Genomic DNA, 446,549 nt, shown 5'->3' on the forward strand with positions numbered 1-446,549 from the left:
AATGACCAGCAGACGCTCCATTCCAAGCGCCGACCAGTCGCGCTGAGCATCCTCAAGCAGCTTGTCCGACTTGGATATCCAAACGGCCCTGCGGCGGCCCTGCAACCAATTGTCGAGGACGATACTGGCGGACTCCCGGCCTTTGCCGACGCCGGTGCCGTCCCCGATAAAAAACCCCTGCCGGAAGCGCACCGCCCCTTCCGCATCCTGCGGCGCGGCTTTGACGATATCGAAGGTACCGCCGTCGACCAACCATGAACCGGCGAGAAAGCCCGAATGGGCTTCACCGGCCAGGATCAGCGTTTCGAGCTGGGCATCGGAGAGTGACGACAGGATATCGCCGGGAAGCGTTGGCCGATAGCTCGGCTTTGGCGGCGCGACCGAGGCCATGGCGGTGGATTGGACAAGCTTGGTGGGATGCGCCTGGGAGCCTGGAATGCGGATCGTCTGCAATCCGTATTGCTCATAGATCGCGTCGGTCAGCCGCACCTGCTCACCGGGTACCCAGTCGATCGTCTCATACGAGAGTTCAACACCAGCCGGCCCGGAAAGCTCGTGGCGAGCAGGACAAGCGACAGAGCGGCCGGGATAGCCGCGCACGGAGCGTGGAATCGAACCAGCTGGAAGGACCTTGATGGTCTCGGCGCACGGCAACCTTGCGGGAAGATGCTCTTCTATCCAACCGAGCAGCGTTGCGGCGTCCGGAGCAAGACCGGGAGATTCCGGAAAGAAAGATGGATCGTCGGCCGGCAGCTTGTCGATGACCGTCAGGCGCGTCTCGATCGTCGTGCCATGCCTGGCATAGACCGAGCCCTCGATGGCCGCAGTGAAGACGACGCGACCATGTCTCTGCAGGCGGATGAAGGCATCGCGCCAGGCGGGCGCCTGCGGTCCAAAGTTCGCGCCGCTGATTGTGACCAGCCGGCCACCCTCGGCAAGCCGTGCGAGGGCCGAAGCAATGTGGCGGCTGGCTGCATCAGAAGCCCGACCCCGCACATTGGCGAGCACGGAAAATGGCGGATTCATCAGCACCACAGTCGGTATAATCGTCGGGTCCAGGTGGTCATCGATCTGGGCAGCGTCGAACCGGGTCACCGAGAGTGCCGGGAAGAGGCTGGACAGCAGGCTGGCGCGGGACTCGGCAAGTTCGTTGAGGACGAGCGAGCCGCCGGCGATCTCGGCGAGAATGGCGAGAAGGCCGGTGCCAGCGGAAGGCTCCAGTACCCGATCCGCAGGCGTAATGGCGGCCGCGGTGACGGCCGCGAGGCCAAGCGCGATCGGCGTCGAGAACTGCTGGAAGGCCTGACTCTCCTCGGAGCGGCGCGTATGCGTCGGCAGAAGGCCGGCGATCCTGCCAAAGCGCGGCAAGGCGTGAGCCGAAGATCCGGCTTTGCGCAGAAGTGATTTTCCGTATTTGCGAAGGAAGAGGACGGTTGCCGCCTCGCACGCATCATAGGCAGTTTTCCAGTCCCAGGCCCCGCTCGCGTCGGACGCGCCGAACGAGGCCTCCATCGCCGCACGCAGAACGGCCGTGTCGATGCGCTGACCCCGTTCGAGATGGGGAAGCAGAAGCATGGCGGCCGCGTGGATGGCCGTGGCTGGGTCGTTGATGGGTGTCGAAAACGAAACGTTCATTGGTTAAGGCCCTTGGAGAGCGACACGGGAAAGCCGGCCGGCGCTCTCTCTGACCGGACGGGCTCAAACCCGTCGCGGCCCGGCTCTCACTCTGACCGCCGCACACAAAAAATGCCCGGCGCTCTTGCGAGTGCCGGGCAGCCGGTTGGCCAGGGAAAGGCCGTGACTATTCGGCGGCGTCGAGATGCTGTTCGTTCCCGTCGCCGGCCGATCCATCCTCGTCGTCACCCGCCAGGAAGTCCGGCAAAGTTTCGTCTGTGTCGTCCGCGTTTTGCTCGACCGGCTCGGCATCGAGGCCGGCAAGCCGCAGCGGTTCAGGCAGCCAGCCGCTGCCGGCGAGCAGCCGCTCCGCCTCCTTGGCCATGTCGTCCTTCTTCAGGTGGTCGATAAGCTGGGCTGCGCGTTCGCCGTCACCCTCACGAACGGCCTCGACAATTCGCGCCTTGGTGACGCGTCCGAGATAGTTGCCGACCGTCGGCCGCCAGCCGGCATCGACCATGTCGAGGCCGACCACGCGGGCCAGATGATCGGCATCAGTGAGACGCTGCCGGACGCCATGCGCCGAGATGGCGCCGTTGCCGTAGCGATCGGCCCTTTCATAGAGGGCGTTCACACCGAAGGAGGCACAATGGGCAAACAACGCGGCTCGCTCGTCGTCCCCGAGCGACGCAAGTGCACCCCAAAGGTTGCTGACGTCTTCCGGCAGGCGGGTCTCCCAAGCCGCATGACGGGCTTCGATCGCTTGCGCGTAAGGTGTGTCACGAAGCCCGGGAGCTTGGGCAGGGAAGACCGTGCCGCGGACGGAGACCTCCATCGCGACACCCTGTGAGCGGTACCGGGAAAACACGTCCCGCACGAACTTGTGGAGCACGGCGAGGAAGGCGGCCGCCGGATCATTTGCCAGCTTGTCGCGCAGCGCCAGCGTGCGCTCGGCGGTCAGCTCCATGACCAGGCGATCCGGCAATGGCTTGATGCTGTCCTCCTCCTCATCCTCCTGTTCGATCGGCTTGCCACCGATGGTGATGACTGCGCGCTGTACCGACCCTGCCTTCGCCGGATCGCCGGTCCCCTCTGTCCCGAAATCGTTCTCCTCGTCAGTCGCAACGGGGGACTCGTCCTCCGGCTTCACATAGCCACGTTCGACGAGAAGCGATCCATCCGCATCGACGCTGAGAAAGACGCCGGCTCGTGCAATTTCGACCGGATCGAAGCGGACGGGGCGCGCCTCTAGCGCCCGAATGGCGGTTTCAAGCTCGCCAAACCGCTGGTCGATCTCATCGGGCAACTCGTCTGCCTCTTCGTATTCCGCCTGCAGCTTGTCGACCTCGCCACGCAGCGCGGCGAGCGTTGCCTGCTCCTCGCCGGTCAGGTCAACGGGCGTGCCCTCGAGTTTACGCAAGCCGGCCGCGGCGCCGTAGGAAAAGCTCACCGCCACTTCGATCCACTTCCAGCCCTCATTGGCAATTTCGTCAGCCATGAGCTGGAGCTTTTCGGTGACAAGACGGTCGAGCAGCAGCGCGTCTTGGAGCCATCCGCCGTCATCCGACTGGAAGAGGTCACGCAGCACCTGGCCGCCGGCTGCTTCATAGGCATCGAGGCCTGTGAACACGACCCGTTTGTCGGAGGCGCGGACGCTGTTCTCCGTCAACATGCGGCGGATCTGGTATGGCTCTTTCGACCAGCTGTTCTTGATCGCCTCCCACACTTGCTCCTGTTTCGCGTGATCGTCACTGACCGAGAACGCTTCGAGCTGGGCGATCGTCATGCCGTCGCCGGCATAGACATCGAGCAGCGCCGGCGACACGGCGGTGAGCTTGAGGCGCTGCTTGACGATGGTGACGGAGATGAAGAAAGCGGCGGCAATCTCCTCCTCGGACATGCCTTTGTCGAACATGTCCTTGAACGCTCGATATGCATCCAGCGGATGAAGTGGGGCGCGATCGATGTTCTCAGCCAGCGAAATTTCCTCGGCCATGACAGCGCTGCTGCCCAAGACACAAGGAACGGATGCGGTCTTGGCAAGCCGCTTCTGGTTCACAAGTATTTCGAGAGCGCGGTAGCGGCGGCCGCCGGCCGGGACCTCGAACATGCCCGTCTCCTCGCCGCCGGCATCGAGCACTGGACGAACATGGAGACTCTGGATCAGGCCCCGGCGGGCGATCGAAGCTGCCAGATCCTCAATCGAGACGCCGGCCTTGATGCGCCGGACGTTGGTCTGGGCAAGCACCAGCTTGTTGAAAGGAATGTCGCGCGAGGACGACAAGGTGATCTTTTGAACGGCAGTAGCCATGGTGTTTTCTCCGCGACGGGCGCCGAGAGCCTCTCTCTCGACCCACACCCGTCATGAACTACCGGCGCGCCTCTCACTCTCCGGCCACCGAAGCGGGAAAGCTGAGAGGCGCATTCGCCGCGGCGGTGCGGCGTGACCTGTCACGCCGCCTCCCTCTCGTCGTTCGCTGTCGCTGCGGTCGCTGGCTCATCGGCGCCAGGCTGGAAACCGAGGATGAACTCGGCGGCTTTCGACGCCGCGCTGGCAGCGCGGAAAATGGCGCGATTGTCCTCGCGCAGAACCTCCAGCCATGAACCGATATAGTCTGCATGCCGCACCGTCGGCAGGATGGAGAGCGAGGCACAGATGAAGGCGCCCGCCATTTCGGCGACCAATTCCTCCCGCGAATAGGATTTGGAGCCGAAGGAACCGGCCATGTCACGGCCGAGCCGGGAGGAATGACCCGACCAATGCCCCAGTTCGTGAAAGGCGGTGCGGTGCCAGTTGATCGGTTCGAAATAGGCGGCTGGCGGCGGGACCTGCACGAAGTCGCTCGCAGGGCTGTAGAAGGCGCGATTGCCTCCGATCCGAAAATCTGCGCCGGTGGACCGGATCAGTGCCTCTGCTTGCGGTTCGATCATGCCGGACGGAGGTGGTGGTGCGACTGCGGCAACGTCCTGCGGCAGGTTCTCGCATTGATCTGCATTGAAGACGGTGAAGCGTTTGAGGAATGGGATAGCCTGCGCTTCATCACCGCTTTCGCGGGCTCGCTTCCTCTCGTCGTTGGGAATGAAGCGGTCGGCGTAGAAGACGGCCGTACCATGCTCTCCCTTCCTGACGTTACCGCCGAGGGCGATCGCCTGCCGGAAAGTGAGCCAGCTCTGGCCGGTGAATCCGTGCTCGATGACCGCGCCCCACAAGATCAGGACGTTGATGCCGGAGTACCGCCGATGCGTCGACGCATTCCGCGGCATGGCGAGCGGCGCCTTTGCCGCCGCGGTTCCCCAAGGCTGCACCCAGGGGATACGTCCGGCTTCCAGTTCGGCGATGATCTTGCCGGTGACTTCCTGATAGAGGCTCGTGCGGTCGTTGCCGGAACGGGCGCGAGCGGTGTCTCTGAACATCGCGGTTCTCCGCGACGGGCGCCAGGAGCCTCTCTCCCGACCTTCAACCCGTCACGGCAAACCCGGTCCGCACTCTCACTCTCATCGATCCGTCTCGATGCCAATCGGCGGCAGGAAGAGGTGCCGGCATGACAGCGGGCGCGTCAGGGATGGAAGCCCAGATGGGGGAAGACCCGTCGCAGGCGGGGCTTCAGCTTTGCCGGCGGCCCGGCCCCGAAAGGGGGGCGCCCTTAGGACCCTCGCTCGATCAGCTGCTTCCACGCGGAACGAAATTCACCCGCGGCAATTATCGGTGCAAACCGAGCGTGGGTGTTTGCATGCCTAAGGTTCACGAAACATGGCAAGTTGAGCCGCATGGCCGATTGGAGACAGTTGCTACCGGTCTCTTGACAGTCAGCGGCGAGATTCAGATGCCGCTCGGCCATTTTCCGCGGCGAATGACAGTGATCGGCCTGACGGGAGAGCGCACGGCGATCTGGAGCTGCATACCTCTTGCAGAGCCGGAAATGCGGGAAATTGAAGCGCTCGGCGATCCAGCCTTTCTCATCGTGCCAGGCGCTGGCCATCGGCTCGACATCAAGCCTTGGAAGCTTCGCTATCCCCAGGCGAAAATTGTCTGCCCGCCGGGGGCGCGGGAGGCTGTGGAGAAAGTCGTCAAGGTCGATTCGACTGCCGATATCTTTGATGATCCTTCCGTTCGGATGGAGACGGTCCCGGGTTTAGGGGAGAAGGAGGCGGCTCTATTCGTGCGACGTGACGGCCAAACCACCCTTGTCGTCAACGACATCCTCGCCAATGTGCGCCATCCCCATGGAATTGGCGCCCACATCATGGCGCGCGTTCTTGGCTTTGGGGTCGACCGGCCGAGCACTCCGCGCGCTGCCAGATGGTTTTTTGTCCAGGACGGAAAGGCGCTGGGAGCGGCTTTTCGCAAGTGGTCAAAAGATCCCGACCTGGAGCGCATCATTGTCAGCCACGGCGATGTCATCGCCCACAAACCGCGCAAAGTGCTCGAGCGTGTCGCCCAGGATTTCGGAGCATAGCAGAAAATCACAGCGTGCTGGCGCCGCGGCCAAGCCGCGCTATTTTGCATAACTCTGCAATAGACCGAACGTATGGGGCAGCCATGTGCAATGACTACGAGCAGCATGTCGTCTGGGCCGAATATTGCCGGATGATGCAATCGCTGGCGCTCGATATTCCCACTCATCAGACGGAACTTGATTTGCCGCTGTCGGATGATATCCGCATCAGTGACCCCGCCCCGATCATGCGCGCGGCTGGCGACGCGATCGAGCTTACGCGCATGACCTTTGCCTTTCCGCCGTCCGGGCCAAAGGGCGGGCCTGTCTTCAACTTCCGCTCGGACGGACGGAGTTTCGCCAACAGCAAGCGCTGCCTCATCCCGGCATCGGCGTTTTTCGAGTTCACCGGAAAGAAGTCTCCGAAGGCGAAGCATCGCTTCACCCTCAACGGCACCCCGTTCATGGCGATTGCCGGACTATGGCGCGAAGGCGAAGGCAACAAGCCGCCCACATTCGCCATGCTCACCACGGAACCCGGGCCTGATGTAGCGCCCATCCACAATCGCCAGATCGTGGTGCTGCGCCCGGAAGACTGGGCACCATGGATACATCTCACAAAACCCGAGGCAGAACTCTTGAAGGCCTTGCCAGCTGGGTCGTTGGCGGTCGAAACCGTACGGCAAGGGAACGACTGACCCTGGTACGCCGGCACTCCTCGAGCCAAGAGGTGTATTGGTCGATTTGATGAGGTCGGAACATGCTGGAAGAGATTTCGCTGGTTAATGCGGGTGATGGGAACTGTTGCATGAGCGCTCGTGAAATCACTCCACGTGATGTGAGGCAGATCGCGGAAGCGGCACTTTTTGCCTCATATGCTCACAAGGACCAGATGCGGGAAGACATGAAAGATCCTTACATCGTCCATCTTTCCGAGGTGGCAGCGATGTGCGCAAGCATCGATCCGCTGGATCCAGTTCTGGTGGCCGCTGCGTGGCTGCACGATACGCTAGAATACACTGATACCGATGAGAGCGCCCTCCGTGAGCATTTCGGCGAGGCAGTGGCTGATCTCGTCGCCGATGTAAGCGATCCATCGGGGCTCAAAGGAAAAGCGCGCCGCCAGCGACAGGTTGACCATACCGCCACGGCCGGCCTTCGAACTAAAAGGCTCAAGCTGGCGGATCGGACGTCCAACATCGAGGAGGTTCTAAACGGTCCCGATGCCCGTTTCAGGGCAAAGAGCGGAGCCAGATATCTGAAATGGTCGCGCCGCGTCGTTGATGTTTGCCGTGGCGCCGCTCCCACGCTGGAAGCGCGCTTCGACAAGTCGGCAACGCGGCTTCAGGAGCGCCTCGACAAAGTTTTCGGCCAAAGCGTTTCACGATAGCGCTAACTGAACCCGCATTATCGCCAGTTCACACCAAAACAGGAGCCCCAGGTGTCGGCCCTGATTTGCCGTCTGGCAACCACTATGGTGGTGCGCCCTTCCCTGATGTGCACCTAGGAAATGGACAGGATCTCGATTTCGCGCTGCCCCAGCTGGACAATTTCGCCAACGGCTTTGCCAATCAGCGCGACGGCAACCGGTGAGCCGTGCGATATGGAAGCTTGAGAGGGGTTGGCTTCATCCTCACCGACGATGCGGAAGGTCTGCCTGCGGCCATCGTCACGCTCGAAGGTAACGGTGTGGCCAAAGGCGATCACTTCGTTGGAGGTCGGCGCCGGCATGAGTTGAGCCGTACGAACGCGTTCGGCATAGTAGTGCATATCTCGAACCGGGACCGCCGACTGCCGCCGCCTTTCGTTCACATCTTCCAGCGCGTTAGCGGTCGCGAAAGCCTGCTGAGCGCGAACCAATTCATCCCGCAGCGTCTTGAGACCCGCCTCAGTGACGAGATTGATCCGACCGGAAATAGGGCGAGCCGGCAATATGGTCTCCGCCGCCGCCTCAGCACTTTCCTCCTTGGCAAATGCTACGCTCAATTGGTCAAACTCCCTGCCAAACACCGTCATCAATCAGGTAACGCATGGCTGACAGTAAAGCTGCAACGATCTGTCGGTTGGCTTCGGCAGTTGGCAGGGCGAACTGTTCCCTTATTCAATGCCAGAACCGGGCGACCCTTTTTCGGCTCGAATAGACCTTCTTCTGTGCACTGGCTCAACAGCCAGCGCGTTGTTACTTCCCGGCAACAACTTGGTGGGGCAGGTCGAGAGGAACTTTTCGAATGTGCGCGAATTGATCCCGCTGAGCGGGAGAGACCCTAATGCGTATCCAAGGGATCTATGCAGCTATCGCGACAGCCGACATTGCCGCGGCTGAATCATTTTACACGAAGCTTTTCGATCGTGGCCCTGACGATCGGCCGATGGACAATCTCATACAGTGGCGAAATGTTGCCGGCGCCAACATCCAGATTATCGAGAACCAAGACAATGCCGGTTCCAGCATGTGCACCATCGTGGTGCCCGACATGAGCGAGGCGCGCACGTCTCTCAAAGCCGTTGGGCTCTTCCTTGACAATGAGCAGGAAGGGGACTTCGGAAAGATCGCCAAGCTAAGCGACCCAGACGGCAACCAGATCACGCTCGCCGAGCCGCCAAAGCAAGCCAAATCGTCATGACAGCCGACATCGGACGCAAGGCGAGAATGCCGAACGCCGCACTCAAGCCTCTTGAGCAGCTGATCGGAGAATGGCGCACGACAGGAACCCACCCCGCCGTTCCCGGCACGACGCTACGCGGTCGCGCATCGTTCACATGGCTGGAGGGCGGCGCGTTCATGGTCTGGCGGTCGCAAATTGATCATCCGGAATTTCCGGATGGCATTGCGATCTTCGCCAGCGACGACGAAGCCAAGAGCTGCTTCATCAGCTACTTCGATGGGCGCGGCGTCTCACGCAGGTACGAGGTCGTCGTCGCTGACGACGGCTTCGCCATGCAGCGCATGGATCGAAAGTTCTCGCAGCGCATGGTCTTCAAACTGGAGGCAGGTGGTAACCGCATGTTCAGTACGGGCGAGATGTCACGCGAGGGCAAAGCCTGGGAGAGCGATCTCTCGCTGACTTACGAGCGCACCTGATGTCATGACCGCGAGATGCTGAAGACCGGCCACCCAGATCGAGGACAAGCCGCCGGAGAGATCGAATGACCGCCACCTACACCTGGGACATTTTTTCAAGCCTGGATGGTTTTGGTTCTCACCACGGGGACTGGGGAGGATACTGGGGCAAGCAGGGTCCCGAACTGCTCGCGCCGTCTCGCCTTGTACGAGGAGCCGCAGCGTATGGTTTTCGGCGCAACGACGTTTCGAGAGAACGTGGAAATGCTGGCGTCCGGCGATCTGGATCCATGGGTCGTCAGGTTGAAGAACACCCCTGCGACCGTGATATCTTCCACTTTGAAAGAGCCTCTCGACTGGCCAGACGCGAGCATCGCCAGAGGTGACGCAGTCGATATGGTTGCCCGCCTGAAAGAAAGCTCCGAGGTGCCGTTGCGTTCTCATGGAAGCCTGTCGCTCAATCGCTCCTTGATGGCAGCTGGATTGGTAGACCGCCTGCAGCTAACGCTCTACCCCGTGATCACGGGCATAACTGGTCAAGCACCAATCTTTCATGGCGCGTCCGACTTTGATCTGGAGTTGCTCGAACAGCGCACGCTCGACGGCCGCACCCAAGAGCTTATCTATCGGCCGACCTTGCATCGTTAGGACAACCTCGCTCCTTCCCGTCAGCCGCCTTTCGGCAGGCAGAGCGGCGTTGGCCAGCGTGCGCATCCTCGTCGGCAAAGCTGAAACCCCAGCCTATCTGAAATCCCGTGTCTTCACCTTGATCTGGTCGATGTGCAGATAGGGGTCGATGATGTTTCGCGGCCTCGGCCCCTTCGGCAGTCCGCGCGGATCAGCCGTCGGGCTGCCGTGATGGAACTCGTCGCCACGGCCATGCGGCAACGGGAAAGCGGCATTCCGATCACCGACGCTGGCGAGATCGACCGACAGATCGGTGAGCCGATGCGCGACGAGATGGACCACCTCGCCTTCTCGCTGAATGCGCCCATAGACGCCAATCATGCCGGCACCAAGGACTACCCTGCGATATTTTTCGAAGACCTTCACCCAAACGACCAGATTGGCGATTCCGGTCTCGTCCTCGATGGTGATGAACATGACGCCCTTGGCTGAGCCCGGCCGTTGGCGAACCAGCACGAGGCCCGCCGCCTCCAGCCATTGTCCGTCACGCGCCTGCATGGCCTGCCGGCACGAGACGATGCGCTTGCGCCGCAGATCTGCACGCAAGAAGGACACAGGATGATCGCGCAGGGTCAGCCCGACATGGCCATAATCTTCAACGACCTCGCCGCCGGCGGTCATGGCACGCAATGTGACACTTGGCTCGTGGATCTCCGCCACCGTCTGCTGCTCGCGTGAAGACGCGGCCGCAAACAACGGCAACGGCTCGTCGCGTAGTCCCTTGATCGCCCATAGGGCTTCACGCCTGGCTAGCGACAATGACGGTTGAAACCCATCGGCCTGCGCAAGTTCAACCAGAGAGGCAGCGGGAACGCCGGCTCGGCGCCATAAATCATCGAGCGAAGTGAAGGGCTGGTCGGCTCGGGTGGTGACGATGGTGGCCGCGTCAGCGTTGGCCAGGCCACGAACCATGCGCAAGCCAAGGCGAACGGCAAACCGATCCTCGTCCTCAGTGGGCTCGAGCGTGCAATCCCAGCGTGAGGCGTTCACACACACCGGGCGCACCTCGACGCCATGGTCGCGGGCATCGCGCACGATCTGCGCCGGGGCGTAGAAGCCCATCGGCTGGGCATTCAACAGAGCGGCGCAGAAGACATCTGGGTGATGACACTTCAGCCAGGAGGACGCGTAGGCGATCAGCGCGAAGCTGGCAGCGTGACTTTCCGGAAAGCCGTAGCTACCGAAGCCCTCAAGCTGTTTGAAGGTCTTTTCGGCGAACTCGCGCTCATAGCCATTCTTGACCATACCGCCGATCAGCTTGGCGCCGAAGCTGGAGACGCCGCCGGTATGCTTGAAGGTCGCCATGGCGCGGCGAAGCTGATCGGCCTCGCCCGGCGTAAAGCCGGCGCATTCGATCGCCACGCGCATGGCCTGCTCCTGAAACAGCGGCACGCCCAGCGTTTTTCCAAGCACCTTTTCGAGCTCGGGCTTGGGGTAGATCACATCTTCCTTGCCTTCGCGCCGGCGCAGATAGGGATGCACCATGTCGCCCTGGATCGGCCCCGGCCGCACGATCGCCACCTCGATGACCAGATCATAGAAGGTCCGCGGCTTGATGCGCGGCAGCATTGACATCTGGGCGCGGCTTTCGATCTGGAAGGTGCCCAGCGTGTCGGCCTTGCGGATCATTGCATAGGTGCGCGGATCCTCGGCGGGTATGGTCGCAAGATCGAGCGTGATGCCCTTATGCTCGGACAGGAGATCGAAGCCTCGCTTCATGCAGGACAGCATGCCCAGCGCCAGCACATCGACCTTCATGAACTTCAGTGCATCGATGTCATCCTTGTCCCATTCAATGACCTGACGATCTTTCATCGCGGCGGGTTCAATCGGCACCAGATCGTCAAGCCTGTCACGGGTCAGCACGAAACCTCCCGGATGTTGCGACAAATGCCGTGGCGCGCCGATCAATTGCCTGGCCAGGTCAAGCGCCAGGCGCAGACGGCGGTCGCCGAGATTGAGGTTCAGCTCTTCGGCGTGCTTGGGCTGAAGGCCTTCGTCCGACCAGCCCCACACTTGCGACGACAGCATCTTGATCAAATCCTCGGGCAGGCCGAGCGCCTTGCCGACGTCACGCAAGGCGCCCTTGGAGCGGTAGCGAATGACGGTCGAGCACAAAGCTGCGTGCTCACGGCCATAGGTGTCAAACACCCACTGCATAACGATTTCGCGCCGCTCATGTTCGAAATCGACATCGATGTCGGGCGGCTCGCGGCGTTCCTCCGAGACAAAGCGCTCGAACAGCAGATCGTTGCGATCGGGATCGATCGACGTGATGCCAAGCACGTAGCAGACGGCGCTGTTCGCCGCCGATCCCCTGCCCTGGCATAGAATGTCCTGACTGCGGGCAAAGCGAACGATCGAGTTGACCGTCAGAAAATACGGCGCGTATTGCAGCTTCTCGATGAGCTGCAACTCATGCTTCAACGAAGCGACAACCTTTTCCGGCACCCCTTCGGGAAAGCGCGTCGTGGCGCCTTCCCAGGTCAGCCTCTCCAGCGCTTGCTGCGGCGTCAGGTCGGGCAGCAAGCGTTCCTCGGGATATTGATAGGCAAGTTCGTCCAGCGAAAACCGACAGCGGCCGGCGATCTCGAGACTGCGCGCGATCGCATCGGGATAGCGGCCGAACAGGCGTGCCATCTCCTCCGGCGGTTTCAAATAGCGGTCGGCATGCCTTTCCCGCCGAAACCCTGCATTGTCGATCGTGACATTGTGCCGGATGCAGGTGACGACGTCCTGCAGGATGCGCCGTGACGGTTCGTGGAAGAGGACATCGTTGGTGACGACCGTTGGCACACCGGCCTGCCTGGCAAGGGTGGCCAGATCGTGCAGCCGCAACGCGTCATTGGGACGGCGGCGCAGCGTCAGCGCCATGTAGGCCCGATCGCCAAAAGCTTCATGCAACCGTCGCAGCCAAAGTGGCATGTGTCATCGGTCTGGCTGGGAACAAGCACCGCAACGAGGCCCTCGCCAAAAGCAACTACATCGGCCCAGTGCAGCACGCATTTCGCCTTGCCGCCGCGCTTCTTGCCCAGCGACAGCAAGCGGCACAGCCGGGAGTAGGCCGCGCGATCGGTCGGGTAGACCAGGATTGAAAACTCTTCAGCGAGATCCAGCCGGCATCCGACGATCAGTCGCACACCAGTCGCCTTCGCAGCCTCATGCGCGCGCACAATGCCGGCGAGGCTGTTGCGATCGCAGATGGCAAGTGCGGGCATGTCCATGATGGCAGCTTGCGCAAACAGTTCCTCGCAGGAACTGGCGCCCCGCAGGAAAGAAAAATGCGAGGTGCATTGCAGTTCGATGTAGGACGCGGTCATCCGAAGATGCCATGCAGGAACCAGCGATGCGAGCCGGTCGCGACATCCTCGCCGTCGCCGGCGCGATAGATCCAGAACCGTTCGCCGGCGTCGTCCTCGACCTGGAAATAGTCGCGCACCGCGGCAAGCTCGGCGTCACGCTTCCACCACTCGCCAAAAACCCGCTCGGGACCATCGGCGCGCCTGACCCGCCGCCGGATGCCTCTCCAGGTGAAGCTCGCCGGCGGATGATCGGGCAACAGCGCTATCGCCTCGATCAACTCCGGCACGGCAAACAAACGCGCCGGACGCGGCCAATGGTCAGGCCAAGCGTCGCCGGTTTCAACCGACGCGGGTGCCACGCGCCGAACAGACCGTTCGGGCACGTCGCTGGCAACAGGGGTAAACCGATAGAGCCTTTCCTCACCGACACGATTGCCGAGGATGTCGATCAGATCTGAGATGTCCGCGTCGCGTTGCTCGATGAGCGATGAAATGGTCTGTCTGGGCGTCAGCGGTTCAGCCAGCGGCGCCGACAGGCGCATCAGTTCGATGCCGAAGCCCGGGTCGATTTTCTCGATCTTGTCGCAGATGAGACGCGTCAACCGCTTAACATCTCGGACCGGCAAGGCTGTGCCGACGCGAATGGCTTCGATCCGATTGTCGACGCGGTAGAGCAGCAGGTCAAGCCGCCGCGCGCCGAGGCCCTTGGCCTCCAGCTCGAGACAAAGCGCTTGAACAAGCTTGCCGACATAGCGCGCGATTGTCTCGGCGGCACCGATGGGTTCGCCAAAGGCACGCTTGACCTCGATCGCATCAGCCGGCCGGACCGGCTCTATCGGTTCGGCAAGGCGCCCCGTCGCCTGGTCAAGGCGGCGACCCAGTTCCGGTCCGAAGCGCAGGGTCAGCGGCGCGCGCGGCTGCTTCAAAAGCTCGCCTACCCTGTCGAAGCCCAAGACACGCAGACCGCTGACCATTGCATCGGGCAAGCGCAGCGCCGGGATAGGGAGCGAAAGGATTGCATCATAGGTAGCGTTCACGGCAACCACGCTGACGGTCTGCCTGACGTATCGCGCAACGGCGTGTGCGGCACCCCAGCTGTCCGCAACTGCTGCCCGCGCCAAGATGCCGGCCTGGCTGAGACGCTTGACCATATCAATCAGCATCAACTTCTCGCCGCCGTGAAGATGATCGGCGCCCGTGGTGTCCATGACCAATCCGTCCGAAGGATCTGTCGCGACGATCGGCGCGTACCGCCGCAATGCCCATAGCGCCAGCCGCTCCAATGCCTCCGCGTCGGCATCGGGTTCGGCATCCATGACCGCCAGCCCCTGGACCAGTGCCTGCGCCTTCGTTGCAGGCATTCCGACCCGCAAGCCGGCTTCCAATGCGGCGCGATCGACCGCGGTCACCAGGCGACGATTGCCGTGCCGCCCCACTGTCACCAACGGCTTATCCGATGGCGGCGAGACGTCGCCCAATTTCCTTCTGAGCCGGTCGGTCGACCAGCTTGGAAGGAAGAGCGAGACGACCCTTGGCATCACAAGCCTCCACTTCGATATCGAGCGTTTCCCCTCCACGGGATCTGATCAATTCAAGTTGCCATCGTGCCCGGCCAACACCCGGAACGGGGAGCGGCCGCGATGGCAAAACAGAAACCCGCCAGCGGCTGACGGAGGCTGTCGGCTGGCCGAAATCGGCAGCTTCGGTCTGGCGGCGCCAGCGGCGGATTGCGATGCCCATCGCTCCCGACGCTTCTGACGCAAGCTGCAAGCGTCGCGAAGCCGTCATCGACAGACGCGCAACCTCTGCAACCACGGCCCCAAGTCCGACATGCCGCAGGCCTTCCTCGAAGCAGGCGAGCAAGGATTTGTCGTCACCGGCCTCGACATAGATCACCCGATCAGGGTGAAGTCCGACCTGTGCGATTGCCGGCGCAAACAGATCCTGGCGCGTCACACACCACAGCACCTTGCCTTGCGTCCTGGCCGCAATGCCTGCAGCAAAAAGCGATGCAGCAGCGCCATCGATTGCACCATTGCCGCCACCGGCCACCTCATGAAGAGCACCAAGCGCCACCCCGCCCCCAGGCAGATGGCTGTCGATGGAAGCGACACCGAAGGGAAGCACCGCTCGTTCGCGCGTGCTTCCTCCTTCGAGACGCGCAATGCGATCTCGGAGATCGGAAATGGCAGCAGTCGGCGTCGATGCACTCATCTGTCCCCTGAACGCGAAATGCTGATGGCATGTTCCTCATTTGTTCTCTTCCTGACAAAGAGTCAATGGGACGTGAGGTCGGCGGGAAGGATCGGATATCGGTCTTCGAGCTTCCCCGTACGTCGTTCTCGGGAACCCAATTTGTGCACGGACATTGCTTGGTGACAGGAGATGTTCATGCCGAAGTTCCGCTTTGAGACCACAGAGTTCGACCAGACCACAACATTCGAGGAAGAGTTGGCGAGTCCCGATTTGGCTAGCCCGCGAGCAATCGAAAAGGCCCACGCGGCGCTTGTTGCGGGTGCTCCCTCCGGTCTCGACCAATCCGGATCGGTCACAAGGGTCTACGACGAAGCCGGCTATCTGGTCGCCACAGTCAACTTTTCAGACTTGGTGCTCGACAGCTCCCAGCAGCAGCCAATCAGCGATCCGCCGACAGAGGAGCCCGGTGTTATGCGGTCGGGCTGACTGCGCTGGCCTTCCAACTTTGAACCAACCGTCACACCGAGTTCGATTTCCAGAGAGTGTCCAATGCCCATTATCACCGGAATCGCTTTTACCTTGCTGATTTTGTTCGTTGTCCTGTTCATGACGCACGCCGCGCGTGACTTGCAGAGCTCCCCGGCGTTCTATCGTTTGAGGCGCCGGCTGCGTTACTAGGTCGTGGAAACGAAGTTCAGAGATTCGATTTAGACTCAAAGGTCGCGGTTCTGCGGGCCGCTGGACGGGTCGAAGACCCCTTCTCGATGTAAACCCTCGGTCGGCCCTCTAAAGAAAGACGGCGTATAAGCCGCAGTCCTGCGCGCGTCCGCAACAGCGGACAATTGTCGCGCGCGGGACGGAGGAAATTCGCCCCCGCCGCGGGCGGTGAACGGGACAGCCGTAGGAGCGTCAGCATAGCGCCGGCCGCAGGACGGGACGCGGGACCGACTGTCCCCGTCCGCGGCGGTCCGCATCTCCCGGTTGGTTTGGCTTTCAAGCTTCTTGCTGATTCAGTCGACTCCGCCGAACCCGCGGCAGAGGGAACGATTTGAAAGAAAACTCGTTTGCCCTGACCCGAAACAGGATAAACGACATGGTCGCGCCACGTGCTGTCTGGAAGGGCTTTTTGAAGGTTGGATCGGTAACTTGCGGGGTGAAGATTATCGGCGCCACCAGCGAGGCATCAAAGATCCATTTCAAGATTCTGAACCGCAAAGACGGCCTCCCCGTCAAAAGTGTCTATGCTGACGAAAAGACAGGAAAGACCGTCGAGAGCGAGGACCAGGTGAAGGGGTTCGAAGTCGAGAAGGATGAGTTCCTTCAAATCGAGCCCGACGACATCAAGGCGCTGAAGCTCACCTCCGATCACACGCTTGAAGTCGGTGAGTTTGTCGCGATCAATGAGATAGACACCCGCTATCTGGAGAAGCCCTACTACCTCATTCCAGCCGACGGCGCGGCCGTCGAGGCCTACGGCGTGATCCGCGATGCGATGAAGAACAAGGGAGTCGCAGCCCGATCCTGCATCGTGCTCTATCAGCGCGGCCGGGAAGTTGTGATCCAGCCTTACGGCAAGGGCATGGTGATGACCGAGTTGCGAAACCACAACGAGATGGTCTCCGAAGACAGTGTCTTCGATGGTTTGACCAAGGCGAAATACGATCCCGAATTGCTCGAAATCGCAGGCATGCTGATCGACAAAAAGGTGACAACTTTCGATCCCTCGAAATTCGAGGACACCTACGAAGATGCGCTGATTGCCATGATTGACGCGAAGCGCAAGGGCAAGGCGCCACCGAAGGCGGCTCCTAAGCCGAAAGAGAACGTTATCAACCTGGCTGAGGTGCTTAAGAAGAGCCTCAAGCAGGAGGGGCTAGCGACACCCAAAAAGAGCGAGCCGAAGCGCAAGAGCGCGTAGGCCAACGAGCACCGCGTCGATCGAGGAGAAGTTTGTGACCCAATTGACTGTCGAGCAATGCCGGGCGGCGCGTGCTCTGCTGGATTGGTCACAAGCCAGGCTTAGCGCCAAAGCGCAGGTCAGCGAGGGGACGGTTCGGGACTTCGAGAAAGGGAAGCGCATTCCGGCCGCCGGCATGATTGTCGCGATGCGATCGGCGCTCGAACTGGCGGGAGTTGCCTTTCTAAGTGATGGCGAGACGATCCATGGCGGCCCTGGCGTTCGGCTCAAGAACTCAACGGTCTCGCGCAGGCCTATCCAAGATGGCGAAGCGGGAATTATTCAGAACAGCGAGATGTAAGCCGTCACCGAAATCGAGCCATCGTGGTTACCGCTGATCGTTATACGGCTCTTTCGTTTGTCCAACCATCTTTGCCAGTTCCGAGAACGGTGGAATGTCGGATTCGCCTTGCGCATTGTTTGCGATCTGCAGAAGCCGCATCGGGAAGCAGATGGCGTCGCGATTGGCCGGCGACATATCTTCATAAGTTCGCTCGTCGCCCGTCACATTGGCCTCGGCCTTTCGCAGCGCAATATCGATGTCGTCGATCGAAAGCAGGCCCCTGTGGACAAGCAAATTGTTGATCGACGCGACTGCCATCATCAGACCTTCAAGCTGAAGATTGGCGACGTTCATGGCCGAGCACTCTTTACCGGTCCTGATGGGTTCTGTCCGTCGGACTGATGCGTCTTGTCATCGACTTCGTCCACGGGACGCGTTAATCCAACTCCGCCCTTGGGCTTCTTGTTTCCAGCTGCGTCCTGGGAGAACGCATCCGATGGGTCGGCACCCGTCTTGGCGGGATATTTCGTCGCGCCGGTTTCACGATGGTTTTCATTGTCAGACATTTTTCGGTGCTCCTCTGTGATCATCGATAACAGGCCTGCATCCCTGCGAGTTCCGCGCGGCATGGAACATTCCTGACGGCCGGTCGTTGGCCAGCAAAGGAGATGACGGGATGGCCAAGATCAAAAACCTCAACGCTGCAATTGCCAAGGAACCAGAGGCAGCCGGTGTCGAAATCCAGCGTAAAAACCCTGGCACCAATGACTCCGGCCAGGCGCCAGCCAGCCCCAAGACGGCAGGCGCTCCGCCCAAACGTGCCAGCGCTTTGGCGGACCCCTTCACGACCAGACGAAGCGACGCACGTCCGGTGGCTGGCAAGACACCTCGCCCAACCGACACACCAGGAGAATAGGCATGCCGCCCAAACCAGAGCCGAACGACGAACCGCCGGTGGATGCACCAAGCTGGACACCAGACGTGCGCGAGCCCGACCCGGACCTTTTGCCGGACGAGTTGCCAGTCCCCAACCCCGACGAGAACCGTGATCCTCCAAAGCGAGCTCTGACATGAGCGAAGATGATATTCGCGGAGGTGGGTGCCTCTGTGGTGCGGTTCGCTTCTCGGTCACAGGCGCTCCGCTTCGTGTTGGCCTTTGCCATTGTCAGGATTGCCGCCGCTCGAGCGGCAGCGCGTTCAACTTCTTCGGTGTTTGGGCGCGGTCGAATTATCAGGGCACTGGCGACCTACGGGCGTTAAATGGCCGAAGCTTTTGCCCCAATTGCGGATCGCGCATCGCCTCATTGCGGGACGACGAGGCGGAGATCATGCTGGGCGCTCTGGACCTCGCCCCGAGCGACATCATTCCAGGCTATGAACTCTGGATCGGCCGGCGCGAGCCTTGGCTGATGGATCTGAAATGGGCAGAGCAATTCCAACATGATCGAGAGGCCGAAACCCCCGACTCGGCTTGAGCCGCCGGACACATCTGCTCTCGCGTTCCGCTCTATCGATCTTCTCGCGATCGATGCGTCTTGTCATGGCAGCCTCCCTTGGTCTGCCCCCCAAAGGTGCGACTGGGTGCAAATATTCCCGACAAATAAGCGTTTCCGTCAAATGACATTGACGGATGTTCCGCGATATTTCGCGGCGGATTACACGATTGCTGGGTGGGTGACTGTCGAATGTGTTGCCGTTCTGCCGGGTACGGGAACCGCGCCTCTCGACGCTCGTTACTTCCGTGCTGCGCAGACTAACGGCCCGACGAAGCTTGCATGCGCGGCCGTACGCTGTTCCATCGATTTCTCAGGACATCATGATGACCCAGAACGACACCGAACTGACCGCCCGTCTTGCGCGCGAGCATGGCATCTCCGAAGGAGCTGTCACCGCTGTTCTAGACGCTTTGCGGCGTGGCGGCGGGACCATGGCCCAGTTCAGCCATGTCGACTTCGGAGGCATGTCGCAATGGTCTTCCGGCATGACGATGGTCGGCGACATGTTCAACGGCAGCCTCAAGGCGAAGCTCAACGCTATCGCGGGCGAGCTGTCCGCCTACCTCCGCGATCATCCAGCCGAGGGGCGCAACGACGATACGAATGTGAGCTATCGCTCGGCTGGTTTGGCAACCGCCGGCTCGTGGTGGCCTGACGAGTTTGGAAGCCCGTCTGCCGCTGGCTCCCAGAACCATATGCGGTATGCGGCGTTTAACGAGAAGCGCCGTCTGGTCATCGACGATCATGGAAATACGATAATCTACGATACCGGAGATCATCGCATATCTGGTGTTTCACAGAGCCAGAGCACGGACACGACCCTGACCTTCGTCAGCCAGCACGGCGTGGTCCGCGTCTCTGATCTCCAGCGCGTCGATGCCGCTTAGGTCAGGCCCGCAATTACGCAAACAGTAACGCTCATTGGCGCACCTGCAGCGCAGTAACCGGAGGACTCCACAATGACGCAATCGACACCGATGCCACCTAACCCAATGGTTGAGCAGCCTGCCAGCGAGGTTTTTCGGACCATCAACGGGGGAGAGCTCCCGCTGTCTAAATCCGGTCAGCAGCAGGCGGTGCAACCTCAGCACTCACCGAAGGCACCGAGCGGGTATGAGAACTTTCGGTGACGCCGAACGAGTCACTGCAGCGGAATTTGGCTCGGCGGATTCAGGAATGGATAGTCCCAGGCGCATTGACGCGCTGATCGATCAGCGCCGCCGCCGGAGCCAGTGGGTCGTTGCGGGAATCACGCCAGAGGCCCAGCCTCACTACGAAAGGGATCAAGAAGCGAACATTGGGCAGTCGAGCGCATAGGGCTAAGGTTTGAGCGCAACGCGCGCTACAGACCGCGTGCCGATTTCATGTTTTCAGCATCTGTTCGAAGGTGCACTGCTTGGGATTCTTGTCGGGGCGCCATCGCAGAAATTTGGTACCGTGCCGGAAGCGATCATTCGTGACGTGATCGAAGCGAACTTCGACCACCAATTCGGGGTGAAGCGGTTCCCACTCCCCACTCCTCTCGGTGCTCCAGCGGCTTGGGCCGCCCGGAGCCTTGCCGGTAAAACCAGGAGGCGATCGCAAAGCTTCGAGTTGTCGGGTCAGCTGCGGTCGATCCTCCCGCGCGATTGTCGACGTGAACCCCACATGGTCGAGCTTGCCCAGGTTATTGTAGAGACCCAGCAGCAGGGAACCGACCTCACGCGCATTTGCCAGATAGCGAAAGCCTCCGACCACGCAATCGGCTGTACGCAGCCGTTTGACCTTGACCATGGCGCGTTCGCCGGGCTGGTATTCGTCGTCGACAAGCTTGGCGACAACGCCGTCCGTCGAACCGTGACCGGATGCGCCAAGCCACTTCGTTGCTGTCGCCAAATCCCGAGTACAAGGAGACAGTTCGATATCGGCATGACCAGCCGATTCTACGAACAGTTCCAGAGCTTGGCGCCTTTCGGACAGCGGCTGGTCCATCACGTTGAAGTCCGCCCTAGCCAGCATATCAAACAAGATCAATCTGGCGGGGGTTTCGACAGACAGCTTTCGAACCCTGCTTTCCGCTGGATGCAATCGCATCTGCAGCGCATCGAAAGAGAGCGCGCCATTCACCTCGATGACGATCTCACCGTCGACCACGAAATCAGTGGCCGTCAGAACACGCAGCATCGAGACGACTTCCGGAAAGTATCTGCCGAGCGGCTTGCCAGACTTTGCTCTCAGGTCGACCTCATCGCCAGCTTTGAAGGCAAGGCAGCGGAAGCCGTCCCATTTGGGTTCGTACTGCCATTGGCCAGCGCTGTCAGGCAACGTGGCGGCAGCCTTTGCCTCCATCGGTTCCGTGTCCAATGGGACGGCGAAAGACGGTTTTGCATGTTTCGATGTCATGCCGCTAGCTTTGCTGAACCGAGCCGTTTGATGGCGCTCGCGATAGACCTTTCGCCATCGTCGTAGTCGGCCCAGGCAACCGTCTTCTTCAGCAACCCCGGGACGGTGCGGACTGTGTATTTTTTCGGGTCGAGATCCGCCTTCACCTGGCTCCAGGTCAGTGGCATGGAAACAGTTGCACCTTCTCTGGCACGCGGTGACAGGGGTGCAACGGCCGTCGCCATGCGATCATTGCGGAGGTAGTCGAGAAAGATCCGGGACGTCCGCAACTTCTTGGCCATGTTGACGAGGTAGAGATCCGGACGGTCCGCCGCCATTTGCACGCACACTGCCTTCGCGAAGGCCTTGGCCTCGGGCCAGTTCGTTTTGCTGCGCTGGCCTGCCAGCGGCGTCACAACGTGCAGGCCCTTGCCGCCCGTGGTCTTGCAAAAGCTGACCAGCCCCAAATCTTCGAGACGGTCGCGCATCTCCTTGGCGGCCGCGACAACTTCGCCAAAGGAAACCTCCGGACCGGGATCCAGGTCGAAAACCAGCCTGCCGGGAACCTCGGGATGAGCGGGATGGCAATTCCAGGGGTGCAGTTCCAGGCCGCCGATCTGGGCGATCGCAGCTAGGCCCTCGACGCGGTCGATCTGCAGATACGGCTTGTGGTCGCCGAAGACTTTCACCAATTCCAGCAGATTGGACGTGCCAGGCATGGCGTGGCGCTGGAAGAACTGCTCGCCGGCGTAACCGTCCGGCGCGCGCACGAGTGAACAGGGGCGGCCCTTGAGATGCTTGATCATCCAAGGGCCAACGGCCTCAAAGTATTCCGCGAGGTCGAGCTTGGTGACTGGCTTCCCACCATCACCGGCATTCGGCCAAAGCGGCTTGTCAGGTTTCGAGATGATGACGCCCATGACGATTGGGGTTTTTCCGGTCCGGCCGGGTCCTCTGGCAGGTTCGGCAATCTGCGTGTCCTGTGGCTCGGCGGGACGCTCGGCCTCAACCTCCTTTGCTGGCTTGTCTTCGCGAAGGCCCTTGAAGGCGGCCTGCCTGACATTGCCGCCGCCGGTCCAGCCGGCGAACTCGATTTCCGCAACCAGTTCCGGCCTCGTCCAAAAGACGGTTGAATCCTTTTTCGGTGCGCCATCGCCTGTAAACGGCGACTTGGCCGCCATCATCTCCTTCAGCCGCGGCAGCAGTTGCCTGACCTTTGCCTCGCTGTATCCGGTCCCGACACGGCCGATATAGGCGAAATGTTCGCCCCTGTTGACGCCGACCAGCAATGAGCGGAATTTTCCGTTGGTCGTCGACCAGCCGCCGATAACAACCTCATGCCCGGCGCGGCATTTCGACTTTGCCCAGGTGTCGGTTCTGCCAGAGACGTAGGGTGCATCAGCTTTTTTGGAGATAATGCCTTCGAGTTCAAGTCGGCAGGCAGACTGCAGCACAGCGTCACCGCCATTGGCGAAGTGCTCGACATAGCGGATGAGGTTCTCCTCAGCGCGCTCAACCTCCCCGATCATCTCATTTAGCCTTACCTTGCGTTCCGAAAGCGGCTGCTTTCGAAGGTCGACACCGTCCGCAAACAGCAAATCAAATGCAAAGAAGATCAGGTCTTTTGTCCGGCGCTCCGACAACGCCGCTTGCAAGGCGGCGAAATCCGGTGCGCCATTTTCGCCGAGCGCCACGATCTCACCATCCACGATAGCGTTGGAAAGGCTGGCCGCCTCTTTTGCAATGGCGCCGAACTTCTCTGTCCAGTCCAAGCCTTTTCTGGTCTTCAGCGTGGCGACGCCATCTTCGACCCGCAGCTGGACGCGATAGCCATCGAACTTGATTTCGTGAACCCAGTTTGCTCCTACAGGCGGCCGGGAGAGCGTCGCGCAAAGCTGTGGTGCGATGAAGTCGGGCATCTTGACCGCATCGGCACGAACGGCGCGTTTCGGACGTGGCGATGCATTCGGCGACGGCTTTGGCGATGCCTTTGACGACTTTGCGCGTTCCTCAGCGGCGAGGCCGCGATTGCTGTCCCACACGGCGTCCGCATCGGGCACCGATGAGCCTTGCATCATGAACGGCTTCGGGCCGGCCCCCTTCCCGGCAGCAATCTTTTCCATCCTCCGGCCCGAGGCGACGGACCGGTCCTGCGTCAGCACTGCGTCGCCATTGCCATCAGTCGCGTATTTGTCGCGGTGCTTGATCAAAAGCCAGTTGGTTCGCTTTCCGCCATTGCGGTCGTGCTTCATGCGCACGAGAACGAAACTTCCATGCAGGCGCTTGCCGTCAAGCGTGAATTTCAGATCGCCTTTCTCTAAGGCTTGTTCAGGAGACATAGCGCCTTCTGGCTCCCAATACCCACGGTCCCACAGCTGGACGGTGCCGCCACCATATTGCCCTTTGGGGATCGTGCCTTCGAAGTCGCCGTAGTCCAGCGGATGGTCCTCAACCTCTACCGCAAGGCGTTTATCCTGAGGATCGAGCGACGGACCTTTGGTGACGGCCCAGGACTTGAAGACACCGTCGAGCTCGAGGCGGAGGTCGTAGTGGAGCCGTGTGGCTGCGTGTTTCTGGATTACAAACCGTAGCCGGTTTGATTTCGCGATCAAACGCTCGCCGCTGGGTTCTTTCGTTTTGGTGAAATCGCGTTTGGTACGATAGGTAGATAGCTCGCCCTTTGTCATGGAAATGCCCCCGGCTGATGACGCAACGCGACTCAACGTCTTTGACGACATTTGGTTCGGTCCGCGGCATTCCAGTCCGGTTTTGCCGTGTTTCGGTTGGAACTCTGGCGCCGCCTGCTTCGGAAACGGCGGCGCCGGATATTTTCGTGCACCGGCCTGCATCGCGCCGCCGAACTTGGTAATTCCGCATGAAAGCGGCCTGCTCGCCGCCACACAGCTGCTTCCCTTTGTAAACTCGGTGAAGTCAGGCCGCTTGCAGGATTAGTGCAAACGCACACTACCCCTCGCCCGCGAGCGCGGCGAGAAATGATCGCCGCCATTCTGCTGCGTCATTGCACCTGATGCGCTTGAGCAGTGCGCCGTGCCTAGCAATTCGTTCATCAAGTGGCATCACGAGCGCTTTTGCGACGGCATCGGCAACCTCGTCAACCGCATAGGGATTCACGATCAGGGACTCCGCAAGCTCTTCCGCCGCACCTGCAAAACGAGACAATACAAGCACTCCGGGATCGGCTGGATCCTGGGCGGCGATGTATTCCTTTGCCACGAGGTTCATCCCGTCACGCAAAGGCGTGACCAAGCCAACCTGGCTGGCGCGCAACAGACCAGCTAGCCGCGAGCGCGCTACGGCTCGGTGGATGTAGCGGATCGGGGTCCAGGCCAGATCGGCGTACTTCCCGTTCACCGCGCCAGCAGTTGCCTCTAGCTGTGACCGGATGTCAGCATAGGCGGTGACCTCCTCGCGCGTGGGCGACGCAATCTGCAAATAAGTTGCCGCCCGCTCTTGTTCAGGGTGCCTTTCCAGCAGGCGAGCGAAAGCCTGCATGCGGCCGGGCAGACCTTTGGAGTAGTCCAGCCGGTCGACGCCGATGATTTGTTTCAGTCCCAGAATCTGGCGGCGCATGGAATCAATCTGGACATCCTCGGCCGCGTCGTTGGCCATGCGAGAGAATGAATCGACGTCGATGCCTATTGGGAAGCACTTCGACAACACTGTCCGGCCATTTGCCTCAGCTGCGCCGTTGGCATCAAAGGTCGTGGAATTGGTGGCCTGCGCCGAGCGCCGAAAATTCGCCACGTCCGTTTCGGTCTGGAAACCCACAACGTCATACTGAAGCAGATCGCCGACGAGTTCCTCATGGTCGGGTGTGGCTACAAACAGGTCAGGCGGCGGGAACGGAATGTGCAGGAAAAAGCCGATCCGATTGCGGATTCCGAGCCGCCGCAACTCGGCGGCCAAGGGGATAAGATGGTAGTCGTGAATCCAGATTAGGTCGTCGTTGCCCGACAATAGTCCCACGAGCGCTTTCGCAAACCGCGCATTGATCTGCCGGTAGGCGTCTAGAAACTCTGCCTGGTGGTTCACTAGGTCTAGCCGATAATGGAAAAGCGGCCACAGCGTACTGTTTGCGTAGCCGTTGTAATATCGCGAATACTCCTCGCGCGGCAGGGTGAGCGCAGCCGTCTCGATCCTACCCAAGCGTTCGAGGCGGATCAGCGGTTGGTCGCTCGCGACAGAGTCCTGATGTTCGTCGCTTGCTCCGAGCCATAAGCCACCACGCTCGGCCAACGCATCCGCGACACCAACCGCCAGCCCGCCGGCTTGCGACAGATCGCGAATGTTCCCCAGCCTATTCGAGATGACAACCAGTCGGCGCGCAACGTTGGCGATTTGCCTGGGCTCGGCCAATCCGCCCTGGCCATGAGTGGCATCGCCAGACCTTTGCGAGGTAGCGAGACTTTCGTTGGGTCGCTGAAACAAGGCAAATCCTGAGCTTGAAGACCGCTTGGCAACGGTCTGGGCATCCGATTGTTCCACGAAATTCGCCGTAGATTGTCTTGCTGTGCCACGCAAATTTTCGGCCTCGCGCCGGCCATGCCAGAAATGCGCACGCAACGACGAAAGCCCTGCGCACGCCAGGGAGTTGGGCCGGAGCCAGCGTCCGCAATCCCACTCGGGGTAGTGTCTCACATTATGGCGAGATGAACTTTTAGGTCGTTGCCCCCGCAATTGTCTGCCTGGAGAGGCTTACATGGAAAACGCAAAGCAGGCCGGATGGCTCGTATCGCAAGACAACTCCGCCAGATTGCTCATTGTCGAAAACGCGCGTCAGCAATTGCGTTCCAAAGCCCTTGCGCGTTGCAGGTATGACCGGAGGCCCTCCTGACTCACGCCATTTCAGCTTGAGTTTACGCCCATCCTCCTCGCCGGTAATCGTCCAGGCGATTGAAATTGTCCCGGCCCCGTTCGAGAGCGCCCCGTACTTGATGGCGTTGGTCGTGAGCTCATGAAGTGCCAAAGCAAATGAAAGCGCTACGGTTGGCGGAAGCCAGACATCCTCGCCGCTGATCCGAAAACGGTCGAGCGGTGCGTGCGCGGTGATCGAGTTGGCGATCAGATCGCCGAGGTCCGCGCCGCTCCAATTTTGGCGTGTCAGGGCATCGTGAGCCTTCGCCAGCGAGACGAGCCGGCTGGACAGGTTGCGTCCTGCCTCCGGCAGATCCGCGGCGTTGCGGATTGTCTGGGTGGCGATCGATTGGACAACCGCCAGCGTGTTCTTCACCCGGTGATTGAGTTCGTTGAGCAGCAGCTGACGTTGCTCTTCACCACGCTTACGCTCCGAGATATCCAAACTGATTTGCACGGCACCAATGATGGATCCGCTCGGATCGCGGATCGGACGTGCGCTGGAGAGCAGGTAACGGTGAACACCCGACGGCAGAATGTATGCAAATTCCTGGTTGTCGATCGTCTCACCGCGCATCGCCCGGCTCAAAGGACGATCTTCGCGAGCGACACGCTGCCCGTCCTTGACGGCCACCGTGTCAATTACGAGATCGGGTTCGCCGAATGGCTTGGACGTTACTGTCGGTAGGCCCATCAACTCGGCCGCGAAGCGATTTCGGATAACCTGGCGAGCTTGAGGGTCATAAGTAAACCATACGGCCGCCGGCACCGTCTCAAGCACGGTCTGCAGCTCTCGCGTGCGTTCCGTAATAGCGTGCTCTGCATTGACCATCGCCTGGGCGATCGTGGCGAACTCGGCCACCGAGGTGGACATTGGCCGAACTTCGCGGCCATTACCAAGCGACTCTGCGCGGCCAGCAAGATCAATCGTGGCTTGGGTCAGCTTTTTTCCAACGATGTAAGCGAGGGCAAGGGAGATGAGCAGCGCCGCCGCGCCAGTTCCACCTATCGCTGCGAGCGAACGCCAAAGCGGCGCCTGGACTTCCGAGAGCGGCACATTGGCGGTGTAAAACCATCCAGAGTACGGAGAACGGTAGTAACCAGCAGCAGCGTTGTCCCTTCGAAATTGCGGGCCGTGAAACTACCATGAGGCCCGACGATTTTTTCGACATACTCCGGCAACCCAGGCTTTCCCGTCATCTCCTCGTGTTGCTTCGACCGTGCAACGTAACTGCCGTGGCGATCGCCAATGCCCACCGTCCAGCCTTGCGGCACGGCGGGCAACATGACATCGCGAATGCGGGCAGTCGGCACGGATACCGAAAGCAGCCACTCTTCACCGTTCGGTCCGGACACGCGTCTCTCGACCGCCGCCCGATAGTCCGTGGTGTCTTTGGCCGCGAACACATTGCTGACCGAGATGCCGCCCGATTTCAGCTTATCGCGCTCGTCGGTCGTCACAGGGTCGACGGGCGGCAATGGCTCTCCCTGTGCAATCTTCGTGTTTGCAAGTTGGCGGCCATCGAGGTCGCGCAATGCGATGATCTTATCCGTGCCCTGCGCAAGCCGACGCGCTTCATCCCCAAACGCTTTCAGATCCCCCTTTGCGAGAGACCCCGATTTTGACAACCCATCGAGGATCGTCTGTAAATTGAGGAGTTCGGCCTCGACCACCAAGGAGACCTGGCGTGCCGTCTGCAAGGCATCCTGTTCAAAGCGGCTTTGTTCATGAAGCGCATATTCTACAAGGAGGTAGGCAGCAAACAGCCAGACTGGCAAAACGGCCACCGCGATAAGACCAAGCAAATGAGCCCGAGCCGATCGACGAGGCATGCCACCCTCCGGAAATGGGCTAACCATAGAGACAAGAAAACAAACAACAAGGGACAGCGCGCAGGCATGAGAGCGCCAGCGATACCCCGAGGTTTGGTTGCTTTGATACTACCGACCGGCGGCTCTGCAACGGCTTGCAAGCTTTTCGCTCCATCAAGTGTTGATGGCAAGGACAAATCTATCTGACGGGGAGCCCGTCACGTCCCGGGATTATTCCGACTGGGGCACGGAGAAATCGCGATCCCGCCGTGAACCGTTCCTCGGTGAGAAGGTTCTATAAGCTCATGGTTGACCTGTGGGTAGATGGTACATGTTCGACAACTTCGAGCTTGAAATGATTGATACCGAGGGCGGACCGATACGGCTTCGGCACGGCGGATCTGGGCCGCCGCTGCTTCTGATCCATGGCCATCCCCGCTCGCATATGTCGTGGGGCCAAGTTGCGGACTTGCTGTCAGCAGATTTCAGGATCGTGTGCCCGGATCTTCCGGGGTTCGGGCGCTCCTACATACCGGCGGACGACCCGGAAAGCAGGTTCTCGTCCAAGCGGGCAAAGGCGGCGGCGCTCGTGGAGGTCATGAAAGGGTTGGGCCACGACGCTTTCTTCGTTGCGGGGCATGATCGTGGCAGCCTGGTCGCTTTCAGAATGGCTATGGACCATTCCGATTTGGTGCGAAAGTTGATTACCGTAGATGGGTTGCCAGTTATTGAGCATCTGGAGCGTGCCGACTGGAAATTTGCCCGCGATTGGTACCACTGGTTCTTCTTCGCTCAACCCGAGAAGCCAGAACGGGCCATCCTGGCAGACCCAATGGCATGGTACAGCGCCTTGCGGCCAGATGAGATGGGACGTGAGGCATATGACGAATTGGTTTCCTTCATCCACGATCCTTCTGTCGTCCATGGGATGATCGAAGACTACCGCGCAGGTGTCAGGATCGACCATCGCCACGACCGTGATGATCGGGATGCAGGCCGGAAGGTGCGCTGTCCGATGCTTTGCCTCTGGTCGCTCGACGATGACTTGGAGCAGATCTATAACGATCCGGTCGCAATATGGAAGCACTGGGCCGACGACGTCGGAGGCTTTGGGATAAAGAGTGGGCACCATGTCGCCGAAGAAAATCCAGCCGTTCTCGCAGCAGCATTCAAGGCCTTTCTTCAAAAATGATACCAGTCGATCGATCGCCGTTGCGTGCCAGTTACCTGATCGTCTGAAGCTCGACTGACCCGGCGACCGGACCTCAGCGTTCGACCCGCACGCAGGATTGCATCGGTGCGAGCTCCTGCTCAGAGCAGCGAAGGACCGGCCGCGCGGGGTCGGAAATGTCAAGCTTGTCCCACGCAATCCGATAGATCCCTTTGCGATGGCGCAGCCGAACGAGGTCGAGCAGGGCCGCGCCGATCGACGAGGCGGACAGACGCTCGAACGCCGCGACAATGCCGACATGGTACTCAGTGACATCTTGCACGTCCTGCCGCCGAGGGGTCACTCGGCGAAGGGTCAAAGGACAGCCAATCGCACGCTGTCCGTTGGCCGCCGCATTCGGGCTACACGCCTTCTTGAAGCGCGCCCGCGGCCTTTGGAACACACCGTGCGCAAGCTCGTTAGAAGCGGGCAACCTCGGACCGATATTTCATGAAACGACAAAAAAACTCAAAACCGCCGATCGATGTGGTTGGGTCGAGCACGCTTTCAGAATCGGATGCTCCGAGCGAAGAACACGCAAAAAGATCGCGTCGTATACCAGCTGCGGCGATTGCCGCGCGGCTGGTCAAAGCCGTACGGGATGGCGGCGCGGATGACATGATTTTCATCGCACGGAGCGAGAACCAGGCAGAAGAAGTCTCAATTTCTTTCAAGCAGTTTATGCCGGAAACGCAGGTGATTTTATTGCCGCCGTGGGACTGCCTGCCGTACGACCGTATCCAGCCATCGCGTGAAAGCATGGGACGACGCGCAACCGCGCTTCTCACTTTGACCAAGCCAGCCAACAGTCGCGCTCGCCTGGTCGTGATGTCACCTGAGGCGGCGCTGCAGCGCTTTCCTCCTGCCGATGCCATTGCGAAGGCCTTCACATCCCTGGCCACCGGCGACCGCGTGGATGTTGAGGCATTTTGCAATCGCCTGCAGACTTATGGCTACCTGATGGATGATCGGGTCGACGAGCCTGGGGAATTCGCTTTGCTTGGTCAGGGCATCGAGGTGTTTCCATCAGGAGCGCCACATCCCTATCGGATTCTAATCGAGCGTGGGGTTGTCGACAGCATTCGTTCATACAACCCGGTGTCGCAACGCACAGATGAGAGTTTCGAAAACATCACGCTCGCGCCTTCGACGGAGTTGCTGGAATGCAGCTCAGCGCCGGCTGAACCTGTAGAAACACAATGCATGGAAATGCAGATGGTCGGGGCCAGATACAAGCTCAAGACCATCTTCGAACTCTTGTCGCACGCCCGTATCGCAATGGAGCCGGCTGTGGACGAACGCTTCGACGCCGCGATCGCGTTGATCGACGACGCCCGGCGGATGCGCGACAGGCAGCAAGGCCGCAAGCCGACCGCAGAACGCTTCTACCTGGATCGCCCGACCCTTGATAAGCACTTGGCGAAACGTCGGATGGAGCTTGATTTGCATGGCTTGTCGCCAACGCCCGACTTTATCGTCGAGATCAACCCGTCAAAGGCCATGGCGAACTTTATTGCCGAACAGATCCAGACCGGCCGGCGTGTCGCCCTCGCCGGCCCTGCGGTGGACCTCGATCGGATGGTCAAGACGCTGCAGCGTCATCTGACCCTTGATGTCGGCCACGCCGAAAGCTGGGCATCGGCACTGGGCGCCGAGCCCGCAACCTTGGTCAGCCTCAATGTCGATATCGACGATGGCTTTGTCGATGACAAGGCCGCGCTTGCGGTCGTATCGGCCGCCGACGTCTTCGGTACACGATTAAACCCGGGAGATCATGGAGCGCCCTCTCTCGCTCAGGAGCCAGAGTTGCGAATCGGCGACGTCGTTTTGCATGAAGATCACGGCATCGCCGTTCTGCGAGACCTTGAGACCGTCGAGGTCGAGGGGATGGTCACCGATACCGTACGGCTTGAATATAATGGAGGAGCGACGCTTCTGGCGCCCGTAGAGGAATTCGGCCGCATCTGGCGTTACGGGGCCGATGAAGAGGCAGTGACACTCGACAGGTTGAAAGGGGATGGCTGGGCTAAGCGCCGGGCACAGCTCGACATGGAGATTGCTGAGGCGGCAGAACAGCTTGTCAGACTGGCTGCCGAGCGTGACAGAACTGGTGCCCGAGCGTTGAAACCACCGCGTATTCCTTACGCTCGTTTCGCCGGAAGGTTCCCCTATCCGGAAACCGCCGATCAGGCCGAGGCGATTGCCGCCGTCATCGACGACCTGTCATCCGGCAAGGCGATGAACAGGTTGATTTGCGGCGATGTTGGTTTCGGCAAGACTGAAGTGGCCTTGCGCGCTGCCGCCGTTGTCGCGTTGAATAGTTGTCAAGTCGCCGTCGTCGCACCGACTACAGTGCTGGCGCGCCAGCACTACGAAACATTTTCCCGCAGGTTTGAGGGCACCGAGGTGAGTGTAGCCCTTCTTTCGCGCGTCGTCAGCGAGGCCGAGTCAAGAAAGGTCAAGGCAGGGCTCGCCGACGGATCGCTTCGAGTCGTCGTTGGGACCCAGGCAATCGCGGCCAAGGACGTCAGCTTTGCCGACCTCGGTCTGCTCGTTATCGACGAGGAACACCGCTTCGGCGTCAAACTCAAGCAAACGCTTCGCGGCCTCGGCCAGAAGCTGCACGTTCTGTCGATGAGTGCCACTCCCATACCGCGTACGCTTGCGGCAGCCATGGTTGGTGTGCAGGAAGCCAGCCTGCTTTCTACGCCACCGGCAAGGCGGCGTCCGGTGCGCACAGAACTTGCCCCATTCGATCGAGCGTCGGTCAAGACAGCACTCATCCGCGAGCATCGACGGGCTGGCCAAAGTTTCTGCGTGGTCCCACGCATTGAGGACATCGAGCCCACGCTTGCTGAACTGCGCAAATTGCTGCCCGAATTATCCGTGCTGGTGGCCCATGGCGACATGAACGCCGCCGAGATGGACGAGGCTATCGTGACCTTTGCCAACGGGGATGGCGACATCCTTCTGTCGACAAACATCATCGAGAATGGCCTGGATGTGCCACGCGCCAACACCATAGTCGTGTTTCGAGCGGACCGGTTCGGGATGGCTCAACTGCACCAGTTGCGCGGCCGTGTCGGCAGGGGGCGGGTGCAAGGTTTGGCATACTTGTTAACCGAGGCTGGGAAGGACATCGCGCCGCAAACGCGCTCGCGGCTCTCGACACTGCTCGCTTTCGACCGGCTCGGTTCAGGGCTTGCCATCAGTGCCCGCGATCTCGACCTGCGCGGCGCGGGCGATCTGGTTGGAGAGGAACAAGCCGGCCACATGAAGTTGATCGGGTTGAGCCTCTATCAGCGGCTGTTAGCGCGGGCGGTCGATAAGGTGCGGGGTAACAATGACACCTCGACCCTTGAAATCGAGATCGAGCTGCAATTCTCGGGCACTCTTCCGTTCGACTATGTTCCCGAAGCTGTGGTGCGCCTCAATCTCTACTCGCGTCTGCAACGCTTTGGGACCCTCGCTGAAATCGATGCTTTTGCCGAGGAGCTTGAAGATCGGTTTGGAAAGCCGCCACCTGAGGCGGCCATGCTAATCGATTTCGCACGCCTCAAGGTTGCGGCGGCGAAGGCCGGCATCTCCAAGATCGGCGCTGGCCCCGTTGCCATAGCCATCGAATTTACGACGCCCGGTTCCAAATCCTACAGCCGCTTGGCCCAGCGCACCGACTGCGTTCGACGTGACGGGCGGCTCATCTTTAAGATCGCCACCCAGCCCGGGCCGGAGCGGATAACCGCTGTTCATGGACTGGTGCTAGACGCTTTGGAACCGGCCCATCCGGCGTGATCGAAGCTCAACACTGGCTGGGCAGGTCCACAGACGATACCTCGTCCCATTGAGGGCCTGCCACGGCGAGCGCCTAGCGCGATACTGGCTGGTCCGCTGGCAAATCCGACTGAACTTGGCTTCCTTCACTGATCGATATGATCCCGTGCTTGAAAAATACCGTGTTTGTCTCCCGGCCGGAATGCTCGAGCTCTCGCGGCCTGACAGCCAGTTCGCAATAGCCTTTCGTGCTGCACTGGTCTACGAGGCTCGACAACCGGGCATTCTCGCTGCTGGCACGAAATTGCCTCCCGTCAATCGTAGTCACCACAAATTCAGTCATCTTGTTCTCCCATCGTTGGTGAAATGTTTACTTGATTGCTCGGGTCGCTCGGCTTGCCAAACGGACCTCCCCGAGACTACGGATGAAGGACGATGCGTAACCCGCGCGGAAGCAGTTCGTTCCCGTCGGTGCAGCCCCCGTATGGCGCCGTTCGTCGTGCATCAAGGCGGTCATCCGTTGAAACGCCCAGCAGCAAACAGGAGTTCAAACGATGGCACCGAGCAGGTGCGCCGAGCACCAAAGCTCGGCCAAGTTTCGCGTCGCTTTTGAAAAGCTTTCCGAGGCTAAAAAAAAAATTATCACACCCGATATCCGGAGGAACCCGCCGCGATCATCCGAGTTGGATTAGCACCCGAAGGGGTAATTTCAACCAAAAGGAGATTGTCAGATGGCAGCCACCAAGAAAGCCAGTGCCAGCCCCAAGGGCCTCGAGGATCTGTTCCTCGACGGCCTCAAGGACATATACTACGCCGAAAAGAAAATTCTCAAAGCCCTGCCAAAGATGGCAAAGGGCGCAGAGGACGCCCAGGTGTCCGCCGCTTTCGAGAAACATCTTGTCGAGACGGAGGGCCAGGTCGAGCGACTTGAGCAGGTGTTTGATATCCTTGGCATTGCTGCGCGCGGCAAGACCTGCCCTGCCATCGACGGCATCATCGAGGAAGGATCCGAAATCCTGGAGGAATACAAGGGTTCGACCTCGATCGACGCAGGCCTTGTCGCCGCCGCGCAGGCGGTCGAACACTATGAGATCGCGCGCTATGGCACGCTGATCGCCTGGGCGACATCGCTGGGCAAGGATGACATCGTCGAACTCCTCAACGCCACACTCGAAGAGGAGAAGGCCACCGACGATGCCCTGACCTCACTCGGCGAGTCCGGTGTGAACGACAGGGCGGCCGAGCAGCAAAAAGCGGCTTGATCTCACGCACTTTAAAAAGGGCCACGGCGACATCGTCGTGGCCCTACCGTTAGGGTCGGTCACCCACCAATCCAACAGTTTACAAGCTGCTCAGTGGTCGCGGTCTCGATATGCTGGCCGTAGCGATTGCTGAACAGCCCGATCATGGCATCATGGGCCTCATCCGAGGCGCTGCAGACCGCATCCTGGACCACGATGGTACGCAAGCCATAGTCTGCCGCGCCCAACACGGTCGAAAGCACGCACATATCTGTTTCGCCGCCGGTGACGATAACGGTGTCGCAGCGCCGCTGCGCCAGTAGAGTGCGAAGGCTCGAGCCAAGCCAAGGCGAATACACCGGCTTGTCTACAATTGGCGCCGGCGGCGTGAACGCTCGAAGTTCCGGGACCAAGTCCACCTTTCCCGGGCCAAGGCGCTCAAGCGTCATGTCTGCCCATCGTTCATAGTAGCGTTTCCAAGTCCCCTGCCCGGCGCCGGGCCGCCTAGCCGGTATAAACCGCGTGAAGACCAATCTCGACGGCTGTGTGCTGCACAGGTCTACGATCCTGGGAAGCACACGGTCCATCCATGGCAACGACCATGGCGACGGTTCGCGGAACATCGCCTGCATGTCGACGCAGATGTGCACTGCGTTGCTGCCAATACGTTCCTCGCGCAGCGTAGGGTTAGCGGCCATGTCAGCGCGAGATCGAAAATTGCGCCGAGGTTTGCTGCGCATCGAACGCAACACCCAAGCCATGAGCCACGGCGCTTGCGGCGATCATGTCGTTCAGTTCGCTTCTGGAAACCGGACAGGCTTTCATAATAGTCAGGACAGCCGCTGCTGCCTGCCTCACCGACACAACATCGTGCCGCTTCTTCCGCACCTCGACGTACTGCTCGATAAGCATTTTGAGGCGGCGCTCCTCTACCTCGTGTGACATCTTGATCCTCCACCCAGATCAACCGCGACCGGCGGTGCCCTTGTGGCACCCGCCGGGATTTCGATTGCTGTTAATTTGCGGCCCCGATCCTTGTTCCACCGCTCGGGCAGAAGGGCGTCAACTTCGTCAACGATTGTCGCGACCAGATTGGCGTCCGCAGCGAATTCGCCAACGATCGGCAACGCTTTAACGCCTCTCACGTTCAAGGTCTTAGTCGGCACCAAGGAAGCTTTAATGGACGAGAAAGACCTGTCCCATATTCACGGTGATCAGCCGGCCGCGGTGACGGCGGATGCGCTGCCAGACCGCAAAGAGTTGGCGGCCACAGCGTTTCAGCGGACACGCATGCCGATGGTGGTCACCGATGCCACACAGCAAGATTACCCTATAGTCCTGGCAAACGAAGCTTTCCTGAAATTAACAGGATACGATGCAGGAGAGGTTCTCGGCAAAAACTGCCGGTTCCTGCAGGGTCCGGCAACATCCAAAATCGCCGTTTCCGAAATACGAGCCGCGATAAGAGAGGAGCGCGAGGCCAGTGTCGAACTCCTCAACTACCGCAAGGATGGATCGCCCTTCTGGAACCAGCTTCACTTCAGCCCAATTCACGATGACAGCGGCCGTGTCGTGTATCACTTCGGCTCTCAAATCGACCGCACAGACTATCGCAGGATTCAGTCTCTCGAAGACTCCGAGCACCGGCTTCTCCTAGAGGTAGATCATCGCGCCAACAATGTGCTTGCGCTTGTCGACAGCATCGTTCGTCTTACTCGATCGGACGACGCTGCCTTGTATGCGGCCTCCGTGCAGCAGCGCGTGCAATCTCTGGCCCGAGCCCACACTTTGCTTTCCCGGCGCGGCTGGCATCAGATTCCGCTACGGGAGGCCATTCGGACGCAGATAGAGCCCTACGGGGCGTCACGGGCAGTTTTGAGCGGCCCAGAGATCATGCTTGCAGCTCATGCGGTCCAACCGCTTGCGTTGTTCATTCATGAGCTCGCCGTAAACGCGGCGTCGCATGGCTCGCTCTCGCAGGACACTGGCCAGGTCGCAATCAGTTGGAACGAAATCCCGCAAACCAAAGGGCTTGCGCTCGTTTGGGAAGAAACGGGAGGCCCGCCGCCTGCGGGCATCCGAAAGGCAGGCTTTGGCACTGTGATCGCCGAAGCTACGATACGGCGGCAGCTTCAAGGATCTACCGAGCGCGAATGGTTAGATCGCGGCGTGCGAATCGTCGTCGAAGTGCCTAACGTCACCAGCGAAACGTAGCAACCGTTCACCGCACATGAGCGAGCAGTCGTAGCGGCAAAAGCTGCGTCGGTCAGTGCCGACACGATGTGCACACCATTCGGAGCTGTGCTCTGTCAGAAATTCAGCAAAATGAAGGGCCCACTTTGCGGCCCTTCTTTTGCAAGCCTCAAGACGCGGCCTCACAGCTTGACGGCGGCTTCCCGTGCCCACAGCCGCAGACCCCGGCAACTTTCAATGAAATCGGTGGCACTCGCCTTGTCAGCCAGCGGCAGCATTCCCTCGTCAGCCCCGGGCTCGACGCCCGCTTTGGCCAGAAGCGGCACGGCGCCGGGCGTGAAGCCGATGAACTTGCAATGGGAAAAGGCATCCGCAACGAAATCGCGAGCCGCTGCTTCGCCGGCCAGCAGATTGGCACTCTCTTCGGTGAGCAGGATGGCGACCGCGTCAAACAATACCGATGGGCCGCCATCGATCATATGCTTGGCAACAATCTTGGTGCCATCGCTGGCCACCGCGCCGCCGACCTTTGCCGCGATGACTTCCATGGCGGCCCCCTCATTCTCAATGGCAGCCTGCAAGGCTTTGAAGAGACCGGCGTCCGTGCCGGTGCCGATCAGGACGCCAACCTTGCGGCCAGCAAAGCTCTCCGGACCATTGGCAATAATGCTCAGCGCTGGCGAGGGCTCGAGATCCGTGCGCCGCGATACAGCGGCGTCGGCCGGCTTCGGCATCTCGGTGATGCCGAGCTTGTCGGCGACCGTGACAGCCAGTCCCTCATCGATGTTCAGCAAGTTCGCGATCATCCGCTCGCGGATGGCTGGGGTTTCAACCTTGCTCAGTTCAAAGGTCAAGGCCTGAGCGATGTGGCGTTGCTCGGGTGGGGTCTGGCTATTGAAGAACTGGGCGGCCTGGCTGTAGTGGTCGGCGAAACTTTCGGGCCGCAGCCGGACCTTCTGGCCCTCCTCCCGTCAGCGAAGGACCGGAACCCACGCTCAGGGGATTCGCGCGGGCCGACGCCGAATGAATTCGGCTGGTAGTTGGCCCGTCCAACCGGATTGCGCATCGCCATATGGCCGTCCTGCTGGAAATGATGGAATGGGCATTTCGGCGCGTTGATCGGCAGATGCGTGAAATTGGGGCTGCCCAGGCGTTTCAGCTGTGTGTCGAGGTAGGAGAAGTTGCGGCCCTGCAGCAGCGGATCGTTGCTGAAGTCGATACCGGGCGGAACATTCTGGGTCATGAACGCGACCTGTTCGGTCTCCGCAAAGAAATTGTCCGGCATCCGGTCGAGAACAAGACGCCCGACAGGTATCGGCGGCAGGATCTCCTCCGGAATGATCTTGGTCGGATCGAGGATGTCGAAGTCGAAATTGTCGGCAAATTCCTGGTCGAACAATTGCAGGCATAACTCCCATTCGGGGAAATCGCCGGATTGGATGGCATTCCAGAGGTCCCTCCGATGAAAGTCGGGATCGGCGCCATTGATCTTGACCGCTTCGTTCCACACGACCGATTGCATGCCAAGCTTGGGCTTCCAGATGAATTTCACGAAGGTCGATTCATCGGCCGCATTGACGAGCCGGAAGGTGTGCACGCCGAACCCTTGCATGAAGCGGAAAGAGCGCGGGATGGCGCGGTCCGACATCACCCACATGATCATGTGCATCGATTCCGGCGTCAGGCTGATAAAGTCCCAGAACGTGTCGTGCGCCGACTGCGCTTGCGGGAAGTCACGGTCGGGCTCCGGCTTGACCGAATGGATTACATCGGGAAATTTGATCGCGTCCTGAATGAAGAACACCGGGATATTGTTTCCCACGATATCCCAGTTGCCCTCTTTGGTATAAAGCTTCACGGCAAATCCGCGGACGTCGCGGGCAAGGTCGAATGACCCCTTGCTGCCGGCCACCGTCGAGAACCGCACGAATGCCGGCGTTTTTTCTCCAGCTCGCTGGAAGATGTCGGCGCGCGTATATTTTGCGAGCGACTCGTAGGTTTCGAAAAAGCCGTGGGCGCCATAGCCACGCGCATGCACTACCCTCTCAGGAATGCGCTCATGGTCAAAGTGGAAAATCTTCTCGCGGAAATGAAAATCCTCGATCAGCGTGGGGCCACGTGCGCCGATCTTGAGCGTGTTCTGGTCATCAGCGACCGGCCCGCCCTGGGCTGTTGTCAGGACGTCAGTGTCGCCCTCCGCAACTTGATGCAATTCTCCTCCCTGGCCTCTGACCAAGGTCAAGTCGTGGACGGTGGCGGACGATGCGTTGGCTTCGGCTGCTGGCTTACGCGGCATAGTGCTCTCCTTTTAAATGCTTGAGAATGACGGGCTCAAATTTCGGACTGAGGTCGTTGATCCAGCTCGGCGGCGGCGCGTTGCAAGTCGGAAAAATCGACCGTGGCGACGATATCACCGCGACGGTCGCGCGCCCTGACGGCCCAGCCCACCGGTGCTTCACCCCGAGACAGGGCGTCTTTCCACAAATCCTCCGCCGAGCGCCTGCATTCGTCGCGCACCGCGTCCAGATCGGGAAAGACCAGGCCACCCACCTCACGGATCTCCCCATTGTCATGATACTCAAGCCGATACTCATCCCCCGCATCGGCTATCCGCTGTTCGCCAGAATTCTCTTCCTCGACACCAAATTTGGCGGCATGCAAAAGCATGATCTTGGATTTTTCGATCAGCTCTTTAGGGGATAAAACCGCCGGTTGCGCGACGGTGACAAGTATATTGTCACCACCCTCGCCGCGGAATTCCACAACGTTGTTGGCAACGACGATTTCCAGAACCTCCATTCCTATGCTCCCTTCACATCTGGTCGTTGTAAGGCTGTTTGGTAATCCCGACCTGCTTGGCCAACTCTGAAAACGGCGGCACGCCGGCCTCGAACTGGCTCGTGTTCGCGAGTTGCAGAAGTCGCAAAGGGAAGCAGACGGCATCGCGGTTTGCCGGTGACATGTCCTCGAACAGGCGCTCGTCCCCGGTGAACGAGGCCTCCGCGGTTTTCAAGGCCCTATCGATATCATCAATGGAGAGGAGTCCCTTCCGGACCAGGGCGTTGTTGACCGCTGCGACCGCCATCAGCAGCCCCTCCAGCTGTAGGTTGGCGACGTTCATCGATTTTTCTCCATCACGCGCTTCCGATGGTCGGCGGGACAACGGGTCTGCAAGCTGGACGCGCCATTGCGGAATCTCCTTCGGGACGTTCGACAACTTTCCACACGAGACGAGGTTCCAGAGCCGCCATGCATCCCGAAGCGGCCGACGCAACGCTTCTCCGACGCCAGGAATCGGTGGCAAAAGTTGAGGAAAACGAAGTCGGTCCCTTGCGTGGAACCGTCAGGCAGATCCCAAGTTTCATATTGCCGGGAAACGTCGATTGGCCTGCCTTTCGCATTGTCGCGCACGTCGCAGCCAGCAAGTCATCCCGTGCCGGCGAAGGGAAGACGCCGTGGGCCAGGTGGCGTTGCTTGGGCGTCCACGGCAAATGAGAGCGAGACCGACGGAAATCTCGCTGTGGCAAACGAGGCAGGAAATGACGTCGAACACGAGAACAGCCACTATCAAGCCGTATAAAGGGCCCGCGGGTGGGTGGGGCTCGGCGAAATCCGTGGCTGGTGTTCTCCTGAAAGAACATGTTCCCTTGAAAGGGAGCCGATTGCTGTCGACGCAGAACAAGCCCGAAGGCTATATGTGCGTGAGCTGCGCCTGGGCAAAGCCGGCGCAGCCGCATCCGCTCGAATTCTGTGAGAACGGCGCCAAGGCGACAGCTTGGGAAACCACGTCGCGACGTGCAGGCCCGGCGTTCTTTGACAAGCACACGCTGAGCGAACTCGAGCGATGGTCGGATCACGATCTCGAAGAGGAGGGTCGGCTGACGCACCCCATGCGCTGGGACGCTGCCAGCGACAGATATGTGCCGGTCGAATGGCCCGCTGCATTCGAAGAGATCGGCAGGGAGTTGCGCGCTCTGGACCCGCATCAGACCGATCTTTACACATCCGGGCGGGCGTCACTCGAGGCGAGTTACATGTACCAGCTGTTCGCGCGGATGTACGGCTCCAACAACATGCCCGACAGCTCGAACATGTGCCATGAAAGCTCCTCCGTTGCGCTTCCCGAGAGCATCGGCGCATCGGTCGGCACCGCCATTTTGTCCGATTTCGAGAACACGGACTGTATATTCTACATTGGCCAGAATGTCGGGACATCCTCGCCACGCCTGCTTCATGATCTGCAGGACGCAGTCAACCGAGGCGTGAAGATCGTTACTTTCAACCYGCTGCGGGAGCGCGGGCTGGAGCGCTTCGTCAATCCACAATCACCCGTCCAGATGCTGACCGGGAAAGAGACACCGATTTCGTCGCAATATTATCAGGTCAACAACGGCGGCGACATCGCAGCGCTATTCGGCGTCTGCAAGGCTCTCATCGAAGCAGACGACGCCCTGAAGGCCTCCGGTCAAAACCCTGTCGCCGGACGCGATGCGACGCCAAAAGATCCGGACAACGCAGCCATGATTGCCTTTGCGGCATCGATGGCATCCGCTGCCAAGAAGCACGTTCTCGATCACGACTTCATCAAGGAACACACGACCGGCTTCGAGAAATTCGCAGCAGCTGCGCGCGCCCAACAATGGGACGAGCTTGAGCGTGTATCGGGGCTGACACGCGCCGAAATGAAGAAGGCCGCCGTCACTTATGCCAACTCAAACGCCGTCATGATGGTCTACGGCATGGGCCTGACACAACAGCTCATGGGCGTCGAGAACGTTCACATGGTCTGCAACCTCGCGCTGCTGCGCGGCAACATCGGCAAGCCCGGGGCGAATATTTGCGCCGTTCGCGGTCACTCCAACGTGCAGGGCCAGCGCACCGTCGGGATTACGGAGAAGCCCGGACTGGCGCCCCTCGACAAACTTTCCGAGCTCTATGGCTTTGAGCCGCCGCAATGGACCGGTCGCTCGACGGTGGAAACGTGCGAAGCGATTATGACGGGTCAGTCCCGTGCGTTTATCAGCCTTGGCGGCAATTTCCTCAGAGCGGTGCCAGACACCGCCGCCATGGAAGAGGGATGGCGCAAACTTCGTTTGAGCGTTCAGATAGCCACCAAACTCAACCGCAGCCATGTCCTGCATGGAGAGGTCGCATATCTGCTGCCGTGCCTTGGCCGCATCGAACTCGACCAGCAGGCGAGTGGGCCGCAAGCGGTGTCCATGGAAAGCTCGATCGCTCATTTCCATGGCTCGCGGGGCAAGACCAAACCGGCGAGCTCTGAACTTCTCTCCGAACCAGCCATTATTGCCGGCATTGCCAAGGCTACGCTTGGGCAAACCAAGGTTCCATGGGACGCCTGGGTTGGCGACTACGCCGAGATCCGCAATGCTATTGAGCGGACCTACCCCGAGACTTTCAAGGATTTCAACGGACGGCTTTTCAAGCCCGGCGGATTCGCGAGACCGCTGCCGGCGCGCGAGCGCAAATGGGTGACGAAAACGGGGAAGGCGAACTTTATCACGCCGGACAAGCTTTTCCCCGACTTTTCAACCGCCGACAGAGCAGATGTTTTGCATCTCGCTACGCTGCGCTCCAACGACCAGTTCAACACAACCATCTACGGCTACAGTGACCGCTTCCGTGGCGTTGAAGGCACGCGCCGGATTGTATTCATGAATGCACAAGACATCGCTCGCCTGGGCTTCGTCGATGGTGACATCGTCGACATGACGACAGCAATCGATGGCAACAGCGCTCGCAGCGTCGGTGGCCTCAGGATCGTCCGGTACAACATTCCCAAGGGCTGTTGTGCGGCTTACTATCCTGAGACAAATCCGCTGTTTCCCTTGGCGCATCACGATCCAAAGTCCAAGACCCCTTCGTACAAACTTTTGCCAGTGCGTTTGAGCCGATCAACCCTGTCCCAGGATGGTTGAGTCCCTTGTAGGCGAATGATGAAGAGGGAGATGAGCTACTCGAATGGCGCCTTTGCGGCTGCGGCGATAGCGCTCGGCATCGCCAGCGCCGCCTTGGGATGGCTTCGCGAGCCCCGAGAGCTTCGGCTGGATCCGCCTGTCGCGTCTGATCTTGATGGATTTCGGCTGATGCCAAATGGCATCAGCGGAACGCCGCCCGAGAGTTATTTTGCGTCGGGCAAGCCATACGAAACGGACGCCTACAATTTAAGCCAGGGCAAGCGTCTTTACGCCTGGTTCGGCTGCCCGGCATGCCATGGTGATGGTCGCGGCGGCGCTGGTCCGTCGTTCCTGGACGGCTGGTGGCTGTACGGGCCCGAGATCGTGTCCATTGTTGCGTCCGTCAGGGACGGCCGGCCGCATGGGATGCCGGCCTTTCGCGACCGGATGACGACCGAGCAGATATGGCAGCTCGCCGGCTATGTTCAAACGATTGGCGCTTATAAGCCCAAAGTTGCGGCGCCCAGTCGCAACGATGACAAACACACCCGCCCTGCCGAAAATCGTGGTCCGGCAAAAATCCTCTTCGACCAGGGGCCGGCGGGGGTTCACCCTGACCAGGGGCCATCGCCTTGAGAGCCGCGCGCGTCATCGCGTTGTGGGCCGCTACGATCGCGTGCGGCTGCAGCGGAAACCAGTCCGCGCTCGACCCCTCTGGCGCGCCCGCGCTCCATATCGAACACCTGATTATCGGCATCGTGGCCCTGTGCTCGGTAATCTGGCTTGCTGTGATGCTCGTGCTTGGTGGCGCACTGTGGCGCAGACGCCAGCAGGACGAAACGGAAATCCGGCAACGGCAGCTGACTGTGGTCGTAACTGCGGCAGTGGCCGCGACCGCCATTATGATTGCCGGCATGACGGTTGCCAGCTTCTACACCACCCGCGGCATCGGCCTTCCGGAAAAAGCCTCTATAACGATCACTGTAAGAGGGCAGCAATGGTGGTGGCAGGTAATCTACGCCGGTTCCTCCGAAACACCTGGCTTTCAGACCGCCAACGAAATTCACATCCCTGTTGGTCAGGATGTTCATGTTCGGCTTGAAAGCGCTGATGTCATCCACTCTTTTTGGATCCCCAGTCTTGCCGGCAAGCAGGATCTTGTCCCGGGGCGCTCCAACAGCCTGCTGCTGCGGGCCGAGAAGCCCGGTGTCTATCGCGGTCAGTGCGCCGAATTCTGCGGACTGCAGCACAGCCATATGGCGGTGATGGTCATCGCCGAGGCGCCAGCCGACTACGCACGCTGGATCGCGTCACAGAGTGCAGATGCAAATCCGACGACGGGTCCTGACGTCGCCGCCGGACGCGCGGCTTTTCTGGCAAAGCCGTGCGCCGCCTGCCACACCATTCGGGGCACAGCCGCCAACGGCACCACCGGACCTGACCTTACCCATGTCGGCAGTCGTCAAACAATCGCGGCCGGCCTCGTCGAGACGACGCGCGGTTCACTGGCCGCATGGATCGCCGATCCGCAGACGCTGAAGCCCGGAAACAACATGCCGATGGTGCCGCTGACCAGTATCGAGCTCCAGGATATCTCGGCCTATATGGAGAGCCTGAAATGACCCGCTCGAAGGATGATGATGGGCTCAGGGACACGGCATTAAGCGATAAGGAGCTCACGCAGGCCCTCGCCTCGACCTGGTCAGCGCAGCCGGGGCTGTGGGGCGCCCTGTCGACAGTGGATCACAAGGTGATCGGCCGACGCTATATCGCGACAGCTTTTGTTTTCCTGGCGCTTGGCGGGGTGCTGTCGCTGCTGATGCGGCTGCAACTGTCGCAGCCTGAAGCCAGGTTCATCGGACCCGATCGCTACAACCAGATTTTCACCATGCACGGTTCGAACATGATGTTCCTGTTCGCCGTCCCCGTCATGCAGGCAATGGCCGTCTACCTCGTGCCTTTGATGGTGGGGACACGCAACATCGCCTTCCCGCGCCTCAACGCATTTTCCTACTGGATCTATGTCGCGGGCGGCCTGCTTTTGTGGACTGCCTTCATCGTCGACACCGGCCCGGACGTCGGATGGTTCGCTTACGTGCCCTTGTCGGGGCCGCAATATGGCGTGGGGAAACGCGCCGATATCTGGGCACAGATGATCACCTTCACCGAGGTTTCCGCCCTCGCCATCGCCGTCGAGATCGTTGTGACCGTGTTCAAGCAGCGCGCGCCGGGGATGTCGCTCGACAGGATTCCGTTATTTGTCTGGTCGATGCTGGTGACGTCGTTTCTTATCATTCTGGCCATGCCGGCGATCATGATCGCAAGCACAAGCCTTATCCTCGATCGCCTTGTCGGCACGCACTTCTTCAACCCTGCCGAAGGCGGCGATGTGTTGCTGTGGCAGCATCTGTTCTGGTTCTTCGGTCATCCCGAGGTCTACATAATCTTCCTGCCGGCAGTGGGCATGGTGTCGACCATTGTAGCGACGTTTACGCGTCGGCCAGTGTTTGGCTACCTGGCGATGGTTATGGCCTTGGTGGCGACGGGGGTCCTCGCCTTCGGCCTTTGGGTCCATCATATGTTCGTTGCTGGTCTTCCACGACTGGGAGAGAGCTTTTTCACCGCCTCCAGCATGGCGATTGCGGTCCCGGCCGGATTGCAGATTTTCTGCTGGCTTGCCACCATCTGGGCGGGAAAGCCGATCTTCAAAACGCCGTTCCTGTTCGTCATCGGCTTCATGGTGATCTTCGTGATTGGCGGCCTCACCGGCGTCATGGTGGCCTCGGTTCCGTTCGATACCCAGGTCCATGACACCTATTTCGTTGTCGCCCATTTCCATTATGTCCTGGTCGGCGGCGCGGTTTTTCCGCTGCTCGGCGCGATTTATTACTGGTTCCCGAAGCTGACGGGCAAAATGATGAGCGAGACCCTTGGCCGCTGGGTCTTCGGCCTGATCTTTGTCGGCTTCAACCTGACGTTTTTTCCCATGCACATCCTGGGTCTTCAAGGCATGCCGCGTCGCATCTACACCTATCAGCCCGAGATGCCTTGGGCCGGCCTCAACATGTTCATTAGCCTTAGCGCAATCGTCCTGGCCGCTGGCTTCCTTCTGTTTTTCATCGATGCCATCCGCAGTGCCAGGTCAGGCGCCGTCGCGAGTGCTAACCCATGGGGAGCCTCTACGCTTGAATGGGCGACGGCGTCGCCGCCGCAACCTTGCAATTTTGCCAGGCTACCCGTGGTCGGCAGCAGTGAACCCCTGTGGGCGGAGGCGGCCGCCCCGCCCGTCGCCGCCGGCTTGCGGGTCGACCGTCGTGAGCTTTTGATCACTAGCGTCGTTGAGGGCATTCCGGAAGCGCGGGAATCATCGGTCGGCAATTCTATCTGGCCGCTTTGGGCAGCGCTTGCGACCACCTTGACGCTGGTCTGGTCCATATTCAGCCCATGGGCGGTTGTCTGGGGTTCCATCCCGGTCGCGGTCTCACTGATAGGCTGGTTCTGGCCCAAGGGCGTGCCGGAGGACGAGTCATGAAAGAAAATATCGTGCTCGATCTGACCGAGCTTCCAGCCCACGGCCTTGGCACCGCAAGCCCGTCATGGTGGGGAACGCTCGCTTTCATGCTCATCGAAGGGACGGGCTTTGCCCTCTCGATCGTGATCTATCTCTACCTGATGAGCCTGGCGCCGCGATGGCCATTGGGCGCCCCGCCGCCGGATCTGTTCGCCGGCACGGCGCTGACAGCCCTTCTGCTGGCAAGCCTTGTTCCCAACATCCTCGTCGCACGCTGGGCGCGCGAGCAGGATCTGCGAAAGGTTCGCCTCGGATTGATCGTCATGGCCATACTGGGAATAGTGCCTCTGGTCCTGCGTGTCTTCGAGTTTCCAGCGATGCATATCAAGTGGGATCAAAACGCATACGGTTCGATTGTATGGGTTATGCTTGGCCTCCACACCACCCACATCCTGACGGATGTGATCGAGACGCTGGTACTCGCCTGCCTGATGTTTTCCCGGCATGGCGACACGCCGCGCCGGTTCGGAGATGTCAGCGACAACGCGATGTACTGGAACTTCGTGGTTGCGACGTGGTTGCCCATGTATGCCTGCCTCTATTGGATACCTCGGCTTTGAGAAAAACATGGCTGCAATGGACCGGACTTGGTGTGGCGCCGCTAGCCTGGGCGCTCAGCACCCAGCTTGGCCAGATCATGCCCTACATTGACTGCCGACAGGATAGTCCGTGGAGCGCCGTCCTCTGCGGGGTTCTTCTAGTTGTTTCGATCGCTGGACTAACTGCAGCGCGTACGGCTTTACACGGGACTGTCCAGACCAGGCGCTTTATTGTTGACGCGGGATTTCTGATGGCGCTGGCATTTGTCTTTGCCCTGTTGTTGCAGGAGGCAGCCACGATGCTGCTGGACGCATGCCAACGCTGATCTGCGCCCTGATCTGGGGTATGATGGCCTGGCCGGCCATGGCGCATGGCGATGAAGCGCATGGCTTGGAGCCGGCCTGGACTTTCGATCCGTGGATTGTGGTGCCACTCGGGATGATGGCCGTACTTTATTGCGTGGGAGCGGCAAGGCTGGCCCGACGCACAAGGCGGCCCGGGGGCATGCACCGCCGCATCTGCCTTTACAGCGCTGGAATGCTCACCCTGGCTGGTGCGCTGCTGTCCCCTCTTCACTGGCTTGGCGAACACCTCTTTACCTTTCATATGATCGAGCACGAGATCGTCATGGCTGTATCGGCCCCTTTGATCGTGTTGGCGCGGCCGATTGGAATCCTGCTTTGGGGATTGCCCGCCAGGGCCCGTATGGCGGCGGGAATGCTGATGCGGGCGCCTCTATTGCGCGGGCTGTGGGACAGGGGCACAAGCGCGACCTGCGCAACCATCTTGCATGGCGTTGCAATTTGGGCCTGGCACGTGCCGATAGTCTTCGACGCCGCCGTGACAAACCCCGCAGTGCATCGCTTTCAGCACCTCACTTTCTTCGCCACGGCGATCTTGTTCTGGTGGGCGCTTGTTTGGCGAAGTGATTACGGCTCGGCTGCCTGGCATCTGTTTTTCACTATGATCCACACGAGCGTTCTGGGCGCATTGATGGCTCTCGCTCCCCGCGTCTTGTACGTCGCGCAGACGCAAGCCGCGATGGCCTGGGGCTTGACGCCGCTTGAGGACCAACAACTAGCAGGCATGATCATGTGGGTCCCAGCCGGCACCATCTATGCAGGCGCGGCATTGACGATGCTGGCGCTTTGGATCAGAGGCTCGAGCGAGAGAAAGGCGCAGAATGTCTAGTCCGCTCGCTTCGGTCCCTGGCCGGGCCGCCTCGGCTGCGGTGCTTGTTGTCGTGGCTTCCGCCGCGTTTGTCACGACCACTTTCGTGCGTGACAAGCACACCAAAGCCTCCATCGCCAGGATGATGACCGGGGGCGATCCCGGTCGAGCGCCGGCGATCTTTCGTCGCTATGGCTGCGCCGGATGCCACACAATCTCCGGGATTCCTGGGGCGGACGGCCAGGCTGGGGCGCCACTGGCGGAGCTGTCGAAGCGTGTCTATATCGCGGGTGTCCTGGAAAACCGTCCGGCCAATCTTGTAGCTTGGATCGTTTCGCCGCAGCGCTTCTCCCCGCAGACCGCCATGCCGCAATCGGGAATTTCTGAACAAGAAGCGCGGGATCTTGCAGCTTATCTTTATGCCCAATGAACCTATGGGTGTGGTGTCGCGATCGGCGGAAGCGCTTTGATGTAGTGGGCGATCGCCTCGCGGTCGCCTTCAGGCAGCATGGCGGTATTCGTCACCACGTCGGCCATCGACGATCCCACCCGGCCGTGGTTGGGCGTCTCTCCGGTTCTAAGCATCGTGGCAATATCGGTCTCGGTCCAAGCCCCCAATCGTTCCTGCGTAATGTTGGGCACGAACCCGGTGCCTTGCGGGTCGATGCCGCCGGCAAACAGCGTATCGGATCGGATTGCTCCAAACGCATTTCGGCTGGAGTGGCATTCCGCGCAATGAGAAACGGTTTCGACGAGGTATGCGCCGCGATCAGGCATCGTTTTGCCGTCTGCGTTCGCAGCCGACCGGCCCTGGCGGAAAAAAATCAGCTTCCAAAATCCGACGGACCGGCGAATGCTGAACAGGATTGCGGGATCGTGCGGCGGCACACGTCCAGACACTTTTGGCAGCGTCATGAGATAGGCGTAGACATCGTTGATGTCGGCGACGGTCATGCCGGTGAAGCTGGTGTAGGGGAAGGACGGGTAATAGTGTTCGCGCCTGGGAGACACTCCACCGATCAGCGCATTTGCCAGATCGGCGGCTCTCCATCTGCCGATGCCGTCAACAGGATCAGGGGAAATGTTGGGCGGCCTGAAAGTGCCGAACGGCGACCCAAGCGCCATGCCACCGCCCAGTTGTAGTCGATCTGACTGTCCGGGGGTAGCGTGGCAGGAGGCGCAGTCCCCCGCCGCGAAGACCAGCTTGCCGCGGCCCACATCCCCTTTCACTTCGAATCGCGGATCGTCTGGCGAGAACGGCGGGTGAGCCGAGGTCACCAAGAACGCGGCGATCGCAGCAGCCGCTGCGGGCAGGAGAATGGCGACAGCAACTTTGTATGCAATGCGCCCCATGGCGTCCTTAAAGCTCGATGTCTCTATATGGAGTCACGCGAATATAGGGTCACGCGACACCCTTGCCGCCAGTGACGCCATAAACTTCGCCATTTATGAAACTGGCTTCCCGCGAGGCCAGCAGCACATAGACGGGCGCTAGCTCGACCGGCTGTCCAGGACGGCCGAAATCGCTGTCCTCACCGAAATGCTTGACCTTTTCATCTGGCTGACCACCGCTTGGCTGCAGCACGGTCCAGATAGGCCCGGGAGCCACGACATTGGCCCGAATGCCGCGCATGATCAATTGCTTGGCGAGCGCCTTGGTATAAGCGACAATGCCGGCTTTGGTGGTGGCATAGTCGAGCAGGATCGCCGAAGGCTCGTAGGCCTGGATCGATGCCGTGGTGATGATGGAGGCGCCGGCAGGGAGATGCGGTGCGGCTGCTTGAGCGATCCAATGAAGTGCGTACAGATTCGTTTTCATGGTCTTGTCGAAGTCGTCTGTCGTCAACTCATCAATGCTCTCGCGATATTGCTGCCTCCCGGCATTGATCACAAGCAGATCGAGGCCACCGAGGGCGGAGACAGCTTTGTCTACCAAAGCCCGACACCAAGCCTCGTCCTTGATGTCGCCAGGCAGCGCCAGCGCCTTGCTGCCCGCGGCTTCGATAAGGTGGATGACCTCCTTGGCATCCGCCTCCTCTTCCGCGAGGTAAGAAATGGCTACATCCGCTCCTTCCCGCGCAAAGGCTATAGCGACGGCCCTCCCTATCCCGGAATCGCCCCCTGTCACGAGCGCCTTGCGCCCAGCTAGCTTACCAGAGCCCCGATAGCTTTCCTCGCCGTGATCCGGCACCGGATCCATATTTCCGGCAAGGCCAGGAGTGGTCTGCGGCTGTTTTGGAAAAGGCGGCGCCGGATACTCCTGACGCGGATCCCGAAGTAATGCACGATCATTCACCGTGAAGCCTCCATATCCTCGTTGACCTTGCCGCAACGCGAGGAGAAACCCTTTGTTCCGCTGAGAGTCTGGTTAGAAAAACAGTCGCCGCGCAGCAGAAGTCATCTCCCGCCCAATAGTTGCGTCGCCCTCGGAACGCGACAATCCGCAACGGTCGACATCAGCTGGCGTGGCATCAGATTCGCTTCGGTCTACTGCGCAAAGAAACACACAAAGTTGCTGCATGTCGTAACATGGCAGGAAGCTTCATCTCGGGCGGTTCGCACCCATGCAAAATGGAATTCCCCCGCCGCAGCCCCCAACGTTGCGCAATCGAAGTAAGTTTCCATCGAGTTGAATGCGATTGCCGGGCGGGTGATTGAGCCTACGGTTTGATGACGACCTTGATGCAGCCATCCTTCTTGTCGCGGAAGGTCTTGTAAGCCTCCGGTCCTTCTTCGAGCCCAATGCGGTGGGTAATCAGAAAGGACGGGTCGATTTTTCCGTCCTCAATGAGCTTCATCAACGGCTCCAAGTAGCGCTGGACATGTGTTTGGCCCGTTTTCATTGTCAGCCCTTTGCCGACGAACATTCCCATGGGCACAGTAACGCTTCCAACGAACACCCCCGGCAACGAGACAGTGCCGCCCGGTCGGCAGGCCATCAGCGCCTGTTGCAGCGCATAAGGCCTCTCCATCGCCGTAAGGTCCGTTTGCAAGGTCTCCATGACGCCACCGGGGCCATGGCTTTCCATGCCGACCGCTTCGATCACAGAATCCGGCCCTTTACCGCCCGTCATAGCCAGGATCTGCTTTTGCAGATCTTCGTCGTCATATCTCAGCGTTTCCGCTCCCGACGCTTGCGCAAGCGCCAGCCGTTCGGGGACGATGTCCAGCGCGATGACCCGGCCCGCGCCTAGGAGAAAGGCTGACTTGATTGCGAACTGGCCAACTGGCCCGCAGCCGAAGACCAGCACTGTATCACCGGGTTGAATGTTGCAGTTTTCCGCCGCCTGATACCCGGTGGGAAAAATATCGGAGAGAAACAGTACCTGCTCGTCTGTCAGGCCATCTGGCACCTTGATAGGGCCAACGTCGGCATAGGGTACGCGCAAGAATTCTGCCTGGCCACCCGCGAAGCCGCCATACATGTGCGAATAACCGAACAGCCCAGCAGTTGGATACCCCATCTGCTCGGCTTGCTTGGCGCCGGCTGGATTCGACCTCTCGCAGAGCGAAAACAGCTGCCATTTGCACATCCGGCACTCGCCGCAGGCGATCGTGAACGGCACCACGACGCGCTCGCCCATCCTGAACTTGGAGTGACCCTTCCCGACTTCAACGACCTCGCCCATTGTCTCGTGCCCAAGCACGTCATGGGCGTGCATTTCTGGGACAAATCCTCCCATCAGATGAAGGTCTGACCCGCAGATCGCACAAGCCGTAACCTTGATGATAATATCGCGGTCGTTCTCAATGATCGGGTCATCCACCTGCTCGCACCGTATGTCACTTTTGCCGTGCCAGGTGAGCGCCTTCATCGTCATTCTCCGTTGGTTGTGCCTCGCTAACCTGCCGTTTGACAAAATGTTCCTGATCCAGCGCGAACCTTTGCTCGGTTTGAGTATTCATACCGCAAACAACCAGTGAACTCGCCCGTACGGACTTGACCTGACACCACGTCAGCCTGTGAGAGGACGCATTTAGCACCGAGAAGGCCGCTCATAGGCTCGATGGCGAACCACCGGCTCTTCCGCGCAATTCGCGCCGCGCCAAAACTTTTTCGCCTGCTTCACCGCATGTGAACGACGAACAGCGCCTTCAGTGAATTTGGCAGCGCGTTCGTATTTGCCTGGGAACAAACACGCCGCGAGCAGGTTTGGATTCACCAATCTCAACTGAGGAACATCACCATGAGAAACAGTCTTCGTCTGGCGTCGCTATCGTTAGCCGCGTCGGTGGCATTTGCCTGGCCATCGCTCGCTGCCGAGACCGCCCAGGATTTCGTCACCAAGGCCGCGATCGGCGGAATGTTCGAAGTCCAGTCGAGCAAGGTAGCCCAAGACAAGCTGCAGGACCAAGGCCTGAAGGACTTCGCCCAGAAGATGATCTCCGATCATGGCGCCGCCAATGCGAAGCTTGAGAGCATCGCCGGCGAACAGAAGCTGAAGGTGCCCGCCGACCTCGATGCAGCACACAAAAGCGATGTCGACAAGCTGCAGGCGGCTGCGGCGCCAGTAGACGCATCTTATGCAGACATGCAGAAGGCGGCCCATGCCGATGCAGTCAGCCTCTTCGAGGCCTATGCCAAGGACGGCGACAACGCCGCCCTGAAATCCTTTGCGGCTGACACGCTGCCCACACTCAAGATGCATCAGGACATGATTCAGAAGGTTGCAACGACGGCGCCTGCTTCTGACGGCAGCACACCGGCTGTCGCCAGCGGCGCCACCAATCCGGCAGCTCCAGTTCCCGGCGCCAACAGTTTTACCGAAGCCCAGGCCAAGAGCGCGATCGAGAAGGCGGGTTATGCCGACGTCTCTGCCCTGACAAAGGATGACAACGGCATCTGGCGCGGAACAGCGAGCAAGGACGGCAAGTCGACGCCGATCGCGCTCGATTACCAAGGCAACGTTGTTGCCGGCACCAAGTGAATAGAAAGCCAGGAGAACCAGATGAAAACCGTAACCGGACTGTTCGACAATTATGACGATGCCAATGATGCCGTAGGCGAACTCGTGGCCACCGGCGTCCCGCGCGATGACATCAGCATTGTGGCCAACAATGCGACCGGCTGGCACAAGGATGAGGAGAGCGAAGCCGGCGAGGACGCGGCCACTGGTGCTGGCGTGGGCGCCGTCATTGGCGGCGCCGGCGGCCTGGCAACAGGCCTCGGCCTGATGGCCATTCCTGGGGTGGGACCTGTGGTTGCAGCCGGGTGGTTGGCTGCCACTGCTGTCGGCGCGGTTGGCGGGGCCGTGGTCGGTGGTGCAGCAGGGGGCATCATCGGCGCCATGACAAACGCCGGCGTCCCTGAAAACGACGCCCATGTCTATGCCGAAGGCGTTCGTCGCGGCGGGACGATGGTCACGGCCAAGGTCGACGATAATCTTGCGCCGAATGCCGAACAAATCCTCAAGCAATACAATTCGGTCGACGTCGCTGGCAGACGCAATGAATACGAGGCTGGCGGCTGGACCGGTTTCGACCCGAACGCCGACGTCTATAGCGGAGAAGACCTACAGCGGGATAGACGTGGACGCGATCTTTGATGTGACACTCGCAAGGGGCCAAGGCCGCCTTGCTCCTTTCAGATCCGCTCATCGCTCATCAGCGGGAGCGTGAATTTACGTGCTCTAAGCGGCTGCAATCCCGCAGCCGAGCCGTGGCTAGGAGCAGGGTTCAATTCTATGAGCGTAAACAAGTCGAACGATTCAAGTCGCGTCGTAAAAGGGCAAGAGCTTGAGATCGACCATCTTACACAGGTCGCATCAATAACACCGAGGCAGGCACGCAGGCTTCTTCAAAAGCACGGCGCCGACTGGCCCAAACTCAAGCGGGAAGCAGAAGCACTAAAACCAAAGACTGACGATATTTAACGTCAGCAGCCGCGTCAGTCCAACACCGTCGATAAGATGGAAAATGGCCTTGGYCTCGCCCGGCTTTAGCTTCTGGATACGTCTGTCAGGTTCGACGATATCTTGTATATATGCGTCGCACTTCCACGTCTCGACAAGATGCGCCCCAAGAGCCCGGCGGGTGTCATGATATGAGTAGCCTCACGAATCCGGGGTCCAAGTCAGCGTCAAAAAATCTGCCAGCCCGCCAATGAGATAGATTGAAACAAATCGCCTCGAATGGCGTTTCCGTCGATCGCTTTGTATGGAGGAACAAAATGGCTGATGATAAGAGCAAACGAGACTTTCGCGACCGCGATCGTGTATCGGCTGACGAGGACTACGAGGTCGAATATTTCGCCAGCAAGACAGGCATCACCCCCCAGCAAGTGAGGGAACTCATCGCAAAGCACGGCAACAGCCGTGAGATACTGGAAAGGGAAGCACTGGCGCTGAGAGGCCGAGCCTGAGGTAGGTGTTGAACTGGCCAGTCCTGTTGGTTGCGTTGCGTATTTGCGCAGCCCGATCGATCCCAAAAATTGGCTTGTGAGGGATCCTCGCCTCGCCGCGTTCCTTTTGTTAATTTTTTCTATTGGGACGTTCGCTAAACTCTAGGTGCGGGGGGGCAAGCTGATGGAAAACTTTCGGGTCGAATTGATGAATGGCAAAAAGGTCGTGCGAAGCCTTTCAGTTGCGGCGCAAAGCCATGTGCATGCGGTGGTTAAGACCGTCCCTAAGCCTATGATGCCCGGGAAAGCATCCGGAAAACCGTGGATTAGGGTAAGACCCGCTGCGGGCGGAAAAACCAGCGCGTTTCACGTTATTGAGCAGGCGGAAAAGTAACCGAAAACCCTATTCCCGGAATGGGTCTGCAGCTTAGGCGGGAAGCTCCGGCGCCTGCTTGCGCGACAGCTGGCACGCATGTCCGAAGACCAGCTTCATTAGGGCGGCACGCATGAACGCAGTCACGCTTATTGGTTACCTCGCAACTGTCTGCTCCATGACCAGCTTTACACCACAGGCTTGGAAGATCATCAAAACGCGAGACACAGGCGGGATCTCCGCGCCGACGTATGGAATCACGGTTTTGGGTTTTGCCCTGTGGTTGGCTTTTGGCATGATTAAGCTGGAATGGCCCATAATCATAACCAACGGCGTCTGCCTTTTGCTGTCAGCCTTCATCTTTACGATGACGGTTCTACCTCGCGATGAGAAGGATGCAGTCGCCGACGTTCTTGATCCGGATCATCAACGCGCATCCAGAACTCAACAGGGCAATAAGAGGTCCGCATGACCCGTATTGCAACTTTCAATGTAAACGGCGTCAACGGTCGACTGCCAGTACTTCTCAGATGGCTGGATGAAGCCAAGTGCGACATCGTTTGCCTTCAGGAACTCAAAACATCTGACGAAAAGTTTCCGTTGGATGCGATCAGCCACGCTGGATACGGCGTTATCTGGCACGGCCAGAAGTCCTACAACGGCGTTGCAATCCTTGCCCGCGGGACGGATCCCGTAGAACGCCGACGCGGTCTGCCTGGCGATCCCGATGATACGCATAGCCGCTACATCGAGGCCGACGTAAATGGGCTTGTGATCGGCTGTCTCTACTTGCCTAATGGCAATCCAGCGCCCGGTCCCAAGTTCGATTATAAGCTCGGCTGGTTTGAGAGGCTTATCAGCTACGGTCAGTCTTTGCTTAAAGCCGGCAGGCCAACTGTGCTCTGCGGAGATTACAATGTGGTTCCGACCGCACTCGATGCGGTCGTGCCGAGGCGATGGACCGGCGACGCGGTGTACTTCCCCGAAAGCAGGGACGCCTACAGCCGGATGCTTGCTGAAGGATGGATCGATGCCGTTCGTCACACTCATCCAGGGAACGCCATCTACACCTACTGGAACTTCTCCTATCGAGGCGGATACGACCGGAGTTCAGGACTTCGAATGGACCATCTCCTGGTGAGCCCTTCCCTCTCTTCCCATTTGCGCAGTGCCGGCGTCGATGTGGAGACACGCGGATGGGAGAAACCAAGCGATCACGCGCCGGCCTGGATCGAGATCGATGAGCAGAACGGCCGAAGCTGAACGGTGCGCAATGCTATATGGCATCCGCAAATTCCGCATCAGTTCCCCACTCTCACGACGGGTCAAGCGACATTTCTGGGCTTCAGGTCGCATGGAGGGCCGCAAAGAAGATCGTCGAGCAATGCCCGCGCCAGACCAAGCAACAACGACGAGCGGTATCGGCAGGTCCACACCTCAAGCCGCGACCAGCCTAAAAACGTGACGTCCTTACGGTCGCCGGGTTAATGGCTTGCCATGGAAGGATGGCCCGGTGCATCCCTCCATTCAAGCGTGATGGTAAGGTGCAGATGGTGTCGGCCTGCTTCATCACAAACGTTGAATTCGAAGGCACGCTTGGTGCCGTCCGGATGTGATTCCCTCATGATCGCTGCAACGGCCCGAAGTCCTGCCTCACGCGCGTCGTGCACGTCGACAAGATCGTTTGGATCAGCGATATCGGCATCCGGCACGTCGAAGAAATATCTCGCCATAGCCGTCTAATTTGCGGAATTGGAAAAGGTTCAATGTTGAATTTTTTCCGACCGCACGCACGAGCGATCCGCAAGGGTACCCCTTTGAACGAACAATTCGAACGGCAATGCCACTTCTTGGCACGTCGGAAGTTGTCCTGCTGTTCCAAGAATTGGCTGGGTCTCTCATTGGCCGGAACCTTTGAGACCAGTCAAGGTTGAACTGACGTACTACGTTTCATCGGTCCCTGCCGCTGGCCAAGATGTTCCTCGGCCGGCCCGCCTGTGGCAGGCAAGGGACAGACTTCTTTCCCCGAGGTGTCCTATGACGAACAACGTTCCCGAGAACCAAGCCCGACAAGGCCCTCTTGGCAGGCCCGTCCTTGTTGTGCTCATAGCCGCGCTGCTGCTAGCCATTGCCGCCTGGGGTGTCGCCGAAATCTATGGCGTGGTCATCAAAGGACCGTCGACAGACCAGCAAGACAGCCAGGCGCATGCGAGCACCAGTCCAAACCCGGCCTCGACTGATCCAGTTCAATCTCAGTCTGACAACAGCCAGCCGATAGACCAAAATCCCAAGGTGGACAAGAATCCAACACCGCAGTCCAGCACAGGCGGTGACCAGCAAGGGGTGCAGCCCTCACAACCCGCGGCACATTGATGATTAAATCGGGTCCACCGACGCCGACTATCGTCGTTAAGTTCTCTCCGCATTGAATCGGTGCGGGCTCTGATCCGCAGGGATCCGCGCGACTGGGTGTTTGGTCCCAACATGTCATGGGTTGGGGTTCGATTGAAGGTTTCCGGCTTTTTGTCACTGAGTTGCCGGATGGCTTCGAAAGGGGTTTTGAATCGCAGCGCCTTGAGCTGCTTGGCATAGTTGTAGGCTAGCAGCCAGTCCCTGACGTGACGACGGAGGTCGATGATTGAGGCGTAGTGGAAGGATCTAACGGTCGCGTCTTTGATCGTCCTGACCATTCGCTCAGCCTGGCCATTGGTCCATGGGTGGTAGGGCTTGGTCCGACGATGCTCGATACCATTCTCTACGCATACGGCGCCGAAGATATGATCGACGAACCCACGTCCAGTACGCTTGTCATGCTGCACGAACTGCACCCCGTTATCCGTGAGCACGGTGTGGATTTTATAGGGTACCGTTTTGACCAAAGCCTTGAGGATCGCTGTAGCTCTGCTCGAACGGCGTGCGTGGTCTTGGCGCTGCCGTGAAGAAATTGGCCCATAGGGTTTCCCTCTGTGATCGCGACAACAATACGCCATCACACTCTGGGACTAAACACCTAGTCGATGTCGAGGAGGTTTATCAACCGGCCTGCTTGCCGCTGTGCGACCGCGTCTTTGAAAGCCACTGCAGCGGCATCGCATGCCGGCCTGGATGGCCCATAGAGATTTAGAATGATCACAGCGGACTTCTCGGACAAGGCGTGCTTCGATGCGAATTCATCTGCGCCGTATTGCCCCGTCCGCTCGTGTGACCTTCGGCCCTGCATTGCCCGTTCCTCGATCGCCAAGGTGGATCGGCGATCACAAAATTCGCGCGCATTGCGGCAAACGTCAAGACTTTAGCCGGCCGGCTTTTGCAACGGTAGTTGACCAATGACAATCGCTCACCGTCTGTTGAACCGCGAGATACCGGTTGCTTAGGCAATTCGCTCTATTGGACATCGGGCCCACCCATGCGGTGAACGCTTCCCTCAGTGCATCTAAGCCAACAAGCCGCCAACAAGGGGCGACGTTACAGACCGACCTTGACGCGTCGAGACGAGCGTCCAATTCGCACAACTGCGCGATCTTTTCCTCAGTCGAAAGCATTACGTCTTCAGCTATCTTTTGAGCCTTGGTCTCGGCGAACATCACCATACCGAAGTGTCCTCAAGTGGAGGTCATCGGCAACGTTGATCGGTTACGGACGTTCCACAGCCTCGGTCGCAAATCGACGTCCGCCATAAAGCGACGCATCGCGCGAGCCTGCTCGATTTGAACGACATCAAGCCTGCTCCTGGAGGGAACAAATCATCTCCCGGAAAATTCCTATTAGGCATTTCTGAAATGCTTGAACGAGGAGGAAATGATGGGGTTTTTTGGGAAGTATTTTTCCGGCCTCTTGGGCAAAAAGGAACAGCCAGAAAAGCGCAGCGGCGACATGCGTAAGGCGACCGGCGCTGGTCCCGCTTTGGCAGCTCACTCAAAGGACGCAAAGACAACGGCTCCCAGCGGTCAAAATGCGACGGCAGCGAGGAAGAAAGCGGATGGCTGATCCAGAAGGACTCCGCGGAGATGCCTCACCGTTGTGCCAGCGATCTGCCCCCAGGTCGGGTGGGCCTGAACGGTGCGACCCGGTACGATCCTTGCTGCGCTACGCCCCTGCGGTTTAATCACACATGCGAACTATCCCGGCGCCCGGTACGGTGGTTTTTGGAGACCTCGGCGATGTCGAGCCCCTAAGCCGTAAATTTGGCGGCGATCGCGGCACGCCACTTGACCGTTACTACATCGAGAGTTTCCTACAGCGTCATGCGGGGGACATTCGAGGACGCGTCGCGGAGATCGGCGACAATGTCTACACGCTCCGTTTTGGTTTGGCACGAGTCGTCACTTCCGACATTATCGACTCACCCGAAAGCGCCAATCCTCAGGCCACGATTTGCATCGATCTCCAGAACGAGAAAGCCGTGGAGGCCGGGCGCCTTGACTGCATCATCGTGACCCAGACGCTGCACATGATCTACGACGTGCGTGGTGCAATTACTACGATCCATCGCGCCTTGGCACCAGGTGGCGTCGTGTTGGCGACGGTACCAGGCATCACTCCCATCGACGCGCAGGACGGGCCAGAAAAATGGTTCTGGGCCATGACACAGAGTGCCGCACGACGCCTGTTCGTGGAAAGGTTCGGGGCCGCCGGAGTGGAGGTACAGCAATTCGGCAACGTGCTTGCCGCCACAGCCTTTCTGCAAGGCCTCTCATTCGAGGAGATGGACCGCGCAAGCCTTGACGTTGTTGATCCGCTCTACCCTGTCATTACCGGAATCAGGGCCACCAAATTCTGATCCTGCTGTGCTCGTGCTATCCTGAGGTCAGGGAACGGAGTGGAGGCGCGCCTTGTCGGTACGAGGTTCCAGCAACTGACGGAAAATATGGCTCGTCATAGTGGCCGACTGACGGATATCGAAGCTGGATTGCGCCCGCCTCACGCTCGCGCCAGCCATCGACTTTAGCCTGGCGGGATTGGATAGCAGCGAGATTGCCGCCAGGGCAACACCTTCCCAGTCGCCGGGATATTCCGAGACGATGCCGGGCCATTCGGTGGTTCCTATAAGAATCCCGGTCTCCCCCGCAGAGACGATTTCCGGGACGCCGCCGACGCCGATAGCCACGACCGGCACGCCAGATGCCATAGCCTCCAGAATGGTAAGCGGCATCGCGTCAGCGCGCGACGTATGCAACAGCAAATCTAGGGCCGGATAGATCCGATGGGGTTCGCGCGCGAGCCCGACCATATGGATGCGCGACTCGAGTCCCGCACGACGAATTGTGGCGGTCAGATCCTTTTCCATCGACCCCGTGCCAACCACTGCGAAGTGCACCTCGGGCCGCCTTTGCAGTATGAATTCGGCTGCTTTGAGGAATTTGTCGGGGCCCTTTTCCCAGGCCAGCCTGCCAACGAACCCGACCAACATATCGTCAGGGGCGACGTTGATCGTTTGCCGGAATTCCAAGGGGTCAGCCGACATCGGATGATACACTGCGAGATCGACCCCGTTAGGAACGAGACTTACATTCCCACGCGACAATCCCACCGCAAGTGCTTGCGACCAGGCTTCGCGGCACACCACGATGGTATGGCTTCCGGTTGCGCGCGCCACACTGATTTCCTGCGGATGCAAGCTCATCCCATGCAGCGTGGCAACTGTCGGCGTCGCGCTCAGTCGGCCGGCCATTGCAGCCACGGTATGCGCGTTCATCAGGTGAGCGTGGAGCAGGTCGATACCGGTTTCGCGAACGAGCGTGCAGATGAGTTCGATTGTCTTCCAAGGTGGATCGTCACGCAGGGGCGCAATGTAGACGTCCCTGCCCTCAGACCGCAGCAATGCGGTGTAAGGGCTTTCATACGGGCACAGGAGCGAGACTTTGAACTCGTTCGAGGGCAGGTTCGCAGCCAGATTGCGCACGTAATTTTCCATGCCGCCAACAATGGCGTTGCCCAAGACCTCAAGGATATGCGCGCGCTCATCGGTCTGGCCGCCTGGCAGGACACGCGGGGTCCGGGCCATCAGTTTCCTCCTTGCGACGGGCGCAGCCTCAGCCAATCCATTGCCGTACCCGACATGATAGCAATTCGGTCATCGGCTGCGACGTCGAGTTGATCTAGAATAGCCGTGACCTCGTCAATCGCCGCGTGGATATGGGCCCCGCTGCACGGCAAGAAACGGTCGCTGCCGAATTGCAGTGAGCGTGGGCCGATCACGTCGATCGCCCTGCGAAAGACCTCGCCGCGGTAGATCGGAGGCGGTCCAAAGGACAGGTCGAAGCGAAACTGGCTCTCGGCTGGCTCGACGCCATTGATCCGATCGATAACGCCAACTGCGTTGGCTTCGTCACACCATGGCCAGCCAAGGTGAGCCAAGGTGACGCGAAGGCCGGGGTGATCGCGAACCGCCTCGTAGAAGGATGGCCGGCAGAACCGGCCAGATCGGCCGTCAATGAAAATTCCGCTATGAAACAGGATGGGAAGATCTAGCTTTGCGGCGACCGCGTATACACGGTGAGCGCACTCATCATAGGGATACCATCCGGTCGGAACCATTTTCAGCGCGCGAATACCGGGGAGCGCAGCTGCCTCCTCAAGATCGTCGGCTGCTTGGGGATGCAGCGGATTGACAACCGCGAACCCGATGAGCCGATCCGTGTGGCCTTTGACAAGCTCGGAAAGGTACCGGTTGCCAGCGCGCAGCGACTCCCGGTCATTAAGCGAATAGGGTGGTGTCAGGAACGGCGCCAGCAGGAACGCGATATCCACGCCCGCATCGTCAAGTGATTGCAGTACATCCGCCGTTGTCTCGCGGCCCGACGTATGAAGATGTGCATCGACGATCATTGGCGCCTCCCCGCCGACAACTTACGGAGGCGAGGCCCGTTCCAGCCATAACGAGAAATCGTGGCGCCTTTGATGTTCGGCTAAGAAAGACAAAATTCCGCGTTACCGTGGAACCCGATCTGCGAACGGAGCTTGATCCACCATAAGCCAACCCTAATGCGGATTGTTGCAATGGATCAGACTGTATCCAACCCCTTGCTCGTGCCTTTTGACAACCCACTCCTGATATGTTTTTCCCACCTGCGGTGGGACTTTGTTTTTCAACGCCCGCAGCATTTGATGACGCGCGCCGCGGCCGACTACGCCGTTGTGTTCTTCGAGGAACCCCTGTTCGAGCCTGTTCAGATGCCTATTCTGCGCCGCAAGGCGGTGGCGCCAGGCCTGGAAGTTGTGACGCCAATACTGCCGCAGTGTCACTCCGGAATTGAGGTCGACAGAGCTATCGCCATTCTGCTTGAGAATCTCGTCGCAGGCATCGAGCACGACCAGTTGTTGACTTGGTACTACACCCCGATGGCCCTGAAGTTCACCGATGCGCTGCAGGAGGATGTCTGCGTCTATGACTGCATGGACGAACTTTCTGCCTTCAAAAACGCGCCTCCTGAACTCGAGCGACTGGAAGAGCAGCTCTTTGGCAAGGCCGACGTCGTGTTCACCGGTGGAATGAGCCTTTATGAGTCCAAGCGCCGCCGGCATCCCTCCGTCCACGCGTTTCCAAGCAGCATTGACACGGCACACTTCCATCAGGCGCGCCGGCCTCAGGCAGACCCTGCAGATCAGCAGAGCATTGCGCATCCCCGCGTCGGCTTCTTCGGAGTCATCGACGAGCGGTTCGATATTGACCTCATGGCTCGAACCGCTGCAGCGATGCCTACCGTCCAGTTCGTCACGATCGGTCCAGTGGTCAAGATCGACCCGGCCACCCTGCCCGCCGGCTCAAACATTCATTGGTTGGGCGCCAAGCGGTATGCCGAGTTGCCCGGATACATGGCCGGTTGGGACGTAGGGTGGATGCCTTTCGCCTTGAACGATGCGACGCGTTATATCAGTCCGACGAAGACCCCTGAATTCCTTGCCAGCGGACTGCCTGTAGTATCGACTGCAATCGTTGATGTGGTGGAAACCTACGGCCGTCGCGGCTTGGTCGACATTGCTGACGCAGGCTCGATGCCAGCCGCCCTCGATGCCGCTCTGCGAAAGGGCTGTGAAACGGCCAAGGTCGACGCGTTCCTTTCAGGAATGTCTTGGGACACGACCTGGAGCACAATGCACGATTTGCTCAAGCCTGCGAAGGTTTTGCGTCATCAGGAATTCAGGAGCTTGGTCGACCATGTTTGATTGGCTTGTTGTCGGCGCAGGTTTTGCCGGAAGCGTTTTGGCAGAGCGCCTGGCCAGTCAGCGCGGAGAGACAGTGCTGGTCGTCGACCGTCGCAGTCACATCGGCGGCAACGCTTTCGATTGGTACGATGAAGCCGGTATTCTTGTGCATCGGTATGGGCCCCACATCTTCCACACCAATGCTGAGGCCATTGTCGCCTACCTGTCCCAATTCACGGCGTGGCATCCCTATGAGCACCGTGTGCTGGCAAAGGTAGATGGTCAGCTTTTGCCAATCCCGATCAATCTGGACACGATCAACCGCCTCTATGGCCTCGACCTGACCTCCGACCAGATGGAGCGGTTTTTGGCCGAACGCAGGGAGAGCGTGGAAGAGATCCGCAGCGCCGAGGACGTGGTCGTGGGAACGGTGGGGCGGGAGCTCTACGAGAAGTTCTTCCAAGGCTACACGCGAAAACAGTGGGGCGTCGACCCCTCGCAACTGAGCAAGTCAGTGACCGCGCGCGTGCCGACACGAACCAATCGTGATGACAGGTATTTCGCCGACACGTTCCAGAGCATGCCGGCGGGCGGGTACACACGCATGTTTCAACGGATGCTGGCCCATCCCAATATCAAGGTGATGCTGCAAACTGACTATCGCGAGGTTCGAGAAGTCATCCCCTATCGCCGCCTCATCTATACCGGTCCAATCGATGAATTTTTCGACTTCAGGCTGGGGAAATTGCCGTACCGATCGTTGCGTTTTGAGCACGTCACACTCGACACGCCACGGTTTCAGCCGGTCGCCGTCGTCAACTACCCGCAGACCGAGGCCTTCACCAGGGTCACGGAATACAAGCATATGACGGGACAGCACCATCCGCAAACCAGCCTGACCTACGAATATCCGACCGATGACGGCGATCCTTATTATCCGGTGCCCCGCGCCGAGAATGAAGTGCTTTACAAGCGATATGAGGCACTCGCTGCCCAGCAAACCGATGCGATTTTCGTCGGTCGGCTGGCAACCTACCGCTACTACAATATGGACCAGGTGATCGGTCAGGCGCTGGCGGCGTTCAATCGCATTCAGAAGACGGGCGCGCCGGAACTATCCCTTGCCAAGGGCGCGGCGGGATAGTCATGGTGGAAGTTTGGGGCGGTATTGAATGCAGTGTGGTTCGCGTCGGTGGCGTGATCCGCGATCAGCTCGCCGAAACCGGCCATTCAAACCGCATCGAGGATTTAGACCTCGTCGCTTCCCTTGGCATCAAAACGCTTCGATATCCTGCGTTGTGGGAACACGTCGAGGTAGTGGAGGGGCGGGATGACTGGAGCTGGCACGACGAGCGATATCAAAGGATGCGCCGTCTCGGCATCAGTCCAATCGCAGCCCTTATCCACCACGGGAGCGGGCCATCCTGGACGTCCATCCTCGCGCCGGATTTTGCAGAACGCCTCGCGGCGTTTGGAGGGCGGCTTGCTCTTCGGTACCCCTGGGTAAAGACTTTCACGCCGATCAACGAACCGATGGCAACCGCCCGTCTAAGCGGCCTTTATGGGTTTTGGCATCCGAACCGCGCTGACGAGCCAAGTTGCCTGCGGCTTCTTGTTGCCCAGTGCCGTGCGATAGCCATGACAATGCTGGCTATCCGAAAGGTCATCCCCGATGCCCGCCTTCTGCAGACCGAGGATTTCGGAAAGATTTTTGCGACGCCAAAGCTGGCATACCAGGCTGAGTACGAGAATGGCCGGCGATGGTTATCGCTGGATCTGCTTTGTGGGCATGTCGACGCGCGCCATCCGTTCCATGGGCGCCTCCTCGACGCTGGTATCGATCCTGACCATTTGGCCGATTTGGAGGCTGCGCCCTGCCCTCCGGACCTTATCGGCGTTGATTATTACCTCACCAGCGACAGGTTCCTCGAGCATCGTGTCGAACGGCATCCTCGAGAACCCGTTGGCGGTAACGGCACAGAACCTTATGTCGACGTCGCCGCTTTCCGCGCCGGCGTACCGGCCGGTGCACTCGGATTTGCCTCCCGCCTGCGTGAGGTGTGGCGCCGCTACGCCCTGCCGGTGGCAATCGGAGAAGTGCACAACGCTTGCACCCGTGAGGAACAGCTGCGCTGGTTCATGGAGGGATGGCAGGGTGCAGTCGAATGCGCGGCTGAGGGCATTGACGTACGTGCCGTCACGGCTTGGTCACTGTTCGGCGCCGTGGATTGGAATTCCATGATGATGCGCGAGGATGGGTACTACGAATGTGGGGTGTTCGATGTGAGGGCAGACCTTCCGCGCAGAACAATTATGGCTGATGCCATCTCGGCCTTGGTGAATAAGCAGTCGTTCGGCCATCCCGTGCTTGCACAGACGGGCTGGTGGCGTGCGCCGCGCAAGAGGTTGGGAAAATCGCCGACAATCCGGCTCCGAGGATTTGACCGGCGGCTATCGATCCTGGGAGAATGTTGCAGCCGCCGGCGACTTCCAGCCAGAGCCGCATCCCAGCAGGCAGGATCGCCGAATGCATGGGTTGAGCTGAGCATAGGGGACAGCGGAGGCAGCTTACCAGTTGTCTTGTTTGCCAGCTATTGCTCCGGCAAGACTATCTCGCTCGCGGTGCGTGACGGTGTGGACTGGGTTGCCGCCTGCGACGCGTTCCTCGACCTTGTGATCGACGGACTTACCGGGACCTACGAGTTGGTTGCCGCAAATCGCGACAACCAGTACCGGGTCGCCGAACACCCGCCACCACATACCTCTGCCACGGCACATCAGCGCTGATCCATCCTGGTAACATTGCCGGCCGGAGCTATTGACCTGCCTAAAAAAAGCGCGGCGGCGGGGAACGGTGATCCGCCGCCGCGCCTGGGATTTTATGGTGCTTGGCGGTTCACGCCGCTTTCGGCCATTTCGGTCAGTTTCTGGTCCGTCGCCCGCTCTTCCTCAAGCGTCTCCGCCAATATCCTGGCAGAGTCTTCATGTCCCAATTCCTTGGCCCAGGCGATCAGCGTTCCGTAGCGGGTCATCTCGTAGTGTTCGACCGCTTGCGCCGATGCAATCAAAGCCGCATCCAGCACCTGTTTGTCATCAACGTCACCGCTCACGTCGTCGGCTTCCTCAAGGATGCCGTCGATGGCCGGGCAATCGACGCCTTTCACGGCTTCGCCATGAATTTCAAATACCTGTTCAAGGCGGACGATATGCTCCCTCGTTTGTTCGAGGTGCTCTTCGAAGCCAGCTTTCAGGTCGGGGTCGGTCGCCTTTTTGACCATCTTGGGCAGTGATTTTTCGATCTGCTGCTCGGCATAGTAGATGTCCTGCAATGTGTGCACGAACAGGTCATTGAGCGTTTTGATGTCCTTGGAGAAAAATCCCATGGCGTTATCCTTTTTTTGTTCCAGTGGCAGTTGACACACACAGGCGACGGCGCGGGGGCGACCGCGGTTCAGCGCGTATCAGGGCGGCAACGTGCAATAAATGCCACGGTTCCGTTGCTGAGGTGATGGCGCCGGTTAGCGCGGATCTCGCACCATACTGAGGTAGGTCGGATCAAATTCCGCAATCTCCTGGAGGCGCTCCCAGTCGACAATCGTCAACGACTGATCCGCCCAGGTGATGGCGCCGAGCTTGCGAAGTTCGCCCACTATGCGATTCATATGAACGACCGACAGTCCCAAGACGTCGGCGAGTTCCGTTTGCGTTATCGGCAGGCGAAAACTCAGGCCAGTTGTGCGATTCACCACCTTCAACCGGACGTAAAGTTCGCAGATGAGATGGGCCAGATGGGAGATCTTTGACCGGCGTCCCATAGCAACGATCCATTCCCGATGGATCGCCCCGTCGACCAGCGTGTCCAACCAGAGAAGGCGCGTGAGATGTGGCGCGGTCTCCGTAATCTTTCGCAGCCGGTTATGATCGGCGAAAAGCACACGACAAGCCGACAAGGCGATAATGCCATGGTCCATGGTTTTGAGCAGGAAAGCGTGAAGGTCGACGAAATCGCCCGGCACCTGAAGCGACGTGAATTGTCGGCCGCCGTCCTCCAGCACTTTGTAGCGCGCTGCCAGTCCTTCGACCAGCAGGGTGCTGTAGGTCGGACGGGATCCGGCAGCCACCAGATCCTGGCCGATGGCGAAATCACGTCCGGTTGATATCGCCTGCGTTAGCAAAGCCCGTTCGGAATCTGACACAACATCGTGTTGTTCAAGCTGCAAAAAAAGCGATTCAAGCATCACGGCTTTCGCGGCTTAGGCGGAGATTGCCGCCTTGGCGGATCAACCCGGAAGAGCTGCAAGGCCGCCAACTCCAAATGCATTCGCCGGAACAATCTGATGTATTTTTTACCGAAACGCCAGCAGTGAAGGAACCACGATTCATCGAGGAGATTTATCTGATCTCTTGGGGTGGTCTCTCAATGAACCGATATTTTTTCGATGTTTACAACAGTGACGGCCAGGTTCTCGACGATGACGGCCAATTATTCGAGTCGCGCGACCGCGCCCGAGCCGAGGCCCTGCGAATCCTGCACGACATAGCGCGCGATGAGATGCCTGACCGCGACCTGGTCAAGCTTACAGTGAAGGTCAGGAGTGATGGCGGGGCACAGATGTTCGAAGCGTCTCTGATCCTGACATCGGGCTGGAGTGCTTAGGATCGTGGCACAGTCGCGCCGGGATGTTAGCAGCCACGACGAAGATGGCGGCGATCCGTTGTTGCCAGAGCCTTGCGAGAGGCCTTGCATAATCCAGCACCCAACGCTTCTAAGGCGTAGGCTCCCGGCACCACCACACCAGTCGCGTCCTAAGTTGTTCCGAGAGTTTTCCTTCGGCCATTTTTCGCGGAAAGAATGGACGAAATGGAACTTCATCGCGCTGTCGCAGTTCGGTCACTGATGTAGAAAAAAGAGGCATCGTCATGAGCAAAAAACCGAAAGACGGCCCACCGGGCACAACTGATCAGTCTCCGCGTTGGGAGGGTCCCCCGGAAACAAGGCCCCGGGGCTATCTCCCAGCGAGTGATGACCCGAGAAGCAATCCGGACGCAGCTGGCGAGGTCCTAAAGGACTCCGACGGCGATCTGGGCGATGCTTTCGGCCGAGACCCGCCAGCGGACAGGCGAACCGATCGCATTCGAACCAGAGCTTACGAAATCTGGGAACGCGAAGGCCGTCGCCACGGCTCCCATGAACAGCATTGGCACCGAGCTGCGACAGAGATTGACGGCGAAGAGGCAGATGGCGCTGTGCCTGACGAGCCGAACGTTGAGCGGGATTCCTAACGCGCCACAATCGCTCCAACTCGCAGACCTGCTTTCTGCCAGTGATTGGCCTTTGCGTTCACAACAGCAGTTACAAGGTTCTTCCTCATGTCTCGGACCGTTGGCGATTTTCTTGTCTCACGCCTTCACGCCTGGGGCGTACGGAAGCTATTCGGCTACCCGGGTGACGGCATCAACGGCGTGTTCGGCGCGCTCAATCGGGCGGAAGGCGCAATCGAATTCATCCAGGCCCGGCATGAGGAAATGGCTGCTTTCATGGCGTCCGCTTACGCCAAGTTTTCCGGCGAACTGGGGGTGTGCATTGCGACCTCAGGTCCAGGCGCTACGCATCTTGTGACCGGGCTCTATGACGCGCGGCTTGATCACCAACCAGTCCTTGCCATTGTCGGCCAGCAGGCGCGCGCTGCCATCGGCGGGCACTACCAACAAGAGGTCGACCTCGCGTCCCTGTTCAAGGACGTCGCCGGCGATTTCGTTCACCAGGCTGCCGTCCCCGGGCAAGTGCGCCATCTCATCGATCGCGCCATTCGGATCGCGCTGGCAAACCACACGGTGACAGCGCTGATCCTGCCCAACGACCTGCAGGAGATGGCGTACGAAGAACCGGCGCGCGCGCACGGCACGGTGCATTCCGGCATCGGCTACGCACCGCCGTTGATCGTTCCCACCGTAACGATCTGGAGGCCGCGGCGAGTGTTCTTAACAACGGCAAACGTGTCGCGATTCTCGTTGGCGCTGGCGCTCTTGGCGCGACGGCGCAAGTGATTGCCGTTGCCGACCGCCTGGATGCTGGCGCCGCCAAGGCACTTCTCGGCAAAGCTGTGCTAGCGGATACCCTTCCCTGGGTCACGGGCTCCATAGGACTGCTCGGCACCGAGCCGTCCTGGGATCTTATGCGCGACTGTGACACGTTGCTGATGATCGGGTCGGGATTTCCGTATTCGGAATTCCTTCCGAAAGAAGGCCAGGCTCGAGGCGTTCAGATCGATATCGAACCCGGCATGATGTCGCTACGCTATCCCATGGAGATCAACCTTGTCGGCGACGCCGCCGAGACGCTCAAGGCCTTGCTGCCGTTCTTGAAGCAGAAGAAGGGCAAATGGCGCAAACAGGTCGAGAAGGGTGTTATCGAGTGGTGGAAGCTCCTCGACAAGCGGGCACACGCGAAGGCCGATCCCGTCAACCCTCAACTGGTCGCATGGGAACTGTCGTCAAGGCTGCCAGACGACGTCATCCTGACCAGCGACTCAGGGTCCTGCGCCAACTGGTATGCGCGCGATATCAAGATGAGACCTGGAATGATGGGCTCTCTTTCTGGCGGGCTTGCTTCGATGGGAGCAGCCGTTCCCTACGCGATCGCCGCGAAATTCGCCCATCCAGGTCGGCCGGTGGTCGGACTGGTTGGCGATGGCGCGATGCAGATGAACAACATGGCGGAGTTGATCACCGTAGCGAAATACTGGAAGGGTTGGGCAGACGGCCGGTTCGTCATCTGCGTCTACAACAACCAGGACCTCAATCAGGTCACCTGGGAACAGCGCGTGATGCAAGGCGATCCGAAATTCGAGGCCTCGCAGGATATTCCGGACGTGCCCTATCATCGGTTCGCCGAACTGATCGGTCTCAAGGGGCTGTTCGTCGATCGCCCTGAAAACCTTGCGGCTGCGTGGGACGAGGCACTCGCGTCGGACAGCCCGGTTGTGCTGGAGGTCAAGACCGATCCCGAAGTGCCGCCGCTGCCGCCACACCTTACATTCGCGCAAGTCAAAAACCTGACGGCGACGCTGGCGAAGGGCGACCCGGATGAAGCCGGCGTCATCCGGGGGACGGTAAATCAGGTGCTCAGTTCGATCTTGCCGGGCAAAGGCTAGAGTGCGATTGGTGCCCCGCGTTCGTGCAGCGACGGCTCTTTCACCTCATCTGGTCTGGAAAACACACGGGGGCTGTCGAACCCTCGGACAGGGCGGCTTTGGCACCGTTGTTCCACCCTCTGCGGTGGGCGGGCAAGGAAATCTTGATTACGGCCGCATGAATTCGCATGGAAGCTGGAGGCACCGCTGGCTGGGGTTCGATTGCCAATCGCGCCTTAAGCACAATCCCTCCCACCGGCTATCGTCACTCGATTCGCTTGATGCGACCTTTTTCAAGACGGAATACCCCCGAGTTGCCGCCCTGCTTTTCAAAATCTGTCTGAAGGTCGTCCCAAGTACCTAGGGATTCGCCGCAATCACTGCAGACTATCCACGTGTCGGGCTGAGCATCAGCTGGGATTCTCAGCCGGATGGTCAGGCAGTGTGGGCACTCGAGGCGATGATTGAGAAATCGGTTAGTCATGGCGGACGGCAATTTACGCTCCAATGCCCCGTTTGCAAGCGAGATGGTGTTGCCGAAAACCCTAGGCGGCGCGTCATCCCGACAATGGTTCAAGGCGAGGTGGTACGAATGAAACTCGCTAGGCCCGAAATCCTAGACCCATATCCGCTCCGGGTGATGACCTTTGACGGCTCGCCCACTTCAAAATTTATGGTTCGTACGACTTAGAGGATCCTATGAACGATCGGATGTTCGACAAACCTGTTTTTGTGCAGAGTGGGGACACCCTCATAGAGGGAATTACAGGCATCGAGGATGCCTTGGAGTTCCTATACTCGTGGCCGAAAGACAGACACGGGGTGATTTACGAAACTGCTCTTAGGGCTTGCCAGAGGGCATTTGATAGCGGGTATCCGCTGTCGGCTGCGCACGAAGCATTTTGCGGCTTTGCAAAGTCAGCCCGGATTTACGAGGACGTGAGCACTGCTTCGCTGTGGACGATCCCGGGCAACCGGGGCCAAGGCGGCGGCTTGTCCGCTTAGTGGCATTGCGAAAAAAGGGGTTCGCGATGCTATCAAGACCTTTTGAAAAACCGATCCGCGTCTGGGTTGGATTTAGGCTTCCCCTGCCAACTCAACACAGTTGCCGACGCCTATCATTTTGCCATGGAATGGTGCGGCAATAGCCCGGAGCAGAAAGCGGCTATACGCGCGTGTAAGGCTGCTCTGACTGGGGAAGTCGAAGCGGAGACTGCACGAGGCAAATTCATCGCCTTTGTTCGCAAGAAGGATATTCTCATGCAGGACGGTGACACGCCCTCGCCTCTTGGAAAACTGACGCCGACCCACGTTTGACACCACCGCAAAGCAGGCGGCCATCATCAGGTTGGCCGCCTCCCGTCATTCATTTTCGCGAGCAAGTTGATGACAAAGGAAACGGCGATCAGGGCCCCCATCTATGAAGTAAACGCAACTCCCTATGACACCGACTGCCAAGCCGCCTTGGCCTCACGCGTGGATGAATTGATAGGCCTTGCAGAGGGTGCGGGATGGGACCGGAATCGTGCGGCTTCAGCATTAATGTACCTGGCTGCCAAGCGACTCACTTCGCCTTCTTAAAGCACCTAATTGCCTGGCGCGCAGCGCCGAATGGCCGGCCCAATAGGCGATTAACCAAGACGCCCGTTGGGCCAGGCAACTTGGCGTAATGTCTCCATATCTGCGGGGACACCTTTGAATGCAACGACTGCGAATATGACACTACTTTGGCCGCCAGGATTTGTAGACCGAAGCACGTACCTGCAGCCCGTTGTTTACACAGCGGTAAATGTCATGCTTGCCGCGATTTTTTGGTGATGCTGCCATGGTTCAGGTCGGAAGGACTGGGTATCGCCGGCTTGCCTGTGAGAGTCGTCTTACAGCTCCCCAGGCGTCGAAGGAGCGGCGACAGTTTCTGCGTACTGTCGGTGGCATTCTGGGCGATGTCCATCTGGAGCGAACCAGCTATTGTGCGAGGCGCTCTGGCCGGACCTTGAGGGTGACAATCAGGCCCTGTTTTGACCAATCGTAATCGATAGACCCACGCAGATGTCCTGTGACACTCCGCTCAACCAGCCTGCTGCCATAGCCGGGCGCAGCGGAAGGTGCCTCGACGAGCGGCCCCCCATTTTCTGTCCAGACGATGATCACCGCTTCGTCCTGCGCCGTGCAGGAAACATCAAGCGTACCGGCCTCGGCCGACAGGGCACCATATTTGAGAGAATTGGTGGCAAGTTCATGGATGATAAGCGCCAGAATGGTTGCTGAGGACTCACCGACGCTCATCCGAGGCACCGACACCCGGATGCGCCCACTGAACGCTCCCAGGTCGTCATAAGGCGCGAGCAGGACAGTCAACAAATCGCCAAGCAGCGCCGAGGCGGCCTCGGTTTGGCCGGGCACCGGCCGCACCAGATCGTGGGCGCGCCCCAAAGCCGTCAGTCGCTGGGTAAGCTCGCGGGCCATGTCATTGGTCGTGGTCGTCGAACGCGAGCTGATCGCCGTAAGGCCCGAGGCTATGGTGAGCAGGTTCTTGACGCGGTGGCTCATTTCCCCGGCGAGAAGCTCACGGCTCTCTTCGGCCTGTTTGCGTCCGGTCACATCAATGAAGATACCGAACATCAGCCGCTGGACCATTCCTTCGTCGTCGCCCTGGCCACGGGCGGAGATCCACTTGAGTTCGTCGCCGATCATGATCCGGAAATCGATCTCGTAGGGGCCGACGATCGAACGGGTGGCGTTGAAGGCCGCTCGAACCCTGTCGCGGTCGGCAGGATGGATGTGCGCGGACAGGTCTTCAAACTTGACGTCGTTGGTGCGCGGGATGCCCCAAAGGTCATAAGCGCGGTCATCCATGGCCAACGCATCACTGTCCACGTTCCAGGACCAAAGGGTCACGCCTGCGGCTTCGACAGCTCGGATCAGGTTCTTGGGTTCCCAAAGGAGAGGTTTGAGATGTTCAGCGCTGGTGGTCATTGCAACTCGCAAGGATGTCGAACGAACAAAACGGATTCGATGCTCAGAAACTGGCTCGGCCGACCTGGTCATTCCAGGTCAGTGAAGAAGTCGCAGATCAGGTCTGCAACTTTAACCGCCTCGAAATCCGTCATATGCGCGGCTGTTTCCACTGCAGTCGTTTCCAGGTCATCGTTATCGACCGCCAGAAGGTCGAGGATACGGGCGAACCTGATCTTGAGTTCCCGGTTCTCTTCGAATTCTGTGATGGTGACCCGCAGGATGTTTGGGGTGGCCTCGATCAGGCGGGTCTGGATGCTGTCTGGCGATGCCGCAAGGATGCGTATCGCCGCGAAAAAATGCTCTCGCGCATTGGAGTGGGTTTCGTCCATGTGAATACCTTCTTCGCTTTCAGGCACGCCTTGGACGTGTGGCGCGGCGGCGATGATGAGCTCGGGGATGCAGTAGAGCGAGACTGACCGCGCCTTGGCGGCGCTTGGCCCTGCCTCCCCTTCTGTATGAGGAGGTCGGCCAGTCTGTAGCATAGGTTTGTCCGATTACCTATCCGAACTGGGGTCCGCGAAGGCCAAGGAACTCTCGAGAGCCCACCTTGCTGCAACATGGAACGAAAACCTCGCTCCATCGTTCGCGTTGCCCATCCGGACGAGGCAGTACATGAACGATGTGTTTTTGACGTTCCCTGAATGTCGAGACGTCAAAGCCAGGAGAGTTCCGGAGGTTGGCCAGTGTGGCTCAGGCCGCCGTATTCATGATGGAGGGCTGGCCCGAACCCCATGGTCCGCGCTATCGCGCCGCCCTCCAGGCCTGTACCGGGAGATTGACGTCCAACGACGATGTCGAAAACGCCCGCTGCGCCTTCCTGGCGGCAGCCAACGAAGCTGACCTCCTGGTGAAGAATGAGGATGAGGACGCAGACTTGGATCAGGCGGGCGACCGTCGGGCAGCGCCGCCATCACCGAGCGATCAAAAGCGGCGGGAGCGCGCGCGAATGGAGGAGGAAGAGGACTTTCTGGTCCCGGTTCGTCGACCGGGAAACGGGTATTACAGAGGCTCAGGCCCGCGAACTCTTCCACATGGTTGGGGACGACGGGGGCTTGTTGCTGAGCGAAGCGAAGAGGTTGAAGACCCAGCATTGAACGCTCCAAGAGAATCCTGCTGGCGCGTTGCATTGATCGTACTTCCCCGACCAATCGGTCGGCACCGGTTGTAGGGGCATCCGTTCTTCAACTAGCCGGAACGAAATGCGTGGGCAGTCGTTCGATCCATGCGGGGATGGCATACCAACGTGAGAAGGGACGTCTCACCATGGGTGACGATAAAGACCAAGGCGCTCCGATGACGGAGCGCAACAAGCTTGCAGATCAACTTGCCAAGGAGACGGGGATCACAGAAGCGCAGGCTGCAGACCTCATCAAAATGCTTGGTACGGATCGCAATTCGCTGCTCCGCGAAGCGCGCTTGATATACCGCAGGCGCCTTCGATAGGCGCCAACAGGCCCGCCTACCGCCCAGTCGATAGGCGGATCAATAATCCCGAAATCCGTGGATTTTGCGGGCCACTCTGCGCTGTCGCCCGGCGCATCCTGACCAAGTCGCATCAACTCCCGCACCGCGTCGGAACGGCTAGGCATGCGTCTTTCGAAGCGCCAAGCATCCAGAACCGCGAGTTCATCGGTATTCAGCATGATCTGCAGACGATAGGTGCGCTTTGGAATTGTCATCCGCTCTCCGCTTGCGTTTTCGGCCCCATTCTCTGCGCCCAGGCCTCCTCTCCCGCGATTGCATCCATACGGCTGCCCTCCGAGGCAGCCGTATGGATGGTGACAAAAAAATGTCAAGCACAGGCGAGTTCGACGCTGGCGGTTGCGCCCACTCCACCTGGCGCGCGTGGACGCGGCGCGACTGCTGAAGGGCATGGCGGCGGATCGTTATCGCCGTCGGGGCCGAAGAACCGGCCGCTCCGTCCCCAGCCCGCGCCACGACGTGAAGACAACCGCCAAGGCAGGACGCGGGCCGAAAATTTCTCCACGGCCTCGGGCGTCTTATCCAAGGCCTTCAAAGCGCTCAGAATGCGCTCGACAGGGATAACCGCACCGTTGTCCAGCCGGCGTAGGGTTGGATGGTTCTCCACCGCATAGACGTCGGATGCCCAAGAGGCGAGCAAGGCCCGTTTCTCCGCACGACTGAGACGCGGATGGTCGACCACCTTAGCCGGATCGTCGAGCAGACAGAAAAGTGCTTCGAGCTTGCCAAGGCATGGCAAGAAGTGTGTCGGTGTCTGATAGCGTGTGTTCATCTCCGTTCTCCGCAATCTGGGCCTCCCGGCCGTGACCGGGAGGCGGACCGCAGTATTATGGTGAAAAGTCGCGTTGATCAGGCGGCTTTGCGTGCGCGTTCCGTGTCCTGCGAGATCTGCTTGCTGACCGCAGCGTCCCCTGACCCGATGCTGATGCGGCGGGGCTTCAATTCCTCGGGAACCTCCCGGACGATGTCGATGGCGAGCAGGCCGTTCTCAAGGCTTGCCGCCTTGATCTTCATGTGGTCGGCCAATCTGAACGACTGCCTGAAGCTGCGGTAGGCGATCCCCTGATGGAGCAACTGGCGACCACTCTGGTCATCGGCCTTCTGGCCGACAACGAGCAGTTCGGGTCCATGCTGGGTCAGTTCAACCTCGTCCGGGCTGAACCCCGCAATCGCCATGGCGATCCGATAGTCGTTCTCGCCGACCTTCTCGATGTTGTAGGGCGGCCAGTCGGACCGGGTGCCGCTGTCGAGCATGTCGAACAGACGGTCGAAACCAACGGTGGTGCGATACAGAGAGTCAAAGGTTCTCATAGCCACATTCTCCTTAAAGCAACATGGGTACAAGGGACGCCGCCCTATGCGGCGCCGCCAGTCTTGCCGAGCCATACGGCCTCGACGGCGGATGAGTTAGGAACGGACCAAAACGGCTTCAAGAGGCTAAATTGCAAAAAATTCGAAGAATCTGAATCACCATTCTCCCGAAAGGCAGTTGAGCCTCGCCGTGCCTCGCAGGCTTGGCGACCGGCCCCTCAAGTCGGACATGGCGAGGCACCGACATGCTGGAACCTCTCTAACTGCAGGTTGGCAAGCACGATACGCTTTCCGACGACGAGAAGGCTCTTTTGGCCGACGTGTGCTCCGGGGAAAATGCCCCATCTGGCCGCCGCCCCACTGGGCACACAGCGAACGCATCCGCCGGTCCGGCAAATTGCGGTGGCAAAGCAAAATCCTCGGCGTGGTTCATGAAATTCCAGCGAGAGACCGGCCTGAACGCGGGTTTTACTCGCCCAAGCCCGGGCTGCGGCCGGCGACGAGAATGGACATTCGCCAGTGTGCGCTTGGCGTGCAGTGCCTATTACCGAACGCCGTAAGAGTTTGAGAAGAAATCAGCTGGAAGTCGCCGTCTTTTCCAGGGTCGCCAAGGGTCAATCGTGGCCGTGAAATGAGACGCTTGCGCAGTCCATTGCCAGGGAGCCTGGCATCACCGGGGCCACGCGCGAGAGCTATCCGCCTGATCGACACGACCGCAATGCGCGGCAGGTGCTACCGCAGCTGCGTGACGTCCGCAGAGCCGCTCTGCTATCCAGTCATCTTCGGTTGCCGCCCGGTGGCCATGGCCTTGAGAAGCCGGACGACTTCTGCCGGTTCGGTTGGCTTGAGCACCGTAACCCCATGGGCAAAGGCTTCGTGCAGATCGACCGCGCCCAAGCCGGTATATACCACGAAGGGTACGCCGTGGTCAGCCAGCGTGATCGCCGCCTCATGGCACTCGCCATCCGGGAGTCTGACGTCCAGGACCACGGCGGCGGGCGTGTGGCCCTTGAGGAACCGAATTGCCTCGCCGCAAGACGTCGCCACCGCGACCGTGAAACCGGCGTCGGCAAGGGCACACTCCACGTCCAAGGCAATCAACGCTTCGTCGTCAACGACCAAGACAAGAGGTTTTTCCATGAGCGTAAAGTTGCACAGCTGTAGCTAAAACACGAGTGAAGGCCGATGGCCTCATAAGGGTCAAGTTTGCGCGGCCGCTGTTTGATGTCAGGTTGAGCTTCGGGCACGGCATCAAGGGCGGGACTCTGGAACGGAATGATCACCAGCCGCGTTGTGGGTGGTTATGGTCAGACGGGGATTGGGATGGACGAAGTAGCGCAGGCGAAGGTTATCGCCTTCAAGAAGCCGGAAGTATCCGGCGAGGAAAGCCGCGAGTTCGACTATGAGGATTTTTTCGAAAACGGCGCCCTAGCACTCCATCTGGTGAGCGCAGATGGCTTCATTCTGCACGCCAACAAGGCTGAGCTCGATCTCCTCGGTTATCCCGCAGAAGACTATGTAGGCCGCCATATTGCCGAATTCTATCCCGACAGGCACGTCATCAATGACATTCTCGAGCGGCTGACCAGAGGCGAGAAGATCGCGAGATATCCGGCGCAGTTGCGGGCCTGTGACGGTTCGATCAAGCATGTCGAAATCACGTCGAGCGGCTATTTCAGGGACGGCAAGCTGATTAACACAAGGTGCTTCACAGCCGATGTAACCGATCTTCAACAGACCCGCTCCGAACTTAAGCAGCAGGACAGCACTTACCACCAGATTCTCGACGGCCTTCCGGTCGCCATCTACACGACGGATCAGCATGGGACGATTACCTACTACAACCGCGCCGCGGCCGATCTTGCAGGCAGGGAGCCCGTTATCGGCAAGGACAAATGGTGCGTGACATTCAAGCTGTTCACTGCCGACGGCAACGAATTGCCGCACGACGAGTGTCCTATGGCGATCACGCTCAAGGAAAACCGGCCGATCCGCAATCAGCAGGCCGTAGCACGGCGTACGGACGGATCCTTCTTTCCGGTTCTGCCCCACCCCACGCCGCTGCGGGATGAGCAGGGCAACCTGATTGGTGCGGTCAATATGCTGCTCGACCTGACGGACCGCCAGCGTGCCGAAGAAGCCAGGCAGCATTTGTCAGCGATCGTAGAATCCTCGTTCGACGCAATCGTCAGCAAGGATCTCAACACCATCATCAAGAGCTGGAACCACGGTGCTGAGCGGCTGTTCGGCTATACCGCCGCCGAAGCGATCGGCAACTCCGTTACCATGCTAATCCCGGATGACCATCAGGACGAGGAACCCCGCATTCTCGAACGCATTCGGCGTGGCGAACGCGTCGAACCGTTCGAAACGACCCGCCAGCGCAAGGATGGCAGCCTGGTTCCGGTTTCGCTGACGATATCGCCCGTGCGTAACGCAACAGGGCAGATCGTCGGCGCATCGAAGATTGCGCGGGACATCACGTCCGCGAAGGAGAATGAATACCGCATCCGCATGCTGATGCGCGAGGTCAACCACCGCGTGAAAAACCAGTACTCAGTCATCCTCTCGATGATCCGGGAGACCAACAAGCGGTCGGAGACGCCCAAGCAGTTTGAATCCCAGGTGCGCGAGCGCATCATGGCGCTGTCGCGATCCCACGACCTGCTTGTGTCCGCCGACTGGAAGGGCGCCTCCGTTGATGGGCTCTTGAAGGCCCAGGCCCAGCCTTTCCCAAGGGGCGACGTGATCGATATGTCAGGCCCATCATTGGTCCTCAGTCCCAATGCGGTCCAGTATCTCGGCATTGCCTTTCACGAATTGGCGACGAACTCGGCCAAATACGGCGTGCTTTCAGGGGACGATGGTAAGATATCCGTCACCTGGAGCATCAGCGGTTCCGGTGCTTCAAGACTCTTTCACCTCACCTGGGCAGAAATCGATGGGCCGCAAGTCCAGACCATCGGACAGGGCGGTTTTGGAACGGTGGTCCTCAAGCGGGTGGCGCCTGCGGCGGTTAGTGGGCAAGGCAGTCTCGAGCACGGCCCGCATGCGGTGACGTGGAGCTTGGAAGCACCGTTGGCCGCCGTGGAGGCGTCGGTTTCCGATGGAAGCTAGAGGTCAGCGTCTACGCATCTGATTGCTTTGTATTGATCGCAACGCCATGATGCACGTGGACGTTCAGTTTGCTCTCGAAAACGGTACCTTCGGCCCCTTCCGCTCGCCGACGGTCTGCCCGAAACGCACAAGAAGTCCCGTAGCGATCTGGCGCGCCGTCCAGGAAGCAACCGAGCGTGGCGTCACGCTGCGAACAAGCGAGACTGTATGGATTCGGGTCACGGACGAAAAGCGCGGTCACGTCTTCGAATACAGTTTCAGTCGATGACAAAGCTTTCTGACCTTGGCCCGCCAATCCCCGGCACGCTACACGGGCCGGAGCCTGCCAACGACGCCCATTTCTATCCGTGCTCCTACTGCGGCCAGAAGGTCGACCAGCGCGATTTGCGCCAGGTGTTTTGGCACGAAGAGCCGGGGCACGAGCCCGCTTCAGTCAGATCCCGAGGGGACAGTCTTAAATAGGGGGTAAGCGGCCCGCGCCCGCCGCCCCATTCACGGCAGCGGCGGGCCGTCCGGCGCTCTGGTCCCGGCCATGCAGCGCTACCCAGGGAAGGGACGCTGCAATGCTCCTCGACTTGCCGATGATTTCGCGGTTCCATATTGAAAAACAGGACAGAACCCGCATACGACCCTGCGCCGTTGCCCCTGATCAAGAGGACATGATCACAAGGCCCAGGAGAGCAGCAGCAGGCCAAAGGCGATGGGCAGAACGGCAGCTAAGGCGCTCTAAATCATCAGCAATTCGTTATGTTTGAACATCGGAACCTATGCCATTGAACTTGGGTAGAATTTCCAAATCGCCAGAGAGTTCCGCTTGTTGCAGGATTTCCTGGATGGCCAAGGCACGCGACGCTTGAGCCAAGAAGCAAGGGGAAGTTTTGAGTTCCGCAATCCCCAAATGAAAGAAGCCTCGCCGGCGGGACACAGCGAGCTTTGCATTGGTAATCGGCTAGATCAAAAAACGCACTGTGCGGTTCCCCGGGAAGGAAAAACCCGCCGCCGTGAGGCGACGGGCTTTCGAGCGCGAGGTCTGGAGAGTGCGGGGCAAGCCTCGCGCTCAGTGACTTATCGGCTGGCGATCAGCAGGCAGAGTTGACGCAGATCGCGATCGTAGGCGCCTTCACTGCTGAGCACGTCCGCGCACCGCTTCTTAAGGCGTGCGATTTTGCCGTCCGACATCTGGGCCACCTTGCCCGGCGGACTTGGATTGCTGGGGTTCGAAGGATTGCTGGGGTTACTCGGATTGCTTGGGTTTGACGGATTGGTTGGGTTGGCGCCGCCAATTCCCACCCCCACGCCGACGCCAACACCGCTTGTCCCGCCGACGTTGGCGCCTAAGCCAGCTGTAATGCCCACCTGTGCCGCCAACATTGGCGCCAGCTCCGGCGTTCACGCCGTTGTTGCCGCCGACAGAAGCGCCGAGACCAGCGCTCACGCCGTTTGATCCGCCGACGTTGGCGCCGGCTCCGGCGTTAACGCCGCCAGCCCCGCCGATGGATGCGCCGGCTCCAACGCCAATACCTCCGGCCCCGCCAATGGATGCGCCGACACCCGCATGTACACCGCCGCCGCCCCCTACGGATGCGCCAGCGCCCACGCCGATTCCGCCCGCGTTTAGGAGCCCCTAATGTCAGAGACTAAGAATCGGCATTCTAGGAGGAAATGTCATGCCTAAGGTTTCGGATCTCTTTTTCAAAACGGCCGTCGTCTGGCTCATTCTGGGAATTGCCGCCGGCCTGCAGATGGCGATTTCGGGCGACCACGGCGCCTTCCCGGCGCATGCACACATCAATCTGCTCGGATGGGTCACAAGCGCAATCTTTGGCGGCTACTACGCCCTTAACCCGGAAAAGGCAGAGCGGAAACTCGCGATGGTCCACTACGGCCTCTACAACGCCGGCTTGGTGGTGATGCTACCGGCGCTGTATTTGATGCTGCAAGGGAATACGGCACTTGAGCCGGTCGTCGCCGTAGGCTCGCTGACCGTGGCTGCTGCGGTGTACTGTTCGCCTTTGTGGTCTTCTCAGGTGCCAGCGTGCGCTCGGCATCTGGGTTGTCGCCGGTCCCGCGCTAATCGGCCGCTTAGCGACGATAGCACGACACCGCGAGGCAGGGAGCTATCGTCCCCAACTTGCTCCCGCCGGATATCAACGGCACGCCGATCGAAGATCTGCATATTTGAGTTACCTCCGTTGTGCCCCAGTGATTACAAGAATGCCGCCACCGCTAGCCAGCACGGAACGGTTACTTGGGGCGGCGATGCCGCAACATGATCAAGGACATCGCTACGATCATTGTGCCGATCGAGGTCAAGGGGACCAAGAAGCCGATGGTTCGTGTCTCCTACCAGAAGGCGACCATAGCGGCCGTCCGCCCAGCGCGGCGAGCCGCCCAAGGCGCCATAAGCGCCTGCAGACATCGCTCTGAGGACCGCTGGACGACCTTCTTGAGAACGTGGCTGCGAGCCACCGATAAGCACCCCGAACGTGCTAGCTTTTCAGGCGATCGAAAGATCGAGATGATCTCGTCTTGTGCTCACCAGCCCGGAAGGCTCAGATCGCGCATACACGATTGAAAAAACGTGGCCCGCTCCTAAACAGCGCGGGCCACGTTGGGGTTACTGGCCAACAATGATCCGCTGTTTGTCGCGGTTCTGCGCGTAGGAGCCCTTGTCATAGGCGGTCTGCGCCTCGAGCTGAGCCTTGGTGAAGTTGGTGTAGAGATACCGGTTGCCGTCCTTGTCCGACATGAACTTCAGTTTCTCCAGGCCGATGGCGACTTGTTTTGCCCCCATGCCGAGGAAGCCGCCCACGTCGACGATGACGGCATCGACTTTCTTGTCGCCGGTCATCACCACGTCGCCGATCTCGCCAACCTTTGCATCGTCCGCGCCATAGACGTTGGTGCCGATGAAGTCCTTGGTGCTGATTTTATCCATCGGCATCTCGGTCAGCGAGGACTTGTCGATAGCCGCGGTGGCCGTCTTGTCTGTCGTCGCCGCGGCCGGTTCGTTTTTCGCGATAGCAACATTGTTGCCGGACGCCGATGCCGTGTCGTAGGCCTTGAGATCGAAGGCAGGCTGCGCCTGAAGGTCTTCCTTGGTGGTCTTGGCGACCAGCCACCGATCCCCCTTCTTATCTACCCACTCGGCCTTGCTGAAATCGTAGGCGACGTTCTTTTCACCAATCCCCAGGAATCCGCCGACGCCGATGATAATGTACTTGGCAGTGCCGTCCTTAGAGAGGACGATGTCTTTGACGTCGCCGATCTTGGCGGCATTGTCCGCAGCGCTATCATAGACGTCGGCGCCTATGATCTTGGTGACGAGGCTGCCGTCTGCAACAGCCGCCGGTGCCGTTGCCGCAGTGGTCGTAGCGGTGGCAGGTTTGGTGGCATCTTCAGCGGCGGCCCCTGATACCCACAGGCCAGACGACAGCAGGGTTGCTATTGCGGTGGTGGCCAAAAGTTTGCCGATCATGGTACGTTTCCTTGTGCGTTAGTGTTGATGCACGCCGCGTTCGGCCGAACCATTGCAGGGAGGCTGAACGCGGCACTGTTTGCGACGTCACAACGACCCGCACGATGCGAAGTTCCCCTTGGAATTCGGACGTTGCGTGAGATAGCTGGGATGACTACCGATAACCGCGGCGACGTTGTCGAGATCCGAAACACCGCGCAAGGCTCGCTGCTGCGATTCGCATTTTTCTGAGCGGATACGGCACATGTATCGCGGGGAACTTGTTGGCCCCTCAACGCTCCCCTGTCGAACCAATTTGCGGTTCGAGGAACGAGGGACAATTTTGCAGAATCGTGGCTCGGCTGGCTGGCAGCGATCATCATCGGCGGTATCGCGGGATGGGTCGCCGAGATGTCATGAAGAGCAACATGGGCGTGCTCATGAACATCATTTGGGGGTTCGTGGGTGCCATTGTCGCCAACCTCATCCAGAGCGTGATTGGCATATCGCTGGCTCGGCTGTTTGGTCGCCGGCTTGATCGGCGCCTGTATCCAGATCGCGGTGGCTCTACCGATAAAAACGCCGATCTGCGAACTATTGCGGTCACGCTCAAGCTGAGGCATTCGCCCGGCGAAGGGCTGTCCCTCGGCCTATGCAGGCCCCTTCGAGCGGAGACGAGATGTTTGATGAAGGCGACACGGCCATGGATCGAAAAACCCCTTGGCGCATTTATTCTCCGGCCAATTAAGGCTTCAGGAGAGGACCATGAAAAAGACACTGCTCATTTTGAGCCTGCTAATTCCGCTCGTAGCGTGTTCCCGTACCGAACAAGGTGCCGCCGTCGGTGGCTTGGGAGGTGCCGCGATCGGTGCCGCGGTGGCCGGCGATCCGGTACAAGGCGCTGTCGTTGGGGGTGCAGTCGGCGCGATCGCCGGTGCGGTGATCGGGCACGCCAGCGAGGCTGGCCAATGCCGATATCGCGATCGTCATGGCCGGGTTTACATTGCCCGGTGCCCGGACGGCTACTAATACCTTACTAATACCTAAGGCGCGTGATCTGTTGCGATCACGCGCCTTCCGCGAGCCCTAACGAGATGGCGCAGCGTGTTGGCTGCTGCCGAATTCAGGCCTATCGAATCCACGCGGCCTATACCGCACGGATGCTGCCGCCTATCGCTTCTCAAGCTGGAAAGGTGGTGGTCCGGCACGACCACCACCTTCAACGTTATGGTTGCCTTATTCGCCGAGCTGCTTGGTCATCTTGCAAAAATCAGCGTGCGCCTTGGACATTACCGCGTCTCCGCATTCCTTTATCATCTCGGCGCGACCGCTTTCTCGCATCAGGGCCCATGTATCCATCATCGCGCGTCGCATCTTGTGCCCCGTTCTGCATTGCCGTTCACTAGCAATGCAGTAGCGATTGCGATGTTCCGCTGGCGAGCGTCGCCAAGTTTTTGCAGGCCGCCAACTGAAATGACGCCTTACTGCACCTGATCAGCCGCTTCCACCGTTGGCCCCGAGCGTGGTGTTTTGCTCTCTTCAGCCACTACCAGCAAGGCTTCAAGCGTCAACGCGATGCCTGACATCAACGCGGCGATATCGGTGTTACCATCAGGCGTCGCCAACTCGGCAGCTCGGGCTTGCATGAGCGCGCGGTGATCGATCAACTTCTGTTTTAGATTATCGTCCATGTCGTTCTCTCCGGCTTTGGAGGTGACGGCGAAGCAGTCTGACGTTGCGATTGTTCGCCTTGAAATAAACGTCGAAGATTGAGCCGAGAATGGGAACGCTTCCTACGACCGTATCAAGCAGCACGTTTCCCAGCATGCGGGCGACGAGGCCGTTTCCAGCACCGCAGTTTCTGGCACGCAAAACGATGTAGGCCGAGACTACGCCCGTTGCGGCGTCTCCGAGGACGGGCACCAAACCCACGAGGGCATCCAGTCCAAAGCGAATTGATGTGCCCGGAATGAGCCAACCGGAATCGAGCAGTGCGGCCAACAAGTCTAACTCTGCAATGACTTTGTCGGTCTCGGCGCCACCATATCCATGCCTGTTCATCCCAACTGCCGGGCCTGCACGAATGGACATGGCTCCTCTGGATCGTGCCATAATCCTAGCGATCGCTTTGACCGGCTGAGGCCCGGGTGGTGCGCGGAGGCACGTCGTCAAGCAGCGTCGTCTCGTCGTTGCCTTCCGCAGGTGGCAATTCACCATTTGGCGTCATCTTGCTGACTGCCTCAGGCAAATCTCGAGTGATCCTTCTGATAAGTTCCTCGCGCGAAAGGCCGGTCTGCATCGAGAGTGCTGTCAACGTGTTTTCGTCCAGCGCTGCTTCCGCCTCATTTGGCTTGATCGGCTCATTCGGCCCTGTGCCAACCCAAGAATCGACCTTTGATCCAGCCCCCGCCCCTCTAAACCGGTCAAGTATGTCGCCAAGCGCGGTCCCCGAGACGCCTTTGGAGATCTGATCCAGAATCCCGTCCTGCGTGTCGTTTGGGTTACGCTCGCCCGCTTTACGGATCATGTCGCCGAGCTTGTCGCGATTTTGGTATGCCAGGACGCCAAGCATCGCGATCGCCAATTTACCCAGATTTGCCATTGCTACCTCCACGGTTCACAGGAGAAGGGCTAAACCCCACAAAAGTTCCGCCAGCGACGACCTTAAGCACACACTTCTATGATGCGACCTTGACGGTCTGGGTGCTTGGCCGGGCGACGGTCGTGGTCACTGTGGCTGGTACAAGTGAAGTGTGGTCCCGCTCGCGTAAGTTGTAGAGGCGAGGACTTCGAGGTGAAGTGCCTCCGGCAGATCGCGGAACATTGGCTTGCCGCCTCCATAGACAACCGGCCGCGTCACCACGACGTATTCGTTGACGAGTCCAGTTTGCGACAGCGACTGGGCAAAGCTGGCTCCGCCCCAGGCAATGATCTCCCCGCCTGCTTGTTTGCGTAATGCAGCGATTTCGTCGGTGAGGCTTCCGCGCGCAATGGAGCTTTCGGGCCAGTTGGCTGCCTGAAGCGTCTTGGAGAACACAACTTTGGGGATTTCATTCATCGGCGCGGCGTAGTCGTCCGTGGAGGTCGGCCAAAAGGAGGCCATCTGTTCATAGGTCACCCGGCCCATGATGTGCGTTCCGGCGGGCCGAATGCGCTCAAGTTTCCAGCGCTTCAGCTCTGCCGGTTCAGCCACCGCGCCGACGGCTATTCCGGCCGGCGCAACGACGAGACCGTCGATCGAGGCAGTCATGATCAGTACGACCTTGCGCATGTCTGTCCTCCCAATAAAGCGCCCAACGTCGTGATTGGGATGCGTATTCGCCGGACTTTGAACATGATCTCGCGATCACGGGCTTTTCCCAGGGCTAGATGACAACAGTCAGGTATTGCTACCGTCGTCCGGCTTGCGCATGTAATCGCTCATCGCCGCCATGATAGCCAGGAAAGCGGCAGAGTACCGTGCGAAGCCAAAGGCCTGCGCAGCCGCCACTTTCGCGCCATGCGAGTGCTGCCTGACGAATTCAGCAGCTGCGGTCTGAACTTCGGCTCCAGCCTTTCCGAACAACGAACGTTCCTTGTCCGTCGGCTCGAACGCCTGGCCGATCGCGCGGCCAATCAATAGCCCTCCGGCAGACGCGGCTAGCGCCTTGCCCCGATCAAGGTTCGTGACAGCCCTGTTGGGTGGCGCTGAGTAACGGATCGACGCCGCGTCCGCATGCTCGCCGCTCCCGAAGTTCTTCGGGGCCTCTTCGACATCAGCCCCGCCGTGAGAACTTCTCCTACCGGCATCGAAGACCGCGACAGCACCCAGGGCCACTGCGGCCGCTGTGCCGCCATTGTCCTTGATGGCATCGGAAACACCACCAACGACGTTTGCCACTTTTTGCTTGGCATAGTTGGTTGTCACCTCGACCAGGTGCCGAGGTTGCAGTCTACGGCTTAGCTCGCTGATCGGCTCAAACAGCGCCTGCCGCTCGGCCCGGCTTTGCACCATGATGTCGCGGATTTCATCGTTGAGTTGAGCCAAAGCGCACCCCCTGCTTCAATGCAGCAAGATCGCTGCGCACCTGGTTGACGGTCTCGACCGGCGTAATGGTCCATCCAATCAGCGCGCGCCTGGCTAGATGAAGGGACAGCAGACCACCGCCGACAAGGGCTATGCCGACGATCAGACACGCAAACATCGCGCCGACGCCAAAATGGATCATTGCCAGGATTAGAAACTGGACAAGCGCGAAAGCGGCCAACACAAAGAAGAGCACCGCCACAACTCCGCATGCTCCCGAAGACGCGATCGTCGAGGCCTTGCCCCGCATTTCCGCCTCTAGCAGGCGCAGATCGAGCCGCATCAACGAAGCGAACTGACCGAACGCTTCATTGACTACGGTCCCGAACGGACGGCGATCGACACCATCATCCATCTGGCAAGCCCTTCTGTCAGGACCGATCGGAGCTTCGCATAATCCGGGTCAGCATCACGCCGGCGAGGATACCGACGCCGAAAAAGGCGGCGGGCTGGCGCTGCGCGAATTTCGTGACCGAATCGAACAGTTCGCCGACGTTGCGATCCCGGATGTCGGTCGAGATTCGCTCCACGCCTTCCGCCGCGCTGCGAACCATGCCTGCGACCTGCGGCGACTGCTTTTCGATACCGTCCGCGGCCTCCTTGACGGAATGCGCGATGTTGGCGATCGCGTCTGCGCCAGCGGTCTTGTTCGACTCGACGGCTTCCTTGAACGCACCGGCAGCGTCGGCCGCTACAGAGCCGGCATAATCCTTTGCGTCGGTCGATACGGAGGCGGCCGCATTTTTCAGATTCGTCGCGGTTTCCGCCGCACTCGTCTTCAATTTGCCGATGGCTTCGGCGCGTTTGCCGGCGCGCTCGGCATCCGTCTGCAGATCGTCTCCAGCAAAATTGGATCCGCCAAAATCGTTGGTGTTCAGCGTGTTCATGGGGTCATCCTCCTGTTGTTCGAGTTGAACTCCGCGAGCACCTTGCGGTTCCTAGCGTCGACGAATTTTCTTGCTGGAGGGGGCTGACACCGGATGATTGCCACCGAACAGGCGTGGACAAGTGCGGGCGCAGTTTCCAACGCCGTTCGCGCCCTAAGCGAAAGCGCTCAGCTGTAATCCCGGTTGACCCTTGCTTTGGCTATGTCAGTCCACGAAGGCAACCAAGCCAAACGGCATTCTCGGGTGTTTGGTGTACGGAACCGCGTGCGGATTTCTATTGTGCTGATAACGCTCCACTAGCAGTGACTGCACCTTTTCCAACGGTGCGGACAATGTCTGGTTTACAGCCAGTGCAGAGCTGAACTCTAGGTCCGATATTGGGCGCTAAGCTGTCGTATGGCCAGTCAAATGCATAAATCCGGTTCTGGTAGGCGAACGCCTTCAAGGTTCATTGCTCCTGGGAAGTTGGTGTACGTGTTGGTGGGCCTGTAGGACATCCTCCGGGCGGCGATTTCATTGGTTTTCATGGGCCAGAATCTGAAATCCCTACTGCTTCGTATTGTCCTGCGACCACATTTCACTGCCCAACGAACGCCAAGCCAAACAGAATGGCCATCCACAGGCCCGTCGCGGCAACGGCAAGGCGCGGTAGGATGCCCTCTTCCGCCAACTGCATGAACCGAATGGCTATGATGACGGCCTTGACAGCGGCTATCGCGAGATTGAGCGCGGAGTTCAGCCCGCCGAGGTCGAGGAAAGACGAGCCGACCGTCAGAGCCAACAGGGCCAGCAGTCCGCAATAGGCTAATGTGAGTTTGCGAAATTCGGTCATCGGTTGATCAGGTAGAGAATTGGGAACAGGAAGACCCAGACGATGTCGACGAAATGCCAGTAGAGACCGATCGCCCGCACGCGGCGGAGCCGGCTGGACTGCGTCGCGCGCGGCCAAAGCACCAGCATGCCCGCGATGACGACGATGCCGCACATGAGATGCAGCGCGTGCAGCGACGTCATCGCGAAATAGAGGCCGAAGAAGAACTCGGCGTGCGTGGGATCGGGTCCATCATAGGTGAACGGGGCGCCAAGCACCGGAGCGACGCCTTCGCGGAATTCCATCGTGTATTCCGCTGCCTTGATGCCGAGGAAAGCCAAGCCCAACAACGCCGTTCCAGCGAGCGACCAGGTCGATGCGCGCCAACGGCTCCTCCTGGCGAAGAGATGGGTGAGCGCCATGGCGAAACTGGACGAGATCAGCACGAAGGTGTTCAGCGTGCCGAGTGGGAGCGATAGGTGGTGTGATGCGGCGGAAAAGGCCGGCCCGTAGCTGATCCTCGCGATGAGGAATACCAGCAGGATCGCACCGAAAAGCATCGCTTCCGACCCGATGAAGATCCACATCGCAAAAGTATCGGCAGCCTGTTCGCGGGCCGGCGTGTCGAAGGCAACGCTTTCGGTCGGCGCGCCCATCAGGCTTCGTCCTTGTGCGGACTGAACTTCTCGTGTTGCAGCCCCTTCATGTCGTAATCGTAAGCAGGACGGCTGACCTTCGGCATGACGTCGAAATTTTGCGGCGGCGGCGGTGAAGCAGTCCGCCATTCCAGCCCTGTCGCGCCCCACGGATTTGCGGGCGCGCGGGCGCCGCGAAACAGCGACCAGCCGAGATAGAACAGCGGCATCAGGTAGCCCACCGCCAGCACGACGGCGCCGGCGGAGGACAGGATGTGCCAGAACTGAAACTCCGGCGGATAAGTGTGATAGCGTCTTGGCATGCCGAGGAAGCCGAGCACGAACTGTGGGAAGAAGGTGAGGTTGAAACCAAGGAAGGTCACGGTCGCGGCAATGCGTCCGCAGGTCTCGGAATACATCCGGCCGGTCAGTTTGGGCCACCAGAAGTGCAGCCCGGCCATGTAGGCTGTCACCATGCCACCGACCATGATGTAGTGGAAATGCGCGACGACGAAGTAGGTGTCGTGGACATGCACATCGATGGCGAGCGCCGCCAGGAACAGGCCCGCCAGTCCGCCGAAGGTGAACAGCGCCAGGAAGAACAGCGCGTAGAGCATCGGCGTCTCGAAGGTGATCTCGCCCTTGCGCAATGTCAGGCTCCAGTTGAAGACCTTGATCGCGGAGGGAATTGCAACGCAAAACGAGAGGAACGAAAACAGCACCCCGGCATAGGCCGACTGGCCGGAGACGAACATGTGATGGCCCCACACCAGGAAGCCGAACACCGCGATTGCCATCGACGACAGCGCGACGGCCTTGTAGCCGAACAGCGGCCGCCGGCTGAAGCAGGGCAGTACTTCCGAGACCACGCCCATGCCGGGCAGGATCATGATGTAGACGGCGGGATGTGAGTAGAACCAGAACAGATGCTGGAAGAGCAGCGGGTCGCCACCCAGCGCCGGGTTGAAGATGCCGATGCCGAACACACGCTCCAGCACGATCAGGATCAGCGAGGCGGCGAGCACCGGTGTTGCCAGCACCATGACCAGCGCGGTCGCATACATCGTCCAGACGAAGATTGGCAGCCGGAACCAAGTCAGCCCTGGCGCCCGCAGCGTGTGAATGGTGACAATGAAATTGATGCCGGTCATGATCGTCGAAAAGCCGACGATGAAGACGCCAAGGGCCGCCATCGAAACGAAGCCGTTGGCGTAGAGCGTGGAGAGCGGTGTGTAGAAGGTCCAGCCGGTATCGACGCCGCCAAAGACCACAGAAGCCAGGGCAAACAGGCTGCCCAGGATGAAGACATACCAGCTTGCCAGATTGAGGCGGGGAAAGGCGAGATCCCGGGCGCCGATCATCAGCGGCAGAAGGAAATTGCCGAGCGTGGCGGGGATGGATGGCACCAAGAAGAACCAGACCATGATGATGCCGTGCAGGGAAAACAGCCGGTTGTAGGTGTCATCCGAGACGAGGTCGCCGGCAGGTGTCGCAAGCTCTATGCGTATGAGAACGGCAAAGGCGCCGCCGAGGAAGAAGAAGGCAGTGAGTGAGATGAGATAGAGCCAGGCGACGCGCTTGTGGTCGGTGGTCAGCAGCCACGCAGCAGGACCGGCACCCTCCCCCAGATAGCTCGATGGCCTCAATGCCTCGGTGCTCATTGAACTGCCTCGCTCTTGGCTGCCGCGCGCGGCGACAGGGATTTGAGATAGGCGAGCAGCATCTGCATCTCCCCCTCATCGACCACGCCGTCGAAACTCGGCATCACTGGATCATAGCCGGCGGCGATTTCCTTTTTCGGATTGAGGATGGAATCGCGGAGATAGCGGTCGTCGGCGATGACCGTCTGCTGATTGCCCAACGCCACCGGCTGTCCGAAGATACCGGCCAGATCTGGTGCCCTAACCTTGCTGGGATTGCCGTGGCATCCCGAGCACCCCAGTGCGCGAAACAGCTTTTCACCGTCGGCGGCAAGCGTGTCGCCCTGCCCCTGGTCGCTGAGCCACGCAGCATAGGCTTCCGGCGTCATCACCGTCACCCAGCCACCCATTTCGGAATGTTGTGTCCCGCAATACTGCGCGCAGAACAGATGGTAACGACCGGGCTCGTCGGCGATGAACCAGACATGCGTCGTGCGCCCCGGCACGGCATCCTGCTTGACCCGGAAGGCCGGCACGAAGAAGGAGTGGATGACGTCCTGCGACGCCAGCGACACGATCACGGCCTTGCCGACCGGCACATGCAGTTCGTTGATTTCACGCTGGCCGCCGGGATGGCGAAACTCCCACATCCATTGCTTGCCAAGGCCAGCGATTTCGAGCGCGTCGATGGGCGGATGCTCGCGACGCAGGAACAGCACGGCGCCCCAACCGAAGATGACGAATGCGATCAGCAAGCTGACGACTGTCCAGGCCACTTCCAAGGGCAGGCTTCGCGTCCGTTCGCCGGTCCGGTCGGCCTTCGAACCGGCACGGTATTTGATGGCGTAGAAGACGACGAGGCTGGCCAGGAAGAGACCTAGTGCGAAGGTGAAGGCCAGCAAGGTGTAGAACAGCGTGTCGACGCTGCTGGCGATCGACGACGCCTCGGGCGATGTGAAGGGGATGCCGAAGCTCAAACCCGCCTCCGTCGCGTAAGTATGAAAAGGCTGACGCCAAGACCCAAGAGTGTCGCTGCCCCTGCCATCTTCACAGCCGCCTCTATCGCGGACGTGTATTGCCCTTTCGACGTATCGAAGCCGGCGCAGAGCAGGAAGATATGGTCCGCGATCGAGCCCAGCCGGCCGGCCGATGCTTCGACGAGAGCAAGCTTGAGATCGCGCGGTTCGAAGTTCAGCGCCGGCAGCACCCGTGCGATCCTGCCCTGCGGCGTCAGTGCGATGACGGCGATCGGATGGACATATTGGGCGATCCGATCGCGCCGATCGAAGGTGATGCCGGCTTCGGCTGCAAGCGCGGCACCGGAATCGTCAGCGCTGGTTAGGAACCGCCAAGCCGCCAGCCCCTCCTCACCAGCGGACGGCGCGACTTCGGCTCGCGCCGTGATCGCGTCCTGAGTGGTTTCGGACGGATCTATCGAGACGAAAAGCGCCCGGTAGGTCTGGGGATCGAGGCCCGTCTTGTTCAGGTCCGAGGCAACCGCCTGCTGGGTGACGCCGCACAGATTGGGGCATTTGTCGTAACCGAAGATGACAAGCGCCGGTCGGCCGCCGAGAATTTCGGACAGTTGGCCCTCTCGGCCCGACGCATCGCGAAAGACCTTGTCGAGACCGAGCTGCGCGCCGATATGCGGATCGAAGGATGGGCGCCCTACCGCTCCGGCCGCGTTTGAAGCGAGCAGCACAGCCAGGACCAGGAGTGAGCGTATCATGGCCGCACCGCAGGGGCCGGCGCGACAAGGTCTTGCGGTCTCGCCGCGTCAATGGGGAGTGCCGGATCAGCAGCCGTGTTGCATTTGTGGGCTTGGGGCGTCCGGGGGACCTGCTGCTTGAGCAAAGCACAATCCTGACCTGTCGAAACGACTTGATTCGCCCAGTCCGGCAGTCCTTGAACGGTGACCAGTTTCATCGCGTCTTGGATCGGGATGCGTGCGATGCCGGCATTGCGGTCGACCCAATCGAGCTTTTCGAGTTCCGCGTCTTCCTGCTTGCGGAATGCAGCAAGGTCGGTTGCCGGCTCCCGTTGCAACATTGGATTTGTTTCACTGCTGTCCGCCCCAGCATCTGTCAGCGGCCAGTATGGCGTCGTATTGAAAATCAGCTTCAGCGCTATCGCGGCCAGCGCCAGGAAGACGAGCAAGCCGGCGCCGAAGAGCAGCAGCGCCCGTGGCCGTACATCGCGCGTTTCGGGATGCAAGGCCTTAGCCACGGACCTGCCTCCCGCGCCAGAATGAAATCCGGTTCGGCTCTGACAAGGTCCAAAAGAACCAAGCGCACCACGCGCCACCGGCACCCATGATGGCCGTCAGGTCCGTCCACGATATCGGCGCCGACAGAGCCGGGCGGATGCGCCAGACGACGTCGGCGAAATGTCCGGCCAGCACAAGCGCCCCAAGGCCGAGCAGGCCGCGATGACTGCGCTTGGCCGAGCGGTTGAGGAAGCCTGCGAATGGGACAACGAATTGCAGCGCGATCAGCAGCCACAGCAGGTATTGCCAGGCATGCTGGCTGCGGAGGATGTACCAGTGGATTTCTTCCGGCAGGTCGCCGGCCCAGATGATGAGCCATTGCATGAAGGACAGGTAGGCCCAGATGAGCATGAAACCGAACAGCATGTTGGCGACGTCTTCGCCCAGCGCCGTATTGTCCTCGCCGCCCGGCATCGTCTCGATCGCACGGCCCGCGGCCAGTACAGCCAATGCCAGTGCGCAGGCGCCGACGACCTCTGCTGAAGCCTCCAGCATGGCGTAAATCGTCGAATAGAAATCCGGCTCGATCGATAGCATCCAGTCGATGGCAAACACGGTCACGGCGAGGCCGTGAACGATGAGCCCGATTGCATAGGGACGGCTCGTTGTGGCTCTTGCCCTGTTTTTATCTGGCGCTGTCCATCCAAGGATCAGCCAGCCAAGCACCAGCCAGATCAAGGCGCAGACGATGGAGCGAATGATGAAGAACGGCACGTTGAGATAGGCAAGCTTTTGCCGCACCGTCTCCGGCAGCATGGTTGGGTCTGTTCCCGCCCATGGGAAAACCAGATCAACCCGTGTGACAACAGGCAAGAGCAACAGCAGGGCCAGCGGCAAGGTCGCGACAAGGGCCCGTAACGGCGCGCGCAGAGCTTCGCCCCAGCGACCGCCGGTCAATCCATGCACCATAAGGATCGTCATCGCCCCAAGCGGCAATCCGAGCAGGAAGAGCGCGACCGTCAGCCACCCGGCCAGCGTGCTTCGCGGATCGACGAACAGTCCAAGGCAGCACAGCACAAGCCCACCGGAGGCAACCAAGGCGGCGACAGCGACATAGCCATCGGGCCATGCGGGACGCGTCATCGCGTTGCCTCCGCATCCAGTTTCGCACGAAGATCGTCAGGCAATGCACTCGCAGGTGCATATCGTGAATATTGCAGCGTCCTGATGTAGGCGACGATCGCCCAGCGGTCGTTCGGGGGCACCCGCGCGGCATAGGAATACATGGCGCCATAGCCGTTGGTGATGACGTCGTAGAAATGTCGATCCGGCGCGTTGCGCAGCGCGTCCTGGTGATAGCTCGGCGGCGCCGGAAAGCCGCGCTTGACCACCATGCCATGGCCGTCACCGGTGCGGCCGTGACAGGGCGAGCAGAATATGTCGAAACGCTGCTGGCCACGCTGGAGCAGCGCCATGGTGATTGGATAGGGAATGCTGTTGGGCGTTGGGGTCAGGTCAGCGTCGCGCGTCACTGTACCTTCAACCGGTGTCCTCGCCGACATGCCGTCGGCGAACTGCGTGCTGCTCGCGAGCGGATTGTAGCGCGGCTGGTCGGCCATATCCTGCTTGCAGCCGGCGATCAGCGCTAAGAGCGACAAAAGGAGCGTCGGTGGCCTCATGCGTCGACCTCCTCGACCGTTTCGGCGCCAAGCCGCGTCAGCTGCGCTTTCGTGACGCCCTTCCGAAATTTCGGGTCGGCCGCTTCGACGAGCAGGTAGAATTTGCCGCCACGTGCATAGGTGAAGGTCTTGGCGTTGAAGACCGGGTGATAATATTGTGGCAGCCCGTTGGCCCAGAGCATGCCGGCGAAGCCGGCCAGCGCGGCCCCCAGAATGGCCGCCTCGAACGCGATCACCGTGAAAGGCGGCCAGGAGTGCAGTGGCCGACCGCCGACATTGAGAGGATAATCCACCTCGACCGAATAGAGGATCAACGCATAGACCAGCAGCCCGCCGGCAACAGCACCGATCAGCACCACCCATGGCAGTCGCGTCTTGCGCATGCCGAGAATGTCGGCAAGGCCATGTACCTCATATGGCGAGAACGCGTCCATGCGCCCGTAGCCCTTGTCGCGCATCGTCCGTGCCGCCAGCGTCAGCGCTTCCGGATCCGCGAATGCCGCTATGACACCATAGAGGCTCATGCCGCGCGGCCCTTCTCTTCGGCCAGTTCCTCGACTTCGAAGATGGTAATTGCCGGCAGGATACGGATGAACAGGAAGACGAGCGCGAAGAAGGTGCCGATCGAGCCGAACAGGATGCCGAAGTCGAGCCAGGTCAGCGATTGTTCGCCCCACGAGGACGGCAGGTAGTCGCGGCTCGGGCCAGTGACGACGATGACATAGCGCTCAAGCCACATCCCGACGTTGATGACCAGCGCGATGGAAAACAACAGCGGCATGTTGAGCCGCACACGGCGAAACCAGAGAAGCTGGAGCACGACGCAGTTGCAGAACAACATCGTCCAGAACAATGGCGCGTAGGGGCCGACCGCGCGCTGAGCCATCATGGCGCGCTCGTAAACCTGCCCGGAATACCAGGCAAAGAACGCTTCGGAGGCATATCCGTAAATGACGATCATGCCGGCTGCGATCATCAGCTTGGCGGCGTTGTCCATGTGCCGCAGCGTGATCAGATCCTCGACCGCGAATGCCCAGCGCAAGGGGATGGCGATCGTCAGCACCATGGCGAAGCCGGACAGTAGCGCGCCGGCGACGAAGTAGGGAGGGAAGATCGTGGAGTGGTAGCCGGGCGTGATGGCGAAGGTGAAATCGAGCGCGACGATCGAATGCACCGAAACGACGAGCGGCGTCGCCAGCGCCGCCATCAGGAAATACACAGTCTGATAGCGTGCCCAATGGAAGGCCGATCCACGCCAGCCGAGCGCCAGAATGCCGTAGAAGACTTGCCCTGCGCGCGAGGTGGCCCGGTCGCGTAGCACGCCGAGATCGGGCACCAGACCCATGTACCAGAACAGCAGGGACACGGTGGCATAGGTAGAAATAGCTGCAAAATCCCAGACCAGCGGGCTACGCCATTGTGGCCAGTGCATGTGGGTGTTGGGCAGCGGCAGCAGCCAATAGAAGAACCACGGCCGGCCAAGATGCAAGATGGGGTAAAGCCCGGCCATTGCGACGGCAAACAGCGTCATTGCTTCCGCGAAGCGGTTGATCGAGGCGCGCCAGGGTTGGCGCAAAAGCAGCAGCACGGCCGAGATCAGCGTGCCGGCGTGACCAATACCGATCCACCAGACAAAACTCGAGATCAGCGTGCCCCAGACAACAGGGATGTTGATGCCGTAGGCGCCGACACCGACCGAAATCAGGTAGGTGATGGAAAAGAGGAACAGCAGCACAAAGGCGAAGCAGACGAAAAAGGCGGCCCAGAACAGCCGCGGCAGCTTTCCGTCCAGAACAACGGCGCTGATGCGACCGCTGATCTCCGGAAAATAATGGCGGCCGCGCAGCACAGGCTGCCGCGATGGCGCCTTTCGGCCTCTGGCAACGGACGCGTCAGCCATTGCCGGTCTCCGCGCCAGGCTTGCCGGAAATTTGAGTGTTCGGGTTGGTGATTTTGCCGAGATAGGTGGTGCGCGGCCGCGTGTTGAGCTCCTCCAGCAGCGCATAATTGTGGGGCATGCTCTTTTCGCGCGCGACTTTCGAACCCTTCTTGCTAAGGTCACCAAAGCTGATCGCCTGGGTCGGACAGGCTTGCTGGCAAGCGGTGACCACTTCGTCGTCAGCGATCTCCCGGTTCTCGATCTGGGCGCGGATGCGTTTCTCGGAAATTCGCTGGACGCAATAGGTGCATTTTTCCATGACGCCGCGTGAGCGCACGGTGACATCGGGATTGTGCACGGCCTGCTGCGGCCCGGCAGAGTCCTTGTCGAAGTCCTGGTAGCCGAAGAAATTGAAGCGCCGCACCTTGTAGGGACAGTTCTGCGAGCAGTAGCGCGTGCCGATGCAGCGGTTGTAGACCTGCGCGTTCAGCCCGTCATGCGTATGGATGGTCGCGTTGACCGGACAGACGACCTCGCACGGCGCCCTCTCGCAGTGCATGCATGGCACCGGCTGGAAAAACATGTCGGGATCGTCGACGGTGCCCTCGTAATAGCGGTCGATGCGCAGCCAGTGCATTTCATGGCCGCGTATCGCCTCATCGGGACCGACGGTCGGGATGTTGTTTTCGGCCTGGCACGCCGAAACGCACGCCATGCAGCCGATGCAGGCCGACTGGTCGATCGTCATCCCCCAGGCTTCCTGATCGTACGTCCAGTCGGGATACAGGGACTCGGTGGGCGACGCCGGCACATTCTCGCGCACGAAATATGGATTGTCCCTAAAGGTGCCGAGCGTCGCATGACGCACGATCGCCCTGCCCTCCATCGCCTGATGGTGCTGGGTCGTGATCACACGCGCTGACCCTACGCGCGGGGTTAAAACGTGGTCATCGGCAAACCAGGGAGCGCCGGCGGTCCGCAGGGCAAAGGCATCGTAACCACCAGCCAGCGCAGCGACCGATCCGACCTTGCGACCAAAGCCCAGTGATAGTGTAACGGTCTCTTCCGGCTGACCCGGCGTGATCCAGACCGGCGCATCGATATCCTTGCCGTTGCGCGCCAGGTTGATCACCTGCCCGTTCTCGAGCCCCAGACGCTCAGCGGTGGCCGGCGAGATCAGCGCCGCATTGCCCCAGACAAGTTTGCTCAGCGGCCGAGGCAGTTCCTGCAACCAGGAAGAATTGGCGTGGCGGCCGTCACGCAGCCAGGGATCGGCGACGAAGCGGACCTCCAATCGATCGGCAATGGAGGCTTGAGGAACAGATCCGCCAATATCTGACGGCATGGTGACGGTGACGAGAGCGGCGGCACTGTCCGGGACCACACCGTCACGCAGCGTCTTGTGCCAGGCCGGCTCGTCCAAGGTCTTCCACGTCGCGCGCACCAGTGCCTGCCCGTCAGCGTCGTAGTCACCGCCGAGCGCGGCTAGCAGCTGATGCAGGCTCTTGCCGCCAAACAAGGGCTGGACGAGCGGCTGCACGATCGAAGCCCTGCCGTCATAGGCGCGGATATCGCCCCAACTTTCCAGTTCGTGCGTGGCGGGAAGGTGCCAGTGCGCCAGAAATGCCGTCTCGTCGCGGTAGAGCCCCCAGTGGACAAGAAGCTTTAACCTGGAGAAGGCCTTGCGGACATCGATGTCCGATGGCGCGGTCTGCAGCGGATTGGAGCCGAACACGACGACCATGTCTACGGAACCGCCTGCGATGGCTTGGCAGAGCGCCGCAAGGTCACCATCGCTTGGCATGACATCAGGAGGCTCGATGAATTCCAGCGTGTTGCCGATGGCACCAAGCCTGGCATTGAGGGCAAAGGCCGCAGCATTGACGAACGGCGTTTGATGCGCCCCCGGCACCACCAGGGCGTTGCGGCCGGCGCTGCGGAGATCATCGACCATCGCAATTGTCCACGTTGGCTCGAGCGGCGACGGACCGGCTGTCACTTTGTCGCCTTCGAGACCCGCTTTGAGCGCAGCCGCAATACCCTCTAACGCACCTGGCCTGACGGCACGACGATGATCGGCCGCCGCACCCGTGATCGTCGGCGTCGACTCGATGACGTAGAGACGGCTCATCGTGTCGGTCGATTTACGCATGCGACGCCGGTTGGCGAAGTCTCGGGCATAGGCCAGACGACCTGGCCCTTCCCCCAGAAAGTCTGCATCCAGACTGACGATCACATCGGCGCGATCGAAATAGTAGATTGGCGTCAACGGCTTGCCGAACAGTTTCGCCGCTGCCTGCTCGCCGGAATTGGCCGCGAGCGCATTGTGTTGGAAGACGCGGAGCTTGGGATATCGGTTCTTAAGCGCTTCAATCTGAGCTTTTGCTGTCGGTGATGTCGTCGCTTCGATCAGCAGAGCCAAGCCTTGTCCGCCTGAGGCCGTCCATCCACCGGCAAGCCCGGCGGTATCTTTCAGAAAGTCATCGTAGCTGGCCGGCTCGCCTTGCTTGAGCGGCGTACGCGACCGTTCTGGATCGAACAGCGACAACACCGCAGCCTGCATGACGGCATCGGTTGCACCGTGTGATGCCGGGTGATCCGGATTGCCCTCGACCTTGGTCGGCCGGCCTTCATGGCACTCGACAACAGCGCCGATGCCGTAGCCATCACTGGAGAGAGCTGTCGCGTAGTAGAGCGGCTTGCCGGGAATGACATTTTCCGGCTGGCGTACATAGGGCACGATACTTTCAGCCTCGCTGCAAGCAGTCAGGCCGGCAAGCGACAGCGACGCTCCCATCAGCTTCAACATCATGCGGCGGTCGACAGTGAGCGGCATGCGCTCCGCAATTGCGGGAAACTCAGCTTCGACAAAGCGTTGAAATTCCGCGCTATCAGCCAATTCATCCAGGCTTCGCCATGGTTCACGCCTCGCAGCGGCGAGCCGAAGTGCGGCAAGGTCGGAAGCCGCGACCGGCTTGATGTCAGCGGTGGCAGACATAGCAATCCGTCATGGTCTGGGTGTGAATGTCGAGAATGCTGATCAGCGAGCGCCTGACGTCTTGGACGTCTTGCGGCGGTTTCCAATGCATGAGGAAAACATCCTGCGGCGGGCGAAGATTCGGGCCGGGATCGCGGTGGCAGCCGAGGCACCATTCCATCGACAGCGAATGCGCCTTTTGCATCAGTGGCATATCGTCGACCTCGCCGTGGCAGGTCTCGCAGGCGACACCCTTGGCGATGTGGATCGAATGGTTGAAGTAGACGTAGTCCGGCACCGAATTGACGCGCTGCCACTCCAATGGCTGTCCTGAAGCCAGACTTGCACGCACCGGCGCCAGCATGTCTGCATTGGTGAAGAGCTGCGAATGGCAGGTCATGCACACCTCGGTCGCAGGCAGTCCCGCCGAAGCTGATGTCTCCACACCGCCATGGCAATAGCGGCAGTCGAGCCCGATTTCGCCGACGTGGTGCTTGTGGCTGAAGGGGACTGCCTGGGCTATCGGTTGCCCGACCCCGGTGACGAAGCCGGAGCGCAAAAGCGCTGTTCCTCCGATAGCCACCACCATGGCGAAAATACAAGCTCCCCACAGCACGAAGCGGGCAATCCCATTGGCGTTGCTGGAAAAGACCTGCGGCATCCCCCTCGCCGATTTGCATGAGCAAGCTTGTGGATCGAGCGCCTAACGACGCCGATGTGGCAAAGGTTCCGTCAGGACGGACTGCTCACAAAATGGTGAGCCGCGAGCGTCTCCGAAAATCAGAACCGTTCGCAACCATGTGTAACGGCCGGCGTTCGGGATGATCACAATTGATCCGCATACGGAAATCTTGCCATGCCCCAAGTCGCCGCCGACCCAACCTCCACTCAGGCCCGCCGTTCCGGCCTCGCCTTCTGGTGGACCATGTTCGTGGGCATGTTGCTGGTGATCCTTGGCTTGCTGATCGGTGCCGGCGGCGCCTGGCTGATCGCGCTGGGCGGCTCGTGGTACTATCTGCCAACCGGAATTGCGCTGCTGGTAGCAGGCGCTCTTCTTATGAGCGGCAATGTCGCCGGAATCTGGCTTTACGTTCTGACCTGGATTGCCACGCTGGCCTGGGCCTATTGGGAAGTCGGCATGGACGGCTGGGGACTGGTGCCCAGGGTGCTGGCGCCGACGGTCGTCCTGGTTTTCGTGCTGTTGACCCTGCCCGCCTTTGGCCACGGACGCGCGAGGCGGCTTGGTGACGGCGGTTACGCGGCCGCATCGGCCGTTGTTCTGGTCCTCGCCTGCGCACTCGGGCTTCACCATTTCACCGTGGCGGCACAGTCCCAGGAAGCTCCGGCTCCAACCGGCTCGCCGGTGCCGAACCAGGCGAGCGCCACTGCCGCATCCGGTCAGACCGATTCAACGGTGCATCCAGCCGGGCCCGATTGGCCGGTCTATGGTGGCTCGGAACTGGCAGCCCGTTACTCGCCGGTAAAGCAAATCAACGCAGACAACGTTTCGCAGTTGACCAGGGTCTGGGATTTCCACACCGGCGACATGCCTGACAAGGCGGCCAAGGATAAGTATTCGCCCGAAAACACGCCGCTCGAAGTGGGCGGTCACCTTTATGCCTGCTCGGCCAAAGGCATCGTCATCTCCGCCGACGCTGCCACCGGCAAGGAGGACTGGCGCTATGATCCGAAGGTCTCTGATGACGCCATTCCTTATGGCGCCAGTTGTCGCGGTGTCGCCTACTACGCCAAGCCGGGCGCCAGTGCGGACCAGCCCTGCGCTGCGCGCATCGTCTGGAGTACGCTCGACGCCAGGCTCATTGCCATTGACGCTATGAACGGCAAACTCTGCACCGATTTCGGCCAGCAAGGCATAGTCGACCTCACGCAAGGGCTGGGGAAAACGGTACCAGGCTGGTACTCCGTGACCGCACCGCCGACCATCGTGCGCGGCATCGCCGTGCTGGGTGCGCAGGTTCAGGACGGCCAGGCCGAGGATGCGCCATCGGGTGTCGTGCGTGGTTATGACGTGGTCTCGGGCAAACTCGTCTGGGCCTGGGATATGGGCCATCCCGACCGCACAGGCGCGCCGCCGGAAGGCGACACCTATACGCGCGGCACGCCGAACATGTGGACGGTCGCAGCGGCCGATCCGCAACTCGGCTACGTCTATCTGCCGCTTGGCAACGCCGCCGTTGATTACTATGGCGTCGATCGCAAGGATTTCGAAAACCAGTACAATTCCTCGATCGTCGCCATCGACGTCACGACAGGAAAGCCGGTCTGGCATTTCCAGACCGTTCACCACGATCTTTGGGACTACGACCTCGGTTCGCAGCCGACGCTCGTCGATGTCCCGACAGACGCCGGCAAAGTGCCCGCGATCATCGTGCCGAGCAAACAGGGTCAGATCTACGTACTCGACCGCAAGACGGGCAAGTCGCTCTTCCCGGTCGAGGAGCGGCCGGTGCCATCCGGCGGCGTTGAACCCGACAAGCTGTCGAAAACCCAGCCCTATTCCGGCTATGCGCATCTCGACCAACCGGTGCTGACCGAAAAGAAGATGTGGGGCATGAGCCCGCTTGATCAGCTGTACTGCCGCATCCAGTTTCGGCAAGCTTTCTACCAGGGAGAGTTCACCCCACCGACGGTCGACAAGCCCTTCATCGAATATCCCGGCTACAATGGCGGTTCCGACTGGGGCAGCGTTGCGGTCGATACTAACGACGGCATCCTGATCGCCAACTACAACGACATGCCGAACTACAATCAGTTGCTGCCGCGCGAGAAAGCCGACCAGATTGGTTTCAAGTCGATCGAACAGGGCGGCGGTTCCCAGAAATCGAAGGATATGGGCAACCCGCAGATGGGATCTCCCTACGCCATAGCAGTCAACGCCGGCTGGCGGCTATCGACCGGATTGCTTTGCTCCGAACCGCCATACGGCCACATACGCGCCATTGATCTGAAAACGGGCAAGACGCTGTGGGACGAGCCGCTTGGCAGCGCAGTCAACAACGGGCCGTGGGGCATACCGTCGATGCTGCCGCTCGACATCGGCACGCCCAACAATGGCGGGCCTCTGGTGACGGCGGGCGGCCTAATCTTCATCGCCGCGACAACGGACAACAAGCTGCGGGCCATCGATATCAAGACTGGTAAAGTCGCGTGGCAAACGGACTTACCTGCCGGTGGTCAAACCACGCCAATGACCTATGAGGTCGACGGCCGGCAGTACGTCGTCATAGCTCCCGGCGGTCATCATTTCATGGAGACGAAGGTCGGCGACGATGTCATCGCTTACGCGTTGCCGAAAGGCTGACCAAGGCTCTTTCGACATGCTGTGCAAACGTTTTTGCTCGCCGCACGTTCTCTGTTCTCCAAACCGAGGAGACAACCATGCAAACGAAGTCGCAGACATCAGCGGAAGCCGCCAAGCAACGCCATATCCAGCGGGGCATCGACACCAAGGACAAATCGAAAGGCAACGGCAAAACTCACGCAATGCAGGCCGGTGCTCGCACTTATCCGGAGCCACCTTTCCCCAAGCAGCATCAAACCAAGCCTGGGCATGAATGGGCGGTCGAGCCAGCGCCACTGTATGATGCGCCGTATTATCTCGGATCAAAAAAACTCGACGACAAAGTAGCCCTCATCACGGGCGGCGATTCCGGCATTGGCCGCTCCGTCGCGGTGCTCTTCGCCCGCGAAGGGGCCGATATCGCGATCGTCTATTTGGCTGAAGACAAGGACGCCGAAGAGACCAAGGCCGCTGTCGAAAAAGAAGGCCGGCGGTGCATGCTGGTCAAGGCCGACGTTAGCAAGCGCAAAGATTGCCGCGGCGCGGTGGCAGACATTGTGAAGGAATTCGGCCGCATCGACGTGCTGATCAACAATGCTGCTTTCCAGATTCACTCCACCGATTTCAGCGACCTGACCGAGGAACATTTCGACACGACGTTGAAGACCAATCTTTACGGCTATTTCCATATGGCGCAGGAAGCCGTGCCGCACATGAAACCGGGTTCGGCAATCGTCAACACCGGATCGGTGACCGGCATCGATGGCTCGAAGGCACTGGTCGACTATTCGATGACCAAGGGTGGCATTCACGCGTTTACGCGCGCCCTCTCAGGTAATCTCATCGGCAAGGGCATTCGTGTGAACGCGGTTGCGCCGGGACCGGTGTGGACACCCCTCAATCCCTCGGACAAGGAAGCCGATGACGTGTCGAAATTCGGTGCGGACACGCCCATGAAACGGCCGGCGCAGCCGGAAGAACTCGCCCCGGCCTATGTGTTCCTGGCCTCGTCGCAGTGCTCGAGCTACATCACCGGCGAAATCCTGCCGGTTGTCGGCGGCTACTGAGGCCAAGGCGATGTATTTCATTGCATTGGCGACAGACTATGACGGCACGCTGGCGCATGATGGGATCGTCACCAAGAAAACACTTGCGGCGCTCGAGCGATTCAAGAAAAGCGGCCGCAAGCTTATTTTGGTCACCGGGCGCGAGCTGCCCGACCTCAAGCGTGTGTTTCCCGAAATTGGCCTGTTCGACAAGGTCGTCGCCGAAAACGGCGCGCTGATCTACACGCCTGCAAGCGAGGAGGAACGGAAGATATCACCGTCGCCCGATCCCAAATTCGTCGCCAGGCTGAAGAAGGCCGGTGTCAAGCCCTTGTCGGTCGGCAGCTCGATCGTCGCCACCTGGGAACCGCACCAGGCGACCGTGCTCGAAATTATCAAGACGATGGGGCTGGGGCTCGATATCATCTTCAACAAGGGCGCCGTTATGATCCTGCCGAGCGGTGTCAACAAGGCCACCGGACTGGCCGCGGCATTACAGGACCTTCGGCTGTCGCCGCACAATGTCGTTGGTGTCGGCGATGCCGAAAACGACCATGCTTTCCTCAAGGTTTGCGGCTGCAGCGTCGCCGTCGACAACGCGATCCCCGCCGTCAAGGACACCGCCAATTTGGTCATGCGCGGCGCACGCGGAAAGGGCGTCGAGCAACTGATCGATAGAATGATCAAGCGCGATCATGGGATCGTGTCGAGGCGCCATGACGGCATCGTTCTCGGATCGGCCGGAGGCGACGACACCTATCTGTCGCCGACAGACACGGTCCTAATCGCCGGCAGCTCTGGCATAGGCAAATCCACATTGGCGACCGCGCTGACTGAACGCTTTGTCGAAGGCAAGTTCCAGTTCTGCGTCTTCGACCCCGAAGGCGACTATGACGGGCTTGAGGGCGCCGTCCGGCTGGGTGATGGATCCACACCACCAACCAAGGCGCAGGTTCTGGACCTGATTGCCAAGGCCGACAGCAATGTCGTCGTCAATGGACTGGCGCTGCGTGTCGACGAGCGGCCGGATTTCTTTGCCAACCTCCTGCCCGACCTCGGCAGTTTTCGCAGGCGTACCGCGCGACCACAATGGCTCGTCATCGACGAAGCCCATCATCTTCTGCCCAAGCGACGCGACGATACGCGCGCGATCCTGTCCCTAGAGTTGCCAGGCACCATCCTGATCACGGTTCATCCCGAGGCGATCTCGACCGACGTCTTGCGTCTGGTGACGGCTGTCATCGCGCTTGGTCCCAAGGCGAAGGATGTCGTTAAGGCCTTTTGTCACGAGACCGGCATTGAGCCGCCGAAAGAGTTACCCAGGCCGAAGGGCTCACGCGTGCTGTTCTGGCGACCGCAGTCCGGCAAGAAGCTCAAGACGGTGAAGGTCACGGAGCCGCGTCAATCGCTCAAGCGGCACAGCCGCAAATATGCCGAGGGTCAGCTCGATGAAGCCGGCAGCTTCTATTTCCATGGCCCCGACAATGCGATGAATCTTCGGGCTCACAATCTGATGATCTTTGCCCAGATCGCCGATGGTATCGACGACAAGACCTGGGAGTTCCATCTGCGCGCCGGCGACTATTCGCAATGGTTCCGCCATCAAATCCGCGACAAGGATCTCGCCCGCGAAACCGCCGAGGCGGAAAAGGACAAGAAGCTCTCGGCCGAGGAAAGCCGGAAACGCGTGCTCGACGCCGTCCGCCGGCGGTACACGGCGCCGGCGACCGCGCCCGAGGGGTAGCGCGAGACAGGAGACGACCCGTGAGCGACGATCGGCATGATGATCCCGGCGACGACAGGCGCAGCCAGCCTGCCTACAGCGAAGACGGCCCCGTGTTCTCGGCGCAGCAGGCGCGACAGGGCGAGATCATCCTGCGGACCCGCACGCGTCGTATCATCTTCATCGCGGGCTTGGTTGGCATCCTGGTCCTGGCGGTCGTGGTCCGGTTTGCAATCGGCTGACTGGCCTTTCTTGATACGCAATCGAGTCGGCCTGTCAGGAACCTTTCCAAACAGTTGTCGTTAACTCGCCGCTGCCAAAAATTGCGGTCGGCGCTTTCTTGAGAGTTCTCCCGTGGACGCGAAAACCGAAATCAAAGAACCCGGCGAAACCAGCGATGCGCGCGGCTCATCGCACAAAGTCAAATCCGACGCCTCGCCAAAACGCAGCAAGGATGCAACTGAGGCCGACGATCCAAAGGCCAAAGAGCCCGACGAGCAGGCGGAAAAACCAAAGCCCAGCCTGCTGAGTTTCCCAAGGAGACACCCGTTCATCTCCATCGCGATCCTGATCGTGTTGCTGCTCGCTGCCATCGGGCTGGTTCTGTGGTGGCTGAACGCGCGCCAGTATGAATCGACTGACGACGCTTTCATCGATGCCCGCACCGTAACGATCGGCGCCGAGATATCGGGCCGCATTACCGATGTTGCGGTGACCGACAACCAGCCGGTCAAGGCCGGCGACGTGCTGTTGCGCATCGACGATAGCGACTATCAGGCGTCGCTCAAGCAGGCGGATGCAGCAGTCGCATCCGCGGAGGCCGATATCGTCGACGTGGCGGCCCAGATCGAGGCTCAGAACGCCAAAGTCGATGAAGCGCAGAAGCAGGTTGCGCAGGCTCAGGCCGCGCTTGATTTCGCCAAGGCCGAAGACAAGCGCAACAGCGAACTGCTGGCGAAGGGCGCGGGCACACAGCAGCAGGCGCAGCAGGCCTCATCTACCTTGCGGCAGGATCAGGCGGCATTCGACAGTGCCGAGGCCAGCGTCGCCGCCGCCAAGAGCCAGATCACCGTGCTGCAGGCGCAGGGTAAGAGTTCCCAGGCGAAGCTCGAACAGTCCAAGGCCAGCCAGGACCAGGCGCGCACGACCTTGTCGCGTGTCACCGTGGTGGCCCCTGTCGCCGGTCGCGCGACCAGCATTTCAGCGGCCAAGGGCACTTATGCCCAACCCGGCCAGGTGCTGATGATGTTCGTGCCCGACGATGTCTGGATAGAGGCCAATTTCAAGGAAACGCAGATCGATCTGATGCGGCCTGGCCAGCCCGTCGACATTGATATCGATGCCTATCCGGACAAGACATTCCGGGGTCGCGTCGACAGCATCCAGGCCGGCAGCGGCACGGCGTTCAGTGTACTGCCAGCAGAGAATGCGACCGGCAATTTCGTCAAGGTCGTGCAACGCGTGCCGGTCAAGATCGTGTTCGACAACCCGCCGGACGTTTTGCTTGGACCGGGCCTTTCCGTCGTGCCAACGGTCAAGGTGCGGTGAGCGATCAGGCACAGACGCAAGGCGACGAGAGCCGGTCGGCGGCCGGCGGCCGCAATCCGTGGATCATCGCAGTCGTCGTGTCGATCGCCACCTTCATGCTAGTGCTCGACACATCCATCGCCAACGTCGCGTTGCGCAACATCGCCGGCAGCCTGGCGGCGGGCATGGACGAGAGCACGTGGATCATCACAACCTATCTCGTCGCCAACTCCGTGATCATTCCGGTCAGCGGCTGGCTCGCCAGCGTCATTGGCCGCAAGCGCTATTACATGATCTGCGTCGCGACCTTCACGCTCGCATCGCTGCTTTGCGGGCTCGCGACAAACCTGCCGATGCTGATCGTCTTCCGCATCCTCCAGGGGCTCGGCGGCGGCGGCATGGCGCCGAGCGAGCAGTCCATTCTCGCCGACACGTTCCCGCCGGCCAAGCGTTCGCAGGCCTTCGCGCTCTACGGCATCGCCGTCATAGTCGCGCCAACCGTCGGACCGACAATCGGCGGCTGGCTGACCGACAATTTCTCCTGGCACTGGATCTTCTTCATCAACGTGCCGTTCGGCATCATGTCGCTCGCCCTTGTTCAATGGCTTGTCGTCGAACCCGACGTGCTGGAGCGCGAACGCAAGGAGCGGCTCGAGGGTGGCCTGAAAATAGACTGGGTCGGATTCATCCTGGTCGCGACGGCCCTAGGCTGTCTGGAAATCTTCCTTGACGAGGGCCAGCGCAATGACTGGTTCCAGTCGAGTTTCATAACCACCTTTGCCGTCATCTCGGCAGTCGCATTCCTCGTCCTCATCCCATGGGAATTCCGCAATCGGGATCCGATCGTCGATATGCGTCTGATCTTCAGCCGTCAATTCGGCACCGCGTTCACGGTGATGATGGCTGTCGGCGCCGTCCTGTTCAGCACCACCCAAATATTGCCGCAGTTGCAGCAGGAGACATTCGACTATACCGCGACGCTTTCGGGCCTTTCGATGATGCCGGGCGGCATCGCCATGCTGATGCTGATGCCGATCTCTGGCTTCGCCTCCGGCATGGTGCAGCCCAAATACCTCATCATGATCGGCATGGCGGCCGTGGCGGTTGGGCTGTGGCACCTGACGACGCTATCGGGCGATGCCGGCTTCAGCTATTTCGTCTACGCTCGCATTTTCATCACCATTGGGTTGCCCTTCCTGTTCATCCCGATCTCGACGGCTGCCTATGTCGGGTTACCGCCGCAAAAGACCAATCAGGCCTCCGCGCTGATCAACGTGGCGCGCAACATCGGCGGCAGCATTGGCGTGTCGCTGTCCAACACCGTCATCGCGCAGAACGCGCAAATCCATCAGTCGAACCTGGTGGCCCATACCGCGCAATCGTCGCCCGCCTACCAGAACGCACTCCAGCAGGCGACGCAGCATTTCGCTGCACAGGGCGCTTCGATGATAGAGGCCAAGCAGCAAGCGATCGGCTGGCTGGCGCAGATGATCGGGCGTCAGGCATCCCTGCTCGCCTATATCGATGTCTTTCGCTACAGCGCCATAATCACAGCCCTTCTGGTGCCGATCGCCCTGCTGCTGCGCTCGCCAAAATCCGAAAAAAATTAGCCCGCGATCCGCGGTTGGAACCTGAGGGGCGGCATGACGTTCAAGCTCCGTTGAAGAGGAGAAACCGCCATGCCACGAGGCGACAAATCGAAATACACTGACAAGCAGGAACGCAAGGCCGATCACATTGCCGAAGGCTATGAGAAGCGCGGGGTTTCCGACAAGGAAGCTGAACGGCGCGCATGGGCGACCGTCAACAAGGACGACGGCGGCGGCAAGAAGGAAGGCGGCTCCGGACGCGGAGAGCACACGGGTCATCCCGCAGCCCACAAGGGCGGCAAGATCGGCGGCAAGGCATCAGCTTCGCGTTCAGCCTCAAGCCGGTCGGAATCGGCAAAGAAGGCCGCGGCAACCCGCAAACGCAATGCCGAACATCGCGCTCATTAAACGATCTGGATAGAGCTATGAAAGCGCAGCTCGTCAACGAAGTCGGTGAACAAAGAACCTTCGTCGTGGTGCTCGATCCCGGCGAAGAGGCATTTGGTGTGCTGACCGCATTTGCCGCTGAGCAAAGGATTGGCAGCGCTTCCCTGACAGCCATCGGTGCGTTCGAAAGAGCCATCGTCGGCTGGTTCGACCTGAACACCAAGTCCTATCGCAAAATCCCCATTGACGAACAATGCGAAGTGCTGAGCGCGATCGGCGATGTTGCGCTGGGGGACGATGGAAAATCCAGCCTCCACGTCCATGCGGTGCTTGGATTGAGCGATGGGACCACCAGGGGCGGGCATTTGCTTGAGGGCATTATTCGGCCGACGCTTGAGGTGACATTGGTGGAATCGCCTGGCCATCTGCGTCGCCGCAAGCGTGCCGGATTGGGCGTCGCTCTGATCGATCTGGATGGCTAACGCCGGCAGCCCGGATTCCGACAACGGCATGGCCATGATCGGCGGCTGTCTTTGCGGCAATATCCGTTTCAGCGTCACCAGCGAACCGAGAGTCCACTACTGGCATTGCGAGATGTGCCGGCGCGCGACCGGCAGTGCCTTCGCGGTGCTGGCATGGTTGCCGTCCGAATGCGTGACCTGGACTGACTCAGCACCAACCTATCGCCGGTAATCGCCGATTGCCCAAAGGGGGTTCTGCCCGGCCTGCGGCTCGCCGCTTACCCTCGCTTACGACGCTTCACCCGGCGAAATCGCTTTGCATGTCGGCACATTCGACGATCCGGCGTGCCTGGAACCTCGCTACAATTATGGATCGAGGCAGCGGCTCGGTTGGGTTTGCTGCGGATTGAACCTGCCACACCACGACACCGAAGAGCGATGGTGAAGTCATGCCACGGAGCCGCAGCAGATGAGCATTTTCTACCGGGCAGCCAAGATTGCCGAGGAGGTTCACGCCGGCCAGCACGAAAAAACAGGGCGGCCCTATATCGAGCATTGCCGCCGTGTCGCCGATGCCGTCGAAACCATCGACCAGAAGGCTGTGGCCTACCTCCATGATGTGCTGGAAAAAGGTGATGGCTGGAGCCGGACCAGGATCGAGCAGGCAGGTTTTGGTCCAGCGATTGCTTCTGCAGTCGACGCCATGTCGCGCAGGGATGGCGAGGATTACTTTGTATTCGTGCGGCGCGCGGCATCGAATCCATTGGCGTTGCCGGTCAAGCGCGCGGATCTGCAAGACAACATTTGGCAGTCGCAGCAGATCGTAGCGTCGGCGTCCAAATACAAAGAAGGACTACGAATCCTCGATAAGGAATTCCTGAGCCGCTAGCCCACCCTTCATTCCTACTCGATCACATGAGGCGTATGCCGCTTGTCTTCCGATGGCTCGACATCGATCCGCACCTTTTCAGGATCGAACGCGCCGTGACCCACGATCGCCCTCGCCGCAGTGTCTGGTGTCTCATAGGCCCACAGGACGTCGTCCGCCGAACTGCCCACGGCATGGACGCGCCAATAGCTTGCCGTGCCTTTCAGCGCACATTCGCTCGTGGTGTTGGTCTTTTCGAAAAGCTCGAAATAGATGTCCTTGAACGGGATATAGAACACCGGTTCGTGTCCTTGTTCCCGCAGCACCTTGGCACGGTCCGTAGCGGCGACGATGGCATCGGAAAATTTCACCGTCACCGTGCCAGCAAACGGTTCTATCACCAGGTGACCTTGGTGGCGTGTTGTGGTGGCGATTGAAGCATGCATATCGGTCCTCCTGCTGTTGCCAGGTGTTGCGGCTCAAAAACGGGCGACGGACAACACCAACGTGGCGTTACGGGACGAGGGTCATTTACCAGCCGGCGCTATGGCCGGTTGATCGCCACCAGTCGTCGATTTGGGTCTGGCGTCTTGGTCGACCGGTGGGTTCTTGTTGATGGTGTCGGTGTTGGCCTTTGTCGGCTCGGTGCTGTTGTCGCAGGCAGCAAGCGCCAGACCAGCGACCAAGATCAGCAATGACAAGGGTCTCATTGTCGAGGCCTCCTCTGGTTGATATCGACAAATGAAGCTCCGGCGGCCGGGCCAGGCCTTCAACCGCTGGTGCTTTTCGACCCAACTCCAACCACTGGAGCGGCTTCCCTGCGTTCAGTCTCTGGGCCTTCCGCTTCTATTTCCTGCACTGCTTGGTCCCAGTGCTCCTGATCACGGCCGGCTGGGCGCCCTTCGCGCTCCCAGATTTCGTAGGCTCGCCGTTTGATGCGCTCATCCCTGCTGTCCATGGCTTGATCCTCCGATCCTCCAACTCCAATTCGGCAGGATATTTTTTGTTCCTCTCTGGCCGCGAGGAGAACGGCTGGAGCGCTGATATCTGTCAGATGAGTTCGGTTGGTAATTTTCGTACAACAATTTTTCCGTGACACTCCTACGCTGGCAGATTTATGAATTGGCTCGGCGCACGGGCAACCACCCCATGCCTGCCGCTATGCCTGATTGCCCGCAGCGCGGGCTGTTGCGATGCCACGGTGACGCCATGCGAGAATTACCGAAGGACATTGACGCTGACGTGGTGATCGAAATCGCAGGCTGCTCGACGAGAATGCCGCGTTCGTTCCCGTCCGGGTCCATGAGCTTGCAGCGAGGGTGAGGCGGAAAGTGACGACACGGTTGCCGGACTCGTCGATCGAGGAACTGATCGTCGAGATGGCCTCGGCGCGGCAGCTGGCCATGGCGTTCGATCTGCCCGACACGGAAAATGTGGTGCAAATCCCCGTGCACCGCCCGAAACGCTAGAACAGCTGCCCAATTCCAGCCTGAGTCCTTCCAACCGGCCGCCGAGCGGCACGGAGAACTTAACGTGCGGCCAGGCATTGGATTTGCACAATAGTTGACCTTCGAGCCCAGGCCTTTCGATGCCTCTTAATCCCGACTGGCAAGATATCGCCGCGCGCCTAATTCGGACTGTGATTGCCGGCGCGCTGATTGGATTGAACCGCGAGGAGCGCAGTCACTCAGCCGGTTTCAGAACGACCATTCTGGTCGGTCTGGCCGCCGCTCTCACAATGGTCCATGCAAATATCCTACTCGGCGTCTGGCAAGAATCCGGATTCATTTGCCTCCATGGATGTGTTGCGCTTTCCACTTGGCGTGTTGACGGGAGTCGGCTTCATCGGCGGCGGCGCGATTCTTCGCCGTGGCGATCTTGTGAGTGGCGTCACCACGGCCGCCACTCTGTGGGTGATGACGGCGATCGGCTTGGCATTCGGAGGTGGTCAATATGGATTGGGGACGGCCGGAACTTTGCTGACTTTGCTGACGCTTCTTGTCCTGGAGTGGGTCGACGTGCGTATTCCACGCGACCATCGTGCTGATTTGGACATCATCTGGAAAGGCGGCAAGGCAGGCGACCTGTCGGACATCATCGAGCCGCTCGGATATCGGGCACGCCTGGTGGGCACTGAGCGCCGCCGAGATATCGAGAGCCAGGTGTTTTCGTTCGAAATCGGCTGAACGCGAGCTGACCACAGCCGGCCACCAACCGATCTGCTGGAACTCGTGGACAAGCATTGCGAGATCACACGATTCCGTCTCGTCCGCGAGCCCATGCATTGATGGCGTCGTCAGCTGCTCCAAGCGGCGTTGAGCGTGAGCGACGCTTCGAACGCCTCTGTTCCAGCTTCATCGCGCATTTTGACGTTATCTTGACCAGGTCACGATCCGGCATCTCGTCGCGCGCCACGTCATGCAAGATGCGAAGTGCTTCAGCTCTTGCGCGATCCCTGGATTCGAAAAATTGGCCGGTCTCGTCCGCGACCAGCCCATCACTGTTGTAAAGATCGAAATAGTAGCGTTTCATTCGTCTCTCGCCGGAAAGCTCCAACGTTCTAAATACGTTGAAATGGTTATTGTTCCCGTCCAAATCGGCGTTTCCGCGAAAACCGGCGCAGCCTGTCAAACGAGAGCGTTCGTCCTTCTCCCGATGGTTAAGGTTTTGAGCTCTCACACACAGGCGATCGCCGTCCCACGTCGATTGCCGCGAGGTAGCCATGCTGGAATCCCTTTATCTGCAACTCGGCCAGCATGACGAGCTGTCGAACGAAGAGAAGGCTCTGCTGGTCGAGACAATCGCCTTTGGAAGAGATTTTGAAAAGGGTCAGGATCTCGTCTCGACTGGCTCGCGACCAGCCTACAGCACCATGTTGCTCGACGGCCTCGCGGCACGCTACAAAGTGCTCGAGGATGGTGGCCGGCAGTTCACCTCCCTGCAGGTGCCTGGCGACTTCGTCGACCTCCACGCCTTTCTGCTGAAGACAATGGACCACGGCATCGTTGCGCTCTCGCCTTGCCGTGTCATGTTCGCGGACCACAGCAAGTTGAGGACAATTCCGAACGCGCCCCGCACCTAACCCGCTTGTTGTGGCTCGACACGCTGGTCGACGGCGCCATACACCGCGAGTGGATCGTGGCAATGGGCCGCCGCTCCAAGACCTCGCATCTGGCTCATCTCATCTGCGAGCTCTTCGTGCGCCTGCAGGTGGTCAAGCGCACTAGCGGCATGAGCTTCAACCTGCCTCTTTCGCAAGCCGAGATGGCCGATGTGCTGGGGTTGTCGGTGGTGCATATGAACCGGGTGATCGGATCCCTGAAAAAGACAAAGGTGATCACCTGGACGAACCACACAGTCACCATTCTGGATTGGGATCAACTTGCAGAGCTCGCTGAGTTCGATCCAACGTATCTGAGCATGAACAACGAACCCAGATAGGGCTTAAGTCGCCGCGCTGTTACCCTCGTCGAAGAATTGAATGCCCCGCACCGCCGCCTTCTTGGTGATCAAGCCTTTCAGATCGGCGTCCGATCGGCTTGTTCCGGTCTGCTCGCGCAACATGGCTATGGCTGCCTGCATCGACAGAAAGGGATTTTCCAACACCGCGTCGAGTATGGTGTCCACTGACGCAGCAATATCGGTCGGTTCAGGATTTATCGCCATGGCTACTGGTCCATCTTACCCACCCGTCGAACTCGACGGCGCCTAAAGGCGCCTGATCTCCGCGAGCTTCAAGCGAAGCCGTTGACCTTCGGCGTAGGCAAGCGCGAAGGATGCAAGATCGAACTGGCTAGTGGTTTCCCGGCCATTGTTTATCACACGCACGAACCATTCACCGCACGCCTCGACGACCTCAATCTGCGTTCCGACACTGCTTCCGTTTTGGGGGTTATCCACGGCATCCTCCCATGGCTGATGAAAGCGGAATTATCCCACCAACCCGCGGTTCCGTCATTCAAATTTGATGAGTTTTCACTGTACGAATATTGCCAAGCGGTTTCCTTGCATGCCCGCTTTTGCCAATCCGTGATTTCCAGATAGCGGAGATCTCATATTTGGCGCTCGATAATGGATTGGGTGCCTATTGGGTTGCGGACGTCACGCGCCAGACGGTGTTTCCGACGTCGTCGGCGATCAACAGCGCACCCGCCTTGTCGACGGCAACGCCCACAGGCCGCCCGTGCGCCTGGTTGTCATTGTCCAGGAACCCGGTGACGACATCTTGTGGCTTGCCGCCCGGATGGCCACCCTTGAACGGGACGAAGACGACCTTGTAACCGTTGAACTTCTTGCGGTTCCAGCTGCCATGCTCACCGACAAACGCGCCGTTGCGATAGGAACCCGGGAGGTTGGTCCCGGTGTAAAACGCCATGCCGAGGGGTGCGACATGGGAACTCAGGGCATAGTCCGGAGGGATGGCCTTCGCGACCAGATCCGGCCGCTGGGGCATCACGCGCGGATCGACATGCTGGCCGTAGTAGCTGTACGGCCAACCGTAGAACGCGCCATCCTTGACCGATGTCATGTAGTCGGGAACAAGATTGGGACCGAGTTCGTCGCGCTCGTTGATGACGGCCCACAGAGCCCCGCTCTGCGGCTCCCAGCTCAGCCCATTGGGATTGCGCAGTCCACTTGCGAATATACGATAGCGCCCGGTGGTTCTGTCGACCTCCCAGATGGCGGCCCGGTCCTTTTCGGCCTGGATGCCATTCTCGGTGATGTTGCTGTTGGAGCCGACGCCGACATAGAGCAACGATCCGTCAGGACTGGCGACCAAGGATTTGGTCCAATGGTGATCGATAGGCCCGCCGGGCAGCGGCGTCAAAACGGTACCCGGCGCCGTGATCTTGGTGTCGCCAGGCGTGTAGGGATAACGCACGATGGCGTCGGTGTTGGCGACATAGAGATCGTTGCCGACCAGGGCCACACCGAAGGGCGAACTGAGATGGTCGAGGAACACGTCCTGGACGTCAGGCACGCCATCGCCGTTGGTATCTCGTAGCAGCGTGATGCGGTTACTTCCTTCGGTGCCACCGCCCGAGGTCGCCATCGACTCGATCCAACCCATGATCAGGTCTTTTGGTCGCTTGATCGAGGCGCCGGGCGGCGCCACGGACTCGACGACCAGAACGTCGCCGTTGGGCAATGTGTAAAGCGAACGCGGATGCTTCAGGCCTTTGGCGAAGGCCTTGATCTGCAGGCCTTTGGCGACGGTTGGTGTCTCATCCTGTTTCCAGCCGATGATTGACGCAACATGCATCGGTGGGACTAGATACTGGGCGGGCTCGGGCAGCGTCGGATTGGCTCCGACCTGATCGCCGGGGTCCGGCTCGTTGTCGCTGCATGCGGGCAGTGCGAAAAGCGATCCGCACAGCAAACCGAGACCTGCTACGCGCCGGATGTATCTGCTGGACGACAACGCGGAATTCATTCGACCACCTCCACTTGAGCACCGCCGGAACGCCATCCCAGCAGTCCGCCGAGGAGTAGGACGATTACGGCTGCGGCCGACAGAGAGAGCCCTGTCGGTACGACCGAGGTCCAGGCATCACGGCTGTGCACAAGGGCATTGAAAAACGATATGATGAGCACGACCAAGCTACCGAGGAGATATGGCCATACGGGCCTGCTCGCACCCGAAAGTCGGCCGGTGAACAAATCGACAATCGCTGCCAAAACCGCAAGCGCGCCTACGACCAGGCCGGCAAAAAGCAGCCAGGCGGAAAAGTCTGCCCACATCATCTCAGCGCTTCGCCAATAGGTCACATCGGTCAGCAACGCGCCGATAAAACACCCATTGGCGATCGCCATTGGTGTTCTATGAAGCGGAGGCTTGGTGACGACCACCATCGATCGCGCGCTGGCCATGGATATCCTCCATCCTGAAAGCTGGGCCTTTGCTCCAAACCAACTTGCGGTTGGGAGGTTCCCGGAGCGGCTCGAGTTCAAGAATTCGTGATGGCGGCCCAACAACGCCGGACAGTTTAAAACTCACCGCTCGGTCTGGCCTTGCCGGCATCACCGCACCAAGCGGAACAAAGCCATCCGATCCAGAGTTTTATCGGCGAATGCCGGAGAGGCGAATGCCGGAGACAAGGGATTTCCGATGGCAACGACAGAGACGCCACGCGCCCGGGCGAGCATTATCATTCGGGTAGCGCCTGACGACATCACCAAAGCATTGATCGAGCCTGACCGGCTCACACAGTTCTGGCTGGCTTCGAGCAGCGCCCCCCTCGCCGCTGGGGCCAAGGTCCATTGGAAGTTCATGGTCCCAAGTGCGGAAGTCGACACCACCGCAACGCGGCTGATCCCGGGTCGGAAGATCGATTGGAAATGGTCGGATGGAACCAACGTGAATATCGATCTGGAGGAAGTCGACGGCGGAACTGCGGTGACTATAGTCAGCTCGGGATTTAGGGGCAGCAAGGACGAGGCGGTCGAGCACGCCTTGACCGCGACTGAAGGGTTCGCCTTCGTTCTCGCCGCTCTGAAAGACGTGCTGGAATCTGGCAAAGCCAGCAACATCGTGCGCGACAAGGCACGACTGATCGAGTTGCGAAGATAACGCGAGATGCCAGTTTCCAGCAATCTTCGCTCGCAAGCGGGCAATTCTGGTTTGCTGCGCACACGTCGTTCTTTCGATCATTCACGAGAGGCCGTGTATGCTGCCTGGTCACCATGGAAATCGTCCGTCGCAGGCTTTTTCTTCAGCCCGAGCAACAAGATAATTTCGGTTCAGATCGAACCGCATCTGGCCGGATTGGTCTCGGTCGATGAATTGAACAATGAAGAGATGATCAAACATTGGGGACATTTCACGCGGATCGACCCACCGCGCCGACTGGCGTTCACCCTGAATGTCCCGAAGCATTTCCATGGCGAAGCCCGGATTGCGGTCGACATAGCTAAGACCGCCGAGGGATGTCGCCTCACCTTGACGCAGAGCGTTGTTGGTCTAGAAACGCCGAGCGGATATGGCAAGGCATGTTCGACGGCCTCACCAACGTTTTGCAAGGCCGGCAGGCGTTCGAGTGACTATAAGGTGCTAGCCATTCCCGGACGGCCAGTAGCGACCACCTTATAGTGACAATTTGGACGGTCGGTATGGATCCAACGGCTGGTAGCGCCTACAGGCGGCTTTACGGCCAAAGCCTCCACCAGAAACTCCTGGCGCTTCCAGCCCTTGCATAGCCTTGTACAAGGCCGTTGTAGCGGCTGCTAGGTGATCTTCCGGATTGCCATTGTCATTGGCGAGGTCTGGCGCGTGAGGCTTCATAGGCGAATTATGCGCCTTGCTTGGTCGTCGGTGCACTACTGCCGGGCGCGAAACAATTCTCTGTCGAGGCCGTTCGGACGAGTGGGGAGCAATCGATGGTTGATGAGCTAGGCAAGCCGCCGACCGATGGTAGAGTCACCATGGCCCGCCGCCTGGTCGATGAGACTGGCATTACGGAAGCGCAAGCCCGCGAGCTTGTCAGCTTCCTTGGACTGGAATTGGGCCTCCTTGGTTCGCGAGGCGCGGCTGTCGAAGAAGCCTTAGCCGCTACTTCCGCACGATCCATTCCAGCAACTCTGCGTCAACGTCCTCGCTGCCGGTGAGGTCGCGGATAAAGTCCGAAGCCAATTCGCGCCATCTATGTTCGGGCACATTGTCCTCGATGACGGATTTGATGAAGGCGTTGCGCAAAATATCGCTGTCGAAAGCCGATATCGGAATACTCGGTTGGGGCATGGCCAACCTCCCCATGATAAGGGCGGGAGCTTAGCGTTACTCTCAACCACCGGTGCGCCGTAAACCCCTAGCCGGTAGCGGCCCGATTATACGACTGCGGAAACCGGTACTGAATATCAAATGTTTGTACGTTTTTAACCAAGCAATTGCCGGCCAATTGGCGCGCTCTACCTCGGGCAGGCGGCAATCCCCTCAAAGTTGCCGCAGTGGCCGGCGCGGGCTTAGGCAATGATGTCTCACCGGCATCATCGCGTCGGCCACTTGCACCTTAGGAATTCCCGGCCGCGGACGCGCCTGTCCCGTTCCTCAAACGCTCAGGCGATGGGCCGTTCCTGCCTTGCAGGGGTCTTTGAACCGAGGTCTCCGACAAGCCGGCGATACTGAGCTTCGGGCGGTCCGTAGGCGTCGCGCGCCAATTTCAGCAGGCCATTGCGATCGCGGATTGTGATCTCTCCGCGACGGGCACGAATATAGCCATAGCTCTCGATGACCTGGAGACCGACCGTGACTCCGGGACGCCTCACGCCGAGCATGATGGACAGAAATTCATGGGTTATCACAAGCCTGTCGCCGATAGTGCGGTCAGAGCACATTAGGAGCCACCTCGCCAGTCGGACTTCCAGGCTTTGCCGGGCATTGATCGATGCGGTGTAGCTCGTTTGAACATGGAGATATTGGACGTAGCGCAAGAGAAACGGCCGTAAGGTAGGGCTGGCCTCCAAGGCCGCCAGGAATGGGCCGGTGGCTATCCGCAACGCCTCGCTCGTCGACTGGATATAGCAATCGAAATTTGCCTGGTCGTCCCCCATGATCAGTGCCGACCCGGTCATGCCTTCGAACCCGATGATTCCGACTTCCGCTTCGTCTTTCCCTGAAGTCTTCGCCACCACCGAGGCCAGCCCGCTTTCAAGAAAATAGACGGCTTCGATCTTTCGGTCTGCAGTCTCCAACGGCGCGCGCAACTCTAGAAAAACGCTCTCGAGATGTGGCTGCAAGCGCGCAAAATCGTCCGCGTTCATGCGGCGCAACAATTCGCTCCTGGCTTGCAGGACCTGATGATCCACGAGACGCTCTCCCTGAGGGCAAGAGCACTGGGATCTCTTAGCCGGCCGCGCCCGTTGATTGAGCGGCCGGTGGCGGACCATAGACTGCGCATCACGCAGCACTAGTCTGGCCAGCATGTTGGTATGAAACCGACAGTTACTGTCGCGAAAAATCGAAGCTTCGGATGGCTAACCATCTTTCGCCAGGAGACGAGCTTCCCGCAGGATGGAGGCACGATCAAACCCGACCAGCGATATTATTTCGCGGATTTGCTGTTCAGTAGCGCCGGATTCGCGCGCCATTGCGCGGACCATCGCTTGCGGCGGACCGGGCCGCTCGGGTTCGTTCGCCATGACATCCTATGCCTCGTGATGGGCAGGAGTGCGATGGTCGCTCCCAAGCGTCAGCGCCCGCATTGCGCCTCTGACGATTTGCTTATGTACGCTTTCGTACCAAAACTTGCGAGTCAATTCGAGGTGCGACCGAATTGGACGGTTCGCACGCCCACTTACTCCAAATCTCCCAAAATCGTTCGGAACAATTGCGTCACTGGGAGGTTCAAAATGTCCCACCCCAACCAGGAGTTTCGAACGATGGACCATACCAATCATGTGCGCCTTGCGAGCACTGAACTGACGCCCGACGTTCTGGAAGATGCCACGATATATGACGCCGACGACAACAAGGTCGGCAGCGTTTCGCATGTCCACGGCTCTGGAGCCTCCAGCCAAGTTGTTATCGATGTCGGCGGCTTTCTCGGCATCGGCGCCAAACCRGTGGCCGTGCCCGCGAGCCAGTTGGAATTCATGCGCGATGAAGACGGTGACGTCCATGCAGTGACCAACTGGACCAAAGACGAGCTCAAGAAAATGCCCGAGCATCACGACGCCTGATACCGACGGGTTCGCCTTGACCGAGAGCGGTCGCTTGGCCGCTCTCATCACCTGTACCGGCGTGTGGCCAGAGGCCGGCTGCAGCCCGAGGAGACTTGGCGAGCACCGTCCCGTCGACCACCAAAATAACCGGCACGGAGTTACAGCCATGACGGCCAAAAAGCCGAACATAGAGAGCAAAGATAAGAAAGCACAACGTTTGGCAGAGACCACCGATGTTTCACCTAAACAGGCTAAAGATCTTATACGGAAGCACGGGAAGGACAGTCCTGAGGTCGAGAAGGAGGCCAAGAATTTCAAAGCCGAGGGATAGGCGCGGCTAGCGTCAACTTCCACTAATGAGTCCGCCACCGGACCGCGTCCCGTAGCGGGCTCGCCGGTTGTTGCCGATCCCGACGAGCCCGCGCCGGCGGACAAACTCTTCTGCAACAGCACATACGCGCCTGCGTCCCAGCCGTCGCCATGCAACCAAACATCGAGTTCCGTCGTTTTGTCCGGTTCGATATTTGGGGGGCGTCTTGTCACGATTGAGCGAGGACAGTACGAGCGCTGCGCTACTCACTGCCGGTGAGATGGTTGCGCGTATCGGATCCCTTGCCTGGGACGAGAGTTCGATCGGCTCGATGTCATCGTGGCCCACTGAGCTCAAAACACTCGTTGACGTGATCCTCAGTTCCGCACAACCGATGTTTGTTGCCTGGGGTTCGGAGCGTATCTGGCTCTACAACGACGCCTTCATCCCGATCCTCGGTAGCAAGCATCCGACGGTAGGCGGACGCAAAGTTGACGTCAACGACCGAAATAGAGAGCAAGGCAGTCGTTCCAACCTTCGTGATAGGATTGTATTTTGCTCTTCTAAAGCGACATCGGTCTGTCCGGAAAATGACCGTTTCCGTCCATCGGCAAACGGTGGGCGTTTGGCTGTGGACAGAACCCCTTGGTGTCCGAAAATATGTTCGGAAATCTGCTGTCGGATATCGCTTACCTAAATCGTGCGCGGATCCGCATCAGATCGTACCACCTCTCAGCGTGAAAATCGTATTTCACACTGCCGTGCCGTCGCCTGCGCCTCAAGATGATGCATCTACCACCGCGGCGCGATACCGCCCGTAGCCGACCTTCACGAGCAGGCCTTCCTTGCACATCCGGGACAAGTAACAGCGGGGGATTCCTGCATTTGACAACTCACAGGTCCGCACCTCACCGCCCTTGCGAGCCAGAGCAACAGCTTGGTCGCGAAGTGACGGCTGGCGAACACCCGCAAGGCGAAGTGCCTCGGCACGGTCTCGGTCGCGTTTTCGCATCTTGAGTGCTTGCGGCGCATTCTGGCGAAGAGCTATAGCGAATTCGTAATTCGCGGCTTCACCGATCCCGGCGAGCCAAACATTTTCAAACACTTAGGAATGATGCCTGCCTGAGCGCGAAATTGCGCTTTTGCCTTATGGGGCTACGTCTGGGCTACAATCGCCAATTTCCCCATCCCTTCCGGTCGTGATGTTGCTTTCGCACGCGTTCCTGCGCGACTATCCAACTTTCAATGAAAGGGGCTAGCGCGATGCCGTCCAAGGTTTGGAACGCTGTTGCGTCTGCGGCAGTTGGGGGCGTCGTCGGGATTGGCGGGACCGTCACCACCGGTGCTTTCGGATACCTCGACAATAACCGAGAGCTCGACATCGAGATGGTCAAAGTCGAGCTTTCGATTTTGGCAGGAGAAAACAAGGACACTTCCCTGCCAGGCCGAAAATTCGCCTAGCCATTCGACTGCTCCGCATCGCGAACGTTCTAGGCGCCGCAGGGGACCGCGTCATAGACCAAGCAAAGCGGGAGATCGCCCAATGACCGCTCACGTCATAACGTTGGGACCTTTCGGTATGCCGGCGCGGATGAACCCGCCCGATGGCGCCAGTCAGTCGAGAAGCGTCTGAACAGCCTCCTAGACCGCGCCATGGGCCTGATTACGTCGTTCGTTCGCATGTTTCTCCTATATTAGCATTGCGGCATATACTTGCCATGCGGCGCCTAGAGCGGAGACCCAAATGGGCGGCTATAAGGCCTGGCATGATATTATTCACGACCATCAGGTCGAAAGTTTCGCTTCAGAGAACGGTTTGACTGCGGACCTGGTCTGGGAGTTGATCCTAAAACACGGTAACAGCCGCAAGGCCGTGATCAAAGCTGCTCAGGGCGCCCTCGAATCGGCCGGCGTCGAGTTCACCACCGAAAATGGCGGCGGCGCTGGGGTGAGGATCAGGAAGCCATGAGGTCTTCTTGATTGGAAACCCGCAATCGCAGAAGGCCCCGTTGGTGCTGTTTGTTGCCGGCCTGCGCGTTCCGCGATCGCACCATAGGCGCCGGCGGCAACCGCATATTAGCATGTCCTTGTGGCGGACATGTTTCCGCCTGGCCGGCGCCTTTTACCCCAACGCCCCCCGCCCAACGAGGCGTCGGCCCCCTTTCATCGTCGCTCGAAAGTCGGTTTCCAGTCGCGGCTCCGCTCCCGTTGCTGTCCCTCGTAGTCAGGAATGCAAGAACACCGGGCGCCGATCGCGGCCCGCGGCCTTGCAGTGCGAGCAGACGAACAGCCCGACAAGATCCTGATGCATTGAGCGGTGGCCGGGTTCAAGGCGGCCTGTGAGCGCTTGTATATCGAGTTTGGCCGATCGGCAGCACATGGAATGGCTGCAGTCGACGTAGACGCTTTCGCGTGCGGCAAGTGTATGGGCGAGAGTCTCGAGAGGCACGGCGATCTCCCTTGGGGGGCGCGGCAACCGGAGGATCATGTTTCTGATCTCGGTGACGATGGAAGCCGGCTTGCGCACGATTTGGAGAATCCCAGCCATCTATGGCATTGTATTTATTAACGCTAATATGAGGGGCGACCGACTTCGTGAGACATTCCGAAACCATCAGTTTTTGAAGCAGGAGCATGGCCGACACCAAACCGTCGCCCCCAACTGTGGAAATCAGCCAATCCCTAGGCGAGTGGGTTGTTAGGATCGTAACAACGGACGGCAACACCTATTCCAGAGCCTTCGAACGTGAGTCCGATGCCGTCGCTTTCGCTGTGAATCAGCGTTTGCATTTGGGATTGCAACTTCCGCCGCCTGACTAGTCGCCCTGAACTGGCACCTTGCTTAGGCCTTTGTCCTCCTGGACTGGCCCGGGTTCAGGAAGCCATCCCTTATCAGGTCCAACGCGTCGAGCGCGTCTTCATCCAACAAGTTTGTCAAGGGCACTCCACCCACGCGTACAACCTTGTTGTTGTCTATGTCGTAGACCTCCCAGAGCCCATCGCTGATTCTTCGGATTGCGTGCCGTCTCTCCATAAGGAGTCTCTAATAAACGAGTCACCGAAGCGCCAGCAAGAAAACTCGATCCAAAGAGTTAACGGTGGAAAACCATGCTCGCTTTGACAAGCTCCTGCGAATGACGCGCAAAGAGGCCGCGTCAGATCAAACTGGCAATCAGACGTTTCCAACAAGGCGAGTTCGCCGGCGCCATCATCTCAAATCGTCAACCACTTCCGAAAGTGAGCAAGGTTGAGTTTGTGGTCGAACGATGCTCGACCTTAAGGGCAAAGAGGATGGCGAAACATGCCGCTGGCCTGGCTACCAGCCCAAGCGAACTATCTGGGAAAGCTCGGCAATGTCGCCATAGATCATCGAACCCTTGACGAGAAAACATTTGTTACCGAGAACTTTGAAGAGTGGGCTCGACGCGGTGCAAGCCGGCCGGTCCTTGTCCTTGGCATCCGCATAGCCGATGCTGATGGCAAGGACAGCGATAGCAATGAGTGTCGTCTTGGTCATATTGGGCCACCCACCAGCGAGCCTCTGCAAAACATAGGACGTGAGCGTCTATTAGCACTTGCTCATATTAGCCTTCATCCATCAATCAAATGAAGCGGACCCGTCTTCGATCGCGCGCTAAAGGTAGATCAAAGCCGGCGGAGACGAGAGGGCAGCCCGGGGCGAGCGCTATAAAAATCGATGTTTCACCATTGCTTCCTAAGGAGCTTGCGATGGATCACGTGGGGGCCTAACAGCGAGGTCAATCTTTGCGTTGAAGTTGTCGAAGCCTGCGGAGCCATCCCACGGTGCCCCCTCACGCCATACCGACAATGCTCTGCGCATGGGCATGGAGATGTTGGGCGGCCCGCCGGTATTCGATCGCGTCGCCGCTGCAAACAACCAGGAACTGCGCCGCGAACTCGCGCGTATTTGTGGCCGGTTTGGCGAGCATGGCCTTCGCAATCTCCGATATGTCTTGATAGACGCGTTTCAGATCGCGGTCGGAAATGTCCAGGGAGATCGAATTCATCATTGCCTCCCAGCGCCGAAAACCCGCCAGGATGGGACTTTCGTTCGAGTTTGCGGCAAAAATCTCTTCCGGTGCAGCGGCCCCTATACGCGGAAAGGAGACCATCGTGCCTACCACCGTGCGTCTTGTCATTGCATCAAACATCAAGCCCGAACTCCTACGACTGAACGCAATTCTGTAGGGCCGGCGATCCGGTGGCACATTGTTCTGCGTCAAATTTCGGCAACGTCGAAAACCGGCATTGCCTCCGCAGAGCTTGAGGGAGGACTTCGGCTGGTGGGTTGAAGGAGCCAATTCATCGCAATGTCGCCCCGCTCCCGCTTGCGCGCGGTTGTCCGCCGCGCGATAGATGCCTCGGTTCAGGGAGGAATCATGCGCAAAATCCTGGTTTCGGTTCTGCTGGCCGCGGTTGCGCTTTACGCGAATTGCGCTCTGGCACTGGACAGCAGCAGCACGCCTGTCGTCGTCACCCCGCTCGCATCACGCACGACCACCGCTTCCGGCCAGCCGATCACGCTGCCGCAGAAGAACGTGCAGGTGCTGGTGTCGACCTATGACATCGCGCCGGGCGCGACCTTGCCGGTGCACCGGCACCCCTTCCCGCGCTATGCCTATGTCGAGGCCGGAACGCTGAAGGTCACCAATGTCGAGTCCGGCAACAGCAACACCTACAAAACAGGCGATTTCATCATCGAGATGATCGGCCAGTGGCATCAGGCCACGAACATCGGCGGTGGCCCGGTCAAGCTCCTTGTGATCGACCAGGTCGAGCAAGGCGCCAAGAACACGGAATTGCGGCAGTAGCCAAGCGTCATGCTCATGTGCCGAAAGGCGAGAGGCAACACGCCGCCCGCCTACCCGCTCCGTATCGGATAACCATCCTGCCCCCAGCGCAGGACCAGTGCTCAGCCCCAGCTGCCGACCATCTGTCGTGTCGTCGCATTCAGCCGGTTGAAGGCGTTGATCAGGGCGATCTGGACAACCAGCGCGGCAAGCGCCTTTTCATCATAGTGGCGGGCGGCTTCGTCCCAGACATCGTCCGGCACGGCGTCGGGCCGGTCGGCGAGCCTCGTGCCGGCCTCGGCCAGCGCCAGGGCCGCCCGTTCGGCGTCGGTGAAGTAGGGCGTCTCGCGCCATGCCGCCAGCGCAAAAATGCGCTCGTCCTTCTCGCCGGCCTTCTTCAGTTCGCGCGCGTGCATGTCGACGCAGAGGCTGCAGGCATTGATCTGGCTGGCGCGCAGATGAATGAGCTTGCGCGTCACATAGGGTATGTCGGCCGCCTCGGTCGACTTGTCCAACGCCAGCAGCGCCTGCAGGGCGCCTGGGATGAGCATCACGGGATTCTTGAGTCTGGCTTGCATGGTCTTCTCCTTTTTAGGCGTTTCGTCAGGACGTGTTTTGCCGAGCCCGGAAGCAGCGCATCCGGGATTTCAGCAGATGGAATTTCGGCTGCCGCCGCACGGCCAACGGTCAATCCATAACCGTATAGCTATGGGTTATTCATAACTACACAGTTATAAGACTGTCAAGCGGGGAAATGTGCGGCTGGTCCAAATGGCGGTGCGCCGTTCACGCTTTCGCGCCAGCCGCCCGGGTGCTAGGGCTTTGCGCAACATCATGGACTGGATCGCCCCTTGACCACGGAAACACACCCACCGCTGATCGAAATATGTGTCGAAGGCATCGATGGCCTGCTCGCCGCGCAGGCCGCCGGCGCCGACCGGGTCGAACTGTGCGCCAGCCTGGTCGAGGGCGGCATCACGCCGAGCCTCGGCACGGTGCGCGCGGCTCTCGACCAGGCGACCGTGCCGTTTCACGTCATGGTGCGGCCGCGCGGCGGCGATTTTCTCTACAGCGAGACCGAATACCGCTCGATGCTCGCCGATGTCGCGGCGCTGCGCGATCTCGGCGTGCCGGGCGTGGTGTTCGGCTGCCTGAACGCCGACGGCACCATCGACGAAGAGCGCATGAGCGAATTGACCGAGGCCGCCGGCTCCCTGAACGTCACCTGCCATCGTGCCTTCGACATGACACGCGATCCGGCCGAGGCGCTGGAAGCGCTGATCCGCTGCAAGGTCGGCCGCGTGCTGACCAGCGGCCAACGCGACACCGCGATCGAAGGCTTGTCGTTACTGGCGGATCTCGTGCGGCAGGCCGGCGACCGCATCATCATCCTCGGTTGCGGCGGGCTCGATCTCGGCAACATCGCCGAGGTGCGCCAAAGGACCGGACTGGCCGAAATGCACTTTGCAGCGCTGAAGGACGTGCCAAGCGCGATGCACTACCGCAATCCCAAGGTTGGCATGGGCGGCTCCGATCTCGATCGCGAATACCGCAACACAGTGACCGACACACCGCAGGTGGCGGCGACGATCGCGGCGGCCAAGGCATGACCGCCCCGATAGACCGCATAGCGCAAGGCGACGAAGGGGACGTACTGGCGCTCAACAACGAGCATGCCGCCGAACTGTCCTGGCTCGAAGCCGAGCGGCTGTCGTTCCTGCTCGGCGAGGCGTTCTACGCACGGCGCATCGGCGATCTCGAAGCCTTCATCATGACCTTCGACCAGGAAGCCAACTACGACAGCCCGAACTTCATCTGGTTCCGCGAACGCTACGAACGCTTCATCTATGTCGACCGCGTCGTCGTGGCGGCGCATGCAAGGGGCCGCGGCCATGCGCGCCGGCTCTATGAGGACCTGTTCGAACATGCCGAACGCGCCGGCCACACGCTGGTCACCTGCGAGGTCAACGCCGATCCGCCCAACCCCGTCTCGGATGCCTTCCACGCCGCGCTGGGCTTTACCGAGGTCGGCGAAGCGGTGATCCACGGTGGCAAGAAAGCGGTGCGTTATTACGTCAAGCAGATCGTCACCTGATTGCTGGCCGAATAAAGAAGATTCTCCTAATATAAGCGTTCCGCCAAAATGGAGGAACCGCGATGCCTAGCAACGTCTTCCGCTTCGACGAAAGCTGGGACATTCCCGAAGGCACGCCGCAGCAAGTGTGGGACGTGCTCTCCGACGCCGAATTGCTCCCGCTCTGGTGGGGCGAGGTCTACAAGGAAGTGGTTCCGCTCGACCGCAAGGGCAAGGCATCAGTCGGCTCGCGGGCAAGGGCACGGGCGCGCGGCGCCCTGCCCTATGAGCTGAACTTCATCATCGAGGCCGCCGAACTCGAGCCTGGCAGGCTGGTCGTCGTGAAAACCTTTGGCGACTTCGACGGGCTATGGCGGGCCGAACTGTCGCCGTCAGGCAGCGGCACCCATGTCCAACTGACCTGGCAGGTCACTGTCGAGAGGCCGATCCTCAAATTCCTGGCACCCCTGCTGCGGCCGGCCTTCGCCTGGAACCATCGCTGGACAACGCCGCGTGGCGAAGCCGGCCTGCGGCGCTATCTCAGGCTCGCAACAACAGTGCCTCGGCGCGATGACGCCTGAATCACCAGTTGCGGTTCAACCATTCACGCACCGGCCGCTCGATGAGGTAATAGCTGCAGAGCGCGCAGGCAAAGACCCCGGCCAGCATCGGCCACGGGCTGATGCCTTGTTCATAGACGAATTTGTAGAAGGGCTGCTGCCACAGATAGAGTGAGTATGACCACAGGCCCAACGTCGCCATGGGCCAGGACGAGAGCAATTTGGAAAAGATTGGCGTGCTGAAATCGAGCGCATTGACAGCCAGCGCCAGCAGCGGCACCGCAAGGAGATAGTGGATCGGCGTCGGCACCGGGTCCATGAACAGCAAAACCGCGACCGCCGCCGCTGCCAGGGCGACATAAGGCCCCTTCAGCACCGCCGGCAGGCGGCCTTCGGCCTTGAGCAGGCAGATCGAAGCCGAAAGCAGGATCGAAGCGATGTGCACATCGGTGCGCCAGTAGGTGGCCTCGTAGTCCAGCCTGAACACCCAGTACGACACCGCGCCATTGGCCATTGCGAGCAAGGCGAGCGTCACCAGCAAAGGAATGACGCGATTGCGTCTGGAGACGAGCGCGCTGATCAACGCCAGGATGATGTAGGCATGCTCCTCGACACAAAGCGACCAGATATGGTCGAGCGCTCCGGCGCGGGTGACGAGAATTCCGGCGTAATTGTAGGTGAATGTCAGCGCCGTCAGCGCGGCCTTCCATTTGAAGGCGATGAACGTGCCGGAGAGCGCGATCATGGTGACGATGACGAAGACCAGAAGCGCCGGGTAGATGCGCGAGAAGCGGCGCTTGAAGAACTTCTTCAGCGGGTAGCGTTCGATGAACAGGATCTCGGCCATCAGCCGGCCGCTGAGCACGAAGAAGAATTCGACGCCAAGCACGCCCAGATTGATTCCGGGCACCGGGAAAAAATGGCCGATCAGCACCAGGGCGATCGACAGGCCGCGCCAGCCGTCGAGATAGGCCAGTCTAGTCCTAGCCGATCGGTCGACGGCGGATCGGGACGGAACCATCTGGGTCGCGGTAATTTCGGACATGCCGATCCTTCGCATTGGCATGCGAAAGGGCACGGCGGTAAATATCCGAACCCGGCTCGCATTCCCGCCCCAACCCATACTGCAGTGCAATATAAGTTTGTGCAAGTGCGAGATTGGCGGCGATGCGGTTCCTTGGGCAGCAAACTGCCGGAAATGCTTCGAGCAAAAGACCAGTCGCGTGGCGAAATTCCTTCACGAGCCGCACGGCTACACACCATCGCGTACGAAAAAGGGGCCAAGATGGCCCCTTTGATGTCGGCAACCGATGCTGTCAGGCGTTGGCTGCCGCCACCGCGCGCTTGGCCATGACCGCGATCAAATTGGCGCGGTAGTCGGCGGAAGCGTGGATGTCGCTCATCAGGTTCTTCGCCGGCACTTTCACGCCGGCGAGAGACGCGGCGTCGAAGTTCTTCGCAAGGGCTGCCTCGATCTCCTTCGAGCGGAACACGCCGTCGTCACCGGCGCCGGTCACCGCAACGCTGACGCCGTCCTTGCCCTTGGCCACGAACACGCCGACGATTGCATAGCGAGAAGCGGGGTTGCGGAACTTTTCATAAGCCGCCTTGGCCGGCGCGGTGAAGGAGACCGCCGTGATGATCTCGCCATCCTTCAAGGCCGTTTCGAACAGCCCTTTGAAGAACTTGTCGGCCGATATCTCGCGCTTGTTGGTGACGATGGTGGCGCCCAATGCCAGAAGGGCCGCCGGATAGTCGGCCGCCGGATCGTTGTTGGCGATCGAACCGCCGATCGTGCCCTTGTAGCGCACCGCCGGGTCACCGATCAGCGACGCCAGATGGGCAATTGCCGGGCAGGCCTTCTTAAGCTTCTCGTCGTTGGAGACGTCGAAATGCGTGGTGGCCGCGCCGATGGTGACCGTCTTTCCCGACACCTTGACGCCCTGCATCTCCTTGATGCGCGACAGATCGACGAGATCGGAAGGAGCCGCCAGCCGCGTCTTCATGGCAGGTATCAGCGTCATGCCGCCGGACAGCAGTTTGGCGTCGCCGCTCTTCACCAGCTTGGCGGCATCCGCGACCGAGGCGGCGCGATGGTAGTTGACCGAATACATGGCTGTTCCTCCTCAGTGCTTCGCGGCGCGGATCGCGGCCCACACGGTGGGCGGCGAGGCGGGCATGGCGATATCGGCGATGCCGATGGCATCGGTGATGGCGTTGATCACCGCCGGCGGCGAGCCGATGGCGCCGGCCTCGCCGCAACCCTTGATGCCGAGCGGATTGCCCGGGCATGGCGTGTTCGAGGTCGAGACCTTGAACGACGGCAGGTCGCCCGCGCGCGGCATGGTGTAATCCATGTAGCTCGCGGTCAGCAGCTGTCCGCTGGCATCGTAGTGGGCGCCTTCCAGCAGCGCCTGGCCAATCCCTTGCGCGATGCCGCCATGCACCTGGCCCTCGACGATCATCGGATTGATGATGTTGCCGAAATCATCGGCGGCCACGAACTGGACGACCTCTGTCGTTCCGGTCTCCGGTTCGATCTCGACCTCGCAGATGTAGCAGCCCGCCGGGAAGGTGAAGTTCGACGGATCGTAGAAGGCCGTTTCCTTCAATCCGGGCTCCATCCCTGCCGGCAGATTGTGGGCGGTATAGGCGGCCAGCGCCACCTGGAACCACGGCACGTTCTTGTCGGTACCGGCAACCTTCAGCGCACCGTTCTCGATGACGATGTCGCCCTCGTCGGCTTCGAGCAAGTGGGCGGCGATCTTCTTGGCCTTGGCCTCGACCTTGTCGAGTGCCTTTGATATCGCCGACATGCCGACCGCGCCCGAGCGCGAACCGTAAGTGCCCATGCCCATCTGCACCTTGTCGGTGTCGCCATGGACGATCGAAACCGAATCAATCGGCACGCCGAAACGCTGGTTGACCAGTTGCGCGAAGGTCGTCTCGTGGCCCTGGCCATGGCTGTGCGAGCCGGTCAGCACCTCGATCGTGCCGACGGCGTTGACGCGCACTTCGGCCGATTCCCAAAGGCCGACACCGGCGCCGAGCGAGCCGACCGCCGCCGACGGCGCGATGCCGCAGGCCTCGATGTAACAGCTCATGCCTATCCCGCGCAGCAGGCCCTTCTTGGCGGCCGCCGCCTTGCGTTTGGCAAAGCCGGCATAGTCCGAAGCTTTCATGGCCGCGTCGAGCGAGGCGCCGTAGTCGCCGGCGTCATAGTTCATGATCACCGGTGTCTGGTGCGGGAAGGAGGTGATGAAGTTCTTGCGCCGCAATTCGGCAGGCGACACGCCAAGCTCGCGCGCGGCCGCTTCCATCGTGCGTTCCAGGAGATAGGTGGCTTCCGGCCGCCCTGCCCCGCGATAGGCATCGACAGGCGCCGTGTTGGTATAGACCGTGCGCACATTGGCGTGGATGGCCGGAATGTCGTACTGGCCCGAAAGCAGCGTCGCGTAGAGATAGGTCGGCACGCAGGACGAGAACAGCGACATATAGGCGCCGAGATTGGCGATCGTGTCGACCTTCAGCCCGGTGATCCTGTTGTTCTTGTCGAAAGCCATTTCCACCGTCGAGACATGGTCGCGGCCATGCGCGTCGGAGAGAAAACTCTCGGTGCGGTCGGCGACCCATTTGACCGGCACGCCGGTTTTCTTGGAAGCCCACAGGCAGACGATCTCTTCGGGATAGATGTAGATCTTGGAGCCGAAGCCGCCGCCGACATCCGGCGCGATGACGCGCAGCTTGTTTTCCGGCGCGACATTGTAGAAGGCGCTCATCACCAGCCGCGCGACATGCGGGTTCTGCGAGGTCGTCCAGCAGGTGTAATGGTCCTCGGCCTTGTCGTAGTGGCCGAGAGCCGCGCGCGGCTCCATGGCATTCGGCACCAGCCGGTTGTTGACGATCTTCATGCGGGTGACATGCGCCGCTGCCTTGATCGCCGCGTCGGTCGCCTTGGCATCGCCGATCTCCCAGTCGAATATCAGATTGTTCTCGGCCTCGGCATGGATCTGCGGCGCGCCCTTTTCGAGCGCCTTGGTGGCTTCGACGACGGCCTTCAATTCCTTGTAGGTGATCTCGACCGCCTCTGCCGCATCACGGGCCTGCCCCTTGGTCTCGGCCACGACGACGACGACGGCGTCACCGACATAGCGCACCTTGTCGACGGCCAACGGCGACCAGGCGCCCATCTTCATCGGCGAACCGTCCTTGGAATGGATCATCCAGCCGCAGATGAGGTTGCCGATGCCATCGGCCTTGAGCTCCTTGCCGGTCAGCACGCCGATGACGCCGGGCATGGCTTGCGCTCGCTTGACGTCGATCTTCTTGATCTGCGCATGCGCGTGCGGGCTGCGCACGAAGGCGGCATGCTTCATGCCGGGAACCACCATGTCGTCGACATAGCGGCCGGCGCCGGTGATGAATCTTTTGTCTTCCTTGCGCGCGACCCGAGCGCCAACACCTTCAATGCCCATCAGAAATTCCTCCCGAGATTGTAGGGGAGCAGGTGAGTTGGGCAGTACGGCAGTAGGGAAAAACTGGTTCCGGTTCCCTACTGCCTTACTGCCTACTGCCTACCGCTCGTTCACGCAGCTTGTTTCGCCTTGCCCTTGGCCCCTTTTGCCATCGTCTTCGATGCGGCGAGGATCGCCTTGACGATGTTGTGGTAGCCGGTGCAGCGGCAGATATTGCCTTCCAGTTCGGCTCGCACCGTCGCCTCGTCGAGGCCTTCGGGATGGCGGTTGATCATGTCGGTTGCCGCCATGATCATGCCAGGCGTGCAGAAACCGCATTGCAGGCCGTGATGTTCCTTGAAGGCGGCCTGCACGGGATGCAGGTCGGCGCCATTGGCGAGACCTTCGATCGTTACAATGCTCGAGCCGGACGCCTGTACCGCGAGCATGGTGCAGGACTTCACCGCCTTGCCGTCGACATGGACGACGCAGGCCCCGCATTGCGAGGTGTCGCAGCCGACATGCGTGCCGGTCAGGCCGAGATTCTCGCGCAGGAAGTGAACCAGCAGCGTTCGGTCCTCGGCGGCCCCGCTGACCCGCCTGCCGTTCACCATCAACGAAACGTCCGACATGAATCCTCCCTGGGTATCAACCTTGGTCATCACGCTGCCGACGCGCCGCTGGCACTTCGGCCATGCGTTATTCGTACACTGCACAACGCACAAAAAACAGCGCGACGGAAAAGGCGGATCATTGTACTTTCGGTCATGGCCAAGGTCGAAGGCGCATTCCCCTCGCCCCATTGCCAAAACGCCGATTGGAAGCAACAATATCCTTCGACGCCCGCGCGCCAGAAGCCTGTAAAAACAGCCGCGTATAAAAACAGCGTCGGAGGAAATGCGGGAGAACGCCGCTGACCAGTTCACGGACGCGCTACGCCTGCGGCTTGTCGGCGCTGACCACGGACGAGCCCGACCTGGATGCTTTCGCTCGCGCGGTGGCCAGCGAGGCCGCGGCAATCGACGCCGGCTTTGCCCTCGTGTTCTTCTCCCAGAGCCTTGTCGAGGCCGGCGCCCTGTCGCGAGCACTCTCGGCGCACGCGCCGGGGCTCCACCATGCCGGCTGCTCCACCGCCGGCGAGATCACGCCGCAGGGGCTAGAGGAAGGTCACATGCTGGCGATGCTGCTTCCCTCGGCGTCGTTCACCGCGGTCAGCGCCATGGTCGACAATCTATCCTCGTCGGGCATGGACAGGATCACCGGCGAGGTCGAGGCCCTGCGGCGCACGCTGCGCGTCCGGGTCGGCGGGGAGCGGACCAGGAACACCTTCGCGCTCTGCTTCATCGATGGGCTGTCCTATGCAGAGGAAGCGGTCAGTTCGGCCATCCACTGGGGCCTTGACGACATACCTCTGCTCGGTGGCTCGGCCGGCGACGATCTGAAATTCGAGACGACGCGGCTGATCTCGAACGGCAGGGTCACCTCGGACAGCGCCATCATCGTGCTGATCGCCACGGAAATTCCGTTCCACGTCTTCAAGACCGACAATTTCGTTCCGACCGACGAAAAACTGGTGGTCACGGCGTCCGATGCCGATCACCGCATCGTACGCGAGTTCAACGCCACCAATGCGGCGGAAGAATATGCCGCTTCCGTCGGTATCGTCCCGCAGACCCTGACGCCGCTGAGCTTCGCCTCGCACCCGGTGGTGGTGAAGGTGGGCGGTGAATATTACTGCCGCTCGATCCAGAGGATGCACGCCGACGGCTCGCTGTCGTTCTTCTGCGCCATAGACGACGGCGTCGTATTGTCGATCGCCCAGCCCAAGGACATGGTGGAATCGACACGCGCGGCCTTGCGCGAGGTCGAGGAGAGGCTTGGCGGCATCGACCTGATCCTCGGCTTCGACTGCGTGCTACGCCGGCTCGATGCGCGCAACCGGCAAGTTTTTCGTGACATTTCGGAACTCTACCGGGTCAACAATGTCGTCGGCTTCGGCACGTATGGCGAACAGTACCGGTCGATGCATTTGAACCAGACCTTCACCGGCATTGCCTTTGGCGAACGGCAAGCGGCGGAATAGGGGCCGCAGAGTAACAAGATGCCGCTCAAGGATATAAACGACCTCGAAAAGCTGAAGAAGATCAACGCCGCCCTGGTCAGCCGCGTCGAGCGCTCGATGGATCAGCAAGGCAATGCCTTCTCGCTGTTCCAGACCGCCATCTCGCTCGAGAACCGGGTGCGCACGCGCACCGAGGAACTGCACTCGACCTTGCGGCGGCTGGAACAGTCCAACATCGACCTCAGCGCCGCCAAGGAAAACGCCGAGTTCGCGAACCTGTCCAAGACGAGGTTCCTTGCCGCCGCCAGCCATGACGTGCTGCAGCCACTGAACGCGGCTCACCTGTCCGTCTCGGCGCTCGCCGAGGTGCAGACCAGCGACGAAGGCAGGAAACTGGTGCGGCAGGTCGAGCGCTCGCTGGAGACGATGGAGGACCTGCTGCGCACCCTGCTCGACATTTCCAAGCTCGATGCCGGCGTGGTGCACCCCGACATCGGCGACGTCAGCCTGGAGGCGCTGTTCTCGTCGCTGCGCTCGGATTTCCAGCCGGTCGCGGAAATGAAACGCCTGTCGCTGAAGTTCCGACCGGTCAACGCCGTGGTCCGCTCCGACCGCACCCTGCTGCGCCGCATCCTGCAGAACATCCTCTCCAACGCGCTGGGCTATACACGCTCGGGCGGCGTGCTCGTCGGCACCAGGCATCGCGGCGATACGATCCGCATCGATGTCGCCGATACCGGCTGCGGCATCCCCGAGGACCAGCGCGAGGCGGTGTTCGAGGAATTCCATCGCGGCACCTTGCCCGCCAATGCCGGGCTCGACAGCGGCGGCCTTGGGCTCGGGCTTGCCATCGTGCGCCGCATGGCCGGCGCGCTCGGCCACCCCGTGACCTTCTCGTCGAAGGTGGGGCGCGGCACGATCTTCCATATCGATGTCCCCGTCGGCATCGGTGCCCCCGCCGACGCGATCGCCAGCGCCACCGCCCTGGAGCGGTCACGCGGCTACGGCCTGTTCGGCACCAAGGTGCTGCTGGTCGAAAACGACGCGGAGGTGCTGGAGGCCATGACCTTCCTGCTCGAGCGCTGGCAGTGCCTGGTGCGGGCCGCGACCTCGACCGACGACGCGCTTGACCTGCTCGGCGACACCGACTGGGTGCCCGACATCATCATTGCCGACCAGCATCTCGACGGCGGCGACCTCGGCACCGCCACCATATCGGAGGTCCGCGACTATCTCGGCCGCGCAGTGCCAGCGCTGATCGTCACCGCCGACAATTCCGAAGCCGTCGCCAAGGCAGCGCGCGCCGACGGCATCGAACTGATGCGCAAACCACTGAAGCCGGCGCAACTGCGCGCGCTGCTGGCGCATTTGCTGGCTTAGCTCCATACCCTCCCCACGAGGGGGAGGGTAAAAGCTCAAAACCCCGCCTGATCCCTGAAAAGCTCCGCATTGTCCAGCTTCGAGACCTCGATCACCGCTTGCGTGCGGCTGTAGACATTGAGCTTGCGCAATATCTCCGAGACATGCGCCTTGACCGTGGTCTCGCCCACCTGCAGTTCATAGGCGATCTGCTTGTTGAGCAGGCCTTGGCGCAGCATCTGCAGCACCCGCAACTGCTGCGGCGTCAGTTTGGACAGACGCTGGACCATGTCGGCGCGGTCGATGCTGTCGGCGTCGGCCGGCTGGCCTTCATAGGTTTCCGGCACATAGATCGCGCCGTCCATCACCGAGCGGATGGCGGCGGCCAGATCGCTCTTGCGCGCCGATTTCGGGATGAAGCCGGCGGCGCCATAGGACAGCGCCTCGGAAATGATCCGCGGCTCCTCATATCCCGACACGATCACCACCGGCAGGCGCGGATAGCGGGTCCTGAGTTGCAGCAGCCCGTCGAAGCCGTGCACGTCGGGCATGCTGAGGTCCAGCAGCGCAAGGTCGAAAGGCTTAGCGTCGGCCAGCAGATCGAGCGCCTCGGCGATCGAGCGCGCCTCGACCGTGTCGACCTCCGGATAGGCCATCTGCACGGCGCTGTGCAGCGCCTCGCGAAACAGCGGATGGTCGTCGATGATCAGGAACCGGGCGCGATCGTTGGGTACTGTCATGTGGCTCGTTCCGGTTTACCTGCCACACCATAGCCCCGCGACCTTGGTCGGATTATTAGCAAATAGTCTATCGCCGGTTGATAGGCCGCTGCAAAGGTGATGGGAACCCTGAATTACTTATACGGCCCCGACAAAGCCAATGCTTTATGAAGAGCGACGCCTTGCCCGGTTCCCGAAATCGGCCGAAGGTGCCGCCATCATCCCGATAGCCAACGCAGAGACCCCCATGACCGCCTTTGTCCTTCCCGTGCCGCCAACGCCTTCAGTCGCCATCAGCGGGTCGGCCGAGCGCTTTGCCGTGCGGCGGATTTTCTGCGTCGGCCGCAACTATGCGGCGCATGCGCGCGAGTTCGGCAATGACGAGCGCGATCCGCCCTTCTTCTTCACCAAGCCATCCGACGCCGTGGTCGATTCCGGCACCGTGTTCCCCTACCCGCCGCTGACGGCCAATCTGCACCACGAAATCGAGCTGGTGGCCGCGATCGGAAAAACAGGCTTCCGCATTGCGCGTGAGCGGGCGCTGGACCACGTCTGGGGTTATGGCGTCGGCATCGACCTCACCCGCCGCGACCTCCAGGATGAGGCCAAGAAGGCGGCGCGGCCCTGGGACTGGTCGAAGGCCTTCGACCATTCCGCCCCTTGCGGCCCTCTGGTGCCCGCACAGAAATCGGGGCACCCGACGAAGGGGCGTATCTGGCTTGCCGTAAACGGCGCGGTGAAACAGGATGCCGACCTTAGCGAGCTGATCTGGCCGATAGCAGACATTGTCTCAATCTGCAGCGAAGCAGTCGAATTGCAAGCCGGCGACCTGATCTTCACCGGCACGCCCGCCGGCGTCGGCGCGGTCAAGCGCGGTGAGACGATGACCGGCGGCGTCGACGGCATCGGCACGATCGAAGTGACGATCGGCCAACCGCGGTCGTGAACGACAAAGCCATGAGCGACATCGTCCTGCACAATTATTACCGTTCCTCCACCTCCTACAGAGTGCGGATCGCGCTGGAGATGAAGGGGCTGAGCTATGACTACGTCCCGCACCATCTGCGCCATGGCGAGCATCTGGAACCGGCCTATCTCGCGGTCAACCCGCAGGGGCTGGTGCCGGCATTGGTGCTCGACGACGGCACGCTATTGACGCAGTCGCTGGCGATCATCGAATATCTCGACGAGGTCCAGCCCACGCCGCCGCTGCTGCCGAAGGACTCGCTTGGCCGGGCGCGCGTGAGAATGCTGGCGCAGATGATCGCCTGCGACATCCACCCGGTGAACAATCTGCGGGTGCTGACCTCGCTGCGCACCTTGTTCGGCGCCGGCGACCAGGACATCACCAACTGGTTCCGCCACTGGGTGAACGAAGGCTTTCAGCCGCTTGAAAAGATCCTAGCGTCCTCACCTCAGACCGGAACATTCTGCCACGGCGAGGCGCCGGGGCTCGCCGATATCTGCCTGGCGGCACAGATCACCAGCAACGCCCGTTTCGGCGTCGACCCGACGCCCTACCCGACGATCACCCGCATCAACGCCGCCTGCATGGCGCTGCCGGCCTTCCAGAAGGCCGCGCCGCAGAACCAGATCGATGCGGAGTAAGGCCTACTGGCCAACGCGCAGCGTCAGTGCCCAGACCAGCAACGCCAGCAGGCCGATGCTGGCGCCCAGCACACAGACGCCGCTCCAGCCCATGGCGCCATAGGTCATGGTCGAGGCGATGGAGCCGAGCGCGCTGCCGAGCGAATAAAAGATCATGTAGCCGCCCACCAGGCGGCTGCGTGCATGAGGCCGGCGCGAAAAAATCAGGCTCTGATTGGTGACGTGGACGGCCTGGATCGCCAGATCCAGCATGACGATGCCGGCGACAAGCAGCCACAGCGACACGCCCATGAAGGCGATCGGCAGCCAGGCCCCCATCATCAAAAGCAGGCTGAGACCGGTGACTAGCTGGCCGCGCCCGCGATCGACGAGGCCGCCTGTCCAGCGAGCACCGAGAGCGCCGGCGACCCCGGCAAGGCCGAACAGCCCGATCTCGGTATGCGAGAGTGAAAATGGCGCGGCACTCAGCGGCAGCACCAGTGGCGCCCACAGCACGTTGAAGCTGGCGAAGATCAGCATGGCGAGCACCGCGCGCACACGCAGCAGCGGCTCCTGCACAAACAGCAGTACCACCGAGCCGAGCAGGCGCGGATAGGGCGTGCGTGGCCGCTCCGCCTCGTGGCGCGGCAGGATGAGGTAGAGTACCAGCGCCATGATGAGCGTCAGCGCCGCCGAGACCAGATAGACCCAGCGCCAGCCAGCGAAGTCGGCGACAACGCCGGCAACGAAGCGGGCAAGCAGGATGCCAAGGATGACGCCGCTGGTGACGGTGCCGACCGCCCGCCCCCGCTCGGACGGCACGGCGAGGTCGGCGGCGTAGGCCACCAGCACCTGAACCACAACGGCAAGCAGTCCGACGACAGCAAGGCCTGTCAGCAGCATTGCAGCGCTCGGTGCAATCCCGACAGCACTCAGCGCGACGGCGGACAGGACTGCCTGAACGGCGATCAGCTTGCGACGATCGAACAGGTCGCCCAGCGGCACGATGAAGAACAGGCCGAGCGCATAGCCGATCTGCGTGACCGTCACCACGATGCCGACCGAGGCGGGCGCGATGGCGAAATCATGCGCGATGGCATCGAGCAGCGGATGAGCGAAATAGACGTTGGCAACACTCAGGCCACAGGCAATGGCGAAGACCAGCGCCGTCATGCCGGACAGTCCCAGTGGTGACGCTGGTGTTGCCTGCAGCAGCCTGTCGGACCGCTCCGCTCCTGCTGCCACGCCGTTCACCACCTGCAGATTCATGTCGCTCTCCACAATAGGTTTCAACTTGAAACCACTTGCTGCATAGGCAGAACAGTTTTATCTTGCAACCAGAATGATCTATCTGGACCAACGATTGCTATGGTGAAACGAACGAGCCACCACGAAGCGGATTGCCTGATCGCGCGGCCGCTGGACGCGATCGGCGACTGGTGGTCGCTGCTCATCGTGCGCGATGCCTTTGACGGCTTGCGCCGCTTCGGCGAGTTCCAGAAGAGCCTCGGCGTCGCCAAGAACATCCTGTCGGCGCGGCTGCGCAATCTGGTCGCACACGACATACTGGAAACGGTTCCCGCGCCCGACGGCAGCGCGCACCACGAATATGTGCTGACGCAAAAAGGGCGCGGCCTGTTCTATGTCCTGGTCGCCTTGCGGCAATGGGGCGAGACCTATTTCTCCGGACCGGGCGAGCCCTACACTTTCATGGTCGATACGCAGAGCGGTCGGCCGATCAGGCGCCTGGAGGTGCACGCCGAGGACGGGCGGCGGCTGGTCCCCGGCGACACGAGGCTCGCCGATTTCCGCAACCGGGAAAACAGCTGAGCGCCCTGGCCGGTTCGGCGGACTGGCCAAGCTGGCGGAATCGATTTCCGCTTGACCGGCTGGGGAATCGGCTATCGTTTCCCCGGACAATGCACAGGGTGGAGTGACCGATGAAAGCCGTCGTCTTCGAGAAATTCGGCGAAGCGCCGACGATCCAGACCGTCTCCGATCCGAAGCCGGCTGCCGATGGCGTCGTCATCAAGGTCGAGGCGACGGGGCTGTGCCGCAGCGACTGGCATGGCTGGATGGGCCATGATGACGGCATCACCTTGCCGCATGTGCCTGGACATGAACTGGCGGGCGTCGTCGTCGCCGCCGGCAAGCAGGTCAGCCGCTGGAAGGCCGGCGACCGCGTGACGGTGCCGTTCGCCGTCGGCTGCGGCCGCTGTTTCGAATGCACGTCGGGCAATCATCAGGTCTGCGAGCACCAGACGCAGCCCGGCTTCACGGGCTGGGGCTCGTTCGCCGAATATGTCGGCATCGAACATGCAGACACCAACCTGGTGCGCTTGCCCGAGGAGATGGAATACGCCACCGCCGCCAGCCTCGGCTGCCGTTTCGTCACCTCGTTTCGCGCCATTGTCGACCAAGGGCGAGTCAAGCCCGGCGAATGGGTGGCGGTGCATGGTTGTGGCGGCGTCGGCCTGTCGGCAATCATGATCGCCAGTTCGATGGGCGCCAATGTGATCGCCATCGACCTCACCGACGAGAAGCTGGAGTTCGCCAAAAAGATCGGCGCCGTCGCGACCATCAATGCGTCGACGACGCCGAATGTGGTCAAGGCGGTCAAGCAAATCACCAATGGCGGCGCCCATATGTCGATGGACGCGCTCGGCCACCCCACCACCTCGTTCAACTCGATCGCCAATCTGCGCCGGCGCGGCCGCCATGTGCAGGTCGGCCTGATGCTGGGCGAGCACGCCCGCCCGCAAGTGCCGATGGACAAGATCATCGCCTACGAACTCGAAATCCTCGGCAGCCACGGCATGCAGGCCTACCGCTACCAGGCGATGATGGACATGATCCGCAACGGCAAGCTCAAGCCCGAACTGCTGGTCGGCAAGAAGATCAGCCTCGACGAGGCGCCCGCAGCGCTGATGGCGATGAGTGGCTTCGAGGGCATTGGTATCGGGGTGGTGACGAAGTTCTAGGCGCGGGGCTCGCTTCCCGAACTACCGCGCGAACTTCTTTGCGCCGAATACGCACGCCACCACACCGAGCGTGACGACCACCATCAGCGGGCTGACCTGCTCGTGCAGCAGGCTCGCCGCAAGCGCCAGGCCGAAGAAGGGCTGCAACAACTGCAACTGGCCGACCGCCGCGATGCCGCCTTGCGCCAGGCCGCGGTACCAGAAGACGAAGCCGATCAGCATGCTGAACAGCGAGACATAGGCGAGCCCGATCCAGGCGTGGGAGCCGACGGCGGCAAAGGATTGCGGCAGGGTCGCGAAACTCAGCACCAGCATGATCGGCAGCGACAACGTCAGCGCCCAGCAGATCACTTGCCAGCCGCCGAGCCTGCGCGACAGCGCGGCGCCCTCGGCATAGCCCAGGCCGCAAACGACGACGGCGGCGAGCATCAGGCCGTCGCCGACCGGCGAGGCGGTCACGCCCTGCGTCAGCGCGAAGCCCGCGACCAGCGCGCTGCCGATGCACGAAAACAACCAGAATGCCGGACGAGGACGATCGCCGCCGCGCAGCACACCGAAGATCGCGGTCGCCAGCGGCAGCAGGCCGATGAAGATGATGGAATGGGCCGAGGTGATGTGCTTGAGCGCCAAGGCGGTCAACAAGGGAAAGCCGACGACCACGCCCAGCGCCACGATCACCAGCGACACCAGATCGCCGCGCTGCGGACGTTTCTCCCGAAACAGCAGCAGCATCGCCAGCCCAAGCAGTCCGGCAATCGCGGCCCGGGCTGATGTCACGAAGGTCGGATCGAAATCCATGACCGCCACACGCGTCGCCGGCAGCGAGCCCGAGAAGATCAGCACGCCGATAAATCCGTTCACCCAGCCGCTCGCGGTCTTGTCCATTGCACGCTCCATTGCTTTCGCCCTCTATCGGGCGGATGCCCATGGCGCGGCTAGAGACAATGCGGTACAATTTCACGAAACTGTAATGGCATATTGAGCAGTACAGATGACTGGCCTCGCCTTGGAAACTGATGGCGCGCGAACCCTGGGTACCCCCACTCTGGTCGAAAGCGTCATGGCGACCATTCGCCAGCGGATTGCCGCGCGCAGCCTGACACCGGGAGCCCGGTTGCCGTCGATCCGCGCCTTCGCCCAATCCATGCAGGTGTCCAAATCCACCGTGGTCGAAGCCTATGAGCGGCTCGTCGCCGAGGGCACGATCCGCTCCCGGCGGGGCTCGGGTTTCTATGCCGCCGGCTCGCTGGCGCCGCTGTCGCTGGCCGAGATCGGTCCCCGGCTCGACCGTGCCGTCGATCCGCTCTGGGTATCGCGCCAGTCGCTGGATGCCGGCGACGAGGTGTTGAAACCCGGCTGCGGCTGGCTGCCGGCCTCCTGGATGCCGCAGGCCGCGCTGCGGCGGGCACTGCGCACGGCAGCGCGCGCCGACGATGCCGCGCTTGCCGATTACGGCACGCCGCTTGGCCTGCCGCCGCTGCGGCAACTCTTGGCGCGGCGCATGGCCGGGCATGGCATCGAAGTCTCGCCTGAACAGATCATGCTGACGGACTCGGGCACGCAGGCCATCGACCTGTTGTGCCGGCTCCTGATCGAGCCCGGCGACACGGTGCTGGTCGACGACCCCTGCTATTTCAATTTCCACGCTTTGCTGCGCGCCCACCGCGCCAAGGTGGTCAGCGTTCCCTACACACCGTCTGGGCCAGATATCGAACTGTTCGCGCATGCGCTCGCCGAGCATCGGCCGCGCCTCTACATCACCAACGCCGCCATCCACAACCCGACCGGCGCGATCCTGTCGCCGGTCACCGCGCACCGCTTGCTGAAGCTCGCCGACCAGTCGGACCTGACCATTGTCGAGGACGACATCTTCGCCGATTTCGAACATGCCCCTGCCCCGAGGCTGGCGGCCTTCGATGGCCTGAACCGCGTCGTCCAGATCGGCAGTTTTACCAAGACGCTGTCGGCGTCGGTGCGCTGCGGCTTCATCGCAGCGCCCCGCGACTGGATCGAGGGCCTGACCGACCTCAAAATCGCCACGACCTTCGGCGGCGGACGGCTGGCCGCCGAACTGGTCCTGATGCTGCTGAAGGATGGCAGCTACCGCAAGCACATGGATCTGCTGCGCGCCAGGCTCGCGCGCGCCATGGCCGAGACCGTCGCCCGGCTGAGGGCGATCGGCATCACGCCGTGGATCGACCAGCCGGCCGGTCTGTTCCTGTGGTGCGGCCTGCCCGACGGCGTTGACGCGGCCGAAGTCGCACGCCGGGCGCTCAGCGACAATGTCGTGCTGGCGCCCGGCAACGCGTTCAGCCTGTCGCGGACGGCCAGCCGTTTCCTGCGCTTCAACGTCGCCCAGTGCGAAGATCAGCGGATCTTCAAGGTGCTCGAGGCGGCAATGGCGCGCTGATCTCAGCGACTTGCACAGACCTCCCGCACGCAGTCACGCAACCAACGTTGCGCCGGGTCGGCATCGAGGCGCGGATGCCAGAGCATCGAAATGGTGACTTCCACCGTAGTGACCGGCAGCGGAAAACTGTGCATGCCGGCGCGCGCGCCGGCCGTGTGCCGCTCGGGCACGCTGGCGATCAGTTCCGAAGCGCGCGCCATGGCGAGCGCGGCCGAGAAACCCGAGACCATGCACACCACCGTCCGCTGCAGGCCAAGCCCGCCCAGCGCCTCGTCGATCGGTCCCTTCTCGCGGCCGCGCCGCGAAACACTGATGTGCCGGCCCGCCGCATAGCGCTCGGGCGTCACTGCGCCTTCGCTCAAGGGATGGCCTGATCGGACAGCGCCGATGAAGCGGTCGCGAAACAGCGCCTGGATGCGCACTTCGGGTCCGGTTTCGCCGGCGACGCCGATTTCCAGGTCGATCGCCGCCTCGCGCAGCGACATCACATCCTTGTCGGACTTCGGCGCGAAACGCAGCCGCACGCCAGGCGCTTCGGCCCCGATGCGGGCAACAAGACGAGGCCCGAACTCCTCGACGAACCCGTCGTTGGTGCGCAGCGTGAACACCCTGTCCAGGCTTGAAAGATCAAGCAATTCGGCTGGGCGCAGCAGCGCCTCCGCGTCCTGGACGACAGGACCGACTTGGCGGCGCAACTCCTCCGCGCGCGGCGTCGCCACCAGGCCGCGGCCGGCCCGCACCAGCAGAGGATCGCCCGTTGCCTCGCGCAGCCGCGCCAGCGTCCGGCTCATCGCCGAGGGGCTGAGCCGCAGACGGCGTGCTGCGCGGGCCACGCTGCCTTCCGCCAGCAGCACGTCGAGAGCAAAGAGCAGATTGAGATCGGGCGTCGTCATTTGCGGATCCTAGCATGATATGGCGTCTTATGCACTGATATGATGCAAATGCTGCGCCTTCCGCCATATCAGCTGCGAGACTAGATCACCATTGGCTCCGCTTTCGGAGCGAACGGAAAGGAGATCGCATGGCAGTCGCCGCGCAAAATCAGGTTGGACTGGTGTCCGCTCCGCAACAGAACCAATCGATCGCCTGGGCGCTGGCAAGCCTGTCGCTCGCCACGCTGTTGTCGTCGCTGGGAACCAGCATTGCCAGCGTCGGGCTGCCCTCGCTGATGCAGACGTTCGGAGCGTCGTTCCAGGCCGTGCAATGGGTGGTTCTGGCCTATCTCCTCGCCATCACCACGTTGATCGTCAGCGCCGGGCGGCTGGCTGACATGTTCGGGCGCCGGCCGTTGCTGCTCGGCGGCATCGCGCTGTTCACATCGGCATCGGTGCTCTGCGGCCTGGCGCCGACGCTGTGGCTGCTGATTGCCGCACGCGCCGCGCAGGGGCTGGGCGCGGCGCTGATGATGGCGCTGACGCTGGCCTTTGTCGCGGAGACGGTGAGCAAGGAACGGACCGGCAGCGCCATGGGTCTGCTCGGCGCCATGTCGGCGATCGGCACGACGCTAGGCCCTTCGCTCGGCGGCCTGCTGATCGCCGGCCTCGGCTGGCGCGCGATTTTCCTGGTCAATGTCCCGCTGGGCCTGCTGACCTTCGCCCTCGCCTGGCGTGCCTTGCCAGCCGGTAACAAGAACGCGCAGGCCGCTCAAGGCAAGTTCGATGCGATGGGCACTGTCCTGTTGGCGCTGACGCTGGCCGCCTATGCATTGGCCATGACGCTTGGCCGGGGCCATTTCGGTGCGCTCAACATCGGCCTGCTGGCCGCTACCGCTCTCGGCATCGGTCTATTCGCCGTCGCCCAGAAACGGGTGAAGAACCCATTGGTCCAACTCGCCAGCTTCCGGGATCAGCGGCTCAGCGCCAGCCTGGTCATGAGCCTGATCGTCGCCACGGTGATGATGGCGACCCTGGTGGTCGCGCCGTTCTATCTGTCGCGCGGACTAGGGCTCGATGCCGCGATGGTCGGCCTGGTGCTTTCGACCGGGCCGCTTGTGTCGGCCCTGTCGGCGCTGCTGGCCGGGCGGCTCTCCGATCGCTTTGGAGCCCACAGGATGATGGTCGCAGGCTTGCTCAGCCTCGCCACGGGCACATTCCTCCTGTCGCTTGCGCTGACCGGACTCGGCATTGCCAGCTATGCCGTTCCCATCACCGTCACCTGTTTCGGTTACGCCCTGTTCCAGACTTCCAACAATGCGGCCGTCATGAGCGGTATCGGCGCCGGCGAACGCGGCGTCATATCAGGCCTGCTCAATTTGTCGCGCAATCTCGGCCTCGTCACCGGCGCATCGGTGATGGGCGCCATATTCGCGGTTGCATCGGCCGGTGCCCGACAAGGAACAGGACAGGATGTTCTGAGTTCCGCCGCAGCCGCCCGTGGCATGCAGGTCACCTTCGAGACGGCAACGGCGCTGGCGCTGGTGGCATTGCTGCTCGCGCTGCTCTCGGCCCGTGTCGCAGGTCGCGTGGAGTCCGTAGTTTCATGAGGCACGATCTGCTTGGCGATGGAAGCGTAATGTCCGTCAGATGCCGCGCAGAGACTGTTTCGAAATTCGCTCTGGCGAGTCATATGGTGGTGGTTTCGAGAACCGGAGCGCAGCGGACTTTTGGTCCGTGAGCACCGGAAGCGCAGAAAACGCCATCAGATGGCCGCCAGAGTAGAATTTCCAAGCAGGCTCTCAGGCCCCTGCCCGTTTGCGGCGCTCATAGAGCATGACCAGCGTTTCCGCCGTCAGCGCCGGCTTTTCCTCGCCTTCGATTTCGACGGTATTGGCTGCCTTCATCAGATATTGGCCGGGCCCCCTGTCTTCCATGGAAAGCAGGACCGTACGCAGCCTGATGCGGGCGCCGACCCTCACGGGCGCCAGGAAACGCACCTTGTCGAAGCCATAGTTGAAGGCGGCCTGGGTGTTTTCCGGCACGATGCCCATGCCGAGCGCCAGCGCGCCGATGATCGACAGCGTCAGATAGCCATGCGCGATCGTGGTGCGGAACGGGCTTTGTCGCCGCGCGCGTTCAGGGTCGACATGGATCCATTGGTGGTCGCCGGTGCATTCGGCGAACTGGTTGATACGGTCCTGATCGACCGTGGTCCATTCCGAGACGCCGAGCTCCTGCCCGGACATCGTTCTCAACTGCTCATAGGTCGGCGGCGTTTTAGGCCGTATTTCGTTCATTCCTGCTTTCCCGATCGCTTGCCGTGCCTCCGGACCACGAACGGATGGCCCCTGTCAATTCACCCCTTGTGAATCGGTTCCGTCGAACTCCGGCTGAACCGTGCCATGCCTTGCCGCGCAATGGCAGGCCGAATTCGGATTTTCGCACCTTCCAGGGGCGCCGACGCTTATAACGTGGCGCGAATGCAACTATGCGCAGGGTTGCGAAACTGCAAACCGGCATGTCCCGCCGAAGACGAAACGACAGGCCGCGGAAGCCTATTTCTGCCCGTAGCCGGCGCGGATTTCCTCCATCGCCTCCTTGATGCGTGCACGCAGGATTTCGATCGATTCGGTTCCGGATTTGCGAGCCAGTTCAGCCACTTCACCGGCATTCTTAAGCGCCGCCTCGAACGATTTCCGGGCAAACTCCGTCTGCTTGGTCATCAGTTCCTGCGGATTGCCCGGCGCGCGGTAGCTCTGCGCCATGTCGGCGATTTCGCGCAGTGTGTCCTGCAGCAGTTCACGCTGCCTCGACAACAGCGAGGTCGCGCCGGCGGCGCCGGCTCGCGCCGATTTCTCCAACGCTTCGAGGTTCTTGCGGTGATGGGCAAGGATCGCCTCGACATCGACATTGGGCACCTTCAGGTCGCGGCCGAACCTGCCGAACATGTCCATGAAGGAATCGGATTCCGGTTGTTTTGCCATGATGTCTCCCCTTAGCCGCAAATGCGGATACCCTCGCCGAGAGCATAGCACTCGGCTGCCGTGTGTCCATTTCGAAGACGGGCCTGACGATCAATGCGCATCAATTGACCGGGAGCAGCAGCTCGATCGTGTAGAGGACGATACCCGCCAGCCCGCCGATGATCATGCCGTTGAAGCGGATATATTGCAGGTCCCGGCCGATGTTCATCTCGATCAGCCGCGTCAGTTGCGCCAGGTCCCAGCGTTTGACCTGATCGGCGATGAATTTCGACACACCGCTCTTCTGGCTTTCGACGAAGGAGGCCAGCGCCACGACGAACCCCTGGTTCATGTCGGCCCGGATCTGCGCATCGCCGGCGAGATGGCGGCCGACCTCGACGAACATGTTGGCGAGATGCGCCCGGATCACCGAATTCGGCGCCTTGGCATCCTGCTCGATGAACAGGCTGAGGCTCTGCCACATGTCGCCGGCCAGCGCCCTGACTTCAGGTCGGGCGAGGAAATCATGCTTCATCTTCTCGGCACGCTTTGCATATTGCCTGGACGTCCGCAGTCGCTCGACGAAGCCTTGCGCAAAACGATCGAACTCGGCGCGCATCGGGTGGTCGGGATCGGCGCGCACCTCGTCGAGCAAGGAACCCGCCGAGGCGACGATCTTCTTCAGGAGATAGGCATCGGCCCTGAACAGGTTGAACAGCGACGGCAGCTCCTCGCGGATCTTCTCGCGCATCGTCGCCAGCGCCTGTTCGTCGTTGAGGAAGCGGCCGACCACCTTGATGAACTCGTCGAACAGTTTTTGATGACGGCGGTCATCGGTAAGCGCCGACAGCAGTTCCGCCGCCAGCGGCGCCAGCGGCACCTTTTCGATCTGCTCGAGCATGCGGCTGGTGACGAAGCCGCGCAGGCCGGACTGCTCGACCGCGGCAAGTGTCTGCGGCACCAGCCGAACGACGAAGCGCGACAGGCCGGCGGCGCGTTCGGCATCGGTCAGCCAATCGGCGACGAGTGCCGCAAAATCGACCTCGGCAAGCTTTTCCCGCACCGGCTCAGGCGCCAGGAAATTGGCCTCGATGAAGCGGCCGAGATTGTCGGCGATACGATTCTGGTTTTCCGGGATGATGGCGGTATGCGGGATCGGCAGCCCGAGCGGGCGCCTGAACAACGCCACCACCGCGTACCAGTCGGCAAGACCGCCAATGGTCGCCGCCTCGGCGAAGGCGGCGACGAACCCCAGCCACGGATAGGTGCTTTGGAACGACTTGGCCAAGGCGAACACCAGCACGCAAAGCCCCAGCGCCGCCGTGGCGATGAATTTGGTGCGGCGCAACGCCGAGAGCTTGACGGCCGCGTCAGCATCGAAACGGACAGGCGCCAGGGACGGAGCCGATTGTGACATGGATGAACTGCTCCTCGTCGATCTCTGGTCGATCTCTGGTCGATCTCGGGCCTATCTAGGGTTTCATCAGCCGGAATGCCCGTTGTGGCCGGTTTTCCCAGCGTTTTGCCGGGCTGCGCACATAAAGTTGACGAGAATATTCATCTATGATGCCTGGCTAGTCTGGAATTGTTCCAAGGTATAGGCCATATTCGGATCGAGGCCAGCGCGGCGAATCCGAAGCTCCGGGATCAGAGCCGCGGCGGCTAAGTTCAGGAATCCGGCGTGGTTGCACCGCGCCGGCGCGTAGTGAGGACGAAATGCGGCTTACACGCCAGACCAATTATGCCATGCGCATCCTGATGTACTGTGCCGCCAACAATGACCGGTTGAGCCGCATTCCCGAAATCGCGGCCGCCTATTCGGTGTCGGAACTGTTCCTGTTCAAGATCCTGCAGCCGCTGGTCGAGAATGGACTGGTCGAGACGGTGCGCGGCCGGAATGGCGGCGTCAGGCTTGGCCGCGCGGCTGAGGCGATCAGCCTCTTCGACGTCGTGCGCGTTACCGAGGAAAGCTTCGCCATGGCCGAATGCTTCGAGAACGATGCCGCCGAATGCCCGCTGGTCGACAGCTGCGCGCTGAATTCGGCGCTGCGCGAGGCCCTCAACGCCTTCTTCGCCGTGCTCGCCCGCTACACGATCGCGGACATGGTGGCGGCAAGGCCGAACGTGCGCAACCTGCTCGGCATCGACATGCTGGAGCGCCGCGCCCCGGCCGCGTGAGCAAGTCTCCCCGCGTCTGGGTAGGTCTGTTGAGATTCAGGTCAGGCCGAGTCGAGAACGGCGGGTTCCGAGAACCGGAACGGAGCGTACGTTTGGGGACGTGAGTACCGGAAGTGCACGAAACCGCCATTCGCAGGCCGGCCTCACCTGAATATCAATAGACCGCTGATTGAGGCAACACGAACGGCATGTTGCCGACCGGCAGCACGCCGACCCTGAGCCCGCAATCGAACACTTTTTCGATCAGCTCATCGCTCAGCACGTCCTGTGGTGAACCGGTGGCCACGAGCCGGCCGCGATGCATGACGAAGATCCGGTCGGCATACATGGCTGTCAGATTGAGGTCGTGTAGGATGGCGACCACGCCCCCGCCCCTTTTGGCAAAATCACGGGCGATGTTCATGATGATCAGCTGATGCTTGATGTCGAGGCTGGAAACCGGCTCGTCGAGGAACAGGTAGCGCGGCTTGCCGTCGAGCACCGGCGCCCAGACCTGGCACAGCACGCGCGCAAGCTGGACGCGCTGCTGCTCGCCGCCCGAAAGCTCCTGGTAGAAACGTCCGGCAAAACCGTCGAGGTCAACGCGCGCCAGCGCCCGCTCCGGCAGCCGCGCATCCTCGCCCGGCAAGGCGCCGGAGCGCCCGCCGACAAGGCCAAGCTTGACCACCTCGCGCACGGTGAACGGGAAAGACAGCGTCGTCGCCTGCGGCAGCACCGCGCGATGCACCGCCATCTCGGCCGGCCTCATCGATGAAAGGTTATGGCCGTTGAGCGCGATGCGCCCGGTGTAGGCGAACTCGCCCGACAAAGCCTTCAGGAAGGTCGTCTTGCCCGAACCGTTAGGACCGACGATGGCCGCGACTTCGCCGGGCCGGGCGTCGAAATCGACACCGCCGACGATGCGCTTGCCGGCGATATCGACGGAAACATCCCTTGCCTCGATCATCAACGCCTCATAGGTCTCAGAGATCGACCACGCCGCGCTTGCGCAGCAGGATCCACAGGAAGAACGGCGCGCCCGCGATCGCGGTGACGATGCCGATCGGCAATTCGGCCGGCGCCACGACGGTTCGTGCAACGGCATCGGCCAACAGCAGCAGCGAGGCACCGAGCAGCGCCGAGGCAGGCAGCAGATAGCGATTGTCCGGACCGATCAGCAGCCGCAGCAGATGCGGCACGACGATGCCGACAAAGCCGATGCCGCCGCTGACCGCGACGGAGGCGCCGACCGCCGCCGAGACACCGATGATCGCCGTGTATTTCAGCCGCTGCACCGGTATGCCGAGATGGCCGGCGGTCGCCTCGCCCAGCGCCAGCGCATTGAGGCCGCGCGCCAGGAAAGGCATCGCCCCTAGCGCCAGTATAATGATCGGCCCGACTGAACCGATCTTCGCCCATGTCGCGCCGCCCAGCGATCCGAGTGACCAGAATGTCAGGTCGCGCAGCTGGCGATCGTCGGCCATGAAGATGAGGATGCCCGTCAACGCCATGGCAAGGGCTGCCAGCGCGATGCCGGCGAGCAGCATGGTGGCGACCGAGGTTTGGCCACGTCGCGTCGCGACCTGATAAAGCACCAGGGTCGAGGCAAGGCCACCGAAGAAAGCCGCCAGCGGCAGCGCAAGCGTGCCGAGCAAGGCCGTCACCGGCGCCAGCACCGTGATGCCGAGCACGATGATGGCCACCGCGCCGAGGCTGGAGCCGGCGGAAACGCCGATCAGGCCGGGATCGGCCAGCGGATTGCGAAACAGCCCCTGCATGACGGCGCCCGAGACCGCGAGCGCCGCACCGACCAGCATGCCGAGGATGATGCGCGGCAAACGGATGTCGTAGATGATCAGGCTGTCACGGGTGCTCAGCGCCGCATCGCTCGGAATGGCCCCAAGCAGCCAGTCCCCGAGGACGCTGACGGCCGAAGCATCTGATGCCCCCGACGTGAGCGACAAAGATATGGCGGCCGCGAGCCCGAGGCACAGCAACAGGATGACGATGCGGGCGCGGCCCGAGCGGTCGCCTTCGGATGCATTCGCCATCACCTTCACCGGGCCGGCGATCGATTGATCGACCATGATCCGCCCGCTCAGTCCGTGACTTCAGCGCCATAGAGCGAGACGGCGAGGTCGTGAATGGCGTCGGCGGTGCGCGGCCCGAAGCCGAGCAGATAGCCGCCATCGATGCGGATCAGCTTGCGCGCGACCCCTGCCGGCGTCGAGGCAACAGACGGGTTGCCGAACAATTCGTCGTCCGACACTGGCGGCCCGGCATTGCTCATCATCAGGATCACGTCGGGCCTGGCGGTGATGATTGCCTCGTCGGACATCTGCTTGTAGCCGGAGAAACCGTCGACGGCGTTGACTCCGCCCGCCAGCTTGACCATGCCGTCGGCTGCGGTTTCGCTGCCGGCCGCCAGGATCTTGCCGCCCTGTACCGACAGCACGAACAGAATGCGCTTGCGCTCCTTGATCGACGCCGTCTGCTTTTCGGCTGATATCAGCTTGGCATCGAGTTCCTTGGCCAGCACCTCGGCCTTGGCATCGACGCCAAGCGCCTTGCCGACGATGCGGACCTTCTCGAGGATGCCGTCGTGGCTATAATGTTCAGGCACCTCGATGAAGGGGATGCTGGCCTTCTTCAGCACGTCGACGGCTTCCTTGGGGCCACTGCCGTGCAGCGCCAGGATGCCGGTCGGATTGACCGACAGCACGCCTTCCGGCGACAGCGCGCGCATATAGCCGACATCGGGCAAGGCGAGCGCCGCTTTCGGATAATTGCTGGTGGAATCGCGCGCCACCAGATGTTTCTCCTCGCCAAGCGCATAGACGATTTCGGTGATCGAACCGCCTATGGCGGCGATCTTCGACGGATCGGAGAAGACCGAGACGCCCTCGGCGGCGCCGGCCGGCTGCAGCGCGGCAACGGAAAGGCCGACGATCGGCGCAAGCATCGATAGGCGCATCGCCGGCAGGGTCGGGAAAAACCGCATCACACTGTTCCTCACGCTGCCGTCGGGCTCGGAATACGCGGCAGGTTCTCGGCCAGGAACCGCCAATCGTCGCGCTCGCTTTCGCCTTCATGGCGCTTGCCGAAGAACTGGATGATCATCTCGCCTTCGGCGCCAAAGACCTCGAGCGATGTGACATGGCCATCCTTGGTCGGCTTGCGCACCGCCCAGACTTCATGGATGTGGTCGGTGCGCAAATGCAGGTGGAAGGTTTCATCCAGCACATTGATCCACGGCCCCATCGGCTTGATCGACTTGACCGGTCCGGAATGGATCTGGATGCAGCCGCGGTTGCCGACGAAGCACATGATCGGCAGTTCGCCTTCGGCGGCGTGATGAAACATGGCGCGGACCGCGTCATTGTCGAGCAGCCAGGCATAGTCCGTTCCGATCATGCGCACCGCCTGACGGCGGCTGAGCTTGAGCGTTTTCAGCATGCCGAAGAACTGGTGCACGTCGGTCAGCCGGCTCCAGCGGTCGCGCAGATCGTCAAGGTTGGCGGTCGTCGCCGTGGCCTCGCCCTCATTATCGGAGGCATGCCCGGAGATGGCGATCGTCGGTTCCTGGTTGGACGATTCCAGCGAAGCGACCAGCTTTTGGTAGGCATAGAGGCTGGAGGCCGGCCGCAGATGCACCTTGTGCACCGCCTCGCCCGCCCCGTCGAAGAACTGCAGGCTGCGGCGGATCTCGTCGCCGTCGCGCTTCTCCACGGCAAAGCCATGCGCCCAGACCTTCGGGAAGATGCGCAGGTCGATATTCTCGCCAAGCACCATGGCATTGTGGTTGCCGGCAACGACCTTGTCGTAGACGCCAATCTTTTCGTGAACGGCGCTTTCGTTGCGGGTCAGCGCCATCACCTCGCCGACCGCCTCGAGCCCGGTCAAGAGGTCGTTGACGCGCGGTTCGATGCGAACGACGCCGTCGCCGCAATGCGCGGCGACCAACTCGGCTTCCGAAATGCCGAGTTGGGCGGCCAGGTCACGCTCCCGCGATTTCGGATATTCTGTCCGTGCCCGACGGATTTCATGCGGGGCGGGTTTTACGCGCTGGTCCATGTCTTACCCCTACTGCCTTGCCTTACTTGTTGAGAATGAGCTTGCCCTGCCGGGTGATCTTCAGCCGGTAGAGTGCGCCATGATGCTCGATGCCGATCTCGTGCTCGCCCTGGAACAGCGTGTTGCTGGAGAGCGTTCGCACCGCCAGCGGGATCCGATCGAAGCGGCTGGAGGCATCATCGGAACGGCGGACGCGATAGCGAAAATCGTTGGGATTGTGCGTGTTCATCTGGGTCGATCCCTTTCCTGTGCCGGGCACCTGGCTAGGCATTGCGAAATTGCCGATTCATTTCTTGACTTGAATAATCATGTTTACTAGTCAGTGCAATACCGGAGTAAACGAGTCAACATTTAAGACGCCGGACACGATGAAAAATGCCAGCGAGCCCCAGGCCAGCCAGCACGAAACCTGGAATCTGGAGTTGGGGCATGGGGTTTTTGAACTGGCAACTGCGCGGCCGGTCGGCGGCGAACGGTGTGGCGGCCTTGTTGGCGAGCGTGGCGGCGATCGCCCTGTCGGCACCATCGGCGCATGCACAACAGGCAACGCAGCCGGCGGGCAAGCAGACGGATCAGTCGCAGCAGGCTGACCAGGAAAAAGCTGCCCCTGCGGGCGCAACGCTGCTCGACAAGATTTTGGTTATCAGCCGCACCGGCGAAACAGCGATCGAATCACTGGCCTCGGCCAGCCATGTCGACCAGGAGCAACTCGCCCGCCGCATGGCGACGACGCCGAACGAGATGCTGCTGGGTGTGCCCGGTGTCGCGACACAGGCCGACGCCAGACGCGTCAGCACCAGTATCAACATTCGCGGCCTCCAGGATTTCGGCCGCGTCGCGGTCATCGTCGATGGCGCACGCCAGGATTTCCAGCGTTCGGACCATGGCACCCAGTCGACCTTCTACATCGACCCCGAACTCGTCAAATCCGTCGATGTGATCCGTGGTCCGGTCGCCAACACCTATGGATCGGGCGCCATCGGCGGCGTCATCTTCTTCGACACCAAGGACGCCGCGGACTTCCTCAAGCCGGAGGAAACATGGGGGGCTTCGGTAACCGGACGCTATGAGAGCAACGGCAAGGGCTGGACCACCAGCGCCACCGGCGCCTACCGTTTCAACGAGAACTGGGACACACTCGGCAACATCGTCTACCGCAACTACGACAACTACAAGGATGGCGGCGGCGACACCGTCAACGGCACCGGCTTCGACGTGCTGAGCGGCCTGCTCAAGACCAGCATCCGGCCGACCGAGAACAGCGAGTTGAAGCTGGGCTGGGTCGGCTCAAGCGACGGCTGGGACGAAACCAGCGGCGGCGTGCCGGTCAACGACGTCGACCTGAAGTCGAACACGTTCACCGCCCGTTACAACATCACGGACGAGGACAAGAGCTGGCTCGATCTCCACATCAACACCTCGTACAACAAGACCAATCTCGACCTGACCAGCCTTGTCCCGCAAAAACGGTTTGATCCCATAACGGGTCTTCCCACTGTCCTGCCGGCGGGGTCGCAATCGACTTTCGACGTCGGCACCACGGGTATCGACATCTGGAACACATCGCGCTTCGAAACAGGTGGCATCGCCCACGAATTGACCTTTGGCGGCGACTGGGTCGGCGACGATGTGAAGACGGGCGGTACGGCCGGCGGCGACAGTTTCTACACGCCTTCGGGCAAGCGCAACGTGTCCGGCGCCTATGTCCAGGACAAGCTCACCTGGGACTGGCTCGAAGTCATCGCCGGACTGCGCTACGACAATTACAGCCTGAAGGACAGCACGCGCGAGACCTCGGGCGACCGGCTGTCGCCGCGCATCACCGTCGGCGTCTCGCCGTTCGAAAGCGCCGGCCTTGCCGGCCTGCAATTCTACGGCACCTACGCCGAAGGCTATCGGTCGCCGTCGCTGACGGAGACGCTGATCAGCGGCAACCACCCGGCGGGCGTCACCTTCCCGTTCCTGCCCAATCCCAATCTGCGGCCTGAGACCGGCAAGACGACGGAATTCGGCATCAACTACAGGCAGAACGACATCTTCGAATCCGGTGACGCGCTTCGCGTCAAGGCGGCCTACTTCCACAACAATGTCGATGATTATATCGATGGCGTGACCCTGTCGCCGTTCGCTCCAGGCAGCGGCTGCCCGTTCGGGCCCGGCATTCCGATCTGCTTCCAGTATCAGAATTTCGCCCAGGCCAAGATCGACGGCTTTGAGCTGGAAGGCGTCTACGACGCCGGATGGGGCTATGCCGGGCTTTCGGCCTCGATCACCAATGGCCACACCATTTCCTACAAGGGTGTGGAAGCCGATCTCGCCACCATCCCGTCCTCCCAGGTCACCGCCCAGCTCGGGCTGCGCTTCCTCGAGAACAAGCTGACCGTTGGTGGTGAGGTTCAGTACAATGGCAAACCAAAGGGCAATGCGGTGGCCGAGGACTACACGCTGGTCAATGCCTTCGCCACCTACCAGGCGACAGACAATCTGAAGGTCGATTTCCGCGCCGACAATCTGTTCGACGTCAAATACGCCAACCCGCTGAACGGCAGCACGACAGTCGCGGTCTATGAGCCGGGCATAACGCTGAAACTGGCGGCAACAATGCGATTTGGAGGCTGATGGCATGGCGAGCTTGACGACATCCCTTCGTCTGCTGCCCTCGACGTTGGCGATGTCGCTTGCGATGGTTTCGGCGTGGGCTGAAGGGGCCCGCGCCGGCCCCCGCGCTGACCCTGGAGCTCGATGCCGCGCAACCCTCCGACAAGGGCTGCCGGCTGACCTTCCTGGTCAACAACAATCTCGGTGCCGACCTCTCCAAGGCGGCTTTCGAGATCGCCCTGTTCAACGAGGCCGGCGTTGTCGACCGGCTGACCGTGCTCGATTTCAAGGACCTGACGGCAGGCAAGACCAAGGTGACCCGCTTTGATCTCGCCGGCACCGATTGCACCAAGGTCAGCCGCGTGCTGATCAACAGCGCGACCGAATGCGCAGGCGCCGGCGTCGAACCGGCCGCCTGCATGCGCAGGCTGAAGACGGACACCAAGACCGGCATCGCCTTCGGCGTCTGAGAACGGCTTTGGGACTGCACCCCGCATTCACAGCAAATACCGTTGCCTGGCCGCTGGCCGGCCACGGATCGCTGACGCCAGGGGCAAACGATCTTGATTTGACTTTTGCCCGCTGGCCGCTGCAATTTCCGGCCCGCGACATGCAGGAAATCAGTCCCCTCCCCGACGCTGGCAGCGAGCTGGCGATAGCGCCGGCCGAGCCGCTTGCAGCCGCGCGGCCGGCGGCCCGATGGCCGATTGCCCTCGTCGTCTCCGGCCTGCTTCACGCCGCCATGGCGGCATTCTTTCTTATCTCGCCCGCCGGCACATTCGATTCCAGGAATGCGGAGCAACCGGAAGGCAGCGATCACGCAGGCGACAAGGTGGCCGGCACCGCTTTGGACAAGGATCCGGCAGCAATCAATGTCACGCTGGAGCCCAAACCGCAGCCGACCAAACCGGAGCCGGCGGCCAGACCGGTGCCGCCGACAAAACCCTCGCAGCCCGAGCAGGAAGCTGCAAAGCAAACTCCCCAACCCATCCCGGAAGCAGCCAAGCCGCCGCCCAAACCTTTGCCGGAAGCTGTCAAACAGCCTGCGGCAACACCGGACATACTGGTGGCGGCGACCCCGCACCCTGATGACCAGAGTTTGGCTGCCAGGGCCGAAACACCGGCACAGCCGAGCGTCCAGGCCGAGACCGCTGAGATGCCTGTCGCCGTTCCCGAGCAACCGCCGATCCCCAGCGCCAGGCCAACTCCGGCCGCCGCCCCTGCAAAAGCAGCGGATGAGAAGCGCGGCACGGCAGATGGGCAGGATCGGCTGGCTCAGGCAGCCAGCAAGGGCAGAAGGCAGAACGAGGCGGGGGCCGCCACTGAGTCCAGCTACCGAAGCGACGTCATCAGCAAACTTGGCCGCGTCTATCGAGCAGTGCCGCCTTCGTTGCAAGCGACGGCGCGCAGCAACACCGTTGTCACCTTCGTCATCGGCCGGCAGGGCAACATCGATGAGCTGCGTGTCGTCGAAAGCTCGGGCTCGGCAACTTTCGACCAGATCGTGCTTGGTTTCGTTCGCAAGGCGGCCCCTTTCCCTCCGATCCCACCAAAGGTCGGCAACAGTCTGGAATTCACCGGTGCGATCGGTCCGTTCTGAGAGCGGCCAACCCGCATCCTTCAATCGCAGCAGTCCACCAATTCAGAAAGGAACCCCATGTACATCGCCATGAACCGCTTCAAGGTGCAGAACGGCTCGGAAGCCGATTTCGAGGCCGTGTGGAAGAACCGCGATTCCAGCCTTGCCGAGATGAAGGGTTTTCGGGAATTCCATCTGCTGCGCGGCCCGGTCAACGAGACCGAAGGCTACACACTGTTTGCCTCGCACACGGTGTGGGCGAGCCAGGACGATTTCGTCGCCTGGACCAAGTCGGAGAATTTCCGCGCCGCGCACAGGAATGTCGGCACGACGAAGGTGCACTATCTCGGCCACCCGCAATTCGAGGGCTTTTCGGTCGTCGAGGGCGCCTGAGAATAGGCTGAACTAGGCCGCGGCAAGCAGGCTGGCATTGCCGCCCGCGGCCGTGGTGTCGACGCAGACCGCGCGCTCATGCGCATAGGCGGCCGGGTTGAGCACCTCGCTGACCAGCGGCACGATCGGGCCAGTCCTGTCGGCGATGACCTTGCGCACGATGCGCGCGGCCTCCGGCGTGCCCGAAAAGGCGACGACATCGACGCGCAGCGAGCGCGCCTCGACCGGATCGGGACGCCCATCGATAGCGGCTAGCGGCAAGCCCTTGCCGGTCAGCGCCGACAATGCGGCCGGCGCCCCTGGGGCAACGGCCAGCACCGCATTGCCGGCGGCGAGCGCCTGGATCGTCTGGGCAAGCAGCGTCTCGGCATCCGGCCCCAGGCACAACACGCGGCCGCGCGGCGACAGCGAGAGCGTGTTGGCCTCGCCGGTTGGCCCGGGCAGGTCGACCTGACCGAAATCGATGCCAGCAGCGGCGCCGATGGCAGCCGCGCCCTTGCCGCGCAAATGCTTCCTCAGGATGGCGATCCGGTCCGGGCGCGTCGACCAGCCGCCGAGGGCCGGATCGGGCAGATTGTCGGCCAGTTCGGTCGCCGTCACCTTGTGGCCATCGCCAACTTCCGTACCGGCTTCCGGCCCCTTGCGGAAACGGCGCAGATAGTGCGGGCCGCCGGCCTTCGGCCCGGTGCCGGACAGCCCCTCGCCGCCAAAGGGCTGCGAGCCGACGACGGCGCCGATCTGGTTGCGGTTGACGTAGATGTTGCCGGCATGGATGCCGTCGACGAAATGCTGGACGCGGCCTTCGATGCGGGTATGCAGGCCGAACGTCAGGCCATAGCCCTTGCGGTTGATGGCGGCGATCACCGCGTCGATCTCATCGGCGTCGAAGCTGGCGACATGCAGTACCGGCCCGAAGACTTCGCGCTCCATCTCCTCTATGCCTTTGACTCGGAAGACATGCGGTGCGACGAAGCGCCCGTCCTTCGGCGCCTCGAGCTTGGCGATCAGCCGGCCCTCGAGACCCTTCTTGGTGCAATAGTCACGGATAGAGGACTGCGCGTCATCGTCGATGACCGGACCGACATCGGTCGAAATCCGCCAGGGATCACCGATGTTGAGCGCTTCCATGGCGCCTTTCAGCATCTCCAGCATCTTCTTCTCGACGTCCTTCTGCACGTAGAGCACACGCAGCGCCGAACAGCGCTGGCCGGCACTCTGGAAGGCAGAGGCGAGGATGTCGCGCACCGCCTGCTCGGGCAGCGCGGTGGAATCGACGATCATGGCGTTCAAACCGCCGGTCTCGGCGATCAGCATGGCGTCGGGTGCCGCGGTCTCGGCCAGCTGCTTCTCGATCAGCTTGGCGACCTCGGTCGAGCCGGTGAAGCAGACGCCGGCAATGCGTGGGTCGGCGGTCAGCGGAGCGCCCACCGACAGGCCATCGCCGGGCAGCAGCTGGATGATGTCTTCCGGCACGCCGGCCTCGCGCAGCAATTCGACGGCGCGGAAGGCGATCAGCGGTGTCTGTTCGGCCGGCTTGGCGATGACCGAATTGCCGGTAACGAGTGCTGCCGCGATCTGGCCGGTGAAGATGGCGAGCGGAAAATTCCACGGCGAAATGCAGACGATCGCGCCGCGCGCCTGCGTGCCGGTCTCGGCATTGGCCGCCTCGGCGGCGTAGTAGCGCAGGAAGTCGACCGCCTCGCGCACTTCCGCCACCCCGTCGGCCAGCGATTTGCCGGCCTCGCGGGTGGCGAGCGCGAAGAACTCGACCGCATTGGCTTCGTAGAGATCGGCTGCGCGGTTGAGGATGGCGGCGCGTTCGGCAACGGGACGCTTTGCCCAGGCCGGTTGCGCTTCCACAGCGATGCGCACGGCAATCGTAACCTGCTTGGCGGCGGCCTCGTGAACCGTTCCGACCACTTCATCGGGCTTGGCCGGATTGACGACCGGGCGTGGCTTGCCATAGCCGGCAGCCCGGGTGATCGGCTTGGCGTGCCAGCGGTCCGGCCCGGCGAACGCCGCCCTGGCCTTGTCGATGGCCGCCAGCGTCACCGTGTCGGTGATGTCAAAACCTTTCGAATTGCGGCGACCGACGCCAAAAATCTGAGAAGGCCGGGCAATCGCCGGATTGGCAGCAGGACCCTGGCTTTCCACCGTCTCGAGCGGATCGCGCGCGATGTCTTCCGGCTCGACATCCTCGTCAGTCAGCTGGTGCACGAAGGAGGAGTTGGCGCCATTTTCCAGCAGGCGGCGCACCAGATAGGCCAGAAGATCGGAATGCGCGCCGACCGGTGCATAGATGCGGCAGCGCGTGCCTTCGGCCTGGCGCACGGTCTCGTGCAGCGCCTCGCCCATGCCATGCAGGCGCTGGAATTCGAAGGAATCGCGGTTCGTGGCCATCGACAGGATGGCGGCGACGGTGTGGGCGTTGTGGGTGGCGAATTGCGGGTAGATGCGGTCGGTCATGCCAAGCAGTTTCTTCGCGCAAGCCATGTAGGAAACGTCGGTGTTGGCCTTGCGGGTGAAGACGGGATAGCCGGCAAGTCCGAGCGTCTGCGCTCGCTTGATCTCGGTGTCCCAGTAGGCGCCCTTAACCAGCCGCACCATGATTGTGCGGTCGTATTTCTTCGCCAGCGCGTAGAGCCAGTCGATGACGAAGGCCGCGCGTGGCCCGTACGCTTGCACCACCACACCAAAGCCGTTCCAGCCAGCGAGTTCCGGCTCGGCCAGCACGCGCTCGATGACATCCAGCGACAAATCGAGGCGGTCGGCCTCTTCTGCGTCGATGTTGAGACCCATGCGCGAATGCCTGGCTGCGAGTGCCAGCGACAACAGCCGCTCGGCCATGACCGGCAGCATCTCTTCCTTCTGCGCCACCTCGTAGCGCGGATGCAGCGCCGAGAGCTTCACCGAGATGCCGTGGTTCTGCCTGATGTCGGGACCGTTGGAGCCGGCATCGAGCGAGGAAATCGCGTCGGCATAGGCCTTGTGGTAGCGCAGCGCGTCGGCCTCGGTGCGGGCCGCCTCGCCCAGCATGTCGAAGGAATAGAGGTAGCCCTTCTGCGTCATCGGCCGGCCGCGCTTGACGGCTTCCGCGATGGTGCGGCCGAGCACGAACTGTTCGCCCATCTCGCGCATGGCGGCGGCCACCGCCTTGCGGATGACCGGCTCGCCCAGCCTGCGCACCATGGAGCGCAGCGTGCCTTCGATACCGCCCTCGCCCTCGTCAAGGACACGGCCGGTCAGCATCAGCGCCCAGGTCGAGGCGTTGACGAAGATCGAGCTCGATCCGCCGGAATGCGCCGACCAGTCATGCGGCGCGATCTTGTCGGCGATCAGATCGTCCATCGTCTCGGTGTCGGGCACGCGCAGCAACGCCTCGGCCAGGCACATCAGCGCCACGCCCTCCTTGGTGGAGAGGCCGTAGGCCGAGAGGAAAACCTCCATCAGCCGGGGATCGGACGAGCCGCGCACCGCCCGCACCAGATCGGCGGCTCGCGCTGAGATCGCATCGCGATCCCCAGCCGAAAGCCCTGTCGCCTCGGCCAGCCGCTTCACGGCCTCGTCTTCGTCGGGAAGATAGTTGGCGCGGATCTGCTGGCGGATGGTGTCGAGCGGCATGGCGGGTCCCGTGGAACGAGCATCAGGGAGCGGGCCGGCGGTCACCGGACCGAATGGCGCAAGCTAGCACAGGCGCGGATTTCAGTCGGTCCAAAGAAATCGACGAGATAGTCCGATCGATCTATCGTTGTGCCAGTTCCTTAGAGATTGTACTGTGATTTTGATGACAGAAGACCAATTGGACCGCATCGACCGAAACATCCTGTCGGCGCTAGCGGGCAATGGCCGGCTTTCCATGTCGGAACTCGCCGCCAAGGTCGGTCTTTCGAAGACGCCGGTGCAGGCGCGGGTCAAGCGGCTGGAGAAGGACGGATACATCAGGGGCTATCAGGCGATCATCGACCGTGAGCGCATGGGCGAAGGCCATGTCGCCTTCGTCCAGGTGAAACTGTCCGACACCCGTTCCGCCGCGCTCGACGCTTTCAACCGATCGGTGCAGGCCGTGCCGGAGATCGAGCAATGTCACATGATGGCGTCGAGCTTCGACTACCTGCTCAAGGTCCGCACCCGCGACATCGCTGCCTACCGCCGCGTGCTCGGCGAGCGCATCTCGGCGCTCCCCCATGTCGCCCAGACCTCGACCTTCGTGGCGATGGAGACGGTGAAGGATCGCTGACCGTGATCCCGAAAAGTGGATGCCGGTTTTCGGACAAGATCATGGTCAAACAAGAGCCTACTCCGACAGCGTCTTCAAAAACGCCACCAGCGCTGCGCGTTCGCGGTCCGACAGCTGCAGCGGGTGGATCTCGGTTGTCCCCTCCACGCTCGGCGCCGCCTTGGCGTAGTGCGCCACCACCTCGTCGAGCGACGAAAACTGCCCTGCATGCATATAGGGCGGCCGCGTGGCCACGCCGCGCAGCGACGGTGTCTTGTAAGCCCGGATCAGCTGCGGCCCATCCTTGACCATGAAGCGCAGTTCCCCGCAGGCGCTGACGTCCCCGTCGCGATAGGCGCCAAAACAGTTGAACGGATCGGCTTCGACCTGTGCCACCGCATCGACGCGCCCCCGGTCCGGCGGCAGGTCTGTGACGGGTGGCACGCCAGTGTTGTGAAAACCGTTGTCGGTGAAGCGCGGGCCATTGTGGCAGGTCACGCAATTGGCTTTGCCGATGAACAGTTTCAGCCCGAGGATTTCTTCCCGCGTGAAGACGGCATCGCTCTTCGGCTCGGCGCCGGTGGCAAGGTCCAGGGCAAAGCGATCGAAGCGCGTCTGCGCCGGCTCGATCGAGCGTTCGAAGGCCGCGATCGCCTTGCCGATATTGGCGTAAACGCGGTTGATGGCGTCGCGCTGCGCATCGCTCATCGCGTTCCAGGCAGCCCTTTCGGCATCGTTGCCAAGCGGGCTGGCATTCAGCGGAATGCCGGCAAAATCGGGCAGCGGCCCGAAAATGCGCTCATAGCGCTCGCCGAAGCGTGCCTTGATGTAGTGCGCGTAGGCAGTACGGTTTCCTGCCTGCTCCAGAGGGTTTTCCAGCGGCGTCAGCGCTTGTGCCCACAGGCTGTCGCGGCGGCCGTCCCAGAAGAACCACGGATCGCGCGCCACGCCGGCCAGTGGCATGGTGCGCCGGTTGGTATGGCCGACGCCGACCGCTTGCGGCAGGTCGTCCTGGAACTGGCGGTCTATCTTGTGGCAGGTCGAGCACGACACCGTGCCGTCGCGGCTCATGCCAAGATCGAAGAACAGCGTCGAGCCAAGGGCGGCGGCGGCCGGCACGTCGGCGAAGCGATTGGTGGTGTCGGGCTTCAGCGACGGCAGCGTGTTCAACGCCAGCGAGGCTATGGTCTTCTTCTCCGCGTCGGAAAAATCCGGCTTGCCGCAGCCGACGAGGATGACGGCGACCATCAGCGCCAGAAAGCAGAAAAGGCGCTTCATCGATCGCTCACAGCACCACGTTGAACAGCACTGTATCGGAGCCGGCGCCCGACGAGATGGCGAACCGAAGTTGCCACCAGCCGCTCATCGTGAATTTCAGCCCCTCGATGCGGTAGCGGCCATCGCCGAGATAGTCGGTCACCTGCGGGCTGGTCGGCAGGCCGTGATTGTGTTGCGGCATGCCGCCGGAGATGGCGATCGCGGCGCGCTCCACCGAAGCCCCCGTCTTTGTTTTCAGCGTCAGCAGCCAGGATTCCAGTTCGCCCTGCCGCACCACGCCCCGTTCCGGTACGAAGCTCGCCATGTACAGCCCGTTGTCGGTTTTCTTCGTCCGCGAGACATCCGGGCCGACCATCTGCGCCGATTGCGGCGCGGTCAGATAGACGACCGCAAGAACGCCGACCAGCAGAGCAGCCAGACCAAGACCCGCCAAGAGATAACGCCATATCGATGCCAAACCGGTTCCTCTTCTGCGGATAACGCTCGGCCGGGTGGATCGCGTCCCGCCAGCCTGTGGGAAAACGCTGTGGCGCAAAAAAGCCTGCTTGCCAAGCATGGCGCTGCCGCCGGCAAAAAGCTACAGCACCGAAATCACTGGAGGATTGCAGATGGCGGGAAACGGCGTCGCCTCGATCGGCGAATGCATGCTCGAACTGTCGGGCCAGACCGGCCCGAACTGGCGCATGGGTTTTGCCGGCGACACGTTCAACACGCTGTGGGCGCTGCATGCGTTGAGCGCAGACCGGCCGGCAACCTATGTCTCGGCCTTCGGCGACGACCCCTTTTCGCAAGGCCAGATCGGCTTCTTCGCCGAAAACGGCATCGGCATCGGCTCCAGCCCGGTGATACCAGGTGCGCGGCCCGGCCTCTACGCGATCACGCTGACAGGCGCCGAGCGCTCCTTCACCTACTGGCGCGGCGACGCCGCCGCCCGACAGCTCGCCTCGGATCCCGCCGCACTGTCGAAAAACATTGAAAATCAGGCGCTTGTGTATTTTTCCGGAATCACTTTGGCAATTCTGGACGATGCCTCGCGCAAAACACTGCTGGAAGCCGTGACCAAGGCGCGCGCCGCTGGCTCGCTGATCGCCTTCGATCCCAATTATCGGCCACGGCTTTGGCGCAACCGCGAAAGCGCGCAGGCAGCGATCGTCGAGGCACTCGGCGTCACCGACATCGCTCTGCCGACCTTCCCCGACGAGCAGATGCTGTTTGGTGATGAGACACCGCGGGCGACCGCCGAGCGGCTTGGACAATGGGTCGGCGAAGTCATCGTCAAGAACGGCGAACAGCCGGCGCTGATTGCCGAGAGCGGAACATTGCACGACGTGCCGGCGATCCATGTCGCGGCCCCCGTCGACACCACCGGCGCCGGCGATTCCTTCAATGGCGGCTATCTCGCGGCGCGTCTTGCCGGCCATGGCCCGCGCGAAGCGGCAAGCCGGGCGCATCGCGTCGCTGCCGCCGTGGTCCAGGTTCGCGGCGCCCTGGCGCCGTTCGAGACGCTACGGGCGGCGTTCGACAGCTGAGGTCTGTTGAGATTCAGGTCAGGCCGAGTCGAAAATGGCTGATACCGAGAACCGGAGCGGAGCGTACTTTTCGTACGTGAGCCCAGTTCTACTGCGACGCAGTAGAACGTGGAAGCGCAGGTATCAGCCATTTGCAGGCCGGCATCACCTGAATATCAACAGACCTCAAGGCAGGCGGAAACGGTATTCCGTCACATGGTGATAAATTGCACCCGGCCATAGCGTCGCCTGCGGGAAATACGGCCGGTTCGGCGCATCCGGCCAGATCTGCGGCTCCAGGCAGAAGGCGGAAAAGGCCTTGTAGTCCCGCCCGTCCAGCCCCTTGCGCGGCGTCACATACTGGCCGGTGTAGAGCTGGACGCCTGGCTCCGTGGTCCAGACCTCCATCTCGACGCCGGAACTCGCCCCTTGCGTCCATGCCGCTTGCCGCAGCGGCCCGCGCGCCGAGGCGAGGCAGAAGTTCTGGTCGTAGGGCAGCTGCTCGCCCTCGGTTTCCATGCGCAGCGGCCGCGCCTGGCGGAAATCGAAGGGCGTGCCGTCGACCGGCTTGACCACGCCGGTCGGGATCATGTCGCTGTCGACCGGCAGATAGGCGCCGGCGTTCAGCATCATCCTGTGGTCGAGAATGTCGCCGGCGCCGCCGTCGTCCAGGTTGAAATAGGAGTGCTGGGTGAGATTGCACAGCGTCGGCTCCTCGCAGGTCGCCGTCAGCTCGACGCTCAGCGTACCGGGGATCTTCAGCCGGTAGGTGCAGGTGACGTCGAGCGCGCCGGGAAAGCCCATCGCTCCGTCGGGATCGTGCAGCGTCAGCGTGACGAAGTCCCGGCCATGCAGCGAAACCGCCCACGGCCGATGCGAATAGCCCTGTGAGCCGCCATGCAGCGTATGCTTGCCGAGGAAATTTCGCTCGGTCTGGTAGCGGTTGCCGTTAATGGTGAAGCGGCCGTCGCGGATGCGGTTGGCATAGCGGCCGACCACCGCGCCGAAGAAGGCGTTGTCGGCCTCGTAGGCTTCCAGCGTGTCGTAGCCGAGCACTAGCGGCGCATCATGGCCGGTCAGGCGCAAATCCTGGATGATGGCGCCGAGCCCGATGATGTTGGCGGTGAGGCCACCGCCCCTGATGGTGAAGCGGCGCACCGGCTCGCCTGCCTGCGTCGTGCCGAAAACCTCGCCGTCCTTCATTGCCATGCCCGCAAACGTCAGTTGATCCAAAGGATTTCGGCAGGTTTTCTCAACCCGAGGTCGGCGGGCTAGGCCCGTCGACCTCGGGGATAAGGTATCAGAGGCCGAGGCCGCCGATACAGACATATTTGGTATCGAGGTAATCCTCGATGCCCTGATGTCCGCCTTCTTTGCCGAGGCCCGATTCCTTGACGCCGCCGAACGGCGCCTCCGGCGTGGTGATCAGGCCTTCATTTACACCGACCATGCCGTATTTCAGCCCCTCCATGACGCGGAAGGCGCGGCCGAGATCGCCGGTGTAGAAATAGCAGGCAAGGCCGAATTCGGTGTCGTTGGCGAGCGCGATGGCTTCCGCTTCGGTCTCAAACTTGAACACCGGGGCGACCGGGCCAAAGATCTCTTCCTTCATGAAGCGCATCTTGGGCGTCGCATCGGCGATGACCGTCGGCTGGAAGAACGAACCGCCCAGCGCATGACGCTTGCCGCCGGCGACGATCTTGCCGCCTTTCGAGGTTGCGTCTGCGATCAGCTCTTCCACCTTCTCGACCGCCTTCTCGTCGATCAGCGGTCCCTGCTGCACGCCTTCCTCGAGGCCGGAACCGACCTTCAGCCCGTTGCTGGCCACAGCCAGCTTCTCGACGAACCTGTCATAGACGCCGGCCTGGACGAGGAAGCGGTTGGTGCAGACGCAGGTCTGGCCCGAATTGCGGTACTTGGCGGTGATGGCGCCGGCGACGGCACGGTCGATATCGGCGTCGTCGAAGACGATGAACGGCGCGTTGCCGCCAAGCTCCATCGACACCTTCTTCACGGTGACCGACGACTTCTGGATGAGAAGCTTGCCGACTTCGGTCGATCCGGTGAAAGTGATCTTGGACACCAGCGGATTGGCGCAGATCTCGTCGCCGATCTCGCTGGCCGAACCGGTCAGGATGTTGACGACGCCTTTGGGGAAGCCGACTTCCTCGGCAAGCGCGCCCCAGGCGAGGCCTGAGTAAGGCGTCTGCGAGGCGGGCTTCACCACGGCGGTGCAGCCGGCGGCGAGCGCGGGACCGAGCTTGCGGGCCAGCATCGAGGACGGGAAATTCCACGGCGTGATGGCGGCGATGACGCCGACCGGTTCCTTGGTCACCAGGATGCGGCGGTCCGCCCATGGCGAGGGCACGACGTCGCCATAGGTGCGGCGGCCTTCCTCGGCGAACCACAGAATGTAGGCCGCGGCCGAACCGATCTCGCCCTTCGATTCGAACAGTGACTTGCCCTGCTCGATGGTCAAGAGCTCGGCGAGCACGTCCTGATTGTCCATCATCGCATCGTGCAGCTTGCGCAAGAGCTTCGAACGCTCGAGCGCGGTCGTCTTGCGCCAGGTCTTGAAGGCGGCGTCCGCGGCCTCGATGGCGCGGCGGGTCTCGGCCTTGCCCGACTTCGGCACGGTGCCGATCTTGAGGCCGGTGGCGGGGTTGTTGACGTCGACCGTCTGGCCGCTGTCGGCCTGCACCCATTCGCCGTTGATGAGATTGGCCTGCCGCATGAAATGGCTGGTTTTCTGAAGCATGGTCTATCCTCCGTTCGGCGCACTGACGGGCCGGTCTGTGAAATCTTCGGTGAGCGTGCGCCATGAATTGAAGCCGGCACGCCGGAGCCACTGCTCTTTACCTAGGGCAAGGCCCGCAAGCAATCGCAAGATGGCATATAGGGGTTGGGCCAGCCCGGGACGAGAGCAAGCTTTGCCGCCTCGCCTCGATTTGCGCATGGTCTAGCCGAAGACATGCAGGACAATCGTCAGCCAGAAAGCCGTGGTGACGGCGGCAGAGGCGGTGGCGATGGTCATCTGGTTCGATGCCAGCGCCTGGCCCGTGTTGAACTGTACCGCGATGAGATAGGAGTTGATGCCCGACGGCAGGGCCGCCACCACGACCGCCACCTTGGCGGTCAGGGGCGGCAGGCCGAGCAGCCAGACGAAGGCGAGAACCAGCGCCGGCATCAGGAACAATTTCAGCGCCGAAAGCGCCAGCGCCGGCCGGACATTGCCGGAGATGCCGAAGCGGCGCAGGCTGAGCCCCATGGCAAACAGCGCCACCGGCCCTGCCGTGTTGGCCAGCGCATCGACCAGCCGCATGACGAGGCTGGGCAGCGGCACGCCGCTCAGCCGCCATGCCAGGCCGAGCAGGATACCGATGATCAGCGGATTGATGAACATCCGCCGCAAGAAGCTGCGCAGCACCCGCTGCGGATGCACATGTTCGCCACCGCCCCGGCCGAACATCTCGAACAGCACGATCGAGGCCATCATCATGACCGGCAGGTGCACCGAGACCAGCAGCGACAGCACTTCGAAGCCGCTCGGGCCGAATATGCCAAGGATGAACGGAGCGCCCAGCAGCACGACATTGGAATAGGCCGACGACACGCCGCCGACGACACCGGCGCGCGCGTCGCGCCCGAATATCCGCGTGGTGACGAGATGGCCGGCGGCCCAGGTGATTGCCGCCGCCGTGAAATAAGCGCCCCACAACGGCCACGGCGCGACGCCGTGGAAATCGGCCTTCACCATGGTCTGGAACAGAAGCAGCGGCATCGCCACCGAGACCGCGAAATCCGATATCCCCTCGCCGCTCGCCGGTCTGAGATAGCCGGTCAACCCGGCGATATAGCCGAGCGCGACCAGGCTGAAGACGAAAAGCACGGTTTCTGTAAGCAGAGACATTTTTCAGGGATAGGCGAGCCACGCGCGCGGCGCAATCGCGCCCGAATTTGATCATGGTAGGCTGGCAGCGTTATAGAGGGTTTGGAGTATCAGGGCGGGCACGAACGACAAATGACCTTTGTCGAAACCTCAGGACGCAACCTTCTTGCGCGTGTGTGGCTGACGGCTTTCGTCGCCGCGCTATTTTGTCTTGCCGCGACGGCGTTTGCATTGGCCGAGACGAAAAGCCTCAAGGGCGTGGCGCTGATCGTCGGCCAGTCGAATTACCTGCACATCGCCGCCCTGCCCAACCCGGCCAATGACGCCCGCGACATGGCCAAGATGCTGACCGACCTCGGCTTCGACGCCCGCAACGTCACCGATCGCGATGCCGCCAAGCTGAAGCGCGACCTCGAACGTTTCGTCGAGGATGCCGAGGGAGCCGACGTCGCCCTCATCTATTACTCCGGCCACGGCATCGAGGCCGGCGGCGAGAATTATCTGGTTCCGGTCGATGCCGACATCTCGTCGCTGAAGGATGCCGATAACGCGCTGGTGCCGATTTCCGCCGTCATGGACGAGTTGAAAAAGACCGTGCCGGTGACGATCATGCTGCTCGATGCCTGCCGCACCAATCCGTTTCCGGCGGACGCTTTGGTGCGCCGGGCGCCGACCGCTTCCGCCGAGCCGATCGGCGCTGGCGGGCTGGAACCGGTGCGCGGCGCCAAGGCGCTTGCCAATGCGTCGGCGCAGGATGCGAGCCTGGGCACGGTGGTCGGCTTTGCCGCCGAACCGGGTCGCCCGGCGCTGGACGGAGCGGTCGGCGAAAACAGTCCCTATGCCGCCGCCCTGCTGCGCCACCTCGCGGCGATGAAAGGCACGGAGTTCGGCTCCGTCATGCGCATGGTGACCGAGGAAGTCTATCTCGACACCAAGGCCAAGCAGCGCCCCTGGGTCAACGAAAGCCTGCGCCGGCTGCTTTATTTCGGCATCGCGCCGCCGGAGCCGACCGGTGACGACGGGCTGATCACCGGCGAAAGGCGGCAGCTACTCTTGACCATCTCCGACCTGCCCGACCCGAAGCGGGCGCAGGTGGAACTGGCCTCGCTGCAAGACGGCGTGCCGCTCGACGCGCTCTATGGCGTGCTGAGGGCGCTGGGTACGGACAAGATCCCCGAGGATCCGACCGACCTGCAGAAGGTGCTCGACGCCCAGGCCGAGCGCCTGAAGAAGATGATGTCCGAGCGCGCGGCACTGCGCACCGACGATCCCGAGATCAAGCGGCTGGTTGCCTCGGCCGACAAGGCCATCGGCCAGGGAGCGATGGTGACGGCGCGCAAATTCCTCGACGATGCGGTCGGCAGGGTCGAGCAGAACAGCGGTGCGGTCGACGAGGCCGAGGAACTGGTCAGGCAGAAGCGCATCGCCGACGCCGCCATCTATGCCAAGCGCGCCGACGCCGCAGCGCTGGTCTTCGACTACAAATCCGCCGCCAACGACTATGCCAAGGCCTTCTCGCTGGTCGAGAAATGGGACGACAAGCTGCGCTGGAACTACAAGAATCAGGAAGCCGAGGCACTCAACGCCCACGGTTCCGCCACCGGCGATCTCGATGCACTGCAGCACGCGATCGAAGCCTATCACGTTATCCTGAACTTCATTCCCAATGGCGAGCAGAACAAGGATTGGGCCATCACCCGCAACAACATGGCGGTGGTGCTGCAGACCATCGGCGAGCGCGAGACCGAGACCGCGCATTTGGAAGAAGCCGCGCAGATCTTCCGCGATTCGCTCGTCGTCTTCGAGCGCGAGAAGGACGACCCCAACTGGGCGGCGGCGCAAAACAACCTCGCCAATGTCCTCTTGAAGATCGGCGAACGCGAGAGCGACCCGAAGCGGCTCAATGAGGCAGTGGCGGCGATGCGCGCCACGTTGGAAAAGCGCCCTCGCGACAAGCTGCCGCTCGACTGGGCCGCTTCGCAGAACAATCTCGGCCTCGCGCTCTATGCGCTCTCCCAGCGCGAACCCGCCGGCGAGCATCTGAAGGACGCCGAAGCCGCCTACCGGCTGGCGCTTGAAGAGTACACGCGCGAGAAAGCCCCCGTGGAATGGGCGATGGTCGAGAACAATCTCGGCAACACGCTGGTGACGCTTGGCATCCAGCTCAACGACAAGGCCAAGATCAACGAGGCGGCCGATGCCTTCCGCGCCGCGCTGAAGGTGCGAACCCGTGAGACCTTCCCGGTCTCCTGGGCGACCAGCCGGCTCAACCTCGGCAACGCGCTGAGCGGCGTCGCCCGCTTCGACATGGGCACCGACACGCTCGAAGAGGCCGCCGCGGCCTATGACGATGCGTTGACGGTGTTTACCCGGCAGCGCTTCCCGATGGACTGGGCGTCGGCGCAGAACAATCTCGGCTCGATCTACCAGACGCTTGGCCAGCGGACCCGCGACGCGGCCAGGCTCGAACAGTCGGTGGCAGCATTCCAGGCGGCGCGGCAGGTCTATGTCAGGCGGAAATTCCCGCAGGATTGGGCCATGAGCTACTACAATCTCGGCAACACGCTGCAGTTGCTTGGCGGCGTGACGGACAAGCCCGAGCACTACAGCGAGGCAGTCGACGCCTACAGCAATGCGTTGCGCGAGTACAAGCGCGAGACAAACCCGCGGCAATGGGCGCTGGCCCAGGCCGGCCTCGGCTCGACGCTGCACTGGCTCAGCATGAGCAATGCCGATCCCAAAATCCTGCGGGATTCGATCGCCGCGCGGCGGGCAGCACTCGAAGTGCTGACCATCGAGACGGCGCCGGTCGACTGGGCCAACGCCCAGAACGGCATCGGCATGAGCCTGCTCAATCTCGGCAATATCGAACGGACCGGAAAATATCTCGACGAGGCCGAGGCGGCTTTCACGGCAACGCTGAAGGTCTTCACCAGGGAAACCCAGCCCCTGCAGTGGGCCTTAGAGCAGAACAATCTCGGCGACATCCACTGGAACCGCGCCAGCTATGGCGGCGGCAAGGCCGAGTATCTCAGGGCTATCGCGTTCTTCGAGAATGCCAAGCAGGGCTTTACCGAAGCCGGCTACACCGTCCCCATCCCGCTTACCGACCAGAAGATCGATCTGGTGAAGAAGCAGATCGCCAAAAAGTGAGGCTGGGGCGTCTGCAACGCCCGCTTGTCTTTGTGCCGGTGTTCCGATCCCTATATGCGATGACAGGAACCCGATGACGGGCTCCTGGAAGGACTGCGATGATCCGATTTGCCCTGGCCCTGTTGCTGTTCGTCGTTCCCGTGGCGGCCCATGCCACGGATGCCGGCTGGGCGCTGCTGCGCGATGGCGGCCATGTCGTGCTGCTGCGTCATGCCATGGTCACCGGCACCTCCGACCCCGCCAATTTCGACATCGACAGCTGCGCCACCCAGATCAATCTGTCGGCGCGCGGCAAGCAGCAGGCGAGCAAGATCGGCGCCTTGTTTGCCGCCCGCGCCGCGCCGATCGAACGCGTGCTGTCCAGCCGCTACTGCCGCTGCCTCGACACCGCGCGTATCGCCTTCGAGGCCGAACCGGAACTGTTCGCCCCGCTCGATCTCCTGAAGGGCGACGATGCGCAGAAGGCAGCACAGATCGCCGCCATCATGAAGGAAATCCGCGCCTATTCCGGCTCCGACAATCTGGTCATGGTCACCCATCTGGAAGACATCGTGGCGCTGACCGGCGTGTCACCGCGCGAGGGTGAGGCCGTGGTCGTCGAGCCGCAAGGCGACGGTCTGCGCGTGCTCGGCCGCGTCACCTTCTAACGAACCGATCCGCGCCTCCAACGTTGGATGCGAGTGTTGCCGAAATACCACTGCTGAAAGAAGCCACGAATTGGCCGCGACAATGCCGCTTGCGACAACCCGTCGCAGGCTCTATAGCCGCGCTCCCGGTCACGAGAACCGAAGTGAGCACAACGGTTGGAGCTTTCGTCTCCGCCCGTGCAGGCGGCATTGCCGCCCTGTATACGGCGCCGCTTTGGGGATTGGGATCGCGGATGTAGCTCAGTCTGGGAGAGCGCCGGATTTGGATCCGGAGGTCGCAGGTTCGAATCCTGCTGTCTGCACCACGGATAGCTCAGTTTGGTTAGAGCATCAGATTGTTAATCTGACTGTCGAAGGTTCGATTCCTTCTCCAACGGCCTGATAAGCCGACACCTTTGGGTGGTGTTATCCAGAAAACGGTCCGGGGACCGGAATGCTGAAGACCTGACGGACGGCCGAAGCCTTCGGGCCAAGGCCGTTTCGAAAGGTCCGACGCCATCGGCTCGCGGCCAGGTCCGCGGTGATGGTCAAGGCGCATCGTCGCCGGCAAGGGAGGCTTCGGCCTCCGGCGCCCGCTTCGCTGCCCCGCGATCCGCTCCCGAGGGCCCGCCACGGATCGATGCCACCGGTCCCCGGATCATTCGTGCCGGAAGACGATGTGAAACGAGAAACGAAGGGAAGATCGACGCATGAGTTGACGCCTCGCATGGGGCCATGCCCGACAGGAGTAAGACAATGACTGTTCTCGACAAGGTTCTTGGACGCGAGCGCGTCCTCGTAAGGGAAAACGAACGTGCCCTCACCCTCCACAAGGGTGAGATCAAGGCCGTCCTGATGCCGGGCGAGCACTGGCTCGCCAACCGGCGCGGGAGCCTGGAAGTGTCAAGGCACGATCTGAAGAACCCGGAATTCGTTTCGGCATACGAGAAGGCGTTGTTCGACAAGCTCCCGGATGTGGCCGCGCGTCATTTCACCGTCGTTCGCACCGGGCGCACGGATGTCGCCATTATCGAGCGTGACGGCAATCTGCATGCCGTGCTGGCGCCGGACCGCAAGCTGGTGCTGTGGACGGATGCCGGGCCGTGGACGGTGGCCGTGATCGACGCGTCGGCCGATCTCGCCATCGATCCGGCGGTCATGCGCCGGCTCGGCCAGGCCCGGAAGGCGGAGTTGATGTCGGTCCATCCGGTCGTCGATGGCCAGGCGGGGCTGCTGTTCGTCGACGGTGTCCTGGTGCGGACGCTTGCCGCGGGCGTGCATGGCTTCTGGAACGTCGGACGCATGGTGCAGGTGAAGGTCGTCGACCTCAAGCGCCAGTCGCTCGATGTCGCCGGGCAGGAAGTGCTGACCAAGGATCGCGTGACGATCCGCGTCAACATCGCCGCCGAATACCGGGTCGTTGACCCGGTCAAGGCGGTGAGCGCCGTGAAGGACTTCTCCGAGGCCCTTTATCGCGCCCTGCAATACGCCTTCCGCAAGACGCTGGGCGCGCTGACGCTCGACCAGATCCTTGAAAAGAAGGTGACGGTCGACGAGGAAGCCGCGGCCAAGGTCCGTGCCGACATGGCCGAGATCGGCGTCGAGGTCAGCGATATCGCGCTCAAGGATGTGATCCTGCCGGGCGAGATGCGCGAGATCCTCAACCAGGTGGTTTCGGCCGAGAAGCAGGCCGAGGCCAACGTCATCCGCCGCCGCGAGGAGACGAACGCCACGCGTTCCCTCCTCAACACGGCCAGGGTGATGGCGGAGAACCCGGTGATGCTGCGGCTGAAGGAGCTCGAGGCTCTGGAAACCATCGCCGGCAAGGTCGAGCGGCTGACCGTCCACAACGGAACGGGCGGGCTGCTGAACGACCTGGTCAAGCTCCGTGACAGCTGATGCATGTCGCCCAAAAGTGGTTTCCGGTTTTGGGAAAACGACATGCATCGAAACCGAGACTAACCTGACGTAATGGGAAGGGCCGCCGGGTTGACCGGCGGCCCTTCTTGGGTTTCTTGGGCACGCTTCCCATCTGCGCCCGGACTATCAGGCCTTTTCCTGCCGGGAAAAACCGATTAGACAGCGCCCAAACAGGATGCGGACAGATTCCGCCCCCAAAGAAGGAAAAGCCCTTGTCCACCACGTTCGACAAAGTCGCCAAGATCATTGCCGACACCAGCGAGATCGATATCGACACCATCACGCCCGAGAGCCACACGATCGACGATCTCGGCATCGACAGCCTCGATTTCCTCGACATCGTCTTTGCCATCGACAAGGAATTCGGCATCAAGGTGCCGTTGGAAAAGTGGACCCAGGAAGTCAATGACGGCAAGGCTTCGACGGACGACTACTTCGTCATGAAGAACCTGTGCGCCAAGATCGACGCGCTGGTCGCCGCCAAGACCGCCTGACATCAGTTGAGCGCGCAACCTTGACGCGCTTTGCCGCCTGACCCACAAAGCCGCCCATGAGTAGCCCCCGCGACGTCGTCATCACTGGTATCGGCCTTGTCTCCTCGCTGGGAGAAGGCCCTGACGCCCACTGGCAGAAGCTCGCGCAACCGGGCCTGCAGCCGGTGCTCGAAGCCGCGCGCTTCGCGCCCTATACCGTTCATCCGCTGCCGGAGATCGACTGGAACCTGCAGATCGCCAAGCGCGGCGACCAGCGGCAGATGGAGACATGGCAACGGCTCGGCACCTATGCCGCCGGCCTTGCGCTCGATGACGCCGGTATCAAGGGCAATGACGAGCTCTGCGCGACCATGGACATGGTGGTGGCCGCCGGTGGCGGCGAGCGCGACGAGGCGGTCGATGCCGCCATCCTTGCCGCTTCGGAAAGCCGCAACGACCGCGACGTGTTGCTCAACGAGAAGCTGACCACCGAATTGCGGCCGACCTTGTTCCTGGCGCAGCTTTCCAACCTGCTCGCCGGCAACATCTCCATCGTCCATAAGGTGACGGGCTCCTCGCGCACCTTCATGGGCGAGGAAGGCGCAGGTGTTTCCGCCGTCGAGACGGCCGCTGCCCGCATCCGCTCGGGCCAGTCCACACATGTCCTGGTCGGCGGCGCGTTCCAGACCGAACATTCCGACATGCTGCTCGGCTACGAGCTTGCCGGCTATCTGCATCGCGGCCCCTGGAAGCCTGTCTGGCAAAGGCAGGGTGCCGAGGGTGGCGGCGTGGTCTCCGGCTCCGGCGGCGCCTTCCTGGTGCTGGAACAGCGTGAACACGCGGAAAGCCGTGGGCGCAAAATCTATGCCGAGCTCGGACCGGTCGTCTCCGGCCGGGCCAGGCGGTCGCGTGGAAAACTCGACGCCGAAATCGCCGGCTTGCTGAGCCAGGCGGCGCTGCCGAACGGCAAGCTGCTGGCGCTTTCGGGTGCCTCGGGCGCGCATGCGGCAACATCAGCCGAGAAAACAGCGCTCGATGCCGACGGGACAATTGCCGCACGCGGCTTCTCGACGCTGACCGGACACATGAAGGAAGCGCAGTTTCCGTTCGCCGTGGCGCTTGCCGCACTCGCCGTCGACCGCAAGGCCGCCTACCCCGTCTTTGACGCCGCAGCCGAGAAGCCGTTCGAAGGCATTCCCGCAAGCGTCCTTGCAACGGCGATCGGCTATCACCAATTCGAGGGCATGGCGCTGGTCAAGTCGGCGTAAGGCGGCGCCAGCCATGTTGCAGAGATGAACCGCTCGAGGGCTTCCCGATGACCAATTTCAGAGATCACATGGGCAGACCCATCGTCGCCGTCACCGGCATCGGCGTGGTGACTTCGCTTGGCGTCGGCAAGGCTGACAATTGGGCGGCGCTGACCTCGGGCAAGTCGGGCATCCACCCGATCACCCGCTTTCCGGTCGACCACCTCAACACCCGCATTTCTGGTATGGTCGACTTCCTGGACTCAAGCGCGAAGGGCGCCAGCCCCCTCACCTACGAGCTAGCCGAAACCGCCGCGCATGAAGCCGTGGCCGAATCCGGCCTCGATTCCAGTGATTTCGGCGGTCCCCTCTTCCTCGCCTCGCCGCCCGTCGAGCTCGACTGGCACGAACGCTTCTCGCTCTACAATTCCGACAAACAGGACGCCGGCGCCGAAAGGCTGCTGCGGGTGGCGCGCGGATTGAAGGAACTCGACATCTTCGAGACCACCCAGTTCGGCTCGATCGCCGACAGGCTCGCCGACCGGTTCGGCACGCGTGGTCTGCCGATCACGCTGTCGACCGCCTGCGCCTCGGGCGCCACCGCCATCCAGCTCGGCGTCGAGGCGATCCGCCGCGGCGAATGTGACCGGGCGCTGTCGATCGGCGCCGACGGCTCGGCGACCGCGGAGGCGCTGATCCGCTTCTCGCTGCTGTCGGCGCTGTCGACCCACAACGACATCCCGGAAAAGGCGTCAAAACCGTTTTCCAAGGACCGCGATGGTTTTGTCCTCGCCGAAGGTTCGGGCGCGCTGGTGCTGGAATCACTGGAGGCAGCCCTTGCCCGTGGCGCCACCGTTCTTGGCATTCTGCGCGGCTGCGGCGAAAAGGCCGACGATTTCCACCGCACCCGCTCCAAGCCTGACGGTTCGCCGGCAATCGCGGCGGTTCGCGCCGCCCTTGCGGATGCGGGCCTGAGCAAGGACGAGATCGACTACGTCAACGCCCATGGCACCTCGACGCCGGAAAACGACAAGATGGAGCATCTGTCGCTGTCGACCGTGTTCGGCGAGCGCATCGGCTCGATGCCGGTCTCGTCGAACAAGTCGATGATCGGCCACACGCTGTCGGCGGCAGGCGCCGTCGAGGCAGCGTTCTCGCTGATGACAATGCGCGAAGGCGTCATTCCACCGACCATCAATTACGACAATCCCGACCCGGCGATCGTGCTCGACGTGGTGCCCAACAAGAAGCGCAATGCCGAGGTTCGCAGCGTTCTGTCGAACTCCTTCGGCTTCGGCGGCCAGAACACTTGCCTTGTCATGGCGCGGGAACCGGTCTAAGCGAGCCACTTCCGCTCGAACAGAACCGACAGGCCTTATGCGCGCACTGCAACTTATCGAGGACCGCCGTCTTGAAACGGTGGACCTGCCGCCTCCCCCGCCACCCGCGCTCGGCGAAGTCACGCTGCGCATCAGGGCGGTGGCGCTGAACCACATCGACGTCTGGGGCTGGCGCGGCATGGCCTTCGCCAAGCGCAAGCTGCCGCTGGTCGTCGGCGCCGAAGCCTCCGGCGAGGTCGAGGCGGTCGGCCCCGGCGTGTCCAGCCTGCTGCCCGGACAATTGGTGTCGATCTATGGCGCGCGCACCTGCGGCCTTTGCCGTGCCTGCCGCGAAGGCCGCGACAATCTTTGCGAACATGTTTCCGGGGTCCACGGCTTCCACCTCGACGGTTTTGCGCAGGAGAAGATCAACCTGCCGGCGCGCCTGTTGGTCCCCGCCCCGCCCGGCGTGAGCGACATCGGCGCCGCGGTGGCCCCCGTCACCTTCGGCACGGTCGAGCACATGCTGTTCGACAACGCCAGGCTTCAGCCGGGCGAAACCATCCTCGTCCATGCCGGCGGCTCCGGCATTGGTTCGGCGGCGATCCAGCTGGCCAAGCGGATGGGCTGCACCATTATCACCACCGTCGGTTCCAACGACAAGATCGACAAGGCCAAGGCGCTCGGCGCCGACCACGTCATCAACTACCGCGAAGACCGCTTCGAAGGCGTCGTGCGCAAGCTGACCAAGAAGAAGGGCGTCGACGTCGTCTTCGAACATGTCGGCGCTGACACCTTTGCCGGCTCGATGCTGTGCCTGAAGCGCGGCGGCCGCTTGGTGACTTGCGGCTCGACATCAGGCGTATCGACGCAGATCAACCTGATGCAGCTCTTCCAGCAGCAATTGAAGCTGCTCGGCTCCTTCGGCTGCCGCATGGAGAACATGGCCAACGCCATGCAGAAAATGGCGGCGGGACAGGTCGCGCCGGTCATCGACACCGAAGTCGGCTTCGACGATATCGACGCAGCGCTAAAGCGCATGGAAGGCCGCGACGTCTTCGGCAAGATCATCCTGCGCGTCGCCTGAGGCCTTGACTCCGGTGCTCAAGAAGTTTCGCCGCGATCTCAGGTTTCGCTATGGCAGGCAGCTGCGCCAGCTGAACTACTGGCTGGTTGCGCGGGCGGCGATGATCATCATTTCGGTGCTGCGCCTGCTGCCGGTCGACAGCGCGCTGAATTTCGCCGACCGCATCGCGCGCTTCATTGGTCCCAAGGTCGGACGCCATCAGGTCGCCATCGGTAATTTGCGCAAGGCCTATCCGGAAAAGAGCGAGGACGAAATCCAGGCCATCGCCTCCGATATGTGGGGCAACATGGCCCGCCTTGCCGCCGAATACATCTTTCTCGATGCCCTGTTCGACTATGACCCGGCCGCCAGCAAGCCCGGCCGCGTCGAGGTCAAGGGAATAGAGCATTTCGTCGAGATCGCCGCCGAAAAGCAGCCGCACATCGTCTTCACCGGCCATCTCGGCAATTTCGAGCTGCTGCCGGTAGCGGCGGCGACCTTCGGCATGAACATCACGGCGCTGTTTCGTCCGCCGAACAACCCCTATCTTGCCGACTACATCCTCTCGACGCGGCGCTCGACCATGGGGGCGCTCCTGCCGTCGATGGCCGGCGCCTCATTCGCATTGGCCGGAGTGCTGGAAAACGGCGGCAATATCGGCGTCCTTGTCGACCAGAAATTCTCCAACGGCCTGGACACGACATTCTTCGGCCGCCCCTGCCAGAGCAACCGTGTACTGGGCACGCTTGCCCGACACTATGACTGCGACGTCTATCCGGCGCGTTGCATCAGATTGCCAGGCAATCGCTTCCGCCTCGAGATCGAGGACAGACTGGTCTTGCCGCGCACCGCCGACGGCAGCGTCGACGTCCACGCCACCACCCAGATGTTGAACGACGTGGTCGAGCGCTGGGTGCGCGAGGATCCCGGCCAGTGGATGTGGTTCCACAAAAGGTGGGAGATCAGCGACTCGCGCCGTAAAAAGCAGCCGCAGGCAAAGACGCCGGCCGCGAACAGCTGATCTCCCCCGCTGCAGTGTTTGCCGCTGCCATTTCCGGCACTCATGGGCCTGCGATCCAGACATTCGTAACGTTACTGGTCAGGGAATCTTAAACGACCAGGGCGCACATACCCCAGGAGATGTTCATCGACTGGGATGGAGCCCGTGGCATGACGAATATCGAAATGCCGCGCCTGGATCGGGATGGCCTCGAAGATCGTTCCTTCGGCCGTTTTGGCCGGGCATGGTCCCATATCCGTCAGAATGGCTTGCTGGAGCCGCTCAGGCTTGTCCATCGGCATGGCCTCGGCGCGAGCCTTGGCTTTGTCCAGCGTAACATCAGGCATATGCTCGCCGACCGTATCGCCCGGAAATGGGATCGCCGGCACGGCGTCGATACGGCCGGCTCGATCCAGCTCGGCGCCCTTAATGTCGTCGGCCCGCACCGCGCCATGGGCAATGAAGCCGTCTGCACGTCGCCCAGAACCTTCGACTTCATCATGAAGTCGCTGCCCCGCGATCTCCACAACCATACGTTCATCGACATCGGCTCTGGAAAATCGCGAACCCTGCTGCTGGCCTCGCAATATCCGTTCGCCGAGATCATCGGCGTGGAGTTCGCACGCGAACTGGCGGACATCGCCCGAAGCAACATCGAGCGCTTCCGCGACCCGTCGCAGAAGTGCCGGGCGCTCAGCGTCGTCGAGGCCGATGCGGCGGCCTACGATTTTCCCCAAGTGCCCCTGGTGGTCTATTTCTACAATCCCTTCTCGAAGGACGTCTTCGACATCGTCCTGATGAATCTCGTGTCGTCGCTCGAACGCCACCCGCGGGATTGCTTCATCGTCTATGGCAGCTCAAGCCATCGCGCGATCGACTGGGCAAGGCCAGCCATCCGCGAAACCGGTATTTTCCGGGAATTGGCCGTGCCGGCCATACCCGGCTTCCTCGATGCGGTCCGCACCATCGACTATGCGGTCTTCCAGGTTCAGGCTGCGGTGTAACGTCTGTCTTTCGCTCTCTGAATGAACCGCGCGACGGTGCGCGCGGCAAACGGCGTGCCGGCGGTGAACCGCATCAGCGGGCCGAAACTGCCGACCGCGCTCGCGCCGACGAAATGCAGGCCTGGGATGCCGGATTCGAACCCGGCGGAAAGCAGGGGCAACCCGTCCCGGCGGGCAATCGCGGCAAGCATGGCGGGCGCGAACAGACCGAGCTTGGCAATATCGATCCGGTAACCCGTGCCGAGCAGGACGTGATCGAAGGTGGCGGCATCCTTCTCGAAACGCAGTTCAATGCCATTGTCCTTGGCGGACGCACTGATGATCCTGCTGCCGGCCCTGATCTCTATCCGTTCGAAATCCGGCTTCAGCCAGCCCGTCGCGCCGGCGCCGAGGCTGCGCCTGTTGAGCCCGGCACGGGCTGGCTCCGGGAACCGATGCACGAAACCTGGGACCTCGACCAGCCAGGAAATCGGGAACGGGCCGACCCTGGACGGCGATGCGAGCCGCCCCGACAGGAAGTCGCGCAGGCTCCAGTTCTGCTTTCCCGACAGCGCCCGATAGCCCAGCCAATGGACGTCGCCATGGCAGATGAGTTCGACATCGGCCCCGTTTCGTTTGAGCAGAACGGCGGATTCGCAGGCGCTTTGCCCACGTCCGATGACGGCAACGCGCTTGCCGCGGAAGGCCTCATAACCAGTATGTTCACTGGCATGGCTGACCAGTTCTTTTGGGATGCCGTTGAAGACAGCGGGGATCAGTTGCTGGTTCATCAGGCCGGTGGCAACGACGACGCGACGCGCCTTCAAGGCATCGCCATCGGCCAGTGCCAGACGAAATCCGCCGTTCGCCTTCTCGACGCGGTCCACCTTGCGCGTGTCCAGATCCGGAACCGTCTGGGCCTGGATCCACAATCCATAGTCCACGAAGTTTTCGAGCAGCAGCGGTTCGCGGGGCGAGATTCCGAGGACCTTTGCATAGGAATCGAGCGAGAGCGGACCTTTGGTGCGGCCGATATAGGTCGCGTGCCAGGGCGAGCGCAGCCTCATGCCTCTCGGCATATGGTCGCGCCAGAAGGACATCGCGCCGCCAAGCGTGAGCGTATCGACACCTGCTCCCTTGAGGGCGGAAGCGACGGCCAGTCCAAAAGGACCGGCACCGATCACGGCCACCTCGCAGTCGGTCCTGGGCGTGAAAACGGTCATATCAGCGGTCTCGCCTGTCTGTTTCTGCAGCCGTGGAACTCACTCCGTCACGCCGCCGTCCTAAACATTTCCCGGTTAAGATTGCGGAAAGTATCCGTCGCGTCAGCACTCTCCAGCCAGTCAACGGCACGTCGATCAGGCCCGGCATCGGGTCATTCTCCTGGAATGTCGCCCATGCCCGTACTTCTGTGAATGAGCTGAAATAGGCGCGTTTTGCCAACCGGCCGCTCGAGATCAGCTTGCCGGCCGCCACAATATCCCGAACCAGATACATCCACGACGTGGCGGGCCGCGCTGAAGCTGTCCTTACCGTCTGGCCCGATTTGATCGCCCAAAGCATGGCGCCGAGGTCGACGCCGGCGGCGGCGCCCAGCCCAAACCATGTCCACGGCCGTGGATTGACGTCGAGCACCTTCATCGAGCCATCGCGCGCATCGCGCTTGAATTCGACCTCCACCAGTCCGTGATGCGCGATCGATCCAAGCAGCCGGCGCGCGGCGTCGATCAATTGCGGTTCGTCGACTACCTCCACGAAGGTGCTGGTGTAGCCGAAATCGACCGGATATTGCCGCGTGCGGCGGGCGGTGAATTCCGCCACCGGCGCGCCCTCGTTCCAGAGCGCTGCGTAAGAGAACTGGCCCTCGCCTCCGCCCGGTATCATTTCCTGAATGACGACGTTCTCGCTGCCGATCTCGTCGGCAGCCCAGATATAGGCTTTCAAAAACGCTGCTTTGTCATTGGCGAGAACGGCCTTGGCACGCGCAAAACGGCTGCGCCCGCCCATGTTCGGCTTCAGGATCGCGGGAAAGCGAAGTTCGGCTGCCTCTGCCTGATCGAGCGAATTGATCTCATAGGTCAGCGGAACGGCAAGCCCCAGTTCGCCCGCCCGGCGATACAGCAGCGGCTTCTCGCAAACCCATTTCAATTGCTGCCAAGGCGGCAGCACCACGTCGAACGAGGCGGACAACTGGTCGATCGACTGCGATACGAAGCGAACTTCTGGATCGCCGCCGGCGATCAGCAGAAAACCGCCCAGCCCATGAACCTTGGCCAGATCGAGCAGGAAGGCGACGGCACCACCGTCGTCGGGGCCGGGCCACGTCATTGTCCGCTGGGCATATCGCGAAAAGCTGGGCAACGGCGTGTCGTTGCTCACCAGCCAGACAGGCACTTTTTGAGCGCCGAAGCTTCTGGCCAGCGCCAGCGTCCCGTGCGCCCCGCCAAGAATGAGCGCCCCGGCGGGCCGGCTGGGAAGACCATCGTCCATCTGTGACTGGGGATGCATCTGTCAATTCCAGCAAACGGCACGCAATGGCAGGTTTCCCGGCGAACCGATTGATCAGCCGGCAATATTTAAGCTACCCCTAATAATTCAAACCGCCCGATACTGCCGATTGTCCTCAGCCAGACATTGGCATGGAAAGCACACCCCTTATCCCTCGGCAATAGCCGTCCTTCTCGGAACAGGGTAAACCTTGGCCGATTGTTGATGCCGTCAGTAAAAAGTCTCGCGCCGGGCTCCGCCCGGCAACGAGATTTGGGCGTGCGGTTAGTTCGTCACGACGATGCGCGTGTTGCCGAAGCCCACTTCCCGCACCATGGAATAGAAGGTCGCGGCATTGGCCGTGTGCAGCCGCACGCAGCCATGCGAGGCCGGACGGCCGAGTTGCCTGACGGCGCCTGTCCCATGGATGGCATAGCCGCCATGGAAGAACACCGAATAAGGCATCGGCGACATCTCGTATTTGCGCGAATACCACATGCGTGCGGTCCGCTGCGGCCGATAGGTACCACGCGGCGTGAAATAGCCCGGACGGGCAGTCGATACGACCCAGCGATAAACCTCCGACCCATACCGCACCGTCATCGTCTGTGACGACACGTCGATATTTGCTTCCAACATCGCCGCGTAACTTGCGGACGGCGTACCAAACAGCGCGGTTGCCAACATCGCCGCTGCTACGAGAAAGTACTTCTTCATGCGATCAAACCCCTTTGATTGCCCCTTGCCGTCTTGCCATCACGTTGTTTTTCACCTTTTTAATGGCGGTGAACGGATAGCACACACTCCTTGATCAATTTGCCAATCCAAAGCAGCGAATTTGAACGATTTCCCGCGATAGTTGCCACCACGACACGCCGCACCGGCTTGATTGCCGGCGGGCTTGCAATGCAACGTCGTTCGTTGCTCAACTCTCCTGATGAACAAGCGACTCCTTCAAGCAATCGACGACAGGCGCGACGATGTCGTCGCGCTGACCGCTGACCTGATCCGGTTTCCGACCATCAATCCGCCTGGCGAAGCCTACCGGCCATGTGCGGAATTTATCGGCACGCGGCTGAAGAAGCGTGGTTTTGAAACCGAATTCATCCGCGCCGAAGGCACGCCCGGCGACACCGATCGCTACCCGCGCGTCAATGTCGTGGCCCGCTTCGATGGCCGGTCACCCGGCGCCTGCGTCCACTTCAACTCGCATATCGACGTCGTGGAGGCCGGCGATGGCTGGACCGTCGATCCCTTTGCCGGCGTCGTCAGGAACCGCAGGGTCTATGGACGCGGCGCCTGCGACATGAAGGGCGGCCTGGCCGCGTCGATCATCGCCGCCGAAGCCTTCATGGAGGTCTATCCCGACTTTCCCGGCGCCATCGAGATATCCGGCACGGTCGACGAGGAGTCCGGCGGCTTTGGCGGTGTCGCGCATCTGGCCAGGCTCGGCTATTTCTCCAAACCCAGGGTCGACCACGTCATCATCCCCGAGCCGCTGAACAAGGACCGCATCTGCCTTGGCCATCGCGGCGTCTGGTGGGCCGAGATCGAGACCAAGGGCGAGATCGCGCATGGCTCGATGCCGTTTCTCGGCGACAATGCGGTGCGCCATATGGGCGCTGTGCTGCAAGCTTTCGAGGACGAACTGTTCCCGGCGCTCGACCGCAAGATGACGCGCATGCCGGTGGTGCCCGAAGGCGCCAGGCGCTCGACCATGAACATCAATTCCATCCATGGCGGCCAGACCGAGGATTTCCGGCCTGGCCTGCCCTCGCCCAACGTGCCCGATTCCTGCCGGCTGACCATCGACCGCCGCTTCCTGCTCGAGGAAGACCTCGCCACGGTCAAAGGCGAAGTGACCGGTATTCTCGAGCGGCTGAAGCGCGAGCGCAAAAAGTTCGACTACGAGATCCGCGACCTGATGGAAGTGCTGCCGCTGATGACCGAGCGCGACGCGCCGGTGGTACAGGCGGTGGCGCAAGGCATTCGTGCGATCTTCGACCGCGAGCCAGACTACATCATTTCGCCCGGCACCTACGACCAGAAGCACATTGCCCGCATCGGCCATATCTACGACTGCATCGCCTATGGGCCCGGCATTCTCGATCTCGCCCACCGGCCGGACGAGTGGGTCGGCATAGAGGACATGGTGGAATCGGCCAAGGTGATGGCGATCGGCCTCAACGTGCTGCTGCGCGGCACGACCGGATGACCGGCCCGCGGCGCAAAAACATTTCTCCTGGCGCGGCGCGACAGCACGAAACGCAATTTACTCCCGCGCGAAATCACGCTTCTATCCCCGGGCTTGAGCATTTGAGCACATGGGGAGTTCAGCGATGAAACTTTGGAAGACCCTTCTGGCCGCTGCCGTGCTGGCGGTCGCAACCGCCACTTCGGCGTTTGCCGCCCGAACCGATCTCGTCATCGGCATTCCGCTTGAACCCCCGCATCTCGACCCGACGGCGGGAGCGGCCGCGGCAATCAGGGAGGTTACCTACGCCAACGTGTTCGAGGGCCTGACCCGGATCGGCCCCAATGGCAAAGTCTTGCCGGATCTCGCCGAAAGCTGGACCATTTCCGATGACGGCAAGGTTTATACCTTCAAGCTGCACAGCGGCGTGAAATTCCACGACGGCGCCGATTTCAGCGCCGAAGACGTGAAGTTCTCGCTCGACCGTGCCCGCGCGGAAAACTCCGTCAACGCGCAAAAGCAGCTCTTTGCCGCCATCGACAAGGTCGACGTGGTCGACCCCGCCACCGTGAAGGTGACGCTGACCCACCCGCAAGGCTCGTTCCTCTACAATATGGGCTGGGGCGACGCGGTGATCGTGTCGCCGAAATCCGCCGACACCAACAAGGAAAAACCTGTTGGCACCGGCCCCTTCAAGTTCGGCAACTGGGCCAAGGGTTCATCGATCACCCTGCTCAAATCGGATCACTACTGGGGCGCCCCTGTCTTCCTCGAAAAGGTCGAGTTCCGCATCGTTCCCGATGCCGCGGCGGCAGTGCCGGCCCTGCTTTCCGGCGACATCCAGGCCTTCCCCTTCTTCGATCCCGACAGCGTCTCCCAGGTCAAGGATGATCCGCGCTTCAAGGTGGTGGTCGGCGCGACCGAAGGCGAGACTATCCTGTCGATCAACAACAAGAAGCCGCCCTTCGACAAATTGCAGGTCAGGCAGGCGATTTCCTATGCACTCGACCGCAAGGCGATCATCGACGGCGCATCGGCCGGGCTCGGCCTGCCGATCGGCTCGCATATGTCGCCGGCCAACAAATACTATGTCGACCTCACCGGCCGCTATCCGCACGACGTGGCCAAGGCCAAGGAACTGCTGAAGGAAGCGGGACTGGAAAACGGCTTCAAGGCCACGTTGAAGCTGCCGCCGACGACCTATGCGCGGCTCGGCGGCGAGATCATCGCCTCGCAGCTCCGCGATGTCGGCATCAACCTCGAGATCATCCCCGTCGAGTGGGCGCAGTGGCTGGACCAGGTGTTCACCAAGAAGGACTACGACCTGACCATCGTGTCCCATACCGAGCCGAATGACATCGATATCTATTCGCGCAAGGACTATTACTTCAATTACGCCAACCCTGCCTTCAACAAGGTGATCGCTGATCTGGAACTGACGTCCGACGAGGCCAAACGCAAGGAACTGTATGCCCAGGCGCAGAAGATCCTGGCCGACGATGCCGTGGTCGGTTTCCTCTACGAACTGCCCAAGGTCGGAGTCTGGGACGCCAAGCTGCAAGGGTTGTGGGAAAGCGCACCGATCCCCGCCAACGACCTGACCAAGGTGAAGTGGAGCGAGTGAGGTTCGTTTCGTCATCCTAGGGCGAAGCAGGCGCGCAGCGACTGCGCAGACCCTAGGATCCATTCCGTGACTTACGAGCGCCCCCGCGGTGCAGAATCTGGGAGACGTGGCAGTGGAAACAGGGAGGCGCGAGGCTGGTTCTGGACCGTCGCGCTCTTCGACCTCTGTCACGGAATGGATCCTGGGGTCTACGCGACGGAGCTTCGCTCCTGCTTCGCTCGAGGATGACGACACCTCTGTCGTCCCGTGTCCATGACCGCCTACCTCCTCAAGCGCCTCGCCATCTCGCTTGCCACGCTGGTGCTGGCCTCCATCGTGGTGTTCGCCGTGCTGGAAATCCTGCCGGGCGACCCGGCGCGGCTGATGCTCGGCATGAACGCCAGCGCCGACCAGGTCGAACTCTTGCGCAACCAGATGGGCCTGGATGCGCCTCTCCTGTTGCGTTACCTGCACTGGGCCGGCGGCCTGCTCAGCCTCGATTTCGGCCGCTCTTATACTTATTCGGTGCCGGTCATCGATCTCGTGCGTGAACGGCTTGCCGTCTCGCTTCCGCTGGCGCTGATCGCGCTTGCGCTCTCCACGATCATCGCCATTCCGGTCGGCCTGTTTTCCGCCAGCCGGCGCGGCCGGGCCGGCGATACGATTTCCATGGGCGCGGCCCAGCTTGGCGTCGCCGTGCCCAATTTCTGGTTCGCGCTGATGCTGATCTATGTCTTCGCCGTCTGGCTGCGGCTGGTGCCGGCCGGCGGCTTTCCCGGCTGGAGCGCCGGCATATGGCCGGCGCTGAAATCGCTGCTGCTGCCGGCGGTGGCGCTTGCCTTGCCGCAGGCAGCCATCCTGGCGCGCGTCACCCGCTCGGCACTGATCGAGGTGCTGAACGAGGACTATATCCGCACCGCCCGCGCCAAGGGCCTGCCCTACCGCGCCGTTCTCTGGCGGCACGCGCTGCGCAACGCCATGATCCCGGTCCTGACCATTCTTGGCCTCCAATTCGCCTTCCTGCTCGCCGGCACCATCATCATCGAGAATGTTTTTTATCTCCCCGGCCTCGGCCGACTGGTGTTCCAGGCCATCACCCAACGCGACCTGATCGTCGTCGAAAGCGTCGTCATGCTGCTGGTCGCCGCCGTCATAGCCGTCAACCTCGTCGTCGACCTTTCCTATGCGGTGGTCGATCCCCGCCTGAGAGGCCGGCAATGACCCTGCACATCGACATCCCTGAAGAGACACTCAGTGGCATTCTGGCCAAGGCGTTCCGGAACACGGCTTTCGTCACCGGCTTCGTCATCACCGTGCTGATCCTGGCGATGGCTGTCATCTCCTATGTCTGGACGCCCTACGATGTGACGAAGTTGGTCATAGCCGATAAGACGCAAGGCCCCTCGCTGGCACATTGGTTCGGCACCGACCACTTCGGCCGCGACATCCTGTCGATGATCATGGTCGGCGCCCGCAATTCGATCGCCGTGGCGCTGGTCGCGGTCGGCATCGGCATGGGCGTCGGCGTGCCGCTCGGCGCTTTTGCGGCCGCGCGCGGCGGCCTCGTCGACGAGGCGCTGATGCGCGTCAACGACCTCGTCTTTGCTTTCCCCGCGCTGCTGTCGGCCATCATGATTACCGCCATCTTCGGGCCGGGCGCCGTCAACGCCATCATCGCCATCGGCATCTTCAACATCCCGGTCTTTGCCCGCGTCGCCCGCGCCGGAGCGCTGGCCATCTGGCCGCGCGAATTCATCCTGGCCGCGCGCGCCGCAGGAAAAAGCAGCACGCAGATATCGATCGAACATGTGCTGCCCAACATCGCCACGCTGCTCCTGGTGCAAGGCACCATCCAGTTCGCGCTGGGCATCCTCGCCGAAGCCGGGCTTTCCTATCTCGGCCTCGGCGCGCAGCCGCCAATGCCGAGTTGGGGCCGCATGCTGTTCGACGCCCAGACCCGCATGGTGGTGGCGCCATGGATGGCGATCTTTCCCGGCATGGCGATCGTCATCACCGTGCTCGGGCTCAATCTCCTGGGCGACGGCATCGCCGACATTCTCGACCCGAGATCGCGGCGGCAGCGATGAGCCTGCTGGAAATCGACAACCTGTCGCTCACCATCGGCGGCACGCAAATCCTGAAAGACATGGAGCTTTCCGTCGCCCCCGGTGAAGTGATGGGGCTGGTCGGCGAATCCGGCTCCGGCAAATCGATGACGGCGCTGACGGTGATGCGGCTTTTGCCCCATGCCGCGCGCGCCACCGGGCGCGTGACATTCGACGGCATCGACATCCTCGCAGCAACCGAGGATCAGATGTGCGCGCTGCGCGGTGACGACATCGGCATGGTGTTCCAGGAGCCGATGACGGCGCTCAACCCCGTCAAGACCATCGGCGAGCAGGTCGCCGAAGGCATACGCTGGCACACCAAGGCCACACGCGCCGCGGCTGAAGAGCGGGCGCGAAAAATGCTCGACCGCGTTGGCCTGCCGCAAGCAAAATTCCCGATGTCGCGCTACCCGCACGAACTGTCGGGCGGCCAGCGCCAGCGCGTCGTCATCGCCATCGCCTGCGCGCTGAAGCCGAAGCTCTTGATCGCCGACGAGCCGACAACGGCGCTGGACGTGGTGCTGCAGGCGCAGATCCTCGACCTCCTGCGCGACCTCGTCGCCGAGAGCCGCATGGGACTGCTCCTGATCTCGCACGATCTCGCGGTGGTGACCGAGATGGCCGACCGCATCACCATCCTACGCCGCGGCGAGGTGATGGAAGCCGGCGACACCGCCCGCACGCTGTCCGAACAGCTCCATCCCTACACGCGCCAGCTGGCGCAGGCCTCGATGCATGTGCCAGCACGCGCCAGAACGCATGACGCAAGCCAAAGCAAGCCTCTGCTCCAGGTCGAAAGCGTGACCCGCGATTATCCCGGGCGGCGCACCTCCCTGTTCAAACGGGCTGCCTCTATTCGCGCCGTCGACAATGTCTCCCTGTCGATGCAGCCGGGCCAGTCGGTGGCACTGGTCGGCCGCTCCGGCTGCGGTAAGTCAACGCTCGCCCGCATGATCCTGGCACTGGACAAGCCTAGTTCGGGCACGATCCGGTTTCGCGGCGAGGCCGTCACCGGCAAGAGCGAGGCCGAGTTGAAACCCGCCCGGCGCGACATGCAGGTTGTCTTCCAGGACCCGTACGGCTCCTTCGATCCGCGCCAGAAGGTCGAGAAACTGGTCGCGGAGCCCTTGCATGTGCTGGACAAGAAGCCGACGCGGGCCGAGCGCCGCGAGATGGTGGCGCACGCACTGCACGAGGTCGGCCTCGATCAGCGCGACATGGACAAATACCCGCACGAATTTTCGGGCGGCCAGCGGCAGCGCCTGTCGATCGCCCGCGCCATCATCACCCGCCCCAAGCTGGTCGTCGCCGACGAGCCGGTCTCGGCGCTCGACGTTTCGATTCGCGCCCAGATTCTCGACCTGTTCGCCGAACTCAACCAGAAGCTCGGCATCGCCTACCTCTTCATCACCCATGACCTGACCGTTGCGCGGGCCATCACGGACGAGGTGCTGGTCATGCATGACGGCAGGATCGTCGAGCGCGGCAAGACGAGCGAAGTGCTCGATCATCCGCAATCCGAGGCCGCAAGGGCGCTGGTCGCGGCCGCGCCAGACCTGCACCGGGCAATTGCTCGGCGGATGCAAGAACAGGGTTGAACTCTCAGATCATCTGGAATTTTCCGGTAGCCCTGAATCGAAGGTAGGCTTCGATGCTGCGCACCATATTGGGCAGCATTTCAGGCAGTTTATCGACAGAGAACCAGCCAACGGCACTACTCTCGTCGTCCATGACGGCCGGCTCGCCTTCAAAGGAGCGCGCATAGAACATCAGCGCGAAGAACTGGGTGCGGTCGCCATTCGGAAACTGGAAGGTTTCATACTGCGGGTCGCAGCCGAACCCGAACGGCTCGATGCCCCTGACGATCAGGCCAGTTTCCTCGACCACCTCCCTGGCCGCCACCGCTTCCAGACCCTCGCCTTCCTCGGCATTACCGCCAGGCAAGCCCCACAAGCCGAAATCAGTCCGTTTCTGCAACAGGATTCGGCCGTCGTCGCGCTCGATGACGACGCGCGCGCCCGGCATCAGCACCAGGCGATTCCCGATCAACTCTCGCAACTGTCCCAGATAGCTGTCGGCAAAGGCCATTCAAATGCGCTCCTCGACGCCAGCGAACTGCGCCCTACTCTTCCGGCTTCACCACATCGACAGGGCTGATGTCGAGCAGGTCGAGCGTGCGGCGCAAGAGGCGCACCTCGCTCTCGGCCAGCTGCGAATCCGCCTTGGCGATCTCTGCCATATGCTGGGCCAATTGCTTGCGCCGTTCCACGTCGAGATCGCGAAACAGCGCGATCGCCTGCGAGCCGTTGGTCTCGTAGCCGAACTCGTTGAGATATTCGATGACGGCGTCGATACTGGTTTCCTGAATGCCGAAGGCGTCCTTGCAGATGCGCCGGAAGGCAACCATCTCGCTCTCGCTGACCGTCCCGTCGGCCAGGATCATGCGGAACAGCATCAGCAGTTCGGCCGACAGGACAGGATCGTCGGCGACCTTGCGCACGCCCGGGTCGCCGTCGAAGATGGAGCGTATCTGGTCCAGCAATGCGAATGCCATCAGGGGCCTCTTTCCGGGTTAACCAAATCCAAGCGCATTGCGCTTGGATAGAGGTAGCGCGGAATCGGCCTTGCGCAAACAGGGCTGTCGTGGTCGAACGCCGTTATCCCGCCGACCGGACGTCTCCGTACATCAGATGATCGACCTCACCACCCAGACAATCATCATGCTCGCCTTCGCCGCCTTCGCGGCGGGCTTTGTCGATTCGATTGCCGGCGGCGGTGGGCTGATCACCATTCCGGCACTTTTGCTTGCCGGCTTCTCGCCGGTCGAAGCGCTTGGAACCAACAAGCTGCAAGGCATGTTCGGCTCCGGCTCGGCCACCATCCACTATGCCTCCAAGGGCCATGTCGACCTGCGTCGGCAGTTGCCGTCGGCGCTGCTGGCGGCTGCAGGCGGTGTCATTGGCGCCTTGCTGGCCACCATCGTTCCGGGCGATCTTCTGCGCGCCCTGCTGCCGCTGGTGCTGATCGCCATTGCGCTCTATTTCGCCCTCAAGCCCAACATGAACGATGTCGACCGGGCCGAGCGCCTGTCGCCCTTCCTGTTCGGGCTGACCCTGGTTCCGGCAATCGGCTTCTATGACGGCTTGTTCGGCCCCGGCGCCGGCTCCTTCTATATGCTGGCCTTCGTCGCCCTTGCCGGCTACGGCGTGCTTAAGGCGACGGCGCACACCAAGCTGCTCAACTTCGCCTCCAACATCGGCGGCTTCATCGTCTTCGCCGCTGTCGGTGTCATCTCCTGGAAAATCGGCCTGATGATGGGCGTTGCCCAGTTCCTCGGTGCCCGCGTCGGTGCAAGCCTCGCCATGCGCATCGGCGCCAGACTGATCAAGCCGCTGCTGGTGGTCGTCTGCCTGGCGCTGGCCGTAAAGCTGCTGGCCGATCCGGCCAACCCGCTGCGTGTCATGATTGGTGTGTGATCACGCGCCTGTTACTATGGCGCTGTTCGAATCATGTTGGAGGAGCCACACATGAATCTCAGCGCGCCTACCCAGATCGTTTTCATAATTTCCCTGGTCATCGCCATCATCGGCATTCTTGCCGCCCTTGGCGTTCTTGCATTTATCCCACTCGCATCGGTGTGGATCGTTCTCATTGCCTACATCGTGCTCGCCGCCGGCTGCCTGATGCGCGGCGCCTGACAAGTTTCCCTTGAAGTGGGGACAGAGAGCGCCCGGCCAAAAGCCGGGCGCTTTTGATTCTGACCAACGGCTGATAGATTTGTCCGGCGGAAGGATGGCCGATGCCGATCGAGATGCAGCAACGGAAGGAACAGGATTGCTCCATCGCGGAGCGCTTCGAGATGCGCCGGCGCCTTCCTGATCCTGCACTTGACGGCATTGTGTCAGATATTTGTGGCTATCGCGAAACAGCGGCAGGCCACTTCCGCAACGTCGAATACGCTTCGCTCACCGTGCCTTTGGTGTTCAGTTTCGCCGAGCCCTTTGCCATCGGCCTCGGCAAGGCGCCCGACGACAATGACCGCTTCGCCAGTTTCGCAGCCGGGCTTTTTGCCGGACCGGTGATGATCGAATCCTTCGGCACCGCCTGCTGCATACAGGTCAACTTTACGCCGCTTGGGGCGCGCCGTTTCTTCCGCTTGCCGATGAGCGAACTGACCGACAGCATGGTCGTCCTCGACGACGTGCTGGGCGCCGAGGGCATGGCGCTGCGTGAACAGCTCGGCAATGCGCCGGACTGGGCGTCGCGTTTCGACCTTGCGGAAGCATTCGTCACCGCCCGGCTTGAGCGCGCCGCCGAAACGCCACTGGAAATCGCCTGGGCCTATGACCGCATCATCGCCTCCGGCGGCCGGGCCCGCATTTCCGCCATCGCCGAAAAACTGGGCTGGAGCCGAAAGCATCTCGCCGGCAGCTTTTCCAATGCGATCGGCATCGGCCCGAAGACATTGTCGCGCATCGTCCGCTTCAACCGGGCGCTTGGCCTGTCACGGCAGCAGACCGCCGATTGGGCCGATATCGCCGCCGATTGCGGCTATGCCGACCAGGCGCATCTGGTGCGCGAGTTCCGCGACCTTGCCGGCGAGACGCCGACGGCGCTCTCGGTCAGGTAACATTTCTTCAAGACGCTGGAGCGGCCTTCGAACAGAGTGGGTTATCGACCGACCCAGATCAAGGAGGTTCCCATGCCCATCACCACCGAAGCCCCGCGCCTTTACCCTGCCCTGCGCTACAAAAACGCGGCAAAAATGATTGACTGGCTCTGCGAGGCCTTCGGCTTCAGCGTCCGTGCCCGCTATGGCGAAGGCGATGTCGTGCACCATGCCGAACTGGTCTTTGGTGCCTCGATGATCATGCTGGGCAGCGCACGCGACGACGATTACGGCAAGATGGTCGGCGAACCCGGCACCGGCGGCGGCAAGTCGATCTATGTCGCCGTCGACGACGCCGATGCCGCCTATGCCAAGGCCAGGAACGCCGGCGCCACGATCGTCCAGGAACTGACCGACCGCGACTATGGCAGCCGCGAGTTCATCTGCCGCGATCCGGAAGGCAGCGTCTGGTCGTTCGGCACCTACTGGCCGAAGGCGGGGGAGAAGGCGTGAGCTGGCCTGAGGCCTGCCGAGATTCAGGTCAGGCCGAGCCGAAAAATGACTGATACCGAGAACCGGAGCGGAGCGTACTCAAGTAGGTGAGCACCGGAAGCACAGGAAACCGGCATTTGCAGGCCGGCCTCACCTGAGTATCGGCACGCCTCACCGAGCCAGGCCGAAGATCGCGTCGCAGTCGAGGTGGCTCTCCAGCTCGGCCGCGACGTCGTCTAGCGCCCGTTCGACGTCGGCGCGGTAGTCGATGCCGGCGCCCTTTATGCCGAGGCTTTCGAGGAATTTTCCGCGAAAAGCGTCGGCGCCGAACAGGCCGTGCATATAGGTGCCTGACACCTTGCCATCAGCGGAGATCGCACCGTCTGCAACGCCGTTGATGATCGCCGACGGCCGCATCGTGTCCGGGCCGGAGGTGCGGCCGAGATGGATTTCGTAGCCTTCGAGCGGCAGGTCGAATTGGACCGAGCGGGCGCTGACATTGCGCACCGTCTTCTCCGGCTCCATCACCGTTTCGATATCGAGCAGGCCAAGCCCTTCGGCCTCGGTGACACTGCCTTCGATGCCGTCGGGATCGCGCACCCTGCGACCAAGCATCTGAAAGCCGCCGCAAATGCCGACGACATGGCCGCCGCGCTTGCGATGCGCGGCAAGATCCCGGTCCCAGCCATTCTCGCGGAATCTTATGAGATCGCCGATCGTCGATTTGGAGCCGGGAATGACCACCAGCCCGGCGTCGGCCGGCAGCGGCTTTCCCGGCGGCACGAACACCACCTCGACCTGCGGTTCGGCCTTGAGCGGATCGAGATCGTCGAAATTGGCGATGCGGCCAAGCATCGGCACCGCCACCTTCAGCGCCCGCGCCTCGCCGGATGCCAGCCGCTCCAGCACCACCGAATCCTCCGAAGGCAGCCGCGCCGCCGCCTTGAGCCACGGCACGACGCCAAAGCACCGCCAGCCGGTGAATCTCTCGATCGCCTTGAGGCCGTCATCGAACAGCGAGACATCGCCGCGGAACTTGTTGATGAGGTAGCCGACGATCATGCGGCGGTCTTCTTCCGGCAGGATCAGATGCGTGCCCGCGACCGAGGCGATGACGCCGCCGCGATCGATGTCGCCGACCAGCACAACCGGCACATCGGCACGCGTGGCAAAGCCCATATTGGCGATGTCGCGGCTTCTGAGGTTGATTTCGGCCGGCGAACCGGCGCCCTCGACGATGACCAGATCGGCGCCCTCGCCGACCTTGCCCCAGGAGTCCAGCACGGCGTCCATCAATCGGGCCTTCAGCGCCTGGTAATCGCGCGCGCGCGCCTCGCCGAACACCTTGCCTTGCACGATGACCTGCGCGCCGATATCGGTCTGCGGCTTGAGCAGAACCGGATTCATGTGCACCGATGGCGCAACGCCGCAAGCGATCGCCTGCAGCCACTGCGCGCGGCCGATCTCGCCGCCGCTTTTGCTGTTGTCGCCGGGAATGTCGGCGACCGCGGCGTTGTTCGACATGTTCTGCGGCTTGAACGGCCGCACCTTGAGCCCGCGCTTCTTCGCGGCGCGGCACAGGCCGGCGACCAGCACCGTCTTGCCGACATCCGAACCCGTGCCTTGCAGCATGATCGCCCTGGCCATCAGCTTCGGCCCTGCGTGGCGGTTCCGGTGATCGTGGATTTCTGCGCCAGCGGCCCGCCGCGCCAGATGTAGAGCGCCAGAAGCGGCTCTTTGCCGGTTCGCATCGCGTGGTTGACATTCGAGGCGTGGTGGACGACCTCGCCCGCCTCCCGCACGCGAAAACCGCCCTCGCCCATGCGCCATTCCGTACCGCCCGTCAGCGGAATGTAGATCTCCTCGGCGACGTGATGATGGTCGGGGTAGACGATCTCCGGCCCAAGGATCAGCAGGCCGGCGGCCACTTCGTCATTGGCAAAATGGCCGCGCGTGCCGAACACTTCCAGCCAGCCATAATTGTCGATGAAGGCCTTGCCGAAATCCGTCTCGGTGTACGTCTGCCCCCAGTGCAATCCGTTGCGATGCTCCACCAGCCATTGCACCAACGCTTTCGCAGCAGGTGGCGCCAGCTCGGCGGCACGGTCGAGATGGCGCACGCAGCTGATCCTATGCGGCTCCAGCGCGCGGGCCGGCATATCCCAGCCGATGCTGGCCACGGCGTCGCGCACCAGGGCATTGTCCACGCAAGCGAGATAGGCGTGGAATTGCCGAAGCAGCTCATCGAATTTTGTCGTCACATCTCGCTCCGGGCATGCATTGGTGCACAGCCGCTCCGCAGCGGGTCGGGTTGCGCGGCGGCATCATTGGTCTAGATTGATGCGCGCGCAAAGCCAAAAACGACAGGCCAGCGGGCTAGCTGGCATATAGGGAGAGAACGCCATGGACGCCGCGGTCGATGCGAGCACCAGCCAGTTCGAACTCAACGAGGAACAGCGCGCCATCCAGGAGATGGCGCAGGCCTTCGCCGCCGACCGCGTCGCGCCGAATGCGCTCGACTGGGATCGCAGGAAGCATTTCCCGGCCGATGTGATCCGCGAGACCGGGCCGCTCGGCCTCGGTGGCATCTATGTCAGGGACGATGTCGGCGGCTCGGCGCTCGGCCGCCTCGACGCTGTGCTGATCTTCGAGGCGCTGTCGCATGCCGATCCGGGCTTTTCGTCCTTCATCTCGATCCACAATATGGTGGCCTCGATGATCGACCGCTTCGGCAACGACGAGCAGCGCCAGCGCTTCCTGCCGAAGCTCACCTCGATGGAATGGCTGGCCAGCTACTGCCTGACCGAGCCGGGCTCCGGATCGGACGCCGCGGCGCTGAAGACACGCGCGGCGAAGAGCGGCGGCGACTATGTCCTCAACGGCGCCAAACAATTCATCTCGGGCGCTGGCGACAGCGACGTCTATGCCGTCATGGTGCGCACCGGCGCCGACGGGCCGAAAGGCATTTCCACCATCGTGGTGCCGAAAGATGCGCCCGGCCTTTCCTTCGGCGCCAACGAGCACAAGATGGGCTGGCACATGCAGTCGACCCGCCAGGTCATCTTCGAGGACTGCAAGGTGCCGGCGGAAAACCTCCTGTCGGGTGAAGGCGCGGGCTTCGGCATCGCCATGGCCGGGCTCGATGGCGGCCGGCTGAACATCGCCGCCTGTTCGCTGGGCGGCGCCCAGTCTGCGCTCGACAAGGCGCTGTCCTACACCGCCGAGCGCAAGGCCTTCGGCTCGAAGATCAATCAATTCCAGGCGCTGCAGTTCAGGCTGGCGGACATGGAGACCGAGCTGCAGGCAGCGCGCATCTTCCTCTATGCCGCCGCCTCCAAGCTCGACCGCAAGGCGCCGGATGCCGGTAAATGGTCGGCCATGGCCAAGCGCTTCGTCACCGACACCGGCTTCAACGTCGCCAACAATGCACTGCAGCTGCTCGGCGGCTACGGCTATCTGCACGACTACGGCATCGAGAAGCTGGTGCGCGACCTCAGGGTGCACCAGATCCTCGAAGGCACCAACGAGATCATGCGCGTCATCATCGCGCGTGCCTTGATTGGTCGCTGAAGTCAGCAAACTCCGGGAGTGAGACAATGACGACGATCGCCTTCATCGGTCTTGGCAACATGGGCAACCCGATGGCCGCCAACCTGGTCAAGGCTGGGCATGCGGTAAACGGTTTCGACCTAGTGCCGGAAAACCTGACAGTGGCAAAAGAACATGGCGTGACGATCATGGCCAATGCCTTGGCGGCGGTGAAGGACGCTGATGTGGTCATCACCATGCTCCCTGCCGGCAAGCACGTGCTGTCGGTCTACGAGGACATCGCGCCAGGGGCCAAAAAAGGTGCGCTGTTCATCGATTCCTCGACGATCGACGTCGAGTCGGCGCGCAAGGCGCATGCGATTGCCGCCAAACACGGCCTGCTCTCCATCGACGCGCCCGTCTCGGGCGGCACCGGCGGTGCGGTGGCCGGCACGCTGACCTTCATGGCCGGCGGCTCCGACGATGCCTTCGCCGCCGCCGAGCCGGCCCTGAAGCCGATGGCCGGGCGCATCGTTCATTGCGGCGGCGACGGCGCCGGCCAGGCGGCGAAGATCTGCAACAACATGATCCTCGGCATTTCGATGATCGGCGTCGCCGAGGCCTTCGTGCTGGCCGAAAAGCTCGGCCTGTCGCATCAGGCGCTGTTCGACGTCGCCTCGACCTCTTCGGGCCAATGCTGGTCCTTGACCACCTATTGTCCGGTGCCCGGCCCGGTGCCGACCTCGCCCGCCAACAGGGATTACAGACCGGGCTTTGCCGCTGCCCTTATGCTGAAAGACCTGAAATTGTCGCAGGAAGCCGCACAGAGCGCGGGCGCGGTGACCCCGCTTGGCGCCGAGGCGGCACAGCTCTACGCCCTGTTCAACGCCCAGGGGCATGGCGGCGCCGATTTCTCCGGCATAATTAATTTTCTCAGGGGTAACCCAGCGTAACCAACGGATTTGATGGGTTTTTTCCGGATCATCCCGCCAGAAGAACCGCAAATTTAGAATTGCTTAAGCTCTCGATAACTCTGCGGTAACGATGTCGCTATAAAACGGACTGCGAGGCGGACATATCGCATCCGCCCGGCGCTCCGGATCAGGTCTCGCGTACCGGAGCCCGTAAGTTTCGCCAAGTGTTTGCGTAGCGAAACGCCATGCGTATCTGGCAAAGCCGCGTTCCCGATGGAGCGCGGTTTTTGCATTTCTGCCGCGCTCACTCAAGGCTCATGTCTATATTCCAATCGCCGCATTCGGGATTGGCACATGATCTTCGTTGGTCAGCACGATCGGCGCGTCCACTCCATCAACCCTGACCACGAGCAGGCGGATGCTCCACGTGCCGGCATTGCGGACCATATGGGAAAACACGGTGGCTTTGCCCTTGGCGCCGTGGACGGGAATGCTGAACTGGGCGTCGCCCGTTCCATTCGCACTGACGTTGAGATGGCCGCCGACCCAGAAATTGTCGGTTACGTCGTCGCCAATGGCCGCCTTGACCCGGGTATCGGCACGCACGGCGTCCATGGTCATGTGGTAGGCGTCACTGCCTTTGAACATGAAGGGGATGCTGCCGACCGCCGTCGCACAGCCCCCGATACTGAGCACCCAGATAGCAAGGCCGGCGATTGCCCAGTTGCGCTGCGTCTTGCGGAACTGCTCCGCGTCGCGCCAGGCCCGGTTCTGCCAGGCCCAGCGGCTGCCGCGTGCGCCGAGCACGAAGATCATGACGAGATTGACGACCGGGATCAGTGCCAGCAGCGCGATGAAAGTGCTGTTGCCGATGCCCCAGATCCAGTTGAGGAAGAAGGCACCCCAGTTCCAACGGTCGAGCTCGGCCGGGATTTCAGCCGGCTGGTTGAGCGGTTGTCCGGCCATGATGTCCCCCATCGGTGCGTATGCCGATTGGTTCTAGACCATGATTTCGACAATGCGCAAAATCAAAGTTCGGCAGGGTCTATTTCAAGCCTTTGACGACAGCCGGCGAAAATTCGCCTTCACCGCGCGGCTGGCGGGCTTGAGCGCGGCGCTGATCGACAGTTCGGCCGCGACGCCGTTGAACAGCGACGGCGTGCGACCGGAAAGGAGTTCCGGCCAGAATCGCGATGCCGACTGCAGGAAGGACATTTGCGCCGCGAACGCGCCCTCGGCGATTGCCGCGGTCTTCTCGTTCACCGCACGCGCGCTTTCGGTGCCCCAGGGCTGGCTGCTGCCGGCGTCCATCGCCATCAACGGCAGGCGCATCATCGCCACCATCGGCGCCAACATCAGGTCAGCGCCGATGCTGGCCGCTTCTTGCGCGCGTCGGCTCTTGCCGGTTTTTCTCATGGAAATGAACCCCTTGCTACAGCCGGATGGCTGCCGCCCCACACACTACGCGCGGAGGGTGAAGTTTGTTCCCCATGGAGGCAGTATGTTTCTCGAGGGCGGGCGTTCCCCTGAAGAAACGCCCGGTCGAGGTTCGCCTTACCGCTTGCGCAGATCGGCCTGCGCCAGATCCAGCGCCTTGCCGATCCGCTCGCAGGCCATGTCGATCGTGTCGCGGGTCCAGATCAGCGGCGGCGACAGGATCATGGTGTCGCCAGTGGCGCGCAGCATCATGCCATTGGCGATGGCATGGTCACGCACCGTCACCGCGGCACTTCCCGACGGCAGGAACCGCTCCTTGGTCGCCTTGTCCTTGACGATCTCGATCGCGCCCATCAGGCCGATCGAACGCACCTCGCCGACCAGGTCATGCCCGGCGATGCGCTCCTGCAAGGCCTTGGCGAAATAAGGCCCGGTGTCGTTCCTGACGCGCTCGACCAGGCCTTCCTGCTCGATGATCTCGAGGTTTTTCAAGGCCACGGCGCAGGCCACCGGATGCCCGGAATAGGTGTAGCCGTGGTTGAACTCGCCGCCCTTCTCGACCAGCGTCGAGGTGATGCGGTCGCCGACCAGCAGCGCCGACAGCGGCTGATAGCCCGAGGTCAGCGCCTTGGCCGTGGTGATGGTGTCCGGTTCGATGCCGAAGGTCTGGGCCGCGAACCACTCGCCGGTGCGACCATAGCCGGTGATGACCTCGTCCAGCATCAAAAGCACATCATATTTGCGGCAGATGCGCTGCACTTCGGGCCAGTAGCTCGCCGGCGGGATCTTGACGCCGCCCGCGCCCATCACCGGCTCGCCGATAAAGGCCGCGACCTTGTCGGCGCCGGCCTCGAGGATAGCGTCCTCGACCGATTTGGCCGCGCGCAGGCCGAAATCATGATCGCTCTCGCCCGGCAGCGCCAGCTCATAGGCATAGGGCATCATCACATGCACGATGTTGGGCACAGGCCCGTTGAGCTGCTTGTGCATGGCATCCATGCCGCCGAGCGACGTGGCGGCGATGGTCGAGCCGTGATAGGCCATTTTGCGCGAGATGATGCGGTTCTTCTCCGGCTTGCCCTCGATCACCCAGTAGTGGCGTACAAGACGCAAGGCGGTGTCGTTGGCTTCCGAGCCGGAGGAGCCGTAGAACACCTGGTTGACGTTCTTCGGCGCGATCTCGGCCAGCTTCTTGGACAACAGCACCGGCGTCGGCGTCGAGCATTTGAAGAAGGAATTGTAGTAAGGCAGTTCCTTCATCTGGGCGTAGGCGGCCTCGGCGAGTTCGTCGCGGCCATAGCCGATGTTGACGCACCACAGGCCGGCCATGCCGTCGAGCAATTCCAACCCTTCGGAATCGTAGATGAACGGGCCATTGGCGTGGGTGATGATGCGCGAACCCGCTTCACGCAATTCCTTGTGGTCGGTGAAGGGATGGAGATGGTGCGCGGCGTCGATCTGCTGAAGCTGCTTCAGCGAATAATTCTGATAGGTCATGTCTGATTCTTTCCTCTGGATTCAGTCCGGCTGGCGCCGGGGCGAATGCATCAGAGGCTGGCGGGCGGCGAATAACCGATGCGGGCGCACAGTCGCAAAAGCTCCGCGCGCAGCGTGCGCGGCGACGGTGTCACCGCGACCCCGAACGTGCAGACAAAGATCATAGCAGGAGCCATGCCCGGCACCTTAGAGCAAAGGCTGGCCGAGGTGAACCACCCTTTGCTTGGCCCATGACGGAATACTTCTATGCATGTCGCCCAAAGGTGGTCCCGGTCTTAGGAGAACGACATGCACGAAAACAAAGGCATAACGCGCGTCGCGACGCGCCTTATACCTTGGCTCTCAGTGCCCGCTGTAGGAACACATATTTCATCGCCGTCTGCGCCGCCTGCGGCCGGCGGTCGCCCCGTCCGCCGTGGCCGCCTTCGGTCTCCTCGAAGAACAGTGTCCTGGCGTGGCCGGCCTCCTGCAGGCGAGCCGCCATCTTGCGCGCATGGCCGGGATGGACGCGGTCATCGGCGGTCGAGGTCGTCAGCAGCACCGGCGGATAGGCGGCACCCGCCCTGACATGCTGGTAGGGCGAATAAGCGGACAGCCACCTGGCGTCTTCCGGCTTCGACGGATCGCCATACTCGGCGATCCATGAGGCGCCGGGCGGCAATTCGGTGTAGCGCAGCATGTCGAGCAGCGGCACCTCGATGATGACGGCGCCGAAGAGTTCCGGGCGCTGCGTCAGCGAAACGCCGGTCAGCAGGCCGCCATTCGAGCCGCCCTGGATACCGAGCGAGGCAGCCGTCGCGATGCCGCGCCTGACGACGTCCTCGGCCACCGCGGCGAAATCGTCAAAACCGTTCTGGCGATTGCCTTTCAGCGCCGCCTGGTGCCAGGCGGGCCCGAACTCGCCGCCACCGCGAATGCAGGCCTGCACATAGGCATTGCCCTTCTCCAGCCACAGCCTGCCGCGCACGCCGGCATAGCCCGGCAAGAGCGGCACTTCGAAGCCGCCATAACCGTAGAGCAGCGTAGGCACCGGCCCTTTCTGGTCACGGCGCCGGACGACGAAGTATGGGATCATCGTGCCGTCCTTCGAGCGCGCCTCGAACTGTTCCGAGATCAGCGGCGCGGCATCGAAGCGCGCCGGCTGCGACTTCACCGTGGCAAGCGTCTCGCCGTCGTCATCCGACCAGATGATCGAGCTCGGCGTCAGGAAATCCGTGAAGGAGAAGGACACGCTGGAGCCGAAGCGCTCGGCATGGCTGATGCCGACAGTGCCGTTCTCAGGCAACGCGACCGGCTTCAGCGACCAGGCGCCATTCTTGCGCTCGCAGACGAGAACCTTGCCGCGCACGTTGTCCATCAGGCTGACGAACAGCCGGTCCTGCGTTCTGGCGAGCCCGGCGATGGACACGCGATGCGCCGGCGCCAGCAAGGTTTCGATGGCGCCGAAACCGCCGCTTTCGATCCAGTGCGCGAAATCGAGCGAATAGAGCCCGTCCGGTTTGCACACCGTGCCATCCGGTGCCATCCATGGCGTGCGCACCCCGAACACCAGCTGGTCCTTGAAAAGCGATGTGTCGGTGGCGTCGTCGGGCAGCGGAATGCGCCTGTTTTCGCCAGATGGGAGATGCAGGAAACTGTGCGACGCGAAGAAATTGATAGCCCGCGCCAGGAACACGTGACGCTTCTCGCCGTCGAACTCGACGCCGGCTCCTGCGGCGAGATCGTCTTTCTGCGCCTCGAAGATCGGCGTCGCCTCTTCCAGCGCCGTGCCGCGTTTCCAGAGCTTGATCACACGCGGGTAGCCGGACTCGGTCTTGTCGGATTCCTCGAAGGCCGCCGAGACGATGACCGTGTCCTTGTCCAGCCAGCCGAAACCCGACTTGGAAGCCGGCGCACGGAACCCGCCCTCGATGAACAATCTGGTTTCGATGTCGAATTCGCGCATCTCGCTGGCGTCGCCGCCGTCCGGCGACATCGACAGCAGGCAGCGGCTGAAGTCCGGATAGAGCCGGCTGGCACCGCTGAACACCCATTTTATCCCCTCCTTCGCCGCAAGCTCGTCGAAGTCGATGATCGTTTCCCAGACCGGCTTCTCGGTCTTGTAGGAAGCGACCGTCGTGCGGCGCCACAGGCCGAGCGCATTGGTCTTGTCCTGCCAGAAATTATAGACGTGGCCGGCTACTGCCGCGCCGACGGCGATGTTGTCCTCGGCCGTCATCAGGTCGAGTGCCGTCTGAAACGACGCCTGATACGAAGGATCGCCCTGCAATTCGCCAACCGCGATCTCGTTCTGGCCATGCACCCAGTCGAGCGACTGTTTGCTGGTCCTGTCCTCCAGCCAGAGGAAGGGGTCCGCGGTATCGGCTTCTGGCTTGGCGATGGGCTTGGTCATGGAATCTCCAAATAGGCAATGCTTGGGCATGCAACATCGACATGCCGCGTCCGATATTCAAGAGTTGCAGCCAAGGATTTAGGCCTTCGCGCGACCAGCGAGGCTCGCGACCGCCAGGGCCAGGCACATGAGGCAAAGCGTGATCGGCAGGCCTCTCGCACCCAGTATATCCATGGCGCTGCCGGCCAGCGGCGGCACGGCTATGCCGCCGACGCCCCACATCAGCGAGAAGGCGGCGTTGCCGGCGACCAGGGTCGAGCCGGTGAAACGCTCGCCCAGCTCGATGATCGACATCGTGTAGATGCCGTAGGAGACCGCTCCCCAGACGAAGATCATCGGCCAGATCAGCGGCGTTTCGATGAGAAGCGGCAGCAACACGCATCCGAGCACGGTCAAGGAAACACAGGCGAGCCGCACCAGGCGTGCGGTCAGCCTCTCCGCCAGCAGGCCGAGCGGCACCTGCATGGCAATGTTGCCGGCGATCATCATCGACAGCAGCGCCGACATGCGGGCTTCCGCGATACCATAGTGGTTGCCATAGACCGGCAGCAAGGCCAGCGCCCCCTGTTCGAAACCCGCGGCCACGATGACCGCCAACAGAAGCAGCCACGCCATCGGTACGAAGCCCAGAACGGAAACCCGATGCCCGGCCTCGTCCACCTTCGGCAGGCGCGGCAGCACCGACGCCAGGCACATGCCGCATAGCACGAAGGCACAAATACCGACGAGGAAGGGCGGCCATCCCTGCGTACCGACGGCGAGCAGGCAGAGCGGGCCGGCCGCGAAGCCGGCCGAAATGATCGTCGAATAGACGCCCATGATGCGCCCGCGCCTGGCCGGCGGCGCAAGGGCAATCACCCAGATCTCGCTCAAGACATATAGCGGGTTGGTCACCACGCCGATCAGGAAGCGCAGCGGAAGCCACAGATAGACATTCTGCGTCCAGCCGATCAGCGCCAGCACGACGGCCGAGAGCGCGGCGCAAGTAAGCGCCGTGCGCCCCGCCCCGAACCGCCGCGCCAGCCCCGGGATCACCAGCGACGAGACGATGAAGCCGATCGGCGTCATGGCCGCCGACAGGCCGATCATCGCCGGCGAGACGCCCTGGCGCTGCAGGATGAAGCTCAGCAGCGGATAGGACAGCCCCTGCGCGATGGCGAACACCGAGACGGTCGCGATCACGCCGGTGATCGCCGCCCATTGCATTCCTTCGCCAGTTTTCGAATCCGCCGCGGCCATGGTCCTACCGTTGGTGCCCGGCAGGATTACCGGCTCGGCCAAACAGCGGTAAGCCCCGCCGGCGGAAAGCGCTTGCTCCAGCCAGATCCATGTCAGGTGGCTCGGCGTTGCGAGGAGCGGAACAAGGCGAAGGCGACCAGAGCCGCATCGAGACCGAAGATCACCACGGGCAGGCCCAGCGGGCCGATGCCTTGCATCAGCAGGCCGGCGCCCGGCGGGCCGACAATGCCGCCAACGCCCCACAGCAGGGCGAAGGCCGCATTGCCGGTGACGAGCAGCGTGCCCTTGAAGCGGCTGCCGAGTTCGACCAATGCCATCGTATAGACGCCGTAGCCCACCGCGCCCATCACCAGCAGCACGCCCCAGATCAGCGGCGTGGTGATCAGCAGCGGCAGCAGCGCCGCGCAGATTGCCGTCGCCACCGCGCAGGCTACGATCATCGGGCGGCCACCGAACCGTTCCGCCAGCAGGCCGAGCGGGATCTGCAGCAGGATGTTGCCGAGCGACAGTGCCATCACCAGCGCGGCGAGCACGGCTTCCGGCAGGCCATAGCCGGTGCCGAAGACCGGGACCAGCGCATAGGTGCTCTGCTGGACGGCGGCCGAGACCAGCACGGCCAGCAGCAGCGCCGGCGCCAGCCGGGCGAAGCCGACAAAGCTGCCGGCTGGCTGCCCGTCATCCTCGAACCCGGTAAGCTTCGAGGAGACAAGGCGCAGGATGACCGCGCAAAGCACGAAGCCACCGATGCCGACGCTGAAGGGTGCCCAGCCCGACGTGCCGACGAAGGTCAAGGTGAAGGGCCCCGCCGCATAACCGGCGCCCATCAGCGTGTTGAACACGCCCATCACCCGGCCGCGCCGCGAAGGCGGCGCTAGCGACAGCGCCCAGACCTCGCCGAGGATATAGAGCGGATTGATGACGACCCCGATGATGAAGCGGATGATGTACCAGGCCATCCAGTTCTGCAGATAGCCGATGCCGAGGAAACACAGCGCGCCGATCAGCGAGCAGCCGACCGCCAGGTTGCGCGCACCGACCAGCCGCACCGCCGCTGGCACGAACGAGGCCGACAGGATCAGGCCGAGCGGCATCATCGCCGCCGACAGGCCGATCAGCCCTGGCGACATGCCTTGCTTCTGCATCAAAAGCGTGAACAGCGGTGAGCTCAGCCCTTGCGCGGCGCCGAACATGGCAAGTGCCGCGGTGACGCCGGCGAGCGCTGCCCACTGCGTCCCCGCTTCGCCTTCGCTCGAGCTGGTTGCGACCATTCCATCATTCCATGTGAGGTGCCGGCTGACCTCCCTGCCGGCAAGGCCCACCAGCTACGGGTTCAATTCGGGGAAAGAAAGGGCCGGTAAGCTAAATCCGCTTGCGCCAACAGCGCGGTGATCAGGCGATGCCGCAGCCACACAGCTGCCGTTCCGGCATGTCGCTTCCCTCGCCCTAGTGGTCGCCGCCTCCGCAATGGCCGGCGGGCCGCCGGTCCATTATGCCGCCCGCTATTCGCATCCTACGAGGACCATCATGACCGCCGCCGTAAACCCCTTAGAACCGGCCCTGGCACCCGACCGTGCCCGCCGTGGCGGCCGCGCCGGAAAGCGCGCCGGAGGCTCGGCCGCGTTCGAGCAACCGGCTTTCCGCCAGCTGAAAAACCCGCTGGCGCCGACCAGGCTGGTGTCGGAAGACGAGCTGGAATCGATCCACCTCGCCTCCTTGCGCGTGCTCAGGGAAATCGGCGTCGACGTCCTGCACGACGAAGCCCGCCGCATCATGAAGGCGCATGGCGCCGATGTGCGCGAAGGCTCGGAGCGCGTACGCTTCGACAGCGACATGATCCTCGAACTCATCTCGCACTGCCCGTCGGAATTCACCATCCATGCCCGCAACCCTGCGCATAATGTGCGCTTTGGCGGCGACAATCTGATCATCTCGATGATGGCGTCGGCGCCGAACTGCTCCGACATCGATCGAGGCCGCCGACCCGGCAACCAGGCCGACTACCGCAATTTCCTGCGCTTGGCGCAGATGCACAACATCCTGAACTGCACCGGCGGCTATCCGGTCGAGCCGACCGATATCCATCCGTCGGTGCGCCACCTCGAATGCATCCGCGACCTCGCCACGCTGACCGACAAGGTGTTTCACATCTATTCGCTCGGCAAGGAGCGCAATGTCGACGGCATCGAGATCGCCAGGATCGCGCGCGGCATCAGCCACGAGCAACTGCTCGAGGAGCCGTCCGTCTTCACCATCATCAACACCAATTCGCCGCTCAAGCTCGACGTGCCGATGATGGAAGGTATCATCCAGATGTCGAGCAAGGGCCAGGTCGTTGTCGTCACGCCCTTCACCCTGTCGGGCGCCATGGCGCCGGTCACCATCGCCGGCGCGCTGGTGCAGCAGAATGCCGAGGCGCTGTCCGGCATCGCCTTTGCCCAGATGGTGCGCAGGGGCGCGCCTGTCGGCTATGGCGGCTTCACTTCCAATGTCGACATGAAGTCCGGCTCACCGGCCTTCGGCACGCCCGAATATATGAAGGCGCAGCTTGTCGGCGGCCAGCTTGCCCGCCGCTATAACATCCCCTACCGCACCTCCAACACCTGCGCCGCCAACACGGTCGACGCGCAGGCGGCCTATGAGAGCGTGTTCTCGCTGTGGGGCGCCATCCAGGGCGGCGGCAATCTGATGATGCATGCCGCCGGCTGGCTCGAGGGCGGCCTGCGCTGCTCCTACGAGAAAACCATTCTCGACATCGACCTGTTGCAGATGGTGGCCGAATTCCTCACCCCGCTCGACCTGTCAGAGGAGGCGCTCGGCTTCGACGCCATCCAGTCGGTTGGCCCCGGCGGCCATTTCTTCGGCACCCAGCATACGCAGGACCGCTACAAGACCGCCTTCTATTCGCCGATCATTTCCGATTGGCGCAATTTCGAGACCTGGGCGGAAGCTGGCTCGCCAACGGCGATGGAGAAGGCCAACAAGGTCTGGAAGGAACGGCTGGCATCCTATGAAGAGCCCTACATGGATCCGGCGATCCGCGAGGAACTCAACGACTTCGTCCAGAAGCGCACGGCCGAAGGCGGCGCGCCGACCGATTTTTGATCGTGCATGGCGGGCGTCGTGACCGCCAGCGACCGAAACCTCTGATTCAATTTACGCAAAAACGGACCTATCTTCATGAAATCCCATGTAAAAGCGGTTGTCATCGGCGGCGGTGTCGTCGGCTGCTCGGTGCTCTATCACTTGGCCAAGGCCGGCTGGACCGACATCATGCTGATCGAGCGTTCGGAGCTGACCTCCGGCTCGTCCTGGCACGCGGCCGGCGGTTTCCACACGCTGAACGGCGACCCCAACGTCGCCAAGCTGCAGGCCTACACCGTGCAGCTCTACAAGGAGATCGAGGAAATCTCGGGCCAGTCCTGCTCGCTGCACCTGACCGGCGGCGTGATGATGGCCGATACGCCGGAGCGCATGGACTTCCTGCGGCTGGCCCACGCCAAGGGCCGCTATCTCGGCATGGACACCGAGCTGATCACACCGTCCGAAGCCAAGGCGATGTTCCCGCTGATGGATGAGAAGAACTTCGTCGGCGCCATGTGGGATCCGGTCGAAGGCCATCTCGACCCGTCCGGCACCACCATCGCCTATTCCAAGGCGGCGAAGAAACTCGGTGCCGAGATCGTGCTGCGCAACCGCGTCGTCGATCTCACGCAGCAGCCCGACGGCACCTGGAATGTCGTCACCGAACAGGGCACGGTCCACGCCGAGCATGTCGTCAATTGCGGCGGCCTGTGGGCGCGTGAGATCGGCCGCATGGTCGGCGTCGAACTGCCTGTGCTGGCCATGGAGCACATGTATCTCCTGACCGAGCCGATGCCGGAGGTCGAGGAGTTCAACAAGTCGACCGGCCGCGAGATGATCGGCGTGCTCGACTTCAAGGGTGAGATCTACACCCGCCAGGAGCGCAACGGCATCCTGCTCGGCACCTATGAGAAAGCCTGCAAGCCATGGTCGCCGGTCAACACACCCTGGGATTTCGGCCATGAACTGCTGCCGCCCGATCTCGACCGCATCGCGCCGTCGCTGGAAATCGGCTTCAAGCACTTCCCCGGCATCGAGAAGGCCGGCATCAAGCAGATCATCAACGGCCCCTTCACCTTCGCGCTCGACGGCAACCCGCTGGTCGGTCCGGTGCAGGGCCTGACCAATTTCTGGTGCGCCTGCGCCGTCATGGCCGGCTTCAGCCAGGGCGGCGGCGTCGGCCTCGCTCTGTCGAACTGGATGGTGCATGGCGATCCCGGCTTCGACGTCTGGGGCATGGATGTCGCCCGCTTCGGCGAATGGGCCGGTCTGCGCTACACCAACGCCAAGGTGCGCGAAAACTATTCGCGCCGCTTCTCGATCCGCTTCCCCAATGAGGAACTGCCGGCCGCACGCCCGGCGCAGACGACCCCACTCTACGACACCATGCTCGCCAACAACGCCGTCATGGGCGACTCGTGGGGCCTTGAAACCCCGCTCTGGTTCGCGCCGAAGGCCAAGGAGCCCAGGGATATCGTCTCGTTCCACCGCTCCAACGATTTCGGCCCGATCGGCGAGGAAGTGCGCGCCACGCGCGAGCGCGTCGGCGTCACCGAAATCGCCAACTTCGCCAAATACGAAGTGTCGGGGCCGGGCGCGGAAGAGTTCCTCAACCGGCTGATGACCAACCGCATGCCGAAGACCGGCCGCATCGTGCTAACCCCGATGATCAACGAATTCGGCAAGCTGATCGGCGACTTCACCATCGCCAAGGCCGGCGAAGACCGCTTCATGATCTGGGGCTCTTCGGCCGCGCAGAAATACCACATGCGCTGGTTCGAGAAGCACCTGCCGAAAGACGGTTCGGTGCGCATCCATCGCTTCGACCAGACGCTGGTCGGCCTGTCGATCGCCGGACCAAAGTCACGTGATCTGCTGCAAAAGCTCGTGGATACGGACATCTCGACCAAAGCCTTCCGCTTCATGGATTTCCGCGAGATGGCAGTCGGCGGCGCCCCCTGCATGGTCAACCGCATCACCTACACCGGCGATCTCGGCTACGAGATCTGGATGGCGCCGGCCTACCAGCGCCTGGTCTATAAGGCGATCAAGGATGCCGGCGAGGAATTCGGCCTGGTCGATTTCGGCATGCGCGCCCTGCTCTCAATGCGCCTGGAAAAGAACTTCCCGACCTGGTTCCGCGAGCTGCGGCCGATCTACGGACCATTCGAAGGCTCGATGGACCGCTTCATCAAGCTCGAGAAGAACGATTTCATCGGCCGCGAAGCCGCTGCCAAGGAACAGGCGGAAGGCCCGAAACTGCGCCGCGTCTCCTTCATCGTCGACGCCGCCGATGCCGACGTCATGGGCGACGAGCCGATCTGGGCCAAGGTCAGCAAGGATTTTGGCACGGTGGAAAAGCCGCATGGCTATGGCGCGCCGCGCTTCGACGACAAGGGCGAGGAAGTGCGTGGCTCCAAGGCTGCCGAAGGCGCTTCTGCCGTGCGCGGCATCGTCGATGGCGACTGGCGCGTGGTCGGCTGGGTGACGTCGGGCGGCTATGCCCACTATGTCCAGAAGTCGATGGCGCAGGGCTACGTTCCTGCGGCACTCGCTGAGGACGAAAGTGCCGGCCTGTTCGAGATCGAGATCCTCGGACACCGTCGCCCGGCGCGCATCAATGTCGAGGCGCCTTTCGACCCGAGCGGCGAGAAGATGCGGACCTGAGGTTCAGCCATGGACGGCGCGGCGCCAAAAGGCGGCTTCGGCCGCCATCGCAAGATCATGCCGTTCGAGCCTGGCTCGATCGAGGAATTGCGTGAAGGCTCCCGCCAGAAGGCGGCGTCGCTCAACCAGCATGTGCTGGGCTATGGCGCGCAGGCTGAAGCAGAATGGGCGGCGGCAGGCATTGCCGCCCCCGATCTTCCGGCGATGCGCAAATACCGGCTGGAGCGCATCCGCGCCGAGCTGAAGCGGCGCGGCTATGCCGGCGCCCTGCTCTACGACCCCGTCAACATCCGTTACGCCACCGACTCGACCAACATGCAGCTGTGGGTGGCGCACAATCCGACGCGGCATTGCTTCGTCGCCACCGAAGGCCCTGTGGTGCTGTTCGACTATTTCTCCTGCGAGCATCTGTCCGACCAGTCCGGCGTCGTCGACGAAGTGCGCCCGGCTGTCTCGTGGATGTATCTCTACAGCGGCGAACTCACGGAGCAAAAGGTCCGCCGCTGGGCCGCCGGCATTGCCGATCTGGTGAGGGAACATGGCGGCGGCAACAGCCGCATCGCGGTCGATCACATCAATCCAGAAGGCGTCGAGGAACTCGCCCGTCTCGGCATCTCCATCGGCAATGGCGAAGCGGTGATGGAGAATGCCCGGCTGATCAAATCACCGGACGAAATCCTCGCCATGCGCCGCACCATTGTCGCCTGCGAGGCGGCGATGGGCGAGATGGAACAGGCTCTGCAGCCCGGCATTTCCGAGAACGAACTGTGGGCCGAGCTGCACCGCGGCAACATTGCGCGCGGCGGCGAATGGATCGAAACGCGGCTACTGACGTCCGGCCCGCGCACCAATCCGTGGTTCCAGGAGTGCTCGTCGCGCATCATCGAGGCCGGCGACCTCGTTGCCTTTGACACCGACCTGATCGGCCCATACGGCTTCTGCGCAGACCTGTCGCGCACCTGGCTGTGCGGCGATGCCAGGCCGAGCAATGAGCAGCGCGACCTGTTCCGCATCGCCGCCGACCAGATCGAGCACAACACGCAGTTGATGCAGCCGGGCATCTCGTTTCGCGACCTTGTCGAGCGCTCGGCGGTGCCGCCGGGAGACTGCTTCTCGACCCGCTACGGCGTGCTCTACCACGGCGTCGGCCTGGCTGACGAATACCCCACGCTGCCGCATGCCAGCGACTGGACGCCGGATACGCCGGACGGCGTGATCGAACCCGGCATGGTGCTGTGCGTGGAAAGCTATATCGGCAGGCTTGGCGGGCGCGAAGGCGTCAAGATCGAGGAGCAGATCCTGATCACCGAGACCGGCAATGAGCAGCTATCAACCTACCCGTTGGATGCGAGGCTGCTCGCTTAGGCTGGCAAGGGCTTCGCGCATTGCCCGGACTGTCTTTTCCGGCGTCGTCCTGGCGGTGATGAAGGGTAAGCCCTTGCGCCGCGCCGTCCAGCCGACAATCGCCACCTTGCGAACCGCCGGTTCGAAACGCTGCGCCAGCGCCCAGCTTTCGCAGTCGATTGCTGCGACATCTGCCCTGCCCTCGGCAACAGTAACGATCGAAGCGCGATGACCGCCGCTTTCGCTGCGCGAGGAAAAGATATCGACGCTTTCGCCGGCCGCCTGCAGATCACGCGTCAGCCCGATCATGCCCGACATGGAATCCAGGCTGTTGAAGGTTAAGCGCTTGCCACGGAACAGGTCGAGCGGCAGCAAGGCCTTGCCGTCCGCGGGCGAGCGAACTTCCGGCCCCTCGCCCGTCCGCATCACCAGCGCGCTGGAATAGAGTTCGCCCTGCCCGCCCTCATAGGCGTCATAGCTTGGCTGGCCGATCACTTGCACATGGCTGGACAGACCGAGTTCCATCGGCCCCCAGCAGGTCTGCGCGAACAGCAGCGCCGGATGCAGCCAGAGCTTGTGATAATCGAGTTCGCCCGGCGGCAATGTCGAAGGATCCGGCGCGATCAGCGCCCCTTGGGCATCATGGATGCCGCCCGGCACCGGCGGCAGATCGCCATTGCTGCGCGCGATGGCTTGCGGCGCGTCGATGCCCTTTTGCCGGAAGGCATCGCGCAATTGCCCCCATTGCGCGTCGACCTCGCCGCGCACTTCGGGCCAGTCATACATCGGCAGGGCCGCAATCAGATTCATTATATTTTCCTTCAATATCAGTCTGTTAGCGTGTCAGGCTATGTCAGGGTTATTCCGGCCATTGCATGCTTTTTCAATAATAGTACAACATGTCGTACCGAACCCGGAGGCGTGTTGTACGATATGGCCAGCATCATAGAACGAAAACGCAAGGACGGGACGCCATCGTTTCTGGCCCAGATCGTTATCAAGCGCGACGGCAAGACAGTACACCGCGAGAACAAGACCTTTGCTAAACGGCGAGAGGCCGCAGCATGGGGAGCTTTCCGCGAGGGCGAGCTTTCGAAGCCTGGCGCCGTCGAAGAGATCAACAAGGAAGATCCAACCCTTGGCGAGGCCATAGGGCGGTACGAGCGGGAGGCCAAGCGACTTGGTCGCACCAAAGCAGCTGTCCTTAGTAGCCTCAAAGGATACGACATCGCGTCCAAGCGGTGCTCCGAAATTCGTTCAGACCATATAGTGGCTCTGGCCCGAGAACTTTCAAAAACCCGACAGCCTTCGACGGTTGCGGGGTACCTGACGTTTCTTTCTGGCGTATTCAAGTTGGCACGCCCGGCCTGGGGTTTTCCGCTTGACGACAAAGCTATGAGCGACGCGCTCACCGTAGCTGCCAAGCTCGAGATGACTGGACGCTCCAACCAAAGGGACAGGCGGCCCACTGTCGATGAGATGAATCGGCTTATGGAATTCTTCGCTGCCCGTACCGAGCGTAGCCTGCCGATGGAGCGGATAGCAGCATTCGCTCTTTACAGCGCCCGCCGCGAAGGGGAGATAGTTCGTATCCGTTGGGACGACTTGGACGAGGCGCACAGCCGCATCTTAGTTAGAGACGCCAAGGATCCGCGCGGCTCTTCGGGAAACAACATCTGGACGGAGTTAACGCCGGAGGCTTTGGCAATCATCAAAGCCACGCCGAAAACGGGCGAACTGATCTTTCCGTACAAGGGCGACACCATCAACTTCGCATGGCGCAACGCCTGCAACATGGTCGACATCGAAGACTTGAAATTCCACGACTTGCGGCACGAAGGCGTGTCGCGGCTTTTCGAACTTGGCCGGACAATACCGCAAGTCGCGTCCGTGTCAGGGCATCGGTCTTGGCAGAACCTGCAGCGTTACACCCATATCCGCGAGACGGGCGATAAATGGGCGGACTGGAAATGGTTGGAAATCGTTGCTCCGCCTCAGGAAATCACCTGACACGGATTGACAAAAAATGTGAAAACTCCTAGTGTGCTAATTCGCTTCAGCACTCTATACGCCAAACTTAGCAGGAGCGTCAACACCCTAGCATGGCAGGGATAGATGTCAACCGGGAAAATGAACACGGCCGAGGCCGCTGCATACATACGCAAATCCACATCGTGGCTCAACAAATCGCGCATGTCGGGAACTGGCCCTGTCTACTATAAGGCAGGCGCCGGGGTGAGCTATGCCCTCGCCGACTTGGATGCATGGCTTGCCGGGTGCCGCCGTACCGCGATTTATGACCACGCGAACGACAACGCACGAGCTGCCGCGAAGGCCGCCTAACCACCCCTGCCCTCTCCAATAAAAACCCACTGCGGATCCAACTGCGGCCACTTCCAAAAACGGGAACTACCCAACTTGCACATTTTATCAATTCGACCCGAGCCGCCAAGCGCCGGGAGCGTCATCGCGCGCTTCGACTTGGAGCTATCTGACCAGCTCCGCATGTTCGGCCTGCGGCTCATCAAAAAGCCGGACGGCCATCGAGCCATCTACGCACCGAATTCCGGTGGCCTGCGCGTCGTAACGTTTGGCGCGGCTCTTGTTCAGGAAATTGCCAACGCCGCCGAAGCGGCCATTAAGGGGCTTTCGCCGCATGACCAGCCCGCAGACTGAGACTGACCGGCAACTTGCCGAGGCCTGGCAGCGCCAAACGGGGAACGGCACAATCGCCGAAGACATTGATGGCGGTTGGTCTGTCTACGATTACAAGTTCCCTAACAGCAGCCGCTATTTCTCAACCGGATTCAAGGACGGAAAACAGCGGAGGGCGGAGCCTCCCAAGCCAGGATCATACATCAGCCTACTCGGCACGACGGCCGCTAACGACAACAACCCTCTTCCCTTCGTGAACCCCACGGACTGGCATGGGGCACCGGTGCCGACCCGCGAGTGGTTTCTAGATGGGTTGATACCGCGGCGCCAAGTGACGATCCTGAATGGCGACGGTGGCGTTGGCAAGTCACTATTAGCCCTACAGATTGCCGCTGCCAGCGCAATGGGCTGCGAGACGATTGGCCTTCTCCCGATGTCCGGCCGCGTTATGTATCTAGGCGCGGAGGATGAGGCTGACGAATTCCACAGACGACTGGCCGCCATCACCCACGAGCACCATCGGCACCTGTCCGATATGGCTGATTTTCGACTCGTCCCAATGGCGGGCCGCGACGCCTTGCTTGCCATCCCTGACAAAACAGGAGTGATGCAGCCGACCGACAACATGGTCAAGCTGGTGAAGATGCTTGTCGAATTCCGTCCAGGCTTCTTGGTGCTAGACACTTCGGCCGATTTGTTTGGCGGCGACGAAATCAAGCGCAATCACGTTCGACAGTTTATCGGCATGCTCCGCAAGCCCGCGATAGATTTAGACATGGCGGTGCTTTTGCTCTCGCACCCGTCGGTGGCGGGCATTCAGACTGGCACAGGCTCATCAGGCAGCACCGCATGGAGCAACAGCGTCCGGTCAAGACTGTACCTCACCACGGCCAGTGGAGATGGCGCGGATCCCGATGTCAGGATCCTCACCACCATGAAGGCCAATTACGGGAAGAAGGGCGGAGAGATTCGAATGCGCTGGCATGAAGGCGCATTCGTCTTGGATGACGGTAAGCCGTCTCCAGTCGCTGGCATCCTTAACAAGCGGGCCGACGAGATATTCAGGAAGCTGCTTTCGACCTTCAATCGGACCGGCCAGACCGTTTCTGATGTGACCGGCACGAACTATGCGCCAGCAAAGATGGCCAAGCACGCCGAAGCAGGCGGTGTATCAAAGCGGCAGTTTGCCGACGCGATGCAACGACTTTTGGAATCCGATGAGATCAAAATCGTGATGGACGGCCCGCCGTCGCGCCAGCGGAAACGTCTCATCTTGACCTCCGAAGACTACAGCGGGGTGTGATTCCACCGCACACTTCCACCGGGCTACTACCGCCCTACCACCGCCTACCACCAGCCTAGCCACCACCACCCCTTATACCCCGCTGGCGGTGGAAGCACCTGCCGCCGGTGGAATCCGGCGGGCACTTCGACACACCAGAACAAGAAACGAGGAGAGAACCCCATGAAAGCTCAACATGTTCAGCATCACACCCTACGCCGCATCTCGTTACGTCGTGCAGATCAAGGACGGCGAAACCAGAATGAACTGGCAACCCTGCCAGGTCATCGGAGTCGACAGCAGCGGCGATGAGCCAAGCTATCTCGTGGAAGTCCGGTCAGCGAATGGAGAGTTTCACCTCGATCGCGCCGATGTAATCCGCAAGTGCCCACCTACTGCATGAGAGAGACCGCAGATGCTGTCACGGACAATCGAAATCAACGACGGCACAGTTCAAATTCGTCGCATCTCATGGCCTGAGTTCTGGAAGATCCGACCCGACAGGCGGCCGGCGAACGATAACAAGCCGCCCATCGACAAGGTTGCTTAACTAACCGACCGCGCATTGCGGAAACGGACTACCGGCCAGGCCGGTTTTCTCGAATGGGATGACCACCCGATGTCAAAGACCGCTCGTAAGGAAATACTAGAAGCGACAGACGCCTTCCTGAAAGCCAGCCCGGAGGAGAAGCGAACCGCTGTCAGGATCCGCTTCCGCGGCGGGCGACCGGCCTGGAACTGGTTGAAGAAACATGACGAGGAAGGCGCCGCTGCTCTTTGGTTGATAGCTCGAGAACGGTTTCCGCAGGCCGCCAATGACAATCTGCCCACTCAAGCCGGATTGAATGTCGACCGAAGCCGTAAGGACGGAAGACCTCGCGGTAAGAATCCGGATCCGCGTTCCTTGGAGGCGTACATGGCGCTTCCAATGGTGCAGCCACGGCTTGGCGATGCGACGCCAGAGCCGGCGACAACAGGCAATTGGGATGGGACTTCGCGCGGCATCAACATCAAGCCGCAGCGCCAAGAGTTCGAGTTTAGCCACAACTGCCGCTTTGGTTTCTGCCAGCCAGCAATCGCACCGGGCGCTTTCTTCCTTGGTGCCATAGGCGGTCTAGGTCAGCTCAAGATCGGTAAGAGTCGCGGCGACGTAAGGCTCGCTGGAAGTCCAGACCCGATCAACCCACCGTCCAACATCGATACGGTAATTGAGGCCATCCTCTCTGGTGGCAACGTCGCCGACGTCGGGAAGGCTTTCGGCGCCAAGGGCGGGCATGCCGATCGGCGTGGAGGCGCCGAACTACTCGCCGCGGGGCGGTGGGCAAAACTGGCCGTCGCGAATGACAACCGCAGCAAGGCTGTCACCAATGGAGCAACAAACTCAAGAGCGCGGGGAGCAGCGCAATGAGCCTAAAGACCTCTTCACGGGAGAGATGCCACCATTTCGTTTTCTTGGGAGGGGGACGGCGCATACAATTCTCCATTTGAAAAACTCAAATCGAGAATCCTTTCGGGCCGATTTCTTATGTAGCGCATGAAGCCATTGCCCCTGCAAGAATAAAAAACAAGCTATCCCGCTTGTTCACACCCCTGAAATTGTCAACGCCATCGTGTGGGTGCCAAATCGTGGCCCCGAAAAACCTATAGGGCAACAGCAACGATTGGGACGCTTTGGCGCCCAATCCTATTGCGCCTGACGCCTCGCCAGCGTGTCGGCAACCCGTCATTGCTGCAGTTCAGCAGGCGGGACCAATTCCGGGGCAGCGCCGGAATAGTGGCCTTCGATTGAGCTTCGGCTCGTCGGAGGCCACAACCCCCTTTTGCGTCATCAATTGCAATTTCCAACAATCAACATTGAAAGGAGCCAAACTTGGCGACCTTAAACGCAGCTCATGCAGCCAATGAACGGCGCATCGGCTTCCCCACCTCGCGCGGCAAGACCGTCGCTCGCCGGCTACAGGATGAAGACATTCTGCCGTCAGGCCAGCCAGGCAAGGCCCCCGAAATCGATCTTCGCAACTATGTCGACCTTGTTCTCGCACTGGCTGCGGATACGACGTTGCGGGCAGTCGCCAACGCCGTTGCCAACTACCGTGAACTTACGCCCGCTGGTACCCCCATCGAAGCACTACCCGCGAGCCTGCAGTACTCGGCCGGCAATTATCTGGACTCACTCGCCGACTTGGCTGCGGAGGGCTCGCAGGATGTCCGACGGATCAAGCTCGAGGTTGTCTCGACTTGGCCTGAAATTGCCGTCCACCATGATGACGGCACCGTCCGCCGTTTCGTGCAGCCTGGTGCCAATCCAAGTCACTGGCAGCACTCGGGTCATCGCCGATCAACCACCATAAGCGGCGCGGCATTTGCCGACTGCATCCTTGTTTTGTTCGGAGAGAAAAAATCATGACCACCCCAATCCTCGAAATCCGACGCGGCGATGAATCGCAACTGCTGCATGGCACTGGCGCACGTTTCGTGGCCGAGGCTGACGGCATCGTGACCGTCAAGCCCATCGACGACAACGCGGTTGTGCTCCGCGTCCCTCGTCGCGCAACCAGTCTGCGAATGAGCGCCGGTGAAACGATGACCATGACCGTCTCCCCTGGCGACACTATCGAACTGATTTGAAGGAATTTCAAAATGGCAAAACCCACAATCACCATCCCGTCGCTCGTTGAAGTCGACTCGGAAATCAAAGACCTAGTCAACCGCGAAGCGTCTCTTAATAATCGCCTTAGCGAAATCCGCCGCGAAATCACCGACGTTGAAACAGCGATCGCGGATGAACGCACAACGGCCGGCCCGCGTCTGCGCTCCGCTGTTGCCCAGCTAACTGGCGATGCGGATGCCGCAGCAGTCGACCGACGCAAGGAACTGCAGACGCTTCGGCACGCTGAATCCGACCACTTGGAAGCGCTCGCTGTCATTCAGCGGCGTGTTCACGAACGCCGCGGCACTGCCTCGCGCGCCGTCATCGCGGCAGTACAGAGTGAGATCGACAAGCGAGTCGGCGCAGTTGCCGCTGCTACGAATGCCGCCCTATCAGCGCAAATTGATTTGGAGGCGTTCATCCGCGATCTCGAGGCTGAATCCGTCGAGAGTGATGCGCTTCGTTCTGGCGTTACCCCATTCTTCCTGACTAGCGGTGCCGCCGAGCGGTATGTCGCGGAGCATGGCAATGCAGTTTAAGGGCGGCAACGAAACCCGCATTGAGCGGGCCACTCAAGGCGACAGGCGCAAATCGATTCGCCGGATGGTTCGCTCGCCAGGAAGCACGCAGCATAACAGCACCGAGGACAGCCCGGAGGTAATTGCGGAGCGTATCCAACAGGCAAAAATAGAGAGGCGAGCAAAGCGGAATGGCTGATTTGATTTCCGGCTATGCGGTCGTCTTCAACACGGAAACGCTGATCGGCTCCTTTCGCGAGAAGGTCGCGCGGGGCGCGTTCGACAAGAGCCTGCAGGAATACCCGGACGTGCTAGCTTTGTGGAACCATGATTATGATAGGCCGCTTGGCCGTACATCCTCCGGCACCTTGGATCTGCGCTCTGATCTTGCTGGCTTGTGGTTCGGTCTGAATCCCGACGAGACAACACCCGATGGACTGACGGCGATCGGCAACATACGGCGTCAGGACGTATCCGGATGCTCGTTCGGATTCACTGTCCTGCGCGAGACGTGGGACGAAGGCCTTGATGACCAATTGCCATTACGCACGATTGAGGAAGCTGTGCTTTGGGAAGTGTCGCTCTGCTCGATTCCGGCTTACCAAGGAACATCGGCTGTACTATCGGGCGCTCAGCGCAACACCACCGCAGCCTCGCGTCGCATTGCCGAGAGGCAAGCGGCCATGGAGATGAAGATCCGAGGCATCCGCTAGGACTGCAGCGCAAAACTCGCCGTGTTGCAGTACGGTGGGGCATAGCGCATCGCTCCAGCGGCGATTCTGCCGCACCGCGCGCCCCCAACAACACATATGCGCCTTGCCCCGGTTGAGAAAATATTCGGCCTAATCCTTGCATCATAACGGTTCGAACTCTTCAAATAATGAGGTTAAACGATGAATGAGGGGCAAAAACCTCCCGCTCACCTACGTCCGGCGACGAAAAAGTGGTTCAAAAGCGTCACTTCCGACTTTGATTTGGACGGCCACCACGTGCGCCTGCTGACCCTGGCTGCAGAGGCATGGGACCAAGCTCAAACGGCGCGCGAAGTACTTGATAGTGGCGGGCAGACGTTCACCGATCGCTTCGGCCAGCCGAAGGAAAGACCCGAGGTCGGGATCCTGCAGAACGCGCGGATCTCGTTTGCCAGACTCATCCGAGAGCTTGCCCTTGATGGTGACAGCGCACCTGACACGCCGCGGATGGCGCGCACAGCAGACTACGGACGGCGGCGCTAATGCCGGCAAGACGCAGAACGGACAGGCGCCGGGACGCCATGCCAGTCGACGCGCTTCGGCGTGTTTGGGAGCTATGGTGCCAACCGTCAACAACACCCGCTGAACATGAAGAGTGCACCCGGCTCGAGGCGGAATGCGTGGCAGCCGGCTACGACCCGTTGCTGGCTTGGTGCTGAATTGGAGGATGCTAAATGCCTGTACGACGAAGAAAGGCTAAAGCCAGACCTGATGAGGCGCGCGCTTGGGTTATGATGATGATGTCGGGCTATGATTTTTTCAGTGATTTGGTTGACGCGGGGATTGTCGAAGATCGCCATGAAGTCCCGCGCGAGCTAGCCGAAGAAACCTGGCGCCGGATTGGCGATGACGTGCTCGACGCGATGCATGATCTCCATATCGGATTTCGGCCGCCTGACCGTCCGATTTGGGCTGAACGGGAATTCGGGCCGCCAGGCAACAGAAGGCGACGGGTGGGGTGACGCCGGCTTACAAGACAGCTTCTGCAATCGTGATTTGACCTTCTTTCCGCAAGGGGACAAAAGAAAGCCGGGCGGAAACCGGCAAAGTCATCCGCCCGGCCCTTTAGGTCGGCAAAGCCGCCTATTTGCGCTTGATCGTCTCAACGATGTGGGTAGCAGGCTTGTTCGTCGCGGTTTTTACCGTTGTGAAAGGGTTCAACGTTGGACAAATCCTTGGCGGAGCAATGTGCTCACTATGACGATTCTATCAACTCCAACCGAACCACGATGGCATTAAATAGTTGGATGTTTAATTGGGCGGCGAATCTTGCCTTAGGTTCGGTTGGAGTTGGATCTATAGCGTTGCTGCTCTGGATGGCCAGAAGGTTGGGCGTTGGCTAACCCCCACTCTTATTCTCAATCTGCTTCGGCGCATCACGCTTCTCGATCGCCTCTCTAGCTCCCTCTGGTAGATCATCGAACATAGCATCTATATGCTTCGGTTGGCTGATTAGAGCGTCGGCAATCAAGTTCACCAAACCGAAAAGCTTCTCAGCTGTAGCGCGATCGTCTTTCAGGTCGATCTGGCCAGGATGCACAGCATTGTTGCCAACCACCCGTACAATATCGAGCGCTCTCTGGATACGTCTATCGAGACCCTTTTGGACCAGCGCCGCAATATCAGCGTCGATGTTCTTTCCTTTCTCACCTAAATGCACACAAAGACGCTGTACAGCCTGTCGAAGAAGCGCTGCCGCACTTCTAGGCGAAGTGTTGAGGACTAAACCTGCTTCATCATAGTCTGCGCGCACATCATTCGGAAGATCAGCATTGGCGTCGGGCGCCTCAGTCGCAAGTGGCCAAGCCAATTTGTCATGAATCCAGAGGGAAATTTTCTTGCAATTGTAGCAACTTGAGAAGTGGACATTGTAGGCCAAATTCTTCGAATAATCAGTTGTAGACTCGAAGAAAGGGTAGCCCTCCGCGGCTTTTTTTGCCCACGCCAGCATCTTTTTTCTCTCTTCTTTATCCTCCATAGAGTTGAACATCTTTTCGTCCACGTAATGCCATAAGCTTGGTGTTTTCGATTCGGTTCCGACTGGCGCCCCGTATGCCCGGTTCCAATACTGAGTTGTATACACCCCGCAATGCGGGCAGGTGAACGCAGTCAAAGATGTCGATGGTGGTTCGTATTTGCCGCGCATTCTTCTTTCCTGCCTTTCAAACCGAGAAGTCTAAACGTTTTCGCCTCATCTGCATAACTGCCGAAGCGTCTTTGCACAGGATTAGAAACATTGACCAACACCACCCAACGCGCCACAGCGCGAATGCACTGCCATGTCCGCCACAAGGCTACCGCTAGATGACAGCCACAGCAGAAGATCTCGCGCGGCTTCTCGTAAGCATTGAGCTTTCTCAGGCGAAGGTCGAGAAGCAGGCCGCCGCTATTGCGAAGAGCGCGGAACGCGCAGCCAACAACATTGATAGCAGTTTCACTAAGGCCAATGCCAACGTTGGAAAGTCCTTTGAGCGCGGCGCCAAGAGTGCGACGGTATCCATTGGCCAAACTAAGGCGGCCGTTACCAACCTGACTTTCCAGCTTAACGACATTGCGCAGGGGCTACTTACCGGCCAATCGCCGTTTAGGATTATGGCCCAGCAGGGGTCACAGGTTACGCAGGCCCTTGAGAGTGCTGGCGGTGGCGCAGCAGCGGTGAGAGCGCTTGGTGGCGCATTCACGCAGATGCTTAATCCTGTGTCTTTGGCTACTTTTGCCGTCATTGGCCTGGGCGGCGCTGCTATCCAGTATTTCACACAAATGCTGTCGGATAGCGCTGACTCGGAAAAGACGCTTAAGGAGCAGGCTGAGCTTATCGGCAAGGTTGCCGATAAGTGGGGCGACGCCCTGCCTGCGCTTAAGGCTTACAATGATGAGAAGAAGAAGCTTGCCGAAGGGGCAGACGTCGAAGAAGCCACTTCGGCGGCGATTCATGCCGAAAACTCAAAACTGCGCGAATTCATCAAGGGTTCGTCTGTCGACCTCGCCGACCTGCTTGCAATGCTCCAGGCTGCCGGTAAGTCGGACGCTGATGTAGTCAAACTGCAGCAGGCGTTTTCTGCGATGGCGGAGGACGTCAAGAAAGATCAGAGCGCAGTTGAGAACCTGATGCAGGTACAGAGTGCGCTGACCGCGCTCTACGACCAGACGCACATTCCTGCGGCCAAACAAATGGCCGACGCACTCGGCCAGATCGCCGACGAAGCGGAGCGCGCTGCTGCTGCCGGCAAGAGGTTGGGCACGGATTTAACGCTCCGAAAACTACAAGAAGTTGTCAACCAAACGCCACTCGGCACGCTTTCGCCGCTTACCAGTGACGGCGGTAGCTTCCTCAACCCGCAGCAACAGCAGGATTACACGGCGTCCCACACCAAGTCTCAGTTTGAGCTTGAGTTGGACAAGGCCGGTGGCGCCATTGATAGCTTTGTCGATCACGTCGTCAAAGCCGAGAGCGGCGGCAACAACAACGCCAAAAATCCGAACTCGAGTGCGACTGGAGCCGGCCAGTTTATTGAGTCGACCTGGCTTGACCTGTTCAAGCGGTATTTCCCTGACCGCGCTGAGGGCATGACGCGCGGCGCTATTCTGGCACTGCGCACTGACGCGAACGTGAGCCGATCGCTCATTGAGGCATACGCCAAAGAGAATGCGGCGGTGCTGCAGTCTGCTGGCGTGCACGTCGACGAGGCCGCGCTGCAATTGGCGCACTTCCTTGGCGCGGGGGATGCCGCAAAGGTGCTCACCGCGGCAAGTGGGACGCCACTGGCTGGGCTGATTTCAGCCGCGTCGATCAAGGCCAATCCGACCATCCTGGGAGGTGGCGCCACGGTCAACGATGCCATCTCGTATGCACAAAACCGCGCAAGTGGCGGTGGCGGTTCGACTGGTGGTAGGTCCAAGAAGTCGCCAACCGATTTGTTTGCTGGCGACATGCAGCAGATACAGGCGCGCATTGACCTGTTGAACGCCGAATACGATGCGCAGTCGAAGCTCAACCCTGCTGTCAACGACTATGGTTTCGCGGTCGAGCAGGCGCGCATTAAGCAGCAGTTGCTTAACGAAGCGGCCAAGGCAGGCGTTACGATAACGCCAGAGTTGGCGGCCAAGATCGACGCACTGGCAACCAACTATGCCAAGGCGTCGTCTGCCGGTGACATGCTCAAAGCCAGCCAACAGAGGTTGTCACAAACGCTTCAGGAGTCATCGGCCTTCGGCAAGGACGTTTTGGGTGGCTTCATCCAAGACATGGAGAACGGCAAGACGGCCACGGAGGCGCTAGGAAATGCGCTCAAGAAGGTCGCCGACAAGCTGCTCGACATTGGGTTAAACGCAATTTTTGACGGCTTTGGCGGCAAGGCAGGAGGGCACATCCTCGGAACTGTCGGCGCCCTTCGATTGCTCGCCGCAAATAACAACAATCAACCAATGAGGACCGCGGCATGAGCGCCTTTTTCGCGATGACTTATGACGACCGCGTCGAGCTTCTGACGGACGGCGCAATGTACCGGGATGACGGCACACTGATTGATATTAGGGAAAAGGTCTTCACCTCCGATCAACTACCCCTTGCCGTCACAGGCCGAGGCGACAGCTTGGCGGTCGGCGCCTTCTGCGTAGCGGTTCTGGCGTTTTCCAACTGCAGCGACAGCTTCGACGCTGTCTTGGAGCGGCTCTCGGATTTCCTCGAGAAGCGGCGGGCCGTCGGGGTGCTTGGCCGTTGCGAAATGCTTGTTGCCGGCATCTCGGAAAGCCGCGGTCCAAGCCTATGGTTCTTCGCCACCCATGACGGCTATCCCGACTTTGAGCCGTGGACGATCTATGATGTCGGGCCAGAGGTCTGCGGAGGCAACGCTCTTACCGCTGAAGAGGTTTCCGGCCTTCCGAGCGCCGACAATGGCCTTGCGGAACTTGGTCCCGCACTTTTCGAGGCCATGCGGCGCAAGCCGGGACTCAATCCTGCAGCGCCGCAGCTGCCCGCTATTTACGGCATCGGCGGCCACGTTGATCACACCACCGTCACGCGTAGTGGCACCACAACGACGCGACTGCATACATGGCACGAAGACGTCGTGGGGCAACCAATCGACCCATCTGCAGCACTATTTGACGACGGCGCCACCTTCGATGACGGCGCCACCTTCGCCTGACATTTTCTAGCACTTCCCGGCCACGGCCGGATTTCACCAAGGCTCGCTTCGGCGGGCCTTCTTCATTTGGACACTCAAAAATGGTAGATGTCGCTGCGTCGGTTTGGCGCGATTTTGTAATTGATGGTGTTCCGTCATCCGGATCTTGGGCGCCACGCAAAGCTGATATTCGCGCTTGGGGTACGTGGGTTGAGACTTCAAGCTTCGTCAACGTCAAGGACTTTGGCGCAGTAGGCGATGGCGTTGCGGATGACACTGCAGCTATTCAAGCCGCCGTAAACGCTGCTGGTGCGCAGAAACGGGGATTGTATGCACCCGGTGGAACGTACAACCACAGCGAAATAACGCTGCCGCAGCGGCCTACGCGTATCGTCGGCGACGGCCCGTCCAAGACCGTGTTCGTAAACACTGTCGCCGGGGGGAACGCATTCAAGTTTATCGCTACCGGTGGCAACCGCGATCCTGACGATTTTGCGCTGATCAAGTCGGTTCAGTTCGCCGATCTGTCTATAATGAAGAACACGGCCGACGGCGGCATTGGCATTTGGGTGGAATGGGTCAAGAACGACACAAACAATCAGGTCTATTTCTCGGCCGACAACGTGCAGGTCTATTGCGACAAGGGCACCTCATGGTCGTTCACGAAGGGCATCTATCTCAAGAACTGCAACGGCTCGTCGTGGAATAACGTCGTTGTCAAGGGCGACAACAGCGAAAGCGCGTCGGCCTCTGCCAACCCTTATACGATGACGCATGCCATCCATTTCGACCAAGACACGGTTGGCCTGACGACTGGCAATATCAACCACTATATCACCAATATCACGACCGGCGCGTCCGGCTACGGCCTTCGTGTTGACGGCTGGTATGAAGGGTTCTTCATCACCAATAGCTCGTTTGTGCAGCATTGGAAGGGCGTCTCCAATTCAGGCAGTGCGGCGTTGAACTCGGTGTTCAACCTCGTGAACTGCCACATGGATTGCCGCGTCTACCCGTTGGAGTTTACCAGCACCTTCAAGCTTCATGTCGTGAACTGCGACCTGTTCAAGAACGGCACGGGTGCGGGGTTCGCTGGCGACACGGCCAAGCTTTTCGACTGCATGCACGCCTCATTCATCGGATGCACTTTCAGCACGGGGGATACGACACTTCCTATTGGCATCAACGCAAATTCTGGCTGCTTCCGCATGACGGTAGTTGGGAACAACTTTCAATCGTGCAGCAACGGTGTCGTGTTGAATTGCACGACGAACGGCGCGCTGGTGCAGGGCAATATCTTCTACAATTGCTCCGTGGGCGTTTTGCTGTTCACTGGCACTGCGGATAACAGGATCGGTCTCAACGCCTACAATGGCACGTTCACGGCACGCATCAGCAATCTGAGCTCCGGATACAACCACATCACGCCGTTCAAATACACGGTGCAGGCGACTGTCAACTTCGCCAGCGCGTTGGCGACACAGACAGTGACGTTTGCGGTTCCGGCTGGAATTTTCGTTGCAACGCCGATCTTTGCCACGTTGACACCAGCATTCAATTCCGGGTTCTACCCGGTCATCGTATACGATAGCACAGCCTCCTCTCCGACGTCCTTGGTGTTCGTCGTCAGGGAGTATCAGGCAGCCACTATAGCCGCCGGCAACTACGTCTTCTGCGCCACGGCAGAGTCGTTCAGCTAAACGGAGGCCTCACCAAATGTGGTGCCGTTCGTAGTCATCGTCTTGGGAAGCAGGCCGATATTCCCATGCGCCGTTTAACCAGCGGCGCATGGTGCCACCGTGCCTTGAGAATGATCCTGTGAACAATGCTGTGGCGACCTTTACACCAGGCAACCGTCGTAGGAATATAGTCCTCAGGTGGGGCGATTTCGGACGGAGATCGCAATGGCAAGGACAAAACCGGCAAAACAGCTTTCCGAGGCTGAAATCGAACGCTTCCTGGTGGCAGCGGAAGCGCTTCACAAAAGCATCGTGAGGCCGCTCATATCGCCAAACAGCGAGCACTTCCGAGCGCTCCGGAGAACGCACGAAGCGCTGCTCAATACAGTCAAGCACATCACCGGCGACGATGCGCCGTTCATTCGATGGAACGGGACAGGAGCGGTACGGCAGCCTTCTTAGCGGAATTCTACCAGCAACAAGGGCTGATATGCCTATTGCAGCCTCTGATTCCCGCCATACCATGTCTCCTTTGGCGACTCTGGATCGATATGCCGGCCAAGCGACTTCAGGTGCGCAACGATCTCGGGTAGCAAGAAATCCCGATCGCCAAACTCTTCGCTTATGCATTGGAGTTCATCCGCCGCGGCCACCATCTCCTCGACGTCACCGAGCACGTAACCCTTATCCCCGATGGCGCAAATATCGCAGCCAGCCTTAATCACCCTGTCTACGAAAGCGGGAATGTCACTCGCCTTCATCAGTCGCTTACTGCCCGTCATTGGCGATCTCCCTAGCACTTCCCCGCAACTCGCGCCTTCTGAATGGCGTCTAGTTCTCCCTTGAGCCTGGCGATTTCAGTCTCGCGCTGCTTCGCGTCTTTGTCACCCATGCTGCCCACCGGAAGCCCGAGCCATAGCACACCATAGGCATCATTGGACGCAGTTCGGCCCTGCGCAGCGGTGAGGTCGCCGAGCGTGCTGTTAGTCTGGATCGCCTTGCCGGAGAGTTCACTGCAAGACAACCCTCCATAGGTCGTCGTCGTGGGGACCGCTTTTATTTCGTTTGGCGGCGTCGCGCATGCCGAAAGAAATATACCTGCGGCTACAGTCATTGCGATTTTCATTCATTCCCCTCCGTCTTGTTGCTCTTACGCTTGGGGATCCAGACCCGCTCGACACCGCCAGGCTTCGCCAGCGTGAAGCCGGCCGTCACGCCGAAATACGCCGCGAAAAACTGCTTCACCAAAGGCACTGGCCGCGCCTTGTGGAGCGGGTCAATGCCTGGAAATCCCCTGTGCTCTAAAGCGGGCAAGACGGCTCTCCGCCAATAATCAGCTCGGGCGCGACCAACGATCGCGGCGCCTATCTCGAGATCGGTGGCAAACAAAGGCAGGCGATCGAGCGCAGCGTTGGTTACGGTGGGAGGTTCGGGGGTCATCTGCCCGCTCGCCTCTTCTTTCCGGTCAACTCCATTAGGCTCTTCCGCGTCTGGTAGTCAGACGGCGCGGGCTTAGTGGGCGCCGGCCGCGGGAGCGTCGGCGCTACCCGCAACGTGTCCCTAATGCCCTCAATATCTGCATCGCTAAACAGGAGGGTTCGGCCACGGACCATGCAGAGACCGTATTGGCGAGCAATCTTGGCTACGCCTCTATTCGTGAGGCGCAGGAGGTCGGCGGCTTCAGAGAGGGTGTAGAGGTGTGACTGCATTTCGCCATGGATCACACACAACAACAGTGGAGTCCAGCGCGAATAACGACTAGGCGTTTACACAATTTTTCCTTGATAAATCAGGCGGCTTCAAAACCTTCTTTAAATATTTGCATCGCTAACGCAAACGATCTACTTTTAAGACGGCGCGTCGGATCGGGCGTGCAGGCTTTCATGAGGCCGACTTCGACGCTTCGAAGTCAGAGTGCGCCCTGAATTTGATAATAGGGGCGCGCTTTTTCTATGCGCGCAGCGTCACGCCTCCGTCGATGAACGCGATGCCCTCCGCTTCGAGCGCATGGATTACCGCATATACGTTGTTCGACATCGGCACAGCCGACGCTTTGGCAGCCTCCATTCTTCTCAGCGTGGGCGCGGAGATGTTGGCGCGCTCTGCCAGTTCTGCCTGGTCTAGGCCGGCCAGGGCGCGTGCCGCAGCCAATTGCCGGCCGGTGATATGATTAATATCGCTCATTTTGATTGTTTCCGCTTGACGTCGGAGTGGTCATGATTAATAACTATCGTATTGAGCGGTTTTAATCAACGAGGAGCCACACGATGAATACCGACGCAGTTAATACGAATTGGAAATTCGAAATCGGGGCGACAATCACACACAGGGATCAGCCGATGCCCGCCGTGGTGTTGCTGCGCGTGCGGACCACCAAAGGCGTTGAGGTGTATGGCGTAAGACGCCTAGACGAGTGTGAGGTGCGCGATCTTATGATTGAGGGTGAGGCGCTGGTGACTGTCTAGAATCTGCAGTGGATTGTTAAGGAGTTTTGCCTTGCGGCAGGACCGTATGGACTCCATCGAAAGCTTAGTGACGCCTTGTGGATCGGCCACTCTCTACCTCCGACCCAAAAGAGAAGCTTTGTGGTCTCCTTAGGAGCGACTCGTCGTCCTATTGTCATACCCAATGCGGCGTCATCTGGCAGCACCACTGTCTTTTGGGTGTCTGTGAGAAGCTTTTCGTCGACTGGAAGGATCAAGCCTCCTGACCGGCTCACCGGAATCAGTTCGTCAATCCAAACGTCCGACTCCGCAATATTTAGAATTTCCGCCTCAAGGAGCGCACCATTTGGAAGTGACTGCACAAAGCGGATGAAAATTCGTGGCTCGCCTGGCGTCGGCGAGCGGTTGTATCGAACCTTGTGGGCTGCCCACCGAAGCAAGCTGATACCTGAGGCGCCCAGACCAACTCCCGCTGTCAATGTTGGCAGATGGACGGAAACCAACCAATCCACAATGCCCGCCACGCGAAAGCCTCCCCTTCCCTACCATTGTCTAGTGGCTTGTGGCGGGTTCTAGCACCTCAACGTCTAAGCCGTCTACGGTACGACAAAAGTACAACAAAGCCCCGGAAACCGCACAATTCCTGGGCTCACGGCCAGTCATACATGGGCAATGCCGCAACCAGTTCGCTCATGCCGATATCAAATCATCACGTCTGTAAAAAGGACCACAAAAACGCGGCGTCCAATCAGAATTGGCCGACACGAGGGATGCCGCGAATTATTCCTTGGGCGGCTCGGCGGGCACCGGCGCCGTGCCGAGCCCATTGATGTTGCGTGCCCGGATGCGCGGCTTGAACGCCCGGCCGTGCTCAGGCGCACGCCGCAGCACCGGATGCACGATCGGCTCCTTAGCCTTGAAGGCATAGGCTTTGATCAGCGCGAAATAGTTCGGATAGGCATAGCCATTGTTCATCCGCAGCCACTCGTCACGACGCTCGCGAAACAGTCTCGGCAGCTTGTACCAGGCCACCGTAGGCGTCTTGTGATGGACGAAGTGAAGATTGTTGTTGAGGAACAGGAACGACAGCGGCGAGCGCTCGATGATCACCGTGCGGCCTTCCGGATGCTCGGACCACTGATGCTCGGCAAAGGTGCGGATCGCGATCAGCGACTGGCCGAGCCAGACCGGCGCCAGAATGTAGAGCCACAGCGGAATGCCGAAGCCGAACTGCACGATCGGCGCCACGATGGCGAGACCGATCGCATGCAGCAGCCAAGCCTTGCGGATCGCCTTGTCGCCGGCCATCATCTGCTTGAAATCGTCGATGAAGAAGCCGATGCAAGACAGCCACGGGCCAAGGAAGAAACGGCCGGCCATGGTGTTGTTGATCTTGAGCAGGAACTTCATCGTCGGCGGCAAATCGTCGTGCTGCCACAGCGCGTGATAGTAGCTTTCGGGATCGTCGAGCGGATCGGTCAGCCGCTCGTCGGCATGGTGGCGCAGGTGCAGCGTCTTGAAGCGGCGGAACGGCCAGACCAGACCGATCGGCAGGAAGACGAAGGCCTCGTTGATCAGCGCGCTGCGCGTCGGATGGCCATGCAGCACTTCGTGCATGATCGACGACTGCAGTGCGAGAATGAAGCCAAGGAGAGCGAGGGCCACGATGGGATGGGAAGGCCAGAGCAGGAAACCGGTTGCAAGCCACGTTCCGTAACAGAAGAAAGCGAGAACCGCGGTCGGCCACTCGATGGCCGGTGTGTTGCGTCGCTTGATGCTCTTGCCTGTCATGCTATCGACCACTGCCCCTCAGTCGTCGGAACCCCAACTGGTTCCTGACAGCATAGTGTCAGGAGAAGCGATTCCACTCAACGCGACAAAGTATACAAAATGTTGCGATTGCGCATTTTTGACTGCACATGTTACACATTGTAAACAGGCTTAGGGATTCATTTACGCCTGAGGCACCTCGGTGGACGGTTTCGGCGCAAATTTTTCCTCAAGATTCGGAGAAGCGGACGATGGACAAACGCGATCTGTCAGCAATTTTCCGGGAGCGTCTGAAGCTGCTCCTGACACGATCCGACCTCAATCAGTCGGCCTTCGCGTCAGCAGTCGGCATCGACCGCTCGGCGTTGTCGCAGCTGATGTCGGGCGCCTCGACGCGCTTGCCGCGCGCCGAAACGCTGCTCAACATCGCCGCCGAATTCAAAGTGTCGCTGGACTGGCTGCTCGGCCTCAGCCAGGACGAAGGCGTCACCGGCGAAATTCGCGAAAGCCTGGAGATCGAGGAGGCGCCCGACGGTTTCGACCGCACGCTGCTCGCCAAATGGTTCGCCGAGGCAGCCGGCACCAAGATCCGCTACGTGCCCGCAGGCATTCCCGATCTGCTGCGGACCCGCGCGCTGGTCGACTACGAGGCCAACATCACCAACAGGAGCCGCCTGGCACAGGCCAGCGAGACGCAATACCGCATCGAATACAACCGACGCCCGGAAACCGACATGGAAGTCTGCATGCCGCGCCACACGCTGGAGATTTTCGCGCGCGGCCTCGGTGTGTGGGATCGTTTTCCCGAGGCCGACCGCCGGCAGCAGCTCGCCCATATGGCGACATTGCTCGAAGATCTCTACCCGACCTTCCGGCTGTTTCTCTATGACGGCCGCATGCGCTATTCGATCCCGCTCACCATCTTCGGCCCCTATCGCGCCGCCATCTATGTCGGCGACATGTATGTCGTGCTGAACGCCACCCAGCCGGTCCAGGCGCTGACCCAGCATTTCGACAATCTGATCCGCGCCGCCGACGTCAATCCGCACGAGGCCGCCGCCTTCGCCCGCAATCTGGCCGGCATGTCGTTCCCGTCAGGCTCTGTCTGATCGACGGCAATCATGGTCATTCGATTGCTGGACCCCGACATGGTCGAGGGCCACGCCATTCGCATTGCCGAGGCCGCCACAAATCATTGACTAGACATAAAGACTTCTTTATATCCTTATTCGAATTTGAAACACGAAAGCCAATCCGATGACCACCACCAATCCGATCGATGCCCTGCTGGCTGAAAAGGGCGTGCTGCTGGCCGATGGCGCCACCGGCACCAATTTGTTCGCGATGGGCCTGGAGGCCGGCGAGGCGCCGGAATTGCTGAACGAGACAGCGCCCGACACCATCACCAGCCTGCACCAGAATTTCGTCGATGCCGGCGCGGACATCATCCTGACCAATTCCTTCGGCGGCACCCGCCACCGGCTGAAGCTCCACCGTGCGCAGGATCGCGTGCAAGCGCTCAACAAGCGCGCCGCCGAGATTGCCCGCGCCGTCGCCGACAAGGCCGGCCGCAAGGTGATCGTTGCCGGCTCCGTCGGCCCGACCGGCGAATTGCTGGTGCCGCTTGGCGCCATGACCTATGACGAAGCTGTCGACGCCTTTGCCGAGCAGATCGAGGGCCTCAAGCAAGGCGGCGCCGAAGTCGCCTGGATCGAGACGATGTCGGCGCCCGACGAGATCCGCGCCGCCGCCGAAGCCGCCATCCGCGTCGGCCTCCCCTACACCTATACCGGCTCCTTCGACACAGCCGGCCGCACCATGATGGGCCTGCTGCCGAAAGACATCCATGGTGTCGTTGACGGGCTGTCCGAAGCACCGCTCGGCGTTGGCGCCAATTGCGGCGTCGGCGCTTCAGACATCCTGGCCTCGCTGCTCGACATGACCGAGGCGAAGCCGCAGGCGACGGTGATCGTCAAGGGCAATTGCGGCATTCCGGAATTCTGCGGTACTGAGATCCATTATTCCGGCACGCCGGAACTGATGGCCGACTATGTTCGCCTCGCCGTCGATGCCGGCGCCAAGATTGTCGGCGGCTGCTGCGGCACTTCGTTCCAGCACCTCGCCGCCATGCGCAAGGCGCTCGACGCCCACACCAAGGCGGGTCGTCCGACGGTTGAGACGATCGTCGAGCGCATCGGTCCGATGCGCAACAAGGTGGCGACGGAAAACACCGCCGAAACCAGCGAAGCCCGCCGCGAGCGTCGCCGCAGCCGGGCCTGAGGATTTCGATTATTCGCTGTTGTCGGCGTAGCTCGACTGCGCCGACTTGAAGTCGACCACATTGTCGCCGCGCATCGTCATCAGCGCGCCGGAAGAAGCCGGATCGGTGATCTGTTCCAGCATGGCGCGGAAGCGGTCGTTGGTCAGCGCCGACATGGCGGTGTGACGCGCCTGCGCGACATCGTCGCTGATGCGTCTGGATTCGGCCGATGGGGCTGATGAAACCGTCGAAGCGTCCCGCACCGGCGGCGGCGAGTTGGCGATAGTCCTGATCTGCAATTCCGGCTCCCTCAAGCCCTGTAAACAAGTCCGGTGTAGCAACAGGAAATTGCGATCCGGTACCGGAAATCTCGCGCAATTTAACGATCATGCCGGTTAACGCTTGCGCCAGGATCCGTTGAGATTCAGGTCAGGCCGAGTCGAAAACGATGGGTTCCGAGAACCGGAGCGGAGCGTACTTTTGGGTACGTGAGCACCGGAAGCGCAGGAAACCATCGTTTGCAGGCCGGCCTCACCTGAACATCGACGGATCCAAAAAAAGGCCGGCAAGGGAATGACCCCTCGCCGGCCTGCCTCACCCGCCCGTGGGCCGGTTTCCCCTGTCAGAACGATCCCATCCGAAGGAAACCGGCCGTCATCGCCACTACCGGTTACCGCCCAGCGCCGAGGCAAGGCGCACAAGCGAGAGGAACTCGGACCTGTATCCAAACGGGTCGGCTCCTCGGGCGGCAGTGGCAATCTCCATGATCTTGTCGTAGCCGAACTTCGCGGTCGCATCCTCGTCGCGCAGCTTCTGGCCGAAGGCAGCCACCGCGACGGAGAATCGCTGGTCGGTGCTGGCCTGGTCGAAGGACGCCACCTCGTTGGCCGAGGTCACCGGCGTGGTGATCAGCTTCGAGACATCCTCGTTCGGCAGCTTGTAGCGGATCTTGACGAAGGCATATTCGTCCGCATTGGCGACGCCGCCATTGTTGACCGTGGCCTGGCCATAGCGCAGCGGATCGATCTGATCGCCGCCGCTGCCCTTCGGCGTGATCTCGTAGATCGCGGTGACCGAATGGCCCGAGCCGATATCGCCGGCATCGACGCGGTCATTGTTGAAGTCCTCGCGGTTGAGCGCCCGGGTCTCGTAGCCGATCAGGCGGTATTCCGAGACCTTGTTGGGGTTGAACTCGACCTGGATCTTCACGTCCTTGGCGATCGGGAACAGCGTCGAGGAGGCATCCTCGACCAGCACCTTTTCCGCCTCGGCCAGCGTGTCGATATAGGCGGCGGTGCCGTTGCCGTTCTGGGCTATGGTCTGCATCATCTGGTCGTTCAGATTGTCGTGTCCGAAGCCGAACACCGACAGGAAGACACCGCTCTTGCGCTCCTGCTCGATCAGGCGCTTGAGATCATCATCGTCGCTCTGTCCGACATTGAAGTCGCCATCGGTGGCCAGCATCACCCGGTTGACGCCGTCCTTGACGAAGGATTGCTGGGCAAGCTTGTAGGCTTCTTTGATGCCGGCCTCACCGGCCGTCGAACCGCCCGGCTGCAGATTGTCGATGGCATTGAGGATCTTGTCCTTCTCGGCAGCCCTGGTCGGCATCAGCACGGTGCCGGCTTCACCGGCATAGGTGACGATCGAGATCGTGTCGTCGGCCCTGAGCTTGCTGACCAACAGCCGGAATGCCGACTTGAGCAGCGGCAGCTTGTCCGGCTCGTCCATCGAGCCCGAAACGTCGATCAGGAAGACCAGATTGGCCTTGGGCTGTTCGGTCGGCTTGATGTCGAAGCCCTTGATGGCGACATGCATCAGCTTGGTGTGCCCGTTCCACGGCGTCGGCATGACGCTGACGGTCGAGTTGAACGGCGTCGACGCCGAATCCGGTCCCTTCCAGTCATAGGGGAAGTAGTTGATCATCTCCTCGACACGGACCGTGTCGGCCTGAGGCACCGCACCTTCCTTCAGCGAGCGGCGCACGAAGGAATAGGAGGCCGTGTCGACATCGATCGAGAACGTCGAGACCGGATCTTCCAGCGCCGCATGCACCGGATTGGTCTTGAAATCCTGGACGCGGTTGCGGTTTTCCTCCTGCGGCGCGATCTGATCCGCCGGCGCGATGGTCGGCTGCGGCGCCATCAGCTTGGACTCGGCAGCCGGCGCGCGGGCGAGCCGCGACGTGCTCGGCGCGGCGCTATTCAGCGCGAATTCACCCGTTGGCGCCGGTGGTGCCGGCTCGGCCACCACCGCGCGTTCATTGGCAGTCTGCTGAGCTGTGCCGCCGGCCTGGGCGGCTTCGGATTTCGGCGGCGACGCCGGCGCCACAAGCACGCCGGTCGCGTCGCGGCTTTCGACATCCGCGTCGGCCTTCTTGTCCTTCGCCAGTTCGGTTGGAGCCTGCTTCGGCTCGGCCGGCTTCAACGTCGCCGGCTTGTCGGCCAGCGTCTCGGTGATCTTTTCGTCGCCGCCGAATTTGGCCGGCTGTTCCCTCAGCAGATGGAAGGTGGCGTATCCGGCGATCGGCAGGGCGACGAGCCCGGCAAGAGCCGGCGTGGCGATGAGTTTCTTTTGCATGATCTCGCTCCAGAGCTTTTGTGCTCGCTCTGTGAGACGAAGGCCGCCGACCGATCCTTGGGTGACGGCAGAAATATTTTCCTCATCATAGGCACGCAGGGCGGCTTCGAAGGCGCGCGCCTTCGCGCTCTCACCCGGCGCCGGTGCCGCGATATCGCGCAGTCTGTTGAGTTCGTTGTCGTCGACCATGGTCACACTTCCCCGGCTGAACGCATCAGCGCCTTCAGCCGTTTCTTCGCTTCATGGATGTGCCAGGAAACCGTCGTCTCCGAGATCGCCATCGCCTCGGCGGCGGCCGCATGGCTCAAGCCCTCGCCATAGACCAGCAGTACGGCGTCGCGCTGCTTGTCCGGAAGCTGCCGCACCGCGGTCCACAGCGCCTCGGCCGGATCCTCGCTCTCGGCCGGGGCCTCGCCCGAAATCAGCGCATGGACGCCATAGGCCTCGGTCTTCACGGTCTCGCGCGCGGTCTTGCGCATCATGTCGCGCGCCGCATTCATCGTCACGGAATAGAGCCATGTCGTGAAGGCGCCGCCGCCGCGATAGTCGCGGATCGCCTTGCCGAGCCGGACGCAGACTTCCTGGGCGATGTCTTCGGCATCCGCCTTCTTGCCGCACCAGCGATAGGCGGCGCGATAGACGAAGTCGTAGTGGCGCTCCAGCAATTTGCCGAAGGCACCCCTGTCTCCGCCCTTCGCCCGCCCGATCAGTTCGGCGTCGGAGGCTTCGCTCTCATCCAGCATCATCGCCATCATTTGCCTGTTGGACGAAGGCTAATGGCTAATCCTTGGGGTGATGCAAAGATTTTTTACGCACCGCCTCTTCCTCCTCCCCGTTCTACCGGGAAAAGGTGCCAGGCAGGCGGAAGCTTCACCCGAGTGTTTCGGCAAACAGCGTGATCAGCCTTCGCCAATGCCGTTCGGCGCCGGCTTCGTTGTAGACGCTGTGGTCGGGCACGCACCAGCCATGCGCCATGCCGACATAGTTCTCGATGGCGTGGTCGACTTCGGCATTGCGCAGCGCCTCCTCCAGCCGTGTCGACTGCTCCGGTGGGAAACTCCGGTCGACGCCGGCCATGCCGACATAGACCCTCGCCTTGATGGATGCCGCCTTGCGGTGCGGGCTGTCGGCGGCATCGCTGGCGAGATTGCCGCCATGGAAACTGGCGGCGGCCCTGATCCTGTCCGGGTAGGCCGCGGCCGCGTTGAGCGCCCGTGCGCCGCCCATGCAATAACCGACGGTCCCGATCGGACCCGTGATGCCTTCGCCGGCGAGCGCATCGAGAAAGGCCTCGCCGTCGCTGATGGTCATCTGCTGTGTCGTGCCAGCGACCAGCGCCATCAGCGCTGCCTTGCTGTCTTCCTCGGTGAAGGCAGTCTTGGCGTCGAACGGACCATAGGGCGCATTGCGATGGAACAGGTCCGGCACCAGCACCGCATAGCCTTCGCCCGCCAGCCGCTCGGCCATGCCGTCGAGCGCCGGACGCGGGCCGAAGGCATCCTGGTAGAGAATGACGCCGGCCTTGCCAGGGGACGTCTTGGCCGAGCGGAACAGGCCCGCCTTCGCCACCCCGTCACGGGTCTTGATCCTGAGGTCATGCTTCGTCATTGCCTGCTCCATTTGTCAGATGCGCGATACATATCCACGCGACCTTCCACGGCAAGGCATTCCCTAGAAGTATCCGTCAACATTTCGTGCAGCATCGCGTGATGATCACAGGCCGGCGAATGCCGCCATATGGAAGGCCTGGATATCAGACGGGTAGCGATATTCCGTGCCATAGGGACAAGCGTTGCGGTCGAGGCAGCCGCCGCTCCGGCACGGTTCGCCATTCCCTCTCCGCACATGCGCCAGGCAGGCCCGGTAGGCGAAGCCTTCCGTGGAATAGGCATCGACGGGACAGGATTTCAGACAGGGTTTCTCGACACAGGCGTCGCAAAGATGAATTGCCTCGCCCTGCTCCGGAAGCGCGATCTCGTCCTCGAAAAGCAACGCGCCGCGATAGGCATGCCAAAGCCCGTATTGCGGATGCATGAGGATGCCGAGCGGCGACGGTTTTAGCCCCTCTGCCCGAACAGCCCATTGCTGGAACGGCAGATAGGGCTTGTCGGAGGGAGAAACAGAGCGCGCGCCAAATGCCTCCGCCACATCGCCAATGACCTGCCGCGACCAGCTGTCGAGCGGATTGGCGATTGTCGACGGCTGCTGTTCGCGCCAGCGCAGGAAATGCGGCCAGGGTGTAGCTCCCGCCTGCCCCACCAGCAGCACGGATTTCGCCGGCGCGCCCGAGGCGCCGTGAGGGGCGTCCTCGCCATCAGAGAAAACAAAGCCGCCACGCAGGATGAGGCCATTGGCGCCGAGCGCGGCCGTGATCTCTTCGATCATGCCGCGCACAGAATCATCCCTTCTTGTCCGGGTCGGAGAAGGCGCTCCGCCAGACTTCCTTGTGGATGATGTTGGCGACTTTAGCCCCGCCTGACTCGGGCTCCTTTCAAGTGAAGGCGTCGGGCATCGACCCCTTCTTCTTGGCGATGAATTCCTTCAGGGCTTCGTCGATGCTCGCATCGAGATGCGGCGCCTCATAGCTTTCCAGCCAGCGGCGGGCGAGCTCATTGGCGCGCTGCGGCGCGGTCTTCTCGCCTTCGGCCAGCCACTGTTCGTAGGAATTGTTGTCGGCGATGCTGGAGCGGTAGAAGGCCGTCTGGAAATTGGCCTGGGTGTGGTCGCAGCCGAGATAGTGGCTGCCCGGGCCGACCTGGCGGATCGCGTCCATCGCCTGGCCGTTCTCCGACAGGTCGACGCCTTCGGAGAATTTCTGCTGCATGCCGAGCTGGTCGATGTCCATCATGAATTTTTCGTAGCAGGACGCCAGCCCGCCCTCGAGCCAGCCGGCCGAGTGGAGGACGAAGTTGGTGCCGGCGAGGATCGTCGAGTTCAGCGTGTTGGCGCTTTCATAGGCCGCCTGCGCATCCGGAACCTTGGACGCGCAGAGCGAACCGCCGGTGCGGAACGGCAGTCCGAGGCGGCGTGCGAGCTGGGCAGCGCCATAAGACACCAGCGACGGCTCCGGCGTGCCGAAGGTCGGCGCGCCCGACTGCATCGAGATCGACGAGGCAAAGGTGCCGAACAGCACCGGCGCGCCAGGCCGGATGAGCTGCGTGAACGATGCGCCGGCCAGCACTTCGGCCAGAACCTGCGTCAGCGTGCCGGCGACCGTCACCGGGCTCATCGCGCCGGCAAGGATAAACGGCGTGACGATACAGGCCTGGTTGTGGCGCGAATAAACCTTCAGCGCGCCCAGCATGGTTTCGTCGAACACCATCGGCGAGTTGGCGTTGATCAGGCTGGTCAGCACCGTGTTGTTCTCGACGAAATCGTCGCCGAACACGAGCTTGGCCATGGCAACGGTGTCTTCGGCGCGTTCCGGCGCGGTCACGGAGCCCATGAACGGCTTGTCCGAGTATTTTATGTGCGAATAGATCATGTCGAGGTGGCGCTTGTTGACCGGCACGTCGACCGGCTCGCACACCGTGCCGCCCGAATGGTGGATCGACGGTGCCATATAGGCGAGCTTCACGAAATTCTGGAAATCCTCGATCGTCGCGTAGCGCCTGACACCGTTAAGGTCGCGCACGAAGGGCGGGCCATAGACCGGCGCAAAGACAGTAGCATTGCCGCCGATCTGCACCGAGCGCTCGGAATTGCGGGCATGCTGGGTATAGACGGACGGCGCGGTCTTCAGCAGCGAACGGCAAAGACCCTTCGGGAAATGCACGCGCTCGCCCTTGACGTCGGCGCCGGCCTCTTTCCAAAGCTGCAGCGCTTCGGCGTCATCGCGAAAAATGATGCCGATCTCTTCGAGCACCGTGTCGGTGTTTTTCTCGATCAGGGCGAGGCCTTCCTCGTCGAGCACCTCATAGATGTTGATCTTGCGCTTGATGTAGGTGAGTTGGGTACCGGGTCCGCCGCCGGAACGCGCGGCGCGCCTTGCCGCCGCTCCGCCGCTCGCGCCTCGCCCACGCCGCGCGTTTGACGCTTCCTGGTCGACTGCCGCGTGTTCGCTCATGATCGCTCTTCCCTGAATATGGCCTGGCCTGACGATGGCTGGTCCGTAGCCGTTGTGGCCGCATGGCGCGGCTTTCGCCGGATCGTAGCCATGCACCCTATTCGAAACGGCCCGTCCGCGCCAACGCCTGTCGCAAAATCGACAAGAAAACCAATAGATTTTCCAGTCGCTTTCCTTTTGCGGGAAGTCGCAAATCAGCTATGGATAGCCGCCCGTTGCGGGTTAGGTATGAACGCTAATATTTTGTGCCTTGCGACACAGTCGCGATGCCGTGAGGAGCTGGATAAAAATGTCCGACGACGAGATCATCCTTTCTGAACTTTCCGACGACGAGTTGGTGCAGCAGATGCACGACGATCTCTATGACGGGTTGAAGGAAGAGATCGAGGAAGGCACGCGCATCCTGCTGGAGCGCGGCTGGGTACCCTACAAGGTGCTCACCGAGGCGCTGGTCGAAGGCATGCGCATCGTCGGCGAGGATTTTCGCGACGGCATCCTGTTCGTTCCCGAAGTGCTGTTGTCCGCCAACGCCATGAAGGCCGGCATGTTTATCCTGCGCCCGCTGCTCGCCGCCACCGGAGCGCCGAAGCAGGGCAAGATGGTGATCGGCACCGTCAAGGGCGACATCCATGACATCGGCAAGAACCTCGTCGGCATGATGATGGAAGGCGCAGGCTTCGACGTCATCGACCTCGGCATCAACAATGCGGTCGAGAAATATCTCGATGCGATCGAGCAGCATCAGCCCGACATCATCGGAATGTCGGCGCTTTTGACCACCACCATGCCCTACATGAAGGTCGTCATCGACACGATGAAGGAAAAGGGCATCCGCGACGACTACGTCGTGCTGGTCGGCGGCGCGCCGCTCAACGAGGAATTCGGCAAGGCCGTCGGCGCCGACGCCTATTGTCGCGATGCTGCGGTAGCCGTCGAGACCGCCAAGGACTTCATGAAGCGCAAGCACAATGTCCGCGCTTCGGCCTGACCCAAGGCATCAGGATGACCGAGAAGAAAAGCCGCGCCTTGCAGCGCGGCTTTTTTGTTCCCAGATGATAGACGAGGCAGCCGATCAGTTGGCGACAGTGTCTTTGACTGCTCTCGCCGTCGATTTGACATCCTTGCCGACACCCCGAATGGTGTTGGCGCAGGCGGTGAGTGCAAGTGCGCAGGCAAGGATAGCCATCGGCGCGATACGTAGCAGTTTCATGGACGGTGTCTCCCTCGACAGGTAAATTAGCCCCGCAGCGAAAGCCGCTCGACTTGGTCAAGACGCAAAAAACGAAACCGAATCAAACAGACAGGTTGCTTGTCATCGCCTGTGGGATGATTGCGCGTGAGGTATTGGCCGTCAAGGAACAGCTCGGGCTGGATCACCTGGAACTGACCTGCCTGCCGGCCGAGTTTCATTTTTATCCCGACCGCATCGCACCCGCCATGGACAGAGCGATCGAGAAGGCCAAGACGGAAGGGTACGAGCACATCTTCGTCGGCTATGCCGATTGCGGCACCGGTGGCCTGCTCGACCGCGTCATCGAGAAGCATGGCGTCGAGCGCATGGCCGGCCCGCACTGCTTCGCCTTCTATCAAGGCATGGAAGCCTACGCGAAGATCGCCGACGACGACATGATGTCCTTCTACATGACGGATTTCCTGTGCCGCCAGTTCGATGCATTCTTCATGAAGCCGCTCGGCCTCGACAAGCACCCGGAACTGATCAAGGACTATTTCGGCAATTACGAAAAGCTGGTCTATCTGGCCCAGACCGACGACCCGGAACTCGACAAGGTTGCGGAAAAGGCCGCCGCCCTGCTCGGCCTTGCCTATGAGCGGCGCGCGACCGGCTATGGCGACCTGACGGTCGAAATGGCGCAGGCAGCGAAGGTCGCCTGATCGCGATTGCGCTAGCCTGGCCCATTCTCCGCCCTTAGCGCCACCAGCACATCGGCAAAGCTCGTCTTACAGACAAAGCCGAGCCTCTCCCGCAACCGCGAGGCATCATAGACGCGGTCGATGGAGGAAAACATCGTCCAGCCTTTTTGCGCGTAGAGCGCCGGAAAGTCCGGGAAATAGCGCGCGACCACCGACGGCGCATCGGCGATCAGTTCGGCGCAATCATCAGGCCGGAACGGTGTCGGCGCACAGACGATAGAAATGTCGAAGCCAAGCTGCGGCGCTTTCTCCAATGCCGCGACATGGGCTTCCGCCGCGTCTTCCACGGTCAGCCGGCGGAACAGCAATTCGTTCGCCTTGGTGTTGGCATCTGATTGTTCAATCGCATGCGCCATGTCGTCGGCTTCGGGAAAGAAGCGGGCCGTGCGCAGCACGACCACCGGCAAGCCATGCTGCAGATGATAGAGGCGGCAGAGATGTTCGGCCGAAAGCTTGGTCACGCCATAGATGTTGCGCGGTTCGGGCGACATCGCCTCGGTCAGCCAGGCGGCCTTGCGCGCACCCCCCTTGAAGCCGTCGCGTATTGCCTGCGAGATCATCAGCGAGGTGGTAGAGGTGAAGACGAAGCGCTGCACGCCGCTCGCCACCGCGGCGTCGAGAAGGTTCAGCGTGCCTTGCACGTTGGTGGCGACGAAATCGCTGTTGGCGCGGCTCTCTATATTGGGCTTGTGCAGCGCGCCGCTGTGAATGATGGCTTCGATTCGATTATCCCCGACCGCCCGCATGACCAGATCGCGATCGGCGATCGAGCCGATCACCTGCGTTTCCACCGAAGGAACAGGATCGAGGCCAATCATCTCATGGCCAAGCGCGCGGAGCCGCGGCGCCAGCGCGCTACCCAGCCAACCCGACGATCCCGTGAGCAAGATTCGCATGCGTCGCACCATGATTTTTGACGGCGACGCTGTTAAGCACGGATGACAGGCGCGAGCGACCCGATAAGGTCAGTCATCGGCCGGCAACGGCGCCGCTCCAGACATCAACTGCCATTTTTATCGACTGCCATTTTAGAGACTCAGGGAGTTCCAGATGATCCTTCGTCCCCTTTTTGCCGCCATCGGCCTGCTCTGCTGCACCCTGCCCGCCCTTGCCGACGGCCAGGTACAGAAGCTGATCACGCCCGCCGACAAGGTCCGCCTCGACAAATATGGCGAGACGCGCAAGGCGGCGCTCGCCGAGGCGAAAGCGGGCAGCCCGGCCGAGGTCAAACAACTCGATGCCTTGCTGGCCAAGCCGCTGGTGTCGTTCTCCGACAAGGACCTGACCGGCAACTGGAAGTGCCGCACCATCAAGGCAGGCGGTTTGAGCCCGCTCGTCATCTATGGCTGGTTCAAGTGCAAGGTGACCGACGACGGTTCCGGCTGGCGGCTGGAAAAGATCAGCGGTTCGCAGCGAACCCAGGGCCGCTTTTTCGACGATGGCGAGAAACGCGCCATCTATCTCGGCTCCGGCTCCGTCAACAACGATCGGGCAAAACCTTATGGCAGCGGTCCGCAAACCGACCAGGTCGGCTATGCCTTCCGCACCGGTGCCAGCGAATGGCGCGTCGAACTTCCCGCGCCCTACTACGAATCGAAGCTCGACATCATCGAGTTCAAGCGCTGAGCGTGGTCATCAAGATTTAACCCCGTTCCGGCACAAATCCGGCCAGCATGCGGCAGCTGGCCGCGTGCAAGGCAGGAAAGCGGGCCATGTCTTCACCGGTAGCAACCAGCGCGTCGATCGTCGTCGTGACCGGCGGCGGCCAGCATGTCTGGGCCATGATCAACGCAATCGCCGATCGCGTTGGTCCTGTCAGCGTCATCCTCGAAACCCCTGAATCCAAAAAGCAATTGCTGCGTGGTCGGGCTCGCCGCCAAGGCTGGGTCTCGGCCATGGGCCAGCTCGGCACGATGGTGCTGAGCAGGTTGGGCAAGCGGCTGCGGGCCGGCCATAGCGCGCGATTGATTGCCGAGGAGAGACTGGAGGTTGAGCCACGACCAGGCCAGGAGATTATCCGCGTAGCCTCGGCCAATGGGCCTGAGTGCCTGCAGGCGATCCAGAAGATCCAGCCAGGCGTCGTGCTGCTCAACGGTTGCCGACTGATCTCGGCCGAGATGCTGCGCAAAATGCCCTGCCCGGTGCTCAACTACCATGCGGGCATCACGCCGAAATATCGCGGCATGAATGGCGGCTATTGGGCCCTGGCATCCGGTGACGCGCAGAATTTCGGCACGACCATCCACCTCGTCGACGCTGGCGTCGACACTGGCGGCGTGCTGAAGCAGGCACGCGGCAGACCGGAAAAAGGCGACACCATCTCCAGTCACGCGCTCCGCCAGGCGGCGTTCTCGCGCGATATCTGCATCGAGGCCGTCAGCGATGCACTGGCCGGAAAACTCACAACGATCGATCCCGGCCTGCCTTCCAAACAATGGTATCATCCGACGATCTGGTTCTACCTCTGGACCGGCCTCAGAACCGGAATCTGGTAGGTCTCATCAGCCCGGAGCCGCACAGGGCCAGACGGCTTTTCGGCACGCCGACCCTGCCGCCGGTGCGCCCCGCGAACGAATAAACACGCCTTTCATTTTACGACATTGAAATGCGTCGCTTTTGAATGCGCGCGCGTCGTCCCATAACAAGCGGGTCCATTGCGCATCCGGCAATGCTCTAAGATCGAGGAGCGAGAATTCATGGCCGATCTTATCGTCGTCTACTGGCGCGACATCCCTGCCCAGGTCATCGTCAAGAAGGGCCGGCAAAATGCCAAGCGCGAGCTGCCGCTGCGCTTCACCGAAGCCATCGACATGTGCGCCATGCGCACCGGCGCCGGCGGTACCGACGACTATCTGGCCGAATGGCGCAAGGCCGATCCGGTTCCGGTCGGCGACGATCTCGAAGCCGAGGTCGAAAAGGCTTTCAAGGACCTCGACACGAAATATGACCGTGAAAGATTGGTCGCTCTGGTCAAGGCGGGGGGCAAAGAAAATGTCTGAGACCACTCCTGTCAAAAACGATGGGCCGACGGTTACCCAGGCCACCCTGGTCAAGAAGGCTGCGCCGAAATCCGACTACAAGCCGGCCGACGTGTCGCCGCAGCGGCGCGTGCAGCGCTCCTTCGCGGTGAGATTATGGTCGATCCGGCATTCGCGTCTGCTCGAATGGTTTTATTCCCGCTTCGCCGACATGTTTCTGCTCCTCCATCCTCTGTGGAGAGGCATCGGCTACGGCCGCGTCGAGGCTCCGATCAAATTCGTCGAGAAGCGCGTCAAGGGGTTCATGTTCGACTGCCGCATGTGCGGCCAGTGCATCCTGTCGTCGACCGGCATGTCGTGCCCGATGAATTGCCCCAAGCAGCTGCGCAACGGCCCCTGCGGTGGCGTGCGTGCCAATGGCAATTGCGAGGTCGAGCCCGATATGCCCTGCGTCTGGGTCAAGGCCTGGGAAGGCTCGCAGAACATGGTCAACTCCGACAAGATCCTGGCCGTGCAGAAGCCGGTCGACCAGTCGCTGCGTGAAACCTCCGCCTGGCTGCGGGTCACCGCGCAGGCGGCTGCCGCCCGTGAAGCCGCCGCCGCACCAAAGACCGGAGCCGCCGCATGAGCGCCCGTCAGCGCGACGAGAACCCGGCCGGCATTCACCTGCCGCTCGATCCCCTGCCCGGCCATTCGTCCCGCGGCCGGCTGGAGCGTGTGCTGCGGCGCGGTGAATTCGCCGTGACGACCGAACTCAATCCCCCCGACAGCGCCGATCCCGAGGACGTCTACAACCGGGCCAAGATCTTCGACGGCTGGGTCGACGCCATCAACGCCGTCGATGCCTCCGGCGCCAATTGCCACATGTCCTCGGTCGGTATCTGCGCGCTTTTGACCCGCATGGGCTATGCCCCGATCATGCAGATCGCCTGCCGCGACAAGAACCGGATCGCCATCCAGGGCGACGTGCTGGGCGGTGCCGCCATGGGTGTCGCCAACATGCTGTGCCTGACCGGCGACGGCGTGCAGGCCGGCGACCAGCCCGGCGCCAAGCCGGTGTTCGACCTCGATTCCATGTCGCTGCTCGAGACCATCCGCATCATGCGCGACAACGGCAAGTTCCTGTCCGGCCGCAAGCTGACGACGCCGCCACAGGTCTTCCTAGGCGCTGCCGTCAACCCGTTCGCGCCGCCCTTCGACTTCCGCCCGATCCATCTCGGAAAGAAGATCGCCGCCGGCGCGCAGTTCGTGCAGACGCAGTATTGTTTCGACGTGCCGATGTTTAGGACCTTCATGCAGAAGGCGCGCGATCTCGGCCATACCGAAAAAGTGTTCGTCCTGTGCGGCGTCGGTCCCCTTGCCTCGGCCAAGACCGCCAAGTGGATCCGCTCCAACGTGCCTGGCATCCACATCCCGGATGCCGTCATCAAGCGGCTGGAAGGCGCGCAGGATCAGAAGAAGGAAGGCAAGCAGCTCTGCATCGACATCATCAACGAGGTGAAGGAAATCCCTGGGATCTCGGGCGTCCATGTGATGGCCTACCGCCAGGAGGAATATGTCGCCGAGATCGTCGATGAATCGGGCGTGCTGAAGGGCCGCCAGCCCTGGAAGCGCGAAATCCGTCGCGACGACCAGATGGTTGCCGACCGGCTCGACCACATCCTGCACGACGAGATTACCGAAACCCAGGTGGATATGGTGAAGACCGCGCATTGATCCGCGCGGAGGATCACCATTCGCTTGATCGAAAAGAGATAACGATATAAAGAACTCTTTATATCACGACGGAGAGATTTCATGACGCGGACCATCGTTGCCTCGGCGACACGAGAAATCATCATCGGCTTCGACCAGCCCTTCTGCGTGATTGGCGAGCGCATCAACCCGACCGGCCGCAAAAAGCTCGCCGCCGAGATGGTCGCCGGCAATTTCGAGACCGTCATCAAGGACGCGCTGGAACAGGCCGCCTGCGGCGCCACCATGCTCGACGTCAATGCCGGCGTCACCGCGGTCGACCCCAACGCCACGGAGCCGGCGCTGCTGGTGCAGACACTGGAGATCGTCCAGGGCCTCGTCGACCTGCCGCTGTCGATCGACAGCTCGGTCACCGCCGCGATCGAGGCGGCACTCAAGGTCGCCAAGGGCCGCCCGCTGGTCAATTCCGTCACCGGCGAGGAAGAAAAGCTCGAAGCCATCCTGCCGCTGATCAAGAAATACAACGTCCCGGTCGTCGCCATCTCCAATGACGAGACCGGCATTTCGATGGATCCGGACGTGCGCTTCGCCGTCGCCAAGAAGATCGTGCAGCGCTGCGCCGATTTCGGCATTCCCGCGCACGACGTCGTCGTCGACCCTCTGGTCATGCCGATCGGCGCGCTGGGTGACGCTGGCCGCCAGGTGTTCGCTCTGCTGCGCCGCCTGCGTGAAGAGCTCAAGGTCAACACCACCTGCGGCCTGTCCAACATCTCCTTCGGCCTGCCGCATCGTCATGGCATCAACGCCGCCTTCATCCCGATGGTGATCGGCGCCGGCATGACCAGCGCCATCATGAACCCGGTGCGTCCGCAGGAAATGGAAGCCGTGCGCGGCGCCAATGTGCTCAACGGCACCGACGAGAACTGCACCAACTGGATCAGGACCTACAAGGACTACAAGCCGGCCGAAGGCGGCCATGCGGTCGCGGCGCCAACGGCAGTCAACGCCCCCGGCGAAGGCGGCGGCAATGGCGGTCGCCGCCGCGGCGGCCGTGAAGCCCGCATGGGTCGGGGGTAAGCGCGCAATCGTGAACCGGACTGCAAACCACGCTGGACCGATCGCATCATCGATGCGGTCGGACGCGTCTGCTTTGCGGTCAGGCGACGCCCAATATGGCGTCGAACAACGCCATTCCCGCCCACGATCCGAATATGCCGGTCACGCCGCCTATGACGAAGTCATCGTCATAGGCGGGCCACAGCCCGTTGAGCAGCAGCACCGCGACAATCGCACCGAGAATTCCGGTGGCCAGATATTGCGGATTGCGCAGCCACGGCCCCTTCAGCAGCCGCACCATGGTAAAAGCGGTGAATATGCTGGACAGCAGGAGATCGGACATGATTGGCCTCTGGACCATCAGACAGTCCGCCCAATAGTGAAACGATCCGTTAAACGGTATCGACAATCCCTTCCGAGACACGTGTACGCATGAACTCGCCTGCCAACATTACCGATCCACTCGTGCTGTTCATGCCGTCGGGCAAGCGCGGGCGGTTTCCCGTCGGCACGCCGGTGCTCGATGCCGCGCGTCAGCTTGGCGTCTATGTCGAGAGCGTGTGCGGCGGCCGCGCCACGTGCGGGCGCTGCCAGATCGAGGTGCAGGAAGGCAATTTCGCCAAGCACAAGATCGTCTCCTCCAACGACCACATCTCACCCAAGGGACCCAAGGAAGAGCGCTACGAGCGCGTGCGCGGCCTGCCTGAGCGGCGTCGCCTCTCCTGCTCGGCGCAGATCCTCGGCGACCTCGTCATCGACGTGCCGCAGGACACGGTCATCAACGCGCAGACCATCCGCAAGGATGCCGACACCAGGGTGATCGCCCGCGATACGGCGATCCGCATGTGCTATGTCGAGATCGAAGAGCCCGACATGCACAAGCCGCTCGGCGACCTTGACCGGCTGAAGATCGCGCTGATGAAGGATTGGGGCTTCAAAAACCTCGAATTCGACTTCTACCTGCTGCCGCAGGTGCAAGGCATATTGCGCAAGGGCAACTGGACCGCGACCGCCGCCATCCACAAGGACGCCGACAGCGATATAGCGCGCGTCATCGCGCTTTGGCCGGGCCTCAAGAACGAGGCCTATGGCCTGGCTTGCGACATCGGCTCGACCACCATCGCCATGCATCTGGTGTCGCTGCTGTCGGGCCGCGTCGCGGCTTCGTCCGGCACCTCGAACCCGCAGATCCGCTTCGGCGAGGATCTGATGAGCCGTGTCTCTTATGTGATGATGAACCCGGACGGCCGCGAAGGCATGACGGTGGCCGTGCGCGAGGCGATCTCCAGCCTCGTCGACAAGGTCTGCGCGGAGGGCAATGTCCAGCGCAACGACATCCTGGATTCCGTCTTCGTCGGCAATCCGATCATGCACCATCTGTTCCTCGGCATCGATCCGACCGAACTCGGCGGCGCCCCCTTCGCACTCGCCGTCTCGGGTGCGGTGCGTATCAAGGCCTCCGACATCGGCCTCAAGCTCAACCAGGGTGCGCGCCTCTATATGCTGCCCTGCATCGCCGGCCATGTCGGCGCCGACGCGGCGGCGGTGACGCTGTCGGAAGGCCCGCATCGCCAGGACGAGATGATGCTGATCGTCGACGTCGGCACCAATGCCGAGATCGTGCTCGGCAACCGTGCGCGGGTCGTGGCGGCCTCCTCTCCGACCGGTCCGGCTTTCGAGGGCGCCGAAATCTCCGGCGGCCAGCGTGCCGCCCCCGGCGCCATCGAGCGCGTGCGCATCGATCCCGACACGCTGGAACCAAAATACCGCGTCATCGGCTCGGAACTGTGGTCCGATGAGCCCGGCTTCCTCGACAGCGTGCAGGCGACCGGCGTCACCGGCATCTGCGGCTCCGGCATCATCGAGATCGTGGCGGAGATGTATCTCGCCGGCATCATCTCGGAGGATGGCGTTGTCGACGGATCGCTTGCCGCGCGCTCTCCGCGCGTCACCGCCAATGGTCGCACCTTCTCCTATGTGCTTAAGGAAGGCGAACCGAAGATCACCATCACCCAGACCGATGTGCGCGCCATCCAGCTCGCCAAGGCAGCCCTCTATGCCGGCACCAAGCTTTTGATGGAAAAGCAGAATACCGAGCATGTCGACCGCATCCATTTCGCCGGCGCCTTCGGCTCCTTCATCGATCCGAAATACGCCATGGTGCTGGGTCTGATCCCCGATTGCGACCTCGACAAGGTTTCCGCCGTCGGCAACGCCGCGGGTGCTGGTGCGCGCATGGCGCTCCTGAACCGTGGCTATCGCCGCGAGATCGAGGAGACGGTGAGCCAGATCGAGAAGATCGAGACCGCACTGGAACCGAAATTCCAGGAGCATTTCGTCTACGCCATGGCGCTGCCCAACAAGGTCGACCCGTTCCCGAAACTGTCGGCGGCGGTGAAACTGCCGCCGCGCAAGACGGTGAGCGAGGACGGCATCGCCGGCGACGCCACGCCGCGCCGACGCTCGCGCGAAGGCCACGCGGCAAGGCGTAGCCGCGAATAGACGCGACCTTCACAGGCCATCTCGAACCTCAAACTCATTTGCATGCAAATGTTTCCGGATCGAACCGATCTGGAAACCAAACCGCTGTTTTCGCGAAATCCATCCGATACATGGCAGGCGCATTTACCCCGCATCGAACGGCGGCCGAGGACAATCCTCGACCCCCGCCGTTCTTCAAGGGAGATGAAAATGTCGATGTTCGAAAATCTCGGCCGCTTCGGTGTGACCATCAGGCAGAACCATGCCAGGAACAAGGCGATCCGCGCGCTGAACAGCCTGCCGGCGCATGTCCAGAAGGATATCGGCTGGCCGGCCTCGCCGCCCAGCGACCCGCAGGCCGCGCTCGCGTCGCTGCTTCTGGGCACGGCGCGCTGATGACCTTTGCCGACAAATGCAAATTGCTTGGCAGGCGCCCGGGATCCCGGACATCCCCGGCGGCTGCCAGCAACCGGCTGCGCGCGGCACTTTTGCCGCGCCGCTGATGGCGGCGGCGCGCATCACACCGCCGTGGACACCGGGTAAATCTTGACATTTTCGGCCAAGGTACGATCTTCGCAAGAGAGGGGAAATTCTCTTAGTCGGCTGCAGCCGAAGTTCGTGTACCCGCATGCCAAGTTTGAAAAGCCACTTCGTGTCGTTCGTGCTCAGGTACAGCCGCAAAAAGGCCTTTTCCAGCCCGGAAAACCTGCGGCGCTGGATCGCGGCCGCGCGCAAGACCGAGGATCATCATCCGCCGGCTTCGCTACATCAGCGCTTGCACATCCAGACACGCACAGTCGACGGCTTTCCGGTTTACGAAATCGCCCCCAAGGCCGGCGAGCAGAGGCGAATTCTCTATCTGCACGGCGGCGCCTATGTCTTTGAAATCACGCCCTATCACTGGCACCTGATTGCCGACATGGCCGACCGGCTGGGCTATGCCATCACCGTGCCGATCTATCCCATCGCTCCGGAGCACGATTTCCACGCCATGTTCGGCATGGTCGGCGACGTCTATCGCCAGATGCTCGACGAGACGGAGGCGGAAGACATCGTCTTCATGGGCGATTCCGCCGGCGGCAACATGGCCGTGGTGCTGACCATGATGGCCGCGGAAGAAGGCTTGCCCCTGCCCGCGCGCCACGTGCTGATCTCGCCCGGCCTCGACATGTCGCTTTCCAACCCGAAGCTGTTCGAGGCAGAGCGCAACGACCCCTGGCTCGGCATCGCGGGTGGTCTCGAAGCGATCCGGATGTACAGCGCCGGCATCGATCGCAGCGACTGGCACATCAGCCCGATCTATGGCGACGTGTCGGTGCTGCCGAAGACGCTGCTTTTGACCGGCTCGCACGATCTCTTGACGCCCGACAATCTGATCTTCGCGCAAAAGGCGCGGGACGCTGGTGTCGAGGTCGAGGTCGTCCACGAGGAAGGCATGTTCCACGCCTGGCCATTGATCGACATGCCGGAAGCACGCCGCGCGCGCCAGCACATCGTGGCGTTTCTAACCAGTGGAAGAACCGCTCGTCAGGGCAAGAACGAGGCGATCACCACCTGGTCAGCCGAAGCTTCGTCAGGCAATCCGTTCAAGACCGGATTGGCTAGCACTTAGATTGCTTGCACCATTTCCTCGTATCGATCTGGCTGATAGGCGATCTTCCCGGCTTTCGATTAGGTCTGCCCAACCTTCCACATCGGCTGCAGTGAGAGTTCGCCCGGAACCGTCGGAGTCTGAGGCTTTATTCTTTCAATGCAGGACTATTTGGTGGATGACGCCAGCCAAGATTCGACCAGCGTAAGTGAAATCGAGTAGAGCTAAGCCCCTTACGGGGGAGATACAATCATGGCAGACGACCAATATCGCGTCCTTGTACAGCAAATGACCGAGGAGCGCGCCAAGGACGCTGGGATCGACGATAGCAGCAAGGCGTTCGAGATGGTCGTCAACACGCTCTTGATGGGCCCCTATGACCTCAGCGTGGATGAAATTGATGCCGGCAACACCGATGGCGGTGGCGACGGTCAGGTTGACGCGATGTTCGTTCTCGTAAACGGCCATGCGATGACCGAGGAGGATGTTGAGAACAAGACCATCCCTGAAAAGGGTCCGCTTGAGATCGAAATCATCCTCATCCAGTCCAAATACACCAATTCCTTCGAGGAGAACCCTCTGAAGTCGGTGCGCGCGACCGTCGCGGACCTGCTCGACCTTGGCAAGGACTACAGCAAGCACGAATTCAAGGAGTACAATCCCGACGTCCAGACGCAATTCGCTATCGCGCGCTACAGCATTTTAGCGTCTTCCGGCCGCGCAGCGACCATCAAGGCCACCCTGTACTATGCGACGAAGGGTGACGACGCCAACATACACAAAAGCGTTTTGGCAACGGCTGAGACGCTTAAAAAGGAATTGGCAGCTCGTAGCACCACGGCTAACGCGAATATCGAATTCCTCAGCGCGCGAGACCTCATCGAGATTTCACGCAGGCCACAAACCAACGTCAAAAACCTTGTGTTTCAGGAGTCGTTGTCTCACGATGGACTGTCTATCGCCTGCCTGGTGACCATTGAATCGTTGATGGCGTTTTTGAGCGATGCCAACGGCAGCATCGTCAGGGCACTCTTTGACGCCAATGTGCGAGACTTTCTGGGCGCCACTGATGTCAACGACGCGATAGCGCAAACCCTCGAATCCTTAGGCGACGAAGATTTTTGGTGGTTCAACAACGGCATTACGCTCGTTGCCGACAAAGTCGACCCCAAAGGAAAGACCTTTGCGCTCACAGACCCACTTTTGGTCAACGGGCTGCAGACTTCGAACGTCATCCACGCGTTCATGTCGTCGGACAAGTTTACCCAGGGCGTGAAGGACCATATCAAGGGCAAGCGGGTGCTGGTACGCATAATTATTCCGCCGTCGGATTCCATACGGGACTCGATTATCCGGGCCACGAACAGCCAGACGCATATTCCAAAGCCGTACTTGCGCGGAATGGACCGCATTCACCGAAACATCGAAGACCATCTCCGCCAGATTGGCATCTTTTACGAGCGTAGGAAGAACCAATATCGCAACCAAGGCAGAGCTCGCTCAACCATCGTCACTCTTACGGAGATGGCACAGTCTCTAGTTTCGGCTCTACTGTTCAAGGGTGGCGACGCACGAGGCCGCCCCAATTCACTGCTGAAGTTGGACGATGAGTACGGGCAACTGTTTTCGGAGGCATATCCGCTGGGTACCTTTGCCAATATCATTCAGGCTAAGCGCGATATCATCAAGGAGTTGCTGCTGCAGCAACCCGCCCGTGGGTCCGCCTTCCGCAACAACGTCGTCTGGCACATATTGGCCTACATTAGCGCGAGCCGCTTTCACACCACGAAGCATGCGGGCGAACAATGGGCGAATCTCAAGCTTACCGCCTATGATATCGGTGCGGCGGTAAGCGACGTAGTCAAATGGTTTGATGAAACCGGAGGGGACGACAAGGTCGCCAAATCCCCCGCATTCCAAAACGAAATCAAAACCAAGGCCGATGAGGTCCGGAACGCTCCGAAGGCAGAAGCCTAGTTGCGGACATGACGAAATCTCCCGACAAAGCCTTTGATCTGACTGCCGTTGTCGACCAGCTAGACCCGACCCGCGACAAGAATCTCATCCGCGCGATAAAAGTGTTTCACGCAGTGGAGTCTGTCGGATTGGACCTTCGTGATGCGGCAGAATCCGTCAAAATTCTGCATGGTATCGGTAGGGAGAATTCGGAGACGGCATCGCGCGTTGGCAGCGCGCTGCTTGTCCATGCGGTCATCATTTACTCACGCGCCACTCATACCAGAGCAGTCCAACGGTTCAATGTTGGTGTAACGCGGGCCTACGATCGGGCGCTAAAGGCAAAACATGCCGAAATCATTGACCTTCGCGACAAGTGCATGGCCCACTTTGGCCCCGGTAAAGACCTTTGGCATGACGAGCGAGTGGTCTACGTCGAACGAGCCTCGGGCAACGGTGTTTTCCTTGTCCATCGTCGGACGAATTTCAGTTTGAAAGCGATCGAAGACCTGGGCGACCTTCTTGCGGCTGCAATACCTTACGTTAAGTGGCTAGAGAAAGATCGTGCAATCGAGCTAGGCAGCAAGCTGACCGAAGCAGATAAGCTAGCCTCGGCTATCATCGACGGACACGAATTTGATATCGAGGCATTTTTCAAGACCAATGAGCTCAAATCGAGAGTTAGGGAAGAAGCGGCTTTCTCGCAGGATCTTTGGGAAGCTGAGCGCCGAATGTGGGATGGCAAGCGTTAGAACAGAAACGCCGCTAGACGACTACCCTGCGGTAGAGCCAGTCGGATTCGAACCAACGTTACTGGAGTGTTCGGATAGCTGGTGAATGCGCATTATCCAGATGAATTTCAAGGCCCGGCTACGCATTGTTCGCAGCCTGACAGCAAAAGACTCGCTATGATTTCAAACAGATAATCGATCGGTTGATGCCATCGTGCGAGCTGAAACGCGGCTCACGGCAAGCTCGTCAGAACTTGCCGGTTTCCCGGAACACTTCGAAGGTCGCGCGGATATGGTCGGCGACGGCTTTGACCGGAGCGCTGGCGTCCGGCGCCACCACCATGGCCAGATTGTAGGTGCCGATATCGGGCATGCCGTCCTTCGGGCAGAGCTCGACCATGTCGTTGCCGAGGAATGATCGGGGCAGCGGCGCGACGGCCAGGTCGGCCATGATCGCGGCACGCTGGCCGGCCGTGTGCGCGCTCATATAGGCGACGCGGTAGTTGCGGCCCTCGCGCCCCAGGGCTTCGAGCGCGCCGGCACGCCAGGCGCACCCCTCTTCCCACAATGACACCGGCAGCGGTTCGCGCAGATGCGCGCAGCCGCCCTTGGCGCCGGCCCACACGATCGGCTCGGTGAGCAGCACCTCGGCGCCGAGCGCGCTGGTCTTGTAGGAGTTGGTCAAAAGCGTGATGTCGAGCGCCCGGTCGTCCATGCGCCGGCGCAGATTGCTGCTCTGGTCGATGGTGACGTCGACGGCGATCGACGGATGCGACTGCGCGAAACGCTTCAGCACATGCGGCAGCACGCGCTCGCCATAATCATCCGGCGAGCCGAGCCGCACCACCCCGACAATCTCGGGAATGATGAACTTCGACACCACTTCACGGTTGATCGACAGCAGCCGGCGGGCATAGCCGAGCAGCATCTCGCCATCCGTGGTCAGCGACACCGACCGGGCGTCGCGCGCGAACACTGAGCGGCCGAGAATGTCCTCCAGCTTCTTGATCTGCATGGAGACCGCGGACGGCGTGCGGAAGACGGCATTGGCGGCAGTGGTGAAGCTGCCGGTCTCGGCAATCGCCACGAAAGTGCGCATAACGTCGAGATCGAGCAGCGGCAGCGGATGATTGAGCGGGGCGTTCATCGGAAGCGACCTTCAATTTTTCTGATACAAAGCATCATTCCATTTCGTTTGATTGAACACCGAATTGGGAGGATAGTCAACTCCATCGGTTGAGGTTCTGCCACAAGCAGCCACGAAACGACCACGACACAAACCTGCAATCGACATGAAATGGGGTTGAAACACGCCGCGTGTAAGACCTCCCAAATCAAACGCCGGAATGTCCCCCGGCCCGGCACCAAAGGAGAATGAAATGTCTATCCTGTCATCCCTCGGTCGCATCGCGACTGAATTCAGCGCGGCACGTGCCCGCTACCAGACCGAACGCGCCATCCGCTCCCTGCCGATCGAACTGCAGAAGGATATCGGCTGGCCTGAGGCTTCCGACACCAAGACCGGCACTCGCAACGGCGTTGGATCCTGGGCTGGAGCAAAGTAGATCGTGTGTACCAAATGCTGAAGGCCTGCCGCGCCCCCAGCCCGGCAGGCCTTCTTTATTTTATTTGTATTCAAATGAGTTTGAAGCCATGCCGCCAACGCATGACGCATATGAGCAAGCCGCATAGCAGCTCTGATTTCGAATTAATGCCTTGTAAATAATCACAAATTTCAAGCAGCTTGCCCAAATTTGTCGCAATCCGTGTCGCATTTCATATCAAGCGCTTCGTTTTTGCGATTTAGTTTTACGCAGCACAAGCCTATATCAGCGGCAGCAAACGAGCTGCCCCACTCCATCAAGCGAAGGCGACCCGTCTGAGCAACCGATAGGAGATGATGATGAAGCTTTTTGCCCGCCTCTTTACCCGCCGCGAAATGAACCTGACGACCGCTCTCGAGCGTCAGCGCCTTGCCAACACCATGCCCGGCCAGACCGGTGCGATGGCTGCGGCGCGCCTCGGCTTCGTGGCCTGACCATTTTTCAAGGCAGCGTCTCCCTGCCGCTGCTTCAAGACTGTAACGCCGCCTGGCTCCCGCCACGGCGGCGTTTTTGTTTTGCCTTTGTACATTTTGCCTGTCGCGTGAACAGTTGATGCCGCTCCCCGGAGCATTACCGCACACGGATTGCCCATTTGCGACCCATGTCGCAAATATTGTCTCGCAAAGGCAGCGTAGCCAATTGACAGCCAAGGTTTTTCCTGATGTCGCTATGCTATTCGCGACATCCTGTTCGCGCCATGGCCAGATGAGGTTCCCGTGAACGCCATCAAGCATCCGATCAAGCGATCGTTTGTGTTTTTCCTTGTCCCCGACTTCACCATGATCGCTTTTGCGACCGCACTTGACCCGCTGCGCTCCGCCAACCGCATGCTCGGCTACGAGGCCTATCGTTGGCGCCTCGCCAGCATCGACGGCAAGCCGGTGCGCGCCTCGAACGGCGTCGAATGCGCGGTCAACACCTCGCTGGAGGAAGAACGCAAGAAGATGGCAGGCCCCGACCGGCCGAACATGGCCATCGTCTGCAGCGGCGTCAATGTCGAGCGCTACCAGAACAAATCGGCCTTCGCCTGGCTGCGCGAGGAGTACAATCGTGGCGTCGCCGTTGGCGGCCTGTGCACCGGCGCGCACATCCTTGCCGCCGCCGGCCTCTTGTCCAACAAGCGCTGCGCCATCCATTGGGAAAACCTGCCGGGCTTTTCCGAGGCGTTCCCGAAGGCCAATGTCTTTGCCGACCTCTTTGAGGTCGACCAGAACATCTATACCTGCGCCGGCGGCACCGCCGCGCTCGATATGATGCTGAAGCTGATCGGCGACGATTTCGACGAGAGCCTCGTCAACCGGGTCTGCGAACAGGTGCTGACCGATCGCGTGCGCAGCCCGACCGACCGCCAGCGCCTGCCGCTGCGCGCCCGCCTCGGCGTGCAGAACTCGAAGGTGCTGACCATCATCGAACTGATGGAAGGCAATCTCTCCGAGCCGCTGTCGCTGATCGAGATCGCCGACCATGTCGACCTGTCGCGTCGCCAGATCGAGCGCCTGTTCCGCACCGAGATGGGCCGTTCCCCTGCCCGCTACTATCTGGAGATCCGGCTCGACCGCGCCCGGCACCTGCTGATCCAGTCGTCGATGCCGGTGGTCGAGGTCGCGGTCGCCTGCGGCTTCGTCTCGGCCTCGCATTTCTCGAAATGCTACCGCGAGCTCTACGCCCGCTCGCCACAGCAGGAGCGCGTCGACCGCAAGCAGTTGCTGGCGGCCTGATCCCCCGGATCAGGCTCAGGCCGGCTGCGCCTGCGCCGTGCGCATCGCCTCGACGCGGATGTCCTCGGTCAGCCGCGCTTTCAGCGCCGAGAATTCCGGACTGGTCTTCAGCGTGTAGTGGCGCGGATGCGGCAGATCGATGGCGACATCCGACTTGATGCTGCCGGGACGCGCTTTCATCACGATGACGCGCGAGGCCATGAAGATCGCCTCCTCGATGTCGTGGGTGACGAACAGCACGGTCTTCTTGCGCCGCTCCCAGATGCCGAGGAGCAGCTCCTGCATCAGCCCGCGTGTCTGGTTGTCGAGGGCGCCAAACGGCTCGTCCAGCAACAGGATCTCGGGATCGTTGGCGAGCGCCCGGGCGATCGCCGTGCGCTGCTGCATGCCGCCGGACAGCTGCTTCGGCCAATGGTTTTCAAACCCCTTCAGCCCGACCAGATCGACATAGGAGGCGACGATGTCGTCCCGTTCCTTTGGCGCCATGCCGCGTTCGCGCAGGCCGAAGGCGATGTTCTCGCTCACCGTCAGCCACGGGAACAGCGTGTAGGACTGGAAGACCATGCCGCGATCCGGTCCCGGCCGCGTCACCGCCTTGTCGTCGAGCAGCACACGGCCTTCACTCGGCGCTTCCAGGCCGGCGACAATTCTGAGCAGCGTCGACTTTCCGCAGCCGGACGGCCCCAGAATGGTGATGAAGTCATTGGCGGCGACCGCCAGGTCGATCGGCATCAGCGCCTTGACCGGCAGTCCGCCACGCACGCCAGCAAAGGTGCGCGAGACGCCCTCGATGAGGAGCTTGCTCACGCCAGGCTCCATGGAAAGAGCCAGCGGTTGAACGCCTTGAAGGCGAAATCGGACAACAGCCCGATCAGCCCGATGACGATGATGCCGAAAATGATCTGTCCGGTCGCCAGCCGCGACTGGCTGTTGATGATCATGTAGCCGATGCCGGAGGACGAGCCGATCAGCTCGGCGACGATGACATAAGTCCAGGCCCAGCCGAGCACCAGGCGCAGCGTCTCGGCGATTTCGGGGGCGTTGGCCGGCATGATCACCCTTTTGACGATGCCGTTGTTGGTCGAGCCCAGCGTATAGGCGGCCTCGACCAGATCGCGCCGCGTCGAGCCGACCTTGACGGCGACGATCAGGATGATCTGGAACACCGAGCCGACGAAGATGACCAGCAGCTTTTCCAGTTCGCCAATGCCAGCCCACAGGATCAGCAGCGGAATGAAGGCCGAGGCGGGCAGATAGCGGGCGAAGGAGACGAAGGGTTCCAGGAACGCTTCCACCGGCTTCCAGGCGCCCATGGCAATGCCGATCGGCACGGCGACGACCGAGGCCAGCACGAAGCCGCCGAAGACGCGCCATATGGTGATCAATATGTCGAGCCAGAACCGGTCCTCGACCAGCAGCCGCCACCCATCCCGCAGCATCGACAGCGGATCGGCGAGGAAGATACGGTTGACGTGGCCGCCAAGCGTGATCCAGGCCCAGAAGGCAATGAACAGCACGAAAAAGGAAATGCCGAGCGCGGTTCTCAGGCCCGGCGAGACTGGATGCAAGGGGCGCATCTTCACATCGTCCCCATCAAATTATCACGTGTCCAGGAGAGAGCGGCGGCGCCAGGCGCCACCGCAGGATGGGCAGAGGCCGGACGGTCAGTTCGCCACCGCGCTGGTGTCGGCCAGCGTGGCGACGTCGGGCGCTTCCTTGATCAGCCCCATCTGCAACAGCAACTCGCCCGCGGTCTTGGAAAAATCCTGGAATTCCTTGGTGAAGAACTGCTGGTTATCGGCCTTGTCGGCCCATTTCAGGTACTTCGCCGAATCCTCGAATTCCTTGGCCGACTGCTTCACGTCGGCGCCCATGATCTCGTAGGATTTCTGCGGGTCCTTCTTGATCAGGTCGAGCGCCTCGAAATAGCTGTCGGCGAGCGCCTTGGCGGCGTCGGGATTGGCCTTGAGGAATTCGGGCGTGCAGCCGACCGTGTCGAGCACCATCGGATAGTCGAGAGTGGTCGCCAGTATGTGGCCCTGGTCAGCCTTGTCGCGCACGGCCGAGATGAACGGCTCGTAGGTGACCGCTGCATCGTTCTGGCCGGCGAGGAAGGCCTGTGCCGCCGCGTCCGGCTCCAGATTGACGACCGTCACGTCCTTGGTCGACATGCCGTTCTTGTTCAGCACCCAGGCGAGCAGGAAATAGGGCGACGTGCCCGGGGCCGAGGAGGCGACGTTCTTGCCCTTGAGATCGGCGACCGACTTGATGTCGTTGCGCACGACGATGCCGTCGGCGCCATAGGATTTGTCGAGTTGGAAGATCTGCTTGGTGGTCACCCCGCTGGCGTTCCACACCAGCCAGGTCTCGACCGTGGTGGCGGCGCATTGCAGGTCGCCGCTGGCGATGGCGAGCGGACGGCTGGCCTGCGGCACCTTCTTTAAGGTCACGTCGAGGCCGTGCTTCTCGAAGAGCCCTGCCTGTTTGGCAAGTGTCAGCGGCGCGAAGCCGGTCCAGCCGCTGATTCCGATGGTGACCGATGTAGCGGCCATCACCGGCGCGGACAGACCGGCGGCAAACGTCAAAGTCGCGGCGAAAACGGCGATCCTGTTCATGTCGGTTCCCCTTTTTTGTGTGGGCGAAATTGTTCACAGACGCCTATCGGCTTGTCAATCAACAGGAACGTGTTCGGCGGCTGCCAGCAGGCTCACCTCACCACTTACGTTGGGCAGAATTGAAGCCCTGCCCATTGACAGTCGCCGCCACGGCGCTCGGCCGATGAAATGCGATCGTCCTCGTCGTCACCGCTGGTTGGCTCGGTCGGCTCAGCGACTGTCCAACATCCAATTGCGGTTGCGCCACATTTTCTCGCCGATCTGGCAGTCGGCGGCGGGCTTGTCCTGCGTCAGCACCACCGGCGGATGATCCGCCTCCTCCGCCGCCCATTGCGGTGAGGCCGGGCCGGCAAGCTCCAGCACCAGCTTGCGGCGGATGGCTTCGGGAAATTGCGTCCAGTCATTGACCGGGATCATGAAGGCGCCGGGGCCGCCGATGACGCAGTCGCTGTAGTAGCGGTCAAGATCGTTGACGTCGTAGGCGCCGGAAAGGCCACCCCGGGTCATCAGCGGCAGGCCGTTGATGACGATGCCTTGTCTGACCACGCCGTCGCGGGTGAGATTAACCGGAGCGCCCTGGTTGTTGGGTCCGTCGCCGGAAATGTCGATGACCCGCTTGGTCCCTTGGTAGCCGCTTTCGGCGAAGAGGTCGCTGCCGAATTCCAGCGCGCCGGAGATCGAGGTGCGCCGCGCGCTGTTGGGCGGCTGCGCGGACAATTGCGCGACCACCCGCTCCGCGTCGGCACGGTTGGCGATGACAGTCCATGGCACGATGACACGCTGCCATGTGGTGCCGGCCCATTCGACATAGGTGACGGCAATCTTGCCATGGGCGCCATCGGCGATCGCCTGCAGCACGTTGTCGTGCGTCAGCGCCGCCGCGTAGCCATGACGCTGGATCTCGAGCTCGTCCGCCGACATCGACAGCGAAACGTCGACCGCCAGCACCAGCTCGACATCGACCGGCTCATCCGCGCGAGACCCCGGCGTCAGCCAGAGCATCAGCGCCAGCGCGGCGCAGCCGGAAAGGAGATGTCTTGCGCGCGACAAAGCAGACATGCCGCAAGGGTAAGCGAAAACCGCCCGCTTAAAAAGACAAAAGCCCGGCTCGAAACCAGGCTTTTGCGATCAGTCCGTTGCTCCGGCCGAACCTCAGCTGCGCGGCTTGAGGTTCTCCGGGTCGTAGAGCGGCTTGTAGCCGACGCCGGCGACTTCGACAGGATAGGTCTCGCCGAAATACTCGACATTGAGCTTGCGGCCTTCCTGCGCATACGAATGCGGCAGATAGGCGAGCGCGATGTTCTTGCCGATCGTCGGTCCATAGGCGACCGAGGTGGTGAAGGAGCGGCGGCCGAGTTCATCGACCAACGTTTCCCCGGTGGCCGGGTCCAGCACCGGCATCGTGCCAACGGGATAACGCGCCACGCCCTTGGAATCAGTGTTTTCGGTCATCACCAGCGTGCACAAAGTCGCCGGCTGGTGCTCGCGGGCGCGGTATTCCACATGCTTGGCCTTGCCGCAGAAATCGTTCTCCTTGACCTTCGGCCGCGCGAGATCGGCTTCCAACAGATTGTACTCGGTCAGAAGGTCGGCATTCTGCAGGCGCAGGCTCTTTTCCATGCGGCGCGTATTGGCGTAGGTCTCGACGCCGAACGGCATCACGCCGGTCGAGCGCAGTGCGTCCCAGACGGCGAGGCCATCCTCGTAGCGCATGTGCAGTTCCCAGCCCTGCTCGCCGACATAGGAGATGCGGAAGGCGGTGACATCCTTGCCGCCGATGCGGACCGGCTTGATCGCCGCGAAGGGGAAATTCTCCGGCGAAAGGCCCTCGGGATGCTCGACCACCTTCTGCAAGGTGGTGCGGGCATTCGGACCCCAAATGCCGATAGTGACGTATTTCTCCGTCACATCGGTGACGGTGACGTCAAAGCCTTTGTCCTGCGCGGTGCGCTGCATGTAGCGGAAGTCGCGCGGGCCGGCATCGGCGCCGTCGATGACGCGGCAGCGGTCGGCCATGCGGATCACGGTGAAGTCGGCGCGCACCATGCCTTCCTCGTCGAGGAAGTGGGTGTAGATGCCCTTGCCGATGTTGTTGTCGCCGCCGATCTTGGCCGCGCAAAGCCATTCAAGCAGCGCGACATGGTCTGGCCCTTCGACGTCATACATCGAGAAATGCGAGAGGTTGACGATGCCGCAATCCTCGCTCATCGCCAGATGCTCGGCATTGGAGACGCGCCAGAAATGGCGGTTGTCCCACTCGTTCTCGCGTACGGGAACGCGGTTGCCATATTTCTCAAGCAGGTGCTCGTTGGCGGCGTAGCCATGGGCACGCTCCCAGCCGCCCAGTTCCATGAAATAGCCGCCGAGTTCCTTCTCGCGCTCCCAGAACGGCGAGCGCCTTATGTTGCGGGCCTTGGAGAAGGGCTCGCGCGGATGCACCGCGGGATTGTAGACCTTCATCGCCGTCTCGGTGCAGCGATCCCAGATGAACTGTTCCTTCGTCTGGTGCGGATAGAAGCGCGCATAATCGATGGCATGATGGTCGATTGCCGTGCGGCCGTCCGTCATCCAGTCGGCGATCAGCTTGCCCATGCCTGGGCCGTCCTTGACCCAGATGGCGACGGCATACCAGAGCCCGCGCACCTTCTGGCTTTCGCCCATGGACGGGCCGCCGTCGGCGGTCACCTGCAGCAGGCCGTTGAAGGAATGGCTTTCATTGTAGCCGAGTTCACCCAGGATCGGCGTCAGCTCCATGGCGCGCTCGAGCGGCGCCAGGATCTGCTCCATGTCGAGATCGCGCTGGGACGGCGACAGCCGCGCCTCATGCTTTTCCAGGAGGTCGCGCGGATGGCAAAGGCGCGGATTGTTTTCTTCGTAATAGCCCCACTCGATCTGGCCGCCTTCGGCGGTCTTGGGATCGCCGGTGTCGCGCATATAGGCCGAATTGCCCTGGTCGCGCAGCAGCGGCCAGCCGATCTCCTTGCCGGTGCCGGCGAACTCGTTGTAGGGGCCGAAGAATGTGAGCGGATGGTCGATCGGCATGACCGGCAAATCCTCGCCGACCATTTCCGCGATCAGCCTGCCCCATATGCCGGCGCAGACGATGACATAGTCGGCCTCGATGGTGCCGCGATCGGTCACCACGGCGCTGATGCGGCCGTCCTTGACGACGAGCGACTTGGCCGGCGTGTTGGCGAAGGATTTGAGCTTGCCCGATGCTTCCGCCTGGTCGACCAGCTTGCCGGCGACGGTCTGCGAGCGCGGGATGACCAGACCGGCGTCCGGATCCCAAAGGCCGCCCTGCACCATCCCCTCTTCGATCAGCGGGAATTTCTCCTTGATCTCGGCCGGTTCGATCAGGCGCGCGCGTGTGCCAAAGGCCTTCGCCGAGGCGATCTTGCGCTTGATCTCGTCCATGCGGCTGTCGTCGCCGACGCGAGCCACTTCGAGGCCGCCGATGCGGGCGTAATGGCCCATCTTCTCGTAGAAATCGATGGAATAAAGCGTCGTCCAGCAGGACAGGAAATCATGGCTGGTGGTGTAGCAGAAATCGGAAGCGTGCGCGGTCGAACCGATATCGGTCGGGATGCCCGACTTGTCGATGCCGACAATGTCGGTCCAGCCACGTTCGATCAGGTGATGGGCGATCGATGCGCCGACGATACCGCCGAGGCCAATGATGACGACCTTCGCCTTTTTCGGAAACTCTGCCATTGCCCGCGACTCCAGATGCTATTGCGGGCAGCTTCGGCGCCCGTTTGATCGGCGCACAATATGCAGACGACAGGCACGGCGCTACCGCCTGTTTGCGACACGCCGCAGGTGCGGCGCGACCCGATCCGGATCGGAGAAAACGCCAGCCGTCAGGCGAAGGCCCAGACGTCCTCGGCCTGGAAGCCGACCTGGTAGCCCGCTGTCTTCAGTTTGACCACGACCTGGCCAATCTCGTTGGCCGGCAACGCGCCGACCTCGACCTTGATCATGCCCGGACGGTAGCGTTTCAGATCAAGTTGTTCGAAGACGATCCAGTCGGCGCCCTCACAATCGACGAGAAAAGCATCGATATGGCCGATGCCGTTGCGGTCGAGCAGCGTCTGCAGCGTTTCCGACGGCACCTCGATATCCCTGAGGTGCGGCGCGAATTTGTTGAAATTGGCATCGGCCTCGCCCCAGGCATTCTTGCCCGACATCAGATTGGTGTCGGTGACCGAGGAGCAGCCGATGAACTCGATCGGCAGCGTGCCGGCCTCGAGCGCCGCGGCATCGAAAGTGTGGACGGTGATCGTGCCCTTGGTTTTTGTGACGGCCACCGGCTCGATGATGAAGCGGCCCGTGTCGGGATAGTTGGCGCGCAGCCGCTTCTGATTGTAGGGGATCGGCTCGACCAGCATGGCGCGGGCGCCGGCGATCCTGTGCAGCCACGGCGTGACATCGTCGAAGAGCGCGCCGTCGCAGGCGCCGACATTGACCATCTGGAACGGCTGCCCTGCCCCGCCGAAGCGCGCTTTCAGCGCCGCCTTCGCCAGGAATTTCGTGCCGCGCAGCGACGGCCCGCGATCGAGCAGGCCGGAGGGAAGGCCGAGCGACAAGGCGATGCGCGCCAGGCTGGATAGCGAACTCATGGCTTGTCTCCCGGAATGATGTGCAAGGCCGCGCGATGCTGGCCGCGGACCGATGCTGCCCACAGCGCCATGAACGGCGTTGCCAGCAGCAGAAAGGGCGGGATCAGATGCGGGAAATAGATACGCGTGTCATGGATCGGAAAGACCGTGAACTTCGCCAGAGCGCCCAACACCAGCGCCGCGAACAAAATGCCGGCGCGCCGATCAAGGCGGAAGCCGGCGCGGCCGGCGGCGAACCAGCCGGCCAGCGCCAGCACCGAAACGCCGACCCAGCTGTTCAGATTGACGGCGCGCAGCAGGGACGTTGCAAACGCCTTGAGATAGGCGGTGACCGAGAACGCCGGCTCGAACGCGTCCATATTGTAGTGCTGCTCGATGCTGGAGAACCACAGATGCGGCCACCAGCCGGGATGCTGGGCCCAGTGCGAAATGGTGAAATAGGCGACGAAGGATGCGGCAAAACCGGCCAGCGCGCCCCACGCCTTCTGCCGGCAAGCGACCAGCAGCACCGCGAATATGGCAAGGAAAACAATATTATCCGGCCGCACCATGAAGGCAAGGAACAGCAGGATCGCCGTCGCCGCCTCGCGGCCTCTGACATAGGCGTAGAGCCCGCCAAGCAGCAGCGCGGAGGTGAGCAGGTCCGGCGTCGAAGCACGCGCCGCATCGCCGAAATCGGCCATGATCAGCACCGCGCCGATTACCGGCGCTAAGGCCAGGGCCGTTTCCCTGTGCAGCCAAAGCAGCGCGATCGCGCCGAACAGCAGCACCGAAAACACCTGTACCAGCCGCATCGCCTCGACCGGCGACATCACCGCGCTCAGCGTCGACAGGATCTCGGCATAGAGGAATTTTATCCGGTACATGCCGAGCAGCGAATGGAAGTCGGCGGCATTGTCCACCATGTGGCTGCGGAAGCCGCCGCCATCATCGGTCAGCGCCTTGTAGTCGCCCGCCGACACGCCTGATTTGACGGTGCTGTAGGCATAATCATGCAGCGCCTGCGCGTCGGGACAGGTGCCCTCTTCGGCGACGGCAAGGTAGGGCAGCATGTCCCAATTGGCATCGGGCATCACCCATGCCGTGAACGCGGTCAGAAGGATGTAGAGCGCGAAGGTCGCCGCACCGATGGGGGCTGCCAGCCTGGCATAGGTCCCCTCGCCCCACGCCAGGCCGGTCTCGGTGAGCCGGTCGAGCGGGTTTTTCGCAGCGGGAGACTTGGTCAGCATCTTTTTGTGCTCAACGGACCTGGCTTTTGACGAAATCCTTCACGATCGACACGATGCCGCGCGACAGCAAGCTGTCGAAGGCATCGGCGAAGCGGTCGACATGCTCGCGCTGGCAAATCAGCGGCGGCTCGAGCCTAATGACGTTGCGATTGTATTCGGTGAAGGCGACGAGCACGTCGTAGTCGCGCAGCAGCAGCGCGCCGACGAAACCGGACAGCGAGCCCTTCAGCTTGTCGTCGAGCACGCTGACCACCGGGCGCAGCACCATCGGCAAGGTCTGCGAGAAGTCGTGGAACTCCAGCCCGACCATAAGGCCTTTGCCGCGCACGTCCTTGATGATCTTCGGGTACTTTTCCTTGAGCGCCTGCAGCCGCTGCAGCAGATAGTCGCCGGTGACGGCGGCGTTGTCGATCAGCCCCTCGTCATAAAGCACGTTGAGCGCCTCGATCGAGGTGACGCAGGCCTCACCCATGCCGCCAAAGGTTGCCATGGCATGGATCATCGCCGTTTTCGGCGTGCCATAGGCCTTCATGTAAACGTCGCGCCTGGCGATCATCGCGCCGACCGCCGCCTTGCCGCCGCCGAGCGACTTGGCCAGTGCCGTCACGTCGGGAACGACACCGTAATGCTCGAAGGCATAGAAGCGGCCCGAGCGGCCATAGCCGCATTGCACTTCGTCGGCGACCCACAGCACGCCATGCTGGTCGCACAGCGCGCGCAGCTTCTGCCAGTATTGCGCCTCTGCCTGGATTATGCCGCCGCCGCCCTGGATGGTTTCGAGCACGATGACGCCGACCTCCGGATCGCTGCGGAACAGGCGCTCGACCGCCTCGATGTCGCCGAAGGGAATACGCACCGTATTGTCGGCCACCTTGAAATCGGCGCGGTAGAGCTGGCCGTCGGTGATGCCGAGCACGCCCTTGGTCTTGCCGTGGAAGGAATTCTCGGCATAGACCACCTTCGGCCGCTTCGGGCCGGCAGCGCGTTCAGCGAGCTTCACCGCCGCTTCCATCGCCTCTGAGCCGGACGAGCCCAAGAACACCATGTCGAGATCGCCGGGCGAGCATTTGGCGAGGTTGTGTGCGAGCGCTGCCGCATATTGCGACATGAAGGCGATGGCGATTTCCTGGCGCTTCTCCTCCTGGAATTTTTTGCGTGCGTCCAGGATACGTGGGTGGTTGTGGCCGAAGGCCAGCGAACCGAAGCCGCCGAAGAAATCGAGGATCTTGCGGCCGTTCTGGTCGATGTAGAACATGCCTTCGGCACGCTCGATCTTGATCTTGTGGAAGCCGAGCAGCTTCATGAAATGCAGCTGGCCAGGATTGAGATGCGCCTTGAACAGGTCGGTCATGCGTGCCACGTCCATCGCCTTGGCCTGCTCGACACTGATCAGATCGGGCTTGGCTATTGCTGCGGGCGACAGTGCCGGCGCGCTCACCATGGTGCGCGCATTCGTCTGCTCGGGCTTGGCCATGACGGTCATTTCAATCTCCTGTCCGCGCTGACCACCAGCGTCGTGCGCTATGAATAGTTTGGCGGGCCCGCTACTCGGCGGGCACATGTTTGGTGGCGACAGCAGGCCCGGCCTTCTTGGCGCGGTATTCGCTGTAGGCAGCGATCAGCATGTCCTCGTCGCGATATTGCGGCACCCAGCCGAGCTGGCGCTCGGCCTTCGACACGTCGAGCACGCACTCCTCGTCGGCGATCAGATATTGCTCCGGATCCATGATCGGCATGTTCATGAGATCGAGCAGGTCGAGCGTGCGCTTGACCGCCCAGCCCGGCGTCGGCAGCAGGATCGACTTCGACCCGGCATGGCGGATGAGGTCGCCGAGCAATTTCTTCACCGGCGGCGGGTTGAGCGAGCCAAGATTATAGGCCTCGTTGGGCACGCCGGCCTTCCAGGCGGTGCGGGCAGCTTCCGCGCAATCGAAAACAGAAATGAACTGATAGGGGTTTCTGCCCGAACCGATCATCGGCACCGGAAGGTTCCAGTCGATCAGCTTGAACAGTTTTTCGAGAATGCCGAGCCGGCCGGGGCCGATGATCAGGCGCGGCCGGAACAGCGAGATCGACATGCCGCGCGTGCGCCATTCGGCGGCGAGTTCCTCGGTCTTCTGCTTCGACCAGCCATATTCGCCGAGCGGCGCGACGGGGTGCTCCTCGGTCATCGGCTGGGTGACCGTGTGGCCGTAGATCATGTCGGTCGTGTAGTGGACGAGCCTCGGCGCACCAACCCTGTCCATGGCCTGCATGATGTGCTCGGTGCCGTGGAAATTCACCGGGAAGAAGAAGTCGTGCCGCTTGGCGCGCACCTGGATCGGCGACAGCATCTTGGCCGACAGATTGTAGACCATGTCGTCGGCCTTCAGCCCGACGGCGGCGACCGAGGCCGGATCGGTGACGTCGCATTGGACGAACCGGACGTTGCGGTAGTGCGCAAGGTCGCTCCTGGCGATGTCGGCGACGATGACCTCTTCGCCATCGGCGACAAGCTTGGGCGCAAGGTGGCGGCCGACGAAGCCGTCACCGCCGAAAATCACATGTCTCATCGAACGGTCTCGTTTGCAGGGATCTTGTCGGGCGCGATGGAAGCGGTCTGGTCCTCATGCCCTCGCCCGCTTTGCGCGATCAGCACCGTGCCGACGCAGATGAAGGCAATGCCGGCGATGCGCCAGCCATTGAGGTCCTCGCGAAAGACGAAATAGGCGAAGATGGCGACGGCGACATAGGCGAGGCTAAGGAACGGATAGGCAAAGGAAAGCTCGACCTTGGACAGCACATAGAGATGCGAGGCCATGGAAATCACGAAGGTGCAGAGCCCGAGGAACACCCAGGGGCTGAAGACGATCTGCAGCAGCTTGACGAGCGGATTGACGCCCTCGAACGAGATCGGGCCAAGCGACATCATGCCTTGCTTCAGCATGAGCTGCGCAGCGGCATTGGTCATGACTGTAAAGAGAATGAAGACGATATATTTCATGCTTGCGCGCCCATCCCGTGATTTCCAGTAATACAAACCCGAAAAGATTTCGTGAACTCACAAGACTGTTTTGAGTAAACCTTGCGATTAACCGTTCGCTAACCACGATTCATTCCATTTTTATCTATTCGGCGGCCTCAACGCCGCGCCGCCGCAGGTCGATGCTGCCGGCCGAGCGCGCCCAGAAATCGGACATGAAGGCAGGGTCGCGCAGCGCTTCCAGCCTCGGCCAGTCCGCAAAGGAAGCAGCAAGGATTGCCGCACCCATGCGCGCATCCTTGTAGGGATTGACCGCCCCGCCGGCCGCGACCGTGATACGGTCGAGTTCGCCAAGCAGGGCAAGCGTCGCCGCTCCCTTGTTGGGGAAATCCAACGTCAGCGTATAGCCAGGCCTGGGGAATGACAGCAGCGCCGGCGAGCGGATCGAACCGAAGCGTTTCAGCACCGTGAGGAAGGACCCCTGCCCGGCTCGCCGGGCAGCCGCGAGCAATTCCGGCACGACGCTGCGCGCGGCCTCTTCCGGCACCACGCTCTGGTGCTGGAACAGCCCTCTGGGGCCATAAAGCCGGTTCCAATCACGCACGCCGTCGAGCGGAAAGAAAAAACCGTGGTAGCCGGTCTGGCGCGGCGCGGTCGCCTGGCCTTTCTTCCACCGGTAGGCGGCGTTGAAAGCGGTCAGGAACGGCCGGTTGAGCACATTGAACGGCGGTTGGAACGGCACGGAAAGATTGCCGCCGGCGCGCGAGGCCGCATGCGAGCCATGCTCGGCATGGTTGCCGGTGAACAGCAGCCCGCGCCCGCTGTTGCGGCCGCCGGCGAGTTGATCGATCCAGGCGACCGCATATTCGTTGGCCTGGTCCGCCGCCGCGGCCAGATCGAAGAATTCGCCGAGATCACGAAACGGCGTCGTCTTCTCGACGATGTCGAGCGAAGGCACCCGCATCAGCCGGATCGAGGCCGAGAGCATCAGGCCAGTCAGGCCCATGCCGCCGATGGTCGCCGCGAGCAGGCGCGGATTGTCCGTCGCCGAGCAGCGATAGGTCTTTCCATCGGACCGCAGCAGCGTGAAGCTTTCGACATGGCAGCCGAACGTGCCTCGCCGGTGATGGTTCTTGCCGTGCACGTCATTGGCGATGGCGCCGCCGAGGGTGACGAATTGCGTGCCCGGAACCACCGCCGGAAAGAAACCGTAGGGTGCGGCGTGCGCGATGATATCGGACAGCAGCACACCGGCATCCGCTTCGAGCACGCCGGTCTCGGCGTCGAAGGCGCGGATGCGGTTCAGCGTCCGCATGTCGACGACCGCGCCGGCCTGGTTCTGGCAGGAATCGCCGTAGGAGCGCCCATTGCCATAGGCGAGCAGCGAGGCTTCCTTCGCCTGACCGCCCTTCAGCAGCGCGATGGCTTCGTCGGCGTTGATCGCGCGTGGTGCCGGCGGCGTGGCAAGGCCAAAGCTCAAAAAGCGTTCGGCCATGCCTACCAGCCCCCGATGACCAGCAGCACGGCGCCGATCAGCACCACGATCTGGCTGCGCCAGTCGCGGATGATGAAGACGACCGGGTCGTCATTCATCTCGTCGCGGCGCGCCAGGATCCAGACGCGCATGGTGAGGTAAAGCACGATCGGCGGCAGCGGCCAGATCAGCCACGGATGCGGGTAAAGCTCGCGCACCGCGACACTGTCCATGTAGAGCGCCAGAACCAGCGCCGAGGAGAAGGCGGAGGCCATGCCGGCCTGGGCGACGATCTCCTGGTCTTCCGTGCGGTAGCCACGGCCGGCAATGCGTTCGCCGGGTGGAATGGCGGTTGTGCGCAGTTCGACGAAGCGTTTCACCAGCGCCAGCGACAGGAAGAAGAAGATCGAGAAGGCGAGCAGCCAGAACGAGACGGCGACGCCGGTCGCGGCCGCACCGGCGATCACTCGGATCGAGTAGAGGCCGGCCAGCGTCAACACGTCGACAAGCAGCATGCGCTTGAACGACAGCGAATAGGCCGTCGTGACGACCATGTAACCGCCAAGCACGGCCAGGAATTCAGGCGACAGGAACAGCCCGGTACCGACGCCGATCGCCAGCAGCACCGCGATCGCGCCTAGACCGAACGGGATCGACAGTGCGCCGCTGGCGAACGGCCTGTTGCGCTTGGTGACATGCTTGCGGTCGAGCGCCAGATCGAAGAAATCGTTGAGGATATAGATCGCCGACGCCACCGCGCTGAATGAGACGAACGCCAGCAGGCATTGCCAGATCATGTTGGTGTTGAAATATTCGTGCGACAGCACCATCGGCACGGCGATCAGCGAGTTCTTGAGCCACTGATGCACGCGCAGCATCTTGATGATGGTCCGCAAGGTCGGCTTCGGCGCCGGCATGGTTTCGGCGCCATGCGCTGCTTGCCAGCGCGCCGCATGGCGGTCGGGCGCGACGACGATTGCATTGCGCGCGGCGTCGAAGACCTGGAGATCATGGCGGCTGTTACCGGCATAGTCGAAGCCGCCATCGCCATAGGCTGATATCAGCGAGGCGCGCTTCTTGCCGGATGTGAGGTTGTCTAGGCCGTCGGTCGCCAGCACCCGCTCGAAGATGCCGAGATGGGCTGATATGGCGTCGGCGAATTTGCGCGGCGTGCCGGTCGCCAGCACGATCTTGCGGCCTTCGCCGTGCTCGGCGCGCAGCCGGTCGAGCAGCGGCGCGCGATAGGGCAGCGTCGCGGGGTCGATATCGATGCGCTGTGCGATCGCCTGCTTCAGCCGCGCCGGCCCGCCGGCGGCCCAGAACGGCACCAGAAAGATATAGAGCGGGTTCTTCTTGAGGAGGAGGAACAAGCCTTCCCACAACAGGTCGGTCGCGATCAGCGTGCCGTCGAGATCGACCGCAAGCGGTATTGCGTTCCTGTCCGACCGCGCATCCATGCCCGTCCTGCCCTGCCAGCGTATGATCCGGAAAACCGGAATCCCGTTGCGCGCCGCTTTTCGGCGTCTTGACGCTGGTATAGCGAGGGATGGCGTAGCGAACGTTAAAACGCCTGGTTGCAGGCGGCTGCCGCGGCGGTATTTCCGGCGTCATTGTTAAACAAGCGCTACCGGAAACGATAAAAGGCCGAGCAAATGCCCGGCCTTTCCAATCATGCCGCCTGGGTTACTTGATGCGGGCGACGCCGCCCGAGATTTCGACGGTTTCCGAGCCGGTCAGGGCTTCAAGGTCACCGTTCGGCAAGGTGACGAAGCAGCCGTTCTGGCAGAATTCGACGGTTTCACCACCGGCCAGCGCAAGGTCGGTCTTGCTGCCGCCTTCCGTCACGACCAGCGTGCGGGTCTCGGCGTCCTTGTTGACCGCGCTGGCGGCATGGGCCGAGCCGCTCACGGCGAGCAAGGCCACGGCAGTGACGAGAGACTTCCACATGTTGCAATATCGGTGTTCCCACCGCCTCTGTTGCATTTCGCAAGGCATTTTCGCCCTTTGCATGGGAGCTTATATGAGATGGAAGCTGAACCGCAACTGAATGCCGCATTCATGCCGCAATTGGTTTTGGCCTGTCCGCAAGCATACGCCCGACCCTGTTAATTTCGCCGGCCGACACGATATGATGCCGAGGCAGCAACGCGAAAAAGAGACCATGCACGACAACTGGCTTGAAACGATCGGCGTTGGCGTTGAGTCGCGAAGGATTGCCGCGGGGCTGACCCATTATGTACCCGCATCCATCAACCATCGGCTTGGAATCCACGTCGGAGCGCCGGTCAACGCGTCGTGCCATTGCGATGGAAAACATCACCGCCGGGTCCAGTCGGACGGCGACATCGATATTGTGCCCGCCGGGCTCGATGGCGACTGGAAGGATGACGCGGACTGCACCATCCTGCGGCTGTGGGTCAGTCCGGCGCTGGTTCGGCGCGCTGCCGAGGACCTCGATATCGACCCGGACAGGGTCGTCGTCAATCCGCAGTTCCAGCGCCGCGATGCGAGGATCGAACACATCGCCCATGCGCTGGCGACCGGTCTGAACCCTGACGTGCCATCCGACCGGCTGTATTTCGAAAGCCTGGCCAAGGCGCTGGCGGTCCAGATCATCCAGGGCGCTTCAAAGCCGGAAGCTCCAGCCAGACAAATGCTCTCTTTCGGCCAGAAGCGCAGGCTGACCGATTTCATCGAAGCGACCAGGATCTTTCGCTGGATGAGATGGCGCAAGTGTCAGCCATCAGCGTCTCGCATCTGAAAGTGCTGTTTCGCCGCACCTTCGGCATGCCTCCCCACCAATATGTCATCCGTCGCCGGGTCGAACGGGCCAGGACCTTGCTGCATCAGGGGAAAATGCCGCTCAGCCAGATCGCGCTGGAAGCGGGCTTCACGCATCAGAGCCACATGGCGCAAAGCATGAAGCGCATCCTCGGCGTCACGCCGGCCGCCCTGATCCGTATGCAGCGGTAAACTGCAGTCCGGCGCCGCGCTTTGGCTTTCGAAGCCAATCGTCCGTTCTTGCGCTCCAGCATCCAAATCTGAGCGACCCAAGCCCGCCCATTCGGCATTCCTGACGTCCCACTGGTCAGGATGAAGGACACGGGCATGTTTGTTGTGTTGGGCGCGGCAGGAAAGATCGGACGGGCCACGATTGGTGCGCTTCGCAGGCATCACGTTCCACTCATAGCCGTGGTGCGAAACCCGTCGCAGGCCGAGGAGTTCCGTGCGCTCGGTTGCGAGGCGGAGATTGCCGATCTGCGCGATACGCCGGCGTTGGCGCGGGCAACAAGGGGCGCCACCGCCGTTCAGGTCATCTGTCCAACCAGCGTCCGCGCCGATGATGCTTCGGCGGAGATGGAAGCCACCATTCGATCCGTTGTGAATGCACTCGATCAAGTCAGACCGCAAAGAATTCTGGCGATCTCGGACTATGGCGCCCAGCTTGCCGCCGGCACCGGCATCACGCTCACGTTCCATCATTTGGAAACGCAGTTGAGGACGATACCGGCAGCCCTGACGGTGCTGCGTTCCGCCGAGCACATGCAGAATTGGGACCGCTTGGTCGGCCGGGCAATCGAGACCGGCGTGCTGCCGAGCCTGCACCATCCCGTAACAAAATCCTTCCCGACGGTGTCGGCCGGCGATGTCGGGCTGATGGCGGCGGATCTCCTCCTTTCGGGCAGCGGCGATGCGCTGCACGTGGTCCACGCCGAAGGGCCAAATCGCTACAGCGCAGCCGATGTGGCGCGAACGCTTGGCGACATTGCCGGCCGCGCGATCGTCGCGCGCGAATTGCCAAGGCAGGACTGGGTTCCCGCCCTCATCGGCGGTGGCATCGGCACGAGTTATGCCGGACTGGTCGCCGCGATGTTCGACGCCCACAATGCCGGCCGCATCGATGTCGAGCACGGTGTCGGCGAAGTCAGACGCGGCAAGACCGATCTTCGCCCGGCGCTGGAGGCGTTGGTCGCGAGAAGCTGACGGCAACCGGCCCTAGCTGGGATCGGGCTTGCGCGCCTTGCGTCCAGATTTGGCGAGTTTTTTCGCTTCGGCCGCGGCTTCCACCTTTGCCTGTTCCTGTTCAGCGAAGTCGGCCTCGATCTTGTCGTCGTCGGTTGGCCAGGCCTTGGGCTTGTTCACCTCGACGACAGCGCGTGGCGTCGACGGGATCTCGATATGCAGGTCGCTGAACTTCTCCAGCACGGCAAAACGAATGTCGTTCTGCACGACGCTGCCGTTCATGATATCGGCCAGGAACACGCGGATTTCGAACTCGAGCGCGGCCGCGCCAAAATTGGAAAACAGCACGAAGGGCTCGGGGTTCTTAAGCACCATCGCATGGCTGCGCGCGATTTCCAGCAGGATGGCATGCACCTGCTTGACGTCGCTGCCATAGGCGACGCCGACCTTGATCTCGACACGGCCGAGCTTGTTGCGGTGCGTCCAGTTGCCGACGGCGTTGTTGATCAGGTTTGAATTGGGCAAGATCACCGACTGCCGTTGGAAAGTCTCGATCTCGGTGGCGCGCACGCTGATCTTCTTGACCGTGCCGCTGACGTCGCCGGCGACGATCCAGTCGCCGACCTTGAACGGCCGCTCGGCCAAAAGGATCAGGCCGGAGACGAAGTTGGAGACGACATTCTGCAGGCCGAAACCGATACCGAGGGAAAGCGCGCCGGCGACCAGAGCCAGGCTGGAGAGGTCGATACCCGCCGCCGATATGCCGACCAGCCCCGCCACGGCGACGCCGGCATAGCCGACCGCCAGCCGGATCGAATTGCGCACGCCCGTATCGACCTTGCCGCGCGCCATCACCGACCCGTCGAGCCAGCCCTGGAACCAGCGCGTGAGGAAATAGCCGATGATGAAGACGATGATGCCCGAAAGGATGCCAGTGACCGAAATCGTCACCGAGCCGATGGTGATCCCGGTCGCCAGCTTGTAGGCCCAGGCCTGGATGTCGCCGGGCTGGAAGCCCCACATCAAAAGGATCAGTGGCAGGAAGACCAGCACGATCATCAAATTGATGGCGACACTGACGACAAGGCCGAGCTGGTCGAGGGCGGCGTCCTCGTAGCTGGAGTTGGCCGACAGCCAGCGCCCGACAGTGGTGTTGGCGAACGCCCCCTCCTCGCCGATCGCCTGCGCCGACAGGAAGCCGATATAGGCGGTGATCAGCGCCGTACCGGTGACCACGACCTGCAGCGAGACGAACAGGGCAAGGCCGATATAGCCAAGCAGGGCGGCGGCGATGGTGAACAGGCCAAGCGCCAGCGCCAGATAGCGCAGCCAAGCCGGCCACGGCCGCCAGCTTCCGTCGCGTGCCTTGAACGGCCGCAGCATCGCCATCAGAATCAGGATGATGCCGACGACAATGGTGGCGACGAAACTGCGGGCGATGGTCAGCGACAGTGGCGAGCCCATCTTGTCGTTGATGATCGACAGGAAATTGTTGACGCCGATGACCACGGCCATGGCGGTTGTCAGCCGCACCAGCCAGCGCGCCGGGCCGGTTTGGACGGGAATGAGCCGCCAGTTCGGCAGCCGCGGCTCAAGCGCGGCATTGGTCAGCCGGTTGACGCAGAACACCACCGCGATGACGGCCGCCAGCGCATTCAGGAAGACGCCGATGTCGCCGCGCAACACATTGTAATAGTTGAAAAAGAACACCGTGGAGGCCAAGAACACGCCGACCGCCAGCGTCGGCAGCAAGGTCGACCAGAAGGCTACAGACAGGCGGCTGAGATAGGACGGATCCTCGACCGTCGGATCAGCTTCGAATATACGCCCGAACAGCCGCCTGCCGCCGACCAGCAGCACCAGCGCCAGCCCGAGCGCCACGAAGGTTGCCGCGAGGACGGCCTGGAACTTGAACTTGAAAGCGAAACTCAGCCAGGACGACACCGCCTTGTAAAAGTTGGCGTATTCGTCCCGGGCGTCGGAAAACACCTGTGGGCTCAGCGCCTCGGACAGTGCGTAGCGCTTGGTCAAAAAGTTGCGGAACTGCTCGCTGCGCATATTGCCGATCTTGTCGATCAGCCCGCTGATGCGGATCGACAGGTTCTGCGCGCTGGCGACGACCGCGTTGATCTCGGCCTTTTCCGACGCCAGCGCTTGGCGCTCGCCGGTCACGATGTCTGGCTCCTGCGGCTGGCCCGCGGCCGGCGGCGGGCCTAGCACCTCGATGCGATTGTTGATGTCTGTAAGCCGCGGACGAAACGCCACCGCGCTGGTCAGCGCCGCCCGCGACAGATCCTCCAGTTGCAGACGGATGTCCACGAGCGAGGCGTCGTCCTCACCGTCCTGCTGCATCTTCTTCTCGAGATCGTCCGTCTTGGCCGTCAGGCCCTGGATGACTTTCTGCTGATCGGTGATCAGGCCGACGGAGCCCTGGCCAAGCGCCTGCGCCATCGCCTCGAACGAAGGCGACGCCGAAATGACCAGCGTGAAAACCAAAAGGAGGCGAAGCAATCTCAAAAACATGACTATTGGCGACTCACGGACGGCAACGGCATTTAAAAAGCCTGTCCTTGATAAAGACGGCCATATCGTCGGGCAAGCCGTCGCATCGCGGCGTCGGCCAGTCGAAAGGCCATGGCGCAATATTGGCTTTGCGGATGCGGCCTGCTCTATAGTCTGCCGCATCGCCCGAACCGGATGACAATGATGGCAGAGTACTCGGCCTTTTCGCTGCTCGCGAACGCGCTCAAGGGAAACAAGGACTGGAAGGCGGCTTGGCGCAAGCCGGACCCGAAGGCTTCCTATGACGTCATCATCATTGGTGGCGGCGGCCACGGGCTGGCGACCGCCTACTATCTGGCCAAGGAGCACGGCATCACCAATGTCGCGGTGCTGGAAAAGGGCTGGCTCGGCTCCGGCAATGTCGGCCGCAACACAACGGCCGTGCGCTCGAACTACCTGTTGCCCGCCAACACCCGCTTCTACGAACATTCGATGAAGCTATGGGAGGGCCTGTCGCACGAACTCAACTACAACGTCATGTTCTCGCGGCGCGGCTGCCTGAACCTGGCGCATACGCCGGCGCAGTTCGACGACTATGCCAGGCGCGGCAACGCCATGCGCCATCTCGGCGTCGACGCCGAACTGATGACGCCGGCGCAGATCAAGCGCCTGATCCCGGCGCTCGATATCTCCAGCGACGCACGCTTTCCCGTCGTTGGCGGCCTGATGCAACGGCGCGCCGGCACCGCCCGTCACGATGCGGTGGCCTGGGGTTATGCGCGCGGCGCCGACCGGCGCGGCGTCGACATCATCGAGAATTGCGAGGTCACCGGCTTCCTGCGCGATGGCGATCGCGTCACCGGCGTCACCACCTCGCGCGGCGACATCAGGGCCAAGAAGGTGGCGGTCGCCGTGGCCGGCAGCACCGGACGCGTCATGCGGTTGGCCGGCATCGAGACGATGCCGATCGAGAGCCATGTGCTGCAGGCCTTCGTGACGGAATCGCTAAAACCCTTCATCGACACGGTCGTGACCTTCGGCATGGGCCATTTCTATATGTCGCAGTCCGACAAGGGCGGCCTTGTCTATGGCGGCGATATCGACGGCTACAACAGCTATGCCCAGCGCGGCAACTTGCCCATCGTCGACGAGGTGATGAGCGAGATGCTGGCGCTGTTTCCGGGCCTTGCGCGTGTGCGCATGCTGCGTTCGTGGGGCGGTGTCTGCGACATGTCGATGGACGGTTCGCCGATCATCACCACCGGTCCCCTGCCCGGCATGTATCTCAACTGCGGCTGGTGCTACGGCGGCTTCAAGGCGACGCCGGCCTCCGGCTGGACCTTCGCCTGGACCATCGCCAAGGATGAGCCGCACGATTTCAACGCGCCGTTCACCCTCGATCGCTTCCACCGAGGCCTCGTCATCGACGACAAGGGCCAGGGCGCGAACCCCAGGCTGCATTAGGAATATTCGATGTTGATCACCTGTCCCTATTGCGGCCCGCGCGACGTCATCGAATTCACCTATCAGGGTGACGGCAACCGCGAACGTCCCGACCCGGCCTCGCAGAATTTCGAGGCGTGGAACGCCTATGTCTATGACCGGCTGAACCCGGCCGGCGACCACAATGAGATTTGGCAGCATTCCGGCGGTTGTCGCACGCATCTGCGCGTCGTGCGCAACACGCTGACGCATGAGATTTCGAGCGTCGCCTTCGTGCGCGGCGATCATGCCTCAACCGCGCGCCGCAAGGCGGAGGACAAGGCATGAGCCCGCGCCGCACCGACACTGGCGGCCGCATCGACCGGCTGAAGACGATCCGCTTCACCTTCGACGGCGTTGCCTTTACCGGCCATGCCGGCGACACGCTGGCCTCAGCGCTGCTGGCCAAGGGCGTCACGCTTTTCGGCCGCTCGTTCAAATACCACCGTCCGCGCGGCCTGCTGACCGCGGGCGTCGAGGAGCCCAACGCGCTGGTGACGGTGCTGAAGGGCGAGGTGCGCGAGCCTAACATTCCAGCGACCATGGTCGAGATTCATGATGGGCTGGTGGCGATCAGCCAGAACCGTTTCCCTTCCCTGGCCTGGGATATCCATGCCGTCAACCAGCTCGGCGGCAAGATCCTGTCGGCCGGCTTCTACTACAAGACTTTCATGGGGCCGGTGATGGGTCCGCTGAAAGGCACGCATTTCTGGATGTTCTGCGAGCATTTCATTCGCCGCGCCGCTGGTCTGGGCAGCGCCGGATCGGCGAAGGATCCCGCCCGCTACGAACGCATGAACGCTTTTTGTGACGTGCTGGTGGTCGGCTCCGGCCCGGCCGGCCTGATGGCCGCCAAGGCCGCCGCCGATCAGGGCGCCCGCGTCATGCTGGCCGATCTCGAGCCGCGTTTTGGCGGCTCGACCAACTGGTCGGACGAAACCATCGATGGCGCGCCGGCCGCCGATTGGGCGCGCCGCACCGTCACCCAGCTCGAAGGCCGTGACAATGTCCGGCTTTTGCCGCGCACCACGGTGTGGGGCTATTACGACAACAACACGCTTGCCGCGCTCGAACGGGTCAGCGACCACAAGGAGCAGCCCGCCAAGGGCGAGCCGCGCCATCGCTATTGGGCGATCCGTGCCAGATCGGTGGTGCTGGCCACCGGCGCCTTCGAACGGCCGCTGGTCTTCCCCGGCAATGACAGGCCGGGCGTGATGCTGGCGCATGCGGCGGAGCGCTATGCCAACGAGTTCGGCGTGCTGCCGGGCGAGCGGATCGCGCTGTTCACCAACAATGACAGCGCCTATCGCGCGGCCGTCGCCCTGAAGAAGGCCGGTGCGGCGATCGTTGCCATCGCCGACGTCAGGTCCGAGCTTTCGCCAGAGATGCGCAAGCTGGCCACGGAAGCCGAGGCCGAGATCTTTGCGGGCCATGCCGTGGTCGCCACCGAGGGCGGCAAGGCGCTGTCCGGCGTCAAGGTTCAGCGTTTCGACATGGTCACCGGCGCGCTCACCGGCGATGAGCGAAGCATCCATGCCGACTGCCTGCTGATGTCCGGCGGCTGGTCGCCGACCATTCATCTGGCCAGCCAGGCCGGCGCCAAAGCGGAATGGAATGCCGCACGCCAGGCCTTCCTGCCGCCGAAGCCGGCGCAGCAATGGCCAACACAGCAGTGGATTGGAGCCGGCGCTTTTACCGGCAATTTTTCCACGGCCGAGGCGATCGCCGAAGGCCGCGCCGCCGGCCTTGCAGCGGCCGGTGGAACGAGCACGCCGGCGGCATTGCCCACGGTCGAAGCCGTCCACGGAGATCCCGATCCGGCGCCTGTGTTCGAGATCAGGGCCAAGGGCAAGAGCTTTGTCGACTTCCAGCATGACGTGACGGCGGAGGATGTCCGGCTGGCGCACCGCGAAGGCTTCGTCTCGGTAGAGCATCTGAAGCGCTACACCACGCTCGGCATGGCCACCGACCAGGGCAAGAGCTCCAACGTTCCCGGCCTCGCCATCATGGCCGAGGCGCTGGGCAAGCCGATCCCCGAAGTCGGCACGACGCGCTTCCGGCCACCCTTCGCGCCCGTTTCGATCGGCTCGCTGGCGGCGGAGCGCTTTGGCGACCTGAAGCCGGAGCGGCTGACGCCGATGCATGATTGGCACCTCGCCAATGGCGCGACCATGTATTCCGCCGGCCTCTGGTACCGGCCGATGATCTACGGGCTTTCAGGCGAAACGATCGAGCAGGCCTATGTGCGCGAAGCCAAGGCGACGCGTGAAAGTGCTGGCATCGTCGATGTCTCGACGCTGGGCAAGATCGCCGTGCAGGGCCCCGATGCCGCCGCGTTCCTCGACCGCGTCTACACCAACATGTTTTCGACGCTCGCCGTCGGCAAGGCGCGCTACGGGCTGATGCTGCGCGAGGACGGCTTCGCTTTCGACGACGGCACCACCTGGCGGCTCGGCGAACAGGATTTCCTTATGACCACCACGACGGCCAATGCCGGCAAGGTGATGCAGCATCTGGAATACTTCCTCGACGTGATCTGGCCGGACCTCAAGGTTCACGTCACTTCGGTGACCGACGAATGGGCGGGTGCGGCGATCGGCGGCCCGAAAGCCAGGCAGATCCTCGCCGCCTGCGTCACCGGCACCGCGGTCGACAATGCGACACTGCCCTTCATGGGCATCGTCCATGGCCAGATCGCAGGCGTGCCGGTGATGATTTGCCGGCTTTCCTTCTCCGGCGAAATGGCCTTCGAGGTCTATTCCGGCGCCGGCCATGGCACCCACGTCTGGGAAGCGCTGATCGAAGCCGGCAAGCCGTTCGGCCTGGTCACCTACGGGCTCGAGGCGCTGGGCACGATGCGCATCGAGAAGGGCCATGTCACTGGCGCGGAGATCGACGGCCGCACCACTGCGCGCGACCTGCATCTCGACTGGATGCTGTCGAAGAAGAAGCCCTTCATCGGCTCGGCGATGATGGACCGCGAAGGCCTGATCGCGTCCGATCGGTTGGAACTGGTCGGCCTGATCGCGCTCGACAACCGGCCGCTCAGTGGCGGCGCGCACATTGTTGAGGCGTTGGACGAGGCCAATCCGCACGGATCGATCGGACACATCACCGCCTGCTGCTATTCCCCGGCACTCGGCAAACATATCGCGCTGGCGCTGGTCCAGGGCGGCAAGGCGCGACACGGCACGCGTGCCCATGTCTCCGATCCCTTGCGCAATAGGTTCGGACCGGTCGAGATCGTCTCCAACCATTTCTACGATCCGGAAGGGACCCGCATGCATGGTTGAGCGCCAATCCCCCCTCGAGCCGGAGTTTCATGTCGGCTCGCATGGCAATTTCGAGCATGGCGTCGAGATCCTGCTGACCGAGACGAGGCCGGGCTCGATCGTTCAGCTCGCCGCCTGGCCGGGCGAGGAGAAGAAACTGATCGCTGCCATCCGCAGCGTCACCGGGCTGGCGCTGCCGGACGGCGCCGGCGGGGGCTCGAGCGACGGCGTGAAATCGGTGTTCGGCTTCGCGCCGGGAAAATTCACCGTGGCCGACGAGGCGGAAGGGCTGGCCGCGGCTTTTGCCAAGGCGGTGACGCCTGCCATCGGCACGGTGACGGACCTGTCCCATGGTCGCACCGCCATCCGCATCGCGGGGCCGAAGGCCGAATGGGTGCTGGCGAAATTCTTCGCCATCGACTTCGCGCTGCCGGCCTTCCCAGTCGGCGCCGGGCGGTCGACCGCTCACCACGACGTCTTCGCCCAGATTCAGCGCACCGGCGCCGACCAGTTCGACATCTACGTCTTCCGCTCCTTTGCACGTTCGTTCTGGAAGGCGCTCTGCCATGCCAGCGAGGAAGTCGGCTACGAGGTGCAGTAGGCGGTGGCGGCATATGGCCGCTTCGCCCCTGCTTCTGGCCTCAATGCCCGCCGGTTCTGCCGCTAGAGAATCGCGCCGCGGGCGGCCATGGTGGAACAACATGGCCGCCAGATCGGCCCAAGGGATAGAAATCCCGTCTCAGGCTCGGCACATTCGTTTGGTTCGAACATCCCCATGACCGCAGAACTATCCGCCGGCGCCACGGATCGCGCCGATGTGTCGGCCAGAGCCTTGCTCCTGCTGCCGCTAACGGTCGCCTGCGGCGTGTTCATGACCAGCCTCGACCAGAATGTCGTGGTGACGGCGCTGCCCGGCATCGGCGAAAGCCTCGCCCGCCCGCCGAGCCAGCTCGGCCTGCTGATCACCGTCTATGTCGCCAGCCTGATCATCTCGATGCCGCTCGGCGGCTGGGCCGCCGACCGCTTCGGCCTGCGCAACGTCTACTGCTTTGCCTTGCTGGTGTTCGCCACCTCGTCGGCGCTCTGCGGCCTGTCTGATAACATCTGGACACTGGTCGGCGCCCGCGCGCTGCAGGGATTTGGCGGGGCACTGATGGGCACGCTCGGCCAGGTCGTCATCCTGTCGAGCTTCCCGCGCAACCGGACGCTGAAAATCAACATGTATATCTCGGTGGCAAGCCAGACCGGGCCGCTCGTCGGGCCGCTCGTCGGCGGCGCTCTGACCACCTACATTTCCTGGCGCTGGATTTTCTTCATCAACGTGCCGTTCGCGCTGGCGGCGGCAGTCCTTGCCGCCTCGCTGTTCCCGACCATGACCAAGCCCGTTCGCACGCGGTTCGATTTTCCAGGCTTCCTGCTGGTCGGCAGCGGCATGATCCTGCTGGTGTTCGGCATGGATTCGCTTGCCGCCAAAGACGCCGGCGGCGGGATGATTGCCGGCGAACTGGCGCTGGCGGTCATCATCCTGTCGATTGCCTCGCTCTACTGCCTGCGCGTACCCAATCCCCTGCTCGATCTCAAGCTCCTGCGCATCCGCACCTTCCGCATCTCGTTCCTCACCGGCGGCGGGCTGGACACGATCGGGCTGAGTTCCGTCGCCTTCCTGCTGCCGCTGCTGTTCCAGCTCGGCTTCGGCATGAGCGCGGTGCAGGCGGGATCGCTGACCTTCGTTGCCGCGCTCGGCTCGGTGATCATGCGTTTCTTCATGCCGCGCGTCCTCAACCGGTTCGGCTTCCGCCGCGTCCTGGTCTTCAACACGCCTGTCGTTGCCGCCATGGTCGCCGGCTTCGCCTTGATGCAGGCGACCACGCCGGTGTGGATCGTGCTTGGCTATATCTTTGCTTTCGGCGTCTTTCGGTCTGTTCAATGGGCCTCGACCGGCAACCTCGCCTATTCCGACATCGCCCCAGACCAGCTCGCTCGCTTCAGCGCGCTCTACTACATCCTCTGGCAGCTGGCGGTGGCGGTCAGCGTCGGCCTGGCGGCGGCCATGCTGTCGTTCCTGGCCGGCGGCGGGCCTGCCGTGACCAATGATTTCCGGATCCTGTTCGCGATCGAGGGCCTCATCACGCTCTGCGCGCTGCTTGCCTACCTCAAGCTGACGCCCCAGGACGGCGCCCATGTCAGCGGCCATGGCATGCAGATGAATACCGAATAGCTGAAGTCAGCAGCCGCTCTATTCGCTGAACGTCACCCACTCTTCCAGCGGCACGCGGTCGGTGCGGAAGGCGTTTTCCGGCTTGGAGGTGTCCTCATAGCCGAGCGCCATGCCGCAGACGACGATCTCCTCGTCGGGAATGTTGAGCACCGGCCGGATCTGCCGGTGGTAGGGCGCGAAGGCCGCCTGCGGACATGTGTGCAGGCCCCTGCCCCGCGCCGCGACCATGATGTTCTGCAGGAACATGCCGTAGTCGATCCACGAGCCCTGGTTGAGGCGGCGATCGATGGTGAAGATCATGCCGACGGGCGCGTCGAAGAAGACGAAGTTGCGGTCGTGCTGGGCACGCATCTTGTCGACCTCGCGGCGGCCGATGCCGAGCGCGCCGTAGAGGCCGAAACCGTTGGCGCGCCGCCGCGTCAGATAAGGTTCGAAGAACTGGGTGGGATAGTAGCGATACTCGTCCCAGTCGGCCTTTTCGGCGCGGATACCGGAATTCAGAATGGCATCCGATATCTGCTGCTTGGTCTCACCCTTGGTGACGTAGACCCGCCATGGCTGCATGTTGGTACCGGACGGCGCGCGTGCCGCAACCGCCAGAATGTCGCGAACGGTGTTGTCGTCGATCATGTCGGGCAAAAACGCGCGCACCGAACGGCGCGACACGATCGCCTCGTCGACGATCTCGGCCTCATCCGCGATTCGAGCCTTCTTTTCCAACATGGGCCGTCCCTTAGCCATTGCGTCGATCGGACGTCCCCACTCGCCGCTCGCGGCGGAGCCTTTGCATGAACCGTGAAAATCCTGCAAGCAAATCTTGAGCATTGGTGAAAATCTACTTGATTTTTTCATGAGCTTGATTTCTCATGAAATTCGGATTGAAATTTTCATGAAGTGAGCGTTTTGGCGTCTCCTACCGCACGAACATTGCAGGGACCTGACGAACGCGTGCTGGCCAGCGATATCCGCGCGCTGCGCCGGGCACGCGGGCTGACGCTCGCCGAAATCGCGCTGAAACTCGGCCGTTCGGTCGGCTGGGTCAGCCAGGTCGAACGCGGCCTGTCGACGCCGTCGCTCAGCGATCTCAGGGCGTTCGCCGAACTGTTCGGTGTGCCGATCAGCCTGTTCTTCAGCCATGACGTGCCGGTCGAAAGCGAGCGCGGCGTGGTGGTGCGCGCCGGCAGGCGCCGCACCCTTGGCACCAGCGAGACCGGCCTGGTGGAAGAACTCCTGTCGCCCGATCTCGGTGGTAGCTTCGAGATGGTGCGCTCGATCTTCGCGCCGGGCGCGCAGATGAAGACCGAGCAGCTGCGGCCGACCGAGGAAGCCGGCTATCTCGCCTCGGGTATTTTCGAGATCGAGATAGCTGGCGTCTGGCACCGGCTCGGCGAAGGCGATTCCTTCCGCTTCGAAGGCAAGCCCTATCGCTGGCGCAATCCAGGCACCGAGCCGGCGGTTGTCATCTGGGTGGTTTCGCCACCGGTTTATTGAAATGCATGTCGCCCAAAAGTGTGCAGCGGTTTTGGGATAACGACATRCATCAAAACAAGAAATAGAAGCGCGACGCGCTTCGGTCTGGGAGAAGAACATGGCGGGTTTGCCGAGCACGGCGCGCGTGGTGATCATCGGAGGTGGCGTCGTCGGCACCTCCTCGCTGTATCATCTCGCCAAGGCAGGCTGGACCGATTGCGTGCTCCTGGAGAAGAACGAGCTGACATCGGGCTCGACCTGGCATGCCGCCGGCAATGTGCCGACCTTCTCCTCGTCCTGGTCGCTGATGAACATGCAGCGCTATTCCACCGAGCTTTACCGCGGCCTCGCCGACGCGGTCGACTATCCCATGAATTACCACGTCACCGGCTCGCTGCGCCTTGCCCATACAAAAGAGCGCATGCAGGAATTCCAGCGCGCCAAGGGCATGGGCCGCTATCAGGGCATGGACATCGACGTGGTCGGCGTCGACGAGATCAAGCGCCGTTATCCCTTCATCGAGACGCATGATTTGAAGGGCGCGCTCTATGACCCGAGCGACGGCGACATCGACCCGGCGCAATTGACCCAGGCGCTGGCCAAGGGCGCGCGTGACCTGGGTGCGAAAATCATCCGCTTCTGCCCCGTCACCGGCGTGCGCTGCGAGAAGGACGAATGGGTGGTCACCACGCCGCAAGGCGAGATCCGCTGCGAAATCGTCGTCAATGCCGCCGGTTACCGTGCCGCCGAGGTCGGCCGGATGTTCGGCCGCGAGGTGCCGATGATGGTGATGAGCCACCAATACATCCTCTTCGAGGAAATCCCCGAACTCGCCGCATGGTCGAAGGAACAAGGCAAGAAACTGCCGCTGCTGCGCGATGTCGATACGTCCTATTACCTTCGTCAGGAAAAGGCCGGCATGAATCTCGGCCCCTATGAGCGCAACTGCCGCGCGCATTGGGCCACCCCTGGCGATCCGATGCCGGAGGATTTTTCCTTCCAGCTCTTCCCCGACGATCTCGACCGGCTGGAACATTATTTGGCAGACGCCGTCGCCCGCGTGCCGATCCTGGGCACGGCCGGCCTTTCCAAGGTCATCAACGGCCCCATCCCCTATGCGCCGGACGGCAACCCGCTGATCGGCCCGATGCCCGGCGTGCCCAACGCCTTCGAGGCCTGCGTCTTCACCTTCGGCATTGCGCAAGGCGGCGGCGCCGGCAAAGTGCTGGCTGAATGGGTCACGCAGGGCCAGACGGAATGGGACATGTGGTCCTGCGATCCGCGCCGCTTTACGTCCTTTGCCTCGGCGCCAGACTATTGCGTCGCCAAGGGCATGGAAATCTACGGCAATGAATACGCCATCCAGTTCCCGCGCCATGCCTGGCCGGAAGGTCGCGACCGTAAACTGTCACCGATCCACGACCGCACAAAGGCGCTCGGCGGCCGCTTCGACGCCTATAATGGCTGGGAACGCGCCACCTGGTATGCGCAACCCGGCGACGACATCTCGGAGGAAGCAACACTGACCTTCCGCCGCGACGGACCCTGGCAGCATCGCGTGCGCGAAGAATGCCTGGCCGTGCGTGACGCCGCCGGCATACTCGACCTGCCGGGTTTCTCGCGCTTCAACCTCGAAGGCCCCGGCGCCGCCGAATGGCTAAGCCTGCAGGTCACCGGACTGGTGCCGAAGCCCGGCCGCATCGGCCTGGTCTATTTCGCCGACGACAAGGGCCGCATCGTCACCGAAATGTCGGTCGTGCGCCACGGCGAGGACCAGATGACGCTGATCACCGCGGCGGTCGCGCAATGGCATGATTTCGAATGGCTGAAGTCTCGCATGCCCGGGGATGCGGCCTTCACGCTAACCGACCGCACCGAGGACTATTCCACTCAGATCCTGGCCGGCCCAAATTCGCGAAGAATCCTCGCCGATGTCTGCGACGCCGACCTCGCCCTACCGTGGCTGACGCATCAGGAAACCAGGATAGCCGGCCGCTGGGCCAAGCTGGTGCGCGTCTCCTTTGCCGGCGAACTCGGCTGGGAAATCCACACCAAGATCGGTGACACCGCCGCCATCTTCGACGCCATCTGGGCGGCCGGGCAGAAGCATGGACTGAAGCCGTTCGGCATGTACGCGCTGGATTCGCTCAGGCTGGAGAAGGGCTACCGCGCCTGGAAGGGCGATCTGTCGACCGACTATTCTATCCTGCAGGGCGGGCTCGAGCGCTTCGTCAAATGGGAGAAGCCCGATTTCCGCGGCAAGGCAGCACTGCAGAACGAGAAGCAGCAAGGCGTGAAGAAGCGCTTCGTCACGCTGGTCGTCGAAAACCCCGGTGATTGCGACGCGCCCTACATGTCGACGCTGTGGCATGGCGGCCAGATCGTCGGCGAGACCACGTCAGGCGGCTGGGGCCATCGCATCGACAAGTCGATCGCGCTCGGCATGCTGCGCGTGGATTTGACCGAGCCAGGCACCTCCGTCGAGGTCGAAATCTTCGGCGACCGTTTCCAGGCGGTCGTGCAGAAGGACGAGCCGCTCTGGGATCCCAGGAACGAGAGGCTGCGCGCATGAAGAATGTCATCCTCACCGATGGTGGCATGGGCCAGGAACTGGTCCGGCGCAGCAAATCCGAGCCGACGCCGTTGTGGTCGGCCAGGGTCCTGATCGACGAACCCGATCTGGTGCGCGACCTGCATGCCGAATTCATCCGCGCCGGCGCCCGCGTGATCACCATCAATACCTATTCGGCGACACCTGAGCGCCTGGCGCGCGAGGGTGCCGAGGACCTGTTCAAGCCGTTGCAGAAGCGCGGCATCGAATTGGCCCGGCAAGCGTGTGACGCAGCCGGCGACGCAGCGATCGCCGGCTGCCTGTCGCCGCTTTTCGGCAGCTACGCCCCTGCGCTGACCATCTCTTACCAGGAGACGCTCGACATCTACCGCCGCATCGTTGCCGAGCAGGCGGATGGCGTCGATCTGTTCCTCTGCGAAACCATGGCCTCTGCCGATGAGGCGCGCGCGGCCGTCACCGCGGCATCGGAAAGCGGCAAACCGGTCTGGGTGTCGTGGACGCTCGCCGATCACGGCACGCCGCGGCTGCGCAGCGGTGAAACAATAGCCGCCGCGGCAAGCGCGCTCGATGGCCTGCCGATAGCGGCGCGGCTGCTCAACTGCTGCCGGCCGGAAGCAATCGCCGCCGCCTTGCCTGAACTGATCGACCTCGGCGGCCCGGTCGGCGCCTATGCCAATGGCTTCACCTCCACGGAAGCGCTCAAGCACGGCGGTACCGTCGATGTGCTGCACGCCCGCCACGACCTCGGCCCGGACGCCTATGCCGAGCAAGCGATCGGCTGGGTGGAGGCAGGTGCTGAGATCGTCGGCGGCTGCTGCGAAGTCGGACCGCCGCACATTGCCGCGCTGCGCGATCGGCTGCAGCAGGACGGTTACGAAATTTCGGGGGTTTTGCATGCCTAGACCATCGTCTCGCATCTCCGGCATCGTGCCTTCGGGCAAGGATGGCTGGGAGGTTCATTTCGCCGCCTGGACCCGCAAGGAAGCCGGCGAGGACATCATCATGCTGTCGGTCGGCGATCACGACTTCGACACGCCCTCGCAAACGATCGAGGCCTGCGTAACCGCGGTTCGCGGCAGCAATCACCATTACACGCCGCTTCCCGGCCTGCCGCGCCTGCGCCAGGCAATGGCGGCCGCCTCCAGCGCCTGCACCGGCGTCGAGACGACGCCCGATCAAGTCATCGCCACGCCGGGTGGCCAGGCGGCCCTTTATGCGGCCGTGCAGGCCGTTCTCGACCAGGGCGATCATGCCATCGTCGTGGCGCCGTACTATGCCACCTATCCCAACACATTCAGCGCCGCCGGCGCGAGTTTCACCGTCGTCGAGACGCCGGCCGAGGACGGTTTTCAGCCCCGCGCGGACATGATCCGCGCGGCACTCAAGCCCAACACGCGCGCCATCCTGATCAACACGCCGAACAACCCGACAGGTGCGGTCTATTCGCGCGAGCGGCTGGAACAGCTGGCCGAAATCTGCCGCGAGCATGATCTCTGGCTGCTGTCGGACGAGGTCTACTGGACGCTGGGCGGCGGCGAGCATGCCTCGCCACGCTCGCTACCCGGCATGGCCGAGCGCACGCTGGTCATCAATTCCATGTCCAAGAGCCATGGCATGACCGGCTGGCGCATGGGCTGGCTGACCGGTCCGCAGGATATGATTACGCTGCTCATCAACCTCAATCTGGTGACGACATACGGCCTGCCGGCCTTCATCTCGATCGCCTGCGCCGAGGCACTCGAGAACCGTTACGGCGTCAAGGAGATCGCCGAGCGCTACGCGGCGCGCCGCACCGTCCTGCTGGATGCCGTGCGCGGCATGAACAATGTCAGCGTGCGCGGTTCCGAAGGCGGCATGTATGTCATGCTCGACATATCCGATGTCGAACCGGATGACGAAAAATTCGCCTGGGCCCTCCTCGACCAGGAGAAGGTCGGCGTGATGCCCGGCTCCAGCTTCGGCGAAGCCGCCGCCGGCCACATCCGCATCAGCCTCTGCCAGCCCGAGCCCGTACTGCAGGAGGCGGCCGCTCGGCTGCGCCGTTTTGCTTCCAGCTATCGCCGCGAGGCCGCATGACCAAGAGCATCCCCACCAAGGCCATTCCTACCAAAGCGAGGGCGGTGATCATCGGCGGTGGCGTTTCCGGCTGTTCGGTCGCCTATCACCTGGCCAAGCTCGGCTGGACCGACATCGTGCTTCTGGAGCGCAAGCAGCTGACCTCGGGCACGACCTGGCATGCCGCCGGCCTGATCGGCCAGTTGCGCGGCTCGCAGAACATGACGCGGCTGGCGAAATATTCGGCCGACCTCTACGTCAAGCTGGAAGCCGAGACCGAGGTCGGCACCGGCATGCGCCAGGTCGGCTCGATCACGGTCGCGCTGACCGAGGAGCGCAAGCACGAGATCTACCGGCAGGCATCGCTGGCGCGTGCCTTCGATGTCGACGTGCGCGAGATTTCGCCGAATGAAGTCAAAGAGATGTATCCACATCTCAACGTCTCCGACGTCGTCGGCGCCGTGCATCTGCCGCTCGACGGCCAGTGCGACCCCGCCAACATCGCCATGGCTCTAGCCAAGGGCGCGCGCCAGCGGGGTGCTGCCATCGTCGAGAATGTGAAGGTCACCAAAGTCCATACCAGGAACGGCCGCGTCACCGGCGTGTCCTGGGCGCAGGGCAACGAAAAGGGCATGATCGAGGCCGACATTGTCGTCAACTGCGCCGGCATGTGGGCCCGCGAACTCGGCGCCCAGAACGGCGTCACCATTCCGCTGCACGCCTGCGAGCATTTCTACCTCGTCACCGAGCCTATCCCCGGCCTCTCCCGCTTGCCGGTGCTGCGCGTTCCCGACGAATGCGCCTACTACAAGGAAGACGCCGGCAAAATGATGCTCGGCGCCTTCGAGCCGGTGGCCAAGCCATGGGGCATGGACGGCATCCGCGAGGATTTCTGCTTCGACCAATTGCCGGAGGATATGGACCATTTCGAACCGATCCTCGAAATGGGCGTCAACCGCATGCCGATGCTGGCCACCGCCGGCATCCACACCTTCTTCAACGGCCCCGAGAGTTTTACCCCGGACGACCGCTACTATCTCGGCGAGGCGCCGGAACTGTCCGGCTACTGGATGGCGACCGGCTACAATTCGATCGGCATCGTCTCCTCCGGCGGCGCCGGCATGGCACTGGCGCAGTGGATCAACGATGGCGAAGCGCCGTTCGACCTCTGGGAAGTCGACATCCGCCGTGCCCAGCCATTCCAGAAGAACCGCCGCTACCTCAAGCAGCGCGTCTCCGAAACGCTCGGCCTGCTCTATGCAGACCATTTCCCCTATCGGCAGATGGCGACGTCGCGCGGTGTGCGCCGCTCACCCCTGCATGAGCACCTGAAGGCGCGCGGCGCCGTGTTCGGCGAGGTCGCCGGCTGGGAGCGCGCCAACTGGTTCGCCCGCGACGGCCAGGAGCGCGAATACCGCTATTCCTGGAAGCGGCAGAACTGGTTCGACAACCAGCGCGAGGAACATCTGGCGGTCCGCAACAAGGTCGGCCTGTTCGACATGACTTCGTTCGGCAAGATCCGCGTCGAGGGCCGCGATGCCTGTGCCTTCCTGCAAAGGCTGTGCGCCAACGACATGGACGTGGCACCGGGCAAGATCGTCTATACCCAGATGCTCAACCAGCGCGGCGGCATCGAGAGCGATCTCACCGTCTCGCGCCTGTCGGACACCGCCTACTTCCTCGTCGTCCCAGGCGCCACGCTGCAGCGCGATCTGGCCTGGCTGCGCCGGCATGTCGGCGAGGAGTTCGTCGTCATCACCGATGTCACGGCGGCGGAAAGCGTGCTCTGCCTGATGGGTCCGGATGCGCGAAAGCTGATCCAGAAAGTCAGCCCCAACGACTTCTCCAACGAGAACAACCCGTTCGGCACGTTCCAGGAGATCGAGATCGGCATGGGCCTCGCCCGCGCCCACCGCGTCACCTATGTCGGCGAACTCGGCTGGGAGCTCTATGTCTCGACCGATCAGGCTGCCCATGTCTTCGAAGCGATCGACGAGGCCGGCACCGATGTCGGTCTGAAACTCTGCGGCCTGCACACTCTGGATTCCTGCCGCATCGAAAAGGCTTTTCGGCATTTCGGCCACGACATCACTGACGAGGACAATGTGTTGGAAGCCGGCCTCGGCTTCGCTGTGAAGACCGCCAAGGGCGACTTCATCGGCCGCGATGCCGTGATGAAGAAGAAGGAAGCCGGATTGAACCGCCGGCTGATCCAATTCTGGCTGAAAGACCCACAACCCCTGCTCTTCCACAATGAAGCCATCCTGCGCGACGGCAAGATCGTCGGCCCGATCACCTCGGGCAATTACGGCCATCACCTCGGCGGCGCCATTGGGCTCGGCTATGTGCCGTGCCAGGGCGAGAGCGAGGCCGATGTGCTGGCCTCATCCTACGAGATCGAGATCGCCGGCGAGCGTTTTGCGGCGGAAGCCTCGCTGAAGCCGATGTATGACCCGAAGGCGGAACGGACGAAGATGTAGCGCCCTCTTCCTTCTCCCCGTTTCACGGGGAGAAGGTGGCCCGATAGGGTCGGATGAGGGCCGCGCCAGCGCCCCAGAATAAGGCAAACGTCCGCGCCGCCCCTCATCTGCCTGCCGGCATCTTCTCCCCGTTAAACGGGAAGAAGGACGCCTAATTCCTCAAAACCTTTCCAGCTTCATCCGCACCTTCGCCAGAAACGCTGCCCGCGTCTTTGGCGTCGAGGCGTCCATCAGATAATGCGCCAGGAAGAACGTCCTGCAGCGTCTCGCGCACAGCGCCCGCATGCCGCGCAACAAGGTCTTGCGTCCGGGCTGGCCGACGACGACGCTCCACCAGGTCGGCGCGCCGCAGGTGGTGATGACGCCGACCTTGGTGACATGCGTCATCAGCGATTTGATCCGCCCTTTGCCCACCGGCAGTTTGAAGGCGACGTCCGTCGCCCACACCCGGTCGAGCCAGCCCTTCAGCATTGCCGGCAGCCCGTACCACCACGTCGGATAGACGAACAGGATTGCTTCGGCCCAACCGAGCAGTTCGAAATGCGGTTTCAGCGCGGGATCCTGCGGCGCCTGATTGTTGTAAGAGCGCCGCTCGTCGCAGCCCATCACCGGGTCGAATTTCTCGGCATAGAGGTCGAGCAGCCGCACCTCCCAACCCTTGGCCTTGAGCACATCCAGAGCGGTGTCGCGGATCGCGGCGCAAAAGCTTTCCGGCACCGGATGGCAATAGACCACGAGGACCCGCATCAGAATGCATCCATGCTCGCCGCAACCTTCGTCATGAAGGATTTTCGCGTTTGGTCAGTCGACAGGTTCATCGCGTAGTGCGCGAGGTAGGTCACCGGCGCGCCGGGCTTTACGGTGGCGCGCAGCATGCGCTTGATCAGCCTGCGTGGCGGATCGCCCATCACAATGGCACGGAACCGGCTGCCGCCATAGGTGGTGACGGCCGCGACCTTACGGATGTTGTGCAGGGACGGCTGCACCTTGCCGTCGACCAGCCTGAACGACACGCCGGGCAGGAAGACGCGGTCGAAAAAACCCTTGAGGATCGCCGGAAAGCCGTAGTTCCAGACCGGATAGGAAAGCACCAGCGCCTCGGCACGCAGCAGTCGCTCGACATAAGGCGCCGCCGGGTCCGCGGCGCCCCGCTGGTTGTGATAATCCAGCCTCTCCTGGCGCATCAGCCGCGGGTCGAAATCCTCGGCGTAGAGGTCGCAATCATCGACATCATGGCCCGCCGCCGTCAGCCGCTCGACGATCAACCGGTGCAGGCCGGCATTGAAGCTGGTCTCGACCGGGTGAGCGTAGAGGACAAGGATGTTCACGGGAGGACATCCCGCAGGTCAGCGCCAAGCCACGCGTTCGTCATTGCATCACCCCGCCCTCTGCAGCCCCTTGAACAAGAAAGTGCGGCCCGAGCGATAATCATAGTCCGGATTTTCCCAGGCGATCATCTTGCCGGGATTGAGCAGACCTTGCGGGTCGGTCTCGCGCTTGAAGGCGAGTTGCACGGCATCCGTCTGCTTCATGCCACCCTCCTCCAGCGTGTAGCGATGCGGGTTGAAGATCGGGCAGCCATTTTTCTCATGCAGGCGAACGATCTCGTCGAGCCGCGCCTCGGTGGTGAATTTTACCAGCGGCAGGCCGAAACAGGTGATATTGCCGTCCAGCCGCACGAACTCGAGATGCGAAAACACTTCGCCGGGAAACATCGCGTCCATTTTCTCGACCAGCGCCAGCTGATTGGGAAACGGATAGAGCGACTGCAGATAGGTGATGTCGGGATCGACGCGCAGTCCCCTCAGCGTGGTGTGGTTCCAGGCCAGCTCATAGGCCGGCGGCAGACCCTTTTTCTCTTCGGGCGTCGCGGTCGCGGCGTTGAAGACCACCTCGCCGCCAGCGCGCCGGGTGAAGGCGAGGAACGCATCCAGCCCATGCTGCGCCACCATGACGACGCAAATGCTCTGGCCCTGCCTGAAAAACTTCTGGTGGCGCTTGAAATAAAGCTGCGGCACGGGCGCCGCGATCGGTGTGATCAGCTTGGTCAGGATGCCGTCCTGGCAGGCCAGCGCATTGCCGTAGCGCGCCGCGTCCATGAAGGCATCGAAGCCGACAATGACATCGATCCACTCATAGGCCGCCGTCAGCGGCATCTCGACTTCCGTGATGATGCCGTTGGTGCCGTAAGCGTGGGTCACCTTGTGCAGATCCTCGCCGGTGAGTTCGAGCGCCTTCGGCTCGGCCTCCATCGTCACCACGCGCAGGCGCAGCACATTGCCGAAATCGCGCAACCCGCCGAAATTGATCGAGCCGACGCCGCCAGAGCCGCCGCCGATGAAGCCGCCGATCGAGGCGGTGTTGTAGGTCGAGGGCGAGAGCCTGAGCTCCTGCCCGGAATGCGCGCGTGTAGCCTTGTCGATATCGGCCAGAATAGCACCAGGCCCCGTCACCACGCGCCCCGGCGCGATCGACTTGATCTCGTTCATCTCGGCAAGATTGAGCACCACGCCGCCCGACAATGGCATCGCCTGGCCGTAATTGCCGGTGCCGCTGCCGCGCGGCGTCACCGGCACGCCATGCCGGTGACAGGCGGCGAGCACGCGGATCAGCTCGGCCTCGGTCTTCGGCGTCACGATCAGGTCGCCGGTGACATGGTCGAGCTGCTGTTTCAGCACCGGGCTGTACCAGTAGAAATCGCGGCTCTTCTGCTGGACGATGGCCGGATTGTCGTCGAGTTTCAGCCCGTCGAGATCGCGTTTGAGCGCCGAAACGTCCATCATTCCACCATCAGTTCATCGAGTTCGGCATAGTCGGGCAATTGCCGCTCGATCGCGCGGCCGCCGCGCACGACGATGCGATCCGATTCGGGCCGCGACAGCAATTCCGTCCAGCTTCGACCTTTGAACAGGATGAAATCGGCATCGCCGCCGGCCGCAAGCGTGCCAAAACCATCGAGCCGCATCACCTTGGCCGGCGTGGCAGTGACCGCTTGCGGCCAGTCGGCGACCGGATGATCGAAATGCAGGATGCGCGTGGCCATGCGGTAGACCTCCAGCATGTCGAGATCGCCATAGGCGTAGAAGGGATCACGCGTGTTGTCGGAAGCGACGGCGACAGGAATGCCCCTCGCCTTCATCTCGTGCAGCAGCGTCACGCCACGCCAACGCGGCGTGGTCTGGTCCCCGCGCCGATCCTGCAGATAGAGATTGCACATCGGCAGCGACACCACCGCCAGTCCGGCCTTTGCCACCTTGTCCAGCGTGTCCAGCACCTCGAGGTCGGGCTGCCGCGCCAGCGAGCAGCAATGGCCGACGAGGATCTTGCCCTCGAAACCGTTCCATAGTGCCGCCTCGGCGATCTTCTTCAGCGAGATCGCCGCAATGTCGTCGGTCTCATCGGCATGGAAATCGAGATCGAGTCCATGCTTGATCGCTTGCGCGAAGACATGATCGAGCAGTTCTTCCAGGTCCGGCACCATATAGGTGACGACGCCCAGCACGCCCTTGGCCGCGGCCACCCGTTTCGCCAGCCTGTCGAACCACTTCTTGTCGCGCACGCCCTCGATGCCGAGCAGACAGGCGCCCTGCAACTCGATGCGGCCGCGCCATGTCTCGCGCACCGCCTCGAACACCGGCCAGGAGATTTCCTCCTGCGGCGCGACGCTGTCGAGATGGGTGCGCAGCGCTTTGGTGCCATGCGCGTAAGCCGAGCGCAGCGAGAAATCCATGCGCTTGGCCAAATCCTCGGCACTCCAGCGCGCGGCGCGGTCGGCGCCCGCGGCATTGAGCGCACCCATGAAAGTGCCATCGGGATTGGGCTTTCGCGGCCAGATATGGCCCTTGTCGATATGGGTGTGGCAGTCGACGAAGCACGGCAGCACGATACGACCGGCAAGATCGATAGCCTCCGTCGGTGCCTTCGATTTGCCATGCGCCGCAATGCTGGAGATCTTGCCGTCGGCAATAGCAATGTCGACCAGCGTGAAACCGTCATTGTCGTAAGTCGCGGCAAGACCCGACGTCAGTGACCGGTGAACCCGGGCATTGGCAAGCCGGTATGAAGCTGAGTCCGGAATCAAGGCACTACCGCTCCTGCTTCAGCGCGCTTTCGTGCCAGCGCCTGAGAATAAGATGCGAAATCAGTGACAGCACGAGGAAGATGAGAATGCCGGTCAGCGAGATCAGGAACAGCGCCGCGAACAGTCTTGGCGCGTTCAGCCGGTAGCCGGCCTCGATGATGCGCGAGGCGAGCCCTGACGACTGGCCGGTGGCCCCGGCGACGAACTCGGCCACCACGGCGCCGATCAGCGACAGGCCGCCGGCGATCTTCAACCCGCCGAGGAAATACGGCATCGCCGCCGGCAGCCTGAGATAGCGCAGCTGCTGCCAGCGCGTCGCGCCATTGAGCTTGAACAGGTCGCGCAGATTGCGATCGACAGAATTCAGGCCGAGCGTGGTGTTGGACAGGATAGGAAAGAAGGCGACGATCCAGGCGCAGAGCAGAAGCTTGGTCGTCTGGTTGTTCACATAGATGTTGATCAGCGGAAAGATCGCCACGATCGGCGTCACTTGCAGCACGATGGCGAACGGGAAGAACGACATCTCCACCCATTTCGATTGCGCGAACAGCACCGACAGGCCGACGCCGCCGATGACCGCCAAGGCCAGGCTGAGAAAGGTGATGCGCAAGGTGACCAGCAGCGAGGAGAACAGCAGGCCGGCATCGTTGTAGAGCGTCTGCAGCACCACGCCGGGGCGCGGCAGGATATATTGCGGGATCTCGTTCCACACGCAGATGCGGTCCCACAGCCAGATCGCCAGGATCATTATCGCCAGCGGCAGCAGCCAGCGGCCGACCCGCTCGAGCCGCTCCTGGCGCACACGGCGCGCTTCCTCGGGGTCGAGTTTCAACGTGCCGTCAATGACCGTCATGATGCGGGCCCGCTGTTGAATTGATGGCATTGACCAGCACGTCGGAGGCCTGACGGCAAAGGGCTGCATAGTCCGGCGAGGTGCGAAACGCCTCGTCGCGCGGATAGGCCGCCTCGATGGCGAGTTCGTCGAACACCCGGCCCGGCCGCGCCGCCATGACGACGACCCGGTTGGACAAAAACACGCTTTCGAAAACGCTGTGGGTGACGAAGACGACGGTGAAGCGTTCGTCCTGCCACAGCTCCAGAAGGTCGTTGTTGAGCTTGAAACGGGTGATCTCGTCGAGTGCCGCGAACGGTTCGTCCATCAGCAGCACGCGCGGCTTGGTCACCATGGCGCGCGCGATCGAGACGCGCATCTTCATGCCGCCCGACAGTTCGCGCGGCACGGCGTCTTCGAAGCCGGTCAGGTGAACCCGCGCCAGCATTTGCGTGATCGCCGGGGCGGCCTTGGGGCGGGAAATGCCTTTCAGCCTGAGCGGCAGCCAGACATTGTCGAAGACGCTGGCCCAGGGCAGCAGCGTCGGCTCCTGGAAGACGAAGCCGATATTGGCGCGGTCGAGCGAGCCGCCGCCGCGCCAGTCAAGCATGCCGGAGGTCGGCGTCGACAGGCCGGCGATCAGCCGTAGCGCCGTCGACTTGCCGCAACCGGACGGCCCGAGCAGGCTGAGGAAATCGCCTTCCCGGATCGTCAGGTCGACATTGCTCAGCGCCGTCACGCCGTTGGAAAACACCTTGCCGACGCCGCGCAGCGCCAGCAAGGTCGGAGCGACGTCCGATGCCAGCGCTCGCGCCACCTTTTCCCCTATCATGCTCAGGCTGGCCTATTTCTTCAGGTCGAGCCCGACGCCCTTGTTGACGAAGGCCAGCGTGTAGGCCTTCGTAATGTCGATGCCCTCCGGCGTAACCTTGGCTTTGACCATCTTGTCATAGAAACTCTTGATGCGCGCGTCGGTCATGGCGCCGATGCCGAGTTTCTCGGTATCACCGGAATCGGCAAGACCGAACTTCTTCATCTGCTCGATCGAGAAAGCGATCTGCTCGTCGCTCATGTCAGGATTGTCTTTCTTGATCATGTCGTTGGCGGCCTTGTTGTCGCCGTAGAGGTACTTGTACCAGCCCTTGGCCGAGCCATCGACGAAGCACTGGACCACCTCCGGCTTCTTGTCGATCGTGTCCTGCATCACCTCGATCGTCGTCGAGTAGGTGTCCCAGCCATAGTCGGCGAGCAGGAACTGGTTCGGAACGAAGCCGCCTTCCTTCTTGACCGCGAACGGCTCCGAGGTGACGTAGCCCTGCTGGATCGACTTCTTGTTGGCGAGGAAGGGAGCGGTGTTGTAGGTGTAGGGCGCGCGCTTGGCGGCGTCGAAGCCGAGTGCGGTGACCATCCACTGGAAGAAGGTCTGCACGCCTTCGTCACCCAGTATGTACTGGTCGGCGTTCTTCAGGTCCTCCCATTTGTCCAGCCCCTCGCCGGGATGGGACATGATGACCTGTGGGTCCTTCTGGAAATCGGCCGCCACCACGCGCATCGGAATGCCTTGCTGGACGGCGTCGAAAGCCGACAGCAAGTTGCCGCCCATGTAGAAATCGATCTTGCCGGCAAGCAGCATCGGCCGGCCGCTGACCTGCGGTCCGCCCTGCATGATGGTGACATCGAGGCCGCAGGCGGCATAGGTGCCGTCCGCCACGGCCTGATAGTAACCGCCATGTTCCGGCTCGGCCAACCAGTTGGTGCCGAAGGTGACTTTTTCATTCGCCGCGGCCCCCAGCGTGCCGGCCGCCAGCAGGGCCGCCGCCGCTACCGAGATCTTCCGTTTTGCATACATCGACAACCACCCTCTGTTTGCTCCGGCGCCACGCGCCAGGCTCGACACCAAAGATTCAAGAAGCAAGACACATGCCACCGGCGGCTCGCGCCGGAACCCGCCCGCCTGCACCACAGCCATCTGCGAAAACCGGAAAGGTCGTGCTGCACCGAAGGCATCGTGCCTATTTTTTGAACGCCTGTCCACAATCGCACCAGCGACATCCCAAGCCATCTTGAAGCTGTAGTGAATACGGCCTTAGGCTGACGGCATCCAGGAGATTGCCATGTTCAGATTCCTCACCCCGAAGTCGATCAAGCCACCCTTTGCCCGCTACAGCCACGGCGTCGAAGTGCCGGCGGGCAAGCGGCTGGTGCTGTGCTCGGGCCAGGTGGCGATCACGGCGGACGACCAGATTCCCGAGGACGCCGGCGCCCAGGCCGAACTCTGCTTCCGCAACATCGAGGCTATCCTCGGCGAGGCCGGGCTGGGGCTCGGGGACATCGTGCGCATCAACGCCTATGTCACCGACCGCGCCCATTTGCGCCCCTATATGGATGTCCGTGACCGGCTGTTTTCGAGCCCGGCGCCGGCCTCGACGCTGATGATCGTTTCCGGCTTTGCCCGTCCGCAATTCAAGGTCGAGGTCGAGGTCATCGCTGCCGGGTGATCGACAGCAGGCCTGTGCCGCGCTAGGTCTCACCGTTCATCGAAGAGGCATGACATGACCGCTGCAAAAAGACGCGTCTGGTGGGGAGACTACCGGACAACCGAATACGCCTCGATCGATCCGGAGGCGACGATCGCCGTTCTGCCGGTGGCCGCGATCGAGCAGCATGGACCGCATCTGCCTGTCTCGACCGACACCTCGATCATGAACGGCATGCTCGACACGGTGATCGCCCGCCTGCCCGACGATCTCGACATCCGCATCCTGCCGGTCCAGGCGGTGGGCAAGTCGAACGAGCACCTGCATGCGCCGGGCACGCTCACTCTGCCGGCAACGACGTTGGTCGAGGCCTGGACCGAGCTTGGCATGTCGATCGCGCGCGCCGGGGTGCGCAAACTCATCGTCGTCAATTCGCATGGCGGCAATGAAGAGATCATGGGCATCATCACGCGCGAATTGCGGGTGCGCGAAAAGATGCTGGCGGTGAAGACGAGCTGGCAGCGCTTTGGCCGCCCGGCCGGCATGTACACCGAACTCGAGGACCGCCACGGCATCCATGGCGGCGATGTCGAGACCTCGCTGATGCTGCATTTCCGGCCGGACCTCGTCGACATGGCCAAGGCCGACAATTTCGTTTCCAATGTCGCCAGGGCCGAGAAGGAATTTTCGCTGCTGCGCCACACCGGCACCCACGCCTTCGCCTGGATCGCCACCGATCTCAACCCGAACGGCGTGGTCGGCGACGCCAGCATTGCGACGGCGGAAAAGGGCCGGCTGACGGCAGAGCATCAGGCCGACGGTTTCATCAGCCTGCTGCGGGATGTGCGCAAGGCGAAGCTCGCCGACTGGCTGAAATAGGCGCCTAAGTCACAATCGCGCCTTCGCAAAACACTCCCGCATCAGTAGTGTCTCAGTTTGAATTTCAGCGACGCTTTCGAGACTCGGCAGTCCGCCTTGAACTGAGACACTAACCCCGCATCTGGATTTTTGACAAACTTTGCCAAAATGGATCATACTGCGCGGGATATGGAGGCCGATATGGCAACAATGAACGTATCATTGCCTGATCCGATGAAGGATTGGGTTGAGGCGCAAACCGAAACGGGTCGCTACGCCAACGCGAGCGACTATGTCCGCGATTTGATCCTTCGGGATCAGGAGCGCAACGACAACATTGCCGCCATGCAACGCTTTGTCGATGACGGATTGAAGAGTGGCATCGGCAATCGATCCAGGGGCGCGCTCTTTACTGAGGCAGTCAAGCGCGCTGGAAAGTCACCCGGCAACGGGTAATGGGATTTCGCCTTTCTTTAGCCGCGGAAGAGGACATCATCGGTATTGCCGAGCAAAGGGGTGCGCCTGTTCGGTGCTGTGCAGGCTAGACAGTATCATGACGAGTTGTTCGCGATCTTTGATCTGATCGCTGCCAGTCCCCGAATGGCACGGGAGCGGCTTGAATTGTCGCCACCAATGCGTATCCATCCCTTCAAAGCCCATCTTGTCGTCTACCGGATAGAAGTCGACGGCGACGTGTTCATTGTGCGGGTACGCCACGGGCACGAAGATTGGGCGAATGAAGGCACTCGATAGTCCTACAGCGATGTATGGGCACCGCTAGCCCATGATCTTCAGCTCGAACGGCGTGCCTTCGAACGCGTCGGCGCCGCGCCCGATCGACTGGATCGCCTCGATCATCCGGCCATTGCGCTCCAGCAGCGCGTCGGCCACGGCAATGAGCCGCGGATTGGGCGTCGCCGAGGGCGACAGCGCCCGCAACGTCTGGGCCAGTTCGGCTTCGTCGCGTTTCGGCGCCAGTGCGGCGGCGATGATGTAGGCCGAAGCGGTCGAGCGGCTGATGCCGGCATAGCAATGCACGACCATGGGCTTCGCCCGATCCCAGCGGCGGGCGAAATCGAGCACGTCGCGGACATGCTCCTCGCCCGGCATGGTCATGCCGTCCTGCGCCACCACAATGTCGTGCATGACCAGATGCAGATGGTTTTCCCGGGCGATCGAGGCCGGTCGCACCACCTCGGTTCCGGCGGCGAGCAGCGACAGCATGCGGTCGGCGCCGGTCCTTGCCACCGTTTCCTCGACCTTTGCCAGCGAGCAGACATGGATCATTGTTTCGAGCCCTTCGATTGATCCTCGCGCCGCGACGCCCATTCGGCAAGAGCGGATTCGAGCCGCTGCCATTCCACCTCGCTCCCCGGCAAGCCGGCCCGCAACACAAACGGCCGGTCGTTGAAGTGGCGAAGCAGAATGCCCCTCTCGCCAAGCGCCGAAAACAGGCAGGCGGCGTCCGGAAGGCTGATATAGCGGAACAGCGTGGTACCGCCCGCTACAGGCACGCCGAAACGGCCGAAGAGTGCGTCGAGCCGCGCCGCACCCTCGGCTAGTGATGCCCGCATTGCGTCCTGCCAGCCAATATCGGCAAGCGCGCGAATGCCGTATTCCAGCGCCGGGCCAGCGATGGCCCATGGCCCGAATTGCGTCTCCAGCCGTTCGACGGTCGCGCTATCGGAAAGCGCGAAGCCAAGCCGCAGGCCGGCTAGCCCAAAGAATTTGCCGAACGAGCGCAGCACGACGAGGCCGCCTTGATCTGCATCTCCGGCGAGGCTGTGTTGGCGTGGGCCGACATCCATGAACGCCTCGTCGACGACCAGCAGCCCGCCTCTGGCGCGCAGCCCGGCGGCCAGTGCCAGCAGCCGGTCGCGCTCGATGACGCGCCCATCCGGGTTGTTCGGATTGACGATGACGGCAAGGTCGGCCTGCGCCAGCGCCGCAAAATCGCTGACTTCGCTCACCTGATGCCCCGCGATCGCCGCTGCGCGCGCATGTTCGGCATAGGTCGGCCCCAGCACCAGAGCCTCGCGGGGCCTGACCAGCGATGCCACGCGCGGCAGCAGGATCTGCGTGCCGGGCGCCGCGACGACATTGGCCGGCGACGGCGCGCCATAAGTGCTGGCCGCGATCTCCATCAGCTCACGCGCCCGTGCCTCTTCCGGCAATCGCCACAGCGAGGTGGCGGGCAGGTCGAAAAGCGGGTAGGAGTGCGGGTTGATACCGGTCGAAAGGTCGACGAAAGGCAGAGGAGCGTTGGGGAAAAGCGCCCTCGCCCTGCCAAGACTCCCACCATGGTCCACCGCTCCATCAAGAAGCTTCATGTCTGTCCTGATCGCTTTCCTGTCACTGGCCGTCGAATTTGTCCTGGGTTACCCGGACTGGCTCTTCCGCGCCATCGGCCATCCGGTGACGTGGTTCGGCAGGCTGATATCCTTTCTCGACTTGAGGCTCAACCGCGCCACCGATCCCGACGCGTTGCGTCGCCAACGTGGCGTCCAGGCGCTGCTGATCATCGTGCTGGTACCGGCGGTGATCGGCCTCTGCGTCCAGCTTGTCCTGCTCTGGTTCGTGCCCCTGGGGTTCTTCATCGCCGCGCTTCTGGCGACATCGCTGCTGTCGCAGAGGAGCCTCTACGAACATGTCGAGGCCGTGGCTGACTCGCTCGAATCGGGCGGCCTCGCAATGGGCCGTGTCGCCGTCTCGCGCATCGTCGGCCGCGATCCCGAAGCGCTCGACCGTGCCGCCGTCTGCCGCGCGGCGATCGAGAGCCTGGCCGAGAATTTTTCCGACGGCATCGTCGCCCCCGCCTTCTGGACAGGTGTTGGCGGGCTCGCCGGCGGCGCTGCCTACAAGGCCGCCAACACCGCCGATTCGATGATCGGCCACCGCACCCCCCGCCACGAGGCTTTCGGCTGGGCGGCGGCGCGCTTCGACGACTGGATCAACCTGCCGGCATCGCGGCTGACGGCGCTGCTGATCGTGCTGGCGGCTTTCCTGGTCAAGGACGCCGATCCCCGCAATGCCTGGCAGGCGGTGCGGCGCGATGCCAAAAAGCACCGCTCTCCCAATGCCGGCTGGCCGGAAGCAGCCATGGCCGGCGCGCTTGGCCTGGCGCTTGCAGGCCCGCGCAGCTATGGCGGCATCGTGGTCGACGACGTCTTCATGGGCGAAGGCGGCCTCCGCGACGTCGACAGCGGCGACATCAGGCGGGCGCTGAAACTCTACCGCGTCGCCGATTATTTGCTGATCGCGTTGTTCGCCGTGGTTTCGGTCATCGCCGTTCTTGCGTTCTAGAACTCGATCCCCTGCTGCGCCTTCACGCCTGCCGAGAAGTGGTGTTTGGTGACGCCCATCTCGGTGACCAGATCGGCCGCCTCGACCAGCGCCGGCTTGGCGTTGCGGCCGGTGACGACGACATGCAGGCCCTCGCGGCGCGCCTTCAGCGCCGCAACCACCTTGTCGAGATCGAGATAATCGTAGCGCAGGGCGATGTTGAGCTCGTCGAGCACGACAAGGCTGATCGAGGGATCGGCGATCAACTCCAGTGCCTTGGCCCAGGCGGCCTCGGCGGCGGCGATGTCGCGCTTCAGATCCTGCGTCTCCCAGGTAAAGCCCTCGCCCATCGCATGCCAGACGACGCGGTCGCCGAAAGCGGCAAACGCATCCTTCTCGCCGGTGTGCCACTTGCCCTTGATGAACTGGACGACGCCGACGCGCTTGCCATAGCCGAGCATCCGCAGCGCCAGGCCGAAGGCGGCCGTGGTCTTGCCCTTGCCCGGACCGGTGTTGACGATCAGCAGTCCCTTTTCGACCGTCTTGCTCGCCACCTCGGCATCCTGCACCGCCTTGCGCTTGGCCATCTTGGCGCGATGGCGCTCTTCGTCCCGGTCCTCGGTGGGCTTGTTGTCGATGTCGGTCATGTCACTTCACCTTGAGCGGTAGCCCCGCCACCATCAGCAGCACCGTATCGGCGATCGCCGCGACCTGCTGGTTGAGCCGGCCGGCGTCATCGCGAAAACGGCGCGCCAGGGCATTGTCCGGCACGATGCCTTGCCCGACTTCGTTGGAGACCACGAACCAGGGGCCGCGCGGCCGCGACAGCACATCCGCCAGCCGCCGGCACTCGGCGCCGACGTCGTGATCGGCCAGCATGTGATTGGTCAGCCACAGCGTCAGGCAGTCGATGAGCACCGGCTGGTTGTCCGGCAAGGCCTCGAGCGCGCCGGCAAGGTCGAGCGGCGCGTCGATGGTCGTCCAGCCTTCGCCGCGCCGCGAGCGGTGCAGCGCGATGCGCTCGCGCATTTCGTCGTCATAGGCTTGCGCGGTGGCAATATAGGTCCACGGTGACGGCAACGCCGTCGCCAGGATTTCGGCATGCGCGCTCTTGCCGGAGCGCGCACCGCCGATGATGAAGGTCAGCTTGTTGCGATCAGGCAAAGCTGTCGCGCAGGCTGGTCGCCGTGCCAGTGAAGCGTCCGCGCACCACGCCGACGACGGCGCCGAGGACCAGCCAGAACACCAGATTGGTCAGCGTCACCGCCACCACGAACTGGTGGTGCAGGCCCTCCGGGATCGGCGTCTCGAAGCTGTCGGGCTGCGGCGCGCCGACAATGTGCGGAGCAACGATCAGCGCCACGGCAAGGATGGCCAGCGGTAGCGACTTGCGGAATGCGATCAGGCCGAGCCCGATAGCGGTCGCGATCACGGTTGCCACCCACCAGATCTGGCGCTGCGTCAGGTCGGCGGCCGGCATGGCCGGCAGTTCCGGAGGCAGGCCGAGACCGGGCGCCAGTGTGAAGATGGCAAAGCCGGCCAGACCCCAGAACACGCCCTGGCGCCAATTGCCGATGCCGCCGGCGAATTCCGAAACCGCGACCAGGATCAGCGCGAAGCCTATGCCGGTGACGACATTGGACACCACGTTGAAGGCAAAGCGCTCGAAGCCGTCGGCCGGTGCCCAGCCTTCGTCTTCGGCCGGAGCGGCGGCTGCGGCCGGTGCCGGGGTCGCGGCGCTCATCGAATTTGCCGCCGGTGCGGCCGAACTCATCGCGTTGCCACTGGCGGCCCCAGTCGGCGCCGCGGGTGCGGCGGCATGGTCATGGCCATGGCCGCCTTCGGCCTGTTCGTAGACTTCCGCCTTGAGGATCAGCGGTACGGTGGCATAGGCCTGCATGCAGGCAAGAACGACGCCGGCCACGAGCCCTGCGATCGCCGCGATGAACACGACGTTGCGAAACAGGTTCATGATGTCAGATCCTTGTCAGTGGCAGGGAAAAGCCATCGAATGCCGGTTGTCATGACCGGCATTGTGGACCGCTTCGATATGCGAGAAGCCGACAAAGCCGATGATGAAAGTGCCGAGCAGTGCGGCGAGCGCCAGCTGCATGAAGCCCGACTGCGAGGAGACGGAGGCGCCGAGGGAGACGGAAGCGGTATTCATATCTTGTCCTTTCACCCTCCACCCGAGGGCCTGTCAGTTTTGCCGTCGTCGGCAGGTCTCCTGGCTCACGGATCAGCGCCCTTCCCCACCTTCCCGAAGACGAACCTTCAGTGGCATATGGAGAGGACTACCGCACACAGTTGCGGGGGCAGCCACGGCATTGGGCAAGAATTTCGCCCGCACCGCATTCCCTCTTGGCTCCAAAACGGAACCGACGACTGCATGACTATAGGGAAAATCGCGACACGCGGCAAACCAAATTCCGCCGGCAAACAGCGCGATTGCGCCATGCCGTTTGCAGGCACGAGAATTGACAATTCTTCCTGCCGGGTGTCGGCTGGCCGCTTCACAGGAAGCCAGCCATGCAGCCCACTGCCAGCGAGCGCGCCCCTTACAATGGCCTGACCCAGGCCGAACCGACCCTGCCCTCATCGGCCTATTGGGATGGTGAGAAGTACCAGCGCGACCTCGATGCCATTTGGTACAAGAACTGGCTGCTCATCTGCCGCGAGGCCGATCTGGCCCAGCCGCTGGCCTTCCGCCGATTCCGCATCGGCACGCAGGACATCGTCGTGCTGCGCGACGACACCGGCGCGCTGCGCGCCTTCCACAACACCTGCCGCCACCGCGGCTCGCAGCTTTGCCAGGAGAGCGAGGGCCGGCTGAAGGCGCGACTGATCACTTGCCCCTACCACGCCTGGTCCTATTCGCTGCGCGGCGACCTCGTGCGCGTGCCGTCGAAATCCTTGCCCGATGGCTTCGACAAGGCCGACCATCCGCTCTACCGCGTCGCGCTCTCGGTGTGGCGCGGTTTCGTGTTCATCAATCTGCAGGAGGATGCGGCGGGCTCAGCGCAGGCATCCTTCGACCCGGCCTCCGGCAATCTCGGCAACTGGCCGCTGGAAACGCTGGTATCAGGCCATGTGCTGCGCAAGGTAATGCACTGCAACTGGAAGATCTTTTGGGAAAACTTCAACGAGTGCCTGCACTGCCCGGGCGTCCACAAGGACCTCTCGCGGCTGGTGCCGATCTATGGCCGCGGCCTGATGAGCCGGCACGACGATCCCGAATGGACGCGCCATGCCGACAATGACGCACCGGAATTTTCCGGCGGCCTGCGCGCCGGCGCCGAGACCTGGTCGCGCGACGGCCAGGCGCACGGGCCGGTCTTCTCCGGATTGACGCCAGCCGAACGCGCCGCCGGCCAGACCTACGCCACCAGCCTGCCCTCGATGTTCATCGTCGGTCATGTCGACTATGTCAGGACCGTACGCCTGGTGCCGCTCGGCCCGGAAGAGACCGAACTTGTCGCCGAGTGGCTGTTCGCGCCCGAGGCGCTGGCCGCGACCGATATCGACAACATCGTCGCCTTCGGCACACAGGTGCTGGAAGAGGACGCCGCCATCTGCGAGGTCAACCAGAGGGGCCTGCGCTCGATGCGCCACCAGGCCGGCGTGCTCATGCCCGAGGAGTATGAACTGCACCGCTTCCACAACTGGGTGCGCGAGCAGCATGCGGCACTTTCACCGTGATCCTCACAGAGACTTCGGCAGGTAACGCCAGGTCACGAACCCGCAAACCGCCGCCAGCAGGCCGAGCGTGACGAACACCGAGCCCAGTCCGAAGAAGGCCAGCACCACCGAATAGACCAGCGGCGGCGTCAGCTCGGAAAAATCGAGATAGGTGCGGTAGACCGCCGCCATCTGCGCCCGCTCATAGGAGCGCACCGAACGCATGAAGGCGGTCGAGCCCAACGCATCGAGCGCTATGGTGAAAAAGGCGCCGCACAACAGGAAGGCGCCGGTGAGCAGCGGCACGGTTTCGCCGACCGTGCCCGCCGCCAGAAGCATCGCCGACATGGCGAAATAGGCAAATGTCATGGTGCGCCGGCCGCCAAAGCGTTTTCCGGCCTTGCCCCAGAAGATCGCCATGAACAAAAGCGCGTTGCCGGCCGAAACCAGCAGACCGCCGGCCAGCTTGCCCTCGCCGGTGATCACCATGAACAGTGGCCCATAGACGAAGAACGTCGTCCAGAAGCAGGAGCGACCGAAGGCGATCAGCCAGGCAAGCCTCAATCTGGGCTGCGCGACGAAGCGGCCGATATTGGCGAGCGGATTGGCCGGCCGTGTCTTGCCGGGCCGGATCGACGGGTTGTCGCCCAGCCGATAGGTCCAGAACAGTGCGAGCAGGGCCAGCGCGAACACCGCCACCGCACCATGCGCGGCGTAGATGCCGAATCGCGTGTAGAGGAAGATGCCGAGCGTCGGCCCACCGGTCCAGGCGAGCATCGACCACGCCATGCGCAGCGATTCGGCCTGCATGAAGTCGGTCTTGCGGATGTGGTCCATGATGTAGAGATTGAGCGTGATCGAAAGTGCACTGGCGCCCATCACCCGGCACAGCATGCCCGCCAATTGCCCGGCCAGCGTATGGGTGACGAAGAACAGCGAGCCGATGGCGAGCAGGCAGGCGCCTGCGGTGTAGACCCAGCGCCGGGCAAAACGGCGGATCAGCATCGGCATGAACAGGGTCACCGACAGGCCGAGCAGCGCCACGATGGTGTAGAGGATCGAGACGATCTGCTCGTTGTGCAGGATCTCGTAGGCCTGGATCGGGATGACGCTCGACACCGTGGCGCGAGCGAAGGATTCGACAGCATAGAGCGAGGCGAAGGTGCGCGCATCCGCGGCCCTGAGGGCCGGAAGCCAGATCGGATGGCGCACATGGGTGGACATTGCTTCCCCAAAGCAGAATCACCGGTCAAATCTGCCTTGGCCGTTCCCGGACGATTAAGAGGAAACCGACGCATAGGCCGTGAAAAGCGAAGTCGGTCAACGACTTCCCGGCGCTGGCCCAAGGTGTGTTGAGATTCAGGTCAGGCCGAGCCGAAAATGGCGGTTTTCGAGAACTGGAGCGGAGCGGACATTCAGGTCCGTGAGCACCGGAAGCGCAGAAAGCCGCCGTTTGCAGGCCGGCATCACCTGAACATCGGCACACCTCAAAGCGTCGCTTGATCCGGTGCCCCGGCCTTCTTCTGTCCGGTCCAACCGTGATAGTTCTCACGCAGGGCTGAATCAGATCGCGAGACCATGACCATCCATACGCCGACCGCACCCGTTCCGGAGCCTTCGAAGCGCATCGTCGCCATAGACATCGTGCGCGGCGTCGCGCTGCTGGCCATGGCGAGCTACCATTTCACCTGGGACCTGGAATTCTTCGGCTATACCGATCCAGGCCTCACCGCCTTCGGCTGGTGGAAGATCTACGCGCGCTGCATCGCCTCGACCTTCCTGTTCCTGGTCGGCGTCAGCCTCTACCTCGCGCATGGCCAGCAAATCCGCTGGAACGGTTTCTGGAAGCGTTTCGCCATGGTCGCCGGAGCGGCGATCGCCATTTCGGTGGTCACCCGCATCGCGACGCCGGACGGATTCATCTTCTTCGGCATCCTGCACGAGATCGCGCTCGCCAGCCTGCTCGGCCTCGCCTTCCTGCGGCTGCCGGCCCTACTGACGCTTGTCGTTGCGGCGCTGGTCATCGCCGCGCCCGTCTATGTGCGCTTTGAAGCCCTGGACCATCCCTGGCTGTGGTGGATCGGCCTGTCGGCGATCAATCCACGCTCCAACGACTATGTGCCGCTGTTTCCATGGTTCGGCGCGGTGCTTGTCGGCATTGGGGTGGCGAAACTCGTTTCAGCCTCCGGCCTGCGAGCTCGCCTGGCGAGCCTCATGCCCGGCCGCCGGGCCAATCCGCTGGTCTTCATCGGCCGCCACAGCCTCGCTTTCTACCTGATCCACCAGCCGCTGCTGATCGGCTGCGTCTGGCTGTTCTCGCAAGTCATGCCGGCCCAGGTCGAAACCGTGCAGGTCAATTTCCTCAAAACCTGCCAGCGCTCATGCGAGCAGACGCGCAACGCGACCTTCTGTTCGAGCTATTGCGGTTGCATGCTGACGACGCTCGAGGGCGAGGCCGCGCTTGATCGGCTCGAGAACAACGACCAGACTGCGGAATTCCGAGCGCATCTGGGCGATCTGGCCGCCAGCTGCACGGGCCAGACCGAGGACAAGATGGACGAGGGAGGAACGCAATGACCGAAACCCAGCCGAAGCCGGGTGTGATACCGTGGCCGCCGGTGATCTACGTCGCGGCAATCGCCATCAGCGTGATCCTTGGCCTGCTCTATCCGCTGCCCTGGATCGGCGACCTCCTGGGCGACGTGCTGTTTGCGGCCGGCTGGGTGGCGCTGTTCGGCGTCGCGGCACTGTGGTTCACCGCCATCCGCACCATGGTCCGGGCCAGGACGACGCTCAACCCCAATGCGGTGCCGGACCACCTCGTCACCACAGGTCCATTCGGCATTACCCGCAACCCGATGTATCTGGCCAACACGCTGCTTTTGATCGGCGTCGCCTTTGTCACGGGGATCGTCTGGTTCCTGCCGCTGGCGTTCATCGCCGCCTTCGCCACGCAGAAGGCCGCCATCGAGCGTGAGGAAAAGATGCTGGCGGCGAAGTTCGGCAAGAAATACCGGGATTACGCCAAAAGGGTGCGGCGCTGGATCTGAGCGGCGTTACGTATTGACGCCGAGCTCCACCAGCCGCTCGACGCAGGATTCCTCGGCCTGGTCGAGCTCGGCCAGCGTCTCCTCGAGGTCGCGGCGCTTCTGGCGCAGATCCTCACGCTTTTCCTCGATGCGCTTGATCATCAGCTTCAGCTGTCCGACCTCGCCCGGCGGCTCCTTGTACATCTGGATGATTTCGCGGATCTCGTTGATCGAGAAACCGAGCCGCTTTCCGCGCATGATCTGCCGGATGAGATGGCGGTCGGACGGGCGAAACAGCCGCGTGCGACCCCGCCGCACCGGTTGCACCAGCCCCTCGTCTTCATAGAAACGCAGCGTCCGCGTCGACACGTCGAATTCGCGGGTCAGTTCGGTGATTGAATAATATTCCCGCATTGTCGCTCCATGCCCGAACCCCGGGCAACGCCACGCGGCGCTGCCTCCCGTCCCGAACCAAACCCTTGCCCGCCGGAATCGACATGGCCCCCCCGCGAGCCTCGCACGGCATTTACGTAAAAGTCAATTGAGGCTACCTGACGCCGAACCACCAGCTTGCAAGGCCGAGGAAGGCGAAGAAGCCGACGCAGTCGGTGACGGTGGTGACGAAAACCGCCGACGCCACGGCCGGATCGATCTTGAACCGGTCGAGCATGAGCGGGATCAGGATGCCGGCAAGGGCGGCCGCGAACATGTTGATGATCATCGCCGCGCCGATGATCCCGCCCAGATTGGGATCACGAAACCACAGCGCCGCGACGATGCCGATCAAAACGGCAAAGACGATGCCGTTGATAAAGCCCACACCCATTTCGCGGCGGATGATGCGGGCGGCATTGTAGATATCGAGATCCTTCGTCGCCAGCGCCCGCACGGTGACGGTCATGGTCTGCGAACCGGCATTGCCGCCCATGCCGGCCACGATCGGCATCAGCACGGCGAGCGCCACGATCCGCTCGATCGTGTGGTCGAACAGCCCGATGACCGATGCCGCCAGAAATGCGGTGACAAGGTTTACCAGCAACCAGGGAACGCGCGAGCGCGAGGTTGCAAACACCGTGTCGGAGAGTTCCTCATCGCCGACGCCGCCCATGCGCAGCAGATCTTCCTCGGCTTCCTGCTGGATGACGTCGACGACATCGTCGATGGTCAGCACGCCGACCAGCCGCTCGTTCTCGTCCACGACGGCGGCCGACAAAAGATCGTACTGCTCGAATTCCCGCGCCGCCTCTTCCTGATCCATGGTGGCCGGAATGGCGTGCCGCGTCTCATGCATGACATCCTCGACCTTGACAGCGCGCTTGGTGCGCAGGATCTGGTCGAGATCGATGGCGCCGACGAGCTTGAAGGTCGGGTCGATGACGAAGATCTGGCTGAAGCGGTCGGGAAGGTTCTTGTCCTCGCGCATGTAGTCGATGGTCTGGCCGATGGTCCAGAACGGCGGCACCGCGACGAACTCCGTCTGCATGCGCCGCCCGGCGGTCTCTTCCGGATAGTCGAGCGAGCGGCGCAGCCTGATCCGTTCGGTGAACGGCAGTCGCGACAGGATCTCGTCCTGGTCTTCCTTTTCAAGGTCTTCGAGAATGTAGACCGCGTCGTCGGAATCGAGTTCCTGCACCGCCTGCGCGATCTGCGCATTGGGCAGATGATCGACGATCTCCATGCGGATCGCTTCATCGACCTCGGTCAGCGCGGAGAAGTCGAAATCGGCGCCCAGCAGTTCGACCAGGGCCCGCCGCTGTTCGGGATGCAGCGCCTCGATCAGGTCGCCCAGTTCCGACTGGTGCAGATGGTCGACTTCATGCTTGAGGGTCGGCGTATCGCGGTCGGCGATCGCAGCCCCGATCTGCGCAAGGAAGGATGAAAGAACCGCACCGTCCTCGCCATAGATATCGGCGTGGGCGTCGTCAGCCGCCTTGGCGGAGATCGTCTGCTTGTCCTCCACCAGCGCCTCCCGCCATCCCGGAAAAATTGTGTCTCAGGTCTAGAGCATCGCAGCTTAAAGCGGAAACCGGTTTCACGGAAATGCGATGCATCTCGCCCGCAGACGCGATTCGGTTTGAGAACTTATCGCTCTAAGGCACGGAATATCAAACGAAACGCTGGTTCCACGCAACCAGGTGAGCGTATCGCCGATGCCTGACCTGGCAATGCCATTTCCATCAGGAACCAGCCAATCCCGGCTTCAGACGGCGCGACAGCCGATGTCGCTGGGGAAAGAGCACCCCGGCGCGATTGGGGCAGAATTGTCATGATACGGGTCCAGGCCTGAAGCCTGGCCTTTGAGTTGCCGCACAATCAGCCCAGGACAAAAACGGCCCTTGAACAGCAAGCCCGGGAAAACGAGCAAGGCAATTGGCGACCGGCGCATGCGCATTGTCGTCGCCGAGCGCAATCCATTCGTCATATCGGCGCTGCGTGAAATGCTCGAATGCGACGGCCGTTTCGACTTGTTGGGCAGCGTGCAGAGCGGCAAGCAGTTCCTGGATCTCGCTGTCAAGGGCGGCTTCGACGTCGCAATCATCGGCTGGAAGCTCGCCGACATGGACGGCGCGGATGTGCTGGCCGAGGTCCAGAGCCGCAAGCTCGACGTGCGCATCACCGTCTTTTCCAACGACCATGACATCGGCATCCTGAAGCAATGCGTGCGGCTGGGAGCGCAGGGCTACTGTTTCCAGTTCGACGATCCGGCCATCATCTTCGACACGATTCTGGCGGTCGCGCATGGCCGCATCTGCATCCCCTATATCGACATCAACAAGGTCAACGACACGCCGCTGGCGCAGCTCACGGTGCGTGAGCGCGAGTTGCTGGCGGTGCTTTCCGACGGCTGGACCAATCTGCAAATCGCCACGCGCACCGGCATTTCCGAGAACACGGTGAAGTATCACCTCAAGAATCTCTACGACAAGCTCGACGTCCGCAACCGGGCGATGGCCGTCGCGCTCTATGCGCGCGAGAGGCGTACCCAGAAGCAGCCTTTCGGGTAGGCCAACCGGGTAGGCCGTCCCCACCCGCGCGCGGCGAGATCTTACCCGCCAAGGTGTTGTTGGCTTTAGCCGTCGAAACGAAACTCCCCCCACCGCTTTGCTGGATCAGGAGGAGTTCGCATCATGGCCGGTTTCACCCATCTTTTCATTCCCGGGCCGACCAACATCCCCGAACAGGTCCGGCAGGCGATGAACCTGCCGATGGAGGATATGCGCGCCGCGTCCTTCCCCGATCTCACCTTGCCGCTGTTCGAGGACATCAGACGTGTCTTCAAGAACGAGACCGGCCGCGTCTTCATCTACCCCTCCTCCGGCACCGGCGCCTGGGAAGCGGCGATGACCAATGTGCTTAGCCCCGGCGACCGCGTGCTGATGTCGCGCTTCGGCCAGTTCTCGCATCTGTGGGTCGACATGGCCGAACGCCTCGGCCTCGAGGTCGATGTCATCGACTGCGAATGGGGCACCGGCGTGCCGCTGGAGCTCTATGCCGAGCGGCTGAAGGCGGACAAGGCGCATCGCATCAAGGCCGTCTTCTGCACGCAGAACGAGACGGCGACCGGCGTGACCAGCGACGTCGCCGGCTGCCGCGCCGCGCTCGACGATGCCAACCACCCTGCCCTGCTCTTCGTCGACGGCGTGTCGTCGATCGGCTCGATCGACTTCCGCCACGAGGAATGGGGCGTCGATTGCGCCGTCAGCGGCTCGCAGAAAGGTTTCATGCTGCCCGCCGGCCTCGGTTTCCTCTCCGTGAGCAAGAAGGCGCTCGTCGCTTCGCGGACCGCCACCCACCGGCGCTGCTTCTTCTCCTTCGAGGACATGATCCGCGCCAACGATGCCGGCTATTTCCCCTACACGCCGGCGACGCAGCTGCTGCGCGGCCTGCGCGCCTCGCTCGACCTGATCGCCGAGGAAGGGCTGGACAACATCTTCGCCCGCCATCATCGCCTCGCCGAAGGCGTGCGCAAGGCGGTCGACGCCTGGGGCCTGAAACTCTGCGCCAAGGCGCCGAAATGGCACTCCGATACGGTCAGCGCCATTCTGGTGCCGGAAGGCATCGACAGCGGCGACATCGTCAAGCGCGCCTACCGCACCTACCAGACGTCGCTCGGCGGCGGCCTCAACAAGGTGATGGGCAAGGTCTTCCGCATCGGCCATCTCGGCTGGCTGAACGAGGTGATGGTGCTCGCCTCGCTGTCGGCGGCCGAAATGGCGCTGCTCGACTGCGGCGTGCGGCTGGCGCCGGGCTCCGGCGTCGGCGCCGCCATCCAGCATTTCCGTGCCTCGGCCGCCGTGCCGGTCGCCGAAGCCGCCTGAGGGAGCCGACGATGAGCCACACCATCAACCATTTGAAAAAATTGCGGCTGCAGCGCAGCGAGCTGGCGGTTCCCGGTTCCAGCCCGGAGATGATCGACAAGGCGGCCAACAGCGCCGCCGACTTCGTCTTCCTCGACATCGAGGACGCGGTCGCCCCGCCCGACAAGGAACGCGCCCGCAAGAACATCATCCAGGCGCTGAACGACATCGACTGGCGTGCCATGGGCAAGACCGTCTCGGTGCGCATCAATGGGCTCGACACCCATTACATGTACCGCGACGTGGTCGACGTCATGGAACAGGCAGGCGACCGGCTGGACACGATCCTCGTGCCAAAGGTCGGCGTGCCGGCCGACCTCTACATGGTCGAGGCCATGGTCAACCAGATCGAGATGGCCAAGGGTTTCAAGACCCGTGTCGGCTTGGAAGCGCTGATCGAAACAGCGCTCGGCATGGCCAATGTCGAAGCGATTGCCGCCACTCCCGGCCGGCTGGAAGCCATGCATTTCGGCGTCGCCGACTATGCGGCGAGTTGCAAGGCGCGCACCGTCAACATTGGCGGCCTCAACCCGGACTATCCCGGCGACCAGTGGCATTTCGCGCTATCGCGCATGACTGTCGCCTGCCGCGCCTATGGCCTGCGCGCCATTGACGGCCCATTCGGCGATTTCTCCGATCCGGAGGGCTACATCGCCGGGGCCAAACGCGCCGCGGCCCTCGGCATCGAAGGCAAATGGGCGATCCACCCGTCGCAGATCGCGCTCGCCAACGACGTCTTCTCCCCGCCCGAAAAAGAGGTCACGCGCGCCAGGCGCATTCTTGAGGTGCTCAAGGAAGCCGAGGCTGAGGGCAAGGGAGCCGCCGCCCTCGACGGCAAGATGATCGACGCCGCGTCGGAACGCATGGCGAGGAACGTTCTGGTGGTCAACGAGGCCATCGAACGCGCCGGCCAAACCGCCACGCATTGACTGTTCAGGGAGGACAAAATGGACATCCACGAATACCAGGCCAAGGAACTGCTCGCCCGGCACGGCGTGCATGTGCCGCGCGGCGGGCTGGCCTACAGCCCCGAACAGGCGACCTACAGGGCGCGCGAGATCGGCGGCGGCAAATGGGTCTTGAAGGCGCAGATTCATTCCGGCGCGCGCGGCAAGGCCGGCGGCATAAAATTGTGCGCCAATGACGAGGAGATCTCGAGCGCCGCCGAAGCCATGCTCGGGCGCAAGCTGGTGACCCATCAGACCGGACCGCGTGGCAAGCTGATCTCCCGGCTCTATCTCGAGGAAGCCGTCGACATCGCCCAGGAGCTCTATGTCGGCTTCGTGCTCGACCGTAAGGAAGAGCGCGTCATGATCGTGGCCTCGGCAGCCGGCGGCATGGAGATCGAGGATATTGTCGAGAAAGAACCCAATTCCATCCTGCGCACATCGGTCGACCCCGGCGTCGGCATGCAGCGCTTTCAGGCACGCGAGATCGCCTTCGGGCTCGGCCTCGATCACAATCTGATCGGCAAGGCGACCGAAACCATCTTCAGCTGCTACCAGGTGTTCCGCGACTACGACGCCTCGATGCTGGAGATCAATCCGCTGGTGGTGACGCGCGACGGCAATCTGATCGCGCTCGACGCCAAGATGTCGTTCGACGAGAACGCGCTGTTCCGGCGGCCTGAAATCTCCGAACTGCGCGACAAGAGCCAGGAAGACCCGCGCGAAACTTTCGCCAGCGACCGCGGCCTCTCCTATGTCGGCCTCGACGGCAATATCGGCTGCATCATCAATGGCGCGGGCCTGGCCATGGCGACGATGGACATGATCAAGATCGCCGGCGGCGAGCCGGCCAACTTCCTCGACATTGGCGGCGGCGCCTCGCCCGAGCGGGTGGCGAAATCCTTCCGCGCCGTGCTCGGCGACAAGAATGTCGAGACCATCCTGGTCAACATCTTCGCCGGCATCAACCGCTGCGACTGGGTCGCCGAGGGCGTTATCAAGGCGATCCGCGAGGTCGGCGTCACCGTGCCGCTGGTGGTGCGGCTCTCCGGCACCAAAGCCGAGGAAGGCCGCCGCATCCTGGCCGATTCCGGTGAGGCGGTGATCGTCGCCGACACGCTGGCAGAAGCCGCCGAAAAAGCCGTCGCCGCCTGGCGCGCGGCCGCCAAGAAAAAAGCAGCCTGAGGGAGGTCGAGAAAATGGCAATCCTGCTCAACCGCAGCACCCGCGTCATCGTCCAGGGTTTCACCGGCAAGATCGGCAGCTTCCATGCCGAGGACATGAAACGCTACGGCACCAAGCTGGTCGGCGGCGTCACCCCCGGCAAGGGCGGCCAGACGCATCTCGGCCTGCCCGTCTTTAACACGGTCAAGGGCGCCGTGCGCGAGACCCGCGCGGAGGCAAGCATCGTCTTCGTGCCGCCGCCCTTCGCCGCCGATTCGATCATGGAAGCCGCGGACGCCGGCATCAAACTCTGCGTCTGCATCACCGACGGCATCCCCTCGCAGGACATGATGCAGGTCAAGCGCTATATGCGCCGCTACCGCTTCGAGGACCGCATGCGGCTGATCGGCCCGAACTGCGCCGGCATGATCACGCCGGGACAGGCGCTGATGGGCATCATGCCCGGCAACATCTACCTGCCCGGCCGCGTCGGCATTGTCGGCCGCTCCGGCACGCTCGGCTACGAGGCAGCCTCGCAGATGAAGGCGCTCGGCATCGGCGTGTCGACCAGCGTCGGCATCGGCGGCGACCCGATCAACGGCTCCTCCTTCAAGGACATGCTGAAACTGTTCGAGCAGGACGACGAGACCGACGCCGTGGTGATGATCGGCGAGATCGGCGGACCGCAGGAGGCGGAAGCCGCGATCTGGGCGCGTGACAACATGCGCAAGCCGCTGATCGCCTACATTGCAGGCCTCTCCGCCCCGAAAGGCCGCCGCATGGGCCACGCCGGCGCCATCATCTCGGCCTTCGGCGAGTCGGCGCAGGAGAAGGTCGAGATCCTGAAGGAGGCAGGCGTGATCATCGTTCCGACGCCGTCGTCTTTTGGCGAGGTGGTTGCGGATACACTGGCGCGGATGAAGAAGGCGGCGTGATTTCCGCGCCTCTCCACGCTGGGGGGCTCTCACATAAGCCCGCGCGAGCCTCCCGGAGAGTCGGCGATCACCCTTGCCAGGCACCGCCCGCCGAGAATTGAAACCTCCAGCGCCGTGCCGGGCGTGCCAAGCCCCAGCGGCAGCAGCGCCAACGCCATGTCATGGCCAAACGCGTGGGAGTAATCTGCCGCCGGAAGCGTCACCATGAGCTTAGTTTGCGCATTCGCGTAGCAAGGTTGTGATTTTCGCATCAAGATCGCGAGCGACGGCAAGAGCCTCCAAACTACCATAAGGGAGCAGACAACTCTCCATTTTGTCGTAGGAGACGTGCACGCCATCGGGACGTTCATCAACAAGGATTGTGACTGGAGCGTAAGATCCAGCATCGGGAACGTGCTTGACCATTTCTTTCATGATGAGTGGATTGCCCACCAGGAACCGCATGCTCTTGGGAGTCTCGGTTCCAGTTTCGCGGCGCAGAATGGCGCCCAAGTCGAATTCCGCGAAAAGCATGAGACCTGTGCGGCCCAGGCCGCTTTGCACAACGCGCTCCAAATCCGAGAAGGAATTTGCAGCCACCGTCGCCTTGAAAAATTCGACAATGTCAGGTTGCCCGACCGCTGACTTGAGCGCGGCCACAACGGCGTCGAATGGTTTGGAACACGTCAGGCTGAAACGCTCAACCTCGACCTTTGCGATTGTCATTTCTTTCTCCGTAACAGCTCTCAAGAATAAAGGTGCGACCGATCGCGCCGGGATTATGCAGCGGCCGATTACGCTTCCAGGAAGGTCCGGACGTGGCTGACGAACAATTCGTGGTGCTGAAACAGGGCGCCGTGGCCGGAATCGGGATAGAGGACCAGCTGGGCGTTGCTTAGAGCCTTGAACATTGCATAGGCGTTGTCCGCCGGCAGCATGGTGTCGTGGCTGCCGCTGACCACAAGGGCGGGCTGGCGGATGGCGCGCAGAATGGCGTGCTCGGGATCAGGTGTGGCGCACCAGGTAATAAGCGCCTTGGCCTGCGGATCCGTCACCGCGCCGCCGTTGTCGGTGTCCCGATCCTCCTTACGCGCCTTCGCCCGCTTCAGGAAAGCCAGGCCGGCCGACTGGCTGGCGGACGACTTCGTGAAGAATAGTGGCAGGCGGACGTCCGGCGCGTCGGTTTGGGAAAACGCGTCCTGGAGAACCGTCAACAGATGCTCTTCTCCGCCTCTCGGAGCCGTGCCGACGAGGATGAGCTTGCGCACCAGCCGTCCGTGCTCGGCAGCGATCTGCTGGGCGACACAGCCGCCGAGGGAAAAGCCAAGAAGGTCGACTTCGGAGAGGCCGAGCAGTTTGATAAAAGCGACCGCGTCTTGGGCCATCGCCGCGATATTGTCGGGCGTTTGGCCTGTCGAGCGGCCGACCCCGGCGTTATCGAAAGCGATCACCGGTCGATCGGTGGCCAGGACATTCACGACGGCGGGGTCCCACGCGTCGATGTTGCCCGAGAAATGCTGCAGGAGGACAAGCGCAGTTCCGGTCGATGGGCCGAGGCGGCGATAGGCGAAGCGGATTCCGCCGCCTTCGATGTAACGGGTGGGCGCTGTTTCTAGCGTTGCGGCGTCCTGGCTCGAGGTGTCGAACTCAGTCATGTCATCCTCCGGATGCTTGGCACAGATAATCGAGTGGGAGTAGCTGGTGCGGTTTTGGCTAGGTTTGAGCCGCTCGCGGACCAAGGCATTCCGTAGTCCGCCGAGCACGCATGGTGCTCCCGGCACGAAGGCGCCGGGAGCACAATCGTCACTTCACGAGCGCGGCCTTTTCAATCACCGCGGCGACTTCCTTCGCGTGGACGACCAGGGATGCATGGCTGCCGGCGACATCCGTCGTCTGGGCCTTCATCCTTTCGGCGAACAGCTTCTGGACCTCGGGTGCGATGACCTTGTCCTTCGTGCTGATCACATAGAATGTCGGCTTGTCGTGCCAGGCCGCCTTATCGACGGGAGCCTCGAACGCCGTGTGGTTCAACGGGAGCTGATGGTTTGCCAAGGATTCGGCGATCTCCGCGGGAAGGTCAGCCGCGACTGCAGAGGGAAACACTTTGGGATCGATGTAGAGGTTGCCCTTTTCGTCGGGATGAATCGCCGCGGCGCCTTCGGTTGCCGGACCGCTCTTGGATAAGCCCGCCAGAGATTCTCCCACGTCGGGCGCGAATGCGGAGACGTAGACGAGCGCCGAGACGTTGGGATCGTCACCTGCCTGCGTGATGACCACACCGCCCCAGGAGTGGCCAACGAGGACGGTCTTGCCGTTCTGTTTCGCAAGCGCCTGTTTGGTGGCATCGACGTCCGCCGCGAGGGAGGTGAGCGGGTTTTCGACGAGCGTTACATTGTAGCCCTTCTTCGTGAGGATATCGGCGACCGGCTTCCAACTCGTCTGGTCGACGAAAGCGCCATGGACGAGCACGATATTGTGGGCCGCCCCCTTGGGCAGTTGAGCTGATTGGGCGGGGGCGGCGACTGTTGCTCCGGCCATGAGGACGGTAGCGACTGAGAGTAGAAGATTTCGCATTGGTTGCTCCTGTTGAGATAACGGACGACGCGGGTCCGAGGAAAGGCAGGCGTGCCGGCAACAGTCGCGGTTCTCCCATCTGCCGCTCGGGTGATGGTTGCGGCGCGACCTGTTGGCTCGACTTGCGATCAACTAATACGTGGAGCACTTGGACGTTAGGCCTCAATCGTCCGAATATTGTGTCCGACCGTCCGTCGTATTAACATCGGAAGATGGACATCCTCGCTGAAGTGCTCGACCGCGTTCGCCTTGGCGGAACCTTGCTGTTCCACTTCGAGCTCGGCCATCCCTGGAATCTGGCACTGCCAGCGCGCCCATACGCCCTGTTCCATTATCTCAGCCGTGGCTCGGCTACCCTCGCGCTCGAAAATGGACGAGAACTTCAAATGACCGAGGGCGACTTTGTTGTCGTCACGCGCGGCGAGCCCCATGTGATCTACTCGGATCGTCGGACAGAGCCGTTACCGATTCTCGACATCGATCGACTGGCTGGGCGTCTTGGCCTCATTCGTCACGGAGGCGGCGAGCAGCCGCTCGCGACGATGATCTGTGGCAATTTCACCGTGGCGCGGCCCTCGCGCGGCAGCGTGTTGGAATTGCTTCCGCCCCTGCTTCTCCTGAAGCCGACGGAAGACGGCGGATGGCTCGATGCGATTCTGCAACGCATGGTGAGCGAGGCGGCGCACGCACGTCCGGGCCAAGGCGTTGCACTCTCACGACTGACAGAAGTGCTCTTCGTCGAGGTGCTGCGAAGCTGGATCAAGTCGCTCGACCCCGGGGAAGGCGGTTGGTTGGGGGCGATGGCGGACCCGCACATCGGACCGGCACTTCAGTTGATCCACGAACGACCGGATCGACCCTGGACGCTTGGCGAGCTCGGGCAAAGCGTGGGACTTGGTCGTTCGGCGTTTTCGGCTCGCTTCACCAAGCTCGTCGGCGAGTCCATGTACCGCTATCTGATCTCACGCCGGATGTCGGAGGCCGCATTTCTGCTCGAAACGAGCGACGAGGGGATTGCACGGATTGCGGCCCGTGTCGGCTATGAGACCGCGGCCGCGTTTTCGAAGCTATTCCATCGACATCACGGCCTTTCGCCTGGCCGTTATCGAGCAGCTCGCCGCTCTGACGGTGGCAGGAGGCAAGAGGACGTTCTGGAAGCAGAAGTCGTCGATTGACCTCCCGCGCTTGTGGTGGCGCGCTTCTACACGAGCCAAGATCAGGCCAAGATTGCGCAACAAAACTTAACATCACTTCACCCATGCAGCCATTTTCACCTGAAATAGTCCGGAGCATCGGGGGCTCTTACTGCCTCCCTGCTCTGGAGCATGCATGTTCAAATTGGTTTCTGGGACCTTCGCCGGCCGGGCCTCTCTCGCGGCGATGGCAATCGTGTTTTCAACGCATTCTGAGATCGTGCAGGCGGCGGACGCCATTGCAGTTGACACCGATGCCGACGATACCGGGGATGTGACCCCGCCGCCCGATCCTTCGCGTTTCGGGCGCTTCGAACAGCAACTGGCCGGCTGGCATGTCGTCCTGGGCGGCGGCGCCATCATCGTTCCCAAATATGAGGGCAGCAACGAGTTCAAGGTCATGCCGGTCCCTTTCGTATCGGCGACATTTCTCGACACGGTGAGGGTAGATCCGACGGGCGCCAACATCGCCGTCTATGAACACGGGCCGTTCGAACTCAGTGCGCGGCTTGGCTATGACATGGGCCGCAAGGAGGACGATGCCGATCGTCTGCGCGGCCTGGGGGATGTCGACATGGGCGCGGTCGTCGGGGCCAAGGCGGCGGTGAAGTTCGGCCCGGCGAAAATCTACGCGCAATTGGACAAGACCATCGGCGGCAGCGACGGCATGCAGGGCACGCTTGGCATCGAGGTGACCCAGCCTCTGTCCCGGTCATGGATGGTCGGCGCCGGCGCATCGGTCGTCTTCGCTGACGAAAAATACATGCAGGCCTATTTCGGCGTCACGCCGGAGCAATCGGCTCGCTCGGGATTGACCCAGTATGATGCCCGCGCCGGGTTGAAGCGCGCCGATTTTTCGATTTCCGCCACATATACGCTCAATCACAACTGGATGGTGCGTGGCAAGGCGGGGGTGGGCATTCTCATGGGGGACGCTGCCGACAGCCCTGTTGTCGTCGACAAGGTCCAGCCCTCGGGGATGCTTCTCGTCGGATATCGGTTTTGATGCCCACACATAATGCAGTGCAGGCCGCGGTAAGCTCCAGCCGGATCGATCTGAACGCCGAGTTCAAATCGCCGAGGCAAGGCCCGCAGATCCTCATTGTCGAAGACGACATCGAGATCGCCCGCATGCTGGGCGAGACGCTGACGGAAAACGGCATGATCGTCGAAATCGCCGGCAACGGCGTCCGCATGAACGCCGCGCTTCGCAACCAGAAATTCGATCTCATCGTGCTCGATATCATGCTGCCTGGCGAGAACGGCCTCAGCATATGCCGCCGGCTTCGCGCGCAAACGAACGTTCCGATCCTGATGCTGACGGCGCTTGGCGAGGAAATCGACCGCATCTTCGGACTGGAGATCGGCGCCGACGATTACGTGACCAAACCGTTCAGCGCGCGCGAACTGACCGCAAGGATAAGGGCGTTGCTGCGCCGCACGGCTTACGCTCCCGACGAACGGGACCGCACAAGGGTGCTTCGCTTCAACGGCTGGCGCCTCGATCCCGTTCGCCGGCAATTGCATGATCCCAGCAATGCGCGGGTTGCGACCACGACGCATGAATTCGATCTTTTGCTGGCGTTCTGCCGCAATGCAGGCCGGGTTCTGTCGCGCGAGGAGCTTCTCAGCGTCACCCATGCCGGGCTTGCCGGCCCGATCGAGCGAAGCGTCGATGTCCATGTCAGCCGGATTCGCCAGAAGATCGAAAAGGATGCGCGCGATCCCGTTCTCCTCAAGACTGTCCGGCTGGGTGGCTACATCTTCACCGCCACGGTGGAGGAAGCGTGAGGCGCTTGGTCCGCCGCTTCCTGCCCCAGTCGGTGCGTGGGCAGTTCGCGGCAATTATTTTCATGGCGGTGATCGCGATCATGTCCGTCGGATCGGTCGTCGAGGGTTTGATAGCGAATGTCGACCTTCCCGTGGTGGAAGACAGCGCCAGGCGGGCTGGCGTTGTCGCTGCCTTGTTGCGCGAAACGCCAACCGAAGCCCGCGGCGCTGTTCTGGCTGCGGCGACACGCGCCGGCTTTGATTTCAAGATCCTGCCCAGGGAGCAGATCAGCACTATTCCAGATTCCTATCTGCAATGGCGAAGCACCGGATGGCTTCTTCAGATCGAGAGCGGCTCGATCCCTGGGCGCTGGATAAGGATCGGCCGCCAATATGCGTTTGTCATCGACCTGGACCAGCAGAGCGTCCTGGCGCATTTCGGCATGCCCGATTCCTGGCTGACATCAGGCTTCGTCCGTGTCTCGTTCTACAGGTTCATGGCTTTCGTCGCCCTGCCTGTGTTGATCTGGCTATTTGCGGTCTGGGCCGTGACGGAGCCATTGAAGCGCATCTCGAACGCAGTGGGGGAAGCCGAGATCGAGAATGGCAACGAACTTTTCGCCGAACGCGGCTCCATCGAAATGGTCGGCCTGGCGCGCGCGCTGAACAGGATGAGAACGCGTATCCGCACCATGATCGAGAACCGCACCCGCATGCTGCGCAGCGTCAGTCATGATCTGCGCACGCCGTTGACGCGGCTGCGCCTTCGCGCCGAGCGCATGGATGACGGCCCCGTTCGAGCCGCCATATTGTCCGACGTCCGGCACATCGAGGATCTGATCGACGAGACCCTGACCTATCTGCGCAACGACGTCTCGACCGAAAAGCTGCAGCGGGCCGACATTGCCAGCGTGCTGCAGACCGTCTGTGCCGAATTCTCCGATGTCGGGTTTTCGGTTTCCTATTCCGGACCGGACAGGCTTCTGGGCTGGTGCAAACCCAATGCGCTGGCGCGCGCCATCACCAATTTATGCGACAACGGGGTCAAATTTGCCGGCAACGTCACCGTCGCCTTGACGCAGACCGACTCGGCGGCGCGTATCGCGGTGGGCGACGATGGGCCGGGAATTTCGATGACGGCGCGCTCGCGCGTTTTCGAACCCTTCTTCAAGGAGGATATGTCGCGCGGCGTTGCGTCGAAACACGGTTTCGGTCTCGGCCTCTCGATCGTGGCAGATATCATCCAGGGTCACGGCGGCAGGATCGAGTTGCACGACAACCAGCCAAGCGGCCTTGTCGTGACCGTCGATCTGCCGAATGGACCCGAGGTCCGGCCCTTATAGAGCGGCCGGCACCGTGCTCAGGGTCTGATGATCGCCAGATTGCCGGAGGTTATTGCAAGGCGTCCGAAGGCTTGCTTCAGGAAATTTGGTGCGGTCGAGAAGACTCGAACTTCCACGGGTTGCCCCACAGCGACCTCAACGCTGCGCGTCTACCAATTCCGCCACGACCGCACGTGGTAGGAGCCGGAACCGACCGGCTCGCGGCGTGTAGCAAATCGTTTCCGGCGAAACAAGTGCGCGATGCGCAATAATCTCAACCGATTGGCATATCGGTCCACAGGATCGGAATGAGCATGCGGAACTGGACGTTTGCGTCCGATATCGCCATATGGGAGGCGGATGCATGTTGCCCGAAAGCGCGAGGCGGTTTTGGGATCGCGGCATGCATGAACAAAAACGAAGAACCATGACAGAACGCAGCCAGATCGCCACGTCGTTCCTGCCGCTCCCCGGTTCGGCACCGGTGGAGTGGCGCATCGAGCCCGGCCTTACCGCCTACCCCGAGGCACTGGCCTTCATGGAAGCGCGGGCCGAGGCGATCCGTAGCGGGGCCGCCGGCGAAATGGTCTGGCTGGTCGAGCATCCCCCGCTCTACACTGCCGGCACCAGCGCCCGCATCGAGGACCTGATCGAGCCTGATCGCTTTCCCGTCTTTGCCGCCGGACGTGGCGGCGAATACACCTATCATGGGCCGGGCCAGCGGGTCGCCTATGTCATGCTCGACCTGAAACGGCGGCGCGAGGATGTGCGCGCTTTCGTCGCCGCGCTCGAACAATGGATCATCGGCACGCTCGCCGCCTTCAACGTGCGCGGCGAACGCCGCGAGGACCGGGTAGGCGTGTGGGTGGTGCGGCCTGATCGCCCTGCCCTGCCGGACGGCTCGCCGGCGGAGGATAAGATCGCCGCGATCGGTATCCGGCTGCGGCGCTGGGTGAGCTTTCACGGCATCGCCATCAATGTCGAACCGGAGCTTGAGCATTTCGGCGGCATCGTTCCCTGCGGCGTCCAGGACCATGGCGTCACCAGCCTCGTCGACCTCGGCCTGCCCGTCGGCATGGCCGATCTGGATCTGGCGCTGAAATCAGCCTTCGAGGATGTTTTTGGTCCCGTGGCGGCCTTGTCGGCCGAGGCTGCCCGCAAGACGGGTTGATCCTTTCCAGCTCAAAGCAATTGCGCCGACGCCCACAGAACGCCGCAGCCATGGATGACGAACACCGCCAGCAGTGCGCCGGCGATGGCGAAGCGGTCGACGGTACGGATAGGCTTCAGCTCGTAACGCGGCTTCACCCCGCTGCCCATCGTCAGCAGGCTTAGGATTGAAAAGACCGCTCCCGTCGCCAGCAGAAAGCCGGAGGAAAAGCCGGCCCGCCAGCCCACCGCCAAAAATGCCGAGAGCAGGAAGAACGAGGCCAGCGCCAGCGCGACCGGCCCCGGGCAGATCTGGCGCAGCACCTGGCCGCCATCGAACTTCCACACCGGCACCAGATTGGCGATGTTGAACAGGGCCGCACAGCCTGCCAGCGCCGCCAGCAGCGCGGCCGCGCCCTTATGCCCCTCGCTGCCGGCCAGCGCACTGGCGGCGATGACGATCGGCACCAGGAAGGCGGAAAAACCCGCCCCCATCAGCGCCACGAAGGCCACTTCGAAACGGCTGTTGTAGGGCCGGCCGCCAATGGCGATGCCGCCGAGCAGCGGGATGAAGATCATCCGCGCCTTGCGGTGGCCCATCAGCCGGAATGCCGCCATGTGGCCAAGCTCGTGCAGGGCAACGACCGACGTCAGGATGGCGGCCAGCGCCAGCCCCCCGAGGTGAAGGCCGAAGAACGGCCACAAGATCAATGCCGACAGCACGGCAAAGCCGACCTGGCTCAGCGGATGCTCGAACCAACCGCCCTTGCGGTACTGCCCGGTCATCGCCCAACGCTGCAGCTTGGACAGTTCGCGGCGCATGGCGAAATAACGGAACACCAGAAAGGCAACACCGCGGTAACGATCCGTCCGGCCGAGCGTTACCCGCGTGCCGCTGCCTTCGGAGACGAGCTCGGCGGTTTCGCGATAGTCTTTCCAGAACGAGGCATCGAGCGCCGTATCCTCAAGCACGCGCATCGAGAAGCGGCTGCCCTCGACGACATCGTCAAACCGCGCCCTGCGCTCGATCGGCTTGCCGTCGCGGCCTTCCCACGACAGCATGATGCGGGACACACCCTCCCCGTCCAGCGGCTCGGCCGACAGGATCTCGCCGGACCAGCCGGCATCGCTGCCAAGCGGCCATAGCGCCTGCCAGAGTCGCTGGCGGTCCATCGCAATCACGCGGCTGACCCTGACCGTGCGCGAACCAAGCGGCACGGTCATCAAGAGAAAGATCAGCCCGAGATTGCTGGCCACCAGAATGGCAGTGACGATGGGCGACACCTGAATGTTGCTCCCTGCCTGAGAGGCGCACCCTAGCGCCGCGGCGGCAAGAAAGGCTTAACGGGGAAGCGGACTTCATCCGCCAGGAACGACGGCGGCGAGAGCCGCCAGATCACATGGCGCCGATCCAGATCGCCATGGAAATGAGGAAAGTGCTCATGCAAACCAGTGAGATGACATCCTGAACCAGATCGGTCATAACTCTCTCCTGTTGTTGATATGTTCGCAATTTGTTCTAATTTTGTTTCAATGTCAACGCGCAGAATCCGGTCCCGGCAAGAATCTCCGGGCGATCAGATCGGCAGGGTTAAGGAAAGGTTGATGGCGAGACGCCTATCAACAGGTCACGATAGTGAATGGCGACAGGCCCTCGGCGAGGTCTAGAAAGCCATATGAAGATTCGGCCAAACCCATCTTCGCGGATGTGTCGATATTCGGTCAATTCGCCTGATATCGGCACAGCCTAAAGCGGCACGACCTTGCCGTCGGCGAGCGTGACGCGCCGGTCCATGCGCGATGCCAGCTCGTGATTGTGGGTGGCGATCAGCGCCGCCAGGCCCGATTGCTTGACCAGCGCGCCCAGCGCCTCGAAGACATAGGAGGCGGTGACCGGGTCGAGATTACCGGTCGGCTCGTCGGCCAGCAGCACCAGCGGAGCATTGGCGACGGCGCGGGCAATGGCGACGCGCTGCTGCTCGCCGCCGGAGAGTTCGGACGGCCGGTGCGAGGCGCGCTTGCCGATCTGCATATAGTCGAGCAGTTGCGCGGCGCGCTCGGCCGCTTCCTTGCGCGGCAGGCCCTTGATCAGCTGCGGCATCATGATGTTTTCCAGCGCGGAAAACTCCGGCAGCAGATGGTGGAACTGGTAGACGAAGCCGACATCGTTGCGGCGGATTGACGTGCGTTCGTCGTCGGAGAGCCGCCCGCAGGCCCGGCCGGCCAGGATCACGTCGCCTGCGTCGGGGCGTTCCAGCAGGCCGGCCGTATGCAGCAGCGTCGACTTGCCGGTGCCGGATGGCGCCACCAGCGCCACCATCTCGCCGCGCTTCAGCGAGAAATCGGCGCCGTTCAAAATGGTGAGCTTGCGCGGCCCCTGGACATAGTGCCGCTCGACGCTCTTCAGCTCGATAATGACCTCGGCCACTACTCGTACCTCAAGGCTTCGACCGGATCGAGGCGGGCGGCCCGCCATGCCGGAAACACCGTTGCCAGGAAGGACAGCCCAAGCGCCATGATGATGACATAGGTCGTCTCGCGCGGATCCATCTTCGCCGGCAGCTGGCTGAGGAAATAGAGCTCCGGGTTGAACAGCACCTTGCCGGTCATCCAGGAGAAGAACTGGCGGATCGATTCGATGTTGGTGCAGATGACGACGCCGAGCAGCACGCCGGCGAGCGTACCGGTGACGCCGATCGCCGCCCCCGTCATCAGGAAGATGCGCAGGATGGCGCCGCGCGAGGCGCCCATGGTGCGCAGGATGGCGATGTCGTGCCCCTTGTCCTTCACCAGCATGATCAGTCCCGAAATGATGTTGAGCGCCGCCACCAGCACGATCAGCGTCAGGATCATGAACATGACGTTGCGCTCGACCTGCAGGGCGGAAAAGAAGGTCTCGTTGCGCTGGCGCCAGTCGACCATGTCGATCGGCCGCTGCGCCGCCTCTTCCACCTTCGGTTTCAGCGCGTCGACATTGTCGGGATTGTCGACATAGATCTCGATCGTCTGCGCACGGCCATCCATGTTGAAATAGAGCTGCGCTTCGGAGAACGGCATGTAGACGATGGACGTGTCATATTCCGACATGCCGACTTCGAAGATCGCCGCGATCTTGTAGCCTTTCATGCGCGGCGTCGTGCCGATCGGCGTTACGTCGCCATCGGGCGAGATGAGCGTGATGGTGTCGCCCAGCGTCAGGCCGAGATTCTCGGCCATGCGCTTGCCGATGGCGACGCCCTCGCCCGAATCGAAACCGGCGAGCGAACCCTGCTTGATGTTGTTGGCGACGATGGCGATCTTGCCGAGATCTTCGCCCCTGATACCGCGCACCAGTGCGCCCGTGCCGCCGCCGACATTGCCTTGCGCCAGCACCTGGCCGTCGATCAGCGGAATGGCGTATTTGACGCCGGGCACGCCGTTGATGCGGCCGGCAACCTGGGCGTAGTCCTCAAGCGGCGAGTCGAGCGGCTGCACGATCAGATGGCCGTTGACGCCAAGGATGCGCGTCAAAAGCTCGGCGCGGAACCCGTTCATCACAGCCATGACGACGATCAGCGTCGCCACCCCCAGCATGATGCCGAGGAAGGAGATCGAGGCGATGACCGAGATCACCGTCTCCTTGCGCCGCGAGCGCAAATAGCGCCAGGCAACCGTGCGCTCGAAGAAGGAGAACGGGCCGGCGCCCGCTGATCTTGCCGCCGCCGCCTCGCTCATGCGGCGACACCGAAGCGTTTTTTCGCATCAGCGATCGGCAGCGTTTCGCGCTCGCCGGTCCTGCGATTCTTGATCTCGACCTCGCCGGCGGCCACGCCGCGCGGTCCGACGATCACTTGCCAGGGTAGACCGATCAGGTCGGCGGTGGCGAACTTGCCGCCCGGCCGCTGGTCGGTGTCGTCATAGAGCACGTCCTTGCCGGCGGCGGTGAAGGCGGCATTCAGCTCTTCGCTGACACGGTCGCAATCGGCGTCGCCCACCTTCATGTTGATCAGGCCGATGTCGAAAGGCGCCACGGCGTCGGGCCAGATGATGCCGTTCTCGTCATGGCTGGCTTCGATGATCGCCGCGACCAGGCGCGACGGGCCGATGCCGTAGGAACCGCCGGAGGCGAAATGGTCCTTGCCGTCCGGTCCGGTCACCTTGGCGCCCATCGGCTTGGAATACTTCTCGCCGAAATGGAAGATGTGACCAACCTCGATGCCGCGCGCCGAAACCTTGTCGCTCTCGGGCACCCTTTCCCAAGCTGCTTCGTCATGCATCTCGTCGGTGGCGGCGTAGGGCGTCGTCCATGTCTTGACGATATCTGATATCTCGCCGTCATTGGCGAAGTCGGTTTCGGCGCCCGGCACGGCAAGCGAAAGATAGTCGCGATGGCAGAAAACCTGGCTTTCGCCGGTATCGGCCAGGATGATGAATTCGTGGCTGAGGTCGCCGCCGATCGGCCCGGTGTCGGCGCGCATCGGAATCGCCTGCAGGCCCATGCGCGTAAACGTCCTGAGGTAGGAGACGAACATCCTGTTGTAGGCAGCCCTCGCGCCCTCGAAGTCGAGGTCGAAGGAATAGGCGTCCTTCATCAGGAACTCGCGCGAGCGCATGACGCCGAAGCGTGGCCGCACCTCGTCGCGGAACTTCCACTGGATGTGGTAGAGGTTGAGCGGCAAATCCTTGTAGGACTTCACATAGGCGCGGAAGATCTCTGTGACCATTTCCTCGTTGGTCGGGCCGTAGAGCATGTCGCGGTCCTGGCGGTCCTTGATGCGCAGCATCTCCTTGCCATAGTCGTTGTAGCGGCCGCTTTCGCGCCACAGATCGGCCGACTGGATGGTCGGCATCAGGATTTCCAGCGCGCCGGCGCGGTTCTGCTCCTCGCGGATGATCTGGCAGACCTTGTCCAACACCCGCTTGCCAAGTGGCAACCAGGAAAAACTGCCCTGCCCCTGCTGGCGGATCATGCCGGCACGCAGCATCAGCCGATGCGAGACGATCTCGGCCTCGCGCGGATTTTCTTTGAGGATGGGCAGGAAATAGCGCGACAAACGCATGGACTGGTCCGTGAATGAGAACGGCCACGCCAGAATCGGCGCGACGCAGGCTTGCTTGCCCCGGCTTCATAGCCATTTCATGACGGAATGGAAACCCGGGCATGGCGGCACATTAGCGCGCCACGGCCCGGAATCCTCCGGTTTCCGGACCAGGACGTGCCGGCATCGGGCATGCCGAACCTCTTCGGTTTTGGCCGCCAATTCTTTGCGCGCGTCAATCCAGAACATGCCGCAAAGGCTCCGCCGAGCCTTGCTGGTCGTTTCCCAAGCAAAGCATGCCATACTATTGTGCAGTGCAGCACGAGAATGCCTGTTTCGAGGCAAAATTCTTCGTGACATTTTCATTCGGCTTAGGCTAGTGTGCCGCGATAACCGAGAGGGCGGAGAAAAATCTGCTCTCCTACGCGGTCAAAGTCTTGGGAGGATGCGATCTAGGCGCGGTTACTCGCTGCCGCCGGAAACCGGAAACAGATCGGACGCGTTTAATTGCAAGGCCTCGTGCCTTGCATTTTTTTTGTGCAATCATCTGGTTAGCGTGGCGTGCTGTCAGAACACATGACCTAACGTCAGCAAGCGGTCAGCCGTGAAGCATGGCAGCGTCTCGACCCTCATCCGCGGCGCATCGACGTCGTCGTCGCACTCTCGCCGGGCGATCTATTTCGCCGGGGTCTGGCCGAAATCCGGCACGATATGCGGGATGTCGTTGAGGCTGTAGCCCAGCCCGTGCGTCAGCCCATAGAAAATGCCCATGAGGATCGCCGTGGCGATGGTGGTGCGGATCACCGCGCGCAGCATGTGCGGCCCGCGCGGCGCGCTTGGAACCGTGCCCAGTGTCACGTCATGATCGTCGTCCTGCGTCCTGACGCTAAACGGCAGTACGGCGAACAGCACCACCCACCAGGTCGCGAAAAACAGGGCGGTGAACGAAACCCAGCTCATGATTGCTCCAGTTCGATCAGCGTGCCGAAGAAATCCTTCGGATGCAGGAACAGCACCGGCTTGCCATGCGCGCCGGTCTTCGGATTGCCGTCGCCCAGCACGCGCGCGCCGGCGCCCTTGAGCTGGTCCCGCGCGGCCAGGATGTCGTCGACCTCGTAGCAGAGATGATGCATGCCGCCTGACGGGTTCTTCGCCAGGAACGCGGCGATCGGCGAGCCCTCGCCCAGTGGTTCCAGCAATTCGATCTTGGTGTTGCCGACATTGACGAACACCACCGTGACGCCATGCTCCGGCAAAGCCTGCGGCTCCGTCACTTCGGCGCCAAGCGTGTTGCGGTAGGCGGCAACGGCGGCAGCCAGATCCGGCACCGCAAGCGCGACATGGTTCAGCCGTCCGAGCATGTACGAGCTATCTCTCTTCTGTCACTGGCTGGCGTCATACGTCAAATCAGCTGAGATCAACAGCCATTCACGAGGCGCGCACTGTCGCACTTTGGTGAACATTCGGCCGAATCACGATCGAGGCTATTCCGGCCCACAACCGCAAAGTACAAACGGCAATGTCTTACATCCGCCCTGCCCGCGCCCGCGTTTTCACCTTCGATCTCGGCTCATTCAAGATTGCCGCCTTGCTCGACGCTGTCGATATCAGAGACAATCTTGCAGCAGCCTTCGCGGCCGGACAGCCGCCAACCGCGGTGCAGCAACTCGCGGTCTCGAACTTCATCGACCGGGATCGATTCGAGCACTGCTTCATCCCGACGCTGATCGACACCGGATCCGAAAGGATCCTGTTCGACACCGGATGCGGCGATGAGGGCAGTTCACTCCTGGAGTGCTTGCAGGACCTTGGGCTTGATCCTGACGATATCGACGTGGTGGTCATCACCCACGGCCATCCGGACCACATCGGTGGGCTTGTCAGCAACGGCAAACCCGTCTTCGGCCAGGCCCGCTATGTTTTTGGCGCGGCTGAATTCGCTTTCTGGACCGAGGCAACAGCGGTGCGCGCGGCCAGGTTGGCCAACCGTGATCTGTTCCGGCGGATTTGCACCGGGCTGGCCGACCGGGCAACGTTCATAGCGCCTGGAGATGAGGTGCTGCCGGGCATTACCGCCATCGACGCGTCAGGCCATTCCCCCGGCCTGCTGGCATTTCTCGTCGAAAGCGGCGGCCAGCGATTGCTGATCTGGTCGGATGCGTTCCTGCACTATGTCGTGTCCATCCAGCATCCGGAATGGCATGCGGATTTCGATGATGACAAGGAACGGGCGATCGAGACCCGCAAGCGTTTGCTGAAGATGGCGGCGGACCAGCGCCTGCTGGTCGCCGGCCATCACATGCCGTTTCCAGGCCTGGGCTACATCGAAGCGGTGAACGGCTCTTTTCGCTGGCTCCCGGTCAGCTATCAGCTGAACGTCTAGAGCCGCGAACCAGCGCTACCCTCATCTGGTGACGAACACCGTCACCAGCGGCTTCTTGCCCCAGGCTTCGTTGGCGGCGCCGCGCACCGCGCGCCGCACCGCTTCCTGTACCAGGTCGAGGTCCTTGCGCCGCTGGCGGGGAATCGAATCGACCGCACCAACGGCCGCATCGATCATCAAATCCTCCAGCGTCTCGCCGCTGGCGTCGGCCTCGGCGACCCCGATGGCGACCAGATCGGGATCGCCGGCGAGCTCGTATTTGTCGTCGAGCACGACATTGACCGCGACATGGCCGGCAAAGGACAGTTTGCGCCGGTCGCGAATGCCCATCGCCTGGTCGGTGCCGATCAGATTGCCGTCCTTGTAGATGCGACCGAACGGCACCTGGTCGATGATGGTGGCGGGGCCGGGAGCGAGCCGCAGCATGTCGCCGTCGCGCACCTGCGCCACCTGGCCGATGCCGGAGGTCGACATCAGCGAGCCCTGCGCCACAAGATGCGCCGCCTCGCCATGCACGGGAACGCCGATCTTTGGGCGCACCCACTCATACATCTTGCGCAACTCGCTGCGCCGGGGATGGCCGGAGACGTGCACCAGCGCGTCGCCGTCCTCGATGATCTTGATGCCGAGGTCGATCAGGCGGTTCTTGATCTCGAGGATCGCCTTCTCATTGCCGGGGATGGTGCGTGAGGAGAACACCACCGTGTCGCCCGCCGTCAGCGACACCGATTTCATCTCGTCGCGCGACAGTTTCGCAAGTGCTGCCAGCGGCTCGCCCTGGCTGCCGGTGCAGATGATGACCAGGTTTTCGCGCGGGATGAAGCCGAAATCCTCCTCGGCAATGAATTCCGGCAGGCCGTCCATATAGCCAAGCTCGTCGGCAACGTCGATAACGCGCTTCAACGAGCGGCCGAGCACCAGGCACTGGCGGCCGGCATCGCGCGCCGCCTTGGCGATGGAGACGATACGCCCGACATTGGAGGAGAAGGTTGTGACGGCGACACGGCCGACGGCACTCTGGATGACGCCCTTGAGCCCCTCGCCAACCGCCACTTCCGACGGCGATTCCCCTTCCCGCAGCGCATTGGTCGAATCGCAGATCAGCGCCAGCACGCCCTTGTCGCCATAGGCACGGAAGCGCGCCTCGTCGGTCTTCGGCCCGATCGTCGGTTCCGGATCGATCTTCCAGTCGCCGGTGTGGATGACCGTGCCGGCTGGCGTGGTGATGGCCAGCGACATCGGCTCGGGGATGGAGTGCGCCACCGGAATGGCTTCGATCTCGAACGGACCGACGGTGAATTTCTCCCCGGCCCGGTAGATCGTCAGCGGAATCTTCGGCGCCCCCTGCTCGCCCTGCCGCTTGGCTTCCAGCAGCCCGGCACTGAACGGCGTCATCCACACGGGGGCCTTCAGCCTCGGCCAGATGTCGAGCAGCGCGCCATAATGGTCCTCATGCGCGTGGGTGATGATGATGCCGCGCAGATTGGCGAGGTTCTCCTCGATGAAGCGCGTGTCGGGCAGGATCAGGTCGACGCCCGGATGCGCCGCGTCGGGAAAGGTGACGCCGACATCGATGACGATCCATTCGCGCGCGCTCGGCGGGCCGTAGCCGTAGAGGGCGAAGTTCATGCCGATCTCGCCGACGCCGCCAAGCGGCACGAAGACGAGTTCGGCGTTTTCCGCTTTCGCCATGATTTTTCCCTTCCTGGCCCTCAGGCCAAGCCGTTAAAGCAATTCCAGGAAAAGTGTCTAACGGTTTTCCGTCCGGAATTGCGCAGAAACAAACTATACCCGAGCGGATGCCACTGCGCCGAAATGCACGTCGCCAGCCGCGATCGTCAGCACCGACCCCTCATCGTCGCGGATCACGAAACGGCAGTCCTCGTCAATGGTCTCGAACACCCCACGCACCACATTACCGTCAATTCTGACGGCTACCTCGCCGCCGAGCCCCGCCGCGCGCGCCAGCCAGCGCCGCCTGACGGCGGCAAGGCCGCGGCCTTCATCCCACAGCCGGGCGTTTTCGCTCCATGAATCCGACAGCGCCAGGAACAGCGTTTCGGCATCGCATGTCGCGCCGAGAGCTTGCAGCGATGTCGCGGGATAAGGCAAATCCCTGGGGTGCGCCACCACATTGACGCCGATGCCGACCGCCACCGCGAAACGGCCGCCCTCCAGTATCGCCGACTCCAGCAAGATGCCGGCGAGCTTCGCGCCCGAAGCAAGCACATCGTTCGGCCATTTCAGCTCGAAACGGTTTTGTCCCTGGCTTGCGCCATCGAGTCCTACGGCGATGCGGCCCTTCGGCACCGCGGCGTCGAGTGCATCGGCAAGCGAAAGGCCCGCGACGAAACCCAGCGTCGCGGCCAGCCGTAGTTCACCACCGGTGATGACGAGCAAGGTCGCCGCCAGGTTGCCATCGGGCGACACCCACGCGCGGCCGCGCCGGCCACGCCCGCTTTCCTGCTTCTTGGAAACAACCCACAGCCTGCCCGGGTCACCTGCCCGGGCGTGGTCCAGCGCCACCGTGTTGGTGGAGCCGACGCTGTCATGGGCCTCGAGCCGGAACCCTTCCGACGCCGAGGTTGGGGCCAGCCGAAATGCCATCCCGTCAGAAAAATGTCTTGGCGGCGGCTTCGGCATAGGTGCCGATCGGTCCGCCGATCAGCACATAGAACAGCACGAAGGCGCCACAGACGCCGAGCACGACACGCAATTCACTGGCCATCGGCACGAAGCCGCCGACCGGTTCGTCGAACCACATGATCTTGATGATGCGCAGATAGTAATAGGCGCCCACCACCGAGGCCAGCACGCCGATGATCGCCAGCGCGTAGAGGTTGGCGTTGATGGCGGCGAGGAAGACGTACCACTTCCCCCAGAAGCCGGCGAGCGGCGGAATGCCGGCCAGCGAGAACATCAGGATGGTGAGGATAGTGGCCATGATCGGGTTGGTCGATGACAGCCCGGCCAGGTCGCTGATCTGTTCGACATTGCCTTCCTTGCGCCGCATGGCGAGGATGAAGGCGAAGGTGCCGAGCGTCATCACCAGATAGATCAGCATGTAAATGGCAACGCCACGCACGCCGGCCTGGCTGTTGGCGGCAAGGCCGACCAGCGCGTAGCCCATGTGACCGATCGAGGAATAGGCCATCAGGCGCTTGATATTGGTCTGGCCGATCGCGGCAAAGGCGCCGAGCGCCATCGAGGCGATCGAGATGAAGACGATGATCTGCTGCCAATCGGCGGCGATCGGCTTAAACGCGCCCATGGTGACGCGCACGATCAGCGCCATCGCCGCCATCTTGGGGGCCGCCGCCAGGAACGCCGTCACCGGCGTCGGTGCGCCTTCATAGACGTCGGGCGTCCACATATGGAACGGCACCGCCGAGATCTTGAAGGCAAGGCCGGCAAGCACGAAGACCAGGCCGAAAACGAGACCGAGTTGGCGCGGGCCACTGCCGAGCGCCGAGGCGATTTCCTGGAAGCCGGTGTTGCCGGTGTAGCCATAGACCAGGCTGATGCCGTAGAGCAGCATGCCCGACGACAGCGCGCCGAGGACGAAGTATTTCAGGCCGGCCTCTGTCGAACGCAGATTGTCGCGGTTGATCGCCGCCAGTACGTAGATCGCCAACGACTGCAGCTCGAGGCCGAGATAGAGCCCGATCATGCCGTTGGCCGAGATCATCAGCATCATGCCGAGCGTGCATAGCAGGATCAGCACCGGATATTCGAACTTGTCGAAACGCTCCGCCTTGGCAAAGCGCATCGACATGACGAGCGTCACCGCCGAGCCGACCAGCGCCAGCACCTTCATGAAGCGGGAGAAGGGATCCTGGATGAATGCGTTGCCATAGGCGCTGCCCTGCCCCGTGGAAAAGACCAGCCAGACGCCGGCGACCACCAGCACGGCAACGGCAAGGCCGGTCACCGTATTGGCGGTGTTGGCGCGCGAATAGGCGCCGACCATCAGCAGCGCGAGCGCGCCGATGGCAAGGATCAGCTCGGGCGTCGAGAGCGACAGGCTGGAGAGAAGGTCCGGCGTCATGGTTCGCAAAACCCCTGGGTCAGTTCGCCGCCGCGGTTTGCGCGGCGCCGATGGATGCGGTGACATTGGTGACGAGCGACTTGACCGACTGGGCCGTCGCGTCGAAGACGGGAGCGGGATAGACGCCGAAGAAGATGACCAGCGCGACCAGCGGGTAGATGATCACCTTCTCGCGCAACGACAGGTCGAGCAGCCCCTTCAGACTGTCCTTGGTCAGCGCGCCGAAGATCACCCGGCGGTAGAGCCAGAGCGCGTAGGCCGCCGACAGGATGACGCCCGTGGCGGCGAAGAACGCCACCCAGGTGTTGACCCGGAACACGCCGAGCATGGTCAGGAACTCGCCGACGAAACCACTGGTGCCGGGCAGGCCGACATTGGCCATGGTGAAGACCATGAACACGGTGGCGTATTTCGGCATGTTGTTGACCAGCCCGCCATAGGCAGCGATCTCACGCGTGTGCATGCGGTCATAGATGACGCCGACGCACAGGAACAGCGCGCCCGAGACCAGGCCGTGGCTGAGCATCTGGAAGATGGCGCCCTGCACGCCTTCCTGGTTCATGGCGAAGATGCCCATGGTGACGAAGCCCATATGGGCGACCGAGGAATAGGCGATCAACTTCTTCATGTCGTCCTGCATCAGCGCCACCAGCGAGGTGTAGATGATGGCGACGACCGACAGCGTGAACACCAGCGGCGCGAACATTTCCGACGCCAGCGGGAACATCGGCAGCGAGAAGCGCAGGAAGCCGTACCCACCCATCTTAAGCAGAATTGCGGCCAGGATCACCGAGCCCGCCGTCGGCGCCTCGACGTGCGCGTCGGGCAGCCAGGTGTGCACCGGCCACATCGGCATCTTCACCGCGAAGGAGGCGAAGAAGGCGAGCCATAGCCAGGTCTGCATATTGGCAGGGAAGCTGTGCGTCAGAAGCGTCGGAATGTCGGTCGTGCCCGACTGATAGAACATCGCCATGATGGCGAGCAGCATCAGCACCGAACCGGCGAGCGTGTAGAGGAAGAACTTGAACGAGGCGTAGACGCGCCGCTTGCCGCCCCAGACGCCGATGATGATGAACATCGGGATCAGGCCGGCTTCGAAAAAGACGTAGAACAGCACGATATCCAGCGCGCAGAACACGCCGATCATCAGCGTTTCGAGCAACAGGAAGGCGATCATGTAGGCCTTGACGCGCTTCTCGATTGCTTCCCACGAGGCCAGGATACAGAGCGGCATCAGGAACGTCGTCAGGATGACGAACAGCATGGAAATGCCGTCGACACCCATATGGTAGGAAATGCCGGAGTCGAGCCAGGCGGCCTTCTCGACGAACTGGAAGCCTGACTGAGAATTGTCGAAGCCGGTCCAGATGAACACCGAGATGATGAAGGTGAATGTCGTCGTCAACAGCGCGATGGCGCGGATGTTGCGGCGCGCATTTTCGCTGTCATCCTTGATGAACAGGATAAGCAGCACACCAACCAGCGGCAGGAAGGTGACCAGCGAGAGGATTGGCCAGGCGGTCATCAGAGCATCATCCAGGTGACGAGTGCGGCAACGCCGATCAGCATGGCGAAGGCATAGTGATAGAGGTAGCCGGTCTGCAGCTTGACGACGCGGTTGGTGACATCGACGACCCGCGCCGAAATGCCATCCGGCCCGAGCCCGTCGATGACGGTGCCGTCACCGGTCTTCCACAGGAAATGGCCAAGGCGCTTGGCGGGCCGCACGAACAGGAAGTCGTACAGCTCGTCGAAATACCACTTGTTGAGCAGGAAGGCGTAGAGCAAGCGATGGTTGGCGGCGACGCTCCGGGGCAATTCCGGTGAGCGGATGTAGAACTTCCAGGCCACCGCGAAGCCGATCAGCATGGCGATGAAGGGCGACAGTTCGACCCACAGCGGCAGTTCGTGGATTTCGTGCAGGATGTGATTGTCCGGCAGCGTGAACAGCGACGCCTTCCAGAACTCGGCATAGCCTTCGCCGATGAAGGAATTGTGGAAGATGATGCCGGCAAACAGTGCACCCGCAGCCAGGATGAACAGCGGCACCAGCATCACCGGCGGCGATTCATGCACATGGTGCATCACCTCATGGCTCGCCCGCGGCTGGCCGTGGAAGGTCATGAAGATCAGCCGCCAGGAGTAGAAGGAGGTGAAGCAGGCGGCGATGACCAAAAGCACGAAGGCGAGGCCGGCAACCGAATTGTGGCTGGCAAAGGCGCTCTCGATGATGGCGTCCTTGGAGAAGAAACCGGCGGTGCCGATGACGGTCACCGGAATGCCGACGCCGGTCAGCGCCAGCGTCCCGATCACCATCATCCAGTAGGTGGTCGGGATCAGCTTGCGCAGACCGCCCATCTTGCGCATGTCCTGCTCGTCGGAGACGGCATGGATGACCGAGCCCGAGCCGAGGAACAGCAGCGCCTTGAAGAAGGCGTGTGTGAACAGGTGGAAGATCGCCGCGCCATAGGCGCCGACGCCGAGCGCCACGAACATGTAGCCGAGCTGCGAGCAGGTCGAATAGGCGATGACGCGCTTGATGTCGTTCTGGACGAGACCGACGGTCGCCGCGAAGAAGGCGGTGAAGGCGCCGATGAAGGTCACCACGGTCAGCGCCGAATGCGACAGTTCGAACAGCGGCGACAGCCGCGCCAGCATGAACACGCCCGCCGTCACCATGGTGGCGGCATGGATGAGAGCCGAGACCGGCGTCGGGCCTTCCATGGCATCCGGCAGCCAGGTGTGCAGCGGCACCTGCGCCGACTTGCCCATGGCGCCCATGAACAGCAGCAGGCAGACGACGGTCATCGCCGCCTGCTTGTCCAGCGCATGGCCGAGGAAGGTCAGCACGGCAGCACCTTGCGGCGCGCCTTCGGCCGGAACGAACGTCGCCGCATTGGCGAAGATGGTGCCGAGATTGACCGAGCCGAACAGCACGAACACGCCGAAAATGCCGAGCGCGAAACCGAAATCGCCGACGCGGTTGACGATGAAGGCCTTGATGGCCGCGGCGTTGGCCGACGGCTTCTTGTACCAGAAACCGATCAGCAGGTAGGAGGCGAGACCGACCCCTTCCCAGCCGAAGAACATCTGCACGAGGTTGTCGGCCGTCACCAACATCAGCATGGCGAAGGTGAACAGCGATAGATAGGCGAAGAAGCGCGGCCGGTTCGGATCGTGGTGCATGTAGCCGATCGAATAGATATGGACCAGTGCCGAAACGGTGTTGACCACCACCAGCATCACCACCGTCAGCGTGTCGATGCGCAGTGCCCAGGACACGTCCAGCCCGCCGGACTGGATCCAGTGCAGCACCGGCACGGTGAACACTTCGCCATGGCCGAAGCCGACGCTGAAGAAGGCGACCCACGACAGCACCGCGGAGATCACCAGGAAGCCGGAGGTGATGTATTCGGACGCCTTGGCGCCGAGCGACGTGCCGAACAGGCCGACGATCAGGAAGCCGAGCAGTGGAAGGAAGACGATGGCCTGATACATGGTGGTTCCGTCAACCCTTCATCATGTTCACGTCTTCGACCGCGATCGAGCCGCGGTTGCGGAAGAAGACGACGAGAATGGCAAGTCCGATGGCGGCTTCAGCCGCCGCGACCGTCAGCACGAACAGCGCGAACACCTGGCCGACCAGATCGCCGAGCGCCGCCGAAAAGGCGACGAAGTTGATGTTGACCGCAAGCAGGATCAGCTCGACCGACATCAGGATGACGATGACGTTCTTGCGGTTCAGGAAGATGCCGAACACGCCGAGCGTGAACAGGATCGCCGATACGGTCAGATAATGTGCGATGCCGACGACCATCTCAGACTCCTTCGCCCGACTTGACCTTGCGGATTTCCATGCCGGTGGCCGGCGTGCGGCCGACCTGGGCTGCGATCGACTGCCGCTTGATCCCTTCCTTGTGACGCAGCGTCAGCACGATGGCGCCGATCATGGCAACCAGCAGGATGAGGCCCGAAATCTGGAAGTAGTAGAGGTAGTCGGTATAGAGGATGTCGCCGAGCGCGGCCGTGTTCGAGCGCGTGGCGAGATCGGGGATCGGTTTGGACACTGTCGCGGCCAGCTTCGGCGCGAATGTGTAGCCGCCGAGCACGACGATCAGCTCCGCCGCCAGGATCAGCCCGACCAGCGCGCCGATCGGCGCGTATTGCAGCGCGCCCTCTTTCATTTCAGCGAAGTCGACGTCGAGCATCATGACGACGAACAGGAACAGCACCATGACCGCACCGACATAGACGACGAGCAGGATCATCGCCAGGAACTCGGCGCCGGTCAGCATGAACAGGCCGGCGGCGTTGAAGAAGGTCAGGATCAGGAACAGCACCGAATGCACGGGGTTGCGCGATGAAATGACCATGAACGCCGACGCCACGGCGACAAAGGCGAAGAGGTAGAAAAAGGCCGCCTCTAGTCCACTCAGCATTGGGGTTCCCCCGGGTTCCTATCCCAAACAGGACATTCGTCGTGTTTGATTTTTGCGACCGCCTCCGGTCGGCAAGTTTCGTTGTGTCCTTAGACGAGGCCCCTCGCCTCGTCCATGCGTCAAATATCAGCGGTACGGCGCATCCAATGAGATGTTGCGCGCCAGTTCGCGCTCCCACCGGTCGCCATTGGCCAGCAGCTTGTCCTTGTCGTAGTAGAGCTCCTCGCGCGTTTCAGTCGCGAATTCGAAATTCGGCCCCTCGACGATGGCATCGACCGGGCAGGCTTCCTGGCAGAAGCCGCAATAGATGCACTTCACCATATCGATGTCGTAGCGCACCGTGCGGCGCGTGCCGTCATTGCGGCGCGGGCCGGCCTCGATGGTGATGGCCTGCGCCGGGCAGATCGCCTCGCACAATTTGCAGGCGATGCAGCGTTCCTCGCCATTGGGATAGCGGCGCAGCGCGTGCTCGCCCCGGAAGCGCGGGCTGGTCGGCCCCTTCTCGTGCGGATAGTTGATCGTCTCCTTCGGCGCGAAGAACTGGCGCATCGACAGGAAGAAGGCGCTGACGAAATCCTGCAGAAGCAGCGATTTTGCGGCCTGGGACAAAGCGGACATCACGCAAACCCCGTGATCTTGAGGAAGGCTGCGGTGGCGACAACCATGAACAGCGAGATCGGCAGGAACACTTTCCAGCCCAGCCGCATCAGTTGGTCGTAGCGGTAGCGCGGCACGAAGGCCTTCACCATCGAGATGCCGAAGAACACGAAGCACACCTTCAGCACGAACCAGATGACGCCGGGCACCCAGGTGAAGGGCGCGAAGTCGAAGGGCGGCAGCCAACCGCCGAGGAACAAGATGGTCGCCAGCGCGCACATCAGGACGATGGCGACATACTCGCCGAGGAAGAACAGCAGGAACGGCGTCGACGAATATTCGACCATATGGCCGGCGACCAGTTCCGATTCGGCCTCGACCAGGTCGAAAGGCGGCCGGTTCGTCTCGGCCAGCGCCGAGATGAAGAAGATGATGAACATCGGGAACAGCGCCAGCCAGTTCCAGTCGAGGAAGGTGTTGGGCAGGCCGAGTCTGGTGCCAAGCCCACCCTGCTGCGACATCACGATATCGCTGAGGTTGAGCGAGCCGGCGGTGAGCAGCACGGTGACGATGACGAAGCCGATCGAGACTTCGTAGGAGACCATCTGCGCGGCCGAACGCAGCGCGCCGAGGAACGGATATTTCGAGTTCGACGCCCAGCCGCCCATGATCACCCCGTAGACCTCGAGCGAGGAGATGGCGAAGACATAGAGGATGCCGACATTGACGTTGGCGATCGCCCAACCCTGGTTGACTGGAATGACCGCCCAGGCCGAAATCGCAAGCACCGCCGATACCAGCGGCGCCAGAAGGAACACGCCCTTGTTGGCGCCGGACGGGATGACCGGTTCCTTGAAGACGAATTTCAACAGGTCGGCGAAGGCCTGCAGCGTGCCCCAGGGGCCGACGACGTTCGGGCCACGGCGCAACTGCACCGCCGCCCAGATCTTGCGGTCGGCGTAGAGGATGTAGGCCACGAAGATCAGCAGCACCACGATCAGCACGACTGACTTTAGAAGGATCAGCAGCGCCGGCAGCACGTAGAAGGAGAAGAAGGTGTCCATGCTTATTCCGCCGCCTGCTTGAAGCCGCTCTTGGCCAGTGCCGAGCATTCCGCCATCACGGCCGATGCCCGCGCGATCGGGTTGGTCAGGTAGAAATCCTTGACCGGCGAGGTGAAGGTGCCCTTGTTCAGTCGCCCGCCGAGCTTCGCCACGCCGGCAATGTCCTCGGCATTGCCGGCCGCGACCTGATCGATGCGGGCCAGATGCGGATACTCGCCATAGAGCTTGGCGCGCAGTTGCGGCAGTGAATCGAACGGCAGCTTCTTGCCCAGCACGTCGGACAGGGCCCGCAGAATCGCCCAGTCCTCGCGCGCATCGCCAGGCGCGAAACCGGCGCGGTTGGTCTGCTGCACGCGCCCTTCGGTGTTGACGTAGGTGCCTGACTTTTCCGTGTAGGCAGCCGCCGGCAGGATGACATTGGCGCGATGCGCGCCGTGGTCGCCATGGGTGCCGATATAGACGACGAAGGCGCCGCCGGTCTTGCCCATATCGATCTCGTCGGCGCCGAGCAGAAACAGCACGTCCGTTTCGCCGAGCATACCGGCGACATCCTTGCCACCCTCGCCCGGCACAAAGCCGAGATCGAGGCCGCCGACCCTGGCCGCCGCATTGTGCAGCACGGCAAAGCCGTTCCAGTCGGCGCGAGCGGCATTGACAGCAGCGGCGAGCTTCGCCGTCTGGCCGAGCACGGCCGCGCCGTCGGCGCGCGCCAACGCGCCCTGGCCGATAATGATCAGCGGATGCGTCGCCTTCTTCAGCGTCTGGAAGAACGTGCCATTGCCGTCGGCCAGATCCTTCAGCGAATCCGGCCCGGCACCGAGCAATTCATACTCGTAGCGTGTGTCGCCGACATCGCCGATGACGCCGACTGGCAGATTGCCGACCCGCCAGCGCTTGCGGATGCGGGCGTTGAGCACCGAGGCCTCGAATCGCGGATTGGCGCCGATGATCAGCACCGCATCGGCCTGCTCGATGCCTTCGATGGTCGGGTTGAAAATGTAGCTGGCACGGCCGAGCGCCGGATCGAGTGCGGCGCCATCCTGGCGGCAGTCGACATTCTTAGAGCCGAGCGAAGCCATCAGCAGCTTCAGCGCGTAGATTTCCTCGACCGCCGTGAGATCGCCAGCGATGGCGCCAATCTTCTCGGGCGTGGTCTTCGACACCGCGTCCTTGATCGTCGCGAACGCTTCGGCCCAGCTTGCCGCAACCAGCCTGCCGTCCTTGCGCACATAGGGACGGTCGAGGCGCTGCGTGCGCAACCCGTCCCAGATGAAGCGGGTCTTGTCGGAAATCCACTCCTCGTTCACCTGCTCGTTGACGCGCGGCAGGATGCGCATCACTTCGCGGCCACGGCTGTCGATGCGGATCGCCGAGCCGACGGCGTCCATCACGTCGATGGATTCGGTCTTGGTCAGTTCCCACGGCCGCGCCTGGAAGGCGAAGGGCTTGGAGGTCAATGCGCCGACCGGGCACAGATCGATGACATTGCCCTGCAGTTCCGAGGTCATCGCCTGTTCGAGATAGGTGGTGATCTCGGCGTCCTCGCCACGGCCGATCAGGCCGAGTTCGGAAATGCCGGCGACTTCCGTGGTGAAGCGGACGCAGCGCGTGCAATGAATACAGCGGTTCATCACCGTCTTGACCAGCGGGCCGATATACTTGTCTTCGACCGCGCGCTTGTTCTCGTGATAGCGCGAGGAATCGACGCCGAAGGCCATGGCCTGGTCCTGCAGGTCGCATTCGCCGCCCTGGTCGCAGATCGGGCAATCAAGCGGATGGTTGATCAGCAGGAACTCCATCACGCCTTCCCGGGCCTTCTTGACCATCGGGGTGTTGGTGAAGATTTCCGGCGGCTCGCCATTGGGGCCGGGGCGCAAATCGCGCACGCCCATGGCGCAGGAGGCCTGCGGCTTGGGCGGCCCGCCCTTCACCTCGATCAGGCACATGCGGCAATTGCCGGCGATCGACAGCCGCTCATGGAAGCAGAAGCGCGGCACTTCCGCGCCCGCGTCTTCCGCCGCCTGCAGCAGCGTGTAGTGGTCGGGTACAGTGATCTCTTTCCCGTCGACCTTGAGCTTTGCCATTCGCTTCAAACCCCTGCGGATTTCCCGCAATCTCATTTCCCGGGCGCGACAGACGCAGCACCCGGCATTTCATTCATTTCTTCGCGGCCAGCACAGCCGCCTGGGCAGTCCAGTCGTCGCGGCCGATACGGCCGTTGAACGACAGATAGTCGTCGACCCAGGCGATCTCCTGCGGCGACCAGGCGGCGATCTGGGCATAGGTCCAGATGCCGAGCCCGTTCAGCACCTTTTCCAGCTTCGGACCGATACCCGATATCGCCTTGAGGTCGGACGGTTTCGCCGGCTTGTCCATAGCCTTGGGCTGCCTGAAATCCTCGGGCAGCAGAACGTCGGCGGCCTCGCTCGTTGCAGGAGCGACATTTACCGCAGGCACCGTGGTGGCGGCTTCCTTGGCGGCGATGTCGGTGACTTCCTGCGCGAAGGACTGCGCCTCGGCAATCATGGTTTTGGCCGTCGCCCGCGCCTTGATGGACGACGAGCTCGCGTCCTCGAATTGCTCGACGCGCGCCTCGAAATCCTCGATCAGCGGCTGCATCAGGCGCTGTGATGCCTCGGCGGCTCCTGTGAGTGCCCCCAGCCAGACGCCGAACGCATGATTGGCAAGCCCGATGCCAAGCGCCGACATTGCCGCCGCACCAGCGACAGGGTGCACGAAAAGGTTGACGGCGCTGGCCATCTCCTTCGGCATCATCCTGGTCAGGTCCTGGTTCATCTTCTCGATCTGGTCCAAATTAGGCATCAATGGGTAGGGTGTCGAATACGGCGCCATAGAGTTCTCCTGGTCGTTTCTTCGTTCGCCCCGCCCCGTTATTCCAGCATTCAAAAATCTTCTATTCCGCCGCCACCATCACCGGTTCGGCCCGATGCGCGTTGCGCGAAAACTCGTCGATGCGCCGCTCCACCTCGCCGCGGAAATGCCGCATCAGGCCCTGGATCGGCCATGCCGCCGCATCGCCCAGCGCGCAGATCGTGTGGCCCTCGACCTGCTTGGTGACGTCGAGCAGCATGTCGATCTCGCGCTTCTGCGCCTCGCCGCGCACCAGCCGCTCCATCACCCGCCACATCCAGCCGGTGCCTTCGCGGCACGGCGTGCACTGGCCGCAGCTCTCATGCTTGTAGAAGTAGGACAGCCGCGCGATCGCCTTCACGACATCGGTCGACTTGTCCATGACGATGACGGCCGCCGTACCGAGGCCGGATTTGAGGTCGCGCAGCGCATCGAAATCCATCGGCGTGTCGATGATCTGCTCGGCCGGAACCAGCGGCACCGAGGCGCCGCCCGGGATGACCGCGAGCAGATTGTCCCAGCCGCCGCGGATGCCACCGCAATGCGTCTCGATCAACTCGCGGAACGGGATCGACATCGCCTCTTCGACGGTGCACGGATTGTTGACGTGGCCGGAGACACAGAACAGCTTGGTGCCGACATTGTTGGGCCGGCCGAAGGACGAGAACCAGGCTGCACCACGGCGCAGGATGGTCGGCGCCACCGCGATCGATTCGACATTGTTCACCGTGGTCGGGCAGCCATAGAGGCCGACATTGGCCGGGAATGGCGGCTTCAGCCTGGGCTGGCCCTTCTTGCCTTCCAGGCTTTCCAGCAATGCGGTCTCTTCGCCGCAGATATAGGCGCCGGCGCCGTGATGCATGTAGACGTCGAAATCATAGCCTGACGTGTTGCCCTTGCCGATCAGTTTGGCCTCATAGGCCTCGTCGATGGCGCGCTGCAGCGCCTCGCGCTCCCGGATGAACTCGCCGCGCACATAGATGTAGGCTGCAATCGCGCCCATGGCGAAGCCGGCGAGCAGCGCCCCTTCGACCAGCGTGTGCGGATCGTTGCGCAGGATGTCGCGGTCCTTGCAAGTGCCGGGCTCGGATTCATCGGCGTTGATGACGAGGTAGCTCGGCCGGCCGTCGCTCTGCTTGGGCATGAACGACCATTTGAGGCCGGTCGGGAAGCCGGCGCCGCCACGGCCGCGCAGGCCGGACGCCTTCATCTCATTGACGATCCATTCGCGGCCCTTGGCGACGATGCCGGGCGTGTTGTCCCAGGCGCCACGCGCCATGGCGCCGGCCAGCGACTTGTCGAAGAGGCCGTAGATGTTGGTGAAGATGCGGTCTTTATCCTGAAGCATTTTTCGTCCCTCAGACCGGCTTCTTGCCGAAGACGCGGATGTATTCGGCGACGCCGCCCTTGGCGAGCGCCTTGGCCTGCTTGACCCAGTCGTCGCGCTCGATGCGGCCGTGGAAGGAGAGATAGCCGTCCACCCACTCGCGCTCGGCCTTCTTCCAGGAAGCGACCTGCGCGAAGGTGAAGATGCCCAGCGTATGCAGGACGCCCTCGATCTTCGGGCCAACGCCGGAGATCAGCTTGAGATCGTCGACCGCGGTCGGCCTGTCGATACCGGCCGGACGGTTCTTGTCCTCCAGCGACGGTTTTGCGGGCTTTGCCGCCGGCGCCTTGGCTTCCGGCGCCTTGAAGGCAGAGGCCGGTTCGGCCTTGGCCTTCGGCCCATTGCGCTGCTTGGAGACCTTCTCGACTTCCGGCGCTGCCTTGTTGGCGTTGGCGGCCGAATGCGGCGGCGCCGAAACACTCGCCGCCTTCTCCGCCGCCGGCGCCACCTTGGTCTTTGAGGGTGTCTTCAACGCCGGGCTGGTTTCAGGCGCGTCGGTCTTCGGCTTGCTGGCGTTGGACGGTGCGACGGGAGCGGGTGCCGGAACGGGCGCCGCAATGATCGCGTCGGGTGCCGCCTTGGCGGCCTTCGCTGCCTCCCTGGCTTCCCGGTCGCGGGTCGACTTGAGGATCGCCTTTTCGCTTTTCAGCGTCGTGAGACCAGAGGCCGGCTCCGAGCCGGTGCGGCCATTCTGCGGTCCCGGCACCACCGAGGCGCCCTTGCCCGCATCGTAGAGATCGATGATTTCGGCCAGGCGTTCCGGCGTCAGATCCTCGAACGTATCCTTGAAGATCATCACCATCGGCGCGTTGACACAGGCGCCGAGGCACTCGACTTCTTCCCACGACAAGGTGCCCTTGTCGTTGGTGTGGAACTGGTCGTGATGGATTTTCGAGCGGCAGACATCCATCAGCGCTTCCGAGCCGCGCAGCATGCAGGGCGTGGTGCCGCAGACCTGGATGTGCGCGCGGGTGCCGACCGGATTGAGCTGGTACTGCGTGTAGAAGGTCGCGACCTCGAGCCCGCGAATCCTGGGCATGCCGAGCATGTCCGAAATCGTCTCGATCGCCGCCTTGGTGACCCAGCCTTCCTGTTCTTGCGCCAGCATCAGCAGCGGAATGATCGCCGACTGCTCGCGGCCCTTCGGGTACTTCTTGATCCATTGCTTCGCCGCTGCCGCGTTCGCCCGGTTGAAGGCGAAGGATGCTGGCTGGACGCTGGCTTCTGCGAGACGGCGGACTGACATTTAGCGATCGACCTCACCAAACACGATGTCGAGGGAGCCAAGAACGGCGGTGACGTCGGCCAGCATGTGGCCGCGACACAGGAAATCCATGGCTTGCAGATGCGCGAAACCGGGCGCGCGCAGCTTGCAGCGATACGGCTTGTTGGTGCCGTCGGAGACGAGATAGACGCCGAATTCGCCCTTCGGCGCCTCGACGGCCGCATAGACCTCGCCGGCCGGCACGCGATAGCCCTCGGTGTAGAGCTTGAAGTGGTGGATCAGCGCTTCCATCGAACGCTTCATCGCCGCGCGCTTGGGCGGCACGACCTTGCCGTCGAGGTTCGACACCGGGCCGGTGCTTTCCTTGCCGAGCAGAAGATCGACGCACTGGCGCATGATCCTGGCCGACTGGCGCATTTCTTCCATGCGCACGAGGTAACGGTCGTAGCAGTCGCCGTTCTTGCCGATCGGAATGTCGAAATCCATTTCCGAATAGCATTCATAGGGCTGCGACTTGCGCAGATCCCAGGCCGCGCCCGAACCGCGCACCATGACGCCCGAAAAGCCCCAGGCCCAGGCATCGGCCAGCGAAACAATGCCGATATCGACATTGCGCTGCTTGAAGATGCGGTTGCCGGTCAGCAGCTTGTCGAGGTCGTCGATCGACTTCAGGAACGGGTCGATCCACTTGCCGATGTCCTCGACCAGCTGGCGCGGCAGGTCCTGATGGACGCCGCCGGGCCGGAAATAGGCGGCATGCATGCGCGAGCCGGAGGCGCGCTCATAAAACACCATCAGCTTTTCGCGCTCGACGAAACCCCACAGCGGCGGCGTCAGCGCGCCGACGTCCATCGCCTGCGTCGTCACATTGAGGATGTGCGACATGATGCGGCCGATCTCGCAATAGAGCACGCGGATCAGCTGGCCGCGCCTCGGCACTTCGATGCCGAGCAGGCGCTCGGCGGCCAGTGCGAAGGCATGTTCCTGATTCATCGGCGCGCAATAGTCGAGCCGGTCGAGATAAGGCACAGCCTGCAGATAGGTTTTTGCCTCGATCAGCTTTTCGGTGCCGCGATGCAGCAGCCCGATATGCGGATCGACGCGATCGACGACTTCGCCGTCCAGTTCCAGCACGAGACGCAAAACGCCGTGCGCCGCAGGATGTTGCGGGCCGAAGTTGATGTTGAAATTGCGGACGGAGGTCTCAGCCATTCTGGCGCCTCAATTCGTCTTGGCTTTTTCGTCCCCGGGCAGCACGTAGTCGGTGCCTTCCCAAGGGGAAAGAAAATCAAAATTGCGGAATTCCTGCTTGAGCTCGACCGGCTCGTAGATGACGCGCTTGGCTTCGTCGTCGTAGCGCACTTCGACGAAGCCTGTCAGCGGGAAATCCTTGCGCAGCGGATGGCCTTCGAAACCGTAGTCGGTCAGCAGGCGGCGCAGATCGGGATGGCCCGAGAACAGCACGCCATAGAGATCGTAGGTCTCGCGCTCGAACCAGTCGGCGCCGGGGAAAACCCCGGTGATCGACGGCACCATCGTCTCCTCGTCGGCCTGCACCTTGACGCGAATGCGCACATTCTGTTTCGGCGACAGCAGGTGATAGACGACGTCGAAGCGCTTGGCCCGCCACGGATAGTCGGCGCCGCAGACATCGATGATCGAGATGAACTGGCAGCGCGCATCGTCGCGCAGGAAAGTCACGACTTCGATGAGGTCGCGCGGCTCGACATGAATGGTGAGCTCGCCATAGGCAATGTCAGCGCCATTGACGCGACCGATCAGCCTTTCGCCGAGATAGGTCGACAGTTCGCTAAGGGATGCGGCCATGGATTTACCGTTCGATCGTGCCGGTGCGGCGGATTTTCTTCTGCAGGAGAAGAATGCCGTAGAGCAAAGCTTCGGCGCTCGGCGGGCAGCCGGGCACATAGATGTCGACAGGCACGACGCGGTCGCAGCCGCGTACCACCGAATAGGAATAGTGGTAGTAGCCGCCGCCATTGGCGCAGGAGCCCATCGAGATGACGTAGCGCGGCTCCGGCATCTGGTCGTAGACCTTGCGCAGCGCCGGCGCCATCTTGTTGGTCAGCGTGCCGGCGACGATCATGATGTCGGACTGGCGCGGTGACGCACGCGGCGCGACGCCGAAGCGCTCCGAATCGTAGCGCGGCATCGAGGTGTGGATCATCTCGACGGCGCAGCATGCCAGACCGAAGGTCATGAACATCAGCGAGCCCGAGCGCGCCCAGGTGATCAGCGCCTCGGTCGAGGTGACCAGGAAACCCTTGTCGGCAAGCTCATTGTTGATTTCGAGGAAGAAGGGATCGTCCTCCCCCACCGGCCGGCCGGTGTTGGGATCGATGATGCCCTTCGGCTTCGGCGCGACGAGGGTGCCTGAACTGTCGTTCAATCCCATTCCAGCGCTCCTTTTTTCCATTCATAGGCAAAGCCGATGGTCAGCACTGCCAAAAACACCATCATCGACCAGAAACCCAGCATGCCGATCTTCGAGAAGGACACCGCCCAGGGAAAAAGGAAGGCCACTTCCAAGTCGAAGATGATGAACAGGATCGACACCAGGTAGAAGCGGATGTCGAATTTCATGCGGGCATCGTCGAACGAGTTGAAACCGCACTCGTAGGCGGAAAGCTTTTCGGGATCGGGATTGCGGTAGGCCACAAGGAACGGTGCGGCCAGCAGCGCCAGGCCGACGACCAGCGCCACGCCGATGAACAGGACGATGGGCAGGTACGAACTGAGAAGTGCGTTCATGCAGCGGCTTTCCGTTGGCGCCAATCCACTTTGATTACAGCACCGGACCTTAATGCGGAAGCGTGACAGATTAACCGCTGAACCGTTTTAAGGGGCCTATGCTGCAACGCGGCGAGGGTTAGCGCAGCACTTCCAGCGAAGCAAGTCAAACCTTGTTCAAAACGCCGACCTGGACGGCATATCCGGACAAACTGGTCCGATCCGCTCTTGTTTGATTTCCTTCGTTTTTTACTCCACTTTTCTCTCCTGACAGGGTTGCCGCTAAAACCCTGCTAGCATGGGCTGGAATCACCCGTCAGACCCACAGCAGAAGCGCCCAGAGTGATACCTGCATGAAGGAAAAAATCTCGCTTGCCATGGCCCGGCGCATCGCGCTCGCCGCACAGGGGTTTCTCGATCCCCGCCCAAATGGCACACCCGATCGCCGCCACTTCGCCCGCGTGCTCTCGCGCACCGGCCTGCTGCAGATCGATTCCGTCAGCGCGGTGGTGCGCGCTCACTATATGCCGCTCTATTCGCGCCTTGGCCCCTACCCGCTCGCTCTGCTCGACAACGCCGCCGTGACGCGCAAGCGCACGGTGTTCGAATACTGGGCGCATGAGGCTTCCTTCCTGCCGGTCGAGACCTACCCGCTGATGCGCTGGCGCATGCAGCGAGCCGAGCAGGGCGACGAGATGTATCTGGGCCTGGCCAAATGGGGCCGCGAGCACGCCGCCTATATAGAAGAGATCTACCGCGAGGTCGCTGCGCGCGGCCCGATCGCCGCTTCGGCGCTGGAAGGTCAGAAAGGTTCGGGCGGCTGGTGGGGCTGGAGCCATGCCAAGCATGCCTTCGAATGGCTGTTCTGGGCCGGGCGCATCACCACGGCGCACCGCCGCGGCTTCGAGCGCTTCTATGATTTGCCCGAGCGCGTGCTGCCGCAGGCGATCCTCGACCTGCCCGTGCCGCCAGCCGAGGACGCGCACCGCGAATTGCTGCGCATTTCTGCCCGCGCCCATGGCGTGGCGACATCAGGCGACCTGCGCGACTACTTTCGGCTATCGCCGGCCGACATGAAAGGCCGGCTGGAGGAACTGGTCGAGCTGGGCGAATTGCTGCCGGTGCGTGTCGAGGGCTGGGACAAGCCGGCCTACCTTCATAAGGACGCCCGCCTGCCCCGGAAAATCGAGGCCCGCGCACTGTTGGCGCCGTTCGACCCGGTCGTCTTCGAGCGCTCGCGCTCGGAGCGGCTGTTCGATTTCCACTACCGCATCGAGATCTACACGCCGGCTGAGAAGCGCCAATACGGCTATTACGTCCTGCCCTTCCTGCTCGGCGACCGGATCGTCGCCCGCGTTGACCTCAAGGCTGACCGGCCGGCCAGCGTCCTGCGCATCCACGCCGCCTACGCCGAACCCGGCGCGCCACCTGAAACCGCCGCGCAACTCTTCGAGGAACTGCAGCAGATGCAGGGCTGGCTTGGCCTTGAACGCATCGAAGTGACACCCGCCGGCGATCTGGGTCCGGCGCTCGCCGACATCGCCATGTCGTAGCCGCGCGTTGACACCGCTGCCTGCAAAAGCCTAAATCCGCTCCAGACGGTCCCTTGCCCGCAACGGCAGGGGCTAAGAGGGAATGCGGTGCGGGATTTCGATCTCAAATCCGCGGCTGTCCCCGCAACTGTAAGCGAAGAGCCAAGGCCGAAAGCCACTGGGACGTTCCCGGGAAGGCGGCACCCAAGGCGATGACCCGCGAGCCAGGAGACCTGCCGTCTGCGACAAAAGAATCCGATCGCCCGGCGGGTTTCCGGGCAAGGAGCCCGGTTTTTGGACCAGAACAGCAGTTTTTCGGCTGGCACAGCGGACAATTCGTCCGCCGACGGCGATGCCTTGGCCGGCGTCACCGTCATCGTCTGCGCCTCCTGCCGCGACGAGACCGGCTCCGACGCCCATCCCCGCGCCGGCGAACTGCTAGCCGAAGACACGCGCCAAGCCGCTGCAGGCGATGACATCCGCATCCGCACGGTCGAGTGCCTCGGCAATTGCAAGCGCCGGCTGAGCGCCGCGATCCTGCGCGACGGCTGCTGGAGCTATGTCTTCGGCGACCTGAGCGCGACCAGCGGCGCCGACCTCGTCACCGGCGCCAAACTCTTCGCCACCTCGACCGACGGCCTCATTCCATGGCGCGGTCGGCCTGATTCTCTCAAGCGCGGCCTCGTTGCCCGCATTCCTCCCCTCAACCTGCTGAAGGATTGATCATGAGCGCTTCCGTCACCCGCGTCCCCTGCACCGTCGTCACCGGCTTCCTTGGTGCCGGCAAGACGACGCTGGTCCGCCATCTCCTGGAAAACGCCGGCGGCAAGCGCATTGCCATCATCGTCAACGAGTTCGGCGACATCGGCATCGACGGCGAGATTTTGAAGGGCTGCGGCATCGACACCTGCCCGGAGGAAAACATCGTCGAACTGGCCAATGGCTGCATCTGCTGCACCGTGGCCGACGATTTCGTGCCGGCGCTCGACCAGATCCTGTCGCTCAACCCCAAGGTCGATCACATCCTGATCGAGACCTCGGGCCTGGCCCTGCCCAAGCCGCTGGTCCAGGCATTCCAGTGGCCGACGGTGAAGAGCCGCGTCACCGTCGATGGCGTCATCGCCGTGGTCGACGGTCCCGCACTGGCCGAAGGCCGGGTCGCCAACGACATGGACGCCTTGCAGGCGCAGCGCGCGCAAGATGAGAGCCTCGACCATGACGACCCGGTCGAGGAACTGTTCGAGGACCAGATCGCCTGCGCCGACCTGATCATCCTGTCGAAGAGCGACCTGATGGATGCCGCCGGTTCGGCCCGCGCCAACGCCATCATCGGCGAACACTCCGCCCGTGCCGTGAAGATCGTGCCGACCTCGCATGGCAAGGTCGATCCCTCCGTGCTGCTCGGGCTCGGCCTCGCCGTCGAGGACGACATCGAGAACCGCAAATCCCATCATGACGGCGCCTTCGACCACGAGCATGACGACTTCGACACCTTCATCGTCGACATTCCCTCGATCGCCAATCCGGATGAGCTGGCACAACGCGTCGCGGCCGCCGCCGAACAGGAAAACGTGCTGCGCGTGAAAGGCTTCGTCGAGGTCGGCGGCAAGCCGATGCGGCTCTTGCTGCAGGCCGTCGGCCCGCGCGTCAATCATTACTATGACCGCGCCTGGACCGCCGAGGACGACCGCCGTTCGCGCCTGGTCGTCATCGGCCTCAAGGGGCTGAACCGCCCGGCAATCGAGCGTATACTCGCCGGCTGATTTCAGACACGGGCCGCGATGCATATCCTCACCACGACCTCCGCCTCGCTCGACGATCTCGCCGAGCCGGTCGATCTGCGGCAGACGCCGGCGGATATCGTGGGCCTGTCCTTCACCGACAGCGACCTCGCCGGACTGGCGGCCGCCTGGAAGGCGGATGCCGGCCGTTTGCCCTCGATGCGGCTGGCGGCGCTTCGCGACCTGCGCCACCCTATGTCCGTCGACCTCTGGGTCGACAGCGTCGCCCGCCACGCCAAGATCATCCTGGTACGCATCCTCGGCGGCTACGACTGGTGGCGCTACGGCTGCGACCAGCTGGCCTCGACCGCTCGGGAACGCGGCATAAAACTGGCGCTGCTGCCCGGTGAAAGCCATGACGAGGATATCAGGCTGATCGAAGCCTCGACCCTGCCGCGCTGGGAATTGGACGCCCTGCTCGGCTATTTCCGCGAGGGCGGCCCGGCCAATATGGGCGCGCTGGTGCAGCGGCTGGCCAGGCTGGCTGGGCAGGACGCGGCCGTTGTTGAGCCGGTGGCGGTGCCGAAGGCCGGCTACTACGAGCCAGGCCGCGGCGTCGTCCCCCTCGCCCTTGAGGGAGAGGGAAAGGTCGTGCCCATTCTCTTCTACCGCTCGATGCTGCTGGCCGCCGACGTCGCACCCATCGACGCCCTTTTCGACGCGCTGCGGCAGCGCGGCATGACGCCTGTCCCCATCTTCGTCTCCGGCCTCAAAGACCCGACATCCCTGGCCTTCGCGGAAACCGCCATCGCCAAGCTCAGACCCGTTGCCATCATCGCCGCGACCGCCTTCGCTTCCGGCGCCGAACCCGGCGTTGAAACCCTGTTCGACCGCGCCGGCGTGCCCGTTTTCCAGGTCATCGTCGCCACCACCCGCCGCGACATCTGGGAGAATAACCAGCGTGGCCTGGCGCCCGCCGACCTCGCCATGCATGTCGTGCTGCCAGAACTGGACGGCCGCATCCTCGCCGGCGCGATTTCCTTCAAGGGTGAAAGCGATGTCGATCCCGCGCTTGGCCACCGCGCCTTCGCCAACCGGTCGGAACCGGATCGCGTCGCGCAGGTCGCTGACCGCGTGGCAGCCTTCATTCGCCTGCAGGAGACGCCCCGCGCGACGCGCAAGCTCGCCATCCTGATCCCGGACTATCCCAGCGCGCCTGGCCGTACCGGCTATGCCGTCGGCCTCGACGTGCCGTCGAGCGTGCTGGCGATGCTGCATGACCTGAAGGAACAGGGCTACGGGGTTGAAGGGATCCCGCAATCGCCTCGAGAATTGCTGGATTTGCTGGAGCGGGGCGATGGTGGGTTGGGATTGGATGAGTATCTCGACCTTTCACGAGACCTGCCTGTCGAGGCAATGACTGCTGTTGAGGCGGCGTGGGGGAAAGCGGAAGACAAGACAGATTTGCGCGAGGCACTCCCCTCTGTCCTGCCGGACATCTCCCCCGCAAGGGGGGAGATTGGCAGTTTCAGCGCTAAGGCCACTCTTGCAACGTCGGAGATTGGCGAGGGCAGAGATGACAGCGTAATCTCCCCCCCTGCGGGGGAGATGTCCGGCAGGACAGAGGGGGGTGTTCAAGCGCCGACCTCGCTGCACTTCCCCTTCCGCGCCACGACCTTCGGCAACATCACCGTCGCCCTCGCCCCCGATCGCGGCCGCTCGGCCGACCGCCGCGCCGACTATCACGACCCGACACTCCCGCCACGCCACGCCCTGCTCGCCTTCGGCCTCTGGCTGCGCAAATCTCTCGGCGTCCACGCCCTGATCCATGTCGGCGCCCACGGCACGCTGGAATGGCTGCCGGGCAAGACTGTCGCGCTGTCGAAGGCCTGCTTCCCCGAGATCGTCACCGGCGCCATGCCCGTCATCTATCCCTTCATCGTCTCCAATCCCGGCGAGGCAGCACAAGCCAAGCGGCGCATCGCCGCCGTCACCCTCGGTCATCTGCCACCGCCGCTGGCCGGTGCGGGACTTGACGAAGATCAGCACAAACTCGAGCGCCTAGTCGATGAATACGCCCAGGCCGACGGCCTCCACCGCCGCCGCCGCGACCGCCTGGCAAAACTGATCGTCGACACCGCGCAGAAAACTGGCCTCGCCGCCGAAGCCGGTGTCGCCAGGACCGACGCGCCCGACGAAGCGCTGCGCCGCATCGATGCCTGGCTCTGTGACCTCAAGGATTTCGCCATCAAGGATGGCCTGCATATCTATGGCCGCGCGGCTGACGACGAGCCCGACGCTATGCGCCGCCAAAGTGCCGAGGCTGAAAGGTCGGCGCTGCTTGCCGCGCTCGATGGCCGCCACGTCAAGGCCGGCCCGGCCGGCGCGCCGGCGCGCGGACGTTCCGACGTGCTGCCCACCGGCCGCAATTTGTTCACGTCGGATCCACGCACCATGCCGACGCCGACCGCCTATGATCTGGGCAAGGCGGCGGCGGAAGAAGTCGTGCGCGGCTATCTGCAATCGCATGGCGACTGGCCGCGTTCGCTGGTCATCGATCTCTGGGGCTCGGCCTCATTGCGCACCGGCGGCGAGGAGATCGCGCAAGGCCTGGCGCTGATGGGCTGCCGGCCGCAATGGGATGCCGCCACCGGCCGCATCACCGGCATCGAAGTGCTGCCGCCGGCGACGCTCGGCCGCCCGCGCGTCGACGTCACCTGGCGCATATCGGGCCTGTTCCGCGACATGTTCCCGACCCAGATCGCGTTGATCGACGCCGCCGCCAACGCCGTTGCCGCCCGCGATGAAGAAGATTCGGAAAACCCGCTCGCGGCCCGGACCCGCGCCGATGGCAAGATCAGCCCGCGCATTTTCGGCACCTCACCCGGCACCTATGGCGCCGGCGTCGAGAATCTCCTGTCGAGCGGCGACTGGGGCGCGCGTGAAGAGATCGGCCGTGCCTATCTCGACGCCACCTCGCACGCCTATGGCGGCGAAGGCGGCGAAGGCGTCTCCGCGCCCGGCGCCTTCGAAACCCGCATCGCCGAGGCCGATCTTCTGGTCCACACCGGCGACGACCCCGGCCGCGACATTCTCGAAGGCTCCGCCGACGTCGCCTTCATCGGCGGCTTTTCAGCCGCGCTTGCGGCGCTTGGCCGGAATGCCGACGTCATCGTGCTCGATACGACGGACCCGCAAATGCCGAAGCCGCGCTCGATCAGTGAGGCCGTATCGCGCGTGGTGCGCGCCCGCGCTGTCAATGCCCGCTTCATCTCAGGCCAGATGCGGCACGGCCCACGCGGCGCCTCTGAATTCGCCGAGACGGTCGACCGGCTGGTCGGCTTCGCCGAAACCACGCATGCCATATCGGGCGCGCTGATCGAGGCCGTGCACGACGCCTATGTCGGCAACGCGGATGTTCGCGCCTTTATCCTTCGGGAAAACCCGGCGGCGGCGAAAGTCATTGCCCAGCGTTTCCTGTCGGCGCGCCGGCGCGGCCTCTGGCATCCCTTGCGCAATTCCATCGACGACGATCTCGCCGCGCTGATTGCAGAGGCCGAGGCGCTGGGAGTGGCGGCATGAACGCCTTCTCACGTCGCGGCGCCTGCCCGGCCCTGTCGGCGCCGATGCAGACCGGCGATGGACTGCTGGTGCGGCTCAACCCGGTTGCTGGAGCATTTTCGCCGAAGCTGTTGATCGGTCTGGCCGAATCCGCCCTGCGGCATGGCAACGGCATCATGGAAGTGACAGCGCGCGGCAGCCTGCAGATTCGCGGGTTGACGGCGGATAGCGCTGCGCTGCTGGCGGCGGAGGTCGACGCGCTGGGCATTGCGGTGCGCACCGGCGTGCCGATCGAGACGGGGCCGCTGGCGGGCATCGATCCGCAGGAGGTTGCCGATCCACGACCACTGGCTGAGCGGGTCAGGGTGGCGGTTGACGAGGCCGGGCTGACGCCAAGGCTCGGGCCGAAGGTGTCTGTCGTGGTGGATGGCGGCGGGCAACTGACGATGGATGCGGTGACGGCCGATGTGCGGCTGAAGGCGGTACGGGCCGACAACGGCATCGTTTGGAGCGTATCAGTTGCCGGCGATGGCCAAAACGCGAAGGTGCTGGCAACGGTCGATGCGGATGCCGCCAGAGACATAGCCGTGGCTGCACTCAGGATGGTCGCTGAAAAAGGCCGTGAGGCGCATGCGCGGGACTTGTCGGAGCGGCAGTTGGTGTCTCTAGCAGGTTGGCTATGCTTGACAGGTTTGCGCGAGGCGTCCGGCAGGACAGAGGGGGGCGCCTCGCGCAAACCTATCGGCCCTTTTCCCTTAGCCGGCGACACTTTCACCCTCGGCATTGCCCTCCCCTACGGCAGCATGCCGGCGGATAAAATCATCGACCTTGCGCAAAGCGCCGTCACCCTCGGCACCACCGAAATCCGCCTCGCCCCAGGCCGCGCTCTGCTCTTCCTTGGCCAGCCGACGGACACCAACCAACCCCTCCAGACTATCGCCGCCACCCTCGGCTTCGTCACCTCCGCCGCCGACCCGCGCACGCGCATCGCCGCCTGCCCCGGCACGCCGGCCTGCGCCTCCGGCCGCATCGCCACCCGCGACATCGCCGAGACGATCGCCACGGAAAACGCCGACATCCTTGACTTCACCCTGCACATTTCCGGCTGCGCCAAGGGCTGCGCGCATCCCGGCCCGGCGGCGCTCACAATCGTCGGCGGCGAAAATGGAGCCGGACTTGTCGTGAACGCGACGGCAAAGGCTCTTCCTGCCGGCTACAGGCCGGGCTATGACGCCGCGCGCGGCTTCAGTCGCGTCGCTGCGCTGATCCGCAGCGCACGATTCCAGGGCGAGACCGCCGCCGCCTGCCTGACAAGGCTCGGGCCGGCGGCAATCGCCGACACTTACCGACAGGCCCAAACTAAAAAACGGAAATGAGCATGGCCGCCTACGACTACATCCACGACGGCACAGCGATCTACGAGCGCTCCTTCGCCATTATCCGTGCCGAGGCCGACCTGTCGCGCTTTTCCGACGCCGAGGCCGATGTGGCGACCCGCATGATCCATGCCTGCGGCCAGGTCGAAGCATCAAGCCATTTCGTCTTTTCGCCCGACTTCGTCTCCGCCGCGCGCAAGGCTCTTGCCGCCGGCGCGCCGATCTTCTGCGACGCGGAGATGGTCTCCCATGGCGTCACCCGCGCCAGGCTACCGGCCGGCAACGAGGTGATCTGCACGCTGCGCGACCCGCGCACGCACGACATCGCCAGGGAGATCGGCAACACCCGCTCCGCCGCCGCGATCGACCTGTGGGGCGAGCGTATGGGCGGTTCGGTCGTCGCCATCGGCAATGCGCCGACCGCACTCTTCTACCTCCTGGAAAAATTGCGCGACGGCGCACCGAAGCCGGCGGCCATCATCGGCATGCCGGTCGGCTTCGTCGGTGCGGCCGAATCGAAGGATGCGCTGGCAGAGAATTCCTATGGCGTACCCTACGCCATCGTGCGCGGCAGGCTTGGCGGCAGCGCCATGACCGCCGCAGCGCTCAATTCGCTGGCGAGGCCCGGCCTGTGAACGCGCTTGCAAAAGGCCGCCTTGTCGGCGTCGGCACCGGTCCCGGCGATCCTGAACTGTTGACGCTGAAGGCCGCGCGGGCCTTGGCCGAGGCCGATGTCGTCGCCTATTTCGCCAAGCGCGGCAACAACAGCAACGCGCGCGCCATCGTCGAGGCGCGCTTCCGGCCGGACATGCTGGAACTGCCGCTGCTCTATCCCGTCACAACCGAGATCGACAAGGATCACGACGACTACCGCTCGCAGATCACCGGTTTCTACGAGGAGTCGGCGCAAAAGGTCGCCGAACATCTCGAAGCCGGCAGGATGGTTGCCGTCCTGTCCGAGGGCGACCCGCTGTTCTACGGCTCCTACATGCATCTGCATGTGCGCCTCGCCCATCGTTTCCCGACCGAGGTCATCCCCGGCGTCACCGCAATGTCCGGCTGCTGGTCGCAGACCGGTGTGCCGATCGTCCAGGGCGACGATGTGCTGACCGTGCTGCCCGGCACGATGAGCGAGTTCGAACTGACGCGCCGGCTGGCCGACACCGATGCCGCCGTCATCATGAAGGTCGGCCGCAATCTGCCCAAGATCAGGCGGGCGCTGGAGGCCACCGGCAAGCTGACGCGCGCCGTCTATGTCGAGCGCGGCACCATGGCCGGCAGCGTCTCGATGAAGCTCGCCGACAAACAGGACGACAAGGCCCCCTACTTCGCCATTGTACTGGTCGCCGGCTGGTCAGGCCGGCCCGGCGCGCTGGGAGCGCAGGCATGAGCGGCCGTCTCACTGTCATCGGCCTCGGGCCTGGCAATACCGACCAGGTCACCCCGGAAGCCAGCCGTGCCGTGGCCGAGGCGAAATTCTTCTACGGCTATAAACCTTATCTCGACCGGCTGGACCTGCGCCCGGACCAGACCCGCGTCGCCTCCGACAATCGCGAGGAACTCGCCCGCTCCAAGGATGCCTTGATCAAGGCCGCCGAGGGCCACGACGTCGCCGTGGTTTCCGGCGGCGATCCCGGCGTCTTTGCCATGGCGGCCGCCGTCTGCGAGGCGATCGAGGCCGGACCGGCCGAATGGCGCGCCGTCGATGTCGCCGTCGTACCCGGCATCACCGCGATGCTCGCCGTCGCCGCCCGCATCGGTGCGCCGCTCGGCCATGATTTCTGCGCCATCTCGCTTTCCGACAATCTGAAACCCTGGGAGCTGATCGAACTGCGCCTTCTGGCAGCTGCCGGCGCTGGCTTCGTCATTGCGCTCTACAACCCGATCAGCAAGGCGCGCCCCTGGCAACTCGGCCGCGCCTTCGAATGCCTGACCGCGATCCTGCCCGGCACCACGCCTGTCATTTTCGGCCGCGCCGCCGGCCGTCCGGACGAGCGCATCGAAGTTTATCTGCTGGCTGACGCCGACGCGCAAAAGGCCGACATGGCGACCTGCATCATCATCGGCTCGCCGGAAACCCGCATCATCAAGCGCGGCGACAAACCGGCGCTGGTCTACACGCCTCGTTCTGCAGCAGGCTCGACAAAATGATCGACCATTGCGGCGAGCTCATCGACGGTTTCAGCCGAAGGCACGTCCGGCAGATCAGGCCTGCGGACCATGACCACGTCGATGCCAAGCGCCCGCGCGGCGGCAATCTTGCCGTAAGTGGCGGCGCCGCCGCTGTTCTTGGACACGACGACTTCGATGCGGTGCTCTTCGAGCAGCGCGCGTTCTTCCGCCTCGCCAAACGGTCCGCGAGCCAGCAGATAGCTCACATCCGGCACGGCCAGCTTCGGCTCGACGGGATCGACGCTGCGAATGAGGTAGTGATGCTGGGGGGCTGCTTCGAAAGCGGCAACCTCTTGCCGGCCAAGCGCCAGGAAGACGCGCCGCGGCGCCAGACCAGCCGTTTGCGCGGCGTCGCTTGTTGTATCGACCTCAGTCCAGCGGTCGCCATCGACCGGCTCCCAGCCCGGACGGCGCAAAGCAAGGATCGGCACGCCGGTCAACCGCGCCGCTTGCGCGGCATTGGCGGAGATTCGCGCCGCGTAAGGATGCGTGGCGTCGATCATCAGGTCGGTGCCGGCCTCCCTGAGATAGGCCGCCAGCCCCTCGGCGCCGCCAAAGCCTCCGCTTCGCACGGGCACGCCTTGCGCGACCGGGCTTTCGGTGCGGCCGGCCAGAGACAGCGTGACCGAAGCGCGTACCGCCAGTTTGCCGGCCAGTTGCCGGGCTTCCGTGGTGCCGCCGAGGATCAGAATGCGGTGGGTCATCATGCCTGCTGAAAGTTCGCGCCGCGCCAGGCCGAAATGGCTGACGGTGATCGGCATCGGCGAGGACGGTTTAGCGGGTCTCGGCGACGAGGCCAAGCAGCGGATTGCCAAGGCCGAGATCATCTTCGGCGGCAAGCGGCATCTGGCGCTGGTCGCGTCCTTCACCAAGGGCGAGCCGCGGCCCTGGCCGGTTCCTTTCGATGCCGGCATGGCCGATGTGCTGGCGCTTGCCGGCAGGAACGTCTGTGTGCTCGCCTCCGGTGATCCTTTTTTTCACGGCGTCGGCGCCACCCTCGCCCGCAAGGTCAAGCCCCGGGAGATGCATGTCATCCCCGCGCCGTCGGCCGTTTCGCTGGCCGCCGCCCGCCTTGGCTGGGCGCTGCAGCATATCGAGATCGTCTCGCTGCATGGCCGGCCGCTCGACCTGATCCGGCCACTGCTGCAGCCCGAAGCACGCATCCTGGCGCTGACGTCGGATGCCGAAATGCCAGCTGCGATTGCCCGCTTGCTCACCGAGCTCGATTTCGGCGCCTCGCGCTTGACGGTTCTGGAAGCTCTGGGCGGTCCAAGGGAGAACCAGCGCTCAACTCGTGCCGATGCCTTCGACCTCGAAAACATCAATCCGCTCAATGTGCTGGCCATAGAAATTGATTCGGATCCGCAAGCCCGCATCCTGCCACTCACGGTTGGTCTTGCCGATCATCTGTTCGACCATGACGGCCAGATCACCAAACGCGAAATCCGCGCCGTCACCCTGTCGTCACTGGCGCCGAGGCGCGGCGAATTGCTGTGGGACATCGGCGCCGGCTCGGGCTCCATCGGCATCGAATGGATGCTCGCCCACCCCTTGATGCGCACGATCGCCATCGAAGCCGATCCGGGCCGCGCCGCCCGCATCCACCGCAACGCCGCCGCCTGTGGCGTTCCCGGCCTTGTCGTGGTGGAAGGCAGCGCACCCAAGGCGCTGGCCAGGCTGGACACGCCGGACGCGATCTTCATCGGCGGCGGCGGCAGCGATACCGGCGTGTTGAACGCTGCCATCAAGGCGCTGCGTTCCGGCGGCCGGCTCGTCGCCAATGCAGTCACGCTGGAGATGGAAGCCCTGCTTCTCGCGCAGCACACAAAGCTTGGTGGTGACCTCATCCGGATAAACATATCGCGTGCCTCGCCGGTCGGCTCGATGCAGGCCTGGCGGCCGGCCATGCCGGTCACCCAATGGAGTTGGGTGAAGCCATGATGGTAGCGGGCATCGGCAGCCGAAAAGGCGTTGGCGTTGAAGACGTGCTTGCCGCGATTGAAACCGCTCTGGAAGCGCATGGGCTGGCCATGACGGCGCTTTCCGCACTGGCCACCGCCGCACTTAAGAAGGATGAAGCAGCTATTGCCGCCGCCGGCCGCGCGTTGAACCTTCCGGTCATCATCGTCGATGACGCGGCTCTTCGGGGCGTCTCGGAGGAAACGCTGAGCCACTCCGACCTGTCGCAAGAAGTCGCCGGCACGCCCTCGGTTTCCGAGGCATCCGCCCTTGCCGTGGCCGGCGCCGGCGCAAAACTGCTTGGCCATCGCATCATGCTTGGCCCGGTCACCTGCGCCATCGCCATCAGCGGAGACGCGCCATGACCGTTCATTTCATCGGCGCCGGTCCGGGTGCCGCCGACCTCATCACGCTGCGCGGCGCCAGGCTGCTGGCAAGCTGCCCGGTCTGCCTGCATGCCGGCTCGATCGTCGCGCCAGAATTGCTGCAGCATTGCGCGCCGGGAACAAAGCTGATCGACACCGCGCCGATGTCGCTCGACGAGATCGAGGCGGCCTATGTCGAGGCCCACAAGGCAGGCCACGACGTCGCCCGCCTGCATTCCGGCGACCTGTCGGTGTGGAGCGCGGTTGCCGAACAGATCCGCCGGCTGGAAAAGCACGGCATACCCTACACGCTGACGCCAGGCGTCCCCTCCTTCGCTGCAGCCGCCGCAGCACTTCGCCGCGAGCTGACCATTCCCGAAGTCGCGCAAAGCCTGGTGCTGACCCGCGTCTCCGGCCGCGCTTCAAAAATGCCGCCCGGCGAAACGCTGGCAGGCTTCGGCCGCACCGGCGCCACGCTCGCCATTCATCTTGCCATCCACGCCATCGACCGCGTCGTCGCCGAATTGACGCCGCATTATGGCGGCGATTGTCCGGTGGCGATCGTCTTCCGCGCCTCCTGGCCGGACGAGCGGGTGCTGACCGGTACGCTGGAAACGATCGAGGCGCAGCTGGCCGCCGATCCGATGGAGCGCACCGCGATCATCTTCGTCGGCCGCTCACTGGCGGCGGAAGGTTTCGGCGAAAGTTCATTGTACGACGCCCACTATCAGCGGCGTTTTCGCGGACGGGACGGATTGTGAGCGGCAGCAGCAAAAACAACGGCGGCAACGCCACGCTCGAACAGGCGCTCGCCCGGCTGAACTTCAAGCCGCGCCCACTGGAGCCGGGCCATGTCTGGCTGGCCGGCGCCGGTCCCGGCGACCCCGGCTGCCTGACGCTGGAAGTGCTGGCGGCTTTGGCCGAGGCGGACGCGCTGGTCTACGACGCGCTGGTCTCGCCGGATGTCGTCGCCGTTGCCGCAAACGCCGAGCTGTTCTTTGCCGGCAAGCGCGGCGGCCAGCCGTCGATGAAGCAGGATGACATCACCGCTCTGCTGGTCCGGCTGGCGCGCGAAGGCCGCCGCGTTATCAGGCTCAAGGGCGGCGATCCCTATATTTTCGGTCGTGGCGGCGAAGAAGCCTTGGCGCTCGCACGCGAAACCATTCCATTCCGCGTGCTGCCGGGCCTGACATCCGGCCTGAGCGCGCTCGCCGCCACCGGCATCCCGGCCACCATGCGCGGCATCAACAAGGCGGTGATCCTGGCGACCGGCCACGCCGCCGGCACCGAAGACGACATCGACTGGGCGGCGATCGCCCGCACCGGCCAGCCAGTCGTGGTCTATATGGGCATGGCCAATTTGCCTTTGATCGCGGCAGCTCTGCTCGACGGCGGGCTGGCTCCATCGACGCCGGCGGCGGTGATCGTCGCCGCCACCACGCCGCAGGAGCGGACCGTCGTCGCTACGCTCGCCACAATCGCCGAGGAAGCGGCCGCAGCAGGGCTGACCTCGCCGGCGCTGATCGTCGTCGGCGGCATCGTCGCCATGCGCGCGGCACTGACGGGGCAGGCATGACCGCCCGCGCCATCATCATCGGCGCGCCGCGCTCCGGCTCGGGCAAGACCAGCGTCACCATCGGCATCTTGCGCGCGCTCACCCGGCGCGGCCTGAAGGTGCGCGGCGCCAAATCCGGCCCCGACTATATCGACCCCGGTTTCCACACCGCCGCCACCGGCCTGTCCGGCGTCAATCTCGACAGCTGGGCCATGCCGCCGTCGCTGCTCAATGCGCTGGCCGCGCAACAGGCCGACGACACCGATTTCGTCATCCTCGAAAGCGCCATGGGCCTGTTCGACGGCATTCCGGCCGCGCCTGGGCGAACCGGTTCTGCCGCCGACCTTGCCCGGCTCTACGGCCTGCCGGTGCTGCTGGTGCTCGACGTGTCGGGCCAGTCGACCACGGCGGCCGCTGTCGCCAAGGGCTTCGCCACCTACGATCCGGATGTGCGCATGGCCGGCGTCGTGCTCAACCGGCTGGGCAGCGAACGCCATCGCAAGCTGTCAGGCGACGCCATCGAGGCGATCGGCCTGCCTGTCGTCGGCGCCATCTTGCGCGATCCCACGCTGAACCTGCCCGAACGGCATCTCGGCCTCGTCCAGGCTGGCGAGTATGATGATCTGATGGCGCATCTCGACCGGCTGGCCGACATGGCGGAGAAGTCGCTCGACCTCGATGCCGTGATGAGGCTGGCGACGCCCCTCGCTCCGGCGGCTGGCGGCTTCGCCGACGCGCTGCAGCCGCCCGGTCAACGCATCGCGCTCGCCGAGGATGGCGCCTTTACTTTCCTTTACCCGCACGTTGCCGCCTATTGGCGCAAGGCCGGCGCGGAGATCGTTCCGTTCTCGCCGCTCGCCGACGAGGCGCCCGACGACAGTTGCGACGTCTGCTGGTTGCCCGGCGGCTACCCCGAGCTTCACGCCGGCAAGCTTGCCGCTGCTGCGAATTTCCATGCCGGAATGGCGCGTTTCGGCGCGACCAGGCCCATCCATGGCGAGTGCGGCGGCTTCATGGTGCTTGGGGAAGCGCTGGAGGATGCCTCCGGCGAGACGCACGGAATGCTTGGCCTGCTCGGCCATGCCACCAGCTTCGCCAAGAGAAAGATGAATCTCGGCTATCGCGAGGCGCGGTTGCGCGCCGATTGCCCGCTGGGCGCGCAAGGCGCGCTGATCCGCGGCCATGAATTCCACTATGCGCAGATGACGGCCACCGGCAATGACGAGCCTCTGGCCGACCTTGCCGACGGCCAGGGCAATCCGATCGGCGCTTCCGGCTACCGGCGTGGTCATGTCAGCGGTACCTTCTTCCATGCGATAGCGAGGGCCAGTGCATGAAGCTCCCGAATTTGACCCTTTCGCCCCGGCAAATCCTCGACGACGTCGCGCTCTGCCTGGTCTTCTTCACCCGCCTGCCTTTGCCCGACCTCGACTTTCGCGGCCGCGGCCTTGCCGCCGCGATCTGGGCCGCACCGGTCGCCGGCCTCCTTGTCGGGCTGATCGGCGCCATCGTCTTTGCCACGGCGGAACGGTTCGGCCTTGCCATGGGGCCGGCGGCGGCACTTGCCCTCGTTGCAACCGTGATCACCACCGGCTGCCTGCACGAGGATGGACTGTCCGACGTCGCGGACGGCTTTGGTGGCGGCAAGTCGCGCGGCCGCAAACTCGACATCATGCGCGACAGCCGCATCGGCGCCTATGGTGCCATGGCGCTGGCGCTGTCGCTGCTGATCCGCTGGAACGTGCTTTCGGAACTGGTGGATCCCACCCAGGCTCTCTTTGCCCTTGTTGCCGCGCATGCGGCCTCGCGCGGCGTGCTGGGCGTCTTCATGCACCTCTTGCCGCCGGCGCGGTCTGACGGCCTCTCGGCCGGCGCCGGTACCGTCTCGCTTGAAACTGCCATCGCCGGGGCCGTGCTCGGCGCGATCCCGCTGCTCCTGCTCGGAGCCGGTGGCGCCATTGCCGCGCTCATCCTGCTTGGCCTGCTCTTTGCCGCCTTCCATGCCCTTTGCCTCAACCAGATCGGTGGCCAGACCGGCGACACGATCGGTGCCCTGCAGCAGGTCAGCGAAATCGCGGTGCTTCTCGTCGCTTCCGTAGCGCTTTCCTCTTGACCTGATTCCCTTTCGGAGACCTTGCCCCCATGCCCTTCAAATCCCTCGATGAATTGCGCGCCGCCTGCCTCGACCTGCCCGCCGGCAGCGATGCCGCGGCAAAGGCCGTTGCCAGCCGCCAGGACACGCTGACCAAGCCGCAAGGCAGCCTCGGCCGGCTGGAAACCATCGCCGCCTGGCTGGCGCGCTGGCAGGGCCGCGACATTCCCAGGCTCGACCGGGTGAAAGTCTTCGTCTTCGCCGGCAATCACGGCGTCACCGCGCAAGGCGTGTCGGCCTATCCCTCAGAAGTCACCGTGCAGATGGTGGCGAACTTCGCCGGCGGCGGTGCCGCCATCAACCAGCTCGCCCGCATCGCCGGCGCCGAGCTCGATGTCATCCCGCTCGACCTCGACCATCCCACCGGCGACTTCACGCAAGTGCCGGCAATGGATGAGAAAGCCTTCCTTGCCGCTGTCTCAGCTGGCTATGATGCGGTGACTAAGGACCTCGATCTGGTCTGCTTCGGCGAAATGGGCATCGGCAACACCACGCCGGCAGCCGCCATTTCGGCGGCGCTGTTCGGCGGTGGCGCGGAAAAATGGACCGGGCGCGGCACCGGCGTCGACGATGCCGGCCTGAAGCGCAAGGTGGTCGCCATCGAAGCCGGCCTGAAGCGCCACGCCGCAGCCCTCGCCGATCCGCTGGGCGTTGCCGCGGCACTCGGCGGCCGCGAACTCGCCGCCATCTTCGGCGCCACGCTGGCCGCCCGTCATCTCGGCATACCCGTGCTGCTCGACGGCTTCGTCTGCACGGCTGCCGCCGCCCCGCTGGCCAGACTACATCCGACCGGCCTCTCCCACACCATCGCGGCCCATGTTTCGGCCGAATCGGGCCATCGCCGCCTGCTCGAAGCGCTTGGCCTGCCCCCCCTGCTCGATCTCGGCATGCGCCTCGGCGAAGGCTCCGGCGCTTGCCTCGCCGTCAACATCGTCCGCTCGGCGCTCGAGTGCCATGCGAGGATGGCAAGCTTTGCCGAGGCCGGGGTGTCGGAAAAGTAGGGCAAATCCGCGAAGCGTGTAACGGTTTTCGTGGGAAAGCGCGTAGCGCTTCCCTCTTGGGAATTGCGTCGAAACAAGAGCTGGAGTGGTTCCCGTTTGCGTGAAACGGTGAACCGCGCAGGTCAAGGACTTTGCTGCACCTGCTCGACGCGGGGCGGACTTCCGCGCCGAAGACCGTCAAAACTTATACGACACACCTATCGTGACAGTGTGCAGGGCCGGGCTAATGTCTTCGACATAGTTGTTGAAGACGACGGTCTTTGAGCCGAAATCTGCGTAGCGGTATTCGCCACGCACCGTGATGTTGTCGGTGAGAGCGTATTCAGCGCCTGCACCTACCGTCCATCCGTTGAATGAAGCCGAGTGACTTTCCTGTCGACCGACGTCTCGAGTGTCTGCTTTTCCGTTGAGGTAGGCGTAACCGCCCGTACCGTAGATCAGCACTCGATCAAATGCGATACCAGCCCTGGCGCGGACGGAAGCAACCCATCTCGCCTTGAAGCCATTAATGTCGCCTCCGCTTCCGCCGTCGTCGCCATCTATGCCGGTTGCGTTGATGTCCGCCTCGCCACCGAACACGAGGGAGCCGGATTGCCAGTTGTAGCCGGCATGCAAGCCGCCGACGACACCGCTTCCATCCGCATTGTCCTGGGTAAAGATGTTCGGACTAGCCTCGGTAAAACCCCAAGGCTGATCGACCTTGCTCCAGCCGCCGCCGATCTGCGCGCCAATGTAGCCGCCCGTCCAGTTGTAGCTCGATGCGACCGGCAACTCGACCGTCGGGTCAGCGGCAAGTGCCGTGCCAGCCGTCAGAGCCGCGAAGAATACAGAACCGATAAAAATGGAAGCCCGCATGCCTTTGATCCCTCGAACGAAGCATCTACCCTGACACCGATAATACTACAGCCAGCTCGCATCAGACGTGATATTTCCGCAACAACTAAAGAAAACAAGCTGTTCAACGCCTGAACCAGGATCGCCTGTGCCACGTCACGGTACCGTGGACGGTGACCAGCCCGGCAAGGCACGGGGTATACCGACGTCTTGCTGTCCCCTCGCGAAACCTGCAAGAACGCCGTCGCTCGATCCCGGCATGCGGCACGCCACGAAGCCATCGCATCTGGAACGGAACCAGGCCGCCGCGTTTCCGATCGCGGCTCGGAGGATGGCTACAGGTCTGCGATCCGGGCAGCGCCACGCGGGATCTGGCCCATTCAATTCGGAACTTTCTCCATGGCCGATGCCCAGGCCGCCATCGGGCCATTCCCTGGCGTGTTTCTGCTGGCGCATGGCTGGGAAAGTGGCGGCATCGTCGCGGTCACGTGCATGGCTCGAGACGCGCCAAACACGTCTCGCTTTCAGGGTCTTTCCACCAAGTCTTCTAGGAATTTGGTGGGTGCGCACAGGATTGAACTGTGGACCCGCTGATTAAGAGTCAGCTGCTCTACCAACTGAGCTACGCACCCACTCGGCCGGCAAAAACCGGCGTTGGCGGGCATATAGCCGCCACCATCGGTCATGTCTAGCCCTGCCGGAATCATTTCCCGACAAATCGACAAACCCTTACCGCGATCAGACGAACAGTCTGCCTTCCGCCACCTTGACCGCATGGCCGCCAATGCGCGCGGAGGCCAGTTTTCCGCCCTGCACGGTCAGTTCCAGGCGGATGCGTGACGGCCGGCCCATCTCCAGCCCCTGCTCGATCCACAGCTGCGAAATGCCATCGGTCGGAGCATCGAAATGCATGATCGCGCCGGCGAAAGCGGCCGCCGCCGAACCGGTCGCCGGATCTTCATAGGAAGGCGTGCCGGGCACGATCATGCGCACATGGAAGGCGCTCTCATGGTTCACCGTCTCGCGGCAATAGACATAGGGGCTGGCGAAGGCCCACTCGCTCTTGCGCGGCGCCAGCTCCGACCAGGCCTGGTTGTCCAGCCGGATGCGGCCCGCCGCTTCGAGATTGGCGACCGGAATGGTCACATAGGGCACGCCCGCCGACCAGAAGGCGACGCGGTGATTCTCGAAGCCGATCTCATGCGGCGCCAGGCCGAGGGCGGCACCGATCGCCTGCGGATCGGCCTCGAGCTTCAACGGCTCGGGCAATTTCGCCAGGTCGAACTCGGCGAAAGCGGCGCCGTCATGCCTGCTGACGGCGCAGCGCACCGGGCCGATGTTTTCCTCCAGCACGAAGATGCCGGCTCCGTCCTCGCCGGCCAGGTCGGCCAGCGCGATTGCCGAACCAACTGTCGGATGGCCGGCGAACGGCATTTCATAGTCCGGCGTGAAGATGCGGATGCGGTTTTTATGCTTGGGGTTGTCCGGCGGCAGCACGAAGACCGTCTCGGACAGGTTGAATTCGCGCGCGATGGCCTGCATCGCTGCCGTGTCCAGACCTTTGCAATCCAACACCACGGCCAGCGGGTTGCCGGCCAGTCGCTCGGTCGTAAACACATCGTAAAGCAAGTAATTCCGGGTTTGCATTCCTGCCTCAATCCCAACATGGGCGAAATTTAATTTGATATTTGGACCGGTAACCCTGATCTGTGCACAGACAGGGACATTACGCATCATAGGGGTCCGACGTGGACCAGATTGTCAATCTGCCAAAGACGGAATCGGATTCCGCCATCGAGACGGCGCTCGGGCTCGATAAGAAGGGGCGGAGCAAGACGCGCCGGCGTGGCTGGCTCTATGCGTTGCTGACCCTGATCGTGCTCGCCGCCGGTCTTGGCCTCTATCAGTGGTATGCTGGCACGCCCGCCAGGATCGATTATACCACCGTGCCGGCCGCCAGGGCCGACCTCACTGTCCAGGTCTCGGCGACGGGCACACTGCAGCCGCTCACCCAGGTCGACATTTCCAGCCAGCTCTCCGGCATCATCCGCTCGGTCTCGGTGAATGAGAACCAGCAGGTGAAGAAGGGCGACGTGCTGGCGGCCCTCGACACCACCAAGCTGCAGGTGCAAATCGAGCGCGCCGAGGCTTCCGCCAAGGGCGCGGCGGCCAATGTCGAGGATGCCACGGTGACGCTCGCCGAGAACGAGAGCGCGCTGGTGCGCGCGGCCGCCTTGACCAAGCGCGGCATGGCGACCGACCAGTCGCTGGAGGCAGCGACGGCGACGCGCGACCGCTCGAAGGCAGCGCTTGATAGCGCGCAGGCCAATCTCGCCATCGCCAATGCCGATCTGAAATCGCAGCAGACCGACCTTGCCAACAGCACCATCTACGCGCCGATCGACGGCATCGTGCTGACGCGCTCGGTCGACCCCGGCCAGACGGTCGCCTCCTCGCTGCAGGCGCCGGTGCTGTTCATCATCGCCGCCGATCTGAGGAACATGGAGCTGGTGGCGGCGGTTGACGAGGCCGATATCGGTGCCGTCAAGACTGGCCAGCATGCCCGCTTCACCGTCGACGCCTTCCCGGAGCGGCCGTTCGACGCCGAGATCCGCGACATCTCCTATGCTTCGGTCACGACGGACGGCGTCGTCACCTACAATGCACGGCTCGAGGTCGACAACAACGAACTGTTGCTGCGCCCCGGCATGACCGCCACGGTTTCGGTCGTCACAAGACAGGCCAAGGATGTGCTGACCGTGCCCGCCAGCGCCTTCCGCTATCGCCCGACGCAGCAAGCAGCCCGCGCATGGAGCTTCAGTGACCTGTTTACCGGCCGCATGGGCCGTCCGGGCGGCAATCGCCAGCGCCAGGCCGCAACGGCCCCCACCGACGGCTCGCGCACACTCTATGTGCTGGAGAACGGCCGGCCGCATGCGGTCAACGTCAAGATCGGCTCGACCGATGGCGAGCTGACCGAGATCACGTCCGGCCTGGAGGAAGGCGCGCAGGTCATCACCACCTCGCAGCTGCGGAGCTGAGGCCGTGGCCGCGGGCGCGCCCCTCATCACCTTCGACAAGGTCTGGAAGAGCTATGGCCAGGGCGAAGCCCGGGTTCACGCGCTGGCCGGCGTCGACCTCGCCATCCGGCGCGGCGAATTCGTCGCCATCATGGGCCCTTCCGGCTCGGGCAAATCGACGGCGATGAACATCATCGGCTGCCTCGACACGCCGACGGCCGGAACCTACTCCTTCATGGGCGTCGATGCCGGCCGGCTCGACCGCAACCGCCGCGCCATGCTGCGCAACCTTTATGTCGGCTTCGTCTTCCAGGGCTACAATCTCCTGGCGCGCACCACGGCGGCCGAAAATGTCGAACTGCCGCTGATCTATCGCGGCGTGGCCAGCCGCGAGCGCCGCGACCTTGCCATGCAGGCGCTCGCCCAGGTCGGCCTGGTCGGCCGCGAGCATCACACGCCGGCCGAACTTTCCGGCGGCCAGCAGCAGCGCGTGGCCATCGCGCGAGCCATCGTCACCCGGCCGACGCTGCTCGTCGCCGACGAGCCGACCGGCAATCTCGACACCGCACGCACGCACGAGATCATGGAGCTGCTGACAAAGCTCAATAAGGAGCTCGGCCTGACCGTCACCATGGTCACTCATGAGGCCGATGTCGCCGACTATGCCGAACGCACCATCCGCTTCCTCGACGGCCACCTCGTCTCCGACACCGCGAATCTGGAGACGGCATAACCATGATCTGGGAAACCGTCCGCCTCTCGCTTCGCTCGATCCGCCGCAACGTGCTGCGCTCGTTCCTCACGCTGCTCGGCATCGTCATCGGCGTCGCCGCCGTCATTGCCATGCTGACCATCGGCTCCGGCACGACGCAGAAGGTCAAGGCCGACATCTCCAAGCTCGGCAGCAATCTTCTGGTCGTTCGTGCCGGACGCCCGGCAGGCCCCGGCGGCCCGGCCGGGCTCGACCAGGTGGTGCGGCCGCTGGCCGAGAAGGACCTCGCGGCGCTGGTTGCGCATCTCACCGGCGCGCGCGCCATCTCGCCGGCCTCGCAAAAACAGGTGCGCGTCATCTTCGGCACTGAAAGCCTGACCTCAGGCGTCACCGGCACCGACAGCGCCTATCTCGATGCGCGCGACTGGAAACTGGTGTCCGGCCGGCCGTTCAGCGATTCCGAAACCCGCTCGGGCACCGGCGTGTGCCTGATCGGCGAGACGGTGCGCCAGCAATTCTTCGGCGCCGGCGATCCCGAAGGCGAGATCATCCGCGTCAACCGCACCTCCTGCAAGATCATCGGGCTGCTCGAACCCAAGGGCTACACCGGCTTCGGCCAAGACCAGGACAACGTCGTCCTGATGCCGCTGCACGCCTATCAGCGCCGCATCGCCGGCAATCGCGACATCGACAACATCTACATCGCCGCCGACGACCGCACCCCGACCAGCGAGTTGCAGCCGCGCGTCGAGGACATTTTGCGCGATATCAGGCGCATCACGCCGGATCGCGAAAGCGATTTCGGCATCCGCGACATGACCCAGATCGCCGACGCCATGGCCAGCGCCACCACCACCATGACCGGCATGCTGGGCGCGGTCGCCGGCGTCAGCCTTCTGGTCGGCGGCATCGGCATCATGAACATCATGCTGGTCTCGGTCACCGAGCGCACGCGCGAGATCGGCATCAGGCTCGCCATCGGCGCGCATGAAAAGCACATCCTGATCCAGTTCCTCGTCGAGGCGACCGTGCTGTCGCTGCTCGGCGGCATCATCGGCATCCTGATCGGCCTGGGGCTCGCCGGCCTCGCCTCGGCGACGCTGACCATCCCCTTCGCGCCAAGCCCGGCGGTCATCCTGCTGGCCGTCGGTTTCTCGGCACTGATCGGCATGGTGTTCGGCTTCTTCCCGGCGCTGCGTGGCGCGCGCCTCGATCCGATCGACGCGCTGCGGCACGAGTAGAAAGCCGGGCCGGCTCCATCACGAGCGACGGCTATTCCCAACCTTGGATGCTTGCCTGCACCGGCAGCACTGTCGCCCTCTGGTCGACGATGCTAAGACATCTCAGGTTGAGGAACGACACATGAGCAAGAAGACACGACTGATCGTGACGATGGTGATCATCGAGGCCGCCCTGGCAGGCATCTGGTGGTATCTCGCCCGCTTCGGCATGGCCAATCCCGATCGCGTCACGTCGGATTTCCAGGCAGTCGTCGGCCAGACCATGGGAATGGCCATGGGTGGGTTGCTGGGCATCGGCTTAATCTTGTTTCTCGTCGCGGCCCGCAACGACCGCAAGGCGGCGCAGGAGAAGGCGCGCCCTTAATCCAGGCCGGAAAAGTGCCACTCGATCAGCGGCTTCATATACGATGTCAGCCCGTCCGGCAGGTCGCCGGCATGGCGTATGACCACCGGCCCTTCGATCTCCGGATCGGTTTCGCTGGCGACGAAGGCTGAGATTCGCCGCGCGATCTCATCAGCCGGCGCCGGCTCGTGATAACGGCGGAAGATCACCGTGCCGCTGTTCGTCGACAAGGCGTGGTAGCGCTCGCCGCGTTCAGCAGCCGACAGGTCGAGGCCGGTCTCTTCGCGCACCTCGCGGATCATGTTGAAGTCGACATCGACCAGCCCATCGCGGAAATCGACCGGCTCGAACGAACCGGCGGCGAAATAGACGCGGCCGGCATTGACCGTGTGACGTCCCATGCGGATCGCCACCAGCGCATTGTCGCCGGCCACCAGCATGGCGTGGGCATAGGCATGCTCGGCTCCGGAATTCTCGCGCTGCTTCCGCCAGAGCATGAAGGTGGAGTAGTTGACCGCATGGCAGCGGCCGATCAGGCTGTTGTCACGCCAGGCAAGCTGCGACAGCAGCACCACCGTGCCGTCGAACAGCGCCGGATTGGCTGCTATCTCGCGCTGCCAGTTCTCGGCGATCGCCTCGGCATTATCCCTGGCGAAGGGATGCGGGCCGGGATCGAGCCGGACGTCGACGGCATCGACGGGCAGGATGACATTGCGCGGAAGATCGAAACTCATGCGTCTAAGCTCCAATACCGCCTATCGAGCCCCGATCATTCTTATCCAACCATGTCCAGCGTGATCGCCACCGGGCAATGGTCCGACGCTTTCGGCCGGTCCCAGCCGGCGCGCGGAAAGCGCTCGACTTCCTGGCCGGCCGGAAAGATCGTGCGCCAGGGCTGGCCATTGCGGATGATGTCGGGAACGGCGGTGGCGTTCTTCGCCGCCAGCCCCCTGGACAGCAGGATATAGTCGAGCTGGCAGAGATGCCGCTCTTCGGGTCCGCGCGTGTGATAGAAGGTCCAGCGGTCCATTTCCGGCCGACGCTCGATGACGTTCTCGCAGAAGCCGCCGGCGGTCAGAACGTCGATGCAGGACTGCGCCTCGTCGACCACCTCGAAACGGTAGCCGTCGAGGTCGTCGCCGGCGATCTTCACGCGCTGGCGGTAATCGTTCATGTCGCCACAGATCGCCCAGCGCTTGTCGGCGGCATGATCCGCACCGAAGCGTTCCTCGATAATCCGGCGCACGGCTTTCGCCTCGGCGATACGCACAGGCATCGTCGCCTCGCGTCCGTCGAGCCCGTTGCGTGGCGAGCCCATCGACTTGAAATGCACGAGATAGAGCGTCAGCGGCACGCCACCCACGGTGATGTCGACTTCCAGGCAGTCGCGCCGGAAGATGCGTTCATTGGCCTCGCTGCCGAGGGCCGCCAGTTCCGGCGTGTGCAGCCCGAACTGCTCGTAGGTGACGTAGGCATGGCTGGTCATGCGCACGAATTCGATCGGCTGTCCCTGCGCGGTCTCGTTGCGCATCATCACGGCGACATCGATGCCGCGCGAGTCGTTGCCTGAGGTGGTGTATTTCTGCCGATAGCCCTGCCCCACCATCTTGAACAGATAGCCGTATTCGAAGGCCTTCAGCGCCTCGATATTGTCGACCTCCTGCATGCAGATGATGTCGGCGCGGGTGGCGGCGATCGCCAGCGCCGTCAGCTGGCGCGTGTCGTCGGACTGCGCGATGGCGCGAGCCTGCTCCAGCATCTTGTATTCGGCTTCGCTCTGGATGTCGAACAGCGCCAGCGTCCGATCCTCGTTGAGCTGGTTGCGATAGCCGGAAAAATCGAACCTGTTCATCAGGTTCTCGACATTGAAGGTGGCAAGGCGCAGCGACATGCCCTGACCTTTGCCTGCAAGAGCGCCGGAACACAAGATCGCAGGACCACAAGCCAAGATCGTTTGGACCTGACGGCATTCGCGCCATGGTTGACGGAACCTTTCCGTTCATCCGCCGTTCAGACGCAAAGATCCACAGTGGACCCATTCCAGGGTAGGCGTGGGGCCTTCAGCTCTTGGAGAGTGTTATGAACTCGCTCTTTTCATCCACCATCAAATCCGGGCTGATTGCGCTCGGCATTGTCTCCGGCATCACGGCGCCATCGGCCGCCGGACCGATCATGCAACCGGATCTGGCGCTGCCCACAGGCACGACAGCACCGGCGGTCACGCCGGTGCGCGACAGCTGGGCTGGTGGCAATAACAATAGCCCGGTTTTCAACAACGACTGGAGATGGCGCCGGTCAGGCCACTGGAACGGTGGCCGGCAATGGAACCGCAACAACTGGGATGGCGGAAACTGGAACCGTGGAAACTGGAACGGCGGCGATGACTGGCGTTGGCGCCGCCATCACCATCGCCGCTACTATGATGACGGTGCGGGTGCCGCGATCCTTGGCCTTGGCCTGGGGCTCGGCCTCGGCAGCATGTACAACAACTACAACAACTACGATTACTATGCGCCGGCACCGCGCCGCTACTACCGCGCCGGGCGGCTTTCGAATGCCCATGTCCGGTGGTGCTACAACCGCTACCGGTCGTATCGTGCCTGGGACAACACGTTCCAGCCCTATGGCGGCCCGCGCCAGCAATGCTGGTCGCCCTATAGCTGATCTGTAAGCGCGCCACGCGGAAATGAAAACGGCGCCTGGGGGCGCCGTTTTTTTTGATCAAGAAGAACAGATTTCGATCAGTTCTTGGCCTTGTCGACCAGCTTGTTCTTCGAAATCCACGGCATCATCGCGCGCAGCTTGGCGCCGACTTCCTCGATCTGGTGGCTGTCGTTCATGCGGCGGATGCCCTTGAAGCGCGACAGGCCGGCGCGGTATTCCTGCATCCATTCCGAAGTAAACTTGCCGGTCTGGATGTCCTTCAGCACGCGCTTCATCTCGGCCTTGGTCTCGGCGGTGATGATGCGCGGGCCCGAGACATACTCGCCCCACTCGGCGGTGTTCGAGATCGAGTAGTTCATGTTGGCGATGCCGCCCTCATAGATCAGGTCGACGATCAGCTTGACCTCGTGCAGGCACTCGAAATAGGCCATTTCCGGTGCGTAGCCGGCTTCCACCAGCGTCTCGAAGCCGGCACGGATCAGTTCGACCAGGCCGCCGCACAGCACGACCTGCTCGCCGAACAGATCGGTCTCGCATTCCTCGCGGAAATTGGTCTCGATGATGCCCGAACGGCCGCCGCCGACGCCGCAGGCGTAGGACAGCGCCAGGTCGAGCGCATTGCCTGAGGCATCCTGGTTGACGGCGACCAGGCACGGCACGCCGCCGCCCTTCTGGTATTCGCCGCGCACCGTGTGGCCCGGGCCCTTCGGCGCGATCATGACGACGTCGACGGTCGACTTCGGCTCGATCAGGCCGAAATGCACGTTGAGGCCGTGCGCGAAGGCGATCGCCGCACCGTCGCGGATGTTCGGCGCGATCTCGTTCTTGTAGATGTCGGCCTGCAACTCGTCGGGCGTCGCCATCATCATCAGGTCGGCCCATTTGGCGGCGTCCGCCACGCTCATCACCTTGAGCCCGTCGGCCTCGACCTTCTTGGCGGTCGCCGAGCCGGCCTTGAGGCCGATGGCGATTTCCTTGGCGCCGGAATCCTTGAGGTTGAGCGCATGCGCCCTGCCCTGGCTGCCATAGCCGATGATGGCGACCTTCTTGCCCTTGATCAGGTTGAGATCGGCATCACGATCGTAATAGACGCGCATTTTTTACTTCCTTCCCGTTTCTAAGATCAGAGGCCCTGCGGCCCGGTTTTTGCTCCGAAAAGAGCGAGAAACTGCTGCGTCGCCCGTACGGTATCGCCGCCGATCGTCGCCTCAGTCAATTCCAGCCGGTCGCCGAGCAGCAGACGGATCTGCACGTCGCGGGCGACTAGCCCGAAAAAGGTGCGGAACGCCGTCTCGGCATCCGCGAAATCCAGAAGCCCGGCCTGGCGCCCGGCCTCCAGCACCGGCTTCAGCCGCCGGGCCAGCGCGAAGCGGCCATTCTCCAGCACGACGGCGCCGAGGTCGTCCTTACCCGAGCCGGCATGCCCGACCGCCACCCGGTTGAGCGCGATCGAAGTATCGCTGGAAATCACCTTCAGCCAGTCGGAAGCGAAACGCTCAAGGCTTGCCGTCAGCGAGGCAAGGTCGAGCCCCTTGGCGTCGACGGGCGCCACACGCACCTTGGAGGCCTGCCACTGCACGGTTGCCGTCAACAGCCCGTCGCGGTCGCCGAACCATTTGTAGAGTGTTTCTTTGGAGCAGCTGGCCCGCCTGGCCACGGCGGTCATGGTCAGCTGATCGCCCTCCTCGACCAACAGCCGCAACGCCGCATCCAGAACGGCCTTCTGCCGCTCCGTCAGCGTCTCGCTGGTGTCGATGTCAGGCACGATGTGCAACACGCTCTTCCCTCGCGGACAGGCAAACCGATTAGCCCGGCAAGCCGTACCGTACGTTACGGTTCGGCATATTGCGCAATCCGGCCCGGCGCGCAAGGGGGCGGCGCGGAAAAAGATCGACGGCCGCGAGCGCCAGCGCTGTCATTGAGGCGTCGCGGCACAGCGGCCAAGATCAGTCGAGGACAGCCGGATCACGCAGCCGGCCAAGCAGCGCCGACATCATCTTCAGCTCATCCGCTGAAAGTTTGCCGCCAACCAGGTCGGCGATTGATCGTCCATAGACGGCCCACATCCGCCGGCGCGTCTCGCGCCCCTTGGCCGTGATGCGGATGGTCTGGCCGCGACCATCATCGGCCACCGGCAGCTTCTCGACCAGACCGTCGGCCTCTAGCCGGGCCAGCAGCCGCGAGATGTTGTACTGCGCAAACAAAGTGCGCTCGATCAATTGAAAAGGCCTCAGGCCGCCCTCGCCCGCCTCGGCGAGTTCGTGCAGCACGTCGTACCAAGCGAGCGGCGGCAAGCCGCTCTCCTTCAACGCGTCCTCGGCATTCTCCACCAGCTGGCGCGAAACGCGCATCAGGCGGGCCCAGGCGGTGATGGCTTCCGGCGAAGGCGTGGCTTTCTCGGTCATGGCCCACCCTAGACGATAGATGCAAATGCATCAAGCTTGACGATAAATGCATGTGCATCTATATAAATGCAACTGCATCAACATCGAAAGGCAAACCCATGAAACACGAGATCTGCAAGATCGCCGACGTCCCCGAGACAGGCAGCCTGATCGCCCCATTCTTCGGCCGCGAGGTCCATGTCTGGCGCAGCGGCGAACGCATCCGCGCCGCCGCCAATGCCTGTCTGCATTTCGGCGGGCCGTTGAACTGCAAGGATGGCAGGCTGGTCTGTCAATGGCACGGCGCCGCATTCGACATGATGTCGGGCGAACGCATCGACGGTCCGGCACCGAAGAATTCCCGTCTGATGTTCCTGTCGACACGCGTCGAAAACGGCGCGTTGAACTATGTCTGGGGAGAGTGAAATGACCGACAAGCTCATTCTCGTCAGCCACCCTCTCTGCCCCTATGTCCAGCGTGCGGCGATCTCGTTGACCGAGAAGGGCGTGCCGTTCGAGCGCGTCGACATCGACCTCGCCGACAAGCCGGACTGGTTCAAGGCGATCTCGCCACTCGGCAAGGTGCCGCTGTTGCGCGTCCAGCGAAATGGCGACGAAACGACAATCTTCGAATCCGCGGTCATCCTCGAATTCCTCGAGGAGACACAGGCCAATCCCCTCCACCCGGCCGACCCCTACGCCCGTGCCCGGCACCGTGCCTGGATCGAATACGGCTCGGCCGTGCTCAACGCCATCGGCCGGCTCTATTCAGCACCGACCGAGGCCGGTTTCCTTGCCGAGTCCCGCGCGCTGTCGGGAATGTTTGACCGCCTTGAGGCCGAACTGGCGGACGATGCCTTGCGGAGCGCGCCATGGTTCGCCGGCCACCGCTTTTCGCTGGTCGATGCGGTGTACGGGCCTGTCTTCAGATATCTCGACGCTTTCGACCGGATCGGCGATTTCGGCATCCTGGACGGCAAGCCGCACGTCCAGGCCTGGCGGAAGGCGTTGAATGATCGTCCGTCGATCAAGCACGCCGTAGCGCCGGATTATCCGCAGCGTCTGCATGCTTTTCTGCAAGCAAAGGGATCCTTTCTGTCGAGCCTCATCCGCCGAAACGATCAAGCCGGACCATTTGCGTTGGCACGATCGGCTTGAACGCACGGATCGTGAGCAAGTATGCGCTTCGAGCGGCCTCAGTTCTCGAACATGACAAAGGCGGCCCAGACCCGCGGATCCTGGGCGCCTGATATTTTGCGGTCGCGGGCATCGCGGCGGGTCTGACGCAGCGCTTCCGGATAGGTTTGTCCGGCGGCAAGATGGCCGTAGAACCCAACCATGAAGGCAGCGGTTCCGGCGTCGTCCACAGGCCACAGCGTCAACAGCGAGCGTTTTGCGCCGGCAATGCCGATTGCCGTCGGCAGGCCGCGCAAACCGCCGACGAATGTCTCCTGGCCGCGAGCCGTCTCACAGGCGGACAGGACAAGCAGGTCGAGGCCTGACAAATCCCAGCTCATCAATTCCATGCCATAGAGCCGACCGTCATCGTCATCACGTTTCATCGACTGCCGGTCTCCCGACTGCGACAGCACGACCTGGCTCTGCCAAAGCGCATTCACGGCGCCCACGCCGCCCTCTTTCTCATCACGGTAGGCGCCATGGGTGGCCAGATGCGCAATCGTCGCCTGCTCCATATCCTTGCGCAGCATCCGCTCGCTGGCCGCCGTCCCGGTGAGCATTTCGACCGAATAGTGATCACCGCTCAGGATCGAGGCGATCGCGTCGACCTCCTTGCGGGTGCCGGGCAGCGGCTCCGCCCCTTTTTCCGAACCTCGCGCATAGTCCAACCCGCCGGCCAGCAAGGCTCTGCCCGTCTTGGGAAAACTCTGATCGACGCCGGCATTCAACAGCGATTCCGGCCGCGTCAGCATGCGCACGACGAAACGGTCATCGAGCGACGCGCCCCTGCCGTCCTGCAGCAAGGGGAATGGCACCGAAAACAGTTTTCCGTCCGGCACCACGAAAAGCGTATCGGCGCCACCAAGCGACGGCTCTAACGGCGCGATCAGACCGGCATAAAGCCCGGTGAATGTGGCGCTCAGATCGATCAAGGTCACCGCGCCCCGTTCCTGCGCGGAACGCGTCGACCTCAGGTTCGCCATGCGTGTTTCGCGAGCGGCCGGGATGAGCCGGCGTGGATCGCCGAGATCATAGAGAGACGGCTGCCGATCCTTGCGGGTGACGATCGCATAGAGGCGCTCGTCTTCCAGCGGATCGGCACTCTCACGATCCGCCCGCCACTTGCGGGTAATGAAGTAGTCGATCAGCGCCTCGTTTGGCTTCAGCAGGGCGCCGGCCGACGGCAGCGGCTTGTCCACCACGCTCTGGCTGAAACTGTATTTGGCCATGACTCTGGCCGTGGCCTTTTCGTATGCCGCCTGAACCTGTCCCGGCTGCACCGCCCCTGGATCGTCGGAACTGTCACCGCTGGAGGACGACTCCTGATAAGCCAAGGACAGCCGAATCCCGGTCTGGATCAAATACCGTGTCTCCGTATCGTTCGGATCGATCAAGCGGGACAGTCTGCGCAACAGATCGCGTTTCTCATTTTCAAGCGTCGGCCAGCGGCGCACGGCTTCGGCAAAGGCCGGCACCACCGATGCATTGCCTTTAGCGAGGCGCGCATAGTCGTACAGCATGTCGTCGGCCAGGGCGCGGCTGGCCTCGGCCACGATTGGGTTGCCGGCAGTGCTTACCTGGAACCAATTCCAACGCAGCATGTCCTCGTCGAGAGTCGCGAAATCGGCAGCCGCCTTCTCCGGGCTCGTCTTCGCCCTGAGATTGGCCATGGCCTGCCGCGCGCCAAAGGTAAGCGGGTGCACCACCCCGTACGTCGCTTCGGCGATGCTTTGGGCTCGCTCAAGCTGGCTCATGCCGTTTTCCGTGTCGCCCACTGCGATGAAATGCGCGGCGAGCAGGTTGGCGATCTTGATTGCCAGTATTTCGGGATAGTTCGGGTCGGTGGTCAGTTGTTGCAGCCTTGCCATTGTCGGCTGATCCAGCGGCTGCGCACCAGAGAGTGCCCTGGTATAGAGCAGCCAGGCATCCGCCTGTTCGACCAGATTGCCTTCCCGCTTGAGAACGACGGCAATGTCCCGATCCTGCTGGAAATAGCGCAAGGCCTCGTCGTATTTGCCAAGGTCCAGATAGTCCTGCGCCGTGTTGTTGGCGGTGACCAAAACGTTGAAGTGATCTGAGCCGTAGTAGCCGATCCGCTTCTCCAGCACGGCCAGATCGTATTGCAAGGCGCGTGTTGGAGCCCCCATCTGGCGCAGCATGTCGGCCAGATTGTTCTGCAGCTTCCAGATGAAACGATCATCGGTACCGGCTACCTGCGCAGCCAACCTCAGATTGCGCTGCTCGATATTGATGGCCGACGCGATTTGACCGAATGCGGCGACCCCGGTCGCCAACACATCGTTGGCAAACAGGAGTTCCTGGGATTCCTTGCCGTGGTAATGGGCGTATAGATTGGTGGCTGTCGCGCACATGGAAACGAAGCCCTGATAGTCCTTCTCGGTCTGCTTCAGCATCGCGTAGTTGAGATAAAAGTCGCCGCGCTTGGCGACATCCTGCTGCATCGCCCTGGTTTTCAGCCCTTCGGCAAAAATCTCTTCGGCGTAGTCGAGAATCTGGTTGTTGAGGAACGTCGCGCCGGCATTCGAGTAGCTCTCCACGGTGAAGTCGTAGAGGTCGCTTCTGGCGGCATCGAGCAGCGTGGCGCGCAATTGCGCATAGCCTTCATCGAAGCGTCCTGTGTCCATCATCAGTTTGTAGGCCGCGTCAATGCGGGCCTTCAGCGCCTCTTCAGTGCCAGCCGCCCCCTGCTGCCTGGCTTGGTCCGGCGTCTGGGCTTGTGCCTGCGGTGAGAGAAACGCCGCCGCCAGCATCACCAGGACAGATGCAACAACGCGCATCAGATATTGCGATTTTCGTGTTCTGAACATGGTGTGCATGCGAACCTGCCGGGGCGAAAAACTCTATGAAGCGGTCCTATCATGACCTAGATTTCGTCCGACATCCCATCGCGTTTCCGTCAATCCTGCCCGCCTGAACGGGTCGATCACCGTGCCGGCGACCATCGAGGCCAGAAACTGCGGCGCCGGCGGAATTTTCGCGACGGTCGCCACCAGCCTGTCGCGGATGAAGGGCAGTGCCACCGAATCCGATTGGTAGAATGGTGTGAATGCCAGCGACAGCGCCTGGAAGACACGCACGTGCCAGCGCCGCGCCTTGGCATAGGCTTCGAGTGCCGCCTCGACACTCTGCGTGCGCGCCAGCGCATGGCTGAGCGCCGCTGCGTCGAGCAGCGCCATATTGGCCCCTTGCCCAAGCTGCGGGCTGGTCGAGTGCGCTGCATCGCCGATGACGGCAAGTCTCCGCGCAACCGGCATCTTCATCGTGTGGTGGCCGTAGCGGGCCAGCGACAGCTGGTCGAAACTGTCGATCTGGCTGGTGAACGCTTCGCTTTGTGGCCACAGCCGCATGACCCTCTCCTTCCAGGCGTCGATGCCGGCAGCGCGCACTGCGTCGGCATCATCGGGCTTCAGGCTCCAGAAGAAGGCCGCCATCTTCTCTGCGCCCGGCTCCGGCCGGCCGATCGGCAGCACCCCGATCATCACGCTGGCCTTGTCATAGCGCTGCGACAGCGCGTGTTCGTCAAAGCCTTCGCCGCGCCAGCCAAGCGACGCCCAGAACGCGCCATAGGTGAGTGACCGTGGCGCGCCTGCATTGGCCACGCTCTGCCGCAGTTTCGAGCGCGAACCGCTGGCGTCGACCACCAGATCGAACGGCCCTGCCTTTGCCCCATTGCCCCGGATCAGCGTCGCCCGTTCGCCGGCTTCCACCGTCTCGATCTCGACGCCGGTCTCGATGGCGATGGCCTCGCGCCGGGCGGCGCGAAAAAGCACGCCGAACAGCGCCGCCCGGTGCACCGCCAGGCCGAACCGGCCGCCGCGCTGGGCGTCGTAGCGGACGTCGAGCACGGTGCGCCCGGTCGAGGCATCGGCGCCATGCAGCCGGTCGATGCGGGCGCCGAGCGCCAGTATGTCGTCGAGCAAGCCGAGATCGGCCAGAACGGTCAGGCCGGTCGGCTGCAGGATCAGCCCGGAACCGACCGGCTTCGGCTCCTCGAAGCGCTCGAAGATGGTGACCCTGTGCCCTGCCCGCTTGAGATAGAGCGCCGCGGCCAGCCCCGCCGGACCGGCGCCTGCAATTGCGATGTCGTAGGAAATACCGATGCCCCCAAGCCGAACTGGCCGGGACAATCCTTCAGCCGCCTGATGAAATCAAGTCGCGCTGCTCAAGCCTGCGTCGCGTCGAAACCGGCACGCGCCTGACGCACCGCATCGTGGTTGAGTTCGGCCCACTGGATCAAATGATGCAGGGCGCCGAACATCGAGCGTCCGAGGTCGGTGAGGCTGTATTCGACGCTGGGCGGCTTGGTCGGGAACACTTTACGATGCACATAGCCGTCACGCTGCAGATCGTGGAGCGTCTGGGTCAGCATGCGCTGCGAGATGTCGGGCACCAGCCGCCGCAATTCGCCAAAGCGATAGGGCTGCTCGGCGAGCGCCGCCATCAGCAGCGAGCTCCATTTGCCGTTGAGCCCCTGGATGACCTCGCGGACCGGACAATCGGCAAGATTTCCACCGCCGGTCATGCCTTTGTAGACGTCGAGTTTGGATCTCAGATTGACGATCCGGCTGTCCATGGCTGGTTCCCTGCGTGTGCCTACCTCCCGAAAAACTGCCTTCTTTACGGCATCGGGTCAATTCCTATTTTAGTGCTGGTCTCATTTTGAGACCGATGTACGCACTCGCCGCTTGGCGCAACGACAGGACCTCCCAATGACCGAAACACTTCTCGTCACCGGTGCTGCCGGCCAGCTTGGCCGCAGCGTCATCCGCTATCTCCTGGACACGCACAAAGTTCCGCCGGCAAAGATCATCGCCACCACCCGCAACCCGGAAAGCGTCGCCGATCTGGCAGCGCGTGGCGTCGTTGTCAGGGCCGCCGACTTCAACGACGCGACCTCGCTGGAAAACGCATTCAAGGGCGCCGACAGGGTGCTGATCATTTCGACCAGCGATCTCGATCTCAAAACCGGCAGGCGTCTGAAACAGCATGAGGCGGCGGTAGCCGCTGCGAAGAAAGCAGGCGTTTCACATCTGCTCTACACCTCGATGCCCAATCCGGAGCCGGTTTCGCCAGTGCTATTTGCCGGCGACCACTACGGCACTGAGCAGGCGATCAAGGCCAGCGGCATCGCCTATACGATCTTCCGCAACGGCTGGTACCAGGAGAACCTGTTCATGGCCCTGCCGCACGCCATTGCCTCGGGACAGTGGTACACGTCGGCGGGCGACGGCCGCATCGCCCATGGCTCACGCGACGACATGGCCGCGGCCATCGCCGCGGGTCTCGCCTCCGGTTCGACCGACAGCAAGACCTATACGCTAACAGGCCCGCGGGCCTATACGACAGCCGAAATCGCCGCCCTGGTGAGCGAAGTCACCGGCAAGCCGTTGGACGTCATCCAGCTGCCCGACGAGGCCCTGACCGAAGGCGTGAAGGCGGCCGGCGTTCCCGAGGAGTTTGCTCGCGTCATCGTTTCCTTCGATGCCAACACGCGGTCCGGCCGCATCGCCATGGTGACGGACGCGGTCGAAACGCTTTCCGGCAGGAAGCCGCGGACGCTGAAGCAGTTCCTCGAAGCCAATAAGGCCGCACTGGCTGGTTGAAACCAGAGCAATCCCAGGAAAGCTGGAGCGGCGGGAGGTCTCCCTGCCGCCGCGCTACGTCTTGAGCAGTCCGAGCCGGACCAGGCTCTCGCCGGCGGCGGCCAGCGCGTCTTCGCGCGAGCGCGGCGCCCAGCCGAGCACACGCACCGCCTTGGCGTTGGTGGCATTCTTGACCTTGCCAAGCTCCGTCACCAGCTGCGCGGCTTCGGGATTGAACAGCCCCACGATCCGCACCAGCCAATCGGGAAGCTCACGCGTCGTGACGCGCGCCGCCGCGTCGCCGAGCCGCGTCTTCAAGGTCTGCGCGATTTCCCGCACGGTCATGAAATCACCCGATACCGCCAGGAAGCGCTCGCCTTTGGCAGCCGGATTGGTCATGGCGCGCACATGCAGGTCCGCCACGTCGCGTGCGTCGACCACGCCGAAGGACAGACGCGGCAGCCCCGGCATGGCGCCGTTCATCATGCGCTGGACGAATTCGGTGGAGGTCGAATGGTCGGAGCCGAGCACAGGCCCGAAAATACCCACCGGATTGACGACCGCCAATTCCAGCCTGCCGCCCTCGGTGGCGACGAAATCCCAGGCCGCGCGCTCGGCAAGCGTCTTCGACTTCACATAGGCGCTGACCTTGGCTGTCGGATCGGTCCAGCTTTCCTCGGTGAACGGCCTGCCGTCGGGCGGCATCTTGCCGTAGCCGATGGCCGCGAAGGACGAGGTCAGCACGACGCGTTTGACGCCAGCGTCGCGCGCCGCCCGCAGCACCCGCAGCGCACCTTCACGAGCCGGGATGATCAGATCGTCCTCATGCTTCGGCACGCCGGGCGGAAATGGCGAGGCGACGTGCAGCACATAGTCACAGCCGGCGACCGCTTGCGGCCAGCCGGCGTCGCTCATGAGGTCGGCCATGGCAAAGGACAGCCGGTCGCCCGGCGCGATGCCACCGGCCTTGAGCATGGCCAGAACATCGGCTTCACGCTTGGCGGAGCGCACCGTGGTGCGCACGCGGTAGCCCGCGTTCAGCAGGGCAAGGACACAGTGGGCGCCGAGGAAGCCAGATCCGCCGGTGACAAGCACCAATTCGCCGCTCATGCCCGCCTCCGCACCGCTTCAAGGTAAGGCGATCGAGCTTTTCAGATCGCCACCTGCGTGCCGATCTCCACCACACGCCCGGTCGGGATCTGGAAATATTCGGTCGCGTCGGCCGCCGTGCGTGCCAGGCCGATGAACAGTCGGTCCTGCCACACCGGCATGCCGGAATTGGGCGAAGCCTTGAGCGAGCGCCGCGACAGGAAGAACGACGTCGTCATGATGTCGAACTTCCAGCCCTGCTTGCGGCAGATCGCCAGCGCGCGCGGAATGTTGGGCTGTTCCATGTAGCCGAAAGTCAGCGTCACCCGCATGAACAGCTCGTTGACCGTCTCCATCTTGACCCGGTCGCTGTCGGGCACCACCGGCTGTGGCGCCGTCACCACCGAAAGGATGACGTTCTGCTCATGCAGCACCTTGTAGTGCTTCAGGCTGTGCATCAGCGCTGTCGGTGCACTCAAGGGATCGCTGGTCAGGAACACCGCGGTGCCGGATACCAGTTGCGGCTTCTTCTTCAACAGATTGCCGGCGAGGAAATCGAGCGGGATCTCGTTGCGGCGGGTCTTGTCGAACAGATAGCGGCTGCCGCGCACCCAGGTCCACATACCCAGCACGATTGTGAAGGCCACCAGCAGTGACGCCCAGCCGCCTTCGAACACCTTGACGATGTTGGAAGCGAAGAAACCGATATCGATGAAGGCAAACAGCACCGTCAAGCTGATCGCAACCCAGAGCCGCCATTTCCAGATGCGGGTCATCACGACATAGAGCAGCACCGTCGTCACCAGCATGTTGCCGGTCACCGAGATGCCATAGGCGGAGGCGAGCTTGCTGGATTCGCCGAAACCGACCACCAGCATCATCACCACCAATGCCAGCAGAAGGTTGACACGCGGCATGTAGATCTGGCCGGACTGTTTTTCCGAGGTGTGCAGGATTTCGAGGCGCGGCAGCATGTTGAGCTGCACTGCCTGCCTGGTCAGCGAGAAGGCCCCCGAAATCACAGCCTGACTGGCGATGACCGTCGCTGCAGTCGCCAGCATCACCATCGGAATCAGTGCCCAGCCCTCGTTCATCTCGAAGAACGGATGACCGACGACGCCATTCTTGGCCAGCACGAAGGCGCCCTGCCCGGCATAGTTCAGCAGAAGGCAGGGAAACACGATCGACAGCCAGGCAAGCACGATGGGCTTGCGTCCGAAATGGCCGAGATCGGCATAAAGCGCCTCGGCGCCGGTGACAGCCAGGAAGATGGCGCCGATGGTGACGAAGGCAACGTCGGGCGAATGGATCAGGAAGGCGACGATGTAGTGCGGGCTGATCGCCCACAGGATTTCCGGATCGGCGATGATGTGCTTGAGGCCCGAAAGACCGATCGCCAGAAACCATACGGCGGTCACCGGTCCGAAGACCAATCCCACCCCGCCCGTGCCGAAACGTTGCACCGCGAACACCACGGCGAGAATCACAAGTGTCAGCGGCACGACATAGGGCTGGAAGGTGGGGGTGACGACATTCATGCCTTCGACCGCCGACAGCACGGAAATCGCCGGCGTGATGACCGCATCGCCGAAAAACAGCGAGGCGCCGACAATGCCGATGCCGAGGATCACCGCCGAGCGCTTGGGGAAACTGCCGCGCGCCAGCGCCATCAGCGACAGTACGCCGCCTTCGCCGCGGTTGTCGGCCCGCAGCACGAACATGATGTATTTGATGGTGACGATGATCGTCAGCGACCAGATGATCAGCGACAGGACACCAAGAATATCGCCGCGTTGCGCAACGCTGCCGTGGGACGACGCCACCAGCGCCTCGCGAAAGGCATAGATCGGGCTGGTGCCGATATCCCCGTAGACCACGCCCAGCGCGCCCAGCATCAGCACCTTGGTGCTATGCTGTTCGATTTCCGGATGGCTCGACTGTTCGACGGGTTCTGCCTCACTACCAGTGTTGGCAAGGGCCATGGACGACACTCCGATAAGCGCGCGGTGCTCTACGCTTGCTGCAATGCAATATCAAGTGCCGTAGCGTGATGGCTCCCATGTTGGCAACGCTAGGCTCCTTGGGAAATGGCCTATAATCCAATGGTCGCGGGCTGAATTCGCAGCCACGGGGCATGGCTGGCGCCCATAAAAGCTGCCGTATCAGCCTTTAAATAGCGACTTGCGTGCCGATTTCCACGACACGTCCGGTCGGGATCTGAAAATATTCGGTTGCATCGGCCGCCGTGCGTGCCAGGCCGATGAACAGCCTGTCCTGCCACACCGGCATGCCGGAATTGGGCGAGGCCTTGAGCGAACGCCGCGACAGGAAGAACGATGTCGTCATGATGTCGAACTTCCAGCCCCGCTTGCGGCAGATCGCCAGCGCGCGCGGAATGTTGGGCTGTTCCATATAGCCGAAGGTCAGCGTTACCCGCATGAACAGCTCGTTGACCGTCTCCATCTTGACCCGGTCGCTGTCTGATACCACCGGCTGTGGCGCCGTCACCACCGAAAGGATGACGTTCTGCTCATGCAGCACCTTGTAGTGTTTCAGGCTGTGCATCAGCGCTGTCGGTGCACTCAGGGGATCGCTGGTCAGGAACACAGCCGTGCCTGGCACCAGGTGCGGCTTCTTCTTCAGCAGATTGGCGGCAAGAAAATCGAGCGGGATCTCGTTGCGGCGGGTCTTGTCGAACAGATAGCGCGTGCCGCGTATCCAGGTCCACATGATCAGCCCCATCAGGCAGGCAACCGTGATCGATACCCAGCCGCCTTCGAATATCTTTACGATGTTTGCCAGGAAAAAGCCGCTGTCAATGATGCCGAACAGCAATGTCAGCGGCAGCGCGACCGCCAGCCTCCATTTCCACAGCTTGCGCATGACGACGAACAAAAGGATCGTCGTCATCAGCATTTCGCCGGTTACCGAGATGCCGTAGGCGGAAGCCAGCGAACTCGAACTGCCGAAACCGACGACCAGCAGCATCACTCCCAGGGAGATGAGCAGATTGACGCGGGGCATGTAGATCTGGCCGAGTTGCATTTCGGACGTATGCTGCACCTCTATGCGTGGCAGGAGGTTGAGCTGTACCGCCTGGCGGGTCAGCGAAAAAGCACCTGATATGACTGCCTGGCTAGCGATGACGGTTGCGGCCGTCGCCAGCCCCACCATCGGCATCAGTGCCCAGTCGGGCAGCATCTGGAAGAATGGATTGGTTGGCCTCCCGCCATTGGCCAGCACAAAAGCACCTTGCCCGAAATAGTTGAGCAGCAGGCATGGGAAAACCACGGAAAACCACGCCAACACGATAGGCTTGCGTCCAAAATGGCCGAGATCGACATAAAGTGCCTCGGCCCCGGTCACCGCCAGGAACACCGCGCCGACTGTGACAAAGGCGGCCGTGGGCGTGCTGGCGAGATAGGCGACCGCGTAATAGGGATTGATGGCCAGCAGGATCGATGGATCGTCCATCAGGTGATAGAGCCCTGCTACGCCGATAGCCAGGAACCACAGTGCGGTCACCGGCCCGAACACCGCCGCCACCTTTCCCGTGCCGAAGCGCTGCACCGAGAACAGGATGGCCAGGATGATCAGCGTGATTGGCACGACGTAGGCGTCCAGTGTCGGCGTCACCACTCTGAGGCCTTCGACCGCCGACAGCACGGAGATGGCCGGCGTTATGATCGAATCGCCGAAAAACAACGCCGCGCCGCAAAGGCCGATCGCCAGAATAAGTCGCGCACCTTTGGGATAGGCGGTTCGCGCCAGCGACATCAGCGATAACGTACCGCCTTCGCCCTTATTGTCGGCGCGAAGTACGAAGGCGACATATTTTATCGTCACGATGATCGTTAGCGCCCAGACGATCAGCGACAGTACACCAAGCACCTGAGCGCGCGTATCGATACCGGGCGAAGCGTGAAGCGCCTCACGGAAAGCGTAGATCGGACTGGTGCCGATATCGCCATAGACAACGCCGAGCGCACCCAGCATAAGAACCTTGGTGCTGTGCTGTTCGGCCCCGGAATGGCTCGATTGCTCGACGGTTTCGGCCTCGCTATCGCGACTGGCAAGGTCCATAGACCACTCCCCGACGAGCGCTCGGTGCTTCACGCATGCTGCGATGCGATGTCAGTTGCACGCTATGGCTGCCATACCTGCAAGGCGAAACTCTACCCCTACCAACCGCAGGCTCTGAGAAACCGACCCACCGTGCCGGCCATGCCATACTCCAACGCGTCGGCTGTCAACCCATGTCCGATTGACACTTCGGCCAATGCCGGAATGCGCTTGGCCAGAGCCGGCAGATTGGCCACTGTCAGATCGTGCCCGGCATTGACCTGGAGGCCGGCAGCAAATGCTGCGTCGGCGGTTTTTCCCAATCTTTCCAGCTCTTTGGCGGCCTTTGCGGAGTCGGAATGATAGCTGCCATAAGGGCCGGTATAGAGCTCGATCCGGTCGGCGCCAGTGTCTCCCGCGGCTGTCATGCCGGCGGGATCGGCGTCGGAAAACAGCGACACCCTGAAGCCGCCCTTCTTCAGGCGCCTGACGATCGGCGCCAGCAACGCCGCATCGGCGACGAAGTTCCAGCCATGGTCGGAGGTTGCCTGCGCCGGATCATCGGGAACCAGCGTCACCTGCTCGGGCTGATGCTTTTCCACAAGCGCCAGGAAATCCTCGCTCGGGTAGCCTTCGATGTTGAATTCCGCCTGCGGGAACTCATCATCGATCAGCGCCCGGATCTCGGGCAGGTCGGAATGCCGCGTGTGACGTTCGTCGGGACGCGGATGCACGGTCAGCCCATGCGCCCCGGCGGCAAGCGCAAGCCGGCCGATGCCGGTGACGCTGGGCCATGGCAGGTCGCGTCGGTTGCGCAGCATGGCGATGGCGTTGAGGTTGACGGAAAGCTTTGCGGGCATGTCTGGTGTCCGTGAAATCAGGCGGTTAGCACGCGCCACACCTTGTCCGTTCAGCCGCGGCGCGCTTGAGATCCGGCATCTATAGCGCCTTTGATGGGAACAGATAGAGGTTTCCGGTGTTCCAGAAGACCAACGCTGTCTTGCGCAAGGAGGCCCACTCGTGAATTTCCTGCAATCCGTGCCGACGATCCGTCGCATCGACACTGATCGCGACGACCTGTTCGCCATCGACGTGGTCGGTCATGTCTCGGCGGCCGATGCGGAAAACCTGTTCGGCCTGCTGGAGGCGGCCTACGCGCTGCATCAGCGGATCGATGTGGCCGTGCGAATCGTCGATCACGATGGCATCGACTGGGCCGACATCTCCGACGAGACCCTGAAGCAGGGCGCCGTCCATGCACTGGAACATATAGGCCGCTGCGCGGCGATCGGCATGCCGGATTGGACATCGGACGCGCGACACGCCTTGCCCACGTCGTCGCCCATCGAATTCCGCCATTTCGACGCTGACGACGAAGCCGAGGCCTGGGAATGGCTTGGGGTCCGGCAGGTCGGCGTGCGAGAGAAGCCGGCGTCGTAACTCTATCGGACAATAGTCAATCGCTCGGCGGCCCGCGTAATCGCGGTGTAAAGCCAGCGCTGGCGCGTTTCCTTGAAGGCCCAGCTTTCGTCGAACAGCACGATTTCGTTCCACTGCGAGCCCTGAGCCTTGTGCACGGTCAAGGCATAGCCGTAGTCGAAATCATCAAAACGCTTCTTCTGCTGCCAGGGGATATCGGCGTCGGGATCCTCGAACGCCGCCTTGAGCAGCTTGATCTTGGCGACGCCGCGATCCGGATCGTCCTCTTCCGGCGACACAAGAAGATTGATCCCCGGCTTCACCGTCTCGCGCGACGAGGTCATCACCTTCCACAGCGAACCGTTGAGCAGGCCCTTGGCCGGGTCGTTGCGCAGGCAGACCAGCTTGTCGCCGGCCTGGGGGTAGTCGGCGTTGAAGCCCTTGAGCTCGCGCAGGCGCTGATTGTAGCGGCGGCGCGTGCGATTGGTGCCGACCAGCACCTGGTCCGCCTTCAGCACCAGTTCCTGGGTGACGTCTTCCTTGCCGATCACCTGCGCCGTACCATAGTCGCCGCGCATGAATTCGCGGCCTTCGCGCACGTCGAGCGCCAGCCGCAGGATCGGATTGTCGCGCGCCTGCCGGTGGATTTCAGTGAGCAGGAAGTCGGGCTCGTGATCGGTGAAGAAGCCGCCGCCCGAGATCGGCGGCAGCTGGCCGGGATCGCCCAGTACCAGGATCGGCGTGCCGAAACTCATCAGGTCGCGGCCGAGCTGCTCGTCGACCATCGAACATTCGTCGATGACGACCAGTTTCGCGCGCGAGATCGGGCTCTGCCGGTTGAGCGAAAAGGTCGGCGACATCGAGGTCTTGCCGGTCACCTCGTCTTCCACCGATTCCTCGCCCTTGGGCCTGTAGATCAGCGAATGGATGGTGCGGGCATTGACCGCCCCCTTGGAGCGCAGCACCTGGGCGGCCTTGCCGGTGAAGGCGGCGAACTGCACCTGACCGTCGACATGTTCGGCGAAATAGCGCGCCAGCGTCGTCTTGCCGGTGCCGGCATAGCCGAACAGCCTGAACAGCTGCGGCTTGCCGGCCTGCAGCCAGCGGGCGACCGCTTGCAGCGCCTCGTCCTGTTGGGGTGAGAATTCCATCTGATCGTGTGACCGGATTCGCGAGGGAAAGACAAGATAGGCGCCACCATCGATACAGACAGCGGCTAACTCCCCGCACCCAGATTATCAGGCGCAAACAGGAACGTAAAGGGAACAACCACAGTTCCGCCGGTGATCACCTCGCGGCATGCGGATCGTTTTCCAGCAGGATCGGCTTGCCGTGCGGCGTGGCGTGCGCGGCGCGTTCCCAGGCCTGCGCCATCGCATCGACATCGGATTTGCCGGCCAGCCCCTTTGACGCAAGCAGGCTTTCCAGCGCCGCCAGCCAATGCTCGTAATAGTCATGACCGTCGGCTGCAGAACCCGGCTTCTTCACCTCTGTCGAAAGCGCATCCGCCCACTCGCTCCAGGAGAACAGGCCCTTGTCGTGCAGCGCCACCGTCATGGCGAACGCCTCGGCCTGCCAGGGCTCCGCAAAAACCGGCGCATCGAGGCTGGCGGGAGAATCGGTATCGGCCGCGTCAGGCAGGCTCAAGATAACTCTCCCAGGCATCGATCGAGACGACAAGCGTCGGATCCGCCCCCTCGCCCCAGATTTCCGTGCCGTCGAAAACCACGGTATAGACCCATTGCGGGTTTTCGCCTTGCCCATGCGCGTTGCTGTCGGGAAAGACGAAGCCGTCGCGCACCGCCTCGACCCTGCCCCGCTTGTCGCGCGCGTAGCGCGGCAGCCTTGTGTGGCCGGTCGGGTTGAAGTTCTTCGTCCGCACGGCGTCACCGGCCTTGAACCGCGCCGGCTCTGCCATCGGCCGGTTGCAGGGACCGCCCTTGGCCAGCACGGCAGGCACATTTTCCGCCTTCAGCACCCGTTTCGGGGTCGCCGCCGCATCGATCGCTTCGCCCGCATCGAGATCGCGTTCGCTGACGAAACCATGGCGCTTGAGCAGGGTTTCCAGCGCCTTGATCCAGATCTGGTAATAGCTGGAGGAATAATAGTCGGCCGGATGCAGCGATTCCCGCGCGTGCCGGCTCTCGTCGATGTTCCAGGCGCCCATGGCGCCGGCGCACAGCGTCACACCCAGCGCCCGCCTTTCCCAGTCGGCGTGGAAATAAGGCTCGTCCTTTTCGGGCGCGACCGGCCCGAACCCCATCTGTCCGCCGAGATCCTGCGGCCCGTTCATGCCGGCTCCCTCGTTTGTTGCGGTTCCTGGGCGAGCGCCGTGCCGATCATGGCGTCGCGGCTCACCAGCTCGGCCAGTCGCTCCTCGCTCCAGCCTTCGGTGCCGGCCGGCCGTATCGGCACGACGAGATAGCGCAGTTCCGCCGTCGAATCCCAGACGCGTATCCTGGTGGCGGCCGGCAGCGTCAGCCCGAATTCCTCGAGCACGCCGCGCGGATCGATCACCGCGCGCGACCGGTAGGGCGGCGCCTTGTACCAGACCGGAGGCAGGCCGAGCACCGACCATGGATAGCAGGAGCACAGCGTGCAGACGACGAGGTTGTGCGTCTCCTCTGTGTTGAACACCGCCTGCATGTGCTCGCCCTGGCGGCCGGTATAGCTCAGCGATTCGATCGCCGCCGTCGCGTCGCGCTTGAGCCAATCCGCATAGGCAGGATCGCTCCAGGCCTTTGCCACCACCCTGGCGCCGTTGCGCGGGCCGATCTTGGTCTCGTAGGTATCGACGATAACGTCGATCGCAGCCGGATCGATCAGCCCCTTGCGGGTCAGGATGGTCTCCAGCGCCCGCACGCGGGCGGCAAACGGATCGAGCTCGTTGTCGTGGTCATGATCATGGGACATGGCCGCAAATTACGGTCCCGACCCGCCGGCCGCAAGCATGACGGCTTGGGCCAGCGAAAATCAGCGCCTGCTGGCCGGCTATTCGGCGGCCGTCTTCTGCGGCTCGGCCGGGATGTCGTCGTTGATCCCGAACAGCGAGGGCTGTTCGAGATTGTCGACCGCATGCAATTCGGCCTTGCGCTTCGGCATGAGCCCGGTGAGCCAGCCCGAGAAATTCTCCATGTAGACGTAGATCACCGGTGTCACGAACAAGGTGAGCGCCTGCGAAGCCAGCAGGCCGCCGACAACGGCGACGCCCAGCGGCTGGCGCAGTTCGGCGCTGGCGCCGGTACCGAGCGCGATCGGGAACGTGCCCATCAGCGCCGCCAGCGTCGTCATCATGATGGGCCTGAAACGCATCAGGCAGGCCTTGTGGATGGAGTCCTTGGCCGACATGCCCTCTCGTCGCAATTCAAGCGCGACGTCGACCATCATGATGCCGTTCTTCTTGACGATGCCGATCAGCATCAGAATGCCGATCACCGCGATGACCGACAGATCCATGCCGGCGAAGCGCAAGGCAACGACGGCGCCCAGCACCGCCGACGGCAGGCCGGTGAGGATGGTGAGCGGGTGGATGAAGCTCTCGTACAGAATGCCGAGCACGATATAGATGGTCAGGATCGCGCCGCCGACCAGCAGGCCCTGATTGGCTAGCGAATCCTGGAAGGTCTTTGCCGTGCCGGCGAAGGAAGTCGAGATCGCCGTTGGCATGCCGATCTGCTCCTTCAGCGCGCTGATGCGAGCCGTACTGTCGCCAAGCGCCACACCTTGCGGCAGATTGTAGGAGATGGTCACGGCCGGAAGCTGGCCGAGCTGGTTGACCGTCAGGGCGCCCGCCGTGCGATCGACGCGGGCGAAGGCGCCAAGCGGAACCAGACTGCCGCTCGCCGTCCGCATCTGGATGGCGAGCATCCGCTCGGGCGACCATTCGATCTTGGGGTCGAGCTCGGTGATCACTTCGTAGCTGTCGGCCGAACCGAAGATCGTCGAGACCTGGTCGGTGCCGAAGCCGCCATAGAGGGCCGAGCGCAGCGTGTCGGTATCGATGCCGAGCTGGGCAGCCTTGTCACGATCCACCACCAGCGATGCCTGCAGCGCATTGTTCTGCAGGTCGCTGGTGACGTCGGTGAAGGTCGCGTGGTCGGCCGCCATCGCGTCATTCAGTTTCTGCGCCCAGATATCGGTCTGGACGGTATCGAGGCCCTGAACCACCAACTGGTAAGCGCTGGCCGACGACCGCGAACCCAGCCTCAAATTCTGCACCGGCTGCATGTAGGTTTCGATACCCGCCACGCCGGCCAGCTGCTTGCGCAGATCCGAAAGCACTTTCTCGATATCGGGACGCTGGTCCTTGCCCTTGAGCTGGACGAAGAGCTGCCCCTGGTTGAGCGCGTTGTTGCCGCTGCCCGCCGACCACGCCACATGGTCGACATAGGGCGAGTGCGAAAAGACGCTGGCCACCTGCCCCTGCAACTTCGACATGGCGTCGAACGAGATGTCCTGGCGCGCAATGGTGGTCACCGATATCTGGCCGATATCCTCTTGCGGGAAGAAGCCCTTCGGCGAGATCTCGATCAGCCATACCGACGCTGCCGCGGTGCCGATGAAGACGAGGAACACCAGGAAAGTGTGGCGCAGACAGAAGCTCAGGACCCGGTCGTAGCCGCGTGTGATGAGGTCGTGCTTGTGGCCAGGGGCGTGTGCCTCGCGATCGGCCTTGGTGACCGACAAGAGCCGCGAGCACAACATCGGCGTCAGCGTCAGCGACACGAACATCGATGCCAGGATGGCGACCGTCACCACCACGGCGAACTCGTTGAAGATGCGCCCGATGACACCGCCCATCAGAAGCACGGGGATGAACACGGCCACCAGCGAGATCGAGATCGAGATGATGGTGAAGCCGATTTCGCGCGCCCCCTTCAGCGACGCGTCGAAGGCCGACAACCCATCCTCCTCCATATGGCGGAAGATGTTTTCCAGCATGACGATGGCGTCGTCGACGACGAGGCCCACCGCCAGCGTCAGGCCCATCAGCGATATGTTGTCGATGGAAAAGCCGAACAGGAACATCGCAGCGAGCGTGGCGATCAGCGAGATCGGCACCGCCACGGCCGGGATGATGGTCGCCGTCACCCGGCGCAGGAACACGAAGATCACCATCACCACCAGCGCGATGGTCAACAGCAGCGTGAACTGGACGTCGTCGACCGCCTGGCGGATCGAGGTCGAGCGGTCGTTGAGCAGCTTGATCTGGGCAGCGGCCGGCATCTGGTCCTGGAAGGACGGCAGCATCGCCTTGACCTTGTCGACGACGTCGACAGTGTTGGCATCGGGCTGGCGCTGCACGGCCATGATGATCGCGCGCGTGCCGTCATACCAGCTCGCCGTCGTCGTGGTCTGCACCGAATCGACGACACGGGTCACCTCGCCCAGCCGCACCGGATGGCCGTTCTTGGTGGCGATGATGAGGTTGGAGAAGCCGGCAGCGTCGGTCAGCTGGGTGTTGGCGGTGATGGTCAGCTGCTGCTTGTTGTTCTGCAGCACGCCGAGCGGCGTATTGCTGTTGGCCGAGGCAACCGCCGCCTGCAATTGATCGATCGAGATGCCGCGCGCGGCGAGCGCCGTCGGATCGATCTGGATGCGCACGGCATATTTCTGCTGGCCGAAGATCGAAACCTGCGCCACGCCGTCGATGGTCGACAGCGACGGGGAAATGACGTTCTCGGCGAAAGCATCAAGATCTGTCAGCGGAACCGTGTCGCTGACCAGCGACATCAGGAGGATCGGCGCGTCGGCCGGATTGACCTTGCGATAGCTGGGAGGCGATGTCATCTGTGGCGGCAGCGATTTCTGCGTGCGCGCGATCGCCGCCTGCACGTCCGCGGCAGCGGCATCGATATCGCGGTTGAGCACGAACTGGATGGCGATCGAGGTCTGGCCGAGCGAGTTGCTGGTCGAGATCGAATCGATGCCGGCGATGGTCGCAAACTGCTTGATCAGCGGCGTCGCCACCGATGTCGCCATGGTTTCCGGCGAGGCGCCGGGCAGCGAAGCCGAGACATTGACCACCGGGAATTCGGCGCTCGGCAGTGCTGCCACCGGCAGGAATTTGTAGGCGAACAGTCCGCCCAGCACGAGGGCGAACGACATCAGGAGAGTGGCGACGGGCCTGCGAATACAGAATTCGGAAATCATCGGGCCGCCTCGCCGGCGTTGGTTGCCTCGGCCACCTTGGGCGCGGCGGCCGCGGCGCCTTCGTGCACGGCGGCGCCATTCTTCAGCCTTGTCTGGCCTTCCGTGACTACCTTCTCGCCGGCTTTGAGGCCTTGGCTGATGGCGCTGTTTTGGCCATCCGTCAGCGCTACCTGCACCGGCCTCATCTCGACCGTGCTGTCCGGCTTGACCACATAGACGAACGGGCCCTTCTGGCTGGGCTGCACCGCGACGGTCGGAACGGAGGTCATCTGCGGCATGACGCCAGCGTCAAGCACGACATTCACATATTGGCCCGGCCACAGCGAAAGATCGGCATTGGGTATGCTCGCGCGCGTGGCGATCGTGCCCGAAGCGGTATCGACGCTGGAATCGACGAAATCGAGCGTGCCCTTGCCGATCGCCGTCGGGTTGCCGTCCTTGGTCAGCGTCACCGCCCCTTGCTGGGGATTGGCAAGCGCCTTGTGCAACAGCGCAAGGTTGCTTTCCGGCAGGTTGAAGTTGACCTGCAACGGGTCCATCTGCGTGATGGTCACCAGCGGCGTCGAGCTACTGCTGTTGCCGTTGCTGGTGGTCACCAGATCGCCGACGGCAACGTTGACCGCACCCAGCCTGCCCGCGATCGGCGCCGTGATGGTGGCAAAGCCAAGCTGGACATTGTCCGCGTCGATCGTCGCCTTGTCGGCGTCGACAGTCGCGGCCGCCGCCTTCTGCGCGGCCACGGCCTGATCGTAGGTCTGCTGCGTGCCGGCCTGCTTGGCGACAAGGTCCTTGGCGCGCTGAAAATCGGAATTCGAACTGGCAAGCAGCGCCTGGTCCTTGGCGAGCGTGGCCTGGTCCTTGGCGAGCTGCGCCTTGAGCGCCCGGTCGTCGAGCGAGAACAGGGTGTCGCCGGCCTTCACCATCTGCCCATCCTTGACGTCGATCGACACGATCTGGCTGGAGACCCGCGCGTTGATGCTGACCACGGCGGGTGAGGAGACGAAGCCGATGGCGTAGCGCCGGATCGGGAAGTCAGCCGTGGTCGCCGTCGCCGAAACGATCGAGGCCGAACGGGCGCCACCGCCACCGGCCCCCTGCTTGCCCCCGGCTGCCTGCTTGTCGGTTGCCGCCTTGTCCGACGCCGCGACTTGCTTTGCGCCGATGAGCTGCTCAACCTTGCCCAGCGTGTCGGGAGACAGATAGAGCCAGGCCGCGCCCGCACAGGCGACGACAAGCAATGAAGGAATGACTTTTCCACGCATCGACAAAAGGCCTCTCCGTCCGACACGCCGCAGTCAGGTGGTCGTATTCTAGCGCAATCCACGGCTCATTGCCGCGATTTCGCCGAATAGATAGGACACGCATTTGTTGGAAAAGGGCCAAAACACGGCATTACGAAGATTTAATGTGCACTGCACAATGAGTGGGCAGTGCCGTCACTGCCGCGGGCCGAAGCCCGTCGAACCGCCGGGGAACCCTATTTCAGCATTGGCCACAGCGTCGCCGCCAAGAGCACGCCCATGGCGATGTTGAACCATTTCAGCCGCACCGGATCCGACAGAAATCCCCGCAGCGCCGTGCCGAATCCTGCCCAGACCGAAACGCTCGGCAGGTTGACGATGGTAAAGGCGATCGAGATCAACGCCACCGACAGGAACGGGTGTTCGGCATTGGCGTAGACAGCCATGGCGGTGATCGCCATCACCCAGGCTTTCGGATTGACCCACTGGAATGCCGCCGCATCGATGAAGCGCATCGGCCGCGCTTTCGTCTCACCCTTGCCGGTCAGCGAGCGCGACATGGCGATCTTCCAGGCAAGGTAGAGCAGATAGGCGCCCCCGGCGATCTTGAGTGCCGTGTGCAGCGCGGGAAACGCCGTCAACACAGCGCCAAGGCCAAGGCCGACGGCAAGCAGCAGCACCAGGAAGCCCATACTGATGCCAAGCATGTGCGGAACGGTTCTGGCGATACCGAAATTCACCCCCGATGCCAAGAGCATCAGGTTGTTCGGCCCCGGCGTGATCGAGGTCACGAAGGCATAGACGAGCAGTGCGAGGAATGCGTCGAGTGACATGTTATCCTCCCAGATACGTCAGCATTATTGTCTCTTTTTTGCTGGCCACGCAAAGGCCAGCGCCCGGCCACCGGTCGAACCAGGCGTTGTGAGCGTCGGCCCCCTTGCCGGTGGTGTGCCTCTACATGCCCTGCGGGCCGCGGTTCATCGCCGCCACGCCGGTGCGGCAGATCTCGACCAGACCGAGCGGCTTCATGATGGCGATGAACTGGTCGAGCTTGGAGCCCTTGCCGGTGATCTCGAAGATGAAATGCTCGGTATTGGCGTCGATGACGCTGGCGCGGAAAGCGTCGGCCAGCCGCAGCGCCTCGACCCGGGCCTCGCCGGTGCCGGCCACCTTGACCAGCGCCAGTTCCCGCTCCAGCGGCCGCTCCTGCCCGAATTCATGGGAGCGCACGGTGAGATCGACCACGCGGTGGACCGGCACGATGCGCTCGAGCTGATGCTTGATCTGCTCCAGCACATGCGGCGTGCCGCGCGTCACGATGGTGATGCGCGACAGATGCTTTTCGTGCTCCGTCTCGGAAACGGTCAGGCTCTCGATGTTGTAGCCGCGTCCGGAGAACAGGCCGATGACCCGGGCGAGTACGCCCGGCTCGTTGTCGACCAGTACGGAGAGCGTGTGGTTTTCCGGCCGCTCCGTTTCCTTGGCGATGAAGTAGGCGGAGCCGGTCGGTTGAAGGTGCTGTGCGTTCATGACATGGATCTCAAATTCTTGGTCTGATTTTTTGTTTGCGCACGGCTTCTTTCGACAAGCCCTGCCTTGGCCCGTCGATTACACCAGTTCCCTGCCCTTGGCGTCGATGGCGTTGGCCACGGCCTCGTCGGTGGCCTCGTCGGGCAACAGCATCTCGTTATGCGCCTTGCCCGACGGGATCATCGGGAAGCAGTTGGCGAGGTTCGCCACGCGGCAATCGAACAGCACGGGTTTCCTGACCGAGATCATCTCCTTGATGGCGTCGTCCAGCTCGTCCGGCTTCTCGCAACGTATGCCATGGCCGCCATAGGCCTCCGCCAGCTTGACGAAGTCCGGCATCGCCTCGGTGTAGGAATGCGACAGCCGGTTGCCGTGCAAGAGCTGCTGCCATTGCCGCACCATGCCCATATACTGGTTGTTGAGGATGAAGATCTTGATCGGCGCCTTGTACTGCACGGCGGCACTCATCTCCTGCATCGTCATCTGCACCGAGGCGTCGCCGGCAATGTCGATGACCAGAGCATCGGGATGCGCGATCTGCACGCCGAGTGCCGCCGGCAGGCCATAGCCCATCGTGCCCAGACCGCCTGAGGTCATCCAGCGGTTCGGCTTTTCGAAATGATAATGCTGCGCGGCCCACATCTGGTGCTGGCCGACCTCGGTGGTGATGTAGGTGTCCTTGTCCTTGGTCAGTTCGTAGAGCCGCTGGATGGCGTATTGCGGCATGATCACATCGTGGTTCATCTTATAGGCGAGTGAATCGCGACCGCGCCATTTGGCGATCTGCTCCCACCAGGGATAGAGCGCCTTCTTGTCGGCCTTGGCGGTTGCCCGCCACAGCCGCACCATATCCTCCAGCACCCGGCCGACATCGCCGATGATCGGCACCTCGGTGTGTACGTTCTTGTTGATCGAGGACGGGTCGATGTCGATGTGGATCTTCTTCGAGTTCGGCGAGAACGCGTTGAGCCGGCCGGTGATGCGGTCGTCAAAGCGCGCCCCGATGCAGATCATCACGTCGCAGTCATGCATGGCCATGTTGGCCTCGTAGGTGCCATGCATGCCGAGCATGCCGACCCAGTTCTTGCCGGATGCCGGATAGGCGCCCAGCCCCATCAGCGTCGAGGTGATCGGGAAACCGGTGAGGTCGACCAGTTCGCGCAGCAGATGGCTCGCTTCCGGACCGGAATTGATGACACCGCCGCCCGAATAGATGATCGGCTTCTTGGCGGTGGCCATCAGGTCGACCGCGGCCTTGATCTTCTCCAGATCGCCCTGAACCTTGGGCTGGTAGCTGGTGCGCGGTGCGATTTGCGGCGGGACGTAGAAACCCTTGGCGAACTGCACGTCCTTGGGGATGTCGACCACAACCGGACCGGGACGGCCCGTGGTCGCGACATGGAAAGCCTCATGGATGGTCGCGGCGAGTTCGTTGACGTCCTTCACCAGCCAGTTGTGCTTGGTGCAGGGGCGCGTGATGCCGACCGTGTCGCATTCCTGGAACGCGTCGGAGCCGATCAAGGAGGTCGGCACCTGGCCCGTCAGGCAGACCAGCGGGATCGAATCCATCAGCGCATCCTGCAGCGGCGTCACCGCATTGGTCGCGCCGGGGCCTGACGTCACCAGCATGACGCCGGCCTTGCCGGTCGAACGCGCATAGCCCTCGGCCGCATGGCCGGCACCTTGCTCATGCCGCACGAGAATGTGCTCGACATCGTCCTGCTGGAAGATCTCGTCATAGATCGGGAGAACCGCGCCGCCGGGATAACCGAAGACATGCTTGACGCCATTGTCCTTCAGCGCCTGCACCACCATTTCGGCGCCCGTCATCTCGCGCCGCTCACTCTGTCCGTTGCTCATCGGTCTGGTCCCGTACTGTCGCCACTTGGGCGTTGCCATTTGGGTGTTGTTGGTCGTTTAGTCGTGTTTCGGGCAATAAAAAAGGCCCCCGAGGGAGCCTGTGTGTTGCGCATGGGAGGTTTTCGCCCGGCGGTTACACCGCCTTGCCCACGCGCCTTCCTACGAGAATGAGTGCCTTTTTCATGGTCGCGGACACTACGGGCCGGCAAGGCGCCCTGTCAACGGCAAAAATCGCGCCGGCGATGAAGGCGCTTCCCAATTCGACCAATGGCCCGTCACGATTTCGCGATGGACGCCGCATCGTGCCGACACCACCCCCATCGCCGGTCGCAAGAGCGCTCCAAACCGGCTCGCAAACCGGGTTCTCCAGATAAGTCCTTGAAGCCACGCGAAACTATGGTGGGGCGTGACGAAGGCCGTCCTCTCTGCCGATACTTCATCGTCCGGCTTGCAAGTCGGGAGGAGCCACCATGACGGCCTGGATTTCACGGAGGATAACTTATGCTCGACAAGGCCCCAAGCAAGAAACTGTCCGACCTGCTCGACCAATTCGGCGGCGCCCTGGCCGCCAATGACATCGACAGGGCTGTCGGTTGCTTCCAGGAGGATTGCTACTGGCGCGACCTCGTCACCTTCACCTGGAACATCAAGACCATGGAAGGCCGGGACCAGGTCCGCGACATGCTGAAGAGCCAGCTGTCGAAGACAAAGCCGTCGCATTGGGCACTCGCCAAGGGCGAGGACGCGACCGAGAGCGACGGGCTGATCGAGGGCTGGATCAGTTTCGAGACCGAAGTGGCGCGCGGCTTTGGCCATATCAGGCTTAAGGAAGGCAAGATCTGGACTCTGCTGACCACCATGGTCGAATTGAAAGGCCACGAGGAACCGGCCGGCTTCGCGCGGCCGATGGGCGCCAAGCATGGCTCGGGCAAGAACCGTCCGACATGGAAGGAAGAGCGTGAGAAGGAAGCCGCCGAGCTCGGCTTCAAGACGCAGCCCTACACGCTCATCATCGGCGGCGGCCAGGGCGGCATCGCGCTCGGCGCAAGGCTGCGGCAGCTCGGCGTACCGACCATCATCGTCGAGAAGAACGAGCGCGCCGGCGACAGCTGGCGCAAGCGCTACAAGTCGCTCTGCCTGCACGATCCGGTCTGGTACGACCATCTGCCCTATATCGATTTCCCGAAGAACTGGCCGGTCTTCTCACCCAAGGACAAGATCGGCGACTGGCTGGAAATGTACACCAAGGTGATGGAGCTGAACTACTGGTCCTCGACGGAGGCCAAGAGCGCCTCCTATGACGACAAGAAGAAGGAATGGACCGTCGTCGTCCGCCGCGACGGCAAGGACATCACCTTGAAGCCCAAGCAATTGGTGCTGGCGACCGGACAGTCCGGCAAGGCCAATCTGCCGAAATTCAAGGGCATGGAGAGTTTCAAGGGCGATCAGCACCACTCCTCGAAGCACCCTGGCCCCGATGACTATGCCGGGAAAAGAGCCGTCGTCATCGGCTCCAACAATTCCGCCCATGACATCGCGGCGGCCCTTTGGGAAGCCGGCGCCGACGTCACCATGGTGCAGCGCTCGAGCACCCATATCTCCAGATCCGACACGTTGATGGAGATCGGACTGGGTTCGCTCTATTCGGAGCAGGCGCTGCAGAATGGCATCACCACGGCCAAGGCCGATTTGATCTTCGCCTCCCTGCCCTACAAGATCCTGCACGAGTTCCAGATTCCGGCCTATGCCGAGATGAAGAAGCGCGACGCGGCGTTCTACAAGGGACTGGAAAAGGCCGGTTTCATGCTCGACTGGGGCGACGACGAGTCCGGCTTGTTCATGAAGTACCTTAGGCGCGGCTCTGGCTATTATATCGATGTCGGCGCCTCCCAGCTGATCATCGATGGTTCGATCAAGCTGAAGAGCGGTGTCGCCGTCGAAGAGATCAAGCCGCATTCGGTTCTGCTCAGTGACGGATCCGAACTGCCCGCGGACCTCATCGTCTACGCCACCGGCTACGGGTCGATGAATGGCTGGGCCGCCGATCTGATATCGCGCGAAACCGCCGACAAGGTGGGGAAATGCTGGGGCCTCGGCTCCAACACCACCAAGGATCCCGGCCCCTGGGAAGGCGAATTGCGCAACATGTGGAAGCCGACGCAGCAGGAAGCGCTGTGGTTCCATGGCGGCAATCTGCACCAGTCGCGCCACTATTCGCAGTTCCTGTCGTTGCAGCTGAAGGCCCGGCATGCCGGCCTGCCGACGCCCGTCTACGGGCTGCAGACGGTGCACCACAAGGGATAGCGGGACTGGGTGGTCAGCTGCGGCCGGCACCAGGAAGGCGCGGCAAATGCCGCGCCTCCAGAATGCATCGCTATGCGCGCGGAATGTCTGTGACGTCGAGCGTTTCGGACCGGCTCGCCGGATCGAGGGAAGCTGGCTTGCCGACGAAGGCGCCGGGCTGCACCGGGGGGGACGCCTTCGGTATGACCGCGCTCTCGGCATTACTCGGACCTATGTGGCGTCACCGCCCCCTTGCCCGTCGAAGCAGAAGCACATGGGTTTTGGTGATGAACCGCCGTTAGGCGTAGTTGGCGAAATCGTGCACGACGCGCTGCAGCAACGGCACGTAGTCGCGAAACGCCCGCGTCTTCATGTTCGCAACCTTGCCGCCCTCGTCCCAGATACGGACCCGCACCGCTTCCTCGTGGAACGGGTTTTTGCGGAAATCGGCCACCTCGTCGGCGCTCATTGGTCCGCCCTGCAGCGACAGCGTGTGGACCGAAGCCGGCGACAGCCTGGAGAAATAGGTCGGGTCGGTGGCGCAGAGATAGCGCTTGGCCGCGACATGCAGCCTCACACATTCGACGATGACCGGCGGGAAGAACGGCGCCAGCACCTCGCCGCCGGCCTCATCATGGTGCTTGTCCTCGACATCGTCGGGCGAATAGGTGCCGAACTCGCTGGTGTAGTGGCCAATGTCGTGCAGCAGCGCGGCCGCCACCAGCACTTCGGGCGCACCATCCTGCTCCGCCAGCCAGGCCCCCTGCAGCATGTGCTCGGACATGGTCACCGGCTCGCCGAGATAGGATTCCGCGCCCCGGCGCTCGAAAATGTCGGCGATGAATTCGACGATATTGTCCGCGTTCAAATCCTGGCCGCTCATTCCGCGGCCTCCTTGAAGCTGTGCTCGATCGCCGCAAGCGTCGACAGCAGGCCGTCCTTGTCGGCGTAGCAACCCTGCAGCCAGCGTTTGCCGCTGCCGGAAAACGCCTTGCGGGCATGCATGACACGCGTGTTGTCGACGATGAAGGCCTGGCCAGGTTGAAGCTTGAACGTCACTTCGAAGGCGGGATCCTCGATCAGCTCGGCGAACCGGCGATAGGCGGCATAGTAGGCGTCCATATAGGCGAACGACACGTCGACGACAGGCGCCAGCGAACGGTTGTTGAAGCGGATGCAGATCAGCTCGCCATCCGGTCCGAGCTCGATCATCGGCCGCTTCGCCTGCAGCCGCACGCCGGACGAGCCGGCATATTCGAAGCGCGCCGGACAGGAACTCAACAGCCGGAAGCCTTCAGCGTTTTCGGCCTGCAGCGCGGCCGCAACGGCAAAACCGTCGACCACGCTGGACTCGCCGCCCTCCACCGTGTTCTCGACACAGGCCAGGATCTGCAGCGTCGGCACCGGATCGCGATAGGGATTGTCGGTGTGCGCCTGGAGGCCGAGATTGGTGTAGGCGAGATTGTTCGGATTGACCTCGGCGCGCACTTCGAACCAGCGGCCGTAATTGGTCTCCCTGATATAGCCGAACAGGTCGGAGACCTTGCACAACGCCCCGGACTCCGCCGGCAGGCCGTCCATTACCGCAAAGCCGTAGGTTCGTACCGCCGAAAGCCATTCGCGCAGGACGCTGCGGCCATGAAAGGCCGCCTTGTAGCTGGCGCGCGGCACCGAATTCTGCATCGTCGCCTTGGTCCAGCGCTGGATGATATCGCCCGTCCAGCCGGGTTCGCGAAGCTCGTCGCGGTCATAGGCGTTGGCGCTGAGCCACTGCGCGGGAAAGCTGACCGTCTTTGCCTCCGGCACGAAGCTAACTTCCAGCGCGCCGCCCTTGATCGCGGCCGCGCCGATCCTCGTCTCGGCCGGAATGTCGAGGATGGTGATCAGCCGCTGGCCATTGCCGGCGCTGCGCGTCTTGTCGTCCAGCGCATTGTCACGCAGCCACATGGCGTGAAAGCGGGTGCGTCTCCCACCCTGCCAGCCAAGTTCGATCGTTCTGCCTTCGTCGCCAATCAGCGCGTGGGTGAGCATGGATCCGTTCCTGTCCTCTACGCCCGCGGCCCGGTCCGCAGGGTTTCGATTGCATGTTGGCAACAAGGCAGGCATAACTCAAATTATCATTTTTTAGCCAAAGACCACAAATTTCTAATGTCTCAAAAACCCATTCCCGCTCTGCCTCCCCTCGACTGGCTGCGCAGTTTCGAGGCCGCGGCACGGCTGTCGAATTTCACGGCGGCCGCGGCCGAACTCGGCCTGACCCAAGCGGCCGTCAGCCAACATATCCGGCTGCTCGAGGAGCGGTTGAAGACGCGCCTGTTCTCGCGGCTGGCGCGCGGCGTCGCGCTGTCGCCCGAGGGTGCCGCCTATCTGCCGCACATCCAGTCGGCTTTCGCCACCATCTCCAGCAGCACGACCGAACTGTTCGAGCCGCGCGCGCTGCAGACCGTATCGATCCGGGTGCCGATCTCCTTCGCCTTGCTGATACTGGTCCCGGCGCTGCCCGATCTCGCCCAGGCGCTGCCGCGCATCCAGCTCGATCTGGTGACGATCCATCGGCCGACCGATTACGACTTGCCGGGCTCGGCGCTCGACATCCGTTTCGGCAACGGCTCCTTTCCCGGACGCGAGGCCGACAGGCTGACTGCCGAGCGCCTTGTGCCGTTGGCAAGTCCGACCCTCGCCGGTGCCGCCGACTGGACAGCCCTGCCGCTGCTTCTGGTCGCCGGCGCGCGCGAAATGTGGGCGGAATGGTTCGCGGCCGCTGGACTGGCCGGCCACCCCCAGCGGTCGCATCGCTTCGACAGTTTCGTCGCGGCGATGGAAGCGGCGAGCGCTGGCACCGGCGTGCTTCTGGGGTCGCGGCCGCTAGTCGACGCTGCGCTCAAGGCCAGGAGCCTAGTGCCGCTTTCCGATTTCGAGCTCTCCAGCAGCTCAGGCCATTTTCTGACCAGCGCATCGACCGCGCGCCTGACCAGTGCCGAACAGGATTTCCGCCAGTGGTTGCTGGGGCACCTATCCAGGAAGGCCCCGACGTAGAGGCCTCAATCGAGAAGGCGCACGCGGCGTCGCTTGCGCGCGGCCTTGATGGCGCTGATCCGCTCGGTGTCTTCTTCTCGCAGATGCCGTCCACGCTCCAGGATCTCGAGCGTGTATTCCTCATAGGTCAGGCCCAGCCGTTCGGCCTTGTCCATGCGCATCAGCATGATTTCGCGGCTCGGCGCCTTCCATGCCTTGGCGTGCGCGGCCTGCCAGGCCAGGAAAATATAGGGGTCGCCCTTGCCCCAGGGTGGCCCCTTATACTCATCAAGAGGCGGCCCCCCATTGTGGGAGCGCTTTGGCCGTCTCGCCATGATCTCAGCCCCTGACCAGCGCGACGAGATAGTCGGCGCCCGCCTCCAGGGCATGGAAGGTGCAGTCCGACGGCGCGCCGAGCGCCAGGCAGTCGCCGGGTTCGAGCCTGTGCACCACATCACCCTCGGTGAATTCGAGCCGTCCGGAAATCAGCCAGATCTGCTGCTTGATGAAGGCGTAAGAAGCCGCCGGCAGACTGACCCTGGCGCCCGCCGGCAGATGCACCTTGATCAGTTCGAGCGGCATGTCGCCGGCCGGTGACAGATGCCGCCTGACATAGCCTGTATCGGGATCGCGCCACACCTGCTGATCGGCCTCGCGCAGCAGCCCGCCGCTTTGCAATTCCGCGCGCGCGATGAGGGTCGACAGCGTCATGCCGAACGCTGCTGCGATGCGCACCAGAAGGGCCGCCGTCGGGCTGGTCATGCCACGCTCGATCGTGCTCAGCATGGCCTTGGAAACACCGGACCGCTCGGCAAGCTCGGCCAGCGACCAGTCCCGCATGACCCTTTCGGCGTGGATCCGCCTGCCGATGGTCGAAGAAATATCGTTCGCTATATCGCCCATTCGTCCACTATAGCGAAATGCCTGAGATGGAGAAGAGCCGTGTCGCGACAATTTTCGCCAGGCGCTTAATCCTCTCTACACCATCCGACCTCATCCGGCCTTAACCCCATTCCGGTAGGGTCTGATATCAAGGGAAATGGGGATTGGCCTGTCCATGTATGTCGAACGCGAAGCTTCCGTCGGAGAACCGACATCGCAGGAGCGCCGCAACGCAGAGCAGAACGACCGGCGCATCCTGGGCAACGTCGTGCAATGCGACGGCGCGCGCGCCACCATCGCCGCCTATGCCGACGATGTCGACGGCGCGGTGACAGGCCTTTGGACGGTCGGCAAGATGATCTCGATCAATCTGGGCACGACCCGAACCGTTGGCCTGGTCTACGGCATCGGCAAATCGGACCGCGCCTGGAGCAGTGAAGGCCAGAACCCCATCGAGGTCAGCATCGAGTTGATCGGTGAAGTACGCGATGGGGCCGAGCCCGGAGCCAAGCCGATCTTCGACCGCGGCATCACCACCTATCCGCATATCGGCGCGGTTGCGCATCGCATCCGCAGCCGCGATCTGCAGGCCGTCTACGATCTGGCCGGCCGCCATTCCATCACCATTGGTTCGCTGTCGCAGGACGAGGCGATCGCCGCCAACATCGCCATCGACGACACGCTGGCGCGCCATTTCGCCATTGTCGGCACCACCGGCGTCGGCAAATCCACCGCCGTCTCGCTGCTGCTGCGCAAATCGATCGCGGCGCGGCCGGATCTGCGTATCCTGATCCTCGACCCGCACAATGAATTCGCGGCGTCGCTGCCGGAATATTGCGTCAAGGTCGATTCCAAGACGCTCGACCTGCCGTTCTGGATGTTCAAGCTCGAGGAATTCGCCGAGGTGCTGTTTCGCGGCCGTGAAACGGTTCCGGAAGAGATCGACGCCCTGCGCGACCTCATTCCGCTGGCCAAGAGCCTCTACCGCAACCCGAATTCAGGTGCCTATCTCAGGCGCGGCAACGACGCGTTGACCGCCGATACGCCGGTTCCTTACCGCATCGCGGACCTGCTCAAGCAGATCGACGAACGTATGGGCATGCTCGAAAGCAAGAACGAGCGCCCGACGCTCAAATCGCTGAAGACGCGCATCGAATCGGCGTCCGCCGATCCGCGCTATCGCTTCATGTTCAGTTCGCGCCTGATCGAGGATACCATCCACGAGACGATCGGCAACATCTTCCGCGTGCCGCATCACGGCCGGCCGGTGACCTGCTTCGAGATGGCCGGCATGCCTTCCGAAGTGGTCAACTCCGTCTGTTCGGTGCTGGCGCGCCTGGCCTTCGACCTCGCTCTGTGGAGCGAGGGCAAGCTGCAGCTGCTGTTGCTTTGCGAGGAAGCGCATCGCTACATGCCGGCCGATCCGCGTCTCGGCTTCGCGCCGACCAGGCACGCGCTGTCGCGCATCGCCAAGGAAGGCCGCAAATATGGCTGCTATCTCGGCGTCGTCACGCAGCGCCCCGGCGAGCTTGACCCGACCATCCTGTCGCAATGTTCGACCTTCTTCGCCATGCGGCTCGCCAACGAGCAGGACCAGGCGATCATCCGCTCGGCCATCGCCGACTCCTCCGCCTCCACGCTTGCCTTCCTGTCGTCCATGGGACAGCGCGAAGCCATCGCCTTCGGCGAAGGCGTGGCGACGACCATGCGGCTGAAATTCGAAAGACTGCCCAGCCACCTGCTTCCCGGCGCGGCCAAGCGCGAACAGATCGAGTCGCCAAAGGCCGGCGACGATGTCGACCTGGTGGCGATCGTCGAGCGGCTGCGCAACGTGCCGAAACCGACGCCGCAGGCGATGGCCTTCGCCGAAGTGGTCGATTCCGGTCGCCAGGCCGGCGATCCCGACTACCGCAAGCCGGCAACCGGCCGCGTGCAATCGGATGACGATTTCGACATGCGCTACGGCCTGAAGCCCGCCACCTTCGGCCTGCGCCCCCAGAACGACTGAGCCTCAAGCGTCACGCCCATTTGCCGGCAGTTCCGAGAAGCCGCGCCAAACTTCCATGGCTCTTCTTCGTTCGAACGCTTGGGTAAATCCCGTCAGGAAATTCGTCAGGCTGAGTCGGCTGGTGCTGATTTCGAGAACCGGAGCGGAGCGGGCTTTTGGTGCGTGAGCTCAGTTCTACTGCGACGCAGTAGAACGGGGAAGCGCAGAAAACGGCAGCAGACGGCCGGCCTCACGAATTCAATGATGGGATTTTAGGCGCAGACGCGGTTGCGGCCCTGCCTCTTCGCCTCATAGAGCTGGCGGTCGGCACGGCGATAGAACTCCTCGGCCGTTTCCTTGCGGTCCCAGACGGCAAGGCCGACGCTGGTGGTGATCTTGAGCCGGACGTTGCCCGAAAGGATCGACATGTTGGCGATCGCCTTGCGGATGCGCTCGGCGAATTTGGCCAGCAGCTCCGCCTCCATGTTGGGCGTGACCACGGCAAACTCCTCGCCGCCCAGCCGTGCCACCACGTCGTGGAAACGTGTCATGTCCTTGAGGCAACTGGCGACGGCCCTGAGCACTTCGTCGCCGACATCGTGGCCGTGCGTGTCGTTGACCTGCTTGAAATGGTCGAGATCGAGGATCATCAGCCCGACCGGCTTTTCGATGCGGCGGAACTCCTCGAGATATTCCTTAAGCGCATCGTCGAAATAGCGTCGGTTCTGCATGCCGGTCAGGCTGTCTGTCAGCGCGGCGTGCTCGAGCGTTTCGGAGCGAGCGCTGAGCGAAACCGTCATGGCGCGCAGCTTGCCTTCTTCCGTCGCCTGTTTGCGGATCAGCGGATAGATGAAGAAGATGCCGAAAAACAGCGCGGTCGCAAGCAGCACGCCGGTCGCGAACAACAGCTTGTTGAGGTAGATGACCTTGTCCAGGCCCGACTGGGTATGGAGTTCCGTGGCGAAGGATTGCAAGAGCCCATAGGCGTGCAGCGTCACCAGGCCAGCGGCCAGGATCACGAAAATAAAGACGAAAAAAGCGGATTCCGCCTTATGGAAACGCATCTGCTCCCCAATGGAAAAGTGCCCATCGACCTTATGGCACGGACCGCCTTACGGAGCGTTAATCCCGGCAACTTCGGCGCGAACCCTTCCGTCATGGTCAACTTTTTAAGTTGCATTAGCAACAAGTGTTTGGATCGTGGTTTCGAGATCGTCACCGGGGCGCAATCTCTGCCATTCCGGCCCCAGCTGGTGGCGAAACCAAGTCGCCTGCCGCTTGGCGTATTGCCGGGTTGCAATCTTGGCGCGCTCGATTGCTTCGGGAAAGCTCAGCTCTCCAGCCATCGCCGCCTGCAGGTCCCGAACGCCGATCGCCTTCATCGCCGGCAGATCCGGATCGAGGCGAAGGGCCGCAAGCTGCCTGACTTCCTCCAGCGCGCCCTTGTCCAGCATCTGGTCGAAGCGCCTCTCGATGCGATTGCCCAGCGCGGCCCGATCCGGCTCGATGACCAGGAAACGCGCCGTCTGCCTGTCGATGAGCGGCCGGCCGCGCTCCGCCTGCCATTCCAGGATCGATCGGCCGGAGGCGTCGAGCACTTCGAGCGCCCGCACGATGCGCTGGCTGTCGGTAGGCTTGAGCTGCATGGCGGCTCTCGAATCCTCGCGCAACAGCAGGCCGTGCAGCTTGACCGCGCCTTGCTCTTTCAGCTCGTAGCGCCACCGGTCGCGGATGCGCGGCGGAATGTCAGGCATTTCCGAAATACCCTCGGCCAGCGCGCGAAAATAGAGGCCGGTGCCTCCGACAAAGACCGGCCGCCCCGACAGCACGCCGTCGTCGATGAGTTTCATCACATCGCGCAGCCACGCGCCCGTCGAATAGGCGGTAGCGGGATGAACGTGGCCGTAGAGGAAATGCGGCACCCGTGCGAGGTCGGCCGCTTCCGGCCGGGCGGTCAGCACATCGAGCACCGAATAGCCCTGCATGGAATCGGTATTGACGATGACGCCGCCTGCACGTTCGGCCAGTTCGAGCGCCAATGCCGACTTGCCGCTGGCGGTCGGCCCGGCTATCAGGATCGCGTTCTTCACGCGGCCTTCGCCCGCATCCGCGCCGGAATTCTCGATGCCGCTCATTGCCACGCTTGTTTCCCGTCCCGCTGACCGCGCCCTATCGCCGTCGCTTGCGAATATGGCCTCGCGGTCGGTGGGCGCAAGCACTGTCGTCTGGCTGGCCGAAGGCATTGCCTGCGATCTTGGCTTGCCGCAAGAGGCTGATACCGCCAATACCACGGCTGCCCTGCGTGCCGCATTGGCCGCGGAACCGGTCGACGTGATCGTCCAGCAGGCCGAAACGCGCCGTAAGCAAATCCTCATCGCCGACATGGATTCGACCATGATCGACCAGGAGTGCATCGACGAGCTGGCCGACGAGATCGGCGTCAAGGAGCACGTCGCGGCGATCACCGCGCGATCGATGAACGGCGAGATCGCCTTCGAGCCGGCCCTGCGCGAACGCGTCGCGCTGTTGAAGGGGCTCGATGCCGCCGTCGTCGACCGCATCGTCGCCAATCGGCTGACATTGGCCTCGGGCGGCCGCGCGCTGGTCCAGACCATGCGCGCCAATGGCGCCTGGGCGGCGCTCGTCTCGGGCGGCTTCGAAGTGTTCACGACCCGCATCGCGGCCATGCTGGGCTTTCAGGAGAACCGCGCCAACCGCCTGCTCGAACAGGATGGACGCTTTACCGGCATGGTCGGCGAGCCGATCCTCGGCCGCGCCGCCAAGGCCGACGCGCTGCTCGAAATATCCGCACGCCTTGGCCTGACGCCGGCCGACGCCATCGCCGTCGGCGATGGCGCCAATGACCTCGATATGATCCGGCTTGCCGGCACCGGTGTGGCGCTTCACGCCAAGCCGACCGTGGCGGTGCAGGCCAAGGTTCGCATCGACCATGGCGACCTCACCGCACTGCTCTATCTGCAGGGCTATCGCCAGGAAGAGTTCGTCCAATGAAACCCATGCGCACCGAACGCCTCATCCTGCGCAATTGGGAGGAGCGTGACCGCGAGCTCTTCCATCGCATCAATTCCGATGAACGCGTCATGGAATTCTTCCCGTTCCGTCGTGACCGTGCCGCGGCGGACGCCAAGATGGACGAATTCCGCGCCTGGATCGATGAGGACGGCTATGGCTTCGCCGCGGCCGAGATTGCCGCGACCGGCGAATGTATCGGTTTCGTCGGTCTCCTAGATACCGATCACGTGCCATCCCTGCCGGCCGGTACCATCGAGATCGGCTGGCGGCTGGCGCCCGAATTCTGGGGCAAGGGCTATGTCACCGAGGCCTCGGAAGCCTGGCTGGCTTACGGTTTCGAGACATTGGCCGTCGACGAGATCGTCTCCTTCGCGGTCGCGGCAAACCACCGTTCGACCGCCGTGATGAAACGCCTCGGCATGACAGCCGATCCCTCAGCCGATTTTGATCACCCCGACATTCCCGACAGCCATCCAAAGCTCAAGCGGCATGTGCTCTACCGGCTTTCGCGCGAGAATTGGCGGGCAAGAAAAAAGGCGGCTGGTTAGCCGCCTTTTTTGGGAATCGCCGGATTGAAATCTCAATCCATCCGGATGGTCACGAAGCGCAACTCGCCGGTCTTCGACGCCAGCATCAGGAGCGCGTTCTTGCGGCCCTGCTCCTTCAGCGCGCCGATCCGATCCATGACGTCCTTGGGCGTGGCGACCGATTCCTGCGCGATCTCGGTGATCACCTCGCCCGGCTGGATGCCGCGCTCGGCGGCGGCCGAATCCTTGGCCACGTCCGTGATGACGACGCCGGAGACATCGCCGGCGATGCTGAACTTCTTGCGCGTCTCGTCATTGAGCTCGCCGACGGTCATGCCGAGCACCGAGGCGGTCGAGACGGCTGGAGCCTGTTTGCCCTTGTCCTGGTCGGTGTTGCCGTTCTCGCCGCTGGCAAGCTTCTCGCCATCCTCGAGCCGACCGAGCGTCACCTTCACCGTCTGCTCGACGCCCTTGCGCACGATCAGCACATCGACGGCCTTGCCGACAGGGCTTTCGGCGACCACGCGCGGCAGGTCGCGCATTTCATGGATGTCCTTGCCGTCGAACTTGATGATGACGTCACCGGCCTGGATGGTGCCGTTGTCGACGGGGCCGCCCTTGATGACGCCGGCGACCAGCGCGCCCTTGGCGGTCGCCATGCCGAGGCTTTCGGCGATGTCGTCCGTCACCGGCTGGATGCGCACGCCGAGCCAGCCGCGCCGCGTCTCGCCAAACTGGCGCAACTGGTCGACGACGCCCGAGGCAAGCTGCGAGGGAATGGAGAAGCCAATGCCGATCGAGCCGCCGGACGGCGAAATGATCGCGGTGTTGATGCCGATGACTTCGCCGACGCTGTTGAACAGCGGCCCGCCCGAATTGCCGCGATTGATCGCGGCATCGGTCTGGATGAAATCGTCATAAGGACCGGAATTGATGTCGCGGTTGCGCGCCGAGACGATGCCGACCGTGACTGTGCCGCCAAGGCCGAATGGATTGCCGACCGCCATCACCCAGTCGCCGACGCGCATCTTGGTGGAATCACCGAACTTCACCGCGGTCAGCTTGTGGCCCTTCGGATCGACCTTCAGCACCGCGACGTCGGTCTTGGTGTCGGTGCCGACCAGCGTCGCCTTCAGGGTCACGCCATCGGAGAAATTGACTTCGATGTCGTCGGCGTCGGCGATCACGTGGTTGTTGGTGACGACGATGCCCTGCTCGGCATCGATGACGAAGCCGGATCCCAGCGACTGCACTTTCTGCGCACTATTGTCCTTGTCGCCGCCGCGGTTCTTGAAGAAGTCGTCGAAGAAGTCCTGGAAAGGCGAGCCTTCGGGAAGCTGCGGCATCGGCACGGCGCCCGGCCCTTCCGTGCCTTTCACCGTCTGCGAAGTCGAGATGTTGACCACCGCGCCGAGCACGCCCTGCGCCAGGTCGGCCACCGAAGCAGGTCCGTCGGCCGCGAAGGTCGGCGTCACGAAGGACGGGACGGCGACAGCGCCGACAAGAAGCGCTGCCGTGCCGGCGATGAGCGTCCGCCGTGCCGCGCGCAAAAGGAGTGTGGATGTCATCGAGAAGCCTCCCGGTCTTTCTGAAAGAGAAAGCGCAACGGCGAAAACACCGCGTTGCGCTATGTTGGCAAAAAATACGGCACGTTTGCGGCTACGACTATCGGCAGAGGATTAATCCTCCGTTTTGCCGAGGGCGAAAAACGGCCATATCACGCGCCCCGCACCAGCCAGACGATGCCGACACCGATGGCGATCGCGACCAGCCCGGCGATCCGCAATGCGTTCTCCGGCATCGACAGCACCTCGCCCGCGAGCTTCCTCGCCAAGCCGGGAAAGCCGCCATAGACCAGGCCCTCTATGACGAGGACCAGGCCTATTGCCGCGAAAAAGTCCTGCACCGGCTATTTCTGGCCGGTGGTGGGTTGTGTCGTCGGCGCGGCGGGCGCCGTTGCCGGTGCGGCAGGTGCCGCCGGCTTCGCCGGCCCTTCCTTGCCATCGGGATCGCGGAAGTAGCGGAAGAACTCCGAACTCGGCGACAGCACCATGGTCGTCCCGGTGTTGTCCAGCGCCGTGCCGTAGGCATTCATCGACCTGTAGAAGTCGAAGAAGGCCGGGTCGCGCTTGTAGGCATCCGCGAAGGTGGCGCTGCGCTGGGCTTCGCCCTCGCCGCGCAGGATCTCGGATTCCTTTTGCGCTTCGGCAACGATCTCGACCACTTCACGATCGGCGCGTGCCGTGATGCGCTGTGCCGCTTCATTGCCGCGCGCCCTAAGCCGGGCGGCCTCGGCCAGACGTTCCGCCTTCATGCGGTCATAGGTCTGCTGTGAGACCTCGGCCGTGAGGTCGGTGCGGCGGATGCGGACATCCTCGATCTGCAGGCCGAGCGAGGTGGCGTCGGGCCGGAGCTGATCGCGCACTTCACGCATCATCACGGCACGCTGTTCCGAGAGCGCCGCCTCGAAGTCGCGCAGACCGTAGACGCGGCGCAAGGCAGCGTCGAGACGCGTCCTCAGCCGCGCTTCGGCCAATTCGATCTGACCGGACACGGCGGCACGGAAGACGCGCGGATCCGAGATGCGATAGGCGATGAAGGCATCGACCTCATAGAACTTGCCACCAGACACCTGGACGCGGATGTTGTCGAGGTCGAAGCGCAGCACCCTGTTTTCGATCAGCTGCACCGTATCGGCGTCGAAGAACGAGAACGGCGCCTTGAAATAGATGCCGGGCTCGCTCTTGACGTCGACGATCTCGCCGAACCTCAACACCAGCGCCTGCTGGCGCGCATTGACCACGAAGACCGAGGAATAGATCAGGAACAGGATGACCGCCGCGACGACGACGAAAATGGGAAGACGGTTGGCCATCACTGGGTACCTCCCGTGTTCGCGGCAGGCGCGACCGGAGCCGGCGGTTTCGCCTGCAATGCCGGCAGCGGCAGATAGGGCACGACACCTTGTCCGTTGCCCTGCTCGACGATGACCTTGCTCGAGTCCTTCAGAACCTTCTCCATGGTTTCCAGATAGAGGCGCTTGCGGGTCACATCCGGCGCCTTGGCATATTCGTCATAGACCGAGATGAAGCGCTGGGCCTCACCTTCGGCTTCCTGCACCACACGGTTCTTGTAGGCGGCCGCGTCTTCGCGGATCTGTGCCGCCTCGCCGCGCGCCTGGCCGAGCTTCTGGTTGGAATACTGGTTTGCCTGCTCGACGAACTTGTCCTCGTCCTGCTCGGCACGCTGCACCTCGTCGAACGCATCGGCCACTTCGCGTGGCGGTGCTGCATCCTCGATCGACACGGCATTGACGTTGAGACCGGCCTTGTAGCCGTCCAACGTCGACTGGATGATTTCGCGCACCGACGCCGCTATGCCCTGGCGGTCATCGCGGAAAATGTCCTGTGCCGGCCGGCGGCCGACGGCTTCGCGCATGGCGCTTTCGGCAACCTGCCGCAGCATGCCGTCCGGATCCGAGACGTCGAACAGATAGGCACGGGGATCGGAGACCTGGTAGGCCACCGAAAACTGCACGTTGACGATGTTCTGGTCGCCCGACAGCATCAGGCCGTTGCCGCTGGTGTTGCCGCCGCCAATGTCGACGAGCTGCTCGGAAATCTTGGCCGTCTCGACGGTCTCGAGCGGCCACCAATGGAAATGCAGGCCAGGTTGTGAGAGTTCGGGCTTCGGCTTGCCGAAACGCAGTTCGACGGCGACCTCGTCGGGCTGCACGGTATAGACCGCCTGGAATGCCCACAGAACGACCAGCACCGCGGCGATCAGCCCGAACACCGCCGGACTGGCGCCACCGCCGCCGGGCAGAGCGCGCCGCAGCCGGTCCTGGCCGCGGCGGATAATGTCTTCGAGATCGGGGGGCGACCCTTGCGGGCCGCTTGGCCCCTTTGGCCCCTGCCCCCAGGGCCCCTGATTGTTACCGCCGCCGCCCCACGGGCCGCCGCCTCCGCCACTCTTGTCGTTCCAGGGCATGAATGTCCTTTCGCTTGGAATTCCCTCAAGCGCCGGAATTACGGCGCAAAATCCAGTGTTGTTCTTCTATAGGGACGCCACGGCACGCTTTCAACGCGATGCGCCGCCGACATCATCCGTTTTGGGCCGGTAGCGACCCTTTGTCGTCCTTCAATGCACTTTTTGTCTATCAAAGTATCGGGCGGCGGCGCTCATAAACGGAATAGCGTGTTGCGTGGCTGTCCTTTTCCCCCGCCGGAACCTCCTGCGAACTGACCACGCGCCATGTCTCAGCGTCGATCGGCGGGAAATGCGCGTCGCCATCGACGGCGGCCAGCACATGGGTGACGTGCAGCCGGTCGGCCAGCGGCAGCGCCTGGGCATAGATCTGACCGCCGCCGATCACGCAGGCCTCGTCGATGCCGGTCATGCAGCGTGCGCGCACCGTTGCCAGCTGGATGGCGGCCTCCAGCGTATGCGCCACCTCGACGCCCTCGGCGCGCCAGCTCTTGTCGCGGGTGACGACGATGTTGAGCCGGCCCGGCAGCGGACGGCCTATGCCTTCATAGGTTTTGCGGCCCATGATGATGGGCTTGCCCATCGTGTCGGCCTTGAAGCGCTTGAGATCGGTGGAGAGCCGCCAGGGCAGTCCGCCATCCCGCCCGATCACGCCGTTCTCGGCGATGGCGACGTAGATTGCCACATGCATCAGTTCGCGTCCCCGCCATTGCTGTCCGACGGTTCGAGCAGCAGGATATCGATGTCGTGCTCCGGGTAAAAATCGTTCGCGGTCATCTCGAAACTCGTCGGCCCGACCTTTTTGACATTATCGCCGCAGAACGAGACCAGGGCTTTGGGATTGCCCTTGTCGACGGTCAGCTTGAACTTACCGATGGTGCCCGCCGCCCAGTTGCCGCCGGTGGTCAGAATATAGGCGATGCGGCTTTCAAAATATTTGGGATAGCCGTCCGGATTGTCCTTCGCCGCCTTGCGCACCGCGCTCTCGAATGTGTCGTCCATGCAGTAGCGGGTCTTGTATGTCGCATACTGCCCCTGGAACTGGCCGTCATAGAAGAAGCTGACCGACGACGTGCCGCCGACGCTCGGCTTGTAGCGGTGGGAAACGTGAACGTCCTTGTTGGCCGGAAAGGTCGAGCGCCACCAGTAGGTCGAGCGCAATTGCCAGAACGGCGCATAGTTGGATTTCATGCCGCTGCCGTCATCGGCGGTGGCCTCGATGATGATGCCGCGGTTGACCCAGTCATCGGCCACCGCCTGTGGCAGCTTCGCCAATGCCGCCTTGGCCGCATCGCCGAACGGGTTGAACGGCACATTCTGCGCCTTGAGATCGGTGCCGATGTCGATGCCGAGCGCGAACACCTTCTGCTCGAGTTGAGGCTTTGCCGCGGCACCGTCGATCGTCACCTCGAAGCCGAGGAAATTGTCGCTTTGGTTTTCGGGGATGGCCGGCATTTCTTCGGGATCGCCCGAAATGTCGGGCATCGGGAAGGCCACGATCGCGTCGACATCTTTGTCGGTGTTGTTGTGGAAGACGTAGTCGACCGTCACCTTCTCAGGCGAGATGAAGAGATCCTCGCTTTGCATCGCAACGGCATCGCTGCGCGACAGGATCAGCCCGCCTGTGCCAAGCTCGGCAACAGAATCGTTGGCCAATGCGGGTGCCGCCGAAAGCGCCAGCGCCGCAGTCAGAACAGTTCGCAACATCGAAGCCCCCTCGGCAAGATTGCCCTGACGACCCTAGCCGTTTCAATGCGGGGTTTCAAAGCCCTTCCACTTGCGTGACTACGCCACACCGGCCTGGACATGCCAGCGGTCTGGACACGCGGGCGGTCTGGACACGCGAGCGGTCTGGACACGCGAGCGGTCTGGACACGCGAGCGGTCTGGACACGCGAGCGGTCTGGACTAACAGCTTCCGATCGGGCAGGAGTTCGCCCCATGCGCAAGCTTCTCGTCATCGGCATCGGCGCCGGCAATCCAGACCACATGACGGTTCAGGCCATATCTAGCCTAAACCGTGCCGATGTGCTGTTCATCCCCGACAAGGGCGCCAAGAAGAACGACCTTGCCGAATTGCGGCGCGAGATCTGCGACCGCTTCGTCACCAATCCGAAATCGCGCTGCGTCGAATTCGAAGTGCCGGTCCGCGCCGAACCGACATCTTCCTACCGCTCGACCGTCGACGGCTGGCACGAAGCCATCGCGGCCATCTACGAAGCCTTGATCCGCGACGAGATCGCCGAGGATGGCTGCGGCGCCTTCCTGATCTGGGGCGATCCCTCGCTCTACGACAGCGCGTTGCGCATTCTCGAGCGCGTGCGCCTCAGGAACAACGTCGCCTTCGAACTGGAGGTCATCCCTGGCATCACCGCCATCCAGGCGCTTGCCGCCAGCCACAAAATGGCGCTGAACCGCATCGGCGATTCGTTCCTAGTCACCACCGGCCGCAGGCTGACCGAAGAAGGTCTGGCCAGCAATGCCGGCAGCACAGTCGTCATGCTGGACGGCAAATGCGCCTTCAACACACTGGCCGACCCGGATGTCGTCATCCATTGGGGCGCCTATCTCGGCACGCCGGACGAAATCATCGTCTCCGGTCGCCTCGGCGATGTCAGCGCCGAGATCGAAAAGGTCCGGGAGGAAGCCCGCCGGCAAAAGGGCTGGATCATGGACACCTATCTGCTGCGCAAGCCCGGTGAGCCAGAAGATATCTAGCCACTGCCCTGGCAGTCGCCACGCAAGCGGGTAACGGGTAACAAGACCGGCGAGACGGATTGGCGGCCCTCAAGAGTTAGAAAAAACAGCGTTTTATGCCAATTTGATAATCAAGCTCCGCCTGGCGGAGCCTGCTCGCCTGGCGTATATCACACATATTGACGTTAAATTCACAGAATTGTATGGTCAGTTGGCCGGTTCGAATCCTGCCGCTGTTTCATCGGCGGCCGCAATCGGCAATGGCGGATCCCGGCGAGGATGATTTCCATGATGTTCAGCGCGAACCTTGCTTGGAACCAATTCGCAACGCGTACCGGCTCACGCTGAACGGGATCATCATGTCCAGCCTGCTTGGGATCGACAACGGCCTGACGGTGACGAAGGCAGTGATCTTCGATGGCGACGGCACCCAGCTGTCGGTGGCCAGGCGCCGTGTGCCGCAATCGATGCCGCATCCCCGCTGGGTCGAACGCGACATGCTGGGCCTCTGGCAGGCGACCGCCGAGGCGATCAGGGAAGCCATTGCCCTGAGCGGTCGGCCAGCTGGCGATATCAAGGCCGTGGCGGCGACCGCGCATGGCGACGGGCTGTATCTGCTCGACAGGAACCGCCGGCCGCTCGGCCCCGGCATCCTGTCGCTCGACAGCCGCGCCGGCGAGATCGTCGACGAATGGGCAAAGGGTTCGGTGTTTGCCGAGGCCCTCGCTTTGACCGGACAGGTTCCGCACGCTTCGGCGCCATCGGCGATACTGGGCTGGCTGAAAAAGCATGCGCCGGAACGCTTCAGCCAGATCGGCCATATCGTCGGTTGCAAGGACTGGCTGCGCTTTTGCCTGACAGGCACCGTCGGCACCGATTTGACCGAGGCGAGCACCTCGTTCACCGACGTCCGCACGCAAGTCTACGCGCAGGAGGCGATGCGCATCTTTGGCCTGGAGGAGCTGTTCGCGGCTTTGCCCGGGGCTGCACATTCGGCCGACATTGTCGGCTACGCCACCGCCGAAGCGGCCGCATTGACCGGGCTTGCGGAAGGAACTCCGGTTGCTTGCGGCCTGCATGACGTCACCGCCTCGGCGCTTGGCATCGGCGGCCACGAAGAGGGCGTGGTCAGCATCGTCGCCGGCACCTACTCGATCAACGAAGTGGTCTCCGCCGAGCCGCGTACCGACCAGCGCTGGTTCTGCCGCAACGCCATCGACCTCGGCCGCTGGAACAACATGTCGATCTCGCCGGCCTCGACGGCGAATTACGACTGGTTCCTCGACACGCTCTGCCGGGCCGAACAGGACGAGGCCAAGAAGACCGGCCGCTCGATCCACGAGATGCTGGCGACCGAAATCGACACCGCGCTGAAGAAGCCGTCGACCCTGCTCTTCCATCCCTATCTGTTCGGTTCGCCCTACGGCAATGCCGCCAGCGCCAGCTTTGTCGGCTTGCGCGGCTGGCACGACCGCGGCGACATGCTGAAGGCGGTGCTGGAAGGCATCGCCTTCAACCACCGCACCCATGTCGAAGCCCTGCGCGACGGCTTTGCCGTCCGCGAGGTGCGTTTGACCGGCGGCGGCTCGCGCAATCCGGCCTTCGCGCAGATGTTCGCCGACGTGCTCAACGTGCCGGTCACCGTCACCTCGACCGACGAGGCGGCCGCCTACGGCGCCGCCCTTTGCGCCGGCGCGGCAGTCGGCCTGTTCGCCTCGCCGCAGGAAGGCGCGCGCGCCACCTGCACGGTGAGCCGCGAATACCGCCCGGACCCGGCACGCAGCGCCGTCTTCGACGAGCGTTATTCCATCTATGGCCGCATCGCCGAACAGCTCAGGCCGAAATGGGCCGAAATCGAAAGCCTTGCAGCGCAAGCAATGGGGGGCACAGCATGATCAAGGCCGACGAACGGCGCGAAGAGATCGCCGAATATGTGATAAAACTCGGCCAGGTGCGCATCGACGATCTGGTCGAGCATTTCGGCGTGTCGCGCATGACCATCCACCGCCACATCGACCAGCTGGCGCATCAAGGCGTGCTGCGCAAGCTGCATGGTGCCGTCACCGTGCAGCCATCCGGCCTCTATGAAAGTGCCTTCCGCTACCGGGTGACGGTTGGGCGGGCGGAGAAGGACGCACTGGCTCGCGCCGCCATGGACTACGTCGAGCCGGGACAGGCGGTAATCCTGGATGACTCGACCACAGCCAACGCCGTTGCGCCGCTGCTGCTCGAGGTCACGCCTCTGACCGTCATCACCAACAGCGTGTCGACGGCTGCATTGCTGACCAATGTCGACGACATCGACTTCATCTGCCTCGGCGGTCAGTACCACCGCACCTACAACGCCTATATCGGCATCGTCTGCGAGAATGCGATCTCGCGGCTGCGCGCCAATCTCCTGATTTGCTCGGCCTCCGCGATCAGCGGCACCACGGCCTTCATCCAGGATCAGCATGTGGTGCGGGTAAAGCAGGCGATGATGGCGGCGGCGATCAAGCGCATCCTCCTGGTCGACCATTCCAAGTTCGACAAGGTGGCCCTGCACGTGCTCGACGACCTGGTCAGCTTCGAGGCGGTCCTGGTTACCGACGGCATCAGCGACAAGCATGCGCAAAAGCTGGAGCAGGCCGGGGTCCAGCTGCGTATCGTCAAGACGGCGAGGCCATGACATCAACGCCCGAAAGCCAGCACGGCTCCGAGCAACGGACCGGTGTCCCCGGCGATATCGATGTCGTCATCCTCGGCGCCGGCATCAATGGAGCAGGCCTGTTTCGCGATCTCAGCGCGCAGGGCGTCAGCTGCTGCATCGTCGACAAGGCGGATTTCGGCTCCGGCACCAGTGCGGCGCCTTCGCGCCTGATCCATGGCGGGCTGAAATATCTGGAGACCGGCGAATTCGGGCTGGTGGCGCAGTCGACGCTGGAGCGCAACCTGCTGCTCAAGAACGCGCCGCACTATGTCAGCCCGCTGCCGACGGTCATCCCGATCTTCTCCTGGGGCAAGGGCATGTGGGCGGCGCTGCGCACGCTGCTGGGCTCAACCAGCGCGCCGCGCAGCCGTGGCGCGATCCTCATCAAGATCGGCCTGATGATCTATGATTTCTACGGCTCGCGGCACCGGGTGATGCCGCGCCATCGGCTTGTCGGACGCCGTCAGGCGCTTCGCGACATGCCGGCGTTGACCGGCTCGATCGTCGCCACCGGCACCTACTACGACGCCAAGATCACACATCCCGAACGGCTGGTGCTCGAGCTGATCGCCGATGGTCTGGAGGCCAACCCTAACTCCAGCGCGGCCAACTACACCTCGCTGGTCTCTTCCTCGAACGGCGTGCTGGCCTTCAGACGACAGAACCGCGGCGAATTCTCGTTGCGGCCGAGGCTGGTCGTCAACGCCGCCGGCCCATGGATCGACCATGTCAACGCGGCACTCGGGGCGCCGTCCAGGATGATCGGCGGCACCAAAGGCTCGCACATCCTTCTCAAGCACGAAGCGCTGGTGCAAAGTCTGGCCGGGCGCATGCTCTATTTCGAAGCCGATGACGGGCGCATCTGCCTTGTCTACGACTATCTCGGCAAGGCGCTCGTCGGCTCGACGGATCTCGCGGCCGATAATCCGGATACGGTTCGCTGCGAGCCGGCGGAGATCGATTATCTGCTGGAAAGCGTGCGCACGCTGTTGCCGGGCATGCGTTTCGAACGCGACCAGATCGTCTATGCCTATAGCGGCATCAGACCCCTGCCCGCATCCGACGCCGCCATCCCCGGCCTGATCAGCCGCGATCATTCGGCGCCGGTGGCGGAGTCGGAGCCATCGCGGCCCTTCCCCATCATCTCGCTGATCGGTGGCAAATGGACGACATTTCGCGGTTTCGCCGAGGAGGTCGCCGACACAGTGCTCGATCGTCTCGGCCGCATCCGCAAGGTGACGACGCGCTCGATGCCGATCGGCGGCGGCAAGGACTTTCCGGCCGACACAACTGCACGATCAAGCTGGCTGGCCAAGGCCGCATCGGCCTCGGGCATCGACGAGGCCCGGCTCGACCTGCTGCTGTCGCGCTATGGCACCAAGGCATTGCCGATAGCCCGGCACCAGAGTGCATCGAGCAATGAAGACCGCTTGCCGGACTCGCATGACTACAGCGTATCGGAGATCGACTACATCGCTCGCAGCGAATTCGTCGAACATCTGGCCGACATCGTCATGCGGCGCACGACGCTGGCCATCAGCGGTTCCCTGACGACAGGCGATTTGCAGCAGATCGCCCTGATTGCCGGCCGGGCGCTCGGCTGGAACGCTCAGAGGATCAGCGAGGAGATCGACGCGGTTGTCACGCAGCTCAACGGCACCAATTTGATGGGGCTGCAACCGGAGCAGCTGCCGCGAACCACGAGTGATCGCGCCAAACTGGCTTGAGCGCGGCACAGCCTCATTGCTGACTTGAAAGCAAGCGTGTCACAGCACCTGTGAGATATTGTCGATTTTTGAAAAATTAAACAATATCAATATCATATATGGATATATATTAGCCGCTCGGTCACATGAATGTTACGTTATCGACAAAGTATCACAGTCATTGACGGTAACTTAACATCGATGTATGGTCGATTGCGCTGGAGGAGCACGCTGCGGTAGGGGTCGATGCAAGCGGGCCAACCGCACAGCGGCTTATGCGGCGCTTCGCGCCAACAAAACGAAATGCCACCTCTCATCGCCGCCACTACACAGGTCGTCACAGCATGAGTTCGCAGCCAGCAGCCACCACGATGAACCGGCGAGGATCGCCAGGCGTCCGCTGGGCGGCCGTCGCGATCGCGATCCTGGCGCTGCTCGGCGCAATGATCCTCGACACCAAGATCGTCACGATCGGCTCGGCCGAAGACACCCGCAAGGCGGCGTTTTCGCCGGAGGCGTTCGGCAAGGCTGAATTTCCGAACGTGCAATCCGCCGTCGAGCAGCGCGCCGTCGATGCACCGACGCTTGCGGCCGCCATCGCCAAGGACAAGGCGGCCGCGGAGAAACAATATGGCGTGCCGGCCAATGTCGGCACCGAATTCTCGGTCAAGTTCACTGGCGTCGTCGGCGAGGGAAAGTCGGGCATCTACACCGTCAAGGTGGCTGACGTCCCGGACAATCTGGTCATTCGCATCCAGACCGGACCGGCGATCAACGGCACCGATCTGCGCGACGCCACCGGCGCGATCACCTTCGGCCAGTTCACCAACCAGATCGAGTACCAGAATGCGGGCTCGGCCCTGAACAACGAGATGAAGAAGCAGGTGCTGTCGGCCATCGACAACACCCAGCTCACCGGCAAGACCATCTCGGTCGTCGGTGTCTTCAAACTGATCAACCCCAAAGGCTGGCTGGTCGCGCCGGTGAAGCTGAGCGTCCAATGAATGCGGCGCCCGAATTCGAGCCGGCGCCGGGCGACACCGTGCTCGCGGCCCGCCACATCGTAAAGACGTATGGTGGCACGCACGCGCTCAAAGGGGTCAATTTCGACATCCGCCGCGGCAAGGTCACGACGCTGTTCGGCGAAAACGGCGCCGGCAAGTCGACATTGATGAAGATCCTCTCCGGCGTGACGACGCCGACATCGGGAACCATCGAGCTCGACGGCCAGTCCGTCACCTTCTCCTCAGCCTCCGACGCCCGCGATCGCGGCATCTCCATCATCCATCAGGAACTCAGCCTCGCGCCCAATCTGAGCGTGCGCGACAACATCTTCATGGGCCGGGAAATACGCGGCGCGACCGGTGTCGATTTCGCCGAGGAGGCCCGCCAGACGCGGCGGCTGATGGCCGACCTCGAGGAAGACATCGATCCACTGACGCTGGTTCAGGACCTGCGCCTTGGACAGCAGCAGATCGTCGAGATCGCCCGCGCGCTCTCGGTGGATTCACGCATCCTGATCATGGATGAACCGACCTCGGCGTTGAGCGCCACCGAGGTGGAGGTGCTGTTCAGGGTGATCCGCGACCTCACGGCCCGCGGCGTCTCGATCGTCTATATCTCGCACCACCTCGAGGAGGCGTTGCAGATCACCGACCACGCCGTGGTGCTGCGCGACGGCGCGATCACCGCGACGGCCAACGCCAGGCACATCAACCTCGAATGGATCGTCCGCAACATGGTGGGCGAGAACTTCGATTTGGGCTCGCCGCCCACCGGATACGCCTTCGGCGAGGTTGCCTTGTCGGTCGAGGATGTCAGTGTCCCCGATGCATCGAGCTCGGAACGTTCCGTGGTCGACAGGCTGTCGCTTGCCGTACGCAGCGGCGAGATCGTCTGCATCTACGGGCTGATGGGCGCCGGGCGCACCGAATTGCTGGAATGCATCGCCGGGCGCCTGCAGCCATCGGGCGGGCGCATCCTGCTCGGAGGCAACGACATCTCCCGCTTCGGCATCGCCGAGCGCATCGCCAGGGGGCTCGTGCTGGTGCCCGAGGATCGCCAGCGTGACGGCCTGGTTCAGACGATGTCGGTCGGCGCCAACCTGTCGCTCGCCAGCATCGGCGCTTTCGTCAGGGGAATGCTGTTGTCGCGCTCGCAGGAGCGGACGCTGGTCGAAGCCTCCATCCGTGACGTGCACGTCAAGACCGCGGGCGGCAGCGCGCCTATCGGCTCGCTGTCCGGCGGCAACCAGCAGAAGGTCGTCATCGGCAAGATGCTGACCACCAATCCCAGGGTCATGCTGCTGGACGAGCCGAGCCGCGGCATCGACATCGGCGCCAAGGCCGAGGTGTTCCGGCTGCTCAGCGAGCGGGCGGCGCGCGGGCTCGCCGTCGTCTTCTCGACCTCGGAAGTCGCCGAATGCCTGAGCATCGCGCACCGGATCATCGTCATGCATCGCGGCAGGATCTCGGCCGAATTCGGTGCCGATGCCACGAAGGAGGAGATCATGGCCGCTTCCGGCGAGGCCGTGGTCTCCGACCATGAAGAACACAGGAGCCACCACCGTGACCGACGCTAGCCCCGATCGCAGCCGCTCCCCGAGGGTTTCGGCCGACGGCTTCAGCCTGGCCAAGCTTTTACTGGAGGGCCGCGCCTTCTTCGCGCTGATCGCCATCATCATCGTCTTCTCGCTGCTGTCTCCCTACTATTTCTCGGTCGGCAATTTCCTGACCATGGCCTCGCATGTCGCCATCTTCGGCATACTGGCGGTCGGCATGCTGCTGGTCATCCTCAATGGCGGCATCGACCTGTCGGTCGGCTCGACGCTGGGCTTCTCCGGGGTGATCGCCGGCTTCCTGATGCAGGGCGTGCAGCTGACCTCGTTCGGCGTCATCCTCTACCCGCCGGTCTGGGTCGTCGCGGTGCTGGTCTGCGTGCTCGGCGCGCTGGTCGGTCTGGTCAATGGCGTCCTTATCGCCTGGCTGAAGGTCCCCGCCTTCGTCGCCACGCTCGGCATGCTCTACGTCGTGCGTGGCGCGGCCCTGCTGATGACCAATGGCCTGACCTACAACGATCTCGGCGGCAAGCCGGAGCTCGGCAACACCGGCTTCGAATGGCTGGGCTTCAACCGCCTGCTCGACATCCCGATCGGCGTGCTGGTCATGGCCGTCATCGCCATCATCGGCAGCATCATCCTCAACCGCACCGCCTTCGGCCGCTGGCTCTACGCCTCCGGCGGCAACGAACGCGCCGCCGAACTCTCCGGCGTGCCGGTCAAGCAGGTGCAGGTGTCGGTCTATATGCTCTCGGGCATCTGCGCCGCCGTGGCCGGCCTCATCCTGTCCTCCGAACTGACCTCGGCGGGTCCGACCGCCGGCACCTCTTACGAGCTCACGGCAATTGCCGCGGTCGTCATCGGCGGTGCGGCGCTCACCGGTGGCCGGGGCAACATCCGCGGCACGCTGGTCGGCGCCTTCGTCATCGGCTTCCTGTCCGATGGTCTGGTGATCATCGGCGTCTCTGCATATTGGCAAACAGTGTTCACCGGCGCGGTCATCGTGTTGGCGGTGCTGCTCAACGCCATCCAGTATCGCCGCCGCGTCAAGCTTCCGAGCACGGCCGGCGGCTCGCCCACTTCTCCACAAAAGGACAAGGCCACAACGGCCGATCCCGCCCTCGAGAAGACCGCCGGTTGACCGGCGCGATTGCTAACCAAAGGAGGAACTCTATGTATCGTAGTGCCAGAATTCTGATGCTCTCGGCCTTCGCCCTGGCCGCACCGATCGTCGCGGCAAGCGCGGCGTCGGCCAGCGGCCTCATCTCGATCATCGTCATCGACCCCGCCAACCCCTACTGGCTCACCGAAGGCAATGTCGCCAAGGCCGAAGCCGAAAAGCTCGGCTACACCGCGACCGTCGGCGCCTCCAAGGCCGACACCAACACCGAGAGCAAGCTGATCGACACGGCGATCACCAACAAGTCCGTAGCCATCATCCTTGATCCGGCCGATGCCAGCGGCTCGATCGGCGCGGTCAAGAGGGCGATCGCCGCCAACATCCCGGTCTTCCTCGTCAATGCCGAGATCAACCAGGAGGGCCTCGCCAAGGCGCAGCTTGTCTCGAACAACGCCCAGGGCGCCGCGCTCGGCGGCCAGCAATGGGTGACGGCCATCGGCGAGAAGGGCAACTATGTCGAGCTGCTCGGCGCCCCCTCCGACAACAACGCCGCGACACGGTCGAACGGCTACGAGACCGTTATCAGCCAGTATCCCGACCTCAAGAAGGTCGGCTCGGAAGTCGCCAACTGGGACCGCACCCAGGGCCACGACAAGATGCAGAGCCTGCTCCAGGCCCATCCCGACATCATCGGCGTGACCAGCGGCAATGACGAGATGGCGCTCGGCGCGATCGCTGCGCTGAAGGAGGCCGGAAAACTGTCGAGCATCAAGGTTGGCGGCTTCGACGGCTCGCCGGACGCTGTCGCCGCCATCAAGGCCGGTGACCTGCAATACACCGTGCTGCAGCCGGTGGCGGTCTACTCGGCGAAAGCCGTGCAGCAGGCGGACTCCTTCATCAAGACCGGCAAGACCGGCGCCGCAACCGAAAAGCAGCTGTTCGATTGCCTCCTCATCACCAAGGACAATGTCGACAAGTACACGGCTCCGTTCACGCTCTCGGAGTAAGAAAACCGACGAGGGGTGGCCTTTCGGTCGCCCCTCTGTCCTATGTCGCGGGCCGGCACGGTCGCGTCATCCCAATATAGGCCAGGATCTCGGCCTTGCGCCTCGTCGAGCGAGGCCAGAGGCTCATCCATGAGCAGCAATCTGGGTCTGGCGAGCAGTGCCCGCCTCATCGCCACGGGCTGCTTCTCTACGCCAGCCGTCGCTTCAAAATGGCGCAGAACTCAAAAGTGTTGTGCGGCGTGGCATAGACTTGCTCCACTTCCAGCCCGATCAGGCCGAGATTGGAAAGCACCTCTATTCCCGAGCGAAAACTTTGAGGTGTAAATTGCCAAGCGTGAACATCGATGTAGGCCCCAGCGGAGGTGTCGTACTGGCTCATGGCCACGGAAACACTGGACAGATTGTGACGAAATCTCGGTACCCCGTGATCGCCGGTCCAATGGCGAACCGGATCATTATGCGTGGCTAGAGCAATGTGTTCGATGACGCTCTTTGCGGTGTGAACTTTGTTGCCTCGAGCGCCGATGAAATCGGCAATCGAACTCTCTGCGATGAAATGGTCGAAGCAGTAGCGCTTGTCCGGGATAATCAGGAGGTATCTGCCTGTCGCAGTGAGAATCCTCGCGACCTGATTCAAGTGGTAAATCAGGTCTGGTTGATGCTCGACGCAGTGACTGCTCAGGCAAAAATCAAACTTTTTGTCCACGATGCTCAAGTCGCCGGTGCTGGAAACATAGTCGATATCCACCGGGACGGTGTAGACATAGCCGATCGCATTAGCCCTGTTGATCAGTCCTTGTTTGTCCATGACGTCGAAATATTTAACGTTTGGACCGCGCAAAGTCGGATTCGTGAAAGGCCCCACCTAAAGCGTTGATTTGCCGTCAACAAGAGAAGCGAGGGCATTTCGGTTGAACTCTGGCGGAGCGGCGTCCATCTCAATTTCCTCGTTGGTCGCGTTGCGAAACTACCAATCATGGTCGCGCGTGGGAATCAATCGCGACTGGGGATTGCGGTGATAATGTAGGCGGCACGATCGCAGCATCTGGTTCGCGCGGTGACCTGCCCCGATTGCGTTGGCAGCGCGAAACCTCGCTCCGCCGACGCCTCTCAGCCCGCATCGATCTCCGCCTGCAGTGCATCCATATGCGTCGCCGCCGCCGCGGTGGCCGCACGCTCGATGGCGCGGAAACGGCTGACCACCGCAAGGCCGATAGCCGTCAGCTGCGCGCCGCCGCCCTTGCGGCCTCCGGTCTGCGCGGCGACCAGCGGCTTGCCGAACACCCGATTCATGTCCTCCACCAGATCCCAGGCGTGCTTGTAGGACATCTCCATGCCGCGCGCGGCGGCCGAGATCGAGCCGAAGGTGGCGATCTGCTCCAGAAGCTCGATCTTGCCCGGACCGATCCGCCCGTCGGGATCGAGATTTATCCGCAAGCTCAGCGATGGCATCTATGCTCCTCCGCGGTCACCAGGACTCCTGCCGAAGCCACTTCAGCGATAGCGTTATTCCAAATCAATATAGCGGCGATCGCCGCTTCTGTCAGCCATCGACCTCGAGCGGCAGGCCGGCGCCGGTGTTGGCCCGGTCGAAACTCACTGTCTTGACCACGGCGAAAACCTTGCCGCCGAGCCGCAGTTCCAGCGCCTGCCGCGACTGTTCGGTGATGCGGGCGAGCACGGTTGCGCCATTGCAATCGATGTCGACCTCGACCGCCGGCCCTTCGCCCGGGCGGATCGCAACGATCGTGCCGGGCAGGATGTTGAGCGCGCTGAGGCCTGTCGGCTTCTCCGCAGCGATCATCACATCACGGGCACGGATGCGGACACGCACGGGAGCCCCGGTTTTCATCGCCAGGCGCGGCACGCGGATCTCTCCGGCGGCCGAGACGAGCACGGTCATGCCGAAAGTCTCGTCGTGGCGCAGAACCTTGGTGTCCAGCACCGCACCGCCCTCGCCGCGCTCTTCCGTCGGCAGCAGGTCGAGCCTTTGCATCACCACTTGGGTCGGGCCACCGGCAACGACCTTGCCTTGCGCCAGCATCACCACGTCGCTCGCCAGCCGCGCCACCTCGGCGACCGAATGGCTGACATAGACGATCGGAATCTTCGTCTCATCGCGCAGCCGTTCGATATAGGGCAGGATCTCGGCCTTGCGCGCCTCGTCGAGCGATGCCAGCGGCTCGTCCATGAGCAACAATCTGGGGCTGGCGAGCAGCGCCCGGCCGATCGCCACGCGCTGCTTCTCGCCGCCCGAGAGCTTCACCGGGCGCCTGTTCAGCAGCGGGCCGATGCCGAGCAGGTCGACGACGGCATCCATGTCGGCGTAGCGCTCCTTGGCCGGCGTGAACCAGCGGCCGTAGCGCAGATTGCTGGCCACGCTCATATGGGGAAACAGGCGTGCGTCCTGGAACACCATGCCGATGCGGCGCCTGTGCTTCGGCACGAAAATGCCGGCATCGGTGTCGACCAGCGCACGGCCCTCCACCTCGATGCGGCCCTTGTCGGGTCGGATCAGCCCGGCGATCATGTTGATGAGCGTGGTCTTGCCCGAGCCGGATGGCCCGAACAGCGCGGTGAGCCGCCCGGCGCTCTCGAAGCGCGCCTCGATGGCGAAATCGCCGAGCCGGTGGCCGATGTCGACGCGGACGCTCATTCGATGTCCATCCGCCGCCCAACCCGTCGCGCCAGCACTTCCGAGGCGACCAAAGCCGCCATCGAGATGACGACCGAGATCAATGTCAGCCGCAATGCTCCCTCATCGCCACCCGGCACCTGCGTAAAAGTGTAGATCGCCGAGGGCAGCGTCTGCGTTTCGTTGGGGATGTTGGAGACGAAGGTGATGGTGGCGCCGAACTCGCCCATCGCCTTGGCGAAGGCCAGGATGGCGCCCGCGATCAGCCCGGGCAGGATCAGCGGTAGAGTGATGGTGGCAAACACCCACAAAGGATTGGCGCCAAGCGTGCCCGCCGCCGCCTCCATCTTGCGGTCCACCGCTTCGATCGACAGCCGGATTGCCCGCACCATCAGGGGAAAGCCCATGACGCCGCAGGCCAGTGCCGCACCCGTCCAGCGAAACGAGAAGACGATGCCGAAATGCTCGGCCAGGAAGGCCCCGGCCGGGCCGCGCTTGCCGAAGGTCAAAAGCAGGAGGTAGCCGGTCACGACAGGCGGCAGGATTAGCGGCAGGTGAACCACGCCGTTGAGCAGCGTCTTGCCCCAGAATTGTCCGCGGGCAAGCAGCAGCGCGATGGCTATGCCCGGCGGCAGGCTGGCGAGCATCGCCACGGTTGCCACCTTGATGGACAGCCGGACCGCATTCCATTCGTCGGGAGTGAGGTCCAGCAGCCAGGTCATATTGCGCTATCAGGCCCTGTTCAGTTGCTCGGCGTGAGCACGGTAAAACCCTGTTCCTTGAAGAGCGCGCCGGCCTTGGCGGACTGCAGGCATTTCAGGAAAGCCGTCGTATCCTTGTCCTTCGAATCGGCGGTCTGGGCAACCGGATAGATGATCGGCGGATGCGAATCCTCCGGGAAGGTGCCGACCACCTTGACGCCCTTGTCGGCATGCGCGTCGGTGGCATAGACGATGCCGAGAGCGGCCTCCCCTGTCGAAACCAGCTTGAGCGCCGCACGCACGTTCTCGGCCTGCGCCACCTTGCTTTCGACCGAGGACCAGACGCCGAGCGATTCCAGTGCCGCCTTGCCGTACTTGCCGGCCGGCACCGCCTTGAAGTCGCCCATGGCGAGCTTGCCGTCGCCGACCAGCTTGGCGAGGTCGAAACCCTTCTCGATCTTCGTCTCGACCGTCGAATCCTTTGGCGCTACCAGCACGATCTCGTTGCCGAGCAGCTTCACCTCGGTATCGGGCTTGGTCAGCTTCTTGTCGGAAAGATATTTCATCCAGTCGAGATCGGCCGAGATGAAGACGTCGGCCGGCGCTCCGCCTTCGATTTGCTTGGCCAGTGCCGAGCTTGCCGCATAGGAAACAGTCGCGGCCTCGCCGACATCGGCCTCGCAAGCCTTGTTGACCGCGTCGAGCGCGTCCTTGAGGCTGGCCGCCGCGAAAACCACGACCTTGTCTTGCGCATGTGCGGCCGGCATCGCTGCCATCGCCGTCGCCGCAAGACCGCCAATGGCGATCGCCTTCAACCCGAAGCCCTTGCGCGTCATCGAAAACTCTCCCTGGTTGGAAATCCGTGCGGCGCGAAGCCTGCCGATCGATATATCCGCATGAATATAACAAGGGAAGGCCCGGCGGCTCGCGAAAACGCCTATGCCCCACCGATCGTTCTGGTAAGACGAGCAGGAAACCCAATGCATGTCGCCCAAAAGTGACCTCGGTTTTGCGAGAACGGCCTGCATGAAAGCAACGGAGAGCCCAATGAAGATCAGCGCCGCAACGTGCTCAAGGGAACGATCACCGAGATCGTCAAAGGAGCCACCACGTCGCATGTCAGGATCGACATCGGCAGCGGCGCCATCGTCACCGCCTCGATCACCAACGAGGCCGTCGCCGACCTCAAGCTCGAAAAGGGCAAGCAGGCCTATGCCGTGGTCAAGGCCTCGGACGTAATGGTCGGCATCGACTGAGCCGTCTGCGGCTCAAACGGCGATGGGCGCCTTGATCGAGGCATCGGCGACATAGTTTTCCAGCCGGAAATCCTCGAAGCGGAAGGCGAACAGGTCCTTCACCTCCGGATTGATCCACATCGTCGGCAGCGCCCTCGGCGTGCGCTGCAATTGCTCGCGCGCCTGTTCAAAGTGGTTCGAATAGAGATGCGCATCGCCCAGCGTGTGGACGAAATCGCCCGGCTTCAGCCCGGTCACCTGCGCCACCATCAGCGTCAGCAGCGCGTAGGACGCGATGTTGAACGGCACGCCGAGGAAGATATCGGCCGAACGCTGGTAGAGCTGGCAGGACAGCCGGCCTTCGGACACGTAGAACTGGAACAGGCAGTGGCAGGGCGGCAGCGCCATCGCCTCCACCTCGGCCGGGTTCCAGGCCGAAACGATCAGCCGGCGCGATTGAGGATTGCGGCGTATCTCCTTGAGAAGGCCCGCGATCTGGTCGATCGAGCCGCCATGGCCGTCCGGCCAGGAACGCCACTGCCTGCCGTAAACGGGGCCAAGGTCGCCATTCTCGTCCGCCCATTCGTCCCAGATCGTGACGCCGTGGTCGGTCAGGTATTTGATGTTGGTGTCGCCGGCCAGGAACCACAGGAGCTCATGGATGATCGACTTCAGGTGCAGCTTCTTGGTCGTGGTGACCGGAAAGCCGCGCGCCAGGTCGAAACGCATCTGGTAGCCGAAGACGGAGCGCGTGCCGGTGCCGGTGCGGTCGCCGCGATCGGCGCCGTTGTCCAGCACATGCCGCAAGAGGTCGAGATATTGGCGCATCGGTCCAGCTCGATTCGAGATTTCACCAATCATAGCGCATGAGCGCGCCGGCGCCACGCCTGTCTGAGATTCTTTCCCCACCCGGACATGAAGCGGAGCGCTCTTCAGAACCCGCGCTGGCGGACCGAAAGCGCATAAAACCGTGCCGATCGGTCGCCAGAACAGAAATTGTCAGACCTCTCAGAGCGAGCCGAGTTTGCCCAGATCCTTGGCCACCAGATAATAGAAGGTCACGCGGCTCTTGGTGTTGTCGGCGTGCATCGCCTTGCAGGTCTTCTCGATCGACGCGTCGGCTTTCGCCCCATCGCTGACGCCGAGCTTCTTGGCCACCCAGCTCTCCTTGACGCGCTCGAGCTCCTTCGGGTCTGTGCAGGACACCAGCGAGGAATCGCGGTTCCTCAGCGCAATGCCCAGATGCTTGACGATCTTTTCGACCGCGTCGGCACTGGCGCCCGCGTCGTACTTCTTCACATCCGCAAGATAGTCGGCCATCAAAAATTCCCCTCGTCGGCGCCACGGATCCGATCGATGAGGGCTGTGGCGCGCTTCGCAATCCGTGCGCTAGGTCGGTTACTCCTCACCGCTCGCAAAGCTTCCGTTGTGACCGCGCCCAAGTCAACCCTTGCCGTCGCAATTTGACACAGGGACAAAGCCTCATTGCGGCCTTTCATTTCCGGCGAACGCCCCCTATATTCGATTTGTCGGCTTGACCGACTATGGCGATAAATGGGCGATGAAATAAGCCGTTCGGACCCGGGGGCGGTACCCGGCGCCTCCACCAAAAGCCGCTGTTGACGACAGAGCGGTTTTTGCTGGGGGCGAAATAGGATCGACGAAGGTGTAAAGATCGTACTTTTGCCCGGCATTGTACCACCGTCATCGGGCTAAACTTATAGTTGCCAACGACAACTATGCGGAAGCACGTCTCGCTGCTTAATGCAGTGCGATAGCTTCAAATCAAGCCCTAGGGGTTCGCACTTCTAGGCGGGGTTCGGAGGTACCTGGCAACAGAAACCTCCACTTCTCCCCTCCCTCGATCCACGTCATGCGCAACGGCCGCTTTTGCCGTCCGGACTTCGCACGGCCTCGGGCCGCTAAGCCGCCGCTCGCGTGTCTTTTTCTCCATGGGCAAAAATGCAAAACGATTCCGATCGACTCTTCGTGCTGACCGGTGGTCCGGGCTCCGGCAAGACCACTTTGATCACAGCCCTGCGTCGGGCGGGCTTTGCGACTTCCGTTGAAGCCGGACGCGGCATCATCCGCGACCAGTCCTCGATAGGCGGAACCGCCCTGCCCTGGAGCGACCGCGCGCTGTTCGCCGAACTCATGCTGTCGTGGGAGATGCGCTCATATCGGGACGCGATCGAGCAGAAGGGACCGGTTTTCTTCGATCGCGGCGTGCCGGACACGCTCGGCTATCTCAGGCTGAGCGGCCTGCCCGTGGCAGAACACATCAGTGCCGCCGCCAAGCGCCTGCGCTACAATCCGCGCGTGTTCGTCGCTCCGCCCTGGCCGGACATTTTTGCGCAGGACGAAGAACGCAAGCAGACTTCAGACGAGGCCGAGCGCACCTACCATGCGATGGCCGGCGTCTATACGGAGCTGGGTTACGAACTTGTTGCGCTGCCCCTGGTTCCGGTCGAGACACGGTTGCGTTTCGTATTGGCCGAGGCAGGGCTGAAATGAAAAGGCCGGGAAAACCCGGCCTTTTCATGCGCTTGCGAGCAGTGCCTATTCCGCCGGCGCTTCGACCGCCTCGCGCGAACGGCCGAGCGTGACCTTGGCCAGCGTGAAGGAAATTACCGCGCACAACGTGATGCCGGCGACCATTGGCAGCGGCGTGCCGTCGAAGAATACGCCGGCGACGCCCATGGCGAGCGCGCCGATGGCGAAGTGCAGCGTGCCCATCAGCGCCGAGGCCGTGCCGGCGATCTCGCCGTGCTCTTCCATGGCCAGCACCGAGGTGGTCGGAATGACCAGGCCAAGGAAGCCGTAGCCGACGAACAGCAGGGCTGCCATCACGTCGAGCCGATCGACGCCCGTCGCCATGATCGCGAGCAGCACCACCATCGTCGAGGCGTAGCCGGTCACCGCGACACGCACCACGCGCCGCAGCCCGAAACGCTCGGCCAGCAGGCCCGTCAGTTGCGACATGCCGATGAAGGCCACCGCATTGATCGAGAAGAACACGCTGTAGACCGAAGGCGACAGCCCGTAATGGTCGATCAGGATGAAGGACGAGCTCGACAGATAGACAAAAAAGCTCGCAATGCCGAAACCGGCGATCGCCACTAGGCCAAGGAAGTTGCGGTCACCCATCAGGAAGCGGTAGCCGGCAAGCGCGGTGCCGAAGGAGGAACCGACGCGCTCTGCCGCCGGCCGCGTTTCCTTGAGCGAGGTCGCGAGCAGGATGGTGGCAAGGGCCGCTGCCCCGGTCACTGTCCAGAACACGGCGCGCCAGCCGAAATTCTCGATGATCTGGCTGCCGGTCAGCGGCGCCAGGATCGGCGACACCGAAAACACCAGCATCAGCAAGGACATCAGCTTGGCCGCCTCATTGCCCGTATGCAGGTCGCGCACGATGGCGCGCGGCACGGCCATGCCGGCGCTGGCGCCGAGGCCCTGCAGGAAGCGGAAGGCGATCAGCCATTCGATGGTCGGCGCCATCGCCGAACCGATGCCGCCGACCATGAACAGCGCAAGACCGCCATAGAGCGGCAGCTTGCGGCCGACCATGTCGGAGATCGGCCCGACGACGATCTGGCCGAAGCCCATCGACAGGAAGAAGATCAGCAGGCTCATCTGCACGGCGGCGGTGCCGGCGTGCAGATCCGCGCCGATCGACGGCAAAGCGGGAAGATACATGTCGATCGCGAAGGGGCCGATGGCGGACAACAGGCCGAGCACGACCGCGATGCGGAGGAATTTGGGACTCATGATATTGGCTTCTTTCGAATCTGGTTGCCGCCGCCAAGCGACGTCTGACCTAGGACGTTCCATCCCGTGAGGTTCCGACACTCCAGCAGCGAATCTTGTCGTCTCCCGGCGCGAAATCTCTTTATCGCATGTCCACAAATTTAGACAGTCTTGTCTAAATCGTCAATCACCTCTATATAGATTTTGATGAGAGCGAGCGTTTCTCCTGACACTTTCCCGCCACGCGGCCATGAGGCCAAGCGCCTGTCGATCATCGACGCCGCCGCTGGCGTGTTCTGCCGCGAAGGCTTCGCCGGCGCCAATATCGACCTGATCGCCGCCGAGGCCGGCGTCTCGCGCCAGACCGTCTACAACCACCATGGCGACAAGGAAAAGCTCTTCATGGCCGTGGTGCGCGACCTCACCGATCGCTGCAATGTCGGCATCTTCGCCACCATTGCCACCTTTCCTGACCAGCCCGGCGATCTCGAAGCGGATTTGATCGGCTTTGCCGTGCGCCTGAATCAGAACTGCATCTGCAATCGCGACGGAAAATTCCTGCGCAAGTTGATCCAGACCGAAGGCGAACGCTACCCCGAACTGTTTGCCGAATGGCGCGAACAGGGTCCGGGCACGACGTTGCCGGCAATCGCCGCCCGCTTCGCCCGCCTCGCCTATGGCGGTTACCTGACGATCGACGACCCCGACGTCGCGGCGCGCCAGTTCTTCGGCCTGGTCAATGCCGAACTGCAGACCACCTTCATGCTCGGCGGCACGCCGCGCGAGGACGAAGTGGTGCAATCGGCGACGAATGGCGTGCGCACCTTCCTGCGCGCTTTCGGCAAGCGCCCTTCCCCGGGCAGCGTCAAAAAGCACACTGCGCTGGCCAACGCATAACATTTGCGATTGCCGGTAAGCCGACTTGCCGATCAAATCGTTGGCAATAGTCCTCGCTTCGACGCGACGGTGGGCTATATCAGGTTTACGCCGCGCTCAAGCTTGATTACAGCTATGCGGACGATTCAACGGAACCCGACCACCACATGGCCGACGACCACATCCGCTACGACATTCTGGCCCAGGAGGCGTTGCGCGGCGTCATGCGCAAGGTCCTGGCCGAGGTCGCACGCACCGGCCTCCCCGGCAACCATCATTTCTTCATCACCTTCCTGACCGGCGCGCCCGGCGTGCGCGTCTCGTCGCGCCTGCGCGAGCGCTATCCCGAGCAGATGACCATCGTCATCCAGTTCCAGTACTGGGACCTCAAGGTGACCGACACCGGCTTCGAGGTTGGCCTGTCCTTCTCGGACGTGCCGGAGAAACTTGAAATCCCGTTCTCGGCCGTGCGTGGCTTCTATGATCCCTCGGTGAATTTCGAGCTCGAGTTCGACGTCAAGACCGATGCGCAGCCTGAAGAGGAACCGGCCCAGCCGGCGCCCGAGACGCTGACCATCGTTTCCGAGAAGAAGCCGAAGGCCGAGAAAAAGGCTGCCGCCGAGCCGGAGAAGAAGCCCGCCGCGACCGAGGCCGGCGCCAAGGGCGCCGAAGTGGTTTCGCTCGACGCCTTCCGCAAGAAATAGGTTCGCGGTCCGCGCCATGGCCGACATCGTCAATCTCCGCCAGGCTCGCAAGCAGAAGGCGCGGGACGAGAAAACGCGCCTCGCCGAACAGAACCGGGCCCTGCATGGCCGTTCCAAGGCGGACAAGCAACGCGACCGGTTGAATGCCGACAAGGCTGAAAAATTTGTCGCCGGCCATCGCCTCGACCCGTCCGGCAAAGATAAGCAGTGAGTATTCGGCCGTGAGCGTCGTCGAAAAGCGCTCGGTGACCATTCGCGGCCATCGCACCAGCTATTCCCTCGAAAAGCCCTTCTATGACGACCTCGTCGCCATCGCGGCGGCGAGAAAGCTGACGCTGGCCGCGCTTGTCGCCGAAGTCGATGAGACACGGCCCCGCGAGACCAACCTGTCCTCGGCGCTGCGGCTGCATGTGCTGGAATGGGCGAAGCGCGGAGCCAGCTTGGACTAGACGCCCTCGACCGCGTCCGCCTTTTTCCCGCGCCTGGAACCGAAGCCAAGCAAGGTCGAACGGTCGCGTTCCTCGGCCTGTTTTCTCGACCGCACGCGCATCAGATCCTTCCAGCCGACATAGCCGACCAGTTGCAGGCTTTCGCGGGTCACGACTGGCAGATGCGAGACATTGGCCATCAACAGCTTGTCGGAGAGGCCTTCGAGATACTCCTCGGGAAAAGCGAGCGTCACCTTGCTTCCAGCAAGCAGGTCGCCGAGCGTCGTCGTCCTGTGCTTGCCGGCACGGCGCCAGCGCAGGATAGCCGGCGGATCGATGAGACCGAGCACCCGCCTGTTCTCGTCGATCACCGGGAAGCTCGGATGCCGGGTTTCCGGCGCGGTCAGGAAGGCGGCGGCGCCATGCAGCGTCATCGTCGCCGGCACGCTCTCGACCTGCGCCGTCATCACCTCGCGCACCCTGGTCAGCGCGAACGGGTCGACGCGGTATTCGCGCACGAGGTGGTGCCCTCGCCTGGCTATCTTTTCGGTCAGGATCGACCGCTTCATCAGGAGCACGGTGACGGCATGCGCCGCGGCACAAGCCGCGATCAGCGGCACCAGCACATGCGTGTTGCCGGTCAGTTCCACGGCGAAGAACGTCGCCGTCAGCGGTGCCCGCATCGTGCCGCCCATGGTCGCCGACATTGCAAGCAGCGCCCAGAAGCCGGGATCCGCCGCGGGCAGGATGCCGGCGAGCACCGCCCCCATTGCGCCACCCATGATCAACAGCGGCGCCAGCACGCCCCCTGATGTTCCCGAACCGAGCGCCACCGACCAGATGATGGCCTTGACCGCCAACAGCAGCAGTGCGGCGGCTGCGACCGTTCGACCATCCAGCATGTCGGCGATGTTGTCGTAACCAACGCCGAGCGCCCGCGGCTCGATCAGCCCGCCGATGCCGACCACCAGGCCGCCGATCATCGGCCACCACATCCAGTGGATGGGCAGTTTCTGGAAGGCGTCCTCGCAGGCATAGACCATCTGGGTGAGCAGCCCCGACAAGAGGCCGGCGCAGATGCCGACCAGAACCCAGCCGCCAAGCCCCACGAACGAGATCGCCATGCTGCCTTGAAACGGAAAGATCGGCTGAGGCAGATGCAGCGCGGTACGCTCGACCTCGGCAATGATCGCCGCAACCGCCACGGGGATGAAGGAGCGCGGCGTCCATTCGAACAGCAGCAGTTCCACCGCCAGCATGATGGCCGCGATCGGCGTCCCGAACACGGTGGTCATGCCCGCTGCCGCGCCTGCCACCAGCAGCGTCTTGCGTTCGTTGTCGGTGACCGGCAGCATCTGCGCGATCAGCGAGCCGATCGCGCCGCCGGTCATGATGATCGGGCCCTCGGCGCCGAACGGCCCGCCGGAGCCGATCGAGATCGCCGACGACAACGGCTTCAGGATCGCCACTTTGGCATCGAGCTTCGAGCGCCCGAGCAGGATCGCCTCGATCGCTTCGGGAATGCCATGGCCACGGATCTTCTCGCTGCCATATCTAGCCATCAGGCCGATGATCAGGGCGCCGATGACCGGCACCACCACCGCGGCAAGCCCAAGCGGCGTATCCTGCAATTTCAGCTCGGCGAACGTGAACTGGCCGAAATAGGCAACGTTGGTGGCAAGCCGGATCAGTTTCAAAAGCACGATACCGGCGAACAGCCCCGCCGTGGCGACCACCACGGCGATGGTCGCGATGGTCAATACCCGCGCGTCGGTGGTGAAATCCCTGAGATGGCTGTTTTCGGAGGGCTTCATGGCGGGCTTTCTGGCGGCGGCCGGATCTCGAATATGCGGCACGGCGAAGACGCCGGCCGGCTTGTCGGCTCGCTATGTATCGTAACACGATATAAATTCAAGCTGGTTTTGCATCAAAACCGTTTGAGCCTTTGGCCGGAATGGAACAAATGTCTGGAATGACGCAGCCCGGAAAATCTCGCCCCGCCATCGAACTGGCCGACTACCAGCGGCTGTCCGAGTTTCGCTATCTGATCCGCCGCTTCCTCGAATTCAGTCAGCTGCAGGCGGAAGATGCCGGCCTGACGCCGCGCCAGCATCAGGCCTTGCTGGCGATCAAGGGCTATCCGGGCGGCGGATCGGTGACGGTCGGCGATCTGGCGGAGCGCCTGCGCATCCGCCATCACAGCGCCGTCGAGCTGATCAATCGTCTGAGCGACGCCGGACTGGTCGTGCGGGACCAGGACAAGGACGACCATCGCCGCGTGCTGCTGCGGCTGACCGAACGCGCCGACGATTGCCTGGCCGAACTGTCAGCGGCGCATCTCGATGAGCTTTCGCGCATCGAGCCCATGCTGAGGCGCTTACTCGATCAGGGCCGCGAGTGACGCTTCGGCATCCTGCGCTGGATGGCACCTTTATTTTTCGGGCGCCCGCATCTTTTGGCTTCCCGGCATCGTCTAGGCGATGAGAGGCCCAAAGGGCGCAAGGCAATCGAGAGGAAGACCTGCGATGAAACGCCATCTGATACTCTACAAGATGAAGCCCGAACGAGCCGATGAGAACGAGCGGCTGATCCAGGCCGTTTTCCAGGAATTGCGCGACAAATCGCCGGACGGCGTCCGCTACATGACGTTGCGCGCCGCCGATGGGACATTCATCCACCTGGTCGAAACGCACACCGATGCGCATTCTGATAGCATCACCGGCCTGGCCACATTCGAGGCTTTTCAAAGCGGCTTCAGGGATCGCTGCAGCGAACCTCCGCAACGCGACGAGGTGACCGTGGTGGGCAGCTACCGGATGCTGAATGCGTGATCGAGGAAGATGAGGTCACAGAACGGAGGCTCATGAACATTCCCATTCCTGGCGGGCAGCATGGGCTCTTTGAGCGCCTGTTTGGGGAATTGCGCCCCAAGCTGCACCGCTACTGTGCCCGCATGACCGGCTCGGTCTTCGATGGCGAGGATGTGTTGCAGGAGGCGCTGGCCAAGGCGATCGAGGCCCTGTCCGTTGCCGGCCCGATCGCCAACCCGGAAGGCTGGCTGTTTCGCATCGCCCACAATGCGGCGCTCGATTTCCTGCGCCGCCGCGCCCGCGAAAAGGCCTATTCCGACGAGGATTTGGACATGATCGCCGACCCGGCGAATCCCACCATCGATCGCCAGGCCGCTTCCGCGGGGCTGCATACTTTCATGCGCCTTCCCGTCACGCAGCGAAGCAGCGTCATCATGATGGACGTTCTGGGCTATTCCCTGCAGGAGATCAGCGCCACGCTCGATACCAGCATCCCCGCGGTCAAGGCCGCGCTGCATCGCGGCCGCGACCGCCTGCGCCAGATTGCGCACGAGCCCGACGACCGCCCTCTCCCGAGACTGGGCGCCGCGGAACGTCAGTTGCTCAACGCCTACATCGATCGCTTCAATGCCCGTGATTTCGACGCGGTGCGCGACATGCTGGCAGAAGAGGTGCGGCTCGAACTGGTAGCCAAGACACGGCTCAACGGCCGCAAGGAAGTCGGCACCTATTTCGGCAACTATTCCCGGGTGCGCGATTGGCATCTCGTGCCCGGCTTCGTTGAAAACAGGCCAGCAATCCTCGTCCGCGACCCCAACGACCCGACGGCCCGACCCGCCTATTTCATCCTGCTGGCCTGGCACGACGGCAGGCTCGCCGCCATCCGCGATTTCCGCCACGCCCGCTATATCGCCGACAGCGCCGAACTGCTCGTTCTTTGAAACGATTTCGGGACGGGAAGGCCTCGCCCTACTGCCCTACTGCCCTACTGCCCTACTGCCCTACTGCTACTGCAACGACTTCAACAAATTGTCGATCGTGAACGGATTGGACTTCGGCTTGGCTGGCGGCGGCGGGTTGTCGTTGGCTTCCGGCAACGGCTCAGGCTCGGCCTTGGGCGCCTGTTCGGCGGCCTTGCGCTCGGCTTCCAGCCTGGCCTTTTCCTGCGTGGCGATGCGCATCGCCTCTTCCGCCTTCTGCCTCTCCTGCTCCGCCTTGGCCGCTTCGTCGGCGGCCTTCTGCTCGGCCGCGGCCTTGGAATCGGCATCAGCCTTTGCCTTTGCATCCGCTTCGGCCTTGGCCTTGGCATCAGCGTCCGCTTGGGCCTTCGCCTCTGCGTCGGCCTTCGCCTTGGCCTCCGCTTCGGCCTGCGCCTGGGCCTCGGCCTCCGCTTTCGCCTTGGCGTCGGCCTCCGCTTTCAGCCGCGCCGCCTCTTCTTGCTGGCGCAGTTCCTCGGCAGCCTTGTCGCGCGCGTCCTGCAGTGCCGCGTAATAGCGGACTTCGCGCCGCAGGCGCTGCTTCTCCAGCAACGCCGCCTGCATCGCCTCGACGCGCTGCTGCTCCTTCTCCAGCGCGCGCTGGGTCAGGAACTGCGCCAAAGGCTCGCTGTCGAACTGCCGTTTGACGGCGCCGAACGGCCCCTCGGCGGTGAAATTGACGATCGGTTCGGAACCGACCAGCGCCTCGTCGCCGGGCCGATAGGTAATGGC

437 protein-coding genes, 4 tRNA genes, 1 other RNA gene, 13 pseudogenes and 2 riboswitches (2 of these 457 running past the window's edge) are annotated in these 446,549 nt (G+C 62.3%); of the genes and pseudogenes, 225 read left to right on the forward strand and 230 right to left on the reverse strand.

Translation table 11 applies throughout. The features are described from left to right. Together AB4Z43_RS01095 and AB4Z43_RS01100 are read right to left on the reverse strand one after the other, a co-directional pair. On the reverse strand, positions 1–1,635 hold the start of the coding sequence (locus tag AB4Z43_RS01095) for a strawberry notch-like NTP hydrolase domain-containing protein (protein WP_441935400.1). The gene continues 2,658 nt to the left of window position 1, outside the view; only the first 1,635 of its 4,293 coding nucleotides appear in the window; its start codon is at positions 1,633–1,635; its stop codon lies beyond the left edge, outside the window. Positions 1,636–1,801: 166 nt separating this feature from the next. Continuing rightward, a complete protein-coding gene (locus AB4Z43_RS01100) occupies positions 1,802–3,400 on the reverse strand; it encodes a DNA-binding protein (protein WP_441935401.1) in 1,599 nt (532 codons plus the stop codon). On the opposite strand from AB4Z43_RS01100, the gene AB4Z43_RS01105 reads away from it, so the two are divergent. Beyond that, positions 3,356–3,982 (forward strand): hypothetical protein, encoded by a 627-nt coding sequence (locus AB4Z43_RS01105; protein ID WP_441935402.1) that lies wholly within the window; start codon positions 3,356–3,358, stop codon positions 3,980–3,982. The genes AB4Z43_RS01100 and AB4Z43_RS01105 overlap by 45 nt on opposite strands. Positions 3,983–4,065: 83 nt before the next feature. Here the strand turns inward: AB4Z43_RS01105 and AB4Z43_RS01110 are convergent, their stop codons facing one another. Then, the gene (locus tag AB4Z43_RS01110; protein ID WP_441935403.1) at positions 4,066–5,028 is read right to left on the reverse strand and encodes an ArdC family protein; all 963 of its coding nucleotides are present in this window, start codon (positions 5,026–5,028) and stop codon (positions 4,066–4,068) included. A gap of 317 nt (positions 5,029–5,345) precedes the next feature. Between AB4Z43_RS01110 and AB4Z43_RS01115 the strand changes: the two genes are divergently transcribed. From AB4Z43_RS01115 to AB4Z43_RS01125, 3 genes are all read left to right on the forward strand, one after another. Continuing rightward, a complete protein-coding gene (locus tag AB4Z43_RS01115; RefSeq protein WP_441935404.1) occupies positions 5,346–6,071 on the forward strand; it encodes a hypothetical protein in 726 nt (241 codons plus the stop codon). 83 nt (positions 6,072–6,154) lie between these two features. After that, complete coding sequence (locus AB4Z43_RS01120; protein WP_441936135.1) at positions 6,155–6,748, forward strand: SOS response-associated peptidase; 594 nt, start codon at positions 6,155–6,157, stop codon at positions 6,746–6,748. Between the two features lie 62 nt (positions 6,749–6,810). Then, positions 6,811–7,440, forward strand: coding sequence for an HD domain-containing protein (locus AB4Z43_RS01125; protein ID WP_441935405.1), 630 nt, complete (start codon positions 6,811–6,813; stop codon positions 7,438–7,440). Between the two features lie 113 nt (positions 7,441–7,553). Here the strand turns inward: AB4Z43_RS01125 and greA are convergent, their stop codons facing one another. Further along, a complete protein-coding gene (gene greA, locus AB4Z43_RS01130) occupies positions 7,554–8,036 on the reverse strand; it encodes a transcription elongation factor GreA (RefSeq protein ID WP_441935406.1) in 483 nt (160 codons plus the stop codon). A gap of 281 nt (positions 8,037–8,317) precedes the next feature. On the opposite strand from greA, the gene AB4Z43_RS01135 reads away from it, so the two are divergent. The 3 genes from AB4Z43_RS01135 to AB4Z43_RS01145 all read left to right on the forward strand — a co-directional run bounded on the left by AB4Z43_RS01135 (position 8,318) and on the right by AB4Z43_RS01145 (position 9,759). Further along, the gene (locus AB4Z43_RS01135; RefSeq protein ID WP_441935407.1) at positions 8,318–8,674 is read left to right on the forward strand and encodes a VOC family protein; all 357 of its coding nucleotides are present in this window, start codon (positions 8,318–8,320) and stop codon (positions 8,672–8,674) included. Further along, a complete protein-coding gene (locus AB4Z43_RS01140) occupies positions 8,671–9,132 on the forward strand; it encodes a hypothetical protein (protein ID WP_441935408.1) in 462 nt (153 codons plus the stop codon). Before AB4Z43_RS01135 ends, AB4Z43_RS01140 begins: the two co-directional genes overlap by 4 nt. A 105-nt stretch (positions 9,133–9,237) precedes the next feature. Next, positions 9,238–9,759: a dihydrofolate reductase family protein gene (locus AB4Z43_RS01145; RefSeq protein WP_441935409.1), complete on the forward strand. Its 522-nt coding sequence runs from the start codon at positions 9,238–9,240 to the stop codon at positions 9,757–9,759. A 93-nt stretch (positions 9,760–9,852) separates the two neighbouring features. On the opposite strand, the pseudogene AB4Z43_RS01150 reads toward AB4Z43_RS01145, so the two are convergent. From AB4Z43_RS01150 to AB4Z43_RS01160, 3 genes and pseudogenes are all read right to left on the reverse strand, one after another. Beyond that, positions 9,853–13,118, reverse strand: a pseudogene (locus AB4Z43_RS01150) (error-prone DNA polymerase). Continuing rightward, positions 13,115–14,638 carry a Y-family DNA polymerase gene (locus AB4Z43_RS01155; RefSeq protein WP_441935410.1) on the reverse strand — a complete coding sequence of 508 codons (1,524 nt, stop codon included), beginning with the start codon at positions 14,636–14,638 and terminating at the stop codon, positions 13,115–13,117. The pseudogene AB4Z43_RS01150 and the gene AB4Z43_RS01155 overlap by 4 nt, the downstream one beginning before the upstream one ends. Further along, positions 14,550–15,314, reverse strand: a complete 765-nt coding sequence (locus tag AB4Z43_RS01160; RefSeq protein ID WP_441935411.1) for an ImuA family protein — start codon at positions 15,312–15,314, stop codon at positions 14,550–14,552. Before AB4Z43_RS01160 ends, AB4Z43_RS01155 begins: the two co-directional genes overlap by 89 nt. 177 nt (positions 15,315–15,491) lie before the next feature. On the opposite strand from AB4Z43_RS01160, the gene AB4Z43_RS01165 reads away from it, so the two are divergent. The 3 genes from AB4Z43_RS01165 to AB4Z43_RS01175 all read left to right on the forward strand — a co-directional run bounded on the left by AB4Z43_RS01165 (position 15,492) and on the right by AB4Z43_RS01175 (position 17,554). After that, positions 15,492–15,782: a hypothetical protein gene (locus tag AB4Z43_RS01165; RefSeq protein WP_441935412.1), complete on the forward strand. Its 291-nt coding sequence runs from the start codon at positions 15,492–15,494 to the stop codon at positions 15,780–15,782. A gap of 607 nt (positions 15,783–16,389) precedes the next feature. Next, complete coding sequence (gene ku / locus AB4Z43_RS01170) at positions 16,390–17,214, forward strand: non-homologous end joining protein Ku (protein ID WP_441935413.1); 825 nt, start codon at positions 16,390–16,392, stop codon at positions 17,212–17,214. 34 nt (positions 17,215–17,248) lie between these two features. Further along, positions 17,249–17,554, forward strand: coding sequence for a helix-turn-helix domain-containing protein (locus tag AB4Z43_RS01175; RefSeq protein ID WP_342215773.1), 306 nt, complete (start codon positions 17,249–17,251; stop codon positions 17,552–17,554). Between the two features lie 27 nt (positions 17,555–17,581). On the opposite strand, the gene AB4Z43_RS01180 is transcribed toward AB4Z43_RS01175, so the two are convergent. Both AB4Z43_RS01180 and AB4Z43_RS01185 read right to left on the reverse strand, forming a co-directional pair. After that, positions 17,582–17,890 carry a hypothetical protein gene (locus AB4Z43_RS01180; RefSeq protein WP_441935415.1) on the reverse strand — a complete coding sequence of 103 codons (309 nt, stop codon included), beginning with the start codon at positions 17,888–17,890 and terminating at the stop codon, positions 17,582–17,584. Then, positions 17,887–18,102: a hypothetical protein gene (locus AB4Z43_RS01185; protein WP_441935416.1), complete on the reverse strand. Its 216-nt coding sequence runs from the start codon at positions 18,100–18,102 to the stop codon at positions 17,887–17,889. Before AB4Z43_RS01185 ends, AB4Z43_RS01180 begins: the two co-directional genes overlap by 4 nt. Before the next feature lie 110 nt (positions 18,103–18,212). Here AB4Z43_RS01185 and AB4Z43_RS01190 point away from each other — a divergent pair, with 110 nt between their 5' ends. The 4 genes from AB4Z43_RS01190 to AB4Z43_RS01205 all read left to right on the forward strand — a co-directional run bounded on the left by AB4Z43_RS01190 (position 18,213) and on the right by AB4Z43_RS01205 (position 19,919). Beyond that, on the forward strand, positions 18,213–18,452 hold the full coding sequence (locus tag AB4Z43_RS01190; protein ID WP_441935417.1) for a hypothetical protein: 240 nt from the start codon (positions 18,213–18,215) through the stop codon (positions 18,450–18,452). Positions 18,453–18,454: 2 nt separating this feature from the next. Further along, the gene (locus AB4Z43_RS01195) at positions 18,455–18,610 is read left to right on the forward strand and encodes a hypothetical protein (RefSeq protein ID WP_441935418.1); all 156 of its coding nucleotides are present in this window, start codon (positions 18,455–18,457) and stop codon (positions 18,608–18,610) included. Then, the gene (locus tag AB4Z43_RS01200; RefSeq protein WP_441935419.1) at positions 18,607–19,011 is read left to right on the forward strand and encodes a GFA family protein; all 405 of its coding nucleotides are present in this window, start codon (positions 18,607–18,609) and stop codon (positions 19,009–19,011) included. Before AB4Z43_RS01195 ends, AB4Z43_RS01200 begins: the two co-directional genes overlap by 4 nt. A gap of 344 nt (positions 19,012–19,355) precedes the next feature. After that, positions 19,356–19,919, forward strand: coding sequence for a hypothetical protein (locus AB4Z43_RS01205; RefSeq protein WP_246675335.1), 564 nt, complete (start codon positions 19,356–19,358; stop codon positions 19,917–19,919). 475 nt (positions 19,920–20,394) lie between these two features. Here AB4Z43_RS01205 and AB4Z43_RS01210 read toward each other — a convergent pair whose 3' ends face one another. From AB4Z43_RS01210 to AB4Z43_RS01230, 5 genes are all read right to left on the reverse strand, one after another. Next, on the reverse strand, positions 20,395–21,414 hold the full coding sequence (locus AB4Z43_RS01210; RefSeq protein ID WP_441935420.1) for an ATP-dependent DNA ligase: 1,020 nt from the start codon (positions 21,412–21,414) through the stop codon (positions 20,395–20,397). Beyond that, a complete protein-coding gene (gene ligD, locus AB4Z43_RS01215; RefSeq protein ID WP_441936137.1) occupies positions 21,411–24,080 on the reverse strand; it encodes a DNA ligase D in 2,670 nt (889 codons plus the stop codon). Before ligD ends, AB4Z43_RS01210 begins: the two co-directional genes overlap by 4 nt. Before the next feature lie 277 nt (positions 24,081–24,357). Further along, the gene (locus tag AB4Z43_RS01220; protein ID WP_441935421.1) at positions 24,358–25,899 is read right to left on the reverse strand and encodes an alpha,alpha-trehalose-phosphate synthase (UDP-forming); all 1,542 of its coding nucleotides are present in this window, start codon (positions 25,897–25,899) and stop codon (positions 24,358–24,360) included. Between the two features lie 172 nt (positions 25,900–26,071). Continuing rightward, positions 26,072–27,142 (reverse strand): sensor histidine kinase, encoded by a 1,071-nt coding sequence (locus tag AB4Z43_RS01225; RefSeq protein ID WP_441935422.1) that lies wholly within the window; start codon positions 27,140–27,142, stop codon positions 26,072–26,074. A gap of 131 nt (positions 27,143–27,273) precedes the next feature. Continuing rightward, complete coding sequence (locus AB4Z43_RS01230; RefSeq protein WP_441935423.1) at positions 27,274–28,101, reverse strand: hypothetical protein; 828 nt, start codon at positions 28,099–28,101, stop codon at positions 27,274–27,276. A 310-nt stretch (positions 28,102–28,411) separates the two neighbouring features. Here AB4Z43_RS01230 and AB4Z43_RS01235 point away from each other — a divergent pair, with 310 nt between their 5' ends. Continuing rightward, positions 28,412–29,272 carry an alpha/beta fold hydrolase gene (locus tag AB4Z43_RS01235; RefSeq protein WP_441935424.1) on the forward strand — a complete coding sequence of 287 codons (861 nt, stop codon included), beginning with the start codon at positions 28,412–28,414 and terminating at the stop codon, positions 29,270–29,272. 73 nt (positions 29,273–29,345) lie between these two features. On the opposite strand, the gene AB4Z43_RS01240 is transcribed toward AB4Z43_RS01235, so the two are convergent. Further along, positions 29,346–29,573 carry a hypothetical protein gene (locus tag AB4Z43_RS01240; RefSeq protein WP_441935425.1) on the reverse strand — a complete coding sequence of 76 codons (228 nt, stop codon included), beginning with the start codon at positions 29,571–29,573 and terminating at the stop codon, positions 29,346–29,348. Between the two features lie 167 nt (positions 29,574–29,740). Between AB4Z43_RS01240 and AB4Z43_RS01245 the strand changes: the two genes are divergently transcribed. After that, a complete protein-coding gene (locus tag AB4Z43_RS01245) occupies positions 29,741–33,082 on the forward strand; it encodes a DEAD/DEAH box helicase (protein WP_441935427.1) in 3,342 nt (1,113 codons plus the stop codon). 710 nt (positions 33,083–33,792) lie between these two features. Then, entirely contained in the window at positions 33,793–34,323 is a 531-nt protein-coding gene (locus tag AB4Z43_RS01250; protein WP_202322604.1) for a YciE/YciF ferroxidase family protein, read from the forward strand. A gap of 59 nt (positions 34,324–34,382) precedes the next feature. Here the strand turns inward: AB4Z43_RS01250 and AB4Z43_RS01255 are convergent, their stop codons facing one another. Next, entirely contained in the window at positions 34,383–35,063 is a 681-nt protein-coding gene (locus AB4Z43_RS01255) for a cysteine hydrolase family protein (RefSeq protein WP_441935429.1), read from the reverse strand. Beyond that, the gene (locus AB4Z43_RS01260) at positions 35,002–35,247 is read right to left on the reverse strand and encodes a hypothetical protein (protein WP_441935431.1); all 246 of its coding nucleotides are present in this window, start codon (positions 35,245–35,247) and stop codon (positions 35,002–35,004) included. Before AB4Z43_RS01260 ends, AB4Z43_RS01255 begins: the two co-directional genes overlap by 62 nt. 234 nt (positions 35,248–35,481) lie before the next feature. Here AB4Z43_RS01260 and lov point away from each other — a divergent pair, with 234 nt between their 5' ends. Further along, on the forward strand, positions 35,482–36,516 hold the full coding sequence (gene lov, locus AB4Z43_RS01265; protein ID WP_441935433.1) for a blue-light-activated histidine kinase: 1,035 nt from the start codon (positions 35,482–35,484) through the stop codon (positions 36,514–36,516). 161 nt (positions 36,517–36,677) lie between these two features. Here lov and AB4Z43_RS01270 read toward each other — a convergent pair. The 3 genes and pseudogenes from AB4Z43_RS01270 to AB4Z43_RS01280 all read right to left on the reverse strand — a co-directional run bounded on the left by AB4Z43_RS01270 (position 36,678) and on the right by AB4Z43_RS01280 (position 39,616). Further along, positions 36,678–38,791: pseudogene (locus AB4Z43_RS01270) on the reverse strand (catalase). 35 nt (positions 38,792–38,826) lie between these two features. Next, positions 38,827–39,294, reverse strand: a complete 468-nt coding sequence (locus tag AB4Z43_RS01275; RefSeq protein ID WP_441935435.1) for a DUF6894 family protein — start codon at positions 39,292–39,294, stop codon at positions 38,827–38,829. 13 nt (positions 39,295–39,307) lie between these two features. Further along, the gene (locus AB4Z43_RS01280; RefSeq protein ID WP_441935437.1) at positions 39,308–39,616 is read right to left on the reverse strand and encodes a hypothetical protein; all 309 of its coding nucleotides are present in this window, start codon (positions 39,614–39,616) and stop codon (positions 39,308–39,310) included. 418 nt (positions 39,617–40,034) lie between these two features. Here AB4Z43_RS01280 and AB4Z43_RS01285 point away from each other — a divergent pair, with 418 nt between their 5' ends. From AB4Z43_RS01285 to AB4Z43_RS01315, 7 genes are all read left to right on the forward strand, one after another. Continuing rightward, positions 40,035–42,431, forward strand: coding sequence for an FdhF/YdeP family oxidoreductase (locus AB4Z43_RS01285; RefSeq protein WP_441935439.1), 2,397 nt, complete (start codon positions 40,035–40,037; stop codon positions 42,429–42,431). A 30-nt stretch (positions 42,432–42,461) separates the two neighbouring features. Continuing rightward, entirely contained in the window at positions 42,462–43,046 is a 585-nt protein-coding gene (locus AB4Z43_RS01290; RefSeq protein WP_441935440.1) for a c-type cytochrome, read from the forward strand. Beyond that, the gene (coxB, locus tag AB4Z43_RS01295) at positions 43,043–44,032 is read left to right on the forward strand and encodes a cytochrome c oxidase subunit II (protein WP_441935442.1); all 990 of its coding nucleotides are present in this window, start codon (positions 43,043–43,045) and stop codon (positions 44,030–44,032) included. The genes AB4Z43_RS01290 and coxB (AB4Z43_RS01295) overlap by 4 nt, the downstream gene beginning before the upstream one ends. Next, complete coding sequence (gene ctaD, locus AB4Z43_RS01300) at positions 44,029–45,942, forward strand: cytochrome c oxidase subunit I (RefSeq protein WP_441935444.1); 1,914 nt, start codon at positions 44,029–44,031, stop codon at positions 45,940–45,942. Before coxB (AB4Z43_RS01295) ends, ctaD (AB4Z43_RS01300) begins: the two co-directional genes overlap by 4 nt. Continuing rightward, positions 45,939–46,541, forward strand: coding sequence for a cytochrome c oxidase subunit 3 (locus AB4Z43_RS01305; protein ID WP_441935446.1), 603 nt, complete (start codon positions 45,939–45,941; stop codon positions 46,539–46,541). Before ctaD (AB4Z43_RS01300) ends, AB4Z43_RS01305 begins: the two co-directional genes overlap by 4 nt. Positions 46,542–46,833: 292 nt before the next feature. Next, positions 46,834–47,712, forward strand: coding sequence for a cytochrome c oxidase assembly protein (locus tag AB4Z43_RS01310; protein WP_441935448.1), 879 nt, complete (start codon positions 46,834–46,836; stop codon positions 47,710–47,712). Then, on the forward strand, positions 47,705–48,121 hold the full coding sequence (locus AB4Z43_RS01315; RefSeq protein WP_441935450.1) for a c-type cytochrome: 417 nt from the start codon (positions 47,705–47,707) through the stop codon (positions 48,119–48,121). The genes AB4Z43_RS01310 and AB4Z43_RS01315 overlap by 8 nt, the downstream gene beginning before the upstream one ends. Positions 48,122–48,123: 2 nt before the next feature. Here AB4Z43_RS01315 and AB4Z43_RS01320 read toward each other — a convergent pair whose 3' ends face one another. The 3 genes from AB4Z43_RS01320 to AB4Z43_RS01330 form a co-directional block, all read right to left on the reverse strand. Beyond that, a complete protein-coding gene (locus AB4Z43_RS01320; protein ID WP_441935452.1) occupies positions 48,124–49,044 on the reverse strand; it encodes a c-type cytochrome in 921 nt (306 codons plus the stop codon). 49 nt (positions 49,045–49,093) lie between these two features. Next, entirely contained in the window at positions 49,094–49,987 is an 894-nt protein-coding gene (locus tag AB4Z43_RS01325) for an SDR family oxidoreductase (RefSeq protein ID WP_441935454.1), read from the reverse strand. Positions 49,988–50,351: 364 nt separating this feature from the next. Continuing rightward, positions 50,352–51,506 (reverse strand): zinc-dependent alcohol dehydrogenase, encoded by a 1,155-nt coding sequence (locus AB4Z43_RS01330; protein WP_441935456.1) that lies wholly within the window; start codon positions 51,504–51,506, stop codon positions 50,352–50,354. A 372-nt stretch (positions 51,507–51,878) separates the two neighbouring features. Here AB4Z43_RS01330 and AB4Z43_RS01335 point away from each other — a divergent pair, with 372 nt between their 5' ends. The 5 genes from AB4Z43_RS01335 to xth all read left to right on the forward strand — a co-directional run bounded on the left by AB4Z43_RS01335 (position 51,879) and on the right by xth (position 55,667). After that, entirely contained in the window at positions 51,879–52,619 is a 741-nt protein-coding gene (locus AB4Z43_RS01335; protein WP_441935458.1) for a DUF4142 domain-containing protein, read from the forward strand. A 21-nt stretch (positions 52,620–52,640) separates the two neighbouring features. Then, complete coding sequence (locus AB4Z43_RS01340) at positions 52,641–53,237, forward strand: hypothetical protein (protein WP_441935460.1); 597 nt, start codon at positions 52,641–52,643, stop codon at positions 53,235–53,237. 623 nt (positions 53,238–53,860) lie between these two features. Further along, positions 53,861–54,052, forward strand: a complete 192-nt coding sequence (locus AB4Z43_RS01345; protein ID WP_441935462.1) for a DUF3606 domain-containing protein — start codon at positions 53,861–53,863, stop codon at positions 54,050–54,052. Positions 54,053–54,537: 485 nt separating this feature from the next. Then, positions 54,538–54,876, forward strand: coding sequence for a SemiSWEET family sugar transporter (locus AB4Z43_RS01350; RefSeq protein WP_441935464.1), 339 nt, complete (start codon positions 54,538–54,540; stop codon positions 54,874–54,876). Then, a complete protein-coding gene (gene xth / locus AB4Z43_RS01355; RefSeq protein WP_441935466.1) occupies positions 54,873–55,667 on the forward strand; it encodes an exodeoxyribonuclease III in 795 nt (264 codons plus the stop codon). Before AB4Z43_RS01350 ends, xth begins: the two co-directional genes overlap by 4 nt. A gap of 221 nt (positions 55,668–55,888) precedes the next feature. Here the strand turns inward: xth and AB4Z43_RS01360 are convergent, their stop codons facing one another. Next, a complete protein-coding gene (locus AB4Z43_RS01360; RefSeq protein WP_441935468.1) occupies positions 55,889–56,137 on the reverse strand; it encodes a DUF6894 family protein in 249 nt (82 codons plus the stop codon). 304 nt (positions 56,138–56,441) lie between these two features. Here AB4Z43_RS01360 and AB4Z43_RS01365 point away from each other — a divergent pair, with 304 nt between their 5' ends. Further along, positions 56,442–56,777 carry a hypothetical protein gene (locus AB4Z43_RS01365; RefSeq protein WP_441935470.1) on the forward strand — a complete coding sequence of 112 codons (336 nt, stop codon included), beginning with the start codon at positions 56,442–56,444 and terminating at the stop codon, positions 56,775–56,777. Between the two features lie 98 nt (positions 56,778–56,875). Here AB4Z43_RS01365 and AB4Z43_RS01370 read toward each other — a convergent pair. Beyond that, a pseudogene (locus AB4Z43_RS01370) lies at positions 56,876–57,304 on the reverse strand (integrase core domain-containing protein); the annotation flags it as partial. Between the two features lie 883 nt (positions 57,305–58,187). On the opposite strand from AB4Z43_RS01370, the gene AB4Z43_RS01375 reads away from it, so the two are divergent. Both AB4Z43_RS01375 and AB4Z43_RS01380 read left to right on the forward strand, forming a co-directional pair. Further along, entirely contained in the window at positions 58,188–58,391 is a 204-nt protein-coding gene (locus tag AB4Z43_RS01375; protein ID WP_244497695.1) for a hypothetical protein, read from the forward strand. A gap of 151 nt (positions 58,392–58,542) precedes the next feature. After that, entirely contained in the window at positions 58,543–59,184 is a 642-nt protein-coding gene (locus AB4Z43_RS01380) for a methyltransferase domain-containing protein (protein ID WP_441935472.1), read from the forward strand. A gap of 27 nt (positions 59,185–59,211) precedes the next feature. Here the strand turns inward: AB4Z43_RS01380 and AB4Z43_RS01385 are convergent, their stop codons facing one another. After that, the gene (locus AB4Z43_RS01385; protein WP_441935474.1) at positions 59,212–60,408 is read right to left on the reverse strand and encodes a glycosyltransferase family 4 protein; all 1,197 of its coding nucleotides are present in this window, start codon (positions 60,406–60,408) and stop codon (positions 59,212–59,214) included. Then, positions 60,408–61,232 (reverse strand): amidohydrolase family protein, encoded by an 825-nt coding sequence (locus AB4Z43_RS01390; protein WP_441935476.1) that lies wholly within the window; start codon positions 61,230–61,232, stop codon positions 60,408–60,410. The genes AB4Z43_RS01385 and AB4Z43_RS01390 overlap by 1 nt, the downstream gene beginning before the upstream one ends. 171 nt (positions 61,233–61,403) lie before the next feature. Between AB4Z43_RS01390 and AB4Z43_RS01395 the strand changes: the two genes are divergently transcribed. From AB4Z43_RS01395 to AB4Z43_RS01405, 3 genes are read left to right on the forward strand one after another with little or no spacing between them, the layout of a single operon-like run. After that, entirely contained in the window at positions 61,404–62,570 is a 1,167-nt protein-coding gene (locus AB4Z43_RS01395; protein WP_441935478.1) for a glycosyltransferase family 1 protein, read from the forward strand. Next, entirely contained in the window at positions 62,563–63,693 is a 1,131-nt protein-coding gene (gene glf / locus AB4Z43_RS01400; protein ID WP_441935480.1) for a UDP-galactopyranose mutase, read from the forward strand. Before AB4Z43_RS01395 ends, glf begins: the two co-directional genes overlap by 8 nt. 2 nt (positions 63,694–63,695) lie before the next feature. Beyond that, positions 63,696–65,336, forward strand: coding sequence for a hypothetical protein (locus AB4Z43_RS01405; protein ID WP_441935482.1), 1,641 nt, complete (start codon positions 63,696–63,698; stop codon positions 65,334–65,336). Positions 65,337–65,428: 92 nt separating this feature from the next. Here the strand turns inward: AB4Z43_RS01405 and AB4Z43_RS01410 are convergent, their stop codons facing one another. After that, on the reverse strand, positions 65,429–65,932 hold the full coding sequence (locus AB4Z43_RS01410; protein WP_441935484.1) for a YciE/YciF ferroxidase family protein: 504 nt from the start codon (positions 65,930–65,932) through the stop codon (positions 65,429–65,431). Positions 65,933–66,067: 135 nt separating this feature from the next. Further along, complete coding sequence (locus tag AB4Z43_RS01415; RefSeq protein ID WP_441935485.1) at positions 66,068–66,787, reverse strand: Crp/Fnr family transcriptional regulator; 720 nt, start codon at positions 66,785–66,787, stop codon at positions 66,068–66,070. Between the two features lie 77 nt (positions 66,788–66,864). On the opposite strand from AB4Z43_RS01415, the gene AB4Z43_RS01420 reads away from it, so the two are divergent. The 5 genes and pseudogenes from AB4Z43_RS01420 (at position 66,865) to AB4Z43_RS01440 (ending at position 70,999) form a co-directional block, all read left to right on the forward strand. Next, entirely contained in the window at positions 66,865–67,206 is a 342-nt protein-coding gene (locus AB4Z43_RS01420; RefSeq protein ID WP_441935487.1) for a DUF6894 family protein, read from the forward strand. Positions 67,207–67,682: 476 nt separating this feature from the next. After that, positions 67,683–67,832, forward strand: coding sequence for a DUF2934 domain-containing protein (locus AB4Z43_RS01425; RefSeq protein ID WP_441936139.1), 150 nt, complete (start codon positions 67,683–67,685; stop codon positions 67,830–67,832). Between the two features lie 87 nt (positions 67,833–67,919). Next, positions 67,920–69,703, forward strand: a pseudogene (locus AB4Z43_RS01430) (thiamine pyrophosphate-requiring protein). A gap of 690 nt (positions 69,704–70,393) precedes the next feature. After that, the gene (locus tag AB4Z43_RS01435; RefSeq protein WP_441936141.1) at positions 70,394–70,687 is read left to right on the forward strand and encodes a DUF982 domain-containing protein; all 294 of its coding nucleotides are present in this window, start codon (positions 70,394–70,396) and stop codon (positions 70,685–70,687) included. Positions 70,688–70,810: 123 nt separating this feature from the next. Beyond that, complete coding sequence (locus AB4Z43_RS01440) at positions 70,811–70,999, forward strand: DUF982 domain-containing protein (protein WP_441936143.1); 189 nt, start codon at positions 70,811–70,813, stop codon at positions 70,997–70,999. A gap of 648 nt (positions 71,000–71,647) precedes the next feature. Here AB4Z43_RS01440 and AB4Z43_RS01445 read toward each other — a convergent pair. Together AB4Z43_RS01445 and AB4Z43_RS01450 are read right to left on the reverse strand one after the other, a co-directional pair. Continuing rightward, positions 71,648–72,658 (reverse strand): sensor histidine kinase, encoded by a 1,011-nt coding sequence (locus AB4Z43_RS01445; RefSeq protein WP_441935489.1) that lies wholly within the window; start codon positions 72,656–72,658, stop codon positions 71,648–71,650. 68 nt (positions 72,659–72,726) lie between these two features. Next, positions 72,727–73,182, reverse strand: a complete 456-nt coding sequence (locus AB4Z43_RS01450; RefSeq protein ID WP_441935490.1) for a hypothetical protein — start codon at positions 73,180–73,182, stop codon at positions 72,727–72,729. A 155-nt stretch (positions 73,183–73,337) separates the two neighbouring features. Here AB4Z43_RS01450 and AB4Z43_RS01455 point away from each other — a divergent pair, with 155 nt between their 5' ends. Further along, complete coding sequence (locus tag AB4Z43_RS01455) at positions 73,338–73,868, forward strand: DUF982 domain-containing protein (RefSeq protein WP_441936145.1); 531 nt, start codon at positions 73,338–73,340, stop codon at positions 73,866–73,868. Between the two features lie 151 nt (positions 73,869–74,019). Here the strand turns inward: AB4Z43_RS01455 and AB4Z43_RS01460 are convergent, their stop codons facing one another. The 4 genes from AB4Z43_RS01460 to AB4Z43_RS01475 form a co-directional block, all read right to left on the reverse strand. Further along, entirely contained in the window at positions 74,020–74,379 is a 360-nt protein-coding gene (locus AB4Z43_RS01460; RefSeq protein ID WP_441935492.1) for a hypothetical protein, read from the reverse strand. A 113-nt stretch (positions 74,380–74,492) separates the two neighbouring features. Beyond that, on the reverse strand, positions 74,493–74,954 hold the full coding sequence (locus tag AB4Z43_RS01465) for a hypothetical protein (protein WP_441935494.1): 462 nt from the start codon (positions 74,952–74,954) through the stop codon (positions 74,493–74,495). 77 nt (positions 74,955–75,031) lie between these two features. After that, entirely contained in the window at positions 75,032–75,493 is a 462-nt protein-coding gene (locus AB4Z43_RS01470) for an Hsp20 family protein (RefSeq protein ID WP_441935496.1), read from the reverse strand. 768 nt (positions 75,494–76,261) lie between these two features. Next, positions 76,262–76,615 (reverse strand): response regulator, encoded by a 354-nt coding sequence (locus AB4Z43_RS01475; protein WP_441935497.1) that lies wholly within the window; start codon positions 76,613–76,615, stop codon positions 76,262–76,264. Between the two features lie 201 nt (positions 76,616–76,816). Here AB4Z43_RS01475 and AB4Z43_RS01480 point away from each other — a divergent pair, with 201 nt between their 5' ends. Continuing rightward, positions 76,817–78,610: a PAS domain S-box protein gene (locus AB4Z43_RS01480; protein ID WP_441935499.1), complete on the forward strand. Its 1,794-nt coding sequence runs from the start codon at positions 76,817–76,819 to the stop codon at positions 78,608–78,610. Between the two features lie 1,065 nt (positions 78,611–79,675). On the opposite strand, the gene AB4Z43_RS01485 is transcribed toward AB4Z43_RS01480, so the two are convergent. Then, the gene (locus AB4Z43_RS01485) at positions 79,676–79,981 is read right to left on the reverse strand and encodes a hypothetical protein (protein WP_441935501.1); all 306 of its coding nucleotides are present in this window, start codon (positions 79,979–79,981) and stop codon (positions 79,676–79,678) included. Between the two features lie 296 nt (positions 79,982–80,277). Between AB4Z43_RS01485 and AB4Z43_RS01490 the strand changes: the two are divergent. Beyond that, positions 80,278–80,684, forward strand: a pseudogene (locus tag AB4Z43_RS01490) (hypothetical protein). A 543-nt stretch (positions 80,685–81,227) separates the two neighbouring features. Here AB4Z43_RS01490 and AB4Z43_RS01495 read toward each other — a convergent pair. Continuing rightward, positions 81,228–82,088 carry a PRC-barrel domain-containing protein gene (locus AB4Z43_RS01495; RefSeq protein ID WP_441935504.1) on the reverse strand — a complete coding sequence of 287 codons (861 nt, stop codon included), beginning with the start codon at positions 82,086–82,088 and terminating at the stop codon, positions 81,228–81,230. 282 nt (positions 82,089–82,370) lie between these two features. On the opposite strand from AB4Z43_RS01495, the pseudogene AB4Z43_RS01500 reads away from it, so the two are divergent. Further along, positions 82,371–82,685 (forward strand): annotated as a pseudogene (locus tag AB4Z43_RS01500) (GlsB/YeaQ/YmgE family stress response membrane protein). Between the two features lie 147 nt (positions 82,686–82,832). Then, positions 82,833–83,096, forward strand: a complete 264-nt coding sequence (locus AB4Z43_RS01505; protein ID WP_258589630.1) for a YMGG-like glycine zipper-containing protein — start codon at positions 82,833–82,835, stop codon at positions 83,094–83,096. A 452-nt stretch (positions 83,097–83,548) separates the two neighbouring features. Here AB4Z43_RS01505 and AB4Z43_RS01510 read toward each other — a convergent pair whose 3' ends face one another. The 20 genes and pseudogenes from AB4Z43_RS01510 to AB4Z43_RS01605 all read right to left on the reverse strand — a co-directional run bounded on the left by AB4Z43_RS01510 (position 83,549) and on the right by AB4Z43_RS01605 (position 99,508). Further along, positions 83,549–83,758: a hypothetical protein gene (locus AB4Z43_RS01510; RefSeq protein ID WP_441935506.1), complete on the reverse strand. Its 210-nt coding sequence runs from the start codon at positions 83,756–83,758 to the stop codon at positions 83,549–83,551. Further along, positions 83,748–84,158 carry a DUF4112 domain-containing protein gene (locus AB4Z43_RS01515; protein WP_441935508.1) on the reverse strand — a complete coding sequence of 137 codons (411 nt, stop codon included), beginning with the start codon at positions 84,156–84,158 and terminating at the stop codon, positions 83,748–83,750. Before AB4Z43_RS01515 ends, AB4Z43_RS01510 begins: the two co-directional genes overlap by 11 nt. A gap of 25 nt (positions 84,159–84,183) precedes the next feature. After that, positions 84,184–84,669 carry a YidB family protein gene (locus tag AB4Z43_RS01520; protein ID WP_441935510.1) on the reverse strand — a complete coding sequence of 162 codons (486 nt, stop codon included), beginning with the start codon at positions 84,667–84,669 and terminating at the stop codon, positions 84,184–84,186. A 126-nt stretch (positions 84,670–84,795) separates the two neighbouring features. After that, the gene (locus tag AB4Z43_RS01525; protein WP_441935512.1) at positions 84,796–85,338 is read right to left on the reverse strand and encodes a dihydrofolate reductase family protein; all 543 of its coding nucleotides are present in this window, start codon (positions 85,336–85,338) and stop codon (positions 84,796–84,798) included. Between the two features lie 108 nt (positions 85,339–85,446). Continuing rightward, the gene (locus tag AB4Z43_RS01530; RefSeq protein ID WP_441935514.1) at positions 85,447–86,094 is read right to left on the reverse strand and encodes a hypothetical protein; all 648 of its coding nucleotides are present in this window, start codon (positions 86,092–86,094) and stop codon (positions 85,447–85,449) included. Next, positions 86,075–86,488 (reverse strand): phage holin family protein, encoded by a 414-nt coding sequence (locus tag AB4Z43_RS01535; RefSeq protein ID WP_441935516.1) that lies wholly within the window; start codon positions 86,486–86,488, stop codon positions 86,075–86,077. Before AB4Z43_RS01535 ends, AB4Z43_RS01530 begins: the two co-directional genes overlap by 20 nt. A 16-nt stretch (positions 86,489–86,504) precedes the next feature. Further along, positions 86,505–87,020, reverse strand: a complete 516-nt coding sequence (locus AB4Z43_RS01540; protein ID WP_441935518.1) for a hypothetical protein — start codon at positions 87,018–87,020, stop codon at positions 86,505–86,507. Between the two features lie 577 nt (positions 87,021–87,597). Next, entirely contained in the window at positions 87,598–87,852 is a 255-nt protein-coding gene (locus tag AB4Z43_RS01545; RefSeq protein ID WP_441935520.1) for a cytochrome C oxidase subunit IV family protein, read from the reverse strand. Then, positions 87,849–88,487 (reverse strand): cytochrome c oxidase subunit 3, encoded by a 639-nt coding sequence (locus tag AB4Z43_RS01550; protein ID WP_441935522.1) that lies wholly within the window; start codon positions 88,485–88,487, stop codon positions 87,849–87,851. Before AB4Z43_RS01550 ends, AB4Z43_RS01545 begins: the two co-directional genes overlap by 4 nt. Continuing rightward, on the reverse strand, positions 88,487–90,127 hold the full coding sequence (ctaD, locus tag AB4Z43_RS01555; protein ID WP_441935524.1) for a cytochrome c oxidase subunit I: 1,641 nt from the start codon (positions 90,125–90,127) through the stop codon (positions 88,487–88,489). The genes AB4Z43_RS01550 and ctaD (AB4Z43_RS01555) overlap by 1 nt, the downstream gene beginning before the upstream one ends. Further along, entirely contained in the window at positions 90,124–91,083 is a 960-nt protein-coding gene (gene coxB, locus AB4Z43_RS01560; protein ID WP_441935526.1) for a cytochrome c oxidase subunit II, read from the reverse strand. The genes ctaD (AB4Z43_RS01555) and coxB (AB4Z43_RS01560) overlap by 4 nt, the downstream gene beginning before the upstream one ends. Continuing rightward, positions 91,080–91,835, reverse strand: a complete 756-nt coding sequence (locus AB4Z43_RS01565) for an SCO family protein (protein WP_441935528.1) — start codon at positions 91,833–91,835, stop codon at positions 91,080–91,082. The genes coxB (AB4Z43_RS01560) and AB4Z43_RS01565 overlap by 4 nt, the downstream gene beginning before the upstream one ends. Further along, positions 91,832–92,332 (reverse strand): hypothetical protein, encoded by a 501-nt coding sequence (locus AB4Z43_RS01570; protein ID WP_441935530.1) that lies wholly within the window; start codon positions 92,330–92,332, stop codon positions 91,832–91,834. The genes AB4Z43_RS01565 and AB4Z43_RS01570 overlap by 4 nt, the downstream gene beginning before the upstream one ends. After that, positions 92,325–93,455, reverse strand: a complete 1,131-nt coding sequence (locus AB4Z43_RS01575) for a hypothetical protein (protein ID WP_441935532.1) — start codon at positions 93,453–93,455, stop codon at positions 92,325–92,327. The genes AB4Z43_RS01570 and AB4Z43_RS01575 overlap by 8 nt, the downstream gene beginning before the upstream one ends. After that, the gene (locus AB4Z43_RS01580; RefSeq protein ID WP_441935534.1) at positions 93,452–93,991 is read right to left on the reverse strand and encodes a c-type cytochrome; all 540 of its coding nucleotides are present in this window, start codon (positions 93,989–93,991) and stop codon (positions 93,452–93,454) included. The genes AB4Z43_RS01575 and AB4Z43_RS01580 overlap by 4 nt, the downstream gene beginning before the upstream one ends. Further along, complete coding sequence (locus tag AB4Z43_RS01585) at positions 93,988–94,515, reverse strand: DUF3341 domain-containing protein (RefSeq protein WP_441935536.1); 528 nt, start codon at positions 94,513–94,515, stop codon at positions 93,988–93,990. The genes AB4Z43_RS01580 and AB4Z43_RS01585 overlap by 4 nt, the downstream gene beginning before the upstream one ends. Then, on the reverse strand, positions 94,512–95,891 hold the full coding sequence (gene nrfD, locus AB4Z43_RS01590; protein ID WP_441935538.1) for an NrfD/PsrC family molybdoenzyme membrane anchor subunit: 1,380 nt from the start codon (positions 95,889–95,891) through the stop codon (positions 94,512–94,514). The genes AB4Z43_RS01585 and nrfD overlap by 4 nt, the downstream gene beginning before the upstream one ends. Further along, a complete protein-coding gene (locus tag AB4Z43_RS01595) occupies positions 95,884–98,433 on the reverse strand; it encodes a 4Fe-4S dicluster domain-containing protein (protein WP_441936147.1) in 2,550 nt (849 codons plus the stop codon). Before AB4Z43_RS01595 ends, nrfD begins: the two co-directional genes overlap by 8 nt. 249 nt (positions 98,434–98,682) lie before the next feature. Further along, positions 98,683–98,868 (reverse strand): annotated as a pseudogene (locus tag AB4Z43_RS01600) (TAT-variant-translocated molybdopterin oxidoreductase); the annotation flags it as partial. After that, entirely contained in the window at positions 98,852–99,508 is a 657-nt protein-coding gene (locus tag AB4Z43_RS01605) for a cytochrome c3 family protein (RefSeq protein WP_441935540.1), read from the reverse strand. The gene AB4Z43_RS01605 and the pseudogene AB4Z43_RS01600, both read right to left, overlap by 17 nt. 195 nt (positions 99,509–99,703) lie before the next feature. On the opposite strand from AB4Z43_RS01605, the gene AB4Z43_RS01610 reads away from it, so the two are divergent. The 10 genes and pseudogenes from AB4Z43_RS01610 (at position 99,704) to AB4Z43_RS01655 (ending at position 109,770) form a co-directional block, all read left to right on the forward strand. Beyond that, a complete protein-coding gene (locus AB4Z43_RS01610) occupies positions 99,704–102,169 on the forward strand; it encodes a membrane-bound PQQ-dependent dehydrogenase, glucose/quinate/shikimate family (protein WP_441935542.1) in 2,466 nt (821 codons plus the stop codon). Between the two features lie 77 nt (positions 102,170–102,246). Next, complete coding sequence (locus tag AB4Z43_RS01615) at positions 102,247–103,215, forward strand: SDR family oxidoreductase (RefSeq protein ID WP_441935544.1); 969 nt, start codon at positions 102,247–102,249, stop codon at positions 103,213–103,215. 10 nt (positions 103,216–103,225) lie between these two features. After that, positions 103,226–104,938 carry an HAD-IIB family hydrolase gene (locus tag AB4Z43_RS01620; protein ID WP_441935546.1) on the forward strand — a complete coding sequence of 571 codons (1,713 nt, stop codon included), beginning with the start codon at positions 103,226–103,228 and terminating at the stop codon, positions 104,936–104,938. 20 nt (positions 104,939–104,958) lie between these two features. Next, entirely contained in the window at positions 104,959–105,159 is a 201-nt protein-coding gene (locus AB4Z43_RS01625; RefSeq protein WP_441935548.1) for a hypothetical protein, read from the forward strand. A gap of 112 nt (positions 105,160–105,271) precedes the next feature. Next, the gene (locus AB4Z43_RS01630; RefSeq protein WP_441935550.1) at positions 105,272–106,465 is read left to right on the forward strand and encodes an HlyD family secretion protein; all 1,194 of its coding nucleotides are present in this window, start codon (positions 105,272–105,274) and stop codon (positions 106,463–106,465) included. Further along, positions 106,462–108,054: a DHA2 family efflux MFS transporter permease subunit gene (locus AB4Z43_RS01635; protein WP_441935552.1), complete on the forward strand. Its 1,593-nt coding sequence runs from the start codon at positions 106,462–106,464 to the stop codon at positions 108,052–108,054. Before AB4Z43_RS01630 ends, AB4Z43_RS01635 begins: the two co-directional genes overlap by 4 nt. 69 nt (positions 108,055–108,123) lie before the next feature. Then, on the forward strand, positions 108,124–108,441 hold the full coding sequence (locus AB4Z43_RS01640) for a plasmid stabilization protein (protein WP_441935554.1): 318 nt from the start codon (positions 108,124–108,126) through the stop codon (positions 108,439–108,441). A 17-nt stretch (positions 108,442–108,458) separates the two neighbouring features. After that, positions 108,459–108,902: a PPC domain-containing DNA-binding protein gene (locus AB4Z43_RS01645; protein WP_441935556.1), complete on the forward strand. Its 444-nt coding sequence runs from the start codon at positions 108,459–108,461 to the stop codon at positions 108,900–108,902. Positions 108,903–108,936: 34 nt separating this feature from the next. After that, positions 108,937–109,326 (forward strand): annotated as a pseudogene (locus tag AB4Z43_RS01650) (GFA family protein). A gap of 24 nt (positions 109,327–109,350) precedes the next feature. Beyond that, the gene (locus AB4Z43_RS01655; protein WP_441935557.1) at positions 109,351–109,770 is read left to right on the forward strand and encodes an HD domain-containing protein; all 420 of its coding nucleotides are present in this window, start codon (positions 109,351–109,353) and stop codon (positions 109,768–109,770) included. A 14-nt stretch (positions 109,771–109,784) separates the two neighbouring features. Here AB4Z43_RS01655 and AB4Z43_RS01660 read toward each other — a convergent pair whose 3' ends face one another. From AB4Z43_RS01660 to AB4Z43_RS01670, 3 genes are all read right to left on the reverse strand, one after another. Next, positions 109,785–110,195 carry a DUF427 domain-containing protein gene (locus AB4Z43_RS01660; RefSeq protein ID WP_441935559.1) on the reverse strand — a complete coding sequence of 137 codons (411 nt, stop codon included), beginning with the start codon at positions 110,193–110,195 and terminating at the stop codon, positions 109,785–109,787. Positions 110,196–110,276: 81 nt separating this feature from the next. Beyond that, entirely contained in the window at positions 110,277–110,459 is a 183-nt protein-coding gene (locus AB4Z43_RS01665; protein WP_441935561.1) for a hypothetical protein, read from the reverse strand. 59 nt (positions 110,460–110,518) lie between these two features. Beyond that, positions 110,519–110,707 carry a DUF2934 domain-containing protein gene (locus AB4Z43_RS01670; RefSeq protein WP_441935563.1) on the reverse strand — a complete coding sequence of 63 codons (189 nt, stop codon included), beginning with the start codon at positions 110,705–110,707 and terminating at the stop codon, positions 110,519–110,521. A gap of 373 nt (positions 110,708–111,080) precedes the next feature. Here AB4Z43_RS01670 and AB4Z43_RS01675 point away from each other — a divergent pair, with 373 nt between their 5' ends. The 3 genes and pseudogenes from AB4Z43_RS01675 to AB4Z43_RS01685 all read left to right on the forward strand — a co-directional run bounded on the left by AB4Z43_RS01675 (position 111,081) and on the right by AB4Z43_RS01685 (position 111,935). After that, positions 111,081–111,218, forward strand: coding sequence for a hypothetical protein (locus tag AB4Z43_RS01675; RefSeq protein WP_441935565.1), 138 nt, complete (start codon positions 111,081–111,083; stop codon positions 111,216–111,218). A 119-nt stretch (positions 111,219–111,337) separates the two neighbouring features. Then, positions 111,338–111,442, forward strand: a pseudogene (locus AB4Z43_RS01680) (MgtC/SapB family protein); the annotation flags it as partial. Between the two features lie 52 nt (positions 111,443–111,494). Beyond that, positions 111,495–111,935, forward strand: a complete 441-nt coding sequence (locus AB4Z43_RS01685; protein ID WP_441935567.1) for an MgtC/SapB family protein — start codon at positions 111,495–111,497, stop codon at positions 111,933–111,935. 64 nt (positions 111,936–111,999) lie between these two features. Here the strand turns inward: AB4Z43_RS01685 and AB4Z43_RS01690 are convergent, their stop codons facing one another. Further along, the gene (locus tag AB4Z43_RS01690) at positions 112,000–112,473 is read right to left on the reverse strand and encodes a DUF6894 family protein (RefSeq protein ID WP_441935569.1); all 474 of its coding nucleotides are present in this window, start codon (positions 112,471–112,473) and stop codon (positions 112,000–112,002) included. Here AB4Z43_RS01690 and AB4Z43_RS01695 point away from each other — a divergent pair. Further along, positions 112,472–113,190 (forward strand): annotated as a pseudogene (locus tag AB4Z43_RS01695) (Crp/Fnr family transcriptional regulator). The gene AB4Z43_RS01690 and the pseudogene AB4Z43_RS01695 overlap by 2 nt on opposite strands. Positions 113,191–113,193: 3 nt before the next feature. On the opposite strand, the gene AB4Z43_RS01700 reads toward AB4Z43_RS01695, so the two are convergent. Then, entirely contained in the window at positions 113,194–113,415 is a 222-nt protein-coding gene (locus AB4Z43_RS01700) for a hypothetical protein (RefSeq protein ID WP_441935571.1), read from the reverse strand. A gap of 81 nt (positions 113,416–113,496) precedes the next feature. Between AB4Z43_RS01700 and AB4Z43_RS01705 the strand changes: the two genes are divergently transcribed. Further along, positions 113,497–113,793, forward strand: coding sequence for a hypothetical protein (locus tag AB4Z43_RS01705; RefSeq protein ID WP_441935573.1), 297 nt, complete (start codon positions 113,497–113,499; stop codon positions 113,791–113,793). A 40-nt stretch (positions 113,794–113,833) separates the two neighbouring features. Here AB4Z43_RS01705 and AB4Z43_RS01710 read toward each other — a convergent pair whose 3' ends face one another. Continuing rightward, positions 113,834–115,183, reverse strand: coding sequence for a PQQ-dependent sugar dehydrogenase (locus AB4Z43_RS01710; RefSeq protein ID WP_441935575.1), 1,350 nt, complete (start codon positions 115,181–115,183; stop codon positions 113,834–113,836). After that, complete coding sequence (locus AB4Z43_RS01715) at positions 115,180–115,620, reverse strand: DUF2231 domain-containing protein (RefSeq protein WP_441935577.1); 441 nt, start codon at positions 115,618–115,620, stop codon at positions 115,180–115,182. The genes AB4Z43_RS01710 and AB4Z43_RS01715 overlap by 4 nt, the downstream gene beginning before the upstream one ends. A gap of 238 nt (positions 115,621–115,858) precedes the next feature. On the opposite strand from AB4Z43_RS01715, the gene AB4Z43_RS01720 reads away from it, so the two are divergent. Next, positions 115,859–116,320 carry an SRPBCC domain-containing protein gene (locus tag AB4Z43_RS01720; RefSeq protein ID WP_441935579.1) on the forward strand — a complete coding sequence of 154 codons (462 nt, stop codon included), beginning with the start codon at positions 115,859–115,861 and terminating at the stop codon, positions 116,318–116,320. Positions 116,321–116,326: 6 nt separating this feature from the next. Next, the gene (locus AB4Z43_RS01725; RefSeq protein ID WP_441935580.1) at positions 116,327–116,839 is read left to right on the forward strand and encodes an SRPBCC family protein; all 513 of its coding nucleotides are present in this window, start codon (positions 116,327–116,329) and stop codon (positions 116,837–116,839) included. 459 nt (positions 116,840–117,298) lie between these two features. Here AB4Z43_RS01725 and AB4Z43_RS01730 read toward each other — a convergent pair whose 3' ends face one another. From AB4Z43_RS01730 to AB4Z43_RS01740, 3 genes are all read right to left on the reverse strand, one after another. Continuing rightward, positions 117,299–117,487, reverse strand: a complete 189-nt coding sequence (locus AB4Z43_RS01730; RefSeq protein ID WP_441935582.1) for a hypothetical protein — start codon at positions 117,485–117,487, stop codon at positions 117,299–117,301. A 314-nt stretch (positions 117,488–117,801) separates the two neighbouring features. Continuing rightward, on the reverse strand, positions 117,802–118,551 hold the full coding sequence (locus AB4Z43_RS01735) for a Crp/Fnr family transcriptional regulator (RefSeq protein ID WP_441935584.1): 750 nt from the start codon (positions 118,549–118,551) through the stop codon (positions 117,802–117,804). A 168-nt stretch (positions 118,552–118,719) separates the two neighbouring features. After that, on the reverse strand, positions 118,720–118,884 hold the full coding sequence (locus tag AB4Z43_RS01740; RefSeq protein WP_441935586.1) for a hypothetical protein: 165 nt from the start codon (positions 118,882–118,884) through the stop codon (positions 118,720–118,722). Positions 118,885–119,124: 240 nt separating this feature from the next. Between AB4Z43_RS01740 and AB4Z43_RS01745 the strand changes: the two genes are divergently transcribed. Then, positions 119,125–119,424, forward strand: coding sequence for a PRC-barrel domain-containing protein (locus AB4Z43_RS01745; RefSeq protein WP_140733866.1), 300 nt, complete (start codon positions 119,125–119,127; stop codon positions 119,422–119,424). Positions 119,425–119,572: 148 nt separating this feature from the next. Then, positions 119,573–119,737, forward strand: coding sequence for a hypothetical protein (locus AB4Z43_RS01750; protein ID WP_441935588.1), 165 nt, complete (start codon positions 119,573–119,575; stop codon positions 119,735–119,737). A gap of 757 nt (positions 119,738–120,494) precedes the next feature. On the opposite strand, the gene AB4Z43_RS01755 is transcribed toward AB4Z43_RS01750, so the two are convergent. Then, positions 120,495–120,728, reverse strand: coding sequence for a type IV toxin-antitoxin system AbiEi family antitoxin domain-containing protein (locus AB4Z43_RS01755; protein WP_441936149.1), 234 nt, complete (start codon positions 120,726–120,728; stop codon positions 120,495–120,497). Between the two features lie 251 nt (positions 120,729–120,979). Here AB4Z43_RS01755 and AB4Z43_RS01760 point away from each other — a divergent pair, with 251 nt between their 5' ends. From AB4Z43_RS01760 to AB4Z43_RS01770, 3 genes are all read left to right on the forward strand, one after another. Beyond that, on the forward strand, positions 120,980–121,177 hold the full coding sequence (locus AB4Z43_RS01760; protein WP_147377453.1) for a hypothetical protein: 198 nt from the start codon (positions 120,980–120,982) through the stop codon (positions 121,175–121,177). Positions 121,178–121,460: 283 nt separating this feature from the next. After that, positions 121,461–121,685, forward strand: a complete 225-nt coding sequence (locus AB4Z43_RS01765) for a hypothetical protein (RefSeq protein WP_038647287.1) — start codon at positions 121,461–121,463, stop codon at positions 121,683–121,685. 1,332 nt (positions 121,686–123,017) lie between these two features. Next, on the forward strand, positions 123,018–123,326 hold the full coding sequence (locus tag AB4Z43_RS01770; RefSeq protein ID WP_171880381.1) for a hypothetical protein: 309 nt from the start codon (positions 123,018–123,020) through the stop codon (positions 123,324–123,326). Between the two features lie 202 nt (positions 123,327–123,528). Here the strand turns inward: AB4Z43_RS01770 and AB4Z43_RS01775 are convergent, their stop codons facing one another. Next, entirely contained in the window at positions 123,529–123,888 is a 360-nt protein-coding gene (locus tag AB4Z43_RS01775; protein WP_147377452.1) for a hypothetical protein, read from the reverse strand. A gap of 228 nt (positions 123,889–124,116) precedes the next feature. On the opposite strand from AB4Z43_RS01775, the gene AB4Z43_RS01780 reads away from it, so the two are divergent. After that, positions 124,117–124,548, forward strand: a complete 432-nt coding sequence (locus AB4Z43_RS01780; RefSeq protein WP_064984123.1) for a cupin domain-containing protein — start codon at positions 124,117–124,119, stop codon at positions 124,546–124,548. A 101-nt stretch (positions 124,549–124,649) separates the two neighbouring features. Here AB4Z43_RS01780 and AB4Z43_RS01785 read toward each other — a convergent pair whose 3' ends face one another. Next, the gene (locus tag AB4Z43_RS01785; protein ID WP_019858596.1) at positions 124,650–125,105 is read right to left on the reverse strand and encodes a carboxymuconolactone decarboxylase family protein; all 456 of its coding nucleotides are present in this window, start codon (positions 125,103–125,105) and stop codon (positions 124,650–124,652) included. 273 nt (positions 125,106–125,378) lie between these two features. On the opposite strand from AB4Z43_RS01785, the gene AB4Z43_RS01790 reads away from it, so the two are divergent. The 3 genes from AB4Z43_RS01790 to AB4Z43_RS01800 all read left to right on the forward strand — a co-directional run bounded on the left by AB4Z43_RS01790 (position 125,379) and on the right by AB4Z43_RS01800 (position 127,182). Next, entirely contained in the window at positions 125,379–126,137 is a 759-nt protein-coding gene (locus AB4Z43_RS01790; RefSeq protein WP_038647295.1) for a copper homeostasis protein CutC, read from the forward strand. Further along, the gene (locus AB4Z43_RS01795) at positions 126,134–126,622 is read left to right on the forward strand and encodes a GNAT family N-acetyltransferase (protein WP_064984121.1); all 489 of its coding nucleotides are present in this window, start codon (positions 126,134–126,136) and stop codon (positions 126,620–126,622) included. The genes AB4Z43_RS01790 and AB4Z43_RS01795 overlap by 4 nt, the downstream gene beginning before the upstream one ends. 62 nt (positions 126,623–126,684) lie before the next feature. Next, positions 126,685–127,182, forward strand: a complete 498-nt coding sequence (locus AB4Z43_RS01800; protein ID WP_064984119.1) for an SRPBCC family protein — start codon at positions 126,685–126,687, stop codon at positions 127,180–127,182. A 1-nt stretch (position 127,183) separates the two neighbouring features. Here the strand turns inward: AB4Z43_RS01800 and AB4Z43_RS01805 are convergent, their stop codons facing one another. The 4 genes from AB4Z43_RS01805 to AB4Z43_RS01820 form a co-directional block, all read right to left on the reverse strand. Continuing rightward, positions 127,184–128,206, reverse strand: coding sequence for an acyltransferase family protein (locus tag AB4Z43_RS01805; protein WP_064984337.1), 1,023 nt, complete (start codon positions 128,204–128,206; stop codon positions 127,184–127,186). A gap of 271 nt (positions 128,207–128,477) precedes the next feature. Further along, a complete protein-coding gene (locus tag AB4Z43_RS01810) occupies positions 128,478–129,275 on the reverse strand; it encodes an FAD binding domain-containing protein (protein WP_019858600.1) in 798 nt (265 codons plus the stop codon). A 12-nt stretch (positions 129,276–129,287) separates the two neighbouring features. Continuing rightward, positions 129,288–131,636, reverse strand: coding sequence for a xanthine dehydrogenase family protein molybdopterin-binding subunit (locus AB4Z43_RS01815; protein ID WP_064984115.1), 2,349 nt, complete (start codon positions 131,634–131,636; stop codon positions 129,288–129,290). Positions 131,637–131,746: 110 nt separating this feature from the next. Then, complete coding sequence (locus tag AB4Z43_RS01820; RefSeq protein ID WP_064984114.1) at positions 131,747–132,247, reverse strand: (2Fe-2S)-binding protein; 501 nt, start codon at positions 132,245–132,247, stop codon at positions 131,747–131,749. A gap of 314 nt (positions 132,248–132,561) precedes the next feature. On the opposite strand from AB4Z43_RS01820, the gene AB4Z43_RS01825 reads away from it, so the two are divergent. Continuing rightward, complete coding sequence (locus tag AB4Z43_RS01825) at positions 132,562–133,698, forward strand: FIST signal transduction protein (RefSeq protein ID WP_064984113.1); 1,137 nt, start codon at positions 132,562–132,564, stop codon at positions 133,696–133,698. An 18-nt stretch (positions 133,699–133,716) separates the two neighbouring features. After that, positions 133,717–135,057 (forward strand): ATP-binding response regulator, encoded by a 1,341-nt coding sequence (locus AB4Z43_RS01830; RefSeq protein WP_441935595.1) that lies wholly within the window; start codon positions 133,717–133,719, stop codon positions 135,055–135,057. A gap of 35 nt (positions 135,058–135,092) precedes the next feature. Here the strand turns inward: AB4Z43_RS01830 and AB4Z43_RS01835 are convergent, their stop codons facing one another. Next, on the reverse strand, positions 135,093–135,776 hold the full coding sequence (locus tag AB4Z43_RS01835; protein ID WP_032930577.1) for a response regulator: 684 nt from the start codon (positions 135,774–135,776) through the stop codon (positions 135,093–135,095). 226 nt (positions 135,777–136,002) lie between these two features. On the opposite strand from AB4Z43_RS01835, the gene AB4Z43_RS01840 reads away from it, so the two are divergent. After that, complete coding sequence (locus AB4Z43_RS01840) at positions 136,003–136,701, forward strand: fumarylacetoacetate hydrolase family protein (protein ID WP_441935598.1); 699 nt, start codon at positions 136,003–136,005, stop codon at positions 136,699–136,701. Between the two features lie 11 nt (positions 136,702–136,712). Beyond that, on the forward strand, positions 136,713–137,363 hold the full coding sequence (gene maiA / locus AB4Z43_RS01845; protein ID WP_027046927.1) for a maleylacetoacetate isomerase: 651 nt from the start codon (positions 136,713–136,715) through the stop codon (positions 137,361–137,363). Between the two features lie 3 nt (positions 137,364–137,366). On the opposite strand, the gene AB4Z43_RS01850 is transcribed toward maiA, so the two are convergent. Further along, positions 137,367–138,611: an MFS transporter gene (locus tag AB4Z43_RS01850; protein ID WP_019858609.1), complete on the reverse strand. Its 1,245-nt coding sequence runs from the start codon at positions 138,609–138,611 to the stop codon at positions 137,367–137,369. Positions 138,612–138,710: 99 nt separating this feature from the next. Between AB4Z43_RS01850 and AB4Z43_RS01855 the strand changes: the two genes are divergently transcribed. Further along, positions 138,711–139,172, forward strand: a complete 462-nt coding sequence (locus AB4Z43_RS01855) for a winged helix-turn-helix transcriptional regulator (RefSeq protein WP_441935601.1) — start codon at positions 138,711–138,713, stop codon at positions 139,170–139,172. Between the two features lie 110 nt (positions 139,173–139,282). Next, the gene (locus tag AB4Z43_RS01860) at positions 139,283–140,323 is read left to right on the forward strand and encodes a zinc-dependent alcohol dehydrogenase family protein (RefSeq protein ID WP_019858611.1); all 1,041 of its coding nucleotides are present in this window, start codon (positions 139,283–139,285) and stop codon (positions 140,321–140,323) included. Between the two features lie 21 nt (positions 140,324–140,344). On the opposite strand, the gene AB4Z43_RS01865 is transcribed toward AB4Z43_RS01860, so the two are convergent. After that, positions 140,345–141,208: a DMT family transporter gene (locus tag AB4Z43_RS01865; RefSeq protein ID WP_027046929.1), complete on the reverse strand. Its 864-nt coding sequence runs from the start codon at positions 141,206–141,208 to the stop codon at positions 140,345–140,347. 106 nt (positions 141,209–141,314) lie between these two features. Between AB4Z43_RS01865 and AB4Z43_RS01870 the strand changes: the two genes are divergently transcribed. Further along, the gene (locus AB4Z43_RS01870; RefSeq protein ID WP_069092342.1) at positions 141,315–142,733 is read left to right on the forward strand and encodes an aminotransferase-like domain-containing protein; all 1,419 of its coding nucleotides are present in this window, start codon (positions 141,315–141,317) and stop codon (positions 142,731–142,733) included. Between the two features lie 2 nt (positions 142,734–142,735). On the opposite strand, the gene AB4Z43_RS01875 is transcribed toward AB4Z43_RS01870, so the two are convergent. Continuing rightward, positions 142,736–143,626 carry a LysR family transcriptional regulator gene (locus tag AB4Z43_RS01875; protein WP_019858614.1) on the reverse strand — a complete coding sequence of 297 codons (891 nt, stop codon included), beginning with the start codon at positions 143,624–143,626 and terminating at the stop codon, positions 142,736–142,738. Positions 143,627–143,754: 128 nt separating this feature from the next. On the opposite strand from AB4Z43_RS01875, the gene AB4Z43_RS01880 reads away from it, so the two are divergent. Further along, the gene (locus tag AB4Z43_RS01880; protein WP_441935605.1) at positions 143,755–145,215 is read left to right on the forward strand and encodes an MFS transporter; all 1,461 of its coding nucleotides are present in this window, start codon (positions 143,755–143,757) and stop codon (positions 145,213–145,215) included. A 192-nt stretch (positions 145,216–145,407) separates the two neighbouring features. On the opposite strand, the gene AB4Z43_RS01885 is transcribed toward AB4Z43_RS01880, so the two are convergent. The 3 genes from AB4Z43_RS01885 to AB4Z43_RS01895 form a co-directional block, all read right to left on the reverse strand. Continuing rightward, positions 145,408–145,905 carry a MaoC family dehydratase gene (locus AB4Z43_RS01885; RefSeq protein WP_019858617.1) on the reverse strand — a complete coding sequence of 166 codons (498 nt, stop codon included), beginning with the start codon at positions 145,903–145,905 and terminating at the stop codon, positions 145,408–145,410. A gap of 258 nt (positions 145,906–146,163) precedes the next feature. Beyond that, positions 146,164–146,592 (reverse strand): phasin family protein, encoded by a 429-nt coding sequence (locus tag AB4Z43_RS01890; RefSeq protein ID WP_027046931.1) that lies wholly within the window; start codon positions 146,590–146,592, stop codon positions 146,164–146,166. Positions 146,593–146,692: 100 nt separating this feature from the next. Further along, positions 146,693–147,988 carry a DUF445 domain-containing protein gene (locus AB4Z43_RS01895; protein ID WP_019858620.1) on the reverse strand — a complete coding sequence of 432 codons (1,296 nt, stop codon included), beginning with the start codon at positions 147,986–147,988 and terminating at the stop codon, positions 146,693–146,695. A gap of 299 nt (positions 147,989–148,287) precedes the next feature. On the opposite strand from AB4Z43_RS01895, the gene rirA reads away from it, so the two are divergent. Then, positions 148,288–148,749, forward strand: coding sequence for an iron-responsive transcriptional regulator RirA (gene rirA, locus AB4Z43_RS01900; protein WP_019858621.1), 462 nt, complete (start codon positions 148,288–148,290; stop codon positions 148,747–148,749). A 154-nt stretch (positions 148,750–148,903) separates the two neighbouring features. Here the strand turns inward: rirA and AB4Z43_RS01905 are convergent, their stop codons facing one another. The 5 genes from AB4Z43_RS01905 to hemP are packed head-to-tail and all read right to left on the reverse strand — an operon-like array spanning position 148,904 to position 153,031. Next, positions 148,904–149,695, reverse strand: a complete 792-nt coding sequence (locus tag AB4Z43_RS01905; protein WP_441935608.1) for a heme ABC transporter ATP-binding protein — start codon at positions 149,693–149,695, stop codon at positions 148,904–148,906. A gap of 16 nt (positions 149,696–149,711) precedes the next feature. Continuing rightward, complete coding sequence (locus AB4Z43_RS01910; protein WP_019858624.1) at positions 149,712–150,815, reverse strand: FecCD family ABC transporter permease; 1,104 nt, start codon at positions 150,813–150,815, stop codon at positions 149,712–149,714. 11 nt (positions 150,816–150,826) lie between these two features. Then, positions 150,827–151,729, reverse strand: coding sequence for a heme/hemin ABC transporter substrate-binding protein (locus AB4Z43_RS01915; protein ID WP_019858625.1), 903 nt, complete (start codon positions 151,727–151,729; stop codon positions 150,827–150,829). Positions 151,730–151,740: 11 nt separating this feature from the next. Further along, complete coding sequence (locus AB4Z43_RS01920; protein ID WP_441935611.1) at positions 151,741–152,802, reverse strand: hemin-degrading factor; 1,062 nt, start codon at positions 152,800–152,802, stop codon at positions 151,741–151,743. A 22-nt stretch (positions 152,803–152,824) separates the two neighbouring features. Next, on the reverse strand, positions 152,825–153,031 hold the full coding sequence (hemP, locus tag AB4Z43_RS01925; protein WP_038647321.1) for a hemin uptake protein HemP: 207 nt from the start codon (positions 153,029–153,031) through the stop codon (positions 152,825–152,827). A 200-nt stretch (positions 153,032–153,231) separates the two neighbouring features. Here hemP and AB4Z43_RS01930 point away from each other — a divergent pair, with 200 nt between their 5' ends. The 4 genes and pseudogenes from AB4Z43_RS01930 (at position 153,232) to AB4Z43_RS01945 (ending at position 157,372) form a co-directional block, all read left to right on the forward strand. Next, entirely contained in the window at positions 153,232–155,421 is a 2,190-nt protein-coding gene (locus AB4Z43_RS01930) for a TonB-dependent hemoglobin/transferrin/lactoferrin family receptor (protein WP_441935613.1), read from the forward strand. 4 nt (positions 155,422–155,425) lie between these two features. Beyond that, a pseudogene (locus AB4Z43_RS01935) lies at positions 155,426–155,870 on the forward strand (hypothetical protein). A gap of 98 nt (positions 155,871–155,968) precedes the next feature. Then, complete coding sequence (locus tag AB4Z43_RS01940; RefSeq protein ID WP_441935615.1) at positions 155,969–157,000, forward strand: TonB family protein; 1,032 nt, start codon at positions 155,969–155,971, stop codon at positions 156,998–157,000. 57 nt (positions 157,001–157,057) lie between these two features. Continuing rightward, positions 157,058–157,372 carry an antibiotic biosynthesis monooxygenase family protein gene (locus tag AB4Z43_RS01945; protein ID WP_019858631.1) on the forward strand — a complete coding sequence of 105 codons (315 nt, stop codon included), beginning with the start codon at positions 157,058–157,060 and terminating at the stop codon, positions 157,370–157,372. Positions 157,373–157,384: 12 nt separating this feature from the next. Here AB4Z43_RS01945 and putA read toward each other — a convergent pair whose 3' ends face one another. Continuing rightward, entirely contained in the window at positions 157,385–160,993 is a 3,609-nt protein-coding gene (gene putA, locus AB4Z43_RS01950; protein WP_441935618.1) for a bifunctional proline dehydrogenase/L-glutamate gamma-semialdehyde dehydrogenase PutA, read from the reverse strand. Positions 160,994–161,156: 163 nt separating this feature from the next. On the opposite strand from putA, the gene AB4Z43_RS01955 reads away from it, so the two are divergent. Next, a complete protein-coding gene (locus tag AB4Z43_RS01955; protein WP_027046935.1) occupies positions 161,157–161,609 on the forward strand; it encodes an Lrp/AsnC family transcriptional regulator in 453 nt (150 codons plus the stop codon). A 57-nt stretch (positions 161,610–161,666) separates the two neighbouring features. On the opposite strand, the gene AB4Z43_RS01960 is transcribed toward AB4Z43_RS01955, so the two are convergent. Next, complete coding sequence (locus AB4Z43_RS01960) at positions 161,667–162,866, reverse strand: cytochrome-c peroxidase (protein WP_019858634.1); 1,200 nt, start codon at positions 162,864–162,866, stop codon at positions 161,667–161,669. 7 nt (positions 162,867–162,873) lie between these two features. After that, complete coding sequence (locus tag AB4Z43_RS01965) at positions 162,874–163,323, reverse strand: FixH family protein (RefSeq protein ID WP_027046936.1); 450 nt, start codon at positions 163,321–163,323, stop codon at positions 162,874–162,876. A gap of 151 nt (positions 163,324–163,474) precedes the next feature. On the opposite strand from AB4Z43_RS01965, the gene AB4Z43_RS01970 reads away from it, so the two are divergent. Next, positions 163,475–164,395: a sugar kinase gene (locus AB4Z43_RS01970; protein ID WP_441935620.1), complete on the forward strand. Its 921-nt coding sequence runs from the start codon at positions 163,475–163,477 to the stop codon at positions 164,393–164,395. A gap of 165 nt (positions 164,396–164,560) precedes the next feature. On the opposite strand, the gene AB4Z43_RS01975 is transcribed toward AB4Z43_RS01970, so the two are convergent. The 3 genes from AB4Z43_RS01975 to AB4Z43_RS01985 form a co-directional block, all read right to left on the reverse strand. Then, positions 164,561–165,583, reverse strand: a complete 1,023-nt coding sequence (locus AB4Z43_RS01975; RefSeq protein WP_441935622.1) for an aldose epimerase family protein — start codon at positions 165,581–165,583, stop codon at positions 164,561–164,563. Positions 165,584–165,674: 91 nt separating this feature from the next. Then, a complete protein-coding gene (locus tag AB4Z43_RS01980) occupies positions 165,675–167,132 on the reverse strand; it encodes an NAD-dependent succinate-semialdehyde dehydrogenase (protein WP_019858638.1) in 1,458 nt (485 codons plus the stop codon). Positions 167,133–167,333: 201 nt separating this feature from the next. Further along, positions 167,334–168,284 (reverse strand): AEC family transporter, encoded by a 951-nt coding sequence (locus AB4Z43_RS01985; RefSeq protein WP_202359787.1) that lies wholly within the window; start codon positions 168,282–168,284, stop codon positions 167,334–167,336. A gap of 111 nt (positions 168,285–168,395) precedes the next feature. Here AB4Z43_RS01985 and AB4Z43_RS01990 point away from each other — a divergent pair, with 111 nt between their 5' ends. The 11 genes from AB4Z43_RS01990 (at position 168,396) to AB4Z43_RS02040 (ending at position 180,071) form a co-directional block, all read left to right on the forward strand. Beyond that, positions 168,396–171,416, forward strand: coding sequence for a caspase family protein (locus AB4Z43_RS01990; RefSeq protein ID WP_441935624.1), 3,021 nt, complete (start codon positions 168,396–168,398; stop codon positions 171,414–171,416). 98 nt (positions 171,417–171,514) lie between these two features. Next, entirely contained in the window at positions 171,515–172,063 is a 549-nt protein-coding gene (locus AB4Z43_RS01995) for a histidine phosphatase family protein (protein ID WP_019858642.1), read from the forward strand. Between the two features lie 229 nt (positions 172,064–172,292). Continuing rightward, positions 172,293–172,368 (forward strand) — tRNA-OTHER (locus AB4Z43_RS02000). Between the two features lies 1 nt (position 172,369). Then, positions 172,370–172,437: transfer RNA gene (locus AB4Z43_RS02005), tRNA-Asn, on the forward strand. A 361-nt stretch (positions 172,438–172,798) separates the two neighbouring features. After that, the gene (locus AB4Z43_RS02010) at positions 172,799–173,941 is read left to right on the forward strand and encodes a slipin family protein (RefSeq protein ID WP_038647339.1); all 1,143 of its coding nucleotides are present in this window, start codon (positions 172,799–172,801) and stop codon (positions 173,939–173,941) included. Between the two features lie 233 nt (positions 173,942–174,174). Beyond that, positions 174,175–174,456 carry an acyl carrier protein gene (locus tag AB4Z43_RS02015; protein WP_010909964.1) on the forward strand — a complete coding sequence of 94 codons (282 nt, stop codon included), beginning with the start codon at positions 174,175–174,177 and terminating at the stop codon, positions 174,454–174,456. A gap of 56 nt (positions 174,457–174,512) precedes the next feature. Further along, positions 174,513–175,703 (forward strand): beta-ketoacyl-ACP synthase, encoded by a 1,191-nt coding sequence (locus tag AB4Z43_RS02020; RefSeq protein ID WP_441935629.1) that lies wholly within the window; start codon positions 174,513–174,515, stop codon positions 175,701–175,703. Between the two features lie 47 nt (positions 175,704–175,750). Continuing rightward, positions 175,751–177,022 carry a beta-ketoacyl-ACP synthase gene (locus AB4Z43_RS02025; protein ID WP_441935630.1) on the forward strand — a complete coding sequence of 424 codons (1,272 nt, stop codon included), beginning with the start codon at positions 175,751–175,753 and terminating at the stop codon, positions 177,020–177,022. A gap of 37 nt (positions 177,023–177,059) precedes the next feature. Next, the gene (locus AB4Z43_RS02030; protein WP_010909967.1) at positions 177,060–178,088 is read left to right on the forward strand and encodes a zinc-binding dehydrogenase; all 1,029 of its coding nucleotides are present in this window, start codon (positions 177,060–177,062) and stop codon (positions 178,086–178,088) included. A 13-nt stretch (positions 178,089–178,101) separates the two neighbouring features. Further along, a complete protein-coding gene (locus tag AB4Z43_RS02035) occupies positions 178,102–179,088 on the forward strand; it encodes a lipid A biosynthesis lauroyl acyltransferase (RefSeq protein WP_441935632.1) in 987 nt (328 codons plus the stop codon). A gap of 149 nt (positions 179,089–179,237) precedes the next feature. Then, a complete protein-coding gene (locus AB4Z43_RS02040; protein WP_441935634.1) occupies positions 179,238–180,071 on the forward strand; it encodes a class I SAM-dependent methyltransferase in 834 nt (277 codons plus the stop codon). Here the strand turns inward: AB4Z43_RS02040 and AB4Z43_RS02045 are convergent. The 3 genes from AB4Z43_RS02045 to AB4Z43_RS02055 all read right to left on the reverse strand — a co-directional run bounded on the left by AB4Z43_RS02045 (position 180,056) and on the right by AB4Z43_RS02055 (position 183,254). Next, positions 180,056–181,273, reverse strand: coding sequence for an NAD(P)-binding domain-containing protein (locus tag AB4Z43_RS02045; RefSeq protein ID WP_441935636.1), 1,218 nt, complete (start codon positions 181,271–181,273; stop codon positions 180,056–180,058). The genes AB4Z43_RS02040 and AB4Z43_RS02045 overlap by 16 nt on opposite strands. Before the next feature lies 1 nt (position 181,274). Continuing rightward, positions 181,275–182,558: a carboxylate--amine ligase gene (locus AB4Z43_RS02050; RefSeq protein WP_441935638.1), complete on the reverse strand. Its 1,284-nt coding sequence runs from the start codon at positions 182,556–182,558 to the stop codon at positions 181,275–181,277. Between the two features lie 264 nt (positions 182,559–182,822). Further along, positions 182,823–183,254, reverse strand: a complete 432-nt coding sequence (locus AB4Z43_RS02055; protein ID WP_441935640.1) for a L,D-transpeptidase — start codon at positions 183,252–183,254, stop codon at positions 182,823–182,825. A gap of 220 nt (positions 183,255–183,474) precedes the next feature. Here AB4Z43_RS02055 and AB4Z43_RS02060 point away from each other — a divergent pair, with 220 nt between their 5' ends. The 5 genes from AB4Z43_RS02060 to AB4Z43_RS02080 all read left to right on the forward strand — a co-directional run bounded on the left by AB4Z43_RS02060 (position 183,475) and on the right by AB4Z43_RS02080 (position 190,040). Next, positions 183,475–184,752, forward strand: coding sequence for an acetylornithine deacetylase/succinyl-diaminopimelate desuccinylase family protein (locus tag AB4Z43_RS02060; protein ID WP_441935642.1), 1,278 nt, complete (start codon positions 183,475–183,477; stop codon positions 184,750–184,752). Between the two features lie 124 nt (positions 184,753–184,876). Then, positions 184,877–186,355, forward strand: coding sequence for an ABC transporter substrate-binding protein (locus tag AB4Z43_RS02065; protein ID WP_441935644.1), 1,479 nt, complete (start codon positions 184,877–184,879; stop codon positions 186,353–186,355). Positions 186,356–186,607: 252 nt separating this feature from the next. Further along, a complete protein-coding gene (locus AB4Z43_RS02070) occupies positions 186,608–187,555 on the forward strand; it encodes an ABC transporter permease (RefSeq protein ID WP_038647355.1) in 948 nt (315 codons plus the stop codon). Next, positions 187,552–188,421 carry an ABC transporter permease gene (locus AB4Z43_RS02075; protein ID WP_202359783.1) on the forward strand — a complete coding sequence of 290 codons (870 nt, stop codon included), beginning with the start codon at positions 187,552–187,554 and terminating at the stop codon, positions 188,419–188,421. The genes AB4Z43_RS02070 and AB4Z43_RS02075 overlap by 4 nt, the downstream gene beginning before the upstream one ends. Then, the gene (locus AB4Z43_RS02080; RefSeq protein ID WP_441935646.1) at positions 188,418–190,040 is read left to right on the forward strand and encodes an ABC transporter ATP-binding protein; all 1,623 of its coding nucleotides are present in this window, start codon (positions 188,418–188,420) and stop codon (positions 190,038–190,040) included. Before AB4Z43_RS02075 ends, AB4Z43_RS02080 begins: the two co-directional genes overlap by 4 nt. A gap of 4 nt (positions 190,041–190,044) precedes the next feature. Here AB4Z43_RS02080 and AB4Z43_RS02085 read toward each other — a convergent pair whose 3' ends face one another. Both AB4Z43_RS02085 and AB4Z43_RS02090 read right to left on the reverse strand, forming a co-directional pair. Beyond that, complete coding sequence (locus AB4Z43_RS02085) at positions 190,045–190,530, reverse strand: NUDIX domain-containing protein (RefSeq protein WP_019858659.1); 486 nt, start codon at positions 190,528–190,530, stop codon at positions 190,045–190,047. A gap of 34 nt (positions 190,531–190,564) precedes the next feature. Continuing rightward, positions 190,565–190,996: a TerB family tellurite resistance protein gene (locus AB4Z43_RS02090; protein WP_027046940.1), complete on the reverse strand. Its 432-nt coding sequence runs from the start codon at positions 190,994–190,996 to the stop codon at positions 190,565–190,567. 136 nt (positions 190,997–191,132) lie between these two features. Between AB4Z43_RS02090 and AB4Z43_RS02095 the strand changes: the two genes are divergently transcribed. The 4 genes from AB4Z43_RS02095 to AB4Z43_RS02110 all read left to right on the forward strand — a co-directional run bounded on the left by AB4Z43_RS02095 (position 191,133) and on the right by AB4Z43_RS02110 (position 193,564). Further along, a complete protein-coding gene (locus AB4Z43_RS02095) occupies positions 191,133–191,918 on the forward strand; it encodes a TSUP family transporter (RefSeq protein ID WP_441935648.1) in 786 nt (261 codons plus the stop codon). A 51-nt stretch (positions 191,919–191,969) separates the two neighbouring features. Next, positions 191,970–192,140, forward strand: coding sequence for a hypothetical protein (locus tag AB4Z43_RS02100; protein WP_080511798.1), 171 nt, complete (start codon positions 191,970–191,972; stop codon positions 192,138–192,140). A gap of 101 nt (positions 192,141–192,241) precedes the next feature. Continuing rightward, positions 192,242–193,072, forward strand: coding sequence for a helix-turn-helix domain-containing protein (locus AB4Z43_RS02105; protein ID WP_441935650.1), 831 nt, complete (start codon positions 192,242–192,244; stop codon positions 193,070–193,072). Between the two features lie 72 nt (positions 193,073–193,144). Further along, complete coding sequence (locus AB4Z43_RS02110) at positions 193,145–193,564, forward strand: VOC family protein (RefSeq protein WP_027046941.1); 420 nt, start codon at positions 193,145–193,147, stop codon at positions 193,562–193,564. Between the two features lie 150 nt (positions 193,565–193,714). Here the strand turns inward: AB4Z43_RS02110 and AB4Z43_RS02115 are convergent, their stop codons facing one another. Both AB4Z43_RS02115 and AB4Z43_RS02120 read right to left on the reverse strand, forming a co-directional pair. Then, on the reverse strand, positions 193,715–195,190 hold the full coding sequence (locus AB4Z43_RS02115; RefSeq protein WP_038647365.1) for a cobyric acid synthase: 1,476 nt from the start codon (positions 195,188–195,190) through the stop codon (positions 193,715–193,717). Beyond that, the gene (locus tag AB4Z43_RS02120; RefSeq protein ID WP_441935653.1) at positions 195,190–195,804 is read right to left on the reverse strand and encodes a dimethylsulfonioproprionate lyase family protein; all 615 of its coding nucleotides are present in this window, start codon (positions 195,802–195,804) and stop codon (positions 195,190–195,192) included. Before AB4Z43_RS02120 ends, AB4Z43_RS02115 begins: the two co-directional genes overlap by 1 nt. Before the next feature lie 142 nt (positions 195,805–195,946). Here AB4Z43_RS02120 and AB4Z43_RS02125 point away from each other — a divergent pair, with 142 nt between their 5' ends. After that, positions 195,947–197,113, forward strand: coding sequence for an isobutyryl-CoA dehydrogenase (locus tag AB4Z43_RS02125; RefSeq protein WP_019858667.1), 1,167 nt, complete (start codon positions 195,947–195,949; stop codon positions 197,111–197,113). A 26-nt stretch (positions 197,114–197,139) separates the two neighbouring features. Next, positions 197,140–198,024, forward strand: coding sequence for a 3-hydroxyisobutyrate dehydrogenase (gene mmsB / locus AB4Z43_RS02130; RefSeq protein WP_441935656.1), 885 nt, complete (start codon positions 197,140–197,142; stop codon positions 198,022–198,024). A 282-nt stretch (positions 198,025–198,306) separates the two neighbouring features. Here mmsB and AB4Z43_RS02135 read toward each other — a convergent pair whose 3' ends face one another. The 7 genes from AB4Z43_RS02135 to AB4Z43_RS02165 form a co-directional block, all read right to left on the reverse strand. Beyond that, positions 198,307–198,951, reverse strand: a complete 645-nt coding sequence (locus AB4Z43_RS02135; RefSeq protein WP_038652878.1) for a cytochrome c oxidase assembly factor Coa1 family protein — start codon at positions 198,949–198,951, stop codon at positions 198,307–198,309. 84 nt (positions 198,952–199,035) lie between these two features. Then, on the reverse strand, positions 199,036–199,401 hold the full coding sequence (locus AB4Z43_RS02140) for a hypothetical protein (protein ID WP_027046943.1): 366 nt from the start codon (positions 199,399–199,401) through the stop codon (positions 199,036–199,038). Between the two features lie 138 nt (positions 199,402–199,539). Further along, positions 199,540–200,919 carry an aspartate aminotransferase family protein gene (locus tag AB4Z43_RS02145; protein WP_038647369.1) on the reverse strand — a complete coding sequence of 460 codons (1,380 nt, stop codon included), beginning with the start codon at positions 200,917–200,919 and terminating at the stop codon, positions 199,540–199,542. Positions 200,920–200,969: 50 nt separating this feature from the next. Beyond that, positions 200,970–201,095, reverse strand: coding sequence for a capsid protein (locus tag AB4Z43_RS02150; RefSeq protein WP_080643747.1), 126 nt, complete (start codon positions 201,093–201,095; stop codon positions 200,970–200,972). Positions 201,096–201,247: 152 nt separating this feature from the next. After that, positions 201,248–203,311: a prolyl oligopeptidase family serine peptidase gene (locus AB4Z43_RS02155; RefSeq protein ID WP_202359778.1), complete on the reverse strand. Its 2,064-nt coding sequence runs from the start codon at positions 203,309–203,311 to the stop codon at positions 201,248–201,250. Positions 203,312–203,389: 78 nt separating this feature from the next. After that, complete coding sequence (locus AB4Z43_RS02160; RefSeq protein WP_441935659.1) at positions 203,390–204,550, reverse strand: MFS transporter; 1,161 nt, start codon at positions 204,548–204,550, stop codon at positions 203,390–203,392. Between the two features lie 92 nt (positions 204,551–204,642). Beyond that, positions 204,643–205,818, reverse strand: a complete 1,176-nt coding sequence (locus tag AB4Z43_RS02165) for an MFS transporter (protein WP_441935661.1) — start codon at positions 205,816–205,818, stop codon at positions 204,643–204,645. Between the two features lie 256 nt (positions 205,819–206,074). Between AB4Z43_RS02165 and AB4Z43_RS02170 the strand changes: the two genes are divergently transcribed. The 3 genes from AB4Z43_RS02170 to AB4Z43_RS02180 all read left to right on the forward strand — a co-directional run bounded on the left by AB4Z43_RS02170 (position 206,075) and on the right by AB4Z43_RS02180 (position 211,663). After that, entirely contained in the window at positions 206,075–207,652 is a 1,578-nt protein-coding gene (locus AB4Z43_RS02170) for a trimethylamine methyltransferase family protein (protein ID WP_027046944.1), read from the forward strand. Positions 207,653–207,727: 75 nt separating this feature from the next. After that, positions 207,728–210,298 carry a GcvT family protein gene (locus tag AB4Z43_RS02175; RefSeq protein WP_441935663.1) on the forward strand — a complete coding sequence of 857 codons (2,571 nt, stop codon included), beginning with the start codon at positions 207,728–207,730 and terminating at the stop codon, positions 210,296–210,298. A gap of 9 nt (positions 210,299–210,307) precedes the next feature. Then, positions 210,308–211,663, forward strand: a complete 1,356-nt coding sequence (locus AB4Z43_RS02180; RefSeq protein WP_441935665.1) for a M24 family metallopeptidase — start codon at positions 210,308–210,310, stop codon at positions 211,661–211,663. Here AB4Z43_RS02180 and AB4Z43_RS02185 read toward each other — a convergent pair. Next, on the reverse strand, positions 211,628–212,455 hold the full coding sequence (locus AB4Z43_RS02185) for a phosphate/phosphite/phosphonate ABC transporter substrate-binding protein (protein ID WP_441936150.1): 828 nt from the start codon (positions 212,453–212,455) through the stop codon (positions 211,628–211,630). The genes AB4Z43_RS02180 and AB4Z43_RS02185 overlap by 36 nt on opposite strands. Positions 212,456–212,575: 120 nt before the next feature. Here AB4Z43_RS02185 and AB4Z43_RS02190 point away from each other — a divergent pair, with 120 nt between their 5' ends. The 11 genes from AB4Z43_RS02190 to AB4Z43_RS02240 all read left to right on the forward strand — a co-directional run bounded on the left by AB4Z43_RS02190 (position 212,576) and on the right by AB4Z43_RS02240 (position 220,461). Then, positions 212,576–213,652, forward strand: coding sequence for a site-specific integrase (locus AB4Z43_RS02190; protein WP_441935667.1), 1,077 nt, complete (start codon positions 212,576–212,578; stop codon positions 213,650–213,652). A 495-nt stretch (positions 213,653–214,147) separates the two neighbouring features. After that, positions 214,148–214,318, forward strand: a complete 171-nt coding sequence (locus AB4Z43_RS02195; protein ID WP_441935669.1) for a hypothetical protein — start codon at positions 214,148–214,150, stop codon at positions 214,316–214,318. After that, a complete protein-coding gene (locus tag AB4Z43_RS02200) occupies positions 214,299–215,600 on the forward strand; it encodes an AAA family ATPase (protein ID WP_441935670.1) in 1,302 nt (433 codons plus the stop codon). The genes AB4Z43_RS02195 and AB4Z43_RS02200 overlap by 20 nt, the downstream gene beginning before the upstream one ends. Before the next feature lie 175 nt (positions 215,601–215,775). Next, positions 215,776–215,982 carry a hypothetical protein gene (locus tag AB4Z43_RS02205; RefSeq protein WP_441935672.1) on the forward strand — a complete coding sequence of 69 codons (207 nt, stop codon included), beginning with the start codon at positions 215,776–215,778 and terminating at the stop codon, positions 215,980–215,982. A 216-nt stretch (positions 215,983–216,198) separates the two neighbouring features. Further along, positions 216,199–216,987 carry a hypothetical protein gene (locus AB4Z43_RS02210; RefSeq protein ID WP_441935674.1) on the forward strand — a complete coding sequence of 263 codons (789 nt, stop codon included), beginning with the start codon at positions 216,199–216,201 and terminating at the stop codon, positions 216,985–216,987. Between the two features lie 462 nt (positions 216,988–217,449). Continuing rightward, positions 217,450–217,986, forward strand: a complete 537-nt coding sequence (locus tag AB4Z43_RS02215; protein WP_441935676.1) for a hypothetical protein — start codon at positions 217,450–217,452, stop codon at positions 217,984–217,986. Continuing rightward, positions 217,983–218,207, forward strand: a complete 225-nt coding sequence (locus AB4Z43_RS02220) for a hypothetical protein (protein WP_441935678.1) — start codon at positions 217,983–217,985, stop codon at positions 218,205–218,207. The genes AB4Z43_RS02215 and AB4Z43_RS02220 overlap by 4 nt, the downstream gene beginning before the upstream one ends. 12 nt (positions 218,208–218,219) lie before the next feature. Further along, positions 218,220–218,768: a hypothetical protein gene (locus AB4Z43_RS02225; RefSeq protein ID WP_441935680.1), complete on the forward strand. Its 549-nt coding sequence runs from the start codon at positions 218,220–218,222 to the stop codon at positions 218,766–218,768. Between the two features lie 170 nt (positions 218,769–218,938). Then, on the forward strand, positions 218,939–219,460 hold the full coding sequence (locus AB4Z43_RS02230) for an HK97 family phage prohead protease (RefSeq protein WP_441935682.1): 522 nt from the start codon (positions 218,939–218,941) through the stop codon (positions 219,458–219,460). Between the two features lie 180 nt (positions 219,461–219,640). Then, complete coding sequence (locus tag AB4Z43_RS02235; protein ID WP_441935683.1) at positions 219,641–219,982, forward strand: P27 family phage terminase small subunit; 342 nt, start codon at positions 219,641–219,643, stop codon at positions 219,980–219,982. A 191-nt stretch (positions 219,983–220,173) separates the two neighbouring features. Beyond that, positions 220,174–220,461, forward strand: coding sequence for a hypothetical protein (locus AB4Z43_RS02240; RefSeq protein ID WP_441935685.1), 288 nt, complete (start codon positions 220,174–220,176; stop codon positions 220,459–220,461). A 377-nt stretch (positions 220,462–220,838) separates the two neighbouring features. Here AB4Z43_RS02240 and AB4Z43_RS02245 read toward each other — a convergent pair whose 3' ends face one another. Then, entirely contained in the window at positions 220,839–221,645 is an 807-nt protein-coding gene (locus AB4Z43_RS02245) for a DUF4145 domain-containing protein (protein ID WP_441935687.1), read from the reverse strand. Positions 221,646–221,803: 158 nt separating this feature from the next. On the opposite strand from AB4Z43_RS02245, the gene AB4Z43_RS02250 reads away from it, so the two are divergent. From AB4Z43_RS02250 to AB4Z43_RS02265, 4 genes are all read left to right on the forward strand, one after another. After that, positions 221,804–223,942, forward strand: coding sequence for a phage tail length tape measure family protein (locus AB4Z43_RS02250; RefSeq protein ID WP_441935689.1), 2,139 nt, complete (start codon positions 221,804–221,806; stop codon positions 223,940–223,942). Then, positions 223,939–224,646, forward strand: a complete 708-nt coding sequence (locus tag AB4Z43_RS02255; RefSeq protein ID WP_441935691.1) for a hypothetical protein — start codon at positions 223,939–223,941, stop codon at positions 224,644–224,646. Before AB4Z43_RS02250 ends, AB4Z43_RS02255 begins: the two co-directional genes overlap by 4 nt. 80 nt (positions 224,647–224,726) lie before the next feature. After that, positions 224,727–226,325 carry a glycosyl hydrolase family 28-related protein gene (locus AB4Z43_RS02260; protein ID WP_441935693.1) on the forward strand — a complete coding sequence of 533 codons (1,599 nt, stop codon included), beginning with the start codon at positions 224,727–224,729 and terminating at the stop codon, positions 226,323–226,325. Between the two features lie 204 nt (positions 226,326–226,529). After that, positions 226,530–226,766 (forward strand): hypothetical protein, encoded by a 237-nt coding sequence (locus AB4Z43_RS02265; protein ID WP_441935694.1) that lies wholly within the window; start codon positions 226,530–226,532, stop codon positions 226,764–226,766. Positions 226,767–226,798: 32 nt separating this feature from the next. On the opposite strand, the gene AB4Z43_RS02270 is transcribed toward AB4Z43_RS02265, so the two are convergent. The 4 genes from AB4Z43_RS02270 to AB4Z43_RS02285 all read right to left on the reverse strand — a co-directional run bounded on the left by AB4Z43_RS02270 (position 226,799) and on the right by AB4Z43_RS02285 (position 228,488). Next, positions 226,799–227,086 (reverse strand): hypothetical protein, encoded by a 288-nt coding sequence (locus AB4Z43_RS02270; protein WP_441935696.1) that lies wholly within the window; start codon positions 227,084–227,086, stop codon positions 226,799–226,801. Between the two features lie 11 nt (positions 227,087–227,097). Further along, the gene (locus AB4Z43_RS02275) at positions 227,098–227,430 is read right to left on the reverse strand and encodes a hypothetical protein (protein WP_441935698.1); all 333 of its coding nucleotides are present in this window, start codon (positions 227,428–227,430) and stop codon (positions 227,098–227,100) included. Next, a complete protein-coding gene (locus AB4Z43_RS02280) occupies positions 227,427–227,744 on the reverse strand; it encodes a hypothetical protein (RefSeq protein ID WP_441935700.1) in 318 nt (105 codons plus the stop codon). Before AB4Z43_RS02280 ends, AB4Z43_RS02275 begins: the two co-directional genes overlap by 4 nt. Before the next feature lie 510 nt (positions 227,745–228,254). Continuing rightward, the gene (locus tag AB4Z43_RS02285; protein WP_441935702.1) at positions 228,255–228,488 is read right to left on the reverse strand and encodes a helix-turn-helix domain-containing protein; all 234 of its coding nucleotides are present in this window, start codon (positions 228,486–228,488) and stop codon (positions 228,255–228,257) included. 83 nt (positions 228,489–228,571) lie between these two features. Here AB4Z43_RS02285 and AB4Z43_RS02290 point away from each other — a divergent pair, with 83 nt between their 5' ends. After that, positions 228,572–228,769, forward strand: coding sequence for a hypothetical protein (locus AB4Z43_RS02290; protein ID WP_441935704.1), 198 nt, complete (start codon positions 228,572–228,574; stop codon positions 228,767–228,769). 759 nt (positions 228,770–229,528) lie between these two features. Here the strand turns inward: AB4Z43_RS02290 and AB4Z43_RS02295 are convergent. Next, a complete protein-coding gene (locus tag AB4Z43_RS02295; protein ID WP_441935706.1) occupies positions 229,529–230,539 on the reverse strand; it encodes a fatty acid desaturase in 1,011 nt (336 codons plus the stop codon). A 230-nt stretch (positions 230,540–230,769) separates the two neighbouring features. Here AB4Z43_RS02295 and AB4Z43_RS02300 point away from each other — a divergent pair, with 230 nt between their 5' ends. After that, positions 230,770–231,627 carry a helix-turn-helix domain-containing protein gene (locus AB4Z43_RS02300; protein WP_064984043.1) on the forward strand — a complete coding sequence of 286 codons (858 nt, stop codon included), beginning with the start codon at positions 230,770–230,772 and terminating at the stop codon, positions 231,625–231,627. A 148-nt stretch (positions 231,628–231,775) separates the two neighbouring features. Further along, positions 231,776–232,798: a betaine--homocysteine S-methyltransferase gene (gene bmt / locus AB4Z43_RS02305; protein WP_441935708.1), complete on the forward strand. Its 1,023-nt coding sequence runs from the start codon at positions 231,776–231,778 to the stop codon at positions 232,796–232,798. 9 nt (positions 232,799–232,807) lie between these two features. Here the strand turns inward: bmt and AB4Z43_RS02310 are convergent, their stop codons facing one another. The 6 genes from AB4Z43_RS02310 to AB4Z43_RS02335 all read right to left on the reverse strand — a co-directional run bounded on the left by AB4Z43_RS02310 (position 232,808) and on the right by AB4Z43_RS02335 (position 239,424). Then, positions 232,808–233,077 (reverse strand): hypothetical protein, encoded by a 270-nt coding sequence (locus AB4Z43_RS02310; protein ID WP_064984317.1) that lies wholly within the window; start codon positions 233,075–233,077, stop codon positions 232,808–232,810. A gap of 364 nt (positions 233,078–233,441) precedes the next feature. Further along, positions 233,442–235,547, reverse strand: a complete 2,106-nt coding sequence (locus AB4Z43_RS02315) for a vWA domain-containing protein (RefSeq protein ID WP_064984039.1) — start codon at positions 235,545–235,547, stop codon at positions 233,442–233,444. A gap of 2 nt (positions 235,548–235,549) precedes the next feature. Then, entirely contained in the window at positions 235,550–236,110 is a 561-nt protein-coding gene (locus AB4Z43_RS02320; protein WP_027046948.1) for an RNA polymerase sigma factor, read from the reverse strand. Between the two features lie 118 nt (positions 236,111–236,228). Further along, positions 236,229–236,966, reverse strand: a complete 738-nt coding sequence (locus tag AB4Z43_RS02325) for a dienelactone hydrolase family protein (RefSeq protein ID WP_027046949.1) — start codon at positions 236,964–236,966, stop codon at positions 236,229–236,231. Between the two features lie 105 nt (positions 236,967–237,071). Next, positions 237,072–237,752: a 4Fe-4S dicluster domain-containing protein gene (locus AB4Z43_RS02330; RefSeq protein ID WP_064984038.1), complete on the reverse strand. Its 681-nt coding sequence runs from the start codon at positions 237,750–237,752 to the stop codon at positions 237,072–237,074. Positions 237,753–237,849: 97 nt separating this feature from the next. After that, positions 237,850–239,424 carry a trimethylamine methyltransferase family protein gene (locus tag AB4Z43_RS02335; RefSeq protein ID WP_019858696.1) on the reverse strand — a complete coding sequence of 525 codons (1,575 nt, stop codon included), beginning with the start codon at positions 239,422–239,424 and terminating at the stop codon, positions 237,850–237,852. Positions 239,425–239,713: 289 nt separating this feature from the next. Here AB4Z43_RS02335 and AB4Z43_RS02340 point away from each other — a divergent pair, with 289 nt between their 5' ends. Continuing rightward, positions 239,714–240,412, forward strand: a complete 699-nt coding sequence (locus tag AB4Z43_RS02340; RefSeq protein ID WP_027046950.1) for a corrinoid protein — start codon at positions 239,714–239,716, stop codon at positions 240,410–240,412. Positions 240,413–240,496: 84 nt separating this feature from the next. Here the strand turns inward: AB4Z43_RS02340 and AB4Z43_RS02345 are convergent, their stop codons facing one another. Continuing rightward, a complete protein-coding gene (locus AB4Z43_RS02345) occupies positions 240,497–240,634 on the reverse strand; it encodes an entericidin A/B family lipoprotein (RefSeq protein WP_081296086.1) in 138 nt (45 codons plus the stop codon). A 53-nt stretch (positions 240,635–240,687) separates the two neighbouring features. On the opposite strand from AB4Z43_RS02345, the gene AB4Z43_RS02350 reads away from it, so the two are divergent. Then, positions 240,688–241,317 (forward strand): DUF1638 domain-containing protein, encoded by a 630-nt coding sequence (locus tag AB4Z43_RS02350; protein ID WP_038647385.1) that lies wholly within the window; start codon positions 240,688–240,690, stop codon positions 241,315–241,317. Positions 241,318–241,328: 11 nt separating this feature from the next. On the opposite strand, the gene AB4Z43_RS02355 is transcribed toward AB4Z43_RS02350, so the two are convergent. After that, a complete protein-coding gene (locus AB4Z43_RS02355) occupies positions 241,329–242,252 on the reverse strand; it encodes an NAD-dependent epimerase/dehydratase family protein (protein ID WP_064984035.1) in 924 nt (307 codons plus the stop codon). A 154-nt stretch (positions 242,253–242,406) separates the two neighbouring features. On the opposite strand from AB4Z43_RS02355, the gene AB4Z43_RS02360 reads away from it, so the two are divergent. From AB4Z43_RS02360 to AB4Z43_RS02385, 6 genes are all read left to right on the forward strand, one after another. Then, complete coding sequence (locus AB4Z43_RS02360) at positions 242,407–242,982, forward strand: DUF4893 domain-containing protein (protein ID WP_019858700.1); 576 nt, start codon at positions 242,407–242,409, stop codon at positions 242,980–242,982. An 86-nt stretch (positions 242,983–243,068) separates the two neighbouring features. Further along, on the forward strand, positions 243,069–243,851 hold the full coding sequence (locus tag AB4Z43_RS02365; protein WP_441935714.1) for a formyl transferase: 783 nt from the start codon (positions 243,069–243,071) through the stop codon (positions 243,849–243,851). 201 nt (positions 243,852–244,052) lie between these two features. Then, the gene (locus AB4Z43_RS02370; protein ID WP_019858703.1) at positions 244,053–244,355 is read left to right on the forward strand and encodes a virulence factor; all 303 of its coding nucleotides are present in this window, start codon (positions 244,053–244,055) and stop codon (positions 244,353–244,355) included. Then, on the forward strand, positions 244,348–244,962 hold the full coding sequence (locus AB4Z43_RS02375; RefSeq protein WP_038647388.1) for a methylenetetrahydrofolate reductase C-terminal domain-containing protein: 615 nt from the start codon (positions 244,348–244,350) through the stop codon (positions 244,960–244,962). The genes AB4Z43_RS02370 and AB4Z43_RS02375 overlap by 8 nt, the downstream gene beginning before the upstream one ends. After that, positions 244,959–246,050 (forward strand): methylenetetrahydrofolate reductase, encoded by a 1,092-nt coding sequence (locus AB4Z43_RS02380; RefSeq protein ID WP_010910014.1) that lies wholly within the window; start codon positions 244,959–244,961, stop codon positions 246,048–246,050. The genes AB4Z43_RS02375 and AB4Z43_RS02380 overlap by 4 nt, the downstream gene beginning before the upstream one ends. Positions 246,051–246,131: 81 nt before the next feature. Continuing rightward, positions 246,132–247,106, forward strand: coding sequence for a methyltetrahydrofolate cobalamin methyltransferase (locus tag AB4Z43_RS02385; protein WP_019858705.1), 975 nt, complete (start codon positions 246,132–246,134; stop codon positions 247,104–247,106). A gap of 79 nt (positions 247,107–247,185) precedes the next feature. Here the strand turns inward: AB4Z43_RS02385 and AB4Z43_RS02390 are convergent, their stop codons facing one another. Beyond that, entirely contained in the window at positions 247,186–247,428 is a 243-nt protein-coding gene (locus AB4Z43_RS02390; RefSeq protein ID WP_441935717.1) for a hypothetical protein, read from the reverse strand. An 89-nt stretch (positions 247,429–247,517) separates the two neighbouring features. On the opposite strand from AB4Z43_RS02390, the gene AB4Z43_RS02395 reads away from it, so the two are divergent. The 5 genes from AB4Z43_RS02395 (at position 247,518) to AB4Z43_RS02415 (ending at position 253,865) form a co-directional block, all read left to right on the forward strand. Next, entirely contained in the window at positions 247,518–249,587 is a 2,070-nt protein-coding gene (locus tag AB4Z43_RS02395; RefSeq protein WP_010910017.1) for an ASKHA domain-containing protein, read from the forward strand. Between the two features lie 189 nt (positions 249,588–249,776). Beyond that, complete coding sequence (locus AB4Z43_RS02400; RefSeq protein ID WP_032933507.1) at positions 249,777–249,962, forward strand: hypothetical protein; 186 nt, start codon at positions 249,777–249,779, stop codon at positions 249,960–249,962. Positions 249,963–250,194: 232 nt separating this feature from the next. Further along, positions 250,195–251,178, forward strand: coding sequence for an alpha/beta hydrolase fold domain-containing protein (locus AB4Z43_RS02405; RefSeq protein ID WP_441935719.1), 984 nt, complete (start codon positions 250,195–250,197; stop codon positions 251,176–251,178). A 231-nt stretch (positions 251,179–251,409) separates the two neighbouring features. Next, on the forward strand, positions 251,410–253,134 hold the full coding sequence (locus AB4Z43_RS02410) for an AIPR family protein (RefSeq protein ID WP_441935721.1): 1,725 nt from the start codon (positions 251,410–251,412) through the stop codon (positions 253,132–253,134). An 8-nt stretch (positions 253,135–253,142) separates the two neighbouring features. Continuing rightward, a complete protein-coding gene (locus AB4Z43_RS02415; RefSeq protein WP_441935723.1) occupies positions 253,143–253,865 on the forward strand; it encodes a hypothetical protein in 723 nt (240 codons plus the stop codon). A 226-nt stretch (positions 253,866–254,091) separates the two neighbouring features. Here the strand turns inward: AB4Z43_RS02415 and AB4Z43_RS02420 are convergent, their stop codons facing one another. Continuing rightward, positions 254,092–254,991 (reverse strand): LysR substrate-binding domain-containing protein, encoded by a 900-nt coding sequence (locus tag AB4Z43_RS02420; protein WP_441935725.1) that lies wholly within the window; start codon positions 254,989–254,991, stop codon positions 254,092–254,094. A 232-nt stretch (positions 254,992–255,223) separates the two neighbouring features. Here AB4Z43_RS02420 and AB4Z43_RS02425 point away from each other — a divergent pair, with 232 nt between their 5' ends. From AB4Z43_RS02425 to AB4Z43_RS02435, 3 genes are all read left to right on the forward strand, one after another. Next, positions 255,224–255,409 carry a hypothetical protein gene (locus tag AB4Z43_RS02425; RefSeq protein WP_032930657.1) on the forward strand — a complete coding sequence of 62 codons (186 nt, stop codon included), beginning with the start codon at positions 255,224–255,226 and terminating at the stop codon, positions 255,407–255,409. A gap of 338 nt (positions 255,410–255,747) precedes the next feature. Continuing rightward, on the forward strand, positions 255,748–255,882 hold the full coding sequence (locus tag AB4Z43_RS02430; protein ID WP_080512035.1) for a hypothetical protein: 135 nt from the start codon (positions 255,748–255,750) through the stop codon (positions 255,880–255,882). 345 nt (positions 255,883–256,227) lie between these two features. After that, positions 256,228–257,166, forward strand: a complete 939-nt coding sequence (locus AB4Z43_RS02435) for a GlxA family transcriptional regulator (RefSeq protein WP_246723905.1) — start codon at positions 256,228–256,230, stop codon at positions 257,164–257,166. A gap of 15 nt (positions 257,167–257,181) precedes the next feature. Here AB4Z43_RS02435 and AB4Z43_RS02440 read toward each other — a convergent pair whose 3' ends face one another. The 13 genes from AB4Z43_RS02440 to AB4Z43_RS02500 all read right to left on the reverse strand — a co-directional run bounded on the left by AB4Z43_RS02440 (position 257,182) and on the right by AB4Z43_RS02500 (position 272,015). Continuing rightward, positions 257,182–257,973, reverse strand: a complete 792-nt coding sequence (locus tag AB4Z43_RS02440) for an ABC transporter ATP-binding protein (protein ID WP_441935727.1) — start codon at positions 257,971–257,973, stop codon at positions 257,182–257,184. Continuing rightward, complete coding sequence (locus tag AB4Z43_RS02445) at positions 257,970–258,743, reverse strand: ABC transporter permease (protein ID WP_032930659.1); 774 nt, start codon at positions 258,741–258,743, stop codon at positions 257,970–257,972. The genes AB4Z43_RS02440 and AB4Z43_RS02445 overlap by 4 nt, the downstream gene beginning before the upstream one ends. 87 nt (positions 258,744–258,830) lie before the next feature. Beyond that, positions 258,831–259,781, reverse strand: coding sequence for an ABC transporter substrate-binding protein (locus tag AB4Z43_RS02450; protein ID WP_441935729.1), 951 nt, complete (start codon positions 259,779–259,781; stop codon positions 258,831–258,833). Between the two features lie 210 nt (positions 259,782–259,991). Further along, entirely contained in the window at positions 259,992–260,840 is an 849-nt protein-coding gene (locus tag AB4Z43_RS02455; protein WP_441935731.1) for a DUF1194 domain-containing protein, read from the reverse strand. 93 nt (positions 260,841–260,933) lie between these two features. Next, complete coding sequence (locus tag AB4Z43_RS02460; protein WP_441935733.1) at positions 260,934–263,495, reverse strand: GcvT family protein; 2,562 nt, start codon at positions 263,493–263,495, stop codon at positions 260,934–260,936. Between the two features lie 149 nt (positions 263,496–263,644). Further along, positions 263,645–264,403, reverse strand: a complete 759-nt coding sequence (locus tag AB4Z43_RS02465) for an FkbM family methyltransferase (protein ID WP_441935735.1) — start codon at positions 264,401–264,403, stop codon at positions 263,645–263,647. Then, the gene (locus AB4Z43_RS02470; protein WP_441935737.1) at positions 264,400–265,632 is read right to left on the reverse strand and encodes a hypothetical protein; all 1,233 of its coding nucleotides are present in this window, start codon (positions 265,630–265,632) and stop codon (positions 264,400–264,402) included. Before AB4Z43_RS02470 ends, AB4Z43_RS02465 begins: the two co-directional genes overlap by 4 nt. Before the next feature lie 10 nt (positions 265,633–265,642). Next, on the reverse strand, positions 265,643–267,073 hold the full coding sequence (locus AB4Z43_RS02475) for an aspartate aminotransferase family protein (RefSeq protein ID WP_441936152.1): 1,431 nt from the start codon (positions 267,071–267,073) through the stop codon (positions 265,643–265,645). 103 nt (positions 267,074–267,176) lie between these two features. Beyond that, positions 267,177–268,184 (reverse strand): NAD-dependent epimerase/dehydratase family protein, encoded by a 1,008-nt coding sequence (locus AB4Z43_RS02480; RefSeq protein ID WP_441935739.1) that lies wholly within the window; start codon positions 268,182–268,184, stop codon positions 267,177–267,179. Next, the gene (locus AB4Z43_RS02485) at positions 268,181–268,615 is read right to left on the reverse strand and encodes an EamA family transporter (RefSeq protein ID WP_019858723.1); all 435 of its coding nucleotides are present in this window, start codon (positions 268,613–268,615) and stop codon (positions 268,181–268,183) included. Before AB4Z43_RS02485 ends, AB4Z43_RS02480 begins: the two co-directional genes overlap by 4 nt. 124 nt (positions 268,616–268,739) lie before the next feature. Continuing rightward, positions 268,740–270,089: an FAD-binding oxidoreductase gene (locus tag AB4Z43_RS02490; RefSeq protein WP_441935742.1), complete on the reverse strand. Its 1,350-nt coding sequence runs from the start codon at positions 270,087–270,089 to the stop codon at positions 268,740–268,742. Positions 270,090–270,091: 2 nt separating this feature from the next. Continuing rightward, complete coding sequence (locus AB4Z43_RS02495; RefSeq protein ID WP_441935744.1) at positions 270,092–271,525, reverse strand: UbiA family prenyltransferase; 1,434 nt, start codon at positions 271,523–271,525, stop codon at positions 270,092–270,094. Positions 271,526–271,751: 226 nt separating this feature from the next. After that, the gene (locus AB4Z43_RS02500; protein WP_027046960.1) at positions 271,752–272,015 is read right to left on the reverse strand and encodes a hypothetical protein; all 264 of its coding nucleotides are present in this window, start codon (positions 272,013–272,015) and stop codon (positions 271,752–271,754) included. Between the two features lie 214 nt (positions 272,016–272,229). Here AB4Z43_RS02500 and AB4Z43_RS02505 point away from each other — a divergent pair, with 214 nt between their 5' ends. The 3 genes from AB4Z43_RS02505 to AB4Z43_RS02515 all read left to right on the forward strand — a co-directional run bounded on the left by AB4Z43_RS02505 (position 272,230) and on the right by AB4Z43_RS02515 (position 274,052). Then, positions 272,230–272,829 carry a hypothetical protein gene (locus tag AB4Z43_RS02505; RefSeq protein ID WP_441935746.1) on the forward strand — a complete coding sequence of 200 codons (600 nt, stop codon included), beginning with the start codon at positions 272,230–272,232 and terminating at the stop codon, positions 272,827–272,829. Next, complete coding sequence (locus AB4Z43_RS02510; protein WP_441935748.1) at positions 272,802–273,041, forward strand: helix-turn-helix transcriptional regulator; 240 nt, start codon at positions 272,802–272,804, stop codon at positions 273,039–273,041. The genes AB4Z43_RS02505 and AB4Z43_RS02510 overlap by 28 nt, the downstream gene beginning before the upstream one ends. Positions 273,042–273,161: 120 nt before the next feature. Beyond that, on the forward strand, positions 273,162–274,052 hold the full coding sequence (locus tag AB4Z43_RS02515; protein ID WP_441935750.1) for an NAD(P)H-binding protein: 891 nt from the start codon (positions 273,162–273,164) through the stop codon (positions 274,050–274,052). Between the two features lie 12 nt (positions 274,053–274,064). Here the strand turns inward: AB4Z43_RS02515 and AB4Z43_RS02520 are convergent, their stop codons facing one another. Next, positions 274,065–276,554 carry a mechanosensitive ion channel family protein gene (locus AB4Z43_RS02520; protein WP_441935752.1) on the reverse strand — a complete coding sequence of 830 codons (2,490 nt, stop codon included), beginning with the start codon at positions 276,552–276,554 and terminating at the stop codon, positions 274,065–274,067. A 183-nt stretch (positions 276,555–276,737) separates the two neighbouring features. Here AB4Z43_RS02520 and AB4Z43_RS02525 point away from each other — a divergent pair, with 183 nt between their 5' ends. The 5 genes from AB4Z43_RS02525 to AB4Z43_RS02545 all read left to right on the forward strand — a co-directional run bounded on the left by AB4Z43_RS02525 (position 276,738) and on the right by AB4Z43_RS02545 (position 283,505). Next, complete coding sequence (locus AB4Z43_RS02525) at positions 276,738–277,997, forward strand: sarcosine oxidase subunit beta (protein WP_441935754.1); 1,260 nt, start codon at positions 276,738–276,740, stop codon at positions 277,995–277,997. A 9-nt stretch (positions 277,998–278,006) separates the two neighbouring features. Then, complete coding sequence (locus tag AB4Z43_RS02530; protein ID WP_019858730.1) at positions 278,007–278,303, forward strand: sarcosine oxidase subunit delta; 297 nt, start codon at positions 278,007–278,009, stop codon at positions 278,301–278,303. Beyond that, positions 278,300–281,308 (forward strand): sarcosine oxidase subunit alpha, encoded by a 3,009-nt coding sequence (locus tag AB4Z43_RS02535; protein WP_441935757.1) that lies wholly within the window; start codon positions 278,300–278,302, stop codon positions 281,306–281,308. Before AB4Z43_RS02530 ends, AB4Z43_RS02535 begins: the two co-directional genes overlap by 4 nt. Beyond that, positions 281,301–281,888 carry a sarcosine oxidase subunit gamma gene (locus AB4Z43_RS02540; RefSeq protein WP_202359757.1) on the forward strand — a complete coding sequence of 196 codons (588 nt, stop codon included), beginning with the start codon at positions 281,301–281,303 and terminating at the stop codon, positions 281,886–281,888. The genes AB4Z43_RS02535 and AB4Z43_RS02540 overlap by 8 nt, the downstream gene beginning before the upstream one ends. A gap of 174 nt (positions 281,889–282,062) precedes the next feature. Next, positions 282,063–283,505, forward strand: coding sequence for an MFS transporter (locus AB4Z43_RS02545; RefSeq protein WP_202359756.1), 1,443 nt, complete (start codon positions 282,063–282,065; stop codon positions 283,503–283,505). A gap of 18 nt (positions 283,506–283,523) precedes the next feature. On the opposite strand, the gene AB4Z43_RS02550 is transcribed toward AB4Z43_RS02545, so the two are convergent. After that, positions 283,524–284,228: a nitroreductase gene (locus tag AB4Z43_RS02550; protein ID WP_069093446.1), complete on the reverse strand. Its 705-nt coding sequence runs from the start codon at positions 284,226–284,228 to the stop codon at positions 283,524–283,526. A gap of 225 nt (positions 284,229–284,453) precedes the next feature. On the opposite strand from AB4Z43_RS02550, the gene AB4Z43_RS02555 reads away from it, so the two are divergent. The 5 genes from AB4Z43_RS02555 to AB4Z43_RS02575 all read left to right on the forward strand — a co-directional run bounded on the left by AB4Z43_RS02555 (position 284,454) and on the right by AB4Z43_RS02575 (position 292,082). Continuing rightward, complete coding sequence (locus AB4Z43_RS02555) at positions 284,454–284,996, forward strand: helix-turn-helix domain-containing protein (RefSeq protein WP_019858736.1); 543 nt, start codon at positions 284,454–284,456, stop codon at positions 284,994–284,996. A gap of 97 nt (positions 284,997–285,093) precedes the next feature. After that, entirely contained in the window at positions 285,094–287,547 is a 2,454-nt protein-coding gene (locus AB4Z43_RS02560; protein WP_441935760.1) for a GcvT family protein, read from the forward strand. After that, on the forward strand, positions 287,544–288,449 hold the full coding sequence (locus AB4Z43_RS02565; RefSeq protein WP_441935762.1) for a homocysteine S-methyltransferase family protein: 906 nt from the start codon (positions 287,544–287,546) through the stop codon (positions 288,447–288,449). Before AB4Z43_RS02560 ends, AB4Z43_RS02565 begins: the two co-directional genes overlap by 4 nt. Beyond that, positions 288,442–289,623 (forward strand): pyridoxal phosphate-dependent aminotransferase, encoded by a 1,182-nt coding sequence (locus AB4Z43_RS02570; protein WP_441935764.1) that lies wholly within the window; start codon positions 288,442–288,444, stop codon positions 289,621–289,623. The genes AB4Z43_RS02565 and AB4Z43_RS02570 overlap by 8 nt, the downstream gene beginning before the upstream one ends. Continuing rightward, a complete protein-coding gene (locus AB4Z43_RS02575; protein WP_019858740.1) occupies positions 289,620–292,082 on the forward strand; it encodes a GcvT family protein in 2,463 nt (820 codons plus the stop codon). Before AB4Z43_RS02570 ends, AB4Z43_RS02575 begins: the two co-directional genes overlap by 4 nt. A 159-nt stretch (positions 292,083–292,241) precedes the next feature. Here AB4Z43_RS02575 and AB4Z43_RS02580 read toward each other — a convergent pair whose 3' ends face one another. Genes AB4Z43_RS02580 through AB4Z43_RS02610 form a run of 7 tightly spaced genes read right to left on the reverse strand, consistent with a single transcriptional unit; the run spans position 292,242 to position 298,844 of the window. Beyond that, positions 292,242–292,829, reverse strand: a complete 588-nt coding sequence (locus AB4Z43_RS02580; RefSeq protein WP_019858741.1) for an NAD(P)H-dependent oxidoreductase — start codon at positions 292,827–292,829, stop codon at positions 292,242–292,244. Next, complete coding sequence (locus AB4Z43_RS02585) at positions 292,829–293,410, reverse strand: NAD(P)H-dependent oxidoreductase (RefSeq protein ID WP_064983998.1); 582 nt, start codon at positions 293,408–293,410, stop codon at positions 292,829–292,831. Before AB4Z43_RS02585 ends, AB4Z43_RS02580 begins: the two co-directional genes overlap by 1 nt. A 48-nt stretch (positions 293,411–293,458) precedes the next feature. Beyond that, complete coding sequence (locus tag AB4Z43_RS02590) at positions 293,459–294,862, reverse strand: FAD-binding oxidoreductase (RefSeq protein ID WP_441936154.1); 1,404 nt, start codon at positions 294,860–294,862, stop codon at positions 293,459–293,461. Then, positions 294,862–296,163: a cytosine deaminase gene (locus AB4Z43_RS02595; protein ID WP_441935767.1), complete on the reverse strand. Its 1,302-nt coding sequence runs from the start codon at positions 296,161–296,163 to the stop codon at positions 294,862–294,864. The genes AB4Z43_RS02590 and AB4Z43_RS02595 overlap by 1 nt, the downstream gene beginning before the upstream one ends. 4 nt (positions 296,164–296,167) lie before the next feature. Next, positions 296,168–297,016: an ABC transporter permease gene (locus AB4Z43_RS02600; RefSeq protein WP_038647435.1), complete on the reverse strand. Its 849-nt coding sequence runs from the start codon at positions 297,014–297,016 to the stop codon at positions 296,168–296,170. Next, the gene (locus tag AB4Z43_RS02605; RefSeq protein ID WP_441935769.1) at positions 297,003–297,827 is read right to left on the reverse strand and encodes an ABC transporter ATP-binding protein; all 825 of its coding nucleotides are present in this window, start codon (positions 297,825–297,827) and stop codon (positions 297,003–297,005) included. The genes AB4Z43_RS02600 and AB4Z43_RS02605 overlap by 14 nt, the downstream gene beginning before the upstream one ends. A 12-nt stretch (positions 297,828–297,839) precedes the next feature. Then, positions 297,840–298,844, reverse strand: coding sequence for an ABC transporter substrate-binding protein (locus AB4Z43_RS02610; protein ID WP_064983992.1), 1,005 nt, complete (start codon positions 298,842–298,844; stop codon positions 297,840–297,842). A 265-nt stretch (positions 298,845–299,109) separates the two neighbouring features. On the opposite strand from AB4Z43_RS02610, the gene AB4Z43_RS02615 reads away from it, so the two are divergent. The 4 genes and pseudogenes from AB4Z43_RS02615 (at position 299,110) to AB4Z43_RS02630 (ending at position 301,083) form a co-directional block, all read left to right on the forward strand. After that, the gene (locus tag AB4Z43_RS02615) at positions 299,110–299,493 is read left to right on the forward strand and encodes a RidA family protein (protein WP_019858748.1); all 384 of its coding nucleotides are present in this window, start codon (positions 299,110–299,112) and stop codon (positions 299,491–299,493) included. A gap of 54 nt (positions 299,494–299,547) precedes the next feature. After that, positions 299,548–300,351 (forward strand): creatininase family protein, encoded by an 804-nt coding sequence (locus AB4Z43_RS02620; protein WP_038647444.1) that lies wholly within the window; start codon positions 299,548–299,550, stop codon positions 300,349–300,351. Between the two features lie 180 nt (positions 300,352–300,531). Beyond that, positions 300,532–300,786: a type II toxin-antitoxin system ParD family antitoxin gene (locus tag AB4Z43_RS02625; RefSeq protein ID WP_441935772.1), complete on the forward strand. Its 255-nt coding sequence runs from the start codon at positions 300,532–300,534 to the stop codon at positions 300,784–300,786. Beyond that, positions 300,786–301,083: pseudogene (locus AB4Z43_RS02630) on the forward strand (type II toxin-antitoxin system RelE/ParE family toxin). Before AB4Z43_RS02625 ends, AB4Z43_RS02630 begins: the two are co-directional and overlap by 1 nt. 24 nt (positions 301,084–301,107) lie before the next feature. On the opposite strand, the gene AB4Z43_RS02635 reads toward AB4Z43_RS02630, so the two are convergent. Both AB4Z43_RS02635 and cobD read right to left on the reverse strand, forming a co-directional pair. Then, positions 301,108–301,617: a tyrosine phosphatase family protein gene (locus AB4Z43_RS02635; RefSeq protein WP_441935774.1), complete on the reverse strand. Its 510-nt coding sequence runs from the start codon at positions 301,615–301,617 to the stop codon at positions 301,108–301,110. After that, on the reverse strand, positions 301,614–302,660 hold the full coding sequence (gene cobD / locus AB4Z43_RS02640) for a threonine-phosphate decarboxylase CobD (protein ID WP_441935776.1): 1,047 nt from the start codon (positions 302,658–302,660) through the stop codon (positions 301,614–301,616). The genes AB4Z43_RS02635 and cobD overlap by 4 nt, the downstream gene beginning before the upstream one ends. Here cobD and cbiB point away from each other — a divergent pair. Further along, positions 302,659–303,633 carry an adenosylcobinamide-phosphate synthase CbiB gene (gene cbiB, locus AB4Z43_RS02645; RefSeq protein ID WP_441935778.1) on the forward strand — a complete coding sequence of 325 codons (975 nt, stop codon included), beginning with the start codon at positions 302,659–302,661 and terminating at the stop codon, positions 303,631–303,633. The two genes, cobD and cbiB, sit on opposite strands and share 2 nt — an antisense overlap. Here cbiB and cobO read toward each other — a convergent pair. Genes cobO through AB4Z43_RS02665 form a run of 4 tightly spaced genes read right to left on the reverse strand, consistent with a single transcriptional unit; the run spans position 303,630 to position 305,779 of the window. Then, on the reverse strand, positions 303,630–304,259 hold the full coding sequence (gene cobO / locus AB4Z43_RS02650; protein ID WP_019858756.1) for a cob(I)yrinic acid a,c-diamide adenosyltransferase: 630 nt from the start codon (positions 304,257–304,259) through the stop codon (positions 303,630–303,632). The two genes, cbiB and cobO, sit on opposite strands and share 4 nt — an antisense overlap. 1 nt (position 304,260) lies before the next feature. Further along, positions 304,261–304,776, reverse strand: a complete 516-nt coding sequence (gene cobU / locus AB4Z43_RS02655; RefSeq protein ID WP_064983983.1) for a bifunctional adenosylcobinamide kinase/adenosylcobinamide-phosphate guanylyltransferase — start codon at positions 304,774–304,776, stop codon at positions 304,261–304,263. Further along, positions 304,769–305,584: a CbtA family protein gene (locus AB4Z43_RS02660; protein WP_441935780.1), complete on the reverse strand. Its 816-nt coding sequence runs from the start codon at positions 305,582–305,584 to the stop codon at positions 304,769–304,771. The genes cobU and AB4Z43_RS02660 overlap by 8 nt, the downstream gene beginning before the upstream one ends. 15 nt (positions 305,585–305,599) lie before the next feature. Continuing rightward, the gene (locus AB4Z43_RS02665; RefSeq protein WP_441935782.1) at positions 305,600–305,779 is read right to left on the reverse strand and encodes a CbtB domain-containing protein; all 180 of its coding nucleotides are present in this window, start codon (positions 305,777–305,779) and stop codon (positions 305,600–305,602) included. 33 nt (positions 305,780–305,812) lie between these two features. Continuing rightward, a riboswitch (cobalamin riboswitch) is annotated at positions 305,813–306,010 on the reverse strand. 131 nt (positions 306,011–306,141) lie between these two features. On the opposite strand from AB4Z43_RS02665, the gene AB4Z43_RS02670 reads away from it, so the two are divergent. Next, the gene (locus AB4Z43_RS02670) at positions 306,142–307,311 is read left to right on the forward strand and encodes an aromatic ring-hydroxylating oxygenase subunit alpha (protein WP_441935783.1); all 1,170 of its coding nucleotides are present in this window, start codon (positions 306,142–306,144) and stop codon (positions 307,309–307,311) included. Positions 307,312–307,314: 3 nt separating this feature from the next. Here AB4Z43_RS02670 and AB4Z43_RS02675 read toward each other — a convergent pair whose 3' ends face one another. Next, complete coding sequence (locus AB4Z43_RS02675; RefSeq protein WP_019858762.1) at positions 307,315–308,514, reverse strand: MFS transporter; 1,200 nt, start codon at positions 308,512–308,514, stop codon at positions 307,315–307,317. Positions 308,515–308,868: 354 nt separating this feature from the next. Here AB4Z43_RS02675 and AB4Z43_RS02680 point away from each other — a divergent pair, with 354 nt between their 5' ends. Together AB4Z43_RS02680 and AB4Z43_RS02685 are read left to right on the forward strand one after the other, a co-directional pair. Beyond that, entirely contained in the window at positions 308,869–309,867 is a 999-nt protein-coding gene (locus tag AB4Z43_RS02680) for a heparan-alpha-glucosaminide N-acetyltransferase (protein WP_441935785.1), read from the forward strand. After that, complete coding sequence (locus tag AB4Z43_RS02685) at positions 309,864–310,340, forward strand: methyltransferase family protein (RefSeq protein ID WP_441935787.1); 477 nt, start codon at positions 309,864–309,866, stop codon at positions 310,338–310,340. The genes AB4Z43_RS02680 and AB4Z43_RS02685 overlap by 4 nt, the downstream gene beginning before the upstream one ends. A 6-nt stretch (positions 310,341–310,346) precedes the next feature. Here AB4Z43_RS02685 and AB4Z43_RS02690 read toward each other — a convergent pair whose 3' ends face one another. Continuing rightward, on the reverse strand, positions 310,347–310,733 hold the full coding sequence (locus AB4Z43_RS02690) for a MerR family transcriptional regulator (protein ID WP_006203215.1): 387 nt from the start codon (positions 310,731–310,733) through the stop codon (positions 310,347–310,349). A 133-nt stretch (positions 310,734–310,866) separates the two neighbouring features. Beyond that, positions 310,867–312,279: a magnesium transporter gene (gene mgtE, locus AB4Z43_RS02695; protein ID WP_240564640.1), complete on the reverse strand. Its 1,413-nt coding sequence runs from the start codon at positions 312,277–312,279 to the stop codon at positions 310,867–310,869. 424 nt (positions 312,280–312,703) lie between these two features. Between mgtE and AB4Z43_RS02700 the strand changes: the two genes are divergently transcribed. The 5 genes from AB4Z43_RS02700 to sucD all read left to right on the forward strand — a co-directional run bounded on the left by AB4Z43_RS02700 (position 312,704) and on the right by sucD (position 317,723). Then, positions 312,704–313,324 (forward strand): LuxR C-terminal-related transcriptional regulator, encoded by a 621-nt coding sequence (locus AB4Z43_RS02700; RefSeq protein WP_010910075.1) that lies wholly within the window; start codon positions 312,704–312,706, stop codon positions 313,322–313,324. Between the two features lie 123 nt (positions 313,325–313,447). Continuing rightward, a complete protein-coding gene (locus AB4Z43_RS02705; protein ID WP_441935791.1) occupies positions 313,448–314,638 on the forward strand; it encodes an aminotransferase class V-fold PLP-dependent enzyme in 1,191 nt (396 codons plus the stop codon). Positions 314,639–314,649: 11 nt separating this feature from the next. Next, positions 314,650–315,606 (forward strand): HpcH/HpaI aldolase/citrate lyase family protein, encoded by a 957-nt coding sequence (locus tag AB4Z43_RS02710; RefSeq protein WP_441935793.1) that lies wholly within the window; start codon positions 314,650–314,652, stop codon positions 315,604–315,606. A gap of 18 nt (positions 315,607–315,624) precedes the next feature. Then, positions 315,625–316,809, forward strand: coding sequence for a malate--CoA ligase subunit beta (locus AB4Z43_RS02715; RefSeq protein WP_038647464.1), 1,185 nt, complete (start codon positions 315,625–315,627; stop codon positions 316,807–316,809). Positions 316,810–316,823: 14 nt separating this feature from the next. Further along, on the forward strand, positions 316,824–317,723 hold the full coding sequence (sucD, locus tag AB4Z43_RS02720) for a succinate--CoA ligase subunit alpha (protein ID WP_019858772.1): 900 nt from the start codon (positions 316,824–316,826) through the stop codon (positions 317,721–317,723). A 29-nt stretch (positions 317,724–317,752) separates the two neighbouring features. Here sucD and AB4Z43_RS02725 read toward each other — a convergent pair whose 3' ends face one another. From AB4Z43_RS02725 to AB4Z43_RS02740, 4 genes are all read right to left on the reverse strand, one after another. Further along, complete coding sequence (locus tag AB4Z43_RS02725) at positions 317,753–318,013, reverse strand: glycine cleavage T C-terminal barrel domain-containing protein (protein ID WP_441935795.1); 261 nt, start codon at positions 318,011–318,013, stop codon at positions 317,753–317,755. Further along, entirely contained in the window at positions 317,934–318,428 is a 495-nt protein-coding gene (locus AB4Z43_RS02730) for a DUF302 domain-containing protein (protein ID WP_441935797.1), read from the reverse strand. Before AB4Z43_RS02730 ends, AB4Z43_RS02725 begins: the two co-directional genes overlap by 80 nt. Before the next feature lie 68 nt (positions 318,429–318,496). Beyond that, complete coding sequence (locus AB4Z43_RS02735) at positions 318,497–319,357, reverse strand: alpha/beta fold hydrolase (protein WP_038647468.1); 861 nt, start codon at positions 319,355–319,357, stop codon at positions 318,497–318,499. A gap of 148 nt (positions 319,358–319,505) precedes the next feature. Then, positions 319,506–320,276, reverse strand: coding sequence for an alpha/beta fold hydrolase (locus AB4Z43_RS02740; protein ID WP_019858777.1), 771 nt, complete (start codon positions 320,274–320,276; stop codon positions 319,506–319,508). A 212-nt stretch (positions 320,277–320,488) separates the two neighbouring features. Between AB4Z43_RS02740 and AB4Z43_RS02745 the strand changes: the two genes are divergently transcribed. The 4 genes from AB4Z43_RS02745 (at position 320,489) to AB4Z43_RS02760 (ending at position 324,582) form a co-directional block, all read left to right on the forward strand. Then, positions 320,489–321,451 carry an AraC family transcriptional regulator gene (locus AB4Z43_RS02745; protein ID WP_038647470.1) on the forward strand — a complete coding sequence of 321 codons (963 nt, stop codon included), beginning with the start codon at positions 320,489–320,491 and terminating at the stop codon, positions 321,449–321,451. Positions 321,452–321,605: 154 nt separating this feature from the next. Further along, positions 321,606–322,475 (forward strand): MipA/OmpV family protein, encoded by an 870-nt coding sequence (locus AB4Z43_RS02750; protein WP_441935800.1) that lies wholly within the window; start codon positions 321,606–321,608, stop codon positions 322,473–322,475. Next, positions 322,475–323,260, forward strand: coding sequence for a response regulator (locus tag AB4Z43_RS02755; RefSeq protein WP_441935802.1), 786 nt, complete (start codon positions 322,475–322,477; stop codon positions 323,258–323,260). The genes AB4Z43_RS02750 and AB4Z43_RS02755 overlap by 1 nt, the downstream gene beginning before the upstream one ends. After that, positions 323,257–324,582, forward strand: coding sequence for a sensor histidine kinase (locus AB4Z43_RS02760; protein ID WP_064983962.1), 1,326 nt, complete (start codon positions 323,257–323,259; stop codon positions 324,580–324,582). The genes AB4Z43_RS02755 and AB4Z43_RS02760 overlap by 4 nt, the downstream gene beginning before the upstream one ends. 86 nt (positions 324,583–324,668) lie before the next feature. On the opposite strand, the gene AB4Z43_RS02765 is transcribed toward AB4Z43_RS02760, so the two are convergent. Further along, positions 324,669–324,753 (reverse strand) — tRNA-Leu (locus AB4Z43_RS02765). A gap of 235 nt (positions 324,754–324,988) precedes the next feature. Here AB4Z43_RS02765 and lipB point away from each other — a divergent pair. Next, positions 324,989–325,732: a lipoyl(octanoyl) transferase LipB gene (lipB, locus tag AB4Z43_RS02770; protein WP_038647476.1), complete on the forward strand. Its 744-nt coding sequence runs from the start codon at positions 324,989–324,991 to the stop codon at positions 325,730–325,732. An 11-nt stretch (positions 325,733–325,743) separates the two neighbouring features. Here lipB and AB4Z43_RS02775 read toward each other — a convergent pair whose 3' ends face one another. The 6 genes from AB4Z43_RS02775 to mce all read right to left on the reverse strand — a co-directional run bounded on the left by AB4Z43_RS02775 (position 325,744) and on the right by mce (position 332,089). After that, positions 325,744–326,994 (reverse strand): peptidase M50, encoded by a 1,251-nt coding sequence (locus AB4Z43_RS02775; RefSeq protein ID WP_019858917.1) that lies wholly within the window; start codon positions 326,992–326,994, stop codon positions 325,744–325,746. Positions 326,995–327,457: 463 nt separating this feature from the next. Further along, positions 327,458–328,186: an ABC transporter ATP-binding protein gene (locus AB4Z43_RS02780; protein WP_196232823.1), complete on the reverse strand. Its 729-nt coding sequence runs from the start codon at positions 328,184–328,186 to the stop codon at positions 327,458–327,460. Beyond that, on the reverse strand, positions 328,138–329,424 hold the full coding sequence (locus tag AB4Z43_RS02785) for a lipoprotein-releasing ABC transporter permease subunit (RefSeq protein WP_019858920.1): 1,287 nt from the start codon (positions 329,422–329,424) through the stop codon (positions 328,138–328,140). The genes AB4Z43_RS02780 and AB4Z43_RS02785 overlap by 49 nt, the downstream gene beginning before the upstream one ends. After that, complete coding sequence (proS, locus tag AB4Z43_RS02790) at positions 329,421–330,749, reverse strand: proline--tRNA ligase (protein ID WP_441935806.1); 1,329 nt, start codon at positions 330,747–330,749, stop codon at positions 329,421–329,423. Before proS ends, AB4Z43_RS02785 begins: the two co-directional genes overlap by 4 nt. A 654-nt stretch (positions 330,750–331,403) precedes the next feature. Continuing rightward, positions 331,404–331,688 (reverse strand): DUF1467 family protein, encoded by a 285-nt coding sequence (locus AB4Z43_RS02795; protein ID WP_010910093.1) that lies wholly within the window; start codon positions 331,686–331,688, stop codon positions 331,404–331,406. Continuing rightward, on the reverse strand, positions 331,685–332,089 hold the full coding sequence (mce, locus tag AB4Z43_RS02800) for a methylmalonyl-CoA epimerase (RefSeq protein ID WP_064983957.1): 405 nt from the start codon (positions 332,087–332,089) through the stop codon (positions 331,685–331,687). Before mce ends, AB4Z43_RS02795 begins: the two co-directional genes overlap by 4 nt. A gap of 158 nt (positions 332,090–332,247) precedes the next feature. On the opposite strand from mce, the gene AB4Z43_RS02805 reads away from it, so the two are divergent. Beyond that, positions 332,248–333,111 (forward strand): MBL fold metallo-hydrolase, encoded by an 864-nt coding sequence (locus AB4Z43_RS02805; RefSeq protein ID WP_064983955.1) that lies wholly within the window; start codon positions 332,248–332,250, stop codon positions 333,109–333,111. Between the two features lie 21 nt (positions 333,112–333,132). Here the strand turns inward: AB4Z43_RS02805 and AB4Z43_RS02810 are convergent, their stop codons facing one another. The 17 genes from AB4Z43_RS02810 to AB4Z43_RS02890 form a co-directional block, all read right to left on the reverse strand. Next, complete coding sequence (locus AB4Z43_RS02810) at positions 333,133–334,803, reverse strand: ribonuclease J (RefSeq protein ID WP_019858925.1); 1,671 nt, start codon at positions 334,801–334,803, stop codon at positions 333,133–333,135. Between the two features lie 93 nt (positions 334,804–334,896). Further along, positions 334,897–335,718 carry a biotin--[acetyl-CoA-carboxylase] ligase gene (locus AB4Z43_RS02815; RefSeq protein WP_441935809.1) on the reverse strand — a complete coding sequence of 274 codons (822 nt, stop codon included), beginning with the start codon at positions 335,716–335,718 and terminating at the stop codon, positions 334,897–334,899. Positions 335,719–335,722: 4 nt separating this feature from the next. Continuing rightward, positions 335,723–337,159 (reverse strand): NADH-quinone oxidoreductase subunit NuoN, encoded by a 1,437-nt coding sequence (gene nuoN / locus AB4Z43_RS02820; protein ID WP_019858927.1) that lies wholly within the window; start codon positions 337,157–337,159, stop codon positions 335,723–335,725. Positions 337,160–337,178: 19 nt separating this feature from the next. Beyond that, entirely contained in the window at positions 337,179–338,684 is a 1,506-nt protein-coding gene (locus AB4Z43_RS02825; RefSeq protein ID WP_019858928.1) for an NADH-quinone oxidoreductase subunit M, read from the reverse strand. Continuing rightward, positions 338,684–340,657 carry an NADH-quinone oxidoreductase subunit L gene (nuoL, locus tag AB4Z43_RS02830; RefSeq protein ID WP_019858929.1) on the reverse strand — a complete coding sequence of 658 codons (1,974 nt, stop codon included), beginning with the start codon at positions 340,655–340,657 and terminating at the stop codon, positions 338,684–338,686. The genes AB4Z43_RS02825 and nuoL overlap by 1 nt, the downstream gene beginning before the upstream one ends. A 10-nt stretch (positions 340,658–340,667) precedes the next feature. Further along, positions 340,668–340,976: an NADH-quinone oxidoreductase subunit NuoK gene (gene nuoK / locus AB4Z43_RS02835; RefSeq protein WP_019858930.1), complete on the reverse strand. Its 309-nt coding sequence runs from the start codon at positions 340,974–340,976 to the stop codon at positions 340,668–340,670. A gap of 1 nt (position 340,977) precedes the next feature. After that, positions 340,978–341,598: an NADH-quinone oxidoreductase subunit J gene (locus AB4Z43_RS02840; protein ID WP_019858932.1), complete on the reverse strand. Its 621-nt coding sequence runs from the start codon at positions 341,596–341,598 to the stop codon at positions 340,978–340,980. Positions 341,599–341,724: 126 nt separating this feature from the next. Continuing rightward, positions 341,725–342,216: an NADH-quinone oxidoreductase subunit NuoI gene (gene nuoI, locus AB4Z43_RS02845; protein ID WP_027046992.1), complete on the reverse strand. Its 492-nt coding sequence runs from the start codon at positions 342,214–342,216 to the stop codon at positions 341,725–341,727. Next, positions 342,216–343,259 carry an NADH-quinone oxidoreductase subunit NuoH gene (gene nuoH, locus AB4Z43_RS02850; RefSeq protein ID WP_019858935.1) on the reverse strand — a complete coding sequence of 348 codons (1,044 nt, stop codon included), beginning with the start codon at positions 343,257–343,259 and terminating at the stop codon, positions 342,216–342,218. Before nuoH ends, nuoI begins: the two co-directional genes overlap by 1 nt. A 2-nt stretch (positions 343,260–343,261) precedes the next feature. Then, positions 343,262–345,343, reverse strand: coding sequence for an NADH-quinone oxidoreductase subunit NuoG (gene nuoG, locus AB4Z43_RS02855; RefSeq protein ID WP_441935814.1), 2,082 nt, complete (start codon positions 345,341–345,343; stop codon positions 343,262–343,264). A 73-nt stretch (positions 345,344–345,416) separates the two neighbouring features. Then, complete coding sequence (locus tag AB4Z43_RS02860) at positions 345,417–346,112, reverse strand: NADH-ubiquinone dehydrogenase (protein WP_027046993.1); 696 nt, start codon at positions 346,110–346,112, stop codon at positions 345,417–345,419. Positions 346,113–346,173: 61 nt separating this feature from the next. After that, positions 346,174–347,478, reverse strand: a complete 1,305-nt coding sequence (gene nuoF / locus AB4Z43_RS02865) for an NADH-quinone oxidoreductase subunit NuoF (protein ID WP_010910107.1) — start codon at positions 347,476–347,478, stop codon at positions 346,174–346,176. Between the two features lie 10 nt (positions 347,479–347,488). Continuing rightward, the gene (locus AB4Z43_RS02870) at positions 347,489–348,763 is read right to left on the reverse strand and encodes an NADH-quinone oxidoreductase subunit E (RefSeq protein ID WP_069092415.1); all 1,275 of its coding nucleotides are present in this window, start codon (positions 348,761–348,763) and stop codon (positions 347,489–347,491) included. After that, entirely contained in the window at positions 348,764–349,954 is a 1,191-nt protein-coding gene (locus AB4Z43_RS02875) for an NADH-quinone oxidoreductase subunit D (RefSeq protein ID WP_019858941.1), read from the reverse strand. It abuts the gene before it with no gap. A 9-nt stretch (positions 349,955–349,963) separates the two neighbouring features. Then, complete coding sequence (locus tag AB4Z43_RS02880) at positions 349,964–350,569, reverse strand: NADH-quinone oxidoreductase subunit C (RefSeq protein ID WP_441935817.1); 606 nt, start codon at positions 350,567–350,569, stop codon at positions 349,964–349,966. Between the two features lie 4 nt (positions 350,570–350,573). Beyond that, on the reverse strand, positions 350,574–351,155 hold the full coding sequence (locus AB4Z43_RS02885; RefSeq protein WP_015317338.1) for a NuoB/complex I 20 kDa subunit family protein: 582 nt from the start codon (positions 351,153–351,155) through the stop codon (positions 350,574–350,576). Next, the gene (locus AB4Z43_RS02890; RefSeq protein ID WP_010910112.1) at positions 351,146–351,511 is read right to left on the reverse strand and encodes an NADH-quinone oxidoreductase subunit A; all 366 of its coding nucleotides are present in this window, start codon (positions 351,509–351,511) and stop codon (positions 351,146–351,148) included. Before AB4Z43_RS02890 ends, AB4Z43_RS02885 begins: the two co-directional genes overlap by 10 nt. Before the next feature lie 332 nt (positions 351,512–351,843). Here AB4Z43_RS02890 and AB4Z43_RS02895 point away from each other — a divergent pair, with 332 nt between their 5' ends. From AB4Z43_RS02895 to AB4Z43_RS02930, 8 genes are all read left to right on the forward strand, one after another. Continuing rightward, entirely contained in the window at positions 351,844–353,043 is a 1,200-nt protein-coding gene (locus tag AB4Z43_RS02895) for a winged helix-turn-helix domain-containing protein (RefSeq protein ID WP_441935819.1), read from the forward strand. Positions 353,044–353,072: 29 nt separating this feature from the next. Further along, positions 353,073–353,277, forward strand: a riboswitch (cobalamin riboswitch). Between the two features lie 39 nt (positions 353,278–353,316). Further along, the gene (locus tag AB4Z43_RS02900) at positions 353,317–353,745 is read left to right on the forward strand and encodes a DUF1636 family protein (RefSeq protein ID WP_441935821.1); all 429 of its coding nucleotides are present in this window, start codon (positions 353,317–353,319) and stop codon (positions 353,743–353,745) included. Between the two features lie 2 nt (positions 353,746–353,747). After that, positions 353,748–354,785: a cobalamin biosynthesis protein CobW gene (cobW, locus tag AB4Z43_RS02905; RefSeq protein ID WP_027046994.1), complete on the forward strand. Its 1,038-nt coding sequence runs from the start codon at positions 353,748–353,750 to the stop codon at positions 354,783–354,785. An 18-nt stretch (positions 354,786–354,803) separates the two neighbouring features. Continuing rightward, positions 354,804–358,325: a cobaltochelatase subunit CobN gene (gene cobN / locus AB4Z43_RS02910; protein WP_441935823.1), complete on the forward strand. Its 3,522-nt coding sequence runs from the start codon at positions 354,804–354,806 to the stop codon at positions 358,323–358,325. Then, entirely contained in the window at positions 358,322–359,680 is a 1,359-nt protein-coding gene (gene cobG, locus AB4Z43_RS02915) for a precorrin-3B synthase (protein WP_064983937.1), read from the forward strand. Before cobN ends, cobG begins: the two co-directional genes overlap by 4 nt. Positions 359,681–359,682: 2 nt before the next feature. Further along, complete coding sequence (locus AB4Z43_RS02920) at positions 359,683–360,315, forward strand: precorrin-8X methylmutase (protein ID WP_064983935.1); 633 nt, start codon at positions 359,683–359,685, stop codon at positions 360,313–360,315. After that, on the forward strand, positions 360,312–361,070 hold the full coding sequence (locus AB4Z43_RS02925) for a precorrin-2 C(20)-methyltransferase (protein WP_064983934.1): 759 nt from the start codon (positions 360,312–360,314) through the stop codon (positions 361,068–361,070). Before AB4Z43_RS02920 ends, AB4Z43_RS02925 begins: the two co-directional genes overlap by 4 nt. Then, a complete protein-coding gene (locus AB4Z43_RS02930) occupies positions 361,067–361,831 on the forward strand; it encodes a precorrin-3B C(17)-methyltransferase (RefSeq protein WP_064983932.1) in 765 nt (254 codons plus the stop codon). The genes AB4Z43_RS02925 and AB4Z43_RS02930 overlap by 4 nt, the downstream gene beginning before the upstream one ends. Here the strand turns inward: AB4Z43_RS02930 and AB4Z43_RS02935 are convergent. After that, positions 361,795–362,556 (reverse strand): cobalt-precorrin-6A reductase, encoded by a 762-nt coding sequence (locus AB4Z43_RS02935; protein WP_064984307.1) that lies wholly within the window; start codon positions 362,554–362,556, stop codon positions 361,795–361,797. The two genes, AB4Z43_RS02930 and AB4Z43_RS02935, sit on opposite strands and share 37 nt — an antisense overlap. A gap of 1 nt (position 362,557) precedes the next feature. Here AB4Z43_RS02935 and AB4Z43_RS02940 point away from each other — a divergent pair, with 1 nt between their 5' ends. Genes AB4Z43_RS02940 through cobT form a run of 7 tightly spaced genes read left to right on the forward strand, consistent with a single transcriptional unit; the run spans position 362,558 to position 368,884 of the window. Beyond that, complete coding sequence (locus AB4Z43_RS02940; RefSeq protein ID WP_064984306.1) at positions 362,558–363,793, forward strand: bifunctional cobalt-precorrin-7 (C(5))-methyltransferase/cobalt-precorrin-6B (C(15))-methyltransferase; 1,236 nt, start codon at positions 362,558–362,560, stop codon at positions 363,791–363,793. Next, entirely contained in the window at positions 363,790–364,176 is a 387-nt protein-coding gene (locus tag AB4Z43_RS02945; RefSeq protein WP_019858957.1) for a cobalamin biosynthesis protein, read from the forward strand. The genes AB4Z43_RS02940 and AB4Z43_RS02945 overlap by 4 nt, the downstream gene beginning before the upstream one ends. Then, the gene (gene cobM, locus AB4Z43_RS02950; RefSeq protein ID WP_038647521.1) at positions 364,173–364,937 is read left to right on the forward strand and encodes a precorrin-4 C(11)-methyltransferase; all 765 of its coding nucleotides are present in this window, start codon (positions 364,173–364,175) and stop codon (positions 364,935–364,937) included. The genes AB4Z43_RS02945 and cobM overlap by 4 nt, the downstream gene beginning before the upstream one ends. After that, positions 364,934–365,752, forward strand: a complete 819-nt coding sequence (cobA, locus tag AB4Z43_RS02955) for a uroporphyrinogen-III C-methyltransferase (RefSeq protein WP_064983931.1) — start codon at positions 364,934–364,936, stop codon at positions 365,750–365,752. Before cobM ends, cobA begins: the two co-directional genes overlap by 4 nt. After that, positions 365,749–367,068, forward strand: a complete 1,320-nt coding sequence (locus AB4Z43_RS02960) for a cobyrinate a,c-diamide synthase (protein WP_019858960.1) — start codon at positions 365,749–365,751, stop codon at positions 367,066–367,068. Before cobA ends, AB4Z43_RS02960 begins: the two co-directional genes overlap by 4 nt. Beyond that, positions 367,065–367,844, forward strand: coding sequence for an adenosylcobinamide-GDP ribazoletransferase (gene cobS, locus AB4Z43_RS02965; protein WP_064983930.1), 780 nt, complete (start codon positions 367,065–367,067; stop codon positions 367,842–367,844). Before AB4Z43_RS02960 ends, cobS begins: the two co-directional genes overlap by 4 nt. A 29-nt stretch (positions 367,845–367,873) precedes the next feature. Next, the gene (gene cobT, locus AB4Z43_RS02970) at positions 367,874–368,884 is read left to right on the forward strand and encodes a nicotinate-nucleotide--dimethylbenzimidazole phosphoribosyltransferase (RefSeq protein WP_064983926.1); all 1,011 of its coding nucleotides are present in this window, start codon (positions 367,874–367,876) and stop codon (positions 368,882–368,884) included. A 177-nt stretch (positions 368,885–369,061) separates the two neighbouring features. Here cobT and AB4Z43_RS02975 read toward each other — a convergent pair whose 3' ends face one another. The 3 genes from AB4Z43_RS02975 to AB4Z43_RS02985 all read right to left on the reverse strand — a co-directional run bounded on the left by AB4Z43_RS02975 (position 369,062) and on the right by AB4Z43_RS02985 (position 371,365). Next, positions 369,062–369,739, reverse strand: coding sequence for an outer membrane protein (locus AB4Z43_RS02975; RefSeq protein WP_064983924.1), 678 nt, complete (start codon positions 369,737–369,739; stop codon positions 369,062–369,064). Positions 369,740–370,274: 535 nt separating this feature from the next. After that, positions 370,275–370,350: transfer RNA gene (locus tag AB4Z43_RS02980), tRNA-Lys, on the reverse strand. A gap of 106 nt (positions 370,351–370,456) precedes the next feature. Then, a complete protein-coding gene (locus AB4Z43_RS02985) occupies positions 370,457–371,365 on the reverse strand; it encodes a PhzF family phenazine biosynthesis protein (RefSeq protein ID WP_069092427.1) in 909 nt (302 codons plus the stop codon). Positions 371,366–371,466: 101 nt separating this feature from the next. On the opposite strand from AB4Z43_RS02985, the gene AB4Z43_RS02990 reads away from it, so the two are divergent. From AB4Z43_RS02990 to AB4Z43_RS03005, 4 genes are all read left to right on the forward strand, one after another. After that, positions 371,467–372,759, forward strand: coding sequence for an efflux RND transporter periplasmic adaptor subunit (locus tag AB4Z43_RS02990; protein WP_019858964.1), 1,293 nt, complete (start codon positions 371,467–371,469; stop codon positions 372,757–372,759). Between the two features lie 4 nt (positions 372,760–372,763). Next, positions 372,764–373,471: an ABC transporter ATP-binding protein gene (locus tag AB4Z43_RS02995; protein WP_441935829.1), complete on the forward strand. Its 708-nt coding sequence runs from the start codon at positions 372,764–372,766 to the stop codon at positions 373,469–373,471. 2 nt (positions 373,472–373,473) lie between these two features. After that, a complete protein-coding gene (locus AB4Z43_RS03000; protein WP_441935831.1) occupies positions 373,474–374,691 on the forward strand; it encodes an ABC transporter permease in 1,218 nt (405 codons plus the stop codon). A 121-nt stretch (positions 374,692–374,812) separates the two neighbouring features. Next, positions 374,813–375,055, forward strand: coding sequence for a hypothetical protein (locus AB4Z43_RS03005; RefSeq protein WP_019858967.1), 243 nt, complete (start codon positions 374,813–374,815; stop codon positions 375,053–375,055). Here AB4Z43_RS03005 and AB4Z43_RS03010 read toward each other — a convergent pair. Next, a complete protein-coding gene (locus tag AB4Z43_RS03010; protein WP_019858968.1) occupies positions 375,052–375,768 on the reverse strand; it encodes a hypothetical protein in 717 nt (238 codons plus the stop codon). The two genes, AB4Z43_RS03005 and AB4Z43_RS03010, sit on opposite strands and share 4 nt — an antisense overlap. Before the next feature lie 41 nt (positions 375,769–375,809). Then, the gene (locus AB4Z43_RS03015) at positions 375,810–376,925 is read right to left on the reverse strand and encodes an endonuclease/exonuclease/phosphatase family protein (RefSeq protein ID WP_441935834.1); all 1,116 of its coding nucleotides are present in this window, start codon (positions 376,923–376,925) and stop codon (positions 375,810–375,812) included. Between the two features lie 188 nt (positions 376,926–377,113). On the opposite strand from AB4Z43_RS03015, the gene AB4Z43_RS03020 reads away from it, so the two are divergent. Further along, positions 377,114–377,698 (forward strand): BA14K family protein, encoded by a 585-nt coding sequence (locus tag AB4Z43_RS03020; protein ID WP_441935836.1) that lies wholly within the window; start codon positions 377,114–377,116, stop codon positions 377,696–377,698. Between the two features lie 77 nt (positions 377,699–377,775). Here the strand turns inward: AB4Z43_RS03020 and ilvC are convergent, their stop codons facing one another. From ilvC to AB4Z43_RS03035, 3 genes are all read right to left on the reverse strand, one after another. After that, positions 377,776–378,795, reverse strand: a complete 1,020-nt coding sequence (gene ilvC, locus AB4Z43_RS03025) for a ketol-acid reductoisomerase (RefSeq protein ID WP_010910140.1) — start codon at positions 378,793–378,795, stop codon at positions 377,776–377,778. Between the two features lie 26 nt (positions 378,796–378,821). Further along, positions 378,822–379,475: a TetR/AcrR family transcriptional regulator gene (locus AB4Z43_RS03030; protein ID WP_202359714.1), complete on the reverse strand. Its 654-nt coding sequence runs from the start codon at positions 379,473–379,475 to the stop codon at positions 378,822–378,824. 169 nt (positions 379,476–379,644) lie between these two features. After that, complete coding sequence (locus tag AB4Z43_RS03035) at positions 379,645–380,103, reverse strand: MarR family winged helix-turn-helix transcriptional regulator (protein WP_019858973.1); 459 nt, start codon at positions 380,101–380,103, stop codon at positions 379,645–379,647. A gap of 98 nt (positions 380,104–380,201) precedes the next feature. Here AB4Z43_RS03035 and AB4Z43_RS03040 point away from each other — a divergent pair, with 98 nt between their 5' ends. Together AB4Z43_RS03040 and AB4Z43_RS03045 are read left to right on the forward strand one after the other, a co-directional pair. Beyond that, positions 380,202–380,507, forward strand: a complete 306-nt coding sequence (locus AB4Z43_RS03040) for a Rieske (2Fe-2S) protein (protein ID WP_019858974.1) — start codon at positions 380,202–380,204, stop codon at positions 380,505–380,507. A 1-nt stretch (position 380,508) separates the two neighbouring features. Beyond that, positions 380,509–381,240 carry a glutathione S-transferase family protein gene (locus AB4Z43_RS03045; RefSeq protein ID WP_064983908.1) on the forward strand — a complete coding sequence of 244 codons (732 nt, stop codon included), beginning with the start codon at positions 380,509–380,511 and terminating at the stop codon, positions 381,238–381,240. Positions 381,241–381,278: 38 nt separating this feature from the next. On the opposite strand, the gene AB4Z43_RS03050 is transcribed toward AB4Z43_RS03045, so the two are convergent. The 3 genes from AB4Z43_RS03050 to AB4Z43_RS03060 are packed head-to-tail and all read right to left on the reverse strand — an operon-like array spanning position 381,279 to position 385,855. Further along, complete coding sequence (locus tag AB4Z43_RS03050) at positions 381,279–384,089, reverse strand: CHAT domain-containing protein (RefSeq protein WP_441935839.1); 2,811 nt, start codon at positions 384,087–384,089, stop codon at positions 381,279–381,281. 33 nt (positions 384,090–384,122) lie between these two features. Beyond that, on the reverse strand, positions 384,123–385,409 hold the full coding sequence (locus AB4Z43_RS03055) for an FAD-dependent oxidoreductase (RefSeq protein WP_441935841.1): 1,287 nt from the start codon (positions 385,407–385,409) through the stop codon (positions 384,123–384,125). Between the two features lie 35 nt (positions 385,410–385,444). After that, positions 385,445–385,855, reverse strand: a complete 411-nt coding sequence (locus AB4Z43_RS03060; protein WP_064983902.1) for a winged helix-turn-helix transcriptional regulator — start codon at positions 385,853–385,855, stop codon at positions 385,445–385,447. A gap of 136 nt (positions 385,856–385,991) precedes the next feature. On the opposite strand from AB4Z43_RS03060, the gene AB4Z43_RS03065 reads away from it, so the two are divergent. Continuing rightward, entirely contained in the window at positions 385,992–386,885 is an 894-nt protein-coding gene (locus AB4Z43_RS03065; protein ID WP_441935844.1) for an SDR family oxidoreductase, read from the forward strand. Positions 386,886–386,939: 54 nt separating this feature from the next. On the opposite strand, the gene AB4Z43_RS03070 is transcribed toward AB4Z43_RS03065, so the two are convergent. The 4 genes from AB4Z43_RS03070 to AB4Z43_RS03085 all read right to left on the reverse strand — a co-directional run bounded on the left by AB4Z43_RS03070 (position 386,940) and on the right by AB4Z43_RS03085 (position 392,875). Beyond that, on the reverse strand, positions 386,940–387,974 hold the full coding sequence (locus AB4Z43_RS03070) for an SDR family oxidoreductase (protein WP_441935846.1): 1,035 nt from the start codon (positions 387,972–387,974) through the stop codon (positions 386,940–386,942). A 41-nt stretch (positions 387,975–388,015) separates the two neighbouring features. Beyond that, the gene (locus AB4Z43_RS03075) at positions 388,016–389,935 is read right to left on the reverse strand and encodes a potassium transporter Kup (RefSeq protein ID WP_020628916.1); all 1,920 of its coding nucleotides are present in this window, start codon (positions 389,933–389,935) and stop codon (positions 388,016–388,018) included. Between the two features lie 187 nt (positions 389,936–390,122). Beyond that, positions 390,123–392,036 (reverse strand): potassium transporter Kup, encoded by a 1,914-nt coding sequence (locus AB4Z43_RS03080; protein ID WP_019858984.1) that lies wholly within the window; start codon positions 392,034–392,036, stop codon positions 390,123–390,125. A gap of 98 nt (positions 392,037–392,134) precedes the next feature. Then, positions 392,135–392,875 carry a pyridoxine 5'-phosphate synthase gene (locus AB4Z43_RS03085; RefSeq protein ID WP_441935849.1) on the reverse strand — a complete coding sequence of 247 codons (741 nt, stop codon included), beginning with the start codon at positions 392,873–392,875 and terminating at the stop codon, positions 392,135–392,137. Positions 392,876–393,035: 160 nt separating this feature from the next. Between AB4Z43_RS03085 and AB4Z43_RS03090 the strand changes: the two genes are divergently transcribed. Further along, positions 393,036–393,455, forward strand: coding sequence for an STAS/SEC14 domain-containing protein (locus AB4Z43_RS03090; RefSeq protein WP_441935851.1), 420 nt, complete (start codon positions 393,036–393,038; stop codon positions 393,453–393,455). Positions 393,456–393,457: 2 nt separating this feature from the next. Here the strand turns inward: AB4Z43_RS03090 and AB4Z43_RS03095 are convergent, their stop codons facing one another. From AB4Z43_RS03095 to AB4Z43_RS03135, 9 genes are all read right to left on the reverse strand, one after another. Further along, on the reverse strand, positions 393,458–394,585 hold the full coding sequence (locus AB4Z43_RS03095) for an ATP-dependent DNA helicase (RefSeq protein WP_010910153.1): 1,128 nt from the start codon (positions 394,583–394,585) through the stop codon (positions 393,458–393,460). 136 nt (positions 394,586–394,721) lie between these two features. After that, a complete protein-coding gene (locus tag AB4Z43_RS03100; protein WP_202359706.1) occupies positions 394,722–395,081 on the reverse strand; it encodes a nitrile hydratase accessory protein in 360 nt (119 codons plus the stop codon). Then, positions 395,068–395,727, reverse strand: a complete 660-nt coding sequence (nthB, locus tag AB4Z43_RS03105) for a nitrile hydratase subunit beta (protein ID WP_441935853.1) — start codon at positions 395,725–395,727, stop codon at positions 395,068–395,070. The genes AB4Z43_RS03100 and nthB overlap by 14 nt, the downstream gene beginning before the upstream one ends. After that, the gene (gene nthA, locus AB4Z43_RS03110; protein ID WP_064983888.1) at positions 395,724–396,347 is read right to left on the reverse strand and encodes a nitrile hydratase subunit alpha; all 624 of its coding nucleotides are present in this window, start codon (positions 396,345–396,347) and stop codon (positions 395,724–395,726) included. The genes nthB and nthA overlap by 4 nt, the downstream gene beginning before the upstream one ends. Before the next feature lie 78 nt (positions 396,348–396,425). After that, positions 396,426–399,587 carry an efflux RND transporter permease subunit gene (locus AB4Z43_RS03115; RefSeq protein WP_441935855.1) on the reverse strand — a complete coding sequence of 1,054 codons (3,162 nt, stop codon included), beginning with the start codon at positions 399,585–399,587 and terminating at the stop codon, positions 396,426–396,428. Beyond that, positions 399,584–400,849 (reverse strand): efflux RND transporter periplasmic adaptor subunit, encoded by a 1,266-nt coding sequence (locus AB4Z43_RS03120; RefSeq protein WP_010910158.1) that lies wholly within the window; start codon positions 400,847–400,849, stop codon positions 399,584–399,586. Before AB4Z43_RS03120 ends, AB4Z43_RS03115 begins: the two co-directional genes overlap by 4 nt. 215 nt (positions 400,850–401,064) lie before the next feature. Then, positions 401,065–401,661 carry a LysE family translocator gene (locus AB4Z43_RS03125; protein WP_123167417.1) on the reverse strand — a complete coding sequence of 199 codons (597 nt, stop codon included), beginning with the start codon at positions 401,659–401,661 and terminating at the stop codon, positions 401,065–401,067. A 121-nt stretch (positions 401,662–401,782) separates the two neighbouring features. After that, a complete protein-coding gene (ilvN, locus tag AB4Z43_RS03130) occupies positions 401,783–402,358 on the reverse strand; it encodes an acetolactate synthase small subunit (protein WP_013894763.1) in 576 nt (191 codons plus the stop codon). Positions 402,359–402,436: 78 nt separating this feature from the next. Next, positions 402,437–404,218, reverse strand: coding sequence for an acetolactate synthase 3 large subunit (locus tag AB4Z43_RS03135; protein WP_202359701.1), 1,782 nt, complete (start codon positions 404,216–404,218; stop codon positions 402,437–402,439). 501 nt (positions 404,219–404,719) lie between these two features. Between AB4Z43_RS03135 and AB4Z43_RS03140 the strand changes: the two genes are divergently transcribed. Beyond that, the gene (locus AB4Z43_RS03140) at positions 404,720–406,522 is read left to right on the forward strand and encodes an NAD(P)-binding domain-containing protein (RefSeq protein WP_441935859.1); all 1,803 of its coding nucleotides are present in this window, start codon (positions 404,720–404,722) and stop codon (positions 406,520–406,522) included. Positions 406,523–406,799: 277 nt separating this feature from the next. Here AB4Z43_RS03140 and tmpB read toward each other — a convergent pair whose 3' ends face one another. Then, complete coding sequence (gene tmpB, locus AB4Z43_RS03145) at positions 406,800–407,384, reverse strand: (R)-1-hydroxy-2-trimethylaminoethylphosphonate oxygenase (RefSeq protein WP_019858995.1); 585 nt, start codon at positions 407,382–407,384, stop codon at positions 406,800–406,802. Beyond that, the gene (gene tmpA, locus AB4Z43_RS03150; protein ID WP_441935861.1) at positions 407,381–408,532 is read right to left on the reverse strand and encodes a 2-trimethylaminoethylphosphonate dioxygenase; all 1,152 of its coding nucleotides are present in this window, start codon (positions 408,530–408,532) and stop codon (positions 407,381–407,383) included. The genes tmpB and tmpA overlap by 4 nt, the downstream gene beginning before the upstream one ends. A gap of 117 nt (positions 408,533–408,649) precedes the next feature. Between tmpA and AB4Z43_RS03155 the strand changes: the two genes are divergently transcribed. Next, on the forward strand, positions 408,650–409,537 hold the full coding sequence (locus tag AB4Z43_RS03155; protein WP_019858998.1) for a LysR family transcriptional regulator: 888 nt from the start codon (positions 408,650–408,652) through the stop codon (positions 409,535–409,537). Positions 409,538–409,542: 5 nt separating this feature from the next. Here the strand turns inward: AB4Z43_RS03155 and AB4Z43_RS03160 are convergent, their stop codons facing one another. Together AB4Z43_RS03160 and AB4Z43_RS03165 are read right to left on the reverse strand one after the other, a co-directional pair. Beyond that, entirely contained in the window at positions 409,543–409,851 is a 309-nt protein-coding gene (locus AB4Z43_RS03160) for a hypothetical protein (RefSeq protein WP_019858999.1), read from the reverse strand. Between the two features lie 4 nt (positions 409,852–409,855). After that, the gene (locus tag AB4Z43_RS03165) at positions 409,856–410,419 is read right to left on the reverse strand and encodes a helix-turn-helix domain-containing protein (protein ID WP_019859000.1); all 564 of its coding nucleotides are present in this window, start codon (positions 410,417–410,419) and stop codon (positions 409,856–409,858) included. Positions 410,420–410,573: 154 nt separating this feature from the next. On the opposite strand from AB4Z43_RS03165, the gene AB4Z43_RS03170 reads away from it, so the two are divergent. Then, on the forward strand, positions 410,574–412,406 hold the full coding sequence (locus tag AB4Z43_RS03170) for an ATP-binding protein (protein WP_038647649.1): 1,833 nt from the start codon (positions 410,574–410,576) through the stop codon (positions 412,404–412,406). 251 nt (positions 412,407–412,657) lie between these two features. Here the strand turns inward: AB4Z43_RS03170 and AB4Z43_RS03175 are convergent, their stop codons facing one another. Further along, positions 412,658–413,449 (reverse strand): GGDEF domain-containing protein, encoded by a 792-nt coding sequence (locus AB4Z43_RS03175; RefSeq protein ID WP_019859002.1) that lies wholly within the window; start codon positions 413,447–413,449, stop codon positions 412,658–412,660. A 105-nt stretch (positions 413,450–413,554) separates the two neighbouring features. Further along, positions 413,555–414,520, reverse strand: coding sequence for a tRNA (adenosine(37)-N6)-dimethylallyltransferase MiaA (gene miaA, locus AB4Z43_RS03180; RefSeq protein WP_441935865.1), 966 nt, complete (start codon positions 414,518–414,520; stop codon positions 413,555–413,557). Between miaA and serB the strand changes: the two genes are divergently transcribed. Together serB and AB4Z43_RS03190 are read left to right on the forward strand one after the other, a co-directional pair. Then, positions 414,510–415,397, forward strand: a complete 888-nt coding sequence (gene serB / locus AB4Z43_RS03185) for a phosphoserine phosphatase SerB (RefSeq protein WP_441935867.1) — start codon at positions 414,510–414,512, stop codon at positions 415,395–415,397. The genes miaA and serB overlap by 11 nt on opposite strands. After that, positions 415,394–415,966, forward strand: coding sequence for a GNAT family N-acetyltransferase (locus AB4Z43_RS03190; protein WP_441935869.1), 573 nt, complete (start codon positions 415,394–415,396; stop codon positions 415,964–415,966). Before serB ends, AB4Z43_RS03190 begins: the two co-directional genes overlap by 4 nt. 32 nt (positions 415,967–415,998) lie before the next feature. Here AB4Z43_RS03190 and AB4Z43_RS03195 read toward each other — a convergent pair whose 3' ends face one another. The 6 genes from AB4Z43_RS03195 to AB4Z43_RS03220 form a co-directional block, all read right to left on the reverse strand. Beyond that, on the reverse strand, positions 415,999–417,513 hold the full coding sequence (locus AB4Z43_RS03195) for a DegQ family serine endoprotease (RefSeq protein ID WP_038647656.1): 1,515 nt from the start codon (positions 417,511–417,513) through the stop codon (positions 415,999–416,001). A gap of 149 nt (positions 417,514–417,662) precedes the next feature. After that, a complete protein-coding gene (locus AB4Z43_RS03200) occupies positions 417,663–417,851 on the reverse strand; it encodes a DUF2065 domain-containing protein (RefSeq protein WP_441935870.1) in 189 nt (62 codons plus the stop codon). Positions 417,852–417,854: 3 nt separating this feature from the next. Beyond that, entirely contained in the window at positions 417,855–418,820 is a 966-nt protein-coding gene (gene hflC / locus AB4Z43_RS03205) for a protease modulator HflC (RefSeq protein ID WP_441935871.1), read from the reverse strand. Continuing rightward, a complete protein-coding gene (hflK, locus tag AB4Z43_RS03210) occupies positions 418,820–419,935 on the reverse strand; it encodes an FtsH protease activity modulator HflK (RefSeq protein WP_019859010.1) in 1,116 nt (371 codons plus the stop codon). The genes hflC and hflK overlap by 1 nt, the downstream gene beginning before the upstream one ends. A gap of 169 nt (positions 419,936–420,104) precedes the next feature. Further along, positions 420,105–420,623: a dihydrofolate reductase gene (locus AB4Z43_RS03215; RefSeq protein WP_019859011.1), complete on the reverse strand. Its 519-nt coding sequence runs from the start codon at positions 420,621–420,623 to the stop codon at positions 420,105–420,107. Next, entirely contained in the window at positions 420,623–421,639 is a 1,017-nt protein-coding gene (locus AB4Z43_RS03220) for a DUF4424 domain-containing protein (protein WP_441935874.1), read from the reverse strand. Before AB4Z43_RS03220 ends, AB4Z43_RS03215 begins: the two co-directional genes overlap by 1 nt. Positions 421,640–421,872: 233 nt before the next feature. Between AB4Z43_RS03220 and cobF the strand changes: the two genes are divergently transcribed. The 8 genes from cobF (at position 421,873) to AB4Z43_RS03260 (ending at position 431,707) form a co-directional block, all read left to right on the forward strand. After that, on the forward strand, positions 421,873–422,649 hold the full coding sequence (gene cobF, locus AB4Z43_RS03225; RefSeq protein WP_441935876.1) for a precorrin-6A synthase (deacetylating): 777 nt from the start codon (positions 421,873–421,875) through the stop codon (positions 422,647–422,649). Positions 422,650–422,987: 338 nt separating this feature from the next. Continuing rightward, a complete protein-coding gene (locus AB4Z43_RS03230; RefSeq protein WP_441935878.1) occupies positions 422,988–424,523 on the forward strand; it encodes an FGGY-family carbohydrate kinase in 1,536 nt (511 codons plus the stop codon). After that, a complete protein-coding gene (locus AB4Z43_RS03235; RefSeq protein ID WP_441935880.1) occupies positions 424,520–425,296 on the forward strand; it encodes a DeoR/GlpR family DNA-binding transcription regulator in 777 nt (258 codons plus the stop codon). Before AB4Z43_RS03230 ends, AB4Z43_RS03235 begins: the two co-directional genes overlap by 4 nt. Next, positions 425,293–427,044: a glycerol-3-phosphate dehydrogenase/oxidase gene (locus tag AB4Z43_RS03240; RefSeq protein ID WP_441935882.1), complete on the forward strand. Its 1,752-nt coding sequence runs from the start codon at positions 425,293–425,295 to the stop codon at positions 427,042–427,044. Before AB4Z43_RS03235 ends, AB4Z43_RS03240 begins: the two co-directional genes overlap by 4 nt. Before the next feature lie 323 nt (positions 427,045–427,367). Next, a complete protein-coding gene (locus AB4Z43_RS03245; protein ID WP_441935884.1) occupies positions 427,368–428,027 on the forward strand; it encodes a DUF2291 family protein in 660 nt (219 codons plus the stop codon). Next, positions 428,024–429,604, forward strand: coding sequence for a sugar ABC transporter ATP-binding protein (locus tag AB4Z43_RS03250; protein WP_019859018.1), 1,581 nt, complete (start codon positions 428,024–428,026; stop codon positions 429,602–429,604). The genes AB4Z43_RS03245 and AB4Z43_RS03250 overlap by 4 nt, the downstream gene beginning before the upstream one ends. Next, positions 429,567–430,721, forward strand: a complete 1,155-nt coding sequence (locus tag AB4Z43_RS03255) for an ABC transporter permease (protein WP_064983859.1) — start codon at positions 429,567–429,569, stop codon at positions 430,719–430,721. Before AB4Z43_RS03250 ends, AB4Z43_RS03255 begins: the two co-directional genes overlap by 38 nt. A gap of 56 nt (positions 430,722–430,777) precedes the next feature. Then, complete coding sequence (locus tag AB4Z43_RS03260; RefSeq protein WP_019859021.1) at positions 430,778–431,707, forward strand: D-ribose ABC transporter substrate-binding protein; 930 nt, start codon at positions 430,778–430,780, stop codon at positions 431,705–431,707. Positions 431,708–431,768: 61 nt separating this feature from the next. On the opposite strand, the pseudogene AB4Z43_RS03265 reads toward AB4Z43_RS03260, so the two are convergent. The 6 genes and pseudogenes from AB4Z43_RS03265 to modA form a co-directional block, all read right to left on the reverse strand. Then, positions 431,769–431,904, reverse strand: a pseudogene (locus AB4Z43_RS03265) (molybdenum ABC transporter ATP-binding protein); the annotation flags it as partial. Continuing rightward, complete coding sequence (locus AB4Z43_RS03270; protein WP_441935886.1) at positions 431,895–432,515, reverse strand: hypothetical protein; 621 nt, start codon at positions 432,513–432,515, stop codon at positions 431,895–431,897. The gene AB4Z43_RS03270 and the pseudogene AB4Z43_RS03265, both read right to left, overlap by 10 nt. Before the next feature lie 302 nt (positions 432,516–432,817). Then, positions 432,818–433,159 carry a winged helix-turn-helix domain-containing protein gene (locus AB4Z43_RS03275; RefSeq protein ID WP_010910183.1) on the reverse strand — a complete coding sequence of 114 codons (342 nt, stop codon included), beginning with the start codon at positions 433,157–433,159 and terminating at the stop codon, positions 432,818–432,820. Between the two features lie 91 nt (positions 433,160–433,250). Further along, entirely contained in the window at positions 433,251–434,363 is a 1,113-nt protein-coding gene (gene modC / locus AB4Z43_RS03280; protein WP_441935888.1) for a molybdenum ABC transporter ATP-binding protein, read from the reverse strand. After that, the gene (gene modB, locus AB4Z43_RS03285) at positions 434,360–435,064 is read right to left on the reverse strand and encodes a molybdate ABC transporter permease subunit (protein ID WP_038647670.1); all 705 of its coding nucleotides are present in this window, start codon (positions 435,062–435,064) and stop codon (positions 434,360–434,362) included. Before modB ends, modC begins: the two co-directional genes overlap by 4 nt. Before the next feature lie 20 nt (positions 435,065–435,084). Then, positions 435,085–435,879 carry a molybdate ABC transporter substrate-binding protein gene (gene modA, locus AB4Z43_RS03290; RefSeq protein WP_019859025.1) on the reverse strand — a complete coding sequence of 265 codons (795 nt, stop codon included), beginning with the start codon at positions 435,877–435,879 and terminating at the stop codon, positions 435,085–435,087. Between the two features lie 231 nt (positions 435,880–436,110). Here modA and AB4Z43_RS03295 point away from each other — a divergent pair, with 231 nt between their 5' ends. Further along, positions 436,111–436,299 carry a TOBE domain-containing protein gene (locus tag AB4Z43_RS03295; RefSeq protein ID WP_441935891.1) on the forward strand — a complete coding sequence of 63 codons (189 nt, stop codon included), beginning with the start codon at positions 436,111–436,113 and terminating at the stop codon, positions 436,297–436,299. Positions 436,300–436,311: 12 nt separating this feature from the next. Here the strand turns inward: AB4Z43_RS03295 and AB4Z43_RS03300 are convergent, their stop codons facing one another. Together AB4Z43_RS03300 and AB4Z43_RS03305 are read right to left on the reverse strand one after the other, a co-directional pair. After that, positions 436,312–437,106, reverse strand: coding sequence for a thymidylate synthase (locus AB4Z43_RS03300; protein ID WP_019859027.1), 795 nt, complete (start codon positions 437,104–437,106; stop codon positions 436,312–436,314). Between the two features lie 180 nt (positions 437,107–437,286). Then, positions 437,287–437,598: a DUF2853 family protein gene (locus AB4Z43_RS03305; RefSeq protein WP_064983857.1), complete on the reverse strand. Its 312-nt coding sequence runs from the start codon at positions 437,596–437,598 to the stop codon at positions 437,287–437,289. Between the two features lie 169 nt (positions 437,599–437,767). Here AB4Z43_RS03305 and ssrA point away from each other — a divergent pair. Continuing rightward, positions 437,768–438,128: a transfer-messenger RNA gene (ssrA, locus tag AB4Z43_RS03310) on the forward strand. A gap of 112 nt (positions 438,129–438,240) precedes the next feature. Beyond that, positions 438,241–438,792: an AAA family ATPase gene (locus AB4Z43_RS03315; RefSeq protein WP_038647676.1), complete on the forward strand. Its 552-nt coding sequence runs from the start codon at positions 438,241–438,243 to the stop codon at positions 438,790–438,792. Between the two features lie 45 nt (positions 438,793–438,837). On the opposite strand, the gene AB4Z43_RS03320 is transcribed toward AB4Z43_RS03315, so the two are convergent. Then, on the reverse strand, positions 438,838–440,043 hold the full coding sequence (locus tag AB4Z43_RS03320) for a multidrug effflux MFS transporter (RefSeq protein ID WP_019859029.1): 1,206 nt from the start codon (positions 440,041–440,043) through the stop codon (positions 438,838–438,840). 186 nt (positions 440,044–440,229) lie between these two features. Here AB4Z43_RS03320 and AB4Z43_RS03325 point away from each other — a divergent pair, with 186 nt between their 5' ends. The 4 genes from AB4Z43_RS03325 to AB4Z43_RS03340 all read left to right on the forward strand — a co-directional run bounded on the left by AB4Z43_RS03325 (position 440,230) and on the right by AB4Z43_RS03340 (position 442,051). Further along, entirely contained in the window at positions 440,230–440,919 is a 690-nt protein-coding gene (locus AB4Z43_RS03325; RefSeq protein WP_441935893.1) for a TetR/AcrR family transcriptional regulator, read from the forward strand. Positions 440,920–441,065: 146 nt separating this feature from the next. Further along, positions 441,066–441,602 (forward strand): SspB family protein, encoded by a 537-nt coding sequence (locus tag AB4Z43_RS03330; RefSeq protein ID WP_019859031.1) that lies wholly within the window; start codon positions 441,066–441,068, stop codon positions 441,600–441,602. A gap of 16 nt (positions 441,603–441,618) precedes the next feature. Continuing rightward, on the forward strand, positions 441,619–441,813 hold the full coding sequence (locus AB4Z43_RS03335) for a DUF4169 family protein (protein WP_441935895.1): 195 nt from the start codon (positions 441,619–441,621) through the stop codon (positions 441,811–441,813). A gap of 10 nt (positions 441,814–441,823) precedes the next feature. Next, positions 441,824–442,051, forward strand: a complete 228-nt coding sequence (locus AB4Z43_RS03340) for a ribbon-helix-helix domain-containing protein (protein ID WP_019859034.1) — start codon at positions 441,824–441,826, stop codon at positions 442,049–442,051. On the opposite strand, the gene AB4Z43_RS03345 is transcribed toward AB4Z43_RS03340, so the two are convergent. Further along, a complete protein-coding gene (locus AB4Z43_RS03345; RefSeq protein ID WP_083246787.1) occupies positions 442,048–443,844 on the reverse strand; it encodes a chloride channel protein in 1,797 nt (598 codons plus the stop codon). The two genes, AB4Z43_RS03340 and AB4Z43_RS03345, sit on opposite strands and share 4 nt — an antisense overlap. A 140-nt stretch (positions 443,845–443,984) precedes the next feature. Between AB4Z43_RS03345 and AB4Z43_RS03350 the strand changes: the two genes are divergently transcribed. From AB4Z43_RS03350 to AB4Z43_RS03360, 3 genes are all read left to right on the forward strand, one after another. Next, on the forward strand, positions 443,985–444,431 hold the full coding sequence (locus AB4Z43_RS03350) for a MarR family winged helix-turn-helix transcriptional regulator (protein ID WP_019859036.1): 447 nt from the start codon (positions 443,985–443,987) through the stop codon (positions 444,429–444,431). Positions 444,432–444,555: 124 nt separating this feature from the next. Next, positions 444,556–444,861 carry a hypothetical protein gene (locus AB4Z43_RS03355; protein WP_441935898.1) on the forward strand — a complete coding sequence of 102 codons (306 nt, stop codon included), beginning with the start codon at positions 444,556–444,558 and terminating at the stop codon, positions 444,859–444,861. A 32-nt stretch (positions 444,862–444,893) separates the two neighbouring features. Then, the gene (locus tag AB4Z43_RS03360; protein WP_441935900.1) at positions 444,894–445,781 is read left to right on the forward strand and encodes a sigma-70 family RNA polymerase sigma factor; all 888 of its coding nucleotides are present in this window, start codon (positions 444,894–444,896) and stop codon (positions 445,779–445,781) included. Between the two features lie 66 nt (positions 445,782–445,847). On the opposite strand, the gene AB4Z43_RS03365 is transcribed toward AB4Z43_RS03360, so the two are convergent. Then, positions 445,848–446,549, reverse strand: partial view of an AsmA family protein gene (locus tag AB4Z43_RS03365; RefSeq protein WP_441935902.1) — the final stretch only. It continues 3,291 nt past the right edge of the window; only the last 702 of its 3,993 coding nucleotides appear in the window; the start codon falls outside the window, past its right edge — the gene reads right to left on this strand; the stop codon is at positions 445,848–445,850.

It is taken from the genome of Mesorhizobium sp. 2RAF45, from assembly GCF_052115225.1.
Lineage (GTDB): Bacteria > Pseudomonadota > Alphaproteobacteria > Rhizobiales > Rhizobiaceae > Mesorhizobium > Mesorhizobium jarvisii.

What these genes read in the sequence shown, in the direction of transcription:
- AB4Z43_RS01100 (WP_441935401.1), bottom strand. Translation starts at nt 3,400, where the DNA reads ATGACGATCGCCCAGCTCGAAGCGTTCTCGGTCAGTGACGATCACGCG.
- AB4Z43_RS01110 (WP_441935403.1), bottom strand. Translation starts at nt 5,028, where the DNA reads ATGTTCAGAGACACCGCTCGCGCCCGTTCCGGCAACGACCGCACGAGC.
- AB4Z43_RS01115 (WP_441935404.1), top strand. Translation starts at nt 5,346, where the DNA reads ATGCCTAAGGTTCACGAAACATGGCAAGTTGAGCCGCATGGCCGATTG.
- AB4Z43_RS01120 (WP_441936135.1), top strand. Translation starts at nt 6,155, where the DNA reads ATGTGCAATGACTACGAGCAGCATGTCGTCTGGGCCGAATATTGCCGG.
- AB4Z43_RS01125 (WP_441935405.1), top strand. Translation starts at nt 6,811, where the DNA reads ATGCTGGAAGAGATTTCGCTGGTTAATGCGGGTGATGGGAACTGTTGC.
- AB4Z43_RS01135 (WP_441935407.1), top strand. Translation starts at nt 8,318, where the DNA reads ATGCGTATCCAAGGGATCTATGCAGCTATCGCGACAGCCGACATTGCC.
- AB4Z43_RS01140 (WP_441935408.1), top strand. Translation starts at nt 8,671, where the DNA reads ATGACAGCCGACATCGGACGCAAGGCGAGAATGCCGAACGCCGCACTC.
- AB4Z43_RS01145 (WP_441935409.1), top strand. Translation starts at nt 9,238, where the DNA reads ATGGTTTTGGTTCTCACCACGGGGACTGGGGAGGATACTGGGGCAAGC.
- AB4Z43_RS01155 (WP_441935410.1), bottom strand. Translation starts at nt 14,638, where the DNA reads ATGCCAAGGGTCGTCTCGCTCTTCCTTCCAAGCTGGTCGACCGACCGG.
- AB4Z43_RS01160 (WP_441935411.1), bottom strand. Translation starts at nt 15,314, where the DNA reads ATGAGTGCATCGACGCCGACTGCTGCCATTTCCGATCTCCGAGATCGC.
- AB4Z43_RS01165 (WP_441935412.1), top strand. Translation starts at nt 15,492, where the DNA reads ATGCCGAAGTTCCGCTTTGAGACCACAGAGTTCGACCAGACCACAACA.
- ku (WP_441935413.1), top strand. Translation starts at nt 16,390, where the DNA reads ATGGTCGCGCCACGTGCTGTCTGGAAGGGCTTTTTGAAGGTTGGATCG.
- AB4Z43_RS01180 (WP_441935415.1), bottom strand. Translation starts at nt 17,890, where the DNA reads ATGAACGTCGCCAATCTTCAGCTTGAAGGTCTGATGATGGCAGTCGCG.
- AB4Z43_RS01185 (WP_441935416.1), bottom strand. Translation starts at nt 18,102, where the DNA reads ATGTCTGACAATGAAAACCATCGTGAAACCGGCGCGACGAAATATCCC.
- AB4Z43_RS01190 (WP_441935417.1), top strand. Translation starts at nt 18,213, where the DNA reads ATGGCCAAGATCAAAAACCTCAACGCTGCAATTGCCAAGGAACCAGAG.
- AB4Z43_RS01195 (WP_441935418.1), top strand. Translation starts at nt 18,455, where the DNA reads ATGCCGCCCAAACCAGAGCCGAACGACGAACCGCCGGTGGATGCACCA.
- AB4Z43_RS01200 (WP_441935419.1), top strand. Translation starts at nt 18,607, where the DNA reads ATGAGCGAAGATGATATTCGCGGAGGTGGGTGCCTCTGTGGTGCGGTT.
- AB4Z43_RS01205 (WP_246675335.1), top strand. Translation starts at nt 19,356, where the DNA reads ATGACCCAGAACGACACCGAACTGACCGCCCGTCTTGCGCGCGAGCAT.
- AB4Z43_RS01210 (WP_441935420.1), bottom strand. Translation starts at nt 21,414, where the DNA reads ATGACATCGAAACATGCAAAACCGTCTTTCGCCGTCCCATTGGACACG.
- ligD (WP_441936137.1), bottom strand. Translation starts at nt 24,080, where the DNA reads ATGACAAAGGGCGAGCTATCTACCTATCGTACCAAACGCGATTTCACC.
- AB4Z43_RS01225 (WP_441935422.1), bottom strand. Translation starts at nt 27,142, where the DNA reads ATGTCCACCTCGGTGGCCGAGTTCGCCACGATCGCCCAGGCGATGGTC.
- AB4Z43_RS01230 (WP_441935423.1), bottom strand. Translation starts at nt 28,101, where the DNA reads ATGCCTCGTCGATCGGCTCGGGCTCATTTGCTTGGTCTTATCGCGGTG.
- AB4Z43_RS01235 (WP_441935424.1), top strand. Translation starts at nt 28,412, where the DNA reads ATGTTCGACAACTTCGAGCTTGAAATGATTGATACCGAGGGCGGACCG.
- AB4Z43_RS01245 (WP_441935427.1), top strand. Translation starts at nt 29,741, where the DNA reads ATGAAACGACAAAAAAACTCAAAACCGCCGATCGATGTGGTTGGGTCG.
- AB4Z43_RS01250 (WP_202322604.1), top strand. Translation starts at nt 33,793, where the DNA reads ATGGCAGCCACCAAGAAAGCCAGTGCCAGCCCCAAGGGCCTCGAGGAT.
- AB4Z43_RS01255 (WP_441935429.1), bottom strand. Translation starts at nt 35,063, where the DNA reads ATGGCTTGGGTGTTGCGTTCGATGCGCAGCAAACCTCGGCGCAATTTT.
- AB4Z43_RS01260 (WP_441935431.1), bottom strand. Translation starts at nt 35,247, where the DNA reads ATGTCACACGAGGTAGAGGAGCGCCGCCTCAAAATGCTTATCGAGCAG.
- lov (WP_441935433.1), top strand. Translation starts at nt 35,482, where the DNA reads ATGGACGAGAAAGACCTGTCCCATATTCACGGTGATCAGCCGGCCGCG.
- AB4Z43_RS01275 (WP_441935435.1), bottom strand. Translation starts at nt 39,294, where the DNA reads ATGGAGGTTCTGGAAATCGTCGTTGCCAACAACGTTGTGGAATTCCGC.
- AB4Z43_RS01280 (WP_441935437.1), bottom strand. Translation starts at nt 39,616, where the DNA reads ATGAACGTCGCCAACCTACAGCTGGAGGGGCTGCTGATGGCGGTCGCA.
- AB4Z43_RS01290 (WP_441935440.1), top strand. Translation starts at nt 42,462, where the DNA reads ATGAGCTACTCGAATGGCGCCTTTGCGGCTGCGGCGATAGCGCTCGGC.
- ctaD (WP_441935444.1), top strand. Translation starts at nt 44,029, where the DNA reads ATGACCCGCTCGAAGGATGATGATGGGCTCAGGGACACGGCATTAAGC.
- AB4Z43_RS01305 (WP_441935446.1), top strand. Translation starts at nt 45,939, where the DNA reads ATGAAAGAAAATATCGTGCTCGATCTGACCGAGCTTCCAGCCCACGGC.
- AB4Z43_RS01310 (WP_441935448.1), top strand. Translation starts at nt 46,834, where the DNA reads ATGCCAACGCTGATCTGCGCCCTGATCTGGGGTATGATGGCCTGGCCG.
- AB4Z43_RS01315 (WP_441935450.1), top strand. Translation starts at nt 47,705, where the DNA reads ATGTCTAGTCCGCTCGCTTCGGTCCCTGGCCGGGCCGCCTCGGCTGCG.
- AB4Z43_RS01320 (WP_441935452.1), bottom strand. Translation starts at nt 49,044, where the DNA reads ATGGGGCGCATTGCATACAAAGTTGCTGTCGCCATTCTCCTGCCCGCA.
- AB4Z43_RS01330 (WP_441935456.1), bottom strand. Translation starts at nt 51,506, where the DNA reads ATGAAGGCGCTCACCTGGCACGGCAAAAGTGACATACGGTGCGAGCAG.
- AB4Z43_RS01335 (WP_441935458.1), top strand. Translation starts at nt 51,879, where the DNA reads ATGAGAAACAGTCTTCGTCTGGCGTCGCTATCGTTAGCCGCGTCGGTG.
- AB4Z43_RS01340 (WP_441935460.1), top strand. Translation starts at nt 52,641, where the DNA reads ATGAAAACCGTAACCGGACTGTTCGACAATTATGACGATGCCAATGAT.
- AB4Z43_RS01345 (WP_441935462.1), top strand. Translation starts at nt 53,861, where the DNA reads ATGGCTGATGATAAGAGCAAACGAGACTTTCGCGACCGCGATCGTGTA.
- AB4Z43_RS01350 (WP_441935464.1), top strand. Translation starts at nt 54,538, where the DNA reads ATGAACGCAGTCACGCTTATTGGTTACCTCGCAACTGTCTGCTCCATG.
- xth (WP_441935466.1), top strand. Translation starts at nt 54,873, where the DNA reads ATGACCCGTATTGCAACTTTCAATGTAAACGGCGTCAACGGTCGACTG.
- AB4Z43_RS01360 (WP_441935468.1), bottom strand. Translation starts at nt 56,137, where the DNA reads ATGGCGAGATATTTCTTCGACGTGCCGGATGCCGATATCGCTGATCCA.
- AB4Z43_RS01365 (WP_441935470.1), top strand. Translation starts at nt 56,442, where the DNA reads ATGACGAACAACGTTCCCGAGAACCAAGCCCGACAAGGCCCTCTTGGC.
- AB4Z43_RS01385 (WP_441935474.1), bottom strand. Translation starts at nt 60,408, where the DNA reads ATGGCCCGGACCCCGCGTGTCCTGCCAGGCGGCCAGACCGATGAGCGC.
- AB4Z43_RS01390 (WP_441935476.1), bottom strand. Translation starts at nt 61,232, where the DNA reads ATGATCGTCGATGCACATCTTCATACGTCGGGCCGCGAGACAACGGCG.
- AB4Z43_RS01395 (WP_441935478.1), top strand. Translation starts at nt 61,404, where the DNA reads ATGGATCAGACTGTATCCAACCCCTTGCTCGTGCCTTTTGACAACCCA.
- glf (WP_441935480.1), top strand. Translation starts at nt 62,563, where the DNA reads ATGTTTGATTGGCTTGTTGTCGGCGCAGGTTTTGCCGGAAGCGTTTTG.
- AB4Z43_RS01405 (WP_441935482.1), top strand. Translation starts at nt 63,696, where the DNA reads ATGGTGGAAGTTTGGGGCGGTATTGAATGCAGTGTGGTTCGCGTCGGT.
- AB4Z43_RS01410 (WP_441935484.1), bottom strand. Translation starts at nt 65,932, where the DNA reads ATGGGATTTTTCTCCAAGGACATCAAAACGCTCAATGACCTGTTCGTG.
- AB4Z43_RS01415 (WP_441935485.1), bottom strand. Translation starts at nt 66,787, where the DNA reads ATGCTTGAATCGCTTTTTTTGCAGCTTGAACAACACGATGTTGTGTCA.
- AB4Z43_RS01420 (WP_441935487.1), top strand. Translation starts at nt 66,865, where the DNA reads ATGCATTCGCCGGAACAATCTGATGTATTTTTTACCGAAACGCCAGCA.
- AB4Z43_RS01435 (WP_441936141.1), top strand. Translation starts at nt 70,394, where the DNA reads ATGTTCGACAAACCTGTTTTTGTGCAGAGTGGGGACACCCTCATAGAG.
- AB4Z43_RS01440 (WP_441936143.1), top strand. Translation starts at nt 70,811, where the DNA reads ATGGAATGGTGCGGCAATAGCCCGGAGCAGAAAGCGGCTATACGCGCG.
- AB4Z43_RS01445 (WP_441935489.1), bottom strand. Translation starts at nt 72,658, where the DNA reads ATGACCACCAGCGCTGAACATCTCAAACCTCTCCTTTGGGAACCCAAG.
- AB4Z43_RS01450 (WP_441935490.1), bottom strand. Translation starts at nt 73,182, where the DNA reads ATGCTACAGACTGGCCGACCTCCTCATACAGAAGGGGAGGCAGGGCCA.
- AB4Z43_RS01460 (WP_441935492.1), bottom strand. Translation starts at nt 74,379, where the DNA reads ATGACAATTCCAAAGCGCACCTATCGTCTGCAGATCATGCTGAATACC.
- AB4Z43_RS01465 (WP_441935494.1), bottom strand. Translation starts at nt 74,954, where the DNA reads ATGAACACACGCTATCAGACACCGACACACTTCTTGCCATGCCTTGGC.
- AB4Z43_RS01470 (WP_441935496.1), bottom strand. Translation starts at nt 75,493, where the DNA reads ATGAGAACCTTTGACTCTCTGTATCGCACCACCGTTGGTTTCGACCGT.
- AB4Z43_RS01480 (WP_441935499.1), top strand. Translation starts at nt 76,817, where the DNA reads ATGGACGAAGTAGCGCAGGCGAAGGTTATCGCCTTCAAGAAGCCGGAA.
- AB4Z43_RS01485 (WP_441935501.1), bottom strand. Translation starts at nt 79,981, where the DNA reads ATGTTGGCGGCACAGGTGGGCATTACAGCTGGCTTAGGCGCCAACGTC.
- AB4Z43_RS01495 (WP_441935504.1), bottom strand. Translation starts at nt 82,088, where the DNA reads ATGATCGGCAAACTTTTGGCCACCACCGCAATAGCAACCCTGCTGTCG.
- AB4Z43_RS01505 (WP_258589630.1), top strand. Translation starts at nt 82,833, where the DNA reads ATGAAAAAGACACTGCTCATTTTGAGCCTGCTAATTCCGCTCGTAGCG.
- AB4Z43_RS01510 (WP_441935506.1), bottom strand. Translation starts at nt 83,758, where the DNA reads ATGGACGATAATCTAAAACAGAAGTTGATCGATCACCGCGCGCTCATG.
- AB4Z43_RS01515 (WP_441935508.1), bottom strand. Translation starts at nt 84,158, where the DNA reads ATGTCCATTCGTGCAGGCCCGGCAGTTGGGATGAACAGGCATGGATAT.
- AB4Z43_RS01520 (WP_441935510.1), bottom strand. Translation starts at nt 84,669, where the DNA reads ATGGCAAATCTGGGTAAATTGGCGATCGCGATGCTTGGCGTCCTGGCA.
- AB4Z43_RS01525 (WP_441935512.1), bottom strand. Translation starts at nt 85,338, where the DNA reads ATGCGCAAGGTCGTACTGATCATGACTGCCTCGATCGACGGTCTCGTC.
- AB4Z43_RS01535 (WP_441935516.1), bottom strand. Translation starts at nt 86,488, where the DNA reads ATGGATGATGGTGTCGATCGCCGTCCGTTCGGGACCGTAGTCAATGAA.
- AB4Z43_RS01540 (WP_441935518.1), bottom strand. Translation starts at nt 87,020, where the DNA reads ATGAACACGCTGAACACCAACGATTTTGGCGGATCCAATTTTGCTGGA.
- AB4Z43_RS01545 (WP_441935520.1), bottom strand. Translation starts at nt 87,852, where the DNA reads ATGACCGAATTTCGCAAACTCACATTAGCCTATTGCGGACTGCTGGCC.
- AB4Z43_RS01550 (WP_441935522.1), bottom strand. Translation starts at nt 88,487, where the DNA reads ATGGGCGCGCCGACCGAAAGCGTTGCCTTCGACACGCCGGCCCGCGAA.
- ctaD (WP_441935524.1), bottom strand. Translation starts at nt 90,127, where the DNA reads ATGAGCACCGAGGCATTGAGGCCATCGAGCTATCTGGGGGAGGGTGCC.
- AB4Z43_RS01565 (WP_441935528.1), bottom strand. Translation starts at nt 91,835, where the DNA reads ATGATACGCTCACTCCTGGTCCTGGCTGTGCTGCTCGCTTCAAACGCG.
- AB4Z43_RS01575 (WP_441935532.1), bottom strand. Translation starts at nt 93,455, where the DNA reads ATGACGCGTCCCGCATGGCCCGATGGCTATGTCGCTGTCGCCGCCTTG.
- AB4Z43_RS01580 (WP_441935534.1), bottom strand. Translation starts at nt 93,991, where the DNA reads ATGAGGCCACCGACGCTCCTTTTGTCGCTCTTAGCGCTGATCGCCGGC.
- AB4Z43_RS01585 (WP_441935536.1), bottom strand. Translation starts at nt 94,515, where the DNA reads ATGAGCCTCTATGGTGTCATAGCGGCATTCGCGGATCCGGAAGCGCTG.
- nrfD (WP_441935538.1), bottom strand. Translation starts at nt 95,891, where the DNA reads ATGGCTGACGCGTCCGTTGCCAGAGGCCGAAAGGCGCCATCGCGGCAG.
- AB4Z43_RS01595 (WP_441936147.1), bottom strand. Translation starts at nt 98,433, where the DNA reads ATGCAGGCTGCGGTGTTGTCGCTGTTCGATCCAGAACGGTCGCGTACG.
- AB4Z43_RS01605 (WP_441935540.1), bottom strand. Translation starts at nt 99,508, where the DNA reads ATGCCGCAGGTCTTTTCCAGCAACGCCAATGGGATTGCCCGCTTCGTG.
- AB4Z43_RS01610 (WP_441935542.1), top strand. Translation starts at nt 99,704, where the DNA reads ATGCCCCAAGTCGCCGCCGACCCAACCTCCACTCAGGCCCGCCGTTCC.
- AB4Z43_RS01615 (WP_441935544.1), top strand. Translation starts at nt 102,247, where the DNA reads ATGCAAACGAAGTCGCAGACATCAGCGGAAGCCGCCAAGCAACGCCAT.
- AB4Z43_RS01620 (WP_441935546.1), top strand. Translation starts at nt 103,226, where the DNA reads ATGTATTTCATTGCATTGGCGACAGACTATGACGGCACGCTGGCGCAT.
- AB4Z43_RS01640 (WP_441935554.1), top strand. Translation starts at nt 108,124, where the DNA reads ATGCCACGAGGCGACAAATCGAAATACACTGACAAGCAGGAACGCAAG.
- AB4Z43_RS01645 (WP_441935556.1), top strand. Translation starts at nt 108,459, where the DNA reads ATGAAAGCGCAGCTCGTCAACGAAGTCGGTGAACAAAGAACCTTCGTC.
- AB4Z43_RS01655 (WP_441935557.1), top strand. Translation starts at nt 109,351, where the DNA reads ATGAGCATTTTCTACCGGGCAGCCAAGATTGCCGAGGAGGTTCACGCC.
- AB4Z43_RS01660 (WP_441935559.1), bottom strand. Translation starts at nt 110,195, where the DNA reads ATGCATGCTTCAATCGCCACCACAACACGCCACCAAGGTCACCTGGTG.
- AB4Z43_RS01665 (WP_441935561.1), bottom strand. Translation starts at nt 110,459, where the DNA reads ATGAGACCCTTGTCATTGCTGATCTTGGTCGCTGGTCTGGCGCTTGCT.
- AB4Z43_RS01670 (WP_441935563.1), bottom strand. Translation starts at nt 110,707, where the DNA reads ATGGACAGCAGGGATGAGCGCATCAAACGGCGAGCCTACGAAATCTGG.
- AB4Z43_RS01685 (WP_441935567.1), top strand. Translation starts at nt 111,495, where the DNA reads ATGCAAATATCCTACTCGGCGTCTGGCAAGAATCCGGATTCATTTGCC.
- AB4Z43_RS01690 (WP_441935569.1), bottom strand. Translation starts at nt 112,473, where the DNA reads ATGGCTACCTCGCGGCAATCGACGTGGGACGGCGATCGCCTGTGTGTG.
- AB4Z43_RS01700 (WP_441935571.1), bottom strand. Translation starts at nt 113,415, where the DNA reads ATGGCGATAAATCCTGAACCGACCGATATTGCTGCGTCAGTGGACACC.
- AB4Z43_RS01710 (WP_441935575.1), bottom strand. Translation starts at nt 115,183, where the DNA reads ATGAATTCCGCGTTGTCGTCCAGCAGATACATCCGGCGCGTAGCAGGT.
- AB4Z43_RS01715 (WP_441935577.1), bottom strand. Translation starts at nt 115,620, where the DNA reads ATGGCCAGCGCGCGATCGATGGTGGTCGTCACCAAGCCTCCGCTTCAT.
- AB4Z43_RS01720 (WP_441935579.1), top strand. Translation starts at nt 115,859, where the DNA reads ATGGCAACGACAGAGACGCCACGCGCCCGGGCGAGCATTATCATTCGG.
- AB4Z43_RS01725 (WP_441935580.1), top strand. Translation starts at nt 116,327, where the DNA reads ATGCCAGTTTCCAGCAATCTTCGCTCGCAAGCGGGCAATTCTGGTTTG.
- AB4Z43_RS01730 (WP_441935582.1), bottom strand. Translation starts at nt 117,487, where the DNA reads ATGCCCCAACCGAGTATTCCGATATCGGCTTTCGACAGCGATATTTTG.
- AB4Z43_RS01740 (WP_441935586.1), bottom strand. Translation starts at nt 118,884, where the DNA reads ATGGCGAACGAACCCGAGCGGCCCGGTCCGCCGCAAGCGATGGTCCGC.
- AB4Z43_RS01750 (WP_441935588.1), top strand. Translation starts at nt 119,573, where the DNA reads ATGACGGCCAAAAAGCCGAACATAGAGAGCAAAGATAAGAAAGCACAA.
- AB4Z43_RS01755 (WP_441936149.1), bottom strand. Translation starts at nt 120,728, where the DNA reads ATGCGAAAACGCGACCGAGACCGTGCCGAGGCACTTCGCCTTGCGGGT.
- AB4Z43_RS01760 (WP_147377453.1), top strand. Translation starts at nt 120,980, where the DNA reads ATGCCGTCCAAGGTTTGGAACGCTGTTGCGTCTGCGGCAGTTGGGGGC.
- AB4Z43_RS01765 (WP_038647287.1), top strand. Translation starts at nt 121,461, where the DNA reads ATGGGCGGCTATAAGGCCTGGCATGATATTATTCACGACCATCAGGTC.
- AB4Z43_RS01770 (WP_171880381.1), top strand. Translation starts at nt 123,018, where the DNA reads ATGCCGCTGGCCTGGCTACCAGCCCAAGCGAACTATCTGGGAAAGCTC.
- AB4Z43_RS01775 (WP_147377452.1), bottom strand. Translation starts at nt 123,888, where the DNA reads ATGTTTGATGCAATGACAAGACGCACGGTGGTAGGCACGATGGTCTCC.
- AB4Z43_RS01780 (WP_064984123.1), top strand. Translation starts at nt 124,117, where the DNA reads ATGCGCAAAATCCTGGTTTCGGTTCTGCTGGCCGCGGTTGCGCTTTAC.
- AB4Z43_RS01785 (WP_019858596.1), bottom strand. Translation starts at nt 125,105, where the DNA reads ATGCAAGCCAGACTCAAGAATCCCGTGATGCTCATCCCAGGCGCCCTG.
- AB4Z43_RS01795 (WP_064984121.1), top strand. Translation starts at nt 126,134, where the DNA reads ATGACCGCCCCGATAGACCGCATAGCGCAAGGCGACGAAGGGGACGTA.
- AB4Z43_RS01800 (WP_064984119.1), top strand. Translation starts at nt 126,685, where the DNA reads ATGCCTAGCAACGTCTTCCGCTTCGACGAAAGCTGGGACATTCCCGAA.
- AB4Z43_RS01805 (WP_064984337.1), bottom strand. Translation starts at nt 128,206, where the DNA reads ATGTCCGAAATTACCGCGACCCAGATGGTTCCGTCCCGATCCGCCGTC.
- AB4Z43_RS01810 (WP_019858600.1), bottom strand. Translation starts at nt 129,275, where the DNA reads ATGTATTCGGTCAACTACCATCGCGCCGCCTCGGTCGCGGATGCCGCC.
- AB4Z43_RS01815 (WP_064984115.1), bottom strand. Translation starts at nt 131,636, where the DNA reads ATGGGCATTGAAGGTGTTGGCGCTCGGGTCGCGCGCAAGGAAGACAAA.
- AB4Z43_RS01820 (WP_064984114.1), bottom strand. Translation starts at nt 132,247, where the DNA reads ATGTCGGACGTTTCGTTGATGGTGAACGGCAGGCGGGTCAGCGGGGCC.
- AB4Z43_RS01830 (WP_441935595.1), top strand. Translation starts at nt 133,717, where the DNA reads ATGCCGCTCAAGGATATAAACGACCTCGAAAAGCTGAAGAAGATCAAC.
- AB4Z43_RS01835 (WP_032930577.1), bottom strand. Translation starts at nt 135,776, where the DNA reads ATGACAGTACCCAACGATCGCGCCCGGTTCCTGATCATCGACGACCAT.
- AB4Z43_RS01840 (WP_441935598.1), top strand. Translation starts at nt 136,003, where the DNA reads ATGACCGCCTTTGTCCTTCCCGTGCCGCCAACGCCTTCAGTCGCCATC.
- maiA (WP_027046927.1), top strand. Translation starts at nt 136,713, where the DNA reads ATGAGCGACATCGTCCTGCACAATTATTACCGTTCCTCCACCTCCTAC.
- AB4Z43_RS01850 (WP_019858609.1), bottom strand. Translation starts at nt 138,611, where the DNA reads ATGAATCTGCAGGTGGTGAACGGCGTGGCAGCAGGAGCGGAGCGGTCC.
- AB4Z43_RS01855 (WP_441935601.1), top strand. Translation starts at nt 138,711, where the DNA reads ATGGTGAAACGAACGAGCCACCACGAAGCGGATTGCCTGATCGCGCGG.
- AB4Z43_RS01860 (WP_019858611.1), top strand. Translation starts at nt 139,283, where the DNA reads ATGAAAGCCGTCGTCTTCGAGAAATTCGGCGAAGCGCCGACGATCCAG.
- AB4Z43_RS01865 (WP_027046929.1), bottom strand. Translation starts at nt 141,208, where the DNA reads ATGGACAAGACCGCGAGCGGCTGGGTGAACGGATTTATCGGCGTGCTG.
- AB4Z43_RS01870 (WP_069092342.1), top strand. Translation starts at nt 141,315, where the DNA reads ATGACTGGCCTCGCCTTGGAAACTGATGGCGCGCGAACCCTGGGTACC.
- AB4Z43_RS01875 (WP_019858614.1), bottom strand. Translation starts at nt 143,626, where the DNA reads ATGACGACGCCCGATCTCAATCTGCTCTTTGCTCTCGACGTGCTGCTG.
- AB4Z43_RS01880 (WP_441935605.1), top strand. Translation starts at nt 143,755, where the DNA reads ATGGCAGTCGCCGCGCAAAATCAGGTTGGACTGGTGTCCGCTCCGCAA.
- AB4Z43_RS01885 (WP_019858617.1), bottom strand. Translation starts at nt 145,905, where the DNA reads ATGAACGAAATACGGCCTAAAACGCCGCCGACCTATGAGCAGTTGAGA.
- AB4Z43_RS01890 (WP_027046931.1), bottom strand. Translation starts at nt 146,592, where the DNA reads ATGGCAAAACAACCGGAATCCGATTCCTTCATGGACATGTTCGGCAGG.
- AB4Z43_RS01895 (WP_019858620.1), bottom strand. Translation starts at nt 147,988, where the DNA reads ATGTCACAATCGGCTCCGTCCCTGGCGCCTGTCCGTTTCGATGCTGAC.
- rirA (WP_019858621.1), top strand. Translation starts at nt 148,288, where the DNA reads ATGCGGCTTACACGCCAGACCAATTATGCCATGCGCATCCTGATGTAC.
- AB4Z43_RS01905 (WP_441935608.1), bottom strand. Translation starts at nt 149,695, where the DNA reads ATGATCGAGGCAAGGGATGTTTCCGTCGATATCGCCGGCAAGCGCATC.
- AB4Z43_RS01910 (WP_019858624.1), bottom strand. Translation starts at nt 150,815, where the DNA reads ATGGTCGATCAATCGATCGCCGGCCCGGTGAAGGTGATGGCGAATGCA.
- AB4Z43_RS01915 (WP_019858625.1), bottom strand. Translation starts at nt 151,729, where the DNA reads ATGCGGTTTTTCCCGACCCTGCCGGCGATGCGCCTATCGATGCTTGCG.
- AB4Z43_RS01920 (WP_441935611.1), bottom strand. Translation starts at nt 152,802, where the DNA reads ATGGACCAGCGCGTAAAACCCGCCCCGCATGAAATCCGTCGGGCACGG.
- hemP (WP_038647321.1), bottom strand. Translation starts at nt 153,031, where the DNA reads ATGAACACGCACAATCCCAACGATTTTCGCTATCGCGTCCGCCGTTCC.
- AB4Z43_RS01930 (WP_441935613.1), top strand. Translation starts at nt 153,232, where the DNA reads ATGGGGTTTTTGAACTGGCAACTGCGCGGCCGGTCGGCGGCGAACGGT.
- AB4Z43_RS01945 (WP_019858631.1), top strand. Translation starts at nt 157,058, where the DNA reads ATGTACATCGCCATGAACCGCTTCAAGGTGCAGAACGGCTCGGAAGCC.
- putA (WP_441935618.1), bottom strand. Translation starts at nt 160,993, where the DNA reads ATGCCGCTCGACACCATCCGCCAGCAGATCCGCGCCAACTATCTTCCC.
- AB4Z43_RS01955 (WP_027046935.1), top strand. Translation starts at nt 161,157, where the DNA reads ATGACAGAAGACCAATTGGACCGCATCGACCGAAACATCCTGTCGGCG.
- AB4Z43_RS01960 (WP_019858634.1), bottom strand. Translation starts at nt 162,866, where the DNA reads ATGAAGCGCCTTTTCTGCTTTCTGGCGCTGATGGTCGCCGTCATCCTC.
- AB4Z43_RS01970 (WP_441935620.1), top strand. Translation starts at nt 163,475, where the DNA reads ATGGCGGGAAACGGCGTCGCCTCGATCGGCGAATGCATGCTCGAACTG.
- AB4Z43_RS01975 (WP_441935622.1), bottom strand. Translation starts at nt 165,583, where the DNA reads ATGGCAATGAAGGACGGCGAGGTTTTCGGCACGACGCAGGCAGGCGAG.
- AB4Z43_RS01980 (WP_019858638.1), bottom strand. Translation starts at nt 167,132, where the DNA reads ATGCTTCAGAAAACCAGCCATTTCATGCGGCAGGCCAATCTCATCAAC.
- AB4Z43_RS01985 (WP_202359787.1), bottom strand. Translation starts at nt 168,284, where the DNA reads ATGTCTCTGCTTACAGAAACCGTGCTTTTCGTCTTCAGCCTGGTCGCG.
- AB4Z43_RS01990 (WP_441935624.1), top strand. Translation starts at nt 168,396, where the DNA reads ATGACCTTTGTCGAAACCTCAGGACGCAACCTTCTTGCGCGTGTGTGG.
- AB4Z43_RS01995 (WP_019858642.1), top strand. Translation starts at nt 171,515, where the DNA reads ATGATCCGATTTGCCCTGGCCCTGTTGCTGTTCGTCGTTCCCGTGGCG.
- AB4Z43_RS02010 (WP_038647339.1), top strand. Translation starts at nt 172,799, where the DNA reads ATGACTGTTCTCGACAAGGTTCTTGGACGCGAGCGCGTCCTCGTAAGG.
- AB4Z43_RS02020 (WP_441935629.1), top strand. Translation starts at nt 174,513, where the DNA reads ATGAGTAGCCCCCGCGACGTCGTCATCACTGGTATCGGCCTTGTCTCC.
- AB4Z43_RS02025 (WP_441935630.1), top strand. Translation starts at nt 175,751, where the DNA reads ATGACCAATTTCAGAGATCACATGGGCAGACCCATCGTCGCCGTCACC.
- AB4Z43_RS02030 (WP_010909967.1), top strand. Translation starts at nt 177,060, where the DNA reads ATGCGCGCACTGCAACTTATCGAGGACCGCCGTCTTGAAACGGTGGAC.
- AB4Z43_RS02040 (WP_441935634.1), top strand. Translation starts at nt 179,238, where the DNA reads ATGACGAATATCGAAATGCCGCGCCTGGATCGGGATGGCCTCGAAGAT.
- AB4Z43_RS02045 (WP_441935636.1), bottom strand. Translation starts at nt 181,273, where the DNA reads ATGACCGTTTTCACGCCCAGGACCGACTGCGAGGTGGCCGTGATCGGT.
- AB4Z43_RS02050 (WP_441935638.1), bottom strand. Translation starts at nt 182,558, where the DNA reads ATGCATCCCCAGTCACAGATGGACGATGGTCTTCCCAGCCGGCCCGCC.
- AB4Z43_RS02055 (WP_441935640.1), bottom strand. Translation starts at nt 183,254, where the DNA reads ATGAAGAAGTACTTTCTCGTAGCAGCGGCGATGTTGGCAACCGCGCTG.
- AB4Z43_RS02060 (WP_441935642.1), top strand. Translation starts at nt 183,475, where the DNA reads ATGAACAAGCGACTCCTTCAAGCAATCGACGACAGGCGCGACGATGTC.
- AB4Z43_RS02065 (WP_441935644.1), top strand. Translation starts at nt 184,877, where the DNA reads ATGAAACTTTGGAAGACCCTTCTGGCCGCTGCCGTGCTGGCGGTCGCA.
- AB4Z43_RS02070 (WP_038647355.1), top strand. Translation starts at nt 186,608, where the DNA reads ATGACCGCCTACCTCCTCAAGCGCCTCGCCATCTCGCTTGCCACGCTG.
- AB4Z43_RS02075 (WP_202359783.1), top strand. Translation starts at nt 187,552, where the DNA reads ATGACCCTGCACATCGACATCCCTGAAGAGACACTCAGTGGCATTCTG.
- AB4Z43_RS02080 (WP_441935646.1), top strand. Translation starts at nt 188,418, where the DNA reads ATGAGCCTGCTGGAAATCGACAACCTGTCGCTCACCATCGGCGGCACG.
- AB4Z43_RS02085 (WP_019858659.1), bottom strand. Translation starts at nt 190,530, where the DNA reads ATGGCCTTTGCCGACAGCTATCTGGGACAGTTGCGAGAGTTGATCGGG.
- AB4Z43_RS02090 (WP_027046940.1), bottom strand. Translation starts at nt 190,996, where the DNA reads ATGGCATTCGCATTGCTGGACCAGATACGCTCCATCTTCGACGGCGAC.
- AB4Z43_RS02095 (WP_441935648.1), top strand. Translation starts at nt 191,133, where the DNA reads ATGATCGACCTCACCACCCAGACAATCATCATGCTCGCCTTCGCCGCC.
- AB4Z43_RS02100 (WP_080511798.1), top strand. Translation starts at nt 191,970, where the DNA reads ATGAATCTCAGCGCGCCTACCCAGATCGTTTTCATAATTTCCCTGGTC.
- AB4Z43_RS02105 (WP_441935650.1), top strand. Translation starts at nt 192,242, where the DNA reads ATGCCGATCGAGATGCAGCAACGGAAGGAACAGGATTGCTCCATCGCG.
- AB4Z43_RS02110 (WP_027046941.1), top strand. Translation starts at nt 193,145, where the DNA reads ATGCCCATCACCACCGAAGCCCCGCGCCTTTACCCTGCCCTGCGCTAC.
- AB4Z43_RS02115 (WP_038647365.1), bottom strand. Translation starts at nt 195,190, where the DNA reads ATGGCCAGGGCGATCATGCTGCAAGGCACGGGTTCGGATGTCGGCAAG.
- AB4Z43_RS02125 (WP_019858667.1), top strand. Translation starts at nt 195,947, where the DNA reads ATGGACGCCGCGGTCGATGCGAGCACCAGCCAGTTCGAACTCAACGAG.
- mmsB (WP_441935656.1), top strand. Translation starts at nt 197,140, where the DNA reads ATGACGACGATCGCCTTCATCGGTCTTGGCAACATGGGCAACCCGATG.
- AB4Z43_RS02135 (WP_038652878.1), bottom strand. Translation starts at nt 198,951, where the DNA reads ATGGCCGGACAACCGCTCAACCAGCCGGCTGAAATCCCGGCCGAGCTC.
- AB4Z43_RS02140 (WP_027046943.1), bottom strand. Translation starts at nt 199,401, where the DNA reads ATGAGAAAAACCGGCAAGAGCCGACGCGCGCAAGAAGCGGCCAGCATC.
- AB4Z43_RS02145 (WP_038647369.1), bottom strand. Translation starts at nt 200,919, where the DNA reads ATGACCTATCAGAATTATTCGCTGAAGCAGCTTCAGCAGATCGACGCC.
- AB4Z43_RS02150 (WP_080643747.1), bottom strand. Translation starts at nt 201,095, where the DNA reads ATGGCTCCTGCTATGATCTTTGTCTGCACGTTCGGGGTCGCGGTGACA.
- AB4Z43_RS02155 (WP_202359778.1), bottom strand. Translation starts at nt 203,311, where the DNA reads ATGACCAAGCCCATCGCCAAGCCAGAAGCCGATACCGCGGACCCCTTC.
- AB4Z43_RS02160 (WP_441935659.1), bottom strand. Translation starts at nt 204,550, where the DNA reads ATGGCCGCGGCGGATTCGAAAACTGGCGAAGGAATGCAATGGGCGGCG.
- AB4Z43_RS02165 (WP_441935661.1), bottom strand. Translation starts at nt 205,818, where the DNA reads ATGGTCGCAACCAGCTCGAGCGAAGGCGAAGCGGGGACGCAGTGGGCA.
- AB4Z43_RS02170 (WP_027046944.1), top strand. Translation starts at nt 206,075, where the DNA reads ATGACCGCCGCCGTAAACCCCTTAGAACCGGCCCTGGCACCCGACCGT.
- AB4Z43_RS02175 (WP_441935663.1), top strand. Translation starts at nt 207,728, where the DNA reads ATGAAATCCCATGTAAAAGCGGTTGTCATCGGCGGCGGTGTCGTCGGC.
- AB4Z43_RS02180 (WP_441935665.1), top strand. Translation starts at nt 210,308, where the DNA reads ATGGACGGCGCGGCGCCAAAAGGCGGCTTCGGCCGCCATCGCAAGATC.
- AB4Z43_RS02190 (WP_441935667.1), top strand. Translation starts at nt 212,576, where the DNA reads ATGGCCAGCATCATAGAACGAAAACGCAAGGACGGGACGCCATCGTTT.
- AB4Z43_RS02195 (WP_441935669.1), top strand. Translation starts at nt 214,148, where the DNA reads ATGTTCGGCCTGCGGCTCATCAAAAAGCCGGACGGCCATCGAGCCATC.
- AB4Z43_RS02200 (WP_441935670.1), top strand. Translation starts at nt 214,299, where the DNA reads ATGACCAGCCCGCAGACTGAGACTGACCGGCAACTTGCCGAGGCCTGG.
- AB4Z43_RS02205 (WP_441935672.1), top strand. Translation starts at nt 215,776, where the DNA reads ATGTTCAGCATCACACCCTACGCCGCATCTCGTTACGTCGTGCAGATC.
- AB4Z43_RS02210 (WP_441935674.1), top strand. Translation starts at nt 216,199, where the DNA reads ATGTCAAAGACCGCTCGTAAGGAAATACTAGAAGCGACAGACGCCTTC.
- AB4Z43_RS02220 (WP_441935678.1), top strand. Translation starts at nt 217,983, where the DNA reads ATGACCACCCCAATCCTCGAAATCCGACGCGGCGATGAATCGCAACTG.
- AB4Z43_RS02225 (WP_441935680.1), top strand. Translation starts at nt 218,220, where the DNA reads ATGGCAAAACCCACAATCACCATCCCGTCGCTCGTTGAAGTCGACTCG.
- AB4Z43_RS02230 (WP_441935682.1), top strand. Translation starts at nt 218,939, where the DNA reads ATGGCTGATTTGATTTCCGGCTATGCGGTCGTCTTCAACACGGAAACG.
- AB4Z43_RS02235 (WP_441935683.1), top strand. Translation starts at nt 219,641, where the DNA reads ATGAATGAGGGGCAAAAACCTCCCGCTCACCTACGTCCGGCGACGAAA.
- AB4Z43_RS02240 (WP_441935685.1), top strand. Translation starts at nt 220,174, where the DNA reads ATGCCTGTACGACGAAGAAAGGCTAAAGCCAGACCTGATGAGGCGCGC.
- AB4Z43_RS02245 (WP_441935687.1), bottom strand. Translation starts at nt 221,645, where the DNA reads ATGCGCGGCAAATACGAACCACCATCGACATCTTTGACTGCGTTCACC.
- AB4Z43_RS02250 (WP_441935689.1), top strand. Translation starts at nt 221,804, where the DNA reads ATGACAGCCACAGCAGAAGATCTCGCGCGGCTTCTCGTAAGCATTGAG.
- AB4Z43_RS02255 (WP_441935691.1), top strand. Translation starts at nt 223,939, where the DNA reads ATGAGCGCCTTTTTCGCGATGACTTATGACGACCGCGTCGAGCTTCTG.
- AB4Z43_RS02260 (WP_441935693.1), top strand. Translation starts at nt 224,727, where the DNA reads ATGGTAGATGTCGCTGCGTCGGTTTGGCGCGATTTTGTAATTGATGGT.
- AB4Z43_RS02265 (WP_441935694.1), top strand. Translation starts at nt 226,530, where the DNA reads ATGGCAAGGACAAAACCGGCAAAACAGCTTTCCGAGGCTGAAATCGAA.
- AB4Z43_RS02270 (WP_441935696.1), bottom strand. Translation starts at nt 227,086, where the DNA reads ATGACGGGCAGTAAGCGACTGATGAAGGCGAGTGACATTCCCGCTTTC.
- AB4Z43_RS02275 (WP_441935698.1), bottom strand. Translation starts at nt 227,430, where the DNA reads ATGAAAATCGCAATGACTGTAGCCGCAGGTATATTTCTTTCGGCATGC.
- AB4Z43_RS02280 (WP_441935700.1), bottom strand. Translation starts at nt 227,744, where the DNA reads ATGACCCCCGAACCTCCCACCGTAACCAACGCTGCGCTCGATCGCCTG.
- AB4Z43_RS02285 (WP_441935702.1), bottom strand. Translation starts at nt 228,488, where the DNA reads ATGAGCGATATTAATCATATCACCGGCCGGCAATTGGCTGCGGCACGC.
- AB4Z43_RS02290 (WP_441935704.1), top strand. Translation starts at nt 228,572, where the DNA reads ATGAATACCGACGCAGTTAATACGAATTGGAAATTCGAAATCGGGGCG.
- AB4Z43_RS02295 (WP_441935706.1), bottom strand. Translation starts at nt 230,539, where the DNA reads ATGACAGGCAAGAGCATCAAGCGACGCAACACACCGGCCATCGAGTGG.
- AB4Z43_RS02300 (WP_064984043.1), top strand. Translation starts at nt 230,770, where the DNA reads ATGGACAAACGCGATCTGTCAGCAATTTTCCGGGAGCGTCTGAAGCTG.
- bmt (WP_441935708.1), top strand. Translation starts at nt 231,776, where the DNA reads ATGACCACCACCAATCCGATCGATGCCCTGCTGGCTGAAAAGGGCGTG.
- AB4Z43_RS02315 (WP_064984039.1), bottom strand. Translation starts at nt 235,547, where the DNA reads ATGGTCGACGACAACGAACTCAACAGACTGCGCGATATCGCGGCACCG.
- AB4Z43_RS02320 (WP_027046948.1), bottom strand. Translation starts at nt 236,110, where the DNA reads ATGGCGATGATGCTGGATGAGAGCGAAGCCTCCGACGCCGAACTGATC.
- AB4Z43_RS02325 (WP_027046949.1), bottom strand. Translation starts at nt 236,966, where the DNA reads ATGACGAAGCATGACCTCAGGATCAAGACCCGTGACGGGGTGGCGAAG.
- AB4Z43_RS02335 (WP_019858696.1), bottom strand. Translation starts at nt 239,424, where the DNA reads ATGAGCGAACACGCGGCAGTCGACCAGGAAGCGTCAAACGCGCGGCGT.
- AB4Z43_RS02340 (WP_027046950.1), top strand. Translation starts at nt 239,714, where the DNA reads ATGTCCGACGACGAGATCATCCTTTCTGAACTTTCCGACGACGAGTTG.
- AB4Z43_RS02345 (WP_081296086.1), bottom strand. Translation starts at nt 240,634, where the DNA reads ATGAAACTGCTACGTATCGCGCCGATGGCTATCCTTGCCTGCGCACTT.
- AB4Z43_RS02355 (WP_064984035.1), bottom strand. Translation starts at nt 242,252, where the DNA reads ATGCGAATCTTGCTCACGGGATCGTCGGGTTGGCTGGGTAGCGCGCTG.
- AB4Z43_RS02360 (WP_019858700.1), top strand. Translation starts at nt 242,407, where the DNA reads ATGATCCTTCGTCCCCTTTTTGCCGCCATCGGCCTGCTCTGCTGCACC.
- AB4Z43_RS02365 (WP_441935714.1), top strand. Translation starts at nt 243,069, where the DNA reads ATGTCTTCACCGGTAGCAACCAGCGCGTCGATCGTCGTCGTGACCGGC.
- AB4Z43_RS02370 (WP_019858703.1), top strand. Translation starts at nt 244,053, where the DNA reads ATGGCCGATCTTATCGTCGTCTACTGGCGCGACATCCCTGCCCAGGTC.
- AB4Z43_RS02375 (WP_038647388.1), top strand. Translation starts at nt 244,348, where the DNA reads ATGTCTGAGACCACTCCTGTCAAAAACGATGGGCCGACGGTTACCCAG.
- AB4Z43_RS02380 (WP_010910014.1), top strand. Translation starts at nt 244,959, where the DNA reads ATGAGCGCCCGTCAGCGCGACGAGAACCCGGCCGGCATTCACCTGCCG.
- AB4Z43_RS02385 (WP_019858705.1), top strand. Translation starts at nt 246,132, where the DNA reads ATGACGCGGACCATCGTTGCCTCGGCGACACGAGAAATCATCATCGGC.
- AB4Z43_RS02390 (WP_441935717.1), bottom strand. Translation starts at nt 247,428, where the DNA reads ATGTCCGATCTCCTGCTGTCCAGCATATTCACCGCTTTTACCATGGTG.
- AB4Z43_RS02395 (WP_010910017.1), top strand. Translation starts at nt 247,518, where the DNA reads ATGAACTCGCCTGCCAACATTACCGATCCACTCGTGCTGTTCATGCCG.
- AB4Z43_RS02400 (WP_032933507.1), top strand. Translation starts at nt 249,777, where the DNA reads ATGTCGATGTTCGAAAATCTCGGCCGCTTCGGTGTGACCATCAGGCAG.
- AB4Z43_RS02405 (WP_441935719.1), top strand. Translation starts at nt 250,195, where the DNA reads ATGCCAAGTTTGAAAAGCCACTTCGTGTCGTTCGTGCTCAGGTACAGC.
- AB4Z43_RS02410 (WP_441935721.1), top strand. Translation starts at nt 251,410, where the DNA reads ATGGCAGACGACCAATATCGCGTCCTTGTACAGCAAATGACCGAGGAG.
- AB4Z43_RS02415 (WP_441935723.1), top strand. Translation starts at nt 253,143, where the DNA reads ATGACGAAATCTCCCGACAAAGCCTTTGATCTGACTGCCGTTGTCGAC.
- AB4Z43_RS02420 (WP_441935725.1), bottom strand. Translation starts at nt 254,991, where the DNA reads ATGAACGCCCCGCTCAATCATCCGCTGCCGCTGCTCGATCTCGACGTT.
- AB4Z43_RS02425 (WP_032930657.1), top strand. Translation starts at nt 255,224, where the DNA reads ATGTCTATCCTGTCATCCCTCGGTCGCATCGCGACTGAATTCAGCGCG.
- AB4Z43_RS02430 (WP_080512035.1), top strand. Translation starts at nt 255,748, where the DNA reads ATGAAGCTTTTTGCCCGCCTCTTTACCCGCCGCGAAATGAACCTGACG.
- AB4Z43_RS02435 (WP_246723905.1), top strand. Translation starts at nt 256,228, where the DNA reads ATGATCGCTTTTGCGACCGCACTTGACCCGCTGCGCTCCGCCAACCGC.
- AB4Z43_RS02445 (WP_032930659.1), bottom strand. Translation starts at nt 258,743, where the DNA reads ATGCGCCCCTTGCATCCAGTCTCGCCGGGCCTGAGAACCGCGCTCGGC.
- AB4Z43_RS02450 (WP_441935729.1), bottom strand. Translation starts at nt 259,781, where the DNA reads ATGAACAGGATCGCCGTTTTCGCCGCGACTTTGACGTTTGCCGCCGGT.
- AB4Z43_RS02455 (WP_441935731.1), bottom strand. Translation starts at nt 260,840, where the DNA reads ATGTCTGCTTTGTCGCGCGCAAGACATCTCCTTTCCGGCTGCGCCGCG.
- AB4Z43_RS02460 (WP_441935733.1), bottom strand. Translation starts at nt 263,495, where the DNA reads ATGGCAGAGTTTCCGAAAAAGGCGAAGGTCGTCATCATTGGCCTCGGC.
- AB4Z43_RS02465 (WP_441935735.1), bottom strand. Translation starts at nt 264,403, where the DNA reads ATGAGTTCGCTATCCAGCCTGGCGCGCATCGCCTTGTCGCTCGGCCTT.
- AB4Z43_RS02470 (WP_441935737.1), bottom strand. Translation starts at nt 265,632, where the DNA reads ATGCTGACCAAGTCTCCCGCTGCGAAAAACCCGCTCGACCGGCTCACC.
- AB4Z43_RS02475 (WP_441936152.1), bottom strand. Translation starts at nt 267,073, where the DNA reads ATGGTGAGCGCGCCGGCACTGTCGCCCGCAGCAATAGCCAAGCCCGAT.
- AB4Z43_RS02480 (WP_441935739.1), bottom strand. Translation starts at nt 268,184, where the DNA reads ATGAGACATGTGATTTTCGGCGGTGACGGCTTCGTCGGCCGCCACCTT.
- AB4Z43_RS02485 (WP_019858723.1), bottom strand. Translation starts at nt 268,615, where the DNA reads ATGAAATATATCGTCTTCATTCTCTTTACAGTCATGACCAATGCCGCT.
- AB4Z43_RS02490 (WP_441935742.1), bottom strand. Translation starts at nt 270,089, where the DNA reads ATGGCCGAACGCTTTTTGAGCTTTGGCCTTGCCACGCCGCCGGCACCA.
- AB4Z43_RS02495 (WP_441935744.1), bottom strand. Translation starts at nt 271,525, where the DNA reads ATGGATGCGCGGTCGGACAGGAACGCAATACCGCTTGCGGTCGATCTC.
- AB4Z43_RS02500 (WP_027046960.1), bottom strand. Translation starts at nt 272,015, where the DNA reads ATGTGGAAGTCTCTCGTCACTGCCGTGGCCTTGCTCGCCGTGAGCGGC.
- AB4Z43_RS02505 (WP_441935746.1), top strand. Translation starts at nt 272,230, where the DNA reads ATGCACGACAACTGGCTTGAAACGATCGGCGTTGGCGTTGAGTCGCGA.
- AB4Z43_RS02515 (WP_441935750.1), top strand. Translation starts at nt 273,162, where the DNA reads ATGAAGGACACGGGCATGTTTGTTGTGTTGGGCGCGGCAGGAAAGATC.
- AB4Z43_RS02520 (WP_441935752.1), bottom strand. Translation starts at nt 276,554, where the DNA reads ATGTTTTTGAGATTGCTTCGCCTCCTTTTGGTTTTCACGCTGGTCATT.
- AB4Z43_RS02525 (WP_441935754.1), top strand. Translation starts at nt 276,738, where the DNA reads ATGGCAGAGTACTCGGCCTTTTCGCTGCTCGCGAACGCGCTCAAGGGA.
- AB4Z43_RS02530 (WP_019858730.1), top strand. Translation starts at nt 278,007, where the DNA reads ATGTTGATCACCTGTCCCTATTGCGGCCCGCGCGACGTCATCGAATTC.
- AB4Z43_RS02535 (WP_441935757.1), top strand. Translation starts at nt 278,300, where the DNA reads ATGAGCCCGCGCCGCACCGACACTGGCGGCCGCATCGACCGGCTGAAG.
- AB4Z43_RS02540 (WP_202359757.1), top strand. Translation starts at nt 281,301, where the DNA reads ATGGTTGAGCGCCAATCCCCCCTCGAGCCGGAGTTTCATGTCGGCTCG.
- AB4Z43_RS02545 (WP_202359756.1), top strand. Translation starts at nt 282,063, where the DNA reads ATGACCGCAGAACTATCCGCCGGCGCCACGGATCGCGCCGATGTGTCG.
- AB4Z43_RS02550 (WP_069093446.1), bottom strand. Translation starts at nt 284,228, where the DNA reads ATGTTGGAAAAGAAGGCTCGAATCGCGGATGAGGCCGAGATCGTCGAC.
- AB4Z43_RS02560 (WP_441935760.1), top strand. Translation starts at nt 285,094, where the DNA reads ATGGCGGGTTTGCCGAGCACGGCGCGCGTGGTGATCATCGGAGGTGGC.
- AB4Z43_RS02565 (WP_441935762.1), top strand. Translation starts at nt 287,544, where the DNA reads ATGAAGAATGTCATCCTCACCGATGGTGGCATGGGCCAGGAACTGGTC.
- AB4Z43_RS02570 (WP_441935764.1), top strand. Translation starts at nt 288,442, where the DNA reads ATGCCTAGACCATCGTCTCGCATCTCCGGCATCGTGCCTTCGGGCAAG.
- AB4Z43_RS02575 (WP_019858740.1), top strand. Translation starts at nt 289,620, where the DNA reads ATGACCAAGAGCATCCCCACCAAGGCCATTCCTACCAAAGCGAGGGCG.
- AB4Z43_RS02580 (WP_019858741.1), bottom strand. Translation starts at nt 292,829, where the DNA reads ATGCGGGTCCTCGTGGTCTATTGCCATCCGGTGCCGGAAAGCTTTTGC.
- AB4Z43_RS02590 (WP_441936154.1), bottom strand. Translation starts at nt 294,862, where the DNA reads ATGGACGTTTCGGCGCTCAAACGCGATCTCGACGGGCTGAAACTCGAC.
- AB4Z43_RS02600 (WP_038647435.1), bottom strand. Translation starts at nt 297,016, where the DNA reads ATGACGGTCATTGACGGCACGTTGAAACTCGACCCCGAGGAAGCGCGC.
- AB4Z43_RS02605 (WP_441935769.1), bottom strand. Translation starts at nt 297,827, where the DNA reads ATGATAGGGGAAAAGGTGGCGCGAGCGCTGGCATCGGACGTCGCTCCG.
- AB4Z43_RS02610 (WP_064983992.1), bottom strand. Translation starts at nt 298,844, where the DNA reads ATGTATGCAAAACGGAAGATCTCGGTAGCGGCGGCGGCCCTGCTGGCG.
- AB4Z43_RS02615 (WP_019858748.1), top strand. Translation starts at nt 299,110, where the DNA reads ATGTTCAGATTCCTCACCCCGAAGTCGATCAAGCCACCCTTTGCCCGC.
- AB4Z43_RS02620 (WP_038647444.1), top strand. Translation starts at nt 299,548, where the DNA reads ATGACCGCTGCAAAAAGACGCGTCTGGTGGGGAGACTACCGGACAACC.
- AB4Z43_RS02625 (WP_441935772.1), top strand. Translation starts at nt 300,532, where the DNA reads ATGGCAACAATGAACGTATCATTGCCTGATCCGATGAAGGATTGGGTT.
- AB4Z43_RS02635 (WP_441935774.1), bottom strand. Translation starts at nt 301,617, where the DNA reads ATGATCCATGTCTGCTCGCTGGCAAAGGTCGAGGAAACGGTGGCAAGG.
- cbiB (WP_441935778.1), top strand. Translation starts at nt 302,659, where the DNA reads ATGTCTGTCCTGATCGCTTTCCTGTCACTGGCCGTCGAATTTGTCCTG.
- cobD (WP_441935776.1), bottom strand. Translation starts at nt 302,660, where the DNA reads ATGAAGCTTCTTGATGGAGCGGTGGACCATGGTGGGAGTCTTGGCAGG.
- cobO (WP_019858756.1), bottom strand. Translation starts at nt 304,259, where the DNA reads ATGACCGACATCGACAACAAGCCCACCGAGGACCGGGACGAAGAGCGC.
- AB4Z43_RS02660 (WP_441935780.1), bottom strand. Translation starts at nt 305,584, where the DNA reads ATGAACCTGTTTCGCAACGTCGTGTTCATCGCGGCGATCGCAGGGCTC.
- AB4Z43_RS02665 (WP_441935782.1), bottom strand. Translation starts at nt 305,779, where the DNA reads ATGAATACCGCTTCCGTCTCCCTCGGCGCCTCCGTCTCCTCGCAGTCG.
- AB4Z43_RS02670 (WP_441935783.1), top strand. Translation starts at nt 306,142, where the DNA reads ATGCAGCCCACTGCCAGCGAGCGCGCCCCTTACAATGGCCTGACCCAG.
- AB4Z43_RS02675 (WP_019858762.1), bottom strand. Translation starts at nt 308,514, where the DNA reads ATGTCCACCCATGTGCGCCATCCGATCTGGCTTCCGGCCCTCAGGGCC.
- AB4Z43_RS02680 (WP_441935785.1), top strand. Translation starts at nt 308,869, where the DNA reads ATGACCATCCATACGCCGACCGCACCCGTTCCGGAGCCTTCGAAGCGC.
- AB4Z43_RS02685 (WP_441935787.1), top strand. Translation starts at nt 309,864, where the DNA reads ATGACCGAAACCCAGCCGAAGCCGGGTGTGATACCGTGGCCGCCGGTG.
- AB4Z43_RS02690 (WP_006203215.1), bottom strand. Translation starts at nt 310,733, where the DNA reads ATGCGGGAATATTATTCAATCACCGAACTGACCCGCGAATTCGACGTG.
- AB4Z43_RS02700 (WP_010910075.1), top strand. Translation starts at nt 312,704, where the DNA reads ATGCGCATTGTCGTCGCCGAGCGCAATCCATTCGTCATATCGGCGCTG.
- AB4Z43_RS02705 (WP_441935791.1), top strand. Translation starts at nt 313,448, where the DNA reads ATGGCCGGTTTCACCCATCTTTTCATTCCCGGGCCGACCAACATCCCC.
- AB4Z43_RS02710 (WP_441935793.1), top strand. Translation starts at nt 314,650, where the DNA reads ATGAGCCACACCATCAACCATTTGAAAAAATTGCGGCTGCAGCGCAGC.
- AB4Z43_RS02715 (WP_038647464.1), top strand. Translation starts at nt 315,625, where the DNA reads ATGGACATCCACGAATACCAGGCCAAGGAACTGCTCGCCCGGCACGGC.
- sucD (WP_019858772.1), top strand. Translation starts at nt 316,824, where the DNA reads ATGGCAATCCTGCTCAACCGCAGCACCCGCGTCATCGTCCAGGGTTTC.
- AB4Z43_RS02725 (WP_441935795.1), bottom strand. Translation starts at nt 318,013, where the DNA reads ATGGTAGTTTGGAGGCTCTTGCCGTCGCTCGCGATCTTGATGCGAAAA.
- AB4Z43_RS02730 (WP_441935797.1), bottom strand. Translation starts at nt 318,428, where the DNA reads ATGACAATCGCAAAGGTCGAGGTTGAGCGTTTCAGCCTGACGTGTTCC.
- AB4Z43_RS02735 (WP_038647468.1), bottom strand. Translation starts at nt 319,357, where the DNA reads ATGACTGAGTTCGACACCTCGAGCCAGGACGCCGCAACGCTAGAAACA.
- AB4Z43_RS02740 (WP_019858777.1), bottom strand. Translation starts at nt 320,276, where the DNA reads ATGCGAAATCTTCTACTCTCAGTCGCTACCGTCCTCATGGCCGGAGCA.
- AB4Z43_RS02745 (WP_038647470.1), top strand. Translation starts at nt 320,489, where the DNA reads ATGGACATCCTCGCTGAAGTGCTCGACCGCGTTCGCCTTGGCGGAACC.
- AB4Z43_RS02750 (WP_441935800.1), top strand. Translation starts at nt 321,606, where the DNA reads ATGTTCAAATTGGTTTCTGGGACCTTCGCCGGCCGGGCCTCTCTCGCG.
- AB4Z43_RS02755 (WP_441935802.1), top strand. Translation starts at nt 322,475, where the DNA reads ATGCCCACACATAATGCAGTGCAGGCCGCGGTAAGCTCCAGCCGGATC.
- lipB (WP_038647476.1), top strand. Translation starts at nt 324,989, where the DNA reads ATGACAGAACGCAGCCAGATCGCCACGTCGTTCCTGCCGCTCCCCGGT.
- AB4Z43_RS02780 (WP_196232823.1), bottom strand. Translation starts at nt 328,186, where the DNA reads ATGGCGGGCCGCCCGCCTCGATCCGGTCGAAGCCTTGAGGTACGAGTA.
- AB4Z43_RS02785 (WP_019858920.1), bottom strand. Translation starts at nt 329,424, where the DNA reads ATGAGCGAGGCGGCGGCGGCAAGATCAGCGGGCGCCGGCCCGTTCTCC.
- proS (WP_441935806.1), bottom strand. Translation starts at nt 330,749, where the DNA reads ATGCGTTTGTCGCGCTATTTCCTGCCCATCCTCAAAGAAAATCCGCGC.
- AB4Z43_RS02795 (WP_010910093.1), bottom strand. Translation starts at nt 331,688, where the DNA reads ATGAGCTGGGTTTCGTTCACCGCCCTGTTTTTCGCGACCTGGTGGGTG.
- mce (WP_064983957.1), bottom strand. Translation starts at nt 332,089, where the DNA reads ATGCTCGGACGGCTGAACCATGTCGCGCTTGCGGTGCCGGATCTGGCT.
- AB4Z43_RS02805 (WP_064983955.1), top strand. Translation starts at nt 332,248, where the DNA reads ATGTCTTACATCCGCCCTGCCCGCGCCCGCGTTTTCACCTTCGATCTC.
- AB4Z43_RS02810 (WP_019858925.1), bottom strand. Translation starts at nt 334,803, where the DNA reads ATGGCGAAAGCGGAAAACGCCGAACTCGTCTTCGTGCCGCTTGGCGGC.
- AB4Z43_RS02815 (WP_441935809.1), bottom strand. Translation starts at nt 335,718, where the DNA reads ATGGCATTTCGGCTGGCCCCAACCTCGGCGTCGGAAGGGTTCCGGCTC.
- nuoN (WP_019858927.1), bottom strand. Translation starts at nt 337,159, where the DNA reads ATGACGCCGGACCTTCTCTCCAGCCTGTCGCTCTCGACGCCCGAGCTG.
- AB4Z43_RS02825 (WP_019858928.1), bottom strand. Translation starts at nt 338,684, where the DNA reads ATGACCGCCTGGCCAATCCTCTCGCTGGTCACCTTCCTGCCGCTGGTT.
- nuoL (WP_019858929.1), bottom strand. Translation starts at nt 340,657, where the DNA reads ATGTATCAGGCCATCGTCTTCCTTCCACTGCTCGGCTTCCTGATCGTC.
- nuoK (WP_019858930.1), bottom strand. Translation starts at nt 340,976, where the DNA reads ATGGTCGTCGGCATCGCACATTATCTGACCGTATCGGCGATCCTGTTC.
- AB4Z43_RS02840 (WP_019858932.1), bottom strand. Translation starts at nt 341,598, where the DNA reads ATGCTGAGTGGACTAGAGGCGGCCTTTTTCTACCTCTTCGCCTTTGTC.
- nuoI (WP_027046992.1), bottom strand. Translation starts at nt 342,216, where the DNA reads ATGTCCGCTTTGTCCCAGGCCGCAAAATCGCTGCTTCTGCAGGATTTC.
- nuoH (WP_019858935.1), bottom strand. Translation starts at nt 343,259, where the DNA reads ATGGACACCTTCTTCTCCTTCTACGTGCTGCCGGCGCTGCTGATCCTT.
- nuoG (WP_441935814.1), bottom strand. Translation starts at nt 345,343, where the DNA reads ATGGCAAAGCTCAAGGTCGACGGGAAAGAGATCACTGTACCCGACCAC.
- AB4Z43_RS02860 (WP_027046993.1), bottom strand. Translation starts at nt 346,112, where the DNA reads ATGGCGCCGTATTCGACACCCTACCCATTGATGCCTAATTTGGACCAG.
- nuoF (WP_010910107.1), bottom strand. Translation starts at nt 347,478, where the DNA reads ATGCTTCAGGATAAAGACCGCATCTTCACCAACATCTACGGCCTCTTC.
- AB4Z43_RS02870 (WP_069092415.1), bottom strand. Translation starts at nt 348,763, where the DNA reads ATGTCAGTCCGCCGTCTCGCAGAAGCCAGCGTCCAGCCAGCATCCTTC.
- AB4Z43_RS02875 (WP_019858941.1), bottom strand. Translation starts at nt 349,954, where the DNA reads ATGGCTGAGACCTCCGTCCGCAATTTCAACATCAACTTCGGCCCGCAA.
- AB4Z43_RS02880 (WP_441935817.1), bottom strand. Translation starts at nt 350,569, where the DNA reads ATGGCCGCATCCCTTAGCGAACTGTCGACCTATCTCGGCGAAAGGCTG.
- AB4Z43_RS02885 (WP_015317338.1), bottom strand. Translation starts at nt 351,155, where the DNA reads ATGGGATTGAACGACAGTTCAGGCACCCTCGTCGCGCCGAAGCCGAAG.
- AB4Z43_RS02890 (WP_010910112.1), bottom strand. Translation starts at nt 351,511, where the DNA reads ATGAACGCACTTCTCAGTTCGTACCTGCCCATCGTCCTGTTCATCGGC.
- AB4Z43_RS02895 (WP_441935819.1), top strand. Translation starts at nt 351,844, where the DNA reads ATGAAGGAAAAAATCTCGCTTGCCATGGCCCGGCGCATCGCGCTCGCC.
- cobW (WP_027046994.1), top strand. Translation starts at nt 353,748, where the DNA reads ATGAGCGCTTCCGTCACCCGCGTCCCCTGCACCGTCGTCACCGGCTTC.
- cobN (WP_441935823.1), top strand. Translation starts at nt 354,804, where the DNA reads ATGCATATCCTCACCACGACCTCCGCCTCGCTCGACGATCTCGCCGAG.
- cobG (WP_064983937.1), top strand. Translation starts at nt 358,322, where the DNA reads ATGAACGCCTTCTCACGTCGCGGCGCCTGCCCGGCCCTGTCGGCGCCG.
- AB4Z43_RS02920 (WP_064983935.1), top strand. Translation starts at nt 359,683, where the DNA reads ATGGCCGCCTACGACTACATCCACGACGGCACAGCGATCTACGAGCGC.
- AB4Z43_RS02930 (WP_064983932.1), top strand. Translation starts at nt 361,067, where the DNA reads ATGAGCGGCCGTCTCACTGTCATCGGCCTCGGGCCTGGCAATACCGAC.
- AB4Z43_RS02935 (WP_064984307.1), bottom strand. Translation starts at nt 362,556, where the DNA reads ATGACCCACCGCATTCTGATCCTCGGCGGCACCACGGAAGCCCGGCAA.
- AB4Z43_RS02940 (WP_064984306.1), top strand. Translation starts at nt 362,558, where the DNA reads ATGCCTGCTGAAAGTTCGCGCCGCGCCAGGCCGAAATGGCTGACGGTG.
- AB4Z43_RS02945 (WP_019858957.1), top strand. Translation starts at nt 363,790, where the DNA reads ATGATGGTAGCGGGCATCGGCAGCCGAAAAGGCGTTGGCGTTGAAGAC.
- cobM (WP_038647521.1), top strand. Translation starts at nt 364,173, where the DNA reads ATGACCGTTCATTTCATCGGCGCCGGTCCGGGTGCCGCCGACCTCATC.
- AB4Z43_RS02960 (WP_019858960.1), top strand. Translation starts at nt 365,749, where the DNA reads ATGACCGCCCGCGCCATCATCATCGGCGCGCCGCGCTCCGGCTCGGGC.
- cobS (WP_064983930.1), top strand. Translation starts at nt 367,065, where the DNA reads ATGAAGCTCCCGAATTTGACCCTTTCGCCCCGGCAAATCCTCGACGAC.
- cobT (WP_064983926.1), top strand. Translation starts at nt 367,874, where the DNA reads ATGCCCTTCAAATCCCTCGATGAATTGCGCGCCGCCTGCCTCGACCTG.
- AB4Z43_RS02975 (WP_064983924.1), bottom strand. Translation starts at nt 369,739, where the DNA reads ATGCGGGCTTCCATTTTTATCGGTTCTGTATTCTTCGCGGCTCTGACG.
- AB4Z43_RS02985 (WP_069092427.1), bottom strand. Translation starts at nt 371,365, where the DNA reads ATGCAAACCCGGAATTACTTGCTTTACGATGTGTTTACGACCGAGCGA.
- AB4Z43_RS03000 (WP_441935831.1), top strand. Translation starts at nt 373,474, where the DNA reads ATGATCTGGGAAACCGTCCGCCTCTCGCTTCGCTCGATCCGCCGCAAC.
- AB4Z43_RS03005 (WP_019858967.1), top strand. Translation starts at nt 374,813, where the DNA reads ATGAGCAAGAAGACACGACTGATCGTGACGATGGTGATCATCGAGGCC.
- AB4Z43_RS03010 (WP_019858968.1), bottom strand. Translation starts at nt 375,768, where the DNA reads ATGAGTTTCGATCTTCCGCGCAATGTCATCCTGCCCGTCGATGCCGTC.
- AB4Z43_RS03015 (WP_441935834.1), bottom strand. Translation starts at nt 376,925, where the DNA reads ATGTCGCTGCGCCTTGCCACCTTCAATGTCGAGAACCTGATGAACAGG.
- AB4Z43_RS03020 (WP_441935836.1), top strand. Translation starts at nt 377,114, where the DNA reads ATGAACTCGCTCTTTTCATCCACCATCAAATCCGGGCTGATTGCGCTC.
- ilvC (WP_010910140.1), bottom strand. Translation starts at nt 378,795, where the DNA reads ATGCGCGTCTATTACGATCGTGATGCCGATCTCAACCTGATCAAGGGC.
- AB4Z43_RS03035 (WP_019858973.1), bottom strand. Translation starts at nt 380,103, where the DNA reads ATGACCGAGAAAGCCACGCCTTCGCCGGAAGCCATCACCGCCTGGGCC.
- AB4Z43_RS03040 (WP_019858974.1), top strand. Translation starts at nt 380,202, where the DNA reads ATGAAACACGAGATCTGCAAGATCGCCGACGTCCCCGAGACAGGCAGC.
- AB4Z43_RS03045 (WP_064983908.1), top strand. Translation starts at nt 380,509, where the DNA reads ATGACCGACAAGCTCATTCTCGTCAGCCACCCTCTCTGCCCCTATGTC.
- AB4Z43_RS03050 (WP_441935839.1), bottom strand. Translation starts at nt 384,089, where the DNA reads ATGTTCAGAACACGAAAATCGCAATATCTGATGCGCGTTGTTGCATCT.
- AB4Z43_RS03060 (WP_064983902.1), bottom strand. Translation starts at nt 385,855, where the DNA reads ATGGACAGCCGGATCGTCAATCTGAGATCCAAACTCGACGTCTACAAA.
- AB4Z43_RS03065 (WP_441935844.1), top strand. Translation starts at nt 385,992, where the DNA reads ATGACCGAAACACTTCTCGTCACCGGTGCTGCCGGCCAGCTTGGCCGC.
- AB4Z43_RS03070 (WP_441935846.1), bottom strand. Translation starts at nt 387,974, where the DNA reads ATGAGCGGCGAATTGGTGCTTGTCACCGGCGGATCTGGCTTCCTCGGC.
- AB4Z43_RS03075 (WP_020628916.1), bottom strand. Translation starts at nt 389,935, where the DNA reads ATGGCCCTTGCCAACACTGGTAGTGAGGCAGAACCCGTCGAACAGTCG.
- AB4Z43_RS03080 (WP_019858984.1), bottom strand. Translation starts at nt 392,036, where the DNA reads ATGGACCTTGCCAGTCGCGATAGCGAGGCCGAAACCGTCGAGCAATCG.
- AB4Z43_RS03085 (WP_441935849.1), bottom strand. Translation starts at nt 392,875, where the DNA reads ATGCCCGCAAAGCTTTCCGTCAACCTCAACGCCATCGCCATGCTGCGC.
- AB4Z43_RS03095 (WP_010910153.1), bottom strand. Translation starts at nt 394,585, where the DNA reads ATGGAATTCTCACCCCAACAGGACGAGGCGCTGCAAGCGGTCGCCCGC.
- nthB (WP_441935853.1), bottom strand. Translation starts at nt 395,727, where the DNA reads ATGAACGGGCCGCAGGATCTCGGCGGACAGATGGGGTTCGGGCCGGTC.
- nthA (WP_064983888.1), bottom strand. Translation starts at nt 396,347, where the DNA reads ATGTCCCATGATCATGACCACGACAACGAGCTCGATCCGTTTGCCGCC.
- AB4Z43_RS03115 (WP_441935855.1), bottom strand. Translation starts at nt 399,587, where the DNA reads ATGATTTCCGAATTCTGTATTCGCAGGCCCGTCGCCACTCTCCTGATG.
- AB4Z43_RS03120 (WP_010910158.1), bottom strand. Translation starts at nt 400,849, where the DNA reads ATGCGTGGAAAAGTCATTCCTTCATTGCTTGTCGTCGCCTGTGCGGGC.
- AB4Z43_RS03125 (WP_123167417.1), bottom strand. Translation starts at nt 401,661, where the DNA reads ATGTCACTCGACGCATTCCTCGCACTGCTCGTCTATGCCTTCGTGACC.
- ilvN (WP_013894763.1), bottom strand. Translation starts at nt 402,358, where the DNA reads ATGAACGCACAGCACCTTCAACCGACCGGCTCCGCCTACTTCATCGCC.
- AB4Z43_RS03135 (WP_202359701.1), bottom strand. Translation starts at nt 404,218, where the DNA reads ATGAGCAACGGACAGAGTGAGCGGCGCGAGATGACGGGCGCCGAAATG.
- AB4Z43_RS03140 (WP_441935859.1), top strand. Translation starts at nt 404,720, where the DNA reads ATGCTCGACAAGGCCCCAAGCAAGAAACTGTCCGACCTGCTCGACCAA.
- tmpB (WP_019858995.1), bottom strand. Translation starts at nt 407,384, where the DNA reads ATGAGCGGCCAGGATTTGAACGCGGACAATATCGTCGAATTCATCGCC.
- tmpA (WP_441935861.1), bottom strand. Translation starts at nt 408,532, where the DNA reads ATGCTCACCCACGCGCTGATTGGCGACGAAGGCAGAACGATCGAACTT.
- AB4Z43_RS03155 (WP_019858998.1), top strand. Translation starts at nt 408,650, where the DNA reads ATGTCTCAAAAACCCATTCCCGCTCTGCCTCCCCTCGACTGGCTGCGC.
- AB4Z43_RS03160 (WP_019858999.1), bottom strand. Translation starts at nt 409,851, where the DNA reads ATGGCGAGACGGCCAAAGCGCTCCCACAATGGGGGGCCGCCTCTTGAT.
- AB4Z43_RS03165 (WP_019859000.1), bottom strand. Translation starts at nt 410,419, where the DNA reads ATGGGCGATATAGCGAACGATATTTCTTCGACCATCGGCAGGCGGATC.
- AB4Z43_RS03170 (WP_038647649.1), top strand. Translation starts at nt 410,574, where the DNA reads ATGTATGTCGAACGCGAAGCTTCCGTCGGAGAACCGACATCGCAGGAG.
- AB4Z43_RS03175 (WP_019859002.1), bottom strand. Translation starts at nt 413,449, where the DNA reads ATGCGTTTCCATAAGGCGGAATCCGCTTTTTTCGTCTTTATTTTCGTG.
- serB (WP_441935867.1), top strand. Translation starts at nt 414,510, where the DNA reads ATGCCGCTCATTGCCACGCTTGTTTCCCGTCCCGCTGACCGCGCCCTA.
- miaA (WP_441935865.1), bottom strand. Translation starts at nt 414,520, where the DNA reads ATGAGCGGCATCGAGAATTCCGGCGCGGATGCGGGCGAAGGCCGCGTG.
- AB4Z43_RS03190 (WP_441935869.1), top strand. Translation starts at nt 415,394, where the DNA reads ATGAAACCCATGCGCACCGAACGCCTCATCCTGCGCAATTGGGAGGAG.
- AB4Z43_RS03195 (WP_038647656.1), bottom strand. Translation starts at nt 417,513, where the DNA reads ATGACATCCACACTCCTTTTGCGCGCGGCACGGCGGACGCTCATCGCC.
- hflC (WP_441935871.1), bottom strand. Translation starts at nt 418,820, where the DNA reads ATGGCCAACCGTCTTCCCATTTTCGTCGTCGTCGCGGCGGTCATCCTG.
- hflK (WP_019859010.1), bottom strand. Translation starts at nt 419,935, where the DNA reads ATGCCCTGGAACGACAAGAGTGGCGGAGGCGGCGGCCCGTGGGGCGGC.
- AB4Z43_RS03215 (WP_019859011.1), bottom strand. Translation starts at nt 420,623, where the DNA reads ATGCATGTGGCAATCTACGTCGCCATCGCCGAGAACGGCGTGATCGGG.
- AB4Z43_RS03220 (WP_441935874.1), bottom strand. Translation starts at nt 421,639, where the DNA reads ATGTTGCGAACTGTTCTGACTGCGGCGCTGGCGCTTTCGGCGGCACCC.
- cobF (WP_441935876.1), top strand. Translation starts at nt 421,873, where the DNA reads ATGCGCAAGCTTCTCGTCATCGGCATCGGCGCCGGCAATCCAGACCAC.
- AB4Z43_RS03230 (WP_441935878.1), top strand. Translation starts at nt 422,988, where the DNA reads ATGTCCAGCCTGCTTGGGATCGACAACGGCCTGACGGTGACGAAGGCA.
- AB4Z43_RS03235 (WP_441935880.1), top strand. Translation starts at nt 424,520, where the DNA reads ATGATCAAGGCCGACGAACGGCGCGAAGAGATCGCCGAATATGTGATA.
- AB4Z43_RS03240 (WP_441935882.1), top strand. Translation starts at nt 425,293, where the DNA reads ATGACATCAACGCCCGAAAGCCAGCACGGCTCCGAGCAACGGACCGGT.
- AB4Z43_RS03245 (WP_441935884.1), top strand. Translation starts at nt 427,368, where the DNA reads ATGAGTTCGCAGCCAGCAGCCACCACGATGAACCGGCGAGGATCGCCA.
- AB4Z43_RS03250 (WP_019859018.1), top strand. Translation starts at nt 428,024, where the DNA reads ATGAATGCGGCGCCCGAATTCGAGCCGGCGCCGGGCGACACCGTGCTC.
- AB4Z43_RS03255 (WP_064983859.1), top strand. Translation starts at nt 429,567, where the DNA reads ATGAAGAACACAGGAGCCACCACCGTGACCGACGCTAGCCCCGATCGC.
- AB4Z43_RS03260 (WP_019859021.1), top strand. Translation starts at nt 430,778, where the DNA reads ATGCTCTCGGCCTTCGCCCTGGCCGCACCGATCGTCGCGGCAAGCGCG.
- AB4Z43_RS03270 (WP_441935886.1), bottom strand. Translation starts at nt 432,515, where the DNA reads ATGGACAAACAAGGACTGATCAACAGGGCTAATGCGATCGGCTATGTC.
- AB4Z43_RS03275 (WP_010910183.1), bottom strand. Translation starts at nt 433,159, where the DNA reads ATGCCATCGCTGAGCTTGCGGATAAATCTCGATCCCGACGGGCGGATC.
- modC (WP_441935888.1), bottom strand. Translation starts at nt 434,363, where the DNA reads ATGAGCGTCCGCGTCGACATCGGCCACCGGCTCGGCGATTTCGCCATC.
- modB (WP_038647670.1), bottom strand. Translation starts at nt 435,064, where the DNA reads ATGACCTGGCTGCTGGACCTCACTCCCGACGAATGGAATGCGGTCCGG.
- modA (WP_019859025.1), bottom strand. Translation starts at nt 435,879, where the DNA reads ATGACGCGCAAGGGCTTCGGGTTGAAGGCGATCGCCATTGGCGGTCTT.
- AB4Z43_RS03300 (WP_019859027.1), bottom strand. Translation starts at nt 437,106, where the DNA reads ATGCGCCAATATCTCGACCTCTTGCGGCATGTGCTGGACAACGGCGCC.
- AB4Z43_RS03305 (WP_064983857.1), bottom strand. Translation starts at nt 437,598, where the DNA reads ATGGCCGACTATCTTGCGGATGTGAAGAAGTACGACGCGGGCGCCAGT.
- AB4Z43_RS03315 (WP_038647676.1), top strand. Translation starts at nt 438,241, where the DNA reads ATGCAAAACGATTCCGATCGACTCTTCGTGCTGACCGGTGGTCCGGGC.
- AB4Z43_RS03320 (WP_019859029.1), bottom strand. Translation starts at nt 440,043, where the DNA reads ATGAGTCCCAAATTCCTCCGCATCGCGGTCGTGCTCGGCCTGTTGTCC.
- AB4Z43_RS03325 (WP_441935893.1), top strand. Translation starts at nt 440,230, where the DNA reads ATGAGAGCGAGCGTTTCTCCTGACACTTTCCCGCCACGCGGCCATGAG.
- AB4Z43_RS03330 (WP_019859031.1), top strand. Translation starts at nt 441,066, where the DNA reads ATGGCCGACGACCACATCCGCTACGACATTCTGGCCCAGGAGGCGTTG.
- AB4Z43_RS03335 (WP_441935895.1), top strand. Translation starts at nt 441,619, where the DNA reads ATGGCCGACATCGTCAATCTCCGCCAGGCTCGCAAGCAGAAGGCGCGG.
- AB4Z43_RS03345 (WP_083246787.1), bottom strand. Translation starts at nt 443,844, where the DNA reads ATGAAGCCCTCCGAAAACAGCCATCTCAGGGATTTCACCACCGACGCG.
- AB4Z43_RS03350 (WP_019859036.1), top strand. Translation starts at nt 443,985, where the DNA reads ATGGAACAAATGTCTGGAATGACGCAGCCCGGAAAATCTCGCCCCGCC.
- AB4Z43_RS03355 (WP_441935898.1), top strand. Translation starts at nt 444,556, where the DNA reads ATGAAACGCCATCTGATACTCTACAAGATGAAGCCCGAACGAGCCGAT.
- AB4Z43_RS03360 (WP_441935900.1), top strand. Translation starts at nt 444,894, where the DNA reads ATGAACATTCCCATTCCTGGCGGGCAGCATGGGCTCTTTGAGCGCCTG.